This is a genomic window from Acidithiobacillus sp. AMEEHan, assembly GCF_030996345.1.
Classification (GTDB): Bacteria; Pseudomonadota; Gammaproteobacteria; order Acidithiobacillales; family Acidithiobacillaceae; genus Igneacidithiobacillus.
The window spans coordinates 1,640,980-2,095,357 of record NZ_CP118747.1 but is presented as its reverse complement, the minus strand read 5'-3'; the positions used below and the strand labels follow the sequence as shown (position 1 = coordinate 2,095,357).

Sequence of the window (454,378 nt, the reverse complement as noted above, 5' to 3'; positions counted from 1 at the left end):
TGCCGGCGCGCTCATCTCCGGTTGCAGGTCATAAGTGGCGACGGCGGGGGAGGGGATGATCTCACGCTCCTCCAGAGGGAAAACCTCCTCGCGGCCGCCATTGAAGAAATAGGTCACATGAGCGTACTTTTCAGTTTCTGCACAGTGGAACTGTGCCAAGCCGGCATCGGCAAGGACCTCTGCCAACACCTGCGTGGGGATTTCGGTCGGAAACAATACCGGTAGATCGAAGCTCTCGTCATAGGCGGTCATGCAGGTACTGATACGCGCGCTTTCACTGCCGCGATCAAACTCGGCAAAATGGGGCAGGGCGATAGCGGCACAGAGCTGGCGCATGCGGTCGGAGCGGAAGTTGAAGAAAAGCACCGGATCATCGGCGGCAATGCGCGCCTTTTGCGGATCGCCAATCACCGTGGGTTGAATGAACTCATCCCCGCCATCTCGTTGCCAGCCCGCCTGCACAGCACTCATGGCATCCTCTGCCGATTGCCCATCACCCAACAGCATGGCTCGCCAAGCCTTTTCCGTGCGCTCCCAGTGCCGAGCCCGGTCCATGGCATAGTAGCGGCCGGACAAAGTAGCGATACGGCCCGTGCCGAGCTGCTGCAAGGCCTCCTGCAGGCGCTTCACGAAGCGATCGGCGCTGCGCGGGGGCGTATCTCGACCATCGCTGATGAAATGAACGACCGGTTCCATACCGGCCCGCACCAACAAGGGCAGCATTGCCAAGAGATGCTCGATATGCGAATGCACGCCGCCATCGGAGACCATGCCGATCAGATGAATGCGTTTGCTTTTCTGCAGTATTTTCTGCCAGTTGGGCAACTGCTCCAAGCTGCCATCGGCAATGGCATCAGCAATGCGCAGCAGATCCTGTTTGAGGATGCGTCCGGAACCCAGGGTCAGGTGCCCCACCTCGGAATTACCAAACTGCCCATCCGGCAAGCCCACCGCCCGCCCGGAGGCCTGCAGGGCACTGTGCGGGTTGCTGGCAAAGTAATGATCGAGATGTGGGGTCCGCGCCTGCGCCCAGCCATTGAAGGCGCGATTGGGGTTGAGCCCAAAGCCATCAAAAATCACCAGCAGAACCTTTTTATCGGGCATCCCGAGCTCCTCATCCAGCAAAAAATTGACCTTATCGATGCAGAGATTTCTCCAGCTCCAGAACCTGACGGGTAGTGGAAAGAATGGTATCCGGATTGAGGCTAATGGAATCAATGCCCAGCCGTACCAGAAATTCCGCCATTTCCGGATAATCCGAGGGCGCCTGGCCACAGAGACCGGAGTGGATGTGGTTACGCCGGCAGCCATCTATGGCCTGTTGGATGAGCACCTTCACCGCGGGATCGCGCTCGTCGTAGTCGAAGGCAACAATGGCGGAGTCCCGATCGACCCCTAGCGCAAGCTGGGTCAGGTCGTTGCTGCCAATGGAAAAGCCATCGAAGCGTTTGGCAAAGTCATCGATCAGTAAGACGTTGCTGGGTACTTCACACATGGCGTAGACCTGCAAACCATTTTCGCCCCGACGTAGGCCAAATTCGGCCATCTTTGCCAACACGGCGTCGGCCTCCTCTACCCGGCGGACGAAAGGCAGCATGACGATGACATTGTCCAGCCCCATTTCCTCACGCACGCGCAGAATCGCGCGACATTCGAGGCGAAATCCCTCTTCATAATTGGGGTGGGCGTAACGCGAGGCACCGCGGAAACCCAACATGGGATTGGCCTCTTCGGGCTCAAAATCCGTACCGCCGATCAGCGCGGCATACTCGTTGCTTTTGAAGTCCGAGGTACGCAGCACGACGGGCTTCGGGTAAAAGGCGGCGGCAATGGTCCCGACCCCCTCGGACAGACGTTGCACGAAATATTCTTCCGGGCTCGAATATTCGGCGGTCAGTCGCTTGATCTCCCGACGCACCTGCGCGTCACTGAGCCGTTCGGGGTGTAGCAGAGCCAAGGGATGGACCTTGATGGCATTGGCAATGATGAATTCCATCCGCGCCAGTCCGACACCATCATTGGGCAAGGCCTGCAATTGAAAGGCCAGCTCAGGGTCACCCAGATTCATCATGATTTCCGTTTTGGGCCGGGGCAATCCGGACAGATCAGTTTCCACCACCTCAAAATGCAGGGCGTCAGCATAGACATTGCCAACTTCCCCCTCCGCGCAGGAGATGGTTACCGGCTTTCCATCTGGGATCTTGCTCATGGCGTGCTCAGCACCCACCACTGCCGGAATGCCCAATTCCCGCGCGATGATGGCAGCATGACAGGTACGGCCACCACGCTCGGTGACAATACCGGCGGCAAGTTTCATCACCGGCTCCCAATCGGGAGTGGTGTTATCGGCCACCAGAATTTCCCCTGGCTGGAAGAAATGCAGTTCCCCCAAAGTCGCAATGTGTCGCGCCTGACCCGCAGCGATCTTACTCCCTACGGCGCGGCCGCTGACGAGTACCGTGCCCCGCTCGCGCAGATAATATTCCTGCAACACCGTGCCCTTGCGCTGGGAGGCGACGGTCTCCGGGCGCGCCTGCACGACGTACAGTTGACCGTCTTCGCCGTCCTTGGCCCACTCCATATCCATGGGGCGCTCTTCACCGATCGCCTTGCTGTAGTGTTCTTCAATCTGGATGGCGTAGCCGGCGAGGGTGAGAACATCTTCGTCCGCCAAGGAAAAGCGCTGCTGTTCAGCGGCCGTGGTCGCGATATTACGCACCCCATGACGGGTGCTGTCGGCAGCGTAGACCATTTTGAGTTTTTTGCTACCGAGAACACGCCGCAGCACCGCCCGCTTTCCCCGCCGAAATCCGGACTTGAAGACATAGAATTCGTCGGGGTTGACCGATCCCTGCACGACGTTTTCTCCCAGTCCGTACGAGGAGGTAATGAAAATGACATCGCGAAAACCGGTTTCCGTATCAAGAGAGAACATCACCCCACTGCTCGCGAGGTCCGAGCGCACCATTTTCATGACACCAATGGAGAGCGCGACCTGAAAGTGGTCGAAGCCCTCGTCGATACGATAATGGATGGCGCGATCGGTGAAGAGGCTGGCAAAACAGCGCCGGCAGGCGTCGAGTAGATCCGCTTCACCACTGACGTTGAGAAAGGTATCCTGCTGACCGGCGAAACTCGCGGTGGGCAGGTCTTCAGCAGTGGCAGAGGAGCGGATGGCGAGCGAGAGGTTTTCGCCATATTCGTCGCGCAGGCGGGCGTAGGCGGCGAGAATCTCGTCCTGCAGTTGCTCGGGCAACTCCAGACTGTAAATCAGCTCCCGCGCTGCCTTGCCGCGTCGCGCAAGATCCTCGACCTCATGCGCCTGTAAGCCGTCGAGGATTTCGTGTAGCCTGGGCCAAGCCCGGTGGTGGTCGAGCAGATCCCGGTAAGCGTGGGCGGTAATGGCGAAGCCGTTGGGTACCCGTACCCCCAGCGGGCGCAGGGCCCGATACATTTCCCCGAGGGAAGCGTTCTTCCCGCCCACTAGAGCGATGTCATCGATCCCGATTTCGGCAAAGAAGCGGATGTATTCCACGGTAGGCCCCTCCAAAACGGACATGCTCCTTTGAAGATAGACCCCACCCCTGGCTACCGCAAGCGCGACTCCGTCGACAGCGGATAGTCGGACGTATTGAGCGGGCCAGTTTCCGACCAACTTCGTCGCAGTTCGGGAAGAGGCCGCTGCAGCAATCTTTCGAGCCGCGTCATTTCCGGCTGGAAACGCTCGATCAACCAGTCTCGGGCTTGCGGATCCATGGCAGGTTTTTTCTCCTCCCGCAAGAAAAGGTTGCGCCAGATATATTCCCCCCAGCGTTGCGGAAAAAAAATATTCGCCAATGGTCCGGCTGACAGGATTTCCAGCCAGTCGCCGGGCCCAGTTGCCGCGGGGGCGAGCGTAGTGATTATGCGCCCGACGGAAATCGATCCGCTGCAACGGCAAGGGGGAAATTTGCAGAAATTCTGCCAGATTATGGAGAACCTGCAGCGGCTTGCGTTGCAGATCCTCTAACAGAAGAATTTTCACCTGATCACGGTCAAATAGCGAAAAATAGCGCTGAATCTGATCATGGTACAAACCTAGCTCGACATATAACTGGGATACGCCCCAACCTTTGTCTGGACGCGTCCAGTCCCGTTGCAAGGCGAGATAAAAGTCGAGATCGGTAACCCCCTCATTGAAATCCATCAGATATTGCGCATAGGCCCGCTGTACCGGATCACGCAGGATGATGATGATCTTGCTGTCAGGACAATATTGCGCGATCTCTTGCGCAGCGATTTCCGACCACAGGTAGGAAGGGCTGGCATCGCCCCGATAAGTCACCCCGCCAGCATCTTGGTACAGACGCAGGTAACGCTCTTCGGAATCGATATAACGAATACAGTGACGTTGCTCCGGAACCGGATGCGGATGCGTGAAATAATGCGGCTCTTTCATCTCCGGAAAATAGATCTCAGGATGCTGCTTGAGATACGCCCATAGGGAGGTAGTACCACTTTTTACCGCACCTACGATAAAGAGATTAGGCCAGTTTTGCATCTTACTCATTTTCTGATGTATGAAACGGGAATCCGGCGTGGCGCAGGGTTTGCGCCAGGATGCTGGGAGAAAGATTGCTCGGCAGCGGACCCAAGCGCAAACGATAGGCCCAAGATCCATGATCAATGCCGGGGGCGATCTGGGTTTTCGCGATACCGGCGCGCTGCATCTTTTCCCACAGCACTTGCGCCACACGGGCGCTGGAATATGCCGCGGACCAAAGATAATGCTGGTCAGATGTCACTGGCAATTCTGGTACCGAGGCATCCGCGGCGGCAGCCAAGCCTGTCACCTCGATCGGGGTCGCAGCGAAGATGTCCAATGCCCGTGCTGCGCCAGACCCCAACTGCAGCAAGCCAAAACTGCCCGACGGGCTCTTTTCGTCGATCAGCACCGCTACGCGGCGATGATTGGTAAGATTTTCAACCAGCGCACAAGAGGGGGAGGGAAGCACGCTACTGGCAGCCGTCAGCTCCTTTTCCGAGCTGGCTTGCATTCCCGATCCGTCGTCCTGCCAAGCAAGCCAGGTCGCCATGCCCCGAAGTGACGGAGGGGTGATGGCAATGGAATTGGTCAATTGACAATCGCTTTGCAGGATTGGGGTGTTGGCCATGGCAAGGGGTGTATAGACCAGCAGAAGTGCTATCGCCGGGCGCAACACGGACACTACAGCGCTCCCTTGCCAAACATGGCGCGGAGGGTAGCGAGGTAAATCTGCGGCAAGCGCTCCAGATCCGCGAGCGCCACATGCTCGTCGATTTTGTGGATACTGGCATTGCAGGGGCCAAGCTCCACCACCTCGCCGCCCAGCCGGGCAATGAAGCGGCCATCGGAGGTACCGCCGCCGGTGGACAGCTTTGCCGGCCGTCCCATGACCTCGGTGATGCCCGTTTGCACCGCATCCAATAACTTGCCCGGCGCGGTATAAAATGGCGGCCCGGAGAACTGCCAGTCGAGCTCGTAGCGGAGTTGGTAACGATCCAGAATCTCCTGTACGGCCGCCTGCAGGCCTTCCACAGTGGATGCTGGCGAAAAGCGGAAATTGAATTGCAGTTCGAGTACACCGGGAATGACATTGGTAGCTCCGGTGCCAGAATGAATATTCGAGATCTGCAGGCGCGTCGGAGGAAAGTCGGGGCTACCGGCATCCCATTCGCGCCCGACGATCTCCTGCAAAGCTGGCAAGGCCCGATGAATGGGGTTTTCCGCCTTCTCCGGGTAGGCTACATGGCCCTGCACACCCAGGATACGTAGGCTGGCATTGAGAGAGCCACGGCGGCCATTCTTGACCACATCGGCCAGACTCTCCTCGGAAGAAGGCTCGCCCACCAAGCAGTAGTCGATGCGTTGCCCACGGGTCCGAAGTTGCTCGACCACGTGGCGGGTGCCATGGGTAGCCACGCCCTCCTCATCGGAGGTGATCAGAAAAGCGATGCGCCCCCGATGCTTGGGCGACTCGCGCAGGAAATCCTCGACTGCCACCAGCATTGCCGCAAGGCTACCCTTCATGTCGGCAGCCCCCCGACCATAAAGCTTGCCATCGCGGATACTCGGCACAAAGGGATCGCTGTGCCAGGCATCGAGCGGTCCGGGCGGGACGACATCGGTGTGCCCAGCAAAGCAAAATAACGGACCATCGTCACCGTGTAGCGCCCAGAAATTCTCCACGCCGCCGGCAGGCATACGCTCGATGGCAAATCCGAGTTCTCGGAGCTTTGCGATCATCCACTCCTGACAACCTGCATCCGCCGGCGTTACCGAGCGGCGCGCAATCAGTTCCCGGCTATATTCGAGAACACGCATCAGAGATCGCGCAGGATTTCGTTGATGCCGACCTTGCCCAAGGTTTTGGCATCGACCTTTTTGACGATCACGGCACAGTAGAGGCTGTAGCTGCCGTCCTTGGCGGGGAGGTTGCCGGACACTACCACCGAGCCGGCGGGGACCCGGCCGTAGCTGATCTCTCCCGTGCTGCGATCGAAGATCCGGGTGCTGGCACCCAAAAACACCCCCATGGAAATCACCGAGCCCTCCTCGACGACCACTCCTTCCACCACTTCGGAGCGGGCGCCAATGAAGCAATTGTCCTCGATGATGGTGGGATTGGCCTGGAGTGGCTCCAGCACGCCGCCAATACCGACGCCACCGGAAAGATGTACGTTCTTGCCGATCTGCGCGCAGGAGCCAACCGTTGCCCAGGTATCAACCATCGTACCCTCATCGACATAGGCGCCGATGTTGACGAAGGAGGGCATAAGCACGCAATTGCGGCCAATGAACGCACCCTTGCGCACGGTAGCCGGGGGTACCACACGGAAGCCGCCGGTGCGGAAGTCGTTACTGTTATAATCGCTGAACTTGCCCGGCACCTTGTCGTAGTACTGCGTCTCACCGCCATTCATGCGGAAATTGTCCTGCAAACGAAAGGAGAGCAGCACAGCCTTCTTGATCCACTGATGCGTGTGCCACTGCCCATTGATCTTTTCGGCCACGCGCAGCACGCCCTTGTCCAGCCCCTCGAGTACTTGGTGTACGGCCTCGCGCAATTCAACGAGCGCCTGTTTAGGAGAGATTTCAGCCCGTTGTTCCCAGGCGGTATCGATGATTTCCTGTAATGCAGTCACGAGAGGATTCCTTTGTCGATCAAGAGGTTTTTAGAAATTCACGGATTCTGTTCAGTCCCTCACGGCAAATATCCAGAGGGCCAACCAAGGCAATGCGCACGCGGTCGGCGCCGGGATGGACACCGTGCGCCGTGCGCGCCAGATAGCTGCCGGGCAGGCAGCGCACATGCTGTGCTGCGTAGAGGTCACGAGTAAAGGCCTCGTCATCGCCAACCTGCAGCCAGAGATAAAAGCCCCCATCCGGGCGCTCGATGGGGCGGATATCTCCCAGGATTTCCGCCGCCGCCGCAAATTTCTCCGAGTAGTCTTTGCGCATGGCTGCAACGTGTTTTTCGTCGTCCCAGGCAGCTGCCGATGCGGCTTGAATGAAGGGCGGCATGGCATTGCCGAGGTAGGTGCGATAGAGACGGAAAGCCGCCAACAGATCTGCGTCACCGGCGATGAAACCGCTACGCGCCCCGGGGACGCTGGAGCGCTTGGAAAGGCTGTGAAATGCCAAAACGTTGGCCAAAGAGCCACTGCGGGCTGCGGCGCTCAGCACTCCGGCCGGAGGCCCCGCGAAGTAAATCTCGCTGTAGCATTCATCTGCCGCCAGAATGAAATCGTATTGCCGGGCCGTGGCAATCAGGAAATCCCAATCTTCTCCTTGCAAGGCAGCCCCGGTGGGATTGTGCGGGCTGTTCACATAAAGTAGGGCACAACGCTGCCAGATCTCCGGTGTTACTGCCCGGTAGTCCGGTTGGCCGCTTGCCTCGCAATTGAGATAGTACGGCTGCGCTCCGGCGAGGATCGCCGCCCCCTCGTAGATCTGATAGAACGGATTGGGCAACAGGATCAGATCCTTGCCTGAGCTGACATCCACCAGTGCCTGAGCAGCGCTGAACAGCGCCTCGCGACTGCCGTTGGCAGGCAAGACGTGCTTTTCGGGATCGAGGAAGCCTGCAGACAGGGCGAAACGTCGGGATGCCCAGGCGACAATCGCCTCGCGCAAGGTGTCCGAGCCAAGGACTTTGGGGTACTCCGCAAGCCCATGCAGATGCTCGATGATGCTCTCCACTACCAAGGCGGGGGCGGGATGCCGTGGTTCGCCGATGGAAAAGTCGATCAGGGACAGTGCCGGCGGATGTATACCGGCCAGTAAATCGCGAAGACGTTCAAAGGGGTAGGCTTGCAGTGACGACAGTCGCGGGTTCATTTTACAATCGCCTCCCCATCAGCGCGTCACGGGATCTGAGTGAATATGGTTCATCCGCAAAATTCTGGGCCAAGCAGGCAGCGCTGACAAGTGTCCCACGGTCCCTCACGACATTCTGTAGAGCTATTGCCGGTTTTAAGTCTGGTTTTGGGCGCTGGCTTATGGGGCACCTACTGGTGGCCCTTGCGCTTTTTTACCGCGCAGGGCTTTGGCGGTCCATGGTTGATTGCCATGACCTACCTGTTTCTGGCAGGAGGAGGAAGTCTCCTGGCGGGATGGCGGGGCGCCCAGAAAATCCAGCGCGGCGATTGGCAAAGTCTGGTCTGGCTGGCATTGTTCGGTGGCTGGACCAATGTGGCGTTCATGATGGCCCTGTTTCACGGGCAAGTCGTCATTGTCCTGTTACTCTTCTACCTGTCGCCCGTCTGGGCGGTTTTGCTTGCCCGCATCTTTCTGCACGAAGCGATCGGTTGGCGCGGTGCCTTGGCCGTGTTCCTCGCGGTATTCGGCACTGTCCTGGTGGTGGTACAGGGAAATGTGAATCTGCGCGCGGCAGGATTGCTCACGCTGTTTTTTGCGGTGAGCAGTGGCTTTGCCTTTGCCGTGAGCAATGTGGTGCTGCGTGCTGCCCCCGCGACATCCGATCTGCTTCGCGCCGTCGCCATCTGGTGGGGCTGCGCCATCATTGCACTGGCCTTTGCTGGCAATGAGGCATGGCCAGCCGCATTCCACTGGCCGGTGCTGTTCATTCCCCTTTTTGCCTGGTTCTGGGTCGGTTTCGCCACTGCCGCCACCATTTACGGGGTCAGCCGTTTACCGATCCGCATTTCGGCAGTGATTATGCCGATCGAGGTCATCGTGGGTGCCGTCTCTGCCTGGATCTGGGCAAATCAGTCCATGAGCCTCATCGAAATCATGGGAGCGGCGCTGATACTATCCGCCTCTCTGGTGCAGTTAATTGGCCAGAAGGCGAGCACGTAAGTCATCGACGTCGGCGAGAACCGCGTTGGCTCCCCAGGTGCTCGGCGGATCCAACTCCTGCCAATAGCCCCAGGCGGCAGCCCAGGCGCAGCAACCTGCCGCTCGCCCAGCTTCGATGTCACGGCGATCATCGCCCAGGAACACGGCTGCCTCGGCATGGATACCGAGATGCCGCAGCGCATACTGCACGGGTAGGGGCGACGGCTTGGGCTGCTCGGTGGTGTCGCCCCCAACCACGATGGCGGGAGGATAGGGCAGGGCGAGGGTGGCCAACAAATCATGAGTCAATTCCTCGCTTTTGTTGGTGACGATGGCCCAGGGAGTTTGCTCTTTCGAGAGATACCGGAGAATTTCCGGAATTCCAGGAAACAGGACACTATCGCGATGCGCCCGGGCGCGATACAGACGTAAAAAATCCAGCCGCAACTGAGCATAGTCGGGATCAGCAGGGCCGATGTCAAAAGCCGCCCCGAGCAACCCCGGCGCCCCGTGAGAGGCCATCCGACGGAGTGTGGCGAAGGCTGGAACCGGCAGGTTTCGCTCCCGCGCCAGATCCTGCACAGCACCGACCAGATCCGGCGCAGTGTCCACCAGGGTACCATCGAGATCAAAGAGCAGGGCCTGCCAGCGCATCATCCAGGCTTCTGACAATGACAAAGATAATTGACGCTCACATCACCGGTCAGCCGCGCCGTGCGCCGCCAGGGATCGTAATGCATACCCTGCAAGTCGCGCAGACGCAGCCCACCGTCGCGAACCATGTCCAGCAACTCGCTAGGCCGTAGAAATTTTTCATAGTCATGGGTGCCACGTGGCAACAGACCCAAGAGATATTCCGCACCAACAATGGCATAGAGATAACTTTTCGGGTTACGGTTGAGGGTAGAGAAAAATGCATCCCCACCCGCTTTCACGAGCTTCGCGCAGGCGGCAATGATCGCCGCGGGATCCGGAACATGTTCGAGCATCTCCATACAGGTCACGACATCGAAGCTCTCGGGCTCGGCCGCCGCGAGATCCTCCACGGCGACGCTTCGATACTGAATTTCGACTCCCTGTTCCGCAGCATGCTGCTTACCCGCCCGAAGCGCGTCCTCGGCCAGATCGATACCCAGCACCTGCGCGCCTTGCCGGGCCATCGATTCGCTCAGGATACCGGCACCACAGCCGACATCCAGAACGCGCTTGCCGCACAATCCTCCGGGTACTTTTTCGTTGATATAGTGCAGACGCACCGGATTGATTTCATGCAGAGTGTGCAAGGGACCCTGACTGTCCCACCAAGTATTTGCGAGAGACTGAAACTTGTCGATCTCCGCTGGATCCAGATTGCTCATCAACGATTCTCCCGTGCAATGCGCAGAGCCCAATCCTGTGCTTCCCGACCCAGTTCGGCAGCATCCCAATGCAGGGCCAGACCATCCCGGATCTTTTGCTCACCCGCAACCCAGACGTTGCGCACCTGGTCGCGACCGGCACAGTAAACGAGCTGCGAGACAGGGTCATAGACCGGGCTGGTGGCAGGATGATCGAGGCTCACCGCAATGCAGTCGGCCGCTTTGCCGACCTCCAGGCTACCAATTTCTTCTTCCCAACCCAGAGCCCGCGCTCCCCCCAGAGTCGCCATGTACAGCGCCTGCGTGGCAGGCAGGGCAGTGGGATCGCCTTCCCGCCCTTTGGCCAGAAGGGCTGCCATGCGCAACTCGCCAAGCATGTCGAGATCATTGTTGCTTGCCGCGCCATCGGTACCCAGGCCAACCCCCTGGCCTTGCGCCAGGAGAGAGGCGATGGGCGCAATCCCGGAACCGAGTTTGAGATTGGATTCCGGGCAGTGCGCAATCTGCAAGGCGGTCTCTTTGCAGATGGCCAGGTCATCTTCGTTCAACTGGGTCATGTGTACGGCAAGAAACCGCTCATTCAGCAAGCCCAAATCGTGCAGGCGCCGTAGTGGACGGCGGTCATCTCGCGCCAAGGCATCGCGCACTTCTCCGGCTGTTTCATGCACATGCATATGCAGAAAGCTTCCACTCTCGCGTGCCAACGCAGCAGCTTCGCGCAAAGGCCCATCACTCACCGTATACGGTGCGTGCGGCGCGATACTGTGCCGCAGCAGCGCGGGGTTGCCTAGGCTCGTGATTTGCAGGGCGGCCAGACGCAGGGCATCTTCGGCATTGCGGGTGTACGTCGTGGGGAAGTCGATGATGACGTGGCCGAGGACCAGGCGCATGCCCATCTCTTGCGCGACTTCCGCCGCATCCTGCGGGAAAAAATACATATCATTGAAGCAGGTAGTTCCGCCGCGCAGCATCTCGGCAATGGCCAGGCGAGTGCCAGCACGCACGAACTCTGGGGCGACGAAGCGCCCCTCGGCTGGCCAAATGTGCTCCTGCAGCCAGACCATCAACGGCAAGTCATCGGCCAAGCCGCGCAAGAGCGTCATTGCCGCATGAGTGTGAACATTCACAAAGCCTGGCAGCAAAACCTGGCCGGGGAGAGGTATGGACTGCGCCGCGGGGAACTGCTCCCGCAACACAGAATGGGGACCTGTCGCGACAATTCTGCCATCCTGAATGGCCATGCCATGGGCGGGAAGGGCGCCATCCGGAACGATCGGAATCAGCCACTCTGGCAGCAGCAGTTCTACGTCAGAAAGCGCTTTCATCGTCACGAAATACCTCGGAAATCGGAATCGTCCGAGTCTATCACGTCGTCAGGAAAGTCTCAGCCCAAGCGAGCCCGCAGCGCCCGCGCATAAGCCCAGACCGTGGCAGAGTAATAGGTGCTCGGATTGTAGCCCATGATGGCATAAAAATTGGGGTAGGCGATAAAAAATCGCGGTCCCCGTTCGGTAGCGAGCTGCAGCAGCCCCACTTGGGTGTCGGCTGGCATCGGTGTTGGGGAGCGTGGCCGAATGCCGGCGCGCTCAATCTCCCGCAAGGGATAGCGGCCATGCAGAAATGCAGTCGCCTGGGTTGGGTCAGGAACATTCGCCTCGCGCAGAACCGGCTGTCCACGCTGCCAGCCATGGGCAAGGAAAAATTTCGAGGTCGAGGCCAACACATCTGGCACGGAACGCCACAGATCGGGTAATCCATCCCCCGGCGGATCATTCCAGACGGTCCCGTATTTCAGATAACTGCTCGCAAGGAACTGCGACATTCCCATGGCGCCGGCCTCGGATCCTCGCAAGGAAGATAGGGGCTGACCCAATTGATGTGCCAGCCGAATCGTCTCTGCCGTTTCGTATAAGAAGAATGAGCGACGCGCTGGCAAGCCCAGGGCAAGCGACAGGTTCGCATCAAGTACCGGGAAATTTCCCTGAAAGGTACCAAACCCCGTCTCTATGTTAAGAATTCCCAGGAGAATTTCCGGCGATACCCCGTATTTCTGCGCAACCTGCTCGATAATGGCCTGGTGGGAGCGCCAGAAGTCCATCCCCCGCTGGAGACGATCGCTGCGCACAAAGCGATCCCGATAACGCCACCATGGGTACGGCTGGAGGGGTTTGGCAGAGGGAGGAGGTGGAGTCATCAGGGCAAGGGCGCGCTGATTGAAACGCGCATTATAGAGCGCGGGCAGGACCCACTGCTCGGGCAACTGATACTTGGTCTGTAAGACACAGGCGAAATCCCGCAACTGTGCTTGGTACTCCTGTGGAAATCCGGGGAAGAACAAGTTCTGCGAGCAATCCACCCGCCGCGTCGGCGCAGCTTGCGCCGGTGCACTGGCCGGTGCTGGAGCCATCGGCTGCCGCGCGGTGGCAGGAATTGGCTGCCGTGGGTAGGTCTGGCTGTTGTACGCGACAGGGCTCACCTGATTGGCACAAGCGCTGAGGAGTAGAGTGCAGCCGAGCAGGACTGCGCCGACAACAGCTCTCGGTGGAAATGCCCTAGATGGCTGATTCTTATTGATTGAGTACATGGTCATTGAGGGACTGCATGGCAAGCAGTTCCGGAGGCATTGGGCGCCTGACGCCATCCAAACGCTGCGCCCAGTAGGGATTATGCAGGCTCTGCACGGTAATCCCGGCATGACGATTGAGAGCACTGACAAATTGGCCGCCACCGATATAAATCCCAACATGGGTATAGGGAGCACCCATGGTGTCGAAAAAGACTAAGTCGCCTTTTCGAATTTGGGAGAACGGAATTGCCGGAAGGGCCAGCGCCTGCGCCCGCGCAGTACGCGGCACGATTACTCCCGCCTCATGGAGAACGTATTGAATCAGCCCGCTGCAATCAAAGCCGTGATGCCGGCTTTCGCCACCCCAGACGTAAGGCTTGCCGATTTGCGCAATGGCGTTCACCAGCACTGCATCCAGGACCGTTGCTTCGCGATGGGAGTTGTAATAGGAATAACTGTCTTGTGGAGTCGTTGCCGGGGCTTGCGTCGCAACCGGTGCCTGCCAGCCGTTACCTCCCCCATATTCTGCACAACCAGAGAGGATCAGTGATGAAACGGCGAAGAGTACGCCCGCGAATCGGGCATAAGGACTGATGTTTTTTACTGTACGCATGCATTCATCCCGTTATTCTTTCCGATCTTTAACGGTTTATAGAACAAAACATTTTTTTTGGCAAGGGGTACTTGCTAACAGAAAAGCTTACGAAATTTCACTTGCAATCCATGCTGAAGTTATCGTTTTACTATAAGGCCGTTGCCAATGATTCTTGAACTTTTTCGCTACCTATATCGGCCCTATCTGCGTAAAACCTGAAGGCGATATGGGATCATGATTCTTACTAATCCTCGTGAAGAGGAAGGGGTGGGGGAAGCGACAGGGTCAGCACTTCGAGCGCCTCTGCCGGGTCAACGGCGCAGAATCTACAATTTAACATAATCTATATTATGCGACATTGAAGGCTGGAGAAAAAAGCTGCACAACCCTGACTTCCGCCGGGGCCGGTGCTCTATGCGCTGATGCGCTCCGCTCCAGGGGCTTGATTCTCCAGACTGTCCCGACTCAGCGCACAATGGGCACAGAAACCGGTGCGGGCTCCAAGCGGAAACACACATAACGGCATGACTTCCAGACGTTCGCTGCTTGGGTACTCTTCGGGGAAAATGCACAGCTGCTGCTTGATGACAAAGTTCAGGTAGTGCTCGATGGTGCTCGGTGATAGATCCGCCACCTCCCGCAGCCGGGCTTGCAACCACTGACGGGCCTTGTCCTTGCCGGCGTGCAACTCTACCAGACGCTGAAACAAGTCAGTACCTAGAGAGATGGATAAAGCCTGACCACCTGACTCGCTCCGGTATTCCAGAATGACACGAGACGGCAACATCTTCCCTACCGCATCTAGGGTCGCCTCGCGCAGTTCATAAGATAACAACGACTTTTCCATGACCCAACTCCGCCTATATTTTATCTCGCCTTTTCGAAGTGTAGCACCAAATCAGATGAACGCGCCGGCCATCGAGATAGAGAAAGGCATTTTGCCCCATGATGGAAGCCAGACGAGCAGCGCGCGGGAGGCTCAGGCCCGGCACCCAGAAATGCCGCTCCCACCAGGTGTTGGTTCCACCCCAAACGGGCTGATGATGTCCACCGCCAAGTTGACGCAACATACGCCGATCCCGTCTGCGATTGCTATATTCCGACTGCCAACGCGAACCCGGATTCCAGGCACCCAAAACTGCGCCTCGCCAGTGGGTGAAGCCATCAATCACGAATTCCTGCTTTGAATTTGTCATCCTATAACGACAGGCTCTATAGACTTCTTCCAGTTCTGGTAAAAGACAACCTTGACGTTGAGGTAGAGGATGAAAACGCGGCGGTACACGCTTGCGTCGCGCGAACTTTGTCCTGGCCCCACCGGAAGCTAAAATAAACTTTTTATAAATCAAAATACTATACTGTGATTCTCGCGTTCTTGTAACGCTTCTGTTCCTGGTGAAAAAGCCCTGAAGGCATGAAGAATGCCAAAAAGAGGCTGGGAATCGCGGCAGCAAAACTAAGCAGGAAAAAGTGGAAATAGCCCAGGTCACGAACCAGAAACCCGCTGAAACTGCCAGCGACGGTAGAGGCAAGAGACATCAAGGCGGAACCAATCGCAAAATGCGTGGCTTCAAAACCCTTCTGACAACGTTGCATCAGAAAGACCATGAGAACTGCCGTACCCAGCCCTCCGGCAAATTGCTCGAAGGCGGCAACGGCGGCAACGGAAAACACATCTGGCCGAGCCCAGGCAAGCCAAGCGTAGGCGAGTATGGCAAAGGATTGAATGAAGGTCAGAGTAAAAATGCTTCGTTGCAAGCTCCAGCGCGCGATGATCAGGCCGCCGAGAATGGAGCCAGCAATCCCGGTGATGGTGCCTATGGCACCGGTAAGTACACCCCGTGCCACCAACCCATAGCCCAGGCTGTGCAAAAACGGGGTGACCATGGCGAAGAGAAAGGCGTCGCCCGCCCGAAAGAGAAGAATGAACAGCAATGCCCAGACGATGTTTGGCTGTGCAAGGTAATTGTGGACTGACTCAAGCACTTGCTGCCAGCGCCTGTCTCCAGGCTTGGCACCCCTTTCGGGAGTTGGCATCGCGGCCCGATGCCAGAAGGCGAGAACAATCAGCATCAGCGCCGCAAGGGCGAAGCAAGCTACCCAGGACACCCAACCTGCAATGATCACCAACGCGCCATTGCCAACCAGCATGGCCACCCGGTAGGCCGCAACCCGCAAGCCGGAGTATCTGGCCTGCTCGCTTTCCGGCAAGGTCTGGATATAAAAGCCATCGACGGACATATCGTGGGTAGCGGACATCACCGCCATGAGCGCAAAAATCTTGAAGGCCAGAGACAGGTTCATGGCCTGCGCAGGCCAGATGAGCAGCATCGCCACCCCCGCTAGGATCAGCTCCATGACAAAGATCCAACGCTTTTTGTTGCCAAAGAGATCGATCAGCGGACTCCAAAACAGCTTGAAATTCCAAGGCAGACCCAGCAGAGAAAGCAAGCCGATCAGGGGGGTTCCAGCCCCAGCAGCGGTAAAAAATTGTACAGATACCTGCTGCACCAGAGAGAAAGGCAACCCTTCGGCATAATAGCTACTGGCAATCCAGAATACTTTTCGCATAAAAAACCCCGCATGAAGCGGGGGTTGTATCACGAAACCAGTGAGTTTAAGAAGCCTTGGGCGGTGCGATAGGCTTTTGCGCCAATACCCAGGAGGCAAGCTCTTTGGCTTGCGCGGGAGTAACATCCTGCGCCGGCATGGGCATACCACCCCATACACCGCTGATACCATGCTGAATGGCGTCCGCCAATTTTCCTTCTGCCTTCGGATTGCCCTTGTACTTGTAGGCAACCCAGGCAAAAGCCGGTCCCACGACCTTGGCATCGACCTGATGGCAGGCAAAACAACCCTTTGCTTCCGCCAGGGATTTGGCCTTGGCCATCTGATCTGTGCTCATCGCTACGGGAATCAAATGGGCTGCAGGCGATTCCTGATAACCAGCAGGGGAGCTGGTCGCCGCGCTGTCGCTGGACTGCGTTGCCGCACTGCCACCGCTTTCGCTGGAGGACACTGCGCTGCTGTCGCTCCCACTTCCGGATGATGCTGCCACATTGCTGCTCTCATTACCTTTGCCACAAGCTGCGGCGAGACCGACGATGCCCAGCATCAACAGCGTTCTCGCCAGCGGATGAATACGCTTCCCTTCCGTAACCATTGCGAAACCTCCCTTTGATTTGTTGCCGTGAGATCTTTCTCGCCCAAGCTAAAGTATTTTACTCGAAAGGATAAAACAAAATGGGTCGGTGGAAAAGAATCCACCAACCCATTTCAAGACAACCCTGCAGCAAGAATCAATCGGTAGAGGTGCTTGAGTTCCCGCTACTATCATCGCTGCTAGAACTGGCAGCATCCGCAGAATCCGAAGACTCGGTGCTGGCGGCGCCACTCATGCCACTCATGTCAGAGGCCGTCGCCGCGGAACTCTCCGGCGCGGTGCTGGCTGCAGCGGCAGAACTCGTATCGGAGCTAGCGGCGGCAGAAGATTCGGTGGTGGCGCTGGAAGAAGCGGCGGCAGTGCTCTCCTCTTTCTTCGCGCAGGCACTGGCCAGGGCAATGACGCCAGCCAGCAGGACCAATCGGGTAACAGGCTTGATTTTGCTCATATCCAACATGTTCACATTCTCCCTGAATGAATGAGGACGCAATCCCCGTCAGGCAATCTAGCATCATCATCTCCAAGCCTGCAAGAGAGCGAAAATCGGGATAGAGGGAAGCAGAGCGTGTAGGATCCATGCTTGCTCTCCCCTCGTATTGCGGATATATATATACTAATACTCTATGATGTCAGGGGGTTTATGATGCTTCAAAAATCTCTGCAACGGGATCTGGCGCAATTGCGTCACATCCGTCTTCAGGAACTGCGTGCGGCGATCCGGCCGGAACGCTATCAACAATCCATCACCCGGGCGCTGCTGGCTTACTTTTTTGACGCCCTCCTCTACCTGAGCGCGATCGCTGGCACCCTGCTCGCTCCGTACTGGTGGCTCAAGCTGGTGTTTGGTTTGTTGGCAGGCGCAGCAGTCGCCTTCATGTTCGTTTGGGCCCATGATGCCGCACACGGTGCCCTCTTCCGCAGTCAGCGTATATCGCGCTGGTTGGGGACGATCTTCATGCTACCCTCTTTCAATATGTACCGCCTCTGGGCCTTCGGCCATAACCGCGTGCATCACGGCTTTACCAGCCTGAGTTCGGTCGACTGGATCTGGCGTCCCTGGACTCCTGCCGAATACCGCAAAAGCTCTTGGCCACGACGCCTGCTCTACCGACTGGAGCGCACCCCCTATGCCTGCGCCCTGCACTACATTCTACGGGTCTGGTGGCCGGGCATGCTGCGCTTCCGTGGGGATGAGAAAAATCGGGCGGCGTTCCGCAATGATAAGGCCATCACTCTCTTCTTTTTCCTGGGATTTTCGGCAGTTGCCTGGTGGATTGGGGGGATTTCGTCATGGATCTCGGCAGTACTCCTGCCTTTCATCGTTTTCAACTACTTCATAGCGCTTTTTGTCTTCCTGCATCATACCCATCCAGACCTTCCCTTTTTCGCGGAGAAAGAAGATTGGGCGCCAGCGCTGGGCCAGCTCTATTGCAGCAGTATCGTGCGTTGTTCGCGCATCAGCGAGCTATTGATTCACAACATCCTCATCCACACCCCGCACCATGTCGATGCCCGGATCCCGTTCTATCACCTGAAAGGGGCCTATGCCGACCTGCGCGAGCAGTATGGGCAGTACATCCACGAAATGCGCTTCAGCTTTCGCGCGGTAAGGCGGATTTTTGCCCAGTGCCAGCTCTATGATTACGAACAGCATTGCTGGCTACGTTTTCGTCAAGCGCGCTCCTGGCTTAGCACGCAGGAGCAGAATGGCCTGCTGACGCGGGTGATGGATGTCGCTCCGGTAGTCAGCAGGCAAGGGACTGCACAGGGCTAGAGAGGATCTACTGGCCGCCGAAATAGTCCCGGTACCAGGCAACAAAACGTCGAAGCCCCGTCGCCAGGTCCGTGCGCGGGGCGAAGTCCACCGTCCGCTGTAATTCGCTGACCTCGGCAAAGGTGGCGTGCACATCGCCATCCTGCATCGGCAGGAGCTCCAGTTCCGCGCTACGTCCCAACGCCTCTTCCAGTAGTCGAATAAATTCCAGCAACGCCACGGGTTGGTGATTGCCGATGTTATGAATCCGGAATGGGGCTGCACTGCTTGCCGGGTCGCGCGGCCAATTCTCCTGTGGCACCGGCGCAAGCGGTAGCAGGCGCGTCACGGCCTCGACGATGTCATCGATATAGGTGAAGTCGCGCTGCATCCGCCCGTGATTGAATACCGGGATCTTTTCTCCGGCCAAAATTTTCTGGGTGAAACTGAAGTAGGCCATATCTGGCCGCCCCCAGGGGCCATAGACCGTAAAGAAGCGCAAACCGGTGCAGGGAATGCGATACAGATGGGCGTAACTGTGCGCCATCAACTCGCCAGCCCGCTTGGTCGCTGCGTAAAGACTGACCGGGTGATCGACGGGATCGTGGGTACTGTAGGGCAGCTGGCTGTTGGCCCCATAGACAGAGCTGGAGGAGGCGAAGAGCAGATGTTGCACTTGCTGCTGCCGACAACCCTCCAAAACATTCAGAAAGCCTTGCAGGTTACTGTCCACGTATTCGTGCGGTGCCTTCAATGAATAGCGAACTCCCGCCTGGGCAGCCAGATTGACCACTGCTGCGAAAGGCAAACGCGAAAACAAGGCCTCCATAGCCACCCGATCTGCCAGATCAAGGCGTTGAAACTGAAAGGCGGGGTGACTTTCCAGCTGGGCCAGACGGGCGCGCTTCAGAGCCGGGTCGTAGTAGGCATTGAGGTTGTCGATGCCATAGACCGAATATCCCTCGGCGAGCAGACGACGACTGAGATGAAAGCCGATGAACCCTGCCGCTCCGGTTACCAGAATCCTGCCATCCATGCTCACTCCCTCTCGCCCAACCAGGCCAGATAGCGTCTCACACCGGCCTCCACATCCAGAAAAGGAGCGCTATACCCAGCCGCACGCAATTTTTCGATATCGGCCTGGGTGTAACTCTGGTACTTACCGTGCAGCGCTTCCGGCATAGGGCTATACGTAATCACTCCATCCCGTTGCAGCTCGGCGAGAGAGCGGGGCGCTTTGCCCGTTTCTGTGTCGATGGTCTGGATGACAGCCAAGGCGACATCATTGAAACTCTGCGCCCGACCCGTTCCGACGTTATAGATGCCGGACTGCGGATGCTCGAGAAAATGAAAATGGACGGCGACCACGTCATCCACATGGATGAAATCGCGGCGTTGCTCGCCATCGGCATAGCCGTCACTGCCGGCGAAGAGGCGCACCTTGCCCTCCTGACGATATTGGCGGGAAAAATGCAGAGCTACCGACGCCATGCGCCCCTTGTGGAATTCCCGCGGACCGTAGACGTTGAAGAAGCGAAAGCCATGCACCGGCGCCTGTAACGCGTGCCATTGGGCCCGCACATATTGATCGAACTGAAATTTGCTGAATGCGTAGACATTGAGAGGGTCTTCCGCCGCGCGTTCCTCCCGAAAACGACCCGTCATGCCGTACACTGAGGCGCTCGAGGCATACAGAAAGGGTACCCGATTCTCCTGACACCAGTGAAACAGGGCCTTACTGTGCGCGTAGTTGTTATCCATGACGTAGCGGCCATCACTGGCCATGGTGTCGGAACAGGCTCCTTGGTGAAAAATGGCATCGATCTTTCCCAAATGCCCAGCCAACAACTCTGGGAGAAATGCCTCCGCTTCAAAATAATCACGAATGTTCAGGTCGGCGAGGTTGCGAAACTTGTCAGCGCGCTGCAAATGATCACTGACCAGAATGTCAGAGATCCCGCGCTGATTGAGGGCGTGTATGAGATTGGCACCGATAAATCCGGCGCCGCCAGTGACGATATACATGGGATTGGCCACCTCCTTTGCGCTATGATAGCAAAAACCCTGCTGGAAGGAGCCATGCCTGATCATTCTCTGCTGACGGTCGTCGTTCTGCTCGCCGCCGCGGTGCTCACGGTAGCCATGGCCCGCAAGGTGCGCTTGCCCCCCATCATCTCTTATCTACTGGTGGGGATGCTCCTCGGCCCACATGCCCTAGCCTTGGTGCCAGACGAGGAACGTATGCGGCACTTGGCGGAATTCGGGGTCGTCTTCCTGATGTTCAGTATTGGGCTAGAGTTCAGTCTGGCGCAATTCATTCGCATGCGTCGCTTGGTCTTTGGCCTGGGCAGTGCGCAGGTGGTGCTGACCGTCCTCGCCTTCCTCGGTGTTGCCCTGCTCATTCCCCTATCGTGGCGTACTGGTGTCGTGCTCGGCGGCATCCTGGCGATGTCGTCCACGGCGATGGTGGTGCGGGCCCTGGCGGAGCGTCTGGAGACCCAGAGCCGTCACGGTCGCATCGCCATCAGTGTGCTGCTTTTTCAAGATCTCGCGGTCATCCCTCTGCTCATCCTCATCCCAGCTCTCGCCGGTTCGCCCAAGGCCTTACCCCACGATTTGGCCATTGCCGGCGGTAAAGCGGTTCTGGCATTGCTGCTGCTGGTGGTCCTCGGCCGCCCACTCGTCAGCCCCTGGTTTGAGTGGGTAGCCGCGCGCAAGTCAAATGAGCTTTTCATGCTCAATCTCTTGCTCGTCACCCTTGGGCTGGCCTGGATCACCGAGGCGGCCGGGCTGTCTTTGGCCTTGGGCGCCTTCATCGCCGGCATGCTGCTTGCCGAAACGGCCTATCGCTACCAGGTGGAGGCCGACATCGCTTCCTTCCGGGACATCCTGCTCGGACTTTTTTTCGTAACCATCGGCATGATGGTCGATGTTCCTGTACTGATCGAGTATTTACCCTGGGTCTTGCTGGTTCTGGCACTGATCTTCTTTCTCAAGGGCGGGCTGGTGTGGATCATTTGTCGTGTGACTGGCTTCGAGAACGGGGTGGCGCTGCGCAGCGCAGTGGTCCTGGCGCAAGCAGGGGAGTTCGGCTTCGTCCTCATTTCGCTTGCCAGCCAGAAAAATCTGCTGCCGCCCGGCGTATTGCAGCCGGTGCTGGGGCGATGCTCCTGTCCATGCTCTTCGCGCCGTTGCTGGTGCAGTACAACGGAGCCATTGCACGTCTCCTGGCTCCGGGTTACCGCAACCGCCGACAGCAGGCTCTAGAAGACGTGCGGCAGCAGGATCTGCGGGAACACGTCATCATCTGTGGCTATGGTCGCGTGGGCCAGAGCATCGCTCGCGTCCTCGAGGATGAGGGGGTCCCCTACCTGGCCCTTGATCTCGACCCCACCCGGGTACGCCAGGCCCAGGCGGCAGGTGAAACCATTTTCTATGGTGACGCCAGTCGCCGCGATATGCTGGAGGCTGCTGGTATCGGCCATGCTCGCGCGATTGTCATCACCTACGGCAATGTGCAGGAAAGCGCTCGCGTGCTTGCCGTCGCCAAGGAGCTGCGACCGCAGATCCCCAGTGTGGTAAGGGCGCACGACGACAGTCAGATGGCAGCCTTGGAGGGCGCCGGCGCCGATGAGGTCGTCCCGGAAGTCACCGAGGGGGCACTCATGCTGGCCTCCCAAACCTTGCTGCAAATCGGCTTTCCGCTAAGTACGGTATTGCGACGAGTGCGGCGTTTCCGGCAGGAACGCTACAGTCTCTTTCGCGGGAATTTTTGGGGTGGGTCGGCACCGGGAGAGGACCAGACATCGCCCCGCCTCTACTCCATCGCTTTGGGCGAGACCGCCTATGCCCTCGGACGCCGCCTAGGTGACTTGGAGCTGGAAAAGCGCGGGGTGCAAGTCGCCGCCGTGCGCCGCTTTGGGATTCGTGGGCGGGAACCATCGCCAGAAACCAGACTCCGCCGCGGGGACGTTCTGGTACTTTTTGGCTCGCCAGAATCACTGACGGAGGCCGAGCGCTTCGTGTTGCATGGTGAGCAGGAGGAGAAAGATGTGAAGGGTGTGGAGGCAGTGTAGGCGGGAAATCACGCGATCGAGAGGAGATAGCGCTATGCGTTGGAGTTTGTTGGAAGTTGCTGGTCACACGGAAATCGCCGTCTGGGTCGGAGAAAGTGCCTTTCTGCTGCGGGAATTGGACGAGAATCTAAGCGCACGCGATGTATTGACCAGGAGTTCCCGCCTGTACGAGCGGCTGGATTACGTTTCACAACGATGCGCGCCCATCGATCAGCGCCAGATGCATTTTCTTCCCCCCCTGCTCGGCCAGAAGATTCTTTGTGCCGGACTCAACTATCGCGACCATATTGCCGAGACCGGGAGTGCTGCACCACAGTATCCAAATCTTTTTATTCGTTTTCCTGACTCGCTGGTGGGGCACGAGCAGGCTCTGGAGATTCCAGATGTTTCCCCAGAACTCGATTACGAAGTAGAGCTGGCGGTGGTACTCGCGCAGCCTCTCTCTGGCCGAGTCAGCCGGGATCAGGCGTTGGCGGCGGTATCCGGCTATACCATTTTCAACGATGGCAGTCTGCGTGACCTGCAATTTCGCAGTAGTCAATGGACCTTGGGGAAAAACGTAGCGCGCAGTGGCGCCATGGGCCCCTGGGTGGTAAGTGCCGACGAGTTGCCCTTGGGTGGTACAGGACTACGCCTGCAAACTTGGATAGGCGAAAACTGCCTGCAGGATGGCAATACCAGTGATCTCCTGTTCGATGTAGCCGATTTGCTGGTCGCTACCGTTGCCGCCGTGCCCTTGCGTGCGGGCGATGTGTTGGCGACGGGAACGCCAGCGGGAGTGGGATTCAGCCGCAAGCCGCCGCGCTTTCTGCAGGCCGGCGAAAGCTGCGAATTGCGCATCGAGGGCATTGGCACGTTACGTAACCCGATTCGGCATGCGCGGTAATCCAGCACTACTCCAGATAGGTATAGCCTTGCAGGCCGTCGCGGAAATCTCGTAGAAAGCCCTCTCGCTCTGCGGCTGGAATACTGCCGGTGCCCGCGAGTTTCTGCTCGAACTGACGCACCAGCTCTTCCGCCGAAAACTGCACATACTGCAGCACCTCGGCCACCGAATCCCCCGGTACCGCGCCTTCCAGACGTAGGGCACCATCTTCTTCACAAATCACATTCACCGCATCGGTATCGCCGAAAAGATTGTGCATATCGCCGAGGATTTCCTGATAAGCGCCAACCAGAAACACGGCCAGATAATAAGGCTCACCAGTGCGCAAGGCGTGAACTGGCAGCGTCGGTCCCAGACCATCGGCGGTGACGTAGGCATCAATGCGACCGTCAGAATCGCAGGTGATATCTTCCAGGCGCGCGTGCCGGTCGGGGCACTCGTCCAGGCGATGTACGGGCATGATCGGGAAGACCTGATCGATCGCCCATACATCCGGCAGCGACTGAAACAAAGAAAAATTGGCAAAATATTTGTCTACCAACTTTTCTTCGAGTTCATCAAGAACTTCACGATGGGCACGTTTAGCAGGATCCAAGAGCGCTCGGCAGCGCCACATCAGATGCGCGTATAGGCGCTCGGCCTGGGCACGCTGGGCGAGGGTAAGCAAACCGAGCTTGAACTCCTGTTGCTCCTCACCAATCCGGAACATTGCCTCCTGATAGACCTCAAGGGCAGTGCTGGCATCGGGATGTTGCTGCAGACGATCAAGAAGGCGTCGCCAGGGATGGTTGGCATCTTCGGGAAGGTCATCGGCGGCCAGGGTCTCGCCCGCGGCACGCTCGACATCGACCACATTGAACAGCAATACCGCATGATGAGCAGTAAGGGCTCGGCCGGATTCAGAGATAATCCTTGGCTGGGGCAACTTTTCCTGCTGACAAATCTCCGCCAGACCACCCACCACTGCCTGGGCGTAGTCCTCGAGACGATAGTTGGTGGAACAGTAGGCACGCGAGTGGGTCCCCTCGTAATCCACCCCCAGCCCACCGCCGACATCCACCACCTGCACATCGGCGCCAAGATGACGCAATTCCGCGTACAACCGCGCGCACTCGCGCATCCCCCCATGAATGAACTGAATATTGGGGATCTGCGAACCGAGATGAAAATGCAGTAGTTGCAGACAATCCAAGGCGTTGGCGGCGGCGAGCTCGGCAACCAGCTGCAGGATCTCCGTAGAGGAGAGCCCGAACTTGGATTTTTCTCCCCCCGTATTCTGCCATTTTCCCGCACCTGCCGAGGCCAAACGGGCGCGCACCCCGATGCGGGGGCGCACCCGCAATTCCTCGGCGATGCGCAAAATCAGTGGCAACTCGGCACTTTTCTCGATCACCAGATAGACCCGCAGGCCCAGACGTTCCCCAATCAACGCCAAGCGGATGTATTCCGCATCTTTATAGCCATTGCAGATGACGGTACCACCCGCCGGCATCAACGCCAGTACGGTCAGGAGCTCTGGTTTGCTGCCGGCTTCCAGACCCAGCTGACCCTGCCCCGCGCGCAGGATCTCCTCCACCACGCGTCGTTGCTGGTTGACCTTGATAGGGTAGACCGGCGTATAGGCTGCAACGTAGTTCTCCCGCTGCATCGCCTCGCTGAAAGCACCTTGCAGTGCTTTTACACGCTGCTGCAGTATTTGCGGGAAACGCAGAAGACAAGGCAAACCCAGATTCTGGCCGGCAAGGCGCTTGATGACGTCTATCAGGCCGGCACGGCTGCGGGCCTGAGGACCATCAGGCGTGACCCAGAGCTGGCCGTCCTCGCCAACCTGAAAGAATCCCTCGGCCCAATGATCCAGATTGTAAAGATTGCTCGAGTCTTCCGGCTTCCAGCCCATCGTCCTTTCCTTCGTTTGGCGCGCTCAGTCTAGAAGTTGACCGCCTACGACTCAAGTTCTGCTAAAGCGCCTCATTGGCATAGTCCGCGAGACGCGAGCGTTCACCGCGGCGCAGGGTGATGTGGCCGCTGTGATCCCAATTCTTGAAACGATCAACGACATAGGTCAGGCCCGAAGTGGTCTCCGTCAGATAGGGCGTGTCGATCTGGGCGATGTTGCCCAAGCAGACAACCTTGCTACCAGGACCTGCGCGGGTGATGAGGGTTTTCATTTCCTTGGGGGTAAGGTTCTGCGCCTCGTCGACGATGATGAACTTTTCCAGAAAGGTGCGTCCGCGCATGAAGCTCATGGATTTGATGCGCAGACGTTTGCTGATGAGATCCTGGGTAGCGCTGCGCCCCCAGCTGCCTGCGCCTTCGGGGCCGCGCGAGAGGATTTCGAGATTATCCTCGATCGCCCCCATCCAAGGCTGCATTTTTTCCTCTTCCGTGCCCGGCAGAAAGCCGATCTCATCGCCAACGGGAACCGTTGCGCGGGTGATGATGGCTTCCGCGTAGCGCTTTTCCTCGAAAATCTGCTGCAGTGCTGCAGCCAAAGTCAACAGGGTCTTGCCGGTACCCGCCGGCCCTAGAATACTGACGAAGTCGATTTCAGGATCAAGCAGCAGGGCCAGAGCAAAATTCTGCTCGCGGTTGCGTGCGCGAATGCCCCAGACCGCGTTCCGTTCCGAGCCGTAATCGGTGATCCTCTCGATGATTGCATGATCGGCAGCGACTTTGCGGACGATGGCAGAAAAGTCTTCGCGCTGTTCACCACCCGGGTCCAACTGAATGAACTCGTTGGGATGCCAGTACTCCACGGCCGGCCCACGCAACCGGTAGAAACTGCGACCATTTTCCTGCCAGGCATCGAGGTCGCGACTGTGACGCTCCCAGAAGTCCTGGGGCAGGACATCAACGCCCGTATAGAGCAGATCGGCATCCTCGAGGGCGCGGTCGTTGTGATAATCCTCCACTCGAATACCGAGGGTGCGACCCTTGATGCGCAGGTTGATATCCTTACTAACGAGAATGACCTCGCGATCCGGATGCATTCCCTGCAACGCCAGGGTAACGGCGAGGATTTCGTGATCCGCTTTGCCACCCGCCAGGTCTTCGGGCAGTTTCGCCTGATAGGCGGCGGTCTGGAAATAAAGTCGCCCCTGCGCGTAAGGCAACGGCAGGCCCAGTTCGAGATCGGCATCACTACCCAGCATCTCATCGAGATGCCGGCTCACCTGGCGGACGTTACGCGCCTGTTCGCTCAAACCCTTTTTGTGCTGGTCCAGCTCCTCCAGCACGATCATCGGCAGAAGGATATCGTGTTCCTGAAAGCGGAACAGCGAAGCAGGATCGTGCATCAGGACGTTGGTATCCAGCACATAGAGCCGCCGGGCTGCCACCACCGACTTTGCCGTCATCAGCGCAGTTTCTCGACGACGGCGAAGATTTTTTCGGCGTGGCCAGCGGCCTTCACCTTCCGTTCGATGTAGGCGAGCTTCCCCGCGCGATCAATGACAAAGGTGCTGCGTTCGATTCCCAGATAGACCTTGCCGTAGTTCTTCTTTTCCTTGATGACATCGTACGCCTTACACAAGATTTCGTCCGGGTCGGCAAGCAGGGAGAACGGGAACTCGTATTTGCAGGAAAATTTCAGATGACTGGCGACACTATCCCGGGACACCCCCAGTATTTCAGCGCCAGCCGCCTGAAACTTGGGGTACAGGGCGGCGAATTCCTGACCCTCGGTGGTGCATCCAGGCGTATCATCTTTTGGGTAGAAATAGAGGACGACGATCTTACCCCGCAGGGAGGCCAGCACGATGTTCTCCCCCCGCTGGTTTTTGGCAGTGAATTCGGGCGCAATTTGACCAATTTCGAGGCATTCGGTCACAGGTTTTTCTCCCATTATGATGTCCCTGTGAATCTAACGCGCCCTCGACGTTGCTGTCCAGTTGCTTTCCTGACAGGTGCTGCGCGGGGTACCATGCGGGAATGCGACGAACACTCGATATTGCAGCGCAAACGGCAGAGGCGGAACGGCGGGTCCGCGCTGCAGGCCAGCGCCCGACCCGTGCCCGCCTGCAAATTCTGCAGTCTCTACTCGATCTGGCACAACCCGTCAGCCACAGCGAAATTCAGGAACACATCCTGATGCGCTGGGCGGAGACCATCGACCGCGTGACCCTCTATCGTGGCTTGGACTGGCTGGTGCAACACCACTTGACGCATCGCATCACCGCCGATGATCGAGTCTGGCGCTTCAGCGCCATCAACCCGGAGCATCCCTCCCATCCCCATTTTCACTGTCTGCGCTGCGGCCAGGTGCTCTGTCTCCCAGAGAGTCAGCTCCCCGCGCCGCAGCTGCCCGCCGAATACCGCGTGGAAGAGGTCGAGATGGTGGTCAATGGTATCTGCCCACACTGCCAAAAAAAGGATTAGTCGTCTCAGCACATGGACGAGCATCCCTGCCCTACTGCCGTCATGCAGGTTCAGCCTGCGGCGAGCCAATGCTCCAGCGTGTCAAGGTCGACGACGACGGATTCGCTAGCGTCCCGACCCTGCAGAACCTTCCCAGGCTGCCCCGGCTCGCCGAGCTGATCGAGCACGCGCAATGCCCCAGAAAAGTCCTGTCCCTGGGTATATTCCGTCTGCGTGATCAACACCGCCAGTTCGGCCCCGAGCGCCGAGCGCAAACCGTTCTCGGAGTCCTCCAGAGCCAGGCAATCGGCGGCCGCCAGACCCAAGCGCTGCAAGACATGCTGATAGATGTCCGCCGCCGGTTTTTTCTGTGGGACGATATCGCCGGCACCGATGTAGTCAAAACGATTCCAGCCGCCTTCCCCCAGATTGCTTTGCAACAACGCCGCGACATTATCGGGGGTCGTGGTGGTGGCGATGGCCAGGCGTAATCCTGCCGCAGCTGCGCTATCCAGCAGGCGTTTCACCCCAGGACGCAACGGCGCGATACCCTCAGCAATGATTTCTCCGTAGAGGGCGGTCTTGCGCCGGTGAATCTCGCGGATCTCGCTGTCACTCAGCTGCGGATATTGGGGATGATCCTGCAGATAGCCACGCAAACGCTCCTTGCCACCGGTAATCTTGAGATACTTGCCATAGGTCGGCACATCCCACTCAAAAGGCAAGGCGAATTCGGAAAATGCCCGATTGAAGGCGACGCGATGGGCATCTCGCTCGGTATCAGCCAAAGTTCCATCGACATCAAAAATGAGGGCACGCAGGCGGGACATAGGTATTATCTCCAGGAGGATCGGATATTCCGGGTTCAGGCAGCACGCGACTGATCGGTCGGTAGGATATACCGAAATGCGCAGCGTTTGCCAAAGGGAAAAATCTCTGCTACACCATGCGCGATTTTCTCCACAGCAAGACAGGAAGACAGACCATGACGGACAGCGCTGCGGCTATCAAAACCAGCAACCCGCAAGAGCTTCAGGCTTTCACTCCATACCAGCCGGCGGCTGACGAAGCGTACATGAGTGCAGGCCAGATCGCCCATTTTCGCAAAATTCTGGAGAACTGGCGCACGGAACTGATGGCGGAAGTCGATCGGACTGTCCAGAATTTGCAGATCGAAAACGTCAACTACTCCGACCCGAATGACCGCGCCAGCCTGGAAACCGATATGGGTCTCGAGCTGCGCGCCCGCGACCGCGAGCGCAAACTGATTCGCAAGATCAACCAGGCCCTGGCACGGATCGATGCTGGCGAATACGGGTACTGCGAGGCGTGCGGCGTAGAAATTGGCCTGCGACGGCTGGAAGCCCGCCCCACCGCCACCCTCTGTATCGACTGCAAGACACTGGAAGAAAAGCGTGAGCGGCAAATGGCCCAGGACTGATTTGTAGCCACGGCGGCTATTCCTTGGATTAGCGGGCTTTGGCGCAGATGACGGAGAATTCGATGGCGGAGATACAACGGCTGTTGACCGAGGAAGATGCTGCCGAATTGCGCAGAGCCCGTGATCTTCTGGAAAATCCCGGCTTGGCGGCACGTCTCGTGGACCGGCTGGGGGCTCCCATCGAACAGGGTCTGCAACGACTGCCGCAAAAATGGCACCGCGAGATTGCTCGAATCAGCGAACAGGCGCTGGGCAAGGCGACCGAGGCAGCCCTCTTCACCCTGGATGACGCGCCCTTCCGCAAGCCGTCCCCACGTTGGCACCAGGCAGCCGTCGCGGCCTCTGGCGCAGTGGGGGGATTTTTTGGTCTTTCCGCTCTTGCTGTGGAGCTGCCGATCTCGACCACGATCATCTTGCGTTCCATCATCGACATCGCCCGCAGTCAGGGAGAAATCATCAGCAGCCCCGCCACCAAAGCCGCCTGTCTGGAGGTCTTCGCCCTGGGGAGTACCAGACAGGACACAGACGATGCGGCAGAAACCGGCTACTACGCTGCGCGCGTGGCCCTGAGTGGACTCGTCAGCGAAGTTGGCCGGGCGGGCGCCAGCGGCGCCGGATCCTCCTCCAGCACCGCCCTGTTGGCCTTGCTGCGCAAGGTGGCCGAACGCTTTGGCGTAGCGGTAACCGACAAGGCTCTAGCACAGCTGGTGCCTGCCTTGGGCGCCATCGGCGGCGCCACGATCAATAGCATTTTCATAACGCATTTTCAGGACATGGCGACCGGCCATTTCCTCATCCGCAAGCTGGAACGCAAATATGGCCGGACCTTGATAGCAGAAGCATATCAGGCCCTCAGTTGAGGGAGGTCCATTATCGCGCTACGAGACCATCGTGCTCGCCTCTTGTGAGGCCTTCTGCGGACGCTCACAGGCCATCGGCAAGCCAGTCTCCTCCGATAGGCAGGGGGCTCGAAACAGCCTTCCCGTCCACATGCCCAGAAAGCTCTTACGGGTAACGATCGTCCAGAAAAACGCCAGTAGGATAGTAAAGGCCGCGCCCAGGGGCTGAAAAACCCAGAAGCCGGTTTTGTCGGCCAGTAGGTACGTGGCCGCGTTGAACACTCCCAAAGGGAAGGTGAATCCCCACCAACCCATATTGAAAGGCAACCCTTCGCGCAAATAACGCAGGGTGAAGAAAATGGCCATGCTCATCCACCACAGGCCGAAGCCCCACAATAGCAAGGCGATCATGAGACCCGCCAGCTGCGCGAAATGTGCCATTTCCGTCAGCGCACCGTGAAAACTGGCGAAATCTGCATTGCCGAGGGTAATCATGGCCATCGCGCCGGTACCGAGGGGTCCCAGGGTCAACCAGCTCGATACGGCCATGTCCTGATGCGGCAGCTTGTGCAAGGTCAAACGCAGCAGCAGAATGGCCAGGATCCCCATGGCCAACAACACCGAAATGGCCCACAGTACATAGCTCGTATAGATCACATTCTCGGCTGCGGCGGGGGCCAGATGGGGCGCCAGCAGACCACCACTGGCCGCGGCAACCTCCGGCGGCACAATGGGTAGTAGCCAGGCTGCGGTCATTCGCTCCATGCTGTGCCCTTGGCTGGTGAACATCAGATATGGCACCAGCAGCACGGAAATAAGGGCGAGAATGACATCAATCCACCAGAAGGCCGTCGCGACCACCAGACTTTCAGGACGCAAGGGCCAGATAATGAAAAAGCCATTGACGATGGTGGCGAATCCCATGGGAATGGCACCAATGAAGAGCGACTGGACGGGATGATCGAGGAGTTTTCGAAGATCCTGAAAGTAAAATACCGCCCGACTGAGGAAAAGGATACTGAATAAGGCAAAGAAAAGGCTGTTGATGCACCACAGACCCTTGGCAATATCCACTTGCCCCCAGTGGCCGTACGGAAAGAGGGCCAACATCAGAGCCAGGATGCCGGTTCCCATATTGGCGGTGAACCAGTTGGGGGTAAAGTGACGAATCACCTGCCGGATGTCACCGTTCGGTACATGTGAGAGGAAACCCATGACTAACAGCTCCATTGCAGATTGGACCACGACATGTTATGCGCGTTAGAATATCAAATCCAATGCATTATATTAATTTTGATGATTATAAAATCTAATTTCATGGAGAGTGCTGCATGGAGCGACGCATCGATCCTAGCCTGCTTCTAATCTGGGCACAAGCCGCACGTGCCGGCAATCTGCATCAGGCAGCAGAACGCCTTTTTCTGACGCAACCCGCCATATCTCATCGTCTCAAACAGTTGCAGGAGCGCGTGGGCGAGCCTCTCTATCGTCGCACCCATCGCGGTATCAGCCCTACGCCCATCGGCATTGCCCTGTGGCGTATCGGCGAGCGCATCGAAGCTGCATTGGCCGAGGTCGACTCCCTGTGCACCGACAGCCAAGGTCTATTGACCGGTACGGTGCACATGGCAGCCAGTCAAAGCAACGCCGAAGTGCTGTTACCGCGCCTACTGGCGGAGTTCCACCGCGACTATCCCGGAATCCATTTGCAGGTTTGCGCGCTCAACAGCCGCCAGGCGCGGCAAAACAAGGATGAGTATGATCTGGTCTTTGTCGAAGACGACCTCCAACTCGGAGAGCAAGGCAGCTGGCGATCCGAAACCCTCGTCGAAACCGAAGTCGGTCTGATCCTACCTATGGATCATCCTTGGGCGCGGGAAGACTCGGCGATCCCGTTGCAGGTCTTGGAGGGTAATGATCTGATCTGGCGAGAACCCGGTTCCGGCATTCGCGAGGCGGTGCAGCAGACCGCCAAGCGCCTCGGCATCGACTTGGCCATTCGCTATGAGTTCAGTGGCCACGCGGCCATCCGCGAAGGCGTTCGCAGCGGCTTGGGCTTCGGCTTTTCCTCCTTTTATCGGAGTAACCTGCCGGATGATCTGCGTCTGTTGCACTTTGACCCACCCATTCCGCATCGTCTCGCAGTCTTGTTTCGAGAGGATGCCAATCCGGCCACGCAGACCTTGCTGCAAACCTTGCGCATCCATCTGCAGGGTACCGACGTATGAAACTGCCCCTCCTTACCCCGGCCAAGCTACTGCGGCGCTATAAGCGTTTTCTTGCCGACTGCGAGTTGAGCGACGGTGAGGTGGTACAGGTGCATTGTCCCAACCCGGGCAGCATGCGCAGCTGCGCCGAAGCAGGCCAGCCCGTCTTGTTGTCTTGGCATGCGGACCAAAAGCGTAAGCTCCCTTGGACTTGGGAACTCTACTGGAGCGGCGCGAGCTGGGTAACGATCAATACCCAGAGACCCAATGCCGTGGTGGCCGAAGCGCTGCGCAAGCAGCAGATCGTGGAACTCGCCGGGTACCGCGAGCTACGCCGCGAAGTTGCCTTCGGCGAGCGCGAACGGGTGGATTTCTGGCTAGGCGACCCCGAGCGCGGCGAGGCCTTCGTCGAAGTCAAATCCTGCACCCTGCTGGACGAGGATGGCGTACTGCGCTTTCCGGACGCACCTAGCAGTCGAGCGCTGCGTCATCTGCAGGCACTGGAGCGCGAGCGATCGCGCGGACACCGCGCGGTCCTACTGTTTTTGCTGGGGCGGGAGGACGGTCATGGTTTTGCACCCGCCGACGCGATCGACTCCAACTACGGAGCCGCACTGCGCCGCGCCCGCGAGCGGGGTGTCGAGGTGCTTGCCTACCGAAGCCGAGTCAGGCCTGATAATATAGAACTCTGTGACGCGGAGCCTCTACTATTTTGAATGGACCGCGCGAAGGAGCCTACATGTTACGCCGAGCCCAAGCCCGTCCCCCGGTGGTTGTCCACAACGCCGCAGAAATCGAAAAAATGCGCGTTGCCGGGCAACTGACCGCCATGGTCCTGAAAATGATTGCCGAGCATGTGCGTCCCGGCATCAGCACGGGTGAACTCGATAAGATCTGTCACGACTATATCGTCAACGACTTGCAGGGGATCCCGGCTCCCCTCAATTACCAGCCCAGCCCGGAATATCCACCCTTCCCTAAGTCCGTTTGCATATCGGTCAATCACGTCATCTGCCACGGTATTCCTGGTGACCGCATTCTCAAGGACGGCGATATTCTCAATATCGATGTCACCGTCATCAAAGATGGCTTTCATGGCGACAGCAGCAAGATGTTTCTGGTAGGTAATGTGCCCCTGAAAGCGCGGCGTGTCGTCGAAGTGGCGCACGAGAGCATGGTGCGCGGCATCGAAGTCGTGCGCCCCGGGGCGACTCTTGGAGATATCGGTCACGCCATTCAGAGCTATGCCGAAGCGCAGCATTGTTCGGTCGTGCGCGAATTCTGTGGTCACGGTATTGGCCGCAAATTTCATGACGAACCGCAGATCCTGCATTACGGCGAGCCAGGCAAGGGACTGGCATTGCAGGTTGGGCAAACCTTCACCATCGAGCCCATGATCAACGCCGGCAAGCGTCATATTAAGGCCCTGCCCGATGGTTGGACCATCGTCACCAAAGATCACAGCCCCTCGGCGCAGTGGGAACACACGGTTCTGGTGACGGAGACCGGTCATGAAGTACTCACCCAGTTACCGGGAGATCCCCTCTGAGAGTAGCGGCGTTGGCCTCTGACAGCGAGTCGGTGATTCTTCCCTCCAGTGCATCGTTGCAGCCTCCTTTTCCCACTGAGGGCAGCATCACTCAGCGTCTGCGCGGTTTCGCGCAGGCCACCGACGATGCTCTGCGGATGCTGTGGCGACAGCTGGCAGCGCCAGCGGGGCTGGCCCTGATTGCTGTTGGTGGCTACGGCCGCGGCGTCCTCTTTCCTTTCTCGGACCTCGATCTCCTGCTATTGCGCACCCCGGACTGCGCTGCAGAAGATTTTGTCAGCCAATTTTTGACCTCTCTTTGGGACCGGGGGCAGCAAGTCGGTGCTGCCTTGCGCACGGTAACAGAGACCCTGGAGGCAGCCCGTGGCGACCTGAGCATTGCCACCACCCTGCTGGAACTCCGCTTCCTCGCCGGCGATGCAGGCCTCTGGCAGGACCTGCGAAGGCAACTGCGGAACAACCCCCCGTGGTCGATCAATGCTTTTTTTGCCGCCAAGGTAGCCGAACAGGAGGCGCGTCATCGCCGTTTCCGCGATACCGCGTATCATCTGGAGCCACAGACCAAGGATGGCCCGGGGGGCTTGCGCGATGTGCACCAGCTTCTCTGGTTTGCCGGGCGCATTTGGCAACGGCCAGAACTTGCGGTATTCAAGCGCGTCGACATCCTGGATGCGGCGGACTTGCGCCAGTTGCGCGCGGCCGAGCGCTTCATCGCCCAAGTGCGGGTAGCCATGCATCTGCGTAGCGGACGTGCAGAGGATCGGCTGCGTCTGGAGTTACAGGAAGCCATCGCGAACGATCTAGGCTTCACGGCAAAACGCGGAAGAAGTGCAGCGGAACGGCTGATGCAACGTCTCTACCAGTCGTTTGCCGAAATCCAGGCTTTGACCGCTATTGTCGAAGAGGCGATTGCGCACTATCTGGCCACGGGACAATTCCTCGACAGCTCCTTCGATGCCGAGGAGCATCCGAGCGCGCTGCTGCGCCACTGGGGACAACGAGCCAGTGTCGCAGCGGATTTGCCTGCGCAGATGCTGCGCGCCGCTCGGCGCCAGCAAAAGGATTGGAAGCCCCAACTGTTTTCCGATCCCGCGTTTCGCGCCGCATTTTTACAGGCTATCGTCGAGCCCCTGCGTGCTAGTCGCGTGCTCAACTGGTTGCACCGTACGGGTCTGCTGGGGCGTATCCTGCCCGCCTTTCAGCGCATCAGTGGGCTGATTCAGCGCGATCTTTTCCATGCCTACACCGTCGACCAGCACACCCTCTTCTTGGTCGATCAACTCGCTGAACTCTGGCGGGACACCGATACCCGAGTGTTGCGTACTGCCTGGCGCGAAATTGATCAACCGGCCTACCTGATCCTGGCAGGGCTTTTTCACGACATCGGCAAGGGCCGCGGTGGGGATCATTCTCGCATCGGAGCGCGCGAGTGGCGCACTTTTGCCCGACGCCTGCAACTTCCGGAAAGTGAGCGTGCAGTGGTCGCCTGGCTCATCGAAGAACACCTGCTCATGTCTTCCACCTCGCAGCGACGCGATCTGGATGACCCGGAAATCATTCGCCAGTTTGCGCTATGGGCAGGCACCCGCAAGCGTCTCGCGCACCTGTTTCTGTTGACCGTGGCTGATATGCGGGCCACCAATCCCGATCTCTGGAACGATTGGAAGGCGAGTCTGCTCTACAAGCTCTACGAACGCGCCGATGCCTTCCTGGCTTCCGGGACCGCCGCCGATGATCGACGGGAGATTGCGCGCCAGCGCATCGAAGCCCTTGCCGGGAATTTTTCCGATCTGCAAAGTGTCGAGCTACAGCGTCTGTGGCGCGCACTGCCGGTAGGGTACTTTCTCCGCTACGACAGCGAGGAACTGCTCTGGCAGGCACGACAAATTCTGCAACGAAAGGAAGATTATCGCGTCGCCATCCGACACCATCGCCATCAGGGAGAGCAAATTTTTCTTTTCGGTCCCGATCGGCCAGGCTTGTTTCAAAATATTGCCGCGGTTCTGGATCGCCATTCGCTGGCCGTTCTGGATGCACGGATCGATACCAGCGACAACGGTCTCGCTCTGGATACCTTTCACGTAGTCGACGAAACACGCGCCTTTCAACGTTCGGCGGCGGCCCATGATGAGTTGGCGACGGAGCTGCGCAACATGCTGAATCTGGGCGTCCACAGCGAACCCCATTTTGGGCTGCGCCACCGCGATGCGCGCCATCGTTTTTTCGCCGGCATTCCTCTGCAACTGCATCTGGATAATGATGCATTGCCGGACGATACCTTGCTGGAAGTGCAGGCCTGTGACCAGATGGGATTGCTCTATTCCGTCGGTGCCGTGATTGCGGAGCTCGGGTTCAGTGTCGTTGCCGCAAAGGTCTCTACCTTTGGTGAGCGCGTGGAAGACACCTTTTTCATCCGAAATGAACGGGGAGAGAAATTGCGTCGCCGGGAGCGCCAACTCCTGCTGACGACCTTGGAGCAACGCCTGAACGACAAATTTCCATCAGAAAGGGCGAAAGTTCATTGATTTCCCAGTTCTTACCCGCTCCACAGCGTCTACCTGATCGCTGCCTCGCGCTGGCGGGAATGCTGCGCGCCGCACTCGAGGTACAGGAAGCCGCACGCCGTGGACGCAGTGACAATCATCTGTTGCTTCTCAGCGTGCAGAGCATTCTGGCCATCAATGCGCAGGACAGCATTGCTGCCCTGGCGGGCCTCGACGGATTGCAACGGGGCCTGCAGGCCCTCTGCCCATTGCTACATAGGGGCCCGGCACAGGCGGAGGAAGCAGAAATCTTGCGCTATACCCTCTCGCTGGCCAAGTTGAGCGGCCGCCTTCTGGCGCAGCCAAAAGCCATGGATCGCGTTCAACGGGGCATAGAGCAGGCGCGACGCCAAGTCGATCATTTTGGCGAGCTGCTTCATCCCAGTGTCCTCGCTGGGCTGGCGGACACCTACGCTGAGGGTATCGGCACACTCTCGCCGCGGATCATTGTGTCTGGGGAAAGCCGCTTTCTCACGCGCGACGAGGATACCGCCCGCATTCGCACTCTCCTCCTCGGGGGAATCCGTGCCGGAGTGTTGTGGCGCCAGGCAGGGGGCAGAATCTGGACCACGCTGCTCGAACGGGGAAAACTCTGTGAGTGCAGCCGCGATTATCTGCGTCAGTTGCCCGGCCGCGCCTGATCGACTCCATAGGCGCAGCGCCTGCTCAACGGACATTGGCTGCAAATTGGGCGACGCGGTCGGCAAATGTTTTTGCCCAGTTCCACGAGCAAGGCGTGCAGTTCCTTGCGCAGTTCCACATCGCCGTGCATCAGAGCGGACTCGATGTCACGCTGTATCTCCGCGTAACGGACGCGCTCCTCGCACCAGGCAAGACGGATGGCGATCCGCTTGGTATACGCATCCACCACCATGACTGGCAGTTGGAGTGCATACAGCAGGATGGAATCCGCGGTTTCCTCTCCTATGCCATGCACCCCCAGCAATTTCCTGCGCAGTTCCGGCAAACTGCCTCGCTCGCGCAGGGACTCTGGCCTCTCGGCACAGCCCTCTTCCTGCAGGAAGGCACAGAGGGAACGCAAGCGGCGGGCTTTCACCCGGTAGTAGCCGGAAGGATGCAAACAAGTCTCCAGATTCGCATCATCGCTGTCGAGAATCCTCCCAACATCCAGTAGGTCGGCAGACTCCAGGCGCGCAATCGCCTTCTCCACATTCGTCCAAGCGGTATTTTGCGTGAGAATGGCGCCTACCATCACCTCGAAAGGAGTTTTGGCGGGCCACCAGTGCTGTGCTCCCCACTGCGCCAGCAGCTGCTGGTACACCCAATTCCAGTCACTGACCGACTCCTGCTTCATTGCCGGGGTGGCATCCGCCGTCTCCGTGCCGCGCCAATAGGCTGTCCTGGCCTCCGGTTCGCCGGCAGATCGGGTTGTTCCTGCCAATCGATCTGCGCAAAAAGCGCCGCGCGTTCTTCCTCTGGCAGCTCTTCGAAGTATCCACTTTTTAGATGTCTGGGCATTTCGATGGGGCCATAGCGCACACGGATCAACCTGCTTACCGCCAGGTTCAGGGCACTGAACAAGCGCCGCACCTCGCGATTGCGACCTTCCTCCAGCGTGACATGATACCAGCGGTTTGCCCCTTCCCCACCGGCATCTTCGATCTGCAGAAATTTGGCGGGTCCGTCTTCCAGTTCCACGCCACTGAGCAGTTGTTCGATCTGTTCGTCAGACAGCCGTCCGAGCACCCGAACCGCGTATTCCCGCTGCAGTCCATAGCGCGGGTGCATCAAACGATTGGCCAGATCTCCATCATTGGTGAGGAGGAGCAGACCCTCGGAATTCAGATCCAGCCGGCCGATGGAGACCCAGCGGCTGGCGCGCAGGCGCGGTAAACGGTCGAAAACGGAGGGCCGACCTTCGGGGTCACGACGGCTACAGATCTCACCCGCCGGTTTGTGGTAGCGCAAAATCCGCAGACGCCCTTGGCTCCAGGCGGGAATTTGCAGAGCTTTGCCATCCACCAGAAGTTGCGCGTTTGCGTCTACGCGATCGCCCAGTTTGGCAATTTTTCCATTCACACTGACGCGCCCTGCGGCAATCCATTCCTCCAAGGCTCGGCGCGAGCCCAGGCCGTAGCGCGCCAGCACCTTTTGTAACTTCTCATCCATTCGGCTGCCTCCCGGCAGTAAAAAAAGCCCCACCACTCGGTGGGGCCGATAGAAGAGGCGTCAGAGTGCCTCAGGAAGCCTTGCGCTGCTCGACCTCCGTCTCTTCCTTGAGGCGGGTGATCCCCATCATCTTGAAGAGCACACGCTCGTAGAAGGGCTCGGAAACCCCCATCTTCATCTTGCGGATGAAGTACTTCTCGAAGGCCACCTTGGCCAGATGGACCCAGCGCCCGTAGGCAAAGACGTCCACCTTGCGCGGCTTGATCTGCGGCAGGGCCACGAAGGCAGCTCCACGATCGCCCATGTCGGCAAAGCAGACGGCGTTCCAGGTGCCCATGGTCTTGTCGCCGACGCGGCCTTCGATGTCCGCCTTGATGTTGTGCACCGAGGCACTGACCATGGATTCGATCATGTATCCCGTCTTGGGGGCGCCAGTCGGCACCGGCGTCGCTTCGACCGGCGGAATGGCGATGGCAATTCCCACGGCGTAAATGTTGGGGTACTTCTTGCTGCGCTGATTGTCATCGACGATGACAAAGCCGCCGGGATTGCACAGGCCCTCGACATTGGCAACCGCCGGAACCCCCCGGAATGCGGGAATCATCATGCCGAACTTCACCGGCAGAGTGAATTCCTTGACGGTCTCGCCCTTGTCGTTGACCTGGGTGATGAACATTTCCCCATTTTCGACCTTATTCACCTTGCAGTTGGTGTAGGCCTTGATGCCCTCCTCTTCTAGCCCCTTGCTCAGGATGCCCGTAGAGTCACCAACGCCGGAGATGCCGAGGTGACCAATATAAGGCTCGCTGGTGACAAAGGAGAAGGAGGGAATCTTGTCACGCATGCCGCGCTTCTTGAGATCAGATGCAACGATCATGGCGTACTCGTAAGCAGGACCGAAACAGCTGGCACCGGCCATGGCGCCAATGACGATGGGGCCAGGATTTTCTAGCAGTTCCTGATACTTGCCATAGGCGAGCTCGGCATGGTCGGTGGTGCAGACAGACTGCACCGGCCCTTCGTGCGGGTCAGAGCCCGGAACCAGCTCAAAGGCGAGGCGCGGGCCAGTGGCGATCATCAGGTAATCGTAGTGAACCGAGCTGCCATCTGCCAGAGTGATGGTCTGCGCTTCTGCGTCGATCTTTTCCGCATTTTTGGCAATAAACTTGATGCCACGGCGTTCCACATAGGGACGAATGGGGAAGGTGATGTCCTCGCGCTTGGACCAGCCCACGCCCAGCCAAGGGTTGGATGGCACGAACTGAAAATAGTCGTTGGTGCTGATCAACGTAACTTCATGCCCTGCTCCCAAAGCGTGCTTCATTTCATATGCGGCAGGCATGCCACCTGTTCCTGCACCCAAAATCACCACATGTGCCATGGTCTTGCTCCTCAAATGCTGCCCAATTCAAAAGTCTGTGTCGTCGGCAAAGATTTTTTTCTCTCAGCTTCCGGTGCGAATATCGATCAGCGCGGGGCCACAGTCAAATCAGCAGTTTCTAATCTTTTCATCATATTTCCTTATGATTCCGGCGCAGCATTTTCCAGATTCGCCGCAGGCAATTCGGCGAGCGAGGACAGACCAAAGTGACGCAAAAACTCCGTCGTCGTACCCCACAAGGCCGGCCGTCCTGGACCATCGCGATGCCCCTTGATTTCTATCCAGTCGAAGTCCTGAAGTTGCTGCAAAATGCCGCTACCCAAAGCAACCCCCCGCCAATGTTCGATTTCGGGCCGCGTGATGGGCTGCTGGTAGGCGATGATGGCCAACGTTTCCAAAACCGCCTTACGCAAGGGGCGCGGCTTTTCTAACTGTAACTCTTGGAGAAGATGGAGATAGCGCGGATGCAGGCGTGCCTGCACCTGCCCTCCCTGCAGCACCAACTGCAGGGGCCCCCAGCCGGTCTCCACAAGTTGGGCCAGCATTTCCCGCCACTGCGGGTGATCTACGGCAAGCAGGGCTTCCAGCTCGACCTCCGTTATGCCATCCGTGCGCAACAACAGAATGGCGAGAAAGAGATCGCGCAAGGTATCTTCAGTCATTTTTCTCAGCCTCGATGGCAGCCAGCATCCATGCGCCATCCCGCCAGAGCAGGCGCAGGGCCTGTTGCCGCAGGAGCTCGAGGATGGCCAGCAGACTCAAGCCCAGTTGCAGGCGATCGCGTTGCGGCGGTAGCGTTTCGCGAAAAGACAGGGGGTGCTGGGCGCTGCGACAACGTTGTAGGATCTCGAGAATGCGTTGGCGTAAATCGACAGCGACGCGCGGCCTCGGCGCACGCACCTGCCTACGTCGATGACGCTGCGCGATTTGTTGCAGCAACTCTGGCAGTCGCGACACTGAAAGCGCCGGCGGAACGAGAGGCATCGGATCATGCGCAAGGGGTGCGGGGAGCAAAAAATCCAGACCAGCACGAGGCAAGCGTGCCAATGCCTCCGCCTCCGCCTGCACCTGGGCGAGCTTGGCCAGGCGCTCGGCCAGCTCGGCACGCGGATCCTCCGCCTCCCCCTCTTCTGCGGGGGGCAAAGGGAGGAGCATGCGCGCCTTGATCTCGGCCAGCCAAGCCGCCATCAGCAAATAGTCTGCGGCCAGTTCGAGCTGCCGCCGCCGCGCTTCTTCCAGATAGGCAAGGTACTGACGAGTGACCTCCGCGACAGGGATGTCGCGAATATCCATACGATTGCGGCGAATCAGCCAGAGCAACAGATCCAGCGGCCCCGAAAACTGATCGAGAATGACTTCCAGGGCATCGGGCGGGATGTACAGACCCTCGGGGATGGCAAGCGCGTCCCCCGCAGTGAATGCCCGCTCAGCCAGCATCCAGGCCCATGACCTCGCGGACCCGAATCAGGGTCTGTTCGGCGCGGGTCCGTGCCTTCTCCGCGCCATGCGCGGCGATTTCTCGCAGGCGTTGCGGCTGTGCCGCCCATTCCTCGGCCCGTGCGCGGATAGGCTCCTGCTCTGCCAATACCTTGTCCACCAGAGCGCTTTTGCAGTCCACGCAGCCAATGCTGGCACTGCGACAACCTTCTTGTACCCAGGTGCGGGTCGCCTCACTGGAATAAATCTGGTGCAGGGGCCAGACCGGGCAGCGCTGCGGCTCGCCCGGATCGTGCCGCCCCACCCGCGCCGGATCCGTGGGCATGGTGAGCAGCTTTTTACGCACCGTTTCCGGCTCCTCTCGCAGCGCGATAGCGTTGCCGTAGGATTTGCTCATTTTGCGCCCGTCCAGGCCCGGCATTTTTGCCGCTTCCGTCAGCAGCGGCTGGGGTTCGATGAGGATTGTTCGCCCTTTGCCTTCCAGATTGGCAAGCAGAAGGGCGCGAGTAGCCTCGTTGATACTGGCAGCGCTGTCGAGGAGTTCGCGCGCCTGCGCGATCACACTGCCGTCACCATCCTGTTGAAAACGCTCCTGCAGGCGCTGATATTGCTGTTTTCCCCTTTTGCCCAGGGCACGCAGGCCTGCCTCGATTGCCTCGCTATCCGCAGGGCTGCGGCCATAGAGGTTGTTGAAGCGGCGCGCCAGTTCGCGACAGATCTCCAGGTGTGCCACCTGATCTGCACCGACCGGCACCGAGGCAGCGTCATAGAGCAGGATATCCGCACTCATCAAGGCCGGGTATCCCAGAAACCCGAAAGTTGCCAGATCGCGGTCGCGCAACTGCTCCTGCTGGTCTTTGAAGGTCGGCACCCGCTCCAGCCACGATAGAGGAGTCAACATGCCCAACAAGAGGGCCAATTCGGCATGCTGGGGAACCCAACTCTGCACGAAAAGCGTTGCTTTTTCCGGATCGAGCCCCACCGCCAGCCATTCGACCAGCAAGTCCCAGGTCGACTGTCGAATCCCCTCCGGGCGCTCGTAGTGCGTGGTGAGGGCATGCAGATCGGCGACAAAGAAAAAACTCTCGTGCTGCTCCTGCAAACGTAGCCAGTTTTTCAAGACCCCATGGTAATGGCCGAGATGCAGGCGTCCCGTGGGACGCATGCCGGAAACCACCGTCGCGCTCATGCCAGCCCTCCCAGGCGAAAGAAGAATCCCTGAAACCACTCAAAGGCGGGGCCCAGCACCGCCCATAGGATTCCAGTAAAGAGCAGTACGATCAGAATGATGAAACCGTAAGGCTCGATCCGACTCAGGGCGTTGGATGCGTCGCGGGGCAAGAGACCAACCGCCACCCGCCCGCCATCGAGGGGCGGAATTGGAATGAGATTGAACAGAATCAGTACCCCATTGATGAGGATCCCCGCCTGCCCCATCAGCTGCATCGGCTCAGCAAAATACGGGGCGGTGCCCGCCAACTGGACCCCCAGCCAAAGGATGATCGTCCAGAAGATCGCCATGATGAGATTCGCAGCAGGTCCAGCGATGGCGACCAACACCATATCGCGCTTGGGATCGCGCAGGCCAGCGAAATTGACCGGAACCGGTTTGGCGTAGCCGAACAGAAACGACGAATGGAACAACAGCAACATGGCAGGCAGCAGGATCGTACCAAAGGGATCGATATGTTTGAGAGGGTTCAGGGTCAGGCGGCCCATCAACATGGCTGTGGGATCGCCGCGTTTCCAGGCCATCCAACCATGGGCGACCTCGTGCACCGTAATGGCGAAGAGCACCGGGATCGCCCAGATACTGATCTGCCGAATAATATTTTCAATATCGTTCATCCGACGACTATACCTCTTCTGCGATCGGATTTCCGCTCTCGGCAAGATCGATTCCCAAAGAATCCGGAGCGCCCAGGCCGCGGCGAAGAAGACGCGGTGGCCATTCACAAAGATCAATCACCGTAGAACACTCGGTGCCGCCGTCCTCGGCACGGAGAAACACATCCACACGATTGCCAATCCGATCCGCAATCTCATGCACTTCGTGCAACGGCAGGGGATCGCCAGGAAGTTGCAGGGTGGAGCTCATCAGCGGCTCTCCCAGCTCGGCTAGGAGTCCCTGCACCACCGGGGCATCCGGCACGCGTACCCCGATGCTACGCCGCCGCGGGTCCGCCAAGCGTCGTGGTACGTCGTGGGTCGCTGGTAGGATGAAGGTGAACGGCCCCGGTAAGACTCGCTTGACAATGGCAAAGCTGCGATCGTCCAGCTTGGCGTATTCCGTCAACTGCGAAATACTGGAAAACAGCAGAGACAGATCATGATGGACATCGAGCTGCCGGATCTGCCGCAGGCGCTCCTGCGCCGTCTTGGCACCGATACAGCAACCCAGCGCATAGCAGGTGTCCGTGGGGTACACAAGAAGCCCACCCGCGCGTGCCCGGGCCACGGCCTGTTGTAAGAGGCGCGCTTGGGGATTTTGCGGGTGAACGTCCAATATCAGTGCCAAGGAGTACTCGCAGGCAAGGAGAAAACAGCGGCATGATAGACCAAGTACAGCAGTTGCTACCAGATTTGCCAGCGGGCGAACGCGTCCTTCTTCTGCTGAGTGGCGGAGTGGAAAGCAGTACGCTGTTGCGCCTCCTGCGTCGCGGAGGCCTCGATCCAGAACCCGTTTTTCTGGATTACGCGCAACGCGCTGCGACGCAGGAATGGCAATCGGTAACTGCGCAGTGCCAGCAGCTGGGGATCGCTGCCCGGCGCATTCCCATGCGAGAATTGGGCGAGGCGCTTGGCAAACTTCGACCGCATCGCTTTCATGTGCCCATGCTGTACCGCAACCTCATCGCCATCAGCGTGGCAGCCAGCGTAGCAGGCGCCTTGGGAATTTGTCATATCTGCATGGGCATCTCTGCCGATGACGCTGCCGTAGACAGCGGATCGCGTGTGGAGGCTCTGGCCCCGCTGCGGAACCATCTCGCAGCGCTGGGGCATTCCCTGCGGTTGCCACTGTTCGAATTGCACAAAGCAGAAATCGTAAAACTGGGTCAAGGCTTGGGAGTCGAGTGGAATTTATCGTACAGTTGCTTGCTTGGGAGGGCGCAACATTGTGGCGCTTGCCCGCAGTGCCTGAAGCGACGGGAAGCATTTCGTAACGCTGGCCTGCAGGCCGCAGACGTCCAGTACGCCCGCGATTACTGATTGACAGAACAGGAGAACTGCATCGAATGGCCAACCAACTCCGCCATCCCCGCTGGTCTCTACAAGACATCCCCTTTGACCGCGTGCAGCGCGGCGCCATCGAAGAGGAAAGTGATTGGTTTTATCTTTTGGCTGGCGCTTCTTTCGTTGAGACCTTATCGGACCTCTACGCCCACAATCTGGCCGAATATTACGGGGGCCACCTGGAGGCCCGCTCGTGGCTGCAGGAGCAGTGGGAACAGGAAGAAGTCCAACACGGGCGGGCCCTACGCGCATACATTTTGACGGTGTGGCCAGATTTCGATTGGGAGGCAGCCTACGCGCGCTTTGTTGCCGAATACGCCCCCCTGTGCCAAACCGAAAGCCTCGGACCCACACCGGCACTGGAAATGGCGGCGCGGTGCGTGGTCGAGACCGGCACCGCCAGTTTTTACACGATGATTCAACAGGCAAGCCCGGAACCCGTGTTACGCGAGCTTGCTGGTCGCATCCGCGCCGACGAGGTACAACACTACAAGTATTTCTTTCGCTTCTTCCGGGAGTACCAGACGCGGGAGGGAATTTCCCGCTGGCGTGTGCTGCGCGGGTTGTGGCAGCGCGCCGCCGAAGCAGACCTCGAGGACAGCTTTTTGGCCATTCGTTGCGCATTTGAACTGCGCAATCCAGGGCAGACTTTTACTCAAAACGACTTCCGTGCCTTCCGCAAACGTCTGAGCGTCTGGATCCGCCGTCACTATCCCTTTGAGATGGCCATCAAGATGTTGATGAAGCCGGTTGCGCTGCCACCGATGGTACAGCGTCTACTCCTTCCCCTACTCATGCGCGGAGCACGGCGCGCACTTACCTGAGTCATTCAACATGTCACTGGGGGTGCTGACGCAATCGCTGCTGAGAGCCTGCCTCGGCTTACTACTGGCGTGGGGGATGCTTTCTACCCTGGCGACAGCCGGCACAACCAGCGATTTCGCCAGTGATGCGCAAGTGCTGCGCCACATACACGACGCGCTGGATGGTACGGTAAGCCTGCAGCAATTGCGTCAATGGCAAAGACAAGCGCAGGCACTGGTTGCCTCCGCCAACGCCTGCACCCAAAGGCAGCAAGCATCTCTCAATACCATTGAAAAATCGCTGCATATTCTGGGTGCTCCCGTAGTGGGAGAACCAGCCGAGCTCAGTCAATTACGACAGAAGCTCGAATCCCAACAAAAGCAGATCAACGGCCAACTCGCCGCGTGCAAGGTGCTGTATGTCGGGGGCAACACCGTTCTTAGCGAGCTGCACGCCAAGGAAGCCCATATACATACCCGGGAACTGCTACAGCGCGGCCCAGATTTTATACAGCAGATTGCACAGGTTCTCAGCACGCCCAAAGAGACATGGGAACAAGAAAGAGATTTCTGGATTCGCAAACATGCTGTCAACGATCCTCACTTTCAAGGCGCCTGGGGCGTCGGCATCGCCGTCTACCTACTGATGATAATTCTGCGCCGCAACTCCAAATCTGCTATTCGTGAGTTATATCCCCTGCTCGCTATTATTGCTTGGTTACTATCAAGTTATCTGTTGGGCGCCTTATTGCCAATCACCGAGCTGGTGCTAGCGACCTTAACTGCGTATGTCCTCAGCACTTGGCTCGCTCGCTCCATGCTGCGACACCTTGCCGAAATTCCCTCCCGCGCGCAGCGCGAGGCCGTATTGCTGCGTGTATTGTGGCGTCCATTGCGCTTCATCATCACGTTCGGCGTCTTTGTGTTGATGTACCAGTCTCTTGATCCTCAAGGGAGCACCATCATCGCCGAGCACACGGCCTTATTGACGGCAATTCATACAGCGATTCTCGGCACTATCATCTGGGTGCTTTGGCGTGCGCGACGCTTCACCTTTCTCAAGGATTGGCGATGGCTGCAACTCCTTCTTTTCGGTTTGGCCAGTGCTCTGATCCTGCTCAATTTCATTGGCTATTCTCAGCTTGCCAACTATCTAACGGATGGCTTCGTCACCACCCTGGTGGCCGTCATCGTTGCGCGGGTAATCGGCTGGTTCCTCGATGATATCTGGGGGGATGACGACGAAGGCGACGGCGCGCTTCCTCGTCTCATTCGGCAACACCTGGGGTTCTCCACCCAGGGCAGTTCTTGGCTATTCTGGTTGCGAACTCTCAGCCACGCCTCCCTTTGGCTGCTGGTGTTGGTCATCAGTCTCTTAGCCTGGGGTCTCACACGTAGCGGCTTCCACTTCTTTTGGAAATATTTTATTCAAGGTTTCACCGTCGGGAACTTTCATATTCAGCCGTTTCGTTGGCTGATCGCTGCCATCTTGTTGATTGTCCTGTTCAATGTCAATCAATGGATACAGAATCGTCTGGCCTCTGCGCGTGGTATTTTTCGTCACTTCGATGTCGGGTCTCGCCATTCCGTCCTGGCTATTTTTCGCTATGTCGGCTTCATCATTGCCATCCTCTTGTCACTATCGACAGCGGGCGTGGCTTTGCACAACCTTGCGATCATCGCCGGCGCGTTATCCGTCGGAATTGGTTTTGGTCTGCAGAATATCGTCAATAATTTTGTTTCGGGAATCATTCTACTGCTGGAACGCCCCATTCGCGTCGGTGACTGGGTCAAGGTAGGAACAACGGAAGGTTATGTTCAGCGGCTCAGCATCCGCTCCACGCTGATCCTGACCTTTGATCGCACAGAAGTTTTTGTGCCGAATTCTGAGCTGATATCCGGTCAGGTCACCAATTGGACGTACAGCAATAACGTGCTAAGGCTCATGATTCCATTACGGGTACGTCATGACTCGGACATTGACGAAGTGCGTGAAATTCTGGAAGAAGTGGGGAAAAATCACCCGGAAGTTCTGCAGGATGATCCACGCGGTATTCCACCCACCGCGCTCCTGCTCGATGTAACCGAAAACTCCCTGGTGTTTTACCTGCGCGTTTACATCGGCGACTGCAACAACAGCTTCACGATTCAGACAGAACTGCGCGCCCGAGCGGTTGAGGCGCTATATCGCCGAGGCATACGCCTTGCGCACCAGCAGCAGGATCTTTACTTTCCGGAGCGTGCACCCGCCGCCGACCGCAATAGCTCAGCTCAGGTCTGACTGCGCACCAGATTGTCGCGGTGAATAGCCACGCGAAAATCATCGGCAACATCGCCCTCCTCGGCCAATTGCGTACGACAGTGCTGGAGGAGATGAGAATCCAGATTGATCAGACCACGAGCAATCTCGCGCCCGCCCGGATCGAGACACCTGACGAGGTCTCCCCGCCGAAATTCGCCTTCCTGTGCCTGGATACCGAAAACCAAGAGGCTCGCCCCTCTGCCCGAACGGCCTCTACCGCTCCAGCATCCAGGTATAACTTACCATGCACACGCAGATGGTCAGACAACCAGCGCTTGCGGGCCGTGAGCACGGGGACTTTCGCTTCGAGCCAGGTACCGACCGGCTCTCCCGCAGCAATACGAAGCAACACCCTACTCTCCAGACCGCCAGCGATGATTGTGGAGGAGCCGGAACGTGCCGCCCGTGCCGCCGCTTTCACCTTCGCCAACATCCCCCCGTACCTACCGAGGAACCACCGGAACCAGCGAGACGCTCCAAGCGAGCCTCACCTGCCTTGGCATGCTGGACCAACTTTGCCTCGGGATGCGTGCGCGGGTCTGCATCGAACAGACCTGACTGGTCTGTGAGCAAGACCAGTAGGTCTGCATCCCATAAATTGGCGACCAACGCCCCCAGAGTGTCGTTGTCGCCAAGCTGTATGGCACGATGCGAAATGGCGTCGTTTTCGTTGACGATGGGCAGCACGCCGTGATCAATCAACGTACGCAAGGTATCTCGGGCATTCAGATAACGCGAGCGATTACGCAGCTCTTCATGAGTGAGAAGGACTTGGCCACAGTGCAAAACAGGATGGTTTTCCCGCTGAATCTGGTGCAGAATTTTCTCGTAGCCATGCATGAGAATAGACTGACCGACGCTGGCCGCGGCCTGGCGATCGGCGAGCTGCGTCGGTCGACATTCCCAGCCCATGCGTCGAGCTCCAACGCCAACGGCTCCAGAGGAGACCAGTACGATCTGATATCCATCATGGATCAGCGCTTGAATCTGCGATAACCAGTCGGAAACACGGTCTTCCGCCAGCCTTCCCATGCCATTCATGAGTAGACTGCTACCAATTTTGACCACCCATTTTCTACCTGCGGAAGGACGCTCCCGCTGGATTTCACTCACGGCGCGCCAACCCCACGTTTACCCAGATTTCGCATGTAGACCCGAATCTCGTGATCGGAAACTGCACTATGCACTGCCCAATAGAAAATCACAAGGCTAACTGTAGCGATGATTGTCATTCCTTCATAGAACCCGATCAGCCCAATGCCCCCCAGAGATTTAGGGCTAATCCAAGACACACACCATATGCCAAGGAAATAAGGAATAATCCACCAGATGTATTGCCAACCCATATCGCGCAGGGGCTCTTTGCGAAAAACCCCCCAGAGGGCATAGAGCGCAAGCAATACAAACAGCGTTCCAAAAATAAAATTGAGGGTGTGCAATCCCGACCAATAGACGATCCAGGTCCCCACAATGAAGGCGATCGGTGCAATCACCTTTGCGCCCGGGAGAGTGAAGGGGCGCTCCAGGCTCGGCATCGCTTTGCGTAGTTGCATCAAAGCAATGGGACCGATGACATAAGACAGTACCGTCATGGAAGCAATATATCCCACCATTTTTTGCCAAGACGGAAAGGGCAGAAAGAAAATGGCACCGACAATGTAGAGCAAAATAAGACTGCTCCAGGGCACGCCATGCCTGTTGATTTTGCCCAGCACCTTAGGGAACGCTCCACTTTCTGCCGTTGCCAAAGTGACACGGGCGGAAGTGGCCGTGTAGATCAATGCTGTCCCAGCCGGCGACACAAAGGCATCCACGTACAGAAGAACAGCAAGCCAGGAAATTCCAATGCTGGCGGCCAGTGCCGCAAACGGCCCGTTGATGCCCGGAAAGTGCAAATGCTCCCAGCCCCCATTGGCCAGATCTTCTGGTCGCACGGCAGCAATGAACGCAACCTGGACAAGGATGTAGATAATGCCCGCGATAAGCACCGAAAGAATTGTCGCCAAGGGCAAATCACGTTTCGGATTTTTACTTTCACCTGCTAAGTCGATGGCGTGGCGAAATCCCAACAAGGAGAAGATGACTCCGCCGGTGGCCACGGCAACGAACATCCCTTGAATGTTGCTGGCCGAATTCCCCGCAACACTGTGGAAATTTCCCGAGTGCCAGCCAAGAGCGATCAGCGCGATTCCAGTGAGCGCTGGAATCGCTATCTTCCACCAAGTCGCACCGTTATTGATTCGAAAAACCCAGCGTACGGAGAGAAAATTCAATGCCACGAAAAATGCCAAAGCAATCAGCGCGTAGAAATACCCCTGGCTGCTCAGCAAGCTACTATGTGGCTGGAGAAAATGGGGGAAATAATTATTTGCGTAGGTAAGCAATGCCGTCACTTCGATAGGCGCAATCGTGGCGTATGACAAGAACAAAATCCAGGTCCACATATTACCCACGATGGGACCATTGCCAATATTTGCCAAATGTACCACAGCGCCAGCTTTCGGAATCAGCGGTGCAAGCTCAGCAAAAACCACTGCAAGCAAAAGAATGGCAATCATGCCGATAACCCAAGAGCCTATCGCGTAAGGACCAGCCATCTTCGCCGTGTATAACGGACCGAAAAGCCAACCGGATCCAATGGATGCGCCAACGCAGGCGAGGATCAGGCCTTGCAGCCCTCCCTCCCGGCGCAAGCCTCCCTTATCATCGTGCAGTGGTTTTTTTGGCAAACCGAGTCCCCAGTTCTTATGATAACAATTTTTACCATGTCATAAAAATAAATCTATGTCAAATCAGATAAATGATCTCTCGGGATCTTCGTGATTATGCACCACGCAATCGTAGTATCTACTATACTAGACAAATCAAATCTGCTTATTAAGATCACCGGAATAAAAAGGGATGGTAAATTGCAAGATAGCCACATTTTCTCTTTGGCATTTTTTTGGGCATCCGGGTACGACTTTTGCTGGGAAATCACGTACCGCTGCCGGAAAAGATAAGGAGCATCAATGCTGGATACCTCAAACGATAGGATTGCGCACGGTGGAGAACTCGATTGCCAGAGCGCTGTGCAAAAGATCACTTTGCCTGCGGCGGTGCGCTCGGAACCGACTTGCGTCATGGCCGCGGAGCACTGTGTTGGCGAACTCTCCTGGGATGCTGTCGTAGAGCGCGCTGCACCCTGGGTGCAGGGCGCGCGTGAGGCGCAACGCCACAATTTTTTGGGTATGGAAGCCCTATTGGCAGAATACCCGTTGGATAGTGCAAGCGGCCTTTCCCTCATGCGACTGTCCGAAGCCTTGCTGCGCGTTCCAGACCGCGCCACTGCAAGTGTTCTTGCCGCAGATCAGCTGCGGCGCGGATTCTCCGAGCCGGATTGGCGCCAGGAAAACACACGCTCGCTCATTACACCGATGCTGCGCATGGCAGCCCAGTGGCTTCCAGACCCGAAGAGTACGACACCCAGGCAGACCTTGGGCGCCCGTAGCGTCCTCCATGCGGCCACCCAGGCGGTGCGCTTCATGGGGCATCAGTTCATCTTGGGAGAGACCATAGAACAGGCGCAAAAACGAGCCGCAAGTCAGCATCGCTTGTCCAGTAACTGGCGATTTTCTTTTGATATGCTCGGGGAAAGTGCTCGCTGTCTGGAGGATGCCGAACGATACTACGAAGCCTATCAGCGCGTCCTGACCCAGTTACGGAGGCAGGAGCAGAAAGGCGGACCGGTGGAGCGCGATGGCCTCTCGATCAAACTCTCTGCCCTCGAGCCACGCCTTGAGGCGGTGCAATTGGATATTCTGCTGCCAAGATTACTCCCCAAGTTGGTGCGACTCACGAAAATGGCCGCCGAGGCGCGGGTCGGTCTGACCATCGATGCGGAGGAAAGCGAGCGCCTGGAGCTGACTCTGCAGATTCTGGCGGCGCTCCTCGCGGCGATTGCGGATGATGCCGACTGCGCTGGGTGGGCTGGACTTGGCATCGCGATCCAGGCCTATCAGACACGCGCTTTGGAAGCCGTAGATGTAGCAATTGTTCTGGCACAGGAATTTCAACGTCCACTGATGCTGCGCCTGGTGAAGGGGGCCTATTGGGATAGCGAAGTCAAACGGGCGCAAGAACTCGGTTTGCCAGGATATCCGGTATACACCCGCAAACGTCATACTGATGTATCCTACCTTGCCTGCGCGCGAAAAATGTTGGCGGCAGCCTCTGCAGGACATATTTTCGCGCAGTTTGCCACGCACAATGCGACGACGATTTCCGCGATCCTCCTCATGGCGGAAGGATTGCCGCAAAGCGCTTTTGAACTGCAGAAGCTACATGGGATGGGAGATGCCGTGTACGCAGAAGTTCTCGCAGCAGAATCCGTTCCGGTGCGGGTCTATGCGCCAGTGGGCACTCATCGCGATCTGCTCGCCTATTTGGTCCGCCGACTCTTGGAAAACGGCGCCAACAGCTCTTTCGTGCACCAATTGGCGCAAAAGCGTGTACCTCTTTCCGCACTTCTCGCCAATCCCTTTTTCGGCGACAACGACTCCCCCCTCCCCTTGCCCGCGGAAATATACGGCGAGATTGCCGGCGTTCAGCGCCGTAATCCTTGCGGGGTGGATGGTTCAGAAGGAAACCAGCGCTCTGCCTTGCTGCAAGCCTGGCGCGACCTGACGCCACGGAAATCGCGAACGGAAGATCCATGCGATGTCATTCCCGAGCGCATGCGCAAACTGCAGGAGGCGCAGCAACGGTGGAATTCCTTGCCCCTCGCCGAGCGCTGCGCCTGCCTGCTGCGTGCAGCAGATTTGCTCGAAACAGAGCGTAATGCCTTCGCCGCTCTGGTGGTCTGGGAAGGACACAAAAGTTGGATCGATGCCGTTGCTGAGGTACGAGAGACCATCGATTATTGCCGCTACTATGGTCTGTTGGCGCAGGAGCAATTGGCGGAGCGCAGTCTGCCGGGGCCGACCGGCGAATCCAATGTTCTGCGCATGGAAGGGCGGGGCAGCATGGTATGCATCAGCCCTTGGAACTTTCCCCTGGCTATCTTTGCCGGACAACTGCTTGCTGCCATCGTTTGCGGTAACACCGTGGCGGTCAAACCAGCGGAACAGACGCCGGCGGTTGCCGAGGCCTTCGTCAGCTTACTGCAGCGCGCCGGTGTCCCTGCGGATGTCGTAGATTTGTTCCACGGTCCGGGACCCAGCCTTGGTGCCGGATTGGTGCGGGCGGCGGGGGTGGCCGGCGTTCTCTTCACCGGTTCTACCGGCGTGGCGAAGCAGATTCAGCGGAGTCTGGCCATGAGCGACGGTCCGATCGTACCTTTGCTTGCTGAAACCGGCGGAATCAACGCCATGATCGTAGACTCCACCGCTCTCCCCGAACAGGTGGTAGATCATGTGCTACTGAGCACCTTTCGGAGCGCCGGACAGCGCTGTTCTGCCTTACGCCTGCTTTTCGTGCAGGACGATATCGCCGACGGACTCCTGCACATGCTGGCCGGCGCAATGGCGCTCTTACGGATCGGTGAGCCCGAAGATTTCGCCAGCGATGTGGGCCCCGTCATCGACATCAATGCCCAAAAACGCATCGTCGCGCAAACTCAACGTCTGGAATCCCAGGGCGGAAAGCTGCTGGCGCGCAGTCCCTGGCCATCCTCGGCTAGCATCAGCGACGATGGCATTGCCGCCGTCATGCGCGATAGTCTGGGCCGAGCACTGCATTTCATTGCGCCCAGCCTCTATGTCGTCACTCCGGAACAGATCCTCGTGGAAGAGATCTTTGGTCCAGTCCTGCAGGTGGTCCGTTGGTCGGGTTCCTGGGAGGACGTTGTGCAGCAGATCAATGCCTTTGGCTATGGTCTGACCCTAGGCATCCAAACCCGGATCGACAGCCGTGCAGAGCGTATCAGTCGCCTCGCCCGGATCGGGAATATTTACATCAATCGCGGCATGACGGGTGCCGTGGTCGGCGTACAACCCTTCGGTGGAGAGGGACTTTCCGGCACCGGACCAAAAGCGGGAGGACCACACTTCCTGAGTCGTTTATGCCAGGAAAAAAGTATCAGCATCAACACGGCGGCAGCGGGGGGAATGCGAGTCTGCTCAGCCAGTCAAGGTGGTGACAAGACTGGGTACTTTGACTGGTTCCCGGTATTACGGAGTAGAGCAGCCGTGCCCCTTTAGTGAAAATCCCGTGAGGCCGTGCGCAGATCAGAAAGGCGCATGGAGTAGTCCTGTACTTCTTCGACGATGATGTTGTGGACGTAAGGACCATTTTTTTCCAGGCGGCCCCGCACCGCCAGGAGTTTGCCGTGCAAAATGGAACGCCGCCACTCCTGCACCCGTTGTGGCCAGACGATGAGGTTAGCGCTGCCCGATTCATCGACGATGGTCAGGAATACCGTACCGTGCGCAGTACCGGGTCGCTGGCGATGGGTCACCAGGCCGGCGACGCACACTTTTGTGCCTGAAGGCCGGCGCAGAGATTGCGCAATGCTACGGTAACCTTCCCGCTCCAACTGGGGCCGCAAAAAAGCCAGGGGATGGGGACCCAGGCTCAAACCCAACTGTTGATAATCGTCGCGACAGAGACTTTGGGCAGACGGCGCAGGCAGCGTAGAAGGTTTATGGGAAACCCCGGGCAGCGCCAGTGCCGTATTCTTGCAAAGCGCCAGAATCTGCCACAGGGCCTCGCGCCGATGTCCGAGGAGAGCATCGAAAGCGCCGGCGCGTGCCAGCTTTTCCAGACTTTGCCGCCCTACTCCGGCGTCCTGAAACAACGTCCCTGGATCGAGATTGCCATCTGCGTCACGCCAGGCAAGGCAGCGCTCGGCATCGCTGCGCGGCAACCCCTTGACTTGATGCAGCCCCAGACGCACGCGCCGACCTTTCGCCCGGGTTTCCCAATGACTGCGGCGGATATCCACGGGCAATACCTGCACGCCCTGACGCTTTGCTTCCTCGACGATCTGTGCCGGCGCATAAAAACCCATCGGCTGACTGTTGAGCAGAGCGGCCGTGAATACTGCCGGATGATGGCACTTGATCCACGCAGAGGCATAAACCAAGAGCGCAAAGCTTGCGGCATGGGATTCGGGAAAGCCATATTCGGCAAAGCCACGAATCTGCTCACAGAGCTGCTGGGCAAAATCCTCCGCATAACCGCGTGCCGCCAGACCATCCAGCAGACGTTGCTGATAGGGTCCCAGATCTCCCTTGCGTCGCCAAGCGGCCATGGCGCGGCGCAGACCGTCGGCCGCATCACCATCAAAGCCGGCCGCTTCCATGGCAATCTGCATCACCTGTTCTTGAAAGATCGGCACCCCCAAGGTGCGCTCCAGAACCTTCTGGACCTCGGGGCCGGGATACGATACTGCCTCCTGACCAGCCCGACGACGCAGATAGGGATGTACCATGCCCCCCTGAATGGGACCGGGGCGGATGATGGCTACTTCGATCACCAGATCATAAAAGCAGTGCGGCCGCAGACGCGGCAGCATACCCATCTGCGCCCGTGACTCCACTTGAAAGACCCCCAGGCTCTCGCCGCGCTGCAGCATGGCATAGACTTGCGGATCTTCGGCCGGAATATCAGCAAGCCTCATGTCCAGATCCGCCAAGGCGCGACGCAAAACACTCAGCATTCCCAGCGCGAGCAGATCCACCTTCAAGATACCCAGCAGATCCAGATCGTTCTTATCCCATTGCAACACCGTACGTTCCGGCATCCGGGCTGGCTCGATGGGGACCAAGGCATCGAGAGGCGTCTGGGATAGCACCATCCCACCCACATGCTGCGAGAGATGTCGAGGCATTCCCACCAACGCATTGACGACAATGGTGAGGCGCTGCACAGCGGGGCTTTGCGGATCGAAGCCCGCTTCCTGCAAACGTTCGGGCAGCACCCGGCGGCCATCCCACCAGGCCAATTGCTGACAGAGTTGCTCCTGCTCGCTGGCGGAAAAACCGAGGGCGCGAGCGGCATCCCGCATGGCGCTGCGCGGGCGATAATGGATGATACTGGCAGTCAGGGCAGCATGCCGGCGACCGTAACGACGAAAGACAAATTGAATGACTTCTTCCCGCCGCTCGTGTTCAAAGTCGATATCGATATCGGGCGGCTCTCCCCGCTCGCGAGACAAAAACCGGGAAAAAAGCAGATGCGCACGTACAGGATTCACCTCGGTGATCCCCAGGGCATAACAGAGCACGGAATTGGCTGCCGAACCGCGTCCCTGGCAGAGAATGTCACGCTCCCTGGCAAAACAGACAATCTCGTACACCGTAAGAAAATAATTGGCATAATCCAGCCCGGCGACGATGCGCAATTCTTCCTGCAATTGCTGCCGAACCGACTCTGGCACACCATGAGGATAGCGTCTCTGCAGACCTTTTTCTGCCTCTTGCTGCAGATATTCCTGTGGGCTATGTGAAGCCGGGCAGGAGCCTTGCGGATAATGGTAGCGCAGTTCCCGCAAAGAAAATCGACAGCGCTGTACAATGTGGATGCTTTCTGCCAGCAGTTCTGTCGGATAGAGCTGCGCCAGTTGCTGACGCGTACGCAAGTGCTGCTCGCCATTGCTCGGCAGATCCCAGCCTACGGCAGAGACGGGCTTGCGCAAACGGATGGCCGTAAAGACATCCAGCAAAAAGCGCTCAGAGCGCCGCGCCATGCGCACGCCGGTACAAGCGACAGCGCGCAGCTGAAAATGCCGCTGCCAGCGGCGCAGATCGGTCAACTGCCGTTGTTGATCGCCGCCATAGAGCAAGGAGAGCCCAAACCACAGGCGCGTGCCACCCCAGGCAGCGCATATCTTCGCTATCACCCGATCTTCTGCTGCTGCGCTGCGATACTCCGGCAAAAGAATCGCCAAGAGTCCAGACAAAGGTAGCAGATCGGCAAGCAAGGCACGGTACCCCCCCTTCTCTGCCCGGCTGCGAGCAAGGCTGATCAACTGTGCCAGCGCCGCATATCCTGCTCGGTCCTCTACCAGCAAAACGAGGCGCAACCCCTCTTCCAGTTGCAGGGTACAACCAATCAGCAAAGGCAAATCGATTGCCTGAGCGTGAACATGGGCGCGCGGCACGCTATAAAGAGAGCATTCCTCGGTAATGGCGAGTGCCGCATAGCCCAGCGCCTTTGCACGATCGAGCAAGTCCTCCACATTTGCCGTTGCTTGCAGAAAACTCAGATTGCTCAGGCAATAAAGCTCAGCGTAGGCAGGATCAGGCGAAATATCCATGCAGAAAATACCGACCAGAGCGGCGATCGCGGAAAACCCAGCACACCGCCCCATCGCTACGTCGCCAACGGAAATAATCCCGGCTGACATCGCGACCATCCCACCAACCACCTTCGATCCGCTCTAGTTTGCCAGTATCCGGCTCATGACCCAGAGAAACCGGAATGGGCTCAGGTAACAGCCACAGCGGACGGGAGCGAGGATCGGGAGGAGCAGTGATCGTCTCCGACGCTTCCGGCAAGACGGGATGCCAAGCGTATTCCGGACGATGATCGGCACGGGGCTGTACACGATAAACATCATCCACGCCCAAGCGGGCGCGCCAACGATTCAGCAACTGCCCCTGTTCCCGCGTCAGATTCTGCTCCCAGAACGCGCCTTGCTCCCCTGCCCAGTCCTCTGTATCCATGGCACGCAGTTGCAGGTGCCGCGCCGCAAAGCCCCAGGGATACCGCTGCAGACGCTCTTGCCAAAGTTGCAGAAAGAGTTCGGCACGGGTCAGAGGATCACGACTATGTAATGACTGGCGATATTGTGCATCCCTCCCCTGCAAGAGGAGTTCCCAACGCGTGCTGGCACGATGACGCAAGCGCAGACGCAGCTCCTGAAAGGCACGTCGCAGAAGAAAGCGTAATCCCTGCCAATCAGAAACTTCCTGCGGGAGAGGAAAAGCAACCGCAAACTCTTCCTGCAGGGGCCAAGGACTACGCGGGTCTGCTCTTGCTCCGCGCAGGCGGTCGAAAAAGCTCTCCCATTCCGGCCCAAGGCGAAGCGCCCGCTCCCGCCGCTCAAGGCGCAGCCAATCGCCACAATTGCGCAGGCCTAAACTCCGCCAGCGGGCGTGCAACGTGTCGTTTGCGGGAAGAAATCCCAGAGGGATCTTCTGCCAACACTCGGCAAAAGGGCGGGCGGCGGGACAGTGGCACAATTCCCCATCCTCCCCCTGCCAGGCCAATAACGCCGCTGCCAGTGGCGTAGGTGCCAGCCCCAAACGAAGGCGCAGACGGGTTCCGGCAAATTCACGAATGGCCTGGAGGAGCGCTTGGGGTCTTGCCCGCCAACGTGAATTGCCCTGCAGCTCAACGGCCAATGCATGCGGCCATTCCTGCAGGGCTACCACCTGCGGTCCCCAGGCGTAGAGCAGTTGGGCGCAACGGTCGAGCAGATTGAATTCGCGTTCCGCATCCCGTTGCACGACGCGCAATTGCGGTGCCAAGGCACGTGCCTGGGCTACACTCATGCCGATCTGTATGCCCTGGCTTGCCGCCCCGGCATCCATCTGCCAGATACGCTGTCGGGCATCGGCTATGCAGACGCCGGGCAGAGTACCGTCAAGATTCCACAGCTCCGCAGCCAGAGCGGGAAAAATCACCGCAAGCCACTGCTCTGCCATGAGGGCATCCTCTTAGATCGCCAGAGGCAACTCCAGATTGGCCGCTGCTGGCACTGTGCCACCGCGACGCTTTTCCACCTGTACCCGCGTATGCTCACCAGCGGGCTGCAATCGTAGGCGCAAGGCAGCCGGGCTGCGCTGGCTCACGACATCCCGATAAAAGAAAAACCCCATGCTGTTGCCAGTCTCCGCAGCAAGTTGCAGACGCCGCTGGGCAGCTTCTTCCAAAGCCGGCGGCCATGCCAGCACGGCACTACAAGTGCCGGATCGCAGGGCCGATTCCAGGGCCCACAACTGATCCTGACGCTGGCGCGGATGGATCACCAGCATCCGCTCCAAGCGTACGCCTGCCGCAGCCAAGGCAGGAGCATACGGGATATAAGGCGGCAGACACCACAGCACCCAGCGCTTCTCTTGCTGGCTCAAGGCAGCGATGGTAGGCAGAAGCAAGCGGAGTTCACCGATCCCCTCTACCTGACTATGGATTTCGGTAATGGCCCCGCGTGGCCAGCCACCCAGCAAATCACGTACTTCGCTGTGTCCGGGATCTTGCAGATGCTCCTGATGCACGGGCTTTCCGGTTTCAGCGCGCCACAAGCGCTGTGGATGACGGGCCAACAGTTCTTCGACAGCAGTTTTCATCACAGACCTCCTAAACGAAGCAAGCCCACCACCAATCCTTCCAGGCGGAGATCCTGCTTGCGCAAATCGACTTCTATGGGAGAAAAATCCGGATTTTCCGGCAATAAAAATACCTGGTGTCCATCCTTACGCCAGCGTTTGACGGTAACTTCACCATCCACACGAGCCACCACCACTTGTCCATTGTGTGCTTCACTGCATGGCTGTACGGCAAGAATATCGCCGTCGAGGATGCCCGCATCGCGCATACTCATTCCTTGTACGCGCAGGAGATAGTTCGCACCCGGAAAGAGTTGCGGAGCGATAGGCAAACGCCCTTCCTGCTGACCCTCGGCCAGAATGGGGGCTCCTGCGGGTACCCGCCCAATGAGAGGCAAGCCGCTTTCCTCGACCAGCTCGCTGACCAGACGGATGCCGCGCGCCCTGCCCTCCTGCAAGACCAGATATCCCTTGCGGGCCAAAGTACGCAGATGGCTTTCGGCAGCATTGGGGGAGTGGAAGCGAAAGGCCTCCTGCAGCTCGGCCCGTGTGGGGGGCAGGCCATGCTTGGCAATTTGCTCTTGAATCCATTGCAAAATTTGCTGCTGCCGACGTGTTAGAGCTTCCACAAGCATCCTCCATAACCAGTAACTGTATTTTTATACAGTATTCGCGAGGAAGGCAAGCACTCTGGCAAAAACTTAGCGAGGGTGCGGCAGGGTCCAGTGGCGATAGATGCTGAGAGTACGCAGTATGAAGGTACAGGAAGCCCCCAACAGGAGACTGAGCCACGCGGGAAGCTGCAGCCAGTCGCCGCCCAATAACAGGACAGCACCGAGCAGCGCTGCCGACGCATAGATATCACCGCGTAAGACGACGGGAACCTGTGCCGTCAGGACGTCGCGCACCATGCCACCGCCGATGCCGCTGATCATGCCCAGTACGGCCGCCATCTCCGGCGCCAACCCGTAGTCCAGCGCCTTTTGTGTTCCGGTAACGGCAAATAACCCCAGACCCGCAGCATCAAACAGCAAGACCGGATACTGCATGCGTTCAAACAGCCGATGAAAGAAAAACACCAACAAGCCCGCCACTACCGCCAAGGCGATGCCGTGCCAGTCACGGATCGATTGCGGCGGAATCGCGCCAATCAGGACATCCCGCACAATTCCTCCGGACACCGCCGTAACGACTGCCAATACCACAATCCCAAAAATATCCAGACCGGCGCGAACGCCGCGCATGGCGCCACTCACGGCGAAGACGAAAATGCCGATGAAATTGAAGACATCCAAAAACAAGGAAAAATGCATGGCGAACGTGTCAAACGGAAAGCGCGCATGGTAGCGCATCCCAATCCCAGCAGAAAAATGCAGATCCCAGACTGCGACGCAACGGACCACCATCTACCCTGTGCTACACTACACGGAGGGCGCCGAGGCGCATCTGGCTCTACTGCCGGGGCCGCCACCGACGCAGCGAAAATCCATAAGGAGTATCCATGAACGAACGACAAAAGACGGCCGTGGTTACCGGCGCCTCCTCCGGCATTGGCGCCGCCACTGTCCGAGTACTCTGCGCCGCCGGCTATCGCGTGATACTGGCTGCGCGACGCCTTGAGCGACTGCAACAAATCGCCCAGGAATGCGGCGGAATTCCCCTGGAGCTGGATGTTGGCTCTAGTGCCTCTGTCGCTGCTTTTGCCGCGCAGATCGATACCCCGGTCGATGTGTTGGTGAACAATGCCGGTGGCGCACTGGGCAAGGAGCCCGTGGTCGATTTTGACGAGGAACATTGGCTGCAAATGTACCAGAGCAATGTTCTCGGGCTGGCTCGGGTAACCCGCGCCCTCTGGCCACGACTGCAGCAGTCACCCGCTGCCACGGTCATCAACATTGGCTCGGTGGCCAGCGAGGAAACCTATGTGGGAGGTGCCGGGTACACCGCTTGCAAACATGCAGTGCGCGCCATCAGCGAAACCATGCGTCTGGAATGGTTGGGACAGCCGATTCGCATTACCGAGATCGATCCCGGATTGGTAGAGACGGAATTTTCTTTGGTGCGCTTTGCTGGCGATGCGAAAGCGGCCAAGGCCGTATACGAAGGCATGACCCCGCTGGTCGCGGAAGACATTGCCGAAGCCATTCGTTGGGTAGTGTCTCTGCCCGAGCACGTGAACATCGATCGTCTGGTCATCAAACCTCGGGATCAGGCCCGCGTGGACAAGGTGGCTCGACGCTAGTCGGCAAGCACGCACACCAAAAAACGGCGCCAGCAAGGCGCCGTTTCGGTTTGGGGTGACGCAGGACGGCTGCGGAAAATCAGAGCGGAATCTTGGGATTATCGCTCTTACCCTGCTCCGCGGCAGGCCTCTGCCAATGTACTTGGTACATCCCCTGCTGCCATGGCGCGACTCCAGACGGCTGCACCTGCTGGGCTTTGGGAGACGGCGCCTGTGTGGCAACTAGCGGAGCTGAGGGGATACCGAACAACGGGAAGAGAACCGGCATAGGCGCTTGCACCAGGGGCACGCCGGGCATGGCAAAGGCAACCCGCATCATTTGGTCCATCATCGCCATCTGCCGCTCCATGGCGACCTGCATTTCCTGCATCTGCCTGGCATTCTGCTGCATCAAGGCATCCGCCTGAGCGGCGTTCAGGGAGTGAAAGGCCACCTGCGCCTGCGGTCCGCTGCTATAGCTGATGCTTTCAATGTGGATGACGCCGCCAGGAATGTGCATGGTTTTTTGTTCTACGTGGACTGGAACCGTTTTACCATCCACCAGCACGTACGGTGCGGCAAAAGCAAGCCCACTTGCCAACAAAGCGCCGGCGAGACCCGCAGCAAGTGCGGCCTTGATAGCCCTTGAAGTATGCTTCTGCATGAAAAACCTCCACTCTCACAAAAACCTGTGGTTTTGACCACCATGAACTCCAGCGGTTCCGCGAAGCGGCAAGGGCCCGGCAAATGGGCTATCATGCCGTCTCCGTGTACCCGCAGGAGCAAGGATGGCCGCGAATCCATGGCAGCGCCCAACCAGCAAAAACTGGCATGCACTCTTCGCACTGCTGCCTTTCCTGCGTCCACGACTCTGGTTGTTGATTCTCTATGCCATTGCCCTGTTATTGAGTGCAGCAGGTACCCTCGCCCTACCCCAGGGTGCCAGGTACCTCCTGGACCACGGCTTTCACAACGCCAGGATTTTGCTCTTGGCTAGTCTGGCCCTGTTGCTGCTGGGAATCTTCACGACTGCTGCGCGTGCAGCACGCGAGGCCCTGGCGACCTGGATTGGACAAAAGGTGGTTGCGGATCTGCGGGAGCGGGTTTTTACCCATGCCGTACACCTACCCGCATTATTTTATGAAAAATTCCGCACCGGCGAGGTGATTTCGCGGCTGAGCAGTGACGTCACCATTCTGCGCTTTGGCCTGGCCGGGGTACTGGGTGGCGCCTTGCAACACGGACTGACGCTGATCGGATCTCTGATCATGATGTTGGTCACCGCGCCCATCCTGGTCTTGCCGGTGATTATCGTGGTGCCGCCACTGGTCTGGGTCAATCTGCGTTCTGGACGCTTACAACGCAAATACAGCCGGCTGGAGCAGGACTACCTTGCGGATCTCTCCTCCCACACCGAGGAGACCATCAATGCCATCCGCACCGTGCAGGCTCTGACGCGGGAGGACGAGGCGAAGAACATCTATGGCGCAGGTATTGACGGTGTCCTGCAACAGGTACGCGGGCGCATCAAGGTACAGGCGGGCGCATCGTTACTGAGCGGATTTCTGATTTTTTTCCTCCTGGCGGGCATGCTCTATCTTGGCGGCTGGCGGATTCTGCATCATCGGGGCAGCATCGGTGGGCTCACCGCGTTCCTCATTTATGCCATGTTTGCTACTTCCGCCCTGTCTTCCCTCGGCAGCCTGTGGGGACAATTGGGACGGCTACTCGGCGCCATCGAGCGCCTGCTCGCCCTCCTCGAGGAGGAACCGGAGGAACCACCGGCGCAACGGGCGACAGAAAGTCCTGTGAGGGCATCATCCTCGCCTGCTAGCCTGCGTTTTGCCCATGTATATTTTGCTTATCCCAGCCGCAGTGACATTCCCACCCTTGAAAATATCGACTTGACCATCGAGGCAGGCGAACACCTAGCCCTGGTTGGCGCCTCCGGGGCCGGTAAAAGCACGTTTTTCGATCTATTACTGCGCCATTACGCGCCAACGCAAGGGCAGATACTACTCGACGGCCAAGATATCAGCCGAATGCGCGCACACGATCTACGCCAGCAAATTGCGATTGTTCCCCAACACCCGGCCATTTTCTCGCTCAGCGTCGCTGACAATATCCTACTCGCCAAACCCGGGCCACGGCAGCTGCCTTGCAGGCCGCCATGCAGGCTGCACGCGTCGACGAGTTTGTCGAACGTTTGCCCGAGGGTATGCATACCCATGTCGGCGAGAAAGGCATCACCTTGTCGGGCGGACAACGCCAACGCATTGCCATTGCCCGTGCTCTTCTGCGCAATCCGCGCATTCTGATTCTGGACGAAGCCACCAGCGCCCTCGATGCCGAAAATGAGCGCTTGATACAAGAAGCGTTGGCCGAGCTGATTCGTGGTCGCACCACCCTGGTTGCCGCGCATCGTCTGGCAACCATTCGCGATGCTGACCGTATTGTAGTGCTGGAGGCCGGACGCATCACGGCTATTGGCGACCACGCAAGTCTGCTGCGCAACTCCGCCGTGTATCGCCATTTCGCCAGCCTGCAATCTCTGGACGAACGCCAACAACCCAAAATCGCCGCGTCGTGATCCGACAACAAGATTACAAAATCTTTTCAAAAGGTTGGCAGGGTGGACGAAGAATCCGTCGGGACACCCCAACAAGAAGCAATCCGTCACCTATCGGAATGAAATTGTATCTCTCTGTTTTTTATTGGCATAAACAACTGGCACGCTGCTTGCTTAGAAAGCATCGCAGTCAAACCCAACCTTTCAAGGAGAAGTACCATGTCTGTAAAAACTTCCGCTATCGTCGTCACGTTGGCCTCTTTGTTTGCCGTCTCCAGCGCCTTCGCCACCACCACCCCCGCTGCCACCGAAAAGCCAGCCGCCAAAATGGAAGCCCACAAGGCTCCTGTGCACAAGGCTCCCGTGAAGAAGGAAATGAAAAAGCCCGTCGAGCACAAGGTAGCGGCGAAGAAGGTGGAAAAAAAGGCAGAGGCGAAGAAAGCCGAAGCCAAGGCGGGCTGACCACCGCGTAGCAAAGAAAGAAGCATGCATGGGGGCCAATCGGCCCCCACAGCTTTTCTGGAACTCTTTTATCCTGTGATACTCTGACAGCTTAGTCAGTAACGGACACCGAGTTACCATGAAAAAAACCGCCATAGTTCTTACCGCAGTTCTCGTCGCCGTTTCGCCGCTTTGGAGTTTTGCTGCAGGCAACTCTCTCAGCACGCAAAAGATCGAGCAGTTGCAGCGTTCTGCAAAGCTCGGGTATGGACCCGCACAATACGAACTGGGCCTCGCTTACGCTGCTGGCGATGGAGTGCCGCAGAACTTGCAGTTAGCTGCTTTCTGGTGGCAGAAGGCCGCGGAAAATCTCGACGCCGCCGCGCAATTGCAGCTCGGAACCGCGTACGCGCACGGGTGGGGCGTCCAGAAAAACATGGATCAAGCCATTCACTGGTGGCGGAAGGCCGCACAGGATGGCGATCGAGCGATTGCCGAGCAAGCTCGTCTCCTGCTCGATCAGGCGGCGTAGCCTTACCCCAATTGCAGGCAATCGATCAAGGACAAGGATCGGCGGTACTGCTATACTCGCAATGCTGCCCAAGTGGCGAAATCGGTAGACGCAAGGGACTTAAAATCCCTCGGCTTATGCCGTGCCGGTTCGAGTCCGGCCTTGGGCACCACTTAAAAATCAATAGGTTGAGAGCATGACGCAAAAGAATCCCTTGTATGGGCGCGCCTCGTGGATAAACAACGGACAAACTTCTCTCGGTGCCGCCCCCTAGATCGCGCCTCTCCACGGTACTCTGCAATCATCCTCACGTGCATGATCTCTGCCTGCCAAAAGACGGCCATAGCTGCCTTGCGATCCACGATCTCGACGTTGGTGGTGAGGTAAACCTTGGGCACAAAAGCTTGACCAGCTTCTGGGGAAGCCTGAAGAATGAATAGTGCACTAGCGCCGATTTAAAACCAGAGCTGACGCGACGATCCGGGAGTATATCGAGATTTTCTACAATCGCCAGCGCCGCCTCTCTCGTCTTGGCTATGTGGTAGCAGCCGTCTTCGCACAGTCCTACCGGAAGTTAGCCGCCTGAATCAACAGTGCCCACTATTGCCGGTACATCTCAAACTATTGGGGGGTTATTGGCGGAGAGGGTGGGATTCGAACCCACGTGACATTGCTGTCCATCCGATTTCGAGTCGGCGCCGTTATGGCCACTTCGGTACCTCTCCAAGGGTACGCTACAGTACTGCATCACCGGCTGGGGCTCAAGTATCTCCTCACAACGTCGCACCATCCTTGCGGTCCTTGGCGCTGATGAATTGCCGCTTGAGGACGTGCTCGCGTTTCAAACCCAACCATAGGGCAATCGGGCTGGCGACGAAGATCGACGAATAGGTACCGACCACCACACCGATCACGAGCGCCGTCGCGAAGCCATGAATGACCGGCCCACCAAAAAGAAACAAAGCCAGAGCCACCATGAAGGTGATGAAGCTGGTGATAATGGTTCGCGACAGGGTTTCATTGATGGCGATGTTGAAGATTTCCGCCACACTGCCGTTGCGCGCCGTCCGCAGATCCTCCCGCATACGGTCGAAGACCACTACCGTATCGTTCAGGGAGTAACCCATGATCACCAGCAAGGCGGCGATCACCGTCATGGAAAATTCCTGATGGGATATGGCGAAGTACCCTACCACCAGGATCGGATCGTGCAGCATGGCAAGTACGCCACCAGTCGCGAAGCGCCACTCGAAGCGGAAACCGACATAGATGAGGATGCCGATGGTGACCACGATGAGTGCCAGAATGCCTTTGTTGCGCAGTTCTTTGCCCACTTCCGGGCCGACATATTCCGTGCGCCGTAGTTGCACCCCGGGATAGGCCGCGGGGTCGTTCTTAAAGACACTCAGGATCTTGCTCGCCACCGCGCTGCTCTCACCTGGGCGGGTGCGCAGGCGGATCAGCAGATCCCTGTCGCCGCCGAAGGTCTGCACCACGGCGTCGCCGTAGCCAGCGGTCTCGAGGGTGTGGCGCACCGTCCCCAGATCGGGGGTCTTACTGAAGGCAAGCTCCACCAGAGTGCCACCGGTGAAGTCGATGCTATAGTTGAGACCGCGCACCAGAAACAAGGCAACTGATGCCACGATAAGAACCATCGAGATGCCGAGAAAGATCCAGCGGCGCGACATGAAGTCGATGTGGGTGGCAGATTTGATGACTTGCATGCTGACCTCAGATCCAAAGTTTGGCGACGCGACGCTTGCCCAGTGCCAGTTCGACGATACCACGACTCATCATGGTTGCGGTAAACATGGACACCAGCACACCGATGGTAAGCACCAAGGCGAAACCTTTGATGGCGCCGGTGCCGAACTGAAATAGCGTCAGGGCAGCGATAAGCACGGTAATGTTGGAATCGACGATGGTCGCGAATGCCCTCTTGAAACCGGTATCGATACTGGCGCGCGGGCTCATACCCCGGCGCAGCTCCTCGCGAATCCGTTCAAACACCAAGACGTTGGCGTCCACCGCCAGACCAATTTTCAGCACGATACCCGCAATACCCGGCAGGGTCAGCGTGCCACCGATTATCGAGAGCACGGCAAGGATCGCAAGGATGTTGACCAGAATCGCTAGATCGGCAATCAAACCGAAGAGACGATAATACAAGGTCATGAAGCCAACGACGAAGATCATGCCAAAGATCACCGCCATGATGCCGTCGTGAATGGAATCCTGGCCCAGGGTCGGACCCACGGTACGTTCTTCCGAGATATGCACCGGCGCCGGCAAGGCGCCTGCCCGCAGTTCGATGGCCACATTGCTGGCATCCTTCAGACCGGAGAATCCATTGATTTGCGCCCGACCACCGGTAATCGCCTCCTGGATGACGGGCGCCGTCACCACCTTGTTGTCGAGCAGGATGGCCATGCGCTTACCGACATTCTTGCTGGTGAGATTGCCAAAAATGGTCGATCCCACACTATTGAAGCTGATGTTGACGATCGCCTGGCCGGTATTGTTGTCGATACCGGCGGTTGCACCATTGAGGTAGCGCCCCGTCAGCACCGTTTCCTTTTCCAGCAGGTAGGGCTGTCCATCAGTACCGTAATACAGCGCATCGCCTGCGGGCACCTGCCCCTTCAAAGCCGCAGCCAGATCATTCTCATTGGCGACCATCTTGAACTCGAGTTGCGCCGTAGAACCAATGATGGCCTTGGCTCGCTGGGTGTCCTGCACCCCGGGCAACTGCACGGCGATATGCTCCTTGCCCTGCCGTTGAATCTGCGGCTCAGCCACGCCCAATTCGTCGATTCGATTGCGAATGACGACAATGGCCTGCTGTAAGGCATCATCGCTCTGCTTCTGCACCGTTGTCTCAGGCATGCTGACCTGAATCTGCCCCTGCCCCTTGTCCGTGGCGACCAGATCGGGATATTGCTGGCTGATGGCCTGCACGGCCTTGCCGACCAGATCGTCCTGGGCCATCTCGATCCCGAGCTGATCCGGGCCGGTGATCTCCACCTTGAGATACTGCAGATCCTTATGGCGCAACAGATTGCGGATGCCGTTCTGATACTCTTCCAGGTGATGATGAATGAGTGCTTGGGTATCGACCCGCAGTAAGAGGTAGACACCACCACGCAGGTCGAGCCCCAGATTCACTGGACGACCACCCAATTCAGCCATCCATGCCGGCTGTGCCGATTTTTGCGAGAGGACCACCTGCGCATTGCTCGGCAAACGGGTCTGCAGCAGGGTTTCTGCCAATCCTTGGGCGTCGTCGTTTGGAAAATAGAAGGTCGTCCCGTGGCTATCCGTTTCCTGCCGGGTCACCGGAATCTTTGCCTGACTGAGCCAATCGCGCATTGTCGCCACCGGAGGCAACTGGGTGCCGATCGGGGCACGCACCTCAATGGCCGCATGCCAGCCATAAAAGTTAGGCACGGCATAGAAAATAGCGGGGAGCACCACCGCTAGAATAATCAGATACTTCCACCACGGATAACGGGTCATGCCAACGCCTTTAGAGTTTTTTCAGGGTCCCCTTGGGCAGGACCATGCTGACGGCGCTGCGCTGAATTTTTACGACGGTGTTTTCGGCAATTTCCACATGCAGATATTCTTCCCCAGCCTGCATCACCCGCCCTGCCAATCCACCAGAGGTTACCAGCTCGTCTCCCTTGCTGATGGCTGCCACCATGTCGCGCTGCGCCTTGGCCTTTTTGCTCTGTGGACGAATCAGGAGGAAATAAAAGATGGCAAAGATGAAGATGAGCGGCAGAAACTGAAAAATCATGCTGTCAGTGCCCCCCCCAGCGCCAGTGGTGGCGGCGTGGGCAGTGGCGATGGGCGAAAAATCCATGAACCCCTCCGGTCCGAATCCAAGGGCGCCATTGTAGCCGCTACGCGCCACGCAGGAAAGGAACCGGGGAAGCGCAACCTCAGCCGTTGGATCGACGGGCTCGGCGCATCTGCTTGCCGAGCTTCCCTCGTCGCACCCGCTCGGGCTACACCTTTTTGATCAACTTGATAATGAACAACAAAACTACGGCGCCGATCACCGCCACAATAATGGAACCTATGATTCCGGCGCCAAACAGCGCAGCAAGACCGACCGCAGTCAAAAGAAAACCACCAATGAAGGCACCGACCACGCCAACGACGATGTCACCGATGATGCCAAATCCACGACCACGAATGAGAAGTCCAGCAAGCCAACCGGCAATTCCGCCAATCAGTAAAAACACGATGAGGTTCAATATCATGGAAAATTTCCTTTTTGTGGCCGGCAAAAACATCTCTCAGCAAATTGTTGAGGAGACAACACGAGTGTGCACAGAGCCACTGCCGATGTCAACGCGCTTTGCTAAATCAATCAGAATATTAGAGAAGGTTCTCAGGCCGGAATCACGCCTCTTCTAGCGTAGAAGTTCTGGCGGAACGATGCCATTTCGCCGGCCGCAATCGCATTTCGCATATCCGACATAAGTTCTTGATAATAATGTAGATTATGCCAGGTATTGAGGCGTGCACCGAGGATTTCCCGATTTTGCTGCAGGTGACGCAAATAGGCCCGACTATAATTGCGGCAGGTATAACACTGACATTCCGGATCTGGCGGCAAAGGATCCCGGGCATATTCGGCATTGCGCAGCTTGAGCGTGCCCCAGCGGGTAAAGAGCCAGCCATTGCGGGCATTGCGGGTGGGCATCACACAATCGAACATGTCGACGCCGCGCCAAACTCCCTCAACGAGATCTTCCGGCGTCCCCACCCCCATCAGATAACGTGGCTTTTGCCGCGGCATCTGTGGCAGGAGATGATCGAGGACGTGGAACATTTCCATCTTGCTCTCCCCCACCGAAAGACCGCCGATGGCCAGTCCAGGAAAGTCGAGCTTTTCCAGCGCCGCCAGGGAGCGCAGACGCAGATCGGGAAACATCCCCCCCTGGACGATGCCGAAAAGCTGCCCTGGCCCGGCATAGCTGGCACGGGAACGCGCCGCCCAGCGCATGGAGAGTTCCATGCTGGCGCGCGCCGTGGGATGATCCGCCGGATGCGGAGTACATTCGTCGAAGGCCATGGCAATATCCGAGCCCAGACCCGCTTGAATCTCCATCGATTCTTCCGGACCCAGGAAGACCTTGCGTCCATCATTGGGGGCGCGAAAGCTCACGCCGGCTTCCCGCAACTTGCGCAATGCCCCCAGACTGAACACCTGAAAGCCCCCGGAGTCCGTCAGGATGGGGCCATTCCAGTGCATCATGCGATGCAGTCCACCCAAGGTTTCGATGATCTCCAGCCCCGGGCGCAGGAATAGATGAAAGGTGTTCCCGAGAATGATTTCGGCACCCAGTTCGCGCAACTCCTCTGGCGTCATTCCTTTGACCGTGCCATAAGTACCCACTGGCATGAAGGCAGGGGTCTCGACGGTTCCGCGCGCAAAGTGCAGACGCCCGCGACGGGCGGCGGCATGCTCGGCAAGCAGCGTAAAGAAACTCACGGTAGACTACCTGGCAGGATCAGCATCGCGTCGCCATAGCTGAAAAAGCGATAGCGCTGCGCCACCGCGTGGCGGTAGGCAGCGAGGATCAGTTCCCGGCCTGCCAAGGCGGAAACCAGCATCATCAGCGTGGATTCCGGCAGATGAAAGTTGGTGAACAGCGCGTCGATGACATGGAATTTCTTGCCGGGATAGAGAAACAGCCGCGTCTCATCGGCAAATGGGCGCAAGCTGCCATCCATGGCAGCGCTCTCCAGCGCGCGGCAGGCAGTGGTCCCCACCGCGATCACCCGTCCGCCACGCGCCTTGGTCTCCTGCACTGCCTGCACGGTTTCGCTCGTCACCCGGCTGATTTCGGCGTGCATCTGATGCTTTTCGATGTCGTCTTCGCGTACTGGCAAAAAAGTGCCGGCTCCCACATGCAGGGTGACGAAGCAATGCGTTATGCCACGCTCGGCAAATGCTGTCAGCAATGCGGCATCAAAGTGCAGACCGGCGGTAGGGGCAGCCACCGCGCCAGGCTCGCGACCAAAAATCGTCTGGTAGCGTTCGCGGTCGGCGGCATCCGCGGGCCGGCGAATGTAGGGTGGCAGGGGGACCTCGCCATGCGCTTCCAGCAGCGCCAGCCAGTCGCCGACATCACGCTGCAGCCAGATCTGCATCCCCTGCCTTTCCCGCACCGTGGCCATGGAGCCATCGGCGAGCAGCAGTTGCATTCCCGAGCACAGCGCTTTCGATGCACGCGCCAGGAACAGCGCCTCCCGATCGTCGATGAGGCGTTCCAGCAGCAGCTCCACCGCGCCGCCCGTGACCTTGCGGGCATGCAGGCGAGCTGGCAACACGCGGGTATCATTGAATACCAGCAGATCGCCCGGGCGCAGGATCCCTGGCAGTTCGCGTACCTGCTGATCCTGCCAGGTCTGGCTCTTGGGATCGAGCAGCAGCATACGCGAGGCGGCGCGCTCGGCTAGCGGCTCCTGGGCGATCAGCTCTTCCGGGAGCTCATAATGAAAATCAGACGTTCGCAGGGTCACTCAGGCAAACCATTCCTCAGAATCCGCGGCAGGATGCGGGAAAATCTGCAACGAGGCAATACGAGGCCCTTCACGCCGCAGGACCAGGGCATCGAAGTCGCGAAATTCGACCCGCTCGCCCTCTTCTGGCAAACGGTCCAGACGCTGCATCAGGAGTCCGCCGATGCTGTCGGCATCGCCTGCCTCATCGATGTCATGGTCGAGAAGCTGTTCCAGGGAATAAATCGAGAGACTGCCAGTACCAATCCATGACCCGTCCGCTTGCGGCTGCCAATCCTGATGGCGATGACGAAATTCATCCGGAATCCTCCCCAACAAGGCCTCCAGCACATGGTCCAGGGTGACGAAGCCGGTGATCGTACCCAATTCGTCGGTGACCAAGGCAAAATGCGGCTGTCCAGAACGAAAGTGCGCCAGCAGTTCCATGGCTGGTAAATCCCGGGAAACCGCTGGCAATGGCCGGGCTACCCGCCGGAGATCGAGTCTGTCTCGCTCCCGCAGAAGGAGGGGCAGGAGATCCTTGACATGGACCAGACCACGCACGTGCTGGCGATCCCCGGCGCAAAGCGGGAAACGCGTATACCGGTAGCGCAACAGGGTGCGCTGGGTCTCTTCTGCAGGGGCACCATCCATGAGGCAGACCATATCTGCCGCCGGTCGTGCCAGATCCCCCGCGGTCAATTCATGAAAGTCCAGTGCACGCTCGAGAATATCCCCGGTGCGGTTACCCAGAACGCCCTGCGCTTGGCTGATGGCAAGGATCATGGCGATTTCATCTCGGCTATGTGGGGCATCGCCATGCTCCCTCGCCAGAGATAGGCCACAAGCGCGCAGCACCAGCCGGGTAGCACCATTGAGCAGGGCAATCGCCGGATATAGCGTCCAATAAAAGACATAGAGCGGTAGAGCCGTCCACAAGGAAATCTTTTCTGCCCGGCGGATCGCGAGAGATTTAGGCGCCAGCTCGCCGAGGATGATGGTAGCAAAGGCAACCAGAACAAAGGCCAGGGTGAAAGAGCTGGACTCCACGAGCGCTGCCGACCGTATGCCCAGGGCTTGAAAAAAGGGATACAGGAGCCGGGCGACTGCGGGTTCGGCAATCCAGCCCAGGGCCAGGGAAGCGAGAGTGATACCGAGTTGCGTGGTGGAAAGGTAGATATCCAGATGGCGGTGAATACGCATCAGCACTTTGCCGCGCCAGGCATGCTCACGCGCGAGGGTGTGGACTTGCGTGCCGCGCAGGCGAACCAGCGCGAACTCCGCCGCCACAAAAAAACCGTTGATCAGGATCAGGACAAGCGCTACCAGCAGCGCCAGGGACTCAGGCACGAAGAACGGCCTCTTCCTGCCCGAGTCCGCGACTTCGGTCAACTTTCATGATGGACGAGCAACTTCTCCAGCTCACTGAAACTCTGCACCGCACCACCGGTCTCGATCTGCACACCCAGCTGGCGCGCGATTTGACTCAGAGAGAAAACGCCACGGACCTGCGGCTGCCCGGCTTTCTCTTCCACCAGGGCATGCTGCCGCCCCATTTGCTTCATGGTGAGCACCAGGTCGCCGACCGAAGAGCGACTGACCTCATCGAAGTCGAGCACCTCGATCTGTCCCCGGCGGATCATGATGTCACCCACTTTTACCTGATCCCGCTGGATCTGTTCCTGCGCGGCGATGCGCACGGGCTTTTCCCCCATGAGGTCACGGGCAGTGATCATACCGACCAGTTCGCCCATGGCATCGAGAACGAAGAGCAGACGAACACCACTGTGCACCATGCGCTGCAGGGCGGCATCGACGGTAGATTCCGGATGCACGCTGACCGCTGGTACGCGCCGCAGGTCGGTCATGACTTTCAGCGCACTGTCCTCCAGAGAGACATGGACGGGGAGGCCATTGTCGAAATAGGTCAGCTGCGTATCGAGCTGCAATTGACGAATCTGTAGGGGGCGAAATTTGGTCATGTTATTTTTCTCCTGTAGCGAGCTCCCGACGAGCTGTTCCTGATTTGAGCATAGCGGAAAAAATCAACGCGGCAAGTCGGCCAAGGCGCGCCGCAGATCTTCCCGCAGATCATCCACATGTTCCAGGCCGACACTCAAGCGCAGCAAGCCATCCTCGATGCCCGTCACCTGGCGTTCTTCTGCACTCACCCGGCTGTGGGTGGTACTGGCAGGATGGGTTACCGTGCTTTTGGCATCTCCCAGATTGGCCGTGCGCGAAAAGATCCGCAGACGATCCATCAAGGCCCAGACTGCCGGCTGTCCACCGCGCAGCACAAAAGAAAGGATGCCTCCCGGCAGACGTTGCTGCTTGTGCACCAGGTCGGCCTGCGGGTGCTCCGGTAGTCCCGGGTAATACACCTTTTCCACTTCCGGCAGACGCTGCAACCAGACCGCCAGATCCTTGGCATTGGCACAGTGGCGCTCCATGCGCAGCGACAAGGTTTCCAGCCCCTTGAGTTGCACCCAGGCATTGAAAGGACTGAGGCTGGGGCCGGCAGTGCGCAGAAAATTCCGCGGTCCATCCATCAGTTCGCGCCGACCACACACGGCACCGCCCAGGGTTCTCCCCTGTCCGTCGATGTACTTGGTATTGGAATGCAAAACCAGATCTGCCCCCAGCGCATGGGCTGCTGCAGGACCGGGGTACAGAAACAGTTATCGACCACCAGCAGGGCACCATGGGCGTGCGCCAGTCGCGCCAATGCCTCTAGATCACCGACCTCGGTCAGGGGATTCGAGGGGGTTTCCAGAAACAACATTCGCGTATTGGGGCGGATAGCCGCTTCCCAGGCGGCGAGATCGGTGAGCGGCACAAAGGTCGTCTCGACGGCAAAGCGCGCCAGGATCTTTTGCAGCAGCTGCACCGTGGTACCGAAAAGCGAACGCGAGGCAACGATGTGGTCTCCGGCCTGCAGCGAACCCATGAATGCCGTGAGACAAGCGGCCATCCCGGAAGCGGTGGCAATGCAGTCGTCCGCCCCTTCCAGGGCTGCCAGGCGCTCCTCGAGGACGCGGGTAGTGGGGTTGGTGAAGCGAGCGTAGATGTTACCCGCCTCACGACCGGCGAAACGTTCGGCGGCCTCCTCAGCAGAGGCAAAAACAAAGCTGGAGGTTGGGAATATCGCCTCGGAGTGTTCCCCCTCCGCGGTGCGGTGCGTGCCCGCGCGAATCGCCAAGGTTTCTGGGTGCAGACCTGCCAGCCAGTCTTCGTCCTTCATCGTAGATCCTTCAGTAGATGCAATTGGTGGCCTTTGCCCGGATGGGGCACGGGAATAGGGTAATCACCGCTGAAACAGGCATCACAAAAACCCAACTCGCGACTACCCACGGCTTCGTAGAGGGCATCCACCGTTAGATACCCCAGACTATCAGCACCAATCATTTTGCAAATTTCCTCCACGCTGTGCTGTGCCGCAATGAGCTGCGCCCGGTCCGGCGTATCGATGCCATAGTAACAGGGGCCGGTGGTTGGCGGAGAACTCGACAGGAAATGGATTTCCCTGGCGCCGGCTGCGCGTATTAGATGGACAATCTTGGCACTGGTGGTACCGCGCACGATGGAATCATCCACCAGAATCACGCGTTTGCCCTTGAGAATTTCTGGCTGCGCATTGAGCTTGACGCGAACGCCGAAATCACGTCCGCGCTGTGCCGGTTGAATGAAGGTGCGGCCAACATAATGGTTGCGGATCAAGCCGAGTTCGAAGGAGAGGCCCGAGGCCTCGGCGTACCCCATGGCCGCCGCGACACCAGAGTCTGGCACCGGCACCACGATATCCGCATCGCGGGGATGCAGACGCGCGAGGACGCGCCCGATACGCTTGCGCGCCGAGTAGACATGGATGCCGTCGAGCACGCTGTCGGGACGGGCAAAGTACAGGTACTCGAAAATACACATGCGGCGCGCCGTCTCCGGCAAAGCCTGGCGACTTTCGATACCAGAAGCGGAGATGATGACCATCTCCCCCGGGGCCACATCCCGCACGAATTCCGCGCCCATGAGATCGAGGGCACAGGTCTCCGACGCTAAGACGAAACCGCCGGAGTCGATGAGGCGACCCAGCACCAGAGGACGAAAGCCCATCGGATCGCGCACCCCGATCAGGCGGGTTTCGGTCAGACAGACCAAGGAGTAGGCGCCGGATACCTGCTGCAGAGCGGCACTCAGGCGTTCTCCGGCGTCCTTGCCGGGCACCCGAGCCAGGAGATGAACGATCACCTCCGTATCCATGTCGGTATGGAAGATCGCGCCATCCTGCTCGAGACGATTACGCAGCTCCAGGGCATTCACCAGATTGCCATTGTGGCCAACCGCAAAAGAACCGTAACGATAATTGATGAATAGCGGCTGCGTATTCTGCAGTACCGAACCGCCCGCCGTGGAGTAACGGACATGGCCGATGGCCTGCGTACCGGGTAACTTACCAAGCTCTTTGCTACCGAAAACATCGGCCACTCGCCCCATCCCGCGGTGGCTGCGCAGTTTTCCTTCCTCCGCGGCGACAATACCCGCAGACTCCTGACCACGATGTTGCAGGGCATACAGACCCAAATAGGCAAGATTGGCCGCTTCCGGATGACCAAACACCCCGATGACGCCACACTCATCATGGAAGTGATCATCATCGAGTACTGACAACTGGGGCAACGCTTTTTTCACGTGTGTGCAACTCCCAAAAAGATACCGCCGGTGCCGTCACCGAATGCGCTAGATCTTCGACCTGCGCTTGCCCAAGCCAGGACTGACGCCACCAGGCCGCATTCTCCAAGTGAAAACTCTGGGCCAAAAGTACCACAAGCGCAACGATGGCGGCAGCACGCAGCAGGCCAAACACTCCGCCGACCACGCGATCGGGGATACTGAAGCCAACGCTATACAGCATTCCCCGAACTACGAAGGAGAGCACAGTAGCCGCTGCAAGAACCAGAAAGAACAGGACAAAATCCGCGACCGGATACACCCACTCGGCGGGTAGACGCCCCACCAGCAGCGGGGCCACCAGAGTTTGGCCCCAGCGCCAGGCAACGTACACGCCGCCCACCCAACCCACTACGGCGAAGAATTCGCGTATCATCCCACGGGCCACGCCCCACAGAGCGCTGAGCAGAAAGACCGCAACGACTGCCACGTCGAGCCAGGTCATGAGGCGTTGTCGAACCATTCCGACGGCAGCGCCGCCAGAACATGGAAAGAGCCGAAACAGAGCAGAACGTCCGCGCCACTGAGCTCCTCGGCCCAGCGCTGCAAGAGTTCGGGAAGGTCGATTAACGATATTTCGCAACGGACATCCGCACCCGGTAATTGCGCGCGCAACTGCGCAGGGGAAGCTGCGCGGGGCAGATCCGGCATCGCCAGCAACGCCCAGGCGTCGACCTTGGCGCGTAGAGACGCAACGCTGGCGGAAAGATCCTTGTCCGCCATCATGCCCCAACAGGCCATGATCCGCCCGGATTGCCCCGCCAAGGTCTCGGCCAGCGCGCGGACCGCCTGGGGATTGTGGGCGACATCCACCAAAAGCCGCGGCCTGCTCTCGCCCCACGGCCGGAGCCACTGGCTGCGACCCACGAGCTTAGGAGCAAAGCGCCACCGCTCTGCTGGCGGCCAGGCCTGCGGCAATCTTGCGCGCAATTGGTAAACAGCCGCCAAGGCGAGTGCCAGATTGTTCCGCTGCACTACGCTGTCTGAGATCGGCGGCGGTGCCGCAATCCGGAGCCCATTCCCCCGCCAGTGGCCTTCGGAATCCAGATCAAAGTCCCGTCCGAGCAAATACAGCGGTGCGCCGAGCTGATCCGCGGCAGTCAAAACACTTGTGCAGGGGGATTCCCGATCACCGTAAATCACGGGACGTTCGCGACGCAGAATACCGGCTTTTTCCCGGCCGATGCTCTCACGATCCGGGCCGAGCAGCGCCTGATGATCGAGATCGATCGAAGTGATGATGGCGATATCCGCATCTATCGCATTCACGGCATCGAGACGCCCGCCAAGGCCCACTTCGAGGATGGCCAGATCCGGCGCCTCTTCCATACAGAGCGATAACGCCGCAAGGGTACTCAATTCGAAGTAGGTGAGCGGTATTTCCTCTGCTAGAGAGGCAAGTGCCGCGAATTTTTCTTGCCAACGCTGATCGGGCAAGGGTGCGCCGGACACCCGGAGACGTTCGACAAAGCGCCAGATGTGCGGACTGGAATACGCGACGCAGCGGTAGCCAGACTGCCGATATAGGGCTTCCAGATAGGCCAACACCGAGCCTTTGCCATTGGTGCCTGCAATCGTGATCACGGGAAATGGCAGATTTTCGGGGATGCCGAGGTGTTCCATGGCGGCGCGCATTCTGTCCAGGCCGAGTTCGATCCGCTGTGCGGGGCCTACCAGACGCACCAGCAGCGATTCGGCATCCTCTGCATCGGTCATGCCGTGCATCCCCGCATCAAGCGGAGTGCTCTGCCTGCATCAGCATACCGATCTGACGGGCAATGCTGGAGCGCAGTTGGCGTCGGTCAACGATTTGATCGATGGCCCCATGCTCGAGCAGATATTCGGCGCGCTGGAAACCCTCGGGCAATTTTTCGCGAATGGTTTGTTCGATCACCCGCGGCCCGGCAAAACCGATCAAGGCGTTGGGCTCGGCAATCAGGATATCGCCCAGCGTCGCCAGACTCGCCGAAACACCACCCATGGTGGGATCAGTAAGTACCGAGATAAAAGGAATCCGCGCTTTCCCCAAGCGCTCGATGACGGCGGCAGTTTTGGCCATCTGCATTAGGGATAGCAGTCCCTCCTGCATCCGTGCGCCGCCACTGGCGCTAAAGCAGATGAGCGGACAGCGCTCCACCAGAGCAGTCTCGGCCGCCTTGACGAAGCGTGCCCCGACCACTGAGCCCATACTGCCGCCCATGAATTCAAAGGCAAAGGCGGCGGCAACTACCGGTTGCCCTTCCAGCAAGCCCCGCATGACCACCAAGGCATCCTTCTCGCCCGACTTCTGCTGTGCTTCCTGCAACCGCTCCTTGTACCGCTTTTGATCCTTGAAGCGGAGTGGATCGACCGGAAGCAAGTCTGCACCGATCTCGAGGCGCGGCTCGGGATCAAGGAAATATTGCAGACGTTGTCGTGCCGTGAGTCGATGGTGCTGCCCACAATGGGGGCATACATGCTGGTTTTCTTCGAGCTCGCTACGATAGAGAACGGCCTGGCAAGTAGAACATTTGGACCACAGTCCCTCTGGTACGGAGCGCTTGCTTTCAGCTGCTTCCTGCTCTGGCACTTTTTTATTGATTTTGGGCGGCAAAACGCGGCTGAACCAGTTCATTCGCCAGGCTCCTCATTCAGGGCTGCGCGGATGGGCGCCAGAAACTCGCTGGCTAGGCGCAGCGCGTCCTGGTCATCCTTGGCCTGCTGCAGGAGCTGCACCAGCGCCGAGCCGATCACGACCGCATCCGTATTGCCAGCGAGGCGCTTGGCCGTCGCCGCATCACGGATGCCAAAACCAATAGCCATGGGCATCGCCAGTTCGCTTCGCAGTTCCGTTACCCGAGTGACCACCTCGTCCCAATCCTGCTGTTGCGCACCAGTGATACCGCGCAGGGAAACATAATAGACAAAGCCGCTACCCAGACGTTTGACCGCAGCAACCCGCTGCGGGCCACTGGTGGGAGCCAGCAGAAAAACCGGGTCGATACCCGCCTGGCGCAGTAGCGAGCTATCCGTCTCTGCCTCTTCGGGGGTCAGGTCTACCACAATCACGGCATCGACCCCGGCATCCGCCGCCTCTTCAGCAAAGCGCCGCATGCCGAGGATCTCAATGGGATTGAGGTAGCCCATGAGGATGATGGGGGTCTTGGCATCTCCCCGCCGGAACTCGCGTACCCACGCCAGCACTTGCCGCAAACTCACGCCACGTGCCAGAGCCCGCTCGCTCGAACCCTGAATGATCGGACCATCTGCCATCGGGTCGGAAAAGGGCACGCCCAGTTCGATGGCATCCGCACCCGCCTGCACCAGGCCGTGCAACAGCGCAACAACGCCGGTGCTGCTGGGGTCGCCAGCGGTCAGGAAGGGAATCAGGGCGGTATGATGAGATTCCTGCAAGCGTGAAAACATGGCTGCCAAGCGGCTCATAGGTGAATGCCCTCCAGGGCCGCAACGGTGTGAATGTCCTTGTCGCCACGCCCGGAAAGATTGACCACGATGCTCTGCTCAGGACGCATACTGGCTGCGAGCCCGAGGGCATAGGCGAGCGCATGCGAGGTTTCCAGCGCGGGGATGATGCCTTCGACGCGGCTCAGACGGTGAAAGGCGGCCAACGCTTCAGCGTCGGTGACCGCGACATATTCCGCGCGCCCCGTATCCTTGAGGTAAGCATGTTCTGGTCCCACTCCGGGATAATCCAGCCCTGCAGAAATGGAATGGGTCGCTTCGATTTGCCCGTTCTCGTCGGTCATCAAATAGGTCCGGTTGCCGTGCAAAACGCCAGGACGACCCGCCGAGAGCGGCGCGGCGTGTTTGCCCGTCGCCAGACCCAGCCCCGCCGCCTCCACGCCAATCAGACGCACGGTCTGGTCGTCGATGAAGGGGTAAAACAGACCCATGGCATTGCTGCCGCCACCCACACAGGCAACGCAGGCATCCGGCAGGCGGCCGGTGAGTTCCAGACACTGGGCCCGCGCTTCGTCGCCGATGACCCGATGGAAATTGCGCACCATCTGCGGATATGGGTGCGGGCCCGCCACGGTGCCGATGACATAGAAGGTGTCCTCGACATTGCTTACCCAGTCGCGCAGGGCTTCATTCAGGGCATCCTTGAGGGTGCGGGAGCCGCTACGCACGGCTTCGACCTGGGCGCCGAGCAGGCGCATACGATAGACATTGCTCGATTGGCGCTGAATGTCTTCCTCTCCCATGTATACCACGCAATCCATGCCATAACGGGTGGCCACCGTCGCCGTGGCGACGCCGTGCTGCCCGGCCCCGGTCTCGGCGATCAGGCGCCGTTTGCCCATGCGCCGTGCGAGCAGCGCCTGCCCCACGGCGTTGTTGATTTTGTGCGCACCGGTATGGTTGAGATCCTCGCGCTTGAGATAGATCTGCGCGCCGCCAATCTCGCTGGAAAGACGCTGCGCATGGTAGAGCGGGTTGGGCCGACCGACGAACTGCCGCAATTCGCTGTGCAGCTCGGCCTGGAACTCGGGATCCCCCTGCGCAGCTATATAGGCTTGCTGCAGTTCGTCGAGGGCGGGGATCAAGGTCTCGGCGACGAAACGTCCGCCATAGTCGCCAAAATGTCCCCGCTCATCGGGTTGCTGATATGCCGCCATCCTCTATGCCTCTCTTGCCGCATGGGCCTGCGCAATGAATCTTTCCATTTTGCCACGATCCTTGCGTCCTGGCGAAACCTCGACTCCGCTGCTGACATCCACGGCGTAGGGACGGGCGACATCGATCGCCGTTGCAACATTTTCCGGATGCAATCCACCGGCCAGAATCAGGGGAATGCCCAGATCCTGCGGCAGCCGCCACCAGGCAAAGCTCTGTCCTGAACCACCGAAGACCTGTGCGTCGCGCTTGTCCAGAAGCAGACCCTGTGCCGTGCCAAAACGATCACGCCAAGGACGCAGATCACACTCCCCGCTCACGCGCAGGACCTTGAGGTAGGGCCGCTGAAAACCGGCGCAAAATTCCGGCTCTTCGTCGCCATGAAACTGCAGCATGTCGAGGGCACAGGCCGCCAGGACTTCCTCTACCCAGGCTCGTTGCGGATTAACGAAAAGACCCACACGGGTAACAAAAGGCGGCACAGCAGCGAGGATCTGCTGTGCATCTGTGATCGCTACGTTGCGGGGGCTCGGGGGATAAAAAACCATCCCAATGGCATCTGCACCCGCCACCGCGGCGAGTTGCGCGTCGGCTGGCGTAGTAATACCGCAGATCTTGACGCGCACTGGATTTCTGTAAAGTGCTTGCATACCCTACCTATGCTCCGAAAAGGACATCGCTACAGACCGGCAACGCGTATTCGTCAGGGTATGCCGCACGGAGGAAATACAAGCCATCCGCCGGGGCGGTCGTTCCCGCCAAACGACGATCGCGACTCGCCAGAACCTCGGCTACCCAGTCGGCTGGACGTTCTCCCCGTCCGACGAAAAGCAACGTACCCATCAGATTGCGTACCATATGGTGCAGGAAGGCATTTGCCTCGACGGTCGCGATCAGCAAGTCGCCACGACGTTCGATCGTTAGGCGGCGCAAGCTGCGCACGGGATTTTTCGCCTGGCAGCCGGCGGCGCGAAAGGCAGAAAAGTCATGAGTACCCAGCAAGCGATTGGCAGCTCCCTGCATCGCTAGATGATCAAGCAGTTGCGGCACCCAAGTCGCTCGATTGGCAGCCAAAGCAGGCCGCTCGCGACGATTGAGAATCAGATAACGATAGCTTCGGCCCGTAGCGGAGAAGCGCGCGTGAAAGTCCTGCGGTACGGCCCGTGCCCAGAGAACACTGACATCGCGTGGCAAAAACCGATTGCTACCCCGCACCCAAGCAATCTCTGGGCGGACAACCGGACTATCGAAGTGCACCACCTGGCAGACGGCGTGCACCCCCGCATCGGTACGGCCGGCCACACTGACCCGGATCGGCTGCCCGGCAACACTGGCCAAGGCCCGCTCCAGCTCTTCCTGAACGGTGCGCGGACCAGCCTGCAACTGCCAGCCGGAGAACCCAGCGCCATCATACTCTATACCTAGGGCCCAACGCTGCCCTGAAAATTCCATTCCCGTCGCGGTTCACCCGTTGGCGAGTAGTTTCATGGCCTCGTCTTGCTGGTCCGGATTACCGTCACGTTGCACTTCCATGAGCAATTCACGCGCTGCCTCGCTGTCCCCCATTTCGACATAGGCCTTCGCCAGATCCAGCTTGGTGCCAACGGCATCCCAATCTGCGGCATTGGCGATCTGCTCCTGCCGTGGCCTCATCTCTTCCCCGGCGGCTACCAGTGGGGTTTCCTCTACCGAGGCAGGCGCCCTTTCGTCCGTGGCCGTTTCCGTATCGTCGGCGAGACGTAAGGCAGGTCGGGTGTCCTGATCCAGCGCACGGAACTGTTCATTCATTTCGTCCAGCATCTTTTGATGCGCATCGGTCCAGGCTGGCTCTTCTTCCAACTCCCGCGTTTCCGCCTGATTTCCCCAGGAAGCGAAATCGAAATCCAATTTTTCGCTGTCAGTATCTGCGGCACGCGACGGTTCCAGGCTTGACTCAGGCTCTCGCAACTCGGGCGTCGAAGCCACAGGAGCAGGATGCTCTGCCGTCTCACTCTTTTCTTCTCGGAAGAGAGCGTTGTCGGGAAACAGCGCATGGCCTTTCGCGGCAATCTCCTGCCAATCGGGATTGTTCGGCCCGAAGCGGCTGCGCATACGCTCAGCAAGATCGAGGAAGTCACCGCGACGATCAGCATCGGCATACAGCGTAAGCAGGCGCACATAGAGTTCGCGGCGACGGGGATTACTTTCCAGCGCCTCCTGCAAAACATTGATGGCCTGTTCCGTTTTCCCATAGGTTTGATACAGATCAGCCTGCTCGAGGGGATCGACCTCAAAACCATCGCGATCATCCCCCATTTCCAGTGCTCCTGCGGCCACCGGTGAAGCCGATGCAGATTCCTCTGGCGCAGCAGCATGCGTCTCAGCATACGCCACGCCTGCGGCGGGCAAGACTTCTGGCGCTGGCGTCGCTACCGGAGTCGATGCCGGACCTTCCCAGGGAGTGATAACAGGCGCAAAAGCCGTGGCCTCTGCCGCTGGGGAAGCCACCGGTGATGGCGCTGGTATGGGAGTGGGCGCCGCGGTTGCTGGTGGCGTGCTGCGTGCCGCGCTCCCCAGAGCGGTGAGCTTGGACGAAATTTCTCGTTGTCGATTGGCGGCCTGTTCCTGCCGTCGATACATCCAGACAAACAGTAGCAGCAGGAGGAGGTTGCCGCCTAGGGATACCCACAGCAACGGCGGGAAGCTCGACGCCTGGTTGCGGGACATCTTGCTGATTTCCATGGTCTGCGCTGCCAGTTGCTGCTGCGCAATTGCAAGACGCGTTTCGACTCCCTTGAGCGATTTTTGCAAACTCTCGAATTCCGCCTGGCCCGGATTCGCGACTGCCGGCGCCGCAGAGCCAGCGACCGCCGGAGTAAGTTCAGCACTCTTTGCCGCAGAGAGCGCCGGAGCACTGGTCAGACTCAGGGCTGTCGCGACCTTGCCGGGGCTACCGACAGGCGTTGCCGATACGCTGGGTGCCGCTACTGCAGTGGTTGATGCCGTCGGCTGTGCCTTGGCCGTGACCGGCGCCACCTGTTCCTTCCGATGCAGAAGCGTTGCGGCCTGCAGCGGGCTCAGGGCGCGCACCTCGTGGATGCTCGGTACCTTCAGCATCACGCCAGCGAGGAGCCGGGAGGGATCACCCTGCACAAAGGCCCCGGGATTCGCCCTGAACAGGGCGGCCATGGCCTGTTGTTGCGAGACTTGGGCACTGCCGTTCAATTGCTGTGCGATCTGGTAGAGAGAGGACCCCTGGGGGACCGGACCATAGTGCCTGGCCTTGGACCAACCCGTACTGCTGCTGGGACTAGGCGCGGCTGCCGCCGGAGTTCTGCTGGCCAACGGCGCAGGCATAGGCAACGCGGTCTGTTGTGGCACATTGTAGGTCCCAGGATAGGCCTGATATTCCCGAACCATCTGTCCACCCGCCCAGTTGAGCTGCACCAGAAAGGGAGTCGCCCCGGGACCAAGCGGTGTCGGACTGCTGATAAGAATGGCCGGCGAATCCCCGGCTCGCACCGAGAACTGCCAACTCTGCGTTGCCTGCGCAAATGGCAAATGGATCATGGCGTAAGCGGCGGAGCCCGCAAGTTGCGCGCTCAGATCCGACAGCTGGTTCGGATGAGCACCATGAATGGGAATTTCCGCGCGGAATGGCTCGCCCGGCCCGGACAGCACCACCAGGTTTCCCAGGCCAATCGCCTGCGCAACCCCCGGTAACACAAGACCCAAGGAAAGCAGAGTCTGCATCCAATCTTTCTTGTTCATCCTTCTCCCCTTCGTGGCGATTACCAAGGTCGCGCCAGAATCATCTACACCGCCAGACAGTTTGCCCGCGATTATAAATAGTCGCGAATCAAGATCTCTGCAATCTGCACGCTGTTCAACGCCGCTCCTTTACGGATGTTGTCGGCCACCACCCAAAAATTGAGCCCACGCTCATGGCTGCAATCCTCACGAATCCGCCCCACCCAGGTGGCATCCTTGCCAGCCGCATCCAATGCCGTGGGCCACCCACCCGCCTCCCGCTCATCCCATATCTGCACGCCAGGGGCGTTGCGCAACAACGCACGCAGTTCTTCAGCACTCAGCTTTTTTCGAGTGACCACGTTGACCGCTTCGGAATGCCCATAGAAAACCGGCACGCGCACACAGGTAGCACTCAAAGGCAAATCGGGAATTTCGAGAATCTTGCGACTCTCCCAAAGCATTTTCATTTCTTCTTTGGTGTAGCCATTCTCTTGAAAGACATCGATCTGTGGCAGACAGTTGAAGGCGATCCGCTTGGGGAATACCGCCGGCGCAACCTCTTCCTGCTTGAAAATACCCAAGGTTTGCCGTCCCAACTCCTGTATGGCGCGGCTACCGGCGCCACTCACTGCCTGGTAGGTGGAGACCACCACCCGCTCCAGGCCGACGCTATCCGCGATGGGCTTAAGCGCCAGCAGCATCTGGATGGTCGAACAATTGGGATTGGCAATGATGTTGCGTTCCCGGTAATCGGCAATGCGCTGCGGATTGACCTCGGGCACCACCAGCGGGATATCTTCCTCGTAGCGATAGCGGGAGGTATTGTCGATGACCACAGCACCGGCGGCAGCCGCCTTGGGGGCATAGATTTCACTTGCCGCAGCACCCGCCGAAAACAGACCGATATCTACTCCCGCCCAATCGAAGGTCGCTGCATCGCGCACGCGCACGGCCTTGCCGGCAAAATCCAGGGTATCCCCGGCGGAGCGCTCGCTGGCCAAAAGAAACAGCTCACTGATCGGAAAATTGCGCTCGGCGAGAATCTCGCGCATGACTTCTCCTACCGCACCAGTGGCACCGAGAATGGCTACCCTATAGGCATTTTTCTTCATGCGGCAGCTCCTGCCCGCAATGCCGCCACCACTGCCTCGCCCATAGCACGCGTGCCGATCACCGGTTCGCCGGGGCTGGCGATATCCGCAGTGCGGTAGCCCTGATCGAGAACTTTGTTGACCGCAACCTCGATCCGCTGTGCCCACCCCTCCTGCTGCAAGGAATGACGCAGCATCATCGCCACCGAGAGGATCGTTGCCAGAGGATTGGCCTTATCCTGCCCGGCGATGTCGGGCGCCGAGCCATGGATGGGTTCGTACATGCCGCGCCCCTCCCCCAAAGACGCCGACGCCAGCATACCGATGGAGCCGGTGAGCTGACTCGCCTCATCCGAAAGGATGTCACCAAACATGTTGCCGGTCAGCAGCACGTCAAACTGCGCGGGATAGCGAATGAGCTGCATCGCGGCATTATCGACGTACATGTGCTCGAGGGCCACGTCCGGGTAGTCGTTGGCAACTTCCGTGACCACCTCTCGCCACAAGCGTGTGGTCTCGAGGACATTGGCCTTGTCGACGGAACAAACCTTGCGCCGACGCCCTTCTGCTGCGCGAAAAGCTATGTGGGCGATGCGGCGGATTTCGCCTTCGTCATAGACCATGGTGTTGAAGCCACGCCGTTGTCCATTGACCATTTCGATACCCCGCGGCTGACCGAAGTAGATGTCACCCGTCAACTCACGCACCACGAGGATATCCACGTCCTGCACCAACTCCGGGCGCAGAGGCGAAGCCGCGAGGAGCTGCGGGAAGATTTGCGCGGGACGCAGATTGGCGTAGAGATCGAGTCCCTTGCGCAGACGCAGCAAGCCCTGTTCCGGGCGTTGTGCCGGTGGACGGGCATCCCATTGCGGGCCACCCACGGCCCCGAGCAGCACCGCATCCGCGGTTTTGGCAAGTTGCAAGGAGACCTCGGGAAGCGGATCGTCATGAAGATCCAAGGCCGCGCCCCCGACCAGCCCTTCTTCAATTTGCATCGGTATGGCGGCCAGCTCGGCAACGGTCTCCAAGACGGCGCGCGCTGCGGCACTGATCTCAGGGCCGATGCCATCGCCTGGGAAAAAGGCAATTTTCTTCATTTTTCTAGATCCTTACGGTAGAGAATACGAATGATGAAGGGATTTTCCGTGCCTGGATCCGGGTTTTCCGGAACATGGGTAAAAGGATACACGCCAGCGCCCAGGCCATGGGCATCCGTGGTCACGATTGTCTGCGCCGCAGGCGAAGCGCTCTCTGCTTTGGCCAGGGTAAAGCGCAGACCGACGGCGTCCGGACGCTGACGCGCCGCATCGAGATACATACGACGGGTGATTTCACTAAACAATACCTGAAAAAACACCGTCAGGGTGTTCTCCTCGATGGCCGGCTGCGGATGCGCCGCGAGAAAATTGCGTGCGCTCTGCCGTGGCAACAGGCGTAGGAATTCTGCCTGAGTCGCAAAGCGCAGCATGGCCTGGTGCAATTCCGGATGGTCCGGCAACTGCCCAAAGCCTCGGAGATGGAGATAGAAAAGGGGCTCCGGCAGAGGCAATTCGTCCACCCGCTCCTGCGGCGGCACGCCGGCATCCACCACCGCCCCGCGCGGCGACATGCTCTGCCCCTTCCCTGTAAGCCAATCCCAAATTGCCACTGCGTGCCAATCGCTCCACGGAAAATTGCGCAAGCATAGCACAATGGCGGAGAATCGCGGTATGGCAATAGCGAACGACCACAGGACGCTTCCCCTCACCGGACTACTGTTGGCCGGCGGCGCGGGACGCCGCATGCAGCAACAGGACAAAGGCTGGGTCGAGTACCAGGGTCGCCCCTTGCTGCACCACTCCCTGCGTCCGTTGGAGCGGCATGCGCGGGAGATCCTGATCAGCGCCAATCGCAATCAGGAACGCTATAGCGCGCTGGGCTATCCGGTACTGGCGGATGCGGAAAGCGGTTTTCCCGGACCCTTGCATGGTCTGCTGGCGGGATTGGCGGTTGCGCAGCAGGATTGGCTTGCCTTCGTGCCCGTCGACGCGCCCGCATTGCCGGATGACCTGCTCTGGCAGCTTTGGGTGCGGCGCAAGGGTGTGCCCCTGGTGCTGGCCGAGGACGAACACGCCCCCATTCCCGTCATCGGGCTGATGCACCGCCGCCTCACTCGTTTGTTACAATACTACCTCGATAGCGGCGAGCGTCGCGCTGGCGCATTCTTTGCCAAGATCCCCCAGCATCGCTTGCCCCTCGCCCCTGCGGCAACCCTGAATTGTAATCGTCCCGAAGATCTCCAGGGAACGATTGCTTGAAGACGTTGGCAATTATAGGATATAGCGGTTCAGGGAAGACCACCCTGCTCTGCGCTATCGTCCCTCTGCTTCGCGAGGCCGGCTTGCGCGTGGCGGCAATCAAGGCAACACATCACGATGTCCGTTGGGATGAGCCGGGGAAGGATAGTTGGCGCCTGCAGCAGGCGGGGGCAGAGCCCACCCTCCTGGTAGGGCCAGAACGCTGGTATCTCAGCCGTCCGGCAGCTCCCGAGGACTGGCAAGCCATGCTGGCGACCCTGCAGCCGGTGCCGGATCTGGTGTTGAGCGAGGGCAATCGGGACTGGCCGATTCCCCGCCTGCTGGTGCACCGCGCCGCACTGGGCCGCGATTTGCGCTGGCGTGCGGGCGAGGAAGTACTGGCCGTGGCCAGTGATACTCCCTTGAAGATTGGCGTACCCTGCCTGGATTTGAATGACCCGCCGGCGATCGCCCGGTTTTTGTTGCATTGGTATGGAGAATAGGCATATGGCTGTCTGTTGTGAGGACAACGAGCACGATCCCAAAGCAAAAAGTGTCGAAGAAGCGTTGGCAATCATTTTGGACGCCTCCGTCCCCCTGCGGGATAGCGAGTGGCTGTCCTTGGACGCGGCCCTCGACCGGGTGCTTGCGCAGGATCAGATCGCCCGCAGCCCCATTCCGGCCTGGCCCAATTCCGCCATGGACGGCTATGCACTGCGTTCCACGGATGGAGACACGCCACGGCGGGTCGTCGGCACTTCCTTTGCCGGTCACCCCTTTGCCGGGAAGGTCATGGCAGGAGAAGCCATCCGCATCATGACGGGCGCCATCTTGCCGGAAGACTGCGACACCGTGGTTGCGCAAGAACAGACGCAGCGGGACGGCGACACCATCCACTTCACCAGTCCGCTTCGTCCGGGTGCCAATATTCGGGGAGTTGGGGAAGATCTGGCACCAGGGGAAGTCGCCCTGCCCGCCGGTACTCAGCTTCGTCCCAGTCAGATCGGCGTGTTGGCGAGTCTCGGCGTTGCCGAGGTCGAGGTTCTGCGGCGGCTACGGGTTGCTTTTTTTTCGACCGGCGACGAGTTACGGGCAGTCGGCGGTACACTGCAGGCAGGAGAAATCTACGATAGCAACCGCCACAGCTTGCTCGCCCTGCTCCGCCGCCTGGGTGCAGAGGCCATCGATCTCGGTCGCTTGCCGGACGATCCGGAGCGCATCGGCAATACCTTGCGCCATGCCGGCAACAATGTCGATATTCTGATCACCAGTGGTGGGGTATCGGTCGGCGATGCCGATTACATTGCCGAACTCCTGCAGAATCTGGGCAGCGTGCAATTCTGGAAGATGAACATGAAGCCTGGCCGGCCCCTGGCCTTTGGCCGCATCGGGCAGGCGGATTTTTTCGGCCTGCCCGGCAACCCCGTGTCGACCATTGTCACCTTCTACCAGTTCGTCGCACCGGCTTTGCGCAAACGCATGGGCTGTCGTGCGCCCTGGACGGCGCCGCGACTGCGATTGCCTTGCGCCACTCCCATCAAAAAGAAGCCGGGGCGTACCGATTTTCAGCGGGGCCGACTGCTAGCGGGCCCGGATGGACTGCAGGTGGCGCCGGTCAAGGCACAGTCCTCGCACATTCTCACCGGTATGGCGCAGGCAGAGTGTTTTCTGATCATACCGGCAGAGAGCGGTGATCTACCTGCCGGTACGCTGGTCGATGTGCAACTGCTGGAAGGAATGGTCTGATTCAATCCAGTCCATGTCGCGGCGAGTACGGCGTCGAATGCGACCAGTGGTGCAGGAAGTTTTGCGCATACAGGGCATTGAGGGCTGGATTCCCGCGCAGCACCAGGAGATTCTCGGCATTGGCCTGTTCCGCCGCCTTGGTAAAGTTGAAACTGCCGGTGATCACCGTAGCATCATCGATGACCATGACCTTGTTATGGGCGATGGCATGCTGGTCATCAATGCGGATATCGACCCCCTGGTTGGCGAAGAAATCGGCCTCGGAATACTTCTGGGTGCGTTGACTCTTATCCAATAGCACCCGGACCTCCACCCCGCGCTTCTGCGCCGCCAACGCCGCCTTGGCGATGGGCGCACTGGTAAAGCTGTAGGCTTGGATCCAGAGTCGCCGCTGCGCCTCATTCATGGCGCGGATGACTACCTCCGTCGTCCCGAGAGGCGGAGAAAAAGACACTTCGATCGTACCTTGGGCAGAAATCGTTGTCGCTGATGGCGGAAGGGTTGCGCTGGCTTCCTGCAGTTGTTCGCCAGCGGAATGCAGCATCGCTTGCAAGTCCGCCGGAGCCAGTACCGCACACGTGCCGGAGGCCATCGCCAACAAGATCACGGAAAACGCGACCCTGCGCAGAGTTTTCATGGTTTCGCTCCCCACCGAGTTTGCGGCATTGTCCCGGCCCGACGCAGGATTGACAAGGCCTTGTTTGCACCAAGACAACTTTGTAGGGTAGTGGCCTGTCATCGCCTTGGGGGGAGCTCCGTGACCAGTATTGTCTTGTTTCGCAATGATCTGCGCCTCGATGATCACCCCGCCTTTGCGCATGCGGTGGCACGCGGCCCGGTACTACCCGTGTTTGTGAGCGACCCGATCGACGAACGGGGCGCGGCCTACCAATGGTGGCAGCGGCAAAGCCTGCACAAGCTCGAGGCCCGGCTCGCGAATCTGGCTTTACCCTTGATATATCGGCGAGGAAACAGTCTGGAGTTGGTTCCAGAACTCGTCGCCGAAAGCGGTGCAGAGGCGGTGCTCTGGAATCGACGCTACGCCAAAGGGCAACGGGACAACGACGCTCGCCTCAAGGAGGTCCTGCGGGAACGCGGTGTACAGGCGGAATCTTTTGCCGGTGACACCCTGTGTGAGCCCTGGAGGCTCCTGCGCGATGGCGCCCCCTACAAGGTCTTCAGTCCATTCTGGAAACGTTTTCTACGCGACATCGCCGTCGACGCGCCCTTCGCGCAGCCGCAGCAGGCCCAGGCAGCCGCACGCCTTCCCTCTTCCGCAGATCCCGATAGCTGGGGCTGGGAACCAAAGGCTCCGGATTGGGCCAGCCGTTTTCTTGAGCACTGGCAACCCGGCGAGGAAGGTGCCATCGCGCGTCTGGAGGGATTTATCACGGACAACTTGGCTAAGTATGCCGAGGGCCGCGATTATCCCGCCGCGGAAAAGGTATCCCGTCTGTCGCCCCACCTGGCGCACGGCGAGATCAGCCCGCGGCGCATCTGGCAACGCCTGCAGGAAGTCGCTGCGGCACAACCCGATTTGCGCCGGCCGATCGATAAATTTTTGGCAGAACTTGGCTGGCGCGAGTTTTCCTGGCATCTCCTGTATCATTTTCCCGAATTACCCCATACACCGCTGCGCGCGGAATTTGCGCAGTTTCCCTGGTCGAATGACGCGGCTCTGCGCGCCGCGTGGCAGCATGGGCAGACCGGATACCCCATTGTCGACGCTGGCATGCGCGAGCTTTGGCAAACCGGCTATATTCACAATCGCGTGCGCATGATCGTGGGCAGTTTTCTGGTGAAGGATCTTCTCTTGCCATGGCAACAGGGTGCGGCCTGGTTTTGGGATACCCTAGTCGACGCTTGCCCGGCCAACAACAATGCCTCCTGGCAATGGGTCGCGGGTTGCGGCACCGATGCCGCCCCGTATTTTCGCGTCTTCAATCCGGTGTTGCAGGCGCAAAAATTCGACGGCGACGGGCGCTACCAGCGGCGTTGGGTGCCTGAACTCGCCGCACTGCCAGACCACCTGTTGTCCGCGCCGTGGAGCGATCCGGAGCAAGTGCAGACGAAGGGCATCAAGCTCGGGCAAGACTATCCGCTACCTCTTGTGGACCACCACCTAGCCCGCGAACGGGCCTTGGCCGCCTTTGCGGCGATCAAGACGGAGCCCGTAAACAACGCGTAACAATTTCCGTAAGGGGCTCAGGAACTTTTCCAGCAACCCTCGTTCTAAATCGTTGCAAGCAGCTGTGATGGTTGCGAGCGCATGTTTCTTCCTCCTTTGGTGGTTTTGGGCGGTCCTTTCCGGTACCGCCCTCTTTTTTTTCCGACCGGTCGGGATGTTTCTTGCAAGAAGATCGAGCAAATGCTAATATTGCCTCTCGCGGTCAACTTTGGCCGCGAGCGCATGTTTCTTTCCTCCTTTGTGGTTTTGGGGCTTTCAGTAGCCCCTTTTTTTGTGCCATGCTTGCTACATGCAGCTTTCCACGGAAAATCCCTTCGCAATTCCGGTCCGCGACGGCGAGGTCCTGCGCGGTTACTTTCAGGACTCCGGGCAGGGAGTCATCGGCGTCTTTCTCCCGGGCTTTGCCTCCGACCTGAACGGTAGCAAATCGCAGCTTCTCGCCAGTTGTGCGCAGCAAAATCAACGGTCCTGGCTACGCTTCGACTATCGCGGCATGGGTATCTCCGACGGCAGCTTTGCCAAACTGAGTATCTCTCGCTATCTGGAGGACGTGGAAGCCGTCCTGTGCGCGCTGCCGTCCCGGCCGATCTTTCTCGTCGGTTCGAGTATGGGCGGTTGGGTAGCGACCCGCGCTGCCCAACTCTGGCCCGAGCGCATCCGCGCCCTGCTGCTCATTGCCCCGGCATACAACTTTATCCAAGACTATTTTGCTGCCCTTGCTCCAGAGGCGCAGCAGGCTTGGCAAAGTTCCGGGTTGCACGATTGGTCGCTCGGCAGCAACGGCCCGGTGTACCAGCTCGGCTTCGACGCCGTGCGTGATGCGGCGCGTCACGATCTGCTGCAAAATCCTCCGCACTTGGCGATTCCCGTCACCATTCTGCACGGTTCTGCGGATGACGCCGTTCCCCTGCAACGGAGCTTTCAATTTGCCGACCGGGCAAGGGCCCAGCCGCTGGTCATCCACACCTTGCGTGGCGTGAACCATCGCCTGCAAGGTGCAGACCGGCAGCTCCTTGCGGCCGCAGAAAGTAGTCTTGCCCACAGCGAAGGCGGCAGAACGCGGGCCACATCCATTGCCTAGTACCCAAGTCAATGCCACGCTCTCGCCGCAGGTTGCAGACGACCCGCGGCCCCCTTCACTGTTCCGTCTGCGGCAGCAAAGCTTGCGAAAATTCCTCTTCCCCCAGGATCCGGATGCCGAGTTCTTCGGCCTGCGCCAGCTTGCTACCAGGATTCTTGCCCACGAGCAAAAAGTCGGTCTTTTTGGAAACCGCTGATACGACTTTTCCTCCGCGCTTCTCGATCTCCGCCTTGGCCTCATCCCGAGTCCAGCGCTCTAGCGTTCCCGTCAGCACGAATTGCTTGCCACTCCAAATGCCGCGCTCTTGTAACGCCGGCGCCGGCCAGTGGATACCGGCCGCCAGTAGCTCACGAATGACCTCCTGGTTGTGGCCCTGGGCAAAAAAGTGGGCGACGGCCTGAGCGACCACCGGGCCTACATCCGGCACGGTCTGTAACGTCTTCTCATCCGCCGCCATCAGCGCTGACAAATCTCGAAAATGTTCCGCCAACGTCCGCGCGGTGGTCTCACCAACCTGAGGAATGCCGAGGGCGTAGAGAAAGCGTGGCAGGCTGCTGTTCTTGCTGCACGCCAGCTCGGCCAGAAGTTTCTCCGCCGAGCGCCGACCCATGCGTTCCATCCGCGCGAGGGTGTCGATATCCAGACGATAGAGATCCGCAACCGTGTGAACGATATCCAGATCCACTAGCTGTTGTGCGAGTTTTTCTCCCAATCCCTGAATGTCCATCGCCTTGCGCGATGCAAAATGCAGCAACGCTCCGACCCGCTGGGCCGGACAAAACAGCCCCCCCGTGCACCGGTAGGCCACCTCGTCACCGAGGCGCAGGACCTCGGAGCCGCAAACGGGACAGTGGCTTGGCATCCGCCATTCGGCTGCACCTTCGGGACGACGATCGAGCAAGACCTGCACCAACTCGGGGATCACGTCACCGGCGCGGCGGATCAGCACCGTGTCACCAACACGCACGTCTTTGCGCCGCACTTCATCCAGATTGTGTAATGATGCACGGCTGACGATCACTCCAGCGACTTCCACCGGCGCCAAAACGGCCACTGGTGTGATCACGCCCGTACGCCCGACCGAAGCGATGATATCCTGCACCACCGTGGTCTCTTCGTGGGCGGGAAACTTATAGGCAATGGCCCAGCGTGGCGCCCGGGCGGTGAAGCCGAGACGCTCCCGGGCGTCGAGATCGTCCAGCTTGAAGACGAGCCCGTCGATTTCAAATGCTAGGCTGTCTCGTCGCGCGGCCATCTCCCGCTGGTATTCCTCGGCGGCCTGCAGGCTGTCTATTGGTCGGAGCAGATCATTCAGCAACGCAAAGCCCCAATCTTGAAAACGTTGCAGAATGGCAAGATGACTGCTGCCGGGTAAGGCAGAGATCTCGCCCCATCCCCAGGGAAAAAAAGCCAAGGGCCGGCGCGCGGTGATGCGCGGATCGAGCTGCCGCAGACTGCCGGCGGCTGCGTTGCGTGGGTTGGCAAAGGGGGCCTCACCCCGTTCTTCGCGTTCTTGGTTCAGGCGCGCGAAGGCGGCGCTGGGAATGACCACCTCGCCGCGCACCTCCAGCAGATCCGGCCATCCTTCTCCGGCCAGATGCAAGGGGAGATTGCGAATGGTGCGCGCGTTGTGGGTCACATCTTCCCCATGCACGCCGTCGCCGCGGGTACCGGCACTGACCAAACTGCCCTCTTCATAGCGCAGATTGAGCGAAAGACCATCGAACTTTGGTTCGGCGCTAAGCCGAAACGAGTGACCATCCCCCAGGCTACGCTCCAACTTCCCCCACCAGGCAGCAAAGCCCTCAGAATCGAAGACATTGTCCAAAGACATCATCGGTACCCGATATTCGACGCTGGCAAAGGCACTGATGGGGGCAGCACCCACCCGCTGCGTAGGAGAATCGGGGCTGCGCCACTGCGGGTAGCGATCCTCGAGCTGCTCCAGCTCGCGCAGGAGGCGATCATACTCGGCATCACTGAGTATGGGGGCGTCGTTCTGGTAATAAGCCCGGTTGGCACTTGCCAGCAAGGAGCGCAGTTTCTCGATCCGCAAACGGGAAGATTCGTCGTCCACCAGACAGTCTCTTTCTTGGCCAATTCTTCCGCGTAGTATAGGTATTGTGATCCCGGCCGAAAATTGGGGCACCTGCATGCCGCAAGCGCGACTGTACGGAACCTTTCGCCGGGCGTTATAATCCAAGGGGTTGAAAAGTGGGACCCTTGTGTTTTCGCAAGATGCCCGCAATATGGAGAGAGCGGTTTCTTTCAGGAGTCACGCGATGAACTACGATCAAAAGCCCTATCAGTTTCCTGACGGCATGAATCCCTACGGGAGTCAGGCGCCGGCCTTGAGTCGTGGCGGCCTCATGGCCAAGACCTACGGCCTGCTCGCTGCCACCCTCGGGGTTTCCGCGCTTGCCTCGATCTACGGGATGAGTTCGCCTTTCGCCTACCAGCACCCCATTCTGCTGATGATCGGTTCCTTCATCCTGCTCTTTGCGGTTCAGTATACCGGCGCGCATCGTAGCCCTTTTGCCGTGCCTCTGGTATTCGCCTTTGCCGCGGGAATGGGGATGATGATGGGGCCCGGTATTGCCGTCTATCTGCGCATGCCCGACGGGCCGCAGATCATTGCGACGGCGTTGGGGACGACTGCGGTCATGTTCATCGGCCTTTCTGCGTATGCCATGACCACCCGCAGAAACTTCAGCAACATGGCCGGATTCCTGATGACGGGCCTGATTCTCGCCATTCTGGTCTCTCTGCTGAATATCTTTCTGCTGCACATGCCGGCGCTGCAGCTGGCGATCGCTGGCGTGCTGGTCATCGTTTTCAGCGGCCTGATCATCTTTGACACCCAGCGCATGGTACAGGGGGGCATCCAGGAGCCGGTATTGCTGGTCGTGGGGCTGTATCTCGACATCATCAACCTCTTCATGGCGCTGCTGGAGATCTTTGGCGGCACGAGCCGAAGTTGACGGCATAGTGTCGTAAATCGCCCCGATGCTTCTCCATCGGGGCTTTTGTTTTCGCTAAGGTCGCACGCTGCCCCCGATGACCGCAAACCACGAGCATACCCCGGTCATGCGCCAATATCTGGCGCTCAAGGCCGAAAATCCCGATGCCCTGCTCTTCTTCCGTATGGGCGACTTTTACGAGCTGTTTTACGAGGACGCCAGCCGCGTCGCGGAGCTGCTTGGCATTGCCTTGACCACCCGCGGGCAGAGCGCCGGTGCGCCCATTCCCATGGCGGGGGTACCCATCCACAGCGCCGAGGCCTACCTCGCGCGCCTGGTGCGCGCGGGGCTCAAGGTGGCGATTGCCGAACAGGTGGGCGATCCTGCACTCGCCAAGGGACCGGTGGAACGCTCCATCAGCCGCGTTCTCACTCCCGGCACGCTGGTTGACGTCAGTCTGCTGGAGCCGGAGCAAGAGTCACTACTGGCCGCCCTCTGTCCCGGATCAGAAGACGCCTGGGGGTTGGCGCTGCTTTCCGTGGCCGGTGGGGAATTACGCGTGCAGGATTTTGCGTCCCAGGCGACTCTGGCCGACCGCCTGCGGCAACTGCAACCGGCGGAGATCCTGCTACCGGAGGGACAAGAGACGTTCTCCAGCATGGCACCGGAGCGCTATCAGCACATTGCCCGGAAATCTTTTCAGCAAAATACCAGTGAGCGAGTTTTGCAGCGCTATTTTGGCAACCGATTAGGGAGTTTTGGGGTTGCCGATCATCCCCTCGCGCTGCGCGCTGCTGCCGCCGTGCTCGACTATGCCGAATCGCGGCTCAAAATCTCCCTCGCCCAGGTACAGCGTATCACTCCGGAACGACCCGCGGAGACTTTGGGGATCGATGCCAACGCGCTGCGTGCGCTAGAGATTCTTGCCGGACGGGATAATGACGGCCCCAGCCTCTGGCGCTTGCTGCAACACTGCCAGACGCCCATGGGCGCGCGCCTTTTGCGCCGCTGCTTATTGCGTCCCTTACGCCAGGGTGACGAACTTCGCGTACGTCATCAGCGGGTGGCGAAGCTGACGGAAGGATCTCAGTATCGGAATCTGCAGCAATCCTTGAGTGGGCTTGCCGATATCGAACGCGTACTGACCCGCGTCGCCCTGGAGCGTGCCAGCCCGCGCGATCTCGGGCAGTTGCGGCATTTTTTGCAACGCCTGCCCGGGATTCTTGCCGCCATCGCAGCCGTCGATGGGTCTGCGAGCCATACAGTCGCCAGTGATGATCTGGAATCCTTCATGCAGTTGCGCGGGCTACTGGAAAACGCACTCGTCGACGATCTGCCATTGAGCCAGCGCGATGGCGGCTATCTGCGCGATGATTACGATGTCGAACTCGAGGCGCTGCGCCATACCGAGCAAAATGTAGGACAGGAGCTGGCAGATCTCGAAGCGGCCGAGCGGGAGCGCACCGGCATCGCCCAGCTGCGTGTACAGTTCAATCGCGTCCACGGCTATTTCATCGAGATTCCGCGCAGCTACGAAGGATCGGTACCTGCCGACTACCGCCGCCGGCAAAGCACCAAAAATGCAGAGCGCTTCAGTAATGTCGCCCTGAAAGAAATCGAAGATCGGGTCTTGTCCGCAGAAAGCCGCGCCCTGTCGCGCGAAAAAACGCTCTACATGGAGCTGTTGCGCGTGGTGGCAAAACGGGTTCCGGCCCTGCAGGAAGTGCTTGCGGAGATCGCGCAATGGGATCTGCTCGCGAATTTTGCCGAACGGGCACATAGCTTGCGCTGGACAGCGCCGGAATTTTGCGACGAGGCGGTGCTGGAGATCGAGGCAGGAAGGCACCCGTTGGTAGAGGCCGAGCTGGGCGCGCACTTCGTACCCAACGATCTGCACATGAACGACGAACGGCGCATGCTACTGATTACCGGTCCCAACATGGGCGGAAAATCCACGTATATGCGACAGGTGGCGCTGATTGTCTTTTTGGCCCATATCGGCTGCTGGGTACCGGCGCAATCCGCCCGGCTTGGTCCAGTGGATCAGATTTTTACCCGCATTGGCGCCGCCGACGACCTCGCCGGAGGGCGCTCGACCTTTATGGTGGAGATGCAGGAAAGCGCACAGATCCTCCACCTGGCAACGGCACAGAGCCTGATCATTCTGGATGAGATTGGGCGCGGGACTGCCACCTACGACGGCCTCGCGATTGCCTGGGCCACCGCCGAGGAGCTGCTACGCAAAGGGAGTTACACCCTCTTCGCCACACACTATTTCGAGCTGACTGAGATGCAGCATCCGCTGCTTGCGAACGTCCACGTCGATGCTCTGGCGGCACACGACCGCGTCACCTTCCTGCATCAGATCGAGGAAGGGCCGGCAACGCAGAGCTTTGGACTGGCAGTCGCCCGCCTTGCGGGATTGCCGGATGTCGTGCTGCAGAGCGCGCGAGCGCGCTTGGCGAGTCTGGAAGACCCAGCGCGCGCGCCAATCTCAGAGCCGCAAAGCACCACACAGCAATTGTCCCTCTTTGTCGATGCGCCGCACCCGGCGATTCAGGCCTTGCGGGAGATCGATCCGGAGGACTACAGTCCACGCGCTGCCTTGGAGGCGCTGTTCCGACTGCGTCGCCTCGTAGAGGAGCGCGACTGAGACGCCAGGCTTGGCGTCTCTTTCGGAACTCACCCGCTAGCGGTATAGTCTAAGACGTAACAAGGGGGCGACCGGCTTCGACGCAGGTCGCGAAGCCTTCGGTGCATGCAGAGCTGCGGTTCGCTCTTAAAACTGATCGCCGATTCATAATTGCCAACGACAGCAATTACGCCCTCGCTGCGTAAGCAGTGAGCCCTCCGCCCGGGTTTGTCCGCGGGTCCGGTGGCCGCAAGGCCTGCGGGGGGTCGACGAAACACGGAATCGCGCTGGGTCTGGTCGGTGGGCCGAGCGTTAAAATAAAGCCGAATCGCTGGGCGCGCATCCTGTTTGTCGGAGTCGCTCCGGGTTAAAACCGAATAGACAAACTACGCATGTAGATCCGGTGGTCTAGGTCTTGCGGACGCGGGTTCAATTCCCGCCGCCTCCACCAATCCCAAGGGCTCGGATAATATCCGGGCTCTTTTTCTTGCCTGAAATCCCCGCACCACGCGGGGTTCCGGCCTCCTGTGCTGCGGATGGCGACCTGCCGAAAGACCCAGTTTTCAGCGCTACTGGCTCCAAGTCTGTCTCTATACCCCGTTTGGCCCGCGGGTAGGCGCTGAGACGCCTCTCACAACGTGAGCCCCTGCTCTAAAACGAGGCGGACAGCTTCTGCCCGAAATTCCTTTGGGTAGTGACTTTCTGCTCACTAAGATCCTCCTTGATCCATTGTATCCAATCGGGAGTGTCCACAAGACTCAGATACCTCACAGGCAGTTGTTCGGGTTGGGCTCGAAGGTCTTCTTTCGGTACGGTGGAATATGAGTCTGGAATATGAGTCTGGAATATGAGTCTTGCCAAATTTGCCAAAGGATCCACACTTACGCCATGAGTACAATGAACATCTCCCTCCCCGACTCCCTGAAGCCCTTCGTGGACGAACAGGTCAGCCAGCGCGGCTATGGCACGAGCAGCGAGTACGTGCGCGAGTTGATCCGCAAGGACCGGGACCGTCTGCAACTGCGCGGCTTGCTGCTGGCCGGAGCAACGTCGGCCCCGGCGTCCCCCGCCGATGCCAGCTACTTCGACGGGCTGCTTGACCGGGTGCGCAAGGCAGCCAAACCCGCTACCAGGGCGTGAAGGCCGAGCCAGTCATCCCGCGTGAGCAGGCCAACCGGGATGTCGACGAGTCCGTCGCCTACTACCTGAGTGAGGCTGGCGAAGCCGTGGCAATGGGCTTCGTCGATGCGCTGGAGAAGGCTTACGGGCACATCGGTCGCCACCACCCGACCACCAGATCTCCGCGCTACGCCCATGAACTCAACCTGCCGGGCCTATGCGCATGGCCGCTGACGCGCTACCCCTACCTCGTGTTCTACGTCGAGCACCCAGGCCACATCGACGTCTGGCGTGTGCTGCGTGGCCAGCGGGACATCCCGGCGTGGATGCAGGAGCCCGACGGCGTGTGACAGTCGAGTCGCTGGGGTACATCTGCGTTTCCGACGGTGCAGACAATAAGCGGCAACCATCACCACCATCACGGCGGGTCATCAACCGTAAGGACCTGCCCGCGCGCCGTGTGGGGCGCTTAAAGATCCACAACCGGCTCACGAGCCCTTCGTGCTCGCCATGGACTCCAGCAGCATCGCGAGTTCTGCCGGCAAGGGCGCCTCGACGCGAATGATGCGTTCATCCCGTGGATGGGGAAACGCCAACAGGCTGGCATGCAGAAAAAGCCGCCGCAGCCCGCGCTCACGAAAGCGGCCGTTCGCCGTCGCATCGCCATATTTTTCGTCCCCCAGCAGGGGGTGATCCAAGGCTTGTAGATGCACACGGATCTGGTGCGTGCGTCCAGTCTCGAGCTCGGCCTCCACCAGAGTGCAGTCGGAAAACCTTTGTAGGGGGGTGAAGCGCGTGGCGGCGGCTTTACCCTCCTGCTGATCTACCCGCACAATCCGTTCGCCGGAGCGCAGGGTATTCTTGCGCAGAGGCAGATCGACGCGGCGCTCGCCACCCATCCATTTGCCCCATGCCAGACCCAGATAACGTTTCTGGAAGGCAGCCTCGCGCAGGTTGGCATGCAGTTGGCGCAGCGCCGAGCGGCGCTTGGCCAGCAGCAGGCAGCCCGACGTCTCGCGATCGAGGCGATGCACCAGTTCCAGCTCCCGCAATTCCGGACGCAGGCTGCGCAGCGCCTCGATGACTCCCCAGGCGATCCCCGAACCGCCGTGCACAGCCAGACCACTTGGCTTGTCCAGAACGAGGAGCCGATCATCCTCGTAAAGGATACGCTGTCTTAGATCATCGGCCAGCCTGGAGGAAACCTGCGGCGCAGGGCTGGGGTCGGCCTGGCGCAGCGGTGGGACGCGCACCTGGTCGCCCGGCGCCAGATGATATTGCGCCTTGGCCCGCCCCTTGTTCACCCGCACCTCGCCACTGCGCAGAATTTTGTAGACATGGGAGCGCGGTACCCCCTTCATCACCCGCAACAAAAAATTGTCCAGCCGTTGCCCCGCCTCTGCTTCCCCGATCTCCAGGTAGCGGACCCCGCTTTCTGCCATCTGCCAACTCCATCGCCAAGGTTTGCGATTCTATTCTCATCTGTCATATATTGCGACGTAGGCCGCGTCGCAGTGAGAGTGCACCGGTCGAAGACACAGGTACAAACACCGGCTGCGACCGTATGTGCCGCCCAGTTCATGGAATACGTTGCGCTCCCCGTGCGGGTTTGAGCGCCGGAGAAGACAGTAATGAAAAGAATGTTGATCAATGCCACCCATGCTGAAGAGCTGCGGGTGGCGCTCGTGGATGGACAGAAACTGCTCGATCTGCATCTGGAACACGCCTTCCGTGAGCAGAAAAAAAGCAATGTATACAAAGGCAAGATCACCCGCATCGAACCCAGTCTCGAGGCCGCCTTCGTCGATTATGGCGCCGAACGGCACGGTTTCCTGCCTCTCAAAGAAATCTCGCGCGAATATTTTCAAAAACAGGAATCCGGCCGCAAGCGCATTCAGGAGCTGGTGCGCGAAGGTCAGGAAGTCATCGTCCAGGTAGACAAAGAGGAGCGTTCGAGCAAGGGCGCGGCGCTGACCACCTTCGTCAGCCTTGCCGGCCGATATCTGGTATTGATGCCCAACAACCCCGGGCGGGTGGAGTTTCGCGGCGCATCGAAGGGGACGACCGAGCGCAGATCCGTCAACACCTGCAGATGCTGGACATCCCGGAAGACATGGGGGTGATTGCCCGCACCGCCGGGATTGGCCAGGATTTCGAGGCACTACAACGCGATCTGGAATACCTCAAGCAGATTTGGCAGGCAATTCTGGCGGCGGCTGCCGACCATCCTGCCCCCTTCCTCATCTACCAGGAAGGCAATGTGGTGGTGCGCGCCCTGCGCGATCACTTTTCCGAGGACATCGGCGAAGTCCTGATCGACGAAGCGTCGGCCTTTGAGGCGGCACAGCAGTTCATGAGCGGAATGATGCCGCGCATGCTTTCCCGTCTCAAATTCTACGAGAACGACATCCCCCTCTTCAGCCGATACCAGATCGAACAGCAGATCGAGTCAGCCTTCAGCCGGGAGGTACGCCTGGAATCCGGGGGCGCCATTGTCATCGACCATACCGAAGCGCTGGTCGCCATCGACATCAACTCCGGCAAATCCACCAAGGGGCAGGATATTGCCGAAACTGCCCTCCAGACCAATTTGGAGGCAGCGGATGAGATCGCCCGGCAGATTCGCCTGCGCGACTTGGGGGGACTGATCGTCGTCGATTTCATCGATATGGAATCGCCGAAACATCAGCGCGAGGTCGAAACCCGCATCCGCGAAGCGCTGAAAATCGATCGGGCGCGGGTGCAGGTAGGGCGTATCTCCCGCTTTGGCTTGCTGGAGATGTCGCGCCAGCGGCTGGGCGCGAGTCTGGACGAGGCCACCTACGAACCCTGCCCACGTTGCCGCGGCACCGGCCAGATCCGGGGCTGCGAGGGCACCGCCATGCATGTGCTGCGTCTACTGCACGAGGAGACGCTCAAGCGGAATTGCAGCGAAGTAGAGTGTCAAGTACCGCTCGATGTCGCGGTCTATCTGCTCAATGAAAAACGGCAGGCGCTCCTCGAACTGGAGGCGCGCAGTGGGGTGCGGCTCAACATCATCCCCAACCCGGCATTGCTGACACCGCACTACGAGATCCAGCGTATCAAGGGAGAGGCCAGCCCCGAGCGCCCGGTCGAGAGCCGCGTCAGTGCGGTGCCACAGCGTCCGGGCAAGGCGACGGCAAGCAGCAGCGCAGCGATCACTCCGCTTACTGCGCCGCCACCACCGGACGAACTGCCACCGCCGCGACTACCGACACCCAAGACGAAACCGGCGCCGCTGCCGCGCGAGGAAGGAATCCTTGCGCGTTTGGTCCGGGCCCTGGTATCCCGCTATGTACCGATGGATGCCGAGACCTTCGCCGCTTTAACCGGCGCCGTGGAGATCGTCGACAATGGTGAAAAAGCGGCCAACGGTAACGAGAGCCAAGACGACGGCGGTCGCGCCGGAGGTCGCCGCCGCCGCCGAGGTGGACGACGAGCCCGGGCGCGGCGCCAGCACAGCGGCGAGGGCAACGAGACAAACAACGACGAGCGCGAGGAAGAAGGGGAGACCAGCCCAGCGATTCTACCCCCGGCGGAGGGGGGAATGACCGATGAGGAGCTTCGCTACCCTGGCCCGATACCTGCAGCCGACGATTGGCACCAGTTACTGGTACCTGCCAGTGCCATTGCGAGCCCGGTGCGCTCTGCTGCGCCTGCCGACCGGCGGGAAGCAACGCAGGAGCTCGGACACATCGATCCTCTACCCAGCAGCAACTCGCCATTCGCAGAATCCGTCGGCGTGGATTCCGCAGCAGCGAGTGGGGAACGAGAATTCAGTACTGGCACAAACGACTCTGGCCTGGCAGAAGTGCCTGCGCTGCCAGTAGCAGAAAGCACCAATGGAGATCTGCCGGAATCATCCCCAGGCGGGGATCTGCCCGCTACGCCGCAGGCAAGCGTTGCGGAAGCGCCGCCTGTAACGACTGAGGATATGAACGAAATTTCCGATCTGGAAGTCGCAACGCTGGAAGTGGTGGGTGGGATAGCAAGCACGAATGAGCACCGAGCGGCAGGCGACGATGACCTACTCAAAGGACAAGGAGATCTTCTCGGAGAAGACTGAAACCGCTACTCGGCAAGGAACGTAGCGGAAACTATTCGGGTTGGCGGGACATCGCTAGCGAAACCTTCGTTGCTCAGCCCGAACTCTCCTGCGCTTGCCCCACCCGCCCGAGGAATTCTACCGCGGCTTGCTGAATCTGCGTTCGACAAGCACGAAAATCATCCATCTCCCCCCAGTAGGGATCAGCCACCTCCCCAGGCTCCCGGCCCTCGAGAAAGGGATCGAGGAGCAGTCCCATCCTTGCGGAATGCCCGGCTGGGGCGAGGGACCGGAGCGCACACAGATTGGCGCGGTCCAGTGCCAGTATCCAATCGAAACGGGTGAAGTCGGAGGTCTCTACCTGGCGGCCCCGGAGATCTTCGATGATGATGCCAACCTCGGCACTGGCCCGTTGTGCCCGTCGGTCTGGCGCCTCGTCAATATGGTAATCCGCCGTTCCCGCAGAATCGATCTGCCAATCCAGACCTCGCTCCTGCACGAGCTTGCGGAACACCCCTTCGGCCATCGGCGAGCGGCAGATGTTTCCCAAGCATACCAATAAGATCTTCATCTCCTCAACGCCGCCGCCAGTTGCTACCGCCGGCGGTATCCTCGACGAGGATCCCCGCCACATCGAGTTCTGCACGAATGGCGTCGGCGCGGGCAAAATCCCGTTGCGCCCGCGCACGTTGCCGCTCCGCGACTTTAGCCTCGATCCAGTCAACGTCCTCTTCCTCGCCCTGAAAGAAGCGTTCAGGATCCTGCTGCAGGAGGCCGAGAACTCCGCCGAGCTTACGCAGAAGTGTACCCAGAGGTGGTGCCAGTTCGCTGTCCTGCTCACGCAAGCGGTTGATCTCCCGCGCCAAATCGAAAAGCACCGCCAGCGCCTCGGGAGTATTGGCATCATCGGCCAAGGCGGCGAGGAAGCGCTCCTCCCAATCCGCACCGAGCTCCGGCACCAGCTCGTGGGGTGCCAATCCCCGCAGCGCCGTATACAGTCGTTCGAGGGAATTTTGTGTCGCGGCCAGGGCATCGTCACTATACTGCAGTGGGCTGCGATAGTGGCTGCCGAGAATAAAAAAGCGCAAGGCTTCACCACCATAGTTGGGGATCAGATCGCGCACCGTCACGAAATTTCCCAATGATTTCGACATCTTTTCGTCGCGCACGCGAATATGCCCGTTATGCAGCCAGTAGTGAGCGAAGGCACAGCCAGCACCCTGCGACTGCGCGATCTCGTTTTCATGATGCGGAAACTGCAGATCGAGGCCACCGCCATGGATGTCGAAGGAACACCCAAGGGCCTCCGTAGACATGGCCGAACACTCGATATGCCAGCCCGGCCGTCCTTCCCCCCACGGGGACGGCCAAGCCGGCTCCCCCGGCTTCGCGGCCTTCCACAACGCAAAGTCCAGAGGATCTCGCTTCCTTTCACCTGGCTCGATGCGCGCACCCACCTGCAGTTCGTCGAGACTGCGCCCCGAGAGCTTGCCGTACTCGGGAAAGCTGCGCACCGCATAATAGACGTCGCCATTGTCTGCGACGTACGCATGGCCCTTTTCGATAAGCGTGGTGATCAAAGTCTGCATATTCGCGATATGCTGCGTGGCGCGTGGCTCGTGATCCGGTGGCAGGCACCCCAGCGCAGCCTCATCTTCGTGCATCGCAGCGATGAAGCGCTCGGTAAGCACGCCAATCGACTCCTGACGCTCTGCCGCCCGTTGGATGATCTTGTCGTCGATGTCCGTAATGTTGCGCACGTACCGGGTTTGCCATCCCCAATGGCGCAAAATGCGTGCCCAAGTATCGAAGGTGACCATGGCACGGGCATGACCCAAGTGGCAATAGTCGTAGACGGTCATCCCGCAGACATAGAGGCTCACCCGGCCAGGCTGCAAGGGCGTGAAAACGACTTTCTGGCGCTGCAGGCTGTCGTGAAGGTACAGAACTGGGAATTCTTTGGGCATGACGTTTGGAATCCGTTTGCGTTCAGGATGGGATGGGCGCCAGGCGCCGCAGTACTTCCTCGTGGGAAAGCAAGGGCAGCAGCTGCGCGAGTTCCGGGCCTTGTTCCCGGCCAGTGAGAGCAAGGCGCAGAGGATGATATAGGGAACGTCCCTTGCGCCCGCTCCGCTGCGCCAGCTGGCGGGTCCAGGCGCGGAAGTCATCGGGCCGTTCCTGATAACAGGCTTGTGCCTGCAACCAGAACTCTGCACCACTTTCCGCCAGTTCTGCCCGCACTGCCTCGCTGATCACAAGTGGGAGAAAACAGCACTCTGCCCAGGCGCCTGCATCGGCGGGCAGATGAACATTACCACGGATGGCAGCAACGAAGCCGCTGATCTGCTCCTCCGGGACCAGGGTGAGGTGTGGACGCAGCCAGGCGACGAGATCGTCCAGTCTTAGGTGCTGCAATGCCTGTTCTTGCCAATATTGCAGCTGTTCATGATCGAATTGCGCGGGCGCACGACCGATTCGCGCCAGGGAAAAATCGGCGATCAGCTCTGCATCGCTGCGCCAGTGGGTGGCGGGGTAATGGTGGCCAAGTTGGCCAAGATAATTGCGCAGGGCCGCAGGCAGATAACCCGCTGAGCGCAGCTCGCGCAGGCTGGCCGCGCCATTACGCTTGGACAGCGGTTGGCCATCACTGCCCTGCAGCAGCGGCAGATGTCCATAGTCTGGCACGGGCAGCCCGAGCGCCTGCAGGATCAGGATCTGCCGTGGCGTATTGCTGAGATGATCCTCGCCCCGCAGCACCAGATTCACGCCCATCAGGGCATCATCAACGGCGTTGGCAAAGAAAAACGACGGACTGCCGTCACTCCGGCGCAGAACGAAATCGCCCAGATCGGCCAAGCTGTAAGCACGCTCTCCCCAGACCAGATCCTCCACCCGCAGGGTGCCCGAGCGTGGCACGGCAAAACGCAGCGTAGCCTCCTCCCCCACCACCAGGCGACGCTGTGCCTCCGCAGCGGAAATCGCCCGGCAGCGACCCGAGTAACGCGGCGCCTTCCCCGCCGCCCGCTGCGCTTCCCGCTCGGCACTCAGCTCGTCCGCCTTACAGAAACAGGGATAGGCATGGCCGGTATCGAGAAGCCTCTGCAACAGATCGTTGTAAACCGGCAAGCGCTCCATCTGTGTATACGGTCCATGCGGGCCGCCGCAGTCCGGACCTTCGTCCCAGTCCAGCCCCAACCAACGGAGATCCTCGAGCAGGGCCTTGGCCAGTTCGGCTGGAGAGCGCGCCTGATCGGTATCTTCCATACGGATAATGAAGCGGCCGCCGCTCTGGCGTGCCGCCCAGAACGCAAATAACGCAGTGCGGGCGTTACCCAAGTGAATATGGCCCGTGGGGCTCGGTGCGAAGCGACTCGTAAAAATCATCGTGGTATCATAGAAGGCCAGGGGCCCCGTCGCAATTGACGGGGCCTGTCAGCAAGAAAACAGGGAAGGTACATGGGCAAAGGGAATTCTTCTGCAGCGGGCAAGACGGGGACACGCAAACAGCGGCACATGGGTCGCTGGATCCTCCTGATCGTGCTGCTGATCTTCGCCAACATTTTCATTGGTGCGGCGATCTTCACCTACCGTATTTGGGCTACCTTACCGCCCGTACACGAGCTGAAGGAATGGCATCCAGACGAGCCACTGCGAATCTATGCCGCCAATGGCAGTCTATTGCAGGTAATCGGACCGCAGATGCGCTATGCCCTACCGCTGCGGCAAATTCCAGAACAGCTGCAGGAGGCCTTCATCGCCGCTGAAAACTCCCACTTTTACAGTAACAATCCCCTCTATTACCCGGTCAGTGTGCCGGGGATCCTGCGCGCCGCCTTTGTCGATCTGACACATCTGGCGCCGGTGCAAGGAGCCAGCACCATTCCCGAACAGGTCGCCCGCAACTTTTATCTAACCCCGCAGAAGACCATCACTCGCAAGGTCGCGGAGATTCTGCTTGCCTACAAGCTCGCGCAGCACTTCACCCATGCCGAGATCCTCGAGCTCTATCTCAATAAGATTTATCTCGGGCAGGGGGCCTACGGGGTGGAGGCGGCAGCCGAGACCTATTTTGGCAAGCGGGTAGATCAGCTTACCCTGGGCGAGATGGCAACCATTGCCGGACTGCCGCCAGCACCTTCCTATCTGAACCCGGTGGTCAACCCGCAACTTGCCAAGAAGCGCCGGGATTACGTGCTGCGCCGCATGTTCGCGCGCGGCTACATTACTCGCGCCGAGATGGAAACTGCCGAACAGGAACCCGTTTTGTCCCGCTATCACGAGTCGGCCTCCAATACTGCTCCTTATGTGACGGACTGGATCGCCAACTGGCTCAGCCAGCAGTTCGGCACGGATTTCACCTACCGTTCGGGGCTGAAGGTCTACACGAGCATCGATCCTGAGGATCAGCGAGCCGCCAACCAGGCACTGGAAATTGGTCTGGAAAATTACGACATGGGCCTCACCAGCCTGGACCCGAAAATCTATCACGGTCCCATCGCCCGCCTGCATGGTGCGAACTACCAGGCGGCCCTGTCCGGCAAGCGGCCAGAGGAACTCCCTCCGCATGATCCCGCCAATCTGAAATGGGCTGTGGTCATTGCCAGCTCGGCCAAAAGCGCTGAGCTGTCTCTGGAGGGCAAAAAAACCGTTACTCTCACCTTGCGTGACGTAGCCTGGGCACGGTCACGCCTGGGTGGGCCCAAGCCACGGGCGGTGGATGCGGTCTTGCAGCACGGCGACCTGGTCTGGATACGCCCCTACGTGACGGCGGTAACCGCCGGTGCTGGCCAGGAATGGGGCGCGAACGTCTGGTCCTCGGCGGGCCCTGATGCGGGTTGGCAATTGACCCAGATTCCCAGGGTACAGGGCGCCATCGTCAGCCTTGATAGTCATACAGGGGCGATCCTGGCGATGAGTGGCGGCTTCAGTTATGAACTCAGCCATTTCAACCGCGCGATATTTGCCTACCGGCAGCCGGGTTCAGGCTTCAAACCCTTCGTCTATGCCGCCGCCATGGATGCGCCAGCGCTTCTCGCCTCTGGCAACAGCAACTACATGACGCCACAGACCCTGATCCCGGATACCCCACTCTCCATTACCCTGCCCTCCGGCCAGATCTATAGTCCGACCAACTACAGCAACCAATTCTCCAACACCCCGATTCCGGTGTGGGCGAACTTGGCGTACTCGCACAATGTTCCGAGCGTGCGCATCCTGATGGACATTGGCATCCCCTACGCAGCGCAGTATGTGCAGCGTTTTGGCTTTCCCGCAAAACAGATCCCGTCGGTACCCTCAATGGTGCTGGGATCCGGCGATTTTGCCCCGCTGCAGATGGCGCGCGGCTACGCGGTCTTCTCCAATGGCGGGTATCTGGTCAAGCCCTATCTGATCCGCAAGATCGTCAAGAGTAACGGTACCCAGGTATCCTTACTGGGTTGCCCGATGGGCTACGAAGCGCCGCCGAGGGAGCCAGCGATCCCGGCGGGCGTCGCTTACCTGATGACCGAAATGATGCAGCAGGTGATCAAGATCGGCACCGGCGTGGCCGCGCAAAGCCTCGGACGCCACGACATCGCCGGCAAAACGGGTACGACCAACAACGAAAACAATGCCTGGTTCAACGGCTTCACCCCGCAGATCACTACCAGCGTCTGGGTGGGCTATGACGATAACCGGACCATGGGGCACTGGGCAGCCGGGGCACGAGAGGCGCTGCCGATCTGGATTCACTACATGAAGACGGCGCTAAGCAAAACTCCGGATCTGCCCTTTCCCCGGCCAAGCACGGTGTCTGGCCCGACCGACAGCTTCGCCAGTCCGGTCGGCGTGAATGACTACCTGACGGGATACCCGCCGGTGGCGAGTGTCACTTCCTCGACGGCGAGCACCAGCAGCAGTGAGAGCAGCAAGCTGATCGAAACGATCAAAAACCTGTTCTAGGCAGAGGAGAAGCCCCGCAGCGATTCGTCAGGATACGCTGCGGTAGGCGTTCCGGAAGATCTCCAGCCAAGGGGTCTCGGCCTGCCAATCCGCAGGGTGCCAGCTCATCTGCACCGTTCGCACCACTCGTTCCGGATGCGGCATGAGGATACTCACCCGTCCAGTGCTGGAACACAGGCCGGTGATTCCATCTGGAGATCCGTTGGGATTGGCCGGATAGCAGGTGGCTGCCTGCCCATCGGCATCGATGTAACGCATCGTCACGGGTGCCTGGGCGCAATGTCCTATCGCGCGAAATTCGGCTCGTCCCTCGCCGTGCGCCACGACGATCGGCGCTTGCAGCCCCGCCAGTCCCGCAAAGAGGGGGGAGGGAGAAGCAAGCACCTCCACCATGGCCAGGCGCGCCTCGAACTGCTCGGAACGATTGCGGCGAAAAGCTGGCCAATACCCCGTGCCGGGGATTAGCTCGCGCAGTTCCGCCAGCATCTGGCAGCCATTGCAGACCCCCAGCGCCAGGCGGGTCGAATCGGCAAAGTAGGCGGCAAACTGCCGGCGCAAATCGTCATGGTAGAGAATCGACTTGGCCCAGCCGGCACCAGCCCCTAACACGTCGCCGTAGGAAAAGCCACCACAAGCGGCAAATACTGGATAATTGCGGATATCGTCGCGGCCAGCGAGCAAGTCACTCATGTGTACGTCGACGGCGGTAAAACCGCAGCGGGCAAAGGCTGCGGCCATCTCCACCTGGCCGTTGACCCCCTCCTCACGCAGGATCGCCACTCGCGGCTTCGCCACGCCGATCTCTGGCGTGGCAAAGCTGGGACGCAGATCCTCCCGCCAATTACTGAATAGGCTGGGACGCAGGTCCGTGCTGTGCGCATATGCCTCGGCTGCGCAATCAGGATCATCACGCAAGGACTGCACGCGATTACTGGTTTCTGCCCAAGCTGCCAGCAAATCGCTGCCCGCCTCATCCAGCAAGAGGGCGTCACCCTGCAAGATGCGCAGCTGCCAATCCGCCGTCACCCGCCCTAGGCAATGCAAGCGGGATTCCAGTCCCGCCGCAGCGGCAAGACCCCGCAGCGCGTTTGCATCATCGCGACGTAGCTGGAACACGAGGCCCGGCTCTTCTGCAAAGAGAAAGCCCATGATCTCGACGTCTGCAGGAACGACGATCTCTACGCCACGCCGGCCGGCGAAGGACATCTCACAGACAGTGGCCCAAAGCCCGCCATCGGAGCGGTCATGATAAGCCAGAACGACACCCTTCTGTCGCAACATGCGCAGCAACGCAAAGGCCGCCCGCAGCAGCGCCGGGTCATCGAGATCGGCGGGTTCCGCACCCAATTGTCCTAGCACCTGCGCCAGAATGGATGCACCCAGTCGGCCACGTCCAAGGTCCAGGAGCCAAAGCTCAGTGCCTGCCAGATCCTGCAACTGCGGGGTCCAGGTAGCGGCGACATTCGCTACCGGTGCGACCGCCGTAACTACCAGACTCAGTGGCCCGGTCACTGATTTCTGGGCATCGCCCTCCTGCCAGACCGTCTGCATCGACAGGGAATCTTTGCCAACGGGAATACTCAACTCCAGCGCTGGACAGAGTTCTTCGGCCACACTGCGCACGGTTTCAAACAGGCGAGCGTCTTCGCCGGGCACATTGACCGCCGCCATCCAGTTGGCGGAGAGCTTGATCTGCCCCAATTCCTGCACATCGGCGGCAAAGAGATTCGTCAACGCTTCCGCCAGAGCCAGACGGCCGCTTGCCGGCGCGTCGAGCACCGCCACCGGCCCGCGCTCGCCCAAGGCCATTGCCTCGCCGTGCAATTGCCAAAAGTCGGCGGCAGAGACGGCGCAATCGGCTACCGGCACCTGCCAGGGACCGACCATCTGGTCGCGGGCGATGAGACCACCGACACTGCGATCGCCAATGGTGACGAGAAATTCCTTACTGGCGACCGAGGGGTGGCGGAGCACGGCATAGGCGAGATCGCGCAGCTCCCAGTCTGTCACCGTCAAGGCTTGCGCACGCAGCGGCACGCTATGCGCATCCCGCAGCATGCGCGGCGGGCAACCCAGCAGGGCATTGAGAGACATATCCACGGGCAGATCTTTCAACAACGCATCCTGCACGCGCAGGCGATCGCCCTCTTCCACTGTGCCAAGCACGGCCACCGGGCAACGCTCGCGCTGGCAGAGGGCGAGAAACTCCTCCAGACGATCGGCTGCCACCGCCAAAACGTAGCGCTCCTGCGCCTCGTTGCACCAGATCTCCATGGGTGACATGGCCGGGTCGTCATTGGGCACGGCGCGCAGCTGCAAGGTACCGCCCCGCCCCCATCATGTAGGAGTTCGGGCAGGGCATTGGATAAACCGCCAGCGCCAACATCATGAATGGAAAGAATGGGTGATTTTTCTCCCAGGGCAATACAGCGCTCGATCACCTCTTGGGCGCGCCGCTGCATCTCTGGGTTGCCGCGCTGTACCGAGGCAAAGTCCAAGTTCGCTTCGCCCTTACCACTCGCCACACTGGAAGCCGCGCCACCTCCCAGGCCGATGAGCATGGCCGGACCGCCAAGCACCAGCACCTTGGCGCCTACGGGTAAGGGCAGTTTCTGAATCAGAGTCAGTCGAATCTGACCGACCCCACCGGCGAGCATGATCGGCTTGTGATAGCCCCAGTGGCGTCCGTTGTGCTCGCCTTCAAAAACGCGAAAATAGCCCGCCACGCTGGCGCGGCCGAATTCATTGTTGAACGCTGCAGCGCCGATCGGTCCTTCGAGCATGATTTCGAGGGCGGAGCGAATGCGCTGCGGACGCCCGTAAAACTCTCGCTCCCAACGCTGCTCGTAGCCCGGGATGCGCAGGTGTGATACGGAAAAACCGCAGAGCCCCATCTTCGCCTTGCCACCGCGGCCCGTCGCTCCTTCGTCCCGAATCTCCCCACCACTGCCCGTCGCTGCACCGGGAAAGGGAGAGATGGCGGTCGGATGGTTATGCGTTTCGACCTTAATCAGAATGCCCAGATTTTCTTTGTGACTCAGATAGTTCCCGTCACTTCCTGCGCAAAAATAGTAGCTCGGGGCATAGGCCTCGATGACGGCGGCATTGTCATGATACGCAGAGAGCGTGCCATGTGGGTGGGCTCGATGCGTAGAACGAATCATGCCAAACAGGGTCTGGCTTTGTTCCTGACCATCCAGCCGAAATTGGGCGTTGAAAACCTTGTGGCGGCAGTGCTCCGAGTTCGCCTGGGCAAACATCATCAGTTCGGCATCGCTGGGATCGCGTTGCAAGTCGTGAAAGAGCTGCGCCAAATAAGCGATTTCCGCCTCGGAAAGGGCAAGCCCCAGCTCCTCGTTGATGGCGAGAAGCGCCGGCAGACCCTCCCGCAGGAAGGGAATGCGGCGCAAAGGGCGGGGTTGCGGATGCGCAAAGACGGCATCGGCGGCCTGCCAGTCCTCCAGTACCGTTTCCGTCAGGGGGTCGTGCAGAACCGCCAGTAAACTCTCCCGTTCTGGCGGCAGCAGGCTTTTTTCATGGTCCACATAATAAGCGATGCCGCGTTCGATACGCCGCAGGTTGCGCAGACCACAAACCTGGGCGATTTCCGTAGCCTTGCTCGACCAGGGAGAAACCGTCCCCAGGCGGGGCACCACCGCAATCTCCATCGCGCCGCCCGCGCCTATCCAGGGCTCTCCATAACTCAACAAAGCCTCGGCACGTGCTTGCTCTTCGTTACCGGGCGCTTGCTCCCAATCGAGGAGATGCACATAGCGCGCGGCGAGGCCACAAACGCCAAGCCCTTCGGCGTGAAGCTGTTGCAGGATGCGTTGCGCACGAAAAACAGACAGGGCCCGAGCCCCGCGATGGATGGCGAAGGTCACGGCAATCTCCCGGCAGACCTGAGAAATGGGGATATTCTGAAATCGTTAGGCGAGGGGGACACCAAGGCGACGTGCCACTTCGACATAGGCCTCGACCACTCCACCGAGACCCCGACGGAAGCGGTCCTTGTCCATTTTCTCCAGGTTCTGGGCATCCCAAAGGCGGCAACCATCCGGGCTGAACTCGTCGCCCAAACGCAGCTCTCCGTGATAACGCCCGAATTCGAGCTTGAAATCCACCAGAATCAGGCCAGCACGAGCGAAGAGTTCAACCAGCAGGACATTCACCCGCTCCGTCCAGCGCGTCATCGCCGCCACTTCGTCCTCAGTCGCCCAGCCAAAGCTGCGGATATGCGAACGATTGATCATGGGGTCGTGCAGGCTGTCGTTCTTGAGGAAAAATTCCTGTACCGGCGGCTCCAGAACTCGTCCCTCCTCGATCCCCAGGCGCCGACAAAGCGAACCAGCGGCGCGATTGCGGATCACACATTCCACCGGGATCATTTCCAGACGCTGCACCACCGACTCACGCGCCCCAGTGCGACGCAAAAAGTGCGTAGGTACGCCCGCCTGCTGCAAATATTCCATGATGAACGCATTGAAGGCGTTGTTCACCTCGCCCTTTTGCGCCAACTGCTCGAGTTTTTCCCCGTCGAAGGCGGAGGTGTCGTCCTTGAAATACAGGATCAACTCGTCGGGATTCTCGCCCGCGTAGACGATTTTGGCCTTACCCTCGTATAACTTTTTGCGATCGCTCATGTGGGTCGGCCTTCCGGGAACACCCGTGCGAAGATCTTGTCAATCTCCTTGCGGTGGTAGGCAAGATCAAAAAGCTCGCCAAGCTCGGCGGCGCTGAGATAGCGCTGTACGTCACCGTCCGCCAGCAGCAGGGTCTGAAAATCCAATCCTTCCTGCCAGACCCGCATGGCGTTGCGCTGTACTACGCGGTAGGCATCCTCCCGCAGCATCCCCTTCTCTGTCAGCGCCAACAGAACGCGCTGGGAAAAAATCAGACCGTGCGTTTTTTCGAGATTCTCGCGCATCCGTTCGGGGTAGACCACCAGCCCCTCGAGCAGGCCGCTGGCGCGATGCAGCATGAAATCAAGAACGATGCAGGCATCCGGACCAATGACGCGCTCGACACTGGAGTGAGAAATGTCCCGCTCGTGCCACAGAGCGATGTCTTCCAATGCCATCCCGGCATAACCACGCAGCAGGCGTGCCAAGCCGGTAAGGTTTTCGGACAGGATTGGGTTGCGCTTGTGCGGCATCGCCGAACTGCCTTTCTGCCCCGCAGTAAAAGGCTCCTCCGCTTCCAAAACCTCGGTGCGCTGGAGATGCCTAATCTCTATGGCAATCTTCTCGACAGAGCCGCCAATCAGCGCCAAGGTATTGAAAAATTCGGCGTGACGATCGCGGGAAATCACCTGCGTGCTGGCCGCCTCGGGCTGTAGCCCCAGCTCTTTGCAGACTGCTTCTTCGATATCTGGGGAGATGTTGGCAAAGGTACCCACCGCCCCTGACAACATCCCTACCGACACCGCAGCAATGGCGTTTTTCAGGCGCTGCAGATTGCGTTGTGCCTCCGCTCGCCACACTGCCACCTTGAGTCCAAAGGTGACTGGCTCGGCGTGAATTCCATGGGAGCGGCCAATCATCACCGTATCTTTATACTTCCATGCCAGCCGCACCAGTGCCTGATCGAGACGCTGCAGGCCGGTCAACAGCAGCTTGCCGGCAGCCCGCAACTGCAGGGCGAAGCCGGTGTCCACCACGTCGGAAGAGGTAAGCCCCTTGTGGATGAAGCGGCTGGAAGGACCGACAAACTCTGCGACCGAGGTCAGAAACGCGATCACATCGTGCTTGACCTCTTTTTCGATGGTGTCGATGCGCGCGACATCGAACTTCGCCTTACCTTCGATTTCCGCAAGATCCTCTGCGGGAATCTCGCCTTTTGCCGCCAAAGCGCGACAGGCGGCGAGCTCAACCTTCAGCCAGGCGTCATATTTGGCCTCCTGCGTCCAGAGAACGCCCATTTCCGGGCGGGTGTAACGCTCGATCATGAGGCATTCCCTTTCTCTGGCGCCAACGCCGTCTGCAACTTGTCGAGGATATCGACGGCAGCCTTGCTCTCTTCTTCGCTCTGGGCGCTGGAAGACGTCTCCAACACGCTGCCGCTGTCATCCTTCATGGCCAGCAACTTGACCTGCACATTCAGTGGCTTGCTGGGCTTGCCGCCGCCCCAGATGCCCTCGATGCTATGCCAGGCATTGCTGAACATTCCACCCAAAATGCCTTGCGATTTCTTCTGTTCAGAGCCGCCGCGAACTTGCACCGACCAGACGCCAAGAGCCTCGGCATGTACGGGGTGACCCAAACTGTTCAGTGCTAACTGGACGGCAGGCTGCGCCTTGGCCGGCGGCTGATTCAAAACCAGATACGGACCGAGGTCGTCACGATAGCGGGTCACCTTGATCGCAGGCATCTCCGCCATCACTACCGATTGCGCGAGGCGCTTTTGCACGGCCTCCAGCAGATGCCGATTGGCACCCAGATCCGGATCGTGGGGCTGCCAGTCGACAGACTCGGAAGTGGGACTGATCCACTGTCGCTGCTGCGCGAGAGTCAAAAGCTGCGCACCATCTCCCTGCGCTCGCAGCCGGAAGGTGTATTGCATCCGCCGGTTAGCACCGAGGCTATTGCCAAAGATCGAGGTGAGGCCGCCGCGTTGATACTCCCAGTCCGTGACCAGTTCGTTGCGCTCGGAGGAGAAATCCTTGATGCCGATCTTGCGCTTTTCCAGCTCGGCACGGACGGCTGACCAGATCTGTGCTGGCTTGGCCTGCGTACGCAGGGCCAGATCCTTGCCCTGTCCCACCAGAGTGGCCTGCACGCCGGGTACCGTGGGCTCGGCAACTGCACTCTCACCGGGCGCCAGACGCGGCTGAAAGACTTCGTAGCCGTTACTGGTGGTCGCGCTTTGCATACCGGCCTGCTGCACGGCCTCCGCCGCCGTCAGTCCGCCGCCGGGCACGGTGACTCCCGGCTCTGGCGCCGAGGCCAGCAGATCCGGCGGCACCGCCAGGGGCTTCAACAATTTCGCATCGGTATACTCTGGACCAGTATTGGTCTTCAAAAAGGGAATGTAGGAGCAGCCACTCAGACCCAGGCTGAGCAAGGTGGCGGCAACGAGGCTTCGAGCAATCGGTTTACGCATGGGTGCAAGCGTACTCATGAGGCGGGAGAAAGAGGGGCGTTGCTGGCATGCTCCAGAGCGGCACGCAAACGGGCGTGCAGGGGCTCGCTGAGCGGGGTGAGCGGCAGGCGGATGGTGGGGCCTACGCGCTGCATGTCGGCAAGCAGCCATTTCGCCGGAATCGGGTTGGATTCCAGGAAGAGATCGCGGTGGAGCGGCACCAGTGCATCATTGATTCGTCGCGCCCGGGCAAAATCTCCGTCCAGGGCGGCACCCATCATTTGCGCCATGGCTCTGGGGACGATATTGGCGGTGACCGAAATCACGCCGCGTGCGCCAATTGCCATGGCTGCGAGAGCTGCGCCGTCGTCACCGCTGTAAACCTCGATGCTGGCATCACGGGCGGCACAGAGATGCAGAATTTCCGCGACGCGATCGACCTTGCCACTGGCCTCCTTGACGCCGACGATGCAGGGGCGTTCAGCAAGCCGCGCCACGGTCTCCGGCAAGATGTCGCCGGAAGTCCTTCCGGGCACATTGTAGAGGATGATGGGGAAGTGACAGGCGTCGGCAATGGCGCTGTAATGCTGAAAGAGGCCTTCTTGCGTCGGTTTGTTGTAGTAGGGGCTGACCAGCAGTGCGGCATCCGCCTGCACTTCCATGGCCGCACGAGTGAGTTCGATAGCCTCTGCCGTAGCATTGGCACCGGTGCCGGCAATGACGGGAATCCGTCCGTGCACCTGCTCGACCACACTGCGAATGACGGCAACATGCTCCTTGACCGTCAGCGTTGCCGACTCGCCGGTCGTACCTACGGCAACGATCGCGTGCGTGCCTTCGGCAATGTGCCATTCGACCAGATCTCGCAGGGCGCGGTCATCGACGGCCCCGCTGGAATCCATTGGCGTGATCAACGCCACCATACTTCCGTGAAACATCACTGCTCTCCAGCCATATCAGCGCAGACCGGCAAAGGCTGAATGGTACTGGTCGAGGATGATGCTTGGCAAGACGAAGCCCGCCAAGCACTCAGCCATTACACCCAGCTGTCGTCGTCACCACCCATACCGAAATCCCCCGCAGCAGAATCGTCTCCACCCCAGGAAGCGTCGGTCATACCAAACTGGTCGTTCTGGCCAGCCTCGTTGCTGCCAGTATCAGCATCGTGGTGACCAAAGAGACTACCGGCCAAGGCATTACCAGCTGCCATACCCGCGCCGATACCTACTCCGGTGGCAATACCCGAGGCCAGACCGGAACCGATGCCGCCCCCTTGTGGCGCCCCGGCAGGACCGTAAGGCCCCTGCGGACCATAGGTCCCCTGCCCCGGAAATCCGCCCATATTGCCAAAGCCGGGCTGCATCTGGCGGTAGGCCATGGCCTGCTGTTGCCGACGGCGGCGCAGGAACCAGGAAATCCCGGCGATGATGGCAATCAGGCCCAGAAACCAGGCAATGGCTGCGCCCAGTCGGGAATGTGTCTTCTCGCCGACCGCTGCAGTGGAGGAGGATGCTTTCCCGACCTTTTGCTGCAACTGCTTTTCAAAGCCGGCCAACACCTTGGGCTGCACAAAAGACAGGCTGGGGTCGAGGCTCTTCGCCCGCTGCAGGGCGGCAGCCGCTTCCTGCCATTTGCCCTCCTTTGCCAGAAGCCGCGACTCCAGATACTGCGCCTGCGCGGAATTCGGGTGCGCCGAAAGGACCTCGGAAAGCTGCTGCTGCGCCTTTGCGTACTGACCACTCTGGATGGACTGGATGACCTGCGGCACCGACGGCTCCGCCATCGCCATGGGAGAAAGCAACACAAGACTGGAGGCCGCAAGGCCGATGAGAAAGGTACGACGAATCATAGTGAACGCTCCGAAAAACCATCAAGTTTGGTGTACGGGAATATGCGTTGCTTGCGCTGCAAAATCAAGCTCCTTTACATTCTGAAATCATTCGCCTTGGATTGACAAGAGCAGAGGCAGTACGCATTATACCGAACGGTCGGTTAAACCCCTGGAGTCCCCGCCCATGTCCTCTTCCCTGCCCTCTTATCGGTTCCTGGCACTGCTTGTGCCTTTGGCTCTGGGGCTTTCCGCCTGCAGCTTCGAGCCGAAGCTCCGCGTGCCGAGTACCCCCGGCGATCACATCCCCTATGCCGCCTCGGGCAACCCCAAAGGTACGGTATCGGCCGCAGGGGTTGCGGGGACTGCGCAGAAATTCGTCTATGGCAAGGCGCTGGACGAGGAATGGTGGAAGCTCTTTCACTCCCGGGAAATCAACGAGCTGGTGCAAACCGGCCTGAAAAACAGCCCAACGGTAGCGCAGGCACAGGCCCAGTTGCGACAGGCGCAAGCGGAAGAACGAGTGAACGCCAGCATTTTCTATCCTCAGGTCACCGGCAGCCTGCAAGCCACCCGCGCCAAGGCATCTTCGGCGGCCTTCGGTGGTGGCAAGGGCGGTTTCCGCTATTCTCTCGTCACTGGCAGCCTGGGGGTCTCGTATTATCCCGATATCTTTGGTGTGAATCGTCTGGTCTACAAAAACAGTGAAGCCCTGGTCGACTACCAGCGCTGGGAACTGGAGGCTGCGCGCTTGACACTGAGCGGCAACATCGTCACCACCGCCATCGACGCGGCTTCCACGCGGGCGCAGATTGCCGCGACGCAGGAAATCGTCGTACGCGAGAAAAAACTACTACATTTGACCCAGTTGCAATATCAAGCCGGCGCAATCGACGACAACACGGTCGTCACCCAGGCCAGTCAACTGGCCAGCCAGGAGGCGAAACTGCCGCCCCTGCAACAGCAACTTACCGTCTACGATCATCAATTGGCAACGCTACTGGGCGAATTTCCCGGACAGGCCAGGATTCCCGAACTGCACCTGGATCAGATTACCCTGCCGGAGCAGATTCCGGTGAGCCTGCCCTCCACTTTGCTCAAGCAAAGACCGGACATACAGGCAGCACTGGCACAAATGAAGGCCGCCAATGCCACCGTCGGCGAAGCGAAGGCGCAGTTCTTCCCGACCGTTCAGCTCAGCGCCGCTATTGGCTCCACAGCGGCCCATCCGGGACTGTTTTTCGATCCGGTCAGCAGTATCTGGAGCCTGGTGGGCAGCCTATCGCAACCCATTTTTGAGGGTGGCAAGCTGCGCGCACAGGAGTCCGAGGCCAAGGCCGCCTATGAGGTGACCTTTCAGGAATACCGAACCACCGTGCTCGGTGCCTTCGGTCAAGTGGCCAACGCCTTGCGCGCCTTGCAGCGCGATGCCGAAACCCTGCGCGCACAGCAGGCAGCGCTCGAGGCGGCGCGGAAAGCCTTGCACCTGAGCGAGGTGAGCTATCGCAGCGGTGCCAGTGACTATCTCACCCTGCTGACCAGCGAGATTCAGTACAACAGTGCCAGGATTGCCGTAGTGCAGGCGGAATCCCAGCGGTATCAGGATACGGCCGCCCTGCTCGTCGCCATTGGCGGCGGTTGGTGGCATGAGCCCGGCAAAGGGGCACCCAAGCTGCAGGAAGTTTCCCATCCCCCGGTCAAACGCTCCGGAGATCCACAATGAAAAAAGCCTACGCTATCGTCATTCTTGGTTTGGTCATCCTCTTTGGCGGCATCTTTGGCTTCAAGGCCTTCGTCAACCAGATGATTGCCAAGGCCATCGCCAACGCGCCCAAACCGGTGTACTCCGTTTCTGCAGAAAAGGTGCGGGAACAGGAGTGGCATCCTGAGCTGCAGGCGGTCGCCTCCCTCAGCGCCGTTCAGGGCACAGAACTGAGCACGCAGATCGCCGGTAACGTCACTGCCATCCATTTTCACTCGGGCTCTGTCGTACAGGCCGGGCAGCTTCTGGTGCAGATCGACAACAGCAACCAGCTGGCGCAACTGGCGGTGGACCGCGCCAATCTGCATCTCGCCGAGGTCAACCTCAAGCGCACGCAAACCTTGATTGCCGACAAGGCAGCGAGCCAGGCACAGCTCGATCAGGCACAGGCCACCTACGCCGTTGACCAGGCCACCCTGCAAAATGATGAGGCGACCTTGCACAAGCTTGCCATCACCGCACCTTTCAGCGGTCATATCGGGATTCGCAAGGTGAATGTGGGGCAGTATGTGACGCCGGGTACCGCCATTGCCGATTTGCAGAGCTGGGATCCGCTGTACGTCGATTTTACCCTGCCGCAGAGTAATCTCCCGGAACTGCAGGTCGGAACTCCAGTACAATTTCGCTCGGACGCCACTGGCAGCCAGATATTCACCGGCAAGATTACGGCGCTGGGCTCCGCCATCAATGCACAGACGCGGCAGGTCGAGGTTCAGGCAACCCTGAACAATCCCAAGCAGGTCCTGCGTCCGGGAATGTTTGGCAACGTCACGGTGGTCCGTGCCGTAACCCAGAAGGTATTGACGGTGCCCATCGCAGCCATCACCTACAACACCTATGGCAACTTCGTCTATGTCGTCGAAAATAAAACGGTGGATGGCAAAAAGAGCCAGATTGCCGTGCAGCGCGTGGTGCAAACAGGCGAAGAGCGCGATGGTCAGATCGCTATCATCAAGGGCCTGAAGGCCGGCGAGCTCGTCGTCACCGCTGGACAGGTCAAATTGACCAACGACGCGCCGGTCAGCGTCGCCGCGGCACACTGAGGCCATCTTATGCGATTTACGGAAATTTTCGTTCGCCGGCCAGTAATGGCCACGGCACTAAATCTGGTGATTTTTCTGCTGGGCCTGCACGCCTTCCTGATGATGACGGTACGCCAGTATCCAGCCTTGACCAACACCGTAGTCACCATCACCACCGCCTATCCTGGGGCGAGCCCAGCTACCGTGCAGGGCTTCGTGACCACGCGTCTGGAAAAGGTGATCGCCAGCGCGCCGCACATCGACTATCTCACATCGAACAGCTCCGAAGGCACGTCGACCATTACCGTATACATGCAGCTGGGCACCCCGCCGAGTTCTGCCCTGGCCAACATCCAGGCCAAGGTGCAGCAAGTTACGGACCAACTACCGACGGGCAGCCAGTTGCCCGTCATCAACGTCACGGTGGGCAGCACCACCGACCTGATGTACATCGCATTCTATAGCAACACCCTGAATCAGCAGCAGATTACGGACTACTTGCTGCGCGTGGCACAGCCCCAGCTAGCAACCGTACCGGGGGTCGGTGAGGCGCAGATCCTGCCGCCCGGTGCTGGGAACGGCAACACCTATGCCATGCGCATCTGGCTGAATCCGCAGAAGATGGCGGCCCTGGGGATCAGCGCGGCACAGGTGTCGACCGCCCTACAGGCAAATGACTTCATTTCTGCAGTCGGTCAGACACGCGGCAAGACGGTGCAGAACACCATCGTTGCCACCACCAATCTGCACAATGTGCAGGAATTTAAGAACCTCGTCATCAAACAGTCCAGTAACACGCTGATCCGTCTCAAAGATGTCGCCAAGGTCGAACTGGGTGCGCAAAACTATACCTCCTACGCCTTCTTCGACGGGCGCCCAGCGGCCTTCATCGGCATTCAGGAATCGCCATCGGCCAACTCCCTGGATGTTGCCAGTGGCGTCAAGGCAGCGCTGAAGAACATCGACAAGGGCCTGCCACCAGGCCTGCACGAGGCCATCCCCTACGATGCCAGCGTCTTCATCAAGGCCTCATTGGATGAGGTAATGCTGACCATCGGCATTACCCTGGCGGTCGTCCTGCTGGTGATCTTCTTTACCCTGGGTTCTTGGCGCGCAGCGGTTATTCCCGCCGTGGCCATTCCACTGTCGATCATCGGTGCAGGTTTGATCATGTGGGGTCTCGGCTACTCCATCAACCTCATCACCCTGCTCGCCTTCGTTCTGGCCATTGGTCTGGTGGTGGATGACGCCATCATCGTCGTCGAGAATGTCCACCGACACATCGACGAGGGAAAATCTCCTTTCGAGGCAGCGATGCTCACCGGGCGCGAGCTCGGCTCTCCCATCGTCGTCATGTCCACGACCCTGATTGCGGTATTCGCACCCATCGCCTTCATGGGCGGGCTTACCGGGAGTCTCTTTGGCGAGTTCGCCTTTACCCTGGTGGCAGCGGTATTCATTTCGATGATCGTTGCCCTCACCCTTTCACCGATGCTCGCAAGCAAAGTGCTCCGGCGCACCAAGGAGCACGGCTTTGAGCATTTCATCGACCAGCGGTTCAGTGGCCTTTCCCGCTTCTACGACCGCCTACTCCATGGCAGCCTGAATTATGTACCGGTGACGCTACTCTTTGCCGCAGTGGTCTTCGCCAGCATCTATTTCTTGTTCACCACTTCCAAATCGGAACTGGCACCGCAGGAAGATCAGGGGATCATCTTCAGCGCCGATACTGGTGGTCCGACGATCACGCCAAAAGAGCTGGTGAAATATGGGAAACAGGTACTGCACGTGTTCAACCAGTATCCCGAAAAGGCAGCGACCTTCATGGTAACCGGTATATCCACCGGTAGTGGTGCCGGCAGCAACAGCATGTTCGCTGGCATGCGCTTGACGCCATGGGATCAGCGCAGCGTAACGGCGATGCAGCTTCAGCCCAAGATCCAGCAGGCGTTGCAGTCGGTTACCGGACTGCAGACGGCCTCTTTCTTACCACCTCCGTTGCCGGGCTCGTCCGGTGGTCTGCCGGTGCAGTTCGTCCTTCAGAGTCCCGGCAGCTACGCCAAGCTCGACAAGGTGGCGGATCAAGTCGTCGGCGCCGCCTACCAGAGCAGATTGTTCTTTTATGTAATGAAAGACCTCCGCATCGACAATCCCGAAGTGGTACTGAAAATCAACCGCAATCTTGCGGGTAACCTAGGCATCTCCATGGCCGACATCGCCCAGGATCTGCAGCCGCTGCTCGGTGGCAACTACGTCAATCGCTTCGATATGGATGGGCGCAGTTACAAGGTCATTCCACAGGTTCCCGACCGCTTTCGTGCCGATCCCGGTATGTTGAAGCACTATTACATCAGTACGGCCAGCGGCGCGCTGGTGCCGCTGTCGACGGTGGTCAGCATCGAAACGCGTACTGAACCACAATTTCTGCCACAATTTGATCAGCTCAACGCGGCGACCATCCAGGCCATTCCCAAGCCCGGAGTGAGCATGGGACAGGCGCTTGGCTTCCTGCGTCAGGCGGCGGAAAAGGTGATGCCCAGTGACTACCAGGTGAACTACGCGAGCCAATCACGCCAGTACGAGCAGGAGAAAGGTGGGCTGCTGGTCACCTTCCTGCTAGCCATTCTGTTGATCTATCTGTTGCTTTCGGCACAGTTCGAGAGCTTCCGCGATCCACTGATCGTTCTGATCACCGTGCCGATGTCGATCAGTGGCGCGCTCATTTTCATCAGCTTGGGCTTTGGTTCCATCAACATCTACACTGAGGTGGGTCTGATCACCCTGATCGGTTTGATTGCCAAGCAAGGTATCCTCATCGTCCAGTTTGCCAACAGCATTCAGTTGCACGATGGTCTCGACAAACGCGCGGCGGTCGAAAAGGCATCCAGTATCCGTCTGCGACCGATTCTGATGACGACGGCGGCGATGGTGCTTGGCGTAATGCCCCTGGTATTTGCGACGGGGCCCGGCGCGGTCTCGCGTTACCAGATGGGTCTGGTCATTTGTACCGGCTTGGCCATTGGGTCCCTGTTCTCGCTCTTCGTAGTGCCTGCCATGTACATGGCCCTCGCCAAAGACATTCGCGACAAACGAGCACAGCTGCTGGGGGGAAGCACCAGCGAGTCGGTCTGAGAGAATCACCAGGCTTACCCAGGATAGCGCCGCCTCGTGCGGCGCTTTTTTGCGCGCCTGGGAAGGTTGCAGCATGGCCTACAGGATGCTGCAAATGGTGCAGTTGCAGAATCAGCCGCAGCGTTTGTTACGAGAAAAGCTGCGAAAATAGTTGCAGATTTTGGCGATTTGTAACCCCTTGCAGAACTTCTAATATTCTGATTTTACGGAAGTTTTTATGAGTTATCTGCTTGGATTCGATGCGAGAAAGTGGCGGAGAGAGAGGGATTCGAACCCTCGATGGAGTGTTTAGCCCCATACTCCCTTAGCAGGGGAGCGCCTTCAGCCTCTCGGCCATCTCTCCGACGCGCGGAGTGTACCGCGTAGTCACACCGCACGTCAAAAAATGGGGCTCGCGGATGGTATTGGGCACGAAAATCCGTCGGACCTGAAACCAGGCAACGCGCAGGTCTCACTCAGCCATGTTTTGCTGCTGCGTAGGAGCACCACTTCGTGTCTCGCTGGGACTCTGCAGGGTCCCAGCGTCCTCTCGGTTACCCTCTCTCGCCTGACTCTCTTCGAGATCGTCTGGCTCGCTTGTGGTTTCGCCAGCAGGGCTGCTGATCTGACCGGTGCGTTGTTGTTGTAGGGCCGGGGCGATTGGAATCATCGTGGAAAATCCACCAACACCCGACCGGGCCTTGGCAGAGCTGTCTCTTACCACAGCCGAACTGGCAGTAGCGGAAACCGGAGCGGACTGGGTCGCAGCAGACGGTTTCGCGCTACGCAATGGCTGGGTAGCAGGCGCAGCGTTGACAGAGACCGCTTTGACCGGTAGCGGATTCCGATAGCCCATCTGGTACAAGGTCCGGAGCACTGCCTGCATCAGCGCCTGCGCACCATCCCAATTGAGATGGACCTGATCCGCCACAAAATAGCTCGGGTGACCGTCACTAATGCGGTTCCAGTGTAGCAAGGTGATATTGGGATACTTGGCTGCCGCACGATCATACATACTGCGCACTTCATTTTCCCACGGGCGCGGTACGGACGGAACGATCAACAGTATCTTTCGATCCCCCACTGCCTGCACAAAACTCTCTAGATCAGGCCACTGAACATAGCCATTGCTGCCTAACTCGACCACGACATAGGCAACCTTGGCATAGGCCGGATCCTGAAACATTTTCTGCAGAACCGCCTGCGCCCGGAAAAACGAGCGGCCCACCTGACCATCCAGAATCCCATTCGGAATCATGTGGATTACGTACCCCGACCAACCCAGCAGAATAGAGTCAGTAATGAACAATACCTGTTTTTCAGGATAGGCTGGATTACTGCGTAGCTCTTGCCCGTTATACAAAAAGCCCAGACCGGGATGAGGCTGCCACTGCATCAGATCGGCATTACTTTCCAGGGCCTTGTTGGCCCGGGAATCCGCGTGTGCCTCTGCCTCGGCAGCTGAAAGGGTCTTAGCGCCCGTTAGTGCTTGCAGATCCCGTCCCATGCTGGCCACCCGTTTCTCCAGATATTGCCGATAGAGCGCATCATGCTGCGCCTGCGCTTGCTGACGCACTGCTTCCTGTCCCAGGCGATTGGCCTGCCACCAGCCCCCGCTCGCCAGCGCCAGCAAGACCAGCACCAACACGAATGCCCCCCTGCCTACCCCATGTCGCGCCTGTTTTTGAAAGGCTGCCTGCAATGGCAGCTCCAGCAGCAGGTAGGTCAGCACCGACAACAACAGCAGTAAAGAGAGCGAAAACAACACCTGGCTGGCAATGGAAGTCTGTGGGAAGTAATAGTGAACCAGGGCAACGACCGGAACATTCAAGAGATACAGGGAATAGGACATCTCCCCTAGCTTACCCAAAACCAGCAGTCGCAGGCGCGGCAACCAGGCCGCACGCGCGGCAGCAAGCAGAAAGACCAAGCCAAGGGCGGTGGCAGCAAGGGAGAAATACACAAAATTCTCGTAGGGTGCCCAAATAAAAAGTGCCAGCAGCAGCAGAAGGGCAAGGATACCCAGGCCGTCGAAGCTACTCCGTCCTACCTCCCGAGGCCGGGCCCAGCCCAGTTCGGTCAGTAATGCGCCGGCAAGATAGGGAAAAGCATGGCTGGGAAGCACATAGGCGGCATTCAAATTACCCTGGCGCATCAGCCACCAGGCAGACCCCAAACTTACGCAAAAGAGCACCGGCAGCACCGTCCGGTACAGCCACTTTCTAGGCAACGAAGTGCGCAGTAAGAAGTGCAGCAGATATAACTGACCCAAAAGGGAAATGAACCACATCCCCAAAAACGGATGCGGGTAACTGTATACCTGGAAATAGGGGATGTGATGGAGGACCAGATAAAAATTGTAGCCCAGGATCGCCGAGTACCACACGGGTGCCCATCCCGTGAGTAGGTCGGTCGACCAAAGGAGTATCGCGAGGATCGCGGTAACCGCCAGCATGGGAACGAGAATACGAGAAAATCGTCGAGCAAAAAAATCCTTGCTACGCTGCGCCAATGTACTCTGGCGCCCGCGCTCCAGCGATTTTTCGATCAGAAATCCCGATAACAGGAGAAAAATATCGACTCCCAGATAGCCACCGGAAAACCAAGGGTAGGCAAAACTGATGGTGTCATGAATATGGAACGCGATGACCGCAAAAATAGCCAAGAACTTCAAATAATCAATATATGGCAGCACGATTTTTTACCGGAAAGAAAAGATTAGTTGTTCTTGTTGGCAATCACTTTTTCCAGATCACGGGCAATGGCATGCACCATGACCTGGATTCCCATCCAGGTCGGGTGCACCCGATCGGTCCAGAAATAACTGGGATGGTTTCGACTCAGCAAGTCCCAGCGCACCAGATGGACGTTGGGATGGGTAGCGGCGGCCTGAAGATAGAGATCTTGCACCTCGTGCTCCCAGGATCTCGGCATTTCCGGCATCACCAGCAGCACCTGACGATCGCCGACCAGGCGTAGAAAGGTTTGCAGATCCTGGGGCGAAACCTCACCGTTGGTCCCCAACTCCACTACCACATACCCGACTTTATGGGTCATCCCCGCTTCCTGCAGGGTTCGCCAGATGGGGATAATGGCAGAAAACTGTCGCCCGACCCGGCCATCGAGGAAAGCATTGGGAAAGACATGGGCAAAATAGCCAGACCAACCCGTCAGGATGCTATCACCAATGATGATCACACCAGTGGGACCCAAGCTGGGAAAGCGGATGACTGAGTGGGCGTCGAGCACGTAGCCAGGATCGGGGCTCTGCTGGAAATCCTTGCGCGCATCGATGATTGCCATGCGATCCAGATAACGGTCGCCGGGGGCAGCCGTGCTTTTGGGCGCCAGAGTCCTGACGGTCGTCGGTAGCACGGGCTGTGGCGCGGCGGTCTGGGGAAGAGATTGCGCACAGGAGCTCAGCGAAAGAATTGCGGCACCGGCTAGCAGGCGTGCCCAGCGATACGGCTTCATGAAACTTGATTTGGGGCCGGAAAGCCCCTGTCCTTTACCCGCCTCCACCATACGTCGACGCCCTCTTTTACCAGCCGTTTCCTGGCGCGGACCCGGAACTGGGGCGCCCTCCCTTTGGAGCCCTGCTCCTCGGGTCGGATAATAGCAAAGGAAGAGAAATAGCAAAAAGGGAATCCGACAGAGTCCTTCCACGCGCGTGCCCGCAATGAGGCGCCACGCCCCAACAAACCAGCTTTTGGCAATGCCTAGCGAGATGCACCCGGCTTGTCCTACAATGAACCGAAGCGCTCATAGCTCAATCGGATAGAGCAACGGCCTTCTAAGCCGTAGGTTGGGGGTTCGATTCCCTCTGGGCGCGCCAAATCTTTTTGCCGGACACCCACCCTCGCGGCACGCAGGATGGTGAAGCGGAGCCAATCCAAGGAGCGAATCGTGAACAGTTATACCGCGCATCCTCGCCAGGGCGATAAAGCCAACTCCCCCTTCTTTGAAGAGTGGCTGCCTCGCCTTCTGGAAGAGCGGGACAGGCTCGGACTGACCGAAAACATCCGTCGCATCGATGCGTTGATGATGACTCTCGAACCGGGACATTCCGCCGCGTACATCCGCGAACTCTGTTTGATGACTCCCTACAACTATCTGGTCACGCTCGACACCGACCAGCATCTGACCCACATCTTGCGTATCGACATGAATTATCCGGATGTGTTGGTACGGGAGGTCAAGAATCCAGATTTGCGCGGCATTTTTCGCAGCCTGAACGAGGTGTATCCGATAGGCGCGAAGAAGCCAAATTCCCGCTACATGGGAGAGATTTTTCAAGTAGAAAATCTGCACGAGGTAGTCGAAATCCAGAAAAGCCGTGAAGTCCGTTTTTTCAACCAGGAGCAAATTCGGCAGATGGAGCTCCCGGGAAACATGGCGATCGTAAAGCCCTCACCCTATACTCACAATATCATCGGGTATTGGGAGCGCCCGGATAACGATATTCGCGTCTATGCCCTAGGAAATTCACGCATCGACCCAGAAATGCAGGCGGCGTTTGAGCAAGCGCAAGAGCTGCGAGAGCGACTAAAAATCAGCGAACTTCTCTTGCCAATCGATCATTTGGCTACCCGCGTCTATAGCCAGAATCGAGAAGTTGCCATTCTCGAGTACCTTGGATTATCCAGTTACTACTACTGGGGATCCTACGACATCCCCGATCAAAACTCATCCACCAACGTCACCAAAAGCCTGCACTATGATGACGTTCTGCACACACCGGCAAAGGTTTTCACGGCGGCCAATCATCCGTATTTTTGCAATCATCTACTGCAAATTCCCTCCCCTACGGAATCTTTTGTTCGCAATTTTGGCCCGCGTTTGCACCATATTGCCATTGCGGTACGCGATGGCAACACGCAGGGCAAAACCAACATCGATTATGTAGTGTCCAGTCTGGCGGAGTGCGGGCAGGAATTCCTGCTGCAGGTGATTGGCTCCGAGCAGGAGGGACTGAAGCAGATTTTTTCTCGTGCCTCGACGCATACCTCGCTCATTATCGAGTACGTGCAGCGCTTTCATGGCTTCCAGGGATTTTTTACCAAGGACAACGTCGCCGACCTTACCGCTGCGGCGGGAACGGAGGAAAGCCTGCGAAGTCTCGAATCGGAATCGAGACAGTAACATGCGCTGTGCCCGGTCCCTTCTCCGGGCGAAATCCCTACTCGATGGTGGGGTCAATGAGCACTGCTGCGGCTGCCTGCGCCTTTTGATCGTCATGCAGCAAGTAGACGAGGCGCCAGGAGCGGCCGCAAATCCCGTCGGTCGTCTGCGATTACTTTCTCGGTGATGACTCCTCGTCGCAGATCGGTAGTCAGCTGGCTGCAGCTGCCGGCGCCAAGCTTCAGGTCGGAGCAGGCGATGCCGCCAATGACGTGAATCGCAGGAGCGATTCGGAAAGCTGCATCAGCCAAGCAGGACGGTGTTCGCGCAGGAGGTCGAGACTGCTGAAGTCCATCGTCATGTCAAACGCAGAGATGCTTCGGTCCCATCCTACCGCTTGGTAATGAAAACGCCCAACTGGGAGCAGTTGGGCGTTAAATAGTGGTGGAGCGGAGGAGGATCGAACTCCCGACCTTCGCATTGCGAACGCGACGCTCTCCCAGCTGAGCTACCGCCCCAACATTGAGGCGAGATGATAGCCGCTACGCTCCGCAAATGCAATGCGATCCGGCATGCTTTCCTGCGCAACGAAGCGGACCCCATAGACTAACGTCTTGGCAGCGCCTGCCAGACGGCAGATCGTGGAGTCTGGGTCCGCGATCCCTCTCGCCCGCAGAATGCCGATAGCTAACTGAAGGATGACTACAAACGACTCAGACTAGCTAATGGCGCCGCCCCACGACGACAACATCACTGCCGACAGGATGGATGCTGGCGGCAAGACCGGCAGCAGAAAGGGCTTGGGAGATCTCTTTCGGCCGCAGGAAATGATTTCCTTGCACGTGTTCCGTGAGATTCTGGAAGGCCATGCCGCGGTAAGCCGGTTCGCGCAGGAGCAGGGTGTCATCGGGCCAGGCCGGCTCCCAGATCACCACTGCGCCCCCCGGACGCAACTCTTCATGCAGACGCGCGAACAGCTCTCCCCGTTCTTCCCACACGTGGTGCAGCGCCCGATTCATGGCGATGAGATCAGCAGGCTCGGGAAGTCGAAACTGATGAATGTCACCTTCCGCAAAGTGGAGACGTTCGCCCAGCCCCTCTGCAGCAGCCAGCGCACTGGCCTGGCGCACATTCTCGGCAAAGCCATCGAGCCCCAAACCCCGCATCTGCGCGCATTTGCCCAGTAAGGCGCGCAGGTACCAGCCGTTTCCGCAGCCCAGGTCCACCGCGAGCCCCTGGCGGGCATTCATTTCCGCAAATACTGGGACATTGGGCACGATCTTTTCCTCGAAAGTGCTGCGGAAATTGTGCTCCAACATACTTCCAAACCACGGCAGAATCGTCTCGCGCTCGGCGAGCACCTTCTCGCCTGGCCGCTCTCCAGTACGCATCAGACCCGCCGCCCGTTCGGCCATGTGGGCACCCAGAACCGCCCCCACGGCGGCCGCCATCCGGCTATCCGGCCGCTCCGGACGCATACGGTCGCCATCCTCGCTCAAAACAAAGCCTTCGCCGTGCCGTTCCAGCCAGGAAAAGGCATACGCCGCATCGCACCAGCGCTGCAGGTATCCCATATCCATGTCCGTTGCTTGGGCCAACTCTGCCGGCGTTGCCGTCCGCAAACGATGCAAGGTAGAAAACAAACCATTCACCACCCCAATGAAGGCAATATGCAGAGACATCGCTCCCTGCGCCCGGCTCCGCAACTCTTCCGCCGAAATCATGGCTCGCTCCTTTTTTCGATCACACAAGATACTTGATGCCGACGATCGCCAGCACGACCAGCGTCGCCCGCAAAAACAGTTTTTGATTGATTCTGAAGTGCAGATGATTCCCGGCCCAAAGCCCAACCAGACTCGCCGGCGCCAAGGCCAGAAAACCCAAGGCCAGCGGCCCGGTAAGCAAAGCCAGAAAAATATACATGAGACCTCGCACGATATTGTCCGTCAGCGCAATCCCTTGAAAAGTCGCGCGGAAGGCGCGTTTATCGAGGTGGCGCATCTGCAGGTAGGCAACGATGGGCGGCCCACCGCCGCCATAGAGGCTACCGATGATTCCGCCGAAGGTCCCCAGCGGCACACCCCAGGGTAAGGACAGACGCGGCAATCGTTCCGGCTTGAGCAACGTCGCATAGGCCACATAGGCCAGGATGAAGACTCCCAGAAAGCGCGTCAGCTCTTGGGCGTCGCTGTCGGCCAGAATAAAGGCACCCACCAGAAGTCCCAACAAGCTACCTGGCACCAGCCAGCCCAGTTCCGGCCAGCGAATTTCGCGAAAATCATAGGCACCCAACAGCACCGAACCCAACAGATCGAGCAGCAGTACGACCGGCACGACTTCCTTGATCGGAAAGAACAGGGTCAGCAACGCCACGGAAATCAGACCGGAACCAAAGCCGATCACCGCACGTACATAAAACGCAAGGAAGACAATCGCGCCAGCGATGGCCCATAGCCCCGGGTGCACCCAGAGACTACTGGCAGCCAGACTGACAGAGGCCGGATCGCCGACCAGAACATGCATAGTATGTCTCCAAAAACCTATTGAAAAATAGAGAAAAGCGCCTAAACTCTAAACCATAACTTTAGCATGGAGCGGTGCCACCATGGTCCCGGTACAGAAACAAGTTCGCAACACCTTGTATTTTTTGATTTTTTCCATTCTCTGCTGGCTCGGTCTTGGCAACATGGCACAGGGCGAGGAAATCTCCACCCTGCCGCCCATCGATGCGCGATCCTACATCCTCATGAATGCCGAAACGGGGCAGATCCTCGCCGCCAAAAACGCGTACAAGCCCTACGCCATCGCCAGCCTGAGCAAGTTGATGACCCTCTACCTGCTGTTTCAGGACATCGACTCCGGACATTTGCAACTGCACGGGCAATACACGCCCTGCCCAGCGGCGTTGCATACCGGTGGCTCGTCGATGTTCCTCCGTGCCGGCCTGCCCTTCAGTCTGGCCCAGCTCATCTTGGGCATGACGGTGCCCTCGGGTAACGACGCTGCCGTAGAGGCTGCCGTCCTGGTCGGCGGAAATGTCCCCCATTTTGTGCAAAAAATGAACCGCACCGCGCAAGCTCTCGGCATGCTCTCCACCACCTACAACAACCCCGACGGCCTGCCCCATCCCAACAATTTCTCCAGTGCCTATGACCAAGCCGTCCTCACCCGCAACATCCTGCAGCGCTTTCCGCAATATCTGCCTTTTTTCGGCCATAAAAACTTCACCTACGCCGGCATCACCAGTCCCAATCCCAACCTGCTGGTGGGGCGCGTGCCCTTTGTCACCGGCATGAAGAGCGGCTACACCGATGCCGCCGGTCATTGCCTGGTGGTAACCGGCACCCAGGGGAACATGACCCTGATTGCCGTTGTCCTTGGCGTCCCCTCCTTTACCAATGAGAGCCGCGGCTTCTGGAAGGCATCCTGGGCAGGCCTCAAGCTGCTGGATTGGGGCTTCGCCCGCACCCTCTGGCTGCCGCAGGCCGGTGGTCTCGAAAGCACCGCCGAAGAGCAATGACTCAATGACCAGACGCCTCGCCTTCCTCCGCAGGCTCGGGGGGGCGGCGTAAAAGCAGCACCAGCGGAATCAAGACGAGAAAGCTGTAAAAGGCCAGGATGAGTGCATCCAGTACGCCGCGCATCCCCGCCTGCGGCAACACCACCAAGTTACCCAGCACCTGCCATGCACGCGGACTCTCGCCCATCCCCATCGCCGCAATGAAACGGTGAAATGCCGGATTGAAGGGGTTGATATGGCCACCCATCTGGTTCCAACCCATCTGCCGGCCTTCCGTCATTACCGTCGAAACGATGGCGATGCCAATGCTGCCGCCTAGGGTGCGCATCAGGTTGAAGATGCCCGACCCCTCCGCCTGATCCTTTTTGTCGATCGTCGAGAAGGCCAAGGTAAAGAGGGGGATGCTGACCAAGCCCAGGCCCAGGCCACGAATGAATGACGGCCAGATCACCCAGGCCATATTGATGTCGAGATTGTACTTGGTGGTATACCAACTACCGAGAGCACCGAAGAAAATCCCCAGCAGGACGATGTTGCGCGGATTGACGTTGTGCGCAAGTAGACGCCCGGCAATCAGCATCGCGAGCATGGCACCAATCCCCTGCGGTGCCATGACCAGACCGGTGGTGAAGGCCTCATAGTGCAGAAAATCTTCGAGCATGATCGGCAGGATGACCATCGCCCCAAACAAGGCCAGGCCGAAGATTCCGATGCCCGCGCTGCCAAGCGACAGATTGGCGTCCTTCAATAGGCGCAGATTCACCACCGGATGCTCCACGGACAGAGAGCGCCACACGAAAAACAGCAATCCCAAGACGGAAACCAGGCTCAGGATGATGATGGTGTGCGAACTGAACCAGTCATCTTCATTACCCAGGCTGAGTACACCCTGCAGAGCCCCAAAACCCAAGGCCATGAGCGCAAATCCCAGCCAGTCCACCGGACGGGGGTGATCGCTGCGCCCGATGTTGGGCACCGCCTGAAGTAGCAAAAACGCGAGAATGCCGAAGGGGATATTAACGTAAAAGACCCAGCGCCAGCTCAAGGTATCGGTGAGCCAGCCGCCCAAGGTCGGGCCCAGAATCGGCCCCAGCATGATTCCCATCCCGAGGATGGCCATGGCCTGTCCGCGTTTTCGTGCCGGATAGGCATGCAACATGATCGTCTGCCCCACGGGGGCCAGCGAAGCCCCGAAGGTACCCTGCAACAAGCGCCAGAGCACGATTTCCGGCAGGCTGTGCGCCTGCCCGCAAAGCGCCGAAGCCACCACAAAGCCGGCCACGCTCCACAGAATCACCGTGCGCTGCCCATATCGCTCCACCAGCAGACCGGTGAGGGGCAACAGGATCACATTGGCAATCATGTAGCTGGTCAGCACCCAGGTGATCTGATCGCTATTGGCCTGCAGGGAGCCACGCATATAGGTCAGGGCCACGTTGACGATGGTAAGGTCGAGTACCTGCATCACCACCGCCAACATCACCGCTACCGTAATGACAACTACGGAAGTGTTCTCGGATTCGCTCATGGGCCCTCCCCGAATCCTTTCAAGTCTACTGACCGATCGGTCGGTATGCAAGAACGAGATCATTGCTCACAAGGCTTGACCATGGTATTTTCCAATCTGTTGATCGGCTGTTGAGCCGCGCTCCCAGTAGCTAGACTGGCTCAAGTGTTCCAACAACATCGGCTGCAAGCCGGGAAATGGTCGCAAACCCGCAGAAAGGTTTCTGTAGCGACTTCTCGGTGTTGGACCATGACGCAGTCACATCTCAGTTCTTCCGCTTCCCACGCTGTTGTATGCCCGCTCTGGCTGTACCGGTTGCTGCCCTTTCTTCGTTGGTGGCCCCAGATAAATAACAGCTCGCTGCGTGCGGACGTCATCGCCGGGTTGACCGGTGCGCTGATTGTCCTGCCGCAGGGCGTCGCGTTTGCGGTAATCGCGGGGCTACCGCCCCACTATGGTATCTATGCGGCAATCGTCCCGGCTATTATCGCCGCGCTGTGGGGGTCGAGCTGGCATCTGGTTTCCGGTCCGACAACCGCTATCTCCATCGCCGTCTACGAATCGATCGTTACCCACGCCACCCCGGGCAGTCCAGCCTTCATCAGTCTTGCCCTGACGCTGACCTTCCTAGTGGGCGTCTTCCAGTTGGTGCTGGGCTTGGCGCGCATGGGCACCCTGGTGAACTTCATCTCGCATACGGTGATCATCGGTTTTACCGCCGGCGCCGCCATTCTCATTGCCGGGAGTCAGGTTCGACATTTCTTTGGTTTGCCGCTGCCGCGTGGTTTGCCACTCCACGAAACCATCCATCAGCTCTTCGTCCATTGGCACGAGATTAATCCCTACGTCACCAGTGTCGCGCTGGTCACCTTGCTGGCGGGCGTCCTGTTCAAACGATTTCTGCCGCGCATCCCGTTCATGATCGCCGCCATGGTCGTCGGCTCGCTGCTGAGTCTGGCACTGAATGCCAAGTTCGGCGTGACGGCGACCGGCATAAAGACCGTGGGCGCCCTGCCCGCCAATCTGCCCCCCTTGTCTCTCCCGGATTTTTCCTTCACCGCCTTGCACGATATGTTCTTCCCGGCGTTGGTAGTGACCATGCTCGCACTTACCGAAGCCGTCTCCATTGCCCGCTCGGTGGCGACCAAGTCCGGCCAGCGCATCGATGGCAACCAGGAGTTCATCGGTCAGGGACTATCCAATCTCATCGGAAGTTTCTTTTCCGCCTATGCCTCCAGCGGTTCCTTCAACCGCAGCGGGGTAAATTATGCCGCCGGCGCCCGTACCCCGCTGGCGACGGTGTTCGCCTCGGGTTTCCTGCTGCTGATCCTGCTCCTCGTCGGCCCTTTGGCGGCGTATCTGCCCACCGCGGCTATGGCAGGCATCCTGTTTCTGGTGGCCTGGGGTCTCATCGACTTCCACCACATCGGCGCCATCTGGCGGGCCAGCCGCATCGAATCGCTGATTCTCTGGGTGACACTGATCGGCACCGTCATCAATCTCGAAAAGGGCATTTTCTTTGGCATCCTCCTCTCCCTCATCTTTTACCTGTATCGAACCTCTCGACCCAGCGTGCAGGCGGAGGTACCCGATCCAAAACCCGGCAGCTACCACTACATTAGTGCCCAGGGTCATCCCGAATGTCCGCAACTCAAGATCCTGCGGGTCAATGGCTCCCTCTTCTTTGGTGCGGTAGATCATGTCGGCCAGCAATTCTCCGAGGTGGACGAGCACAACCCCAGCCAGAAACATCTGCTGGTGGTGGCAACCGGGATGAACTTTGTCGACATCGCTGGCGGAGAACTCCTCGCGCAGGAGGCGCGGCGACGACGGCGACTGGGTGGCGGGCTATATTTCTATCGCCTGAAGGAGGCCGTGCGAACGAGCCTGGCCCAGGGCGCCTACCTGGAGGAATTGGGAGAGGAAAATTTCTTTCCGGCGGGGACCCGGCCCATCGAAAAGATCTACCCCCGGCTGGACCCCGAAATCTGTCGCCGTTGTACCGCGCGGATCTTTCCGGAGTGCCAACACCACCTACCCAACGGCGAGGCCCGCAACCCTGGTAGCTAGGCAAGCGTCCAGTAACGGCAAAGGTGCCAATGGCTGCCGACGATGCAAACGGGCTATTGCATCACCCGGCCTTTCCGGGTAAAGTTCGCCGCTCCAGGTCCCCATCGTCTAGCGGCCTAGGACACCGCCCTTTCACGGCGGTAACGGGGGTTCGAACCCCCCTGGGGACGCCAGTTTGCGTGCATGTTCCACGCGCTGCTGAAAGCTCAGTCACGTCATGAACCCCCCTATCCTCGTCGTCGGCGGCGCCGGCTACATCGGTTCGCACATGGTCAAGATGCTGGCCCAGGCGCAATATCCCGTCACGGTGCTCGACAACCTATGCACCGGCTTTGCCGATGCCGCCCGCCACGGCGAGCTGGTCACCGGCGATCTGGCGGATACCGTTCTACTCGAACGCCTCTTTGCCGAGCATTCCTTCGCCGCGGTATTCCATTTTGCCGCACTCAGCCAGGTCGGCGAGTCGGTACAGATCCCCGAACGCTACTATCGCAATAACGTCGCCAACACCCTCAACCTGCTTGATGCCATGCGTCGCTACGGCGTGGATCGCTTCATTTTCTCCTCCACGGCAGCCATTTTTGGCGAACCGCAATACACACCCGTCGACGAGCTGCATCCCACCCAGCCCATCAACCCCTATGGGCGCTCCAAGCGCATGGTCGAAGAGATGCTTGCCGATCTAGGGCAGAGCTACGGACTCCGCTCGGTTTGCCTGCGCTACTTCAACGCCGCTGGCGCCGATCCCCATGGCGAGTTGGGCGAGCGCCACGATCCTGAAAGCCATCTGATCCCCCTGGTACTGCAGGCTGCCAGTGGACGACGACCGCAGATTTCCGTCTTCGGCAGCGACTATCCAACCCCCGATGGCACCTGCATTCGCGATTACATCCACGTCTGGGATCTGTGCAGTGCCCATCTCCTAGCATTGGAGCATCTACTGCAGGATGGCGAGAGCATCGCCCTCAACCTGGGCAACGGGCAGGGCTTCTCTGTGCAGGAAGTGATCGACAGCGCACGGCGGGTAACCGGCCAAGAAATCCGCGTCCAAGAACAGGTACGCCGTCCGGGCGACCCCGCGATCCTAGTGGCCGACAGCGCCCGGGCACGTCAGTTCCTGGGCTGGCAACCGAAATATGCCGACCTCGACACCATCATCGCCCACGCCTGGGCCTGGGAGCAGCAGAAAGGCCGACGCTGGTAGCCGGCAGCCGGCAGACGCAGCCCCGTATCCCAGAGATGACCTCTCCGATGCGGCGTTGCGGCACAACGATTTCTAAGGATGCCGGGGAGGATCAATCCTCCAACGCCGATGGATTGATTTTGGGTGGCTCTGCCACCGGCGGCCGCTGCCAGTCATATTCGCCCTTCTCGGTAGGGGGCATGCTGGTATATTTCTGCAGGGCACGATATTTGGCCAGTTCGCGGCGCAGTTCCTGCTCTGCCCGCAGGTAATCCAACTCGCCCGGCTTGCTGCTCGCAACGGCGGCCTTCGCTTCCGCGACCCTCCCCTGGATCGTGTCAGGATTCAGGTCGGGAATCCGCAGGCTCAGATCGGCGAGAACCATCACCTCGTTCGGCAGGATTTCCGCAAATCCTCCCTCCAGAAACAAGACCTCCACGCTGCCATCCGGCAGATGCATGCGCATTTCTCCCGCCTGCAAGATGGTCAGCAGAGGCGCGTGATGGGCGAGGATGCCCAACTCCCCGAGTTCCCCCGGCAAGACCAGAAAGACACATTGCCCAGAAAAAACCAACCCATGGACGTCGGCTACCTGCAACGGAAAAGCGTTTCTGGTTTCGCTCATGCTTGCCATTCTTTACCACCCGAGGTCTGACCGCAAGGAGATAACCCGCTCCGCATTTGGAGAAATGTGAACAAAGATGACTCCCGCTTTACTCTGCGTAGTGGATGCTTCAATCTTGCGTTCTGTGCAGATTGCAAGAGACTTTGTGGGTGGTGGGGTGAGCGTCAGCAGTCCGTTTTATTTTTTGGTGCCTGAGGGCAAGCCGCACTGGAGCGACAGCCTGCTGCCTTGGATCGTGCCCGCCACGCTGCTGATTGCGCTGCTGCTCTTTCTTCTGCTCTACCAACATCCGCCCAAACACCTCGCGCTCCAGGGCAAACAGGAGCGCTACAAGACCTTCCAGATCATGCCCGAGCCGACCCGTCCTGCTGCCCCCAGTCGGCCAGCCAGAGCGCAGTCTGCCGTGCCGATACCGCATGTGCAAGCGCGTCCCCTGCCCCGGCCCACAGCACGGCCGCAAGCGCCAGCACGGCCGCGTCCCCATCCGGCTCGCCCCGTACCGAGACCACCCAGGTCCCAAGTTGCCCCGCTGGTACCAGCGGCACCGAGCCAGCCTGCAGCAGCGCCGAGCACGGCATCGCCAAGCCACTCCATCCCGCATATCAATCTGGGACGTCTGCAAGAGCAGATGGACAACGCCGCGCGCAGCGCAACCGCAGCCCCCGCTCTACCCAAATTTCACAATCCGGAAACTCCCGCCGCCGATTTTTACATTGCCGGCTGGATTCAGAAACTGGAGCGAATTGGTGACCTGAACTACCCCGGTCAGATGGTGGGCAACTTGAAGGTAAAGGTGGTGCTCAATCCCGAGGGAGGCTTGCAGCGCATCATCATGGTCCATTCTTCCGGCAACCCTAAACTCGACGCCGCGGCCGAGCAGATCATCCGCCTGTCCTTCCCCTACACCGCGTTTTCCGAGCAACTCAAAAAAGAGACGCGGCGCATCGAGATCCCATTGAACATGCATTTTCTGGGCGTGCGTCAAGTGAACGTCTGGTAGCAACGAGGAGAGCCCATGAAAAAACCGAAGCGATCCACCCTGCTGATGTTCTTGTTTTTAGTACTCTGGGCCGCGGCGATGGTGGGCCTGGTGATCATTGGCTTCACCAGTATCCAGCCCGCCGGCATCGGCAAGGCGGGGGTAACCACGCAGCAGAGCGCGGCCTCCCAGCCCCACGGCGCATCTTAGTGCGGTGCGCCGCCTTCCTGCTGCTGCGCGGCAATCTCCGCCCGCACCTGATCCATATCAAGGGCCTTGGCCTGTTCGATGACCTGATCGAGGGCGCTGGCCGGTAAGGAGCCCGCCTGCGAAAAAATACCGATCTGTTGGCGGAAAATCGTCAAAGTGGGAATGGAACGGATCTGAAAGGCACTCGCCAATTCCTGTTCTTCATCGGTATTGACCTTGCCAAAGACGACATCGGGATACTTCTCGGCAGCGGCCTCGAAGATGGGCGCGAAAGCCCGGCACGGGGCACACCAGGGCGCCCAGAAGTCCACCAGCACCAATTCATTGCCGGTAATGAGCTGTTCGAAGTTTTCCTGCGTCAATTCTACCACGGCCATACGGCCTCCTTGTCTAGCGAGTGTAGGTTGACCTTAAGTCCCGCTCCCCGTAAGGTCAAGGAAAATCCTGATAGCCGAGGACGAATGAGCGAGTTCGCCACGTCGCTGCCGGTTCTCCGCGTGAGCGACCTCAACAGTGCCGTGCGGGAGATCATCGAGGGAAATTTTCCACCGCTGCGGGTGGAGGGCGAGATTTCCAATTTTGCCTGCCCCAGTTCCGGGCACTGGTATTTTTCCCTCAAGGATGCCCAGGCGCAGGTGCGTTGCGCCATGTTTCGCAACCGCAATGGGCTGCAATCCTGGCGCCCGCGCGATGGGCAGCAGGTGCAGGTCATCGCCCAGCCGACCCTGTATGAGGGACGCGGCGAATTTCAGCTCATCGTCGAGCAGATGGAAGAATTGGGCGCCGGCAATCTGGCTGCCGAATTTCAGCGCATCAAGGACAAGCTCGCCGCCGAGGGGCTCTTCGCCAACGAACACAAACAGCCGCTGCCGCAACATCCGCGGCGGGTGGCGGTGATCACCTCGGCGACGGGAGCCGCTTGGCACGACATCCGCGTCACTCTGGCCAAGCGCTGGCCCCTGCTGGAACTTCTGCTCTATCCAGTGCAGGTGCAGGGGGACGCGGCGGCAGCGCAGATCGTGGCTGCGTTGGAGAGTGCCAATCGACGAGCAACGGAGGACCTCATCATTCTGGCCCGCGGTGGCGGTAGTGCCGAAGACCTATGGTGCTTCAATGACGAACGCATCGCCCGCGCCATCCATGCCAGCACCCTACCGGTGGTAACCGGCATTGGCCATGAAATCGACTTTACCATTGCCGACTTCGTGGCCGACTGGCGCGCCGCAACACCCACCGCTGCCGCCGAACAGATCAGCCCGGATCGCGAGGAATGGGCGCAGCGAATTCGCAACCAACGCCAGCGGCTGCGACACAGCATCGAACGCCACTTGCGCGAAGCGACATTGAGCCTCGACTACCTGCGCGCCCGCCTGCGCAATCCCCTCTCGTCCCTGCAGCAGCAGGAGCGAGAGCTAACGCTGCTGCGCAGCCGCCTGCGCCGGGAGATGCGGGTGCATCTGATGCGTTCAGAACAACGCCAGGGCGCCCTCCGTGCTCGCCTGCGTCGCCTTGATCCCCGCCAAGCTATCGACTACTACCTGGACCATACCGCGCGGTCGCGGGATCGTCTGCGTCTGGCTATTCAGCGCCAGCTGGAACAGCGGGAACAAGAGCTGGATCGGCACCGCTTGCGGCTGCTGGCCCTGAATCCAACGGCGGTTCTGGAACGGGGCTACGCCATCGTCCGTGACAGCCAAGGTGTCGTGCTGCGCAGCAGCGCCGGTGTGGCAGTGGGTGCGTGTATCGATGTGCAGCTCTGGCGCGGGCGTCTGTACAGCCAAGTGCTGGAGCGGGAGGAATAGATTGGCCTCGACCCTGCAGCCGCATTCCGTGCCACCGGGATGGTTCCGGCGCTGGACCCGGGAGTCCTGGGCGTTGCAGAAGGAGGCGCCGGTCGCTTTCATTTTTCTTTCGGGCTTGCTGATGCTGATCAACGTCAGTCACCAGCCCCTGATCTTGACCATTCCCTTTGCCGGTCTGGAAACCGCCCTCATCTTTGCCACTGCCATGACGGTAGAATTGGGAGGCTGGCAAATACAGGACTTGCTTCTTGCCTTTCGCGATCTGCCCTGGCTGCCGCTGCTCCGTCTGGGAATAGTCCTGGCGTTGCTGGTCTTCAGCATTCTGCTGGTACTCTGGTCGCTACACCATTACCTGCGGGGAATTCTGGAACATGACCATATTTCCTCGGCGGCCACGCTGAAAACCTTACACACGGGCGGCTGGGCAAACCTGCCTTTGTGGCTGAAAAATCTCCTCAGCAACAGTCTGGGGAATGCGCAAACCCTACTTGGCAATGTATTTTTGATGCTCTCAGTGGGTGCAGTCGTGCTGGGGCTGGTGCGGCAGGGCTATCTCGCCCTTCTTGCCGGCTTTCTGGCGGTGTTGCGGAACGTACGTATCTGGCTGGTATTTCTGCTCGCCAGCCTGCTCCTGCAGGCAGGAATCAGCTATCTCGCCCATATTCTCCAGGAGGCCGCGGCAGCGGCCCTCGTCGCTGCTCTATCGGTCATGCTGCTACTCTGGGTAGGACTCTTCGGCTGGTGTTTTGCCAAGGAAAGCTTTGGGTTGCCCAAGCAGCGCCAGGTCCAACGTCGGCGCGTTGCCAAGACGCACGCAGTTGCCCATTTGCAGCACTGATTGCCACGAACGGAAGATGCATCAAGCAACTGGGCCCAGAATCCCCTGAAAAAAATCCGTCAGCTCATTTATGGCTTGCGAATTGGCAAATTGAAAGGCAAATCCGAGCAAGACAAACTCGGCGGCGCCTGCGACCCGCTTCGCCTCTGTGGGAGGATCGAGAGGAACCCGCCGCCGTAAAGCCGCTTGCCCTTTCCATTCCTGCGTATCACTGCGACGCAGAACGATCAGACCCTGATCGCCTTCTCTACAAGTCCCGGCATCCAAGGCCTGTTCACTCGATACATAAATGCTCGCCAGAAACCCACCAAGACCAATGTCAACGACATCCCCAGAAACCAGCTCCTTCCCCTGGAGGTCGTACCAGGTCGCGAGTACAGGACTGTTGACGGTATAGCGCAGATTCTTGCGCTCCTGACGGATCTGAATGCGGTTTGGGTAGGGGAAGAGCCACAGGCCCGGTTCCTCTTCCTTGCCCTCCTGCAGAAGAAAATGGACCGAGCGTCGGGGCTCATAGTGGGCGACCAGAACCCTGGCATGCTCGCCCCAGAAATTTTCGCAGGAAATCGTTACCCCCGGGAGGACAGTCGCAGCACCCGACCGATCCCGTGCGTTCCTTGATGCGGGTCGCTTAGCGCGATCGCGCCGCCACTCTCGCGCAAATACAGCAGATATTCGAATATTGCATCATCGACCAGGACACCTTCCTGAGAATCAGGCTCACCTGTCATCGATATTCTCCCTTGCGCTGGCTCTGCCATCCGAATTTCTTCCTGACCACTGCCGATGATTTATCGGGACAGTAACACAGGAAAGCAAATCGGAAAATCAGGTCGGCGTCCGTGGCGTCTCGCGAGGTTTCAGGACGAACCAGTGATGGCGACACTGTGCAGCGCATCGTTCGCCGAGGAAGGCGCACTCACATTCATCACTGCCTGCTGATTTTTGATGATTCGATCGGCCGCCGCGTTGCTCAACACCACGATGGTCACGCGACGATTGAGCGGCGAGTCGGGATTCTGACGGTCGAAGAGCACTGCCGATCCCATCCCCATCACCCGCAGAATTTTGGCCTCGGCCAAGCCATGCTGCACCATGACTTGTCGTACTGCGTTGGCCCGCCCTGCGGATAGATTAAAATTGCTATACCCCCTGCCACCGTTGAGATACTGCAAGGCATCGGTGTGCCCCGTGATGCTGATCCGATTCGGCAGGGTGTTGAGAGTGGGTGCGATGGCCTCAAAAATCGCTCGCGCATAGGGTTCCAGGTCGGTACTGCCATTGGGGAACATAGGTCTCTTGGCGCTATCCACCACCTGGATGCGCAGCCCTTCGGGAGTGATATTGATCAGCAGTTGTTTGCGAAACGCGGCCAGAGCCGGATTCTCACGGATCTGAGCCTCCAGTTCCTGCTGCAGGTGCGCCAGATTCCGCCGGTCGATCTCCTGTGCCTCGGCCCCTGGCGGCTGGGGGCTGGGTATCACTTGCTTGTCCTGTCCCCGCTGTACCTGTCCAACCGTTTTGTTCAGGTTGCTACCACCGCCATTCAGTATGGAATTGGACGAACCAGTCCCAGGTCCACCCATGAGGGAGACACGTTCCGGGTTTTTGAACCAGTTCGCAATCCCCTGTAGTGTCGCTTTGGTGGTGGACCCCAGCAACCACATCAACAAGAAAAAGGCCATGAGCGCGGTGATAAAATCTGCGTAGGCAATTTTCCACGCGCCGCCGTGGCTGCCGCCACTTTTTTTGATGCGCTTGATGACAATCGGCTGGTCTTTTTTTCCTTCTGCCATCGCTTACTTGCTCTTCATCTCGCGCAGATGCGCATCGAGCTCCTGAAAACTGGGACGCTCGGTGGAATACAGGACTTTGCGCCCAAATTCCACGGCGACCTGCGGCGGATAGGCATTCATGGTCGCCAGCAATGAGACCTTGATGGTCTCTAGCATTTTGCTGCTTTCTGCCGCGCGGTCTTCCATACGCGCCGCGATTGGCGAGACCACGGCATAGCCCAGCAGGATGCCGAGAAACGTGCCTACCAATGCAGCGGCAATCAGCTCGCCCAGTACCGCGGGGGGTTTATCCACCGAGCTCATGACATTGACCACTCCCATTACCGCCGCCACGATGCCGAAGGCCGGCATACCGTCCGCCGCCCGGGTCAGGGCATGGATGGGGACCTCCAGCTCCCGATGGTGCGTATCGATTTCCACGTCCATGAGATTTTCCATCTCGAAGGCACCGAGGGTGCCACCAACCATCAGCCGCAGATAGTCGGTAAGAAATTCCAAAACATGATGATCTGCCAAAATCGACGGATATTTCTTGAACAATTCGCTGTTCTGCGGGTCATCGACATCTGCCTCGATGGACATCAGTCCGCCCTGACGAATGCGCCCAAAGATTTCGTTGAGCAGGCTCAGTAATTCCATGTAGGCGGCGCGGGTATATTTGCTGCCTTTGAGCGCCATCGGCAACATCTTGAGAACCGCCTTGAAACTTCTGGGGAAAGTAGAGGCAAAAAAGGCACCGAAGGCACCACCAACGATCATCAGCGCCTCAAACGGCTGGATGAGCGCTGCAAGTTTGCCGCCCTCGGCCATAAATCCGCCAAAAATGGCCCCCAGCGCAATCACATAACCAATGATGAGAAACATGTCTTTTTCCGCCTATTGAACCACGAAACTGCTGAAGTAGGCGGCCACGATGGGAGAATTCTTGCGATTCACGGGACCAGACAGCGCCCCACCATCGGTTTCCAGAATCTGGTTGACGTCGGCTTTGATCTTGTCCAATAGTTGCGTTCTTACCGCAGGATCACTGACCTTTTCGGCCTGTTGTGCGGCAAGCAGTTGTAACACCTGATTTCTGATCTCTGGCAGATAGGTCTGAATTTTTTTATCCAGGTCGGCGTCATAGGTCTTGAGTTCGACCTTCACCTGGATGTAATGCGTGCCCCCATCCGTACTTTGTAGGTTGGTTACCAGCTCACCCAGGTCGATAAACTTGGTTCGCTGAGCACGCTGCTCCTGCAACTGCGCCTTGCTCGGCGCTGCAGTCGAACGCAAGAGAAACCACCAGGCGCCGCCAGCGGCGATCAGCAGCAACAGGACGGCAATGACCGCCAGCAAAATGATCTTTCCCTTGCCCGATTTTTCTTTTCCTGCCATCTCTTGTGTCGTTCCCTGTCGTAAAAATGCCTGCCAATAATCCCCTTCCGCTAACCCAGCGAAAGCGTCTCCGCGTCCTGCCCGCGCAGCGCCATACCCTCCCCCCACCACACCCGGGAAAGTGCCAGAAGAATTGCTGGGCACTGCTCCAGCGCAGAAGTGTCGGCAAAGATACGGGTATGGGCAAAACGCAATAGCAGTAACCTACATAGTCGATCGGCAAGATTTTGCCGCTCTCTGGTCCAGTGCTTCGGTAATTGCAGTAGCTGATGCTGCACGATCCGCTCGGCATGAGCGAGCTCTGGCCAAGGCTCCAAAGCTACTCTAGAACCCGCACGCGTGCGTACCCGTCGCAAACTCTGTTCTACGCCGAAAATGAACAGCGGTAAGGCGTCATTCCTGCCGTCGGCTTCGCCGGCACCCTCATACCGCTCCCCTGCTTGCAAATTGTTCAGCACGCCTCACCTCGCGGAAGTTATCCATTGAGGTGGATAGCGACACACTCGGAGAATTTCTTGAATTCCTCGGTGCAAAAGGTGGTACGACTTGTGCTTGTAGACCCGTACCAACGGTGAAGGGAAATCTCATGGAAAAGCGTTCTTGGCAAAAACCGAAGTCCCTGCAGCTACGCGATGAGGGTCAGGACATCGTCCTCGCCGCATTGGATCGACTCATCAACGCCTGGAATGTCTATTGGTCCGCGTGGCTCGACCAAATGGACACGCGGGAGGCGGAGCAGAGTCTCTTGCGCGCTTTGCATGATCCTGAGCCAAGCCTCCGGGAAGAAGATCGGAGAACATGGTCTATGCTCGAACAAGCATGTCACGCCCTACTGCATGAGCTGCGCGCCGATGCATCGTCAAAAAATCGACATGACCTCTGTGACCGAACCCTTCTGCAGAGGGTGTCCCGCTTTCAAAACGACTGCTGGAATGCATTGCTGCAACGTCAGCGAGCGCAAAGTGAAGCGGATGCGTTGACTGGCCTGGCCAACCGCCGTCGTCTGGCGCAAGATCTCCGGCGCCAGCATTCGATGGTGCAGCGGGGCGCAGCCGCCTGCGTTGCGATCGTCGACCTCGACCATTTCAAAGCCTTCAACGACCAGCATGGTCACCTGGCCGGGGATCAGGCCTTGCGGATACTGGCCGATTTTCTGCGCAGCTCCCTGCGCCCCTACGATGGCGTGTATCGCTTCGGCGGCGAGGAATTCATTCTGATTCTCCCCGGGATGACAGAGTCCTGCGCGCTGCGGACCGCCAATCGACTCTGCGAACACCTGCTAGCAAGTCGCCAATATTTTGACGACGGAAGGTCCTTTGGATTGAGCATCTCTATCGGCATTGCCGCCTTGACCGCGGACAGCTCCTACGAAACGGCCCTTGCTGCCGCCGATGCAGCACTCTATCAGGCCAAAGCGGAAGGGCGTGGCAGGGCAAAATTGGGCGTCGTAAGGGCTTCCGAAAAGCCGCAACCCGCCGTATCATCCCGCTGATCTAATCTGCTGCGCGGCTTGTGACACATGACCGAACTCGATCCGAAGGAGGTTGGCCTTTCCGTCCTGAGGACACTGCTGCAAGAAAATCTGTCCGCCGATCCCGAAAACTATCGCCATATGTACCAGAAATTATACGGTGCTGACGAAAAGGTCATGCCCAAAACTGCTTTGCCCGATGATTGGCGGAAAACCCTTGGCAATTTCCTTCAGGAATGGGACCGCAGCCAGACCGGCCTCAGCCATTTGCAAAAAATTCAGCAGCGTAACCGGCTGTTGACCGGCCAACAGAATGCCGCAGAAACCTTTGCTATGATGGCCAAGCTGGTCGGGCAATGGCGCGCGCTATCGACTCGCGCCAGCGCTGGCGACGAAGATAACCAAAAACATTTCGCCAGCCTTCAGCAGATCTGGTTACGTGGCCTGCGTTCCGGCTTTGCCATCCCGCTGGAAAGCGATGCTAAAGGACAGGCCATCATCGAGGCCATCGACAGGCTGGTAGCCGATGCAACTACATCTGCCGAAGACCTTGTCGAATTGCTGCGAAATCTTTGGAATCTTCTGGAAGAAAAGGAGAAGGAAAAGGAACAAATTCAGGATGTCTATCGCCGCGCATTGCATATACTCTTTTCCTCCAGCACCGAATGGTTTGCCAAAACCCCCTGGTTTGGCGAACAACTCAAAAGCCTGGGCAAGGCATTCGAAGCGGCTCCCGAAAGTGCTCTCCGCGCCCAGGAACTGCTTTCCGGCTTGAGCGAATTGCTCTATCGGCAGGAGCAACGCCGGGTACTCGTGAACGATGTGGACCGGACCTTGGAAGAGTTGCTGCAACTCGTTTTCCAATATATCGAATCCCTGAGTGAAGGAAGTAGCGAAACCTATGAAGAATTCGTACGTCTGAGCTCGGAGATCGCGCAGAGTGAAGATCCAGCGCAGATTCGCCAGCTCGTGGGCCGCCTGGTAGAGCGCAGCCGCAGTTTGCAGGACATGCTGCGCGAATCCCTTACTTCGCTGCGCGAGGCACGGGTACAGTTGGAAAATGCTCGTAGCAGGGTGCAGGACATGGAGGAAGAAATTTCCCAGCTCAATCTGCTGGTACATGAGGATCCCCTGACCCGCCTGCTCAATCGTCGCGGACTGCATCTGGCCTTCGAGAGGGAAACAGCGCGATTGGAACGGCAGCATGGCGTCCTGAGCATTGCCCTGCTGGACCTCGACCATTTCAAAAAAATCAACGATCACTATGGTCACGAAATCGGCGACGAAGTTTTGCGCCATTTTTCTCAAATGCTGCGCCAGAGCTTGCGTACTGAAGATGCCATTGCCCGCTACGGAGGGGAAGAGTTTGTCATTCTCATGCCGGGCGCCGCTTCTGATACTGCAATACAGATTCTGCGGCGTCTGCAGAAGGTTCTGCAGGTGCGACCGTTACGGACAAAGAGGGAGCAGCCCATTACCGTGAGCTTCAGCGCCGGGGTGGTGGGATGGAGCCCTGCCACCAACCTGGAAACCGCTCTTGCTGACGCTGATCAGGCCCTGTATCAGGCAAAGCGGGATGGACGCCAGAGGATCTATCTCAGCAAGGACCACTCTGTTTTCGGGAGTGTTGGAGCGGATGGAACAAGATCCACTTGACGCTACTCTCCCGGCGCTCTAAAAAGAATAAGACAGGCGCATCCGAGGAACAAAAATGAACAAGAAGGCAGAGAATTCCAACCAGTACAAGGAAGAGCTGCGGCTGCTGCAAATCGAACTCGTCAAGCTGCAACGGCACATCATCAAACGCGGTGACAAGATCCTGATCCTTCTTGAAGGACGCGATGGCGCGGGCAAGGATGGAAGCATAAAGCGCATCATCGAGCACCTGAGTCCTCGGGAAACCCGCGTCGTCGCGTTACCCAAGCCGTCGGACCGGGAGCAGACGGAATGGTATTTCCAACGCTACGTTGCGCACCTGCCGGCGGCAGCGGAATTCGTGCTCTTCAATCGCAGTTGGTATAACCGCGCTGGTGTCGAGCGGGTTATGGGATTTTGTACGGAAAAACAGCTAGAAGAATTTTTTCAGGAAGTTGGAGTACTGGAGGGTATGCTGATGCGCTCCGGCATTCACCTGCGCAAGTTTTATCTGGACATCACACGTAAAGAACAGAAGGCCCGCCTGGCAGCCCGGGAAGACGATCCGCTGAAACAGTGGAAAACCAGCCCCATCGATCAACAGGCGGTCAAACATTGGAAAGACTATTCCAAGGCTCGCAACGAGATGTTTGCGCGCAGCCACAGCACTCTCTGCCCCTGGACCATCGTTCGCGCCGACAATAAGAAAGTGGCACGGCTACAGATCATCAAGGAAATCTTGTTGCGTCTGGACTACGATGGCAAGGACGTGGATTTGGTCAGTCCGGATCGCAACGTCATTTTCGACTACGACCCGAACTATCTGGAAGACGGCAGCATCGCCCCATAGCCTGGGGAGAAACAGCTTCGCGGTCGGCGTCAAGCACGCCGACGTCGGTGCCCGCCGCCTTCCTCGCCCTCCGCCAGCACGCGCTCGAACTCGATCTTGCGCTCGTCCAGATTCACCTGCACCAAGCGCACGCGCAGCTCCTCACCCAGCTGGAAGACCTCACCGCTGCGCTCGCCAACGATACGGTAATGTTTGGCATCGAAATGGTAGTAGTCCGCACCCAGGGTGCTGATGTGTACCAGTCCCTCCACGTAGGCCTCGCGCAGCGCGACAAAGAGACCGAAGCCCGTCACGCCGGTGATGATGGCGGAATATTCATTGCCAACTTGGTCCAGCATGAATTCGCACTTGAGCCATTGCACGGCCTCGCGGGAGGCCTCGTCGGCACGACGCTCGGTCATCGAACAATGCTGTCCCAGATCCTTCAGCTCGGCGAGCGCAGGCGTCCGCACCGGGCGTCCTGCCGCCGCGGCATCCAGCATTTCCTGGATGCCGCGATGGATCAGCAGGTCAGGATAGCGACGAATGGGAGAAGTAAAGTGGGTATAGGCCGGATAGGCCAGGCCAAAATGCAGGCTGGTATCGACGGTATAGAACGCCTGCGACAGACTGCGCAGAATGATGGTTTGGATCAGATTGGCATCGGCGCGCTCGCGGGTAGCTTCGATGATCTGCGCCAGATCGGCACTGCGTGGGCGTGCCGGGAGGCGCACAGGAACCCCCAATTCGCCAAGAAAACGGCGCAGGTCTTCGATCTTGTCGGCATTCGGTTCCGGATGTACCCGATACAGCATGGGAAATTGATGGATGCGGAAATACTGCGCCGCGCAGACGTTGGCGGCCAGCATGCATTCTTCAATCATGCGATGGGCGACATTGCGCTGCAATGGCACGATGGCCTCGATCCGCCCCTGCTCGTTGTAGAGGATGCGGCTTTCCTGACTGTCGAACTCGATGGTACCGCGTGCTTCCCGTGCCTTGGCCAGCGCGGAATAGAGCGCGTGCAAGGTCTGCAGATGAGGAAGCAAGGCAGCGTCTGCTCCTTCGGCTGGCATCTCGCCTGCTAGAAGCTGCGCCACTTCATCATAGGTAAAGCGCCGCTGGGAGCGCATCACCGCACGCGCAAAGCGAAAACGCTGTACTTCCCCATGGTCGTCGATTTCCATCTCACAGAGCATGCACAGGCGATCTACCTGCGGGTTGAGGGAGCACAGGCCATTGGAAAGCACCTCGGGAAGCATGGGAATGACGCGGCGCGGGAAATAGACCGAGTTACCCCGCCGCCGTGCCTCCTCGTCAAGGGCCGACCCCGGTTGGACGTAGCTCGCCACATCGGCAATGGCCACAAAAAGGCGAAATCCCTCCTCCCCGAGCCGCTCCGCATACACCGCGTCGTCAAAGTCCTTGGCGTCGGCACCATCGATCGTCACCAGCGGCAGGTCGCGCACATCGTAGCGCCCCTGCTTCTTCTCTTCCGGGACCTCCGGCGCAATGGTGGCGGCTTCCTGCTCCACCGCTGCAGGCCATTGGTAGGGGAGACCATAACTGCGCACGGCAATTTCGACCTCCATTCCCGGGGCCATGTGTTCGCCAAGGATTTCGACGATGCGCCCCTCGGGAAGATTGCGTCCGTCGGGATAGGTTTCGATTTGCAACACGACAATCTGGCCGTGCACCGGCGCCAGCTCCCCAGCACCGGTCACCGCGAACTCCTGGCTCAGGCGGCGATCCTCCGGCACCACATAACGGCTTTCACCCTCCGCATGGTAGCGTCCCACCACCTGGGTCAGGGCATGTTCGAGCACGCGCACGACGGAACCCTCAAGGCGCCCGCGCCGGTCCTCGCCAATCACCCGACCGAGAATGAGATCACCGTGGAACACCTTGCGCATCTCCCGGGGGGAGAGAAACAGGTCCTTGCCGCCATCGTCACGGGAGAGAAAACCGAAGCCATCGGGGTGGGCGATCACGGACCCGCGGATCAGCTCCATCGCTTCCGCGAGCCCATAAGCCCCACGACGATTACGCAATACCTGGCCATCGCGCTCCATGGCGCGCAGGCGCCGCCGCAGCGCCTCCTGATCCTCCTCCGCAACCTCCAGGTCTTCGATGAGGTCTTCCAATCGTGCGGGATGCCCCAATCCCTCCAGGTAGCTCAAAATAAACTCGCGACTGACGATGGGGCGCTCATATTTTTCTTTTTCCCGCTCATACATGGGATCCCGCTCTGGCAGGGACAGGCTGGGCAACTCTTGCTCCGGCATTGACAAAAACTCCTTGTTGATAGATGATGCGCGCTATTGCCGAGGTGGCGGAATTGGTAGACGCGCTAGGTTCAGGTCCTAGTGAGCGAAAGCTTGTGCTGGTTCGAATCCAGTCCTCGGTACCACTCTCCTAGAATTTTTTTTGGTCATTTCATTCAATGTTTGCAAGCTGACTTGCCTTACTATCCCTGAAGGCGAGACTTTTGTCCACGTGTCTGCAGGTTGCTGTGCCGGGCAATCACCCACAAAGAAATCATCGATGAATCCGGAGATTTTAGTACTTTTTACGGTAGGAACCAGCGCCTCGGGCAAATCGACCTGGGCCCAGGATCTGGGCACGCGCTTTCCCCACCTGCAGATGGAAATCCTAGAACGGGATCAATTGCGCCGCGAACAACATAGCAAAAGTCGTGGCACGCCATTCTCGTGGAGCGACTGGGATGTTGCGCAGGAAAGCGAAATCCAGACGCAATGGCTAGAGCGGGTTCGCGATCTGCTGAGTGCAGATGTGCTGATTCTCGCCGATACCCACATCGATCCCGAACAGTTGGCACGCGAGGCGGCCCTCTTGTGCGAGATGGGAGTGCGCGAAATGGCAGTGCAATATTTTCCCGCTCAGCCTTTGGTCGAGCTGATTCGCAAAGATCAGGGGCGGGCTTATCCCGTGGGGGCTGCGGTGTTGCGTGAGCAGATCCAGCGGCTACAGCCTGAGGATGCCTACTGGCAAGCTTTGGAGGCCGCGGCAGCCAGCTGTGCTAAGCTGAAGACAGAAATCGTCGCCAGCGGAGTCCCAGCATGAACCTCAGACCGCCAGATCTCTCCACGATCATCGAGGCAGAACAGAAACGATTGGGAAAATTTGCCCGCCCAGTCGCCGTCCTTCTGATTGTGGTAGGCATCATCGGCCTCATCAGCCCGGTATTTCTCTCCACCCTTACCGTTGGAATCGTTGCCGCTATCTTGATTCTGGGCGGGTTTTTTGGTCCGTGCACCTCTATGGCGATAGTCAACGGCATTTCTCCGACTGGCTACGGCCACTGCTCTTACTCATCACCGGTCTCATCATCGTCTGGGAACCGGCCGCCGGGATTGCCAGCCTCGGCCTGTTGTTCATCCTCTATTTTCTGTTGGATGCCTACCGGAATTTTACCGCTCATCAACGCTCGGGTGGTCTGGGCCGCCCTTGGTTCATCTTTAGCGGCATCGTCGATGTCTTGATCGCCCTCTTGTTTCTGCTCACTTGGCCTCGGGGCTCGCTGGTTTTAGTAGGCATTTTTGTCGGCATCAACCTGATCTTCGATGGTATTGCCTTGCTGCTACTCAGTCGGCTCCTGAAAGGAAACGGCTGATGAACACGCTGCTTTCATCAAGAGCGAGCGGACTGATCCTGCTCCAAGCGATACACCCACGCCAATAATTCGGCCACCGCCTGATATAACTTTGGGGGAATTTGCTGATCCAGGTCCAACTGCATCAGCAAGCTCACCAGCTCCTGCGAGTGGTGCACATAGATTCCTGCGGATTCAGCGACGGCGATGATCTGCTCGGCAATCAGCCCTTGCCCTTTGGCCACCAGGGTCGGCGCCGCGTCACCCGGCTGATAGCGGAGCGCTGCGGCAACCTTTTTGCGCTTCGGATCGACCGTTTCAGGCATTTTCCGGTTCGAGGCGGATATTTGCCTGCAATCCCAGCAGCTCCAGCGCCGAGCGCAATTCTTCGATTTTGGCCTGTAGACTCTTCCGGGCCTGTAACGACGCTTGCATCCGCAAACTCAGAGTATCACCGCGCAGGCATATGCGTGCGTCGAGATGCCCCAAGAAGGGCAGATCCATTTCCAGCCGGCTCTCCCAAGAGCTCAGCTCTTCCACGGCAAGCGCTTTGCCACCACCCTGGCCATCCTCCTGGCGACGGCGTACCGTCCAGGTAGCGCTTTGCCCTGGCCACACCGCCACATTCCAGAGCAATTGCTGCTGCATCAGTACCTGCCCCTGCTGCTGCAACACCGTATGCAGCGCTGCTGGTACGGTAAAGGCAGCAGAACCCTGGGCCGCTACTTGCGCGTAGACCCCAGCGCCTGTTGCGCCTGTGCGGACCGAAACGGGGCAGAACTGGGCGAGGAAACGGCCTCTGCCCCACCCTTCGCCGCGTCGCTACGGAGCAACGGGCTCCATTTTCCCTGCGGCTCCTGGAGTAAACGTTGCAAAGGATAATTTCCCTGGGCCCAAGCCTGCAGATGACTCTCATAAAACATCCCGCTGTTTTCCACCCCGCTCTGCAGAGAAGTGGCGAGGGAAGAACCCAGGATTTGACCGCCGGAATCGACCCCAACCAGGGCAAGCGTTGCGGGAGCGGATGCCGGCGCCGCCGCGAACAGCGTTCTGAGAGGAGGCGATAGACTGGTTGCCGCGGAGAGAGACGCTCCCTGTGACTGCAGCAAGAGAAACTTGGCTTCCTCTTGGCCGCCCAGGTACACCAGGGAAAGCTCCCGTAGTTCCGCGGGCCAGCGTTGCGGGAGCTGCATCAAAAAATCCTGACCACGAATGCGAACCAGACTCAGCTCACCGGATTGACCAACGATTTGCCCGGTCAACAGGGCACCGGCCATAGTATGCGCCGAAAAACTTCGTTGCGCGCTACCGCTGTCCGGCAGAGCGCGTCCCTGCACGGGACGTAGGGCATCCAGAACACGGGGCAGATCAGTGGGCATTGGCAACCATCATCATGGCCACCCGCTCAACCTCGCCACCAACGACGCAGCTTCCGCCCCAGCCCCTCTGCTTGCCCGGCGGTACCGCCGGGTCTCCCTCCGCCGAGACCAATCCCGAGGGCTTTGAGAATTTCGCGGTCACGGCTTTGGACATATTGTGCGATGCCTTCCCGGATCGCAGCGGACACGTCCTGGAACTCCAGACCAACCACCAGGGCATCGCCACGTTGACTGTGCAGATCAGAAAAGCGGGCGATCGCGGACAGCGATAGTTCATTGCCGTCTCGCAGCCGAAAGCGGACATCAGGAAAGTGCTCTCCTGCCTGAACTGGAAAATCTCGCGGCGCTGGCCGGAAAAGGGCACGCATACCCCCCACACTGATGTCCTGCATCGCACCCAGCAACGTTTCGGCCCCCTGGCGGGCGATCATTACCTGATCGGGATCGCCGACGGCCGGCGGCACTCGAAAGACCTGCCGCCGCTGCATCTGATAGAGGGCCTCGGGAAAATCCAGGACCAGACCCTCTGGGCTTCGTTCACGCAGGTTCGAACGAAAGCCGGTGATCACGCCATTGATACGCGCGAGCAGCACTACCGAGGTCCCCGACTGGATTTGCGCCGGCAGGTCGAGAGGAAGGTCCAATACCAAGGTGCCCGGCTTGGCATTGGGGAGCAGCATGGAGGTGTAGCTGCGATCTCGCTCCGCAAAGAACAGGGTACAGAAGAGGTGATCGCAGGTAATGCGCTCAATGATCTGCAGCGCCTTGCTTCCCGCCCCAATCCGGAATTCTTCACTGAACAGCTTGTGCTGCAGATTCTCAAGACCTTCCGACACCCAGCTCCCCTCCCTCTACGGATGAACGGCTACCTTCTGCAAATTTCCGTAACGATCATCCAATCGCCTGTCGCAGATTACCTTGATAGATCTTAACCTTGCCCTGATCGCGCAAAGCCCGCAGATAAGCGCTACTCAATAGTCGCAGCCGTTGCTCGGCCAGGGACTTCTGAATTTCATCACGCACCGAGGGATTGAGCAAATCGGGACTGGGCAGGATCACCCTGGCAACGGCGTACAGGGTGCTCACGGAGGAATTTTCCACCGACCCCACGCTGATCTTGCCATTTTCGGGGGCTGCTGTCAGGAATATTTTCTGAAGCAACATCGATGATACGGCATGCGCCTCCCGGCGGGAGAGCTCGGGATAATGCACGAATTCTGCAGAATATTCCTTTTTCCAGGAAGCGATACTCTGTTCCTTGCGTGCCGCTGCCAGCAATTGCTTGGCCTTTGCCAGGCGCAATTCGGCCGCCTGCTGCTGAAGCACGGCACTGCGGACCTGCTTTTCTACTACCTGCAAATTCTGTGCATGGGCAGGCTGATAATGCACTAGATGCAGTGCCAACAGATCGCCATTGGCGAGGCGCAAGGCGCTACTGTTCTTGCCAGCGCGCACCGCCGCGCTGAAGGCCAGATGGACGGCTGCCAGATCCGCGAATACCCCGGCTCCCGCCTTTCCTTCTTCCAGAACACCACTCTGTTCTAACGTCAGATGATATTGCTTTGCCACCGCTTGGAGATTCGGACTGCTGAACAAGAGGTTTTTGAAGTTGTCGATCTGCGCTTCAAACTGCAGCTCGTCGGCAAAATCCTTCTTCCCAAGTACAACGTACTGCACCTGGATTTGCGCAGGCTGCTGGAATTCCGCCTTGTGGGCCTGGTAATACTGGTCGACCTCTGTTGCAGTGGGGTGCACTTGGGCAACGAATTGCTCGTTGTGCAAGGTCAAGACGGAAACATCACGGTACTCTTGTGACCACTGCCACACCTGTTGCGCTTCCTGGGGCGAGGCAGTGGCGAGGATTTGGGGTAGGGCCTGTAATTGCTCCAGCAGCATCCCTTGGCGCAACTGCGCCTCGAACTGCGCCGGGGTCAGGCCATTTTCCTTGAGCAGCTGATCATAACGGGTCCGGGAAAACTTGCCGTTTTCCGCAAAAACCGGCATGGCGACGATTTTGGCGCGCAAGGCACTGTCCGGAACCTGCAGATGCAGCGCACTTGCCTCATGCGCCAGGAGAAGATCGTCGATCATACTGTCAAGAACCTGCTGCGCGAAGGCTGGGGTCTTGGTCACTTTGCCGGCGGTCTCACTACCAAAAACATGGGCGTACTGCTCTTTCGCCTGTTGCAGACGGTGCTGAAAGAGGCTGCTGCTGATCTTTTCGCCGTCGACTTTGGCGACCACCTGGGCGGAAACGCCTTGGTTGAATAGGTAGCCACTGACCCCCCAGAGGATGAAAGACAAACCGATGACGAGCATCCCAATTTTTGCCAGCCAGGATTGTGCCAGACCGCGAAAGACATCAAGCATAGAAAAACCTCAAAGGTATGGACTATCCGTAACCACCGAGACATAAAAAAAGGCGACCCCATCGGGATCGCCTGCGTTGTGGCGGGGTGGACGGGGCTCGAACCCGCGACCTCCGGCGTGACAGGCCGGCATTCTGACCAACTGAACTACCACCCCACGAGGGCTTTGGTGGGCGGTGAGGGGCTCGAACCCCCGACATTCGGCGTGTAAAGCCGACGCTCTACCAACTGAGCTAACCGCCCGACCAGAAGACCTAGTTTACTGCATCCCGGAGCGCTTTTCCAGCCTTGAACTTGGGCGAGCGGCTGGCAGGGATCATGATCTCCGCTCCCGTGGCAGGGTTACGACCCTTACGTGCCTCACGCTCAGCGACCATAAAGGAACCAAACCCGACCAGGGTCACCTGGTCACCGGCTTGCAGGGCCTCGGTAACGACCTTGATCGCCGCATCGAGGGTGCGGCTGGCTGCAGCGCGGGATACGTCGGCTTCTTCCGCAATTTTTTCGACCAATTCGGATTTGTTCATATTCCTTGTCTCCTGAGTGTGAACTGTGAGGCTTTACGATTAAGGCTCGAGTTTTATAGCAGGACAAAAAAAGTACTGTCAAGAACACCTGCAAAAATAAACCGCCCCAGATTTGTTTCTGGGGCGGTAGCGAGATTCAGTGCGCCGCACCGCGTTTGCCGGAGCCTTCCTCGGCCGGAACCGCGGTCGCTGCCACGGCACCCTCCTCGTTGGCTGGCAACGGCTCTGGCATGCGCTCCAGGGCAATAGCAAAAACCTCGTCTATCCAACGCACTGGTTTGATGGTCAGAGCATCGCGTACGTTTTTCGGAATATCCTGCAGATCCTTTTCATTTTCCGCCGGGATCAAAACAGTACTGATACCACCACGATGCGCTGCCAGCAGCTTTTCTTTCAGCCCACCGATTGGCAGCACCTCGCCACGCAGGGTAATTTCACCGGTCATAGCCACACTGGCGTGCACCGGGATACCGGTCAGCGCCGAAACCAAGGCCGTCACCATACCGATGCCGGCACTCGGACCATCCTTGGGCGTGGCACCTTCCGGCACGTGAATGTGCACATCCCGATTCTGATAGAAATCCGGGGCGATGCCGAGAATACCGGAACGTGCGCGCACCACACTCATCGCTGCCTGGATCGACTCCTGCATGACATCGCCCAGCTTGCCGGTGATCAGCAGCTTGCCCCGTCCCGGGACAACCACCGCTTCAATGCTGAGCAGTTCGCCGCCCACCTCCGTCCAGGCCAAGCCAGTGACTTCGCCGATGCGATTTTCCTTCTCGGCCTTGCCGAAATCAAAGCGTTGTACGCCAAGATACTTGTCGAGATTGCGCTCGCTGATCTGTATCTTTCGACGTTTTTTGTCAAGAAGCAGCTCCTTGACCACTTTGCGGCAGAGGCGCGCCAGTTCCCGTTCGAGATTCCGCACCCCGGCTTCACGGGTGTAATGACGAATGATGTCCCGGATCACGGCCGTCGAGATGTGGATTTCGTCCTGACGCAACCCTGCCTTCTCGATCTGCTTGGGCAGCAAATACTGATTGGCAATGTGGATCTTCTCGTCTTCGGTATAACCCGAGATGCGAATCACCTCCATGCGATCCATCAGCGGTGCCGGGATATTGAGGGTGTTGGCAGTGGTGACGAACATGACCTCGGACAGATTGAAATCCACCTCCAGGTAATGATCGTTGAAGGTGTTGTTCTGCTCCGGATCGAGAACCTCGAGCAAGGCCGAAGCTGGATCGCCGCGAAAATCCATGGCCATCTTGTCGACTTCGTCGAGCAACATCAGCGGGTTGCGAGTACCTACCTTGGACAGACTCTGCACGATCTTGCCGGGCAAGGCGCCGATGTAGGTGCGCCGATGCCCACGGATTTCCGCTTCATCGCGGACACCGCCCAAGGACATACGCACGAACTTGCGCCCCGTCGCCTGCGCGATGGAACGGCCCAGACTGGTCTTACCCACTCCTGGTGGGCCCACCAGACAGAGAATCGGACCATGACTATTGCCGACCCGCTGCTGCACCGCGAGGTATTCCAGGATCCGCTCTTTCACGTCTTCCAGGCCGTAGTGATCAGCATCCAGGATCTCCTTGGCGTGGGCCAGATCCCGGGTGATCTTGCTACGTTTCTTCCACGGCACGGCAACCAGCCAGTCGATGTAGTTGCGCACGACGGTGGCTTCCGCCGACATCGGACTCATCATGCGCAGTTTTTTGAGCTCTGCCTCGGCCTTGGCGCGCACGTCCTTCGGCATACCCGCCTTCTGGATCTTGCGTGCCAGTTCGTCGGCCTCGTTGCCGCCCTCCTCCGACAGGTCGCCCAGTTCCTTCTGGATGGCTTTCATCTGCTCGTTGAGATAGTACTCGCGCTGACTCTTTTCCATTTGCCGCTTGACGCGACCGCGAATCCGCTTTTCCACCTGCAAGAGATCGATCTCAGACTCCATCATGCCGAGCAGGTGTTCGAGCCGCGCGCGGGTCTCTGCCTTTTCCAGGATTTCCTGCTTTTCCTCGAGCTTGAGGTTGAGATGGGCGGCCACAGTATCGGCCAGACGCGCTGGGTCATCGATGCTGGCGAGGGTTTGCAGGATCTCCGGCGGGATCTTCTTGTTGAGTTTGACGTAGGCCTCGAACTGCGCCTGCACCGAACGCAACAACGCCTCCAGTTCACGGTCGTTGGCCGTACCGGAGCGTACCACCGCAATCTGCGCCCGCAGCGTTTCTTCCGCGGGGAGAAAGGCCTGGATACGGGCCCGGTCGGTACCTTCCACCAAGACCTTCACGGTACCATCGGGGAGCTTCAGCAATTGCAGGATGGTAGCGACCGTGCCCATGCGGAAGATCCGTTCGGGCTCGGGATCGTCATCGGCAGCGTTGCGTTGGGCAACGAGCAGAATCTGCTTGTCACCGGCCATGGCGTCTTCCAAGGCGCGGATGGATTTTGGGCGCCCAACAAAAAGAGGGATGACCATGAACGGAAATACCACCACGTCGCGCAGCGGCAGGACGGGGACGATGAGGGATTCTTCGCTCAGTAGAGAACTTGTTTTGGATTCAGCCACGCTTCACTCCAGGGTAGCGGGGAAGAAAAACTCTCCCCATGGGTGGAGGAGATGGGGACCGACGCCGCCATTTTCAACAGCGTCGGATCGGCACGACTCAGGCAGGGTGAGAAGCATCCACCTTGGTCGCCTCGTCATACACGAGCAAGGGCTGGTTGCCACTCTCCACCACTCCGGCATCGATCACGACCTTGCGAATGCCGGTCATGGAGGGTAGCTCGTACATGGTGTCGAGCAGGATATGCTCGAGAATAGAGCGCAACCCACGTGCGCCGGTCTTGCGCGTGAGCGCCTTCTTGGCAATGGCGCGCAGGGCCTCGGGACGAATCTCGAGTTGGATGCCTTCCAAGGCGAAAAGCTTTTGGTACTGCTTGACGAGGGCATTCTTGGGCTCGGTGAGGATCGTCACCAGGGCGTCTTCGTCCAGTTCTTCGAGCAGGGCGAGGATGGGCAGGCGGCCGACAAACTCCGGGATCAAGCCATAGCGCACCAGATCCTCAGGCTCGAGATTCTCCATCATCGTGGCGGTAGCCAGATTTTCCTTACCTTTCTTGATCTTGGCACCAAAACCGATACCGCCCTTCTCCAGACGGCTGGCTACGGCCTTTTCCAGACCGGCAAAGGCACCGCCGCAGATGAAAAGGATATTGCGCGTATCGACCTGCAAAAATTCCTGCTGCGGATGCTTGCGGCCACCCTGCGGCGGCACCGAGGCCACCGTGCCCTCGATCAGCTTGAGCAGAGCCTGCTGCACTCCTTCCCCTGACACGTCGCGGGTGATGGAAGGGTTTTCGGACTTGCGGGAAATCTTGTCGATCTCATCGATATAGACAATGCCCGTCTGCGCCTTCTCGACGTCATAATCGCATTTTTGCAGGAGCTTCTGGATGATGTTCTCGACATCTTCGCCGACATAGCCAGCCTCGGTCAGCGTCGTCGCGTCCGCCATGGCGAACGGCACGTTGAGCAGGCGCGCGAGGGTCTGCGCCAGCAAGGTCTTACCCGAACCGGTAGGGCCGATGAGCAGGATATTGCTCTTGTCGAGCTCCACATCGGCACCGGAGCCGCCATGCTCGAGACGTTTGTAATGGTTATACACCGCCACCGACAGGACCTTTTTGGCAACATCCTGACCAATAACGTAATCATCCAGGGTCTGGCGAATCTCCATCGGCTTGGGCAGCTTCTGCTCCTTGCCGCTGGCGGTTTCGTCCATGGATTCATCCTTGACGATGTCATTACATAGCTCAATACACTCGTCGCAGATAAAGACGTTGGGTCCGGCAATCAGCTTGCGTACTTCGTGTTGCGTTTTGCCACAAAAGGAACAACAGAGGTTCTTGTCACCACTGCTCTCATTTTTTCCAGACATCGCTACACTCCTGCCTGTCTTCAGGCACTCTCGTCATCGCCCCGGTGGGTAATGACGGCATCAACCAAGGAATATTCTTTCGCTTCATTGGCAGACATGAAGAAATCCCGATCGAGATCCCGCTCGATACGCTCTTTTTTCTGACCGGTGTGATGCACCAGGATCTCGTTCAGGCGCTCGCGAATCCGCAGGATCTCTTTGGCGTGGATGTCGATGTCATGCGCTACCCCCTGAAAACCTCCCGAGGGCTGATGTAACATGATCCGCGCATTGGGAAGGGCGTAACGCTTACCCTCGGCACCCGCAGCGAGAAGCACTGCCCCCATACTGGCCGCCTGCCCCACGCAAACCGTGCTGACCGCGGGGCGGATGAACTGCATGGTATCGTAAATGGCCAACCCTGCGGTCACCGAACCACCCGGGCTGTTGATATAGAGGGCAATATCCTTTTCCGGATTTTCCGCTTCCAGAAACAGGAGCTGGGCCACCACCAGATTGGCCATCATGTCTTCGACCGGGCCAACCAGAAAAATGACCCGTTCTTTGAGCAGGCGCGAGTAGATATCAAAGGCGCGCTCGCCACGTCCGGTCTGCTCGATGACCATGGGAACATAACCTAGCGCCCGCGTTTCCAGCATATTTTCGTCCTGCAATACCCGCTTCATCACCACTGCCCTCCAGGTTATCCTGCTTCAGCCCTCGCTGCCCGTGGCAGCGCGAGCACCAATCAGGTCCTGAAACCCGATTTTCTGTTCCTCCACTGTAACACGCTCCAGCAGCCAGTCCACTACCGCATCCTCGAGGACCATCGATTCGAGGTTTTCCATCCGTTCCCGATCCTTGCGGTACCAGGCCATGAACTCGCGTGGGTCTTCGTACTGCTCGGCCATTTCCGCCAGGGCCTGCTCCATTTTTGCGCTTGCTGCACGCAGTTGCTGTTGCCGCGCCAGCTCGGAGAGGATCAGACCCAGGCGCACGCGCTTTTCGACTTCGGCATACTGCTCCGCACTGAGTTCACCCTCCCGACCCTGCTTTTGCCGTTCTGCCTCCTGCGCGAGCAGCGCCTTGGGCACTTCGAATGAATTGACAACCAGCACTTCCTGCAGCAGCGCTGCCTTGAGCTGCTGACGGCTGAGTCGCTCGGCTTCGCGCTGCAGATTGGCACGCACCTCCTCCCGCAGGGTCGCCACGTCGCCGTCCTCGATCCCCAGGGAGCGCGCAAACTCACTGTCCAGCTCGGGCAGTCGCGGCTCGGCAACGTCCTTCATCCGCACCAGAAAATCCGCTGTCTTGCCAACCAATTCAGCCACCGGATAGTCCACCGGGAAGGGGACGGCAATCCGCTTTTCCTCTCCTGCAGACATCCCCACCAAGGCATTCTCCATCTCCGGCAGCAAACGTCCCGCGCCGATGAGGACCGGATAATCATCCATGCTCCCGCCGGCAAAGGGTTCGCCATCGATCTTGCCCACGAAATCGATCAATACGCGATCTTGTGACTGCGCCGCCCGCGCTACCGAGACGTAGTCTTGGCGCTGCTGGCGCATGACCGTGAGCGTGCGCTCGACGTCTTCGTCGGTGATTTCCACCACTTTGCGCGTCAGTAAGGCGCTGGGCGTCTGCGGGGTAAACTCCGGGTAGACTTCGACCACGGCGGTAAAGATCAGGTCCTGCCCCGGCGCTCCCTGTTCAACGTTGACCTCGGGCCGCGCCACGGGACGCAGTTCGTGGCTGCGCAGGGCGTTGGCGTAATGTTCGTTGATCAATTCGTCAAAGGCCTCAAGCAGGGCATCACGTCCGAACTGGCGCTCGACGACCGGCATCGGTACCTTGCCCGGACGGAAACCCGGCAGGCGGGCATGCTTCGCCTTGTGGCGCAGGGATTCTTTGTAATGTGCTTCGACGTCGGCGGCGGGCACCGTAAAACGCATATGCCGCTGCAATGGCGCATCGGCGGGGGTATTCAACTCCATGACTTGATCCTTTCTCTGCAATGTTTCCATGGCCACGGGTCCATCCTAAGACCTTGACCGAATTTGCTCAACTTCAACGTAAGCCGCGACTACCGGGCTTGACCGCCGGTGAAGCCGTGGCACAGAGAGGGCAGTTGGCCGCCTCCCAGGTCTGCACGGGCAAACGAAGCAGCGGATAATACGGTACTCCGTCGAAATCCGAAATGCCCCCACTGCTACGGTCGATGATTGCCGATACCGTCACCACTTTTGCGCCGCTGGCCTGCACGACGGCGATGCACTCTCTAGTGGAGCCGCCAGTGGTGGTAATGTCTTCGACCACCAGCACTCCTTCCCCGGGATCGAGGGCAAAGCCGCGACGCAAGGTCATCTGTCCGCCTTCCCGCTCAGTGAAGAAGGCGCGCACCCCCAAGGCCCGTCCACACTCATGGGCAACGATGACCGCGCCCATGGCCGGACCGACAACCGCGGTGATCTGCGTGCGCAGTGCCGCGGGGATACCGGCGACCATTGCCTCGGCAACCTGCGCCGCATGCTCGGGATACTGCAACACCCGAGCCGATTGCAGATAGGTATCGCTGTGCAAACCCGAGGAAAGCAAAAAGTGACCGTGCAGGAGTGCGCCGTCCTGCTCGTAGAGGGCGACGAGCTGATCGGCACTGAACATTGGCTTCGACATTTTTCGATTCTCCAAAATAGGGGCGAATTACGCGACACCTGCCGCGGCTATATCAGCAATGATCGAGGCGACGACGGCAGCAGGATCGGGGGCAGCCGTGATCGGTCTTCCGATCACCAGGAAATCGGAGCCTTGCGCCAGAGCCTCGGCGGGTGTGAGGACACGCCGCTGGTCATCCCGGGCAGAGCCCGCCGGACGAATTCCCGGTGTGACGCGTAGCAATGCTGGCAGTTCCTGCCGCAATTGCCCGGCCTCCTGGGCAGAGCAGACGACGCCGGCAAGCCCGGCATCCGCCGCCAGCGCTGCGAGCCGTCGCACCTGCTCGGCGGGCTTGCTGTGGCAGCCAATCTCTTCCAGATCGGCAGCGCCCAGACTGGTGAGGACAGTGACAGCAATCAGCAGCGGCGGTGCCGCGCTGACGGACACGGCGTCCCGCGCGGCTTCGAGCATCGCCCGCCCGCCGCTGGCATGCACATTGAGCATCCATACCCCCAGCTCGGCTGCCGCCCGACAGGCTCCTGCGACGGTTGCCGGGATGTCGTGGAATTTCAGATCGAGAAATACCTGGAAACCGCGTGCTTGGAGTTTTTCCACCACTGTCGGGCCGGCACGGGTAAACAGCTCTTTGCCAACCTTTACCCGGCATTGTTGTGGGTCGAGGCGATCGGCCGTGCTCAGGGCCGTTCGTGCATCAGGAAAATCAAGGGCTACGATGAGTGGGGTCATGCCGCAAGTCCTCCGCTGCGAAAGGTGTCCCAATGGCGGCAGCTAGGGCAGCGCCAATAAAATTCTCCAGTCTGATAGCCACAGTGCTGACAATGAAAGAGGCCGTCGGCAAGGGGTAACTCTACAATCGTTCGCTGCATCCGCGGTACGACTGCGGTGACATCGCCGCCGGCCCGCAGATAGAGCTGCAGTACGACGCGATCATCCCCTTCCTGCAGCTTGTCCTGCAGCAACGCGATGACCGCAGCATCCCCCTCGACTTCACGCACGGCATCTATGAGCCGTGGCAGCAGGAGCGAGGCACTGTCTGCCAGCGCCAGCAACTGCGCGCGCCAGGCGCGACAATCGATCGACGCTTCGCAATTGTGCAGGCTCTCCAGATACGGCACCAGTATTTGCGCCAGCACCGCGAATCGATCAGCTCGCAGCAGTGTCGACCATTGACGCGCCGCAGCTTCAAAATCGCACTGCCCATGGGCAATCCGGCCACGCAGCAGTGCAAGCCGGGGGCATTGCGGGTCTGCCCGCTCCGCTTCACTCAAGTACGCCTCGACGGCTTCCTCGCGACGCAGGCTCTCCTCCGCAAGCTCGCAATAGAGCAGGGCGATGATTCGGTTTTGGCCCATCTGACCATGGTCCCGCAATGCTCGCCGGGTTCGTATGGCCTGCTCCCAGTCGCCCCCCAGCTCATAGACCTCCGCGAGGAGTTGGCGTGCCGGCAAGGAGTCACCATCCTTGTGCAACAATTCCACCAGAATCACCTCGGCACGGTTGAGGATCCCTGCCTTGAGATAGTCACGGGCCATTTCCAGCAGAACTTCCTGCTTGCCCAGCACATCCAGCTCTTGCTGATCGAGTAGATGTTGATGCACGCTGAGCGCCCGCTCCAGCTCACCGCGACGTCGGAACATACGCCCCAGGGCCAGCAGAAGTTCGGAGCTCTCGGGGTAGCGGCGCAGCGCATCGAGGAAGGTTTTTACCGCCTCGTCGTTGCGCTCACCGAGAAGGTGCCCCAAGCCTTGCACATAGGCACGAGGCAAAGGAACGGGCGACGGACGGCGGACACGACGGGCGGAAACCCACCAACCTGCCAGAAAGGCGAGTGGAAGCAGCAGGATCAGGGCCAGGGTCAGCGTACCCATGGCGGAGGCTGCAACTAACTTACGGACGCAGGGGCGTAGTCGACCTGCTCCCGCAACTCCTTGCCGGCCTTGAAATGCGGTACCCGTTTTTCCGGCACTCGCACCGATTCGCCAGTACGCGGATTGCGCCCCACCTTTTCCGGACGAATATGCAGGGAAAAGCTCCCGAAGCCACGGATCTCGATCCGTTCATCCTGTTGTAACGCGTCACTCAAATATTCGAGAATATGGCGGGTGGCATTTTCAATGTCCCGTGGCGGTAACAGTGGGTGTTTCGCACTGATATATTTGATCAATTCCGACTTTGTCATTGGCAATCCTCCCAGTCCACAGAAAAGAAGCAGGCCATCGGACGCAACTCATCGATGGCCCAACAAAAGGCGAACTCAGCCCTCTTCTTCCTGCTTACGCTTGAGCTGCTCCTTGATCAGGTCGCCAAGGCTCGTAGTGCCGGTTGCGGCGCTGCGCGCATACTGCTGCACCAGGGCTGCCTGATCTTCCGACGACTGGCTGTGCACCGCTTCGCGCGCCTTGCTGCCCAGGGTCAAGCTGCGGTTTTTCCGATCGACCACGGCAATCGCGACGCGCACCGGGCTACCCTCCTGCAGCTGCGTACCTTTGGCGATCTCGCGCGTGGGCAGGAATCCTTCGACCCCTTCGGCCAGACGAACCAGGGCACCTTTACCGTCGACGCTGATGACTTCACCGTCGAGCAACTCGCCCTTGTCATTTGCTGCCACAAACTGAAGGAACGGATCGTTTTCGAGCTGCTTGATACCCAGACTGATGCGCTCCCGCTCGGGATCGATGCTGAGCACGACGGCATCCACCGAATCGCCTTTCTTGAAGTCGCGAACAGCCTCTTCTCCAGGGCGATCCCAGGAAAGGTCGGAGAGATGGATGAGACCGTCGATGCCACCGTCCAGACCGATGAACACGCCAAAATCGGTAATGCTCTTGATCTGCCCGGATACCCGGTCGCCCTTCTGGAAGTTGTCGGAGAATTCTTCCCAGGGATTTGGCAGGCATTGCTTGATACCAAGAGAGATACGGCGACGCTCTTCATCGATGTCAAGAACCATTACTTCCACTTCCTGACCCAGGTGCAAGGCCTTGGCAGGATTGACATTCTTGTTGGTCCAATCGATCTCGGAGACATGCACGAGGCCTTCGACTCCATCCTCGATTTCGACAAACGCGCCATAGTCGGTGATGTTGGTGACCTTACCAAAGATACGGGTGTGCTCGGGGTAACGACGGGCAATGTCCTGCCAGGGATCGGCACCCAACTGCTTCATGCCGAGGGAAATACGGCCCCGTTCCCGATCAAACTTGAGGACGACCACCTTGACTTCGTCACCAGCATTGACCACTTCACTGGGATGCTTCACCCGACGCCAGCCCATGTCGGTGATGTGCAGCAGGCCATCAATGCCGCCCAAATCGATGAATGCACCGTAGTCGGTGAGGTTCTTGACCACACCCTGCAGAATCGCGCCCTCCTGGATGCTTTCCAGCAGCTGGCCACGCTCGGCACTCTGCTCCTGCTCGACCACCGCACGCCGCGAAACGACGACGTTGTTGCGCTTGCGGTCGAGCTTGATGATCTTCATCTCCAGCTCTTTGCCTTCCAGATAGGCAACGTCCCGCACCGGGCGCACATCCACCAAAGAGCCGGGCAGGAAGGCGCGCACACCGTCGATACTGACCGTGAAGCCGCCCTTCACCTTGCCGGTGAGGAAGCCCTTGACCACAGCATTGTCGGCGAAGGCCGTCTCGAGCTCTTCCCAGGTCTTGGCACGACGCGCTTTTTCGCGCGACAAGCGGGTTTCGCCCATGCCATCTTCGACGGACTCCAGACAAACCTCTACCTGGTCACCAACCTGGACTTCCAAGACACCCTCGGTGTTGCGGAACTGTTCGGCAGGGATGGGACCTTCGGATTTGAGGCCGACATCAACCATGACGATGTCGTTATCGACCCGGGTCACGGTACCGACGAGCAGGTCTCCAGGCTTGAGGCCCTGAGAGCTTTCACTTTCGGCAAAGAGTTCGGCAAAACTCGGTTCGGACTGCACTTCACTGTGTAGGGTGGTCATAAAATTCGCTAAACCTCGTGATGGAGCGCTGCTCTGCCCCGATACATTCTGTAACTGCCATCATTGGCAACAAAAAAACTCCCCGAGGGTGTCACGCGCCCACCCTTCGAGGACCCGGTAAGTCTGTTCAATGGTCTGACCGCTGTTGTCCAGAATACGCGCCTCCGGTGCGGGCACCAGAGGCGCTACACTGCGCTCGCGATCACGTCGATCGCGCTCGGCGATCTCCATTTCAACCTGCGCGAGAGTAGCACTAGCGCCCTGTTCTAGCAACTGTTTTAGCCTCCTCTTGGAACGCTCTTCGACACTTGCAGTGATAAATACCTTGAGGGGCGCATCAGCAAACACCACCGTCCCCATATCGCGGCCATCAGCTACCAGTCCGGGCGGGCGGCGAAAATCCCGCTGCCGCTGCAGCAGCGCACGACGCAGTTCCGGAATCACGGCCAGTTGCGAGGCGCGCTGTCCCGCCTCGGCACTACGTATTTCCTGAGTGACATCCTCGCTATCCAGGAAGGCATGGGTCTCACCGTCCTGCTCCGCAAAATGCAGCGGCAAATCCCGCGCCAGAGCAATCAGTGCCGCTTCATCCAGAGGCTGCGCTTGCAGCAGGCCGGCTCGCGCCGCCGCCAAGCCCATGGCGCGATAGATCATGCCACTGTCGAGCAGATGCCAACCGAGGCGCGCCGCGAGCAGTCGGCTGAGGGTACCCTTGCCGACGCCCCCGGGGCCATCGATGGTAATGACCGGAACGTCGCTCATGGGTTCACCTGCGCCAGATCCAAACCGGCCTGCCGGGCAAGCTCGGGAAACGTGGGGAAGGAGGTAGCGACATTCTCGCAGTCCAGAATCTGGATCGGTTCCTGTGAACGCAGGGCGGCCATGGCAAAGGACATGGCAATGCGATGATCACCATGGCTGTCGACGGTTCCGCCAGTAAGACTGCCACCGTGGATCAGCGCGCCATCGGCGCTCTCCTCCACCTTGATTCCCAGACTACGCAGCCCCGCTGCCATCACTGCGATGCGATCGCTTTCCTTCACGCGCAGCTCTGCGGCTTCCCGCACCCGCGTCTGGCCTTCGGCACAGGCAGCAGCCACGAAAATCGCCGGGAATTCGTCGATGGCCAAGGGCACCAGACGCGGCGGAATATCGATGCCCTGCAGCTTGGCCGAGCGCACCCGGATGTCTGCCACCGGCTCGCCGCCTACTTCGCGCAACTGGGTGAGATCGATGCGCGCACCCATCCGCGTAAGGATCTCGATCACTCCGGTACGCGTGGGGTTGATACCGACATTCTCGAGCAAGAGATCAGAATCCGGGGCAATGGTAGCGCCGAGCAGAAAAAAGGTCGCGGAGGAGATGTCTGCCGGCACGTCGATGGCCTGCCCCTGCAGTGCGCCCCCACCTTGCAGACACGCACGTAGGGGTTCCTGCTCCAGTGTATAGCCAAAGCCGCGTAGCATACGTTCGCTGTGATCCCGGGTCGGCGCCGGTTCCTGTACGCAGGTGCGACCCTCGGCATAGAGTCCGGCGAGAAGTATGGCGGATTTTACCTGGGCACTGGCCATGGGCAGAACGTAATCGATGCCGTGCAGAGTGGCGCCCTCGATCTGCAGCGGCGCCCTGCCCTCCTTGGACGTGATCCGTGCCCCCATGGCCTGTAATGGATCAATCACCCGCCCCATGGGACGACGCTGCAGGCTTTCATCCCCCGTCAGGGAGCTGGCAAAAGGCTGCCCGGCGAGGACTCCGGCAAGCAGGCGCATGGCGGTTCCGGAATTGCCGCAATCGAGGGGAGCCTGCGGCGCCTGCAGACCGCGCAAGCCAACCCCGTGGATGCGTAGCCAGCCCTCGCGCGGGCCCTCGATCTCTACCCCCATGGCGCGAAAAGCAGCAATGGTGGCGAGGACATCGGCGCCCTCGAGCAAGCCGCGGACTTCCGTGACCCCTTCGGCCAGGGCGCCGAGAATGACGGCACGATGGGAAATGGATTTATCCCCCGGGACACGCAGGCGGCCACGCAGGGCACCACCGGGCTGGACGAGATACTGCATGGTCTGCCTCATGACGAAGGAAAGCGAAAACGGGAGCGGGCCTCTTTTCCGCGACTCAGGCTGGTGAGCACCGGGGCGGGATCTTCCCCTGCCAAGGCTTCGTCGAGCTGCGCTAGGCGTTCTTGCAGACGCAGAAGTCGAGCTCGTACCGCGGCGCGATTCTGCCAGAGGATATCCGTCCACAGATGGGGATCACTAGCGGCGATACGACTGAAGTCCCGCAAGCCACCGCCCGCCAAAAGCGCCAGATCGGGTTCGTCACCGAGAAGATCGAGATAGGCAAAGGCGAGAAGATGTGGCAGATGGCTGGTGGCTGCCAGAGCGCTGTCATGGGTCGCGACATCCAGGTGCAAGACTTCGGCGCCGAGGGCTGTCCAGAACTGCGTCAGACGCTCATCAACTTCTAGATCGGTCACGGAACCCTGGCAGAGAACGCAGCGGTAATCGCGGTAGAGCTCCGCGTGCGCCGCGGCAAAACCATGCTGCTCGGCGCCGATGAGGGGATGCGAAGACAGATAACGGGCCCCGAGCAGCGCCTCTCCTTGAGCAACAAGATTCGCTTTGACACTCGCCAGGTCCGTGACGGTGGCAGTGGATGGCAATTTCTCGGCCGCAAGGGCGAAATACGCTGGCAAAGCCGCTGGTGGCACCGCCAGAATCAGGAGATCGACCGTGCCGAGGGGGAGCTGCGCGGGACTTTCGCAAAGCGCGTCGAAAACCGCGCCATAGGGGCCTTGCGCGGCCTGGGCGAGTTCGAGGTCCGCTGCCGAACCGCCTGCACCCTGCAAGACCCCGGTATATCCAAGCGCCCGCAGCGCCAGGGCCAAGCTTCCCCCCATCAGCCCCAAGCCGACGATGGCGATGCGCTGGAAGGGGAAAGCCGTCATTTCAGAGGCTGCGACCGATGGCCTCGGCGAGTTTGCGCAAATCCGCCATCAACGTCGCCAACTGTTCGGGGCTCAGGGCCTGATCGGCATCGCACCAAGCCTCTTCGGGACAAGGATGGGATTCGATGAGCAGACCATCGGCCCCGGCAGCAATGGCCGCCTTGGCCAGGGCAGGCACCAACCAGGCCTTGCCGCCGGCATGACTGGGATCGACGATGACCGGCAGATGGGTTTCCTTTTTGAGGAAAGGGATGGCCGTCACGTCGAGAATGTTGCGGTAACTGGTCTCGAAGCTGCGGATGCCGCGCTCGGCAAAGATGATGCGATGGTTACCATGGGCGGCGATGTACTCCGCTGCCATCAGCCACTCCTTGACCGTGGCCGCCATGCCACGCTTGAGGATGACCGGCACCTGCAGGCGCCCGACTTCTTTCAGCAGATCAAAATTCTGCATGTTGCGGGTGCCAATCTGGATGACATCGACGCGCTTTTCGAGGAACAGATCGATCTTGCGCACATCCATGAGCTCGGTAACGATGGGCAAATCGTAGGCGTCAGCGGCATCACGGAAGTAGTCGAGGCCTTCGTCCCCCACCCCCTGAAAGGTGTAGGGACTGGTGCGCGGCTTGAAGGCGCCACCGCGCATCAAGCGACAACCGGCGGCCTGTACCGCCGCTGCGGCCTGACGCATCTGCTCCGGCGTCTCCACCGAGCAAGGCCCGGCGATCACCTGGATTTGCGAACCACCAAAGGGAATACCGCGCACTTCGACAATGCTGTCGGAGGCCTTGAATTCGCGGCTGACGAGCTTGTAGGGTTTAAGTATGGGCATGACCTGTTCCACAGCGGGCAAGGACTCGAGCATTCCCTCGGCAATCAGTCGTTCATCGCCGATGAGGCCGACCACGGTGCGCTCCGAACCATTGCTCACCATGGGCTGCAAACCCAATTCGCGGATGCGCCGCAACAACTGTTCCCGTTGTTCCTCAGTTGCCTGGGGCTTGACGATGACGATCATGATTCAGAGTACCTCGCCCAAAGTTTGTATAAAACGCTGGTTTTCCTCCGGCATGCCGACGCTCACCCGCAAGTGGGAAGACATGCCGTAAGGCCCCAGCGGCCGCACGATGACTCCCCGTTGCAGCAAGGCCTGGTAGAGCTCTTGCGCCGGGCGGGGAGTGAAAAAGGTGACAAAGTTGCCTGCAGCCGGCAGCGTTGTCAATCCGAGTCCGTGCAAGCCTTGCTCGAGAAGAGTGAGGCCGGCGCGATTGTTGGCCAAAGAGGCGGCCAGATGTTCCTCGTCGTCGAGGGCGGCGAGGGCCGCCACCTGCGCCAGGCTGTTGCTGTTGAAAGGCAGGCGTACACGCTCGAGGAGGCTGATCAGCGGGGCCGCACCAATGGCGTAACCACAGCGCAGACCCGCCAGGCCGTAGGCCTTGCTGAAGGTACGGGTGACCAGCAGATTGGGATGCTCGCCCAAGCGCTCGATCCCGTTGGGATAATCGAGGGCAGTCATCAACTCGGCATAGGCCTCATCGAGGACCACCAACACCTGCTCCGGAATCCGCGCCAGGAAGGCGTCGAGGGCAGCGGCAGGAAAATAAGTGCCGGTGGGATTATTGGGATTGGCCAGGAAGACCAGACGCGTGGCAGGCCCCACGCGCGCTGCCATGGCGTCGAGATCGTGACCGTAGTCCCGCGCCGGAACCTGGATCAGTTCTGCTCCCACGGAGCGCGCCGCAATGGCATAGGCAGAGAAGGCATACTGGGAGACGAGCACCTCGACCCCAGGACCGGCAAAGCAGCGGCAGAGCATGGTGAAGATCTCGTCGGAACCATTGCCGAGGAGGATCTGCTCCGGCGCCACCTGCAGGCGCTGGCCTAGGGCACGGCGCAATTCGGGTGCTGACCCTTCGGGATAACGCCCAAGTTCAGGAAGTGCCGCAGTAATGGCTGCCTGCACCTTGGCGCTGGTACCAAGGGGATTTTCGTTGGAGGCGAGCTTGATGGCGTCATCAATCCCCAGCTCGCGTTTCAGTTCCGCCAAAGGTTTGCCCGGCTGATAGGGTTGCAGGCCCTGAATCCAGGGCATCGTTTGCCATTGCGAAGTCATCAGTACACCGCCCGTGGATAGCTGCCCAAAATGCGCAGGAAGGCCGCCGTCTCCTGTAGGCTGGCGAGGACCTCCTGCACCCTGGCATCCTGTTGATGGCCAAGGAAATCGAGGTAAAACACATACTGCCAGCGCGCACTGCGCGAGGGCCGGGACTCGATGCGGGTGAGGCTGATTTCGGCCGCCGCAAAAGGCGCCAGAAGGGTATAGAGGCTGCCGGCACGGTGGGCACCACCCACTACGATGCTGGTCTTGTCGGCACCGGTACTGCGGGTGGGAATCTTGCCGATGACCCAAAAGCGGGTGCTGTTTTCGGGATTGTCTTCGATCCCTTCGGCAAGGATCTGCAAGCCGGCATGCTGTGCCGCCGCTCGAGTGGAGACGGCGGCCCCCTCAGGATCGCTGGCGGCGCGCTGGGCGGCCTCGGCGTTACTCGGCGCATCGCAGAGTTCAACACCCGGGAGGTTCTGCGCCAACCACTGGCGACATTGCGCCCGGGTCTGGTAATGCACATGTACGCGGCGGATAGCTTCTCGGGGAATGGCAGCGACAAGATTGTGGACGATGCGCAATTCCACCTCACCGCAGATCTGCAAGGGATAATCGAGCATGAGGTCGAGGGTCTGATTGACCGCTCCCTCGGTGCTGTTCTCGACAGGTACCACCCCGAATTGGGCGGCACCACTGTCGGTCAGGCGAAAGATCTCGGCGATGTTACCGACCGGCACGAAAGCCGCCGCATGGCCAAACTGTTTTTCGGCGGCAAGTTGCGAAAACGTTCCTACGGGGCCGAGGTAGGCCACCTGCAGCGGCTGCTCCAGAGCCAGGCCCGCGGAGATGATTTCGCGAAAGATAGTGCCGATTTGCTCGGCGCTGTAGGGACCGGGATTCTGCTCCACCACCCGACGCAGAATTTCGGCCTCACGGTCGGGATGATAAAACTGTGTGCTTCCCGCTGCCTGTTTGCACGCGCCGACTTCCTGCGTCAGGCGCCCACGTTCGCCAAGTAAGCGCAGGATCTCGGCATCGATGCGGTCGATCTCCCGGCGCAACTGCAGGAGTTCTGCCTCCCCCGTTTTAGCCATGGCGGCGGGCAAAATCGTGGAGGAAGTCGACCAGAGCCCATACCCCGGCCTCGGGCATGGCGTTATAGATCGAGGCGCGCATCCCGCCGAGTAGTCGATGCCCCTTGAGCTGCAGCAGACCCCTCTCCCCCGCTTCCCGCAAGAAGACGGCATCGAGGGCCGGGTCATGAAGAAAGAAGGGAACATTCATCCGCGAGCGATTGGCGACTGCGACGTCATTGCGGTAGAAACCACCAGAACCATCGATGGCAGCATACAATGCCGCCGCCTTGCGGGCATTGATTTCGGCCATGGCCGGCAGGCCACCCTGCTGCAGGAGCCAGCGAAACACCAGACCCGCAACGTAGATGGCGAAGGTGGGCGGGGTGTTGTACATCGAATCGTGTTCCGCATGCACGGCGTAATTGAGCATGGTCGGCACGTCTGCTCCCGCCTGTCCAAGGAGATCGTCGCGGATGATAACCAGGGTCAGACCCGCCGGTCCGACATTCTTCTGCGCACCAGCGTAAATCAGAGCAAAACGACTAACATCCAGGGGCTTGGACAGGATATTGGAAGAGGCATCGCTGACCAGCGGCACCTCGCCCAGCTCAGGGACAAAATCAAATTCTATGCCATCGACCGTCTCGTTATCGGCAATGTGGCAGTAGCGATGCTCTGGACGTAGTTGCCAGCTCTCCTGCCGCGGTACGGCATGGCCCGCTACCCCCGCGTTGCTGGCGATGACATCGATCTCGCCGAAGCGCTTGGCCTCGCTGCTCGCCTTGCGCGACCAGATGCCGGTCTCGACATAGGCGGCACGACCACCCGCGAGCAGATTCATTGGCACCATGGCAAACTGCTGACTGGCTCCACCCTGCAAAAACAGGACACGATAATTTTCAGGAATGGCGAGCAGTGCGCGCAGATCGGCCTCAGCCTGGGCAATGATGCCCATATACTCTGGGCCGCGATGACTCATCTCCATCACCGACATCCCGCTACCGTGCCAGTCCGGAAGTTCTTCTTGGACCTGCGCCAGAACCGGCTTGGGCAATACCGCCGGGCCGGCGCTGAAATTGTAGATCTCTTGGTGCATCAAAGGTCTACGGGCAGTTCTCCCTGCCCCTCCTCGTCGTCTTCGCTATCGGCGATCAATGCCAGGCCCGCCAGATGTTCACCTTCACCCAGATTGATCAGACGCACGCCCTGGGCATTGCGACCGGTGCGGCGAATTTCGCGCACTGCCATGCGGATCAGGGTGCCGCCATCGGAAACCAGCATCAGCTCATCGCTGTCCTGCACTGCCAGGGCGCCCACGACCTTGCCATTGCGGGCATTGCTCTGGATGGCGATGACCCCTTTTCCACCACGATTGGTGCGCCGATACTCGGCCACCGGGGTGAGCTTGCCATAGCCATTGGCGGTGGCGGTGAGGATCACCTGACTTTCCTCGACCAGTTGCGCAGAGATGACGCGATCCTCCTCCGCCAAGGAGATACCGCGCACACCTCGAGCGGTACGACCCATGGAGCGCACCTTGTCTTCCGGGAACCGCACCGCCATACCGTCGCGGGTGAAAAGCATGAATTCCCGCTGACCATCGGAGAGACACACGGCTACCAGACGATCACCCGGATCGAGGTTGATGGCATTGATGCCTTGGTTGCGAGGCCGCGAGTACTCCATGAGCGGGGTCTTTTTGACCACGCCGTGCGCCGTCACCATACAGACATAGTAACCTTCGAGGAATTCCCGTACCGGCAGCACCGTGGTGATCCGCTCGGTAGGGGCGAGGGACAAAAGGTTGACGATAGGCTTGCCGCGCGCGCCCCGCCCCGCCTGAGGAAGCTGATATACCTTTTCCCAAAACACCTTGCCGAGGTTGCTGAAAAAAAGCACATAGGCATGCGTCGAGGCGACAAACATCCGCTCGACGAAATCCTCTTCCTTGGTGGTGGTCGCGACCTTACCGCGCCCACCACGCCGCTGCGCATTGAAGGCCGTTACCGGCTGCGCCTTGATGTAGCCAGCGTGGGTGAAGGTGACGACCATGTCTTCTTCAGCGATCAGGTCTTCGTTGCTGATGTTCCCGGTATCCGCCACGATCTCACTGCGCCGTGCATCGCCGTACTGGTCGCGGATGGCGACCAGCTCTTCCCGTACCACCGCCATCAGCCGCGTCTCGGAGCCGAGGATGGCGAGGAGCTCACCGATCCGTTCGAGCAGGCCGAGATACTCATCGCGGATCTTGTCCTGCTCAAGACCGGTCAAGCGGTGCAGGCGCAGGTCGAGGATAGCCTGGGCCTGCGCCTCGGAGAGGTGATAGCCGTCCGCCTGCAGTCCCGCCGATGGCTCGCCGCGCTCGCGCAACAAAGCCTCGACCATGCCCGGTTGCCAGACCCGCGCCAGCATCTGCGCCTTGGCCTCCGCCGGATTGGCGGCGGCACGGATCAAGGCGATCAGGGCATCGATATTGGCGAGAGCAACCGCGAGTCCTTCAAGGATATGGGCCCGATCCCGCGCCTTGCGTAGCTCGAAGATGCTGCGCCGGGTGACGACTTCGCGGCGGTGGCGTAGGAAGGCCTGCAACAGGTCGCGCAGCCCCAAGGTGCGCGGTGCACCGTCGAGAAGTGCCACCGTATTGATATTGAAGACACTTTGCATGGCGCTGTGTTGGTACAGATTGTTCAGTACCACGTCGCCATTGGCATCGCGCTTGAGCTCGATGGCAATGCGCATACCCGACTTATCGGATTCGTCGCGCAGGTCGGAGATCCCATCGAGACGCTTCTCCTTGACCATCTCGGCAATGCGCTCGATGAGCTTCGCCTTGTTCACCTGGTAGGGCAGCTCGGTGACAATGATGCTCTGCCGCCCGGATTTCTTGTCCGTTTCGAATTCCGCGCGGGCGCGCATCACTACCCGGCCGCGCCCGGTACGGTAGGCCTCGACGGCGCCTTCCCGCCCCAGAATGATTCCGGCAGTGGGAAAATCCGGCGCCGGTACCAGCGCGAACAAGCTTTCATCGCTCAGCTCTGGATCGTCGATCAAGGCCACACAGGCGTTCATGACTTCGGTCAGGTTGTGTGGCGGGATGTTGGTCGCCATACCTACGGCAATACCCGCTGAGCCATTGATCAGCAGGTTGGGAATGCGCGCCGGCAAGACCAGCGGCTCGACTTCCTTCTCATCGTAGTTGGGCCCGAAGTCGACGGTCTCCTTATCGATATCGGCGAGCATCTCGTGGGCGATCCGTGCCATGCGTACTTCGGTGTAGCGCATGGCGGCAGGGCTGTCGCCATCCACCGAACCAAAGTTACCTTGCCCGTCGATGAGCGGGTAGCGCATGGAGAAATCCTGCGCCATACGCACGATGGTGTCGTAGACCGCCGTGTCGCCGTGCGGATGGTATTTCCCGATGACATCGCCAACCACACGCGCCGACTTCTTGTAGGGCTTGTTCCAGTCGTTGTTCATCTCATGCATGGCGTAAAGCACACGCCGATGCACCGGCTTGAGGCCGTCGCGGACGTCCGGCAGGGCGCGCCCGACGATGACGCTCATGGCGTAGTCCAAGTAGGACTGCCGCATCTCCTGTTCGAGACTGACGGGGAAGGTTTCCTTGGCGAAATCTACCATTTATTGTGTATCCAACGATCGAGACATCAAGGGATTATGCCAGCATTCGCTGGGCGGCGCACTCGCTCAGGGCCGTAGCCTTGCCAACGCCTGGGTGTAGGGCGCTCGCGCCACACCGCGCTCGGTAATGATGCCGGCAATGAGGCTCGCCGGGGTGACGTCAAAGGCGGGATTACACACCGCAACTTCGGCTGGCGACATCTGTTGACCGCCACAGCGACGCACCTCATCGGCCGCGCGCTCCTCGATGACGATCTCGCTACCCTCTGGCATGGCAAAATCCACCGTACTCAGGGGCGCGGCGACGAAGAAGGGGATCTGGTGGTAGTGTGCCAACACTGCCAGGCTGTAGGTGCCAATCTTGTTGGCTGCATCACCATTCGCGGCGATGCGGTCGGCACCGACGATCACCGCCTGGATCTTGCCGGTCGCCATCAAATGACCGGCCGCAGCATCCACATTCAGCGAGAAAGGAATCCCCTCTTTCTGCAGCTCCCAGGCCGTCAGCCGCGCACCCTGCAACCAAGGGCGCGTTTCATCGGCGTAGATCTGCCAATCGCGTCCAGCAGCAAAACCGGCACGAATCACCCCCAACGCAGTACCATAGCCACCAGTCGCCAGGCTCCCGGTGTTGCAGTGGGTGAGGATGCCGCCGTGCTCGGGCAGAGCTTCCACGCCGTAACGCCCCATGCGCTGGTTGTCGGCAATGTCTTGGGCGAGGAGAGCATGGGCAGCTTGCAACAGCACGGCCCGCGCCGCCGCTGCACTGGATTGCGCACAGGCCAGCTCCAGTTGCCGGTCGATGGCCCAGGCGAGGTTCACCGCCGTTGGCCTTGCCGCTCGCAATTCTTCAGCCGCATGTGCCAGCGCCGCCTGCCAATCGGCTTGCTGGGCTGCGCCGTCTATCGCCAAGACCATGGCGTACGCAGCGGTGATGCCGATCGCTGGCGCACCCCGCACCACCATGTCGGTAATCGCTTGGCCGGCAGAGCGGTAGTCCGCAAGCTCGAGGTAGATCTCTTCGGCCGGCAGACGCCGCTGGTCGAGCAATAGCAACTGATTGTCCTGCCAACGAATTGGACGGATCTCGGCACGCATGAGGCACACTCCTTGGGCGGTGGATTGGCGCCAATATACGAAGCAGCGAGGAGTCTGTAAAATTCGCCCCGACAACAACGAGTCAGGAATTCTCCCATGTCCAGCTACCCTCCCCTGCGCCTCCGTCGCCACGAAGACCGCCGCCTGCGTGCGGGCCACGTCTGGGTCTACAGCAACGAGGTCGATGCGACACAAACCCCTTTCGCCCAGCTGGAACCGGGAAGCGTGGTGCAGGTGGAGGATAGCCAGGGACATGCCCTCGGGCTGGCCCATCTCAGTCCGCATTCATTGCTCTGTGCCCGCCTGCTGACGCGCGACCTACGCGAAGCCATCGACGTCGACTTCTATCGCCGCCGCTTTGCCGCGGCGCGGGCCTTGCGGGAGCGTCTGCTCGACACGCCCTACCACCGGCTCGTCCACGGCGAGGGCGACGGCCTGCCCGGCCTGATTGTCGACCGCCATGGCGATACCCTCGTTTTGCAAATCGGTAGCCAGGGTATGGAGCGTGACCTTACCCTGATCGTCGCGGCATTGCAGGCGGAAATTCCACAACGGGGCATCCTGTTCAAGGCGACCGGCGTCGCGCGTAAGATGGAAGGATTGCCCGAGCGAGTCGAAGTGCTGGCCGGCGAAGTACCCGCAACAATTGAGATCGAGGAAAATGGCTGCCATTTCACCATTGACCCGTACACCGGACAAAAGACCGGCTGGTTTTACGATCACCGCGCTAATCGTCGCCTTTTGCAGCGCTTTGCCACGGGACGCCGGGTGCTCGATCTGTTCAGCTACACCGGCGCCTTCGCCCTGCCCCTGGCGCAAGCAGGTGCTGCAGAAGTGACTGCCGTTGACGCATCCGCCAGCGCCCTCGAGCTATTGCAGCGCAATGCCGCGGACAATGCTTTGCAGGACCAAGTGCGAATCTTGCAAGGCGACGTTCTCGACAAGTTGCGCCTATTGCGAGACCAAGGGGAAAGTTTTGACCTGATCGTGCTCGACCCCCCTGCCCTCATCAAATCGCGCAAGGATGTCAAAGAAGGCACCCAAGCGTATCGCCGCCTCAATGATTTGGCCCTGCGTCTGCTACGCCCTGGCGGGTTGCTTTTCACCGCTTCCTGTTCTTTCCATATGTCGCGGGATATGCTGCTGCGGGAAATCAGCCACGCCGCCGTGCGCAGCCCCTGTGTCATCCTTACCGAGGCCGGGCAGGATCTCGATCACCCGGCTCCCCCCGCCGTACCGGAGAGCCGTTACCTCAACGCCTTCCTGCTGCAGCGGCCAGAATGCCCGGAGGAAGAGCCGGATGCCCTCGATGAAGAAGACCCGAGCTTTTGACACCATGAAGGGAATGCCGCTACCATTCACGGCACGCAGAACACGCCCTTCGCCGTTGTAGCTCAGTCGGTAGAGCAACTGATTCGTAATCAGTAGGTCAGAGGTTCGATTCCCCTCAACGGCACCAATAATAACAGTAAGTTAGAAAAAACCAAAAGCGCTATTTTTGTTCTGGGTCAAGTTCTGGGTCAGTTTCAACATGATCTTTCGTGGCACGCAATGGTCAGTTGTGGCTTATGAGCTCCAATCATAGAGGGCGCCCGCTCTAGCAGTAAGCTCGCACTACCTTGGTGATAGTCCAAGACAAGAGAGGCGATCTCGTCCTCGGCGCGGCTGAGGGCTGCCAATTCCAGTAAAAGCTAATATATACAATCGATTCAGATAGTTGCGAAATAATCTACCAAGATTGCTCACCGAGTTCGCGGCGGGATCAGCATTAGTTAGCCGCCTGCTTTTTTAAGATGCGCCACTTCGCCCCTTGGATGAACAATCGTTATACTTGCGGCAATCGTCCGGACCTATTTGTGGACCAGCAAAACTTCCAACGAAGAAGGCTGCGCCAGGGTCTTGACACTGGGGGTTTATGTGAAATACTACCCATGGTCGGATTGTAACGATCCGGCTCGCCCCCTGCGGGCGGGGTGTCGTCACGCCCGCGATCTTTAAAATCAAGGTGATGTCATGTACGAAGAAGTTACGACCTTGTCAAGGTTCATGACCTTGGCGGAGGTTGCGCAGTATTTTGCAGTGTCAAGGTCGACCATTCGCAGGCGGTATACAAAGGACGGACCAGGGTTCGATGAGCGCTTTCCAACGCCAGTGCACGCTGGCCGCGCGATACGCTTTATTAGGGATGAGATTGTGCAGTACGCCGATCTACTTTGCACAGAACGCAAATTAGCGGTTTCAAAAGTCGATGCTGTCTAACAAATGCCCAAGTAAAATCTATTTATTTATTTTATAATTGTTAATCTAGCGCTTACAACTGATAAAACATACAATCACAAAAATATCAATATATACTATAAATTATTGAATATAAACAAATCGGCATTTTTTAGAACGTATCAAACAGACTCGCCTGAGTCTTACATTTTGATGCCATCCTGCTTCACAGGTCGGCGAAAGTTGGAATCGTCAGTCTAGAAGCAACTGCCCCCCCAAAGCCAACGCTTTGGGGGGTTTAATTTGCAATGGGTGTAAAAAGATCAATCAAAAAGTCGTGAAATATTTCACTAGATCCGCGAATCCGAGAGAAAATCTCCCGATCATGGGCTCTGATTGAGCCGTTTCGGCCCCTTACTTTTTCATCATCCTCCTAGCGGCTAGAAGTCGAACTGCTGTGAATTCAGCAGCCGCTCAACCAAAGTCGCCTTCACATTTCTTCCATCTGCAGTTAGGACGAATCCTTTGCACACGGCTACGCTTCGCCCAAGCTCCAGGAATGAAAGCACCCGCTCCAACTTCGCCTTTGCTCTAAGTCTACTTGGCCCAAATTGTTGAATGATGGATTTTCTAACGTACCAGTGATGGATCTTTCCGTCGAACCACGAAGAACCTGCTCCCTGTTGTAGAGTTCTATCGATAAAGCGTAGGAGATCTTCCGAATCGAGAAGCAAATCAGGGTCATGATCCGAGCGTTCCATCAAATCCAAAAGAGACTCAAAATAGCCCCAATAAATCTCTTCGGATCGCTTTATGTCTTCTATTTCGACTACCGTTTCGCCTGGCCTTTCCCACAGAGCAAGAAGACAGGCAACGCGAAGGACCTTTTCCACTACGCGCAGGGCCTCTTCTGGCCATTTGATGAAATAATCTTGGTTTATCTGAGCGTCGATACGCTTACTCATTTCTTTGGTGTAAAATTTTGCATCTGGACTAAGGGGAATAATTCGCCTATTTTTTGGATAATCTCGCCCTTTGCCGAAGGCGTGCACGAGGGCTTCCGTTAGACGTTTGTTCCAAAGTTCGATAAATTGATCATCTGTCGTGTCCGGCTCGCGCAGGATATGTTTTTCACCGACAACACTTCGCGGCATGATCAGAAACATTCGTGCAATCAACCCTGATGAGCGAAACTCCCGATCATTACGTAATTTGTTGCTCACGGTTCCTGATTGAGTCATGAAGCAAAGAGAAAGTCGAGGGTCCACAATTGCTACTTCGTAGTTCGCTCGAGCGACAACAATGTCCTCGCCGGAATATATCGAACAAAAATCCCGGTCGTTGCGAAAAAGCGTTTTGTTCAGCACGAGTTCGGCATCAAAGTTTAGCAGAACTCCGACAGGGTATGCTTTAGCAAGCATTTTGCGAAGTCCAGGGATTGTTGGGTCACTAAAAATCAGCCGTGCGAACATTTGTTTTGGCCGCTTTCTAATGCCCGTATCGTGATCCTGAGCCATGAGCAACATGACCTCGCGGTTGTAGTTTATTATTGGTCTGAAAATTTCCTGTCCGACTGCGGTTTTTCCGGTTCCACTTGGGGACTCGAAAATGCTGAAGAGGGATATTGGCAGCGGCCGTCCGTTGATCCCCTCGAGGTCATATTGCGGAGCCATGGCTGTAGCCCAAGCAGTCAACATCGAAAAAAAGATCATCGTGCCTGGGCCTTGGGTTTTGGCCTGAAATGCCGCAGCGATGCGCCTAAGGGACGGCGGAACAGCGCGATATGGGAACAGTTCACCGGAAACCAAGCCCTCGGGGGAGACTGCTGGAGGCGTTTGATATCTTTGATGCGGGGGAACATTGCTAAGCAGCGACAGATTCGGAACCGTGATAAAATTATTTTGTATGCCCATTAGAAACCTAAAATTTACGAATGGTAGACGTTTAGAGGCCTGCAGCCTCAACTTAGGTGAAACTAACTGCCGCTGCGTGCGTAGCTAAACTGGCTAAAATTAGCAGAATAGCGAATATGAAAAAGCGCTTTCGAAATCGAAAAAAATTAACAAGTTCCTCCCATAGCAAGTAGAATCTTTCTCTTACAAGGTTCGCCAACCAAGAGCTGACGATAATGCAGTGCGTAGAATCTCAGTTCTCCTCTGGCATGCTCAACTGACTATAATGCCCTACAATTTCTCCCTATCTATTACCTCTGGTCCACCTCCCATTCTGCTTGTCACGTCATTCTGTATTCGAATCGGCAATCTCTTTTAATCTCCTTGATGCTATTGGTCGATAGGCACAGGGTATGCGAATACAGCGGTTAACACAATTAAATCATATGGTTGCATTTGCATTTATCACATGGCATTAGATGTCACAGGCTATCACATTAAATGTTTTATTATGCATATTAACTACATAAATAATGAAAAGCCCCAATCTGTTGGCACGGCGACAGTACTGGGCCAGATTTTAGTCACTGATTGTGTTCAATCTCTGCGGAATCGTACCGGTCTGCATCTTTTTGTTTGTCTTGATTACATTTCCCAACGATAAAAAGACGTGATCATCGAAATATTTATGGTCATATATCACTACGATGGTCCATCCCCTTGGATGGCTGGTTCATCGTGGAGGAAATCATGGAGTGTCCGTTCTGTGGCAGTGAGTCGGTGGTAGAGAGACGCGTTGGTCGGCGGGTTGGCGGTGCCTTAGGAACAGCGGCGGGTGCTGTCGCTGGAGGTTCAGCGGCGCTTACCGGAGCAGAGGCCGGCGCCGCCTTGGGTTCGATTCTCGCGGGTCCCCTGGGTACGGCGGCCGGAGGTCTTGCCGGAGTAGTGTTGGGTGGTTTGCTGGGTGCCGTCGTGGGTGGGCGTGCTGGAGAAGAAGCTGGCGCCATCGTGGACGATCGGATTCTGGATCCCTTCGTTTGTGAGGACTGTGGGCGCAGTTTTCGTCTCCCCATTTGCAAGTAAATTTTGGCGTTTCTGTATCAACCCTTGATCCCCGGTGGCATCGTGCCTCCGGGGATTTTCTTTGTCTGTTGATTCATAGGAGAACCCTTATGGCACATCTAGTAGAAACCATGGCCTTTGTACGTGAGACCCCCTGGCATGGCCTGGGGAACCGGTTGCCAGAGAAGCAACCTTTGGACGTCTGGCTGCAGGCGGCGGGGATGGACTGGACCATCGAGAACACAGAAGCTCTGTATTCGGCTGGGAGTGGGACCGATCGTCGGATTCAGGTGAATCCCGATGCCCGCGTGCTCTATCGGTCGGACACTGGCGCTCCCTTGTCGGTGGTATCCAACCGCTATCAGGTAGTGCAGCCTCGGGAGATTCTGGAGTTCTACCGGGATCTCGTGGAGGTCGGTGGTTTTGCTCTGGAAACCGCAGGCGTCTTGAAGGGCGGCAAGAAACTCTGGGCACTGGCCAAGACGGGGGACGAGTTCCTGTTGCGGGGCGGGGATCGGGTCAAGGGCTATTTGCTGCTGGCCACCAGCTGTGACGGCACCTTGGCCACCACGGCGCAGTTCACCTCCGTTCGGGTGGTCTGCAACAACACCCTGCAGCTCTCGGTGGAGCAAGACAAAGAGGGGCCCATCAAGGTGCCCCATTCCACCACCTTCGATCCCGATGCCGTGAAAGCCGCTTTGGGTGTGGGAGCTACGGCTTGGGGGCGCTTTGCCGAGACCGCCAAGACCTTGGCCGATCGAAAGGTCAACCGGCTGGATGTCACCAAGTTTGTGATTCATGTTCTGGGAGACAAAGACGCTCCTATCACGGCCCAGCCCAACGAAAAGGCGCTGAAGGGCGTCATCGAGCTCTTTGCTGGGCAAGGCAAGGGCAGCCAGTTGGCTTCCAGTGACGGCACGGCCTGGGGTTTGGTCAATGCTGTAACGGAATACGTGGATCATCACCGTCGAGCCAAGAGCCGGGATACTCGTCTCGACTCTGCCTGGTTCGGTCAGGGTGCCAGCATCAAGGCCAAAGCCTGGACGGAGGCGCTGAAGTTGGTGGCCTGAGTTGCTGTGCCCTTAGAACTGTATATCTGTACAGTATCCTGTCTCATCCGCCCCTACGGTCCTGTCCGTGGGGGCTTTTGGTTTTGGAGGACATCATGAGTGCCTTACGTTTGGTATCGACCCGCAGTCTGTCTCGGGAAGAGTGGCTCCAGTGGCGCAACCGGGGCATTGGCTCCAGTGACGCTGCCGCAGCGGTGGGGCTGTCTCCCTATCGTGCGCCCTTGTCGTTGTGGCTGGAAAAGACCGGTCGAAAAGAGCCCGTGGATCTAAGTGACAAGGAAGCGGTGTATTGGGGAACGGTCCTGGAGCCTCTCATCGCCCAAGCCTACGCAAAGAAGACCGGCAAGAAGGTACGGCGGGTGCAGGCCATACTCCTACATCCGGAGCATCCCTTTCTTCTCGCCAATCTGGATAGAGCGATCGAGGGTGGCGGTATCCTCGAAATCAAGACCTCGGGCCTGCGCAGTCAGGGAATCTGGGAAGAAGGCATTCCGACCCACTACCGCATCCAAGTCCTGCATCAGCTTCTCGTCACCGGCAAATCGTGGGCAGAAGTTGCCGTCCTCATTGGCGGTCAGGAGCTTCGGATCTATCACCTGGAACCAGAAGCAAGAGAACTCCAGCAGCTTATGGAAGTGGAACAGGCTTTTTGGCGCTACGTCGAGACCGACACCCCACCCCCTGCCGATGGCTCGGATTCCTGTCGGCAGGCGTTACAGGATCTGTATCCCCGCTCCACGGCCACCCTCATCGACTACACCGAGCATCGGGCCATGGGAGAGCTTTTCCGTGAGCTGGTGCAGGTGCGTCATCAGAGAAAGGGCATCGAGCAGCAAGAGGCCATGTTGGAGCAACGCATGAAGGAGGCGTTGGGCGATGCCGAAGGCGCTCTCTTCTTACAGGGGAAGGTGCTGTGGAAAAGCAGTAAAGACAGCCGGGTGCTGGACGGCAAGCGGCTCATCGAGGAACACCCCGATTGGCTGGCGCCGTATTGGATCAGCAAACCCGGCAGCCGCCGGTTCACCGTACAAGCAGAGTAAGGAGATATCATCATGATTAAAGGACTCGCCATCACCCCGCCCGTATTGGGGCGGATTGCCATTGGCAAAGTCGTAGAGAAAAACGGCAAGCGTCTGCCCGAAAAGGACGACGCCTTTACCATCACCACCCAGGTGCAGCAGCAGGGAGAATGGATGATCCATCCTCTACATCTGCAACTCCAACAGAGCCAAGGGAATCAGAGGCTGCGCTCTATTCCCGTAACCCTGCTATTCAATGATCCCGAACTGAACCTACGGGCCGATTACAGCGCCTTCGACAAGGCCACAGGCAGGCCGCTTTGTGTGGGTAATGGGGAATCCGCAAGACGAATGACCGCGGAGGGTACCCAAACGGTGCCCTGTCCGGGTCCCGGTCTCTGCGCCTTTGGCCAAGAAGCACGGTGTAAACCCTATGGGCGGCTCAACGTGCAGGTCGAGGGGCAAGAGGATCCCTTGGCGTCCTTTATCTTCCGCACCACCGGCTTCAACAGCATACGAACACTAGCGGCACGGCTCAGCTACTGGAATGCCCTGAGTCATGGGTCTGCAAAGTATCTGCCGCTGTCCCTGAAACTGCGGGCCAAAAGCACCACCCAGAGCCACAGGGCGCCCATCTACTACGTGGATCTTACCCTACGGGAGGGAGTGGACACGGCAGAAGCTCTGCGGCAAGCTACCAGCCAAGGACAGGAACAGAAAGAGGCCGATCATGCCTTGGAAGCCGCAGCCAGACTTGGGTTCAGCAATGGGCTCCTGGAAGAGACCGAAGAGGAACGGGAAGCCGTGCTGGAGGAGTTCTTTGGCGCAGAGTGCACCCCGGAGCAATTTGTTGGCCGAGCCCGCCCACAGACAGCGGCGTAAGGTGCTTTCCTCACAAGAGACCAAAGAAGCACGCCAACTGGGGCGTGCTTCTTTTTTTCAAGGCGTGTCGTGTTTAGACTGAAAGCGGTCATTCGCTAGATGAAAAATTCTCTTGTTGTTGGGGATTAAGTTCAGTCCGCTTGCAATGCCGCAATGAGAGGGCATGCCACATCCTTATCCCCTCGACTGCATTGCTCGAGTAGATTTGCCAAGATGTTTTCGATTCTCTGCAGATCCTGCAGACGCGCGCGAACTTCTGTCAAATGATCTTCAGCGATCTGTGCCGCCTTGCTGCAGCGCATGCCCTCATCCAGTAAAAGTAAGTGATGGATTTCTTCCAAACTAAATCCCAGACGTTGCGCAGTTTTGATAAATTTCAGCCGCGCTCCATCCTCTGCCGTGTAATGACGAATCCCTCCAGGGGGACGAGGGGGCTCGCGTAGTAAACCCTTGCGTTGATAGAAACGGATCGTTTCGACGTTGACACCCGCATCTTGCGCGAGGCGGCCAATCGTGAGTACCGATTCTTGAGATTTCACGGTTGTTGACTCCGTACCCAGGTACGGTTGTAAGAATAGTCCATCAGAACTGGTTTTGCACTTGCTATGAACAACCTCGAGGAGATTTCCATGTCATTCATTACCCGCATCATCGATAAAGCCGGAGTCCTTGGTGCCGTCCTCGGCAGTTTTAGCTGTGCCATGTGTTTTCCCGCGGCAGCTAGTCTTGGCGCCGCGATCGGGCTGGGTTTTCTCAGTCAATGGGAGGGCGTATTCATGCATTGGTTGATTCCACTTTTTGCTGGGTTGGTGCTGCTCGCAAACCTCGCCGGTTGGTTCTCGCACCATCAGTGGCAGCGCGCCATGCTGGGTTCCATCGGGCCCATTCTGGTACTTCTTGGGGTGTTCGGCATGACGCAACATTTTCTTCCGCGCGAAATATCTCGAGGTATTTTCTACGTTGGGCTGATTGTCATGGTTTCGGCGGCACTCTGGGACATGTTCAATCCCAGCAATCGTCGCTGTGCGACTGCTAACTGTGAAACCCCTGCCCAGCAGGACTGAATCTACCAGCACCTTGGAGAATCGTATGACCGAAAACAAAACCATTATGCTTGCCATCACCGGCATGACTTGCGACAGCTGCGCCGCGCATGTGCGCAAAGCCCTTGAAAGCGTGCCCGGTGTGCACAAGGCGCTGGTCTCCTATCCGGACGCCACAGCCTGGGTCGAGCTGGAGGGCGAGGTGCACGTACAGCAGTTGACTGGAGCTGTGATCGAGAGCGGCTATGGCGCGCACCCGCGCGATGCAAGTCGCGTCATCTCCGGCGATGCGCAAAAAGTGCACATCGCAGTGATTGGAAGCGGCGGCGCTGCCATGGCCTGCGCACTCAGAGCCGTGGAACGCGGGGCGCAGGTCACCCTGATCGAGCGCGGCACCATCGGAGGGACTTGCGTGAACGTTGGCTGCGTGCCCTCCAAGATCCTGATCCGCCAAGCCTACGTCGCACATCTGCGTAGCCAAAGCCCCTTTGACAGCGGGATCACTGTGGCTTCTCCCGCTATCCGGCGCGACAAACTCCTGACTCAGCAACAGGCCAGAGTCGAGGAATTGCGCCATGCCAAGTACGAATCCATCTTGAAAGATGTAGAGGAGATCAGGGTAGTGCGTGGCATCGCGAGTTTTCTGGATGCACAGACCTTGAACGTGGAACTCAATGATGGTGGTAATAGCAAGATTCCTTTTGATCGTTGCCTGATTGCCACGGGTGCAAGCCCTTCCATTCCACCCATTCCGGGACTGGTCGACACTCCCTATTGGACATCCACCGAGGCCCTGGAATCTGACGCCATCCCCAATCGACTGGTCGTCATCGGTGCATCCATTGTCGCAGTCGAGTTGGCCCAAGCCTTTGCGCGCTTCGGCAGTCAAGTCACGATTCTTGCTCGCAGCCGTCTCCTTTCCCAAGAAGATCCCGCCGTCGGCGAACTTCTCAGCACAATTTTTCGAGAAGAAGGAATCACCGTTCTGGAGCAAACCCAGGCAAATGAGATCCGGCACGATGATGACGAGTTTGTGCTGCAGCTGCCCACGGGTGAATTACGCGCAGACAAGCTGCTGATAGCCACGGGACGCAGCGCGAATACCAAGACACTGAATCTGGAGCTTGCCGGCGTACAGATCGACCCACATGGTGCCATCCTCGTGAATGACCGCTTGCAAACCAGTGCCGAAAACATCTATGCCGCCGGGGACTGTACCAACACCCCACAGTTTGTCTACGTGGCGGCAGCCAGCGGAACCCGAGCCGCTACCAACATGACGGATGGTGAGGCACGTATTGACCTTGTCGCCATGCCAGCGGTGGTCTTTACCGACCCGCAGGTGGCCACGGTAGGGCTGACAGAGCAGCAGGCAAAGGAGCAAGGAATGACGGTAGATAGTCGTCTCTTATCGCTGGAGAATGTCCCGCGAGCGCTGGTCAACTTCGACACGCGAGGATTCATCAAGCTGGTGGCGGATGCCAAGTCCGGTCGACTAATTGGGGTTCAGGCGGTAGCGGCAGAGGCGGGGGAGCTGATCCAGGCTGCAGCATTTGCAATCCGCAACCGCATGACCGTTCAAGAGCTCGCTGACCAGTTGTTCCCCTATCTGACGATGGTAGAGGGACTCAAGCTTGCGGCGCAAACCTTCAGCAAAGATGTTTCCCGGCTATCGTGTTGCGCCGGTTGAGACTGAAAGCGGTCATTGGGAACATATGCCACAAGCGGTAGAGTACGGGGCGTGGGCGCTCTCACATCGCCGCCATGGTCCGCGCACGCTACTCGTCGGCAGTGGCCTGGCGGAGCTTGTATAGCGCCAAATTGTCTAGCACGCTTGGTCACCGGAGCAGATTGTCGGGAGATTGCGTATGGAGCACCCGGAAGACCCCAGTCAGCGGATTTCACTCGAGGCTATGGGTACCTCGAATAACCTCATATTTCTGCGCGGACAACAGCGCAGGCCATTGATTCAACAGTATCAGAATTTTGGCGAAACGGGTTTTTCGAGGTCCCCTTACCTAATTGCCAATGGGCGTGCTGCGTCAGCACTGCCCGAAGGGTACGAATTTGGCGCTACACTCCCAGTAATACTTGACTATTGAAAATCTCTGGTTTCCTAACGCCAGCTAAAGTCTTGCCTAGAAATCAGCTCGTTAAATAGGCGTGTTGCGGCAAAAAGGAGAATCGCCGTGCTCAGCATGCCTTTTCGCGCGTCCATGCGCGAACGGCCTTGCGCTGGCGATTGGACAAATGGGCCCTGGACGTCCTGGTCACCGGCGCACCGTCACGCCCTCGTTGGGGCGCAGACGGCGCACTCGTCTCCCATTGACTCGACGGCCACCATGCGGCACTGCACGCGCCTACACTCCCAGCTGCCGCGGTCGTTTTGGCGGATGCTTGAGGATCTCCTGGAGCCTGGCGCTTTGCTTGGCGGAGAGATTTCCCGGGTTCTTGAGCCAAAGCCATCGGCTCTTTTTCAGGTCTGGTTGGGAGAGGGCTTCCCCCTTGCGTACGGCATCTACGGCCTCATTGACGAGCTTCATGAGGTGAAAGCGATCGAAGGTGACCTGGGCGTTGGGCAGGTGTTCTGCGGCCCCTTTTTGGAAGGCTGGCGAGAGGTCCATGCTGACCTCCGTAATGGCCTCGGCGCTGCAGCCATGGGCCTGCAGATCTTCGGCGAACTGCTCAAAGGTCTCGGCATCTTTGCCGGGTGTGGCAAACAGCAGGCGCTTCGCCACGAGGTCCGCAAACAAGGTGATGTAATCATGGCCGCGCCGGCTGCTCGTCTCATCGACACCGACGGAATGGACCTCTGACATGTCCACGGCCTCGCGGGCCTTGGCGACGTAATGATCGAGCACCCGCCAGAGTCGCTGGTCCGTCTCCCGCACTAGGCGGGAGACCGTCAACACCGGCATCTCCCGGACCATGGCCATGACTAAAGCCTCGAAGAGTAGCGTGAATCCCGAGCCTTCCCGCGCCCAAGGGACGAATACCAAATGCACGCCGTGTTCCGGGCACTGGACCCGTGGTACGCGGGCATGGAGATAAGCCGCATGCTGGAAGAAGTCGAGGTGGCGCCAGACCTTCTCTTGGGTGTCATAGACCGGCCAATCCTGGCCACAGACAGGGCACGGGAAACGACTGCCCTTGGGAAAGTTCACATGCAGGTCCAGGCGCTTTTCCTCCACCGTGAACCGCACATCGTCCACCATCCACGGCGGAACCAACCCCAACGCCAGAGTGAACAGTTGATTACCTTGGTCCATCCTTATCCTCAGCTCGCTGCCCTTCCCATAAAGCAATCATACCGCCTTACCCACTCAATGTGTCGAGGAGCCCACTGTCGGTGAAAGTTGTTTGCTTTGAAGGCTCAGTAGCAGGAGACGATATAAATCAAAATCCACTATTTCCCAGTGAGAATGGTTTAACGCATATCTGGACAGCCCGTATTTCCTTGATAGTGTCGCGAAATCAGTATTCGAGATTGGACGAAGACTGCTGTCGGTAGTGTAACGTAAAGCCGTATCTCTGGGGCCTTGAGATACCGAGGTAATTTGTACAACCTTTGCGGCGCTAGAACCAGAACCTCCAATTTCCGTCATCAGTAATGCCGGTAGTCTCATAATAGCATCAATATTAAGAACACCATTCTCATCTCGAAATTCGCGAAACGTCGGATTTGATTCGATGTATATCCTTCCAGTAGGTATAACCCCTGCGTTTTCCGGCCAGCCTTGGTATGAAACGAGCAAATGGAACATTCTGTTACCTTTAGCGGCTTCCGGTTATCAAATAGCTGATGTGCGCACAGAGTATATTCGACTGAGCTAAGGCTGCTGCATGACGATGTGGCATCATATATGGCATCTCTAGATTCCAGGATAAAGTCGGCCGTGTTCGTTAATGGTATACAAAAATTCGTATCTAAAGGACAACTTTCCATAAAGAGCATTTTATGGCGCATTCGGCAGAGAACTTTTCCGTGCTCTTCGTGCTCTAGTCTCTCCGGCAGTTTTCGCAGCCTGACGTTGTCGTTGTTGACCTAGATCTAATATAAGAAAGATGACCTTTATTTCACCGAAATCTGCCAAGTATCGCGCAGCAAATCCTGGCGGTCGAGAGTCCTCATGAGGAATCAGATCCTTGCCGAGAAAACTGAAACCAGGCGGACTTGCAGTCTCTGACATCGCCTCTAGGAATCGATTAAGCTCGACCTTGTCTTCGATATAAGCGTAGGTAAGATGAAAGAAGATCCTCGAGTTACCATATCCAAGCAACTTCTGGAAATGACTTTCTAAATTTGCTTTCATCGCATCCTGGGTAAGTGGTCTATCACAGATCATCGCTTCAATCAGAGCCAAAACCGAGCTTCCCCATTTGATGATGAGATCTCTTTCGCCTGGGTTCCCCTTGGCGCTATAACCGCCTTTAGACTGGTCGCTGACCGACCACCCCAGAAATTGAATATGTGCCGCTAGCAAGTACTGTATGAGAGCATTCAGATCATCTTCACAGGCATCCATCCGAATATTTTCCATCATAGGGACGAGAGATACGGCGGCGTCGGCAGCGGCTCGGACATAGTGGATAAGCAGCGCTTCGAATGGATTCGCCTCGCGCCGAAGTACTCGGGCTTGGTCGGCGGGATTCATCGTCCAGAATCGGGCCATTGCCGACGCGACGTTATCAGTCAAATCTTCATAGCTTGAGACATCTGGCGCCGAAAGGAAGGGAGCACCGCTAGCAATGTTGCTTCGCGCGGCGGCTAGAACCGCAGTATTACCAATAGTATGCTCAGCGGCATCCAGCGTCGCAGTCGCTTCTGGTTGCCTGCCAAGCCTAGCGAGCGCTATAGCACGATAAGCTGCGGCGGTATCCTGCAGGCGAAAGAAGGTCACAGCAGATAGTGTGGCAAGGGCTTGGCCAGGCTCACCTATGGCAAGCAACAACAACGCCCGATTGCACTCCACACCTTCATCAACTGCAGCTGATGGAAACTGCGCTTTCATTCGTTCAAATTCAGCAATCGCCCTCCGTCCCCGGTGAACTTGATTTCCTTTCAGGACTAAAAAGCTATTTGGCTGGAGCAGTTCGGCAACTTCAGCCGCGAACCAATTGGCAGCGGAACCAAACGATGGTCTTATAGCAAAGAGATATAGGAACTCAGCCTTTGCCAATTTTGTATTTTGGTTCGGTCCTTGAATAGCCGTGAGTGCACGAAATTGGCGCAATAATTCAACCGCCGCTGATTTTTCTTGTGGACTAGCAAAATCTGGCTCTGCCTTGGCAGCGATCGCCGCCCAGTCTTCCCGAAGGAAATCAAGTCGAAGTTGGTTCTGAAACCGAGTGAGTTCACGTCCGGAAGTTTTCCCCAACGTCTTAAGCCCTTCCTCGGCAGTCATATAGCTTGCGGCGGCGTCGGCGGCACCAGCGGTCAGTAACGCGTCGATACGAGCCTGCATTTCCGGAAGAGTGTGGATTGTTCCGGCGTCGTTCGGCGCAAGCGTAGTGAGGCGTCGGTCGATGTTGGTGCGGAGATTGGGCGGACTTCTCGACAGCAGTTGCGCGAGAATGAGTGGCTCATCAGTTTCAAGAATCGCTGCCAGGAGAGCCTTTTGGTGTGAGAAATCAACAAAGGTTAGCACGGCCGCCAAGTCCTCAGCTAAGGGGCGGTCGGAGGCCGGTCCCCAACTACGCTTCTCAAATCGCGGTGCGAACGCTGCGACGCGCCCTTTTTCCTTGTGCTGCAACGCCCCAGTCCGGACAGTGTCGACTAGAGCATCAAACAGGTCGCGGGGCACGTTTGGCTCCCCACCGATAATGGCGCGACAGAGAATCCGGATATGTGTTCGCAGCGACCGCCCTATGGTCTCTACTAGGGTGATCTCGTTGTCTTGAGGAGTCGCCAGTCCTAGCTGCGCCCGAACGTCCAAGGGATGAAGGAACCGATTGCGCAACATTTGGTTTCGTCCTGCTATTCGAGCCAGCGCAGCTGCACCTGCGACTCCAATTCGATGGGACGATAGTGAGTAGTCGCCAGTCGATATGGATTGGGCATAGGCGGTCACGATGGTGTCAGCGTCCACCTCGTCCGCAATGCTGCCGAGGTCTAAGAGATCGAGAACCGTAGCAAACTCAGATGCTCCGACACCTAGACGCAAATTGGGCCCATCAAGCGACTGAACCATCGCGAGCAGAATCGAGTCGGAGCAACTTGTCAGTTCCCGACGAAGAGCTTCAATCAGTGAATCTCCCTCGTCGGCATCGTCAATGAAGCCGGAGCCAGTTCGATCATGTAGCCAGTTGAGCAATGCTGCCGCTTCGCTGGCATCAGTCCGTCCGGCACGTAAGTGCTCTCCGAGCATTGCCACTGCATCAGCAAATGCCTTGACTTGGCCAATATGAAAGTCATGTTCGACGAGACCCCGATCCCACGCACCTGCCGGCGAACTCCATTGCGCGATTAGGAGGCACGCGAGCCCTGCGGTCCGTGGATGTATGACGAGGTCCGCTAGCAATCTTGGCCGTGCCCGGATCTGAAATAATAGAGCAATGAAAAGCTCGGCACGGTCAATCGCTAAATCGATAAGTTGGGCCACTACTGGATGGGGTGCCGCAGAGTTCTCCACTGCATCGGCGTCGGCAAGAAGAAGCCCCAATAAGCGGAATAGCTCCCCGCAGGCTTCCAGTGAACCATACGTGCTGGCCTCTATCGGATGAGATCCCGCCCAAAGCGCCCGATCAACCAGCGTATCTGGGGGCGGCGGAAACCGCGAGTCGGCGACCTCTCGCGATAAATGGTGCTTCAGCGTAGCCTGACGGGCGTATAGATCCCGAGTTTCATTCCATCCGCCGAGGCAGCGCTCCTTCGCAATTACTCTGATTGCGGTCTCTCGAAACGTATTCGCGTCTGATGTACTCCAGGCTTTCTCGGGAACAATCAATGGATGTTGAAGCAGGCTTGTTAAATCCACCCATCGACGAAGCGCACTCTCAGGAGAGCTCTCTTGCGGCAAGATCTGTTCCCATAGCCTTGCAGCGATCCATCCGGGTGTTCGGCTAACGATTTGGGATGGGTTGCTGCATCCTTTCTGAATGGCGTCAACAAGTTCTGCCAGTTCAGGATCCGTCCGAACTTCAACAATGGATTCATACCGCTGCTCGTCAATTCCGGAAAGGACGGTCTTGAAGGCATCCATCAATCCGGTTGAAGTACGTAATGCGGATACGCGAAGATCCAGATTGATTCTAGCTCGGCCCCAAACCCGGCGTAGCCACCCCAAATTGGCGAGTGTCTGCAGGTCTGGAGGCTCGTTACCTGTTGGTCTGGCCTGGACATAGGCAATTTCAGCTTGAGACCACTCCGCATTTGAAAAGACTTTCAAGTTTACCAGCATCCTCAGCGTGAGTTGATCTGGTGTCACCTTCTGATCTGGGTTAAGAACCTGGTCCTGTCGAACAACACGGAGTTTGCTATCGAATCGATCCCGCAGGATCCGCCGCGTCTCGCTCGGCACATGCTTGAAGCTCGGGAATCTGATCATAGTCCAATGGTAAGCAGGTTGCCGCAGTTCCATCCTCGCACTGCAGCTTCATGACCTATACTACTCGTCCGCAGCTTGAAGTTGAATGGCAGCTTTCGCTAAGGGTTGTCTGATGCCTGCCCACGCGGCGACTGGTGCTGCGGGACTTATCGGGCAGGCGTCGGACAAGCCACGAAGGAGGAAACCGCGGGGGGAAACGTGACGTTCAGATGAGGCTACAGGCTATGGGGATTTGGAGCGTCCTATCCTGGCACGAAAGGCCAGCTTGGCACAGCTGTTGGCGGATTTGTTCTCTTGAGTAGGCAACTTGTGGTCGGATAGGTTCGATTTCTGCCGGTACACTACGATTCAACAGGCGAAAATTGTGCTGTTTTCTGGACGAGGCCCAAGGCTCTCTTATTGGCTCTGGCCAATATATCGCCGATGGACAGTGGGATAGGTATCGGTGTGCGCTGGCAATCATTGCGCACCCCCATGCCGGGGTGGTGCACGGATGGAGGATGCACGCACCAGAGTCTCGACGATGATCATCGCGGCCCCGCAATCCGGGCAGACGAAGGTGGGCTGTGTGGCTGTTCCTGCGGACGTATCCTCGTTTTCTGGCGATGTATCGGGTGTCGCGTGCAGAAGGTGACGAACCAACACTAGGTTTTTCTTGCGCCTGGCGTTGGCCAACAGCCCATAGTGGCGAATGCGATGGAACCCACTGGGTAATACATGCATCAGAAATCGACGCATGAATTCGTCCGTACTGAGGGTCATGATTTTATGACGAGTGCGGCCTTTTGCCCGATAATCTTTCCAACGGAACGTGACCCCATGTGCGTCGAAGGCCACTAGGCGCCGGTTGGAAATCGCCACCCGATGCGTATAACGGGATAGATAGGCCAGAACCGCTGCAGGCCCGGCAAAGGGCCGCTTGGCGTAAACCACCCATTCGCAGTTCCGTAACGGCGTGAGCCAGTCGGCAAAGGCGGCGGAATCGATCAGCGCAGCATACTCCCCGAAAAACTGCAGCTGGCCGGCGTGGTGCGCCTGAAGGAGTTCTTCGAGAAATCGCCGTCGAAACAGACGCGAGAGCACCCGCACTGGTAGGAAGAACCCCGGCTTGCAGGCGACCCAACGGGTGCCATCAAGAGATAAGCCGCCACCGGGGACGATGCCATGAACATGAGGGTGGTGCGTCAGCGCCGACCCCCAAGTATGGAGGACCAAGGTGGCCCCGATGCGGGCACCCAGATGCTGGGGATCGGCCGCAATGGTTTCCAGTGTTTCGGCAGCGACGGTAAACAGCAGGCGATAAATCACCGCCTTGTTGGAATAAGCGATCGCGCTGATGGGCGCCGGCAAAGTGAAGACCACATGATAATATTCTACCGGTAGCAGATCGATTTGCCGGGCTTCCAGCCAGCGTCGAGCCGCGCTGGCCTGGCACTTCGGGCAATGCCGGTTGCGGCAGGAGTTATAAGAAATATCCGTATGCGCACACTCCGTGCAGCGCAGCACATGTCCACCCAGCGCTGAGCTGCGGCATTGCTCGATGGCGGACATGACCTTGAGCTGCGCCAGGCTCAAGTGCGTGTGCTGAGCGTGTCGCCAAGTTGGCCCATGGGCGCGAAAAATATCCGCGACCTCTATGGCAGGCGGTTCCACGGGGCGGGCCTATCTGGAGTGCAGACCCTCGAGTGGACTGACCACTTCGCGTAGAATTCCTGTGGCCACATGAGCATAGAGTGCCGTCGTTTCCAGGCGCTGGTGACCAAGTAGGACCTGAATGATCCGGATATCCACTCTCTGCTCTAACAGGTGGGTGGCGAAACTATGGCGCAGCGTATGCATTGAAACTCGTTTGTTAATCTTTGCCGCAGTTGCAGCACCGTGTATGGCACGGTTGATTTGCCGAGGGCTGAGTGGGTGCGTTGGGTCGCGTCCTGGGAATAGCCAACCTTCACGGAGCATCTTCCCTTGTGCGTGGGCTGCCCACCACCAGGCGCGCAGCTGCTCCAGCAGCACCGGCGACAGCATGGCGTAGCGATCCTGTAGCCCTTTGCCCTGCTCGACCCGCAAAACCATGCGTTGGCTATCGACATCTCCGACCTTGAGGGAAATTACCTCATGAGAGCGCAGTCCTGCTCCATAGGCGACCGAGAATACGGTTTCGTACTTGAGATTTGGGGCTGCGGTGATCAGTCGAGCTACTTCCGCACGACTCAATACTACAGGAAGCCTGCGCGGGACTGGCACGGATTGCATCTTTGACATACAGTCAGCACGGTCAAGCGTGACTTCAAAGAAAAACTTCAGCCCGGTGATGGTAGCGTTGATGGTAATCGACGAAACGCCGTGATTGGCGAGGGATAACTGGAAAGAACGGAGGTCTTCCGCTGCCGCCGTGTCCGGTGATCGCCCCAGATAGTCTGTAAACTTCCGCACGGCTCGGATGTAGGCGATTTGTGTCTTGGGGGCTAGTTTGCGCATCCGCATATCATCGATCATGCGTTGACGTAGGGGAGTAATGCCTTGGGTCGAAGGGATCATGACGCTGCTCCTATCCTGAAAGTAGGCGAATTGCCCGAGCTTTCAACATAGGAAATGGAAGGCACGTTGTCACAATGGCCCACAAAATCAGAACGAAGCCACCCTACCGCGCCAGCGGTTTAGTCCAACGCTGCATCATCGCCCATTTTCTTGCCATGTTCTTACCGCAGATCGGGGATTCTGTTCAGCAAGTTCAGCTGGCGGGCGCCGCGGCGTGCCGCCTGGATTTGGACGAGGCCACTCACTGTGATTCCGAGCAGACGCACGGACGCCCCCTGGGGAACTGCCCGAGCCAGTAATTCTGGCAGCAATGCCACGATGGTTTCCGTATTCCCGATGGTTTCGGTCGCCGTGTGCGCTCGGGTGACCGTGGCAAAATCGGGAAAGCGTGCCTTGATGTTCACCGTGTAGCCCGCCAAGGCGAGTGCCTGGAGACGGCCCGCAACCTGCCCGGCCATCTCCTGTAACGTGGCCAGCATGGTCCTTCGATCCTCCAGATTTTCCGAGAAGGTCCGCTCCGTACCCACCGATTTCCGTTGGCGGGTCGGCTGCACGGGCCGCCTATCGATCCCCCGCGCCACTTCGTAAAACCAAGCTCCAGCCTTACCGAAACAGCTCATTAACCGCTCCTGCGTTATCGCCCGCAAATCCGAGACGGTGTCGATACCCATGGCGGATAGTTTTTTACAGTGGCCGGACCCACACCATGCAGTTTGCCAACGGGCAGCGGCGCCAGGAAGTCGAGGCCACATTCGGGCGGGATAACGAAAAGCCCATGGGGTTTGCGCCAGTCGGAGGTGAGCTTGGCGAGCAACTTATTGTAGGAGACCCCTGCCGAAGCGGTCAGCCCCGTTTCCCGATGAATGTTGTCCAGAATCTCGCGGGCGATTTCGACCGCCAGGACACCATCGGCGGTGGCAGCAGTGACGTCCAGAAAGGCCTCATCCAGCGACAGTGGCTCCACGAGTGATGTGTAACTGCGTAGGATAGCCATAACCTGACGGGAGGCCTCTCGATAGGCTTCCATGCGGGGACGGACAAAGATGGCCTGCGGGCAGAGTGAGCGAGCCCGTGCCGCCGACATGGCCGAGTGGATCCCAAAACGTCGGGTTTCGTAGCTGCAGGTGGCAACGACTCCCCGGCCATTGGGGTCGCCACCGACAATCACCGGCCGACCATGGAGCTCTGGCCGATCGCGTTGCTCCACAGCCGCAAAGAACGCGTCCATATCCACGTGAATGATTTTGCTGAGAGCGAGGCTGCGCTCTGGTGGGCTGGGCAATCGATAACCTCCTCGTCTGATCTGGAGAGTCTATCAGATGGCGTGTAACGAGGGCGGCTATAGACCAAGGATCTGGGGCTGACGGGCATAGGACGATTATGCTTGCCGTCCTTCAATGGAAAGCGGTAAATTCAGCCAAGGCGCTGCGCCATGGGCGGGAAGAGACTGAAAGCGGACGTTTAGTATAGGAGGTCAGAATTATTTTTGTTAGGATTTACTGCCTCGCCAAGCCACGAGATTTGACATTGCTATTTTTGATGGAGATCGTGACCAACTTTGATAAAAGCTACTACATCATCAAGCACTGGAGCCATCCAGCGTAGCGGCTTGGCGAATGCGCCAATCAATGTTTCATGATTTACTCCACGGTAAATTTTCAGTTCCACTGGCACGCCAGCTTTTTTGAGATCTTTTGCTAAAACATTTGTGTTTGTTTTCGGATTTACGAGATTATCGTGTGCCGCCGCTCCCAAAAAGGTTCTTGGTGCATCTGGATCATTTGCGAAGTCTATGGGCATGCTCATAGCAGGATAGTTCGGATAGAAAAAGATTGGGCGGACGGGTTTATAGGTGATTGGATAGAAGTTGTATGGTCCAGCCAGGCCGATCCAACCACTGAAGATATTCGGCTGCAACCCAACTGCATGCAGCCAGCGAGGATCTAATACTAACATGGCTGCATTGTATGCCCCTGCGCTGTGACCCATGATGAAGAGATCTTTGGGATTGCCCTCGTGCGCGGCTATGTGATGGTACGTCCAGGCAACAGCGCGCGCATTATCGCGCAAGAACGCAGGGTACCGTACCTCCGGATATAGCCGATAGTTGGGGATCACTACGACCATCCCTCGTGCTGCCAAGGCTTCACCCACGAATTTATACTCTTGTCTGTCACCACTGTCCCAAGCTCCACCATAGATGAAGATTACCACTGGGTAGCCTTTGGATGGCCTGGGATAGCCATCTCCAGGTACAGGGACATAGACATCGAGATGGCCTCTGGGCTGGTTTTGATAGCGGATTCCGCGATCAATCTTATAAGTGCTTGTTGGTGTAAGATTGTTGATGATGTGGATGGGAGAGCATCCGGACATGATCCCAGAAAGACCAGCAATAAGGAATCGGTAATAGTGTGTGAAAATACGGAATTTTCTCGGAGGACAAGTGATGCGTTTCGTTACCAATTAGTGTTTCCCTTTGTAAAATGGTGCGTAATATTTCGAAGCTCCTGTAGACCACCAAATACCTGCCAAGAAAATAACTTGGAAAACCAATCTGGCATTCAATATCCACGGGCTTACCTCAGGATAACTTCTCCAGTGCATGGCCATGTGTATATTGGCTGGGGTAACGGCGATGGTAAGCAGAAAAAGCCCAATCCCGGCCCACGATCTAGCCCTCTTGAAAAGCACGCCAATGGCGCCCAACATTTCCAACACACCACTCACGTATACGTCCAATCGGTGAAACGGTATATACGTGGGGACGATTCCGGCTTCTGCTCGGGTGAAAAGGAAATGCGCCAAACTTCCGAAGAAGAACCAGAAGAATACAAACACCAGCACGCTACGCTTGAAAATCTCCCGGCGACTTGCGCTGGTCATGATGATGTCCTGCCTCTCCTGCTAAATATCCCCCAAATGGAATCTCCCTTGATAGCGTGGAGGATGACCATTCCTACATGCCCGAGCCATTGTATGGCAACTGCGAGGGCACCCATTCGCAAAGTCGTCAGCAGGGTTCCCATTGGAACTCCACTCCACCACCCTCGAAATTCTCCCAGAAGGGTTAGGCCAGACAAAGCAACGAGCGTAACGGACAAAAGAAAAATCCCGTGCATAAATCCGGGTAAACCCGGCCTCGGTCCGGGAGGCGCAAGCACACCACGAGATAAGCCAACCACATCTTTGGCAAGGGCTGAAAAGCCACGCGGAGTCCAAGGAAAAAGGTAACCCAGGGTTCGTCGCCCCTGCAGGGTTATCCATAACCAACCCCATTGCAACCCCAGGATTGTGACCAGGAATAACCCCACGCGAACATGCCAGGCGAAAGGAAACACTCCGAGTAGCCACCCGGCAAGACCCGTGACCATTTGAAAGGTAACACTCAGGAGTAATCCTAGGTGGATCCATCTTGCGGCCCCAGGCCAGACGGGTTCTTCTTCTGGCTGGGCGCCAGGACGCCCTAAGATATCACTTTGAAGATCACTCCCCATTACAATTTGCTCTTAGAGCAGGTTCGCAGCCCAAACAAACTGTACGCCGGACAATACCCAACCAGTCCAGTGACGAGTGGCAAGATCCCAATCAACCCCCAAGGGGTGTGGGGCCCAACAAACACTAAAGCCAACAGAGCCATGCCCACCAGGACACGAATAGCACGATCTACCATCCCTGCATTCTTTTGCATGACCATCCCCTCCCTATTCCGCTGCCGCTTCCAGAGCGACGACGACCGTCTACCGATGAATCAAAAGGGCCACCTTGACACAAAGATGGCCCCGCAGAGGTTCCCGTCCTCGCGATAGGTCAGTCTGGCATGGCCGACACAAAGGCCGCGGGAACCGGAAACTCACCTAGCGCATTCCGAAGAATGGCATAGTGCATGGTTTCGTCCCCTTCAATGTTGGCGGCGGCTTTCGCCAAGGCGCGATCCCCAAACTCCGGTACCGTGCCGAGATAGGCTTTGGCCGCCCCGATTTCCAGACCCGCCGCAAAGTGCAGCACATCGGCCTGGTCTTTGAGTTTGCCTACCGGGAAATTCCAGGCCTTGGCCAGATCCGCCATCGGCGCCGTGAGCGGCGCCCGTGGTGCCACGGGCTTGCCACCAATCTTCTTGATGGTTTCCACGAGCACCGCAGCGTGCGCCTCATGGTCCTTCTGGAACGCCAAGGCGACCTTGAGAATAGCTGGCGTGAGCAATTTGCTCTCCGCTCCAACCTGATAGGCGGCAATGGCTTGGTGCTCGAGGTTCAACGCGACGTTGAGCAGGGCCGCGTCGTGCTTCCAGTCCTTGTCCCCGCCCCAGGCGGCAGCTTCCGCCAGTCCTGGCGCCGTCACCGTCGAGGCCGCAGCAATGCCAGCAGTAAAAAGGGCACTCTTTTTGAAAAAATCACGACGAGAAGTATTCGATGTAGACATGTGCATTACACTCCTTGTGGTTCCTGAAACCTGATAGGACTCAACCTAAGACAAACTTTTTCAGCATCCTCTTATACAACAGACTTTTCCAGCATCACTTAAATTGGATAACATCGGTCTTCCACCTCGCATCTTCTCAGGTATTAACGGGGGACGTAATCGAAACAGTAGCCGTGTGGGCTGATGGAGCCTTCTACCAGTTTGCACGTCCCCATCGCGGCTGAACTCGATCCCGGGACGAAGTTCGCGCAGTTGCTGCACATATCGCCACTGGATGGATGGTCCTGATAGCTTCAGAAGCCTTGCTGGCGAGCGTGCCTGCCTCAGCCAAAGGCGCAAAGATCAAAGGTGCGACAGTTAAAGCCAGCGCAGCCTTTCCACTGGTTTTTGGCCATTCCCGACGATTCAACGGTCTATCCATAATTGCATCTCCCGCGCTGTTGCCAAACTTCACTATACTTCCCACGTCTATATTACGCAGAATGGCGAGCCATGGATGCACACCTTGCGTCCCTCGTAAATTGGTCGCCACGGTATAGCCAGTCTGCCGTGTCAGTTGGGTTGGCGGACTCGGAAACACATACGCCTCGAGATCAGTGCCGCCTTGACGCAATACAGGGAGGAGACCTTCAGAGACGTGGCAGCGGACCTTAGTGAAAAGCCGATTTCGGGGGCAGCCGATGAGCTAAGGAAGATCTGATCTAGCCGAAGAAGGCGCTGCCTTTGATCCAGAATCTCAAAAAATCAGCGCACGCGCTATCGGGGATTGGCCAAGAACGGGGCTCAGCTCACCACACTCTTTGCCTTTGCCAACTTGTACATGCTGCGGAGATCTCTGCTGACGGCGTAGGAAGTGGTGTGCCAAAAATCCGAGAATTCTCCAGAAAAGTGGGGTAATTCGAACGGTAAAGGGCCTGACAGCAGGGTGCTTGCGCCAATATTGGGGGCAAGACGCACTTTTGGGGCTAGATCAGATGTTCACTTTTGCACGCTGATTAACATATCTGGAGTCTGGTGGCTTTTCGGAAATGGTATTCTGTGCGGAATAATCTTGAGAAATAGAGTACTCCTTAGTCGATAATGTGGATCTCGCGAACGACTGCTTTCGCTGCATACCACCCATTCTCCCACGGGATTCGATCAATGCAATGTGGCCCTAGCCTCACCCGGAGGTCTATCTATGACCACAGCAAACCCAACCTGTTCGAAAACCTCTCTAAACTTTTCCAAAATTTGATCCCGCGACACTTGAGCAGCCTCGTAGTCTAGGCCACAGAGTAAATGCTTGCCTCGTCCATTGGGCTGGATGAAGACATGGAGGGTAGCATCCGCCCCATCCTTCACAAGGATCTGGCAGTCCTTAGCGTTTACCTTTGCCTCCTCGATCCAATTCTTCGCTGCGGAAACAGCGGCAAGGATCATCCCCATCATGCGGCCTTCGGCTGCGTCGGGCTCATCTGTTTCCCGTTCTAGGAACCATCGCAGGGGTGCGCAGGCATCTAGCGCTTCCGGTGGCCAACCCAGAGCCTCGGCTTGCGCTTGAATCAGGACATCCGGATCCGGCCAGAAAGGTCGGTATTGCGCTGAATATTCCAATCTCCCCACCAGCAGATACATGGTTGGCGCCGTCGTATGACCGTAGTTCCAAGTATAGGGGTCCGTGGCGTATGGGGTATTCAGCATCCACAACAGCGAAGGACTAGTGTCTCGCAGCGCATAAATGGACTGTGGCTTCTGCACCCAATGAATCTTCCCGCGTTTGGGGATGACCTCGTGTTTTTTCAGTACCTGCGTCAGTGCCTTGCGATCTGCACCTCGGCATTCTCCTGTCCAGGGAGCAAGGAAAGGGACAGCAATCAAAATGCTTTGGGAGCCATCCTCATAGCCTTTTATGCAGGCCATATCCAATGCGCGATCCCAGAGATATTCCCAAACCGCTGTCAGGCCGTCGGCTCGGAGGGTTTCAAATATCGCGAGAAGGGCGTGACTGTCTTGATCGTCAAGTACCCCATACAGCAAGTCCAGTAATCGAGACATTTCTGGGCCTGGTTGGAGTGTGTCTGACACGATATGTGCCAACGGCATCAGCTCCCCCAGTAGTGCTTCGATGTAGGAACTGCGTTTTTTCATGACCAACCCCAGCTCGTCCCAGGTATATTGCCATGGACAGTGACTGGACGCAGAAAGCGATACCCGTTTTTCATCCCAGGGTGAGTCCGATGTTGGCGAGCTGGTCAGCAAGCTCATTTTCTGGATGGCCATTGTGTCCACGCACCCATTCCAACGTGACCTTGCGGGCTAGGTACTCGTGATGCAGTTGTTGCCAGAGTTCCTGGTTCAGCACGGGTGATCCTGAGGCTGTTTTCCAGCCTTTTTTGATCCAGCCAGGGAGCCATTCGCCCAGACCCTTCAAGGTGTACTGGCTATCCGAGCACAGGATCACCTCAGCACCCTCAGGAACCCGGCGCAAGGCTTCGATGGCGGCGGTCAGTTCCGCAATGTTGTTGGTTCCGCGCTTCAGGATAAAGCCAAAATGCTCACTGCGCTCCCCAGACGGCGATTCGATCACCGCACCCCAGGCACAAGGACCGGGGTTCGTCGGCCCACAGGAACCATCACACCAGATCTTCCACACGCTCACGAGGGCTTTCTCCTATTCTGGTAAAGCGTTATCCGGCTCTCAGCACGCCGGATCATGACCGCCCCAGTAGCGGCAGCCCCAGCTCTTGCAAAAAACTGTTATGCCGCTCTGTCGCCTCGGCGATCTTCTTTTCCAGCTCCATCAGCTCTTGGTGGACTACCTGCAGGTCGATTTCTTCCTCGGGCTGGGCCGTGCTGACATAGCGGCTGATGTTGAGGTTATAGTCGTTGTCGGCGATCTCGGCCATGCTCACGCGGCGAGAGTAGCGTTCTTCGTCTTTGCGGTACTGGTAGGTATCAATGATCTTGTCGATGTCTTCGGGTCGCAGCTGGTTCTGGCGCTTGCCCTTCTCGAAATGCTCGGCGGCGTTGATGAAGAGAACATCGTCGGGTTTTTTGCATTTCTTGAGGACCAGAACGCAGACCGGGATGCCCGTGGAGAAGAAAAGATTAGCGGGCAGGCCGATGACGGTGTCGATGTTGCCGTCCTGCAGCAGCTTGGTACGAATGCGTTCTTCCGCTCCACCCCGAAAGAGCACGCCATGGGGCAGGATAATGGCCATGACGCCTTCGGGCTTGAGGTAATGAAAGCCGTGCAGGAGGAAGGCAAAGTCCGCAGCGGACTTGGGGGCCAAGCCATAGTTCTTGAAGCGCATGTCCTCCGCTAGGGCGCTGCTCGGTCCCCAACGATAGCTGAAGGGAGGATTGGCGACGACGGCATCAAACTTGGGAGCCTTGGCGGGGTTGGTCTCCCGCAGAAAGTCCCAATCGTTGGTCAGGGTGTCGCCGTGGTAAATCTCGAACTCGGAGTCCTTGACCCCATGCAGGAGCATGTTCATCCGGGCGAGGTTATAGGTGGTGATATTCTTTTCCTGACCGTAGATCTTGCCGATACCGTGAGGCCCCATGCGGTGGCGGACATTGAGCAAAAGAGAGCCAGAGCCGCAGGCGAAGTCCAGAACGCTCTCCAGCTGCTTCTTTTTGCCCGTAGCCGGGTCTTGGCTGTCCAGGGTAACAATGCCCGAGAGGATGGTCGATATCTGCTGGGGCGTGTAGAACTCCCCAGCTTTCTTGCCGGAACCCGCCGCAAACTGGCCAATGAGGTACTCGTAGGCGTCACCCAGGACGTCTTGATTGGTGGAGAACTGGGATAGACCCTCGGCAATGGCCTGAATGATGGTACAGAGCTTGCTGTTGCGGGCGCTGTAGTCTTTGCCGAGCTTCTCAGAGTTGAGGTTGATCTCAGAGAACAGACCGCTGAAGGTGCTGGCGAAGGATTCGTTCTCAATGTAGTCGAAACCCTTTTGCAGGGTATGGAGAAGCTCGCGGTTCTGGGTGCGGGCGAGTTCCGATATGCTTCCCCAGAGGAATTCGGGACGAACCACATAGTGGATCTTCCGCCGCATCTGCTTCTCAAATTCTTCGATATCGTCGGGATTCTGGGCATACCAGAGGGATAGCGGGGTGCGGCGGTCACTGGGAGCCAGTTGCGGATAGTCGGGACCCAATTCTTTCTGGGCGGCCTGGGCGTAGTTGTCCGACAGATAGCGCAGGAAGAGGAAAGAGAGCATGTAGTCGCGGAAGTCGTCCGCGTTCATGGCGCCACGGAGTTGATCGGCAATGCCCCAAAGGGTGTTGCCCAGTTGTTTTTGGTCGATTTCGGTCATGGTTTCATCGTTATGGTGAGGGTGGGCACACCTAGGCGAGTGAAGTCGTCGGTGTTTTGCGTAATGACAGTCAGGCCATGCACCAGGGCGGTTGCGGCAATGATCGCGTCAGGAGTTTTGGTTTTGTACTGCTGGCGTAACCGAATGGTCGCCTCGGCAATAGGATGATCCAGGGGATAGACCATAGCCTGACTCATGAAGTACTTCGCCTGCTCGTAGAGCACCGGCTGAGAGATAAAATCCCCCCAGCCCAGAAACTCGATCTCGGTGACGATGGAAATCCGGAAGCTCTCGCGCAGACGATCATGGATGGACTCGTCGGCGGTTAACCCATTGAAGTAATAAATAATGACGTTGGTATCGAATAGAAAGCTCATCGCTCCCAGCCTTGGCGGGAGGCGTTGAGATAGGCATCTATGCGCTCACGAGTGGCCTGACCCCGTCCGTAGAAGCTGCGAGGATCGAAGGGGGCTGGCTGATCGGCAGTGGTCTTTACCGAGATCCCCTCATCCTCGGCCAACTGCTGAAGCATCACCTGGACCAGGCGAAACTTCTCCGCATGACTGAGCCGAGACACCACGGGCAACAGGTCACTGATGGACATGGCAGAACCTCCTGATAGTACAGAATGCTGAGGATTGTGATCCCAAGCAAGACAATAGATTCTTGAAAAGAAATATACGGGCAAGACAGGTCATCTTGCTACACCTGACGTGGTAAAGCACCGCTGCCTATGTTCGCATTCAATCATGCACGATCTACCTCTTCTGGCAGAAAGGACCGGGTAAAGGTGGTTCTCTTCGCGCCATTTGGTCCGGCGATGATGAGCATCTCGGACGTACTCATGCCACCGCATCATCCAAGGCAGGGAAAAGCTGCTGCATAAGGCCTTTCTTATGGGTTTTAAGGGATTCGATTTTTTTTCTTTGAGCCGTTATAAGGCCGTCCGTGATATACAAGGTACTAGCTATTTTCACCTGCTCCTCTACTGATGGTGGAACAGGAACCAGAATCTCTTTGAGCTTCCCCAACGTTAATTTTGGTGGTGCTGCTCCTGTTACATAGGTGTTGAGATCTTTCATATTGAGGTAAGCCTCAACAATCTTAATGTCAACGCCTAATGGCTTGAGCACATGAGCGTGGTTATTTACCCAACATTTTTCATAAACAATAAATGATGAGGCCTCATATGCCCCCCACTTGGCGCCATCCTCACCGATCAGCAATAGTTCTTCGTCAAAGATGTAATCATCAATGTAGTCAACGATACCGCTTGCACCATAGTAGGGATACTCTCCCGCCTTCCTTTCCGTGCTGGTTATAGGCTTTCTGCGGTTATTAAGTATATTACACAACTCCCCAAGCGATTTAGCATGCCACTCCCCCGCCTCCCGAAACTCTGGAAACCGCAGCCTCGGCACCGTCTCTCCCTCAGCTGGGAAAAGCTGCTGCATCAATCCCCTTTTGTGCTGCTTGAGCGCGTCGAGCTTCCGTGACTCCAGCGTGATCAGATCGTCGAGCGAGGAAAGGCAGTCGGCGATTTTTTTCTGCTCATTTGCATTGTGCGGATAAATTACATTATATCCCTTCAGCATCGGTAGCCTTATGTAGCTCATAGCGCTGGTTTGCGCCTGTGCTGACAGTGAAGCTTGCAGAGTGGCTCCCAGAAATGCAAACAAGTATGAAGTGTATATATTACGAAAACCAGTTAGAACGTAAGTTCTTTGATAAGCCTCAAACTTTCCTTTATAGTACCTCGTCTGCCCAACATGGGCATTACCAGCGATCAATATTGCTTCAGCGTCATAGGAATAAGTGTCGCTAAAACTATGTTGATCTGCGCAGGTGAAGAATGGATATTGCCCATTTGGGGAGCCTTCATTTGCGTCTTTTCTTCCCGTGCATATATCGCACAAATCTCCTAGCTCCCGCTCTTCCCACTCTCCCGCCTCCTGAAACTCCGGAAACCTGAGCCTCGGCACTAACCCAACGCTCTTTTTCTGGCCTTGCCTTCTCCTTGGCTCACTGCTCATACGCTTCCAACCCCGAAATCTCCCGTCCCTGGGCGAGCTTGTGGAACAAGGGTATCAGATCCTGCATGAGGGCCTGCTCCTTTTGGCTTCTGGCCTTCCAGCCAAGTTGCTGCGGGGCCAGGAGTTCACTCAGCTGCTCACCATCGAAAATCATACGGCTGAGAGTCCCATCGATGAAGTCTTGCAGGACCTTGGGCTTCAGTCCATGCGCGGTGGCGATGTCCACAACCTGCCGCTTTTGCTTCTCGGCTTTGAAGCGCTCAAAGCCCTCGCGTACGGCGTTCTCGTCTAGCCCCTTGCCAGCCTGTAGGGTATCAATGTACTCGGTGATCTCTTCCCGTTCGTCCAGGAACTTGGCATCCGAGACGATCAGCCCCACGAGCTCTTCCCGCTTCAGCGTCTGCTTGCCGGAGCTCGGGTTCGCATAGCGGGTGATCAGCCCCATGATGTAGTCGTAGTCGATGACGGCAGAGGCAAAGAGCACAAACTCGAAGTCTAGTTGTTCGACTTCAGGGTTACTGGGCTGGTTGGGTCGTTCCCGCTGCTCTTTTAGTCGCTCCGCAGTTTCTAGGTAGACCCCTTTGAAGCCTTGCAGGATCTCCTTGGGCAAGGCTTCGTTGATGACGAGAGTTTCTTTGGGGGTGATGTCCGTGTACTGATCCAGCTGCGTCTTGCAGCGCTGCACCTCTTTGAAGAGCTGTATGAACTGGACGCGGGCAGCATCGCCTTGTAGTTGCGGGACAGCCTCCGGTATTGGGGTGAGCCCTTGGGATTCGAGGAAGGTATCAAGCTTGGTCTTTGCCTCCTGGAGTCGGGCGATGACGACAGGGGCTTTATCCACCAGCCAGATTTTCTTGGCCTGTTCACCCGATTGGCCGGAGAAGAGGCTGATGGCGGTATCTACTGCCGCCTGCTGCTGGCGGAAGTCGAGGATGTTGCCGTAGGGCTTGGTATCGTTCAGGACCCGGTTGGTTCGGGAGAAGGCTTGGATCAGACCGTGGTACTTGAGGTTCTTATCGACGTAGAGGGTATTGAGGTACTGGGAGTCAAAGCCCGTCAGGAGCATGTCGACGACGATGGTGATGTCGATCTTCTGGGTGTGGGGCAGATCGCTGTTGGGATACTGCTGGTCCTTGATGCGCTTCTGCACGTCCTGGTAGTACAGGTCAAACTCTCCGACGCTGTGGTGGGCACCATAGCGTCGGTTGTAGTCGGCAATGATGGCAGTAAGTGCGGCTTTCTTGCGGTCTGGGTCTTGGGTGTTGTCGGCCTTTTCCTGGGGCAGGTCTTCCTGAATCTGCAGGACGTCGAGATTGCCCTCGGCAGGCGGGGAAAAAACACAGGCGATGTTCAGGGGACGAAACTCAGGATCGGTTTCCTGACGCTCGGCCTGCATGGTCGCAAAAAGGGTATGGTACTCGATGGCGTCGTTGATGGAGGCAGTCGCCAGTAGTGCGTTGAACTTGCGCCCTGCCGTTGCGGCATCGTGTTTGGTGAGGATGGCCTCGACAATGGCGCGCTTGGCCAGCGCCTCTCCGGGCTTGGGGGATGTTTGCCTTCAGGCTTGTAGTAATCCACATGAAAACGCAGGACGTTCCGATCCTCGATGGCGTGGGTGATGGTGTAAGCGTGGAGCTGCTGCTGAAAGATGTCTTCGGTCGTCCGGAAGGTGGCTTGTTCCCCTTCGATCTGCTGGTAACTCGCGTTTTGCTCAAAGATGGGGGTACCGGTAAACCCAAAGAGCTGGGAGCGGGGGAAGAACTCCTTGATGGCCTTGTGGTTCTCGCCAAACTGGGAGCGGTGGCATTCGTCGAAGATGAAGACGATGCGCTTTTGCCGTAAGGGTTCCAGTTGTTCCTTGTAGTTGCGGCGATGGCTGCCGTCCAGGGCCAAACCTAGCTTCTGAATGGTAGTCACGATGACCTTGTCGGCGTAGTCCTCGGAGAGCATGCGACGGACCAGGGCGCCAGTGTGGGTGTTCTCTTCCACACAACCTTCCTGAAACCGGTTGAACTCGTCGCGGGTCTGGCGATCGAGGTCTTTGCGGTCCACGACAAAGAGGCACTTGTCGATATCCGGGTTATCTTTGAGGAGCGTGGAAGCCTTGAAGGAAGTTAGGGTCTTGCCGCTGCCCGTGGTGTGCCAGATGTAGCCATTGCCCCGGTGTTGGTGGATACAATCGACAATCGCCTTGACGGCATAGATTTGATAAGGCCGCATCATGAGGAGCTTCTGTTCGCTGGCGACCAGGACCATGTAGCGGCTGATCATCTCCCCCAGAGTGCACTTGGCCAGAAACGCTTCGGCAAAGTCGTCCAGATGGGTGATCTTGCTGTTGTCCTCTCGGGCGAACTGGTAGAGCGGCAGAAAGCGCTCGTCGGCGTTGAAAACGAAGTGGCGGCTGTTATTATTGGCGAAGTACCAACTTTCGCTGCGGTTGCTGACCACGAAGATCTGCAGGAAGCAGAGCAGCGTCTTGCTGTAGCCGTTGCCGGGATCGTTCTTGTACTCGACGATCTGCTGGATGGCACGGCGAGGGCTGATGGCCAGGGTCTTGAGCTCGATCTGAACCACGGGTACGCCATTGAGCAAAAGGATCACGTCGTAGCGGTGGTGGCTGTAGTCAGTATTGATCCGCAGCTGGTGGATGACCTCAAAGGTGTTCTTGCACCAGTCCTTAATGTTGACCAGGGTGTAGTACAGGGGGGTGCCATCGTCGCGTTCGAAACTGTTGCGCTCCCGAAGCATGCGAGAGGCACCGTAAACATCCGGGGTAACGATGGAGTCCAGGAGTCGGTGAAACTCGCTATCCGTCAGTTGGACGTGGTTGAGGGCCTCGAAGTGCTGCCGGAAATTGTGCTCCAGAGCGGCACGGTTCCGGATATCGGGCCGGTAGGTGTACTTGAGGTCACCCAGCTTTTGGATCAAGGAGGATTCGATGTCTTGTTCAATCATGGATGATGGGCAGGTTGGAGCACGGAAGAGGCAGAGGTGAAGCCAGTATCCGCGTCTTGGTCCAGGAAGAACCAGCGGAGACTTTCAATGATTCATGCATTCAGTCCTGTCCTCTAGCAGAGACATACTTACATATTTACTATTAGCCAATTCTATCAGGTGGCAGGGTGACGGGATACCCCGAAACGCCTGGGTTGGTAGATGGAGGGAGTTGAACGGGCGGTATGCAGAGGAAGTTGTGATTCAACCCTGGTGTGGATAGCCGTAGAATTAACTCGTAAGGATGGCTCTGGCCAACAAGGTCAGAACTTCTGTGAGGCAATGTCGGATGTTATGCTGCAGCTTTGGCGCCATTAAAATTACCCTTAGATTTTTTAGAGGCTATCATGAGGATAAATGAAGAATATCGAAGAGCTGGATACTTCTGGTTACCTGACGCTCCCGAAAGAGTGATTCCGGGAAATCTAACGATATCAGACGGCGGCCTTATAGAGCTGGAAGTTATTGGTCTATTTGATGACAGTACGCGACCCTTGAATGGAGAAGCTGACATCGGCAGGATAGTCGGTCATATCGAAAAGGACGGACCAGTAACGCTCGATAATTGCTTCTACCGGAAGAAAAGCATTCCTTTTGGAGCGATTTCTAAATCTATCATACATGTCAACATGGTTTTGTCCGGATTCACTTACAACAAAGACAAGCCGCTTCGATTTAACGCAGTATCGTTCTCAATCGAAGGCTTAGATGAATGGCTTGGAATTTCTGGAATCGATGTAAGATATGACGATGACTATCATACTGCGACTATAAGCTATGTGCCACAACCAGAAATCCTATACGAACTCAAGAAAGGCTTCAAGCTTCACATTTTCTTTAAATACACGCTTCCTGGCTTTCCACATATAACCGAGGCCAGAATAACTCAGAAAGCATATTTTAAGCTGTCGTCGAAAGATGAAAGAGATATTTCTGATTTTATAGATATTATTCACAAAATTACTTTTCTACTTTGTTTTGCGGTTGACGCAACGGTGGCTGTGAGAAATATATCAGCTATTTCCGATGCTAACATGATTAATTTTCCAGAACAAAAAGCGGAGACAATTCCAATTAAGATCTATTATCCGAGCGTTCCTTTCTCCGGAGAGATGCCAAAGATATCCTTGAATACAATGGTATTTAGATATGGACAGATTCGTGAAAACGCAGAAAGCATAATTAATAACTGGCTTGAAGCGTACACTGTGATTGATCCAGCGCTTGGCTTATATTTTTCTGCCGTCACGAGCTCCCACACGTATCTCGAGGGCAGGTTTTTAGCGCTTGCTCAAGCCCTTGAAACCTACCATAGACGAACCTCACATGAAACCCTAATGGAGAAGAATCGCTTTAGGCCGCTTTTAGCGCTGTTATTGCGTATGTGCCCGAAAGTTAACCGGAGATGGCTGTATGGCCGTTTAATTCACGGGAACGAAATAAGTCTTGGAACTAGAATCAAAAAGATAATAGAACCATTCAAAGGGCACATAGGAAATAGCAATCAACGAAACAGATTAATCAGGACGATCGTAAATACTAGAAATTATTTGACCCACTATAGCGAAAGCCTTGAAGCGGAGGCAGCACATGGGATGGAGTTATGGGAGCTTTGCAAAAAGATGGAAGCAATATTTCAGCTTTATCTTCTAAGACAGCTAGGATTTTCCAACGATGAGATCATCACTATTATCAATGGGAACTATAAGCTTAAAAGCAAGATGTCATGAAACCTAACTGTCACATCGTTTCCGATGGATTACCCATCCACTCCACTAAAGAGTAAGTCTCAGCGCACGTTAAGAGTTTTCATCAGACATTGTCCTCAGTGACGATATCGCGCCAAAGCCTTGCTGTGGCGAACAAAGAAAGGTGCTTGACGTTTGTTGTGGCAATAGTAGCTGAGCCTAGACATGATTCCGTGGCCTGCGCCACTAGAATCATGTCGGTATCCAATGCCTTGTTATCTGCCGTTTGATGTCGCATATTTCGAGCTTTGGCCCAAAAGTCAGCAGCTTATTCCATTATTGACGTGGTGATAGGAAGGCATTCGAGAGTATTGTAAGTTCGTCTAGCCTATCGAGGCCATCCCGCCTATCTACGCGAATAAGTTCTCGTCGCCGTTCATAATCGCAAATCTCTGGGATACAGACAGAACATTCGCCATCAGAAGGGACTCTAACCACTCAGAACATGCCATGGGTTCACTTGAGTGCTTCGGATTGGTTACCAGGATTAGAACGCTGGTATTGAGTAGAACGACATGGTTCACGAGAATAGCTTGCGCTCCGAAAAACGGTCTTGGTCTAATGACTGCTTCAAGTAGTCGAGCGTCTGACGTTGCTCTTGAGCATCAGATTCATAACTACGCCATTTTCTTAGCAAGACTATCGCGGCTCGTTTGCGCCCAGTCAAGCATGGGCCGCCAATCGATGTCTCTCTTTTGGTTTGCAAGCTGACGCACTTTCGCCAATCTAAATAAATTTGATCGGTAGCTCTATTGCTCGGTATCTCGATAATCTGTGCTAAAAGTGCGTTTGCATCCCGTAGCTCGGTTTTTGCTTGTAACGTCGACGGGATATCTTGAAACTTTCCCAATTGTATCCGACCCGTGCTTGAGCTCTTTGTTTCTAATATGGCTCTTCCTGCAATGAGCTGAGCATAAGTCGGTCTAGTGCGTGCTTCACAGCAATTATCACTCAAGGCAAGTCACCGTAGACGGCAATTTCTTTGCCAAGTCCAATAAGTTCATCTAGCACCATTGGTATGCTCTCAGTCGGTATTTCGCCGCTGAATACCGCATCAGTATTGATATCAAGTTCAAGACGACAAGCGATTGGTGCTTTCCCAAGTACCCAGTGCCATGGCCGAAACCTTACCCTCCAGTTCGGTCAGGGCACCGGGGACCCCTTTCATTCCCTGCTTCCGGCCTTGCGGAAGATCCGCGCCAAGCTCATAGAGCAAGCCCCGGATTGCATTGGTCTGCATGGTGCGGATCTTGATCAACTGCTCCCGCACGCGATACAAGGTTAGAACGGATTGCTGCTCTTAGCTTTTGATGGCGACAAAACGCATATCGGGGCGCTGAACAGTCTCCCAGATCTCCACCGCATCTGCCGCATCGGTCTTGTTGGTCTTGATGAAAGAACGCACAAAATGCGCCGTAATCAATAGCACCTCGTGCCCCAGCTTGCCCAGCTCCCGCGTCCAATGGTGGGCACTAGCTCAAGCTTCCATGGCAATGATCCCGGGCTCGCGGTTCACGAAAAACTCCAGAAGCTTGCCAGGCCGTACCTGCTTGCGATGAATCTCGCCTGTCTACCAATATCCCCAGTGCAACTGCATTACCTGTTTTACTAAATTCAGCCCATTAATTGTACTCTGCATAGCGAGTCCTCCTTGACCCAACTGTGGATAAATTTTCCACATTGGCACCTTGATGCCGTCCGATTCAAGCGAGAGCTCCCTTCCAGGAGACTCCTCGCTGCCGATCCAATAGGTAGATGCATCCATTACATCTGATCTGGCGTACGGCACTACCAGATCAGCGTAGCACTTTATATCTAGGAAGCTTTATTAGTCCCACCAATTCTTGGACTTCGACGTATCAGCGGGCACATACTGAGATGGGTCTCCCGCATAGATACGAGCAGACTGGCGGATATATTGCCTCTGCTCTGGTGTCACCGCGTATTTTGCCATCTTTTCCCGCTCATAATCCCACTCCTCAGTTTGCACATCCAAATTCGTCTTACCGCAACTATAACAGCGATGCCAGTGCTCATCACGGAAGGATGCATCCTTTTTATAATACAGCGGCATCCGACACCCACAATCACGACAGTAATACACTTTTAATGGTTTCTTCATTCTCATAACCCTCATAATAAATAGATAACGGATATGTCAAATATCCATATAATTATAGGGTTGTGAATAAATTTTTATGATGGTAAGTTTATTGGATAATGCAAAACTATCTAACGGGCAGCTCTCCCCGAAAGAACAGCCGTTGTTTTTCTTCATGCTTGTATGGTACAAACTGATCCTGCTTGGTAATGTACCATAGAACATACGTTAAGCATTGACGCTTTTCACGATCATCACGATAGATCATTCCAATTGCAGGGCAAGCATACTGATTAAATTTAGCATGTGTATTGAAATATATACCAGTTCCTTGGGTGATGTGCTGCCATCGTTCGGCAATCAGCCTGGATAAATTGGATGCCTTCCAGACTCGATCTCCATTAAATAATAGGACAGCGTGAATGTGGTGCCGTTTTCTTACACTAAACTCAACTCGCGCTATGTAGCCAACCATATGTTCAAATACACCACTCCGTAATTTCATTTCACCTTTCAGCTCTACAAAGTACTCCAGCAGAGTACTCAGGGAATCGTCATGACCATATAAACTTTTAGGGTCCAGGGAAAAATCCATCCGTAGAACTACCATTCTTCGACAACTACAAAATAGACCATCGACATACTGGCATGCACTCACAAACTGACGTCTAAACTGGCTTTCTTGCTTACGAATTGTCTCCTTGAAAGCACGGCTCTGCATCGCCTCTTTCAACGTAAGCACGTATCGATTAACCATCTTCGCCTGTTCTTTGTCCGAATATTTAGTCAAAGGAAAGTTCCTACTGTCTATGTCTTCAGAAAATGCAATACTCGTCTGATAGAATTGTCTTACATACGGAGAGTAGCTCACACCTGGCGTAAAGTCACGTAACCAATCCTTCAAATTTAATATGGCATTATTTATTGCCACGTCTCTATTTTCTATATGACGCCCTATCTCATACGGCAAGATTGGTAAGGCTTCTACGTAACGCATAAAATAGTAAATCTGCACAATCCTATCATGAAAGCTATCTTTATGACACTGGAAGTAATTGATAGATTCAGGAAGCAATATCACTTCATGTGCGTCGCTTAGACGATTGTATATCCCGTCTAAGGATAAACCATAATTCTCCATTTGATCAAAGATGTCATGAATCTTAGTTCTAGTCACTGGATATCCTTTTTATAAAATAATATATTACTCAATCATGATTTAATGTTGTTCGGTTTTTGAGTCGTGCAAAGATATTTGATGGTAAAATAATTTTAATAATGGGGACTGGTTTTTTATTTTTTTGTGTTTGTTTTTTTCAAATAAGTAAGACTGGGTTATTTATTTAGTTGTTGTGTTGTGATAATAGTGGCGTCTTAATTGGATTATCATTAATTAAATATATATCCAGAAAACACGACTTTTATTTGCGGAAGGGTGACGGTGTTTTGCTTGCGCTATTGATAAGAGTGCTTTGAGCCAATCAACTGATGGTAGTTTTATAGTTATGCGCGCACAACATTACAAGAAATGATCCGAAAATAATCGCTCAAGTTTTGCTGACCATGCATGGAGTGCTTCGCGCTTCTCGTTGTCGTAGGTGTGGCGATCGTAGATGGCTGTAACGCCGCCTTCAACGTGATTGAGTATCTTGGAGATGATCAGCCGATTGAATCCCAGCATACCGATATGGGTTGCGGCGGTTCGTCGCAGATCATGAGGGGTAAAGGGGGGAAGGCCTAACAGTTCGTGGTTCTTTCGGAGGGCATGAGATAGCGCTGTGGTTGACATCGGTCGTTCTTTGCCCGCCCCTGTCTTCGGCGAAGCGAAAATGTATTGGGTGCCGGCAATCTTTTCACTCTCGGCAAGGAGGGATAGAGCAAGCGAAGAGAGTGGAACACGGTGGGCTTTTCCATTCTTGGCAATACTGGCAGGTATCGTCCACCAGTCTTCCTCAATCTGTTCCCTACACAGTTGATTGATCTCTCCTAATCTTTGACCGGTTACCAGCATCATACGCAGCACTAATTTCGTAGCCAACGACATGCCCGCTGTCTCGAGGCCACGCCAAAATTGGACGATTTCTTCATCGCTCAGCACACGGTCCTTCTGGTGCTCTTTGGAGGGCGCCTGCACGCCTGCGCATGGGTTGAACTCCAGAATGGATCGGCTCACGCCAAAATTGAACATTTTTCGGATGAGCGCGAGGGTCCTGTTTGCAGCGATCTGGGCACCACGATTGACGATACCGTCTAACAGCAGGACAACATCTCGACGGGTAACATCGCGTGCCTTTTTCTCTCCCCAGACTGGGAGCACATCCCTTACCAGGATGCGCTCATCCTCCCTCCAGGATCGCTTGCGGACTTTCGCCCATTTCTCTAGATACTCAAGAGCAAGATTGGTAACCGTGGGCGCTTTGGCAGCTTCGCTTTTCTTTTGGATTTCTTCTTTAGCCGGATCCACGCCCTGCTCGAGCTTGGAGACTGCCTCTGCGGTTTTCGCTCTGGCCTGAGCGAGGGTGAGCTGAGAAGGGAGATTTCCGTATTCGCCGAGGGTGAGTCGCCTTACCTTGCCGTTGTTGTAGTAACGAAACACAAAAGTCTTACTGCCCGTCGGAGCAACTCGGACCAGGAGAGTGCCCCTTCCATGGTCATTTTCGTCTGCCATCTCGTAGCGTTTAGCTTGGCTTTTGGCATTGGCAATCTTGCGGTCGGTTAACATCTTCTGGCTCGGCATCGGCTGGTATGCCGATCATAACCGAGGTCAGCTCTGGGTCAAGTCTGGGTCAAGTTTTGCTTGAGATTCAGTGAGGCATACTGACATCATCATAACTAGTCATAGCTATTCAACACAATGATATTGTTAATGATACTGACATCATGTGCCCTATTATGATTTCTACTGAAGAGTAATATATGCCGATTCGTAATCAGTAGGTCAGAGGTTCGATTCCCCTCAACGGCACCAATAAAAACAAAGCGTTAAACAGAAATTCTGATGATATTTTTTCTTCTCTTGGCTACAGTTCTGCCAAAGAAGCTTTCTTCCACGGTTTTGTAAACCCACGAATGAAGAGAAATGAGCTACTCTCATGAGTATTATGGCTTAGCTCTCTTGGGACATGAGAAAACGCTGTGGACATATCTCTGACCCGACTGAAGTGGGCGTTCCGGCGATCGTGCGCACTGATCCCGCTGAAGCAATATCTAATGATGAGCATGCGGATCATCAGTTCGGGCTTCACCGAGGCGCGACCCGTTTGGCTCTGGTACCCTGCCCAAAAAGGCCACCACAACCGGGATTATTCACCACAATTGACCGAAAGCAGTCATTCATGACATCGAAGATACATGATTATTCAATGGAAATAAAAATACAAAACATCAAAAGGCAGATACAGTCGATATAATGACTACATCAAATAGAATAAATTTCTTTCCAGATCATATAAATGGCAACGAACGTAATCAAAGTGACAAAAACGAAATTCAATTGTGCTTTGTTTTTTCCGATACGCTCTGCGGTACGAGCGCCTAGCCAGCCGCCAACCAGTCCACCCAATAGATATTCTCCAGCGATTGACCAATCAACAAGTCCGCTCCAAGCGTAACTCGACGCCGTTGCCAAACCCAGAACCCCAACGGCAAGCAAAGAGGATCCAACTGCCTGCAGAATCGTCATGCGGGCAGAACGTATAAGAGCTGGAACGATCAAAAATCCACCACCAATGCCAAAAAACCCCGAAAGCAGCCCTACGCCACCTCCATAGGCATAAACACAAGGATGATGCTGGCAAACAGGTCCGCGGTTCTGTGGCGGCTGTCCTTTTTGTCTATACATGCTGTAAGCAACAACCAGCATTAGCAGTGCAAAAAAGATCAATAGCACATGACCGTTGATTATTTTTCCGATTTCTGCACCAATCAAAGCGCCGATAACCCCAGCCAGTGCAAAATGGATTGCCGGTTTCCAGAGAACATTGCCAGCGCGCGCATGCGGGATCAAATTCATCAACGCGTTGAGGCCGACCGCTAATGCCGTTGTACCAATCACAATGTGTGCATCCGAAACACCAACAAAATACAGCAGTAGAGGTACGGCAAGGATGGAGCCTCCTCCACCAATCAAACCGAGAGAGAATCCCACAACCATGCCCGACAGCACGCACTCCACATTTTGCAAAGCGCTAAGCAACATCAGATAGTCCGTTGATTATAAAGATATCGCACATGCTCAGAAAAGATAGTTCACCTGCACCCCGAAAGCATTTTCCGCGAGAGAAGCACTGATGGGAATCTCTGTTCCAGGAATCTCTCCTTGCGTGCTAGCTGGAAAGGCATGCATGTACGCCTCTACCAATTGCCACCCTCGACCAAGGTTTTCTGTTGCACCGACACTCACTTGATTCTGTACGATGGCGGGAGCCAGAAGGTTGGGATACAAGTTCCTCGGCCCAACCGGGCTGGACCCATGGGAATATCCTGCGCGCACAGTAAAAATGTGAGACAAGTGATACTGCAGGCCAATGGCACCAACCCAAACGTTACGCCAGTTTGTGTCCATGACCAGTGGAGCGCCATTGTTCCATGGTCCATTGATGGTCACGGTATTGAGAGTGCTGCGCCAATCAAACCACTGACCCTGCAGACTCACCAGAAAACGTTTGCCAGGATGCAGAGCGATACCCAACGCAATCTCTTGCGGATAGTTTAACTGCATACTATATTGCCCAGGACCACCGGTTTGCTGAATCCCTCCGGTAACAGGGTTCGGTACAGACTCCGCACCTTCCTGCCAGGTTAATGGCGTAAAGAATAATGGCGATCGATAAGTGGCTCCTAAGGTGACCAATGAATTTACCTGATAGAGCGCGCCAATCGTAACGCCAATACCATACGCACTGGCTGGACTCGCAAAGTTGACACCCACTTGAAAGGGCATCCCATTTTCTGAACCACTTTCCGTCTCCTGAAAAGACACATTCTCATTCGCCATATCCAAGGCGACTCCAAGACTCAAGCGATGCGTTGGTCGCCAGGCTATTCCTAACGCCGCAATCATCATAGATATGCTGGAGTATGCTTTAAGCGTGGCGGGGAGCAGTGTTGACGGACTGGTCGGACTGGGCACGAAAAAGGGAGATTGAAGATAATTGACTCCCAAGCCTGCGGTACCGAAGAAGCCTCCTCCAAGAAACAGACGATTTCCACTGATGGGAACCATCCAACCCAAGGCGGGTGTACCATAGACATTCGTATGACTACCTATCTTGCCTTGTCCGAAGGACGCCGTGCGGGATGGATTGAAAAGCTCGGCAGAGGCGTCACCTTGCGGACGGATTTCAGATAGACCGGCAGGGTTACTGATCACCGTCATGGCATCACCAGGCGCAGCAACTACAGCACCGGACATCCCCAATTCATATTGTCCTATCCCGTTGAATTGATAGCCTACAGTTGCCATAACCGTAGTCGGTACGACAGTTGTAAGACAAGACAATACCAGGATCAAAGTTCGCCGTTTCATAACGTCATCCTTTTCAGGCGGGATAGCGCTTGCCACTATCCCGGTGCGGCAGATCTGCTGCCCGTTAGTACGGATCCTTCTCATTGTAATACGCAACCACAATGAGCATGACGAACACGGGAATAATCAACGTGTAAAACCACGCGTATGGATCGGGGGCATAACTAGTTGCTCCACCAGTAGCGATAGCCGCGATCACAACCGTCGCGACAACCGCAAACACTATAATTCCGTTGATCACTGGATTACTACTATGGTCTTTCATGATCTATCTCCTTCAAGGATTCACTTTCTCAGAGACGTTGCCATACACGAACTTTGCGGTGATAACACCAGAGATCATGACGACGACACCGAAGAACAAACCGCTGGCAGCCATTTGCACTACGCCGCTAAGGATATGACCGGAGGCACAACCATCCGCCATTCGTGCTCCAAAGAGCATGAGGTAACTCCCGATGAATACACCCATAGCTCTTTTCCATTCGGTATTACCAAACCGGTTTCTCCATGAGGGAGGGATGACCTTACGAAATGCTGTAAACCTTTTGGTAAAAATTACAGCCGAAAAGAAAGCGCCAAGGAATGTTCCAATATCAGAGAAGGGCTCCCAACCGATATGACTAAGAACACCAATGGAGTACTTGTAGGTAGGCATAATGAGCACGGCGATAATCCAGGAGTAGGTTGTGGACTCTCCAAAGATTTGATGCAGCATGATTCCCATAACCACGGCAAAACCGACGAGTATTGCTATTAGTAACATCGCACGTGAATAAACGTTAGGCTCAGAGGACATCGCACGAGCGAAATGCTCCGCTTTGCTCCCTTTTCTTGCAATAGATCCTTCGAGCAAATATGCGGTGGTATCTTCTCTCATGGCCTGCACCTCAGGGGTTTTTTCCGCTGGCCCATCTTCCCCGCGAATGATTGCGCGGAGGCAGCTATGATGCGTATTTCTAAACCGTGGCAAAAAATAGGCAATCGCCAGCAGCACAAGCGCGTATGGTATAGCAATCAAGAAGAGAGTTATCGGGCTTGTTTTTGCAATGGTTTGACCGGTGATGATTACCGAACCAACATTTGCTTGATTGACCAACCATTGACCTGCAGAGGTCTGATAAAGAGCTGTCCAGGATGCAGCCCCAAGAAGCCCAGCAGGAATTGCGAACAATGCATCCCGACGCCCCTCACCCAATGCCATCCACTCAGACCCCGGAAAATAGCCGGAAATCGCCAACCCGATACCAAAGAGGATTCCTCCGAGCCCGACGCCATAGAAATACAATGGTTTCAGGCCAAAGTGCATATCAATGCCAAGGGCATATAGGCCATACAAGAGCAATACAGCAAAAGCTCCTCCTAAGGAAATACAGGTAACAAATAGGCGGTCGATCCAACGTGTGAGTCGAATAATTGATTCGGGGTTTGCGATTCCCCATGCCTCTGCCAAACCACCGATGGTGAATCCAACAAGTATACCTACCCACTGAGGAGCAGTAATCGATATCCCGGACATGATCAAATCCTTTCTAGTCGGAACTAGCTGATCAAGCGACAACGAAATAGGTATATCCGGCAGCACGCGCGGCGGCGACCGCTTTCAAACCCGGCTGCAAAACCGCCCCTTTGGGAGGTTCTGCGTTTTCTAGTCCAGCAACCCCCATACTTACCGAACAGATTTCTAGGCTGAGGCCCTTCGTAATCGCTTCCTCCATCGCTCTCCTAAGTTTTCCCGGCGCAAAAAGCGGAACTACCGCCATGCCCAGAGCAACCACTTTCAAATCTACATGCCCCAAGTTCTGGCTTGTCATGATCATTACATGTTCCCACTCTTGGGGCGTCATTACCTGCAGTACCCATTTATCCATGGAAACCTCCCTTCAGTTCCGTGATCGAGGAGCTTACTCATTAATAGGAGCAACTTCCGGGCCACAAAGGCCAGCGTATAAGAATCTAACAAAAACATGTTGTTATATTTATATATATAAATGATGTTTCTCAACTTTGGTTTAAATAAACCAATTGCTATGGTTTATATGAGCCAGCACGGTTTATAAGCACCAGTCAAGCAAACCGCCCCTCTTGATAGAGACCCTCCAGAAGACCGATTTTCCTAACCCGTTTAGCGCCACCGGGTGCAAAAGGATGGCCCTAGCCCACAATGCTCACGAGTGATCAGCTGCTCGAAGCGGAATGACCGAATGATAAACAATCAGTGGCTCATCTGTCCGCGGCTTACCTGTGGCTTACCTGGAGCCAAAGTGTTGTCCGATTGCAACCACCTCAATAATCATTGAAAATAGTCCCTACCCTCTGATTTACATAGGTAATCCGGATTCAATGAGAAGTCATGGGAAGCGAGGGATCTTCATTCATAATCCGTAGGTCAGAGGTCCGATTCTCCTCAACGGCACCAAATATCCCAAGCGCTTGTGGCAATCTCTTCACTCTGCGATCTGGACGGCCAGACCGCCCGCGGCGTTGAAGTGCTCGTCCCGGCTGTAGAGGACAAACCGGCCTCGATGGTCAAGGCTAGTGGGCACCACGACCACCCAAGTGAACGGCTTGCTCAAGTTGTGCCACCAGTTCCAGAACACAGCGCATAAAAAAGGCCCTTCGAAGGATGCAGAATCAGGCGGGTACTTCGCTGCGACCATAGATGCCTGCAAAGCGCACGAGATTGTCTTCACCCGCTAGGTGCGATCAACCGCCACCAAGAAGAGGTCAGGGCAGATTTGCGCTCTATCATGGGCCGCAGATCCCGGGGGTGACCGAATTTTATAGGCCCATCGCTATATTCTAGTTTACATTTCGATCGAGGCTTTATATATTCGCGAATATCATATCGCACTGGAGCCTACGCCGATGAAATCTCTTCGCAAAACCCCTCTTGCCGTCGCTTTCGCCTTGGGCCTTATCCTGCCCGTAGCGGCGAATGCCGAAACCATGCTCGCCGCGTTTGCCGGTTCCATGGGTAACGTCATGAACCTGCACCTGGGCCCGGCCTTCGCCAAGAGCCATCACGTCGAATTTCGCGGCGAGGGTCAAGGAGCTTATGCCCTGGCCCACCTAATCGTTGGACACCAGATCACCCCTGACGTGTTCATATCCATTACGCCCGGCCCCATCGAGGTGCTGCAAAAGGCAGGGCTGGTCAAGACCGCCTATCCGGTCGCCAGTACCCAGATGTGTATCGCCTACAGTCCCAACGGTCCCTTTGCGAAGGATTTTGCTAGTGGCAAGATGCCTTGGTACAAGATTCTGCAGTTGCCTGGCGCCACCTTCGGTCGCACCGACCCCAAGACCGACCCCCAGGGGCAGAACATCGTGTTCACCATGCAGCTTGCGGAAAAATATTATCACCAGCCCGGTCTGGTGCAGAAAATTCTCGGGCCGATAGAAAATCCCAAGCAGATCTTCACCGAAATGTCTCTGCTGGCGCGACTCAAGGCAGGGCAGATTGCGGCATCCTCAGGCTACCTGAGTGCCGTCAAGTCCTTGCACCTGCCGTATATCAAGTTGCCGGTGCAGATCAACCTGAGTGACCCGCAATACAAGCAATCCTGGTACGATAAGGCGGGTTTCAAACTTGATGTGGATGGCAAGGAAAAGACCGTCACTCCACAGCCTTTGGTCTTCTACGCCGCGGTGCCGAGTACGGCGCCCGACCCAAAACTGGGCGAGGCCTTCATCAAGTTCATGCAGAGTCCTGAGGGTCAGAAGATGTTCCGCGACGACGGCTACAGCGCACCCAAAGGCGCGCCCCTAAGCTGATCGCGCAAGTCGTGAGCAACTGACGATCTGTTCGCAAGTGAGCAGATCGTTCTAGCTTTCGTTATATATGATTAAGTACTACCAACAGGAATGACCGATGAAACGCAAAAACTCTCCATGCAATCGTGTTGGCCGCTTGCGCCCTGGGTGGCGTTGCCCATGGCGAGACCCTGAGCCAGTTCTTCGCCAAGAGCAAGATCGACGGGCAGATTCGCTCCTATTATTTCACCCGCCTCTATGGCACTCCCAACACCATCAACGCGTACGCGTATTCTCTCGCCGGCCGCATCAACATCCTCACGGCGCCATTTTTGAGCGGTTTTCGAGTCGGGGTGAGCTTCTACACCGCGAACGCCCTGGGCACTCTGGCGAGTAACCCGGCGCGGGTCGACAAAACCCTGATGGGGGATCAAAACTCCGTCAACGCCCTGGGTCAGGCCTATTTGGAGTACCAGGACCACTGGCTCACCGCCAAGGTCGGTAACCAGCTCGTCGATACCCCCTGGCTCAATCGTGTGGGTGGTCGGGTCATCCCGGTCACCTATCAGGGCGTCACCCTGGCGGTGCACCCGGTATCCGGTTTGACGCTGGATGCACTGCGCATTTTCCGTTGGAAAGATCGCACCAACGACCAATTCACCCGCACCAACCTCTACTATTATGGCCCGAGCTACGGCGATTACCTCTATGGTGGCCCCAACGTCCTGCCGCAAAGTTACTCCATGGAGCACCCGAGCAACGGCGCCTTGGCCTTCGGCGCCCAGTATCATTGGCACACTGCCAAGACTCAGGCTTGGTTTTACCAGTTTGATCAGTTTGCCAATATGCTCTATTGGGACGGCAGTTACCGTTTGCCGGTTTCTGCTCCTGCACAGCCATTTGTTGCCGCCCAGTTTACCCGCGAATGGGGCGCTGGCGAGGCCTTCGCAAGCACCGGCACGACTTTGTTCGGACAGCCCGGTCAGGGCGTCAATGCGACAAGTTGGGGAGTGAAGGCAGGTATTCAATTTCCCCATGGCAGTCTCTGGTATGCCTACGACAGCACTGAGCTGCACGCCAACGCTTTGGGTGGCGGCGCCATCATCTCGCCCTACACCGTCGGCTACACCGCAGACCCTCTCTATGTAGACGCCATGATCCAGGGCTTGGTGGGCGTGGGACCGGGGCATGGCTGGCGGGTACGTGCCGCCTATTGGCCGATTCCCAAGCAACTGCAATTTACCGCCGGTTTCTCACAGTTCAATACGTACTTTTCCGGGGACAGCAACTGGACCCACTTCAACGTGAGTTATTTCCCGGGGGGCATGTTCCAGGGCCTCTGCCTACGGGATCAGGTCGAGGTGGGAAATGGTGGCGCGCCCGGACTATACCCAGGCTCGGGTCAGCACTCCTTTGTCTACAACCGAGTGATGTTCACCTACAAGTTTTAACTCATTTACCAATAGAAACGTTGGTGGCCTTGATGATAGCGGCCACCTTGTCCCCCACCTGCAGGTTCATCTCCCGGGCACTGCGGGTGGTAATCACTGCAGCGATCTTGCCTGCCGCGGTTTCCATGACCACCTCCGTCAGCACCTTGTCTTCCATGATCTCCAGCACCTTTCCACTGAGTTGATTGCGAATACTCGTTTGCATCCTCACAAGCTCCCTTCATGACACACAGGCGTTCAGCATAGAGCAGCTCTGAGCCAACGACAAGGGCATAGTAATTACCGGAAGTAATTTCAGTAATAATAAATAAGCATTGGCGTCCAGATTTTGGACCACCTATTCTCTACTCGCAAGAAGACAGAATGTGTTTTCATGCAGCGAGAAGAAAAGAGGAGTAATCAATGAAAAAAATACCATTATTCATAGTCGGATTAATTGCCCTACCAACCATCAGCCAGGGTCAGACGCTTCAGGACTTTTTGGAGAAGTCTACGGTCACGGGCGATATTCGCTCGTATTATTACAACCAGATGTTTGGCGGTGACGCCGTGGAGAATCGCTATGCGTATTCTCTTGGCGGCATGATCAAGGTACAGACGGCGCCCCTTTTCGGCGTAAGCGCCGGCGTCGCTTTTTACACGGCCAACGATCTTGGGGTCAATGACACAAGCGGCGCCCAGAAACGCTTGGACCCTTTGCTGATGGGCTCCAGAACATCTTTGAATGTACTTGGCCAAGCATATCTGCAATACCAAAATCCCTGGTTGCAGGTGGACGTTGGCAATTTGCTACTCAATACTCCGTGGATGGGACCTGCCGACGCTTTCATGATTCCCAACACCTATCAAGCGGTCACCGCAACGCTCCATCCCCTACCCAACCTGAGCATCATCGCGATTCGCGAATTTCGCTATAAAAATCGCATTCAGGCGGATTACCATCGGCAAACGCTGCTCAATTACAATGCCCACTACAGCTACCTCCCAGACGATAGCAATGGGACCCTTGCCTTTGGCCTCAAGGCCCAGGAACTGGGCATCAAGGCCAGCGCGTGGTTCTACCGTTTCTATGACCTGACCAATCTGTTCTATGGCACTCTAGGTTATACCACGCCAGAACTTTTTCATTATTTTCAGCCATTTGCAGATTTTCAGTACGCTCGGGAATGGGCCGACGGCGCCCAATTGGCAGGGCCAGTGAATGCCACGGTGTTTGGCGGCATGCTAGGCATCAAGGCGCGGCTTTGGGGTATGCGTGGCAGCATTTTTGCAGCCTACAACCATATCCCGCAACGTGCCACGACCCTGCCCAGTGGCGAGACCTTGATGAACGGCGGCTTCATTTCGCCCTTCTCGCAACAGTATAGTGCTGACCCCCTCTACACCAGCATCATGAATTATGGGCTTGTATCGGCGTCTGCCTCTGGCCATGCCTGGAAGGCCGGCTTCGTGTTTTTTCCCTTACCCAATCTTCGTTTCAAATATTCCTATAGCTGGTATCACACCGCCCCTTTTTACCCGAATGTAGAAGCCAACTACATTGATGTGACGTATACCCCAGGAGGGTTCTGGAAAGGGCTATCTCTACGTAATCGCCTGGCCATTGATCACAGCAATCCGTTTGCGAATTATCATGGCACCTTCGTCGATGATCGATTGATGTTGCAATACAGTTTTTAAGAGCAATTTTCCTCCTCCCCATGGTGGCGTGGGGTTAATGGCAGCAGAGTATTGCTGCCTTTTTTATCTGCCACATATGATTACACAGCCTTATCAAGAAAATCATTTGTAATTATTATTTATAAAATAAAATATGGCAACAAATAATTTTCTTTGTGCTAACAAGAGAATGAAGCCAAAATTATTTCACCCAATATCCATGGAGGTGATCATCGTGAAACGCAGGATACTAAAACATTCTCTTATGGCGCTAATCATCCTGGCGGCACTAAAACAAATGGCGGTGGCCGATATCACCGTCACCGCTCCAGAAGATACGGCAGACCCTTTGTTCACACAACCGGCGCCGCAAGCGTGGCACTTCGGCTCCGAGAACAGGAAATCAGGCGCATCGTTAACAACACAGGAGCAAGAACAAAACAGCGTCACCGTGAAGACGGCTCCCCCCAGCAACACGAAGTAAAAGGGCGGCTTACGCTCAACCACGGGCGACTTGGATTTCTGCGGCCGCCTGTTTCGCCCGCTGGCGGGCGAGGTCGATCGTGTCCGCGCTGGCCAATGCTACCCCGAGGCGACGCAGCTTCTGCGCCTGCGGTTTACCAAACAGGTGCAGATCGCTTTCGGGGACGGCTAGGGCAGCAGCTACGCCGCTGTATACCGGCCCCCAGCCGACGTCGCCGGCGCGAATCACTGCCGAAGCCGAGGCGCGCCGAAATCCCGGATCCACCGGCAAACCGAGGATCGCGCGCAGGTGCAGCTCAAATTCGTTCTGGCGCTGGCTGATCAGCGTCACCATACCGGTGTCGTGAGGGCGAGGGGATAATTCGCTGAAATAGACCTCCTCGCCGCGCACAAAGAATTCCACCCCAAAGATACCGCGTCCGCCCAAGGCCTCGGTCACCTGCCGCGCCATTTCCTGCGCCGCGGTCAGTGCCTTGGCGGACATGGGCTGCGGTTGCCAGGATTCGACGTAATCGCCCGCCTCCTGGCGATGGCCAATGGGTTCACAAAAGACCGTTTCGGTCGCGCCCCGCACCGTCAGCAGGGTGATTTCAAAATCGAAATCGACAAAACCCTCGATAATGACTCGCTGGCCACGCACCCGCCCGGCGCTCTGCGCTTCCTCCCAAGCGGCGCCGACTTCGTCGAAGGAGTGCAGCACCGACTGCCCCTTGCCGCTGGAAGACATCACCGGCTTGACGACGCAGGGGAAACCGATCTTCGCGCTGGCTTTCTGCAGCTCCACCAAAGAACCAGCAAAGGCATAGGGAGAGGTTCGCAGGGAGAGCTCCTCGGCGGCAAGGCGGCGGATGCCTTCGCGATCCATGGTCAGGCGCACCGCTCGGGCCGTGGGAATGACCGTGGCCAGGCCTCTTTCTTCAATTTGCGCCAAGGCGTGGGTGGCGATGGCCTCGATTTCCGGTACCACAAAATCTGGCCGTTCACGCGCCACCAGGGCCAGAATCGCGTCGGCATCGGTCATATCGATGACCTCGCTACGATGCGCGACCTGCATGGCAGGCGCATGGGCGTAGCGGTCGACGGCGATAGTCTCCACCCCCAGACGCTGCGCGGCGATGATGAACTCCTTGCCCAATTCACCAGCGCCCAGCAGCAGAATCCGCGTTGCCCCTGCTGCCAGCGGCGTACCCAAAGAAAATTCCATCGCCATCCGTCCTGATCCTTATGAGCTGACTATACTGAGAGCATAGCAGTGTCAGCCGGGGATCGTCAGGAGGTGGAACATGGCAGTAGGCAAAATCGGAATGGTGGGTTTAGGACGCATGGGCGGCAATATGGCACGCCGTCTGCAGCGCGATGGTGCCGAGGTGGTCGCCTACAACCGCCATATCGAAAAGGCGCAGGAGTTGGCGAAGGAGACGGGAATGCAGGCCGCCACCACCTTGCAAGAACTGGTCGGACAGCTGCCCGCCCCGCGCGTCGTGTGGCTGATGCTGCCAGCAGGCGCTCCGACCGCCGAGCACATCCGAGAAATCCTGCCGCTCCTCGCCACGGGCGACGTCCTCGTCAACGGCGCTAATGCCTTTTATGGTGACTCCATGGCGCAGGCCAAGGAAGTCGAGGCGCATGGCGTAGAATATGTGGATGCTGGCGTATCCGGCGGTGTTTGGGGCCTGCAGGAGGGCTATGCCCTGATGGTGGGGGGCAAACCGGAAGCAGTGGCCAAAGTCGAGCCCTTTCTGAAAATTCTTGCACCAGGGGCTGACAAAGGCTGGCTGCACTGCGGTCCAGTCGGCAGCGGACATTTCGTCAAGATGGTTCACAACGGCATCGAGTACGGCATGATGCAGGCCCTCGCCGAAGGCTTTGCCATCCTCCAGGGCAAGGCGGAATTCCACCTGGATCTGGCCGCAGTGGCCGAGATGTGGCGCTATGGCAGCGTGGTGCGCTCCTGGTTACTGGATCTCACTGCCGATACCCTGCACAAGGATCAGGTCTTGGCGGATATTGCTCCCATCGTTGCGGATTCCGGAGAAGGGCTATGGACCGCACAGGCGGCATTGGCGCAAAAGGTTCCCGCCCCGGTGATCACCCTCGCCCTGCAAATGCGCTGGGCCAGTCAGGGTAAGGATGACTATGCCGCCAAGCTGCTGGCCATGATGCGCAATCAGTTTGGTGGTCACGCCGTAGTACAGGAGGCAAAATGAGCGAGGATTGCATCTGTCAGTTCGTCATTTTCGGCGCTACCGGCGATCTCGCCTCGCGCAAGCTTCTACCTTCTCTCTATCACCTGCAATGCGCCGGACTGCTTCCCGAGGAGCTGCAGATCCATGCCGTTGGCAGGCGTCCCTGGGACGATTCCGGCTGGTTGGAATTCTTGCGCGAGCAATTGGAATCCTTTGCCGGCGATTTCCACGAGGAACACTACAAAAATTTTGCCGCCCGCTTTCATTACTTGCGCGGGGAACTGCACGAGGCAGACCTCTACCAGTCTCTTGCCAAACAATTGACCAAGGATGGCGCACAACAGCCCGAACGCAGCATCTTTTATCTCGCCATCCGCCCACAGGATTTCTTTATCGTGCTGCAAAACCTTTCGGCGGCAGGCTTTCACCGTGATGGCGACTATCGCATCGTGATCGAAAAACCCTTCGGCAATGACTTGGAAAGCGCTGTACAACTGAACGAACAAATCCATCGCCATTTTCGGGAGGAACAGATCTACCGCATCGATCATTACCTGGGCAAGGAGATCGTACAAAATCTGCTGGTCTTCCGCTTCGCCAACCTTCCCATCGAGGCCGTTTGGAATCGTAACTTTATCGATCACGTGCAGATTACCGTAGCCGAGGAATTGGGCGTAGAAAACCGTGCTGGCTATTACGATCAGGCGGGGGCTCTGCGCGATATGGTACAGAACCACCTGATGCAGATTCTTACTTTGGTGGCCATGGAACCTCCGCCCTCTCTCGCAGCCGATGCCTTGCGCGACGAAAAAGTGAAGGTCCTGCGCTCCATTCGTCCAATTCCCAAGACGGCCATTCATGCCCATGCAATCCGCGCCCAGTACGGACCGGGGGTCATCGACCATCAGCATGTGCCCGGCTATGCCGACGAGCCAGGAGTGGCGCCCAATTCCATTACCGAGACTTTTGTAGCCGCCAAATTCTACATCGATAATTGGCGCTGGCGTGGCGTCCCTTTCTATCTGCGCACCGGCAAGCGCATGCCCGCAAAGAGCTCCAGCGTCGCCATCCGTTTTCGCCATACCCCGCAGCAGCTCTTCCGCGAAACCCCCATCGACCGCATCGAGCCTAACTGGATTCTCCTGTCGCTGGAGCCCGAGAGTCTGAAAATTGAGCTACACGTCAAGGAACCGGGTTTGGAAATGCGCATCCGTCCCACCCAGCTCAATGCCAGTTATCGCCGCGACGGAGAGAAAGAACTGGATGCCTATGAGGCGCTGCTGCTCGACGTGTTGGAAGGAGACAAGGCGCTGTTTATTCGTTTTGACGAGGTCGAATGGGCATGGCGCGCCGTCGATCCGTTCATCAAGCGTTGGTCACGGGAAATGGATTACATCATTACCTATCCCGCGGGAACTTGGGGTCCGGAAGAAGCCACCCGGATCATGGACAAGGAAGATCAATTCTGGCGCAACCAGCTGTGATCTGTCGCCGACCCACGACAGGATTAGCACCTACCCTCTACGGGAAAAACAGCATCGAGGCGTGGAAGTGTAGCCGGTGATCGACAGGCGGATCGCCGGAGAATTTCTTCTTTTATTAAAAATCAAATCGTTACCAAGAAATCGGCGGCCGGAACAGGTATTGCTAGAGGTCTTGGTACCCATCTCCACATGAGGCTATCGCTATGACCGAAAGCGTTCTTAACGAAACAGAAATGTACCGTTTGGCAGGCGCCCTGCGCGCGCTTGCCCATCCTATGCGCTACCGCATGCTTTGTCTGCTCAGCCGCGGGGAGATGAACCTGCAGCACCTCGCGCGCGCAGTACACACCAGCCACAGCAACGCCGCCCAGCACCTTGCCCTGCTTCAGGCGCAGGGTCTGGTAATGATGCGCAAGGCAGCAACTCGGGTGTATTACCGGATCGCGGATCGGCGTACCCTCGATCTACTTGCCAGAAGCCGTCAGGTGCTGGCGTAAACAGAGCGTCAGCGCAGCTTTGGCTCTGCGCGTAGCTCCCAAGAGAGTTCCGCGCAAAGCCCGCTTCTGCCAGTGCGGTTGTAGAGACGTAACTGCAACCCCTGCGCCTCGGCAATCTGCCGTGCGATTGCCAGGCCCAGACCGCTCCCTTCGCTGTGCCCGCGCGCGCTGTCCCCCCGACTAAACGGCTCCAGTAATGCCTCCAGACGATCCTCCGGTATCCCAGGACCGTCATCACAGAACAGCAATACCCCACGTCCGTCCCGCTTACGCAGGGTCACCTCTACCCGGTCGCCGGCATAGCGGCGAACATTGTCCAGCAGATTGTCGAACAAACGGCGCAATGCCTCATAATCCCCTCGGAATGGAAAACGGCGCGGCAAACTTGCCTGCCATACACCGCCGGCCCGAGTAAACGCCTCGCCCGTCACCTGCAGGAGTGCAACCAGATCGAGATCGGCAATGCGCGCGGAACTCCCCCGACCGATGGCGAGGGACTGCGCCAGCAGCTCGGTCATGCGCTGGGTATCCTCTGCCAGCCCCTCGCGCAGCTCCTGCGGCGTGTCTTCCGGCAAAAATTCCAGCGCCATCTGGATACGGGTCAAGGGTGAACGTAGATCATGGGAAATGCCCACCAACAGTAAGGACTGGTGATCGATCATCGCTTGCAGGCGGGTGCGCATGCGCTCGAAGGCATCCAGAAGATCGTAGAATTCTTTGGCACCATTGGCCGGCAGCGGCGGCAGGGGGGCATTCCACTTGCGGCGCAAGGCATCCGCCAGGACTGCCAAGGGTCGCAGTACACGGCGCACCAGAATGGTCGTCAACACCAGCAGAGACAGGGTCGAGATTCCCAGGATCGCCAGCAGACCAAAGGGCAGTGTGGCGGTAAGGCGGCGGCGCGCAAAATGCATCCAGACGGCTTGTCCGCGAGTGGGGACGGCAACCCACAGGGTGCCCTGCGGATTGTGCGCGGAAAATACGGGTACGGTCTTTCCTAGGCGTTCCCGCAACACCTCGGACAAAATTTTTCCGTAGAGGTGGCTGCGGCTGCTGCCAATATCGAAATCGGGCGGTGGGGCGCCGATATAGATGCCGTTGTCGTGCGCGACGCGCTGCAGGAAGCTCGCGCGTTGCTCCGCTGGCAATTGACGATAGGTCTGGGCGGTCATGATCAACAGGCCGGCCAGATCTTCCGCAGAGCGCTGGGCCAGAGGCAACAGGACGGTAAGAATGATGGAGAGCACGGAAAAAATCTGCAACGCGACGATACCCAAGGCTAGGGTACCGGCAGTTTGGCGAAAGAGGCTGTTGCGCTTCATTCAAATCATCCGTCTCAGATCCAAGTCCATATGATCTTCCACACAACCACTGGCACTGCAACGGCGCCGACATAGCGCCCGATGATCCGTCCCCTGTCGTTTACCAGCAGGCTCGTGGGAGTCAACAGCACCCCGCCTACCGCCTCGCTGGCGCCCTGCCCGCTTGCCAGGTAGATCGGGTAATTGATGCCGAATTCCCGCATGCGCGCCCGCACCGCAGCAGTGCTGCTGCCATCCACGGCAATCCCCACGACACTGAACCGGTTACCGCCGAACCATTGCTGCAGTTGCACCAAGGCCGGCGTTTCGGCCAAACAGGGAGGGCAATCGGGCGACCAAAAATTGATGAGCATCATTTGCTGCGGCGGCCTAGGCAGCGCAAGCACCTGCCCGGAGAGGGAGCGGACGCTGATTGGCGGCAGTTGCGTGGGCACGGCCAGCGCGGAGCTGCTGCCGCGCCATTGCGTGACATAATAGACGCCCACGAGCAACGCCATCCAGATTGCCAGCTCTAGCCAGAAACGTCTCTTTCGCAAAAATCGGAACACGACTTCTCCTTGCCAGAAGCCGTGAAAATCGCACGAGTCAGGTCCCCGGGCAAGCCGCGGCACGCAAATTTCCGCGCTACTTACATACAACAATAGCTTTTTATGTTTATTAAAAAATTGTGCATATGCCCCAGGAAATTGGTGGATATCCACCGCAACCACTGCAAAGAAATGCAACTATCAAGGGGTTATCGATCATTCCAGCTGGTACAGCATTTGCTTATATAAATACGTACATTACTGTGTACTTTATATCTACCAAAACCGAGATAGGAGTGAGTCATGGTTTTAGAAAATACTTTGCCCGTGCTCCTCAGCCGTCTGGACTTCGCTTGGATCACTTCCATGCACATCCTTTGGACGCCAATGACCATTGGGATGTCGTGGTTACTTTTCATCCTCGAAGTCGCTTGGCTGCGCACGGGCGACGAGCGATGGTACAAACTCAATCGCTTCTTTGAAAAAATCCTTATCATCAACTTTGGGGCCGGTGTGGCCACCGGCGTGACCATGGAGATGGCCTTCGGCATCCTCTACGGGCCCTTTTCTCAGGCGGTTGGTCCCTTCTTCGGCAACATCCTCGGCTTTGAAACCATCACTGCCTTCATGTATGAAGCCGGCTTCATCGGCCTCATGGTCTTCGGTTGGGGCAAGGTCAGCAAGGGCATGCATCTCTTTGCCACGTTCAACGTCGGTCTGTCGTCCAGCCTTTCGGCCATGTGGATTCTGGTCGCCAACTCCTGGATGCAGACCCCGAATGGGATCGTGTTAAAAGATGGTTTGTTTCAAGTAACCAATTGGTGGCATGCCATCCTCAACGACAACTTCGTCTGGGGCTTCCCGCATATGTGGGTAGCGACGGTGGAGCTGGCGCTGTTCGTCTTTGCCAGCGTGAGTGCTTGGTTCATTCTCAAAAACCGCAATGCGGATCTTTTTACCAAGCTTCTCAAGCCAACGCTTCTGGCACTGCTCATCGTTACGCCCATTCAGATCTACATTGGCGACACCTTGGGTCGCGATGTGGCAATGACGCAACCCACCTCCCTGGCGGCTATGGAAGGGCACTACCATACCTATCTGCCGGACGGTAAGGTGAATACGGGCTGGCATCTAATCGCCTTTCCCAACGCCAAGAATGATGGCAACAGTTTCGCCATTACTATTCCACACGTCCTAAGCCTGCTCGAAACTCACACCCTAAATGGTAAGGTGACGGGCATGGATAGTTTCCCGGCCAAGGATCGTCCCGATGTTTGGGTGCCGTTCTATGCCTTCCGCGTGATGGTGGCGATTGGTTTCTTCCTCTTCTTCGTCGCTCTCTGGGGGAATTGGCTGCGCTTGCGTGGGCAGCTCAATGCTCAGGCATTGCGTAAGCACCCCTGGTTCCTGCGCGCTGTAGTTTTCTCTGGATTCCTTCCCTACCTCGCCATTTGGTGCGGCTGGTGGACTCGAGAGATCGGTCGTCAGCCTTGGGTCGTCTACGACCTTATGCGGACCTATCAGGGCGTTAGCCATATGACCGTTGGCCAGGAAATCTTCTGGTTCGTCGGCTACATCGCCTTCGAACTGATGGTTTGGTCCGGCGCCTGGTACTTCTTCAGTCGTGTCATTGCCAAGGGTGTGGACAACATCCCGCACTCCGATACGCTCTTCCATCACAGCGAAGAGGATTCCAGTGATGAGGGTCATGCCGGGGGTGGCTTTGCCAAACCTACCTTTGCCAGTAAGCCCGCACTGGAGAAGTCTCGGTAAGGCTATCCTGTCGCGATAGCAATAGGGCGGCGGAAACGCTGCCCTTCACAAGATTGGAGAAGTAAAAAATGTTTGATATCGCCAGAATTGCGAGCTCCTTATCTACCTGGTGGTGGCTCGTTTTGTGTTTGATGTTTTTACTCTACGTCGGCCTCGATGGCTTCGATTTGGGGGCTGGAATCTTTGCGCTATTCTCCAAAGACGAAGAAGAGCGCGGCGCCATCATGGCGTCCATGGCTGGTTTCTGGGATGGTAATGAAACTTGGCTGGTGGTGGCTGGTGGCATCCTGTTTGGCGCCTTTCCGCTAGTCTATGGGTCTGCATTCAATTACCTAATGATTCCGCTGATGATCGCGCTCTGGGGTATCATTTCGCGCGCCGTGGCCTTTGAGTTTCACGTGCATGCGATTGGCTCGAAGCGCTTTTGGGGTTGGATGTTTGCCCTAGGCAGTCTCTTTGCACCATTTGGTGCAGGCATTGCCCTCGGTGCAGCACTGCAGGGATTCCCTATGTCGCATCACATTGCCGCAGAGGGGGTGACAGGCGCACATGCTCTTCTTTTCAATGTGGTGCCACACTACTCCGGCGCTGCATTCACCTTTCTGTCTCCGTTTAGCATCTGGACCGGCATTGGTGCGGTGATCGCCGCAAGCCTTGCGGGTGGCCTGTACCTCTGCGCCCGCTTTGTTCCGGGAGATGTGATTCATGAGCGTGCAAAGAAGTGGACCAACGCTTTTTCGATGATCGCGTTAGCGGCGATTGTCGTTACCTTGATCTGGTCCTATGCAATTTTCCCATGGGCGGCTGCGAAGTGGACAGGTGCCAATTGGTGGATCTGGCTGGTCTGGATTGTCGTTATTCTTGGCTTCGCCTACAAGTCGATGGTGGCGCACTCGAATCAACACGACTTCGCCGCCCTGCTCTGGGGTGAAGGTGTCGTCGCGCTGATGTGGTTTGCTATGTGGGCGACCATGTTTCCCTACGTCGTACCCAACACTTGGACCGTGCAAGCCGCAGCAAATCCCGCCGATTCTCTGGCGGTCTTTACCCTGTTCATGACTGGATTCGTGCCGATCATGATCATGTACAACTGGTATCAGATCTGGGTATTCCGCGGTCGTTACACCAAAAAGGCCATGTACTCGGCCCACTGATCTGTCCGGGCCCCGGCGTCCGGGGCCCATTTACTCTGGAGCAAACAGATGAATATCAAACAACATCCGGCCGCCATCAGGCCGGCTGCAACGCCGCCCACGGATTTACAGCAGGCACTCGAAGCATTAGAAGAAAAACAGGATCTGGTGCAGGAGAAGCTGCGAGAACTTCTCGGTAGCATCGATCATGCCCATCCCGACGAAATCATGGACCAGGTTCTCATTCTCGACCGCGAGCTGCGCAAGTACCGACGCTTTTTTCATATTCTCAAAAGTCACTTCATCGATCAGCGGACTTCTGCAAACTGAAGAGCGAGTGTCTGCCTGCCAACCTGTGAAACTCCAGCAGAGGGGTCGGCTGGGAATCCTTGGAAGAGGCCGACGCAAAGGTTTCTCACTCTTTTAGCGGAAGTTCCTGAGCGTCCTCGCTCGCCCGCTGAAAAGCCTTGGCCGGCGCCGATTCCAGTTCCAGCAGTTGTGCATCGACATCGGCAAGCAAATCTTCTACGCCCGTTGCATTCAATAATCCCTCCTGGCGCGCATCGAGAATTTTCTGCTTGCGTTGCAGTAACAGGCGTCGATACAGACGAACGTAGTCGCGCTGACGAATCCACTCATTATCGACCTCTTCCTGAGCCAGTGTCGCCTGTATCTGCGCGCGCTCTTGAGAAAATTGCTGTCGTAACAGCTGCAGCACCTTCGGGTCGCGCACAGCCTGCTGTTCCAGCGTTTTCAGCTCGTTGAGGTCGTGCTCGGCGAGAGCCAAACGCAAGCGGTTTCTCTCGAAGTTTTCATTGTCGTTCTTGCCCGCGAGAACGCCAAAGAGGCGTCCCAAAGGCGAGATACTCAGTCCCTGCACCAGAATCGTCAGCAAAACCACGCCAAAAACCAGATTGACGAGTAGATCACGGGAGGGGAAATCCATCGGCAAGCTAAGCGCCAGGACCATGGACAGCGCCCCACGAATTCCGCCCCAGAGCAGGATGAAATTCCAGTTGAAAGGAATCCGCGCGCGGGTGGGTCGGAGAATGGCGCCCGTACCATAAACGACCACAGCACGCGCCACCGTGACTGCCAAATACGCAGCGAGAACCAGCGCCCAGATCTTCAGCAGATCCCCCAGATGGATGGTCAGGCCTACCAACAAAAAGATCAACGAATTGAGGACAAAACCGAGATATTCCCAAAAGGTATCTACCGCCATGCGCACCGAGGCGCTCATGCCTCGCTGGGCGGCATAATTACCACAGAGCAGACCCGCCACCACGGTAGCGATGACACCAGAAAAATCCAGTTGGCTAGCCAGCAAGAAGCTACCATAGGCCGCCAGGATGGTGATGGTGATCTCTACCATTCCATCGTTTACCCGCTTGATGACTTCTGAACTCAGCCAGCCGATCACTAGGCCCAGCGCGGCCCCACCACCGACCATGGACACAAATTCCAGTCCCAACGCAGGCAGACTGACGCTTTTACCTAGTGCGATCCCCAGAAAGAGCGTAAAGAAGACGATGGCCGTACCGTCATTGAGCAGACTTTCACTTTCGATCAAAAAGGTCAGCCGCGCAGGCGCCCCCAACTGCCGGAAAATGGAAACCACCGAAATCGGATCGGTAGCCGCGACCGCAGCGCCGAAGACCAGCGCCACGCCCAGACTCAGACTGACGCCGGCCAAATGGGGAAGGTAGGGATACACCCCCAAAAATACATAGGCAGTAACGATCATCGACAGAAAAACGCCAGGGACGGCCAAGCCGAAAATCGCCAGGCGATCCCGCCAGAGCGTACTTGCAGACAGGTGGTAGGCTGACTCAAAGATCAGTCCCGGCAGAAAAATGCTGAACACTAGATCATGCGTCAGCACCGGGGTCTGAAACAGATGCAGGCTTCCCAACAGCAGGCCACCCAATACCAGAGCAACGGTATAGGGTAGACGCAACCGATTGGCGATCACCGCCAGCAAAGAGGCGGCCACAAAGAGCAGAAGCAGTGCACTCTCGGGTATCACGGAAGCCCCTGTGGCAGAGAGAAGCAAGTGAGACTAGGCCGCCCCCTCCAGGGCCTTGCGCAGGTATGAGTCCATATCGGTGAGGTTATTCAATGCCCAACGCCGATAATCATCTGGCAAATCGCAAATTTTGACGCCCTTGTGTTTGCCAAAGGGCATGGTCTCGGGAATGCGGGCGCGCTCACTGAACTCCCACAACGCCTCCCAACTGGCTGGCCGCACCGTCAGTACGATCCGGTTGAGGATGACCCGACAAAACTTTACGTCGGCCAGAGCAGAATGGGCATTTTTCAGATTTTCCCGGGTCTTGTTCCGGTCCTTGCTGAAGTGATATAGCAACGCCGACTGCGAAAAGCTGTCGATTTCCGGCCACAGCCGGCGGCTCATGGCATAGGTGCAGATACGTTTCACCTCGGGCCTGCCCGCCACCTCCCAGTCAAAATCGATACTGTGCCCCACTAGGTACTCGATATCTGCAGGCAACTGGAAAGTACTTGCCGGCGGGCAATCGGCCAGATCCTCATCGAGGATGTGATGCACCGCAATGGCACCCAGCTCGATTTTCTTATCCGGACGGTAGCGTTGCACAAATTGCTCTTCCACCTCCAGGGTACGCAGATCACTCACCCGCAACCACGCTGCCTCGATCAGTTGCGGCGCGTTGCGCCCCGTGGTTTCCGTATCAAAAATCAACGCTGCCATGCCCTCACCCCTCGCAGAAATCATCGAGCAGGGTATCGACTACCCGCCCCCCTCGCAAGAGGAGTTTATCGGGACATGACGGAAAAACCCTCAGTGGCCCACTTCCGCGCGAGGACGTCGAGTCCGTCCAATACCACTCCCAGTTCCCGGCCGCGTTCTGTCAGACCATAGCGGACCTCGGGTGGAACGGTGGGACGATAGTCGCGGTAGATGATCCCCGCTTCCTCCAGCAAGCGCAGACGCTCGGTCAGCATACGCGCAGAAATCCTGCCTACGGCACGTTGCAAGGCGCCAAAACGCAGCGGCCCCTGATTGCGCAGGGTCCAGAGAATGTAGGTAGTCCATGGCCCCATGAGGAGGCGCAACAGGCTGTCCATAGGGCAGGAACTTTCCTGGATGGTCTTTCTCATAGTTACTAATCAGTACCTACTTTACAAAAACACCTGGCACCATATTATGCAAAGACGGTACTACGCGCAAAACTGCGCAAGGAGACGACACCATGAGCACTTCCCAGTCTTCTGTCCAAAGCCGAGGCGTCGAGAATATCATCGCGGGCCGCGTCACCAGCGACGGCGCCGGGGTCAAACTCACCCGTCTCTTCGAGCGTTCGTTGCAAAAGCGGCTCGACCCGTTCCTCATGCTCGATGCCTTTGGCAGCGATCAGCCAGACGACTATATCGCGGGGTTTCCCGACCACCCACACCGCGGCTTCGAGACCATCACTTATATGCTGGCTGGCCGTATGCTGCACCGCGACAGCGCTGGACACGAGGGCCTGCTTGAAAGTGGCGGGGTGCAGTGGATGACGGCAGGCAAAGGAGTGATTCACTCCGAAATTCCGCAGCAAGCCGAGGGACGGATGGCCGGCTTTCAGCTCTGGCTGAATCTGCCTGCCGCAGACAAACTCTGCCCACCTTGGTATCAGGATTTTCAGGACGCAGATCTGCCGCGCGGCGCAGATGCCCAAGGCAACCGCTGGACCGTCATTGCCGGCAGTAGTCATGGCGTACAAGGTGCAGTGCAACGGGCGCAGACGCAACCCCTGATCATCGACCTGGCACTATCCCAGGGCACCACTTTCTGGCAGGAACTGCCCGCTGCTCACCATGCCTTTGTCGTGCCCTATGAGGGAGAAATTCAGATCGGCGCGCAGAAAGTCCCGGTGCAGCACTTGGCCATTCTGGACGATGTTGGAACTGGCGTTGCGCTGTCCGCGTCGACCGCCAGTCGGGCCTTGCTGGTCGCGGGGCGACCCTTGGGGGAACCCATTGCCCAATATGGGCCTTTCGTGATGAATACCGAGGAACAGATAGAGCAAGCGGTTGCAGACTACCGTGCCGGACGACTGGCATAACGGAAAGAGGAGATCGGAGATGAGCAAAATTTTGGTGCTGTATCATAGCCTGTGGGGGCACGTAGAACAGTTGGCCGAAGCAGAAGCGGAAGGTGCGCGCTCGGTGCCGGGCGTGGAGGTAATCATCAAGCGCGTGCCGGAGACTTTGGATGCGGAAAAGCAGACGGCCATGCACGTCAAGGCACAAACGGCAGCGGAGGCGCATCCGCATGAGTTGGGGGACTACGATGCCATCCTCTTTGGCACGCCCACCCGTTTTGGCAACATGAGTGGCCAAATGCGGAATTTCCTCGACCGCACCGGCGGTCTCTGGCAGCAAGGCGCCCTGGTGGGCAAGGTTGGTAGCGTGTTTGTCAGTACCGCCTCTCAGCATGGCGGCCAGGAAAGCACCATCCTCAGTTTTCACCCTTTCCTCTTTCATCAGGGGATGATCGTCGTCGGGGTGCCCTATACTTGCCCCGAGCTGAGCAACATGGAGGAAATCAGCGGCGGCACTCCCTACGGGGCCAGCACTCTGGCCAAAAGCGATGGCAGTCGCCGACCTTCGGCAAACGAGCTAGCCATTGCCCGATTCCAGGGACGCCACGTAGCGGAGATTACCCAGAAACTTTTTCCCTCCTGAGATGCGCGCTTAGACGCCGGAGCCGGTGCAGCCCAGCGCTCGGCCGGCCTGCCTCCGGCAAGCTCCCAGAGCCGGCCTGCACAAGATCGAGCTTCTCCTGGCATAGCGTTTGCCGCGCTGCAACGAAGCGAGTTGCCGCACACAATACGGCAGTGCGTCGCGTTGCCGACGTGATGCCTTCCTCGAGGCAAGCTTCCGAGGAGCCATATCTACAAACAAGGGCGCGTTTCCCTTATACTCAAACGCTATGCCAAAGTCCTTCCCATGATCCACCTACGCACCTACGTCTACATCGACTCCCTGCAACCTCAGCTCGCCGCCTATATGGCCTCGGTATCCCAGGGCTTTTTGCCGGTACCTGGGGACGCGGCGTTGTGGATCGAGGTTTCGCCGGGCATGGCGGTGCATCGCCTGACCGACATTGCCCTCAAGGCCACCCGGGTGCACCTCTCGCAGCAGGTGGTGGAGCGTGAGTTTGGGACCATGGTGGTGCATCACCGGGATCAGAGCGACGTTCGCGAGGCAGGTCGGGTGGTATTGCAGCGCATGGGCGCGCAGCAGAGCGATCGCAAAGTCTGTCGGGTGACTTGGAATGAAATCATCCGCGGCATGATGCCGGACCACACCGTACTCATCAATCGCCAAAACCGTCGCGGTTCCATGATCCTGCCCGAGCAGAGCATGTTCATCCTCGAGACCGAGCCGGCGGGTTACGTCATTTATGCCGCCAATCAGGCAGAGAAAGCGGCGAACATCACCCTCATCGACGTACGCGCCGTGGGTGCCTATGGGCGCCTTACCATTGCCGGCCGCGAGGCCGATGTCGACGAGGCGGCAGCAGCGGCAGTCCATGCCGTCGAAAATCCCTCCTGGAGTTGACGGTGGATCGGCAAGCATTGGAACAGAGCCTCTGCCACTACCGTACCCGCTACCCGGAAGAAGCGGCCTATGCCCGTCGCGGCTGCGCCTTGTTGCGCAGTTCCCCCGACTGTTTTTTACGCAGCGGCCCAGGCCTGCACGTGACCGCCTCCTGCTGGGTGCTCAATCCCGCCGGCACCCACACTCTACTGATGTTGCATCGCAAACTCGAACGCTGGTTTCAGCCCGGCGGCCATTGTGACGGTGACGAAGACGTGCAGCGGGTTGCCCGCAAAGAATGTAGCGAGGAAACCGGCTTGGCTGCCGAGTACATTCATTTTCTCTCGCCGGACGTTTTCGACATCGACATCCACCGCATCCCGGCGCGGCGGCAAGAACCGGAGCACCAACATCTCGATATCCGCTTTCTGATGGAAATCGACGACCGACTGCCGCTACAGGGAAATAGCGAATCCCATGAGCTGCGTTGGGTACCCCTGCACGAGGTACACAGCTACAACCGTGAACTCTCCATTCATCGGCTGCTGGTAAAAAGTCAGGAGTGGCTGCGCCAGCACCGCGCCTAAGGGCAGTGCCGGCAAATTTTCCGCGCCTTACTCAGAAGAAGGTATTGACCGCCGCGTCGAGGGCATCGCGCATGTCGGGGTCGTCGGTGATGGGTCGCACCAGGGCCACACTGCAGGCAGCCAGAGGCGCAATCCCTTTTTCGATCAGCGAGCCCGCATAGATCAACATACGGGTAGACAGGCCCTCATCGAGGCCATGCCCCTTGAGGTTGCGGGAACGCTCGGCAATCGACACCAACTTGCCAGCCATCTCCGTCGACACTCCGGACTCGTGGGCAACGATCTCGATTTCCAGGTCCCGATCGGGATAGGAAAAATCCAAAGCACCAAAGCGCTGCTTGGTGGATTGCTTGAGATCCTTCATCGACGACTGGTAGCCTGGGTTATAAGAAATCACCAGCAGAAAATCGGGGTGGGCGTGCAGCAGTTCGCCCTTCTTGTCGAGGGGCAAGGTACGCCGGTGGTCGGTAAGGGGGTGGATGACGACGGTGGTATCCTGCCGCGCCTCCACCACTTCATCCAGGTAGCAGATGGCGCCCATGCGCGCCGCCGTGGTGAGAGGTCCGTCCTGCCACTTGGTGCCATCTTTATCCAGAAGAAAACGCCCAACCAGATCCGAGGCGGTCATGTCTTCGTTGCAGGCAACGCTGATCAGCGGCCGCTGCAGACGCCAGGCCATGTACTCGATGAAGCGCGATTTACCGCAGCCCGTCGGGCCTTTCACCATCATTGGCAGGCGCGCCGCATAGGCGGCCTCGAAGAGGGAGATCTCGTCGTGGACCTCCTTGTAGTAGGGCTCCTCGGTAATTTGATACTGGTTTTGATCCATACTCACGAACATCTCCTTCTTAATTCTTGAACTTCACCAGGCGGCTCACCTGAATGTCGGATACGAACATCACCCCCTGATGCTTTTCAAAGAAGGGCGTAAAACCCTCCAGAATGGGTGCGAGCAAGTCTTCGGGCACGGCGACGATGATCATGATCAAAACATCATCTTCGTTGAACATCAAATGGCTCTCGTAGATACCATGGCTGCCTTTCCCGGAAAGATTGCCGACGATGCTGTAGCCCTTGACCCCCGCTCGGTCGAGCAGATCGGTGGCAAAATCGCGGTGTGCGCCTTCGAGAATGATCTCGATCTTTTTCAATGGATGAAGATTGAGGGTGTTCATGCACTGGCCTCCAGTAAGCTTTGCCGATATTGTCTACCCGATTCCGGGTGCACCTGAAATTCGCCTTCTTCCAGAACCAAACAGCGGTAATCATCCTCGGGATCGATGACGATGACCCGCAGCCAGCCGCCCATGATCAGCGCCTTCACCTTGGGTAGACGCCCCACCGCAGCGAGCACGAACGGCGCTGGAGCCTCTACCAGGGCGATCAAACGCACAGGTTCATGATAGGGTTTACCTTCTTGATACATCGACTGTATGGGCAAGCCTGTGCGTAGATCGCCCTGGTTTCCGGTCATCACCCCGAAACGGCCAGCGACGTTGTGATAGGCCTTGCTGCCACTGCCATAGTGATGCACGTCCGTCGTCGAAAAGTAATGCTCCAGATTGATCCACTCGCCCACCACCACTGGCGCGGAGAGGATGTTTTCCAGAAAGCGGCCTTTGGGATCGAGGCGATAGTCATAGGACTGCAGGAAGGACCGTCCCTCCAGGTCAACCCCTTCCGTCAGATGCCTCCCGCCAATGATGCCATATAAATTGCGCGACAGGCCCCACTCCGGCCGCACCTGCGACCAGTCATGGGCATGACGGCGCGCCAGCGCCGCTGCAGCGTAGGGCTCTTTTGCCAAGGCCAGGCTTCCCCCCAAGGTAGGCATGCGCTCCGCCGCGGTCAGACGTGTTGCTGCAGCCAGGCCATTGCGTAGCCGCTCCAGATAGAGGAGATGGCGAGCCGGCAACAGATCGAGATCGTGCAGAAAGATCTCATCGGTAGTGGTGTTGTGCACTGCCGGAAGAAACCAAGTGTCCTCTGGGATTTCTATGCCTTTATCGCGCAGGCGCCGGCGAACTTCGGGATTGTTGGCCATCCCACAGATCACCCGGGCGTTGGGCAAACCCCGGCCGCCACCACAGGCACCACAATCCAGGGCGGATTCGTAAGGATTGTTCTGGGTCTGGCTCTCATGACCGACCATGAGCACAAAGCGCGAGAAGTTTCGGTTCAGCCCCGTGGACAGCAGCGCGTTCGACACGTAACGGACCTGCTCGTCGAGGCTGAAACCCAGACGCGCGATGCGCTCCATTTGCAAACTGGTTTCCTGACGATCAACACGATAAATCTTGCGCAATTTGTCGATAAATTCGGCTTCGGCCTCTTGCGACAATCCCAGGCGCTGCGCCAGCAGACTGTGCCCTGTCTGGTTGCCCATAGCGATCTCGCGCAAGTCGCGGACGTCGTCATCGGTGATCTGGTCGCGACTCATCTGCAGTTCTCGCTGAAGGGCCTGCACGATCATGGCACGCTGTACCGCTCGAATTATGGAATCCGCCTGCTCCTCATTCAGCTTATCGATCAGCAGCCGGGTGATAGGCTTTTCTGCATGTAAACGGCCGTGCACCTCGTGATAAGCAACCGGCGCGACGGTCTTGCCGATAAGCCCCAAGCTGAAGAGGAGACCAACGGCCTCAACGGCCACAAAAGGCGACAGCACCGACGACTTGATATCATGCAGGACGTGTTCGAGAGCGCCATACAAAGGCTCTTCTTCGAGTTCGAGATCTGCCGGGATTTCGACGATGAGGTTTCTGGGGGTCTGGACTGCGGGGCAGAGGTGCACCTCGCTGCCCTTGCCATATTCCAGAAAGCCAATGGGCACGCCAAAAAACCCGGCTATGCCGAAGGTCTGGTAGTCACCGAGTGCCTCCAGATGCCGGCGCATCGGCTCCGAGCGCACATCGATGCAGAAAAATGCCTGGGCAAAGGGGCGTTTTTTCGGCTGCTCTTCCGGTAGGCGAACCTTGCGCACCAAATCCGTGATGTAGTGCGACTCCATGGCGCGCAACCAGGCGAAGCCCTCTGCCTGCTCCCAACGGCGCAGCACATTCACAAATTCTGCCACCTGTTCCGGCGACAGGGACTGTAATGCAGATAGTGCATTGCTTCCTACCTGCCTCGCCAAGGCGTGCACGGCGCGAGCTTTGCGCTCGGCCTCATGCGTCCGCTTGGCCTGGATGTACTCTTTGGCCAAGGCAGCGTAGCCGCGCCGAGAAGGACGCGCGAGGGCATCATCTACACGCTGCGCCCAGGCCGGCAAGATCGTCCCGGCATGGAGCTCGCTGCGCAGATAGGCGCCGTACGGATCGTCGTGCACAAATTGCTGCAGAGCTTCTGCATCTCCCGGACAACCGTGATGACGGACGGCCTCTTGCACCAAAGACAGACCCAGCACCATGCGCACTGCCAGGTAATCTGCCAGATCTGCGGGGTATTGCTGCGCCCAGTAGTAATGCTTCGCCGTGCTGCGGAAGCGAATGAAACCCGCCCAGCCGTGCAAGCGGGTAAGCTGGCGGGTGATGTACTTTTGCCAGTGCGCTTCCGGTATCTTCAACAAATGCAAAATGTGCGCGATGGTACCCTCGGGGCTCTCACTGGATGCCAAGAGCTCGCGTAGATGCAGTCCAAGTAGGGTGAAGCGCAGATTATGCTGAGCAACATCTTTCCAAGAGGCAAAAAAGCCTTTCTCTCGGCTCGGTGCCTGCCACGCGGATTGTCCCTCGTCGAAAAAATCCAGGCAGCTCTTTACGAGCAGCTCATCCAGGGTATCGCCAATTTTCGTCCCGAAAAGAAGGTCGATGTTGTCATATAAGGGGCCATCGCTGGCAATCTTGCGTCCTAACAAAGCCCGCAAACGCTCCAGAAGTGCTGTTTCGTCGAGCTCGGGGGCCTGCCGTCCCTGCAAGGCAGCAGCCAAGACCTCGCCATCCAGCCAGTCACTGGCCTGGACCAGACGTTCGGAGCGGCATTCCGTCATCATCGTCCACAGCCAAGTCTCGAGATCGACGCCGGGAAGATCGACGGACTGCTGCTGCAAAAAACTCTGCAGATAGCGTCGCAAGGCAGCATCGTCGATCTTGCCCTCGGCTCGATATCTCTGATAGTGCGAGCGGGCCAGGTATCCGCGGCCGTGGAACAGGCGGCTGCCCTCTGCCACCGCCTCCGGAAACGGCAGGTGTTCCAGTCCAAAGAGCGGATTGTGATGGATGAAGGTACGCATGGGCCAGAAACGCGGGATAGGCTCCCCCGCAACGTAGATCATCGAACGAACCTTGAGGCGGTCACCCAGGGTCAGATTCCTATCCATAGGCCACTCCAGAGTAATCCAAACAAAGCGAACAGGAACAGTACTCCGACACCCACACCGGTCACCGTACCCCCAATATCCACCAATGGCTCACCCTGATAAATGCCAAAGAGCAGATCCTGTAAAAACTTGCCGATCGACCAGCCCCAGATCATCAACAGCAGCAACAATGGCCACAGCCAGGACAAACTGAGCAAGTGGAACACCTGCAACAGCGCGAAAAACCCTGGAAATACCGGGGTCGCCACCAGAGCCAAGGCGGTGACAGTGATCAGTCCGCTCAGACGCGGCAGTTCGCTAGCGAGCCCGCCGCGCAACCCCAGATAGGCACCACCCATCCGCTGAGTCAGCAGACCGGCCCAGATCATCAGCAGCGCCGCCGGCAAAGTCCAAGCCAATACGAACAGTTGCGTCAAATGCACAGGGCTGCCACTAGCTACCAGGAACCAGGTCAGCGTCAGTCCGGAACTTGCGGTAAGACGCGACCAGATGCTGATTTCCCGCGCACTCACGGCACGAAAGGCATAAAATACCGCAGTGAAGAGCACCATCATCATCCAGATCCGTTGCCCTAGTACTGGCAAAGGCAAGAAGGGCCCGGTGTGGTAGAGCAACAAGATCCCCAGTTGTGGCAAAACCAGAATTGCCAACGCCCTACCCCAAGGTCCCGGTGCTGTCGCCACCAGACGATTGAAAATCCAGCTAAAGGGAAAGACCGGGAGCAGAACCGCTACCAAGAGGAGAATGATCCATTCCATAGTTTCAGCTCCACCGGAACCAGACATTGAGACGACGGGAAGCGGCAAGCAACAGCTGTGTCATGCGCACATAAAAGTCATTCAGATAGAGCTCCCGGCTCAGCAGCGCATACATTGCCACGTAGGTACCATGCCATTTTTCGCTGAGATGTTGTCCCCAATCGCGGGCATCGGCAAAAAAGGTCAGTGCCCAACCGCCCACAAAGAGCAGAGCCAGGAAGATAACCAGGACATCGTAGGAAAGCACCCCAATACTCGCCGAAGCGAAGAGCCGCGCGCTGGCTCCGTGCTCCGGATAGAGGAAGCTCCCGAAGTAGTGGCTGATCAGGGTGTAACCGATCACCACCAGAACAAAGGAGCCGAGGATACCGCCCATCACCTGCCAGGGGTTGCTATGGGTCATTTTGTGGGCGGCAAAGAGGGCCTGGGCACCGGTAACCCAGGCAAAGAAGAGCAGGACAATCACCCCCTGCTCGAAGAACAGGTGCGAGGCCACGAAGAAATGCGAGAGACTGAGCACCAGCACTGGCACGAGAATAGTCAGGGCGGCCGCAGTCCACCATGGCAGACGCGAGGGCTTGGCCGGACGTCGTTCGACCACGGAGACATAGACGGGGTCTGGCGGTACACCATCCTCGCGGCGGGCATCGCCAATGGCATTACCTGCTCCCAAAAACAGCGAGGCCTTGAAGAAGCCATGGGCAATGAGGTGAAACACCGCCAAGGGAAAGGCGCCCAAACCGCACTCCATGACCATGAAGCCCATCTGCCCCATGGTCGAATAGCCGAGAGAGCGCTTGACGTCGTTCTGGATGAGCATCAGCGCCGAACCCAGCACCGCGGTAATCAAACCTACCGCGAAAGCAATGTGCAGGGCGAGACTGGTGTATTCAAAAATAGGCGCGAAGCGATTGAAAAGGAAGCCGCCGGCATTCACGATGCCGGCGTGCATCAGCGCCGATACCGGAGTGGGCCCGTCCATGGTATAGGGCAACCAACCGTGCAGCAGAAACTGCGCCGAGCGCGCAAAGGCCGCTAGGGCAATCAGTAGTCCCACCCAAGCAGGCACCGACATACCCCACAATTGCACGGCATCCGGTGCTGCCGCCACCTGGGCAAAGATCACTGGCAAAGAGAGACTGTGATAGGTCTTGAATAGGATGAATGCCGCCAACCACAGGGGAAGATCGCCAAAGCGATAGGTAATCTGCGTCCAAAAGGCATAGCGACCCGCTGCGGGACGATCGGTGTCATGACCGAGCAGAAAGTACAGGAAGACCCCCACCAGAAACCAGGCCACCAAGAGGGTAATCAGATCACCAGCCGCAACCATGAAGAAAATGGTTGCCGTCATCAGATCGAGCAGGGCAAAGAAACGCGGATAATTCGGCTCCTCGATCATGTAGCGCACGGAATACATGTGCACCAGCAGGCTGATACCGGAAACAAAGGACCACATGATCAAGGCCAGGGGATCCAACCAGACGCTGCCCCACAGCTGCCCGATCATCTCCACCCGAGAAACGCCAGAATGCACATACTCGCCGAGAAGAATCAGCGACAGGAGAAAAGTCAGCAGAGTCGCGGAGACACTGAGCCGCGCGGCAGATTTCTTGTTCTGCCGCAAAAACAGAAAAATGATGAGCGCCGATACGACGGGCACGAAAGGAATGACTATCGCTAGGGTGTCCATCAAAAACTCCTCATTGCCAAGGCACAGGGGTATCCATCAGCTCGCACGGAAACCAGATATCCTGCCAATATTGCCAGCATGTTTCTCATTAGGATTTGGTCATGGAAACATAGAGCTGCGGCAATTTCAGGGGCAGACTGTCGACATGATCCAGCACCAGGTAATTGCTTTGCCCAAAAATTCGGCTCACATATTCGTCGGCATAGGGGTCGAGGGAGAGGCAGAAGGTGCGGATTCCCTTCCGCGCCAGCTCCTCCACCGCACGCTTGGTATCAAAGCGCAGATATTGCGGATCGCGAACGTCATTGTCCGCGGGCTCGCCATCGGTTAGCAGGATCAGCAATTTTTTCTGACTCGGATGTTGCTCCATGAGATGACCGGCATGACGCAGGGCCGCTCCCATGCGAGTGGAGAGCTTTCCCGTCATTCCCGCGAGACGCCCCTTCACCTTGTCGTCGTAAGGCATGTCGAAGGACTTGAAGGTATAGAACTCGACATCGTGACGACCATTGGAATCAAAGCCGCAGAGCATGAAGGGATCGCCAATGCGATCCAGGGCGCCGGCGAGCAGGACCGCTGCTTCGCGGGCCAACTGCAAGACTGTGACATCGCCCTCACTGCGGGAGCGCAGCTTGTCGTTGGTGGACTCGGAGAGGTCGATGAGCAGGGTCACGGAGAGATCGCGAATGTGCAGACGGGTGCGAATACCGATGCGCGGGTCGGGCTGCTGTCCCATACGGATATCGGTCATGGCCAAGATCGCCGCGTTGATATCGATGTCGTCGCCGTCTTCCACCTTACGGGTGCGCACCACTCCTTGGGGCTGGATTGCCTCGATCATCTTGCCGATTTTCTGCACTAGGGGTTTGTGCTGTTCGAGAAGGGCGTCGATTTCCTTGGAATCCCCCATTTTGGGCCGTTTTTCGTAGACCGTGGTCCACAATGGACGCTCTAGTTGCGTCTGGTAATCCCATTCGGAATAGCTCACCGGCTGCGCAACGGGCTCCTTCCCCTCCTTCGCATTCAGAGAATTACCCTCGTCGTCGAAGAATTCCGTGGCCAGGACCCAAATTTCCTGGGCATCATCACCGGCAAACTCGACATCCACCGCATTGATCATTTCCATGAGGTTCACATACTTGCGCACCTGCGGCTGACCGCCGCTCAGGATGTCGACCGCGTCACCTTTGGCAGCGGCCGTCCAGAGAAGACGGTTATCGTCACGGTAGGGACTGCTGGGCTGGTCCTTCTGCGCCGAGAATTCCAGCCCAAGCTCCTTGCTGCGCTCGGCCAGCTCCTCCGCCAAAGTCATGACGGCGCCGTAGGGATCCTCCGTGGCCGCCAGAATCTCTGCGAATCCCGCGCGCGCACGTTCTACTAGGGGATGCGCGTCTTGGTAGTCGGGATCCAGCAAGGCGTAAGCTGCTCGTTCCGCCAGGGCCCCCAAACGCGCATCGGCCGCGGCCTCTAGTACCGCCGCAGTGCGGCAGAGCCGGGTCCATAGGGGCAAAAGGCCGGGGAATTTCTGCCCCGCAAGGGTTTCCACTCGGGCGTCTTCCAAGACGCCAATCCACAAGCGTTTGAGCGGCGTGGCAAGCTCGAAACGGGTATCGAAATGTGACTCTGCGACATGCGCCGCGGCATGCGCCACCGCCGCCCGATACACCTCGAGGGCGGGAATCTTGTCCTCGCCGAGGACGACGTCGTCATAGGCGTCGGGCACGAAGATGAAATAGCCCTCGATGTATGGCCGATAGCCGGTGCGACTCTCGAAGTCACCAGAGGTGGGCCGCAAGAAAAAATCCCGCCCCCAAAGGGCGCGCAGGTACATGTTGAGGCGACGCTGCACGTCGACGAAGAGGATGCCGCGATGCTCCTGTTGCAGCACCGCCAGAGCTTGCGGGGTCTCGAGACCAAAAAATTCCGCCTGGGCGGTAAAATCGTTGCGGTAGGCGGAAATTCCCCAGTTTGCCCAGCGCCGCAGGCCACCCAGAGTCATCTGCTCCAGCAGGACCTCGATCTTGCCAAGCATGGGACGCACGCCCCGGGGCGCTTGCGCAAGCAACTGATCGAGGAGCAGCAGGTAACCGCGAAAGAGTTCGATCTCGCCAAGTCGCTGCGCGACAATGGGAGCCGTGGAAAAGAACAGCACCAAGACTTCGGCACTGGTCTTGGAAAACATGCGAATGGCGGTGGAAAGCATCTCGAAGACTGCCTGCTCACCAATTTCGCGAGCGACGTGAGGCGCTGCCTCGATGAAGCTGAAGACGAGATCAATGCCGCGCCCCAGGGATTTGAGACTGCGCGCGCCTTCCAGATAGGCCTCGAGACCACGCTTACTGAAGACCCGCGCGGCCTCGTGCCAATTGGCCTCGAGAACGGCGCTAGCGTCGTTTCCGAGTTCCTCGAGAATATCGGGGTAATCTGTCAGTAAGATCGCCATGCAGAATCCGCCCAAACAGTAGGGCAAGACTGCCCGCGCCACTCGTCGTGGCTAGGAGTCCCACCGGAATTTTAGCCGTTCAGTCTGGCCAGATGCGCTGAGGATTCAGCTCTCGTCCACCACCAGCATTGAGATCCACCACCGCCTCATTGCTCGGCTTGCTGGAGGTCTTCTTGGCCGTGGCGCTACTCGTAGGAGTTCCTGCGTCGCTCTTTGTCGCTGCCGGGGCCTTGCTGGCTGCCGTACTACGCGAACGCGGACTCTGCATACTGGCGTTGAGTTTGTTTTCCAATGGACTCGTCATCTGCGTATCTCCTCGATCAGTCTCTCGATTTCCGCTACTGCGGGTGCACCACGCTTTCCCATTTGGTAAACACTTTTCCCTTCTATCGCCGCACTGCGGTAGATGGCACGCCGGGCGATATGTCCGGGGAGCACCGGCAAACCCAGGTTGGCGATGGCATTCTCTGCCGCCCGTGACAGGGCACTGCGCCCCTCGCTTTGATTCAAGACCAAAGCGGCATGACGGCCACGCCGCCCAGCGTGCAACTCCTGCAGTGCTTCGACGCTGCGCTTACTGGCCCAGAGATCCAGGGGCGAGGGCAAGACCGGCAATAACACGAAGTCTGCCAAGGCAAGGGCCTGCTGCGTCTCCTTGGCCTCTAAGGCGGGAGGGCAGTCGATCACCCAAAAGCGGTGTTTGCTCTCCCCCTGTGCCAAGAGCTCCGGCCCAGCGATGGCGATTTCTCCGCCCTCTTCTGCGCTCCAGTCCGCCCAATGCTGCAGACTACCCTGGGGATCGGCATCCACCAACAAGGTCGGAGCGTGACGCGCTAGGCCGAAGGCTAGGTTCCATGCCAAGGTGGTTTTGCCGCAGCCGCCCTTGGCATTGAACAAGGCAATGCGATGCGGCTTGGCCATCTCAGCTTCCCGCCGAATATGCCTGCTGCACCCCATGGGCATAGCGGGCCATCTGTGGATCGATCTCGTCGTCGGGGAACTGCATACTGACCACCACGTAGGTGCGTGCAAAATTCAGATTCGGATAGTAGGCGAACTCTTCCGAGAGTGCCGCCAACTGGTCGAGAAAGGCACGCGTTGCGGCGTAATCGGCAAAGCTGAAGCGCCGGTTCCAAGAGCGGGGCTTGCGCTGCTCTTCCCATCCTTCGGGACAGTGCAAAACCGAATCCGTCGCCAAAGCACTACCCTCCCAGGCCCACAAGGAGCTCGTCGAGGTGCGTCAGGTGGCCGCGTTCATCTTCCAGGAGCATAGCAAACAATGCTGCGGAAGATTCGTCGCGCAGCCGCTCACAGGCAAGCTGGGCCTCTGCGTACAACTCCACCGCCGACCACTCGATCTCCCGATCCTGTTCCAGCATCTCGCGTAGGTCGCGGCCCGGGCGCGAAGGACGCAGGGTACCCGCGCTCGGAGCGATACCGTAACGCAAGAGCTGGTCGCTGAGCAGACCGGCATGGGTCAGTTCCTCGCGGGATTCCTGGGCGAAGCTCTCTGCCCAGTCTTTCCAGCCCCAGAGAGCACAGAGCCGTGACTGCACCAGATACTGCTGCACAGCCAAGAACTCGTGGCTTAGGGCACGACCGAGAAAGCCGACGATACGCGGATGCGGACGCAAGACCAGGCCCTCCGGCTCAGCTCTGCACCGCGCTCACGTCGCCGTCGCGACCGCTGCCATCGGCAGACGGGCTGCTGGGTAGGATCTTTTCCACTTCCCCATGCACGCGCGCGATGATGTGCGCGGCCACCAGACCATCGCCCACCCGCTCGCAGGCATCGGCGCCGGCACGGACAGCGGCATTGACGGCTCCAGTCTCACCGCGAACCAATACCGTGACGTACCCACCACCCACAAACTGGCGGCCGACCAAGCGCACTTCTGCCGCCTTGGTCATGGCATCCGCCGCTTCAATGGCGGGCACCAAACCGCGGGTCTCAATCATTCCGAGGGCAATACCCGAAACTGCTGCCATAGCATAACTCCTTCGCAAACTGCGCAAGGGCAACGCGGCAAAAAACTCTATTTCTTACCGCGTCCCGATCACCCAACAGCCTTAGGCGGTAGGCGCCTTCGGCAGGATGTGTTCGACTTCGGAGTGGACACGGGCAATGATGTGCGCGGCCACCAAGCCATCGCCGACGCGCTCACAGGCATCAGCGCCAGCGCGCACCGCGGCATTGACCGCTCCCGTCTCGCCACGAACCAGCACGGTAACATAACCACCACCCACAAACTGGCGGCCGATCAAGCGAACCTCAGCAGCCTTGGTCATCGCATCGGCGGCTTCAATCGCCGGCACCAGACCCCGCGTCTCAATCATTCCCAGTGCAATACCCGTTACGTCTGCCATCTCTATCTCCTCAACAAAAAATCTTTGGGAACCTGACCAGCCTGGCCAAACGACTTACGCCGTCGGGGCCTTGGGCAGGATATGCTCAACTTCCGAATGCACGCGCGCAATGATGTGCGCGGCCACCAGACCATCACCCACTCGTTCACATGCGTCGGCGCCAGCGCGTACCGCGGCATTGACCGCCCCGGTCTCGCCACGGACCAGCACGGTCACGTAACCACCACCCACAAACTGACGGCCAATCAGGCGAACCTCGGCGGCCTTGGTCATGGCGTCCGCCGCCTCAATGGCGGGAACCAATCCCCGCGTCTCGATCATTCCCAGCGCAATACCCGTTACATCTGCCATTGTCACTCCTCCTTACCAGAGAAAAACCCGAACCCGTCAGGGTTCCCAAAAATCGATGATACCGCCAATGGTGAGATCGGTTAGGACCTCAAAATCGCCTTGGGCATAACGTGCCGCCGATCCGGCAACCGTAAACACCCACTTGCCTTCTGGTACGCCAACGGGATCGGTGGCGACGTGAATCTTACCCAGTTGGTCCCGCAACACCCGCAGGGAGGCCTGCTTCAAGCCTGGAATCCGCCGGGTAGTCACCAGATCCGACTGCACGCACATAATTTCCATTAGGGCGTCCAGTTGTCGATGATGCCAATGATGGTGAGATCGGAAGGATAATCCTTGCTCCCAGCGGCCTCGCGCGCCGCCGACGAACCGACACAGATCACCCAGTCCCCAGGGATACAACCCACGGCGTCGACGGCGACGGAACGCGGCCCACCTTCCTTTTCCTGCACCACCAGCAAGGGCCGATGCCCCATCTCGCCAATGCGGTTGGTCGATACCAGCGTCTTTTCCACCCGCATGATTTTCATCCGAGATCAACCTCCTCTATTGCACTTCCAAGGGGCCGATCCTGAACGCGAGCGCGCAATATCAAAAGCCCCTGATCGAGCAAATTGGCATAGCGTGCCTCAATAGCGGCCGCCACGCGTCGCACTCGCTCCACTACCCGATCACGACTGCCCGGCACTCGGCTGTCGTAGCGATAGCGCAGCACCATGGGAATGGGAAGATGACGCGACACATTGAGTTTCTTGAAAATCTTTATACCGATGTCGAGGTGCTGCGCACCCTCCTCGACAGTATCGACATGGGCGTAATAGGCGAGGTTGCGAATCTGCACCTCCTGGAAGCCATTCCCGACCCCAATGAAGCGTTCCGCGTGCCCCCCGTCCTGATACCAACCCCCGTGGTACTGGCCGACGTACTCAATCTGGCTCATGTTATTGATCAGCAGGGTAGCAATCAGGCGGCGCATCCCATCATGGGGCATCCCTTCGCCACGCCCCCAACCGTCGCTGTTACTCGCTGCCCGAATGGCCTCGTACACCGCAAGTGTGGCCTGATCGCGGTCGAGACCGAGGGTTTGCTTGTACAGCTCGGCATTATCCACGTAGCGATGCGGGCTGAGGTCGCCATTGGCATCGGGAATGTGGATGCGGATGGCATCGGTATCCGTGTCTACCCCAATCAGCAGCAAATCGGTACTGGCACCGCAGCAAAACGCATTTTCAATTGCCAAACGGAATTGATACAAACGCTCCAACGCTGCTTCGATGGCGGTGTTGATATTGCTGCCGTGGGCCGCACATCCTTCGTGGCTGGGATCTACGGAGCTACCGTGATAAACCGCGACTTTCAAATAACGCGTGTTCGCATCCGCCATGGTCGGGTAACCTTCCCGAAAACGTCGCAGCTCCGCTGATTCCCAATGCCGGACATCCTCTTCGATATCGAAGAGCACTCCCGCAAAAGCGTCGCGGCGGACCAAAGCCGAGCTGGGCAGCCGCAGGATGAAGGGAAAAAGCCCTTTCAAGCGACCGTCGGAGCAGGTGGAAATACTGACGGCATGGAAACCACAATCCACCAGAAAGGAATCCAGGCTCTGCCCCGCCGCCATTTCGGCTCGGATTTGCTGGGAAAAACGCGCGATGGCGGATTCCAAAGCGGCAAAGGTCGCTTCACCGAAAAGCAAGCCCATTTCCGGCCCATTTACCCAGGCCCGCTCGAGAACCGCTTGCGAAAACTGGAAGCCAAGCCGTCGTTGGGCAATTTCCTGCGCCCGCCTTGCAAAATCTTCCCCAAGCCCCAAGGCAGCGATCTCCTGGAGCGCAGGAACGATAGCGTCGAAGCCTCCCTTGATGGCTGCTTCAAATTCCGCTAGGCGCGCGTTTTCCTCCAAATCCGCCAGGGCATGGGAGCAATTCCGTTCCGGGAGCGTGATGCAGGCCGGGTGTTCGTGACCCCGAGCAAGGGCATGGAGAGCACCACTGGCAAATACCGTTGGCGCAGGACGACCAACTCCCATGCCGATTGGCGCTGGTGCCCGGTAACCGTGGCTGCGTGCCTGACGCAGCGCGAAAGACTTACGCGTGTCCACGGCCTAGCCTCGCGCCCCACCGGAGTAGGTCACTGCTGCACCACGTTTGGCGGAGCCACTACTGCCAGTGACTTTCGAATCCCCAATCGGAGCAGCCAGGCTTTGCTCTTTGTTTGCCGCCGCAGTCATGACGCAGCTGCGGATGCTACCCCGCTGGGTAGGGTTACGACCCTGCGCCCATGCGCCCTCGGTTCCGGTCACACGATCGTTACGGCTCCAGTCGTCGCCTGTGACCTGCCAAGCACCGCGGGCAACCCCCTCTTCGGCACTAGGCGTTGGCGCTACCGCTGCAACAGCTGGCTGCGGCTCGCGGCTACGAAATTCCGGGGTCCCGGTGATGAGCCCCCGAGCAAGATTGACTGGCCCGGTGATCCGGGAAGCCTGATCAAAGGAATTTCCGGTAATGCGCCCCCGGCCCTGCTGCGAGGGAGGGGTGATGCTGAAGCGGGAAGCAACGGGAGCCGCGCCTACATCAGCCGCCGTAGGCGCCGATTGCGACGCCAGCGCCGCTTGTGCCTGTAGCGCTGCCTGCTTATAGGCACAGCCATCGCACTGGCACGACTCAGAAGAGGAAGCCGCAGCCTGGGGAGCAGGGGAGTCGAGCGCTTGCTCTTCCCCCTGATATGGCGTGCCGGTAACGGCCAGATCCGCTCCAAACTCATTACCGGTCACCAGTTCCGATACCTCCATCGCCGGTCCGCTCACGAATTGACCACGAGGCGTACGACTGACGGCGACCTTGGGTGCCTCTGCCTGCGGGGTGCTTGCGCAGTGGGCGTACTGCTCCCGCCCATGATATTCCGTTCCGGTGACGGGCCAGCACCCTCCACGCTCGTCACCGGACATTTTTGGGAGGCGATCCATCCCGGTACCGGTAATGGTCGATCCACCCAGACTCGTATTCTCCTGCACCTTGTCGACACCGCCGCCACAGAGAACCGGGCTGCTGTAGCCCGTACCGGTGACGCGCTGGCAAGACCCGGGCTCGTTGCCAGTGACCTTTTCCGAACGGTCGACAAGATTACCCGTCACACGCTCACCCTTGGCGGTGCTCGTCACCCCAACCTTGGCAGGTGCAGGTTCCGGCTTGCTGCCACAGGTGCTCTGATAACTCTCTAGGCTCAAATACTCCGTACCCGTAAGCTGACGGCATTCGCCTGCCTCGAGGCCGGTAATCCGCTGTGTCGCATCGACGGCCGTACCGGACACGCTGCGCCCGGCGAAGGTATGGGTTTCCGCAACCTTGCTTGGCGCACCATTGATGGTCATCTTGGCAACCCCGGCGTCCGAGTACTGTGAGCCGGTGATATTGCGCTTTGCCCCTGCCTCATAACCTGTGACGCGACCGCTGCGCGCCTCATCGCTACCGGTGACCGGCAAACCCCGGCGCTGCGTCGTTCCCGTCACCACTTTCGGCGCACGTGCCTCCAGATCAGTGTTACAAAAGCTCTGGAAACTGTCGCTGCTGAGGTACTCCGTACCGGTGACGCTGGCACAAGAACCAGATTCATCACCCGTTACCGCAGCCGAGCGTCCGACCTGTGTGCCAGAGACCGCCTGCCGTCCCGAAGTACGGGTAATGGCGACTTTGGGCGCCGCACCCTCGGGGCGCGTGCCACAAAAGCGGTCAAACTGTTCGGCCCCCACATATTCTGTGCCGGTAATTGCCCGGCAACTGCCGGCCTCATTTCCAGTGACCGCAGAATTCCGCTCCACCTGGGTACCGGTCACAGCAGATCCAGCCAAAGTAGTACCTTCCTCTACCTTGCGGAACTTGCGCGAGCGGCGCTTGCCTGGCGCATCGGTATTCCCTTTCTGAAAACCCCGACCATGCTGAGACATTTCTTCCCGCCGCAATTTGGCAAATTCGCGAGTGCTACCGTTTTCCAGGTAGCGCAGCCGCGCCGCCGCCGAAGTCAAACCGCGCACCACGGTCAGAGCTGCCTTGCCACGCTGGGCAAGGGTCTGCCGCCGCGCTCGGCAGAGTTGGCGCACCGAACGCTCCCGCCAACCGAAGTCGCCGGGATTCGTTTCGACCAACTCACAAACGGAATCGATGAATTCCTCCTCGATGCCCGGCACCAAGGCAGGCGCCTCGTTGCCTACAGAAGGCACTGATTCGACAGCAGCAGCTTCGACACTAGGCCGTTGCCCGCGCCGCCGTGGACGACGCTGCTCGGGATCGGACCAACACTGTGCCCCAGAGCAACGCATGGCCCGGTGCGCCAGGGCGGCCTCCCGCCCCGAACTCTTTACCACCATATTTTCTGGATGGGCAGGAAGCGTCGCGACCGACGCCCCCCGGTACTACCAGACTTTGGCGCGGAAGGCGCAGCGACTGGCTTGGCCACGCTGCCACCCTGCCTACGCATTGCCTGCTGGCGCCGCTTCTCCTGCGCCAAAGCCCGGCCCCGTAATGAACCGGATGCTGAGATATCCGACATACGTCCCCCTTGCTGGTGCCCAGCAGAGCCGGGCACCGATGATTGATCCGTTCGTATCAGGAACCGCGATAGACCACGAAGGCCAGACCCTGGCTCTGCGTGTAGTTATCGTAACCAATCAAACGAACCAAGTGCTTGGGATACTCGCGGCGGCAAGCCTCGAGCTCGGCCAAAACCGTATCGACATTCCGTTCACCGAACATGGGAAGCTTCCACATGTACCAGTAGTGGTTGAAGGAACGCTCGGGTTCGACATGTTCCACCGCCGGATTCCAGCCCTGGGCAATGATGTACTGCACCTGGGCGCGGATTTGTTCCGCCGACATGGGAGGGAGATACGAGAAGGTCTCGTAACGCCGCGTCTGCTTGTAATCTTGTACTTCAGCCATTTTGGACTCCTTCCTGAAGCGAATGCGTTAGCCGGAAAATCAACGATTCTGCACGTCGAGCTTGTCGACGGTGTCGAATTCGAACTTGATTTCCTTCCAAGTCTCCAGAGCAATCTTGAGCTCGGGCGAATGACGGGCAGCGTTGGTGAGAATTTCCTTGCCTTCGCGCTCCACTTCCATGCCCCGGTTGCGGGCCTCGACGCAGGCCTCGAGGGCCACACGGTTGGCCGCGGCACCCGCAGCATTGCCCCAGGGGTGGCCCAGAGTACCGCCACCAAACTGCAGTACGGAGTCGTCACCAAAGATGGTCACCAGGGACGGCATGTGCCAAACGTGAATGCCACCGGAGGCTACCGCAAAAGCGCCTGGCATCGCGCCCCAGTCCTGGTCGAAGAAGATACCGCGGCTGCGATCTTCGGGAACATAGGATTCACGGAGCAGGTCGATCCAGCCCAGGGTGGAGGCACGATCGCCTTCCAGCTTGCCGACCACGGTACCGGTGTGCAGATGGTCGCCACCGGAGAGGCGCAGCGCCTTGGTCAACACACGGAAGTGGATGCCATGATGGGGGTTACGGTCGATAACCGCGTGCATGGCGCGGTGGATGTGCAAGAGCACGCCGTTCTTGCGGCACCAACGGGCAAGACCGGTGTTGGCACAGAAACCGCCGGTGAGGAAGTCATGCATGATGATGGGCATACCCAGTTCCTTGGCGAACTCGGCACGCTCGTACATCTCTTCCGGCGACGGGGCGGTGACGTTCAGGTAGTGGCCCTTACGCTCACCCGTCTGCGCTTCGGCATTGTGGATCGCATCGGCGACAAAGAGGAAACGGTCACGCCAGCGCATGAAGGGCTGGGAGTTGACGTTTTCGTCGTCCTTGGTGAAATCGAGACCGCCACGCAGGGCTTCATACACGGCACGGCCATAGTTCTTGGCCGACAGACCGAGCTTGGGCTTGATGGTGCAGCCGAGCATCGGGCGACCATACTTGTCGAGCTTGTCGCGCTCGACCTGGATACCGTGGGAGGGACCATTACAGGTCATCACGTAGGCCAAGGGGAAGCGCACATCTTCCAGACGCAAGGAGCGCACCGCCTTGAAGCCGAACACGTTGCCGACCAAGGAGGTGAAGACGTTGACGACGGAACCTTCTTCGAAGAGATCGATGGGGTAAGCAATGAAAGCGTAAAACGCCGTGTCGTCGCCGGGCACGTCTTCGATCCGGTAAGCGCGACCCTTGTAGTAGTCCATGTCGGTCAACAGATCGGTCCACACCGTGGTCCAGGTACCGGTAGAAGACTCTGCCGCAACCGCCGCAGCCGCCTCTTCCCGATCCACCCCAGCCTGCGGGACGATCTTGAAGCACGCCAACAAATCCGAGTCCAACGGCACGTAGTCAGGAGCCCAGTACGTCTGGCGGTACTCCTTCACGCCGGCTTCATATTTACCAGCCATAGATCCCTCCTAGAGAATGTTCCAATTCAAACCAACCTGCAGATAGCGTTCCGATAGCGAATGTACAGAGGCAATACCATAAGGTAAAGTAAAAGTTATTTAACATTACCTTTTGCAGGAGTAAAACCTTGTCCGTCCGTCAGGTCACTCTACATCAATTACATATTTTCACGGTACTGGCCCGGCATCTTAGCATGAGCAAAGCGGCCACGGAATTGTATCAAACGCCACCAGCATTATCATTGCAAATCAAAAGATTATCTGAAAATCTCGGGATATCTCTGTATGAGCAGATCGGCAAAAAACTCTTCCTGACCGCGGCCGGGGAACTGGTCGCCCAGGCCGGCACGGAAATCGAAGAACGACTGGAACGGTTGCTGGAAGAGCTGGCAGCGCAACAGAATCTGGAGCAGGGTCAACTCCGCGTGTGCATCACCTCGACGGCCGAATACTTCGCTCCCCGCCTGCTCGGGGCCTTTTGCGGGCAGCATCCGGGGGTCGAGGCGCACCTCGAGATCGTCAATCGTGTCACGCTCCTGCAACGTCTGCAGCGCAATGAAGACGATCTCTACATCATGGGGCAGGTACCCGAGGATATCGACGGCGTCGCCCATGCCTTCCTCGACAACCCGATCGTGGTGGTGGCCGCCGCCGCTCACCCCCTCGTGGAACAATCGGATATTCCCTTGCGGCGCCTGGCCGCGGAGCCCTTCATCCTGCGCGAAGCCGGTTCGGGCACCCGTCTAACCGCCGAGAACTTCCTTGCCGAACACGGCATCCAGTTGCATGCGCGGATGACCTTGAGCAGCAATGAGGCGGTCAAACAACTCGTCGCCGGCGGCCTTGGCCTGGGAATCCTGCCGCGCCATACCCTAGCCGCCGAAGCAGCGGCCGGAGACTTGTGCATTCTCGACGTGGAAGGCTTCCCTATCCTCCGCAAATGGCATGCGGTGCACCGCCGCGGTAAGCATCTGTCAGCGATCAGCCAGCGCTTCCTGGAGTTTTTGCTGCAGAGCCAGCCTTCGGAGTAGATCCATCAGCTCCGTCGATCCTGCTGCCCTCTACCTCATCCTAACCGAACAATTTCTTGCTGATTTCTGCTACATGACGCCCTTGGAAGCGCGCGATGGCGAGTTCATTTGCCGAAGGCGTACGGCTACCATCACCTTTGGCCAGGGTGCTGGCGCCATAGGGCGTACCACCGCTGATCTCGTCCATATTGAGCAACTCCTGACAACTGTAGGGCACGCCATGCACGATCATGCCCTGGTGCAGCAGGCGCGGTAAAATCAGGTACCAATCAGCGGCGGCAAGCGGCGGCCAAAGTCGTTGCTGCGGCAGACGCAAATGGAATGCTCGGCCATGGCGAGCATCTCGCGGTCGCCGCGGCTGTTACCGTAGGCGTAGGCGAGGCGTTCTATCCCCAGATCTTCTCGTAAGCGTCGAGCCTTCTCCGGTCCCCAGCAATTTTCTCCGGCCAGACGTCCGGTGATACGCGCCTGGGCATCGGTCTCGATTCTCGTAGCCAAGACGGCGTCGAAGCCTTCCCGCAGTGCCCAAGGTCGGGCGTAGAGTTCCAGGGTCGCCGTCACCAGCACCAGGGAATGCCCGTGGGCCCGATGCTCGCGCAGGCGCGCGAGGACTTCGGGGCGCAGCAGGCGCGGCAGGCCGTGTTGGGCGAAATGCTCCGCGGCGGGAACGATCTCTTCCACACGCCTCCCGGCAAGGGACAGACGCAGAGCTGCCTCCTTTGCCTGCACGTTGCTGCGCCATCCCATGCCATAGCCCAGCAAAGTGGGGACGCTACGCAGCAAGAGGCGCAGGGCGCGCAGATTTCCCTGCTGCGCCCAGAGAAAATAAAGCAGAGTCTCCCGGCGAGTGAGGGTTCCGTCAAGATCAAAGGCTACCCATTGCTGCGTCATCCCACTGCCTCCACCACGGCTAGCTGACGCCAACTGCTCAGCTCCGTCTGTAGGCGCTGCAGGGCAGCGACTGCCGTCTCGGCGGGGGTCACCGTACCGAGCAGGCGGCGCCAGGACTTGGCACCGGGATGGCCGTAGTAGAGACCATGCAGGTGTCGGGTCAATCGGGGGGCTGGCAGGGCATCGCCCCAGGCAGCAGCATAGGCGAGCAGGCCCTCCCAGACCTCTGTCATGCTCGGCAACGCCTCCCGGCGTCCAAGGGCCAACTCCAGCTCCGCAAGGAAAAACGGGGAATGATAGGCAGCGCGACCAATCATCACGCCATCCACCCCTGGCCAAACCGATAGCACGTCTTCCACTCGGCGCAGTCCACCGTTCAACTCCACCTGAAGCTGCGGGAAATCCTGTTTGAGGCGCGAGACCCAATCCCAACGCAGGGGTGGGACCTCGCGATTTTCGGCAGGATTGAGCCCCTTGAGCCAGGCATTACGGGCATGGACGATGAAATGTTGGCATGCCCCCTCGCTGACCGTGGCGACAAAGCGCGCCAAAGCCTCATAGTCCTCCTCACGATCGAGCCCCAGACGGTGCTTGACACTGACGGGAAGACCAGCGCTGGCGAGGGCATCGAGCAGTTCGCGCACCAGCCCCGGCTCATGCATCAAACAGGCCCCAAAGCGTCCTTTCTGTACCCGCGGCGATGGGCAACCAACATTCAGGTTGAGACCGGAATAGCCATAGTTACGGGCGATCCCGGCAGCGCGCGCCATAGATTCGGAGTCATCGCCGCCAAGCTGCAGGACCAAGGGGTTTTCCGAAGGAGAGAATTCGAGGTAGCGCTGGGGATCGCGCCCACGCAGGATGGCCGGGGTGGTGATCATCTCGGTATAGAGCACACAGCTCGGACAGACCAAGCGCAAAAAAGCACGGCAGTGGCGGTCCGTCCAGTCGAGCATGGGGGCGACGGACAGGATTTTTTGCTGGGTTGTGGATGCGCTTCGTTCCATGCGCTAACCCTAGCGCATTCCCGAGGTAGAAAGTAGCAGGGTGGAGGATGTCGCTGGTTGCGATCGTTGACGATGGCAAATTTTTCTGGATACTACTTGCAACTTTGTTGCATTTCAGACTTGGAGGCGACGATGCCCAGCTTGGCAGCCCTTTCCCAGCATATTTCGCACAGCGTGGAGGTCGATGCCGCTGCCGACCTTGCTGCCATCTATGACCCGGACGTGCAGTTGGTGATCTGGCGACGCCCTCTCAACATGGAGCTGCGCAACTATTGGCGGCAGACGACCGAGGCCGGCACAGAGGGCAAACGCGTTGTAGCGCGTGGCGGCGCCTTGCCGGAAAATCTCTTGCCTGATTTTCCAGGAAGAGACACAGCTTGGGTCGAACTCCGCTTTCTGGATCAACTGTTCCGCGATCTCTGTGAGGCCGAGACCATTGGGATCCGCATTGAATGCAGTCAGGATCGCGTTTGTCCGCGTTTCCACGTCGACCATGTAGCCCTGCGCTTGCTCTGCACCTGGAAAGGGCCCGGCAGCGAATGGCTGGAGGATGGAGAAGTAGACCGCCGCTTTCTCGGACGGGGGAGCCGTGGGCTCGCCGATGAAGAATCCGGCCTGCTCCGGCCAGGGGCAAGAATCCGGCAAATTCCCGAGCAGGCCGTGGCCTTGTGCAAAGGCGACGCCTGGGCGGGTAACGAAGGGCGCGGTGTCGTGCATCGTTCTCCGGCGGTGCCACCGGTAGACGGTACGCGGGTGCTTTTAGCCTTGGACCTACTCGACGAATGATATTTTGAGGAAAGAACATGCGCCCAATGCGAAAAACACTGTTAGTAATCAGCACCCTCATGGCTGGGTATGGCGCCTGCGCCAGCGCCGCTCCCTTGAGTCAATCCATTCCCGAAGAGAGCCATGTGCAGTTTTGGAAGGGCATCTCTTTGGTCAACCACCTGGATATCGAGGGCGTAGCTAACCTCAGCGGAGGTCAAGCCCAGGGCAGCACCGCCACCGGGCTGTGGAAAGGCGCCCTCGCCCTGCATACCGGTAAGGCCGGCTGGTGGTCGGGCGGCTTGTTTCTAGTGGAAGGGCTGGTAGCCAACAGCGGCAATCCCAATGCCTACGTTGGCGACCTGCAAGGGGTATCCAATCTGACCACCCCCTTTGCCCACATTGCCCGCCTCTACAAAGCGTATTATCGCCAGAGCAGTGGGCCGTTCACCGTGCGCGTCGGCCTCATCAATCCCAATGATTACTTCAATACCACCGGGGTAGCCGCCGAGCTTTTCAATGCCTCCCATGGCATCTATCCGACCCTCACTGCCAATGTCCCTTACACCCCCACCTACCCCTACTCCAGCCTCGGCGCCATGGGGAGCTATCAGATCGGCGATACCACCATCCAACTGGGTGCCTTCAATGCCGACGGCTATACGCCCTTCCGTCGCCCTTGGCTGAGCGATGGACAGATCTACTACGGTGAAATCGATCAGGCCCTGCAGCTAGGGCCGGGTACCGTTACCCTCAAAGCTGGCGGATATTACAACCACGTAACCAGTAATTATCTGCAGAACCCCAATGACCCCAATGCTGCCGCCATCGGCACCGCGCCTTCCCAAGGCGGTTTTTATACTGCTGCGGAATACCGCTGGAAGGCCGCCGGGGTGGACTGTGGCAGCTTCGTCCAGGGCGGTGGGGCCCCCAACAGTGCCGCAGTTTCGCCGGTCAATGCCTATGTGGCGGTGGGCTTGCGCCTGCGCAATTTCGTTCCGGGCTCGCCGAAATCGACTCTGAGCCTCGGCTTCGATCGTGCCTGGCAGCGCCAAAGCGGTGCCGAGACCTCCATCGAGGTCAATTTTCGTCAGCCCGTATTCAAGCAGTTTTACATCCAGCCCGACCTCCAATACATCCTCAACCCCGGTGCCAATGCCGTCGGCGCCCAACTACCCAATGCCCTGGTCGGCATCCTGCGCATCGGTTGGCGGGGCAGCCTGACCGGCTGAGAGCGTATCCAAAGCAATTTGCAACACGATATACTGCGGGCAACACCCCTTGGACTTGCGCCCGCATCACATGAGACCAATAAAATTGCTGCAGAGGCCTGCGGCACGACGCCCCGGCTCCCCTCTCTCCTTCGCTAGCCAGGCATCTATGCTGCAGCAGGACACGAAGATGGTAGTAGCGGCAAAGCAGTACCGCAGCGGAAGCTTCTTGCCATGAAAAAATGGGTCTACCTTGCCATCCTATTGCTGGTTACCATTCTCGCCATCCTGCCCGGCTTCTTCCATCAGGGTCCCTACGGCGGCAACACTCAGGGCTGGTACCAAAATCATCCGACAGAGACAGCGAAGGAACTCTCCTGGTGCGCGGAGAAGCCAGAGCGGGAGAAAACTACCTCCTGCCAGTATGCCCACAACGGGGCAGTCGCAAGCATGGCACCAGACTAAAATCCTGTGGTGGCGCCGCCCCTCTGGGCGGTTCAGAGATCACCACACCGCCCAACGCCCCAAGTAATGCCTCACGGAAGCTATCCTGAATCGTTGCAATAATGATTCTCATTAGCTATGATGACCGACGTTTCTGTAAGATCAAAAAGGGAGCGTTCCCCATCATGCAATCAGATCCGAACATCTGCGCTTTAGGCAGCCTCAAGGTGGGCAGCCAGGGTCGCATTCATCGCCTGTTGGCACCAGAACAGGAGCGTCTGCGCCTACAGAATCTGGGCCTCCGCCCCGGGTCGTCCTTCCACCTGCGGCTGGGGCCAGATCGCCGCGGCGTGGTGCTGGAGAGCGGTGGAACCCGCGTGGCCCTCGGTAAGGAATGGCTCGAACAAATCCTCGTCATTCCCGCAGAGGAGGAACGCTCATGAGCGGTCATTGTGCGGCGAATGCAGAACGGCATCCCGCCCCGGATGGGCTACCGCTGATTGCCTTGGTAGGTAACCCCAATTGCGGCAAGACCACGGCCTATAACCTACTCACCGGGACTCAGCAGAGCGTTGGCAACTGGCCTGGGGTGACGGTGGAAAAACGCGAAGGCGTCGCTCGTCTTGGCGCCGAAAAGCGGATCCGCGTGGTGGATCTGCCTGGGGTCTATAGCCTCCTCGGTGGCGGTGGCGAAGATCAGTCCGTCGCCCGCCGTTTCCTGCAGGAAGGGAACGCCGATCTCATCGTCCAGGTCCTCGATGCCAGCAACCTGGAGCGTCATTTGCTGCTCACGGCGGAACTCCTAGACCTCGGACGCCCCCTCCTCCTCGTTCTCAACATGATGGACGAAGCGGCCAATGCGGGCTGGAAGCTGGACCCCAAGGCCTTGGAAAGGATGCTGCAAATACCGGTGGTAAGCATGGTGGCACGCAAGGGTCGTGGTTTGGCAGAGCTGCGACAAGCCTTGACCACCGCCCTCGCCAATCCGCAGCCCGCGCAACCGATCCGTTGGGAGGAACCCACGGAGTCGATCCTTGCCTCTCTTGCCCAGGGATTTGTTGCCCCAGCCCAGCGCTCCCAGGCCTGGCTGGCCCTTGCCGATCGCGCCCAGACGCCAGCGGCATTGCTGTCGCTGCGGGACGGCGCCGCGGCGCAGTTGGAGAAAAATTCCGGGGAAGATACCGCAGATGTTTTTGCTGGCCTCCACTTCGACTGGGCCGCGCGCACTACTGCCCTAGTCGCTGTACGTGCAGCGGCTGCTGGCTGGCGCAACCGTCTCACCCAACGCCTCGATCACTGGGTGCTCCATGAGTTTTGGGGGGTACCCATTTTTCTGGCGGTACTATATTTGGTCTTCGTGGTGAGTTTCAGCGGCGGCAACGTCTTTTTGGATTTCTTCGATCAGGCATCCGCCGCTCTGCTCATGCATGGTTTTGGTCATCTCCTGCTCCAGGTCGGGGCGCCGGACTGGCTGGTTGCAGCGTTGGCCGGAGGCCTTGGGGGTGGCCTCAACTTGGTCATCAGCTTCATCCCACCCATCGGACTGACCTTTCTCTTTCTCGCTTTTCTCGAAGATTCGGGCTACATGGCGCGGGCGGCCTATGTCATGGATCGCCTCATGCGCCGCTTCGGGCTGCCGGGCAATGCCCTGGTACCCATGGTCATCGGCTTTGGCTGCAATGTGCCGGCGATTATGGGCTCGCGGATCATCGATGATCCCCGCGGGCGGATTCTGACGGTGCTGATGCAACCCTTTGTTTCCTGCTCCGCACGGTTGACCATCTACATGGCCTTTGCCGTGGTCTTTTTCCGCAGCAATGGCGGGCAAGTGGTCTTTCTACTCTATCTGGCAGGCATCCTCATGTCCCTGTTTACCGCCTGGCTCCTGGGAAACACTGCCTTGCGCGGTACTGCCCGCGCCTTTGTCCTGGAACTGCCTCCCTACCGGCTGCCCAACTGGCGCAGTGTCGGCCTGCAGGCCTGGCAACGACTCAAGGTCTTTCTCCTGCGAGTGGGCAAGGTGATTGCCGCTATCGGTTTTGTGCTCTTCCTTCTGCCGGGCATTGGCTGGACCCAGCAAGGTCTGCGGAGCACCGACATCGATCATTCCCTCCTCGCCCAAGGCAGCCGTGCCCTCGCCCCTCTCTTTGCTCCCATGGGAATTCGTCCCGATAACTGGCCAGCGGTGGCGGGCTTGGTAGCAGGGGCAGCAGCCAAGGAAATCGTCATTGGTACCTTGAATGGCATCTACCAACGTCAGGCAGGGAGCGACGCCATGGAGAGCTATCGCCACCCAGACATTGGCGCCGAACTGGGTGACGCGTTGGCGACCATCCCCGAGAACGCCAAAAAACTGATTACCAGCCTACAGGACCCGCTGGGAATCGGCGACATCGGCAACAAAGAGGCGGCCATCAATGACTCCGGTGCCAGTGGCGACACTTTGACCGGCCTTGCCCACGGCTTTACTGCCCTCAGCGCCCTCGCCTATCTCCTCTTTGTGCTGCTGTACATTCCTTGTGCCAGCACCATGGGGGCCTTGCGCCGAGAAGTCGGGACAGGTTGGATGCTCTTTTCCATTGCCTACGGGGTGGGGATGGCCTGGGCGGTAGCCACTCTGGTTTACCAATGGGGAACGGCCAGCCAGCACCCGTTGAGTACCGCCGTGTGGACGGCAGTCATTGCTATCGCCTTTGCGAGCCTGTACCTCGGTCTGCACCGGCAGGGGCGTCGCACGGCCCTGCACGTTTCGGAGGCGGGGAAGGCATGAGCAACGCCCTCTTCGCGGTGCGCGATCTGCTGCGCGAGGGAGCTTCCCTCAGCGGCGAGGAAATCGCCCAGCGCCTTTCCCTGCCCACGGGTATCGTCGAGGCCGCCCTGGAGCACTGGCGGTCACGACAAAAGCTGCTGGTGTTGCAGCCCCTCGCGGCAGCGGCGAACTGCAGCTCCGGCGGCTGTGGCAGCGGCGCTTGCGGGAAAGGTTGTGGAAGCGGCAAGCCCTCGCGCCCGACAACGCTATACCGCTGGCGGGAGCTTACCCCACCTGATGATCCCCGGCGCGCAGAGGAATTCCCTCCCACACTGCCACGCTCACTTTGCAATCCCTAGGAACACCGCCAAGCAGCGCTCGACTTCCACCAGCACATCCGCATCGATGTGTCCGAAAGTCGGCCTTACCCTATCGCGCTTCACGGTCATTACCTTGTCCACCATGACCTGAGAGGGCTTCTCCAAGCCATTCTCCGTATTCGGCTGAACCGTGACGCGCAGCAATGGCGCAGCAACCAGCGTGCTGGTGACAAGTAGCAAGGTGACACTGTTATGCTCACTGAACTGGTTTGCCTGGATCACCAACGCCAGCCTCGGCTTGCCAAAGTCGCCCGGCATCGCGACGGTCACCAGATCACCACGCATCATTCCGTCCAGCCGTCCACATCTGCCAAGGCTTCATCCAGGAATTGCTGCAGAGCAGTGTCGGCGCTGTCGGCTTGGGCCACCAGCAAGCATTGGCGGCGGCATTCCTCCGCGAAGTCAGGGCGGCGCGTGTCAGGCACCCAGATTTGCACTGGACGGAGCCCCGCCCTCCGGAGTGCATCACGATACTTTTGCACCCGCTGATTCACAGGTGTCGTCGCCATTTCCGATTCCTCAATAGAGTTACATGAAACATTGTGCGCGACATACTTGTTTCATACAACAAGGAGTCGGTGACTCATACTCCGCAATCTGGCGCGCTGATCTTATGCGCCTGGAAGGACCCCCTAGGGGGCGACTGGATGGGCCCTTCTTCGTGTGGTGGGTTGCGTACAAAGAGCCACTCTTGTAATTGCGCATCACTCTCATTTCAATTACTATCAACGGGAGCATTGGCTGATGGTTACCAAACTATGTACGTCTGTATATGCCATGGAGTAACAGAATCCGAACTACGCGAAGCCATCCGCGACGGGGCCCATACCCTTCGCGCATTGCGGGAGCGCTTAGGAGTTGCCACCAACTGCGGACGCTGCGCCGCCTGTGCCCGAGGCATCCTGCTCGAAGAAATGGCCGCCCTATTGTCGCCACGGAAAGGCGACACTAAAGTTTTTCCCCTACCCGTTGTATCTCCACCACTCGAAAGGAGAACTGTATGAAAGGCGACAAGCAAACCATCCAGCACCTGAACACCGCCCTGAAGCTGGAGTTGACGGCGATCAACCAGTACTTTCTGCACGCGCGGATGTACAAAAACTGGGGATTGTTCGCCCTCGGCAAGCACGAGTACGAAGAGTCCATCGAGGAAATGCACCACGCCGACAAACTCATCGAGCGCATCCTTTTTTTGGAAGGGCTCCCCAATCTCCAGGATCTGAACAAGCTACGAATTGGCGAGAATGTCGAGGAATGCCTGAAATGCGATCTGGAGCTCGAGCTGGAAGGGCGCGCGCATTACGCGGAGACCATTCGCTATTGCGAATCGGTGCAGGATTTCGTTACGCGCTCCATCGTCTGTGCCATTCAGAAACAAACTGAGGAGCACATCGATTGGCTGGAGACCCATATCGCCCTGATCGAGAAAATGGGCCTGCAAAACTTCATCCAGACCGCAGCCGGTCCCTTGCAGGAAGGCTAAAAACAGCAGCCCCGTTTGGGGCTGCAAGTCATTGCCACGATTTTGGTCAATGCGATCCAGACGCAGGTTTCTTTCCTCTCTGACAGGTGCCTGGCTCGCCTCGCGGCGAGACCAAGATCCGGTTCGCTTGGCGAAAGCTGAGCACCGCAACTTCGCCAAGCCAGTTTTCTATTCTCAGACCATTGCGATCATTGGTATCCAGGATCTGCACCCAATGCTCGAGCTGGATTCCCAGATTACGCAAGCGCGCAAGAAAGTTTGGGCCCCCAAGAATTTCCACCACTCCTAGCCACCGCCGCGGTTCTGCAAAGCTGAGGCGAAGGGGCAGGCAGGAAGGTAGCAATACCGGGGCGTGACTCTGGCCAACGACGGCAAGACGCAGCATGCTTTGCCCCTCCTGTTTCAGGAATGCAAGACCACCGACTGCCGATAGCTTTCCCCCACTGCATCGAGCACTTTGCTGAAAAAGCAAATTCTGCTGGCTGGCTCTTTCTGCGCCTTTCGCGAGCGCGGCGGGCATGCTCGTGTTTCCAGAGCAACAATTTCGCCGTCGCGAACCAGACGCGCCAGCACTGCAGACATGTACTCGGCGTCTGCCGCATGCAGGTCCATGAGATATTCCAAGGTGATTCCCGGATTACGCCGAATGTCGGCGAGCACTCGTTTCAACATAGGTCCCTCCAGAAAAGTTTCAGGGCACGGACTTGCCAGGACCCATCCCTGGGCTTCGCCCGTTGGATCTAATGTAAACGGTTCTCATTTGCATGTAAAGGGCCTAGCATTTTGTCGTGCTGAGCTGCTCTGGACAGCTCGGCAAGCCTCAAACGAGGGAGATCGTCAGCTCCAGCCCAGTATCCACAGCAGGCGCAGCATGCCGATACCTAGCAACACCAGGATCAGGCCCGTAGCCAGATAACGGCGCATCGGCAGTCGGCAGGTTCCTTCCCGGATACTGGCCTGGGTACCGAGCAAGCCCCAGAAAGCCAGCGCCAGCAGTACGAGTCCAAAGGCAAGAAAGATGGTGTTACTGCCCGTCAAACGATGGAGCAAGGGAATTTGCACGTGCAGCAAGGCGGAAAACTTCCGCAGTAGAAAATCGAACTTGGCGAGTACAAAGGCAAAGGCGATGCTGCTGAGGGCGGTACGTATCCAAGAAAGGAAGGTGCGCTCGGCAGAGAAATGAACGCGTGGGTCATCCATCTCCTTGGCGGACACCGACGGACCCTTGGCAACATAGCGCAAGTCGTTCCAAAAGAATGGAATGATGGCGAAGAGAACAACAACGGCGGGGATCGTCAACACCTGATAGAGGGCGATGAAGAAGGGATGCAAGTGTTCCAGGTGAAAGAAACGCAGCGCCATGGCGAACTTGCGCGCCAAAATGCCCGCACCGAAGGCAACGATGACGAATTTGATCAGGGAAAGATAACTGCGCTCCATGCTGAGGTAGAGCCGCGGCTCACGAATGGGCGGTAGATTTTTGCGCAGCAGCATGGGAGAAATCCCGCGTCTCCCCCTAGGGGAGACGCGAAAGGGGAGAAATTACAGCTCTTTTGCGTGTTCCGCCAGATAGGCAGCGACGCCGGCAGGATCAGCCTTCATTCCCGACTTACCCTTTTCCCACTGAGCGGGACAGACTTCACCGTGCTCTTCAAAGAATTGCAAGGCATCGACCATGCGAATCATCTCATCGATGTTGCGGCCAAGGGGCAGGTCGTTGATTACCTGATGGCGCACTACCCCGTCCCGGTCGATCAGGAAGGAGCCGCGCAGGGCGACAGATTCATCAAAGAGCACGTCATAGTCGCGGGCGATCTGCTTGGTGAGGTCGGCGACCATGGGCAACTGGATATTGCCGATGCCACCCTTGTTTTCGGGGGTGTTTTTCCACGCCAGGTGGGTGAAATGGGAGTCGACACTGCAAGAAATGACTTCGGTCTTGCGCGCATGGAACTCCGATAGCCGGTGGTTGAAGGCGATGATTTCGGAGGGGCAGACGAAGGTGAAGTCGAGCGGGTAAAAAAACAGTACCGCATATTTACCCTTGATGTGATGCGAAAAATGAAATTTTTCGTTGATGCTGTTATCCGGCATCACCGCGGGAGCAACAAAATCCGGGGCTTTCTTGCCAACGAGTACGGCCATGACATACCTCCTGATCCAATTGAAAGCGAGACTACAAGCATAGCTCAGACCTCTGTCACTGTCTCTACTTCATCAGAATCTGGAACTGTACTAAACTACAACTCTCCCACTGATGACGGAGCAAGTATTCATGGCACATTTTTTTGTCAACATCACCCACGCCGGCAACGATCTCGACCGCGCCACCGTTGGCCTGGTACTCGCCAAGAATGCCCTGACGGAAGGGCACGAAGTCACCATCTTTCTGTCCCTGGACGGCGTTCATCTCGCCCGCTCGGACAACTATCTGCACGGTATGCAGGAACCGACCTTTCCCCCGCTGCTGGAATTACGCGACTTTCTGGTGCAAAACGGTGCCAAGTTCTGGATTTGCGCCGGCTGCTATAAGAAGCGTGGTCTAGAAGAGGCGCATTTCATTCCTGAAGCCACGATGGCCAGCGCCGGACAAGCCATTCAGACCATGGCTTCAGGTGTCGTGCCAGTCTATTATTGATCGGTAACTGTGCTGCATCGGGGTGGGGAACCACCCCTTATCGGCATAACCGACGTGGCACACCACCTTTCAGCTCCAGCAAGCATCGGTCGTCGCTTGCCGCTCCAGACGCGAAGTCCTAGAGTATAGGCCATGGATTGCGACCTGCTCATCCTAGGCGATGGACCCATTGCCCACAGTCTTGTGTTGGCCCTCCACGGGTCAGCGCTCCGTATTCGAGTCATCGACACCTCTCCCCAGGCGCCGCTTGTCCGGACGAGTGCTGCCCCGGATGCGACTGCTCCGGAACGCAGTGTCGCCCTTGCTCTCGCCTCCATACGTCTGCTGCGGAACTTCGGGGTAGTGGTACCGGATGCAGTCAGTGGACGAATTCAGCAAGTACAAATCTCCCAAGCGCGCAGCCCGAATCGGGTAACCCTAGCCAGTGAGCTGCTGCAGGCGCAGGAAGGTGTTCTCGGCAGAGTTACCCCACTTGCCAATCTGCAGGCGGCGCTGGTTGCACAGTTGCCCTCCGCCACCGACAACTTTCAACGCCTCCCCTGGGGACCAGTGGCGAATTTTTCCTGGCTTCCCGATCGCGTGACTCTGGCTTGGGCGAACGGCAACAGGCTATCCGCGCGACTATTGGTGCTGGCCGATGGTGGTCATGGCAAACTGCAACCATTGCTTGGTCTGCAACGCCGCGGCTGGGATCACAATCGCTATGCCATTACCGCCCGTGTTGGACCGATCTCCGGCCCCATCGGTACGGCGTACGAGCATTTTCTTGAAAGTGGGCCGCTCGCTTTTCTACCGCGCGCGGACGGGATTTTCTCCCTAGTTTGGAGCCTGTTGCCGAGCACCGCGAGCCGCCTGATGAATAGTAGCGACGCCGTCTTTTTGCAGGAACTCCATCGGCATCTGCCACCCGGTCTCGCCGGCTTCTCCCAGGTAACTGGACGCGCCCTCTACCCGCTGCACTTTCAACAATTCTCTGCCCCTACGAGCAGCCGTATCCTTCCTTTGGGTAACGCCGCCCAGACGCTGCATCCACTGGCTGGACAGGGTTACAATCTGGGGCTGCGCGATGCCGTAACGCTGGCGGCACTTTTACGCGAGGCAGCAGAACAGGGCGCCGACCCTGGTTCCGAGACTTTGCTAAGAGATTTTCAGCGGATTCGCCGCCGGGATCGCTTAGAAACCATCGCGTTCACCGAAGGGATGAACCAACTCTTTGCCCTGCCCCCTCTGCCCTGGCGACTAGGACGCGAGATCGCACTACTGGGTCTGGAAAATAACCGCTGGTTGAAAAAACGCCTGGCGGCGCGTCTGGCTGGAGTCGATCTGCCTGCCGCCAGCAGCATTCCCGCCCTGGAGGTGACCCGCTTTGACGGATGATTTCGATGTCCTGATCTCTGGCGCTGGCATGGTGGGTAGCGCCTTGGGTCTGGCTTTACAACGCCAGGGATTACGAACGGCCATAGCCGAGCGCCGCACTGCGCAGCAAGCCGAGGCCGCAGACCCACTGCAGCGTTGCAGCCTCGTCAATGCGGGGGCAACCACTTTCCTTGCGCAACAGGGACTCAATGTCGCTTCTCTGGGTACAGCGGTGCGGGGAATGCGCGTCTGGGACGCCGAACATGCCGGCAGCATTCAGCTCGATGCCGCAGACGTTGGGGAGACTGTCTTGGGCTACATCTGCGAGAACCAACGATTGGAACAAGATCTGCGTACCGCATTCTGTGACGCCGGCGGCAAATTGCTGTACGACTGCCAATGGCAGAGATCTTTCATTGATGCCGAAGGAATCGAACTGAAGGATCAGAAGGGCCGCGGCTACCGCGGGCGTCTGCTGGCGATTGCCGAGGGGCGGCAGTCCGGATTGCGGCAACAGATATTTCAGTCCAGCATCTACCGCGAGGATTACCATCAAGAAGCCATCGTTGCCACAGTGCAAATCGAGCGACCACATGGTGGAGTCGCCTACCAGCGCTTTTTGCCGACCGGGCCGCTCGCCCTGCTCCCCTTTGCCGATAGCGCCGAAGGTCGGGCCCAGGCCAGCCTTGTCTGGAGTACGCGCAATCTTGCCGCACGACAACTTTTTGCCATGGATGACGCGAACTTCCTGGGCCGCTTGCAGGATGCCTTCGGACCACAACTCGGAAGAATCACCGGCATCGGCAAACGGGGGAAATTCCCGTTGAGCGCACTGCATGTGAATCGCTACGTGCAGGATCGTGTCGCCTTGCTCGGTGACAGCGCGCATGGTGTCCATCCGTTGGCTGGGCTCGGCGTGAATCTCGGCTTTCGCGATGTCGCCGCGCTCACCCGGGTCATTGGCGACAAGATCGCAAAGAGGACAGACTTTGGACGCCTTGAGGCCCTGGTGGATTTTCAACGGCAGCGCCGTCCTGACAATCTTCTGACGGTCTTTGCCTGTGGTGCCCTGAATCATCTATTCTCGAATCGCAGTGGCGCCTTGGCGCGGCTGCGTGATTTGGGGCTCTGGGGTACCAGTATGACGCCTCCACTCAAACGTTTTTTCATCCGCCAAGCCATGGGCCTGTAAGGAGAGCACGATGCAACACCGAATTGCCGACGATATTGCCGCCGCCATCGGCGACGCGGTAGCCCGCTTCGGGTCGGTCAAGGAAGACCTGGACAAGCAGCTCAAGACCATCATCAGCAACGCTCTGGATCGTCTCGATCTGGTCACCCGCGAGGAGTTCGAGATCCAGCAAGAGCTGAGTACCCGTCTCGCGGCGCGGGTCGCGGCCCTCGAGGCCCGTCTTGAGAAAATGAAGGGAGCAGAACAGAGCGAAGGCTGAGCCCGCATGGCTTTGGCACTGGTGCGCAGCCGCGCGCCCATGGGTATTCAGGCCGCAGAGGTCTTGGTCGAGTGCGACTTGGGGCCGGGCTTGCCCACTTTCGCCATCGTTGGTTTGCCGGAAGCGGCAGTGCGAGAATCCCGCGATCGGGTGCGCGCCGCCATTCAGAACAGCGGTCTGGAATTCCCTGCACGGCGCATCATTGTCAATCTCGCGCCAGCCGACCTCCCCAAGGAGGGGGGGCGATTCGACTTGCCCATCGCTCTCGGCATTCTCCGTGCGAGTGGACAGTTGCCGCAGTCTGCTCTGGACGGTCTCGAATGTATTGGCGAGCTGGCATTGGACGGTAGCCTGCGCAAGGTTCCGGGCATCCTTGCCTGCGCACTCGCTGCCCAAGCGGCGGGCCACAGTCTTGCCCTCCCCTGGGAAAGCACGGGCGAGGCACGATTGGCCGCCAACTGCCGACTTCTGCCAGCACAGAGTTTAGCACAGCTAGTGGCGATTTTACGCGGTGAGGAAGCGATTCCCGACTTGCCGCTGCACGTGGCCGCGTCTGATCTGCCGATCGATGACGGAGATCTCGCCGACGTTCGTGGTCAGGAGCAGGCCAAACGTGCGCTGATCATTGCCGCCACGGGCGGGCACCATCTGTTGTTTTCCGGTCCGCCGGGTACCGGCAAGAGCATGCTGGCTGCCCGTCTACCCGGCCTGCTTTCCCCTTTGCGCGACGAGGAAGCACTGGAAGTCGCGTCCATCCACAGTTTGCATGGGCTATTCGACCCGGCCACCTGGCGACGCCGCCCCTATCGCAGCCCGCACCATAGCGTGTCTGCCGCAGCCCTCGTGGGCGGCGGTTCGCAACCGCGTCCCGGGGAGATCAGCCTCGCCCATCGTGGCGTTCTGTTTCTCGACGAATTGCCGGAGTTTTCCCGCTCCGTTCTGGAAGTCTTGCGTGAACCTTTGGAAACGGGGGAAATCCACATCGCCCGTGCGCGCCAGCGCGCACGTTTTCCCGCCCGTTTTCAGTTGGTTGCGGCAATGAATCCCTGTCCCTGCGGGCATCTGGGCAATCCATTGCAGGCCTGCCGCTGCAGCCCTGCACAAATCCAGCAATATCGCAGCCGCCTGTCGGGACCACTTCTGGACCGTATTGATCTTCAGGTGGAAGTACCGGTGCTCGCGCCAGAATATCTGGAACAGGCATCTCGCGGGGATAGCAGCGCGCTGTGGCGGGAACACATCAGTCGGGCAGTCGAGCAGCAATGGCAACGCCAAGGTTGTAGCAACGCGCAGCTACAGGGCAATGCCCTGAACCAGCACTGCGCCTTGGATGCGGATACCCGTGGCTTTCTGCGTCTGGCGGCAGAACGCCTGCACTTCTCTGCGCGGGCTTATCATCGTGTCCTGCGGGTCGCCCGCAGCATTGCCGATCTTGCGGCGGAAACTTCCATACGTCGGGAGCATTTGGCTGAGGCGCTGCAGTATCGACGCCTCGCCCATACCCTGACCCATCCATAGGGTCCTTTGCGTTCATGATTCTGCTACGGCATCTACCCACCGCCCAGGAGCCGCGCCTGTATATGGCGCTGGAACGCACCTATCTGGGCTATTACAAGCTGATTTTCTTCACCATTGGCACCGGCTTGCTCGCCTATCGTCTGGAAATTCTTTTTCTCGCCTTGGGAGAGAACAACTACGCGCGGCTGTTTCGCGAATTGCATCGCCTGCTCATTTGGCCGCCCATGGGGCTCATTTTTGTAGTTGGCTTCTGGTTTTTCGCCGACCTTCATCATATTGGAAAAGGAATTACCGTGTCGGAAAAAGAAATCATCGACCCACGCATTTACATGGCCGCCGAACGTACCTTTCTCGCGTGGGTGCGCACGGGCATTGGTCTGATTGCCTTTGGTTTTGTAATTGAGAAATTCGATTTTTTTCTCGAACAATTATCGGCGATGCTGCACACCAAACTCAGCGCTGGCGAGGGATTCTCTGGGATGGGAATTATCTTCATCGTCCTCGGCGTCAGCAACCTGGTGATTGGTGGCATCAACTTCATACGTACGGTCAAAAAAGTGGATCAGGGGCAATACCACATTCATAAATGGCTGTACGCGCTATATGGACTGATCCTGTTTACCGTGACAGCGGTACTTGCCTATATGATCGTGCGGGTCTCCCCTTAGCGCGGATCGCGGCGGTGGCGGCGCCTCTGGCTGAGCTGCCAAAGGGTGCTGAGTACGCCAATCAACACATACACCAGGGAAATGATGAACAACACCAAGGGCGGATGCACGGCAATGGCGGCCAGAACCAGGACCACGCTGATCGCCAGGGCAAAGGGCATGCGCCCGTGCAAGTCGATATCTTTGAAACTCCGGTAGCGGATATTGCTTACCATCAGTAATCCCAGCAGATACACCAGAGCCAAGGCCAGATATTGGGCAATTTCCGTGAGCCAGGGATACCCTTCGCCCACTGCCACCCACACCAGACTGGCCAGGACCGTTGCCGCTGTTGGGATGGGTAGACCCTGAAAGTAGCGCTTGGAGCTGCTGTGTGCCTGGCTATTGAAACGCGCCAAGCGCAGCGCTCCGCAGGCGGTAAAGACGAACGCGCCCAACCAGCCAAACTTGCCAAAATCCTGCAGTCCCCAGAGGAGGGTCAACAACGAGGGGGCGATACCAAAGGCAATCACATCGGCCAGGGAGTCATACTCGGCGCCAAACGCACTTTGCGTGCCCGTCATACGTGCTACGCGCCCGTCCAGTCCATCCAGGATCATGGCAATGAAAATGACGATCGCCGCCACACGAAAATGGCCGTGAATCGAGGCCACGATGGAATAGAATCCGGCAAACAGGCTGGCCGTGGTAAAGAGATTGGGGAGTAGATAGACTCCCCGACGTGGATAGCGTCTATTCATCCGCCCTGCTCCAGTTGCGCGATCCACTCGGCGCCAGAGCGCACCCGTTGCCCCAGATGGACCAATGCCTGCGCGCTGAGCGGCAGATAGGTATCCACCCGCGAGCCAAAGCGAATGAAGCCGAAGCGTTGGCCGGTGCCGACCTGCTCCTCTGGCCGCACGTAACAGAGGATGCGTCGTGCCACGAGCCCGGCCACCTGGACCACTGTTACATCCTGCCCGTCTTCCGTGCGCAGCCACAGAGCATTCCGTTCATTCTCCAGAGAGGCTTTGTCCAGCGCGGCATTGAAAAACTTACCGGGGAAATACCAACGTTGCTGTACGGTGCCACCAATGGGCAGGCGATTGACGTGCACGTCGAAGACATTCATGAAGATGCTGATCTTCAGGGCCTGCCGCTGCAGATAGGGATCCTCCACCATTTCGATGGCGATGACGCGACCGTCGGCCGGGCAAAGGATTCCACCGGCGAGCGCTGCGGGGAGGGCTCGAGCAGGGTCACGAAAAAACTGCACACTAAAAAGAAAAAGGAGAAAAAAAGGAATACCCGCCCACCAGGGCGCAAAGATACCTGCCAAGACGGTGAGCAGAAGGAACAAGGCAATGAAGGGCCACCCTTCACGCGCCAGCACAGTATACGGGTAGCTAGGATTCGACATTGCGCAAGGCTAGCAAGTCGTCAAGGCTTGGGGAAGCGCTCCTGCCCAGAGAACTGCCCCAGTGATGGAACGGTCCCGGCAGGAAGCAGCAGAGGCGATCAGTTACGGGACCGATCAACGATGCGATTTTGCCCGATCCAGGTCATCATCGAGCGCAGCTTCTGCCCCACCACCTCGAGGGGATGCTCTGCGGCCAGACGCCGCTTGGCCTGCATGGTCGGCTTGCCGGCCTGATTTTCGAGGATGAACTCACGGGCGAATTCGCCATTCTGAATCTCGGTGAGGATGCGGCGCATTTCTTCCTTGGTACGCGCATCGACCACCCGCGGACCGCGGGTCAGATCGCCATATTCAGCGGTGTTGGAGATGGAGTAGCGCATATTGGCGATTCCTCCTTCGTACATCAGGTCGACGATCAGTTTCAGCTCATGCAGACACTCAAAATACGCCATTTCTGGGGCATAGCCCGCCTCGGTCAGGGTCTCGAAGCCCGCCTGCACCAGCGCACTGACACCACCACAGAGCACCGCTTGTTCGCCAAAGAGATCTGTTTCGGTTTCTTCGCGGAAGGTAGTCTCGATGACACCGGCACGCGCGCCACCGATCGCCTTGGCGTAGGACAGGGCGAGGTTCTGGGCGTTGCCAGAGGCATCCTGATGGATGGCGATGAGACAAGGTACACCGCCGCCCTGGGTATAGGTGGAACGGACGAGATGGCCGGGGCCCTTGGGGGCGATCAGGAAGCAGTCGAGATCGGCGCGCGGGTGGATCTGCCCAAAATGTACATTGAAACCGTGGGCAAAGAGCAGCGCCCCGCCTTCCTTGATATGCGGAGCGATTTCTTCCCGATAGAGCGCCGCCTGCCCCTCATCGGGGGTAAGGACCATCACCAGATCGGCATCGGCCACGGCCTTTCCGACAGACCGGACCTCCAGCCCGGCATTCTTTGCCTTATCCCAAGAAGCTGATCCTTCGCGCAGGCCAACAACAACCTGTACGCCGGAGTCTTTGAGATTGAGGGCATGGGCATGCCCCTGGGAGCCGTAGCCGATGATGGCGACCTTTTTCTTCTGGATGAGGGAGAGATCGGCGTCGTTATCGTAGTAAACTTTCATGAAGTCCTCTAAGCGCGTAAAAAAATCAAATACTCTTTGCACCGCGACTGATGGCACTGGCGCCACTGCGCACCACTTCGATGACCATACCGGGATCAAGCGCGTGGAGAAAGGCGTCGAGCTTTTCACCGGTACCGGTGAGCTCAATGGTGTAGCTGCGATCGGTCACGTCGATGATGCGTCCCCGGAAAATATCCGAAAGACGCTTCACTTCTTCACGGTCGGGACCAACCGCATGTACCTTGATGAGCATCAGCTCCCGCTCAATGTGCGGTCCCTCGCTCAAGTCGTGAACGCGGATGACCTCCACCAACTTGTTCAGCTGCTTGAGCACCTGCTCCATGATCTCTTCCGAACCCTGGGTGAGAATGGTCATGCGCGAGACGCTGGCCTCATGGGTAGGGGCAACGGTCATCGCCTCAATGTTGTAGCCGCGCGCCGAAAACAGTCCTGCCACCCGCGACAGAGCACCTGCTTCGTTTTCCAGCAGAACAGAAATGATATGTCGGTGCATGCGTTATACCAAAATCATGTCAGACAGCGCGGCTCCCGCCGGCACCATGGGATACACATTCTCGGTGCGATCGACGAGAAAGTCCATGAAGACCATGCGGTCCTTGAGACGCAGGGCCTCGCGAATCACGGGCTCGACGTCGGCGGGTTTTTCCGCGCGCAGACCAATGTGACCATAGGCCTCGGCCAGTTTCACAAAGTCCGGCAGCGCGTCCATGTAACTGGAGGCGTAGCGCTCTTCGTAGAAAAATTCCTGCCACTGCCGCACCATGCCCAAGTAACCGTTATTGAGGCAGGCGACCTTGATGGGAAGCTTATATTGCTGGCAGGTGGAGAGCTCCTGAATGTTCATCTGGATGCTGCCTTCCCCCGTCACGCAAACGACTGTGCTCTGCGGCTCGGCCATCTGCGCACCCATCGCGGCTGGCAGACCAAAGCCCATGGTGCCCAGCCCCCCACTGTTGATCCAGCGCCGCGGACGGTCAAAACCATAGAACTGTGCCGCCCACATCTGGTGCTGACCGACATCGGAGGTGACAATGGCATCCCCCCCGGTGAGCTCGTAAAGCTTCTGGATGACGTATTGCGGCTTGATGATATTGCCCTCCTGCTGGTAGTGCAGGCAATCGCGCTGGCGCCATTCTTCGATCTGCGCCCACCAGCGCGCCAACTCTTCCGAGCCTCCGCCAAGGCCCATTTCCTCCGCCAGCTCATTCATCTCGCGCAATACCGAACGCAGATCACCAACCACCGGCACATCGACCTTCACATTCTTGGAAATGGACGCGGGATCGACATCCACGTGAATGATCTTGGCGTGCGGGGCGAAGTGGCTGAGATTGCCGGTCACCCGGTCATCGAAGCGGGCACCCAGGGCGATCAGGACGTCACAGTGCTGCACTGCCATGTTCGCCTCGTAGGTGCCGTGCATACCCAGCATACCGAGAAACTGCCGATCCGAGGCCGGATAGCCACCCAAACCCATCAGGGTATTGGTGATGGGCGCGTTACAACGGCGCACCAGGTGGGTGAGCTCGTCCGCGCTATCTGAAAGAATGACACCGCCACCCGTGTAAAACAGCGGGCGTTCCGCCGCGGCAACGAGCTGCAGCGCCTTGCGCAATTGACCAGAGTGCCCTTTCACCGTCGGCTTGTAGGAGCGTAACTGCACCTTTTCCGGATACTCATAGCGGCAGCGCTTGGCGGTGACATCCTTGGGGATATCGATGAGCACCGGCCCCGGCCGCCCGGAAGCCGCCAGATAGAAGGCCGTCTTGATGGTCTGGGCCAGCTCGTTGACGTCGCGCACCAGAAAATTGTGCTTGGTGCAGGGACGGGTAATACCGACGGTATCCACTTCCTGGAAGGCATCGTTACCAATCAACGCCACGGGAACTTGCCCAGTGATAACAACCAAAGGGATAGAGTCCATATACGCCGTCGCAATGCCGGTGACCGCGTTGGTGGCACCCGGACCACTGGTGACCAGGGCCACACCAACCTTGCCGGTACTGCGCGAATAGGCGTCTGCCGCATGCACCGCCGCCTGCTCGTGGCGGACCAGGACATGCTGCACGGCATCCTGCTTGTCCAACTCATCATAGATATAGAGGACGGCGCCACCGGGGTAGCCGAATACCGTCTCCACGCCCTCGTCACGCAGGGCGCGTACGACAATCTCAGCGCCGCTAAGTTCTTCGGTCACAGCAGAAGAAATCGTGCGTTCACGGGTCTGGTTGGGGGCAGACATGGTCAAGGCTCCTCACAAGATCAACATACTGCGCTCAACGCTATGCAGTTTTGACCACAGCGTCAAATAAAAATGCCTTGGCGAAACCGTATCTTCCTCTATGCACCCTGGTGGAGACGATCGAGATAGCCACGCGCCTCCCGCACCAAATCCTCGGGCAAACCAGATTTCTCCGCAATCAACAAGCCCAAAGATTTTCCAGGAACACCAATTTCGAGCTCATAAGTAGGCTCCAAGCGCTCGTGATCAAAGCGCATGGAGGCGTTTTGCAAGGCTGGATGCTCAGCCGCAAAGCTCTTGATGGGTGTCAGATGCGTGGTCACCATACCGCGCACCCCGCGCCGCGCCAATTCGTCCAAGACCGCCATTGCCATGGCCGCACCCTCTTCCGGATCAGTGCCAGTACCCAGTTCGTCGAGCAAGATGAGGGTAGACGCGTCCGCCTCCGCCAAAAGTTTTTTCAACATCTCGATATGACCGGAAAAAGTAGAGAGGGCAAAGGCCATACTTTGCGGGTCTCCCATATCGACAAAAATCTTGCTGAAACGTCCGACGACCGCCCGTCCGGAAACCGGCACATGCAAACCGCACTGCGCCATCACCGTGAGCAACCCCACGGTTTTCAAAGAGACGCTCTTGCCGCCGGTGTTCGGACCGGTCACCACGAGAATGGGATTCTCGGCATCGATGCGCACTGACAGAGGCTTCGGCTTAGGCCCTCGATGATCCACGTGCGCCAGCCAGAGTTGCGGATGCACGGCACCCTCGAACTGCAAAACAGGCTCTTCCACCAATTCCGCCGCCTGCGCCTGCAGGTGCAGAGAAAGCTGCGCTCCAGCAATGGCCAGATCGAGCCAGGTCAGAGCGTCCACCAATTTCTGCAGCGCTGGCAGAAGCGCACGCACCTGATCGGTAAGGGCCCGCAGCACAGTCTGATTTTCCTGTTCGATCGTGCCGGAGATCTTCTCCAGATGGTTGTTGAGCGCTACCAGCTCCATCGGCTCGACCACCGTGCCGTGTCCTCCAGGCCCCGCTCCCCGGCGTACCCCACGGATCTCTTCCCGCGCGCCATCGGGCAAATGCACCGACAGGCGCTGTCCAGCCCAGTGCGCCTTGCCTCCGCCACGCAGGTGCGGCTGGATCTGCCGCTGCACGGCCTCTCTCTCTTGCTTGAGTTCCGCATGCAGGCGGCGCAAGGTGGCATTGGCATCCTCGCGAACCGAACCATTGGGCAACAACATGGCATCAATGGCATCGATCAAGGAACCCGCGGCATCGAGGACCTGCGCTCCCAGCGGCAGAAGCGTCGGCCGCGCTTCGACAAAGGCACGTAACTCCTGCCCGACGCGCAGAATCCGATGCAAGTTACGGAATGCCTGGCCGGAAAGCGCTGCTCCTGGGGTCGCCGCCTGCCGCAAGGCCGGACGCGGATCCGGCAGCTCCGGCAATACTGGGCCGGCGCCCGATTCCAGGCCGAAGCGTGCTGCGGTAATCGCCTCCTGCAGCTGTCTGGCCGCTGCCACCGAAGGTGCCGGGGCCAGGTTCCGGGCGGCATCAGCGCCCATGGGCGTGGCAGAAAGTTTCTCGAGCAGCCGTCGAATCCCCTCAAAATCCAGCAACTTCCAGTCGCCCTCCATCATGCACCTCGCTGCCCGTCAAACAATTCTCGCCACCAACGCAGTCTTCCTTCAGGAATGATCACCGGGCCGGGCAGATGCTCCGGTGGCATGCGCGACAGCACCCAGCCCGGCGGTATCAGTTTGCCGCTACTGCCACACGAGGCACCGAGGTTGTTGGGGTCGTAGATCTTGAGTAGATTGGGATGCTCGCGATCATCCACATAGACGATCCCGAGGTAGCGCTCGCGGTGATCGTGGTGCAAAAGAATGTCGATTTCCGCAAGTACCCGGCGAAAAGTCTCAGCTGGCAGCGGGGCGGTCGGCAGGTCCTGGCCCACGAAGTAGACAAACCAGGCGTCGTCTGCCTCTGCCTGTAGCTTGGCAACCAAGGCATCCCATTGTGCCCAGTCGCGAATCGCCCAGAGCATCCCTCCATATATGCTGGCAAAATCCTTCATTCTTCTCCCTCACCCAAAAAACTGATCATGATTTTCCGCCGTTGCGGGCGTTCGCGATGCTCCAGCAGATAAGCTCCCTGCCAGGTTCCCAAGAGCAGGCGGCCAGCCCGCACAGGGATCTGCAGGCTCTGCGTTCCAAGCAGGGTGCGAATATGTGCCGACATATCGTCCGGACCCTCGTTGCGATGACGATAGGCCGGGTCATCATCACGAATCCAGCGCGCGAGAAAGTCAAGGATATCTGCCTGTACGTCGCTGTCCGCGTTTTCCTGCAAAGCAAGACTCGCGGAGGTATGCGGCAAAAAGAGAAGCAGCCAACCATGGCTCGCCCGAATCTTGCCCAACCAAGCCCGTAGCGGATCGGAGATTTCATAAAAGCGTCGACCCTCCGTAGGCAGTATCCACTCTTCATCCCACTGTCTCATCGTCATAGCCTAGTCCGCCGCGTGCGAAAAAACTCCTTGAGCAACAGCGATGCCTCTTCCGCCAGCACCCCACCTTCCCACTGCAGGCGATGGTTGCTCGGTGCCAACTCGGGAAGTCGCAGATGACTTTCGATCACCCCCGCCTTGGGGTCGGCTGCGCCATACACCACTCTCGCCAGGCGCGCGTGTAGGATGGCGCCAAAACACATGACGCAGGGTTCCAAAGTGACATATAGAGTACAGCCCCCCAAGCGGTAGTTCCCTAGGCGCTGCGCGGCCTGGCGCAAAGCCTGCACTTCCGCATGCGCCGTTGGATCGTGACTGGCAATCGGAGCATTGTGCGTGCTCGCCAGGCACGTTCCCGCAGCGTCGACCAGCACCGCGCCCACCGGGACTTCGCCGGACTCCGCCGCCACGCGCGCCGCGGTCAGCGCCGCCCGCATCCACATCTGGTCCTGTTCTTGCACCGATCCCTACCATTTACCCGTTCGATCGGGACTACCAGTCTAGCGGCATTGCCCGGTGGCACCAAATTCTAGGTTGACGACCGCCCAGAGATTTTTCCTCGCGCGCCTTGACAGGATGCGGAATGCTGCTAATTTTCCGGGCAAGTTGCAAAAAGTAGACGCTCGCTTGCTTGGGAACAGCATAGCGATTCATTACGCACCAAGGTGAGGAAAACATGCTGCGCATGCCCCGTCCCCCGCTGCTCGGTCTGGATATTGGACTGGATGCAGTGAAACTTGTAGAGCTGTCTTCCAGTCGGGGGCAGTTGTCCGTTACCCATGCCGACAGTGAGACGATCCCGAACGACCCGGCCACAGAGCCAAATGGGCGGGAACTGGAGTCCAGCAGCAGCGCCATCCGCACGATTCTGCAGCGATCACGCATCCGCGCCAAAAGGACTGCAACAGCATTACCTTCCAACAACGCCATCGTCAAAATTATCTCTCTACCATCGGGAATGCGCGATGACGTCATCGAGGACCAGATTCGCTACGAGGGTCAACAGTACATTCCCTTCCCCATGGAGCAGGTCAATTTTGACTTCGCCGCGCTGGGGCCGGATCCAGAACGGAAGGGATATCAGCAGATACTCCTTATCGCCAGCAAAAAAGATCATGTGGAAGACATTTCCGCCATACTGGAAGGCGCCAGCCTCAAGCCCAGCATTCTCGATGTACGGCAATTTTCCCTATGGACCCTGATCAATCATCTACAACCCCAAATCAGTAGCGAAAAGGGAGGCGTCGTCCTCATCGAGATCGGCACCAACGCGACCGGGGTGCATGTTTTCGAGAGCTCCCAACCGATCTATTCTCGCGACCACAATTTTGGCACGGCGAAACTGACGGAGAGAATTTCGCAGCATTTTGGCCTGACCCGGGAAGATGCCATGCGGATGCAACGGTTCGGCGGCTTACCCCAAGAATATGAAAAGGACGTGCTAGCCCCATTTGTCGCCGAACTCGGTCGGGAACTCCTGCGTGCTCTGGATTTTTTTCAAGCCAGCTTACCCGATGTGAATTTGCGAAAGATCGCGCTTTTCGGCCCGGGTGCCAATCTGGCGGGTATCACAAAACAGCTCGCCTCCTTGCCGATTGAGACTCCCGACCCGTTCGCCGGGATGGCCATCGGGTCGGCCGTGAACGAGCGTTTTTTGCGCAGCGAAGGTTCTTCCATGGCGGTAGCCTGCGGACTCGCTCTTCGGAGGTTTGCTGAATGATCTATATCAACTTACTTCCTCATCGCGAAACCAAGAGAAAGCAACAGCAACAAATTTTCCTCGCCGGGCTTCTTCTTGTGCTGCTAGTCGCCGCAGCCATTTATTATGGAATTTATGAGGTTTTCGTTGGGCGTGTGCAGGCAGAACAGGAGAAAATCGTCTACCTGCAGGGGGTTACCCAGCAACTGGACCAAAAAATTGCCTCCATTGCCGATCTGCGTAAAAAACGAGATGCTTTGCTCGCGAGGGAAAAAATCATCAGCACCCTTCAGGATCGACGTGACCTCAGCGTGCGGATTTTCAACTCGCTGGCAGCCATCACCCCACAAGGGGTATTTCTGACCAAGCTACAGCAACAGGGGGACAACGTCACCCTTTCCGGCTACGCCGAGGGTAACGACCAAGTCGCCGAATTCATGCGAAAAATTGAAACCAGTGGAGTTTTCGACAAGCCCACGCTGGACATCATTAGCAAAGCCCAATTGGGCGGTGACGAAGTAAATCAGTTCACCCTCCAGATGCAAACTCGTCTGCCCAAGGTAAAGCCGGAGCAAACTCATGACCTGGGATGAAATCAACAATCTGCAGCTTGATGATCTCATGCGCCTGCCGCTCAAGGTCAAGGCCATCATCGCGGCGGTCATCATCATTGTACTGGGGCTCTTGGCCTGGTTCTGGTTCATTTCCCCAGAAAACGACAAATATCACAATCTTCATTTACAGGTGGAAAGCATGAAGGAGCAAGTTCGCCAAAAGCAGCTCCTGGCCGCCGATCTGCCTGCCTATCAAACGCAAATTCAGGAAATGAAACAGCGCTTTCAGCGTTTTCTAAGCCAGCTGCCGAATCGCGCGCAAATCCCTTCCCTGCTCGACGACGTCACCCTCGCCGGCAGAAGTCGCGGCCTGGAGTTCTCGCTGTTTCAACCACTTCCGGAAGTAAACAAGAATTTCTATGCGGAAATCCCGGTGAAAATCAATGTGGTGGGGACCTATGGTGACATAGGGCGCTTCGCCGCGGCGGTGGCGGCGATGCCGCGGATCGTGACCATCAACGATATCAGCATCTCCCCCACGGCGGGCGCGAGTAATCCCGTTCCGCCCGCCAAAGCGCTGGCGGCCCAGCAACTGCAAATGTCCTGTGTGGCCACGACCTACCGCTACATCGAGGCCAAACCCGAGCAGACAGGAGCACAAAAATGAAGGTGTCAGGCCGCATTGCCAGTCTTGTGACGCTCACTCTGCTGCTGAGCGCCTGCTCCCATAACGAAAACCTGGCAAAGCTACAGGCCTTTGTTCAGGAAGGGCCACAGCTGCACCCCAAGGTGCAGCCACTGCCTCCGATACCGCACTATACAGCCACGGCTTACAGCAATCCTTCGAACCGCGATCCCTTCACCAGTTTTTCTACGCTGGCATTGCGCGCAGAGGCGGCAGCGGCGGGGACGAAAATGGCGCCGCAGCGGAAGGGGCCGCTCCAGCCGTTGGAAAGATATGCGCTTGGCAGCCTTACCCTGACGGGAATCATGCAAGCGGATGGAAAACACTGGGCGGTATTTCTGACCCCGGACGACAAGGTCTATCGTGCGGATGTAGGTAGCGGCATCGGCGACAAGAATGGTCACATCGTGTCCATCGACGCTCAGCGTCACGAAGTCGTTGTCATCCAGTATCTGCCCAATGCTTTCGGCGGCTACGAAAAACAAAGCACGACTCTGCACTTTCAGAGCAATGCTTGAGTCAAGGATCTGAGCAAGGATGAAGCACATGAACCAGAACGATTCTTTCGCAGTGATAGCGTCCCCAGGCAAGCGGCGGAAACGTCCTACTGTCCTGCGTCTTGCCCTGCTGACCGCAATAGGCTGCATGGCGGTAACCGGTACCAGCTGGGCCGAAAGCTTGATCCGGGGGTTGCAGGTCGAGGCCAGTGCCCAGGGAACGATACTCAACATCCAAAGCGATTCGCGGCCATCCTATGATGTGAATACCTTCAACCATGGCTACCGCGTGCAGATCGATTTTCAAGACGCCCATTTTCTCCCGCAGGCCAACAACGTCGCTAGTGGAGGAGTAATCGAAAACATTCTCAGCGAAAATGACGGGCACGACGCGCGCCTGGACCTCTTGCTGCGCTCGCCACAAGCAGTGATGGTGGAACCCGCTCCTGGCGGATACCGTTTGCGCTTCGTTGCCCTGCATGAGAAGCCGGCAGCTGCGGCCGCAGCCATTCCCACCACAAGCGCCGAATCCAGCGCGGCGGTTGCCGCTGCTCCGGAGATGTCAGCCGCACCTGCCACCCTCGGCACGAGCGTGGACGATCTCTCCTTTCACCGGGAAAAGGATGGCGCTGGTATGCTTTCCCTCAGCATTCAGGGGATGCAGCCGCAAATGGACGTGCGTCGGGAATCCGGGCGCCTGGTCGTTACCTTGCACAACACCCAAGTGTCCAGCAGCCTCACCCATCGCTTTGGGACGGATCAATTCGGTACCCCGGTACAGTACGTCGATGTCTATCCCTTGGGTACCAGCACCCGCCTGATCCTTCATATCGATGGTCCATTTCAGTACTCTGCCTATCAGCTCGGCCAGCAGACCATGATCTCTGTGCGCCATGAGAATGCCAATGTCGCTGCAGAGAATCCCATGCAAAGCAAGCGCCTGAGCATGGACTTCCAGAACATCAGCGTGCGGGATGCCTTACAGGTTATTGCCGATTTCACGCACCAGAACATTGTGGTTTCCAATAGCGTTTCCGGGACCCTTTCCATCCGCCTGAAGAATGAGCCTTGGGAAGAGGCCTTCAAGGTGATTCTGGAATCCCAGGGCCTTGCCGTGAAGCACATCGGCAATATTCTCTGGGTGGCCCCGGCTAGCCAGATCACGAGTCAGGAAGAAGCAGAGTTGAAGGCCGAGGCCAGCAAGCGCAAGCTGGAGCCCCTGGTGACCGAACTGATCCCCCTGAAGTATGCGCGGGCGACGCAGATCGCGGATTTGCTGCGCGGCTTCTCCCAGCAGATCAACAATAGCGATTCTGGGTCTGGCCTCAACGCGCAGCAAAGTCACGCCCTCGCCTCTGCCTTGGGAATTCCATCGGAAAACCTCATCGGCAATTCTCTCTTGGGTCCGCGTGGTTCCGTCGCCGTGGTCACCCGCACCAATAGCCTCTTGGTACGCGATACCCCGCAAGACATCGACAACATCAAAAAGCTGATCGCCCAGATCGACAAGCCGGTCCCCCAGGTCCTCATCGAGGCGCGTATCGTCCAAATCACCACCAATGCCGCGCAGTCTCTGGGTATCCAATGGGGTGGCACCTACACCTCTGGTGGCGGCGGCGGCATTATCAATCTGTCGGGTACCGGCGCCTCGAACACCACCAGCACCCAGGGAGGCAGCTATCCGATCGGTAACTTCGGTAGCGGCAGTAGCACTGGTACCAGCACCGGCAGTACGAGCGGTGGCGTGCCTGCCCTAGTGAATCTGCCGGCCTATGCGCCGAGCGGCAGCCCGCTGACTGGCTTGAATCCTGCGTCCCTCGGCTTCGCCTTGGGCAACGCCTCCGGCAGCCGAATTTTGAACCTGCAACTGCAGGCCCTGCAGGCGGCCAACAAAGCGAAAATCATCTCCAGTCCGAAAGTACTGACCGAGGACAACGAGACCGCTACTATCGCTCAGGGTACGGAAATTCCCTACCAGCAGGCGTCGAGCAGTGGTGCCACCGCCGTTTCCTTCAAGAAGGCCGAGCTGAGCCTCAAGGTCACTCCCCACATCGCCCCCAACGGCAAAGTCACCATGGACGTCGAGGCCACCAACAACCAGCCAAACTACGCCCAGGTGACAGCGGGTGGTGTGCCCATCAATACCCAGGAGGTCAAGACCAAACTGCTGGTCAACAACGGGCAGACCGTCGTCATCGGCGGCATCTACACGGAAACCAACAGCAGCAGTCAATCCGGGGTTCCATTGCTGAAGGATATTCCACTCTTGGGTTGGCTGTTCAAAGCCAAGGAATATAATACGGCGCAAACAGAGCTGTTGGTTTTCATTACCCCCAAGGTGGTGGGTGGGCAAAGCGTGGGAGACGACGCTGGCTAGAATCATCCTCATTGGCCCCATGGGGTCGGGCAAAAGTACCATCGGCCGCCTTCTGGCGGCCCGTTTGCGTTGGCAGTTCGTCGATTCCGACGCGCGCATCGTGGCTGCCACCGGGGTAGACATTCCCACGATCTTTGCCATCGAGGGCGAAGCGGGTTTTCGCGAACGCGAGCATCGGGTGCTCCACGACATTGCGCAAGAGGATGAAGATATCGTGCTGGCGACTGGCGGCGGCGCAGTACTCGATCCTCGCAATCGGGAACTGCTGCGCCGCATGGGCGAGGTGATCTACCTGGAAGTGAGTGTCAGCGAGCAACTCCGGCGTCTTCGTCATGATCGCCAGCGCCCGTTGCTACAGGTGGATAATCTACGCCAGCGCCTGGAAGAACTAGCCGCGGAGCGCACCCCCCTCTATCGGCAGACTGCCCATTGGCGAGTACGTGGCGACGCCCTGCGCTCCGACCAAGTGCTGCGTCAGATCCTGCGCCATTTGCGCGACCTTTGTACGGGCCAATAGATCTCAACAACGAAAAAACTTTGCAGTGCGGCACGAGCCCCCTACAATGGAAAGAATGATGCAGGAAGAGATTTCCGAAATGCCTAGCCTTCAAGTCCAACTCGGCGCACGCTCCTACCCCATACAGATTGGTTCCGGGATTCTGCACGACGCGCAACGCTTTCTGCCCCACCTAAGCACGGGCGCCATTGCCATCCTTTCCGACGACTTAGTGGCCCCCCTCTACCTTCCTGCCCTGCGCGAGACTCTGGCACATGCGCAGCGTCCACTGGTGGAAATCATTGTGCCGCATGGCGAGGGGAGCAAATCTTTCGCCCAGGTGGAAAACGTCTGTGGGCAAATGCTAGCGGCGGGACTCGGACGGGATAGCACCCTGTGCGCCCTAGGCGGAGGTGTCATCGGCGATCTGGGCGGCTTCGTCGCCGCCATCTACCAGCGCGGCATTCCTTTTCTGCAAATCCCGACGACCCTGCTGGCGATGGTGGACTCCTCGGTGGGTGGCAAAACCGGCATCAATCATCCCTTGGGCAAGAACATGATCGGCGCCTTCTATCAGCCGCGCGCGGTGATTGCCGATGTCGACACTCTGGACAGTCTGCCCGAGCGCGAATTTCGCTCCGGGCTGGCCGAAGTCATCAAGTACGGACTGATCAACGACCCGGGCTTTTTCGCCTGGCTGGAAGAGCACCTCGACGCCATTCTCGCCGAAGATGGCGATGCCCTGGCACGGATCATTCACGACTCCTGCGCAGACAAGGCCGAGGTTGTCGCCCGCGACGAGCTGGAGGGCGGCCTGCGCGCCATCCTCAATTATGGCCATACCTTTGGCCACGCCATCGAGGCTGCCACCGGTTATGGCACCTATTTGCACGGTGAGGCGGTTGCCATCGGCATGGTCATGGCCGCTGATCTTTCTCGTCGTCTCGATCTGCTGCGCGAGAGTGAGCAAGCGCGCATCTTTCGCCTGATTCAGGCGGCCGGTCTGCCGACGCACGCCCCGCGTCTGCCGGCAGAGGAATACCTTCGCTTCATGCGCCTCGACAAAAAGGCTGCCGGCGGACAGATCCGCTTCATCCTCCTGCGCAGCATCGGCGAATCGATCATCACCGGTGACGTGCCGGAAGCTGCCGTGCGGCAGACCCTCAACGCCTTCATGGAGTGAATCATGGCAGCACATAACAAGGCCACCAGTGAGCTGGAGGAAGAAATTGCCGAGCGCCTGCGCGTACATCCTGACGCCTGCCTGCGCATTGGCAATTTCGGTTTCATCGAGCTCGAAGACAGCTGGGGCGATGAAGCCACCATCGTCAATACCGCCCGCATCAGCACCACCAACAATCGCTTGGCCAATGCCGAGGCCTTCAGCGAGCGTGATCGCAACCTACTCTATCAGTTGCTTCGTGACCAGCATGGTACGCCCTTCGAGACGGTCTATTTCCGTTTCCGTTTCATCGCCCCCATCTTTGTCCTGCGTCAGTGGGTCAAGCACCGGATATCGAGCTGGAACGAGTTTTCCATGCGCTACCGCAAACCGATATCGGAAGCTTATGTGCCCGATCTCGCCGCCCGCAGCGTCGACGGGTATGCAGTGCTCGACGACGAGGCCGTGGCAGAATACGAGGCATTGCTGAGCGATTTGTTTGCCTGGTACGAGCGGCACTACGAAGCCGCCTGCGCGCGCATCGATGCGGCACGTGTGGAGGGCGCCCTGCCTGCCAAAAGTGGCGGGCGAGATCCCTACCGTGGCCGGGCACGGGAACTATTACGCAACGTGATGCCGGTAGCGGCCTATTCCGATGTCTACTGGACCGTGAACTTCCGTAGCTTGATGAACTTCTTCCGCCTGCGGCGCAAGCCCGATGCCCAGTACGAAATTCGCCAGTACGCCGACGCCGCTTATCTTCTCTTCTCCCGCCGCCTGCCGCTACTGGCCAGCACCATGGAGCAGGTCCTCCGCGAGAGTCACGGCTGAATAGTGGGAACTCTAGCCAGTTACGCGGCGCATCCAGAGCAAAGCCGGGGGCGGCGTCACGCTGAGAACGAGCCGACCGGCGGCCGCAGCGAATACCAACGCGACCGGGATCGAGTCATCCACTCCACTGCCTTCCGCCGCCTGGAGTATAAAACGCAGGTCTTCGTCAATCATGAGGGAGATCTCTACCGCACCCGCCTCACCCATAGTCTGGAAGTGGGCCAAGTAGGGCGTTCCATTGCTCGCCAGCTGCATCTGGATGAAGACTTGGTGGAGGCTATCTCCCTAGCCCACGACCTGGGGCACACCCCCTTTGGACATGCCGGTCAGGATGCCCTGAACGCCTGCATGGCGGAGTACGGTGGCTTTGAGCACAACATTCAGTCCCTGCGCGTCGTCGATGTACTCGAGATGCGCTACGGCGATTTCCCGGGTCTGAACCTGACCTTCGAGACCCGCGAGGGGATACTCAAGCATTGCAGCCGCAATCGTGCAGAGAAGCTCGGGGACGTTGGCGAGCGCTTTCTCAACGGCGAACAGCCCAGCCTAGAGGCGCAGATCACCAATCTGGCAGACGAAATCGCATATAACAACCATGACATCGATGACGGCTTGCGTGCCGGGCTACTCAATCTCGATGCGCTCATCGAGGAAACCATGTTCGGCCCGATCTATCTTGCGGTAGCGCAGCGGTATCCTGCGGCATCGCGCACGGTGTTACGGCACGAGGCCGGTCGTCGTTTGATCAATCTGCTGATCACCGATCTGGTGGAACATACCTCGTCCCGAATCACCGCCGCGGAAATTCGGAGTCCTGCGGGTGTACGGCAGTATCCCGAACCGCTCGCTGCCCACAGTCCGAACATGGTCCGCGCCATTCGCACCCTGAAGAGTTTTCTGATGCAGAACCTCTATCGCCATCCCCAGGTACATCGCCAAGCCGAAAAGGCGAAGCGCACGGTACGACAGATTTTCGAGCTGCTCTTTACCGATCCGCAGCTCCTGCCGCGCAAACAGCAAAGCTTTCTGCGCGACCACCCCGGCGATCTGCGGCGGCGTGCCCGGGTAGTGGCTGATTACATTGCCGGTATGACCGACCGCTTTGCCATCGCCGAACATGAGAGACTTTTCAATCCCCGGTCTGGAGCGTAGAAAAGATCCAAGAATCTACTGATATTCTTTATCTTTTTGGCTTATTCCAAAATAAAAATCTGTTGTTGTCCCGCATTTCAGTTTCGCTATAGACTCGAGAAGTTTTATCAACAAGCGGGAAGAGGAGCAGGATGATGATCAAAAATCTGTTGATGTCTGCCGTACTCGGTTCGGTCCTTGTGGCGCCTGCGCTGGCCTTTGCCGCAGCGCCGGATTTCATGTCCCCGGAATGGGCAAACGAGCTGTGCAGTGCCTGGAATCAGAACGACACTCTGACCACCAAGCTGGCTGGTTCCTGGATCAAGAACAACGGTGGAAAGGGCTATAAAGTCATGGAGATTTCCGATTCATCCATGAAATCGACCCCGCCCGTGCAACTGGAAATCGCGCCCAAGGATGGCAAGGCAGAATGCATTTACGGCGGCGCCGTGAAGGTTACCGACCTCAACTATAACTACGATTATAAAATGTGGGCCACAACCCACGACTGGCATCACATGGGTTCCCCGATGATGGCAATGATGTTTGGACGCCTGAACTTCAAGGGACCCAAGATGGAAGCCATGGAAAACATGGGTCCGTTCGCGGAGTTTCTGAAGCTGGTGAAGGAAGTCCCAGCTACGGTTCCGGCATCCTGATACCGGGGTAGGACTGCGAAACGTCCGGCAGCGCATGCCGGACGTTTTTTATTGCTCCTGCAAGCGCTCCCGTAGTAAGGCGTTTACCTGATCGGGGTTGGCTTTTCCCTGGCTGGCCTTCATGACCTGCCCTACGAAAAATCCGAAGAGCTTTTCTTTTCCCGCGCGATAGTCGGCAGCTTGCTGCGGATGTTTCTGGATAATCTCGTCGATCATGGCAACAATAGCAGAGCTATCGGTAATTTGGCGCAGGCCCCGCGCATCGATGATGGCATCAACCGAGCCCCCTTCTGCAAAGAGGATTTCGAAGATTTCCTTGGCAATTTTTCCGGAAATCGTCTGATCGACGATACGTGCCAACAATTGCCGCAGCTCTTCTGCCGCGACGGGACAGGAATCGATCTCCAGACCCGCTTTGTTCAATGCTCCCAGCAATTCTCCCATCACCCAGTTTGCCGCTAGCTTGGCATCTTGGCCTTTAGCGACGATTTCATAATAATCCGCCAACTCACGCGCGGCCGTCAGTACCGCGGCATCATAGGCTGGCAAGCCATACTGTTCGATGAAGCGCGCTTTACGGGCGTCCGGCAACTCCGGCAGCTGCGCACGAACCCGTTCGATACGCTCTTCGTCCAGCTGCAAAGGGAGAAGATCGGGATCCGGGAAATAACGGTAATCGTTTGCCTCTTCCTTGCTGCGCATAGAGCGCGTTTCGCCCTGGTTGGCATCGAAGAGGCGGGTTTCCTGCACGACCTTACCGCCGGACTCGAGGATGTCCTGCTGACGCAGAATTTCGTAGCCAATTGCCTTTTCCAGAAAGCGGAAGGAATTGAGATTCTTGATCTCTGCCCGAGTCCCAAAGGGCTCGCCCGGACGGCGCAGGGATACGTTGGCGTCACAGCGAAACGATCCTTCCTGCATGTTGCCGTCGGAAATATCGAGATAGCGCACCAAGGCATGCAGCTTTTTCAGATAGGCAACGGCTTCTACTGCGGAGCGCATGTCCGGCTCCGAAACGATCTCCAATAACGGCGTTCCAGCGCGGTTGAGGTCAATGCCCGACTCGCCGGAGTACGCTTCGTGCAGAGATTTTCCAGCATCCTCTTCCAAATGCGCACGGGTGATGCCGATACGTTTTTCTGCTCCGTCCGGCAGCAGAATATCGAGATGCCCGCGCCCGACAATAGGGATTTCATACTGACTGATCTGGTAGCCTTTCGGCAGATCCGGGTAGAAATAGTTCTTGCGCGCGAAAATGCTACGTCGATTGAGCTCGGCACCAATAGCCAGTCCAAAGGCAATGGCCTTGTCGACTGCGGCCTCGTTCAATACCGGTAGTGCTCCGGGCATGGCCAGACAGACCGGACAAGTGTGGGCATTGGGCTCAGCCCCAAAGGCGGTGGAGCAGGCACAAAAGATCTTGCTGCGGGTGTTGAGCTGCACATGCACCTCAAGACCAATCACTACTTCCCAGGCCATGCTCATTGCTCCTCCCAGCTCGGCTCTCGTCGATGCCAGTCGCTATCACGCTGGTAGGCGTCGCCCACCGCCAGGATCAGCTCGTCTGCAAAATAATTTCCCATGATCTGCAGGCCGATGGGTAAACCAGCCTTACTGAAGCCACAAGGGAGACTCAGGGCGGGAATACCTGCCAGATTCACCGCGATGGTGTAGATATCGGCCAGATACATGGCTACCGGATCGGCGCTCTTGGCCCCCAGGGCAAAGGCAGGCGTGGGCGTGGTCGGGCCCATGATCACATCCACCTCGGCAAAGGCACGGCGAAAATCCTCCCGGATCAGGGCACGAACCTGCTGTGCCTTGCGATAGTAGGCATCGTAATAGCCGGCGGAGAGCACGTAACTGCCAACCAGGATACGGCGACGGACTTCGGGACCAAATCCCTCATAGCGAGACTGCAGGTAGAGCTCCTGCAAGTCTGCAGCCGCGCCACTGCGATGGCTGTAGCGTATTCCGTCGAAGCGGGACAGATTGCTCGAAGCCTCAGCCGGTGCCAAGACATAATAGGTGCTGACAGCATGGGCATTGTTGGGCAGATGCACCGGCCGAATCTCCGCCCCCTGTCGAACGTACCACTGAATGGCTTCTTGCACGGCCTGCGCCACTTCAGGATCGAGGCCGTCGCCAAAAAACTCCTCGGGGACCCCAATCCGCAGACCCTTCAGGCTGCGCCCCAAGGCGGCCGCAAAGCGCCCGGCAGCCTGCGGATGGCTAGTCGAATCGAGAGCATCGTGACCCGCCATGGTGTCCATGAGCAAGGCACAGTCGGCCGCCGAACGTGCCATCGGACCGCCTTGATCGAGGCTGGAGGCGAAGGCGATCATGCCGTAGCGGGACACGCGCCCGTAGGTAGGCTTCAGGCCAGTCACACCACAGAAGGCTGCAGGCTGGCGGATGGAGCCGCCGGTATCCGTGCCGGTGGCGGCAGGCAGCAGGCGCGCGGCCAAGGCCGCCGCCGAACCGCCCGAGGAGCCACCCGGAACACGGGTGCGGTCCCAAGGATTGCGTACCGCACCAAAGAAACTGGTTTCGTTCGAGGAGCCCATGGCAAACTCGTCCATGTTGAGCTTACCCAAACTCACCATACCTGCTCGCTGAAAACGCTGGACCACCGTGGCATCGTACGGAGAGACAAACTCCGCCAGCATCTTCGATGCACAGGTAGTGCGCTGGCCGCGGGTACAGAAAATGTCCTTGTGTGCCAGCGGGATTCCGTCCAGTGGGCTAACATCGCCTGTTGCGCGCCGCTGATCTGCGGCACGCGCCTGGTCCAGTGCCTGCCGTTCACTGACCGTAATGAATGCGTTGAGTCGGTCCTGCCCCTTGCGGATGCGTTGCAGAAGAGTGGAACTGAGCTCCACCGCCGAAAATTCCTTTTTGCGTAGCCCTGCTGCGAGCTCCGCAACGCCCATCTGGTGGAGTTCCATGACCAACCCTTATTCGATAACCCTGGGAACCAAAAATAGGCCGTCCTGCGCGCGCGGCGCCGAAGCCATCAACTCTTCTCGGGACAAGCATTCCTGCCGCAGTTCATCGGGTCGCAGCGGCTGCCGCAAGTCGAGGGGGTGTGCCATCGCCTCTACCCCCTCCGTGGGTACTGCCTGCATCTCCGCCACCAAAGCGAAAATCCGCTCCAGTTGACTAGCCATCTGCGGCAACTCGTTGTCCGGCAGTGCAATACGACTCAACTGCGCGATGCGCTTGACAATTTCCGTATCCAAATTCTCTCCCTTCAGGGCATACTGGCAGCCGAGGACGTGCTTGCCGTCGGCGGGGGCAAATCCAAACCCTCCAGCAGCTGATTCTTGTTCACCTTGCCACCGTCAATCAAGAACTGCTCATGCTGTTCCCAAGCATTGCGGGCAAAAATGTACGGATTCACGGCATCCTCCACCATTTTCACCTGCGGCGCATCCACATGACCGGTGTTGATCACACCCATCCCCGTCCACGCCCATTGCGCATTGCTGCTCGGGAAATAATACGGAGGAGAAACAAAAATCGCCAGGGCCATACCGGGCAGATTGCGCAGCGAACTGGGACCATAGAACGGCAAGACCAGATACGGTCCCTGTGGCACTCCCCATACTCCCAGGGTCACGCCAAATCCATTATCCTGCTTGGGTAGATCGAGCTTGTCGGCGACGTCAAAAATGCCCCCCAAGCCGAAAATGGTATTGACCAGAAAACGACTCAAGCCCTCCATTCCCGGCTGCACCCGTCCCTGCAGGAAGTCGTTGAGGAAGATATAGGGCATGTCGGCATTGGCGAAGACATTGCTGACACCGGTGCGGAAGAATTTGGGAGTAACAGCCTCGTAGCCTTGGTTCACCGGGCTAAGAACATTGCGGAACAACCATAAATTGGCGTTGAAAATGGGCTTATTGATGGGCTCGAGGGGATCATTCGTCCCAGAAGCGCCAGCGGAAGGGCCATGCACGGTTGCGCAGCCGCTCAAGCCAAGGCATCCAACGAGACCGAACAGAAGAGCCAGACGGCGGATAATCACGATTTACTACCGGATGCGTAGGCCTGGATTTCCTTCCGCAGATGCGCAAGCAGTGCCGGGAAGCCCTTGCTGTTGATCATTTCTGTATATTCCGAACGCTTCAACGATAAATCGCTGACACCATCGGCGACCACATTGATGATTTTCCAATCTTTTCCATCGGCCTGCTCGAGCAGATAATCAAAACGATGCACCCGGCCATTTTTCATCGTGAAAGTCGAGAAGACTCCCATGGTACCCGGGCGCAACTGCTGCGCCTCGACAATCGCAAAGTGCTCGCCATCGTAACCATCAAAACGGCCAGCATAGGTCGCCGCAGTATACTCGCCGAGCACTTCCACAAACTGCTTTTGCTGTTCCGCGCTCAATTTTCCCCAATCCGATCCTAATGCCAGCTCGCCGATCCGCTGAAAATCAAAAGTCTTATCCACGACAGGAGCAATAATCTTGTACCGCCCCTGATACCCAGCAGCTTTGCCGGCCTTCATAGTGGAAAGAAGAGCTTGGTCCAGCTTTTCGATCGTTGCCTTGGGACTGCTCGCTGCCGCTATCTGAGCAGTCGCCGAGGTATTCGCCCAGGCAACAGAGCCACCCGCGGGAATCAGGCCCAGAGCCAAGACTGGCAGGATCAATCGGGCACCTCGAAACATAAAAATCTCCTATAGATCCATATCCGCGAATCAGCGCTCTACCCGCAACGGGAACACAGGTCTTTCCGACCCCGGGTGCGAAGGGCTGGAAGGCATGTCTGGCGCCATCGGTCCCCGGGTCCTTGGGCCAAACAAGGACACCTTCAAGGCTTTGAGTGGATGCGCAAAGGTATCGTTCACCGCCGTTGGTTCAAAGCCAGAATGTACCTGACACTGGTCGCACTTGCTGTTGTTTCCTACCCCGTACCGCTCCCAAGGAGTTTCCTCCATCAGCGCACGAAAACTGGGGGCATAGCCTTCACTGACAAGCAGATAACAGGGCTTCTGCCAGCCAAAAATGTTACGCGTCGGGTTCCCCCAGGGCGTACATTGATAGGTCTGGTTACCCGCCAGGAAATCCAGAAACAGGCTCGATTGGTTAAATTTCCACTTGGCCTTGCGTTCCCTGCCAATGCGGAAGATGTCGCGGAACAGTTGGCGTGACGCCTGTCGCTTGATGAAAACTTCCTGTTGCGGCGCCCGCTCATAATTGAAGCCCGGGGAGATCGTTACCCCTTCCACCCCTAGAGCTTTACAGTCATCCAGGAAGTTCGCGACTTCCTCCGCGCCCTCACCCTGAAACAAGGTGCAGTTGACGGTGACCCGGAAACCTTTCTCTACCGCGTCACGAATGGCCGCTGCGGCCCGCTTGTACGTTCCCGGCTGGCAGACAGAATCGTCATGGCGATGCTCATTGCCATCCAGGTGTACGGAGAAGGTCAAATACGGCGACGGTTGGTAGTCGCCCATGCGCTTTTTCAGGAGCAATGCATTGGTACACAAATACACGAATCGCTTGCGTTGCACGAGGCCGGCAACGATCTCGGGCATGTCCTTGTGGATGAGCGGCTCGCCGCCAGCGATGGAGACAATGGGCGCGCCACACTCCTCGGCGGCGCCGATACATTCTTCCACGGAAAGGCGCTTATCCAGCACCTCATCGGGGTAATCGATCTTGCCGCAACCAGCACAGGCCAGATTACAACGAAACAAGGGCTCTAACATGAGCACCAAGGGATAACGGCGGTTACCGCGCAATTTCTGACCGATGATATACCGGCCTACGCGATAACTCTGTATAAGTGGCACTGCCATTTTCAGCCTTCTCCTTTCCTCGGGGGTTCTATGCCCGGGCAATCGAATGTACTTGTTGAGTATAACATACCGTAGCGTATGTTACCCCAACACCTTTTCTCTATGCCGCCTTTCTGCGCGATAGAAAGAAAAACAGAAAATTGGCGATGCGCGGGGCCAGCTTGGGGCGCAGCAGACGCGCATCATACGGGGCGAAGCGGCGCTCGTTTTCGCTGCGACAGAGAGCAAGGAGCTTGGTTAGACTCATGTCCTGGCTGACCTGCTCATGACCAGTCATGGTGAAATTTTCTTCCCCACCATCTGTCATTCCTCGCGCCGTCTGGATGCGCGCCCACGCCTGCAGGGCGATTACCTGGAGGCGTCGATATTCCAGCTGAATCTTCTTCCACCACGGCAATTGTTGGCGATACCAATGCAACCAATTGATGAAGAAGATGATATGCCGCGCCTCTTCCTGCATGATTGGGTCGAAGATCTTGACCAGGGCTTCGGGGAAAAAGCCCGAATCTCGCGCCGCCGCAAAGAGACCAAAGGCGAAATAAGAGTCGAGACATTCCCCATAACCGGTGAAGAGGAATTCCCAGTACGGATCACGAATCGGCGGCGGGGTAGGCGTGGGTGGAATGGAAATGCCATAGTGATTCACCAACGCCTGCAACAGCTCCGCATGCCGGCGCTCCTCGAAACCGTCCAGGGCAATTGCCGCCTTCACCACCGGGTCCGTTTCGGCCTCGGCCATGTGCTGCACCATGCGCGCGGTAACACTCTCCGTGGCCACCGCCTCTCCCCAAAACGGCAGGGATTTCAAGCGCTGCTCCGCCGCAGGATCCAGATCAGGCCAGTCAATTCTGGCGGGATCAAAGTCGATATGGGTGGCGTGAAAAAACTCACAAAACAGCTCCCGATGGCCCTGCGCGGTCATCCCTCCCACCACTGCACTCATACGCCCTCCTCTTGAGACCATTGTCTTCCAAGCCATTTTCGTCGCAAGCCTTGGCCTTCCCAAACATACCAGGACATCAGCAACGGTAATCCGAGTGCCAATTCGCGGAAACGGCGCAGGAGCGAATAGGCCAAGGCCAGCTCCGGTCCAACGCCCACGACTGCGCCAAAAAAGATGAACCCACCCTCCTGCACGCCCAATGCTGCTGGCATAAAGAATGCCACACTTCTCAGGGCTTGCCCCAAACTCTCCAGAAGTACGGCGGCAGACAAAGAAATGGGATGCTGCAGGAGCAAGAAACTCAGCCAGAGTTCGCCAGCACCCGCAAATAGCCCAGCCAATTGCCAGAAATTTGCCCAAAGCAATGGCCAGCGCCGTCGATAGATCTGCAGAACCTCTGCGTCCAGTTGCCGCGGGTCGCCGATCAGGACCGAGAAATCGCGGCCACCACTGACCCGACGCAACAATGCATGCAACACATGAAAGAGGCCAAAGTGACCCTGCAACCAAAACAACAAAGCCAAAACCGGCATGACTGCGAGTAGGGCGTAAAGGATCTCCCGCTGCAACTGCAAGTCGCCCGCCCAATCCAGCAGGAGGACGAAACCGAGGAGGACAAATAAAAACTGACTGAGCAAAGTCAGACTGACCTCTACCACCACGCTTGCCGCCGCCTGTACGAGCGAAACACCCATGCGTGCCAAGAGCCGGATGCCCACAAATTCGCCGCCCACTCGGGCAACGGGTAGCAGACCATTGACGGCTTCCCGCAGCAAGGCCAGCCAAGTCAACCTGGGCAACGCCGGGCGCCCAGGCACTGAGGCCAGGAGCCAGCGCCAGCTCAACGCATCAAGACCGATCGCCAAGGCATGGGCGGGCAAAAGCAGCCAGATCAGCCAAGAGCTTTGCCGCAATATGGCAACGATTCCGTGCGCCCCCTCGTGCCACACCAGCCAGGCAGTGAACAGGAGCCCAAAGGAAAGCAGCGCTGCGCTGCCTATGCCTCGATAGCGGAAAAATGAGAGATCAGCTGCCCTCATCCTGGGCAATCCCTTCCTCACGCGGTGAGGCAGTGAAAAGGAGCAGTAGCGCTGGCAGCACGACCAGAATGCAGAGCAGAACCACCGCCAATGCAAGACTCAGCGCGTCACCCAGACTCGCCATCCCGGGATCGACGGACAACGCCATACTGCCGAAGGCACTGAGGGTGGTCAGACCACTGAAAAAAACCGCCATCGGCGTGGACGTTTGCAAGAGATGTGCAGCGTCGACTCCGCTGCGCCAGCGCAGCACGATATAGATACCAAATGCCACCCCCAGACCAATGAGAAGCGGCAACACAATGATATTGCCCAGATTGAAACTGACTCCCAACAGCGACATTGCCGCCACCGTAAACAGAGCTGCCAGCAGCAAGGGCAGAACAATCAATAACATGTCGCGATAGCGACGCAAAGATAGCAGCAGCAGCAGGGCGATACCCCCAATGGCGATACAGGTCGCCTCCTGGAAAGCGCCCAATACTGCCTCTCCTCCCTGCACCAGCATAACCGGGGCGCCAACCGCTCGCGGCTCGACCTGGAGCACCGTAGAAACGAAATGCAGCATTTTTTGATTATTGGTCAGATCCGCTTTGGGAAAGACTTCCACCCGCGCCTGCCCATCAGCGGCGAGATAACGGCTACGCAGGTCCTTGGGTAGATTGTCGATGGTTACGCGCGAGGCTAGGAGCGCCTCACCAAGCTGATGCAATTCGCCCGGCAAGGTGCCCAGCAGGGAGTTTTGCAGCGACGCCAGCGCCGCAGAATCCTGGGCATCCGCCGCCAGGAATCGGGCCAATGCATGCGCCAGGTTGCCGGCCGCGCGCGCCTGCTCACCCTTCTTCTTGGCGGCCAGTTCCTGCAACTTCTTTTGCAGCTTCTCCATTTTTTGCGCCGTATCCGACGCTGGCGAGGTCAAACTGGCAGGCATCAGTAAAGAAAATGGTGGTACGAGGATCTGCAGATTGTTGAGAATGGCAAGCTTCGGTTCCTGGTCTTGCGGGATATAGTCGGCAATGGTCAACGCCCGAGCGACCGTCGGCACCTTTTCCAGTCGTTTTGCGATGGCTTGTGCCTCGTCCAGATTTTTTGCGAGGACCTCGATGCGATAGGGTGCCGTATCAGGATTGGCAAGCAATTCCTCAAAAACCTTTACCCCTTCCGCGTTCTGATCGATCATGTGCAGCGGATTGAAATCGAAGCGAACCTGCAGCGCAGCAGGAAACGCCGCGACGGCAAGCACGGCAACCACCGCGAGAACCAGCCAAGCGTACCGGTGAATGGGATGCCGTGCAAGCGTGGGCACCCGATGGAAACGGGGAAAATTCACGTGTTTCCGCGCCGTTGCTGAGAGCCGCCAGAGAGTGAGAAAGGCGGGCAACAGGGTAAGGGTGAGGAACAGTCCGATCAACATGCTGGCGCCGGAGATCAACCCCAGATCTACGATGCCTGCATAACTGGTGGGCACAAAGGCGAAAAAACTGATGGCGGCAGCGACGGCTGCAAGCGATAAGGCTGCGCCCAAACCGCGAGAGACACGCCGCATCGCCTCTTCGTGACTCGCTCCGTTGAAAAGCTCCTCGCGAAAGCGCAAGCTGAACTGAATACCAAAATCGACGCCCAACCCAATGAATAAAATGGCAAAAGACACAGAGATCAGGTTGAACGGCCCAATCACCAGCAATGCCCAGGCGGTGGTGAAAATGATGCCAGCAACAAGATTGAAGAGCACCCCTACCACGAGACGGGTACTACGCAACGCAATGATGAGAAGCAGGATCTCCAGCCCGAAAGTAATGGCCAGCGAGGAAAACGCGCCTTCGCTGACGGTTTTCATTTGCTCCGCATCCAGTACAGCCTGGCCGGTGATCCCCACCTTCAGCCCATGCGCCGCGTTGATGTGCAACGTCTCCAGGCCCTTGCGCAAGAATTGGATGGAGGCCTCGGCTGGCTGCAGACTGTCATAATTCAGGGTTGGCTCGATAATCACAAAACGCTGCTGGGGTCCCAGATCTCCCAAACTGCCACCCATCAGCTTGGCCCAATCGATCTGCCGCGGATGTCCGGCCAGCTGCGCATCGATACTTTGCGTAAAGGCATCGTATAAGGGTACGAGACCTTGAACATCGACGTTGCCGTGAAGACTCTGCTGCGCTGCTTCCGTGAGCAGATCGCTCAGACCTGCCAGACTGGGGTTGGCAGAAAGGCTGGCAATCAATGGCTGTGCCGCCGTGATCCGCCGCGCAAACTCATGTACCTGCTGCTCGGACAGATATAGCAAGCCATTCTGCGCAAAGAACTTGCCACCGCCCGGAACATAAACACTGCGGAAATACTTGGGATGCGCTTCCAGCCAGCCTTGCAGTCGCTCGACAGCGTTCTCTGTCGCGCTCGTGTTCTTTCCCTGCAAGACAACGACGATGCTATCGCGGTCCTGGGGAAAGACCTTTTTGTAAGCAATTTCGCGTTGTTGAAACGGCAGATCATGCGACAACACATCGCTGGTGTCGGTATTCATCGCGAAATGGGTGACAACGTAGGCAAGCGCCAGCAGGAGCAGGAGGGCAAAAGAGAAAAACACCGCTTTGGCATGGCGCACCGAGAATGCCATGAGCATACAGATGCGGCGCATGTACCACTCGCCAATGCGCGCAAGAAATCGCTCAGCCGCAGGCGAAATCATGATACGTTCCGGTACGAATACCTTGGGCGCGCAGAGTTGTCGCGAGTTCTGGGGCACAGAGCGCCCGCCACTCCGCCGCGGGCCGATAGTCGGGCATCAGTTGCCGCAGTTGCGCGGTCTGTTCCTGCGCGGGGTGAAAATACAGCTCCGTCACCTGTCCAGAGGGGACAATGGCCAGAGCACGTCGCAGTCGGTCGGCATCCATCTGTCCGGTGGACTGCAGTCCCAGCAAGAGATCGTTGCAGAATAGTCCTTGAGAGCGGATGACGCGACGCATGCGCGCAACCCAGGGTAGTAATAACCGTGCGCCCAACGCAGCGCTGCCCGTCACCGGCGCCAGCTGCCGCGCCAGTGCCAACGGTTCCCGCGGAATGCGCACCGCGCGCAAGGCAAAGCGCCTGCCAATTTCGATGAGCAGATTCAGGACCGTAGGATGGGCGTGCAGGTGCTTGTGCGCGTTCACGTGATCGAGGCGCAAACCACTGTCGGCGAAGACCGCGTATTGCGCGGCGATCTCGGCGGCGAGCTGGCGCCGCACCCGCGGCAGAAAAAAATAGCGAATGCCGCGACGCCATAGGTCAGCGGCAAAACGACCATGCTCATCGACCAGATCAGGAACCTGCGCCGCAGGCAATACCGGATAACCATCCACCAGGGTCAAATGCAAACCAACTCCAAGATCAGGCAGATTCCGCGCAAGCGCAAGGGCCTCAGCAGCAGCCGCGGCCGACACCATCAGACTCGCACTATTGAGTACCCCGTGTTGATGCGCCGACACAACTGCAGCATTTACGGAAGCATCTAGGCCGAAATCATCCGCATTGAAAATGACTCTTCGTTCGCTCGCCACATTCAGCCATGCCGCTGACGAAGAAAGCGCACAAACTCTACCCCCTCCCGCAGACGGCGTTTCATCATTTGTGAACTGCGCAGCATCTCTCCGGTGATTTCCGCGATCTTGCCCGCACGGAAGTAGAATTTCTTGTACATCACCTCAACCGAATCAAAAATTTCCGTGTGATTGAGGTGGGGATAACTCATGGGGCTGATCTGCACTCCACGATCGTTGACCAGATGCGCCTCATCCTCTTCGGTCAGCCAGCCCTGTTCTTTGGCCTGGTTATAGAGGTAGGTGCCAGGGTAAGGCGCCGCCAGGGATACCTGGATAGTATGTGGATTGATTTCCTTGGCAAACTGGATGGTTTGCTGAATCGTCTCCTTGGTTTCGCCGGGCAATCCCAGAATGAAGGTGCCGTGGATGGCGATGCCGAGCTTGTGGCAGTCGGCAGTAAACTTGCGCGCCGCCTCGACCTTCAGGCCCTTTTTGATGTTGTTGAGAATCTGCTGATTGCCCGATTCGTAGCCCACCAGCAGCAGGCGCAAGCCATTATCACGCAGAACCTTGAGGGTGTCGTAGGGGACGTTGGCCTTGGCGTTGCAGGACCAGGTGACGCCGAGCTTGCCAAGGCCACGGGCGATCTCCTCCGCACGCGGACGATCGTCGGTGAAGGTATCATCATCGAAAAAGACTTCCTGCACCTGCGGAAAGGCCTTCTGGATGTACTTCACCTCTTCGATGACACTGGCGGCGCTACGGGTGCGGTAGCGATGACCACCGACCGTCTGCGGCCAGAGGCAGAAGGTACACTGCGAGCGACAGCCACGCCCAGTATAGAAAGAAATGTAGGGATGTTTCAGATAGCCGATGAAGTAGTCTTCGATGTGCAGATCGCGCTTGTAGACTTCTGAGACGAAGGGCAAAGCATCCATATCCTCGATCATGGCGCGATCAGGAGTGCGCACCAGCAGCCCATTGCTGTCGCGGTAGTTGATACCATCCACTTCCGCCAGTGGCCGCCCCTCGGCGATCTCTTTCAGGGTGTAATCGAACTCTTCCCGCGCCACGAAATCGATGGCGGGCGATGCCTGCAGGGACTCTTCGGGCTCCACCGCGACTTTGGCGCCAACCAGACCGATAATCATCTTGGGATAACGCGCCTTGAGCATTTCCGCCATGCGGACGTCAGAAGGAAAGGAAGGGGTACTGGTGTGAATGATGCACAACTCGTAGCTGGCAGCAATGCGCAGGGTCTCTTCCACAGTGATATCGGCCGGCGGGGCGTCGAGTAGACGACTGCCGGGAATCATGGCCGCCGGCTGGGCCAGCCAGGTGGGAAACCAGAAAGAGCGAATCTCGCGCTTGGCCTGGTAGCGGGAGCCCGCTCCCCCATCAAACCCTTCGAAGGAAGGCGCCTGCAGGAACAAGGTTTTCATGGTCATCGCTGTACTCCGTCATGCATTTGCCCGTGGGCATCGATGGAAAAATTGCGACCACGCCAGCGTACCTTTCCGGCGACTTGCGCGTGCCCCCAGATCCACAGACCCAGGATGTCCGCCACCAGCACCGCCGTCGCCGACAATGGCGATCGCAATTTTCGTCCAATCCGCCAATGGTACACGAGGCGCAGGCAGGCGACCAGCGCCACCACACTCCAGGCCCACCCCTGCCAAAACACGGCAAGCATCAGTACCAGAGGAACCGGATAGGTCAAAAACGAAAAGGCATGCCCCCAGGGTTGCACGGCGCGGGTGGTGCGCGCCCAACGCAGGGCATGGGCGTAGAAGGCGGCGAATCCGTCTTCGGCCACCAGCGTCTCGACCACGTAGTCGCTCAGCACGCTCTGATATCCCAAAGCGCGTATCCGCGCTCCCAAGGCATAGTCATCGGCAAGCTCGTCGGCGAGGGCGGCACAGCCAGCCATCGCGTCGAACGACTCGCGGCGCACGGCAATCGTTGCGCCACCGCAATAAACATTGGGCCCGAGTGCTGCGGCAAGGCGCACCGACGGCAAAAAATGCTCTTGAATCTGCACGGCCAAGAGCTGTGAGGAGAAACCGGAAAGGGGACGCGCCCGATATAAACAGCTTACCACCCCCACCTCGGGCAGGTTCAGCTCGCGGACCAGATGCGCCAGGTAGCTCGGTCCGACGCGAATGTCCGCGTCAGCCAGTACCAGAATGGGATAGCTCGCCTCGGCAATGATGCCCGCCAAGTTGTTGACCTTGGGGTTGCTGCCAAGCGTCGTCGCATGCCGAATAATTCGCAGCTTCGATCGTTCCGACAATTCCGCGAGAAGCAGCAGGACAGGATCGGCAGAATCCTGGACCCCGCAGAGCATCTCGAAACGAGGGTAGCGCTGCGCCAGAAAACTCTGCAGATTTGCGGAGAGCTCCGGCTCGATTCCGTGCAACGGTTTGATGATGCTGATCCCAGCTGCGTCGGGCGCAGAGAGCGGACCTGCGTCCTCCGGCAACTGCGGTTGCCAAGTCTCCACCTGCCACCAGGCGAGGGCCCAGTAGATGCAGGAAAGGCCGGCGATTAGCGCAAAAAAGTACGCAGCGATCAGCACGGGATCAGAAATAGCGATGCTCGGCAAACCAGGCCACAGCATCCCGCAAGGCCTCCTCCGCCGGGCGATGGGTATAGCCAAGCTGCTGTTCGGCTTTGCGCGAGTCGAAATACATGCGATGTGCGGCCATACGCAGCTCATCCGTACTGACCAGCGGCAAGCCTCGACCACGCCAGCGCACCCAAGCCTCGGAACCCCAGGCAATCGGGTACAACAGACGCCGCGGTAGACGTAGGCGCGGCGAGGATCGCCCGGTCAAGCCGCTGATGCGGGTGAGGATGGCCTGCAGCGACAAATTGTCACCACCGAGAATGTAGCGTTCGCCAGATTTTCCTTGCTGCAAGGCAAGCCAGTGCCCCAGCGCCACATCATCCACATGCACGACATTAAGGCCGGTATCGATATAGGCGGGCATACGTCCCGCCGCCGCTTCGAGCACCATGCGCCCAGTCGGCGTCGGCTTACGATCCTCCGGTCCGATGGGGGTAGAGGGATTGACAATGACGATCGGCGCATCCTCGTCACGACACAACGCACGCACCCGTTCTTCGGCGAGATACTTGCTGCGTTTATAGTGGCCAATCATGTCAGCCAGAGTCGACGGGGTTTCTTCATCACTGGGTTGCCCATCGGCGCGCAAGCCCAGTACCGCGACGCTACTGGTATAGACAATACGCTCCACGCCAGCATCCAGGGCAGCCCGCATCAATGTCTCGGTGCCAACGACATTGGCTTGGTACATGGGTTCGGGATCCGGCACCCAGAGGCGATAATCGGCGGCCACATGGAAGAGCCAACGACAGCCGGCCACCGCCTGCCGTAGGCTGGCCGGATCACAGAGGTCACCCACCACCCGTTCCACGCCAGGCAAGTTTTTCCACGCGCTGTCATCTGCGCCAGTGCGAGCCAGCAGGCGTACCGGGACGCCCTCCAGGGTCAAGCGTCGCAATACGGCTGCACCAACAAAACCGGAGGCGCCGGTAATCAGTGCCCGCATCCCCATCCTCCCTTCTCCGATGCCCTGCCCAATTGCCGCAGGGTGATCGCGGCTCGCTGCATCTGTCCGCCGAGCCTGATCAGCCGCGGCACATCCCGCGGGCGGCGCAGCAGTTGCCAGAGAAACCCGGGCAAACGCGGGTTGCCCACGGCATCGACTCCGCGACGTACGGCGTCCGGCACTACGGCATCGACACTGTCGACGATGACGCGCAAGGCGAGAAAGGGATGCCCCTCCGCCGCTGCCAGTGCGGCGAGCGCGCCGCTCTCCATATCCACGGCGAGCGCCTGCTGCGCGTACGCCGCCTTGCTCTGCCGATCGACCAGCATCTGGGCAAGCGACAGCAAGTTCTCCCGCCGTGCCTGCGGGTGCTGAGCGAGAAAATGACTTGCCAGAACTTCATCCGCAGAGTACGCACGCTCCTGCCAGAGGATCTGTCGGGGAATGCAAAGATCGCCGGCTTGCAAGTCACTCCGCAAAGCGCCGGCAGTACCTACACTCAGCAGGGCCTCGGCTCCCGCTTCCAGGAGGGCTCGACCCGCGTTTGCCGCGGCCTCGGGTCCCATCCCGGAGAGAATGGCGAGATGACCGTCCGCGCAGGGGTGTACCTTGCCCATGGGCGAGGCCGGCAGCCCCAATGCCTTGGCTTCGACCGCGAGGGCGACGACAAGACCTAGGCGCCGACCTGCAGGTTTTGATAGCGACTGAGCGCCCATAAGGGGAAATACAGCTTGTATCCGTGATAGGTAATGTAGAAAACCCGCGGGAAACCCGGGGCGTTGAACCAGGGATCATGCCATTCGCCATCTTCACTCTGATGCGCCTGCAGCCACTGGATGCCGCGCCGCAGGGCCTCGCTGTCGGAGTCGCCCGCCGCCATCAAGGCCAGACAGGCCCAAGCGGTGTGCGCCGCCGTCGACGGCTGCCCCTGACCGGCAAGGCCAGCGTCGAGGTAGGAGTCGTTGCTCTCGCCCCAACCTCCATCCGCCTGTTGCACACTCCGCAGCCATTCCGCAGCCCGTTGCATGGCCGGCTGCAGGGCGCTGTCCCCCAACTCGGAAAACGCCAGGAGCACCGACCAGGTGCCATAGATGTAATTGGTTCCCCAGCGGCCGAACCAGGAGCCATTGGCCTCCTGTTGCTCCAACAGGTAGCGCACGAGCCGTGCGATGGCCGGGCGGTCCTGGGGACGAGCAAGGGCAGCGAGAAAGGTCAACACCCGCCCGCTGACATCGGCTGTCGGCGGGTCCAGCAGCGCTTTATGATCGGCAAAAGGAATCTCATTCAGATAGTAGTGGGTATTGTCGACATCGTAGGCGCCAAAACCGCCATTGCGCGACTGCATACCCACCAGCCAGTCTGCGGCCCGTTCCAGCGCCGGACGGTCTTCCGGCCGGCCGGCCAGGAGCAAGGTCCAGGCCACCGCCGCCGTATCGTCCAGGTCCGGATAATAGGAATTTTCGTACTGGAATGCCCAGCCACCGCCTGGCAGATCTGGGCGGCTGAACTGCCAGTCTCCCGGAGCATCGGTGATCTGCCGGTCGAGGAGCCAGCGCATGGCAGCCCGCGCATTCTCATCCGGCTCGGGCATGATCTCGAGCATGGCGCGCAGCCCCCAGCAGGTATCCCAGACCGGCGAAACACAGGGCTGGCAGTAGGCCTCATGGACGCGTTCGACGAGCAGGTTACGTAAGGCCTGCCGTGTCTGTTGTCGATAAGGATGGTCCTCCGCATAGCCCAGCAGCGCGAGAGCCTCGTGGGCATTGACCATGGCCGGGAAAATGCCGTTCACCCCATGCACGCCATTCAGGCGCGCCGTAAACCAGGCCTCGGCACGACGGATAGCGGCCCGACGCAGTACGCCGGGAATGAATGGCTCGAGTGCACGGCCAAGGCGATCCCCAGCAAGAAACACGCGGGCAATGAAGCCCTTGCGCGCACAGGCGAAATAGTCGCGGATGGCGAATGGCTGCTGGCGAAAGAGTTCCGCGATACCGATACCCGTAGGATTCTTCGCCTGCGCCTTGAGGCTGCAAAGGATGAAGAGAGGCACCATGACCGTGCGCGACCACGACGCCACTTTGTAGATGTGCATCGGCATCCAGCGAGGAAAGAGCAAGATTTCCACGGGAATGAAAGGGACGGCACGCCAAGGTACCTGACGGAACAAGGCCAGGGTGATGCGGGTGAAGACATTGGCGCGCTCCGCCCCGCCATGCGCCAGGATGGCCGCCCGGGCCCGACGCATATGCGGCGCCTCGGGAGCCTCTCCAGCAAGCTTGAGGGCGTAGTAGGCCTTTACCGAGGCGCTCATGTCGAAACCCCCACCATGATACAGGGGCCAACCACCATGCTCTGCCTGGTGTCGCCGCAGATATACCGCGATTTTGCGTTGCAAGGGAGCGTCGATTTCGTCCATGTAGTGCATCATCAGGATATATTCGGCGGGAATGGTGCAGTCCGCTTCAAATTCAAAGCACCAATGCCCATCCTCCGCCTGTCGCGTGCGCAATGCTGCGAGCGCCGCTGCAATCGTCCTTTCCAGGGGCGCGTGCCGCTGCCGCGCCACTCCGTAGCGGGTGCTGGGCATCAACATGATTGCCCCTGCGGCAGGCTCTTGACAGCCACTCGGAACGTCAGATCCAGCAACGGATCGAAGCGGTGCAGCAGACGCGACAGCAACACGACATTGCGCACGCTAACGCGACTGATCTTGACCTCGTCGGCACTACAAAAGCCGGGGTTTTCGGCGATGCGGCGCAGGGTCAGCACTGCCATGGCGATGGCCCAGAGACAAAAATCCCGCATCCCGGTCTGCTCGGCGGGGATCCGCAGGGTAAAGGTCAGGGCGTTGCGCAGGTGTTGCGCTGCCAGCGCGATCATTTCCATCAACAGCTTGGTGAATTCGGGCTGATTCATGCCCGGGTGTAAGTCCTCCGGCGCCAGAGCGTGGTCGCGGAGACGGTCCTGCGGTAACCAGAGCACCCCCCGTTCCCAATCTGTCCATAAGTCCTTCAAGATGTTGGTCATCTGCAGGCCTTGGCCAAACGACACCGCCAACGCTGGGAGATCCGCGCCGCCGGCGAGCATACGCGGCTCCTCTTCCACGAACAGGGTAGTGAGCATCTCGCCGACGACGCCCGCAACCACGTAGCAATAGTGGTCCATGTCGGCCTGGTCCCGCAGTCCGGCTCGCGAGGCCCGACGCTGGAATTCCGCCATCCCCTCACCCATGATTTCGACACAGCGAATGAGGGCACTTTGCTGCACGGAATTGAAGGAGTGGGTCAACGACACGACCACAGGACTATTAGCAATCAGGTCATGTTCACCGTCAGGCATCTCTGCTGCCATTACCTGGGCAAAGCCGCGGGCAAACTCCTCTGCCGGCGTCTCCTTGCGCAAGACCGCAAGGAAAACCTTTTGCCAGTGCGCCTTGGCCTCCCAATCAAGCAGCGGATCATCCTCGATGGTGTCCGCGATACGGCAGAGCAAGTAGCCGTTGCCTACCGTCTCCTGCAATCCAGCCGGCAAACGCGGAATGGTCAGGGCGAAGGTTCGCGAAACGCGTTGCAAGCTCGCCGTCTGATAGCGCAGGGCGGCGTCCCGATCGATGATTCCTGGGGCCTGCTCTGGTGCAATGTTATCGGTCATTCTACGTCCATGCCGAAGGAATTAAGGCGGGACTGTAAACGCCCAGAGCCGCCCGCGCAAGTTTCGGTAGCCAACTCGGTTCAGCTTTCCTCGTTGCTCAAGCCATACTTGCGAATACGGTAGCGCAGCGTCTCCCGCGTAGTGCCCAGGATACGTGCCGCCTGGGTAACGTTGTGATCAGTAGACTGCAGCACCCTGGCCAGGATCTCCCGCTCCATGCTGTCGAGATCCATACTGCCATCAATGGGCAAGACAATTTGCTGACGATCATCCAAGGGGCAGCTGCCCGGTGCCGGACAATGTCCCAAGGGGCTCATTCCCGGCAATTGTAACCATTCCAGAGGTAGATCCTCGCCTTCCGAAAAAAGGACGCCACGTTCGACCACATTGCGCAGCTCCCGGACGTTGCCCGGCCAGTCATAGTCCTCCAGGGCCGCCCAGACCGCCGGGCTGATGTGCCGTACCCGCTTACCGGCATGCGCGTTGAACTCCGCCACAAAATGCGGCACCAGCTCCTGCAGGTCTTCCTTGCGCTCGCGCAGGACAGGCAAAGCGAGACGCACGACACTGAGACGATGGTAGAGATCGGCACGGAAACGTCCCTCCGCCACCAGCGCATCGAGATCCCGGTTGCTGGCGGCGAGAAAGCGTACATCCACCTGAATGCTGCGATCGGCTCCCAGACGTCGCAAACTGCGGTCTTCGATCACCTTGAGCAGTTTGGCCTGCAGATCGAGATCCATCTCGGAAATTTCATCGAGAAACAGGCTACCGCCATTCGCCTGCTCCACCAAGCCGCGATGGCGGGAGGTGGCGCCGGTGAATGCCCCGGCCTCGTAGCCGAAGAGTTCGGACTCGAGAAGTTCGCGCGGCAAGGCAGCGCAGTTGATCTCGACCATCGGGCCCTCGCGCCGCAACCCGCTATAGTGCAGGATGCGTGCTGCCAGGCCCTTGCCGGTACCCGTCTCCCCCGAAATGATCAGGCCACTGTAGGGAACCTGCGCCAGTCGCTGCAGAATCTCGCGCACCCGCTGCGCCGCCGTGCTCGTCCCCAGAAAGGCCGAGGCTTTGTAGCGTCGGCTGTGCTGACTGGTGTCGTCCGCCACCCGCCGTTGCGCCCGCGCGGCGCGCCCGGCAGAACGCACCACCATGGCCAGACGTTCCATCTCGCAAGGCTTTTCGAGAAAGTCGTAAGCCCCGAGCCGAAGGGCACGCACGGAATCCGGAACGCTGCCGTAGGCGGTCAAGAAGATCCATTCGCCCTGCAGACCTTTCTCTCGCGAGCGGTCGAGCAAATCCAGGCTATTGCCATCCGGCAGGTTGAGGTCGGCCAGGGTGACCATGGGATTGAGATCGTCATTGAGTAACTGCTCGGCATCTGCCAGGCGCTCCGCCCAGAATACCTGCCAACCCTCTTTTTCGAAGTAGCGACGCATTTCCCGCCCGAGAAAGATCTCGTCTTCGATGATCAGCAGGGGATCAGCCACGGGAATCCTCCTTTACTTGGGCAGGGCAAGGAATGAGCAGAGTAACCTCAGCACCGCCCTGGGGTCGATTGGCAAGCTGCACCTCTCCTCCCAGGCTGCGCACGAAGCGCCGTACCATGGCCAGCCCCAGGCCGGTGCCATGCTCGCGTGCACTGGCAAAGGGGCGGATGCCATCACGCAGGAGGTGGGCGGGAAACCCCGGTCCATCGTCGCCTACCACCAGGCGGATCTGACCGCCTGGGCTACGCGAGAGTGATACGGTGATCTCCCCGGCCTGGGCATCCAAGGCCTGGCGGGCATTGAGCACCAGATTGAGCAATGCTTGCCGGAACTGATCGACCGGGAGAAGACATGCCCCCAGATCGGGCGCAACGTCCAGGCGCAAGCGGATCTCCACCGGTAACTGATAATGCAGCAGGTTCAGTAATGCTTCCACGACCTCACCAGGATGCACCCATTGCCCAGACTCGCCTGCCTGCCGGGCACCGCGCAGCTGTTGATCGAGGAGGCGGCTGACCCGCCGCAGCTCCTCTTCCATTAACGCCAGTCTGGCATCCAGTTCGGGATCGTCGATTTCCCGACGAATGTTGGCACAGCCAACCTGCAGCCCAGCCAATGGGTTACGCAATTCATGGGCAAAAGCTGCGGCCGCCTCACCCACCGCTGCCATACGCTCGGAACGGGTCATTGCGGCTTGCTGCGCCATCAAGGTGCTGGCTGCCTCGTGCACTTCCTGTTGCAGATCTTGCAAGTAGCGGCGGCGTTGCCGTTCCAGCTCCTCCAGGCGCCCCACCATTTGGTTGTAAAAGTGCAGCAGAGGAACGATGCCCGGGTCGGCGCGCCCCTCTCCCACCCGTTGGAAACCGCCCAACTCGAGGGAGCTCATGGCCGCCTGTAAACGTCGCAATGGACTGAGGATGCGGGTACGGAAAAAGATCAGCGTGACGATGACAAAGATCATGAAGGCGATCAGGGCAATCACCGAGCCGATCAGGGTGTAGCGCGAGTCATGTCCGGCGGCAAGAACCAGGCCACCCCCGTGCTTGTGCGCAGCAAGATTCCAGGTACTGAGATCGGCAAAAACCTTCGGCAGGTCAGCCGGATCTCCCCGCAGCGCCAGCGCCCGCAAATGCTCCGGTAGCGGTCCACCATCCTCGACTGCAAAATCAGGTGGCAGATCTTGCAGTTCGTTGGCAGCTACCTGCATCGCTGCTTGGGCGCCGTGTTGGCTCCATGCCAGGCTGCAGTCATGGTTGATTTGGGCGATGCGGATCGTGTTCGCGGTGTAGGTTTTCAGTTTTGCCAGGTCCTGGTTGGTATGCACCAGCAGCACGCCGAGCAGCAACAGGGCAAAGACCACGAATTGGACCAGCAGAATGCCAATCGTGCGGAAAGGGGCAAAAGGGATCCGTCGCTGTTGATCTGGGCCGCCGGGCAAACGCAACATGGCCAATTTCAGTTGGCCTCACCCTGCCCGCGTTGCATCAGGGCACGGGAAGCGTCTGCGGCGGAGCGTCCAGCATAAAGGACGCGGTATACTTCGGTGACGATGGGCATCTCGATCCCCCGCGCCAGCGCCAGATGATACAGGGCATGACTGCTGCGCCATCCTTCTACCTCTTCGCCGAGCTCCTGCAACGCCAGCTCCGGCGATTTCCCCGCACCAATACCCAGGCCCAGCCGCCGGTTCCGCGAGAGATCACTGCTCGCCGTGAGAATCAGATCGCCCGCGCCAGCCAGTCCAAAAAAGGTATCGGCCTGACCACCCAGGGCCACCCCGAGGCGAAGTAGCTCTGCCAGACCACGGGTGATCAGCGCCGCGCGGGCACTGTCACCATTCCCCAGCCCATCGGAAATCCCGGCGGCGATGGCCAGAACGTTTTTGATGGCACCGGCCAGACAGACACCGGCAACATCCTGGCTCGGATAGATGCGCAACTGCTCGGAACGCCATGCCGGAACCCTGGTATCCAGATAGCGGGGGGAATAGCTAGCCAGGGTCATGGCAAGCGGCCTGCCACAGGCGAGATCGCTCGCAAAGCTGGGGCCGGAAAGAACCCCCCAGGACCATTCCGGCATTTCCTGGGCGAAGACCTCATCCAAGCGGGCCTGGCTATCGCGCTCCAGCCCTTTGCTCGCCAGCGTCAGCGAAACCTCTCCAGGCAGCACAGGGCGCAGCTTGCGCAAGGCATCGCGTACCGCATGACTGGGAAGGGCAATCACCAGCTCCTGACTACCCTGCACGGCCTTTTGCCAATCAGGGGTAAGGAGCAGATTCTCAGGGCGAGGAATCTGCGGAAAATGGGGCAGAGCCGTGGAGCCGAGAGCCGAAGCACCCAGCGATCGGCCCCACAGGCGCACCTGGCCACCGCGACGCGCCAGGGTAACGGCGAGGGCCGTGCCCCAATGGCCAGCCCCGAGCACCGTCCGCACCACCATACTTTGCTTACTGCGTGGTGTGCTGACTTTGTTCGAGCTGCGCTTGCTGATAGAGCGCTTCGAAATTTACCGGGTGCAGATGCAGTGGCTGGAACCCGCCGCGGCCCACGAGATCCGCCACTGCCTCGCGGGCATAGGGAAAGAGGATCGTCGGGCAATGCACGGCGAGAAGGATCGGCTGGTGCTCCGCAGGGATGTTCTGCAAGCGGAAGAGACCGCCCTGCTGTACCTCGACGGCAAAATAGGTGCTCTCAGAACTCTTGGCATTCACGGTAACCGTCAACACTACCTCGATCAGATCAGGCGATCCGGGCACCTCATGGGTTTCTGTATTCAGGCCAACGTCCACGGAAGGGGCCTCTGCCATGGTGAAGCTCTGCGGTGCATTGGGCGATTCGAAAGAAAGGTCCTTCACGTAAATCCGCTCGATCATGAATACTGGTTCTTGCTCTGCCATATTTGCCGCCATGGGTATTGCCCTTCGTGATTCAGGAAAACGAGGACGCCAGTGTACCCACTCCGACGGCAAATCGCCACGTCATTGCCGCGCGGGCAACAAATGTTTGCTACACTCAAGGAAATAGCAGGGATGCGAAGGTTCTTCCATGCCCTCGACCGATCGGAGGACCGCGGCCATGCAACCACCCGAACAAGCTATGCAGTGGACGGTATTGATCCGTTCTGCCGAAGGCAGCGCGAGTAACCCGGTACTACACGCCCTGCGAACCGCCATCGCTGCCCTTGCCGACGACATTCAAGTCAAAGTTTTCTTTCTGGAGGCGGCGCTTGCAGTCCTGCGTTCCGAGGCCCTTGCTTCGCACGCGGTATATCACGATCTGCTGGAAGAGATCCGTGAGCTCGGCGGCGAAATCCATGCTATCGCTCTCCCTACCGATCCTGACGCCCCCTTCCTGCCAGGCGTAAAGATTGGCAATATGGCGACTCTCGTGCGCAGCATGAAAAGCAGCGATCAGGTGATCAGTTTTTGAATAGCGATTCCGCCAGCGCTACGGCTGGGACCTATGCAATTGGCGATGTGCAGGGCTGTTTTTCTGCACTGGAGAGATTGTTGTCGCGGGTTGGCAGTTATGACTGCCTGTGGCTTGCTGGCGATCTCCTCAATCGCGGTCCACAGAGCCGCGCGACGCTGTCGTGGGCCCATGCACAGCAGGACGAGATCCGTGTGGTCCTGGGTAACCACGACCTTTATGCCATCGGCCGTTGGGCGGGGATCGCCAAGCCCAAGAAAAGTGACACTCTCGCAGCCCTTCTCAGTGATGACAAGGTGGATGATTATTTTCATTGGCTCCGCCAACAGCCGCTGTTCTACTTTGCTGGTCACCTGCCTTGGATCCTGGTCCACGCCGCTGTCGATGCCGAATGGAGCCCGGCCGACGCGCTCGGCCATGCGGAAGAGGTCCAGCGCGCCCTAGGCGGCAAGAATTGGAAGCGCTTCCTCAGAACTCTTTGGGAAAGCGAGGCGCCGCGGCGCTGGCGTGATTGTCGCAACGAGGCGGACGCGCAACGTTTTCGCGTCGCCGTCTTCACCCGTGCGCGCTGGGTACGCGATGATGGCCTTTACTCCTGGACCAATGAGGCGCCGGATGGCAGCTATCTCCCTTGGCATGAGCGCTACTTTGCGCAACAGTCGGAGGGAAAGTTCGTTTGCGGCCACTGGGCCACCCAGGGATTGTTGGTCCAGGAGCGACTCTTGGCCCTCGACAGCGGCTGCGTGTGGGGGCGCCAGCTGACAGCGGCGCGCATCGATGCAACCCCTGTCCGAATCGTGCAAATCGAGTGTAGCGATCTTTCGAGGGTCGCCAACCCATCCACCAGCAAAACATTGGAGCCCATTCAACATGCCTGAAGCTCTTTTTAGCGCCGCCCGATTGGGAGTGGGGCAGGTATTTTCTGGTGCAGGAAAAATCTTGCGGTCCCATTTTTGGGGTCTTTCCCTCAACCTGCTGCTCCTTGGCCTCGCGGCCCTGTTCGGCTTTGCGCTCCTCGGCCTTGCTGCGCAGCAGGCCAGTGCCCTGCGCCTCCTCTGGACAATGTTGGAGAGCCTATGGACGAATGTGCTGCTGATCGGCTTTTTTCGCGCTATCGCCCTAGCGAGCGCGGGACGTCCCTACGAGGCACTCGCACCCTTTTGGAGCCTGCGCGAACGCGATGCCTGGCTTCTCGCCTTGCCACCGGCCATTATCAACGTACTGCTATTGCAGTCTTCGGGCTATCTAGCGCTGCAGGGACACAGCGATCCCGCAATGGCCCTCGCCATCCTGCAACGCCCGGTGTTCTGGTTCACCCTGTTCGCTTCCTATCTCGTCGGCACGTTTTTCCAGTATATCTACGCGCTTTATGCAGCCTACGGCTTGGGTACGCGGATTGCCCTGAGCAGCGCGACCCGCTTGCTCGGGGATCGTCTGGGCTGGCTATTTTTCCCCCTACTCGTGGGATTGGTACTGGCTGGTGCCGCGCTGCTCCTGGCCATGATCTTCTCGGCCATTGCCGGACTACTGATCGGGACGAGCATTCTCCACAATCCGGGGTTTGCGGGTGTCTTCACCCTGATTTTCCTGCTATTTCTCTTCCCGGCCTTCATCTGGGCGAGTAGCTGCACCCTACTGGCCGCCGCCAACCTAATTCGCAATTCCAGTGATACTCGGTTCGTCCCCTGATCCGGTCTTGGCGCAGGCGCGGGAAATTCTGCGTGAGGTCTTTGGCCACAGAGACTTTCGTCCTCCTCAAGACGCCATCGTTGCACGGCTGATCAGCGGCGGTGATGCGTTGGTATTGATGCCCACCGGTGGCGGTAAATCTCTCTGCTATCAAATACCGGCTTTGGCGCGGCCCGGTACCGCCATCGTCATCTCGCCCCTCATCGCCTTGATGGATGATCAGGTCCAGGCCCTGCAACGGCGGGGCATCGCGGCAGCAGCCTTACACTCGGCAGCAAACGATGCGGACGAAATCGAACACCGGCTGCGTGCTGGGGAGCTGCGCATTCTCTATTGCGCACCCGAGCGACTGCTGCAGGAACGCATGCTACGGCTGCTAGGCGAACTCGCCATCAGCCTCTTCGCCATTGATGAGGCCCATTGCGTGGCACAATGGGGCCACCATTTTCGTCCAGAATACCGCCAGTTGGGCCGCCTGCGCGCCCTGTTTCCGGGTGTACCCCGCATTGCCCTGACCGCTACCGCCGATCTCGCCAGCCGCGCGGAAATTCAGCAATCCCTTGCGCTGGGGGACGCCGAGGTCTTCGTGCAATCCTTCGACCGTCCCAATATCCGCTACCGCATCGAGCAGGGTAGCGGCGCGCGCGAAGCACTTGGGGAGTTTTTGCGCCGGCAGCACGGCGCCGGCATCGTGTATTGCCTATCCCGGCGCAAGGTCGAGGAAACGGCCACATGGCTACAGAGGGCGGGCTACCGGGCGCAGCCCTATCACGCCGGCCTGCCTGCCGCGCAGCGTAGCGCCCATCAACAGGCATTCCTCAGCGGCAAGATCCAGATCATGGTCGCTACCATTGCCTTTGGCATGGGTATCGACAAGGCCGACGTGCGCTTCGTTGCTCATCTCAACCTGCCAAAGAGCATCGAGGCCTACTATCAGGAAACCGGACGTGCGGGCCGCGATGGCCAGCCGGCAGAAGCGTGGCTGCACTATAGCCTGCAGGATTTGCTGCTGCTGCGGCAGATGATTCAGCAATCAGGGGCGAGCAGCGCGCAACGGCGGGCCGAAGAAGAGCGACTGCAGGCCATGCTGGATCTGACCGAGGAGGTCGGTTGCCGGCGCCGGAAACTGCTGGGCTATTTTGGTGAAATCCTGGAGAAACCCTGTGGCAACTGTGACAACTGCCTGCAGGCGCCGCCCCTGTGGGATGCCAGCGAGGCAGCGCAGATGGCCCTCTCAGCGGCGTACCGCAGTGGCCAGCGCTGCGGCGTACAACACCTCATCGATATTCTCCTTGGCCGCGACACGCCGCGGGTCCGTCAGGCCCAGCATCACCGCCTGCAAGTCTTTGGCATAGGGCGACGTTTGCCACCCCGTGACTGGCAACAAGTCTTCCGTCATCTGCTAGCACGTGGCCACCTGCAGCCGCACCCGGACGGCCGCGGACTCATTCTGCATGCGAGCAGTCGCCCCATCCTGCGCAAGGAACAGCGTATCTGGCTGCGTTCGGGGGCGGCAAGCACTTGCTCCCCGGAGCCGGGCAGGCGATCATGGGGCGAAAGGAGATCGCGATGACCCAAAGTTTTGCTGCAGCCGTAGAGGAATGCCTACAAAGACTTCTCGAGCAAATCGAGGCGCAGGCCCCGGAAGTCGAGGCCGATCTCATCGATAGTGTGCTCTCCCTGCGGCTACCCGATGGCAGCGAAATCATCCTCAATCGACAAGAGGCCGTCGAACAGATCTGGCTGGCCTGCAGTGACGGCCCGGCACGCTTCGAGCGGAGCGCCGTCGGCAGCTGGGTGGATTCCCGCTCGGGGCAGACCCTCCCCGCCTATCTGGGCAGGATACTCCAGCAACGGCTGGGCCAGCCCGTGGCGCTGGAATCATAGCCGATGGCCTACTGGTTGATGAAGACTGAGCCGGAAGCCTTTTCTCTGGACGATCTGGCCAAGCGCGGCGAGGAGCCGTGGGATGGCATTCGCAATTATCAGGCTCGCAACTTTTTGCGTGCCATGCAGGTTGGCGATGGCATTTTGATCTATCACTCCCGCGTTGCGGTACCGGGGATCGTCGGTCTGGCCGAGGTGCGCAGCCCTGCCCACCCGGATCCGACGCAGTTTGATCCGCATTGCAAATATTTCGACCCGAAATCCTCTCCTGACCATCCACGATGGGATCTGGTCGATGTTGGCTTCCGCGCGCGCTTCGCCACGGTGATCTCCCTGGAAGAGCTGCGCCAGTGGCCGGCGTTTGGCGACAACCCCTTGGTACGAAAGGGCAACCGCCTGTCCATTCTGCCCGTCAGCGAGGCGCAGTGGGCTGCCGTTCTGGAGCACGCCGAACTTGTCTGAGCCGGTGTTGTATTTTCACTGGTCCGACCCACAGGCCCTGCGCCTGCGCCTACTCCTCGGCGCCAAGGGCTGCAGCTACCGGGCAGAAGCCCGCCCCTTGCAGGATCTGGCGAGCGCCTTCGATCTCGGGTATTCACGATTACCCGTCCTGCAAATGGGCGAGCAGCGTTGGACCGGGGAGCTCAGCGAACTTCCCGATCTGGATGCCGCTCTCGGGGGCGAGTCCCTCTACAGCGGTATTGTCGAAGCGGCCGAGTGGCAGGCCTTCTGTCAGTGGCGGCAAGATCTCGATGCGCTGCTCCAGCGCCTGGTGGTCCCGGTACAACCGGCTTTTCCCGAGATCTCCGATGACCCCGAAGATTTGGCGTATTTTCGGCAGGAAAGCGAACGTCTTTTTGCGCAAAGCCTGGAAGCCCTGGCGAATGACCGCTATGGAGGCTACCAGCAACTCGCCCAGCGGGGACGCCTTACGGCATTGGCTAGGCTACTTGCCAAACAGCGTTTTTATCTGGGCCGTTTATCGCTGATCGACCTAGTTCTTTGCGCTGATTTCCAGTTACTCCGCCTGCTCGACGGCGTCACCTTACCTTTCGATTTACTATATTATTTTCAGCGCGTTGCGGAAAGCTGTCGAGTCTCTCTCGACAGTGGCATGCGCCCAACCTGACAGGAGTGTACCGATGACCTATGCCGAACTGATGGAATTCCTTGACCGCCATGTGAGCTTTCCTCTCCTGCATGGCCAAGATGTGGGCAGCGCCTTGCAGGCCGCGAAATCCGGCAGCTTGCCAGACGCGCTGGCAACCGAGATCCTGACGGGGATCTATCAGGCCAACGCCTGCAATGCTCCGGACAGTGCAGTAACCCGCGCAGACAGCTTTTCCGGCCTTGCCGCCTTGCGTCTCCGGAGTCAGGCCGACGATGCGGATGCGCAGCTGTTTCGTCAGGTATTGCAATTGTCGCAAACCTTGGATCGCGCTTTCGACGAAGAAACTCTTCGCCAGAAGAGAGGTGCATGAGCCGCACCCCCGGTCATGCCGCTCCCGATAGGTCCGGGATGGCTTGAAAATACCGATCCAGCTCGCTTTGTAGCGAGGTCAGTTCATCTATCTCGTAGTGAATCCGGGCCTCGCGTAGACGCAGATCTTCGATTCTCTGCTGAATACTCGCCGATGATTCGGCGATTGCGGTAAGCGCCGCCAGTTTTTCCTGCGCCTGCGAGCTACAACGCTGCAGATGCGAGTTCATCAGATCAAAGGTTTCTTCCACCCACTCCAGAAGATCACTGCGCGTTTCCAGAACAAAGGTACGAACCTGCTTCGCGAGATTGAAAAAAGCCTTGCGTACCACCATACCCTGAGGATAGGCAGCGATTTCCAAACGCTTGCCAAAGCGTTCATAGTAATCCGATAGGGCGAGTAGTTCTGCCCTTCTCGGCAACAGGATATAAGGCAAGGTATCCAATTTTGGCAGCGCATAAATCTGCTCCAACGAGCGGTATGCGTTCGTCATTTTTTCCGATAGTCGATTTGCCCGGGCCAAGGCCTCATCGAATCCGGCAATCGTATCCGCAAAGAACTTACCAAAACTTTCGTAGATACCATAGGTTGTCCAAACCGCAAGCATATCGTGTTTGGCACGCTCGACGATCTCTTCCAGCCCATCCAGGGATAGTGGTTCCAGCAGTTTTTCCCTTTCCTGGGTATTCACATCGCGCTGCATACGCAGAAATTGGTCGCGGTCAACCGCCAGATTGGGTTCTTCGATGTTTCATGTGGGTAGCCTGAGATCCAGTTTACCGAGGATCAGGTAGGCCATGTTGATAAAGTTCTTGTGGGTACGGTAGCCACGGGCTTTTGCCTTGGCGGACTGGAGGAGGCTATTGAAGCCTTCCAGAATCCCGTTGGTGATCTGGCTCTCGAACCAGCGGAGCACACCATCCCAGTGATTCATGACGGTGTAGGCGACCTTGACCATTGGCGGTAATCCGCTGTCCTTGACGTTTTCCACCCAGGCCTTGAGCAGGGTGGCGCCCTGGTGGCGATTCTGGACGGTGAAGATTTCTTGGAAGGTCAGGCGAAGCTGATAAGCCTGTGCTGTCTTGAGGTTCTGGTTCTTGAGGATCTCCCGGAGCCTGGCGCTTTGCTTGGCGGAGAGCTTTCCCGGGTTCTTGAGCCAAAGCCAGCGGCTCTTTTTCAGGTCTGGTTGGGAGAGGGCTTCCCCCTTGCGTACGGCATCTACGGCCTCATTGACGAGCTTCATGAGGTGAAAGCGATCGAAGGTGACCTGGGCGTTGGGCAGGTGTTCTGCGGCCCCTTTTTGGAAGGCTGGCGAGAGGTCCATGCTGACCTCCGTAATGGCCTCGGCGCTGCCGCCATGGGCCTGCAGATCTTCGGCGAACTGCGCAAAAGTCTCGGCATCCTTGCCGGGTGTGGCAAACAGCAGGCGCTTCGCCACGAGGTCCACAAACAGGGTGATGTAATCATGGCCGCGCCGGCTGCTCGTCTCATCGATACCGACGGAATGGACCTCTGACATGTCCGCGGCCTCGCGGGCCTTGGCGACGTAATGATCGAGCACCCGCCAGAGTCGCTGGTCCGTCTCCCGCACTAGGCGGGAGACCGTCAACACGGGCATCTCCCGGACCATGGCCATGACTAGAGCCTCAAAGAGCAGCGTGAATCCCGAGCCTTCCCGCGCCCAAGGGACGGATACCAAATGCACGCCGTGTTCCGGGCAATGGACCCGTGGTACGCGGGCATGGAGATAAGCCGCATGCTGGAAGAAGTCGAGGTGACGCCAGACCTTCTCCTGGGTGTCATAGACCGGGCAGTCCTGGCCGCAGACCGGACAGGGAAACTGACTACCCCTTGGGAAGTTCACATGCAGGTCCAGGCGCTTTTCCTCCACCGTGAACCGCACATCGTCCACCATCCACGGCGGAACCAACCCCAACGCCAGAGTGAACAGTTGATTACCTTGGTCCATCCTTATCCTCAGCTCGCTGCCCTTCCCATAAAGCAATCATACCGCCTTACCCACTCAATGTGTCGAGGAGCCCCAGATTGTCAATGATCTTCTTTTGCCTGTCGATCAAGGCAAGTACCTGGTCTCCCGCTTGCGCTTCCAGCCGTCGCATACTCTCCATGTCCGCCGCAACGGCTTGCAGCTGTTCCTCCAAAACGTAGCGTTGATCGATGATCACGCGCTGCAGAATCGTTTTCGTAGAATTGGCGATCTCTTTGCGCTTCTCCGGAATCAGGATATTGCCGATGGCATTCTCCAAATCTTCGATGCCGCTGGCACGAACCCGATCCTCCTGCTGCCGCAAGCGGCCGAGTAATGCCTCACGAGCAGAAATGGACACCACCTGATCAACCTGTACCTGCAGGCGCTGCGCAGCACTATCAAGCTGCTCCCGCACCTTTTCTGCAAACGACGTGACGGGCTCTATCTCATCGACGAGGAGGTCACACTTATTGATCACCACCAGCTGCCGCCGGCGACTGTGAATGGCGAGCGACTGTTCCCAAATTTGTAGATCGCTCTGCGTAACTCCAGTATCTGCCCCCAAAACAAAAATCGATGCATCCGCGCCGCGCGTTGCATCCAGGCCCATATCCGCCTCGCTACCCAGCGAATTCAATCCAGGCGTATCAATGACGATCAAGCCGGCCGACAATACAGGATGCGGTACGCGTAACAGCGCATAGCGCCAGCGGGAAATTTTCACTCTGCCTTCGCCGCAAGAGGGGCAATGGGTAAGCTGTGGGCGCGCACTATCCAGGGGCGGACAAAGTCCGAAGCGCCGCGCCTCTCCGAGGGGCACGCACTGCGTTTCCTGGATTTGGTGCAGCGCCGCTTGCGTTTTCTCCCTATCGGCAAGATTCAGAGGGATCTGGCGCCATTGCTCCGGTATTTTCTTGAGATCTTGAATATTGTGATGCATGCTGCTCGCCTGCATCGGCAGAAAATCGATGCTGGCGTTGCTTGCCGCACAGATTTCCACTGGGCACATAGTGGTTTGCCCTACCCCAGAGGGGAGAAAGCGGTATTGCTGGTCGTAAAAAAAAAGGGCGTTGATCAGCTCGGATTTTCCCCGCGCAAATTCCCCGTAAAACGACAGAACAATCCGTTCTTCGCGAATTTCCCGCGCCAGCATTTCCAAGCGAAGCATAGTTCCGCTAGGGAGCAAATCCAGACGATACGAGAAAGCGGATACCTGCTCGACCAATGCCGCCAACTCGCTGCGCCAACCAGCAAAATCCTGCAAAGCACTGACGAGCGTTGACTCATTCACGGTACTGCTCCCGGATCAAGAATACTGTGGGGTAGTTTGCTGCAACAGTAACGACCAGAGCAAGCACCGCATTCCCGACGCCGTTCTTCAGCCGTGACGCTTGGATAGATACCAGGCGAGCGCTGCATACAGCGCCATCGGCGTGAGCGTGGCGAGCGACGGCGGAATACCACCAGCAACGCTGATGAAGCCGGACATTTGCGTCAAGAAGTGAAACGAGATCCCCAGTGCCAAGCCGGCGGCAATCCAATAATATGCCCCGCCCGCCCGCGGATTGCGCACCACCATGGGTACCACCAGCAGAATCATGATCAGCCCCACCCAGGGATAGGTAATCCGTTGCCAGAAGGCCAGGGCAAAGCGGTTCATGGCCAGCACGCCACCTTGCAAATCGCGGTCGTTGCGCCACAGCGTCTGCAGCGTCATGGTGCGAGTGCGATGGGCAAAACTGCGCAGGGTTTCCGGCTGCAATTGTACGGACCAATCCCGATCTGCCGCACTGAGAACCCGCACGGATCGTTCTTCCAAGCGGTATTCCCGAACGCCCTGCAAAATCCAATGTCCATGCTGATAGCTGGCAGTCTGGGCATCCACTTGCTTGTCGATACCCACCATTCCACTTTGTGGATAATAGATGCGAATCTGCCGCAGTTGCGTCCCGTTGGCCCCTACCATCTGGATGCGGATGAGCATCCGCCCCTGGCGTAGCCAAAGGCCATCATCGCCAAGCTCCTGAAAGTCATGTGTTCCGGCATTGGCCCAAAGCAATTCCGAAGCCAGGGAACTGTAAGGCACGATCCATTCACCTAGAACAAACATCAACACCGCTCCCAGCAGTGCAACAACCAGTAGTGGCCGCTGCAAACGTGCAAGAGACCAGCCGGCCATACGCAAGGCGGTGATCTCGGAATGGCTGTTCAACATACTGATCCAGATCAGGGCGCCGATAAGCAGCGCCAGAGGAATGATCGTGTACGCCGTTTCCGGTAACTGCAGGGCCACGTAGCGGAACAACAGGCCGGTACTCCAATGTCCATGCCCTGGCCCGGAGGCCTTGGCGATCAATTGCGCAACAAAAACCATGGCGAGCAGTATGATCAGCACCAGGCCGCTGTAGAACAACATGCCGCGAAACAACAGACGATCGGCGCGCTTCATGATGCAACCCCACGCCTCCAGGCTGGCAGTAATGGTAAGTCGGCCTGCCGCCGGTAGAACAGGTAAAAAGCCAGTGCCGCCAGCAAGATCCAGGTCCAGAACAGGCCCGGGAAGGGGGAAATCTTTCCTTGGATCAAGTTTTCCTTCAGGGCCACCAGGAGATTGTTCGAACCAAGCAGGAGCAGAATCCCCAGCAACACCCCCCCGGCCCGGCCAGGTCGGCGCGGCTCGGCATAGGCAAGGGGAATGGCCAACAGTGCGACGATGGGCAGGAGCAATGGCCAGAAGGCGCGCCACTCGAGTTCTGCCAGGGCGTGGGCGTGTTGGTCCGGGCGCCCTAGTCGCGTTAACAGCTCCGGCAAGGACAACGCCGCCCAGGAAGTCGCGTTACCCCCCGACCGGGGCGCCGCCAAATCTACGCGGTAGCGGGCAAAGCTCCAGATCTTGTAGCCCGCCTGGCCGGGTTGCCCGAGATATCGCCGGCCATCGATCAGCAGCAACGAGACACCTCCCTGATGGTTGATCTGAATTTCACCATAGGCGGCAGTCGCATGATCTGGCACGCCCTCTTGCGACAGATCGATAAAGATTTCCTGATAGCGATCCTTGGCCCCAGCTCTCTGGCCGACGTAGATCACTCGACCGTCCGGGAGATGCGCAAAACTACCGGGATGAATCAACGCCTGCGCGGCCGCCGCTGCCAGGCGGGCGCTCTCGTCCTGTAAACGCTGCTGCGCAGCTGGTGCCCACCATAAGGCAAGGCCCGCTTCCAGTAGTACGAGGAGAAAGAGACTTGGCAGCAAGCCCCAAAACAGTTTCCGCAAGCCGATGCCGGCACCATGGATTGCCATCATCTCGTTGTAACGATACAGGTTGGCAAAGACGAGATAGACGGCAAAGAACAGCGCTAAAGGAAGAACCGTTACCAAGAGGGTAGGGATACTCAGACCCAGCAACTGCAGGACCACCTGTAGTGGCAGCTGACCAGAGGCCACTTGTTGCAGGATCTGCGTCAGTTGCCCAATGGCCAGCAACGCCAACACAACGGCACAGGCAATCAGAAAATAACTCAGCACCGAACTCAGGATGCGGGCAGCGATCCGCTCGCGCGGCCAGAGGAACGACTTGAATGTGGTCATGATCGCCGCCGTGCCGTTGGCTTGTGGATGTTACCCTGGTGTACCCTATAGAAAGTGATCAATCGTGTACCTGCCGGAGGCAACCCGTGGAAATTTCTTTGCAGCAGAACGTCACCTTTTCGGAGCCTTGCGCTTGCTTGGTGCTTGCCTGTCACGAGAACGGCCAGCTCGGGTCAAACGCCCAAAAAATCGATGCACAGAGCGACGGCTTCCTCAGCCGCTTTCTCGCCAGCGGGGATTTTACGGCGGAGCCGGGACAATGTCAGCTGCTCTATGGCGTACCCAACGTCGGCGCCGAGCGCATCCTGCTGGTGGGCGTCGGTAGCGGCGAAAAACTGGCCGAGGGCAAATTACAGAAGGCTGCCCGTAGCCTTGGGCAAGTGGTCGCCCGGGCGCAACTGACGGACTTGTGTCTCGCCCTGGGGGATGTCGCCGTCGTGCGTCGCACCCCTGCCGCGGCCATGGAACTCTGGCTGCGCGGTATTCTCGATGCCCAATACCGCTTTGATCAGCACAAGGAACCAGCCAAGCATCCTCGTCGCAGCCTGGAAAACATTCGCGTTCTGGTCGCGGGACATTGGACGCCGAAGCCGAGACGGAAATGCAGCAGGCGCTGGCTGTTGCCCATGCCATTTCCCGTGCCAGTGATTGGGCGCGCGATCTGGCCAACCAGCCTGGCAACGTCTGTACCCCAACCTGGTTGGCAGAGCAGGCAACGGCGATGGCGGACAGCCGGGGTATTGCAACCGAGATCCTGGGGCCGGCAGAGATGGAGGAGCTCGGTATGCATCTCCTGCTCGGGGTGGCGCACGGCTCGCGGCAGGAACCGCGGCTGATCGTCCTGCACTATCGCGGCGGGGCGAAGGATGCTGCCCCCATTGTCCTGGTGGGCAAAGGGCTCACTTTTGATGCCGGCGGCATTTCTCTCAAGCCTGCCGACAAGATGGATGAGATGAAATATGACATGTGCGGTGGGGCGGCCGCCCTCGCCGCCATTCAGGCCGCTGCAGATCTCAAATTGCCGCTCAATATCACGGCTATCGTGCCCGCATCGGAAAACCTCCCGGACGGTCAGGCCACCAAGCCCGGTGATATCCATCGCAGCATGGCCGGTCTCACCGTCGAAATCATCAACACCGATGCCGAGGGGCGCCTGATCCTGGCGGATGCCCTCACTTACGCCAAACGCTTCAATCCCGATGTCGTCATCGACATGGCCACCCTGACGGGGGCCTGTGTCATCGCTCTCGGGCATCAGACGGCTGCCGTGCTCGGCAACCACGAGGGTCTGGTCGCGGAATTGCTCCATGCAGGCCGCAGCAGCCAGGACCGCGCCTGGGAGTTGCCACTCTTCGACGAATATCAGGAGCAGCTCAAAAGTCCCTTCGCCGACCTCAGCAACGTGGGAGGACGTCCAGCCGGCACCATCACCGCCGCCTGTTTTCTTTCGCGCTTCACCGAAGACTATCGTTGGGCACACCTGGATATTGCTGGGGTAGCCTGGCAAAGCGGCGAGCACAAAGGCGCAACCGGGCGTCCGGTGCCATTGCTGGTGCATTTCCTGCAGCAGCGCGCCAAGGCGACAGCTTGATCGGCGATGAGTGGCACCGCCAACTTCTACCAGCTTCCTGCTGTTCCGCTGCCCCCGCTAGAGAGCCGGCGTGCGATCTGTCGAGTCATTACCAAGGCTTGGCAGGTATTGGGAAAGGTAGATGTGTTGGCGGCAGACGCGGAGCTCGTCGCCGCCTATGACGACCTGCTCTGGACCTTCCATGCGGGCGTCTTTCTGCCGCATGGGCAGGCCGCCCAGGAGCCGGTCTACCTCTTCGCCGATCCCCAGCAAGGGCGTGCCGATGCCCGCGCCTTGGTCCTCCTCGAGTGGCCACAAGAGCTGCCGGTGCTTGACAGAATGAAGCGTCTCATCGACTTTATTCCCGGTGCCGAAGAAGAACGCGCTGCGGCGCGCGCGCGATATCTGCAATGCAAACGAGCCGGATTCAGTATCCAGTTGTTCCCACTGGAAGTTTGAGGGAGAAAGTCCATGACCATACATGATCGTCGCGAGCCTGTTCTGGATGAGGAAGAGCTCCCGGAGGGGACTGAGCCATTGTTGTTGCAGGATCTCGTGCGCGAAGGTCTGCCGCCGCCTCTATGGCGGCGCACAACGCACTCCCCAGAAAAGATGCCGCGGGAGGAAGGGCCGGCGCCGGCTGTGGGAAAGCCGTCGATAGCTGCAGATCCGTCGGCCCCGCCGTACGCCGAGCTCGGTACCGCGCATCAGCAGACGGAGTCCGCGGAGAGCATGGAAGAGACAGAACTGGCGAAAGCACTGGAGAAAATTCGTCATATGTCCTTCCGCTATCCTGCGCAAGCCGGTCCAGAAAGTCCGGCGCCAGAACCAGTGGCTGCGTTCTCGGGCCAGGTTGCCGAGCCTTCGCTGGAGAGGACGGTTCCCCCCGCTGCAGAGACCCTTCCTTCCGCCGAGGACAGCGGATCGTTTGCCGCTCCTTCGGACGCTGGTACTGCCATGGAGAATCACGATCTGAGTGCTGTTCCACCGGATATCGTTGGGAGCGCTTCCCACACCGAGGCTCTCGAGGCAATCGGCCAAACCGCCACAGCCCCCTCCGACAACAGCGACAATGGCGCGGCAAAAAGTGCCGCTGCAACACCGAGCCCGTCGCTCTTTGATGGCGACTTCCTGCGCCAGTTCGAGACGCTCCTGTTTCAGGAGGTGGAGCGCCGGATAGTGGCGGAGCTGGAAGAAAAGATCACCCAGCATCTGCAGAAGGCCTGGAAAGAGCAGGTGAGTCTAGCGATCATGCGCAGCCTTGCCCTCGAAGGCATTCGTCTGCGCGAGACGGTGGCGCAGGAAATTCGCGGCGTGCTGCCCGAAATCTTGCAACGCGTTCTGCATGAAGGGCTGGATGAGGCCCTCACCCCAAGCTTGGGCGAAGACGTCCACCCATCCACAGACTCCTGAGGAAGTTTCATGAGCGATTCCCTCGACCGCCCGTTTGCGCCGGCCGACATCGAAAGTGCCTGTTACCAGCTCTGGGAAGAACAACAGGTGTTCCAACCGCACGGCGCGGGTGCGCCGTACTGCATCATGCTACCGCCGCCCAATGTTACCGGCACCTTGCACATGGGTCATGCCTTTCAAGATACCCTGATGGATATCCTCATCCGCCGAGCACGCATGCAGGGAAAGCGCACGCTCTGGCAGCCGGGCACCGACCACGCCGGCATCGCTACCCAGATGCTGGTGGAACGCCGTCTGGAGGCGCAAGGGGAAAAACGACATCAACTCGGACGCAGCGCCTTTCTGGAAAAGGTCTGGCAGTGGAAAGAGGAATCTGGTGGCCAGATCATCCGCCAGATGCGCCGCCTCGGCGCTTCCTGTGACTGGTCGCGGGAGCGCTTCACCCTGGACGAGGGCCTCTCCCGGGCAGTGACCGATGTCTTCGTGCGCCTGCACGAAGAGGGGCTGATCTACCGCGGCAAGCGCTTGGTCAATTGGGATCCGGTATTGCAAACCGCGGTCTCCGATCTCGAGGTGGTCAGCAGCGAAGAGGCTGGCAAACTGTGGCACATCCGTTACTCGCTCAGCGACGGCTCCGGCGCTTTGGTGGTTGCCACCACGCGTCCGGAGACCCTGCTCGGCGACGTAGCGGTGGCCGTGCACCCGGAAGACGAGCGCTATCGGGAGTTGATCGGCAAGACTCTGCTCCTGCCCATCACCGGTCGGGAGATCCCCGTCATCGCCGATGACTACGTCGAGGCAGAGTTCGGTTCCGGTTGTGTCAAAATCACCCCGGCCCACGACTTCAATGACTACCAGGTTGGCCAGCGGCATCATCTGCCGCTGCTCAACATCTTCACGCCGGACGCCCGCATCCGGGAAGAGATCGAAGTCGTCACTGGCAACATCGACAATCAGGCAATCCCCGCCGAGCTGCGTGGTCTCGACCGTTACGCCGCCCGCAAACGGATCCTCGCCCTGCTGGAGGCAGACGGCAGCTTGGTGCAGACCGAGGAGCACCGCCTCATGATCCCGCGCGGTGACCGCTCTCAGGCGGTCATTGAGCCCTATCTGACGGATCAGTGGTACGTGCGCGTCGGGCCCCTGGCCGAGGCGGCGACGGAGGTCGTACGCGACGGCCGCATCCGCTTTGTGCCCGAGAATTGGACCCGCACCTATTTCGACTGGATGCAGCGAATTGAAGACTGGTGCATTTCCCGACAACTGTGGTGGGGGCATCAGATTCCTGCCTGGTATGGCCCGGATGGCCAAATCTTCGTCGCGCGCAGCGAAGAGGGGGCCCGGCGCAGTGCCGCCGAACACTACGGTATGCCGGTGCCGCTGGAGCGCGACCCCGACGTGCTCGATACCTGGTTCAGCTCTGCCCTGTGGCCCTTCACCACCCTCGGCTGGCCAGAGCCAACGGCGGATCTCCAGGAATTTTACCCCACCTCGGTGCTGGTGACGGGCTTTGACATCATCTTCTTCTGGGTCGCCCGGATGATCATGATGGGCCAGCATTTTACCGGACAGGTACCCTTCCGCGAGGTCTACGTCCATGGCCTGATTCTCGATGGCGAAGGGCAGAAGATGAGCAAGTCCAAAGGCAATGTCCTCGACCCCATCGACCTCATCGATGGCATCGATGCTGAAGCCCTGGTCGCCAAACGCACGCAAGGGCTGATGCAACCGCAGATGGCCGACAAGATTGCCAAGGCGACGCGCAAGGACTTCCCCAATGGCATCCCTGCCTTTGGCACCGATGCACTGCGCTTCAGCTTTGCCAGTATCGCCACCCAAGGGCGTGATCTGCGCTTTGATCTCAAGCGCGTGGAAGGCAATCGCAACTTTTGTAACAAGATCTGGAACGCCACCCGGTTTGCCTTGCTGCAGGTTCCCGAGGATGCCGATCTGCAGGGCGAATGCGAGTTGCTCGCGCCGGAGCGCTGGATCATCGGTCGCCTGCAGGAAGTCGAGGCCGGCGTCAACGATGCCACCGACCAGTATCGCTTTGCCGATGCGGCGCATGCCCTCTACCAGTTTTTCTGGAATGACTACTGTGACTGGTACATCGAGCTCAGCAAGACCGTTCTGCGCCCGGAATCCGGTTTCTCTGCCGCGCAGATCCGCGGCAGCCGCCGTACTCTGCTGGCGGTCCTGGAGGCCGCACTGCGCCTCGCCCACCCCTTCCTGCCCTTCCTCACGGAAACCCTTTGGCAGAGGGTAGCCAAACGTCTGGGCAAGGAAGGACGCACCATCGCCATGGCACCGTATCCCCAGGCGGACCTGCAGCGGGTAGATGCGCAGGCCGATCGGGATCTCGACTGGCTGATGGGTTTTGTGGGCAGCCTACGCTCGATTCGCGGCGAAGTGGACATTGCTCCCAGCCGCGAGCTGCCGGTGCTCCTGCAAGGCGGCGGTGACCAGGATCGCAGCCGCCTGCGGGAGCTGCTGCCGTGGTTGCGGCAACTGGCGCGCTGTACCGAACCACAGTGGCTGGAGGAAGCGACTGAGGTACCGCCGGCAGCCCTACAACTGCTGGGGGATTTGCGGATTTATGTGCCGTTGGCGGGCCTCATCGATGTCGCTGCGGAATATCAGCGCCTATGCAAAGAGGAAGATCGGCTCCAGGTAGAAAAGGGAAAGGTGCAAGATCGCTTGGCGCAAGCCAGTTTTCGCGAGCGCGCACCCGCTGAGGTAGTCGCCAAGGAAGAGGCAAGGGTTCTGGAACTCACCGCTGCGCTACAGGAGCTGACGGAGCAACGCCAGCGTCTGGACGCCTTGCGCTAGAAAGGCGTCCGCATTTCGGCCATGCAGTCTGAGCGCCCCACGAGCTTTCCACAGGAACGTCCTTACCCGCTGGAGCTCCTCTTCGGCAAGGTACTGACGCCGTTTGAGCAATTCCTGCGCCGCGCGACCGCCGGCGGCATGGTTCTCATCGGTGTCACGGTACTAACCTTGATCCTCAGCAATTCCACCCTGCATGATGCCTATCACCATTTCTGGCATCAGCATTTCAGTCTGCACTTAGCCGACTGGAGCCTCGATCATGACCTGCAGGAATGGGTCAATGATGCGCTGATGGCGATTTTTTTCTTCGTGGTCGGCCTGGAGCTCAAGCGCGAATTGTTGGTGGGGGAACTGGCCAAAATCAGTGATGCCATTTTGCCCATCGTGGCTGCTGCGGGGGGCATGCTGGTTCCCGCCCTGCTCTACTCCGTCCTGAATGGGACTGGCCCGGCCTATGCCGGTTGGGGTATCCCCATGGCGACGGACATCGCCTTTGCCGTCGGCATTCTGGTGCTGCTGGCCTGGCGCGTGCCGCGTAATCTCATCATCTTCCTGACGGCCCTGGCCATTGTCGATGATCTGGGCGCGGTGCTCGTCATCGCCATATTCTATACCTCCCACATCGACGCATGGGCGCTGGCCGTGGCTGGGGGGATTTTCCTCGTTCTCCTGCTGCTCAACCAGGGGGTATTCGCCGTCCCCTCCCCTATCTCCTGTTGGGAATATTGCTCTGGTATTTTTTGCTGGTATCTGGCGTACACGCTGCGGTCGCCGGCATCCTGCTGGCGATGACGCTGCCGGCACGCGGGCGGGTGAGCCCAACGCAATTACGCGCTACCCTGCACGAGCAGGAAGAAAATCTGGGCCGGCTGCTCCGCGAGGAAGAGACCTTCGACCCATTGATCAACCCCAAGCTCAGCCGGCTCGCGGAGCAATTGCACCAGCAGAGCCGGGAGATGATTTCCCCGCAGCAACGCCTGGAGCATGGCCTCGGTCCCTGGGTAAGCTTTGGGGTGCTACCCGTCTTTGCCCTTGCCAATGCCGGGATCGATTTTTCTCAGGTGAACGGGGGAATGCTGTGGAGCACCGTGACCTTGGGCATCGTGCTCGGTTTGGTGGTGGGCAAATTCGTCGGCATCTCTCTTGCCAGTTGGCTAGCGGTGTGTCTGCACATCGCCAAGCTGCCGCAAGGTGTTGCCTGGCGACACCTGTTGGGGGCAGCTTGGCTCGGCGGCATCGGCTTTACTATGTCACTGTTCATCAGCCAATTGGCTTTTACGCAACCGGAAATGCGGGAAGAGGCCAAGGTCGGAATTTTGACTGCCTCGTTGCTGGCGGGAATCATCGGTCTTCTCTGGCTATGGGTAGCGAGCACCAGGAGGGAAAATGCTTCCGGCTGACATCACGGAATCGGTACGACACGCCTTGGCGGAAGATCTAGGCAGCGGCGACTTGAGCGCGGCACTCATCGCACCACGGCAAGAATTACAGGCGCGGATCATCAGTCGGGAAGCAGGGGTGCTCTGCGGTCAACCCTATGTCGAAGCGGTCTTCGCCCAGCTCAGCGCTGATTTGCAGGTAGATTGGCAGGTTACCGAAGGCGCAGAAATCGCTCCAGAGCAAGTCCTTTGTACCCTGCATGGCCCCGCCAGGGCGCTCCTCACTGGGGAGCGCAGCGCACTGAATTTTCTGCAACTCCTGTCCGCCACCGCGACCCAGACCCGCGCCTTTGTCGAGCGTCTGCAGGGTAGCTCGACGCGCCTGCTGGATACCCGGAAAACGTTGCCCGGTCTGCGTTTGGCGCAAAAATATGCCGTGCGCGTTGGTGGCGGTCATAACCACCGCCTCGGACTCTTCGACGGCATCCTCATCAAGGAAAATCACCTGGCGGCCATTGGCGGGATCGCCCCGGCGGTTGCCCGTGCTCGCGCCCTGGCACCGGTGCTCACCCGCGTCGAGGTCGAGGTCGAGACCCTCGAGCAACTGGACGAGGCCGTCGCTGCGGGCGCCGACATGGTGCTCCTCGACAATTTCTCGCTGCCGGCCCTACGCGAAGCCGTGGCGCGGGTCGCCAGACGGATTCCCCTCGAAGCCTCGGGCAATATTTCGCTGGAGACTGTAACCGCCGTCGCCGCCACGGGCGTCGACTACCTGTCCGTAGGAAGTATCACGCGCAACGTGCAAAGCCTGGATCTATCGTTACGCTATCTTTAGCCACCGGTATACAAATTGCTGTCGACTTGGCTATAGTTGGAGAGCATCCCTCACAAAAGGAGTAGCCATGAGTGCAGAAACCCCCAAAATGAACCGCCGCGATTGGTTGCGCAAAAGTGCCTTGTTTGTTGGCGTCGCCACGATCGCTCCCCTGGTATTCACCAGCCCCGCCGAGGCCGCCGACAAAATGGCCAAGACGGCAGTCAACTATCGCGACAAACCCAAAGGTTCGGAAATGTGCAGCAACTGCAAGCTGTTCATTCCTGGTCCCACGCCCACGGCCATGGGCGAATGCAAGGCCGTGGCTGGCAAAATCGATCCCAAGGGCTGGTGCGACATCTACGTCCCCAAGGCTTGAGCAAGTCGGGGCCGCCTCGTCGGCCCCATTGTTCCCCGACAGCGCCCTACTGTTCCATTCGGTCCATCCCATAGCCGGCTGCAACGGCGTCATCCGCGCCATCCCTCTTCCCAAGCCCCGCAGATTACCAACACCCTTCTGATTTTCAGAGACTTTCTGTATTCGGCCCGGTTCCACCTGGACTGCCAATCTTTACGGCATACATATTGCTACAATGTTTATGCAATGACATTTGGAGTCTCTAATGAAGCGAATCACCGCCGCCGTACTCGGTTTTTTCACGGTTTTCACCGTGACGCAGGCCTGCGCTGCTCCACTGTATGTGGAGAAGGTCGATCTCCCCATTGCCAGCACGATGTCGGAAATCACTAACAGTCTTCATGCTGCCGGCTACAAGATCGTCCTCAAGCTCAACATTCTCAAGCTCATCGAAGGGCAGCAGAAAACCCTCAAGATCCCTGACTTTGATGCCGTACATTTTACCGACGCACGCGCCATCGTTTTTTGCAACCCCTACGATTTCAGCAAGTTGCTCAATACCTACTGGCCGAGTGCCGCTGCCTGCCCGCTTAACCTGACGGTGTTTGGGCGCGGGCAAGACAGTTACATCGTCTATGGCGAGCGCATCGCCTACGCCGGTACCTCCAGCGCCAACAAAAAGGTCACCAAAGCGGTCGACAGTGGTGTCATCAAGGCCCTACAGCAGATCCCCATGTCTCGGGAGTTGCACAAAATCCCGGACTGGGTTGCACCCGCCGCATGATGCGGCCTGAGAAATCGCGTTCGTTGGCTCAAGCCAGCGGTTTTGCCCAAAACAGAAGAGGAGTTTTTTCGAGATGAATATCAGCCGCAGAGATTTTATGGCCATCATGGGTATTGCCGGTGCCAGTGGTTTTCTCGCGCCTTCGGCGCTGGCTTCGAGTTGGGGAAGCGGAAGTGATCCCTACGACATCCCCAAGTACGGCAATGTCACCCTGCTTCACATCACCGATACCCATGCCCAGCTGCTTCCGGTTTGGTGGCGCGAACCGGGCACCAATATCGGCACCCGCAAGCAGCATGAATGGGGGGTGACGCCACATCTGGTGGGCAATTACAAACTTGACTATTACGGCATCAAGGCGGGGACTCCAGAAGGGTATGCCCTGTCCTGTCTGGACTTCGATACCTTGGCCCACAAATATGGGAAAATCGGCGGTTATTCGCACATCGCCACCCTGGTGAAGCGCTACCGCGAGCAGGTCGGCGCCGATCGTACCCTGCTCTTTGATGGCGGCGATGCTTGGCAGGGCTCAGCAACCAGTCTGTGGACGCGCGGCGAGGACATGGTCGGCGCGCAAAATCTACTGAAGGAAGACTATTTCGTCGGACACTGGGAATTTACCTACGGTGCCGACCGCGTCGAGTATTTACTGAAACACAAACTCAAGGCGAAATTTCTTTCGCAAAACGTCTTCACCATCCCCTGGGATGAGCCGGTGTTCGATCCCTATGATATTCGTGAGGTCAATGGCGTGAAAGTGGCGGTGATCGGACAATCATTCCCCTTCACGCCGATCGCCAACCCTGCGTACTTCATTCCGAAATGGTCTTTTGGCATTCATCCTGGGCACATGCAAAAAATGGTCGATGAATGTCGAGAAAAACATCACGCGGACGTGGTGGTCGTACTTTCGCACAATGGTGCAGATGTCGATAAAAAGATGGCTTCCCAGGTGAATGGCATCGATATCATTCTTGGCGGCCATACGCATGAAATCATGGGGCCGAAGCCGGTAATGGTCAACAAGACGATCATCATCAATACCAGCACCAATGGCAAATTCCTGGCGCGTTTCGATCTCGATGTGGGCAAGGGAAAGCTGAAAGGCTGGCGTTTCCATTATTTACCCATTCTTTCGAACATGATTCCAGCAGACAAAGAAATGGACGACTACATCGCGAAGGTCCGGGCACCCTATGCAGAGAAACTGGCGGAACCCATGGCCGTCACCGAGAGCCTGCTCTACCGTCGCGACAATTTCAACGGCACCTTCGATCAGTTGATCTGTAATGCGCTGCGCGAAGAAATGGATTGCGAAGCAGCTTTCTCTCCGGGCTTCCGCTGGGGCTACACCAAACTGCCAGGGGAAACCATCACCATGGAAGATGTCATGGGGCAAACCGCCATCACCTATCCACAGGTGACAGTGACCGAATACACCGGAGCCGAGCTGAAGAACGTCATGGAACAGGTGGCGGATAATCTTTTCAATCCCGATCCCTATTACATTCAGGGTGGCGATATGATTCGGGTAGGAAACATCCAGTATACTTTCGATCCCTCGGAAACCATCAACAAACGCATCAGCGACCTGCGGGTCGGCGGCAAGCTGGTGCACGCGAGCAAAAAATACAAGGTTGCTGGCTGGGCGGCCATGCAAAAGGTTGAGGGGACACCGGTCTGGGATATTTTCGCGAAATGGCTGAAGGACCAGAAAACCGTCCGTGTCGACCATCGCGACCTGCCCGTGCTGACCAAAAATATGCGTGGCAATCCTGGTATCGCCTTCCCCAAGGAATATGATCTCTGAGGGTGTCGATCCATGAAACTCCTGCCCGATCTGCCCTTCATCGAAAAACTGCTATATACGGGTTTCATCTTTCTGGTCGGCCTGGGCCTCCTGTCCGCAGAGGCCTATACCTACTTCGTGATCCACGGCGCCGATGGCAAGCCCGGGATTTCGCTGCAGGACCTGGTCGTCCACTACTATGGCAACCGCAGTTCCAGCAAACTGCAGACCATGTTGCCAGCGATGATGTCCATGGCCCAAGTCCCCGCTGCAGAAAAACCAAAAATGCTGTCAGCGGTCAATCACTGGATCGCCAATGGTGAAAGTCGCACGGATTACGAGAAAAACGTACGCCCGTTGATCAACGCCTCGTGTCTGAAATGTCACAGCATTGGTATGCCTAACATTGGCAGTTTCGATTTGTTGAAAAAGCAGGCCAAGGTCGATATGGGGATGCCCTACTCCGCTATGCTGATGAATGGCATGATTCATTTGACCACCCTAGGCGTGATCTTCTGGATTGCTGGCTGGATCTTTGCGCGCACGCGCAGCTCCAAGGGAGTGAAAGTCTTTTTCATTGCCATTCCCTTCCTGGCATTTTTTATCGATTTCGCCGGCTGGTTCCTGACCAAACAAAGTCCGGATTTTGTCTGGCTGGTTTTGATCGGCGGCATTTTCTCTTGCCCTGTGGTACTGATTGGAATGGCCATTAGCCTCTATCAGATCTGGATATTGAAGAGTTCCGACCATGGCGATCGAGCACAGCCCCTCGCTTCCTGAGCCGCTCGCACGACGCCATTGGAGCGCCAGCGCCCGCCTTGTCTGGCAGGCGCTGGTTTCCATGCGTCTGGCGGTTCACCTGCTGCTCTTCGTCGCTATCGCGTCAATCATCGGTACCATTCTTGCCCAGCAGGTGAGCTACCACCAGTACGTCGCACAGTTTGGCCCATTCTGGTACCGCGTATTCGCTGACCTCGATCTGTATGATGTCTATCGTTGTGGTTGGTATATCGGCCTGGTGGCTTTTCTGGTGCTGTCGACGGCATCCTGCATTACCCGCAATACGCCCACCATGCTGCGCGACATGGCGCTGCCCAAGCGACTCTCCAGCCACAAATTTCTCGCCAGTCGTCCAGAACAGGCAGAAATCCGTGCAGCATCGAGCAGTGGTTCCCTGGATCAAGAGCTGGCCATCTTGCGGGAGAGAGGATATCGCACCCATGCACTTGCAGGACCGGATGGAAAGAAAATCATCCTGGCACAGAAAGGCAGATTCTATCGTCTCGGTTATATTTTTACCCATTTCGCCATCATTCTGTTCTGCGCCGGAGCACTATACAACGCAAATTTACCACTGAAGATCCGGGAGTGGCTGGGCTCCATTACGCCGCTAACCAATTTTGCGTTACCCCTATCCAAAATTCCCCAAAAAGATTGGCTTCCTGCCAACAACAGCGCCTTCCGTGGCATCATCAGCATTCCCGTAGGACAAAGCGTGAACGCAATGTTCGAGCTGATTGGTGATGGTTTTCTGGTGCAACGCCTTCCTTTCACCGTCCATCTCGATCATTTCACCATCACCCACTACCGCAATGGCATCGCCAAAAGCTTCATCTCCCGTATCACCCTATACAACGCGCACGGAAAATTGCTCCATTCCGGCATCGCCTATCCCAATCATCCACTGACCTACGACGGTGTCAGTATCTATCAAACTTCGTATAACGACGGTCGCTCGTTACTCCAATTCCAGAGTCATTCCCTGCTCGATCCTGAATTGCCAGCCAATAGCTTCGCCGTACGCGTTGGCCAAAAGCTGCGTGCCGGCTCCGGTAACTACGAGCTGACCATCGAGAAACTGAAAGTCAACAACACCATTCCGCGCAAGGATCTGGGACTGGCAGAGCGTCCAGGACACAGTATGATCAATGTCGGTCCCATCGTCCGCTACCGGGTTACCGATCGCAAAACTGGCGAAAACTGGATCTACAAGAGTTATTTGTGGCCTCTGAAGCGTCATGGAGAGAGCTTTTTGCTGCTTGCCTACCATCCTCAGAGAAGTGGCGCAGAACAATATCTGGCCATTCCCGAGGGTCCCAAGGGCGGTGCAGGCCTTTTCCTGGACTACCTAGGCGCGTTGGAGAATGCCGCCGCGCAGGGCGCCAATGCGAGTGCAACAGTTTTCCGGCAAACCCTAAAGCAGGTCGCTGCAGCGCATGACATTCAACTCACGGCGCAGGAACGATCCAATTTTCTGCGGGCGAGCCTGATTGCACTGCACAGCCTGCATGACTATCCCCTTCCCTTTCTGGTAACCCTGCATCATCTTGACCTGCGTTGGTCGGCAGGACTCGAAATGACCAAATACCCCGGAATGCAGATTGTCTATGGCGCGTGTTTTCTGCTGGTGGGCGGAATCTTCATTCTCTTCTACGTGCCGCGTAAACGCCTGTGGATTCGCCAGACGGCTGCCCATCAATTGCGGCTCAGCGGCGATAGTTCACGCAATTCGGAGGATTTTCACCAGGAATTCCTCGAAATCACCGAGGAGCTCCGATCCTAGATCACAGCAAAAGGAGAACATCATGTTTCATCAAAGCTCTCGCATCCTGCTCTTGCTGAGTGCCGTTGCCCTGCCCGCCGCCGCGATCGCCGCGCCCAGCGCCGCCGACATCGCCGCAGGAAAGTCCATTGCCTTCAATCGTGCCGAAGGTAACTGTCTTGCCTGCCACGTATTGCCGGGAGGGACGATGGCCGGCGATGTAGGACCAGATCTGACCCATTTTCCCTTCAAGATCGTCTTTCATAATCGGCAAAAACTGGTAGATTTTCTTTACGATCCGGAAAAAACCATACCCCACATCAATATGCCGCAATTCGGCAAAAACAAGGTATTGACACATCATCAACTCGAACTGGTTGCGGATTATCTTTGGTCCCTGCAAAAGTAATCATTTCACACTGGGAGAAACGCCATGAAATACGCAAAACGAATCCTCTCCTTGAGCTTGGGCTTGGCACTTGGTAGTGCCGCCCTCTCGGCCAACGCCATCGATTGGTGGCAACTGGGGAATACCAAGGTTGGTCCACAGAAGACGCTGCAGGAATTTCACCAATACTTCAAGGAACAATTCCCTAAAATGAGTCTCGAACAGTACGCGCTGGGGAGTTATGCCTTCAATAAACAGGACTATGAACAGTACCAACAGGCGCTACAATTCAATCCCGGCGATCTTACCCTGAGCCAAGGAAAAAAACTTTGGGATAGCAAATTTCCGGATGGAAAAACCTATGCGTCCTGCTTCCCTGATGGCGGCAAGGGTGTTGCTGCCGGCTATCCCTATTACAGCGACAAGACGCATCAGGTGGTCACTGCCGCGATGCGCATCAATGCCTGCCGGGTAGACAATCATCTGGCGCCTTTGCAGCTCGGCAGCAGCGATCTGATTGCTCTGGAAACCTACTTTGGCTCGCTATCCAATGGAATGCCTACCGATGTCAAGGTAGAGGGTCCCGGAGCCGTACGCGCCTTTGAAGAAGGAAAGGCCTATTACTTCATGCATCGTGGACAACTCAATTTCAGCTGCGCCAGTTGTCACGTGGCCTATGCCGGAAAATATCTGCGCGGACAGATCATCTCGCCGGTGCTCGGGCAAAGCGCGCACTTCCCGACTTATCGCGCCTCCTGGAGCGCCGTCAATACCTTTGAAAAGCGTTTTCAGGGCTGCGACAAAAAGGTGGGCGCTGCCCCGCAAAAGCTGGATAGCCCAGAATATCGTGATCTGGCGTATTTCATGAGTTACCTCAGCAACGGGATCAAGATGAATGTCCCGGGCTATCGACCCTGAGGAGGATTGACCATGGCTGTTGATGTCAGTGAGCTTCGTCAGTGGTTCGCCTTCCCTCAAGGAGCGCGGGAACAACGCCTCTGGCAACGCCTTTGGGCGGTGGCGTTGACCGCTGGTGCCTTTGCCGTCTGGGCGATTTTTCGCGCCGACTTCTGGATGTGGCAATATATCACCCTCGGGATCTGGTATGCGGGACTGCTTTGGTTTGGCTGGCATTGGCCAGCCTTCCGCCGCCTGTTTTTCGCCATTCTCGTAGTTGCAGCGCCAGGCGTGGGTCTCTACATGGCTGGCTGCACCGCCGCCGACAGTCTTCTGCTGCGCTACCTCTTCCAGAGCACCGCGATGTTCTATTGGATGAGCGCTGCCATCCTGGTAAGCGCGGCCAGCTATTACTGGTATCTCTACGCCGGTTCACAGAGTGCCGGTGATCGCGGTCACCGCTTTGCCTGGCTGGCAACCGTGCTCGGCTTTGCCGGCCTGGCGATCCGCTGGAAAGAGACCTATGTGGGGCACCCATCCTGGGGCCACATTCCGGTCACCAATATGTATGATGCCATGGTGCTGCTCTGCACCATTACCGCTCTCTTCTACCTGTACTACGAAGCGCAGGGCAAGCGTCGCGGCCTGGGTGCCTTCGCCATGCCGATGATCCTGGCGGCCGATATCTTCCTGATTTGGGTCGGAATCGCCTACCACCAAAATCAGATCCAGCCCATCGTGCCAGCTCTGAACAGCTTCTGGATCAAGTTGCATGTCCCCTGCGAGTTCATCGCTTATGCCAATTTCTATCTGGCGGCAATGGTCGGCCTTGCCTATCTGCTGCGCCAGCGGGCGGAACGCCTGGGCAGTCGTTTGGTGGAGCGCCTGCCCGATCTCAATCAACTGGAACGCATCATGGCGGCCATGGTGACCTTTGGTTTCCTGTTTTTTACCGCTGGCACCATTCTCGGTGCGGTATGGGCGGCAAAGGCCTGGGGGGGCTTTTGGTCCTGGGACCCCAAGGAAACCTGGGCCCTGATCGTCTGGCTCAACTACGCCGCGTATCTGCATTTACGGGGCCGCAGTCCACAGCATCGGCCATCGGGGAAAACCTTGGCCTGGTGGTCGGTCATCAGTCTGCTGACCGTCACCTTCTGCTTCATCGGTGTGGATCTGTTCCTGGGGGGATTGCACTCCTACGCCAAGCTTTGAAAGCGGACAGGCGCCTTCAACACGAGGCGTCGCCCACCAGCTTTATTTCCCACCCCCTGCTGAAATGCCGACCGACGACTTCCATTGCTGCATCTTGGCGATGAGCGGAGATTTGGCGCAGTCCGCTGCCGAAAGGCTACTACAGGCGCTGGCCCACTGGCTGGTCGTCTGAAAAAACTTCTGCGCTGCGCCTGCCTGTTCCGCCTGCGCGCCGGGCAAAATCTTCGCTGCCGATCCATAGCTTGTCGCGCGCGCCTGCGCCCAGCTGGAGACGCCCTGCCAGCAGGAAACCCGCTGCGCGCCACTTTCGCCAATGCACGAGGTACTTTGCTGACGGGCACTGGCAAGATCCTGGGTCCAGGTCTGCGCAAAACTGCCACTGGTGATCCCCGTAGCTTCCTTCACCATTGGAGTCACTTTCGCTTCAGGAATCACGGTTGCCGGAGGGCTGGCTGGGGACGGCAGCGCTTGCGTCGGCAAACTCTCCTCGCGGATCGAGGTGGAAGAAGTCCTGGGGAGTTGCGGTAATTTCTCCTTCGGCACGATCGGCGCAGCGGGCGCAGGTGTCGGCTGCGATACGGGCTGGGGCAACGGTGGCATTACCGGTCCGGAAGGTAGCAAGCCGTTGTTGGTCGCCGAGCCACACCCTGCCAAGCTTACTGCCATACCAACGAGTCCCAGATAGGGGAATAATTTCATGACGATGTCCTTTCTTGCCGATTCAAATCCATAGATATAAAGCTAATTCGTAGGGTTTTTCTGCGCCTTGCCCGTAGAACCTTCGCCGATAGGATCCCGACGCTGCGCCGCCGCCGCCAATTCAGCCCCAAACAACACCGCCAACCAGGTCATGTAGAGCCACAACAAAAACACCGGCAGCAAGCCCAACGCCCCATAGAGCGTCTCGGTGATCGAGTAACGGATGTATTGCGCCAGCAAGTATTTGGCGACATTGAGCAGAATAGCCGCAGTCAGCGCACCAAGAAATGCATCGATAAAGGTAACTCGCGCGGCCGGCAAAATTCTATATAACGCCAAAAAGATCACTACCTCGACGACAAATGCAATGACATAGCTAAATTGCGTAGGTAGCGCTGGCATGGTACCGAAGTGGAGCAGCCAGTGTTGCACAGGTTCCAAGGAAAGAATCAACGCGGCGCTGGCAATGGGACCGAGAACAATGAGCAGAATGTAACGCAAAGGTCGCAGCCAGTGCGTAGTGATCTTTTCATTCCAAATCGCGTTAAAATGGCGCTCAATTTCGTGAAGAAGCAGCAGCGCCGTAATCAACAAGCCAATCACTCCGTACCACCCCAGCCCCGCGCCCCGGGCCGCCAGAACGTTAAGCCAATGAATGACCGCTTCCCCTACTTGGGGAACAAAACTCTGAAATACATAGCGATCGATCAGTTGCCGTTTATCTTCATTGAATCCAATGAGATTCCACAAGCTGAAAATTACTGCTAGCAAAGGCACGATAGCAAGTAGAGTGGTGTAGGCAAGCAAAGAAGCCCGATCCACACAGTCGTCCCGCCAGAAGTCCACTCCCGCGCGAATGAAGCGCAACAGAATGCGTCGCCACCAAGGCGTGAGCGGGTGCGGATACCAACGGCCGCGCCCCGACCGTTCTTTCGGTGGATTGTCCAACAAGTCAGCCATCCGCCCGCTCTCGAAATATCCGCCATTGTGCGACGCTGGGCGTGGCTTGACGTTGCCAAAGCCAGGCTTGGAAGGCCTCGGCCAAACTCGTCAGCGTGCTGAGGTTGCGCGTTTCGCAGCGCAACAAATGGCGCCGCAAAGGCTCGGTAAACGGTGGGCCGAAACGTGCGGAGATCTGCAGCAACAATGCGTCGAGTTGCTGGTCCTGCGGCCGTTTCAGGTAATAACTGGTAAGGGCCGTCAAACGACTTTCCCAGTCGGCAAGCAGCCAACGCGGCCGCGGAGCGATGCAACTGACCAGCCAGGGTAAGCCTCTATCCAGGCGGTAATTAAAGAGACGAAAAAGTTCTTCTTCACGCGCCAGGCTACCTGCCCAGGCATCAATGTTATCCAGGCAAAGGAACGGCGCCGCACAGAGGTCGAGAACGCCGTCCCCAGAGCCAGGAACCGCCCGGCAATCGATATAGGGAGCCCACAAGCCATCGGCAAAGGCAGCCCACAGCAGCAGATGGGTCTTGCCCGCCCCCGTTTCCCCGTAGAGACAGAGCGCAGTAGACGCCGCACGCAGCTGACGGACTGCCGCCAAGGCTTCTTCATGCAGACCTGGAAGGTTGGTCATTCCCGCAAGTTGCCGCGGCTGCAACGGCAGAAGTTGCTGACCTGGTACGGAAGACAACGCCATCGTTACAAGGCATTCGCTCAGCTGACTGGTCGCCAGTGTAACAGTGTTCGCCGGGGTCCGAAATCAAGGAGCCTGGCAACGGACCCGATTGTCGTTTGCAGACGACAGGGCTCGCCGACTACAATTCGGGGATAGATGCAGTTCCCACCCAGCTACAGGAGAACAGGAATGTCTGAATATACAGTACGGGAAGAACTCAAGCCCAGCGGCCTGGATGGTATCAGTGATGAGCAGATCAACGACCACTGGGGGCTTTACAAAGGTTATGTGGCGCAGAGCAACGCGTTGCGCAAGGAGCTCGACGAGATGCGGGCGGCAGGCAAGGGCGCTTCCCTGGGCTATGCGGACCGGCGCCGGCGCTTTGGCTTTGAATACAATGGCATGGTCCTGCACGAGTACTACTTTGCCCAGCTCAAGCCCGGCAGCAACATCGATCAGGCCCCAGGCTTCAAAGCGGCGGTGACGGAGCAATTCGGCAGCGCCGAAGCTTGGCACGACGACCTGATGGCGGCGGCAAAGAGCCGGGGCATCGGCTGGGCGATCTGCTACTACGACGCTACGACCGGGCAAATCAATAACCACTTTGTGCAACTGCATGAGGACGGCAACATCGGCGGTTTCAGCCCGCTGGTCGTGGTCGACGTCTTCGAACATGCCTACATGGTGGACTGGAAGGCTCTGGGCCGCGGCGATTACCTCGCCGCCTTGCACAAAAACATGAACTGGTCGGTGGTGGAAGCCCGCTTCCAGGCGGCCAAAAGCGGACAGGTATTCAAGCGCTTCTGAGCGCCAGTTGCCATCCGGCACGAAACCCGCAGCCCGCTGCGGGTTTTTTTTGGCTTGCCGCGAACGCAGTGGCTTCGTACCATCCTACCATTACCCTCCAGGAGCCTGATGTGAAACCCAAAGATCCTTTGACCTATCAGCAAGCCGGCGTGGATATCGATGCCGGCAACCGTTTGGTCGACCGCATCCAACCCCTCGCCAGCGCGACCCAACGTCCCGAGGTTTTGGGCGGTCTGGGCGGCTTTGGCGGTCTTTTCGCGCTACCCGCTGGCTATCGCCAACCGGTTCTCGTTTCCGGCACCGACGGCGTTGGTACCAAATTGCTCTTGGCCTTGGAGGCGAAGCAGCACGGCAGCATCGGCGTAGATCTGGTGGCCATGTGTGTCAACGACATTCTCGTATCGGGTGCCGAACCGCTGTGGTTTCTGGACTACTACGCTTGTAGCAAACTCGATGTCGAAGTCGCCGAGCAGGTCATTGCCGGCATTGCCGAGGGCTGTCGACAGGCCGGCTGCGCATTGCTTGGGGGCGAGACGGCAGAGATGCCGGGCATGTATCCCAACGATCATTACGATCTGGCAGGCTTTGCCGTGGGCATCGTCGAACGCGATGCCATCCTGGATGGCAGCCGCTGCCGCGCGGGCGATGCATTGATTGGCATTGCCTCCTCGGGGCCACACAGCAACGGCTACTCCCTCATCCGCAAAATTCTCGTGCGGGCAGGTGCCCACCAGCATCTGCAGCTAGACGGTGAACCACTCATCGACCAGCTCCTGCGGCCAACACAAATCTATGTGCGAGCCATTCAGTCCTTGCGCAGCGTGGTGGAGATTCACGCCCTGGCACACATTACCGGCGGCGGCTTGACCGAAAATCTGCCGCGTTCCTTGCCCAAAGAACTGGCTGCGGTCATCGATCCGAGAAGCTGGCCGCAACCCGTCATCTTTTCTTGGCTGCAGGAACAAGGCGAAGTGGACACGATGGAAATGCGTCGTGTCTTCAATCTCGGCATCGGCATGGTCGCCAGCGTCCCTTGGGAACAGCGCGATGCGGCCATCGAGAACCTCGCCGCCAACGGGCACGCCGCCTACTGCATTGGTCGGCTGGAAGCCCGCACGTCCGGCGGAGTCGTCTATCTTGACTGAACAACGCTTGGTGGTGCTGATTTCCGGGCGCGGCAGCAACCTGCGTGCCATTCAGCAAGCCTGTGCTAGCGGCCAGCTCCCGGCCCGGATCAGTGCCGTCATCAGCAATCGGGCGGATGCTGCAGGGCTGGCATGGTGTCGCGATGCCGGCCTCGCTGCGGATGTCATTGCACACCAGAATTTTGCTACTCGCGCGGATTTCGACCACTCCCTTGCCGCGGCAATCGACACCCACAACCCGGACTGGGTCATCCTGGCGGGCTTCATGCGTCAGCTGACCGATAGTTTCGTGCACCGCTATCTGGGCCGCCTGATCAATATCCATCCCTCCCTGCTACCCGCCTTTCCCGGCTTGCACACCCATCAGCAAGCCTTGCATGCCGGGGTTCGCTGGCATGGAGCAACGGTGCACTTCGTCACGCCAGAACTCGACGCCGGACCAATCATCGCCCAGGGTGTCTTGCCCGTGCTAAGCGCAGACACCCCAGAAAGTCTGTCCGCACGCGTGCTGGCGCTGGAGCACCAGCTCTACCCGCAGGCCCTGGGGCATCTGCTGCGTGGTGACTGCGTCCTGCAGCTAGGGCAGACGCTCTGGCGCCACGGCTATCAGAGCCCGAATTCTGCCCGCATCAATCCACAGGGGCAAGCATGACCGCACGCCTGGGTATCATCATCGTCGGCTCGGAGATCCTGCTCGGCAAACGGGAGGATCGCCACTTTGCCCGTAGCCGTGCGCAGGCGCTGGGTCGCGGCTACGAACTGGCATGGAGCCTGTTGCTGGCAGACCGCTGGGAGGATCTGATCAACCAGTATCGCTGGGCCTTTGCACAGGAATGCCCCTTTTTCTCCTTCGGTGGCCTGGGCGCTACCCCTGACGACCTGACCCGGGCGGCCGCCGCAGCGGCGCTGGATTTGTCTTTGGAGCGGCACCCCGAAGCGGCACGTTTGATTCGCGAGAGGTTTGGCGACGGGGCTGAGCCCATCCGCATCCGCATGGCAGACTTGCCCAAAGGGGCCAGCATCATCCCCAATCCTGTCAATCAGATCCCCGGCTTCCAGCTGCTTCAGGGCTACTTTTTCCCTGGCTTCCCACAGATGGCGGAACCGATGAGTCAGTGGATTCTGGAGCGTGACTTCCCGCTGTGTGCCCCGGCCTTGCAGTTGCGGATCCTCCTGCGAGAGCAAAAGGAAAGTGACTGGGTCGACTTCATGGAACGCCTCTGCGCAGAACACGCGCAGGTGGAATTTTCCAGTCTGCCCAGCTTCTCGGCGGGGGGTACGCAGATCGAACTCGGCCTACGCGGCGAGGCGCCGAGCTTGCGCGCGGCTTGGCAGATGCTGGCAACTGAGCTCGAGCGGCGCGGCGTGCGTTGGGAGTGGCTGGAAGAGCCTCAATTGCCATGAGGGTGGTGAGCTGACATCGCCATGGACGAGGAGAAGAGGAGCGAATGGCATTTCTGGCATCGTGAATACGGCGCTTTTGGTGAAGGCCCCCTGCTCGCTCTCCTGGGTGCCATCATCGGCGTATTGACCGGGGTTGGTGGCATCGTTTTCCATTACCTCGTTGCCTTCATTCACAATGTCGCCATCCTGCATCTTTTCGATTTCCACGACCGTGCACCCGCACATACCCCGCAATCACCCTGGGGCTGGGCCTTGCCCGTGGTTCCCACCCTCGGCGGCCTGCTGGTGATTTTCCTGGCCCGCAAATACGGATCGGCAGTTCAGGGCGCTGGTGTCAGCCAGGTGATCGAGGCAGCCTATACACGCGACGGGCGAATGGCGCGCAGCATCGCGTTATTGCGCCCTCTGGCTACGGCCATTACGATCGGCACCGGCGGCTCGGCAGGGCGCGAAGGACCTGCCATGCAGTTCGGCGCCGCCATTACGGCGTGGCTGGACGCCATCTTCACCATGCCTGCGCACCGCCGCATTCATCTTCTCGGTTGCGGAGTGGGGGCGGGTATCGCCGCAGTCTTCAATGCCCCCCTAGGCGGCTGGTTTCTGGCCATGGAAATCATCGTCCCAGACTGGCGCCCATGGACGATTCTCTCGACGCTGGTCGCAACCATTGGTGCCAGCCAAATCACCGAACTGGTCTTCGGGAACTTCCATCTTCTCCCGGCTGTCACCACGACTCTCGTCAATAAAGCTGCCGATCTTCCCCTCTTTGTTCTCCTCGGCGCCATCAACGCGCTTGCAGCGATTCTCTTCATCGCCAGCCTGACGGCAATCACGCAATACAGCGAGATATTCCTGCGCAACCCCTACCTTCGCCATGCCTTGGGAATGTTCCTGGTTGGCCTCCTGCTGTTGCTCTGTTTTGCCATGACCGGCCACTACTACCTGATTGGTGGCAGCTACGCGGGCATCGGGGATATTCTGCGCGGGGAGATCAGTGCCTGGGGCATCCTGTTGCTCCTGCTACTGCTCAAGCTGCTGGCGACCAGCCTGACCATTGGTTCGGGGGGCTCTGGTGGCATCTTTTCGCCTTCGCTCTTCATCGGTGCAGGCACGGGTGCCCTGTACGGCCTACTCCTTCTGCATTGGCAGATCTTGCCCGCCGAGCTCATCGGTCTGCTCGCCCTCTGCGGAATGGCCGGCATGGTGGCCGCCAGTACCGGCGCGTTGTTGAGCGCGCCGGTCATGGTCGTCGAACTGACCGGCAGTTATGAAGCCCTGCTGCCAGCCATGTTGACCTCGGTCACCGCTTTTGCCATTCGCCGCATGCTCCTCGGCGCTAGCATCTATACCCTGCCCTTGCGCCGGCACGGCCTGGATGTGCCAGAGAACCACTATGTCGTCGAGGGACCGGGAAAGCAGGAACAGGGCTGATTTTTGCGGCCCCCGAGTGAGGTGCGGTATATTTCCGGCACGCGTATACCCCACATTCCGTAGGAGTCGCAATGTCCGTAAAATCCGCTCTCGACCGCCGCGAAAAGCGCGCTGTCTTCTCCCTGGCTGGCATTTTTGGACTTCGATTGCTGGGCTTGTTTCTGGTGTTACCCGTATTTTCGGTGTACGCACATGGTCTGCGCGGTGCGGCAAAGCATCCGGCGCTGATTGGCATCGCGCTGGGCGCCTATGGCCTCACCCAAGCGATCCTGCAAATTCCTTTTGGCAAACTCTCGGATCACATCGGCCGCAAACCCGTCATCGCCATTGGTCTTTTGATTTTTGCTATCGGCAGTGTGGTTGCGGCCTTGGCCAGCAGCATCGACGGCCTGCTCATTGGCCGCATCATCCAGGGAGCGGGCGCCGTGGCGGCGGCAATCATTGCCCTTACCGCGGATCTCGTACGCGAGGAGCGCTGGACCAAGGCAATGGCAGTCATTGGCATCACCATCGGGATCAGTTTTAGCATCTCCCTGGTCCTGTCAGCGCCTCTAGCACATTACATCGGGGTTTCCGGGATTTTTTGGCTAACTGCAGTCCTGGCGCTCGGAGCCATCGCAGTCTTGTATCTCGTCATTCCCAGTAGTCCCGCAAGATTCCATCGAGATGCCGAACTGAATCCGGCCATGCTGCGGACAGTGCTGCGAGACCGGAATCTGCTGCGCCTCGACTTTGGTATTTTTGCGTTGCATACCGGCTTGACCGCGATCTTTGTCGTCTTGCCTCTGGTACTGGTCGATCCGCGCCACCCCTTGCTGTCGCTCTCGGATCAGTGGACCCTGTACTTGCCGGTCATGCTGTTCTCTTTCTTGTTTATGGTGCCGCTAATTGCCGTCGGCGAGGCCAAGCGCCAGTTGCGGGAGGTCTTCCTCTTCGCCATCGGGTTGCTGATCGTTGCAGGAATCCTGATGGCCGTTTCGCACCATAGCCTGATCATGATCGCCATCGCCCTCTTCCTCTTCTTTGTCGGCTTCAATGTCCTGGAGGCCAGCCTACCTTCCCTGATCGCCAAGTTCAGCCACGCTGGCGCGAAAGGAACGGCAACCGGCGTCTATACCTCTTCCGAGTTTCTCGGTGCATTTTGTGGCGGCCTCCTTGGGGGCCTGCTCTACGTACCGGAAGCTCGCAATTACAGCGTCATCTTTTGGGTGGTAACCGGCATTTTTGTCCTGTGGTTGCTAATCGCCCTAGGCATGCAGCGTCCACGCTATCTCGCGACCCGCATTTTTACCCTGCCGGTAAATCCCGACGGGGGATTGGAGCAAAGGCTTCTCACCCTACCCGGCGTTGCGGAGGTGGCCGTCTTCCCTGACGAGGGCGCCATTTATTGCAAGGTCGACAGCAAAACTTTTGCCGAGGATCAGGCTCTCTCCTTCCTTGGGGGGCAATCCGCGTGAGCGAGCTTGCTGTGGAATCCACCGTTGCTCCCATGGTGGAAGGAAGTAGCAGCGACACGGCAGCCCTCCGCAGTCGCTGGCGCAAACTGCGCCGCAATCCCTTTTTCCATTTCCTGTTGGCAATTTTTGTCGGCGTCATCGCTGGCCTCGGCGCGGTGGTCTTTCGTCGCCTCATTGCCCTCATGCATAACCTCTTTTTTTACGGCCATGCGAGCCTGGTATTCAGTGCATTGCAACACGCCAAGGCCAGTACCTGGGGTGCCGGGATCATTCTCGCACCGATCGTTGGCGGTCTGATCGTCGTCTGGCTGGTGCGCAGCTTCGCGCCGGAGGCCAAGGGGCACGGTGTCCCCGAAGTGATGGATGCCATCTATTACAGGGCGGGCGTCATCCGGCCGGTGGTGGTGATCGTCAAGGCCCTGGCATCCGCCATCACCATCGGTAGCGGCGGATCAGTGGGGCGCGAGGGACCCATCATCCAGATCGGCGCCGCCTTTGGCTCGAGTCTCTCAGCTTGGCTGCACCTACCAGAGTGGCAGCGCCTAGGCCTGATCGCCGCAGGCGCAGGGGCTGGCATCGCTGCTACCTTCAATACTCCGGTGGGTGGCGTCCTCTTTGCCGTTGAGCTGATGCTCGTGGAAATCAGCGCCCGTACCCTGGTTCCGGTCATGATCGCCACGGGCACCGCGACCCTGGTCTCGCGTCTGCTGCTGGGTAACTTCCCATCCTTCATCATCCCACCGGATATCATTGCCGAAACCGCGCACATGGATATCCGCAATTATCTGGTCTTTGTGCTGCTAGGGATCATTGTGGGTGGGATCGGCCTATTCTTTACCCGTATGCTCTACTGGACGGAGGACTTCTTTGAGCACATGCTACCCAACGCCTATCTGCGTGCCGTGGTCGGGATGGGGGCGGTTGGCATAACCATCTGGGTTCTCTTTCTCTTCAGTGGCAAATACTATGTGGAAGGCGTTGGCTACGCCACGATTCAGGATGTTCTCGATGGCGTCCTACTCAATCCTGGATTCTTGCTCCTGCTGGTCTTGCTGAAAATTCTGAGTTTCAGCACCACCCTCGCTGCCGGCGGCTCTGGCGGCGTATTTTCTCCCTCTCTCTTTGTCGGCGCGTTAGTGGGTGCCGCCTGCATTTTGTTGTGCAACTCTCTCTTCCCCGGTCTGGGCGCGCATATTGCCACGGGCGCGGCGCTGGGAATGGCGGGAATGGTCGCGTCCTCTACTGGTGCGGCGGTGACCGGGGCGGTCATGATCTTTGAAATGACCAATGACTATCACATCATTGTCCCCCTGATTCTGGTGGCGTCCATTGCCTACGGCATTCGCCGCATGGTTACCCGGGAGAGCATCTATACCCTCAAACTCCTGCGACGTGGGCACTACATCCCGGAGGCACGGCACAGCAACCTCTACCTGATGCGTTCGGCGAGCAGCCTGGTCGAAACTCCACTGTTACGTCTGCACGATCATCGCTTGCTCAGCGATCTTCGTCGTCTGCTGCGGCGCTATCCGCGCCTGCCGCACATTTTGTTGGTTCGAGATGGGAAACCGGTGGCTGCCATCGCCTCGCATCGAGTGCGTGAAATCCTCGGGCGGCGTAACCTGCCCGAGGACACCCCCTTGTTGGAGCTGGCGAGTACCGACTGGATCTTGCTACGCCGTGACGTGCAACTCTACGAACTGGTCGCTGCGTTTCGTAGCAGCGGGGCAGAGATTGCGTTGCTCAGTGAGGATGGGGAACCCCCACAACACCATTCCAGTGTCTCGGCCATGGTTACCAGTGAAGACATCCTCTCCGACACCAGCCTTCCCGTGTTGCTCCTACACCCCGAAATGAAGCCGTAAGGACATGGCAAAACCGGGCGGCTGGGGTATTGGCATTGTCGCTGCGGCTCTGGTCGCCGGGGCGTTTTTCTACCTGACGGCGCAACCGCAACAAAGCGAGAAAACAACGCCGCGCACCAGTGCCACCAAAGCAACGCATCTCCATATCCAGACCGTCGCCCTCGGCAGCTATGGCTCCGCCGTGCGCCGCAACGATCAGGAACTGGCGTTAGAGATCCATCCCCTGGTAGAGCTGGAGGGACCACCTGGAGAATCGCCGCCCTCTCTCAACGGTCCGGCAGAGCAGGAGGTCATCGGCAATACTTTTCTGCGCTTTCCTGAGCTAGCGGCACTGCCGGAGGATTCGGCGGCGCAGGAGCAACTCGCCAAGCAGATTGGCACCCAGCTTGAGGCGCAGTTAAGGGCCAGACATTCCCCCTGGAAGCTGCGCAGCCTGCAGCTGCGCCCAAGCCTGGGACCTATCCCCAGCGGCGAGGGGTAAGTCGGCATCTTCCTGAGCCAGCCAAACGCCTGCTCCTATTTGCTCTGTCCCCAATTCCTCAGCTTTTGCGCTGCATGACAATGCCCAGGCCCAGACCCAGGAATGCCAGAATGAGAGTCAGGGCGACGCCATAGAGCCAGGGCTGATGCTCGGCGTAATCAGCAATCCATTCTTCCAGGCCCACCTGCTGCACATCGATTTTTTGCTGGCTTTGCGCCAGGATCTTTCCGTGATTGACCAGGTAGACATCCAGTTCGTAGCTCCCCAAGGGGAGCGACGCGGGCAGGTGCAAATGGGTCGAAAACAGCCGACCATCCTGAATCGCCACGCTTCCGGAACGTATCTGATATGTCCCCTGCCGTTCTTTGGCAGCGATAACTGCGGCCATCCAGGCGTCCCTGTCTTGAGGCTCTGGTTCGTACTTTGCCTTTTCCAGAATCCCATACGGATCGAGTCCCAATGCTTTCCGCTCGGCGGCAGGAAGAATTTTGTCCAACGGCGCCGAAGAGTCGATGAGCAAGACTCCAGGAAACTGGCTCACGGTCACCTTCTTCCCGGTCACCCAGATGGGTCCCATTTGTGTCTTACGGGTAACTGCGACTGCACTGTCCGGCGAGCGGAGCACCGCAATCACCGCGCCTGGATGAGAAAGCGCACCAAATACGAGGATGTCCCGACCACGGAAGCGACTGGTGACATCCACTTTGTCCGTGCCCGTACCCAAGACCACATTGGGTGTATGCAGGGATGCCTGGGCGGCTACTGGCGCCATGGCCGGAAACAGCAAAGCGCCAGCGAGAGAACAAACCAGTAAGAGTTTTTTCTGCATCAGAGCACCTGGGTTACCTGGAAGATATGCTCTGGAGGAATGACCAGACCCAGCCCCATCTTTACCGCCACGGCCACCACTACCAAGGCAAGGACGAGGCGGAGCTGCTCACCGGGCATACGTGCACCCAGCCGGGCGCCAAACTGGGTACCGAAAATCGAGCCGATGACCAACGCCAACGCAAGGTAGGGGTCGACCGCATGATTCATGCCGGCTTGCAAGATCCCGACTTCTGCGGTGGTGAAGAGCAACTGGAACAAGGACGTACCCACCACCACCTTGGTCGGCATTTTGAGCACATACAACATGATCGGAACCATGACGAAGCCCCCGCCGACGCCCATCAGCGCCGTGAGCACACCCACGGCAATACCCAGGCCCAAGGGCAGCAGAACCGTCGTTCGCAAACCGGAGACTGGGAAATCCATCTGCCATGGCAGGCGATCCACCCAGGCTGCCTTTTTCTCCTGCACCGGCTTGCTCTTTTTCGTGCCGCGCACGGCCATCAGCGCCTCGATCAACATGGAAATACCGATGAAGCCCAGGAGTCCCACGTAGAGGAAGGAAACAACCAGTCCGAAATGTCCGCTGCGTTCGAGAATTTTTGCGACATGCACCCCCAACAGCCCCCCGTCCAGCTACCTATCAGCAGGACAATGGCCATACGCATATCGACATTTCCCAAGCGCCAGTGGGCATAGCTGCCTACCGCTGAGGCGCCAACGATTTGTGCCGCGCCGGTGCCCACCGCAATCAATGGCGGCACGCCAACAAAAATCAGCAATGGGGTTATGAGAAATCCGCCGCCCACGCCGGTGAGTCCGGAGAGGAAGCCAACGATCAGGCCAAAACCCACGATCATGGCGATGTTGATATCCATGTGGGCAATGGGCAGATAGAGATCCACGTTCAGGCCTCCTCGTCGCGCACTTCGGATCGCAGTTTATCTATGCCTGGGCAGATCTGTCCCTCCAAAGCGTCGGCGGGCACCGTGAGTACCGGCACCTTCAAACTCAGACTGAGCTTGGCGCCAAGATTTCCCAGAGCATGCGGGAGCCCACGCGGCTTGCCCTCGGTGCCGAAGCCCTGGTGACCGACAACCACCATGATCACGCCCTCGTTGGCTGCGACAATCTTGGGGATCTCGACTTCCGGAGCACCGACCGCGATGAAATACTCTGGCATCCCCAGATCGCAAGCCTCATGAATCCGTTCGGCAACTCCCTGGAGATTTTTTTCGGCCTCGGCGCGTGCCTCTTCCAGTAAGCGATCCCGAAGCCCCGCCGAAAACACGCCACTGCCAAAACCCATTGGCGCCCGTGGCACCTGCAGGACTGTCACCAACCCCAGATGTCCAGCGAGCAGGCTCGCGAAGCGCGCCGCCACACCGGCTGCCACCAAGGCATTCTGCGAGCCATCTATGGCCGCCAGTATCAAATGTTCTGCCATCTGTGCCCCCACCAAAATTTCCGCAGAATCATACCGAAACCACCAAGCAACTGTCGACCTCGAGCCTCTTTCTGCCCTTGCCTCTGCGCCTTTTGCCAGCAGCGAACACAGCGCCAAGACATCAAGGATACCCCGACACAGGTCGCGACTTTGGTCTAGCCCTCCCAGAACCCGGCGCAACGGCTGAGTTTTTCAGCGAAAACGGATACACTAGGCGAAACACTCGAGGGGCCTATGAAAAAATTCGACATCGTCGTCATTGGTAGCGGTCCGGGCGGCTATCGTGCCGCCGTGCTGGGCGCATTACGGGGCAAGAAGGTCGCCATCATTGAAAAAGGCACCTGGGGCGGCACCTGTCTCAATCGCGGCTGTGTGCCCAAGAAAGACTGGCACGAAACTGCCAAGTGGATCGAAAACAGCCGTTATTTTGCCGGGCGCGGAATCGTCGGTGATCCCCTGCGAGGCGATATGGCGCAAGCCTGGCAACACCAGCGCAAGGTCGTCGAGACCGTGCGCGAGAGCTACGTGGATTACCTCAAGCGTTTAGGCGTGCAGCTCTATCAAGGCCTGGGCAGTTATCGCAGTGCACGTGAAATCGCCATCCTTAGCGATGCTGGCGAAGAATTGGTCCATGCGCAAAGCAGTGTGATCGCCACCGGCTCGATACCGCACCTGCCCCAAGATGCCCATATGCAGGCCGGCAAAATCCTGCACAGCGATATGCTCTTCGACGACGGGGTGCCAGAAGGCAAACGGGTCATCATTGTCGGCGGCGGCGTGATTGGCACGGAGTTCGCCTATATTTTCACCCAACTGGGCAAGGAAGTACGCTGGCTGGTCAACTCGGCGCCACTCCATCATCTGCGTTACTCGCCGCAGGCCAAAGATGCGCTCATGGACGCCCTCAAGGAACTCCAGATCGTACCGCGTCTCGGCTTTGCGGTGACTGACTCTGGCGTCGATGATGGCCAGGCTTGGGTTGCCAATGCCACAGGCGAGCGCGAAGCGGCAGACTGGGTACTCTTTGCCACCGGACGTTCCGCCCATACTGCGGAACTTGGCTTGGAAAACACGCAGGTTGCCACCGACGAGCGAGGTTTTGTGCGGACGGACGCGCACCTGGAAACGGCAGAGAGCGGCATTTACGCTATTGGTGATGTGGTCGGTCCATATATGAATGCCAATCAAGCCCTGGCCGACGCCACCCTGGTGATCGACAACATCCTAACGGAAAACCGCCGCGAGCGTAGTCCGCTCTGGGTACCGGAACTGGTGTATTCGGCGGTGGAGCTGGCGCGCATTGGCATGGATGAGGATGCTGCAGAGGACGAAGGCTTCGAGCCAGCAGTGGGTTTTGCCGCCTTTGAAACCTCGCCGCGTGCCCTGGGCCAGGATGACATCCGCGGTTTCGCCCGCATCCTCGCTGATATGGACAGCGGAGAGCTACTTGGCGGCGAAATCGTCGGACGTGATGCCGGCGAACTGATTCATTTGCTCTCGCAAGGCAATGACCGCGACGAGATTCTGCGGCGCATTGCCAACTCTCCCGTCAATCATCCCGCCCGCGCCGAAGAGTTACTCAACGCCACCGAGACCCTGGCCGCGCGCTGGGGACTGGGGGAGTTCATCTTCGCAGAGTGATCAGGTCGGCCGGACGGTGTTGGCAGCGAGAAATTCCCGCGCCGCTGCGATTTCTTCGGGAACGATGCTGTGCCCCATCGGGTAATCGCGGCGAGTCACCTCATAGCCCTGGCGCTGCAGGATCTCCTCGCCCCACCGCGCGTACTCTAGCGGTAACACCTCATCGCGGGTGCCATGGCCCCAGAAAATGGGCGCCGCGTTGCTAGAAGCCGGCGGCGTATCCTGACGTAAAGGCAGATAGCCACTGAATACCAAGACGGCGCGCGCAGCAAAGCTCGCATGCAATTGCAAATACAGGGACAGGGCCGCGCCTTGAGAGAATCCCCCCAGTATCAACTCTCTACCGCGCAACACCGGCGCCAGGGCACCGCGTAACGATTGCGCGATTTGCTGCATGCCGGCACGATCCTCGGCAGCATCGGGTCCAAGGCCGAGAAGATCATACCAGGCTGGCATCACATAACCGCGATTCAGAGTCACCGCTCGCCGTGGTGCGTTCAGGGTCAACAGATGATAGTGCCGTTGCGGATCGAGAAACTCCGCCACCGCCTGCATATCTTCCTGACTGGCACCGAGGCCATGCAGCAACAACAGAACTGGGGCATCTGCCTGCGTTCCGGGTCGTTGCCAGGAGCCCGCCGCCCAGTCCAGTGCCGAAAAATGGGTATCAACCATGGTCCCGCTCACCTTTTTCGCTGGGATCATCGACCGCCTCCAGTTTGCGATAGAGGGTGCGCTCGCTGAGTCCCAGGGAGCGCGCAAGACTGCGGCGATCCCCGGCGTGGTTGAGCCGCGCCCAGCGCAGATAGCGAGCCTCCATTTCCGCCAAGGGAAGCACTGTAGAAAAATCAACTGACCCGGGAGCTTCATGCGCAAGTTGCGATTGCCGCAGATTGGCGGGCAGATGCTCTGGCAGGATCCACACGTCGTCGGTCAACAATGCGGCACGGTTCAAGATATTCCGTAGCTCGCGAACGTTACCGGGGAAGTCGTATGCCAGCAGGAGTTCCAAGGCGTCCGCGCTCAGCTGCAGACGCGAATATCCCAAGCCGTGGAGCAGGGACTCCGCCAGTTGCGGGATATCCTCCCGCCGTTCGCGCAGGGGGGCAGAGTGATGGGGAAGGTGCTGATGCGGTAGTAGAGATCCTGCCGAAAGCTCCCTTCGCGCACCATCCGTTCCAGATCGCGGTGGGTGGCAGAAAGCAAACGAAATCTGGAACGGATCGGCTCGATACCGCCGACCCGCCGAAACGTCCCGCTTTCCAACAAGCGCAACAGTTTGACCTGCAGGGGAAGAGGGATGTCACCTACTTCATCGAGAAACAAGGTGCCACCGTTCGCCACCTCCGCAAGGCCGATTTTTCGGTTCTGGGCACCGGTAAAGGCGCCTTTCTCATGGCCAAAGAGCTCACTCTCGAACAGCGTCTCGGAAAGGCCGGAACAATCGAGCACCACGAAAGGCCCCTTCGCCCTTTGACTTGCACGATGAACCAGGCCAGCGGCGAGCTCCTTACCGGTTCCGGATTCACCGAGCAAGAGCACCGGCACATCACTCGGGGCGGCGCGGTGCAAGGCGCGGAAGAGCTCCTGCATCCGCGCTCCCTGCCCAACCAGCCCATCGGTAGAAGCGCCCTGCTCCGGCAGTGGGGTGAAGAGCTCGAGGAAATAGGCGGGCTTGCCATCGGCGTTCCGTATGGGAAACAGATCCACCTGCAGGGCACGACCATCGTGCATTCGCAGCGTATGCGCCACCTCGTTACTCTGCTGGCAACGCGACATCGGACATTCGTTGCCCGCGTCAGCACAGGACATGCCGGCGATACGCAGAATCTCGTCGCAATGGCGTCCCTGCAGCGGCTTGCCATCGCCAAACTGCTTGCGATATGCCTGGTTGGCGGCAAGCACGGTGTGATCCGCCTCGAGCAGCACCGCGGGCAAGGCGAAACAGTCGAGTAGAGAAGTCAGTTCTGGTCGCAACTGTTTGAGCATCGGCCACCTCTCGAACCCTCTGGCACACTGTCAATATTAGCAGCCCTGGCAGAAAATTTCTGCCAAATTTGGCAGTTCTTTTTCAATCGAGATCCGCATCTAACCGACCTCACTCGGTCCGATGCAAGCTATATCAGGCATTGCAGAAGGTCAACGATCAATTCAGATATTGGCATAGCATTTGCTGAAATAGTTGCAAGCCTGGAAAGGAGTTTTCCATGATTTTTCGCCAGATCTGTTCCGAGAAGGGAGGTTCTCTCGCCTATGTGCTGGGCGACCCGGTGACGCGCGAGGCGGTGTTGATCGATGTCGCGGAAAACCACCTGACCGCCGCAGAGGATTTTCTCCGCAGCCGCGGGCTACAACTGCGCCTGCTCCTGGTCACCCATTGGAATGCCAGTCATGAACAGGCGGCACGGGCGTTGCGCGAGCGCTGGGGCGCCCGCCTGGCCGCGCACGAGAGCGTCCATGCGCCCTGCGTCGACATGCGTACTCGCGATGAGGACGTGCTCTATTTTGGCGAAGAGTCTTTACGGATATTCCATACCCCCGCTCTCACTCCGTGCGCCTCGATATACGCCTGGAATGATCGTCTCTTTACCGGACACACGATTCTGGTAAGGGGTCTGCATCCAAAGCTGCACGGGCAGGCCAGAGTTCGCTTGCTTGCCAGACTATGCGCCCTGCTGGAGCGCTTTCCTGAAGAAACTCTGCTCTATCCAGGGGTAGAGAATCAGGGCCGCCGCCTGAGCAGCATCGAGGAGTTTCGTCGCCGCAGTCAGCATGGTGCTGGCGGAGATTCTGCGGATCTCCTGCAGCGTTACCGTCATCTGTTACCCAACAAACGTGCCGCAAAGCAAAGGGAAAAAGCGCGGGCAGAAAAAAATCTGCACCGTTATGGGCCGGGACAGGACGTACCGGCGTCTTTGTAGGAGGTAGTTCATGGATATGCTCATCAATCCCACGGTCGTCGAGCTGTCGCGCTTGCAGTTTGCGTTGACAGCGCTCTACCACTTTCTCTTCGTACCCCTGACTCTGGGGCTGACCTTCATTCTCGCCACCATGGAGACCGTTTATGTGGTGACCGGGAAACAAATCTACAAGGAGATGACCCAGTTCTGGGGCAAACTCTTCGCCATCAACTTTGCGCTCGGGGTCGCTACCGGCCTGACCATGGAATTCGAGTTCGGCACCAACTGGTCCATGTACTCGCATTTTGTGGGAGATATTTTCGGTACGCCCCTGGCGATTGAAGGGCTCATGGCCTTCTTCATGGAATCCACTTTCGTCGGCGTCATGTTCTTCGGCTGGGATCGCATGTCGCCGAAGGCGCACTTGGTAGTGACCTATCTGGTGGCCCTGGGTTCCAACCTCTCCGCCTTGTGGATCCTGATCGCCAACGGCTTCATGCAGGACCCGCAGGGTGGCACCTTCGACCCTAACACCATGCGCATGCAGTTCACCAGCTTCGTGGGGCTGATCTTCAATCCCGATGCCCAGGCGAAGTTTGTGCATACCTCCATCGCCGGCTTTGTCACTGGCTCGATGTTCGTCATGGCAGTATCCGCGTACTACCTGCTGACCAGGAAACGTCGGGACATCGCCCTACGCTCCTTCCGTCTGGCAGCCATCTTCGGCGTGATCTCCACCGTTGGTGTCATCACCCTCGGCGACGCCTTAGGCTTCTTGGTGGCGCATGCGCAACCGACCAAACTGGCGGCCATGGAAGCGATCTGGGAAACCAATCCGAACCCGGTTTCGGCACCGTGGAACCTGATTGCCTTCCCCAACCGGGAGGCCCAGAAAAATGACTTTGAACTGGGGATTCCATATGTGCTGACGCCACTCCTGACGCACAGCGAGGATACCGTGATCCCCGGCATCAAGAACCTCGAGCAGGATGCCAAGCCGCGCATCGAGAATGGCATCAAGGCGATGATTGCCCTCAAGGCCTATAATGCCGATCACAACGATACGGCGGCCTTGGCGACCTTCAAGCAGTATGAGAAGGATATGGGTTATGGCTTCCTGGCCAAGGAATTTGCCCCGGATCAGGATCTTGCCAAGGTCGATGCCAGCAATCTGCCGAGCGTGCTCGACAAGACGGCCAAGGCCACCATTCCCAACGTTTGGGTCGAGTTCTGGGCCTTCCGTCTGATGGTGGCAGCCGGCTTCTTCATGCTGGTGCTCTTTGCCTTCGCGGCCTACTACAGCCTCAAGAACGAAATCGAGAAACACCCCTTGTTCCTCAAGATCGCCTTGTGGAGCGTGCCACTGCCTTGGATCGCTTGTGAATTCGGCTGGATTACGGCAGAAAATGGCCGTCAACCCTGGACCGTCTATGGTTGGCTGCCCACCTTCGTATCGGCCTCCAGCCACAGCGTGAGCTACATGATCTTCTCTCTCATCGGCTTCGTACTGCTCTATAGTACCTTCATCGCGGCAGAGCTCTACCTGATGTTCAAGTACGCGCGTCTGGGGCCGCAGGAAAGCCACCACCATGGAGAGGAATCGGCGGCGGGTGGCGGTATGGCAGGCAAGCCGGCCTTTGCCAAGTCGAGCATGAACCGATCCTGAGCAGCACTGGCGAGGCCACACGCCTCGCCGTACAAGGAGCAGACAATGGATGCATACGTTTTTCTGAAAGTCTTGTGGTGGTTACTCCTGGGCGTCCTGCTCATGGGCTTGGCCATCATGGTGGGTATGGATATGGGTGTCGGCGCGCTGATGCGCTTTGTCGGCAAAACCGATGGCGAGCGGCGTGAGGCCCTGAACATCGTCGGGCCGCATTGGGACGGTAATCAGGTGTGGTTCATCCTGGGCGGTGGCGCCATCTTTGCAGCCTTCCCCAGTCTCTATGCCACTTCTTTTTCAGTCTTTTACATCGTCATGATTCTGCTGTTGTTCAGCATGATCATGCGCCCGGTGGCCTTTGAGTATCGCTCCAAGGTCCCCGCCGAGAAATGGCGTAATACCTGGGACTGGGTTTTCCTGATTTCCGGTGCCCTACCCATGATCATCTACGGCGCAGCCATCGGCAACATCCTCGAGGGCGTCGGATTTCACTTTGGCTGGGATGGCCAGTACTACCAGACCGAGTCCTTCATCTGGTATCTGCTCAATCCCTTTGCGATTCTCTGTGGCTTGCTGGCGCTGAGTATGGCCCTCTATCAGGGCTCTGCCATGCTGATGATTCGCGGTGTCGATCCCATCTACAGCCGTGCCAAAAACATCGGCTCGGTAGCAGGGGTGCTGAGTGCCATTCTCTTCGTCGTTGGTGGCATCTGGATCGCCGCAAAAACTGGCTACGTGCTGCATGATGCGGACCCAGGCATGCCCGCCAACATCTCGGCGGCGCAGAACGTGACCCGCGAGGCAGGGGCCTGGCTCAACAATTACCACAGCGCACCCATCCTGTGGATCGTCCCCTTGATTGGCATCCTGGCCATGCTCGCGGGCTCTTTTGCCATGCGGGCGAAGAAGGCGGGTCTGGCTTGGTGGTTAGGCGCCCTGTCCTGGATCAGCATACTGGGCACGGTGGGCATCTCGATGTTCCCCTTCCTCATGCCCTCCAGCGACGACCCGGCGCAGAGCATCACCATCTGGAATGGTACGGGTAGTCAGTACAACCTGATCTGGATGACGATCTTTACCGTGATCTTCGTTCCCACGATCCTGGCGTACACCACCTGGTGCTTCAATGTCATGCGCGGCAAGGTGAAGGCACCTGCCGCCAGCGACGACCACGCTTACTGATAGGAGGCCAAAATGAAAGGCTTGCTGACGTTTATCACCGGTACCGTAATCATCGCCTTTGCCTTGTTTCTGGCGGTGATTACCGGCGACTATGGTCCCTGGTACTTTGCTTGGCTGGTAGGGACCACGATGATCGTTCTGATTTCCGCTGCTGGCGCCGCGATGTTCGACCGCCAGGACGACGAACTGAATCAGAAGGGCATTTCTTCGCGCTAGGAGGCAACCATGCATTATACGGATCTGGAAGATCTCATCTTCTTTCTGCCATTGGTCTACCTGAGCATTGCCGGGATCATGTATCTCTATACCCGCAAGCGCTTCAAGTAGTCACGAGATCCATCGGTAGCGTATCCTTGGGGGCCTTCGGGCCCCTTTTTTCGTTGGAGGAAATCATGCCCCAATTTGCGATCTGGCAGTTTTTCCATCTGATTGCGCTGTTCTACTGGGTTGGCGGGCTGGTGTTTCTCGGCTTTTATCTGCTGCCGCGCTGGGTGCGCCTGGAGCATACGCCGCAAGCCTGGCAATTGCTGCAGCAAGCCATCCAGGCCTTCTCTTTTGGCGGCATCCTCGCCGCCCTGCTCCTGCTGCTGAGCGGCTACGCCATGGTGGGCAGCATCGGTGGCTTCGGCCACCTGGGGGTGGCGGTCTGGATCATGGTCGTGCTCGGGACGATTGCTGCCCTCGGCGCCTTTCACTTGGCCTTTGCGCCCATGAAGCGTCTGCGCCGCGCCCTGAACGAGCAGGATTGGGCAGCAGCGAAAAAGGCACTGCGCGGCTACGGGCTCTTCGCCCGTTTCCTTGCCGCCCTCGCGCTGGTGCTGACCTTTGTCGGGGTTCTCGGCGTTTATCTCTGAGCCGAGGCTCAGGATTTCAGGTAGATATTCTTACCGAGGCGTTGAAAGTCCGCAGACTTCTCGCGCATCCCCTGTTCCGCATACTCCTGCAAATCCTGGGTGATCTTCATCGAGCAGAAATGTGGACCACACATGGAGCAGAAGTGCGCAAGTTTGGCACCTTCCTGGGGCAGGGTCTCATCGTGATAGGCCTGCGCCTTTTCTGGGTCGAGACCCAGATGGAACTGATCCGCCCAACGGAATTCAAAGCGCGCCTTGGACAACGCATTGTCGCGCACCTGCGCCCCCGGGTAGCCCTTGGCGAGGTCTGCGGCATGGGCAGCGAGCTTGTAGGCCATCACGCCCTCGCGGACATCCTCTTTGTCCGGCAGGCCCAGATGCTCCTTGGGCGTGACGTAACAGAGCATGGCGGTGCCGTACCAACCAATCTGTGCGGCGCCGATGGCGCTGGTGATGTGGTCGTAGCCCGGCGCGATGTCCGTGGTCAGCGGCCCCAAGGTATAAAAAGGCGCCTCAAAGCAGTGCTGTAGCTCTTCTTCCATGTTGGCGCGAATGCGCTGCATGGGGACATGGCCAGGGCCCTCGATCATCACCTGCACGTCGTGCTGCCAAGCAATCTGCGTCAGCTCACCGAGGGTATGCAGTTCGGCAAACTGGGCTTCGTCGTTGGCGTCGGCAATCGACCCCGGTCGCAGCCCATCGCCCAGCGAGAAGCTGACATCGTAGGCCTTCATGACCTCGCAGATCTCGGCAAAATGGGTGTAGAGGAAATTCTCCTGGTGGTGCGCCAAACACCACTTGGCCATGATGGAGCCACCACGGGAAACGATGCCGGTAAGACGATTGGCCGTCAGCGGCACATAGCGCAGCAAAACCCCCGCATGGATGGTGAAATAGTCCACTCCCTGCTCCGCCTGTTCGATGAGGGTGTCGCGAAACAGCTCCCAGGTCAGTTCTTCGGCCTTGCCATCGACCTTCTCCAGTGCCTGATAGATGGGCACCGTGCCAATGGGTACCGGGGAGTTGCGCAGAATCCATTCGCGCGTCTCGTGGATGTGCTTGCCGGTAGAGAGGTCCATAACCGTATCGGCCCCCCAGCGAATGGCCCAGACCATCTTCTCCACTTCTTCGGCGATGGAACTGCTGACCGCCGAATTACCGATATTGGCATTGATTTTGACGCGAAAGTTGCGACCAATGGCCATCGGTTCGAGTTCCGGATGGTTGATATTGGCGGGGATGATCGCCCGGCCCGCAGCAATCTCATCACGCACAAATTCCGGCGTGTAGCGCTCCGGCAATTGTGCGCCAAAGTTTTCACCGGCATGACTGCGGAACAGCTCCGGATGGGTCGCGCGCAACCGCTCCAGATTCTCGTTTTCACGGATGGCGACATATTCCATCTCCGGGGTGATGATGCCGAGCCGAGCCGCATGCATCTGCGTCACATTGCCTCCAGGTGCCGCGCGGCGAATCTCGGCGCGACGCTGGAAGCGGATGGCGGCAGTCTTGGGATCTTCCTGACGCTGGCGGCCATAGGCAGAGGAGGGCTCGATGCTGTGCAGCAGCGTATCCGGAAAGACCCAGGACCAGCGCCAACGCTGCGGTGCCAGACCAGCGCGGATATCGATGCTCGCCTCCGGATCGGTGTAGGGCCCACTCACGTCATAGACGGGAATGGCGGGGTTCTGCACCAATGAATCATCCCGCTGCCGAGTTGGAGTTTGTTCGATCTCGCGGTGGGGGACGCGCAGTTCCGGGAAAAGGGTACCGGAGGTGTAGCACTTTCTCGACCCAAGAATGGGACCGGTAGTGACTTCACTATCGCTCGGAAGAGTGTTGACGTCCTGAGGACGAGTTGCCATGGCGTTGCTCCTTTTGCAATCCGCGAACGCCAGGATGGCCGCTTCCCTACGCCGGTCTGAACCGGATCAGGTTCCAAGGGTACTTCTCAGCCCCAGTCGGGACGCCCCTAGCGCTCACTCGTTTTTCGAGGATAGTACTTACCTCACCGGCAAAGCAAGTGATTTTCCCAAATTCGTTATCGACCCATATTGGCGCGGCGATGACAGAGCAGCTACCATGCTCTCATGACCTTGCAGATTCACGAGCCCCTGCGCCTGCGCAGTCGAAAGGAGTTTTTCTGGCACCAGCTGCGTTATGTGGGCGTGGGCACCGGCTTTCTGCTGTTTTCTCTCTCCGTTGGCATTCTCGGCTATCATTTTCTGGCGGGCATCGGTTGGATCAGCAGCCTACTGAATGCGAGCATGATCCTCAGCGGCATGGGCCCCGTTTCCAGTTTGCACGGCACCGTCGCAAAGCTCTTTGCCAGCGCCTATGCCCTCTACTCCGGGATCGTCTATCTGGCAGTCTCGGCGGTTTTACTATATCCCTTAGTGCAACGTCTCCTGAAGATTCTCCACCTGCAGGCCCTCAACACCGCGGCAGCCGGGCACACCCGTACGCAGATCGATCAGGAAGACTGATCCCAGACGAGACCGTCATAGGCCGGCGCTATCCGCGGCGGCAGGCTATCCTGCAAGCGACGGTAATCAAGATCGTGGGTCATGTGGGTGAGCAAGGTTTGTCTTGCGCCGATACGCTCGGCAATGGCCAGAGACTCCTGAAGATTCACATGGGTAGGGTGTTCCTCTTCCCGGAGGCAATCCAATATCAGCAGGTCGAGGTCCTGCAGCAGGGCATAACTGCTTTCGGGGATGGTCTTGAGATCGGTGAGGTAGGCCGCCGACCCGAAGCGATAGCCATAAATGGGCAGGTGACCATGCAAAACCGGCACGGGCAAGACCTTGATCGCACCTACCTGCTGCTCTGCCTCAATGACCTTCATGGACAGTGACGGCTTTGCCCAGCCTGGGTCAGGGGGAAGAAAACAATAGCGAAAGCGCTCTACCAGCTCCTGCGCCGTACGTACATCGGCAAAACAGGGAATCACCCGCTTGGCGAGAAAATTGAAGGCGCGCAGATCATCGATCCCGTTGATATGGTCGGCATGGAAATGGGTGTAAAAAACAGCGTCTAAATGGCGCACGCCGGCGCCCAGCATTTGCATGCGCAAATCCGGGCCGGTGTCGACGAGAATCCGAGTATCCTGCTCTTCTACCAGGATGCTCGCCCGGCTACGTTGATTGCGGACATCCGCACTCCGACACACCGCACAATCGCAGCCAATCTGCGGTGTCCCGGCACTGGAACCCGTACCTAGGAAGCGTATGCGCATTCCGGCTCCGGCAAGTGGAATAACCGACGAAAATTCTGCGAAGTCACCGTCGCCAGAGTATCCAGATCCTCGCCGCGCAAATCGGCAAGAAAGCGCGCGACATAGGCGACAAAACCCGGCTCATTGCGCTTGCCGCGCATCGGCACCGGCGCCAAATACGGGGCATCCGTCTCGATCAACAGCCGATCCAGCGGAATGAATTTGGCAACTTCCTGCAGATCTCTTGCGTTCTTGAAGGTGACGATACCCGAGAACGAGATGTAGAATCCCAGGTCCATTGCCTGACGGGCAAAATCGAGGCTTTCGGTAAAACAGTGGATAACCGCGCCGCAGTCGCGGGCATTCTCGCTGCGCAACAGGGCCAGGGTATCAGCAGCGGCTTCCCGAGTATGAATGATGATCGGTTTCCCGGTTTCCCGCCCGGCAGCAACATGCAGCGCCAAGCGCTCCTGTTGCCAGGCAAGGTCGCCCTCAGAGCGAAAGTAATCCAGACCCGTTTCCCCAACGGCGACGATCTTTTCGTGATCGAGGGCCGCAAGAAGGTCCCGATAGCTGGGAGTCTCCGCCACGGGCTCATTGGGATGCACTCCTGCGGCCCCCCAGATCTCTGCCTCCGCCTCCGCCAAGGCGCGCACCCGCCCCCAATCCGGCTGGCGCACTGCGGCGATCAGGATCGATCCGACTCCCGCCTCCCGCGCACGTTGCAGTAGTTCCGCGCGGTCATCGGCAAAATCCTCAAAGTCGAGATGGCAGTGGGAATCGACAAGCTTGGGCGTCATGAGATCTCCTATGCACCCATTCTAGCGCGAATGCGCCCGCACTGCCTCCCCACTTCGTTGCCGCCTAGCCTCGAAGAGCACCACTGCAGTCGCAACGGAGACATTCAGGCTCTCGATCTGGCCGGCCATGGGAATGCGCAGCAGATAATCGCAATGCTCCCGGACCAAGCGGCGGACGCCCTTCTCTTCGCTCCCCATGACCACTACCAAGGCGCCGCACAGATCCGCGTCATAGATGCTCTGCTCGGCTTCTCCCGCGAGACCTGCAACCCAAAAATTGCGTTGTTGCAAGTCCTCGAGGGTGCGAGACAGATTGGTCAGAAAGAACACCGGTACGCGTGAGGCAGCGCCGGCAGCGGCTTTGCGTACCGTACCCGTGATACCGCAGGCGTGATCTTTGGGCAACAGCACCGCCGTGACCCCCGCCGCTTCGGCGCTTCGCAAACAGGCACCGAGGTTATGCGGGTCCGTCACTCCATCGAGCATCAGCAGAAGGGCATCCTCGGGAAGTTGCTGCACAAAATTTTTCCAATCTCGTGCAGGAAGAGGCAAAGCACGGGCCAGCACCCCCTGATGCTGATCCGAATGGCAGCGCCGTTGCAGAGCCGACATAGGTTCCAGTACCACCGGGAGACCGCTGGCCTCGGCCAGGCGACGGATGCTCGCCATCCTATCATCGTCTGCTCTCTCCGGCGCCAGCCAGAGACGTTCCACCTCTCCCGCCGAGATCGCCGCCTCTACGGCGTGGATGCCATAGATCCACTCTTCTGCCACAGTTCGCTCCAAGAAAAACGGCGGCCGAAGCGACCGCCGTCTGCTGCTGTCTATCAGCGAGGCAATCAGAACATGTTGAAAATGTCGTCGACGACATTGTCGGCGACGGCAAAACCGGCACCCAGCCCCAAGCCGGTCATGACATTGCCCATGAAACCACTACCCATACCCTGGGACGGCGCATTCCACGGCCGCTGCGCCATGTTCGGATTCATCCCAGGCTGCGCGCCCATCTGCTGCATCTGCATTTCCAGCTGCTGGATCCGCTGCCCCATCTGCTGCAACAAAAAATTGATGTTCTGCTGCTGGCCCTGCAGATTCATGGCCATGTTCCGCAGGTCCAGGATCAGCTCCCGCGCCGCGGCTGAATCCGGTACGGCCGTCTGCAACTTTTGCGCTACCTGCTGCAAGCCCTGAATATTGCTTTGGGTTGCCTGGGCAATCTGATTGTACTGCTGGTCAAAAACTTGATAATCCATTCCACACCTCCTGCGTTCACAAGTTAGATCGCGCTTCGGTACCGGTGGTTCCTCGCTCCAACAGCACCCGACGCTCCCACGCCAACCAAATACCCCGAGCCATGAGTACCAAGATAGGGCCGATGATCAAACCAATCAAGCCAAAAGCAGCCGCGCCACCCAAAATGCTAAAAAAAACCAGAAAAAAAGGCGCCTGACTTTGCGACCCGGTAAGCAGGGGACGGATCAGCAAATCCGCCAGGGTAATGACGAAAAACCCCCAACCCAGCACTACCAGGCCAGCGAGCCAATGTCCGCCGAAAATCAGCCACAAGGTCGCAGCAGCCACCACTACCGTTGCCCCAAAAGGGATCGGCGACAGAAGAGCCGTGACGACCATCCACAAGGGCCAGGTGTTGAGGCCAGCCACGGCATAAGCGACGCCAATGAGCAGACCTTCGATGACGCCGACGCCAATCAGCCCGATGAGCACGGAACGTGTCGCCTCCCGCGCGGCCAACAAGAAGCGATCTCCGCGTTCTGCGCCCCAGAGCTGGGTAGCAGTCAGGTGCAGGACTTCACTCAAGCGTCTGCCATGCAGACTGATGGCGAAAACCGTCAACGCGACGAAAAAAGTATGCAAGACAAAAAACCAGAGTTGCCCGAGGGAACTGGTGATGACCGCCGCATGTTCCGAAAAAAAGCGCGACAGAAGCGCACCGTTCAACACTCGCAGATGCGCTGCGAGCCATTTTCCGAAATAGGGTACCTGCTGCAGCTCCCGCGGCACCCCAAGCAAAGGCGCCCCGCTCTGCCAACGCGCCACCAGCCGCAGCAATTCCGGCAGGATCGATTCGACCACCAGAACGGCCGGAATGATGATGATCGCCATCCACACCAGCGCATGGAGAGACGAAGCCAGCCAGCGCGGTAAATGGAAGGAACGCTCGGCGCGCAATTGCCACGGCCAGCCCACGGTAGCGAGAACGGCGCCCATGAGCAACGGGCCAGCGTAGGGGCTCAGGGTATACAGCGCCCCCAGATACACCAAAACGAGAACGGCCGTCCCCCAGTTGGCAAAGCGGATTTTTTCCCGCAATTGGGGCATGGAAATGCCGTCAGTGAACTGGTGAAAGGGGGAACGAATGCCCGAGGCACTCCCAAACCGGCTGCACCCCAACGGGCAGGGGCGCCAACTGCCCGAGCTCGGCATGACCAATTTCCGGGCCGTGAAAATCCGAACCGAGGGAGGCAGCAAGATTCAATTGCCGCGCCAACTTGGCCAGATGCTCTCGATCAGCCGCCGCCTGCGACCCCGACGAGACCTCGATGGCTCCGCCGCCAGCATCACGGAACTCTACGAACAGCTCGCGCAGGCGCTCCGCACTCAGCTTGTAACGTCCTGGATGCGCAACCACAGCAACGCCCCCCGCTAGGCGTATCCAGGATATCGCGTCACGCATGGGAATCCAGTCACTCGGCACATAGGCCATCTGTCCGCGCCCGAGCCACCGTTGAAAGGCCTCTCCGTTATCGCGGCAATAGCCGGAATCCTTCAGCCAGCGCGCAAAGTGGGTGCGCCCGACCATACGACTTCCGGCCAGCTTGCGCGCCCCGGCTTCGGCGCCAGGAATTCCGGCATTATCCAGCAGGCGGCTGATTTCCGCAGCACGCCAGTCGCGAAATTCCATGATTCGCTCAAGGCCCATCTGAAGCTCCGGATTTTGGATATCGATACCCAAGCCAACGATGTGGATACCGATCCCACTCCATTCACTCGATATTTCGACGCCAGGAATGAAATCGATACCCAAGCGCTCCGCTTCCGTCGCGGCGGTAGTAATCCCGGCGGTGTTGTCATGATCGGTGAGCGCCATCAGACGGACTCCTCGCTCGACTACCCGCGCGACCAAGTCTTCAACCAGCATGCTGCCATCGGAATGCAATGAATGCATGTGGAGATCGACCGCAGAACGCGGAGGAGTGGACTGTGACATGACAAGCTCCGGACACACTACGTCAACAAGGTTTTCATGGTATCATCAAAGGAGAATTTTCGCACTTTGAGGAATTCGCCTTGCCCACTCTCGCCGACATCGCCAGCGCCAAGGCTCGTTTCGAACAGCAGGTGCAACCCCTCCTCGCCCGCTTCGCCGAAAGCAAGATCGCCACCGGCGAACAGATCACGCCGCCGCAACTGGTGGATGCCTTGCGTCAGCTCTTCCTCGTGCTGGAGAAAGACACCACCGAGTGGGACCCTTCGTTGCCGGAGGATGAGGCAGAGAGGATTGGGGATCTCAGCATCGGCCTGCTCATGGATCTGGCTACCTGGGCCGATCGTCTGGGCGAGCGCAAGTGTAAGGCAGCACTCGAGGTGGTCAGTGTCAGTATCGCCGCCTGGCTGGTACAGGAGCAGCAACCGATCCATACCCTCGATCCGGTGGTAAACGGCCTGGCGGTTTTGGCCAACGGCGAGCGGGATCCGGGGGCACTCGCCAGTCTGTCCCGCCTGATGGGGGCGGTAGTGGCAGCCGCCGAGGCCGATTATGCCGCCGACTTGGAGAGCAACGATCCGCAACGTCCCTGGCGCATCCTGCTGTTCAACTGGGGCATCACCGCCACTCGTGCGCAAGAGCCAGAGCTGATGCGCGACGCTTTTGCGGCCCTGCAAAAATTCCTTCCCGCCGACGCGCAGCTTTTTTTTCAGGAGGGTCGGCAACAGGTTCTGCAAGGCGACTATCGCCCGGAGGTGCAGCAGGTCATGCTGGAGGCGGCGGAGGGCAGCGGCCATAGTCTGCACTGATTGTCGGCAACGGGGTGTCCCTTGCCCTCTGGCCTCGGATCAGTCCTGAACATGCCGCAACGTTGGCTACCGTGGCTCGCCCTCGCCCTGTTCCTGTGGCTGATCTACTTGTTGGGTCCCATTCTTTCTCCTTTCCTGATCGCCGGCGTACTCGCCTACCTGGGCAATCCCCTGGTAACTCTCCTGCAGCGCTGGCGCATCGGTAGGACAGTCGGAACCACCCTGGTTTTTCTCTTCGCCCTGCTGCTGGCTGCCGCGATCATCGTCGCTTTGCTACCCACGGTGCGTGCCCAGACCCTGATTGCCATCGATTATCTCCAGCAATATGCCAAGCTGCTGCAGACGGAGTTTCTACCGCAAATCTCGCAACGCCTGGGCATCCCCATAGACAGTCACTCGCTGACGGCCTATGCCAGCAAAAATGCCAGCAAGCTGGCCCACTGGGCCAGCAGCAGCCTCCAGGTTGCACTGGTATCAGGCTCCGGCATTCTAGCGTTTCTGATGAACTTTCTGCTCATTCCGGTGATCACGTTTTACCTGTTGCGGGACTGGCCGCGACTGTTGCAGCGCCTCGACGAGCTCATCCCGCGTCGTCAGCTGGCCCTGGTCCGGCAACTGGCGACCGATTCCAACCGGATGCTGATGGCCTTTCTTCACGGACAACTGCTCGACATGCTTGCTCTGGGCGCCACCTATGCCATCGGGCTCAGCATCGTCGGCCTGAAAACCGCTCTGCTCATCGGCCTGCTCTCCGGAATCCTGAGTTTTGTCCCGTACCTGGGCTTTGTCAGCGGCATCATTCTCGCGACTCTGGCGATGTATATTCAGGGCGGCACACTCCTCTCACTGGCAGAAGTCTGGGCGGTCTACGGCGTCGGACAAGTCCTCGAAAGCACACTATTCATCCCCGTACTGGTTGGTGACCGCATTGGCCTGCATCCCGTTCTGGTGATTTTTGCCGTCCTTGCGGGCGGGCAATTGCTGGGCTTTGTGGGTCTTCTCATCGCCCTACCCGTCACTGCCATCTTGCTCGCCCTGCTCCGGCACGCGCACCGCTGGTATCTGCAGAGCCGCGCATACGCTGCGGAATTACCGCAGGAGGAATGAAACGTGGACGTACTGCCCTACCTGATTGTTGGTGCTGGAATAACCGGCCTCAGTCTGGCTCTGCGCCTGGAGGAAGAGGGAAAAGAATTTCTGCTGCTCGAGGCGCGCGCGGAGGCGGGTGGCAATATTCGTAGCCGCACCGAAGACGGCTTTACCTACGACCTTGGCCCCAACACCCTGCTCGTCCGCGACCCCCTGGTGGCGGACCAGCTCCAGCGTCTTGCTCTCGACGGCATTGCCGCTAATCCTCTTGCCCGTCGCCGTTTTGTTCTGAATCGGCACAAGCGACTGGTTGCGCTTGGTCCTGCTGCCCTCCTGGGTGGCAAGCTGTTGTCTCCCGGTGCTCGCCTCCGCCTCCTTGGTGAACCCTTCCACGCCCGCGCGGCGGCAGAGGAGTCCGTGGCAACGTTCGTGCGCCGGCGTCTGGGTCCAGAAGTGCTGGACTGGATGGTCGACCCCTTTGTTTCCGGGGTTTTTGCTGGCGATCCCGAGCGCCTGTCCGTCGCCGCCAGCCTCCCTCGTCTGGCGCAGATGGAGCAGGAGTACGGATCCTTGCTGCTCGCCGGCTTGCGCCGCAAGCGCCCGGCTATGCGCAGTCGCCTACTATCCTTTGCCGGCGGCATGCAGGATCTGCCCCGCGCCGCTGCCGCAAAATTGGGCGATAGACTGCGCTGCAACGAGCCGGTAACCGCCATCATTCCTGTCGATCGGAGCTGGAGAGTGGAGAGCAGAACCGGCACGCTACTGGCCAAACGGTTGTTCCTCTGCCTCCCCACTGATGCGATCATTCGCATTCTGCCTTCGACTGCGCAACCACTACGCGATCACCTCGCAGAAATTGAATACCCCAGTGTTGCGACGCTTGCCTTGGGTTTTCCTCGCACGCAGGTGGAGCATCCCTTGGATGGCTTTGGCGTGCTGATCCCCAGGCGCTTGGGTATCCCTACCCTGGGGGCACTATTCTCTTCCACCCTTTTCCCCCGCCGCGCGCCCGATGGCCAGGTACTGCTTACGGTGTTTCTGGGCGGCGCGCAGGAAGCGATCCCACAGGAAGAAGCTCTCCTCTTTCGCCAGGCATTGGATGATCTCTCCTCCATCCTGGGCATCCAGGGCGAGCCCAGTTTCCAGCGGGCGCAATTTTGGCCGCGCGCCATTCCGCAATACAACCTGGGACACAGCCAACGCATCAACGCCATCGATCGTCTCCTACGCGATTGGCCGGGCCTGTCACTGCTGGGCAACTGGCGCGGCGGCGTCGCGCTGGGCGACTGTATCCGCCGTGGCTGGGAAGCAGGGCAAACAGCAGGGTAGAAAATTTTTGCCGGTCGATCCTTGACCATCAGCAATCATTATCATGATAATCATCACGAAGTCGTCCTGTAAGAAGAGGCTAGGAAGGTTCATCACGAGGGGTTTTTGAGGAGGGGAATGGGCGACCAGGCCATACCGGCACGGGCTTACGTGCTTACGACAGAGGAATGCTCGGTCTTCGACGCCCTGCCCACTGCGGTCGTTGTCTTCGCGTCCGATGTCATTCTCTACGCCAATACGGTTGCGCTTCAAATTTTTCAGGCTGACAGCATCGATCAAGTTCTCGGACAATCCGTTCACAAATTCATTCATCCCCTCGACCAGGAGCGGGTCATCGCCCGCATTCGTCGCGCCGAGACGAGCCATATCATAAACCCGCCTACCGAGTTTCGGATTTACACCTGCCAGCATCAGGTTCGGATTATCGCCCTGACGAGTCGCACTTTGCTGATTGACGGCCGCATAGGCCTCATTGCCACTTTTCTCGACATGACCGAACGCTGCGCGATGGAAAAGCGTCTGCGTGACAGCGATGCGCAATTTCAACACCTCATGAACACCATGCAGGACGTTTTTTACCGCACTGATGCTGATGGCATCACACGCTATGTGAGCGCATCGGTGCGCAATATCCTTGGCTATTCTCCCGACGAGATTATTGGCCTGCCAGCCGCTGCGTTCTATCCTGACCAGGATGATCGCAAGGAACTCGTGGAAATCATAAAAAAACAGGGATATGTTCACGACTTTCCGGGACAGATGCGCTGCCGAGATGGAAGAATTATCGACATTTCCATCAGCAGTACCATTTTACTTGATGAAACGGGTCAGTATGCCGGGGTAGAGGGTATTTGGCGCGACATTACCCAACGTCGTGCACTGGAGCGCAGACTGGAAGAACTGGCAAGCCGAGATGAGCTCACCGGTATCGCCAACCGGCGCTTCAGTCTGGAAGAGCTGGAAAAGAGACTTTCGCGCTACAAACGCCATCAGCGCGATATGAGCGTGTGCATCCTGGACCTCGATCATTTCAAAAGAATCAATGATCAGCACGGACATTTGGCAGGGGATAAGGTACTCCGCGAATTTTCTCGGGTGGTTCAGAATGAGTTGCGCAGCACCGATCACTTCGGACGCCTTGGCGGAGAAGAGTTCCTCTTGATTTGCGAAGATTCTTCTATCGAGAATACCACCTCTCTGGCCAGACGGATCCTACAAAAAGTCAGCGATCACTCGGTGGCGATCAGCTCGCAAACGAGCATACAGATAACCGTCAGCATCGGTGCCACGGCGATGGAAGCAGGCGACAGTACCATCTCCACCATTTTATCTCGTGCCGATGATGCCCTTTACCAAGCCAAATCCGAGGGCCGCAACCGCATTTGCTGGTTTGCAGAAATGCTTCTTCGCGATGAGATCTGAAAGATCACTCGTTCCGCACTTTTTGGGGTGACTGCCCGCTGGCTGAACTGCCGAATTTCAGTCCTTTATCCGCTACGTGATGATACTGAAAAGCCAGACGACCGCTTTCGTCAATCTGCTCGGGATAACTCGCCACCTGTCCAACAATTTCTACTGGCGTGCCGGGTTCGACCATGCTCGCAATATCTTGTGCGTCGTGATTGGAGAGCGCCACGCATCCCGCTGTCCAGCGGCCTGGGAACACTCTGGCAGTACGATCATAAGAAAAGTTTGGTCCCATACCGTGAATTCCGATGTATCCGCCCAAGGGCGTGTTCTGCGGCGGTACTTGTCCATTGTCGATGGCGGACACAATCGCGTGATACTGGCTCCGAGAGATGATCCCTTCACGTAAACCCCATTCGGCGTCGTGCCGGTTGGGATAGGTGAGAAGCATGAAGGGTCCGTATTGGGTTCCCCAGCGTACATACCCTATGTGATAGTGCCCGACGGGGGTTTTGTTATCGCCGCGAATCCGGCGCGGGGCCGAACCGCCAAAGCCAATAGCAACCGGATAGCTGGCCAACAGGGTCGAGCCGCGATATAGATACAGCTTGCGCTGATCGGTATTGACGATAATGTGCAAAGTCTCATCCCGCGGCGCCACGGACTGCACCGGTGCCGGGGAAATCGCAGGACTGACCGGTGGCGGGGGGATGCGCGCCGCGTAGTAGGCGACCGAGTGGACCGGGGTCGACGGCAACTGCGAAGTACAGCCGCCCAGAAAAGCCATAGCAACTACGGCTACAGACCAATGATGACAACGTCCCACGCGTACTTCCTCGCGCTAATATAAAATTTTTTGCAGGATACTCCAGCCCGTCGCTGACTGTCTACAAGTGGGCGACTCCCTGATTACTCCTTTCTTTTTAGCCTATTGCGGCATAAGCGGTGCCTGAGCCCAACCAGCGCTGGACGAGTGCATCGATCGCCTCTGGACAGTCCCGCTCCAGGCGTTCGGCAAGCCCTGGAAGAAGGGCTAAAAGCGCTTCGTCGCGCAACAGATTGGCAAACCGCAAATTCCGTTCGCCGCTCTGCCGTACCCCGAGAAACTCTCCCGGTCCCCGCATCTCCAAGTCCTTACGGGCAATGGCAAAGCCATCTTGGGAGTCACGCATGATCTGCAGTCTTTCCCGCGCCTTCGCAGAAAGCGGCGCATGATACATCAAGATACAAACGCTGGCCTGCTGTCCACGGCCAACTCTGCCACGCAACTGATGCAATTGCGCCAATCCCAAACGCTCGGCATGTTCAATCACCATAACCGATGCATTGGGAACATCGACTCCCACTTCTATCACCGTTGTCGCCACCAATATTCGCAACTTTCCCTGCCGAAACGCCTCCATCACCTGCGCCTTCTCTTCACTGCGCTGGCGCCCATGCAGCAATCCCATGGGAATATCCGGCAATGCCATCTGCAAATCGGCATGACTGGTCTCGGCTGCCTGCAATTGCAGAACCTCGGACTCCTCGATCAACGGACAGACCCAATAAATCTGGCGCCCAGCGGCGAGCAGGTGATGCAGCCGCTGAATCAATTCCTCCCGTCGGTCATCGGCCAGCACCAGGGTGTCGATGGGTTGCCGCCCCGGCGGCAATTCATCGATGCTGGAGACATCCAGATCGGCATGCAGGGTCATGGCCAGAGTGCGTGGGATGGGGGTCGCGGTCATCACCAGGAGATGTGGCAGTTCGCCCTTTTCCAGAAGACGTCGACGTTGGTCCACACCAAAGCGATGCTGCTCATCAATGATCACTAGGCCAAGACGGGCAAACTCCACATTCTCCTGAAAGAGCGCCTGTGTCCCGCAAACAACCGACAGGCCACCTTCCTGCACATCCGTCATGGTGGCGCGTCGCTGACGCACTCCCTGGCTACCCAGCAGGATTCCCACCGCCACGCCCAGCTGCGACAACCAGGACTGCAGACGCTCATACAACTGCACTGCGAGGATTTCGGTCGGAGCCATGACGGCAACCTGCTTACCCGTCGCCACCACATGCAAGAGAATCGCAACGGCCACCAGGGTTTTGCCCGAACCGACGTCGCCCTGCACCAGCCGTCGCATTGGCCGCTGACTCGCCAGGTCGGCTACCGCCTCGGCAATCACCCTCTCCTGCGCTGGAGTTGGCGAAAAAGACAAGGTCGCGCGCAGCCGATGCCAAAGACTGGGATCAGGCGCGGATTCCACGAGTTGCGGAGCGCTTCTCCGGCGTTCCCGACGCAATGCCAGATGATGCGCCAACAGCTCTTCCAAGGCGACTCGTTGCCACTCCCGGTCCGCTGGCATGGGCGCCCGCCCCCCTCCCAGATGCAGGTAACGAATACTATCGGCTAGGCTCGGCCACTGCGGAAGGTATGCCTGTAAGGGATCTGCAAGGCTTGGCAACAATTCTTGTGCCGCTGCAATGAAGCGCCGCCACTGCTGCTGATGGATGCCCTGAGTGCTGGGATAAAAAGGTGTCAGATGTTCGGGAGGCCGAAAATCCTTACGATCGGCAAGCTGCCACTCTGGATGCACCATCTCCAGACCCTGTACGCCCAGACGCAGTTCACCAAAGCACCAGAGCCTGCGACCGATGTGCCATTGCTGGCGCAAGGCCGGGCTGAGGTGGAAAAATCGCAGGCGAAGGGCTGCCCCGCTTGCATCCGCAAGGCGCAGCGACCACTGCTCTCGCCGGCCCGTCTGGCGCTGCAGATCGACAATCTCCCCCAGCACCGCGCATTCCATATTCGGCTGCAGAGAGGCAATCGGCATGAGGCGCCGACGATCCTGAAAACGCAGGGGAAGATGAAAAAGCAGGTCCTCGATCCTTTCCAGACCCAAGACTGCCATCCGCCCGGCAATGGCTGGTCCGATGCCAGGGAACGCTGCCAAGGGATCCTGCAGATGCAGCGCTGGACGCGATACAGCCATATCTTCAGGCGTTGGCGTCTCGCGCGCGGCGCTTTTCCCAGTCCTGCAGCAGCAACTGTAGATCGAGATGATGCATGGCAGCTACGCCAGCCAAGGTTTCTCGCTCGGCGACGAAACACTCATTACAGTGGATTCCCTTTTCTTCCAACAAGCCACGTAATTCCGGATAGCGTTGCAGAAGTACGCGAACCGGCTGCTGCAGATCAGCCGGTAGCATGATCCGCCTCAGCCAAGGCAACGATGCCGTCGATCTCCACTGCCGCGTTGCGGGGCAAGGCGGCAACTTGTAATGCCGCGCGTGCCGGATACGGAGGGGTAAAAAAACTCTCCATGAGCGCATTGACCGTCGCAAAATTGCTGAGGTCACTCAGATAAACCTGTAATTTCACCGCCCGGCGCAGGTCCGTTCCCGCCGCCACACAGACGGCTTGCAGATTATTCAGGACCTGTTGCATCTGCGCAGCAAAGTCTCCGTCAACCAGCTCTCCCGTTTTCGGATCGATCGGGATCTGACCAGATAGATACAGCAAATCACCATGGATCATGGCTTGACTGTAGGCGCCGATGGCCTTTGGGGCTTCTGCACTATGAACAGGTTTTGGCATGAGACAGTCTCCTGAAATTCATCCTTTCACACGCTGCACCCGCGACACCGAAGGCAGGGAGCGCAAATTCCGCACGACCTGGGCAAGATGATCGCGGTCGCGGACAGTGATGGTAAAGGTGATACCGGTATACAGGCCATCCTGAGGCTCGATATCGACATGATCGATGTTGGCATCGGCCTGGGCGATGTGGGTTGCCACCCGCGCCAGGACCCCGCGCCCGCTCTCCGCCACGACCCGCACCAAGACCGGAAACTCGGAATGCACCTCGGGATCCCACTGTACATCTACCCAGCGGTCGCGACGCTTACGCCATTCGCGAATATTGTGACAATCGTGGGTATGCACGACGATCCCCTTGCCCGCCGTGATAAAGCCAAGGATCGGGTCACCGGGAATGGGACGACAGCAACGCGCCAGAGTGACCGGCATCCCCTCGGTGCCACGGATGAGCAACGGCTGGTTGTGCCCCGCTTCGCGCCCAGGCCGGCCAGGCAACAGTGAACTGACCGCCTGCCCCAGCCGCCGCGCCGTTTGCGCCAATCGCCCTCGCTCCTCCTCAGGTACGAGCTTTTGTGCCACCACCAACGGGATTACTTGACCGATACCGATCGACACCAACAGGGCGCTCCGGTCTGCCACTTGGAACGTGGAATAGACACGCTGAAAATCCTCTTCCGCCAGCGCTTCGATGGTTGTTCCCAGGCTACGCAAGGCCTTGTCGAGCAGGTTAGTCCCGAGTTGTTCCGCATCGCCGCGTTGTATGGTCTTGAGGTAGGAGCGGATATTGGCCCGCGCCTTGGCGGTAACCACCACCTCCAGCCAGCCCGCCTGGGGATGCGCCGACTCGGCGGTGATGATCTCCACCTTGTCACCATTGTCGATGATGCTGCGTAACGGCACATAGATCTCATTGATTTTGGCAGCCACCGCGCGATTACCGATATCACTGTGCACCGCATAGGCAAAATCAATCGCCGTTGCACCGCGCGGCAAACCCAGAATTTTGCCCTTTGGCGTGAAGACGTAGACCTCATCGGGAAAGAGATCCATCTTCAGGCTTTCCAGGAACTCTTGTGAATCTCCGCCCTGTGCCTGTAGCTCGAGAAGGCGCTGGATCCATGCGCGCGCCTGCGCCTCGGCATGGGCCCGCTGAATTCCGCTTTTATAGAGCCAGTGCGCTGCCACCCCGGCTTCCGCCACCCGATGCATATCCTCGGTACGAATCTGAATCTCTACCGGATGTCCAAACGGCCCCAGCAGGATGGTATGGAGAGACTGGTAGCCGTTCGATTTCGGGATGGCGATATAATCCTTGAAACGTCCGGGAATCGGACGAAACAGACTGTGGACGATACCGAGCACTCGGTAGCAGGTATCGACATCGTCGACAATGATGCGAAAGGCATGCAGATCGTGAATGGCGGAAAAGGGGAGTCCCTTGCGCTGCATTTTCCGATAGATGCTGTAAACATGCTTTTCCCGCCCGCTCACCTGGGCATGGATGGCTTCCTGCCGCAAACGTTCGGCTATCAGCTGTCCAATTTTCTGTACACCTTCCTTACGATTACCCCGGGCTGCCTTGATGGCCTGATTCAAGGCATGCCAGCGTTTTGGGTACAGATGCGAAAAAGCGAGTTCTTCCAACTCGATACGAATGGCATGGATCCCGAGACGCTGGGCGATTGGCGCATAGATATCGAGAGTCTCCCGGGAAATACGCCGGCGCTTGTCCGCCGCCATTACCCCCATGGTCCGCATATTATGCAGGCGGTCAGCAAGTTTGATCAGCACAACGCGAATGTCGCGCGACATCGCCAGGAACATCTTGCGGAAGTTTTCCGCCTGCGCCTCTTCCCGGGTTTCGAAACGCACTTGGCCGAGTTTGCTGACGCCATCCACCATTTCGGTGACCTCGGCGCCAAAGCGCGCCGTCAGCTCGTCCTTGCTGATGCCACAATCCTCTATGACATCATGTAGCAGGGCCGCCTGTATGGTGGCAACATCCAGCTGGAGTTCAGCGAGGATACAGGCAACCGCCACTGGGTGATGAATGTAGGGCTCGCCACTACGACGCCGTTGTTCCCGATGTGCCAATGCCGCCAGCTCGTAGGCATCTCGCACCTTCTGCTCATCTTCCGGCGACAGATACCGCTGCAGCAGCAGGCGCAACGGCGCACAGGGGTCACCCAAAGCGGGAGTCACCGGCGAGAGCTGCAAAACCTCGGCAGCCTCCGCCAGAAAAACGGAGTCCGCCGGGTTGCTGAGTTCAGTCGCTGCCGACATCCTCGATACCTACAGACTCCCGCCGCGCAGCGCCAGGGAAACTGGCCAGAGGCGGTGGCGCCGGCTCATCGAGAATGGCGCGGCTCACCGAGCCGGCGGCGATTTCGCGCAGTGCCACCACGGTATTCTTATCACGATCGACGGGCACCAGTGGCTGCGCACCACTGGCGAGCTGGCGCGCGCGACGCGCCGCCACCAGGGTCAGTTCGAACCGATTTTCGATCTTCTCCAGACAATCTTCCACGGTAATACGGGCCATAACGGCATTTCCTCACTGTTTTACAAAATCACGCCAAAAGTTCGCGCAAACGCGCGTGCTCCTCATGCTGCTGGCGACTGCGCCGCAGGTGCTCGGCACGCAGGATGGAACGCAAATCCCCCAAGGCATGCTGAAAATCCTCATTGACCACCAAGTAGTCAAACTCATCGTAATGTAGCAGCTCTTCCCGCGCTGCCGCCAGTCGTTGAGCAATTACCTCGTCACTGTCCTGGCCGCGACCCCGTAAGCGCTCAGCGAGAACGGCCAAAGAGGGTGGGAGGATGAAAACGCTCACCACATGTTCCGGCAAGCGCTCCCGCACTAGGCGCGCACCCTGCCAATCGATTTCCAGCAAGCAGTCGACCCCGGAGAACAGCTGCTTTTTCACCCACGATTCGCCGGTGCCATAACGGTTGCCGTGCACCAGCGCATGCTCCAGAAACTCTCCACGTTCTGCCATTCCAGCAAACTGCTCTGCTGAAATGAAGTGATAGTCTTGGCCATCGATCTCGCCCGGCCGGGGTGCTCGCGTAGTAAAAGACACTGATGTGCGCAGAGACGTAGTTTCCTGCACCAGAGCACGAGACAGGCTGGTCTTGCCGGCGCCGCTAGGCGCCGAGATGATCCAGAGAATTCCCGCATGATGGGCGCGATCACTCATGATTGCTACTCCACATTCTGAATTTGCTCGCGCAGTTGTTCGATCAGCACCTTGAGCTCGATGGCTGCCTGACTGACCTGCTGGTCGGCCGCCTTGGAACCCAGGGTATTGGCTTCCCGATTGCATTCCTGTACCAAGAAATCCAGACGCCGTCCAACCGACTCGTCACGTTGCAGCACTTGACGAATTTCTACGAGGTGTGTTGCCAACCGTTCCATTTCCTCGGCTACGTCCTGCCGATGCAAATAGAAAATCAGCTCCTGCTCCCATCGACCGGGCTCCACCTGTTGCCGCAGATCACCCAAACGTCGTTCCAGACGCTCCGCCAGCCGCGCTTCGATACCGGGGAGCTGCGCGCGCAGAGACTGCAGTATCGCTTCCATGGCCTGCAGCTTTTGCAGGAAAATCTCGGCAAGTGCCGCGCCTTCGCGCAGCCGCGATTGCTGCAACTCCAATAGCGCATCGTCGAGCTGCGCCAGCAATGCCTCGGGCTGAACTTCCTCCGTCATCTCGCGTGACTGCAAAACTCCCGGCCAGCGCAACAGGTCGAGGGGATCGGGGGCGGGGAGCGGTAAATCCCATAGCTCCGCAATCTCACCCACGGCGCCCCGTAAATCAGCCAGCAGGGCCGGGTTGATGCGGATACGGGACTGCTCTTCCTGAGTTGACTGGCGGAACCACAATTCTACCCTGCCGCGCTTGACTACCTGCGCGACCCGACGACGCAGCTCAGCCTCGATGCCCAGCAGGCTGTCGGGAATGTGCAGGACGATTTCCAAAAAACGGTGGTTTACCGCGCGGACCTCCCAGGATCGTCCATCGTCCGCCCCGCCCGCCGCCACCCGGGCATAGCCTGTCATACTCCGAATCATTTTCGTCCCGCCAACAAAGATTGGATTCTAACACGGTGCCACGCGCAGGACACGCAATATCTGGGCGAGATCAGCTCACCAGGGATACATCCACCCAAAACGTGGACCGAACGGACCGTAATAACCCGGCCAACCCCAACCCCATCCGCCGCCAACGACGACCGTGCTCATACGCGGCTCCGGCTCCGGTAGGGGCCATAGATACACCTGACTGGCACTCAGGCGTGGATAGGGATATTCGAAGCCGCCCACTTTTTTGGTCGCAATGCCCTGTACGGTGCCGATAAACGTCATCTCCCGTCCCGGCGCATATAGCGTTGGATCATAGAATCCAGGAGCACAGGCAAGGAAGCGCCCGACATCTGCGGACTGACGACCGAGCACCGGGCGGCCTTCGGAATTGAGGGGGAAACCCAACACGGTAAAACAGGTCTGCCGGGCCTCGGGCTCTGCCTGGATCAGCTCACCACCCCAGCGCACGAGTTTGCCATTCTCGGCTCCACTTTGCGCCTGCCGCGGCGTGATGGGAGGGAAGTTTCCCGCCACCGGCGACATCGACGCACAGGCAGAAAGCACAAGCGGGAGGAAGACGGCGACCGCAAATCTCGCATAGGACATGTAGGACATAACTGAATCCCTCCATAGGATCAATAAGATGCAGCATAGCACAATTTTCCGGCCAGGGAGGATGAGAGGTGTCATGAAACTGCAACAAAAGATTCACACAACTGTAACATTTCTCTGATATCGTCTTTCCTATTCCAGGTCCTCCCCACGCAGGAGAGACCAAGAGCCGCGACCCAAGTGACTCACCATCGATAGGAGCGTATCAACATGAAGCTGAAGAATTCCTTGGCGCTGTCTGTAGTCGCCGCCATTGTCGCGTTGGCGCAGACCAATGCCCATGCCGATACCCAGTCTCTGGGTACAGTTACCGGAACGGCTAGCAGCGGGTCCGGATTTTTTGGTGCAGCCCCCAAGCTGAATGTGGGCCAGACGCCCAAGAGTGATATCCAGCGCGTGCAGAAATTCGATAAGACTGCCACCCAGCAGGAGACCACCATCACCAAGGGGCAGTTTGAAATGATCAGCCCCACCGATTCCTACACTCAGGTGCTCAATACCTTGCCCAATGCCATGGTGGTCAGCAGCGGCGACAGCATGGATGGTGATGACGTCTACATCAACGGCTTCGGCAAGTCGCTCATCAACTTCACGCTGGATGGCATCCCCCTCAACGACAACGACAGCTATACCTACTACACCAACGAATTCATCCCCTCGGTTCTCGTTGCCAATGCGCAGTATTACCCCGGCGCCGAATCCGCTGCATTGCCTGGTCTAGCAGCCTTTGGCGGTGCTTTTGCTACCAATAGCTTGCAGCCCTCGCCCTTTCCCATGGTCCGTCCCATCGTCGGCGGCGGCTCCTTTGGCAAATACAATTACGGCGGCCTGATCAATACCGGGCTCTTTGCCAAGAATATCGCACCCACCTCGGCTTGGCTCTATGTCAACAAGATCCAACGCGACGGATACTTTCAAAACAATGGCGCCATCCAGACCCAGTTCCTCTTCAAGTCCGTCACCCATGTTGGCCCCGGCGATTTGACTCTATTCTTTACCCAGAACAATCAACGCTTCAATTACTACAACGGTGCAACGGCGGCCCAACAGGCGCAGTTCGGTCAGGATTACAATAGTTATACGAGCAATTTATACAACGCTAACGGCAGTATCAATACGAACTATACCGGCTTTAACTATAACAATTATCTTAATTGGTTGACATACGCAAAGTATGAGGGAAACCTTGGACGCGTGCGCTATTCCGATCAGTTCTACTACTACTATGGTGATGGTTTTGGTGCCGGGGCAACGACTTCTAACACCACCCTCTTGACGCCTGCGGGATCCATCATCTCGGCAAATCCGCGCAGTTATGGTGGAGCACTTTTGCGTCAAAGTGTCAACTTGACCCACCGCTGGGGCAACATCGCTCGCCTGCTCTTTCCGCTCGGGCCGGTGGATACCGAGCTTGGCTTCTGGTTCAACCACAATAATACCCTGCATGCGGCCAATTATTACAGCTTGGCCAATACCTACATCGGCGCCAATTATTACGAGCCAGTGGTTACCAACACTTACGAACCCTATTTGGTCTTTAATTATAAACCAATTGATGCACTGCGCCTGACCGCGGGGGTCAAATACCTCTACGCCGAGCGCAGCTTTGTAGACGATGTCGCCTTGGCACGAAAGCTTCCGGGGCAATTTAATGTCAATTTCTCCTCGGTGCTGCCCTCCGTGGGTGCCAACCTGCGCATCCTGCCCAACTGGCATGCCTATGTTAATTATACGGAAAACAGCAATCCGCCAGGGTATAATCAATTCTATACCGGCACCTACAATGCTAACCTGCAGCCCCAGCGTGCCAAGACCTATACCTTTGGCACCAACTGGGAAATGGGTCCTTGGACCTCCCAACTGCAGGCCTTCCGGGTAGATTTTTCCAATTACATCCTCAGCACTACCATCCAGGTTGGAGGCTCCTCGACACATTGAGTGGGTAAGGCGGTATGATTGCTTTATGGGAAGGGCAGCGAGCTGAGGATAAGGATGGACCAAGGTAATCAACTGTTCACTCTGGCGTTGGGGTTGGTTCCGCCGTGGATGGTGGACGATGTGCGGTTCACGGTGGAGGAAAAGCGCCTGGACCTGCATGTGAACTTCCCAAGGGGTAGTCAGTTTCCCTGTCCGGTCTGCGGCCAGGACTGCCCGGTCTATGACACCCAGGAGAAGGTCTGGCGTCACCTCGACTTCTTCCAGCATGCGGCTTATCTCCATGCCCGCGTACCACGGGTCCATTGCCCGGAACACGGCGTGCATTTGGTATCCGTCCCTTGGGCGCGGGAAGGCTCGGGATTCACGCTGCTCTTTGAGGCTCTAGTCATGGCCATGGTCCGGGAGATGCCCGTGTTGACGGTCTCCCGCCTAGTGCGGGAGACGGACCAGCGACTCTGGCGGGTGCTCGATCATTACGTCGCCAAGGCCCGCGAGGCCGCGGACATGTCAGAGGTCCATTCCGTCGGTATCGATGAGACGAGCAGCCGGCGCGGCCATGATTACATCACCCTGTTTGTGGACCTCGTGGCGAAGCGCCTGCTGTTTGCCACACCCGGCAAGGATGCCGAGACTTTTGCGCAGTTCGCCGAAGATCTGCAGGCCCATGGCGGCAGCGCCGAGGCCATTACGGAGGTCAGCATGGACCTCTCGCCAGCCTTCCAAAAAGGGGCCGCAGAACACCTGCCCAACGCCCAGGTCACCTTCGATCGCTTTCACCTCATGAAGCTCGTCAATGAGGCCGTAGATGCCGTACGCAAGGGGGAAGCCCTCTCCCAACCAGACCTGAAAAAGAGCCGCTGGCTTTGGCTCAAGAACCCGGGAAAGCTCTCCGCCAAGCAAAGCGCCAGGCTCCGGGAGATCCTCAAGAACCAGAACCTCAAGACAGCACAGGCTTATCAGCTTCGCCTGACCTTCCAAGAAATCTTCACCGTCCAGAATCGCCACCAGGGCGCCACCCTGCTCAAGGCCTGGGTGGAAAACGTCAAGGACAGCGGATTACCGCCAATGGTCAAGGTCGCCTACACCGTCATGAATCACTGGGATGGTGTGCTCCGCTGGTTCGAGAGCCAGATCACCAACGGGATTCTGGAAGGCTTCAATAGCCTCCTCCAGTCCGCCAAGGCAAAAGCCCGTGGCTACCGTACCCACAAGAACTTTATCAACATGGCCTACCTGATCCTCGGTAAACTGGATCTCAGGCTACCCACATGAAACATCGAAGAACCAGGTTGGATCGTTCAACCAAACGGTACTTGCCAATGCTGGCAAAGCCATTAACCAGGGTATTTCCTGGCAGAACAATGTCGTCCTAAATGATATGTTCAGTGCTTACGCCAATGTTGGCATTCTCGACGCGCGCTTGACCTCGGCCAATCAACCCTTTCCCTATGCGCCGCACCACACGGAATCCGTCGGTTTCATTGGGCGCTACCACGGTTTTCGCGGCACGATTTCCTTCCATGAAATGGGTAACTCCTACTACCTCCTAGGTAGTAAATTCCTACCGTTAGGTAGTCGTTTTTATAGCAACATGAGCTTGCGCTATACCTTCGAAAACGCGCCATTGGGAGAACGCCTCGGTTTCAAGAAAGTCACCGCTTCTCTCAACCTCAACAATCTGTTCGATCGACGCTTCATTCAGTACTACTCCGGCAGCAGCAGCAATCCGTATCAAAAGCTGAACCTGCCTTTCAACGTCTACGCCACGGTGGACGCCACTTTCTGATCTCTGATCCGGGCCGCTTCGGCGGCCTTTTCCTTTGAGGATTTCTCACCATGAATTTTGCAGAGCTATTCAAGATTGCCGCCGAATCCGGCGGGATTCTTTTCCTTATGCCCATTCTCCTGCTCATCGTTCTCTGGGTGAGCTTCGAGCGCTTTCTGTTTCTGAACCGCATGACCCATCTGGGCGAACAGTCGGCGCAGAGTCTCGATCAGTTACCGGATCTGAACGCCCATAACCTGCGCCCTCTTGCCGAGAGCACGCCAGCACCCTTCAGAGCCTTGCTGGAAGTGCCTTTACGCTATCCGAACATCCGCGACAGCGGCCGCATGGCGGAGATTCTGCAGGAAGTGGTCATGCGCCAGGTTCCCACCCTCGATCGCGGTTTGTGGATTCTCGACACCACCGTCACCTTGGCGCCGCTGCTCGGTCTTTTGGGGACCATTGTCGGCATGTTCCATGCTTTTCAGGTGCTCGACAGTGTCAGCAGCCATCCCACTGCCATCACCGGCAATGTTGCCGAGGCGCTTTTGGCGACGGCAGCCGGTCTGGTCATTGCTATCATCGGCCTGGTCACCTTCAACGGCTTGCACAACCGCATGCGCCTGGTAGTGCATCAGATGGAAACCCTGCGGACCATGCTCGTCAATCGCCTGGAAGGATTGGAGCAGCATGAACTCGGCACGAGTTCGGCAAAGCCCGTCTACTACGCGGCGCAGGAGGCCTGAGCGTCATGCAATATCTGGAAGTAAAGAAAGGTCGGGTGGAAATCATCCCTATGATCGATATCATGCTGTTTCTGTTAATTTTCTTCATCATGATCACGATCCACATAATTCCCGATCAGGGACTGCCCGCGAATATGCCAGGCTCCAGCACGGCACAAACGCTGCCCAAACCCAAAGTAGTGGTGAACCTGTATCCCGATGGTCACATCGAAGTAGATGGCAAGTCTATGACGCTGAGCGCTCTGAGCGATTACCTGCATAACCATCAACCGGGCGAAACCCAGGTGACCATCGCCGCTGACAAAACGGCGGACATTCAGGCACTGGTCAAGGTCATGGATGCCTGCCGTAGTGCCGGCGTGACAGCAATCGGCCTTGCATCCAAGGTCGGGGGAGTGGGCAGCGCATGAGCACGGACCTGCGCGGTCTTGGTGATCTGATCAAGGCGCAAAGCCCGCGACCCACAGCGGGCCGCGCTCTGCTATTGGCGGCGGTAGCGGAAGCCGTTCTCATCGGTTTGAGTGCCTGGGAAAGTGCGCAACAGCGGACACCACCGCCGGCTTTACCCCCCATGCAACTGCAGCTGGTGAAAGAGGAGCCTCCTAAACCGACGCCGCCGGCACCCAAACCACCCGTGCCGACGCTTCCGAAGCCCGCGCCCAAGCCGACGCCCAAACCCCAGCCGCGTCCACTCCCGCGTCCAGCACCTCGCCCGACACCAACGCCGGTCCGCGAGGTTTTGCCGCCCAGCCCTTTGCCCAGCCCGGTACAGGCGCCCCCGGCACCACCGGTCAAGCCTGCGCCGCCTCCACCGGCACCAGCCAATCCTGCAGTCAAAGCGGATTATCTGGCCCAAGTCAAGGGCGCCATCCAGGCCGCCGTGCACTTTCCGGATGCAGCGCGCATGCTCGGCCAGGGCGGGCGGGTACAGGTGGAGTTCACCCTGCAGGATGGGGTAATCACCAGTCTCCACATATTACAGAAAGGCAGCATGGACTCTTTCAATAGCGCTGCCCTAAGCGCCGTGCGCGACGCACGTCTGCCTCCCGTTCCTGCAGAACTCAAAGGCAAACGCTTTCAGTTGGAGCTTTGGGTAGAGTTCGTCCTCCACGACAATGACTGACCAATAGACAGAGGCAACCATGAAAAGTCAGATGCAACGTCGCGATTTCCTGCGCAGCGGCCTCGTACTCGGTGGCGCAGGGATGCTTCCCAAGTCGCTTTGGGCCATGAATCTTCCGGCTTCGGCCACCAGTCTCCATGCCGGCCCGATGGTCGGCTGTCCGGCCTATCGCTCGGCGACCATCTGGTTGCAAACCCTCGGACCCGCCAAAGTGCAGATCCGCTATCAGGCGCAGGGTGGCAAGGGATCGATGCAGCACAGTGAAACGGTGCAGACCGACGCGGGGAATTTCTATGCCGCGAATATCGTCCTGGACGAGCTTCAGCCAGATACCCGCTATCAGACCCAGGTCCTCCTCAATGATCAGGCCTTGCCCAGTGCAGGGCCCCTCCTGCGTACCCCAAGTCTCTGGACGTTCCGCGCCCCACCGCCGGATTTCAAGGTCTTGACCGGATCCTGCGCCTATATCAACGACCCGCGCTATGATCGTCCGGGGAAACCCTATGGCGGAGGCTATGAAATCTACGAACCCATGCGGCAGGAACAAGCAGACCTGATGGTCTGGCTCGGCGACAACCTGTATTTTCGCGAAGCCGACTTCGCCAGCCCTGCGGGGATGGCGCTGCGCTACTGGTCTGATCGTGCTTTCGCGCCGCTACAGCGGTTTCTGAACAGCACGCCGCAGATCGCTATCTGGGACGACCACGACTATGGCCCCAATGACAGCGACAGCAGTTTCGTGTTCAAGGAGGCGGCACTGCGACTCTTCCAGTCTTATTGGCCCAACCCCAGCTTTGGCCTACCCGGCACGCCCGGCATATTCACCCAGCAATCGGTCTACGATGCCGATTTCTTCTTGCTTGATGATCGCTGGTATCGGGATGCCGATGCCGCTCCAGAATCCCGCGGCAAGGTCATGTTTGGCAAGGCACAACTGGATTGGCTGAAAAATGCGTTGTTGAACTCTCATGCCCGATTCAAATTCATTGCGGCGGGCGGGCAAATGCTGAATGATGATGACGCCTATGAGGGCTGGAACCTGTACCCGGAGGAACGGCAGGAGTTCCTTGACTGGCTGGCAGACAATCAAATCCGCGGGGTGATTTTTTTGTCAGGCGATCGTCATATTTCCGAGCTCATGCGCCGCCCACGCCCGCGCTACAGCGGCAAGCACGACTACCCACTCTGGGAAATTACCAGTTCTCCACTCAATTCTGGACCCGCAAAGGGTGACCACAATCCCTACCGCGTGCCCGGTACCCTGGTTGAGCAACGGAACTACTGCTCCCTCCACTTCCGTGGCATTGGGCGCGAACGTCATCTGCTGGTGCGCTGCAAGGACGTCCGCGGGCGCAGCCTGTGGGAACAGCGTATCAGTAGTCAGGATCTGGGCTACGAGGCTACCTGACCGGGTTCGAAACGGTAGCCGACTCCCCGTTCGGTAAGCAAAAAGCGTGGCTGCCTGGGATTGTCTTCGATGATCTTGCGCAAGCGGGTGACTCGCACATCGATACTGCGATCAAAGCGCCCTTCTTCCTCCCCCCCAAGAATCTGCAGCAGGGTATCGCGACTGAGAATTCGGCGAGGGCGCTGGGCAAAGACCAGTAAGAGTTCAATTTCCGCCGGGTTGAGGTCGAGCTCTTGTCCATCGGCGAACAATCGCCGCTTGGCAAAATCGAGTCGAAATCGCCCAAACAACAGGCTGGAGCTGGGCTCCTCGCCCCCCTGGCGCCGCAACAAGGCACGCAGCCGAGCCACCAGTTCCCGTGCATTGAAGGGTTTGGCGAGGTAGTCATCGACTCCGCTCTCCAGGCCACTGATACGGTCATCATCATCCCCTCGTGCCGAGAGCATCAGCACCGGCGGGGCGTTCTTGCTGCGCAGCTCTTTGACCAGGGCAATTCCGTCCTTGCCACCCGGGAGCATCCAGTCGAGGACGATGACATCGACAGCGCCCGCCTGCAGCTGCTGCCACATTTCACGACCGTTTGCCGCCAACAACACGCCAAAGCCTTCCTTCTCCAGATAGCCTTTGAGCATCTGCGACAAACGCAAATCATCGTCCACGATGAGTACCACCGCCATGCGTCACTTCATCCCCAAGAGCCCGAAACAATATTGAAACAAAGTAACGAAACAATCCACCAGGTACGCAACGGCTAGGGGACTTTGGCTGTAGGCACACGCCCGCCTGGTAGGCTCATTCCCGACACTTTGCCAACGAAAGCATAACTCTACAACAAGAAATATTCTCGAAACATTCTCGCCCCAGAATACGGATCAACGAGGGACGGTACCCAAACCTCAGATCGAGACGGAGCGTAACGTATACGGATACCCGGCCAAGACCGGTGACCTCAACAGTTTGTAGCGGTTGTTTTGCGGCTATTAGACGGGCATCCTGCCCGTCTTTTTTTGTCCTGAGCGTACTATTCCTGGCGATGACGGAACGTCCCCTGCAAAGAACGGTTGGGCATCACAGTGGAGGACCGTGAATTCTCATAAATGGAGGGGGGAAGCCGAGAGCTTTACGCCAAGAGCATGTAATAGCTTGAGCATTGTGTCGTAGCGTGGCTTAGCGCCGGGCGTAAGAGCTTTGTAGAGACTCTCACGGCCAAGCCCGGAATCTCTCGCGAGTTGTGCCATACCACGAGCGCGCGCCACATCACGCACCGCAGTGAGAAATACATCGGGATTGGGATCTTCCAGTGCAGCGGTTATGTATTCAGCGATGGTCTCTTCATCGTCGAGGTAATCGGCAGCATCGAAGGGGGCAAATTTAGCCACGGTTCACTCCTTATCCAAAGCCCGTGCCATCTCAATGGCGCGTTTTATGTCACGCTTCTGCAGCGACTTGTCGCCGCCCAACAGAAGCAGATAGATCACCTCTCCGCGACGGGTGAAATAGACTCGGTAACCAGGGCCGACATGAATCCGCATCTCTGAGACCCCTTCGCCAACAGGCTCACAGTCGCCGAAATTGCCGTGCTCGGCAGACCGGATGCGGTAAGCGATGCGGGCACGACCCAATTTGTCTTTACAGTGTCGCTAGCCAAGAATCGAATTCGTCCGAGCGCTGGAAGGTGTTCATGCAACCAAGCGTATCCAATCGGATACTGCTATGCAATCATGGCGTTATTGCCCATTTACGGTTTGCGAGGCGCAACGTCCCCAGCAACGAAGGGTTGGTCCTCTTTCACGCATAGTGCGTCCACATACGCAACACACGAACCACGCGCTCCTTTGGAAAGACTTCATACACCAAACGGTGCTGAATGTTGATGCGTCGGGAATACGCGCCAGCAAGGTCGCCTACAAGCTTCTCATATGGTGGAGGGTTCTGAAACGGGTCGGCGGCGAGAACAGCCAAGAGTTCTAGTGCTTTGTTCTTCAGGCCCGCAGCCGCAAGTTTCTTCGCATCTTTCTGCGCGTGTCTCGAATAGACCACCTGCCAACTCACCACTCGAGCCCTTTGCTGCTCTTGCTAAGGGGCTCAGCCATGCCCTCCTTAATAGACTCACGCATGCCCGGGATGGAAAGGAGGTATAGCGTTTCCTGGATTGCCTCCCAATCTTCAGTGGAGACAAGGACAGCACTTGTCCGCTTTCCGGCGATACAAACTGGCTGATGTGACTCTGCGACCTGATCAATGAGCCGATAGAGGTTGGCGCGCGCTTCGCTTGCAGTGAGGGTAGCCATCTTCGTTCTCCGAATGAGACGAATCTAATGGTACGCACTAACGTACGTTACATCAACCTGCGCTTTCGGAGGTCCAACGTTCAAAGTAACCAGACTGCGCGGCTTTTCGCACAGGTCCGGTTGACTGTAGGGTTGGGCAGCATTTACTCCCAGACGACATTAGATACTCCAGGAATGGATGGCACCAGTTCGGACAAATGAACCTTCAGATTCTCAATTTCCGGCGCGGGATCGACGCACTTAAAGAGGCGCTGAAGCGTTGAAGTCTCGGCGACGGGAAACACACTCCATTCAGTAGTGCTACCGTCGATGTTGCCGCAACCAAGCCAAAGCATGAATGGCTTGCGAGACACCATGACCACCCAGCCAAAGTCTTCCGGGATGACTCCTTCAACGGGGACACCGCGCTCTTTGAGGCTTTCGGCAAGCCAATGAGCGAGCGCCTTACCATAGCGCCCGGGGTTTGTTTCTTCCTCCTCCCCGGGGATAGGTTGGAAAAAGTCAGTTTGGAATGTGACCTGTGGGTTCGTGCTCATGATGCCCAACGTTTGAGTTCACCCGATGTGCCGCAAGCGGCGAAGCTGCTTGCGGCACATCGGGTGCCACGAAGGGTTAGGCGTCGCCAATCGCGGCGTCCTCGATTGCCTTTAGAGTTCGGCCGTCCGCGGTAAGCCAGCTTTGAGGTCCGCTCCTAGAAGTGCCCGCTACGAGCACCGCAGCGTAGCTTGATGAACTGAGGAGGAAGTCCTCCTGTAGTACCAAGTGGTCGCCCTCTGACTTGAGTCGACCGTCCGCAAGCAGTTGTTCTTTGGTCTTGACGACACGGGCCGCGGCACTATCGGTGTTGTTGCGCGAGACTTGCGAACCCTTCTTGAGGACAAACCCTTCATCTGTCACCGTGCCATGGGCAACCAGGTTGTTGACCCTGAAGACGAGGTCAAGCAAGCCAGGATTGGGGGCCGAGTTTGGCGGCGTGGTCGCCTCTGGCCGGGATGGCCTAACGCTTTGCCTAATGAGTGGCTCGAGTATCGGGTAGCCGAGCGTACCGAGAACCATGCGGATGTTCTCGGTGAACTCCGCCATCGCGTCCCGGTCCGCTCGAGGAAGACTTGACTCGGGGGGTGTGTTTCCATTCTCCAAGTCGTATCGGTCAGCCTGCCTTGCGAGGCCCACTAAGGTGGCCTCAAGGAACTTGACGTGTGCTTTTGTGAGGTTCTCGTCTTTGCTGGTGAAAAGCACAGCCTCGTTCCAGAAATCCTTCTCTCGATCGTGACTCGTGAGACGGCCGACTACGTTCTCCGACTCGCCGATGTATGCAAGCGGCTTAGTGTCACCTAGACGAGCCTCAAAGAGGAAATAGACACCAGGTTTGACCGTCTCTGGCCAGGCGGAGAGGTCGCCCAATCTATTGCGGGGACACGCGACGGCATGGCCTGTCCAGTTCACCACCTCCGCGTACCGGATACCTGAAACGGTGGCATCGGCCAGATAGATGCGGATCGACTTTCCGATTGGCATGAAGGTTCCTAGCGACGCCTAACGTCTGAATTCAACGGCCTTGCGCGACTTTTTGCGCAGGTCCGCTCGACTTCTGGGTTATGCATTTTGGAAAACACGAGCCACCTCATCAATTGCAACTCTTGCGATTGCGGGATAAGAGAGCACGTCGATCTCTCTCGTAAGATGGCGGGGCATCCGACTTAACCCGAGAGACTGTTGTGCATCAGCTGCCTCTTGCCAGTATCCGTCGTTGGCATTCTCCGGCAATATGGTGGCTACCGCAAACTTTCCGGCCTCTCCACCCAGATCGAGATAATGCGAGATTTTCGAAAACTCGAAAAGCTTCTTGTCACGAGTAGCTATCCGGCAATCTTGTTGCACTCCGTCGAGACCTTTGGTTTGCGCCACATTGGCGAAGTTGATTAGCGTAAGATCACAAGCACCATTGAATGCCACTGCCATTGCTTCGTCGTAGGTATAAACGGCCTTGTTATCTTTGGTCTTAAGAAAATTAGCACGAAGCAGCTTTCTAAGTCGAATTGTCTCTGTAGCTGCGGCGGGCGGTTCAGCGAAACAGTACTTGGCAATTTCAATTTCCTTGGCGCTCAACATATCGAGGTCGTCACTAAGGCGACGGAGACACTCTTTGAACTTCTGGATTGGACTCCCAGAAAAATGCTTGTCGACAATATTTAGGTAAAGAAGGGCGACAAACGGAATTGCTAGAAACGCTTGGGCGACAGGCTCTAGATCGAGATAGCCGTAGTTGCTATCTTTCCCGACAAAGGTCTTATGAATGCAATTGGGGGTGTCAGTAAATGATGGCAAGTGCTTGGAGCAGAATGCCTCGTAGTTCCAGCGAGACTTCTCCGCAAGCGCTGGTGGCATTTCGTCAAATGCCATTCCGGGCGATAGGCAAATGCTTTTAGGTGGGCAACGGTCAAGCAGACCAACGAGATTATGAAGACCATATTTTTTGAGTAACGAATTTTTATTTCCCTCCTTCACGACGCGCTCCATCGCAATCAGGACATTTGTATCAAGAGCCAATGTCGTCTCGATGCCACGAAATGCATTAACAGCGACGAGCGCCGGATTGAGAACTGGTTCCGCATCCCCCGAGCGGCTCGGACGGAAGAAGTAGGTTCTTGGGTTAAGTTCGGCCATAAAAGCAGGTGTCAGCTCTCTTGATTAAGAGGGACAACATAAATGATGCCTCACCATACTAGCGCACTACAAATGCCAAACGCAACACAGAGCAGCGCCAACATGCTGTATCTGCAGCATAACCACCTCTGCTCAAAAATTTAGGACAGCCTAATATTCCCCGGATTAAAATCAGCGAGCCAACCCTAAGTCCCCACCCAAACACCTGGACCGAGTGCGTACCCGGATCAGGGCGTTGCACTACAGCATCCGCACCGCAGAGGACTATACGGCCTGAGCTCGGTGCTTCTTACGGCGAGGGCGATGGCGCCGGGGCGCCCGCAAATCCAGAATTGGGTAGCCAGCAGCACCCTCTCTACCAGAAATATTCTGGAAACATTCTCTGCCAATACTAGGAAATAAGAGGGGGGCGGTACCCAAATCTCGGATCGAGGCGGAGCGTGACCCATACGGCAACCCGGCAGAGACCGGCGACCTCAAAAGTTTGTAGCGGTTGTTTTGCGGCTATTAGACGGGCACTTCGCCCGTCTTTTTTTGTTCGGGCTTTGCCATGCTACCATGCCGAGGAACTTCTGAGGAGAGCCCATGGACCCCAAGAGTCAACGCCTGGTCTGGATCGATCTCGAGATGACGGGGTTGCATCCCCAGCAGGATCAGATCTTGGAAATCGCCAGCATCGTGACGGACAACGATCTGCGGGTGATCTGTGAGGGACCGGTCTTGGCGGTGCATCATGACGAGTCCGTGCTACGCGCCATGGATGACTGGAACCAACGCACCCACGGGGCATCGGGCTTGATCGAGCGCGTACGTACTAGCCGCCTCGACCTCGCTGCGGTGGAATCCCAGACCCTCGACTTTTTGCAAGCCCACGTCACCCCAGGGACCTCCCCTCTCTGCGGCAACAGTGTTTGTCAGGATCGACGCTTCCTGGCACAGCACATGCCGAGGCTCGAACGTTTCTTTCACTATCGGCTCATCGACGTCTCTACCCTCAAGGAACTCAGTGCGCGTTGGTATCCCAAGCTACCACGCTTCAAAAAATCCGAGCGCCACGAGGCGCTGAGTGACATTCGCGAATCCATCGAGGAATTGCGTTATTACCGGCAGACGATTCTGCGCGCGGCGGACTGGGACGGCGAAGCCCTCGACTTTGTCTGAGCCCTACTTGGTGGGCGTGGGGAGATTCTGAATCAGGTCGATGCGGACGAGAACCTCGGCGTCGTCTTCGAGTACCTTGCAACGAAGGTAGTCTGCCGCTTCTCTTTCTTCGATGGCCAGGGGCAGGACGATGGTCATGTAATGGGTCTGGTCGTGTTCATCGATCCAGTGCAGGCGCATTTGCTCTGATGTTAGGATGGCGATTTCCAGACGCTCGGCAACCTGTCGTGGCGTATGTGCAGACATGGAGTCTCCCGAATCATGCAGGTGGATCTCTTCTACGAATTGGCGGTACCCAACCATCTCCCTCGTAGCGAAGCGCAAGTCTATCACGAAACCTTGGACGAACTCGTACTGGCGGACCAGCTCGGTTTTCACGGTGCCTGGCTGGTGGAGCACCACTTCATGCGCGAATACTCCCACTCGAGCGCGCCAGAACTCTTTCTTGCCGCCGCAAGCCAGCGTACCCAGCGCTTGCGCCTAGGGCATGCGGTGATTGCTCTGCCCTACAACCATGCCGTGCGAGTAGCCGAGCGCGTGGCTGCACTGGACATTCTCAGCAATGGCCGCCTCGAAGTCGGCATTGGCCGTGGCTTTTCGCCCCGGGAATATGCGATTTTTGGCGCCGAGATGGCCGACAGCCGCGCCCATTTGCAGGAGGGCCTAGCGATTCTGCGCGCTGCCGGCAGCGGGCCGGTGCAGCATCAGGGCAAGCTCTACCAGCTCGACGGCATCGACATCCTTCCCAAGCCGGTGCAGCAACCCCACCCGCCCCTCTGGGTGGCGGCGGTCAGTCCACAGACCTTTCGATGGGCGGCGGAGGAAGGCATCGGGGTGCTGAGTGGCCCCTTCAAACCCTGGTTTCTCATCAAGCAGGACCTCAAGGCCTATCGACGTGGGGTACAAGGCAGCGCCTACGCCCAGAAACCGGGCTTCAACCCCCGCTTTGCCATGACCATCGGTTGCCTCTGCCTAGAGGATGCCGCAGAGGCGCGCCAGCTGGCCGAGGGCTTTACCTGGTATTACCAGCGGCTACTCGATCAAACCCGGCCGGTCTTGGCGCAATTGCGCGAGAGCTATGAATTCTACCATCGCCTCGGCTTTCTCGAGCCCCTGCTGCGTAGAGGGCTCACCCTGAAACTTCTGGAAAGTATGGGGATGGTGGTAGTAGGCAATCCGGAGCAGTGCCGTAAGGGATTGGCGCGCTACGCCCGCGCCGGGGTGGATCGTCTGCTCTTAGCGGTTGGCGCGGGAATGGTCCCCTCCTCCGTCACCCGACGTTCCCTCGAGTTGTTGGCCAAAGAGGTGTTGCCCGCGCTGAACGACTCTCGCGCCGACGCGGCATGAGCTGTATCCTGCTTACGGGGGCAGCGGGCCATACGGCAAGTGTCCTGCTACCGCGCCTGCTGGAGCATCCAGACAGGGCCGAGATCATCGCCTTCGATCGCCGACCCGCCACGATGCGGCACCCACGCCTGCAATGGCGACAAGATGACTTGCGTACAGTGGACTGGCAACCCATTCTGGCGGGTGTGGACAGCATCATCCATCTCGCTTTTGTCGTACTCAGTCCACGGATTGGTTGGCAGCGCCGCTGGCGGGCAGAGATGGCCACAATCAATCGCGAGGGCACCCGGCGTTTGCTCGAAGCGGCAAGCTCCGCCGGCGTCGAACGCTTTGTATACAGCAGTAGTGTCGCGGCATACGGTGCCTGGCCGGAGAATCCGGAAAGCATGAGCGAGGACCAGCCATTGCGCCCACCACCTGGCTTTGCCTATGCAGAAGACAAGGCGGATATCGAAGCGCTGATGCAGGAACATAGCCTGCGTCATCCAGAATTGCGACTCAGCCGGCTGCGTCTGCACGCCATCGTCGGCCGACATGCCCAGCCTCTGGTGAATGCCATTGCCTGCTCACCGATTGGCCTGCAGCTCCCCAATCCCGACCTGCCGATTCAATGTCTGCATGAGGAAGATGCCGCTGCCGCCATCCTAGCCGCCTGGGAACGGCGCGCGCATGGGGCCTTCAACATCGCCGCGCGCGAGCCTGTGGCCTGGTCACAAATTCCTCGACGGTGGCAACTTCCAATCAGCCCGCAGCAACTACACTGGCTGCATCAAAGACTGCGCCCCTTCACCCGGCGCTTGGGGGATCCAGGCTGGCTGCTGGGCTTACAATACCCCTTGATCGTGAACTGTCAGCGCGCCGACAAGGAATTGGGCTGGCGGCCAAGCTACTCCGTGGCCGATGCTTTGGCATCGCTGCCCTGTGGCAAGTCTGCATAGGTTTGCAAAGCCAGTTTGAGGTCTTCCCAGACCTTCCGTTTCTCAATCGGATTGCGCAGCAAATAGGCTGGGTGATAGGTGACGATGAGGGGAATGTCGCCATAGCGTTGTACGACCCCGCGCAGACTGGCAAGGGGCTCGGCGTTCTGCAGGAGACTCTGCGCGGCGAAGCGTCCCATAGCGACGATGATGCGCGGTTGCAGCAGGGCAATCTGGCGCTGTAGAAAGGGCAAGCAAGAGCGCACCTCGGGTCCGAGAGGGTCGCGATTCTGCGGCGGGCGGCATTTCAAAACATTCGCGATGTAGACCTGCTCCCGCCGACTCAGTCCCATCGCCCCGAGCATGGCGTCGAGAAGCTGACCGCCACGTCCGACGAATGCCTCGCCCCGGCGATCTTCCTCGGCCCCGGGCGCTTCCCCTACAAAAAGCCAGGGACTTGGCCGGGTCCCCGCACCAACAACGGCATTTTTTCGTGTTTCGCCCAGACTACAGGCGCGACAGGCATGGATGCTGGCCTCGAGCACGGACCAGTCCATACGCGCGATGCGTTCGACCCGACCATCCTCTGGGGGGGTGGTAAATCCACGAACGCCGCGGCTTCAACCGCTTGGATTGCTGGCGACTGCGGCCCTGTGTCGACGTTGGCCAAAGGATCCTCCGCAGAAAGCTCTGGGATGTCCTCAATCCTCCTCACGGGGGGCGCGGCTGCTATGTCTGGCAAGCGGGCAGCCGGCGGCGAATGAAGATCCTGCTGCAGAGATACCGACTGCCCCTCCATGACCTCCGGGAGGGCTACCTCAAGCAGCTGCAGATAGGCGATTTGCGCTGGACTGAAAATCTTGCTGACCATATGCAGATGATAACCTCTTCATAATCCCCAACGGAACCCGTTTGGATAGCCAACGCCTGGAGATCCATACGAGGAGATAGACAAGCACTCTCAGCAACAATATAATTTTTCAGAACTTACACAAAGGAGCGTCACATGTCTGAGTCTGCCGTCGCTTTGCCGGAAAATTCCAATGAAGATCGCAACATTGCCACGCTCGTTCATGCGGGTGGTATCCTCTTTGGTTTTCTTCCCTCGTTGATTGTCTATCTGCTAAAAAAGCAGGAGGCGAATGCCTGGCTGCTGGGCCAACTGAAAGAAGCCTTGAATTTCCAGATCACCATGCTGATTGGCTACGTGATTGCCACGATTCTCAGTTCGTTACTGATCGGTCTGTTGGTTTTTCCGATTCTCCTCATCATTAATCTGGTGTTCTGCATTCTGGCGGCGGTAAAGACCAGCAGTGGCGAGGCCTACCGCTACCCACTGACTCTGCGTCTGGTAAGCTGAACGGCGTCCGGCCCTTGTCGGGGCCTATTGCCCTCCCCTAAGCTTGGCTGTCGGTCTGGTAAAAAGGGAGGGTAACGTCTTGCCCGTTCTGGAGTTGCATGATGCCCTCATTGAGTGGGGCGGCAGGGTACTATTGGACCACGCCGATCTGCGCGCCGAAGCTGGCGAGCGCATCGGTCTGATTGGCCGTAATGGTGAAGGCAAGTCCACCTTGCTTGCGGCACTCGCCGGACAATATTTGCTGGACGGGGGTAGGTTATGGATTGACCCCGCTCTGCGACGCGCGTTTTTGCCACAGGAGCCCGAGCTTGCGGAGCAGCAGACCGTTTTTGAGTACCTGCTGGCCAGCCCCCAGGATAGCGCCGGCAGTGAGGCCCTGCACGACGATGCACCAGAACGATGGACCCTTCCGGCGCGGGTCGAGGCGCTTTGCGACAGCCTCGAACTTCCGCGTGAGCGCCAGATCCAGGGTTTATCCGGGGGGCAGAAAAAGCGCGTAGCCATCGCCAGTACCCTGATCCACGGAGCAGAACTACTGTTTCTGGACGAACCCACCAATCACATGGATCTGGCGGGTATCGAGGCTCTGGAAAAAACCCTGTTACGCTATCGCGGCACCCTGTTCTTCGTGACGCATGACCGCCGCTTTCTGGAGTCTCTGTCTACTCGCATCGTCGAGCTCGACCGCGGCAAGCTGCGCAGCTTTCCCGGCCGGTTTTCCATCTATCAGCAGCGCAAGGAGGAGCTGCTCGCCGCCGAGGAAGCCGATCTTGGGCGCCTCGAACAGCAACTGGCGAGTGAAGAGGCGTGGCTGCGGCAGGGGGTCAAGGCCCGCGCCAAACGCAATCAGGGCCGATTGCGCCGCCTGGAACAGTTGCGTGAGGAACGCAAGAGCCGGCGTGGCCGGATTGGCGAAGCGCAAATTCATATCCAGCAATCCGAGCGCTCGGGCAATCTCGTCGCCGAACTCGATAGCATTTCTTTGCGTCTGGGCGAGCAGCAGATCCTGCGCAACTTTTCCACCCGCATCGAACGGGGTGACCGGGTGGGGATCATCGGCCCCAATGGCGCCGGCAAGACCACCCTGCTGCGCCTTTTGCTGGGAGAATTGCAGCCGGACTCGGGTAGCGTTCGTCTCGGCACGCGGCAATCCATCGCTTATTTCGATCAGCTGCGCGAGCAGCTCGACCCAGAGACGCGGGTCGTCGATGTGATTGCCGATGGCAATGACTTCATCGAGGTCGACGGTGAGCGCAGACATGTACTAGGCTACCTTCAAGATTTCCTCTTTGCGCCGGATCGTGCCCGTGGTCTGGTGAAGGGCCTTTCTGGCGGGGAACGGGCCCGTCTGCTTCTCGCCCGTCTCTTTGCCAGGCCTGCCAACATCCTGGTCCTGGACGAGCCCACCAACGACCTCGACCTGGAAAGTCTGGAGGTTCTGGAGGATCGTCTGTTGGCCTTTCCTGGCACTGTCCTGCTGGTTTCTCACGACCGGGATTTTCTCGATCATGTCGTCACCCAAAGCATCATCAGCCTGGGGAATGGTCGCTGGCTGAACACCGCTGGCGGGCATCAGGAGTTTCTCGCCTGGCAGGCGACGCAACAAACCCCGAGCAACGCCGAAAAAGCCAAAGACCAGGGCGGGGCCAAGCCACAGCGAGCAGCACGGCGGCCCCGATCTCTGAGCATGCGCGAACGCAAGGAACTGGACGAGTTGCCGGCACGGATCGAGGCCCTGGAGCAGGAACAGACGGAACTGGCAGCAATGTTGGGCCAGCCCGAGACCTATCAAAGCAGCGAAAAAGCCATGGCCCTACAGGCGGAAGCGGCGCGCATCAGCGCCGAGCTGGAGGCCGCCTATGGGCGTTGGGAGGCGCTCGAAGCGAAGGAGGCAGAGCTTAGCAATACCGCGTGATCAGGGCAGTCGCAGAAGTCGGAGAAGCAGATAATCAACAGCAGCCGGCACCAGAGTGGCAAATACGGCGAGCCCCATCGCCAGCCATGGGGTGGGGATCTGCTGGGGACTGGGTACCCAGCCATCCCACTGCCAGGTGGTCCCGGTGATGAAGTACGCCAGCAACAGACCGGGGATCAACAACAAGACGTCGACCAGCAGCCCCAGCAGCACAGCGAGGAGCACCAACACGATTTGCGCCAAACCGCGCAGGATGGGCATCAACCGCGATAGACCCATAACAATACGTCACGACGCGGCAACTGGACAGTTTTACCGGAGGGAAAATACAGAGTGGCGGTCGACGAAAAGGCGGCATCGCTGGCTTGCGGTGTGACGCGATAGGCCCCGGGCCAGTCGCGGGCTGCTTGTACCGGCACACCGGCCTGCCGCAGAATTTGCGCACCCTGGGCGGTGATTTCGAGGTGCGAGAGCGGCACGCGAGTGAACAGGGCGACGAGTAAAATCCCCAGCAGAATCAGTGCCACGCCACCGGCCAGGAAGCCCACCACCCAGCGGTCTGCCCTATCCATGCCCTGCTTCAATTTCCACCTCCTTCCGCCCAGATCTCTGCCTGCGCCTGTGTGATCTGACCAGTAGCCGAGGCGCATGGATGCGTACCACACCAACGCGGTGCGATTCCCAGTTGCTGCAGGGCATGGTGCATGGTCACGCGAAACACCGGCGCCGATTCCACGCCACCAAAATTCCAGTAGCGCGTGCTGCCACGCAAGGATACCGCCATCACCAGATCGGGAGCAAAACCGGGAGCAAAACCGACAAAGGTGGCATTGGTCTTGTTTTTCTGGAAACCATCCTTGCCATTGGCGAGGTTGGCGGTACCGGTTTTGCCCCCTACCGCATAGCCGGGTATGGCGGCGAGAATACCGGTGCCATTGGCGCTGCAGACGCCCTCCAGCCATTGGCGCAAGTGCTGGGCGATCTCCGGTGACATGATGCGATCACGGCGAGCGGGTTGCCCAGCAATCAGGACCGGTTGCACGTGCACGCCACCATTAGCGATAGCGGCATAGCCCTCGGCCAGCTGCAGGGTCGTCACGGATACACCATAGCCTAGGGCGATGGTGGCATGGCGCGCCTCATCCCAGGTGTTGGGCGGCGGCAGGACCCCACTGGTACCGCCGTCGAAACCGAGGTCCGGATCCTGACCAAAGCCGGCCTTGCGGTACATGTCGTAGATGGCGTCCGGTGCGGTGCGCAAGGCAATCTTGGCCGCGCCGATGTCGCTCGAATATTTGAGAATGTGGGCCACATCGAGTTCATGGTGGACGACATCATCACGCAGACAGAAACCCCCGATGGGCAGACAATGCGATACATTGAAGCTTTGATCGGGCCGGATGCTGCCAGTAGCAAGCGCGGCGGCAACGACAAAGGGTTTCATCACCGAACCCGGCTCAAAGGCTTGATGCACTGCATCGTTCACGTAATCTTCGGGACTGGCGCAGCCGTCTTGCGTATTCGGATTGCAGGACGGCACGCTGACCATAGCCAGAATTTGGCCGGTGTGCACATTCATGACCACCGCCGAACCGTTTTCCGCGCCAAAGTGCTTCTGGGCAGCGCGCAAGGTCATATAGGCCCAGTACTGGATCTGCGGCTGAATGGTGAGGTGCAGATCATTACCATTCTGCGCCGGCTGCGCCTGCAACACCCGCAGGATGTCACCCTTGCCATCCACCAGCACCTTTTCCAACCCAGGCTTGCCCTGCAACCAACTGTCAAAACCGCGTTCCAGTCCCGCCGCACCGTGATGATCCAGGTGCACCAGACCGAGGAGCGGAGTCGTTACCGGGCCCAGAGGGTAGTAGCTACGGCTGGTTTTTTCGACGTAGATGCCAGGTACATGCAGCTTTTCCAGTTCCTGGCCTAGCTGCGGATGCACCTGGCGCAGAAGATAGGCAAACTGCGCCGAACCCCGCTGTAGGCGGGCTTCCAGCTCAGTTTCCGGAATCTGCAGAGCCTGGGCGACGGCTGACCAGTCTTTGCGATGCTGCTGAAAGATTCGCGGATCGGCCCAGATGGTGACGGCCGGGACATTGACCGCCAGGGCCTGACCGTTGGCGGCATAAATGATACCCCGCTGGGCTGGCAGGGGACGCTCCTGCACGTAGCGCATCTCGCCCTGCCCACGCAGCAGATGCCGCTGCAAGAACTGTAATTCCGTATCGCGGCCCAACACCAAGGCCAGGCCGCCGAGGATGAGCAAAATCAGGAGGCCGGCGCGCCAGCCGGGTAGGGATCGAAAGCGCGAATTGGGTTCCCGACTCATGGCTTACGTGGACAGTGTGGATCGCTACAGGCTGTGTTTGCCTGCACTGGGAAGAAGCGCGCGCAACGACTGCATTGCCGCAAATCCTGCGTCGCTGGTTGTCCTCGCTGCAGTTGCCTTGCCCGGCGCCAGCGCCACACGCCATATGCAGCAATGGCGATCAGGATGAGAAATTTCCACATCCGACCTGTGGCCTCCGCTTACGAAAAAAACGCCTGCCGATAAAGCAGGCGTCGATGTTGGTCGGGGCGAGAGGATTCGAACCTCCGACATCCGCCTCCCGAAGGCGGCGCTCTACCAGGCTGAGCCACGCCCCGATGCGTTAGTGGTCACGATGGACCGCAAAATCCGCCAAAAACTGGAGTGCACGCCTTTCGCTGCACTCTGGAAAGCTCTGCAGGCAGTCACGAGCCTGACGGGCGATCTTTTCAGCAGAGCGCAAAGTGTATGCAATGGCGTCGGTCTTGGCAATGATTTCGAGAACCTGGGGGAGATGCTGGCGGGTTTCATCGGCCAGAGCGGCGCGAAGAATGGCTTGTTCCGCCGGGCTCGCCTCGCGCATCGCATGAATGAATGGCAATGTGGCCTTGCCATCGGCCAGATCATCGCCGCGATTCTTGCCCATGCGTTCGGCGGCGGCCTCGTAATCAAGGGCGTCATCCATGAGCTGGAAAGCCGTTCCGAGGAGTCTGCCATATTCGGCCAGGGCGTTTTCCTGCTCGGGAGGCATCTGGTTGACGATGGCTGCCAGACGCGCTGCGGCCTCGAAGAGCTTGGCGGTCTTGGCGGCGATTACGGCATAGTAGCTTTCCGGATCGAGGTCGGCATCGTTGGCGTTTTCCAGCTGCGCCACCTCGCCCTGCGCGATGACACTGGTGGCCTCGGCCATGGTTGCCATGATCCGCATATCACCATCCTTCACCATCATCTCGAAGGACCGGGCATAGAGAAAATCGCCGACCAGAATCGCAGCGGCGTTGCCCCAGATTTGATTGGCGGTGGCATTGCTGCGCCGCAACTCGGAGCCGTCGACCACATCGTCATGTAACAGGGTGGCGGTGTGAATGAACTCCACGACCGCTGCCAAGGGAATGGGCCGTTCACTGCGATCTCCCCCCAGACGCGCCGCGAGCAGGAGGATGATGGGGCGCAGACGTTTTCCACCGGCGTTGACCAGATACGCGCCCATGGCAGGGATGGTGGGAACACCAGATTGCAGCTGTTCCTGGATGACGCGGTTCACTGCCAGCATATCCGCATGGACGAGCTCTTTTACGCCACCAAAGTCCATTCTGCTCTCTCTCCCGCTTTGGCGCGAACCCCATGACCCGCGCAAATTCTGGCGATTGTCGATAGCCGGGCGCTTCTTTGTCAAGGCGAGTTTCACCTGCGTACCCTACACTGTAACTGAATGCCACAGGGAAAGGAGGGTAACGATGTCTCATGCACCATCGCCTAGCTGGCGCCACCCGGTCTGGGCGACTGCCCAGAAAAGTTGCGTTGGCGTTGCTCCCAACAGTGGTCGTGTGTGGTTTACCGTGGGCCGGGGAATCCTGACGGAGGTTTTCTACCCCCGAATCGACATCCCGCAAATCCGCGATCTGGGCTTCATCATTGCTGACGACCAAGGCTTTTGGGTGGAGATCAAAAACCTGGCCAACGTCGACTTGCAACTGGAAGATCCACAAATCCCACTCCCCCGAATCACCCACCATCATGAACGCTTCACCTTCTCCCTGTGCATCTGCCCCGACCCAAGTCGCGACGTCCTGCTGCTGGAATACTCCCTGAAAGGTGACGAGAGCCTACGCCCGTACCTACTCTGTGCCGCCCGCCTGGGGGGGATGCCGCAGAGAACCAAGCCTGGAGCGGTAGCTGGGAGGGGCGCAATTTGCTCTGGGCAGAACAGGGGCCTTTCGGCCTCGCCCTGCTCTGCCAGAACCAGGAGGGGCTACCGTGCTTTCTCCGCCGCTCGGTGGGCGAGGTCGGCGCCAGCGATCTCTGGCAGGACTTCAATCAGAACGGTCGTATGCTTTGGGACTATGACAGCGCCGGGCCGGGTGAAGTGGCATTAGCCGGTGAATTGCCACGCCAGGGGAATCTGGCGCTGGGTCTGGGCAGCAGCAAGGAAGCCGCCGCCACCAACGCCTGGGCCAGCCTCGTCCAGGGTTTTGCTGAAATTTCCGGGTCTTATCGAGAGGCTTGGTTGCATTGGCACGAAGGACACCGTCATCCTGCCACATTCAAAAGAAAATTTTCCGCCGCCGTGCAAGCCTTGTATCAAAGCTCAAAGACGGTTCTCAAGGTACACGCCGATCGGACCTTTCCCGGCGCCTTGGTGGCCAGTCTCTCGGTGCCCTGGGGAGAAGCCAGCGACAGCCGTGGCGGCTATCACCTGGTCTGGTCCCGCGATTTGGTAGAGAGTGCCGGTGCTGCGCTCATAGCGGGTATGACCGAGGAAGCGCGGCAGGTGCTCTGTTACCTCATCAGCACCCAGCAGGCCGATGGGCACTGGCTGCAGAACCAGTGGCTGGGCGGCAAACCTTTCTGGCAAGGGATTCAGTTGGATGAGGCCGCTTTTCCGGTGCTGCTGGCATCTCTGCTCCGCGCCCACGATGCCTTGGGCGCCATCGCCGTTCGCGACATGGTACAACGTGCCCTGCGCTTCATCCTGCGCGAGGGGCCGGTGACCGGTCAGGATCGCTGGGAAGAGGATGCGGGCGTCAATCCCTTCACCCTCGCGGTGGCGATAGCCGCTCTGGTAGAAGGGGCAGAAATTCTGGGCGGCAAGGCGGCGGAGCTCGCCCTCGTGGTTGCTGATTACTGGAATGCGCGCCTGGAGGACTGGACCTTCGTTCGCGATACGGACCTCGCCAAGCAACATGGGGTGCGCGGCTATTATTTGCGCATTAGCCCCCAGGACGTTTTGACTCACGATGGCGCCGAAAATGAGTGGGTGTTGATCAAGAATCGGGCCCATGACCCGCATTTACCCGCCTGCGAACAGGTCGCTACCGATTTTCTGCAATTGGTGCGCTGTGGTCTACGACTTGCCGACGATCCACACATTCAGGACTCGGTGAAAGTCATGGATGCGTTGCTGCGCAGCGATACCCCGAGCGGCCCCGTTTGGCACCGCTACAATGGCGATGGCTATGGCGAGCATCGCGACGGCAGTCCTTTCGATGGCACCGGGCTGGGCCGCGGCTGGCCCCTTCTGGTCGGTGAGCGCGGGCATTATGCCCTGGCTGCTGGGGAGGACGCCCGCCCCTATCTGGAGGCCATGGCGGCCATGACCGGCAGCGGCGGCTTGCTTCCAGAACAGGTCTGGGATACCGATCCCATCCCCGAAAAACATCTTTTCCCAGGCAAGCCCAGTGGCTCTGCCATGCCTCTGGTCTGGGCCCACGGCGAATTCATCAAGCTCTGCCACAGTGTTCTCGCCGGCCAAGCGGTGGATCGACCACCTGCCACCTGGAAGCGTTACCAGGGTCGCCCCCCGCAGATCAGTTATCGACTCTGGCGGCTGCGGCAACGTCCCCGTCGTATCGGCGTCGGGCAGGAGCTTCGCATTCTCCTGCATGAGCCCTTCCAGGTGCATTGGGGAATCAACGACTGGGATCAAGTGCAAGATACCCCTCCGAGGACTGGGAACTGGGCCACTTGGCAATCCTGCCGACGGACAAATTGCCGGCAGGTACCTTTCTCAGGTTCACCATCCACTGGCAGGACAAGGGATGGCTTGGCGAGGATTTTTCCGTGACGGTGATGGAGGCAGAGCATGATCGGCATTGAGTTACGAGATCGGGTGGCAGTGGTTACGGGCGCTAGCGGCGGTCTGGGGCAGGCCATGGCCAGGACCCTGGCGGCGGCGGGGGCACGAGTGGCAGTCCATTACGGCCGCGATCAAAAAGGCGCGGATACCGTCGTCAACGAAATCCGCGCCGCCGGAGGAACGGCAGATGCCTTTGCTGCCGATATCTCCGATCCCGAGGCAGTGGCAGCATTGATGACGGCGGTGGAAAGCAAATTCCAGGGTTTGGATATTCTGGTCAACAATGCGGGCATGGACGGTGCCCGGGCCGTGGTTGGCAAGGACGATCCGCAGCGTTGGCAACAGGTCATCGCCGTTGATCTTTTCGGGCCCTACTACTGCGCCCGCGCTGCCATTCCTCACATGGAGAAAAAGCAGCGCGGGGTCATCATCAATGTCACCTCTGTCCATGAGTTCATTCCGTGGAAGGGGTACAGCGCCTACACCAGTGCCAAGGCGGGCCTCTCGATGTTCACCAAGACCTTGGCCCAGGAGACCGCCGACCGCGGGATTCGCGTGGTCGCCATCGCCCCTGGCGCCATCCAGACCCCGATCAACCAAGACGTCTGGAGCAATCCAGAGACCCTGAAAGACCTCGACGAAAAGATCTCCATGGGCCGCTTGGGAAAACCAGAGGAAGTGGCAAATGTGGTTGCTTTTCTGTCCAGCGACCTCGCCAGCTACATTACCGGCACGACCCTGGCGGTTGATGGCGGTATGTTGATCTATCCCGAGTTTCGCCACGGGGGCTAGCTATGGACGCTGATGTCCTCATCATTGGTTCCGGCGCAGGTGGCGGCACCCTGGCGCGCGCCTTGGCCGACAGTGGGTTGCGTATTCTCTTGTTGGAACGGGGAGATTATTTACCCCGAGAGTGGGGTAACTGGGATCCGGAGGTAGTCTTTCACGCCCATCGTTACCACAGTCGGGAAGAGTGGCGTAACGCAGCAGGCGGCAGCTTCTCTCCGGTCCTGGGTTATCACGTGGGTGGTAATACCAAGTTTTACGGCGCTGCCGTCCTGCGCCGTCGCGAAAAGGATTTTCAAGCGCGGCAGCACCGCGATGGACTTACCCGATCCTGGCCCATTGCCTACGCCGACCTGGCGCCTTACTACGACCAGGCCGAGGCTTGGTACTATACCCATGGGCTTGCGGGCGTCGATCCCACGGAAGCACCCCGCTCGCCCTATCCCTATCCCCCCATTCCTCATGAGCCCGCCGTCGCCGAGGTAGAAGCGGCACTGCAGAAAATGGGGCACCATCCGTTCCCGCTCCCCCTGGCCATCCATCGTCTGGAGGATGATCCCGAGCACAGCCCTTGTGTGCGCTGCCCGACTTGCGACGGGTTTCCCTGTATGTTGCGGGCCAAAGGCGATGCCGAGATGTGTGGCGTGCGCCCGGCCCTGGAGTCACCAAATGTGCGCCTCCAGACCCAGCATCGGGTGTTACGTCTTCTCAGCAGTGCCGACGGCAAGCGCATCGAGGCGGTGGAGACCGAGCAGGGTCGCTTTTCCGCGCGGATCGTCGTACTGGCGGCTGGAGCCATCAATAGTGCCGCGATCCTCCTCGCCTCAACTAACGAACGGCACCCGCAGGGCCTGGCCAATAGCAGCGGGCAAGTCGGGCGCAACTACATGTGTCACCTCAACAGCGCCTGCATGGCATTTCGCTTCGGGCAGTCGGTCTCCACCGTGTTTCAAAAAACCTTGGCGCTGAACGATTTTTACGATGATTCCGGCGATCCGGATTATCCCTACCCCCTCGGGCATATCCAGTCCCTAGGCAAGGTGACGCCCGCGGTGCTGCATGCCGAGCGACCGACACTCCCCTTAGCAATGAGTGCATTTGCGGCCAGCCACTCGGTGGATTGGTGGTTGACCACGGAAGACCTCCCCGATCCCGAAAATCGTGTAACCCTCGATGACGATGGCACCATCCGCCTGCGCTGGGAACCCAAGAATCGCGAGAGCCATCGCCGACTCTGCGAGAAATGGCGAGGGCTGTTGCGACAAATGGGCTTTTCTCTGGTCCTCTTCCAGCCCATGGACGTCTCTGCCACCGCCCATCAGGTGGGAACCTGTCGCTTTGGGGAGGACCCAGGGGAGGACGTCCTCGATCCCTTTTGCAAGGCGCACGATCTCGACAACCTCTACGTGGTGGATGGCAGCTTCATGCCCTCCATAAGCGCCGTGAACCCCTCTTTGACCATCATGGCGAATGCCCTGCGCGTAGCCAAGCATCTGCGCCAGCGCTTCCGGGAAGACTGAGATGCAACGGGGAACCATTGCCGTTTTCAGTGCTGGCTTCCTACAGGGTGCCGCCTTCGTGCTGATCCCCGCCCTCGGCAGAATCCTCCACAACGCTCCCTATGACCTGAGCAACGGCAGCTATGGCATGCTGTATTTTCCGGAGATCATTGGCGCCATCCTGGCGGCGCTAAGCGCCGGAGCCGTACATCGGCGTCTTGGGGCGCGTGGTCTGTTTCGTGTCGGTGCTCTGGTCAATGCCTTTGCCATGGCCTGCCTCGTCCTCGCGTTTTTTGTCACAGGTAGCGCCCTGATCTGGATCTTGTTGGCGGAAACCCTGTTACTGGGAATCGGCTTTGGGCTTACCAATGCCGCCATCAATCGTGCCGTCTCCCTGCTCTTTTCCGGTGCGGCGGCGGCTGCGGTAACCCTGCTGAACGCCGTCATTGGTGGGGCAACAGCGGTCTCTCCTATGGCTCTGCATCTGGCTACGGCCTGGGGCGCCTGGGTCTTGTGGCCCGCTTTGCTGGTGCTGCTCTGGCTGGGTTTGCAGGCACTGGCGCTACCCGACGAAAGCAAGGCCGATCGGCAAGAGCTGGGCGGGATTCGTGCCTGGCGCCGTTCTATGTGGCCTTTTTTCGTCGGCGTAGTGATCTATGCCATCTGTGAGGGGAGTTTTGGCAGTTGGGCCAATGTGCTGGTGAGTGTCGATCAGCACCTTTCGGCAACGACCGGGGCCCTGGCCCTATCGCTGTTCTGGGGAGGAATGACCGTCGCCCGATTTGTGCTCGGCGCCATCCCCGCAACATGGCTGCAGCGCCCGGTATTTTTGTTAGCGCCCATCGGTATGGCGGCCTGCTTTTTGTGGATACCTGCCTTGCATAGCGGCAGCGATTTGATCCTCGCCTATGCCCTCGCCGGGGCTGCCTGCGGGATTTACTACCCGTACAGCATGTCGTACGGAATTCAGGCGCACCCGAAAGAGGGAACCCAGATGGCGGGTCTGCTGGTAGGTGCCTTGATGATTGGTGAGGGGATTGGGTCTACCGGCCTGGGACCCCTGCAAAACTGGATTCCCCTTGACCAGATCTACCGCTTTTCGGCCCTCTGGGCGATCCCCTTGCTGTACTTTGCCTGGCGCAATAGTCGAGGCAACTCCCGCCTATCGCAGCGCTGAGGTGGCATCTACCCGGCTGATGATCGAGCGCGTCGAGGAGCGGTTTGCGATAACGCCCCAACGTCTGCTCGGCGACACGGCGTATGGTGCGGCGCCTATGCTAGCGTGGCTGGTAGAGGAGAAGCAGATTGAGCCCCATGTGTCGGTTTGGGATAAATCGGAGCGAGGACGGAACCTTCTCTCGGAAGGACTTCACTTGGGATACACAGACTAACGAGTACCAATGTCCCGCTGGCCATAATCAATATTCCACCGAGAATTTGCTCTTGTACGTGGGCGAATGCCGAGAACATATGTTCCGAGCAGCAGTACACACCGGCATATTCCTCTATTCTGGAAATTTCATGGTGCGTATTGTTGAAACACTTTTGCCATCCACTCTGCCATTGGGAGGACTTGTAGTAACTCTCTGTAGAGCCAGTTGCTTCGAATGGCCCGACTGGAACAAAGGAAACGGAGATGCTTTTTAGAATGTTGGCAAAAGCCCTACCCCCGTCGCCTCTTCCACGCGCTCAAAGTAGGCAGTTAGCTCCGGCGGGAGCTTGATGTCCGCCAAGAGACGCAGCCCGGTCAAGTCGCCGGTGATCAGGGTGTCTGCAATAGAGAATGTTTCTCCATAGAACTCCTGCTTGCAAACACGTTCGCTGATCCTGCCGAGCTCTGGCAGGAGCATTGCGTACCACTCGTGACGGCGGGCTGCAAGTCCTTCCAAGGTGTCTCCCAACCAGCTTTCCATCCGTTCCCGGTAGTAGCGCATGGCACGGGGATCGTCGCCGAGACTGGGATACTGCGGCAAGGTTGGCGCAATGAGCCGGAATAGCGCGTCACTGATACGCTTACGCCAGGCCAGCACATCCTCCAACTGCGTTGGGGTAATGACTCCCTCTTGGAGCCGTGGGGTTGCCGGGTACCGACGGTCCAGTTCGGCGATGATTTCCAGCGATTCCCCTTGGCGGGTTCCGTCAGGATAGACCACGACGGGCAAGCGCTCGAAACCACTAATGGCAAGAAAGTGCTGGGGACCATAGAACCGAGCAGGCGTCACGCTGCAGGGCAACCGCTTATAACCCAGCGCCAAACGTACTCGTTGGCAGAAAGGACAAAAGTCGAAGTGGATCAAGTTCAGCATAGTGAGTCCTAAGAAAGGGAAGACCGTCCTGGAATGCGCTATTGACAAAGGTGACGGACAGAATCAATATCAGCAACGATACATATAAATTACGGCTCATGTCAAAGAGGTGGACGTCGTGGCATCGCAAACCCCTTCCGCTACCCTGTTAGAGCCTATCTTTAAGGCTCTCGCGGAACCAAACCGACTGCGCATTCTTTGCACGCTGGGAACGGAATGTCGGCCGGTGACAGATATCATCCGCAGTACGGGGCTGCCACAGACCAACGTCTCTTTCCATTTGCGCATATTGCGGGAAGCGGGTCTGGTGCGCGCCGAACGCCAGGGAGCCTTTATCTACTATTGCCTTCCCGATCCTGAGTTGTTGCAGATCTTACGATCATTGCAGTGCTGGGCAGAAGAGCACAGCCCTACGAGCATTTCTCAGGGTGACGTAAGTGATCAACGAGACGAGAGGAGTGCGAAATCATGTGGGTAGAGAATGGGTGGGGTTGGGGAATGCCCTGGATGTGGCTTTTCCCGCTGTTTTTTCTGGTGCTGATACTGGTTTTCCTGGTCTTCATGATGCGCGGGGGCATGGGCGGCGGTCCCGTGTGCGGTGGTTCGCACAAAACGCCCAGGACGGGAGAAACCCCGCGGGAAGTCTTGGATCGGCGCTATGCCAAAGGGGAGATCACCCGCGAAGAATACCAGCAGATGCGCGAGGATTTGGAATAGTGCGAAAGGAGTAGGGATGGATGCGAAAGAGCAAGCGGCATTTTTCCGAGCTACGGTCATGCCGGATCCTGACTGGTGGCAAGCTCTTTGGCCTGACCCTAAAGGGGTCATCAAGAGTCTCGGCGTTGAGGCTGGCATGTCGGTGCTGGACCTCTGCTGCGGGGATGGATATTTCACCCTGCCGCTCGCGCAGACAGTCGCAACGGGTAAGGTCATTGGCCTCGATCTGGATGAGCAGATGCTGAAGCAAGCCAGCACCGTTTGTTCGGAAGTTGGAAACTGCACCTTTCTCCAAGGCGACGCCATGGATCTCCGACACCTGCTTACCGAGCCGGTGGACTATTGCCTCATGGCGAATACCTTCCATGGCGTGCCGCGCCAGACCGCGCTTGCGCAAGAAGTGGCGGGCGCGCTGAATCCCGGAGGACTGTTTGCCATCGTCAACTGGCATGCCCGCCCGCGAGAGGAAACGCCGGTTCTCGGGCAGCCTCGTGGGCCACGTACAGAACTGCGAATGACGCCTGAGCAAGTGCGCTCTGTTGTCGAACCTGCCGACTTACGCTTGCTCCGCGTCGTCGAACTTCCGCCGTACCACTATGGTGCAATCTTCCAACGCTCCGAGTAGCGGAAACAGCAGAAAGTACCACTACTCGGCGATTCCTTAACCAGCCAAATAGGAGAGTTGCAATGGATACCGAAACAACAGAAGGGCAAACATCCGGCGATCAGGGAACCGGTGGTTCTCCGAAATCAGGAGGGGGCAATCCCATGGAGATGGGTATGGGCATGATGAAAAAAATGATGGGAGAAGGTGGTAGCCCCATGGCAATGATGCAGAAGATGATGGGCCAAAAGGGAGAATCTACGGAAGGCGGCAATCCCATGCAGCAGATGATGGGAACGTGCATGGCGATGTGCTCGGAAATGCTGGAAACCATGCACCGCACGACTTCCCTTGCGGCCTATGCCCAACCAGAACTGCACCAACTCTTCGAGGAGTGGCTTGCAACCCGGGAGGATGAAGTTCTCGAGCTGGTCGAGCAAGGCGGTAGTCAAGACCCTGAAACCTTGGCCGAGGCACTTTCCTTGCGCCCAGCAAGTGTGACGGCATTACTGGCACATTTGCAGAACCAGGGGAAGATTCATCTCCACGCAGAGGCAGTTAGAGCATCTAAAGGGGGATAAAGTAAGTCCGCCATGAGATGGGAACGGGGTAGTGGCTATCTGCTTGTGATAGATAGCCATCGTGGATGCTTGTTGGACCGGCTCTACCGTTTTTTGCGGCGCTGAGCGAGGCAGGCAATGCTGGCATTTCTAAAAACCAGACGTTTTTGGCTGGAGTCTGCGATCTGGATCGCACTACTTATTGCGGTCTATCTGTTTACGCAGTGGCGTGGCAGTGCCGCAGACATGTCGGTGCCGCAACAATTGCCGGGTTTGTCCGTCCAGCGTCTGCGCGGCGGGGGCGTCGTAGAACTGCCAGTGGTGCCGAAGAAAATGGAGCTGATCAATTTTTGGGCACCCGACTGCCCGGCGTGTTTGGCAGAGACCCCGGCATTGGTCCAACTCCAGCATTGGTTCGGCGGGAGAGACTTCGCTATCATCGGCATTGCCGTGAATGGTAGCACACCCAGCGCCGTGCGTGCGTGGATGCGGGAGCTGGGAATCAACTAACCGGAGTCTCTGGCTGGCGGACAGGGCGCGACTCGGAATTTGGGCGGAGTTGTGCTCACACCTACAAGCTTGCTGGTCAATGAAGAGGGTCGAATTGTTAGACGTTATGTGGGCGCCATAGCCCTTCCCGTCATCATTGGGAAGTTGTTATGGACCTGGATATGAGGGAAGGCAGCAGTTGAACAGGCTGGTCTTTCGCCATTACGCGCCGGCGCGATGGCGCAGGGGATAGCCCCTTGGCGCCATGCCCGCCAGACTCTGTCATTCTGGGTGTGCCTCCCACCTTTTCAGGATGGCGCTCGATGATGCCTTGACTGGCGTGCTGGCCATGTTGATCCGGACGCCCACACTTTCTGGCTTGCGAATGTAACTGTTTCTTTCGCAGCAGGTTGTTGGGGCTTATATCAATTTAGGCAGGAGCTGTCGCCGAATCATTTTCTGGAACTTTGTACTAGCATTAAGGAACGACATATCAGGAAAGGAGAGTGACATGATTCCATATTCTCGCGCCTTTGCCTTCACGATGTTTGTTTCTGGGATGCTTTTCTCGCTAGGAGCAGAGGCAACTCCATCGCCCGTTCCGGTGCAGCTGCATAAGGCCAAAGTCGCCGGGCGTACGACGGAGGTGCTCGCAGGTACGAATGGAAAAACCCTATATTACTTCACGCACGATACACGAGGCGTAGCCACGTGCTCTGGCTCCTGTGCCAGTCTTTGGCCCCCATTACTTTCAAGAGCTCAGGTCGCAAGGCATGTGACGGGGATCCCTGGCGTTTTCTCATCGGTGAAAGGACCAAATGGACTGCAAGTAGATTATAACGGCCATCCTCTCTACTACTACGCACCGGATACAAGGGCGGGCGAGGCGTTGGGAAACGGGCTCTTTGGTGGCACGTGGTGGGCAGCAACGCCGAAATTGGCGTACTATGCTAACAATGAAACTGTTCCGCCGGCTCATAGCAGCTGGTAACGGCTAGTGGTTTACGCTGGCCTCACCACGGGGCCGCCTGCTACACAGTTTGATCACTTTGTGCTAATATTCTAAAGTTTATGCCAATTTTTATTGGCCCCAGCTCTATTGAATTCTATAAATTTTTGACTGGTTGTTCCCAGTCTTGGGCAAAAAGAACTGTCAGGAGGGCTATAGCTGCCATCCTCCAGCCTTGCACTGGCCACTCGGTTGATGACATTGATCCTCGGGGAAGGAGTGTCAAGGCAAAGTAGAAATGTCCGGTTCTGGGCAAAATAGAGATGTCCGGTTGAGGGGAGATGTTTTGTCGTCCGTGGGAGGGGTTGCGAAGGCGCGTCGCCAAGGGTGATCGGGACCGGGCCGCCCTTTCTCTTTGGGCTGGCGTGTCTTGAGGATGGCATCCACCCGTGCATTGAGGGTCTTGTCATCGACGGCTGTGAAGACGTCCTGGGCGGGATCGAATACCTTGTAGGGCAGGATTTCTTGACCGGCAAGCAGTTCCACCCGCCCGTCGCCATACTCGACCACCGTGATTCTCTTCCCCCGCAGGGCATAACGGGGTGCGCCGTTCGTTTGCACGATGTAGCGTTGCCGTCGGAAAGACAGCACCAGGTCTTTGGACAGGGTGCGGGTGTGTTGGATGGCACAAATGCGGGCGAGTTCGCTGGCCTCGCCTTCATAGGACTGGTGGGCATCTGCCGGATCAAGCGGCGCGACGGCGAAGCGGGCATTGTGCTCGGGCAAATAACCCGTCAGGAAGACATTGGCGGCTTCGATATCGGCAATGTCCGCAAGACGCATGGCTTTGACGAGGCGATCCTGCAGGGTCTGGAAGAGCCGCTCCACCCGCCCCTTGGCCTGTGGGGTCAAAGCCTGGATCGTCTCCATGCCCAGGCTGGCTGTGGCACGTTGGAACTGGGTGGGCTTGCCATCTTCCGGATCGTGCTTGGTAAAAATGCCATGCCGGTCGCTGTAGAGCGCCGCCGGGCAGCCGTAGGTCGTCACGTAAGCCTTGAGCACATCTAGGTAGGCCTGTGTGCTCTCCACCGGCACGAAGCGGGCAAACGTCACCTGGCTGGTGGCGTCGTCGATGAAGGCGATCAGGCAACAGCGCGGCCCCCGACCTTCAAACCAGTCATGGGGGCTGCCATCGATCTGGATCAGCTCACCGCGCCGCACCCGGCGGGGCCTCGGCGGATGCAGACGGAGTGAGCGCTTTTGTCTGGCCTTCCATAAGCCTGCCTCGACCATCCAGCCGCGCAACGTCTCCTTGGAGACCCGCAAGCCTTCCCCACGCAAATACTCCACCGCCAACGTCGGACCAAAGTCCGCGTAGCGCTCTGGCACCCGCGCTAGGATCGTTTCCTTGACCGCCGGCGCAAGGCGCCGATTGGAGGGCTTCCCCCGTCGCCGACTGATGAGCCCTGCCGCACCCTCGCACTCATAGCGCCTCATCAGTCTTCTGACCTGCCGATCCGTCAGCCCCAACCTCATCGCCGCCTGCTTCTGATCAAGATCCCCAGCGAGTACCCGCTCAAGCACCTTCAGCCGTTCCAGCTCTCGCTCGTTCATCTCGATCCGCTTCTCCATCCAAGTCTCCACTTCCAAACTCTGAAACGGACATTTCTATCTTGCCGAGAGCGGACATTACTAATTTGCTTCTACAATCCTCGGGGAAGGAGTAGACAAGGAAGAAGTGCTGGAGCAAGCTCCTTAGCTAGGGAAGCTCCTCTCCTTCAGAGGACCAAGCCTTGGAACTAGCGGCTCAAGAGGGGCGCAGTAATGGTTCCTTTGAGAGGTCATTGAAGAAGAAGCGGTCGGTGATGGGGGAGTTTTTCCTAGCCAGTAAAAACCGGACACTGTGGCCAACACGAATTGCTTCACCGCTGACCACAATCAAAGCCTGCTTAGCGACGGGAGGACCGAAAATGACTATCAATGAAGGCAGTGTGGATCGCGGCATTCGCGTGGTTGTTGGCATCATTCTTGTGGCTCTGGTCTTCGTGGGTCCCAAAACTCCTTGGGGCTGGATTGGCTTGCTGCCCTTGGTTACGGGGATTGTGGGCATCTGCCCGGCCTACAGTCTTTTGGGCATCAAAACTTGTCCGATGAAGGAAAAGTAGCACAGCACGGTCTCAACTCCTCGTTGATCGACGAAGGTAGCGGATGCGCCCCTCAGTAGCTCTTCTTTCTTTTCTTCGTCCCTACGCTACAGCGTGGTCTACACTTTGGCAAAGAGGTGGTCTAATGACGAGCAAGGTCTGTAGTAACAGAAAGCCATTGACGATTCGTGTTCTAGGCACGGTGGCTGCCGGAAACCCTGCCGTGGGCGCAGGTGTTGGAGCTGCGATACCACACATTGAAAACGGGCTCAATGGGAATTGAACATTAGCCTGAAGCTAAATAGGCCTATGAGACGATCATGAGAACTAGCGCGTTTTTTGTGGCTGCTGGAGTTGGGCTGTTGTTGTCTGGCTGCACATATCAACCCTATGGTGGTTATTACCAGAGCGGTTATGGTTATTATCCTCAGCCTTACGAAGGTGAAATTTATCTCAGCAGTGATTGGCCCCAACAGTACGGGTACTTTCAGGTGCCTTCCAACTATGGCAGCTACTATAGCCAGCCCCTCTACGCTCAGTACATCATGTGGTACTACTACCCCCAAACGTATTACCAGTACTACCCATCCCCACCACCCCCTTTACCTCCGGGTGCTCCACCTCCTCCCAGGCCACCCTATGGGGCGTCACCTCCACCGCCTCCAGGAAACTTTTTCCATTACATGGGGGTAAGGCAACCACCTCCAGCGCCTCCAGGGGCTCCGAGACCTCTACCTCCTGGACCTCCAGGACATTTTCAACCGAGAGGGCCTCAGTTTCAGCAACAGGGGCCTCAGCCCCAAATGCCAGGCCATTATGGTCCCCAGAACTTCCAACATGGCCCTGCAGGTGGCCCTCCGCAGCCCATGAACGGCGGACCGAGGTATGATCATCCAGGCGGACCAAAGTTCCAGCACCAGGGCCCGCCGCAGAGAGGGCCGCAAGGCTTCCAAGGACAGCCACAACAACCCTATCAAAGAGGTGGGCCAGGCCCGCAGCACGGCGGAGGGCCACAACAGGGGCCGAATAGAGGTCCGCAGAACCACCAACAACCGGGAGGGCCTGGGCCGAGAGGCGGTCCCGGAGGACCACCTTGAGAAATCTAACGTTGATTATTACTCCTAGTCTCGGGGCAGGAGAATGGCCATGCAGCCACGTAGAGTATTTCTGACTACAGCTGGCACGCTTATCTTTGCCGGGCTGGTGGCCACAGTGCCAATAGCACAAGCTGACGTTTCCGTGGGGCTTGCAGTTCCTGGGCTGAGCGTGCAGGTGGGACCACCCGCGTATTATGCGCCTCCTCCGGTGTACTACGCTCCTCCTCCACCCGTCGTTTACTATGCCCCGCCTCCTGTGGCGTACTACGCGCCGCCTCCAGTAGCTTATGGTCCCCCTCCGTGGCCGCGAAGAGGGCCACCACCTTGGGCTCACGGAGGATGGCAGGGCTATTGGCATGGTGGTGGCAGATGGAATGGTGGATGGCATCACTAAGAGGTGAATCATGAAACGTCATTTTTTCGTATTTCTTGCGGTGATATCACTGGGTATCTTTTTTTCCTGTGCAGAGGCCGCTCCATTGACCGACGCTCAGGCCCTATCTGGCTTGCACACGGCAAAGGCCGTGTTTCTGGTGAATGTCAAAAACCCCAACGCGGTTGAACACTTGGTGAAGGTCATTGGGCTGACACGCCATCAACTTTTGGCACAAAAGGTCACGCCACATTTCATCGTGGTGTTCATTGGTCCTGATGTGGCATTCCTGACCAAAGACCGCCGGGGTATCCCCTGTACCGAAGAACGGGCTGTGGCGGGCATCCAGCACGAGATTGATAAGCTCACCACACAAGGCATTCAGTTTCAGGCCTGTGGCGTTGCCCTGCATGGCATGGATGTGCATCCCTCCATGGTGATACCTGCGGTTCATCCGGTGGAAAGCGGCTTCATCTCCGTGATTGCCTATCAGGAAAAGGGGTACGCGTTGGTACCAGTATACTGAGCAGTTGAAGCTATGACTGACCAGCTCTGGCAGTTGCTTGGCGCCAGAAATTCTAACCTGGCGCCAAGCATACGGCCCTGCTCCTAGCGATTATTTGGCTCCGGGGATGCTTTTGAGGGCAGATACAACCGCCGTATCAATCTGCTTTGCCGTTTCGTTAGCCGGTGTGTTTTGAGTATATGCAGTACGTTCTGGATACACGATGGTTGTTGATCCATCCTTGCCGTAGACCGTCAGGTCTAACGGGCAAACAGATGCAGACTTCCAATGACTGTTTAGTAACCGACTAAAGAATATTGGATTACAAAAAACGAAAGCCTGGACATCCGTGAATTTTCCTCGGTTCAGGTCGGGCAGATGAAGTACTTTCTCCTTTGCCTCAATCCGCTTCAAAATATCGAGGTGCAAGACCACCTTGAAGTGGTGAGTGGCGAGCGCTTGTGCAACCTCAGGGGCTACCCTGCTAATCGGAGCAGGAACCGTTTCCACATAGAAATTGGCGGCGCTGGCCGAGGATGCTAGGAATAATGCACCTAGAATGCTGGTAACACCCCTTGCAAAATTGTTCACTTGAATACCTCCAATATTTCAGTATATTAGAAAACACACATACGCCATAGTTCCTAGAGGGACACCAGTATCGCTCACCAAGGTGCGATTCGGCGCAAAAATGATTGGCAGAGTCCCAAAAATCTAATGGCACAGATAATGCTTCCACATCGCCCCAACAAACACAAGTCCAAAGGGGTGATATGATGGGGTTTCCTGCACCAAGCAAACGTCGGCTTTATCTTTTATTAGCTATAGGGTCAATGGCGGTTTATGCCGGCCCTGCATCCGCTGCAAACTGGTTCAAGCTGCAAGACACGAATACGAAAAATGTTCCACTGATCTCGGGATTTATCGAGCCCAGCGTTTTTGCCATGGCAGGCACCTCGGCAGAAATCTACAACCCAGCACTGAAACGCTATATTTCGGCTGTGCCTCATGATAATTTGGTTGGGCCTAATTTTTCTCAGAGTACCACCGGCATTATTCAAAGGGCCCGTCTGATGATCCGTGGATGGATCAATCCTCATATCTCCTATTTTTTCGCGGGTGAATTTGGCAATAACGCAGCCACCAATGTTCGAGGTCAATACCTTCCTCAGCTGCAGGACGGCCATTTTACCTTCAGTGGTTACATCCCGTGGGTGCGGGTAGAAGCGGGAATTATTCGTGCACCCAGCGCTGAAGATGCCATGAATGGATACATGAGCTACAACTACGTCGTCTTTCCCACCGTCATCAATCAGTTGATGTTGCAACCCCTTTATGCCGCGCGACCTTCCACACCTTACGCAGCGGGCCCAAGCGGTTCCGTGCTCGTGCCATCTACAGAAGCTCTTGGTGCCAATGCATTCCGGTATCCGGGCGTTCAATTTTTTGACTGGAAGACCTGGGGCCACTGGCAATTCGCTTATGGAGCCATGATAGGGATGTATGGCAGTGTGTCTGCAGGGAACCTATCTAACAGTCCTCTCTACGCAGCGCGCGTGCAGGGCTCCTATATTTTTGGCGGGCACGGGCCCTTCCGAAGCGATCTCACCGCCTGGGCCTGGTATCAAAATGCGCAACCGGACTACCTTGGACATTCCTACACTATGCAGAGAGAAGGCGCGGGCTTCCAATACCTGCAGGGCTATATGAAACCTTGGGGACGACGCCTCAAGTTTGAGTACATGCGAGGGAATGGCTGGATCTCTGCCCCCGCAGCCTTCAGTCAACAGTTTGGCTTGCAACCAGCACTATACAACGATCAACTCTACCCAAATATCAACAATTCGGCATACGGCTACTATGTAGAGGGTGGCTTGTTCCTCACCAAACGTATTGAAGCAGATGTTCGTTATGATTACTACAACCGGCTCCCCAATCTAGCATCCGTTGGCCAGGAACGAATCTTTAAGACTTGGGCACTAGCCTTGCAGTACCACTTTACGCCGATCACTAAGCTGATGGCAGGATACTATTTCCGTACTCTCCAAGCCCCCGGGGTAGCAGCAAATAGCCCAGGTGCGGCAGTGAGTGCGGCAACAGACAATGAGTTTGCCCTGCAGGCCATGATCAGTTTCTGAGACGAGGAGACCAGTACAGATGCAGTCTTTATTGAAAAACATCGTAAAATATGCTTCTTTTGGATTGGTGGTTTTGACAGTTGGCATGGCGTCTGCCTTTGCCAATGTGTCTATGCTCAATGATTTTCATTTTGATCATCCAGCTTTTATTCACGACCATCCATTTGCGAATCGAAAATTAGTGGTGCAAGTAAGTCAGGATAACCCGGCACGCTGGGATCTTGTACTGAATACCAGCCAAAACATCCTGAACTACTTCGGGCAAGAAAAGGTACAAGTGGTGATTGTGGCTTTTGGTCCAGGATTGAAATTTCTTCTAGCCAATAGCCCAATGAAGCAGAGGATTGCTGCGTTGAATTCCGAGGGAGTTGAGTTCGATGCCTGCCACAATACCATGCTGCAATTCAAAAAGAAGCTTGGGCACATGCCGAAACTAGTTCCTTCTGCCGTAATCGTACCCGCGGGAATTGTGAGAATCATGCAGCTAGAATCGCATGGATTCAATTATGTAAAGCCGTAGTTCTGGTCTTCTGGTGGCGGGAGCTACTTTAAAAATGAAAATATCAACTAAAAGATTTTCACTTGTTGATTCCCTCTAACACAGATTCCAGGTCAAAGGGATTGTATGTTCCATGATGAATTACAACTTTCCCAGAACTGTCTTTGTAAATTTCTGCGGGAACAACGGTATATCCAGTAGTTCGCAGTAGAATCATGTCCCGATGGAGAATGATCTTTGTTTGTGGGTAAGCGATCGCTCCGCGGCGTTCTTTCGTTGAGGGTATTGTGTTGCCAGCATGATGGCTCCTTGGGACGCTTGGAGAAGTAAGATCATGCGCAGCTCGGAAGAAAAGACGCGGTATTGGCAGGAGATGGTGACGGCACAAGAGACCAGCGGGCTGTCAACGCCGCAGTTTTGCCAAGGGCAGGGTCTGGTTCTTTCGCAATTTTACTACTGGCGGCAGCGGCTGCGGGGTGGGGCCAGCCAAAAGACGGCGGCATCTTCCAGCGTTGCCCCCTTGCCCGAGTTCCTGAAGCTGGGATTGCCAAGCGAGCGGGAGACAGGGATTTCTTCCTTGGAGATTCGTCTGGACTTGGGCGCCGGCTGCACCCTTACCATTCGCCGCGGCTGAGATGTTTTTTCCCGAGGGGCGCATCCGGGTCTTCGTCTGCCGGGTACCGGTAGACATGCGCAAGTCTTTTGACGGGCTGTCGGCTTTGGTGCGGCAGTTCCTGGGGCAGGATCCCTTGTCTGGGCACTGTTTCGTCTTCGTGAACCGCCGCGCCACGCAGATGAAGGTGATCTACTGGGATCGCACAGGGTATTGCCTCTGGGCCAAGCGCCTGGAGCGCGGCCAATTCTGGAGCTGGCAGCGACCTCCAGCGGGGGAGTTGGATTGGACCGGTTTGAAACTCCTGCTCGAGGGCCTCGAAGTGGCCAAAACACGCCGTCGCTATCAGCGCCAAGTCCCCGAAAAACTGGCGGAAACTGGGAGTTAGCGCTATGATTCTGCAATGGAAACAGAGACTTCCTCGCTCCCACGCAACTACCCCGAAGCCCTCGCCGCTTGGCAATTGCAGGTGCTCCTCAACCAGTCCCTGCGGGAAGAATTTCAGGCACAGATCCAAGGTCTTCAAGCCCAGCTGGATTGGTTTCGCCGCCAGCTCTTCGGACCCAAGAGCGAGCGCCGTCTTCCGCCTCCTCCCATAGAGCAGCTCAGTCTCGGCGAGATCTTCGAGGCGCAGGAAAAACAGCCGGTTCCTACCCGTACCGTCGCTGCCCATACCCGCACGGTGGCCAAGCGCCCCGAGGAGAAGGCAGAGAGCCTGCCCTTCTTCGACGAATCGCGCCTGCCGGTCGAAACCATCGTGCTGCCGGCTCCCGAGACCCAGGGGCTGGACCCTTCGGCCTATGAGATCATCGACACCAAGATCAGCTATCGCTTGGCCCAAGAGCCCGCCAGCTATGTAGTTCTCAAATACGAGCGGCCCGTAGTGAAACTGCGCGACTCCGGAAAGATCACCCAGGCCCCGGCGCCTGCCGCGGTCTTGGAGGGTGGTCGGGCTGACGTCAGTCTCCTGGCGGGAATCCTGATCGACAAATTCCTCTACCATCTGCCCTTGTATCGGCAACATCAGCGCATGACCCAGCAGGGGCTGCGGGTGAGCCGCTCCTGGCTCACGGACTTGGTGCAACGCTCCATCTTCCTGCTTGCACCGATTTATGCGGCGCAGTTCGAGAGCATTCGCCAATCGCGGGTGCTGACCATGGATGAAACCCCCATCAAGGCCGGATTGTCAGGGAAGGGCAAGATGCACCGAGGGTATTTCTGGCCCGTCTTTGGCGATGCCCAGGAGATCTGCTTTCCCTATGCCGCCACCCGGGGCACGGTCCACATCGAAGAGCTACTCGGCAAGCTGCCGCCGGGCACCGTACTCCTGAGCGATGGCTATGCCGCCTATGCCCGGTTCCAGAAAGAGAACGAAGGGCTAGTCCATGCCCAGTGCTGGGCGCATAGCCGCAGAGAATTCGTCAAGGCCGAGGCCCATGAGCCCGAGCGGGTGGCCGAAGCCCTCCGGCAGATCCGGGAGTTCTATCGCATCGAGGAAGAAATCCAGGAGAAACAACTCACCGGGCAGGCCAAGCGGGAATACCGCAGACGACATACCCTGCCGCTGGTGACAGCCTTCTTCCACTGGGTAGAGCAACAGCTCCAGGACATCGCCCTGCTACCGAGCAACCTCTTCACCAAGGCCTTGGCCTATGTCCATGGCCGCAAAGGTCCGCTCCAAGTCTTTCTGGAAGATCCCGACGTACCCATAGACAGCAACCACATCGAACGACAGATCCGACCGATTCCCCTGGGCCGGAAGAACTGGCTCTTTTGCTGGACCGAGTTGGGCGCCGAGTATCTCGGGATCATCCAGAGCCTGCTCAGTACCTGCCGGCTTCAGGGGGTGGACCCGTACGACTACCTCGTCGATGTCCTGCAACGGGTGGCCACCCACCCCGCCAAGGACGTGGCGCAGCTCACCCCAAGACTCTGGAAAGAGCACTTCGCCGCCAACCCCCTGCGTTCTCCGCTGTATCACGTCCGCAAGCCCGCATAAAGAACGCCGCGGGGAGACCGGTTACGGCCAAGCGGGAATACCGCAGACGACATACCCTGCCGCTGGTGACAGCCTTCTTCCACTGGGTAGAGCAACAGCTCCAGGACATCGCCCTGCTACCGAGCAACCTCTTCACCAAGGCCTTGGCCTATGTCCATAGCCGCAAAGGTCCGCTCCAAGTCTTTCTGGAAGATCCCGACGTACCCATAGACAGCAACCACATCGAACGACAGATCCGACCGATTCCCCTGGGCCGGAAGAACTGGCTCTTTTGCTGGACCGAGTTGGGCGCCGAGTATCTCGGGATCATCCAGAGCCTGCTCAGTACCTGCCGGCTTCAGGGGGTGGACCCGTACGACTACCTCGTCGATGTCCTGCAACGGGTGGCCACCCACCCCGCCAAGGACGTGGCGCAGCTCACCCCAAGACTCTGGAAAGAGCACTTCGCCGCCAACCCCCTGCGTTCTCCGCTGTATCACGTCCGCAAGCCCGCATAAAGAACGCCGCGGGGAGACCGGTTACGTTTGTGGCGATATTACGGCTTTCGGCACGCCACCAAAATGTTTCATGGAGAAGTCTTTTTCATTCTTTAGAATTGCTGCGGGGGGTTCTTTCGCCTGAAGTATGAACGCTGCCTTACCTGCACTGCTGGGGGCTAAATACCCAACAACAATGTAACGTATCTGCAAGCTCATCTCTCCGACAAGTGGTTGTAGCTGTGAAATGAGGGCGTGACAGTAGGGTCAATTGGGATCAAAAATAACATAGAGAACTCGCGAGCCATTCCCCTGTTTGATCCAATGGCTTTGGCCTAAATGTGGCCATAGCTCTTTGTTATTTGTTCTTTTTTGCACAGTAGTCGCGTGCGAACCATGACGTAACACTCTTGCTGGAGCAGTTCCTTTGCCTGTGATCGTGATTTTGGTGGACCCAAAAATTGGTGCCACTGGCATTGGGTACAGTGGCATTTTGGTAAGCTATACCTGAATGCTGTCGCTTTCTCCGCGTTTCATGACCGGTCCATGAAAATTCGCCAGAATTACATTACTGGTTAGGTGTCGATAAGTCACGTCCCACCGCTCCCTCTGACCGGTTGTAGAAGCAAATTAGTAATGTCCGCTCTCGGCAAGATAGAAATGTCCGTTTCAGAGTTTGGAAGTGGAGACTTGGATGGAGAAGCGGATCGAGATGAACGAGCGAGAGCTGGAACGGCTGAAGGTGCTTGAGCGGGTACTCGCTGGGGATCTTGATCAGAAGCAGGCGGCGATGAGGTTGGGGCTGACGGATCGGCAGGTCAGAAGACTGATGAGGCGCTATGAGTGCGAGGGTGCGGCAGGGCTCATCAGTCGGCGACGGGGGAAGCCCTCCAATCGGCGCCTTGCGCCGGCAGTCCAGGAAACGATCCTAGCGCGGGTGCAAGAGCGCTATGCGGACTTTGGTCCGACCTTGGCGGTGGAGTATTTGCGTGGGGAAGGCTTGCGGGTCTCCAAGGAGACGTTGCGCGGCTGGATGGTCGAGGCAGGCTTATGGAAGGCCAGACAAAAACGCTCACTCCGTCTACACCCGCCGAGGCCCCGCCGGGTGCGGCGCGGTGAGCTGGTCCAGATCGATGGCAGCCCCCATGACTGGTTCGAAGGTCGGGGGCCGCGCTGTTGCCTGATCGCCTTCATCGACGACGCCACCAGCCAGGTGATGTTTGCCCGCTTCGTGCCGGTGGAGAGCACACAGGCCTACCTAGATGTGCTCAAGGCTTACGTGACAACCTACGGCTGCCCGGTGGCGCTCTACAGTGACCGGCATGGCATTTTTACCAAGCACAACCCAGAAGATGGCAAGCCCACCCAGTTCCAACGTGCCACAGCCAGTCTGGGCATTGAGACGATCCAGGCTTTGACCCCACAGGCCAAGGGGCGGGTGGAGCGGCTCTTCCAGACCCTGCAGGATCGTCTCGTCAAAGCCATGCGTCTTGCGGACATTGCCGATATCGAAGCCGCCAATGTCTTCCTGACGGGTTATCTGCCCGAGCACAATGCCCGCTTCGCCGTCGCGCCGCTTGATCCGGCAGATGCCCACCAATCCTATGAAGGCGAGGCCAGCGAACTCGCCCGCATTTGTGCCATCCAACACCCCCGCACCCTATCCAAAGATCTAGTGCTGTCTTTCCGACGGCAACGCTACATCGTGCAAACGAACGGCGCGCCCCGTTATGCCCTGCGGGGGAAGAGAATTACGGTGGTCGAGTATGGCGACGGGCGGGTGGAGCTGCTTGCCGGTCAAGAAATCCTGCCCTACAAGGTATTCGATCCCGCCCAGGACGTCTTTACAGCCGTCGATGACAAGACCCTCAATGCACGGGTGGATGCCATCCTCACGACACGCCAGCTCAAAGAGAAATGGCGTCCCGGTCCTGATCACCCTTGGCGACGCGCCTTCGCAACCCCTGCCCCGGGCGACAAAACATCTCCCCTCAACCGGACATCTCTATTTTGCCCAGAACCGGACATTTCTACTTTGCCTTGACAGCTCCCTCTGACCGGTTTGACAACGAAGCCATTCTTCACTAGCTTTGATTGCAAGATTTCTTAACTTCAGAATCAGTTGGAGGTGCTTCATGTTTTTCAAGCAGCGCAGCAGCGCCGATGGTACGTTGTCTTACTTTTACGGCTGTGGCGGCAAAGGCTTTGCCGTAGCGGTAGATGTGGTGGCCGGGGATGAGCCCTGGTTTGTGGAAGAAGCCCAAAAGGCGGCCGTTCGCATCCGCTATGTCATCGATACCCATATCCACGCGGACCACCTGTCTGGCGGTCGAGTGCTGGCCGATCAGGTGGATGCGCCCTATTGCATGCACGAAAGCGACGCGACGCGGGTAGGGTTTCCTATTCAGGGGCTTAAAGATGGGGAGATTTTGGAAACCGGGAACGTGGTTACCCAAGTTTTGCATACCCCTGGCCATACCCTCGATAGCCTCTGTCTCTTGGTCAGTGACCGGCGAAGAAGCGCTGATCCCTGGTTTGCCCTCACTGGAGATACCCTCTTCGTCGGTGGGGTGGGCCGACCCGATCTCGGGGGAACAGCGGAGGACATGGCCAGTCAACTGTATGAGAGCCTGCACCAAAAATTGCTCACGCTACCTGATGACCTGGAGATCTTCCCTGGTCATGCGGCGGGAAGTGTCTGCGGCGCTGGCCTGTCCGGGAAACCTTCCTCCACCATCGGTTTTGAAAAACGCTGGGATCCCTACCTCAGCATGGATCGAGCCACATTCATCCGTTCCCTCACTGCGGACATTCCCGCGAAACCTGCAGACATGGCGCGTATCGTCGCCATCAACCTGGGGCAAGCAGCATGAGCAGCGATACCGTGCGCTATGCGCTGTTTTCTGAAGTATTCGCGGCGCTGGCACACCCCAAGCGCCTGGAGATGATCCACTATTTGGGGGAGGGACAAAAAAGCGCTGGCGAGATCGCAGAACTGACTAAGTTGTCCAAGGCCAACGTCTCTCAGCATCTGAGCGTCCTCAAGGCGCGAGGCTTGGTCCATTGCGATAAATGCGGGACATTCTGCCACTACCGATTGACGAGCCCAAAAGTGCTCGAAACCTGTGAAATCGTACGCGAACTCATCCTCGATCAAATGCAGACCACGAGCCAACTGCAGGAGGCACTGAGTACGGTGGTGCCTTTGCGCAAGGGGGAAAAGTAATGGCCACCTCGCCTCTGACGAGGAAAATTTATACCCGAGGGATTGGTATCAATCGTAGCCAGTTTTTGCTGCAGACAGTCCAGGTATTTTTTGTTGGCCTGATCATCGGCATGGAGCGGAATGTCCTTCCGGCCATGAGTCATCGCTTTGGCATCGATAGCCACGCATTTCTCTTCTTGGCCTCTTTTGTGATTTCCTTCGGCTTGGTCAAAGGGGCCTTAAATTTTATGGCAGGGGGGCTCTCCGATCGCGTTGGCCGCAAGAAAGTGCTACTGCTTGGTTGGATTGCAGGCATCCCGATTCCTCTGCTGATCTTCTTTGCCCCCAACTGGTGGTGGATCATTGCTGCCAACGTGTTCTTGGGCATCAACCAAGCCTTCACCTGGACCATGACCGTGACGAGCCAGATCGATCTGGCGAATAACCGCCAACGAGGCCTTGCCGTCGGCATCAATGAGGCAGTGGGCTATATTGCGGTGGGTCTCGCCGGACTGGGTACGGGATATCTGGCCGTGCTCTATGGTCCCCGCTGGGCCTTGCTAGGCTTTGGCCTCGCGGTCATTGCATTGGCGCTTCTTCTGCTTCTGCGCGTACAGGATACCATTCATTGGGTGCATGCCGAGCATGCCCAGAACCAACAAGCTGCCGGAACGGTGACGACCGCGCCGCAAGCTGGCACTTGGGCGACCTTTCTTCGTGTTTCCTTTGGCGATGCCACGTATCGAGCTCTTTGCCAGGGAGGGGTGACGAACAAAATTGCCGATACCTTGGTCTGGGTATTGTTTCCCGTCTTTTTCCACTTCCATGGACTCGGTGTCATTCGAATCGGTTGGATCACCGGGGTGTATGCCATGGTTTGGGGGCTCTGTCAGTTCTGGACTGGACATCTGGCGGACCGTATTGGTCGCAGGCCGCCGGTGTTGCTGGGCTTTGCCCTGCTTGCTGCAGGCCTTGCTGGCACCGCACTCGTCGACCACTTCCCGGCATGGATGGCAACCGCTGCACTCATGGGGCTGGGCATGGCTCTGCTCTATCCGAACCTGATCGCGGCCATGTCCGATGTCGCCCCGCCGCTTGAGCGGGGCAAAATCCTCGGTACCTACCGCTACTGGCGGGATACCGGCTACGCCATCGGCGGCCTCCTGCTCGGCCTGGTTGCACAATGGAGTGACAAAATCTTGCCCGCTATCTGGTTGACCGCTGCTATCGTCGCCTTGTCCGGCGTTTGGATTGCCCTCGCGGTACAAGAAACTCATCCCCGCACTGCGTAAACTGGAGAGCAGCATGACGACTGCATTGATTATCCTGCATGCCGGACCTGATCCGGAGAATCCTCGTGCCGACACAGCGGTGCGCCTTGCCGGTGCCATGCTGGCAGACAACAAAGAGGTCCGACTCTTCCTCGCCGGTCAAGGGGTTCTGCTGCTGCAAGGACTAGACAGCGCCGCCGACAGTACCCACTCCTTATTGCGAGAATTGCTGGACTTGGGGCTGCAAGTGCAATGCTGCGGAACCTCATTGGCAGCACAGGGAGTGGATTTGTTATCCCCAGAGATCCAGAAAGGCTCTATGAGGGGGCTCTCTGCCTGGATCAGCGCTGCTGATGAGGTCGTCTGTTTTTGAAGTACCGCCTGAGGGCCGCTAATTCATTCGTCATCACGAAGCGGACTGCGATGAGGACCTTTAGTCAACTTTTTCAAAGCGGAATCCGCTACTCAGCACTTTCGCGTTGTATTGGCTGTGAGTTTCCAGACTATCTTGCAGATGTATTCTTTCTCCAGTATGGAGGCACTTTCCACCAAAGGATAACTACGTATATCCACACAAGCACATATAGCGTCGTAAAAAATGCCATTGGCAAATTCCAAAAGAAAAAGTGGTTCACCCAGGTTTGGATCAGCGGCGCTCGGAATCCTTCTCGTCCCGCTTGTTCCTGTAGCTGACTCTGCCAAATCGTCAAAAAACATGCCCTTCCCATTACTGCCTGGATTGCTACGACGAACAAGAAAAGAAGGTGCAGAGACCGCCACCATAAAATTCTGACCCACCGCCAACCATACCAGGCCCCCAATGGTATCGCCACCAGGCCAAAGATGTTGAACAGGATGATCAGAACATGCACGACCAGAATGCTGTCGGCAAGGTAGAGATCTGTAAGGAGTTTACCGACCATGTTTTTGCTTTCAATCCAGCTAGGATCTCAGAGCAGATGCCCGAGCCACATGACCAGACTAAACACCTCGGCAGCAGCACCAAGAAGCAAGATGAGGAGCACGTGCCATAAATCGTCAATGAGGCGACGGAAATCTAGTAGAAAGGTGATGATTTGCGCAAAGTCGTCCATTGCCGATAGGAATAGCAGAGCGACAACGATAACAGGGATAAGAATGACTGCCAGTAGCCAAATCATGCGATTTTTCCGATGGAGCCAGTGGTTGGAACTGATAAGACGCGCAATTGACCAGCCACACTAAACAAACGACCAAGGCGTGAAGGTTGGGCGCGCTGTCTACTCCTCATCGCGCCACCCAGTCGCCGGGATTGAATCATCACGTCCTGTTTGCTGCGAGGCTGATGCTTGCGCCTCCACCACCACAGCCAATCGAATCCCACATAGCAAGAATGCCAAGCTCAACTGAAACAACGCTGAGAGCACCAACGACACTCTTACCAGGCCCAGAAACAGCAATACGCCCACACTACGAACCTACAAAGGGCGATGGACACCCTTGCTTCGAAACCTCTCCCCTCGTTAAGCCTAGCAGACAATCCCAGGGCATGAGTACAGTGTGGGCACCTTGCGTGCACCTTTGGATACTGGCCGTGCTGACCTATGATTCGTGGTGTTTGTAATTGCCCCTGTAAGGCACGCTGCTCCACGATTTAGTCCGACCAAGCTCTAGGGCCGCCAGTTCTGGTTATCAACTGAACGGCTGCTTTTGGTCAATTGTGTTGAAAAACCCCAGTTGTGGTGGCCCTCCTTGACAGGTTGCTGTATAATCAACCAATTGTTTTCAATGGAGATTGTCGACATGATGGGTCAGAGAAAGGTGGCACAAAAGCCGTTGTTCTATGCCTTTCACCTCGACAACCACATTCCTCAGAATCATCTGCTGCGTGCAATCGACCAAGTCCTCGATCTCAGCGATCTCCGTCAGCATCTTGGAGGTTATTACAGCCAAACGGGGCGTCCCTCGGTGGACCCAGAACTGATGATCCGCATGCTCATCATTGGATATTGCTACGGTATCCGCTCGGAGCGACGTCTATGTGAGGAGGTTCATCTGAACCTTGCTTATCGCTGGTTCTGCCGACTGGGTCTGGAAGATGCGGTCCCAGAACATTCCACTTTTTCCAAAAATCGTCATGGGCGGTTCCGGGAAAGCGGCGCATTCCGTTGGGTCTTCGACAAAGTAGTTCGTCGTTGTATGGCCTCGGGTCTGGTCCGAGGGGAAGGGTTTGCCGTCGATGCGAGCCTCATCGCCGCCGACGCGAGCGCCCAGCACAGTACCTCAGGCGAGGAAATCATGGATTGGGGAACGGCGTCTGCAGACTACTCCCGCGCGGTGCGCGAGTATCTTGCGGCGTTGGAGGAAGCCACTCCCATCGAGGCTCAGCCTAAGCGCATTTCTCTCACCGATCCCCAGTCTCGCTGGATTGCGATGCGCGGAAATCCCGCGATTTTTGCCTACTCTACCAACTACCTCATTGATACAGCCCATGGAGTTATTCTTGACGTCGAGGCGACTCCTGCCTATCGCAGCGCTGAGGTGGCATCTACCCGCCTGATGATCGAGCGCGTCGAGGAGCGGTTTGCGATAACGCCCCAACGTCTGCTCGGCGACACGGCGTATGGTGCGGCGCCTATGCTAGCGTGGCTGGTAGAGGAGAAACAGATTGAGCCACAGCTGTAAGAGCCGCGGTACTTGCCCAGCCAAAGCACAATGCTGCCCGAATACACCAATGCGCAAAATTGCGCGCAGTATGCACGAGAACGCACGCGATGTTGCTCTGAAAATAGAGAGTTTTTCAACACAATTCAGCGGAAGTGGTCGTTCATATTTTCGAAGAAGCACAAATTCCGACCGAAGACAAAGTGGTCAATTACCTCCTATCTTAACCCTGCCTCCAGAAGTTTACGGCGGTCTAAGACCGTGATGGTTTTATCTCGCATATCGATAGCTCCAGCTTCTTTCAGCCTGCGCAGAACACGGGAGAGGGTTTCGGGAGTAACTCCCAATCGCGCAGCAACACTGACTTTTTTTGCTGGCAGCTGGAATTGTCCGGTTTCTTCCGATGCATCCGATAATTCCAGCAAATAATTGCATATTCTTGTATCGGCAGACTCGATGCTGCGCATGCGAATCTCTTTGACCAGAAAATGTAGCCGCATGCTCAATTGACCAAGGATGCGTCGCATGAGACGCGGGTCGCCCTCAAGAATACCGACAAATGGCAAAAAAGGGATTTGTAACACTCTGGTTTTACCCTGGCATCTGGCCGTGACCGGGTATCTTCCCCCATGAACGCTACAGCTTCCGCAAAGAGGTCGCCCGCTTGCATGATCTCGACCACCTTCTCCTTGCCCTCAGCGCTCGTACTCAGCAACTCGACAACTCCGGCATCCAAAAAGTAAAACTGCTCTGCCGGATCCTTTTCGATGAACAGCAAATCTCCGTTCTCGCACGCATGGAGCCGACATTCGCCGAGCAACGTCTCCAACTGGGACGGCGACCAGACTGCAAAAAGCGGCTGCTGTCGCAGTCGGGCAGCATAGGGCAAAAGGTCTTCCGTCATGCTGCCGCTCCCGACACCCGGCACCTACCTCGGGGCAGCTGCAGATATGCCGAAAAATCTTGACCAAGATCAAGGAAGCCATCGCCCCGAAGCCAGATACTCACAGTCGCCAATTGGGCAAGATGCATTCAGGAGACTCCAAAATGACCATCAACATCGATTTGATCAAGCAAAGCGGCAAGGCCGCACAGGATTTGGGAGTGCAGGTTGCGCAGCACTTTTACGATACCATGTTCAGCCATTATCCCGAAGTCCGGAAGATGTTCCCAGGGGATATGAGCGAGCAGCGGGTGCGACTCTTCAACTCGGTGATTCTGATCGCCAGCAATATCGATAACACGGAGATGCTGGTTCCTTATCTGAAAGAACTGGGGATCGGCCATATAAAATACGATACTCGGCCAGAACACTATCCCATCGTAGGGAAAAGCCTGTTGCTGACCCTGAAGCATTTTCTGGGGCCGGCCTGGACTCAGGAAATGGCGGAGTCGTGGATCGAGGCCTACAACCTGGCGGCAAGCATCTGTATTCAGGCCGCCGCCGAAGCGATGGCACCGGAACGCTATGTTCCTCTCGTTCTCGACGACGTACCTCCTGCAGTTGCCTGAAATCTTGCGGTCGCCAACTCGCTTGGCGACCGCACTTTTGATGATCCCTGGAAGGTAGGACAGCACATGATCGAACACGAAATAGTCCTCGAGCCCTCCGGAACTCGTTTCCGGGTCCGAGAAGACCAAAGCATCGTCGAGGCCGCACTGGAGCAGGGAATCGCCATTCATCACGGTTGCGGCAATGGTTCCTGCGGCGATTGCAAAGGAACGATTCTGGAGGGAGAAATCACCCAGCTTCCTTTCATGCCTTTATTATTGACGCCGGAAGAGCGCGCATCCGGAAAAGCGATTTTATGTAAAGCGCAGCCACGCAGCTCCTTACGCATCGCAGCAAAAATAGATACTGCAGAGCAATGGCAGGGACGAGTCGAGAGTCTTTGTCTGTTGGGGGAAACCGTCATGGAACTCATAATCCAATGCGATCGCCCCTATCCCTACCGGGCAGGACAATACGCGAGATTGAAGATTCCGGGAGAAACGAATGCTTGGCGTTCCTACTCCATGGCAAATGCGCCGCGCGAGGATCAACGGCTGCACTTCCATATCCGCAAGGTACCGGGCGGAAAATTCTCCGAGTGGCTCTTTACCCGCGCCCAGATCGGCGATGAAATTGTCCTCTCCGGCGCGCAAGGAGATTTTTACTTACGGACGGAGAATGAACGACCATTACTCTGCATTGCCGCCGGGACCGGCCTCGCTCCTATCGAAGCCATTCTCGAGGAAAGCCGCAAACTCGGCTGGAGACGGTCAATATCGCTGTATTTCGGGGTGCGCAATCGGCGCGATCTCTACCACTTGGATGTGCTCGAAGAATTGCGACAGGAGCGGAGCGAACTGCGTTTTTCGGTATCCTGTTCCGATCCGGAACTTCTGCGCTGGTCGGGTCCCCGGCGTCTTTTGCCGGCGGTGGCTGCGGAAGGCCATTGGCAAGAACATGAAGTTTATCTCTGCGGCAGCCCGGGGATGGTGGAAGCCGCCACGGATCTCTTGCTCTCCCACGGAGTCCCTCATGAACAGATCCACTTCGACAGCTTCAGCCCCAGCGCCTGACCTGGCCCGCGCGCGAAGCAGAACCCTGGCGCTTCAGGCATCAGTAGTCGCAGGACTTCCGTCAGAGCTTCGTGCCCACCGTCTTCAAAGGGTTGTCGATGACCGCAATGGAAATTGGCCTTATGATTGAGCGCGGAGATTCGTTTCCTTGATCAACGCGGAGCCTGAAAACATAACCAATGTGACAGCCGATGACGGATTTCTCTCTGCCAGCACCCGCAGCTTTTCGCCTCGACCTGACGGTATGGGCCTTGCGTCGTCAGGAGCGCAACCAAATGGATCTGTGGGAGGAAAACAGTTACCGACGTTGCTTTACCTACCAGGACAAACCTTTGTCCATTCAGCTTCGGCAGCAGGGAGAGGGAATAACACCTGTGCTGGTGGGGAGAATTCTTGCCGGTCCCGATAGCCCAGAAGCCATCGAATGGTTGCGCAATCAATTGGCCTGGATGCTGGGTTTTGATCAAGACCTCCGGCAGTTTTATCAACATGCCTTGCAGGATCCCGTGTTGGGGCCAGTTGCGATTCGCTATGAAGGATTCCGGCCACCGCGCTTTGCCTCTCTCTTCGAAGGGCTCGTAAACGCCATTGCCTGCCAACAGGTGAGTTTGCTGGTGGGCATCACTCTGCTCAACCGTCTGTGCCGACTATGCGATAGCAAAGCTCCAGAAGGACCCGTAGCCTTCCCAAGTCCACAACAAATTCTCCTGCAAGAGCCGGCTGCGCTGCGGACATTGGGCTTCAGCCGCCAGAAGATCCGGGCGATTTTTCAGGTTGCCGAACGGGCAGCCGCTGGTGAATTGGACGAAAGGGAATGGCGTGGCCTGCCGTTGGAAAACATCCAGGGACGACTGTTGAACATTCCTGGCATCGGCCGGTGGTCGGCAGAATATGTGCTGTTGCGCGCGCTGGGGCGCCTGGAGATCTTCCCTGCCGATGACGTAGGCGCGCGTAAGGGCTTGCTTGCCTGGCTGGGTGAGGACAGCGCCCAGGCAGGCTATGCCGAGATTCTGCAGCGGGTGCGCCGCTGGCATCCCTATGAGGGATTGCTATATCTGCTCATGCTGCTACGACGACTGGATCGAGAGGGGCATTTTGCGAACGACTCGTCCTTCTAGTAGCGCGGGCGGTCTACTCGCTTTCTAGCAACTGTAGCTCGAGCAGTTGTTGTCGGCGGTCGATTCGGATCAACAATCGTGCTGTTTCCTGCAGTTCGTTCTCCGGATCTGGGTCCCCAGGGCAGGCGCAGCCCGGGATTGCACTGCGATAGAGCACTTGCAGCTGGAGCGTGAAGGCGTCTGCGTCCTCCCATCGGCGCAGCTCAAGAAAATGCAGGTCGTCCAGCAAAGCGACACTCCCTTGCGTAAGCGCCTGTTGCAGAGCTGCGAACAAGAGATCGCCAGCCAACAATTCCTTCGTCAATCGGGGATAAAATTCGCCGGTTCCCCATGCTTCCAGGAGATCCGAACTCACCAGCATGTGCCGACCTGCCTCCAAGAGTCACTCCTCTGCCGAGCGACGTGCCGCCATGGCGGCTCCCAGATCGGCGGCAGTCTGCGGATCCAGGAGCCGCTCCGCCAGGGGATAAATATCGTCATTTTCGATCTGTACATGGCGACGGCTCAAGGAAACGAAGGGCTCCCAGCGTAAATTGGAGTATCTTCGGGTTGCGACGAGTTGACGCAAGTCCGTGGCAAGATCGTGCCAGGTCTTTTCCAGTTGTCGATGTTCCTTGCTCAGCTCGTGCAAGACTTCCTGCACATCCTTTGCACAGGCAGGCTGTGACCGCAGCCAAGGAAACAGTTGTTGCTCTTCATCGGCGTGATGTGCTGGCCCTGCCTCGTCAAAGTACCGCAAGATTCTGGTCGCCGCTTCGACCGCCTGCACGTCGACACCAACGGAAGCCAGATGTGCAGGAATTCGTTCCAACGTATCACAATGGCGCAGAATACGTTGGTGGCAAGCACGTAGCAGCGCGAGAGGTTCGCGAAAAGAAGGGGCACTTTCGCCAAGTTCCAGCATGTTCACTTCTCCTCGGAAGTGGAGGATTGCAACTGCTCAAGAAACTCCTGGAGTACGAGAGCAGCGTTGTGCTCTGGGTCGTGGGCGGCATAGAGCAGGAGTAAAGGACCTTGTTGCGCCGCGACAAGAAGCTGGACGGCTGCCTCTTGATGCCCCGACAACTCACTCCAGTAGCGACGGCGAAAATCCTCCCAGCGCGCCGGGTCATGCCCAAACCACTGGCGCAATTCCGTGCTGGGAGCAAGATCCTTGGGCCAGGCGTCGAGCGCCAGGTCACTCTTGCGCACGCCTCGTGGCCACAAGCGTTCCGCCAGCACCCGATATCCTGGAGGGAATGGTCGATCATAAACACGCCAGGTCGATATGTTTGTGGAATTCTGCATGCAATCCTCCTCGCTCAGGCATTCTGCGCAATGATCTTGCTGGCCAGCGTTTGGGCCTCTGACATCTCCCTCCCGTAGAGCATAGTCTGGTAGCCCTGGATGGGAGTTTGGGTGATAGGTTGGAGTACGCCTTTTCCATGCCGGGCGATGTCGATCTGCACCAGCATGGACAAGCCCGGGCGCAAGGGATGCTCGGCGAGTTCCTTGACGGGTAGAGCGATGCGTATCGGTACCCGCTCAACGATATGGATATAATTTCCGGTGGCATTTTCCGGCGGCAGAATGGCAAAGGCACTGCCAGCACCGGGGAGCAGCCCTTGCACCACACCATGATAGACGACGCCAGAACCATAGTAATAGGTGGTCAGGCGCACCGGTTGACCAGGTCGCACCCTCGCCATTTCCGTTTCTTTGATGTTGGCGACCACCCAGAGCTGATTCAGGGGAACCACCGTAAAGAGACGTTCGCCGGAATGGACCATGAGGCCGGGGTAAGCGGCACGTTGGGCAACAAAGCCGCTGACTGGCGCGCGCAGATTCCGCCGTGCCCAGGCGATATAGGCTTGCTCTAGATGCGCCACGGCAGCGCGTACCTTGGGATTGCTCTGCAAGGTGGTCCCGCCCACGACCGCCGCAGCGGCCGCCAGTTGCGCCTTAGTTGCCCTCATCTGCGCCTGAAGGGCGCGAATATCGGCCTGGGTGTTGCTGATCTGGATGCTGGCTACAGCGTCTCCCTTTGCCGCTTTCTGGTAACGTGCCAAATCTCCCTGGAGTTTTTGCAACTGAGCGCCTTGCGCCTGCAAGGTCTGCTGCACCTTATCCACCTCGGAAAAACTCTGGCGCAGGCGGCGTACGGTTTTTCCCAGGGTTGCTTCGGCTTGGCGCAGTGCCAGGTAACTGCGATCTCCCTGCACCGTCGCCAGCAGCTGGCCGGCATGCACATACTCGGTATTTTCTGCCAATACCTGCCGGATGGTGCCCGCCGTTTGCGCCTGGACGGGGATGATGTTGCCCTGCACATAGGCATCATTGCTGCTGATGCGACGGCTGCCGATCAACAGCCACCACAGCCCCCACAAGCCCGCGACCAGTAATAACACCAGAAAAAAGATCAGAAAATTCCGCTTTCTTCGAGCGGCCGCGGGGGAATAATTTTGGTTTTCTTCAGTCATGCGGATGCTCTTTTGTGATAGCAGAATACCCTCCACCCAAGGCGGACTCCAGGAGTGCCCAGTTTTGCCAAGCTGCGGTTTGGAGCATGATTTCCTGCTCTTCCAACCGAATCAGACGGATCCGCACTGGGATCCGCGTGCCGCCATCTTGTAAACCGCTTTGCCAAGCGGTCTCCTGCACCTGCCATTGGGCACGCTGCGCCCGCTCGGCATGCGCCAGGGCAGATTCTTGGCGCAGCAGAGCTCGGCGGGTACTCAACAGGTCGGCGACCTGTCGCAAGGCCTGGAGGATGCGATTTTGGTAGTGGTCCTGCGCCGCCAGGTAGACCGCATTCTGCGCCCGCAGGGCAGCACGCAAGGCGCCGCCTTCGAAGATGGGTAGGGTAATGGCCGGCCCCAAGGCATGGGCAAAGTTGGCCGGGTCGAAAAGATCTGCCAGATGGATGCTGTTCCAGCCGGCCAGGAGATGCAGATTGATATTGGGATAGAAGGCCACCTTTGCCGCCCCCACCCGTGCCGCCGCTGCCTCCACCGCCCAGCGCGCCGCGACAATGTCCGGGCGATGCCCGAGCAGATTCGAGGGAAGATTCCGAGGCACGCCGGCAAGGGGGGGCGAGGCTTGCGCCGACGAAGGCGCGGCGGAAATTTGCACGCCTGGACCTTGACCGCAGAGGGCGGCTATGGCGTGACGTTCGGCAGCGGCGGCAGCCCGCAATTGCGCGATACGCTCGGCTGACTGGGCCAAACTGGTGCTCGCCTCGTGCAGCGGTATTGCCGACTGCAAACCACTCCTGAACCCGGCCTGCGCCACGCTTAGTGCGCGTTTTTGCCAAGCCCGTAGGCGCAACTCCGCACGTAACAGGCTTTCGTCTCCTCGCAAGGCAAAGTAATGGATGGCCACGGCGGAACTCACGAGCAGGCGCGCGTCGGCCTCTTCCGCCTGGCGCATCGCCAGCTCGCCGCGCGCGGCACGCACCAAATCTCGATCTTGCCCCCAGAGATCGACGTGGTACTGCAGGAGCAAGGGATTGAATTCGGCAAAAGTATTGCTCGTGCCATTGGCCTGCAAGTGCAAGCCCTGCGCCGAAAAATACTGCTGGGTGAGCTGAAAACCCGCGGCGAGATGAGGCAGGAGACGGGAGTGAGCGCGGGTCACTTGTGCCTCGGCGTAGAGTACCCTGGCCCCGGCCGCGTGCAGTTCGGGATTCTGCCGCAAGGCGGCGGCCACCAGTTCGTCCAATTGGCGACTCTTTGCGGCTTTCCACCAATCTGCTTGCGGCCAGGAAGCCGTCGATGCAGCGCGCTGCGAAAACGCGAGACTTTGGGGAGAAAAGGCCGGGTTCTGCGGTAGATGCGTCGGGATGCGCGCGCAGGCAGCGAGGGCTAAAAATACCAGTGTCATACCCAGAAGCGAGAGCTGCCTTCTCATGGCTCTGCCAACCCGACCGCCGTCATAGTCTCAGCCTGCGACTCACCGCTGGGCTGCGGGCGCCGGGCGAGAAGGCCCAAGAACGCCAAGGCGAGGAAGACCCAAGCGGCCAGAAAAAACATCTCATTGAACGCTAGCATGGCGGCCTGCTCATGCACCCGTGCGGCAAATATCTTCTCGGCACCGAGACTGCCCAGGCGATTGCTGAGCAGGCTGAGCTGCCTGCTCCAAGCCTGCAGATTGCTGCCCTGTACCTCCACCATGAAATGGCGGTGCAGCGACAAACGCCTTCCCCACAGTCCAATGATGATGGGAATGCCCATGGCTTGTCCCAGCGCCTGCAGAGAGCTCAGCATCCTCATCATGCCTTCTGCAGGTGTGGCACTCAGGCCCCAAGCACCTATCCGCGTCCAACCGGCAAAGCTTCCACCCAATGCCAGTCCAGCAAGAGCGAGAGGCTGGTCCAGGCTTTGGGGAGTAGTTGGAAGGTTGTAGGAAGACAGCCAGAAGGCGGAGACTGCCAGCAAAGACATCGCGATCCCCATCCAGAAGCGCGGGTCGATTCTACCGCGCAGGCAGTGGCCTAGGGCGACACTGAAAAAGGCAGGAACAGCCATACTCAGGAATATCTCGCCAACGGCGCGCGCGCTGTAATGGAAGCTCAATTGATAATGAATGATGAAAAGTGCCAGCAGCCCCTGGAATACGACTGCTGATACGAATAACCCAAGGGCAGCCACTATCGCGTTGCTTTGCCGAATACTGGGAAAATGGTATAGAGCCCCGGAGCGATTCGGGATTTTGCGCAGGGTCCACACGAAAAAGATGATCACCCCCGCAATGGCCAGCGCACGAATCGAAGAGGAACGCCACCAATCATCCTTGCCACCAAGATTGAGAGCCATCTCCCAGAGCAGGAGAGCAGATGACAAAAGGGCATAAGACCACCAGTCCATTTGCTTTTTTTCCACTTTTGCCACTGGACGCTGCCACAAGAAAATGCCGAGAAAGCAGAACAGGAGAATCGGGAGATTCAGCAAAAACAGCCAGCGCCATCCCCAACGGTCATCAATCCACCCGCCAAGGAATGGACCAAGAACGAACGGGGTAACGGCGAGGAGACCCCAGATCAGCAAGGCATAATGGCGGGTACGTTGTCGATAGCGTCGCAACAGGAGAGGCAAAGACAGCGGAATACTCAACCCTCCAGCGAGGCCGGAAACGATTCTTGCGTCTAGGAATACTGTATAATTTTGCGTCCAGGAATTGAGCGCAGACGTAAGAAAAAATATCGCATAACAAAAAAGCAAAGCCTTCCGTGCATCATAATGCTGTCGCATCCAGGGCGCGACGAGAAAAGCACTGGCCACAGCAAAAAAATACAGATCCTGGGTCCACACGCCATAAAGGATATTGCGGCCAAAACTAGCGATGATACGCGGCACCATGGGCAAGTAGGCACCACCGTTCAGGAGAACCAGAAAGTATCCCGTCAGAACGGCTGCATTGACGCCCAAGAAGGCATCCGGATGGCCTCGACAACAATTGCGAAGCACCCGCAGGTACACTCTTCGAAATTCCATAGGCCTTTGCAGTCTAGCAACCCGCGAAGACCAAGAACAATGATGCGTCCACATCCAGCTCTGCGACGACAAAAATTCTGCAATGCCCAGCTTGGATTGGGAGGCAGAAGTCATGGCTCTACCAACTCCACCGCTGCCATTTTTTCGGCCCGCGACTCACCGCTCGGCCGCGGGCGACGGACGAGAAGGCTCCAACAAGCGAGCCCCAGAAAAATCCATCCCGCCCAGAAAAAAATCTCGTTGAATGCCAACATGGCGGCCTGCTGTTGTAGCTGTCCGGCCAGGTGTTGCAGACCTCCCAGCGGCCCCAGATCCAGACGCAAGCGGGTACGCGCCTCCTGCCAAAGAGTGAGATTGTTGCCACGATCCTCCACGAGAAAATGACGGTGCAAATCGCTGCGACGCTCCCAAAGTCCGGCGACCAAGGGAATGCCCATGGCTTGGCCAGTGCTGCGCAGCAGATTCAGCAGAGTTGCCGCCCGTTGTTCCTCCTGACCGGAAAGGCCCCAAACCCCCATACGCGCCCAAGAGCCGAAGACTCCGCCCAAGCCCAGGCCTACCAAGGCAGGAGGCCCCACCAGGCTAGACGGAGACGCCGGAAGATCGTAGGAGGAGAGCCAAAAAGCAGCTGCGGCAAGGAGGATCATGCTGAGCAGCGCCCAGGGACGGGGATCGAAACGCGCCAAATACCAATGGCTCAGCGCAACACTCAGGGGTGCAAAAATGGCCAGACTCAGAAGGATCTTGCCAATGGCGTCGGCGCTGTAGCCGAAGGCCAATTGATACTGCACGATGAGCAGGGCCAGAGTGCCCTGAAAAACGAGGGCAGTGCTGAAAATGCCGGCAGCAGCCAAGGCAACGCTCAGATGACGAAAAGGGCGCAGGTCCACGGCCGCTTGCTCGTGACTACGCGACCAAAGTATTGCCGCTGAGAGCAGGATCAAGGCTCCCAGAAAAAGCAAGCGAAACTCTCCTGAACGCCACCAATCGTCCCTACTGCCTAGGTTGAACGCCATTTCAGCGCTGAGCAAGGCGGCGCAAAACAACAGGTAACCGAACCAATCGAAACGCGCAGGACCTCGCGAAGAGGCTTCCTCCCAGAACAGCACCCCCAAAAAGCTCGCCAGCAGGATGGGCAGATTGAGCAGAAACAGCCAACGCCAACCCCAGACATCGGCAATCCAACCGCCAACGAACGGACCCAGGGCGAAGGGGGTTACGGCAGCGAAGCCCCAGAGCAACAAGCCGATGCTGCGGTGTTTGGCATGGTAATGACGCAGGAGGATGTTGAGGGACAATGGAATGCTGAGCCCACCGGCAAAGCCTGCCGCTACCCGCGCCAACAGGAATACCGCATAGTCCTGGGTCACGGCATTCAGCAGCGCGGTCACAAACAAAGCTAGGAGGCAGGCAAGCAGGCCATCGCGATCGCCCCAACGACGACTCACCCAAGGTGCAAGCGGAAGAGAAAGACCAAGGGCAAGAAAGTACAGGTCCTGCGTCCAATCGCCGTAGAGCGGTGCACGACCCAAACTCCCACTGATCCGCGGGATCATGGGCAGGTAGGCTCCAGCGTTGAACAGCACCAAAAAGTGGGCAATGCCGACGCTGATGTTCGCCGCCAGAAAACGATCAACCTGACGATGGATGCTCAGTTGGCGCAAGAGATGCAAGATTGCTTTCCGGGAGGCTGGGAAGATGCTGGGGGACTAGCCTAAACAGCTCCTTCCCATTGATCAAAGCGGTAATTCCTATATAAGCTATCGGCTATGTCGATAACGCAAATTCCCTTTGATTTGCTGGAGACTTTTCTCATCGTTGCCGAGCAAGGCAGCGTCAGCAAAGCCGCCAAACTCCTGCACCGCAGCCAGCCCACCATCAGCGAACGTCTGCAACACCTCACGGAACTTGCCGGAGAAGCACTGTACACCCCCGTTGGCCGTGGCGTTCGCTTGACCCCTGCGGGGGAAGCCTATCTTGGGCCAAGCAAAAAACTGCGTGCATTGCGAACGGAATTGGATGACATGCAGCAGCGTCGCCAAGGACTGCAGGAAGGCATTCTGCGCATTGCCGCAACCAATACCGTTGCCAATTATTTTCTTCCCCCATATCTGGTACGTTTTCGTGAGGATCATCCGGAGGTCGAGTTGGTCGTACGGGGCGGGGTCAACGACTGGTCGCAGTACTCACTGATGGATTGGGATCTTTTCTTTCTAGAAGAAGGGACCCCAGTAGATTCTCTGCCGCCCCAGTATCAGTCGACGCCGTGGATAGAAGACGAAATTCTGGCGATCTTCCCCGCGCAGCATCCCCTAGCGCAGAAAGCCTCTCTTACCCTAGCCGATCTGGTAAATGAGCCCCTGATCTGGCGTGAAGCGCAGTCGGGGGTTCGCCAGCGGGTGTTGCAGGAATTTCGCAAGCAGGGTCTGGAGCCCGCGATCCGCATCGAGGTCATGGGGGTGGAAGCCATGGGGACAGCGGTAGCGGCAGGCTTGGGCATTGGCTTCATTACCAACGCCGCTCTGCGCCACCGACCAGACTGGCAGGTCTTGTCGCGCCGGATCGGCGAAACGATCCACTGGACCCTTCATCTCGTTGCACCAACTGCGCCCTATCGTTCTCACACCCTCACCCGTTTTTTGCAGTACCTGCAAGTTCCGCGATGAACAATCCCCTATCGCACGGTCACCGATTGTTGCACCGCCAGTCTTGCATGTTTCTTGCATGCTATAAGCTGACAATGGCGTCCTCGCTCCTGCCTTCGCAGGGGCGAGGTTTTCTTTTTTGAGCTGTGGAGGATCGCGGGATGCGTAATGACGCCGAAATTTCCCTGGGCTACGTTGCCCTCGTCGATAGTGCCCCTTTGCTCGTCGCGCAGGAGCTGGGTCTGTTTGCTCGCGAGGGATTGCGGGTCCGCTTGCAACGGGAGCCTTCCTGGGCAAGCCTGCGGGACCACCTTCTCTTTGGTGATCTCGTTGCAGCACATGCCTTGGCACCATTGCCAATGGCTGCGACACTCGGTATTGCTTCGCCCAGAATCCCCGTCATTACGGGGATGGTCCTCTCCCTGAACGGAAACACCATCACGGTAAGCACGCGCCTGCAGCAACGCCTCACGGAGATGGGGATGGATGCTACGGATGAGCCCGGCAAGATTGGCGTGCTTCTGCACGGATTGTTGCGTTCGGATCCATCCCTACTTCCCCTGCGCTTCGCCGTGGTTTCGCCGATTTCCAACCACCATTATCAGTTGCGCCATTGGTTACGTGCGGCTGGACTTGATGTGGAGCGCGAAGTGGATATTGGCGTGGTTCCGCCTCGTTATATGGTCAATGCCTTGCGCAATGGAGAAATCGATGCCTTTTGTGTCGGTGAACCTTGGGGCACTCTTGCTGCGATGGAAGGCGTTGGGAGGCCAATCATCAGCAGCTATGCTCTCTGGAACAATGTTATGGAAAAGGTTCTCGCAGTGCGCGAGGACTGGGCCACGCGGGAACCAGAACTGCACCAAGCCCTTCTGCGGGCGCTACTCGCTGCCGGCCGCTGGCTGGACTTAGAACCCCAACGGCAACAGGCCGCGTCGTGGATTGCGAGGGCAATAGAAGTTCCGGAAGCCGCGGTTGCTGCAGCATTGAGTGGCGCCATACCAGGTTTACCTCAGCATCCAGATAGGCACGTATTCCATCGTTATGCGGCACAATACCCATGGCGGGAACATGGACATTGGATTGCAGAGCAGATGCGGTTATCTGGCCAATGGCCAGCGCATATTTCGCCGCAATCCGTGGTCGAGCGAGTGTATCGTGGAGATCTGTATCGGCAAGCCGCAGCAACGATCGACGCCCCGATTCCTATGGATGAGCATTCCGGTATCGGGCTCCACTCTCAGCCTTGGCGATTGACTTGCCAGGAGCGGGACATTGTCATGGGAGCAACGAAAATATTTGATGACAGCCAGCTAGGTTCTAGCGATCAGAATTTCGGCATGATCCATAATGGGGACCCCAAATAATGCAATTGCACTATGGTAGTGCGTGGTTTGGACTTTTACGTTGGTTTATTATCCGTCCTGTATGTCTTTGTAACTAATTGTTTTTAATTTATAAGTAGACGAATTTACACTAGACTCGTAGTTGGCACGGATTCTGCTAAAGTCCCTCCAGAGCATCACCCGACGGTGGGTGATGACGCGGAACAAAGGCGTTCCTGACCATTCGTGGTCAGGAACGCCTTCTTGTTTTTCCACTGCTGAAGGAGCCCACAATGCAATCCTTGCTCTCCCAACTCCGCGCAGGCAATTGGCGCGCTTTGCTCGCTAGCTTCCTCTATTTTGATACCGGCTTCACGGTTTGGCTGCTATATGGTCCTTTGGCACCCTATATGATCCACAGCCTCCACCTTTCTCCGATGCAACAGGGCTATCTGGTTGCAATCCCCGTGCTGTCTGCGGCGATTTTGCGCATTGGTTTTGGTAATCTGTATCAAGCGGCAGATGGACGCCGACTCGCGTTGCTCGGCGTTGCTCTTTCCGCCATTCCACCCTTGGTTCTGTCTCTCTACCCCGGACTTCTCGGCTATGACAGCTTGATCATTCTGGGAATTTTATTGGGTGTCGGAGGGGCGAGTTTTGCCGTCGCATTGCCGATGGCAGGCAGCAACTATCCCCCAAAAATTCAGGGTACCGTCCTCGGCATTGCCGCAGCCGGCAATATTGGTGCAGTACTCGACGGTTTTCTCTTTCCCCCGTTGGCTGGCCATTTTGGCTGGACCAACGCAACCGCTGCCGTTCTGCCTTTGCTCGCGCTGGCGGCGTTGACCCTCTGGTTCTGGGGTAAAGATTGCAGCGTAAAAACGGGAAAAGTAGCCCCCGCCGCGTGGAGTTGGGCCTTGACGCTTTTAGGCCTGGCATTTCTGGCAGTGGCCACCCCGCGCGGCTGGCTAGGCTTACATGGGAAGGCAGCACTACTGATGCTGCCGATCTACGGGTTGTTTCTGGCGCTCGTGTTCTTACCCCGTCGCTATTTCTTGGTGCTGCGTGAACGCGATACCTGGGCGTTGATCCTAGTGTATGCCATCACCTTTGGTGGATTCGTCGGCATGTCCGCCTTCGTCAGCCTGTTGCTGGTGAGCCTGTATCACCTGCCCAAGGTCGATGCGGGAATGCTGATGGGACTCTTTGCCTTTACCGGCGCCATCCTCCGCCCCTTTGGTGGAATCGTCGCCGATCGGATTTCTGGGGCACGAGCGTTGCAGTATTTCCTCGCAGCAATCTGCATCATTGATGCCAACTTTGCTCTGTGGACCCCAACGCTGGGCGTAAGCATTTTCTTCCTTTTGCTGCTCTACGCGGCTTTTGGTCTAGGCAATGGCGCCACCTTCCAACTGGTTCCTCTACGTTGGCCGGAAAAAACGGGGCTGATGACTGGCATTATCGGTGCCGCCGGCGGCGTTGGAGGATTCTATCTACCAGTAGTTCTCGGTATTGCCAAAGAGCAGACGGGCAACTATCACGGTGGGTTTGGGGTATTTGCTGGACTCAGCGCTTCGGCCTTGCTCATGGTTGTTCTTTTGCGCAAGCAATGGCTTTCCTGGTCTCAAGCTCATTCCACGCCTGGACACGCGAACCCTCAAGCAAAACTGCAAGTATCTGCCGCCGTGGATTGATCCCTTTTCGCAGTGCTACCGCAGCGGCATAACTGCCGCTGCAGGCCCCCTTTTACCCTCTGGAGTTCGCTATGCGTAATTTCTCGATTCGTCGTTCTATTCTTAGTGCCGCAGTGCTCGCCGCCGTTGTCTTGCCGCAAGGCATCGCCTGGGCCGACCCGATTGCCAATGCAATCACTGGGGGTACCGTCAGCCTGAATCTACGACCCCGCTACGAGTATATGTCGCAAGCGGGCAAGCGAGATGCGAATGCCTTTACGGTGCAGACATTACTCGGACTGGCGAGCAAGCCCATCGCAGGCTTCAGCGCCAATATCCAATTCATCGACGTAGCCGGGATCCTCAATAACTACAACAGCCTGGTAAATGGCAAAACTGCGTACGCAGTGATTCCCGACCCCGAGGAGGTGAACGTCAACCAAGCCTACCTCCAATATCGCGGCCTGGCGGGCCTGCAGGTGCGCGCAGGTCGACAGGAGATCAATCTGGACGACCAACGCTTCGTTGGTGCCGTCGGCTTCCGGCAAACACCGCAGAGCTTCGATGCCGTCTCCTTGCAGGAAAACCCCACTGCTGCCTTTGGCACCTACGCTGCGTACATTTGGCGCATCAAGAATATTCTCAACGAAAATCTTCCGAGTAAAACCTTTCTCGCGGAAACCCACTGGCAACCTTCGTCACTGTTACATGCTCAGGCCTTTGGCTACTGGTATGGGAATCAGGCGAAAAGCGCAATTCCGGGGGCCGCTGCGTGTTTTCTGGTCGGCAATGCACAGGTATGCAATAGCCAGACTCTCGGGCTGCGGTTTCAGGGAGTGGTTCCGATTGCGGAAAAGCTGCAAATTCCTTACGACGCCAGCTATGCCAAGCAGTTACCCTACGATGGTGGTAGCTCGCTGATCAATGCCCAGTATTATCATCTTGGCAGTGGCCTGCGCTGGTCTGGAGTAGGTTTGTTGGCCAACTACATGGTGATGGGGAGCAATCACAACGGTAGCTATGGCTTCCAGACTCCCCTGGCTACCAAGCATGCTTTCAACGGTTGGGCGGAAGTGTTTCTCACCACTCCCAAACAAGGACTGCGCAGCCTCTATTTCACTCTTGAAGGGAAGCTTCTGGATACGGCTCTAGAGGCCACCTACTATGATTTTCGTAGTGCCTATCAAAGCGAATCCTACGGTCACGAGGTTGATCTGTCGGCGATTCATCATTTTTCCCGCCACTGGACTGCTGGCGTCCAATATGCCGACTACCGCAGCAGTCACTACGGGGTCAACACCGAAGGCGCCTGGGTTTTTGTGAATGCCGCATTCTAAAATCTCCCCATAATAGTGCAGATTGCACCATGCCTTGCACTGTCATACGGCAACAGACTTATCTGGACGATTGTAACCCATTGAAATGACAGTATCACACAATGGCATGTTATTTGCTGGGAATTAGTTGAAGCAATCCATCTGATTGTT

The 454,378-nt window shown here is 58.1% G+C and carries 435 protein-coding genes, 11 tRNA genes, 1 other RNA gene, 14 pseudogenes and 1 riboswitch (1 of these 462 cut by a window edge); of the genes and pseudogenes, 193 read left to right on the top strand and 268 right to left on the bottom strand.

The window, feature by feature from the left end; translation table 11 throughout:
* The 6 genes in view from gpmI to dapC are tightly spaced (at most 31 nt apart) and all read right to left on the bottom strand, a layout consistent with a single transcriptional unit that may run on beyond the window.
* A protein-coding gene (gene gpmI / locus ORD17_RS10785) for a 2,3-bisphosphoglycerate-independent phosphoglycerate mutase (protein ID WP_308388510.1) crosses the window boundary here: on the bottom strand, nt 1-1,104 show its 5' portion. 417 nt of this gene lie to the left of the window's left edge; only the first 1,104 of its 1,521 coding nucleotides appear in the window; the start codon lies at nt 1,102-1,104; its stop codon lies off the left edge, out of view.
* A 31-nt stretch (nt 1,105-1,135) separates the two neighbouring features.
* Nucleotides 1,136-4,540, bottom strand: a complete 3,405-nt coding sequence (gene ppsA, locus ORD17_RS10780) for a phosphoenolpyruvate synthase (RefSeq protein WP_308388509.1) — start codon at nt 4,538-4,540, stop codon at nt 1,136-1,138.
* A gap of 1 nt (nt 4,541) precedes the next feature.
* Nucleotides 4,542-5,207 (bottom strand): hypothetical protein, encoded by a 666-nt coding sequence (locus tag ORD17_RS10775; RefSeq protein WP_308388508.1) that lies wholly within the window; start codon nt 5,205-5,207, stop codon nt 4,542-4,544.
* The gene (gene dapE, locus ORD17_RS10770) at nt 5,207-6,343 is read right to left on the bottom strand and encodes a succinyl-diaminopimelate desuccinylase (protein WP_308388507.1); all 1,137 of its coding nucleotides are present in this window, start codon (nt 6,341-6,343) and stop codon (nt 5,207-5,209) included. The genes ORD17_RS10775 and dapE overlap by 1 nt, the downstream gene beginning before the upstream one ends.
* Nucleotides 6,343-7,164, bottom strand: a complete 822-nt coding sequence (gene dapD / locus ORD17_RS10765) for a 2,3,4,5-tetrahydropyridine-2,6-dicarboxylate N-succinyltransferase (RefSeq protein ID WP_308388506.1) — start codon at nt 7,162-7,164, stop codon at nt 6,343-6,345. The genes dapE and dapD overlap by 1 nt, the downstream gene beginning before the upstream one ends.
* 19 nt (nt 7,165-7,183) lie before the next feature.
* Entirely contained in the window at nt 7,184-8,359 is a 1,176-nt protein-coding gene (dapC, locus tag ORD17_RS10760) for a succinyldiaminopimelate transaminase (protein WP_308388505.1), read from the bottom strand.
* Nucleotides 8,360-8,449: 90 nt separating this feature from the next.
* Here dapC and ORD17_RS10755 point away from each other — a divergent pair, with 90 nt between their 5' ends.
* The gene (locus tag ORD17_RS10755) at nt 8,450-9,340 is read left to right on the top strand and encodes a DMT family transporter (RefSeq protein ID WP_308388504.1); all 891 of its coding nucleotides are present in this window, start codon (nt 8,450-8,452) and stop codon (nt 9,338-9,340) included.
* On the opposite strand, the gene ORD17_RS10750 is transcribed toward ORD17_RS10755, so the two are convergent.
* The 9 genes from ORD17_RS10750 to ORD17_RS10710 all read right to left on the bottom strand — a co-directional run bounded on the left by ORD17_RS10750 (nt 9,314) and on the right by ORD17_RS10710 (nt 17,004).
* Nucleotides 9,314-9,976, bottom strand: coding sequence for an HAD-IA family hydrolase (locus ORD17_RS10750; RefSeq protein WP_308388503.1), 663 nt, complete (start codon nt 9,974-9,976; stop codon nt 9,314-9,316). The two genes, ORD17_RS10755 and ORD17_RS10750, sit on opposite strands and share 27 nt — an antisense overlap.
* Nucleotides 9,973-10,677 carry a bifunctional 2-polyprenyl-6-hydroxyphenol methylase/3-demethylubiquinol 3-O-methyltransferase UbiG gene (gene ubiG, locus ORD17_RS10745; RefSeq protein WP_308388502.1) on the bottom strand — a complete coding sequence of 235 codons (705 nt, stop codon included), beginning with the start codon at nt 10,675-10,677 and terminating at the stop codon, nt 9,973-9,975. The genes ORD17_RS10750 and ubiG overlap by 4 nt, the downstream gene beginning before the upstream one ends.
* A complete protein-coding gene (locus ORD17_RS10740) occupies nt 10,677-12,002 on the bottom strand; it encodes a TRZ/ATZ family hydrolase (protein ID WP_308388501.1) in 1,326 nt (441 codons plus the stop codon). The genes ubiG and ORD17_RS10740 overlap by 1 nt, the downstream gene beginning before the upstream one ends.
* A gap of 59 nt (nt 12,003-12,061) precedes the next feature.
* A complete protein-coding gene (locus ORD17_RS10735) occupies nt 12,062-13,153 on the bottom strand; it encodes a lytic murein transglycosylase (protein ID WP_308388500.1) in 1,092 nt (363 codons plus the stop codon).
* 91 nt (nt 13,154-13,244) lie between these two features.
* Nucleotides 13,245-13,856, bottom strand: coding sequence for a C40 family peptidase (locus ORD17_RS10730; RefSeq protein WP_308388499.1), 612 nt, complete (start codon nt 13,854-13,856; stop codon nt 13,245-13,247).
* 394 nt (nt 13,857-14,250) lie between these two features.
* Complete coding sequence (locus tag ORD17_RS10725; RefSeq protein ID WP_308388498.1) at nt 14,251-14,685, bottom strand: hypothetical protein; 435 nt, start codon at nt 14,683-14,685, stop codon at nt 14,251-14,253.
* 13 nt (nt 14,686-14,698) lie between these two features.
* Nucleotides 14,699-15,034, bottom strand: coding sequence for a DUF3293 domain-containing protein (locus ORD17_RS10720; RefSeq protein ID WP_308388497.1), 336 nt, complete (start codon nt 15,032-15,034; stop codon nt 14,699-14,701).
* Nucleotides 15,035-15,191: 157 nt separating this feature from the next.
* The gene (locus ORD17_RS10715) at nt 15,192-16,409 is read right to left on the bottom strand and encodes an MFS transporter (protein ID WP_308388496.1); all 1,218 of its coding nucleotides are present in this window, start codon (nt 16,407-16,409) and stop codon (nt 15,192-15,194) included.
* Between the two features lie 46 nt (nt 16,410-16,455).
* On the bottom strand, nt 16,456-17,004 hold the full coding sequence (locus ORD17_RS10710) for a c-type cytochrome (RefSeq protein ID WP_308388495.1): 549 nt from the start codon (nt 17,002-17,004) through the stop codon (nt 16,456-16,458).
* An 80-nt stretch (nt 17,005-17,084) separates the two neighbouring features.
* Between ORD17_RS10710 and ORD17_RS10705 the strand changes: the two genes are divergently transcribed.
* Complete coding sequence (locus ORD17_RS10705) at nt 17,085-17,486, top strand: hypothetical protein (RefSeq protein ID WP_308388494.1); 402 nt, start codon at nt 17,085-17,087, stop codon at nt 17,484-17,486.
* A gap of 158 nt (nt 17,487-17,644) precedes the next feature.
* Nucleotides 17,645-18,778, top strand: a complete 1,134-nt coding sequence (locus ORD17_RS10700) for a fatty acid desaturase (RefSeq protein ID WP_308388493.1) — start codon at nt 17,645-17,647, stop codon at nt 18,776-18,778.
* A 7-nt stretch (nt 18,779-18,785) separates the two neighbouring features.
* On the opposite strand, the gene ORD17_RS10695 is transcribed toward ORD17_RS10700, so the two are convergent.
* Together ORD17_RS10695 and rfaD are read right to left on the bottom strand one after the other, a co-directional pair.
* A complete protein-coding gene (locus ORD17_RS10695) occupies nt 18,786-19,793 on the bottom strand; it encodes an NAD-dependent epimerase (RefSeq protein WP_308388492.1) in 1,008 nt (335 codons plus the stop codon).
* Between the two features lie 2 nt (nt 19,794-19,795).
* Nucleotides 19,796-20,782, bottom strand: coding sequence for an ADP-glyceromanno-heptose 6-epimerase (gene rfaD, locus ORD17_RS10690; protein ID WP_308388491.1), 987 nt, complete (start codon nt 20,780-20,782; stop codon nt 19,796-19,798).
* 54 nt (nt 20,783-20,836) lie between these two features.
* Between rfaD and ORD17_RS10685 the strand changes: the two genes are divergently transcribed.
* Genes ORD17_RS10685 through ORD17_RS10675 form a run of 3 tightly spaced genes read left to right on the top strand, consistent with a single transcriptional unit; the run spans nt 20,837 to nt 23,719 of the window.
* On the top strand, nt 20,837-22,024 hold the full coding sequence (locus ORD17_RS10685; RefSeq protein ID WP_308388490.1) for a monovalent cation:proton antiporter-2 (CPA2) family protein: 1,188 nt from the start codon (nt 20,837-20,839) through the stop codon (nt 22,022-22,024).
* Nucleotides 21,922-22,833: an NAD-binding protein gene (locus ORD17_RS10680; RefSeq protein ID WP_308388489.1), complete on the top strand. Its 912-nt coding sequence runs from the start codon at nt 21,922-21,924 to the stop codon at nt 22,831-22,833. Before ORD17_RS10685 ends, ORD17_RS10680 begins: the two co-directional genes overlap by 103 nt.
* Nucleotides 22,834-22,867: 34 nt before the next feature.
* On the top strand, nt 22,868-23,719 hold the full coding sequence (locus tag ORD17_RS10675) for a fumarylacetoacetate hydrolase family protein (protein ID WP_308388488.1): 852 nt from the start codon (nt 22,868-22,870) through the stop codon (nt 23,717-23,719).
* A gap of 7 nt (nt 23,720-23,726) precedes the next feature.
* On the opposite strand, the gene speA is transcribed toward ORD17_RS10675, so the two are convergent.
* The 3 genes from speA to ORD17_RS10660 all read right to left on the bottom strand — a co-directional run bounded on the left by speA (nt 23,727) and on the right by ORD17_RS10660 (nt 27,548).
* Nucleotides 23,727-25,616 (bottom strand): biosynthetic arginine decarboxylase, encoded by a 1,890-nt coding sequence (gene speA, locus ORD17_RS10670; protein WP_308388487.1) that lies wholly within the window; start codon nt 25,614-25,616, stop codon nt 23,727-23,729.
* 61 nt (nt 25,617-25,677) lie between these two features.
* Complete coding sequence (locus tag ORD17_RS10665; RefSeq protein WP_308388486.1) at nt 25,678-27,075, bottom strand: PhoH family protein; 1,398 nt, start codon at nt 27,073-27,075, stop codon at nt 25,678-25,680.
* Nucleotides 27,075-27,548, bottom strand: coding sequence for a peroxiredoxin (locus ORD17_RS10660; RefSeq protein ID WP_308388485.1), 474 nt, complete (start codon nt 27,546-27,548; stop codon nt 27,075-27,077). The genes ORD17_RS10665 and ORD17_RS10660 overlap by 1 nt, the downstream gene beginning before the upstream one ends.
* Nucleotides 27,549-27,649: 101 nt before the next feature.
* Between ORD17_RS10660 and ORD17_RS10655 the strand changes: the two genes are divergently transcribed.
* On the top strand, nt 27,650-28,096 hold the full coding sequence (locus tag ORD17_RS10655; RefSeq protein WP_308388484.1) for a Fur family transcriptional regulator: 447 nt from the start codon (nt 27,650-27,652) through the stop codon (nt 28,094-28,096).
* A gap of 50 nt (nt 28,097-28,146) precedes the next feature.
* On the opposite strand, the gene ORD17_RS10650 is transcribed toward ORD17_RS10655, so the two are convergent.
* The gene (locus tag ORD17_RS10650) at nt 28,147-28,905 is read right to left on the bottom strand and encodes an HAD-IA family hydrolase (RefSeq protein WP_308388483.1); all 759 of its coding nucleotides are present in this window, start codon (nt 28,903-28,905) and stop codon (nt 28,147-28,149) included.
* Nucleotides 28,906-29,060: 155 nt separating this feature from the next.
* On the opposite strand from ORD17_RS10650, the gene dksA reads away from it, so the two are divergent.
* On the top strand, nt 29,061-29,516 hold the full coding sequence (dksA, locus tag ORD17_RS10645; RefSeq protein ID WP_308388482.1) for an RNA polymerase-binding protein DksA: 456 nt from the start codon (nt 29,061-29,063) through the stop codon (nt 29,514-29,516).
* A 62-nt stretch (nt 29,517-29,578) separates the two neighbouring features.
* On the top strand, nt 29,579-30,376 hold the full coding sequence (locus ORD17_RS10640; RefSeq protein ID WP_308388481.1) for an EcsC family protein: 798 nt from the start codon (nt 29,579-29,581) through the stop codon (nt 30,374-30,376).
* An 18-nt stretch (nt 30,377-30,394) separates the two neighbouring features.
* Here the strand turns inward: ORD17_RS10640 and ORD17_RS10635 are convergent, their stop codons facing one another.
* Nucleotides 30,395-31,570 carry a TDT family transporter gene (locus ORD17_RS10635; protein ID WP_308388480.1) on the bottom strand — a complete coding sequence of 392 codons (1,176 nt, stop codon included), beginning with the start codon at nt 31,568-31,570 and terminating at the stop codon, nt 30,395-30,397.
* A 116-nt stretch (nt 31,571-31,686) separates the two neighbouring features.
* Between ORD17_RS10635 and ORD17_RS10630 the strand changes: the two genes are divergently transcribed.
* Genes ORD17_RS10630 through hflD form a run of 5 tightly spaced genes read left to right on the top strand, consistent with a single transcriptional unit; the run spans nt 31,687 to nt 37,295 of the window.
* Complete coding sequence (locus ORD17_RS10630; protein WP_308388479.1) at nt 31,687-32,583, top strand: LysR family transcriptional regulator; 897 nt, start codon at nt 31,687-31,689, stop codon at nt 32,581-32,583.
* Nucleotides 32,580-33,278 (top strand): DNA/RNA nuclease SfsA, encoded by a 699-nt coding sequence (gene sfsA / locus ORD17_RS10625; protein WP_308388478.1) that lies wholly within the window; start codon nt 32,580-32,582, stop codon nt 33,276-33,278. Before ORD17_RS10630 ends, sfsA begins: the two co-directional genes overlap by 4 nt.
* A gap of 23 nt (nt 33,279-33,301) precedes the next feature.
* Nucleotides 33,302-34,111 carry a type I methionyl aminopeptidase gene (gene map, locus ORD17_RS10620; RefSeq protein WP_308388477.1) on the top strand — a complete coding sequence of 270 codons (810 nt, stop codon included), beginning with the start codon at nt 33,302-33,304 and terminating at the stop codon, nt 34,109-34,111.
* A gap of 11 nt (nt 34,112-34,122) precedes the next feature.
* The gene (locus ORD17_RS10615; protein ID WP_308388476.1) at nt 34,123-36,636 is read left to right on the top strand and encodes an HD domain-containing protein; all 2,514 of its coding nucleotides are present in this window, start codon (nt 34,123-34,125) and stop codon (nt 36,634-36,636) included.
* Nucleotides 36,633-37,295 (top strand): high frequency lysogenization protein HflD, encoded by a 663-nt coding sequence (gene hflD / locus ORD17_RS10610; RefSeq protein WP_308388475.1) that lies wholly within the window; start codon nt 36,633-36,635, stop codon nt 37,293-37,295. The genes ORD17_RS10615 and hflD overlap by 4 nt, the downstream gene beginning before the upstream one ends.
* Here the strand turns inward: hflD and ORD17_RS10605 are convergent.
* The 8 genes from ORD17_RS10605 to ORD17_RS10570 all read right to left on the bottom strand — a co-directional run bounded on the left by ORD17_RS10605 (nt 37,274) and on the right by ORD17_RS10570 (nt 44,120).
* On the bottom strand, nt 37,274-37,969 hold the full coding sequence (locus ORD17_RS10605; protein ID WP_308388474.1) for an endonuclease: 696 nt from the start codon (nt 37,967-37,969) through the stop codon (nt 37,274-37,276). The two genes, hflD and ORD17_RS10605, sit on opposite strands and share 22 nt — an antisense overlap.
* Entirely contained in the window at nt 37,966-38,784 is an 819-nt protein-coding gene (gene rluB, locus ORD17_RS10600; RefSeq protein WP_308388473.1) for a 23S rRNA pseudouridine(2605) synthase RluB, read from the bottom strand. Before rluB ends, ORD17_RS10605 begins: the two co-directional genes overlap by 4 nt.
* 70 nt (nt 38,785-38,854) lie before the next feature.
* On the bottom strand, nt 38,855-40,165 hold the full coding sequence (locus ORD17_RS10595; protein ID WP_308388472.1) for an NAD(P)/FAD-dependent oxidoreductase: 1,311 nt from the start codon (nt 40,163-40,165) through the stop codon (nt 38,855-38,857).
* Nucleotides 40,166-40,305: 140 nt separating this feature from the next.
* Nucleotides 40,306-40,827 carry an SMC-Scp complex subunit ScpB gene (locus ORD17_RS10590; protein ID WP_308388471.1) on the bottom strand — a complete coding sequence of 174 codons (522 nt, stop codon included), beginning with the start codon at nt 40,825-40,827 and terminating at the stop codon, nt 40,306-40,308.
* Nucleotides 40,820-41,602, bottom strand: a complete 783-nt coding sequence (locus ORD17_RS10585; RefSeq protein WP_308388470.1) for a ScpA family protein — start codon at nt 41,600-41,602, stop codon at nt 40,820-40,822. Before ORD17_RS10585 ends, ORD17_RS10590 begins: the two co-directional genes overlap by 8 nt.
* Nucleotides 41,592-42,791 carry a tryptophan--tRNA ligase gene (locus tag ORD17_RS10580; protein ID WP_308388469.1) on the bottom strand — a complete coding sequence of 400 codons (1,200 nt, stop codon included), beginning with the start codon at nt 42,789-42,791 and terminating at the stop codon, nt 41,592-41,594. Before ORD17_RS10580 ends, ORD17_RS10585 begins: the two co-directional genes overlap by 11 nt.
* Nucleotides 42,788-43,450: a site-2 protease family protein gene (locus ORD17_RS10575; RefSeq protein ID WP_308388468.1), complete on the bottom strand. Its 663-nt coding sequence runs from the start codon at nt 43,448-43,450 to the stop codon at nt 42,788-42,790. Before ORD17_RS10575 ends, ORD17_RS10580 begins: the two co-directional genes overlap by 4 nt.
* A 7-nt stretch (nt 43,451-43,457) precedes the next feature.
* Nucleotides 43,458-44,120 (bottom strand): L-threonylcarbamoyladenylate synthase, encoded by a 663-nt coding sequence (locus ORD17_RS10570; protein WP_308388467.1) that lies wholly within the window; start codon nt 44,118-44,120, stop codon nt 43,458-43,460.
* A gap of 32 nt (nt 44,121-44,152) precedes the next feature.
* Here ORD17_RS10570 and ORD17_RS10565 point away from each other — a divergent pair, with 32 nt between their 5' ends.
* The 3 genes from ORD17_RS10565 (at nt 44,153) to ORD17_RS10555 (ending at nt 47,920) form a co-directional block, all read left to right on the top strand.
* On the top strand, nt 44,153-44,812 hold the full coding sequence (locus tag ORD17_RS10565; RefSeq protein WP_308388466.1) for a 7-cyano-7-deazaguanine synthase: 660 nt from the start codon (nt 44,153-44,155) through the stop codon (nt 44,810-44,812).
* A 26-nt stretch (nt 44,813-44,838) separates the two neighbouring features.
* Entirely contained in the window at nt 44,839-45,660 is an 822-nt protein-coding gene (locus ORD17_RS10560; protein WP_308388465.1) for a ferritin-like domain-containing protein, read from the top strand.
* Between the two features lie 76 nt (nt 45,661-45,736).
* The gene (locus ORD17_RS10555) at nt 45,737-47,920 is read left to right on the top strand and encodes a mechanosensitive ion channel domain-containing protein (RefSeq protein ID WP_308388464.1); all 2,184 of its coding nucleotides are present in this window, start codon (nt 45,737-45,739) and stop codon (nt 47,918-47,920) included.
* Here the strand turns inward: ORD17_RS10555 and ORD17_RS10550 are convergent.
* From ORD17_RS10550 to ORD17_RS10540, 3 genes are all read right to left on the bottom strand, one after another.
* Nucleotides 47,911-48,126, bottom strand: coding sequence for a PUA domain-containing protein (locus ORD17_RS10550; protein ID WP_308388463.1), 216 nt, complete (start codon nt 48,124-48,126; stop codon nt 47,911-47,913). The two genes, ORD17_RS10555 and ORD17_RS10550, sit on opposite strands and share 10 nt — an antisense overlap.
* Before the next feature lie 232 nt (nt 48,127-48,358).
* Nucleotides 48,359-49,054: a glutamate 5-kinase gene (proB, locus tag ORD17_RS10545; RefSeq protein WP_308388462.1), complete on the bottom strand. Its 696-nt coding sequence runs from the start codon at nt 49,052-49,054 to the stop codon at nt 48,359-48,361.
* Complete coding sequence (locus ORD17_RS10540) at nt 49,051-50,670, bottom strand: APC family permease (RefSeq protein ID WP_308388461.1); 1,620 nt, start codon at nt 50,668-50,670, stop codon at nt 49,051-49,053. The genes proB and ORD17_RS10540 overlap by 4 nt, the downstream gene beginning before the upstream one ends.
* A gap of 282 nt (nt 50,671-50,952) precedes the next feature.
* Between ORD17_RS10540 and ORD17_RS10535 the strand changes: the two genes are divergently transcribed.
* Nucleotides 50,953-54,120: an L-glutamate gamma-semialdehyde dehydrogenase gene (locus ORD17_RS10535; RefSeq protein WP_308388460.1), complete on the top strand. Its 3,168-nt coding sequence runs from the start codon at nt 50,953-50,955 to the stop codon at nt 54,118-54,120.
* Here ORD17_RS10535 and ORD17_RS10530 read toward each other — a convergent pair.
* From ORD17_RS10530 to ORD17_RS10510, 5 genes are all read right to left on the bottom strand, one after another.
* Entirely contained in the window at nt 54,117-57,269 is a 3,153-nt protein-coding gene (locus ORD17_RS10530; protein WP_308388459.1) for an error-prone DNA polymerase, read from the bottom strand. The genes ORD17_RS10535 and ORD17_RS10530 overlap by 4 nt on opposite strands.
* Nucleotides 57,163-58,572 carry a hypothetical protein gene (locus ORD17_RS10525; RefSeq protein WP_308388458.1) on the bottom strand — a complete coding sequence of 470 codons (1,410 nt, stop codon included), beginning with the start codon at nt 58,570-58,572 and terminating at the stop codon, nt 57,163-57,165. Before ORD17_RS10525 ends, ORD17_RS10530 begins: the two co-directional genes overlap by 107 nt.
* A gap of 12 nt (nt 58,573-58,584) precedes the next feature.
* Nucleotides 58,585-59,214, bottom strand: a complete 630-nt coding sequence (gene imuA, locus ORD17_RS10520) for a translesion DNA synthesis-associated protein ImuA (RefSeq protein ID WP_308388457.1) — start codon at nt 59,212-59,214, stop codon at nt 58,585-58,587.
* Entirely contained in the window at nt 59,214-59,822 is a 609-nt protein-coding gene (gene lexA, locus ORD17_RS10515) for a transcriptional repressor LexA (protein WP_308388456.1), read from the bottom strand. Before lexA ends, imuA begins: the two co-directional genes overlap by 1 nt.
* Nucleotides 59,823-59,894: 72 nt before the next feature.
* A complete protein-coding gene (locus ORD17_RS10510; RefSeq protein ID WP_308388455.1) occupies nt 59,895-60,545 on the bottom strand; it encodes a trimeric intracellular cation channel family protein in 651 nt (216 codons plus the stop codon).
* A 149-nt stretch (nt 60,546-60,694) separates the two neighbouring features.
* Between ORD17_RS10510 and ORD17_RS10505 the strand changes: the two genes are divergently transcribed.
* The gene (locus ORD17_RS10505; RefSeq protein ID WP_308388454.1) at nt 60,695-61,435 is read left to right on the top strand and encodes an SDR family NAD(P)-dependent oxidoreductase; all 741 of its coding nucleotides are present in this window, start codon (nt 60,695-60,697) and stop codon (nt 61,433-61,435) included.
* A gap of 79 nt (nt 61,436-61,514) precedes the next feature.
* On the opposite strand, the gene ORD17_RS10500 is transcribed toward ORD17_RS10505, so the two are convergent.
* Nucleotides 61,515-62,078, bottom strand: a complete 564-nt coding sequence (locus ORD17_RS10500; RefSeq protein ID WP_308388453.1) for a hypothetical protein — start codon at nt 62,076-62,078, stop codon at nt 61,515-61,517.
* A 124-nt stretch (nt 62,079-62,202) separates the two neighbouring features.
* Between ORD17_RS10500 and ORD17_RS10495 the strand changes: the two genes are divergently transcribed.
* The 6 genes and pseudogenes from ORD17_RS10495 to ORD17_RS10470 all read left to right on the top strand — a co-directional run.
* Nucleotides 62,203-63,732: an ABC transporter ATP-binding protein gene (locus ORD17_RS10495; RefSeq protein ID WP_308388452.1), complete on the top strand. Its 1,530-nt coding sequence runs from the start codon at nt 62,203-62,205 to the stop codon at nt 63,730-63,732.
* On the top strand, nt 63,633-64,004 hold the full coding sequence (locus ORD17_RS10490; protein ID WP_308388451.1) for an ATP-binding cassette domain-containing protein: 372 nt from the start codon (nt 63,633-63,635) through the stop codon (nt 64,002-64,004). The genes ORD17_RS10495 and ORD17_RS10490 overlap by 100 nt, the downstream gene beginning before the upstream one ends.
* Nucleotides 64,005-64,202: 198 nt before the next feature.
* Nucleotides 64,203-64,445 (top strand): hypothetical protein, encoded by a 243-nt coding sequence (locus ORD17_RS10485; RefSeq protein WP_308388450.1) that lies wholly within the window; start codon nt 64,203-64,205, stop codon nt 64,443-64,445.
* Between the two features lie 118 nt (nt 64,446-64,563).
* A complete protein-coding gene (locus ORD17_RS10480; RefSeq protein ID WP_308388449.1) occupies nt 64,564-64,956 on the top strand; it encodes a tetratricopeptide repeat protein in 393 nt (130 codons plus the stop codon).
* 66 nt (nt 64,957-65,022) lie between these two features.
* A tRNA-Leu gene (locus ORD17_RS10475) sits at nt 65,023-65,107 on the top strand.
* A 232-nt stretch (nt 65,108-65,339) separates the two neighbouring features.
* Nucleotides 65,340-65,521 (top strand): annotated as a pseudogene (locus ORD17_RS10470) (IS3 family transposase); the annotation flags it as partial.
* A gap of 50 nt (nt 65,522-65,571) precedes the next feature.
* Here ORD17_RS10470 and ORD17_RS10465 read toward each other — a convergent pair.
* The 22 genes and pseudogenes from ORD17_RS10465 to ORD17_RS10360 all read right to left on the bottom strand — a co-directional run bounded on the left by ORD17_RS10465 (nt 65,572) and on the right by ORD17_RS10360 (nt 87,228).
* A tRNA-Ser gene (locus ORD17_RS10465) sits at nt 65,572-65,660 on the bottom strand.
* 48 nt (nt 65,661-65,708) lie between these two features.
* On the bottom strand, nt 65,709-66,659 hold the full coding sequence (secF, locus tag ORD17_RS10460; RefSeq protein WP_308388448.1) for a protein translocase subunit SecF: 951 nt from the start codon (nt 66,657-66,659) through the stop codon (nt 65,709-65,711).
* 7 nt (nt 66,660-66,666) lie between these two features.
* Nucleotides 66,667-68,451: a protein translocase subunit SecD gene (gene secD / locus ORD17_RS10455; RefSeq protein WP_308388447.1), complete on the bottom strand. Its 1,785-nt coding sequence runs from the start codon at nt 68,449-68,451 to the stop codon at nt 66,667-66,669.
* A gap of 10 nt (nt 68,452-68,461) precedes the next feature.
* Nucleotides 68,462-68,800, bottom strand: a complete 339-nt coding sequence (gene yajC / locus ORD17_RS10450) for a preprotein translocase subunit YajC (RefSeq protein WP_308388446.1) — start codon at nt 68,798-68,800, stop codon at nt 68,462-68,464.
* Nucleotides 68,801-68,945: 145 nt separating this feature from the next.
* On the bottom strand, nt 68,946-69,203 hold the full coding sequence (locus ORD17_RS10445; protein WP_308388445.1) for a GlsB/YeaQ/YmgE family stress response membrane protein: 258 nt from the start codon (nt 69,201-69,203) through the stop codon (nt 68,946-68,948).
* Nucleotides 69,204-69,334: 131 nt separating this feature from the next.
* Complete coding sequence (gene tgt, locus ORD17_RS10440; RefSeq protein ID WP_308388444.1) at nt 69,335-70,441, bottom strand: tRNA guanosine(34) transglycosylase Tgt; 1,107 nt, start codon at nt 70,439-70,441, stop codon at nt 69,335-69,337.
* Nucleotides 70,438-71,469, bottom strand: coding sequence for a tRNA preQ1(34) S-adenosylmethionine ribosyltransferase-isomerase QueA (gene queA, locus ORD17_RS10435; RefSeq protein WP_308390092.1), 1,032 nt, complete (start codon nt 71,467-71,469; stop codon nt 70,438-70,440). The genes tgt and queA overlap by 4 nt, the downstream gene beginning before the upstream one ends.
* 6 nt (nt 71,470-71,475) lie before the next feature.
* Nucleotides 71,476-72,804, bottom strand: a complete 1,329-nt coding sequence (locus ORD17_RS10430) for a hemolysin family protein (RefSeq protein ID WP_308388443.1) — start codon at nt 72,802-72,804, stop codon at nt 71,476-71,478.
* A 38-nt stretch (nt 72,805-72,842) separates the two neighbouring features.
* Nucleotides 72,843-73,436, bottom strand: coding sequence for a CBS domain-containing protein (locus ORD17_RS10425; RefSeq protein ID WP_308388442.1), 594 nt, complete (start codon nt 73,434-73,436; stop codon nt 72,843-72,845).
* A gap of 63 nt (nt 73,437-73,499) precedes the next feature.
* A pseudogene (locus ORD17_RS10420) lies at nt 73,500-74,695 on the bottom strand (O-succinylhomoserine sulfhydrylase).
* On the bottom strand, nt 74,692-76,137 hold the full coding sequence (purF, locus tag ORD17_RS10415; RefSeq protein ID WP_308388441.1) for an amidophosphoribosyltransferase: 1,446 nt from the start codon (nt 76,135-76,137) through the stop codon (nt 74,692-74,694). Before purF ends, ORD17_RS10420 begins: the two are co-directional and overlap by 4 nt.
* A complete protein-coding gene (locus ORD17_RS10410) occupies nt 76,100-76,639 on the bottom strand; it encodes a CvpA family protein (protein ID WP_308388440.1) in 540 nt (179 codons plus the stop codon). The genes purF and ORD17_RS10410 overlap by 38 nt, the downstream gene beginning before the upstream one ends.
* Complete coding sequence (locus tag ORD17_RS10405; RefSeq protein WP_308388439.1) at nt 76,618-77,892, bottom strand: folylpolyglutamate synthase/dihydrofolate synthase family protein; 1,275 nt, start codon at nt 77,890-77,892, stop codon at nt 76,618-76,620. Before ORD17_RS10405 ends, ORD17_RS10410 begins: the two co-directional genes overlap by 22 nt.
* A 16-nt stretch (nt 77,893-77,908) precedes the next feature.
* Nucleotides 77,909-78,790 carry an acetyl-CoA carboxylase, carboxyltransferase subunit beta gene (accD, locus tag ORD17_RS10400; protein ID WP_308388438.1) on the bottom strand — a complete coding sequence of 294 codons (882 nt, stop codon included), beginning with the start codon at nt 78,788-78,790 and terminating at the stop codon, nt 77,909-77,911.
* Nucleotides 78,787-79,599, bottom strand: a complete 813-nt coding sequence (gene trpA, locus ORD17_RS10395) for a tryptophan synthase subunit alpha (RefSeq protein WP_308388437.1) — start codon at nt 79,597-79,599, stop codon at nt 78,787-78,789. Before trpA ends, accD begins: the two co-directional genes overlap by 4 nt.
* A complete protein-coding gene (trpB, locus tag ORD17_RS10390; protein ID WP_308388436.1) occupies nt 79,596-80,795 on the bottom strand; it encodes a tryptophan synthase subunit beta in 1,200 nt (399 codons plus the stop codon). The genes trpA and trpB overlap by 4 nt, the downstream gene beginning before the upstream one ends.
* A 3-nt stretch (nt 80,796-80,798) precedes the next feature.
* Nucleotides 80,799-81,443, bottom strand: a complete 645-nt coding sequence (locus tag ORD17_RS10385) for a phosphoribosylanthranilate isomerase (protein ID WP_308388435.1) — start codon at nt 81,441-81,443, stop codon at nt 80,799-80,801.
* A gap of 7 nt (nt 81,444-81,450) precedes the next feature.
* On the bottom strand, nt 81,451-82,245 hold the full coding sequence (gene truA / locus ORD17_RS10380; RefSeq protein ID WP_308388434.1) for a tRNA pseudouridine(38-40) synthase TruA: 795 nt from the start codon (nt 82,243-82,245) through the stop codon (nt 81,451-81,453).
* Nucleotides 82,246-82,257: 12 nt separating this feature from the next.
* Complete coding sequence (locus ORD17_RS10375) at nt 82,258-84,543, bottom strand: FimV/HubP family polar landmark protein (RefSeq protein WP_308388433.1); 2,286 nt, start codon at nt 84,541-84,543, stop codon at nt 82,258-82,260.
* A gap of 71 nt (nt 84,544-84,614) precedes the next feature.
* Nucleotides 84,615-85,637: an aspartate-semialdehyde dehydrogenase gene (locus tag ORD17_RS10370; protein ID WP_308388432.1), complete on the bottom strand. Its 1,023-nt coding sequence runs from the start codon at nt 85,635-85,637 to the stop codon at nt 84,615-84,617.
* On the bottom strand, nt 85,634-86,716 hold the full coding sequence (gene leuB, locus ORD17_RS10365; protein WP_308388431.1) for a 3-isopropylmalate dehydrogenase: 1,083 nt from the start codon (nt 86,714-86,716) through the stop codon (nt 85,634-85,636). Before leuB ends, ORD17_RS10370 begins: the two co-directional genes overlap by 4 nt.
* The gene (locus tag ORD17_RS10360; protein ID WP_308388430.1) at nt 86,713-87,228 is read right to left on the bottom strand and encodes a hypothetical protein; all 516 of its coding nucleotides are present in this window, start codon (nt 87,226-87,228) and stop codon (nt 86,713-86,715) included. Before ORD17_RS10360 ends, leuB begins: the two co-directional genes overlap by 4 nt.
* Before the next feature lie 82 nt (nt 87,229-87,310).
* Here ORD17_RS10360 and mobA point away from each other — a divergent pair, with 82 nt between their 5' ends.
* Genes mobA through glp form a run of 3 tightly spaced genes read left to right on the top strand, consistent with a single transcriptional unit; the run spans nt 87,311 to nt 89,641 of the window.
* The gene (gene mobA, locus ORD17_RS10355) at nt 87,311-87,916 is read left to right on the top strand and encodes a molybdenum cofactor guanylyltransferase MobA (RefSeq protein ID WP_308388429.1); all 606 of its coding nucleotides are present in this window, start codon (nt 87,311-87,313) and stop codon (nt 87,914-87,916) included.
* Nucleotides 87,913-88,398 (top strand): molybdopterin-guanine dinucleotide biosynthesis protein B, encoded by a 486-nt coding sequence (mobB, locus tag ORD17_RS10350; protein ID WP_308388428.1) that lies wholly within the window; start codon nt 87,913-87,915, stop codon nt 88,396-88,398. The genes mobA and mobB overlap by 4 nt, the downstream gene beginning before the upstream one ends.
* 4 nt (nt 88,399-88,402) lie before the next feature.
* Nucleotides 88,403-89,641, top strand: a complete 1,239-nt coding sequence (glp, locus tag ORD17_RS10345; RefSeq protein WP_308388427.1) for a gephyrin-like molybdotransferase Glp — start codon at nt 88,403-88,405, stop codon at nt 89,639-89,641.
* A gap of 1 nt (nt 89,642) precedes the next feature.
* Here the strand turns inward: glp and ORD17_RS10340 are convergent, their stop codons facing one another.
* Nucleotides 89,643-90,278 (bottom strand): phospholipase D family protein, encoded by a 636-nt coding sequence (locus tag ORD17_RS10340; RefSeq protein ID WP_308388426.1) that lies wholly within the window; start codon nt 90,276-90,278, stop codon nt 89,643-89,645.
* Nucleotides 90,279-90,398: 120 nt separating this feature from the next.
* Between ORD17_RS10340 and ORD17_RS10335 the strand changes: the two genes are divergently transcribed.
* Nucleotides 90,399-91,829: a deoxyribodipyrimidine photo-lyase gene (locus ORD17_RS10335; RefSeq protein ID WP_308388425.1), complete on the top strand. Its 1,431-nt coding sequence runs from the start codon at nt 90,399-90,401 to the stop codon at nt 91,827-91,829.
* Between the two features lie 289 nt (nt 91,830-92,118).
* Nucleotides 92,119-92,910 carry an alpha/beta fold hydrolase gene (locus ORD17_RS10330; RefSeq protein ID WP_308388424.1) on the top strand — a complete coding sequence of 264 codons (792 nt, stop codon included), beginning with the start codon at nt 92,119-92,121 and terminating at the stop codon, nt 92,908-92,910.
* Nucleotides 92,911-92,965: 55 nt separating this feature from the next.
* On the opposite strand, the gene ligA is transcribed toward ORD17_RS10330, so the two are convergent.
* Complete coding sequence (ligA, locus tag ORD17_RS10325) at nt 92,966-94,987, bottom strand: NAD-dependent DNA ligase LigA (protein ID WP_308388423.1); 2,022 nt, start codon at nt 94,985-94,987, stop codon at nt 92,966-92,968.
* A gap of 205 nt (nt 94,988-95,192) precedes the next feature.
* Here ligA and ORD17_RS10320 point away from each other — a divergent pair, with 205 nt between their 5' ends.
* The 5 genes from ORD17_RS10320 to ORD17_RS10300 all read left to right on the top strand — a co-directional run bounded on the left by ORD17_RS10320 (nt 95,193) and on the right by ORD17_RS10300 (nt 99,971).
* Nucleotides 95,193-95,891, top strand: coding sequence for a Bax inhibitor-1/YccA family protein (locus ORD17_RS10320; protein ID WP_308388422.1), 699 nt, complete (start codon nt 95,193-95,195; stop codon nt 95,889-95,891).
* A 76-nt stretch (nt 95,892-95,967) separates the two neighbouring features.
* Nucleotides 95,968-98,523 (top strand): DNA mismatch repair protein MutS, encoded by a 2,556-nt coding sequence (gene mutS, locus ORD17_RS10315; protein ID WP_308388421.1) that lies wholly within the window; start codon nt 95,968-95,970, stop codon nt 98,521-98,523.
* 63 nt (nt 98,524-98,586) lie between these two features.
* Nucleotides 98,587-98,953: a transfer-messenger RNA gene (gene ssrA / locus ORD17_RS10310) on the top strand.
* A 437-nt stretch (nt 98,954-99,390) separates the two neighbouring features.
* A complete protein-coding gene (locus ORD17_RS10305) occupies nt 99,391-99,642 on the top strand; it encodes a type II toxin-antitoxin system ParD family antitoxin (RefSeq protein ID WP_308388420.1) in 252 nt (83 codons plus the stop codon).
* Nucleotides 99,639-99,971, top strand: coding sequence for a type II toxin-antitoxin system RelE/ParE family toxin (locus tag ORD17_RS10300; RefSeq protein WP_308388419.1), 333 nt, complete (start codon nt 99,639-99,641; stop codon nt 99,969-99,971). Before ORD17_RS10305 ends, ORD17_RS10300 begins: the two co-directional genes overlap by 4 nt.
* A 138-nt stretch (nt 99,972-100,109) precedes the next feature.
* Here the strand turns inward: ORD17_RS10300 and ORD17_RS10295 are convergent, their stop codons facing one another.
* On the bottom strand, nt 100,110-101,063 hold the full coding sequence (locus ORD17_RS10295; protein ID WP_308388418.1) for an RluA family pseudouridine synthase: 954 nt from the start codon (nt 101,061-101,063) through the stop codon (nt 100,110-100,112).
* A gap of 189 nt (nt 101,064-101,252) precedes the next feature.
* On the opposite strand from ORD17_RS10295, the gene ORD17_RS10290 reads away from it, so the two are divergent.
* Together ORD17_RS10290 and ORD17_RS10285 are read left to right on the top strand one after the other, a co-directional pair.
* Nucleotides 101,253-101,744, top strand: coding sequence for a S1 RNA-binding domain-containing protein (locus ORD17_RS10290; protein WP_308388417.1), 492 nt, complete (start codon nt 101,253-101,255; stop codon nt 101,742-101,744).
* Nucleotides 101,630-103,708, top strand: a complete 2,079-nt coding sequence (locus tag ORD17_RS10285) for an Rne/Rng family ribonuclease (RefSeq protein ID WP_308390091.1) — start codon at nt 101,630-101,632, stop codon at nt 103,706-103,708. The genes ORD17_RS10290 and ORD17_RS10285 overlap by 115 nt, the downstream gene beginning before the upstream one ends.
* 73 nt (nt 103,709-103,781) lie before the next feature.
* On the opposite strand, the gene ORD17_RS10280 is transcribed toward ORD17_RS10285, so the two are convergent.
* From ORD17_RS10280 to gltX, 3 genes are read right to left on the bottom strand one after another with little or no spacing between them, the layout of a single operon-like run.
* Entirely contained in the window at nt 103,782-104,258 is a 477-nt protein-coding gene (locus ORD17_RS10280) for a low molecular weight protein-tyrosine-phosphatase (protein ID WP_308388416.1), read from the bottom strand.
* A gap of 4 nt (nt 104,259-104,262) precedes the next feature.
* Entirely contained in the window at nt 104,263-105,654 is a 1,392-nt protein-coding gene (gene cysS / locus ORD17_RS10275) for a cysteine--tRNA ligase (protein ID WP_308388415.1), read from the bottom strand.
* 22 nt (nt 105,655-105,676) lie between these two features.
* On the bottom strand, nt 105,677-107,071 hold the full coding sequence (gene gltX, locus ORD17_RS10270) for a glutamate--tRNA ligase (RefSeq protein WP_308388414.1): 1,395 nt from the start codon (nt 107,069-107,071) through the stop codon (nt 105,677-105,679).
* Nucleotides 107,072-107,143: 72 nt separating this feature from the next.
* On the opposite strand from gltX, the gene ORD17_RS10265 reads away from it, so the two are divergent.
* Nucleotides 107,144-109,630, top strand: coding sequence for a PBP1A family penicillin-binding protein (locus ORD17_RS10265; RefSeq protein ID WP_308388413.1), 2,487 nt, complete (start codon nt 107,144-107,146; stop codon nt 109,628-109,630).
* 27 nt (nt 109,631-109,657) lie between these two features.
* Here the strand turns inward: ORD17_RS10265 and purL are convergent, their stop codons facing one another.
* The 7 genes and pseudogenes from purL to ORD17_RS10230 all read right to left on the bottom strand — a co-directional run bounded on the left by purL (nt 109,658) and on the right by ORD17_RS10230 (nt 118,559).
* Nucleotides 109,658-111,949, bottom strand: coding sequence for a phosphoribosylformylglycinamidine synthase (gene purL / locus ORD17_RS10260; RefSeq protein ID WP_308388412.1), 2,292 nt, complete (start codon nt 111,947-111,949; stop codon nt 109,658-109,660).
* A gap of 71 nt (nt 111,950-112,020) precedes the next feature.
* Nucleotides 112,021-113,400 (bottom strand): annotated as a pseudogene (locus ORD17_RS10255) (phosphoribosylformylglycinamidine synthase); the annotation flags it as partial.
* A 159-nt stretch (nt 113,401-113,559) separates the two neighbouring features.
* Nucleotides 113,560-114,273 (bottom strand): phosphoribosylaminoimidazolesuccinocarboxamide synthase, encoded by a 714-nt coding sequence (gene purC, locus ORD17_RS10250; protein WP_308388411.1) that lies wholly within the window; start codon nt 114,271-114,273, stop codon nt 113,560-113,562.
* Complete coding sequence (gene purB / locus ORD17_RS10245) at nt 114,270-115,577, bottom strand: adenylosuccinate lyase (RefSeq protein ID WP_308388410.1); 1,308 nt, start codon at nt 115,575-115,577, stop codon at nt 114,270-114,272. The genes purC and purB overlap by 4 nt, the downstream gene beginning before the upstream one ends.
* Complete coding sequence (locus ORD17_RS10240) at nt 115,574-116,731, bottom strand: hypothetical protein (protein WP_308388409.1); 1,158 nt, start codon at nt 116,729-116,731, stop codon at nt 115,574-115,576. Before ORD17_RS10240 ends, purB begins: the two co-directional genes overlap by 4 nt.
* Nucleotides 116,732-116,745: 14 nt before the next feature.
* Nucleotides 116,746-117,648, bottom strand: coding sequence for a 4-hydroxy-tetrahydrodipicolinate synthase (dapA, locus tag ORD17_RS10235; RefSeq protein WP_308388408.1), 903 nt, complete (start codon nt 117,646-117,648; stop codon nt 116,746-116,748).
* A 98-nt stretch (nt 117,649-117,746) separates the two neighbouring features.
* Nucleotides 117,747-118,559 (bottom strand): tetratricopeptide repeat protein, encoded by an 813-nt coding sequence (locus ORD17_RS10230; protein WP_308388407.1) that lies wholly within the window; start codon nt 118,557-118,559, stop codon nt 117,747-117,749.
* 166 nt (nt 118,560-118,725) lie between these two features.
* Here ORD17_RS10230 and ORD17_RS10225 point away from each other — a divergent pair, with 166 nt between their 5' ends.
* From ORD17_RS10225 to ORD17_RS10215, 3 genes are read left to right on the top strand one after another with little or no spacing between them, the layout of a single operon-like run.
* Complete coding sequence (locus tag ORD17_RS10225) at nt 118,726-120,261, top strand: efflux transporter outer membrane subunit (RefSeq protein WP_308388406.1); 1,536 nt, start codon at nt 118,726-118,728, stop codon at nt 120,259-120,261.
* Nucleotides 120,258-121,343, top strand: coding sequence for an efflux RND transporter periplasmic adaptor subunit (locus tag ORD17_RS10220; RefSeq protein ID WP_308388405.1), 1,086 nt, complete (start codon nt 120,258-120,260; stop codon nt 121,341-121,343). The genes ORD17_RS10225 and ORD17_RS10220 overlap by 4 nt, the downstream gene beginning before the upstream one ends.
* 9 nt (nt 121,344-121,352) lie before the next feature.
* Nucleotides 121,353-124,454 (top strand): efflux RND transporter permease subunit, encoded by a 3,102-nt coding sequence (locus tag ORD17_RS10215; RefSeq protein WP_308388404.1) that lies wholly within the window; start codon nt 121,353-121,355, stop codon nt 124,452-124,454.
* 250 nt (nt 124,455-124,704) lie between these two features.
* Here the strand turns inward: ORD17_RS10215 and ORD17_RS10210 are convergent.
* The 3 genes from ORD17_RS10210 to ORD17_RS10200 form a co-directional block, all read right to left on the bottom strand.
* Nucleotides 124,705-124,797, bottom strand: a tRNA-Ser gene (locus ORD17_RS10210).
* A gap of 108 nt (nt 124,798-124,905) precedes the next feature.
* Nucleotides 124,906-127,128, bottom strand: coding sequence for an acyltransferase family protein (locus ORD17_RS10205; RefSeq protein ID WP_308388403.1), 2,223 nt, complete (start codon nt 127,126-127,128; stop codon nt 124,906-124,908).
* Between the two features lie 23 nt (nt 127,129-127,151).
* Nucleotides 127,152-127,958 carry an acyltransferase gene (locus ORD17_RS10200; protein WP_308388402.1) on the bottom strand — a complete coding sequence of 269 codons (807 nt, stop codon included), beginning with the start codon at nt 127,956-127,958 and terminating at the stop codon, nt 127,152-127,154.
* Between the two features lie 233 nt (nt 127,959-128,191).
* On the opposite strand from ORD17_RS10200, the gene ORD17_RS10195 reads away from it, so the two are divergent.
* A tRNA-Arg gene (locus ORD17_RS10195) sits at nt 128,192-128,268 on the top strand.
* A gap of 71 nt (nt 128,269-128,339) precedes the next feature.
* Complete coding sequence (locus ORD17_RS10190) at nt 128,340-129,575, top strand: hypothetical protein (RefSeq protein ID WP_308388401.1); 1,236 nt, start codon at nt 128,340-128,342, stop codon at nt 129,573-129,575.
* 421 nt (nt 129,576-129,996) lie between these two features.
* On the opposite strand, the gene ORD17_RS10185 is transcribed toward ORD17_RS10190, so the two are convergent.
* From ORD17_RS10185 to ORD17_RS10175, 3 genes are all read right to left on the bottom strand, one after another.
* Nucleotides 129,997-130,072, bottom strand: a tRNA-Ala gene (locus ORD17_RS10185).
* Nucleotides 130,073-130,276: 204 nt separating this feature from the next.
* A complete protein-coding gene (locus tag ORD17_RS10180; RefSeq protein WP_308388400.1) occupies nt 130,277-131,278 on the bottom strand; it encodes a class I SAM-dependent methyltransferase in 1,002 nt (333 codons plus the stop codon).
* A 19-nt stretch (nt 131,279-131,297) separates the two neighbouring features.
* Nucleotides 131,298-132,077, bottom strand: a complete 780-nt coding sequence (locus ORD17_RS10175; protein WP_308388399.1) for a sulfite exporter TauE/SafE family protein — start codon at nt 132,075-132,077, stop codon at nt 131,298-131,300.
* Between the two features lie 82 nt (nt 132,078-132,159).
* Here ORD17_RS10175 and ORD17_RS10170 point away from each other — a divergent pair, with 82 nt between their 5' ends.
* Nucleotides 132,160-133,074 carry a D-alanyl-D-alanine carboxypeptidase family protein gene (locus tag ORD17_RS10170; protein ID WP_308388398.1) on the top strand — a complete coding sequence of 305 codons (915 nt, stop codon included), beginning with the start codon at nt 132,160-132,162 and terminating at the stop codon, nt 133,072-133,074.
* Nucleotide 133,075: 1 nt separating this feature from the next.
* On the opposite strand, the gene ORD17_RS10165 is transcribed toward ORD17_RS10170, so the two are convergent.
* On the bottom strand, nt 133,076-134,602 hold the full coding sequence (locus ORD17_RS10165; protein WP_308388397.1) for a DHA2 family efflux MFS transporter permease subunit: 1,527 nt from the start codon (nt 134,600-134,602) through the stop codon (nt 133,076-133,078).
* Between the two features lie 228 nt (nt 134,603-134,830).
* Between ORD17_RS10165 and ORD17_RS10160 the strand changes: the two genes are divergently transcribed.
* From ORD17_RS10160 to galE, 3 genes are all read left to right on the top strand, one after another.
* The gene (locus ORD17_RS10160) at nt 134,831-136,651 is read left to right on the top strand and encodes a SulP family inorganic anion transporter (protein WP_308388396.1); all 1,821 of its coding nucleotides are present in this window, start codon (nt 134,831-134,833) and stop codon (nt 136,649-136,651) included.
* Between the two features lie 97 nt (nt 136,652-136,748).
* Nucleotides 136,749-136,824 (top strand) — tRNA-Glu (locus ORD17_RS10155).
* A gap of 44 nt (nt 136,825-136,868) precedes the next feature.
* Nucleotides 136,869-137,855, top strand: a complete 987-nt coding sequence (gene galE / locus ORD17_RS10150) for a UDP-glucose 4-epimerase GalE (RefSeq protein WP_308388395.1) — start codon at nt 136,869-136,871, stop codon at nt 137,853-137,855.
* 91 nt (nt 137,856-137,946) lie between these two features.
* Here galE and atpC read toward each other — a convergent pair whose 3' ends face one another.
* A complete protein-coding gene (atpC, locus tag ORD17_RS10145; RefSeq protein WP_308388394.1) occupies nt 137,947-138,459 on the bottom strand; it encodes an ATP synthase F1 subunit epsilon in 513 nt (170 codons plus the stop codon).
* A gap of 157 nt (nt 138,460-138,616) precedes the next feature.
* On the opposite strand from atpC, the gene ORD17_RS10140 reads away from it, so the two are divergent.
* Both ORD17_RS10140 and ORD17_RS10135 read left to right on the top strand, forming a co-directional pair.
* Entirely contained in the window at nt 138,617-139,459 is an 843-nt protein-coding gene (locus ORD17_RS10140) for an energy transducer TonB (protein ID WP_308388393.1), read from the top strand.
* Between the two features lie 15 nt (nt 139,460-139,474).
* Nucleotides 139,475-139,648, top strand: a complete 174-nt coding sequence (locus ORD17_RS10135) for a hypothetical protein (protein WP_308388392.1) — start codon at nt 139,475-139,477, stop codon at nt 139,646-139,648.
* On the opposite strand, the gene trxA is transcribed toward ORD17_RS10135, so the two are convergent.
* Nucleotides 139,645-140,025, bottom strand: a complete 381-nt coding sequence (trxA, locus tag ORD17_RS10130; protein WP_308388391.1) for a thioredoxin — start codon at nt 140,023-140,025, stop codon at nt 139,645-139,647. The genes ORD17_RS10135 and trxA overlap by 4 nt on opposite strands.
* Nucleotides 140,026-140,109: 84 nt before the next feature.
* On the opposite strand from trxA, the gene xseA reads away from it, so the two are divergent.
* Together xseA and ORD17_RS10120 are read left to right on the top strand one after the other, a co-directional pair.
* The gene (gene xseA / locus ORD17_RS10125) at nt 140,110-141,450 is read left to right on the top strand and encodes an exodeoxyribonuclease VII large subunit (RefSeq protein ID WP_308388390.1); all 1,341 of its coding nucleotides are present in this window, start codon (nt 140,110-140,112) and stop codon (nt 141,448-141,450) included.
* Nucleotide 141,451: 1 nt separating this feature from the next.
* Nucleotides 141,452-142,288 carry a hypothetical protein gene (locus tag ORD17_RS10120; RefSeq protein WP_308388389.1) on the top strand — a complete coding sequence of 279 codons (837 nt, stop codon included), beginning with the start codon at nt 141,452-141,454 and terminating at the stop codon, nt 142,286-142,288.
* Nucleotides 142,289-142,857: 569 nt separating this feature from the next.
* Here ORD17_RS10120 and ORD17_RS10115 read toward each other — a convergent pair.
* The 5 genes from ORD17_RS10115 to ORD17_RS10095 all read right to left on the bottom strand — a co-directional run bounded on the left by ORD17_RS10115 (nt 142,858) and on the right by ORD17_RS10095 (nt 145,919).
* A complete protein-coding gene (locus tag ORD17_RS10115) occupies nt 142,858-143,019 on the bottom strand; it encodes a hypothetical protein (protein WP_308388388.1) in 162 nt (53 codons plus the stop codon).
* 129 nt (nt 143,020-143,148) lie between these two features.
* Complete coding sequence (gene motB / locus ORD17_RS10110) at nt 143,149-144,084, bottom strand: flagellar motor protein MotB (RefSeq protein ID WP_308388387.1); 936 nt, start codon at nt 144,082-144,084, stop codon at nt 143,149-143,151.
* Nucleotides 144,085-144,087: 3 nt separating this feature from the next.
* A complete protein-coding gene (gene motA / locus ORD17_RS10105; protein WP_308388386.1) occupies nt 144,088-144,948 on the bottom strand; it encodes a flagellar motor stator protein MotA in 861 nt (286 codons plus the stop codon).
* A 12-nt stretch (nt 144,949-144,960) separates the two neighbouring features.
* Entirely contained in the window at nt 144,961-145,461 is a 501-nt protein-coding gene (fliL, locus tag ORD17_RS10100; RefSeq protein ID WP_308388385.1) for a flagellar basal body-associated FliL family protein, read from the bottom strand.
* Nucleotides 145,462-145,511: 50 nt separating this feature from the next.
* Nucleotides 145,512-145,919, bottom strand: coding sequence for a hypothetical protein (locus tag ORD17_RS10095; protein ID WP_308388383.1), 408 nt, complete (start codon nt 145,917-145,919; stop codon nt 145,512-145,514).
* Nucleotides 145,920-146,047: 128 nt separating this feature from the next.
* On the opposite strand from ORD17_RS10095, the gene ORD17_RS10090 reads away from it, so the two are divergent.
* The 3 genes from ORD17_RS10090 to ppk2 are packed head-to-tail and all read left to right on the top strand — an operon-like array spanning nt 146,048 to nt 149,417.
* On the top strand, nt 146,048-146,953 hold the full coding sequence (locus ORD17_RS10090) for a GGDEF domain-containing protein (RefSeq protein WP_308388381.1): 906 nt from the start codon (nt 146,048-146,050) through the stop codon (nt 146,951-146,953).
* Nucleotides 146,954-146,980: 27 nt separating this feature from the next.
* Nucleotides 146,981-148,588 carry a diguanylate cyclase gene (locus ORD17_RS10085; protein WP_308388379.1) on the top strand — a complete coding sequence of 536 codons (1,608 nt, stop codon included), beginning with the start codon at nt 146,981-146,983 and terminating at the stop codon, nt 148,586-148,588.
* 55 nt (nt 148,589-148,643) lie between these two features.
* Nucleotides 148,644-149,417 (top strand): polyphosphate kinase 2, encoded by a 774-nt coding sequence (ppk2, locus tag ORD17_RS10080; RefSeq protein ID WP_308388378.1) that lies wholly within the window; start codon nt 148,644-148,646, stop codon nt 149,415-149,417.
* Nucleotides 149,418-149,446: 29 nt separating this feature from the next.
* Here ppk2 and rnr read toward each other — a convergent pair whose 3' ends face one another.
* On the bottom strand, nt 149,447-151,681 hold the full coding sequence (gene rnr, locus ORD17_RS10075) for a ribonuclease R (RefSeq protein WP_308388377.1): 2,235 nt from the start codon (nt 151,679-151,681) through the stop codon (nt 149,447-149,449).
* Nucleotides 151,682-151,719: 38 nt separating this feature from the next.
* Between rnr and ORD17_RS10070 the strand changes: the two genes are divergently transcribed.
* From ORD17_RS10070 to ORD17_RS10060, 3 genes are all read left to right on the top strand, one after another.
* Nucleotides 151,720-151,806 (top strand) — tRNA-Leu (locus tag ORD17_RS10070).
* Between the two features lie 134 nt (nt 151,807-151,940).
* The gene (locus ORD17_RS10065; protein WP_308388376.1) at nt 151,941-152,480 is read left to right on the top strand and encodes an AAA family ATPase; all 540 of its coding nucleotides are present in this window, start codon (nt 151,941-151,943) and stop codon (nt 152,478-152,480) included.
* Between the two features lie 187 nt (nt 152,481-152,667).
* Nucleotides 152,668-153,030: a DUF308 domain-containing protein gene (locus ORD17_RS10060; protein WP_308388374.1), complete on the top strand. Its 363-nt coding sequence runs from the start codon at nt 152,668-152,670 to the stop codon at nt 153,028-153,030.
* 17 nt (nt 153,031-153,047) lie between these two features.
* Here ORD17_RS10060 and ORD17_RS10055 read toward each other — a convergent pair whose 3' ends face one another.
* From ORD17_RS10055 to mtnA, 26 genes and pseudogenes are all read right to left on the bottom strand, one after another.
* Nucleotides 153,048-153,335, bottom strand: a complete 288-nt coding sequence (locus ORD17_RS10055; RefSeq protein WP_308388372.1) for an EscU/YscU/HrcU family type III secretion system export apparatus switch protein — start codon at nt 153,333-153,335, stop codon at nt 153,048-153,050.
* Nucleotides 153,328-153,657 carry a flagellar hook-length control protein FliK gene (locus ORD17_RS10050; protein WP_308388371.1) on the bottom strand — a complete coding sequence of 110 codons (330 nt, stop codon included), beginning with the start codon at nt 153,655-153,657 and terminating at the stop codon, nt 153,328-153,330. Before ORD17_RS10050 ends, ORD17_RS10055 begins: the two co-directional genes overlap by 8 nt.
* Nucleotides 153,658-153,731: 74 nt before the next feature.
* On the bottom strand, nt 153,732-154,388 hold the full coding sequence (locus ORD17_RS10045; protein ID WP_308388369.1) for a hypothetical protein: 657 nt from the start codon (nt 154,386-154,388) through the stop codon (nt 153,732-153,734).
* 26 nt (nt 154,389-154,414) lie between these two features.
* Nucleotides 154,415-155,224: a PilZ domain-containing protein gene (locus ORD17_RS10040; protein ID WP_308388367.1), complete on the bottom strand. Its 810-nt coding sequence runs from the start codon at nt 155,222-155,224 to the stop codon at nt 154,415-154,417.
* Between the two features lie 55 nt (nt 155,225-155,279).
* On the bottom strand, nt 155,280-156,758 hold the full coding sequence (locus ORD17_RS10035; RefSeq protein ID WP_308388366.1) for a peptidylprolyl isomerase: 1,479 nt from the start codon (nt 156,756-156,758) through the stop codon (nt 155,280-155,282).
* Nucleotides 156,759-156,837: 79 nt separating this feature from the next.
* Nucleotides 156,838-156,914 (bottom strand) — tRNA-Asp (locus ORD17_RS10030).
* Between the two features lie 10 nt (nt 156,915-156,924).
* Nucleotides 156,925-157,000: transfer RNA gene (locus tag ORD17_RS10025), tRNA-Val, on the bottom strand.
* A gap of 11 nt (nt 157,001-157,011) precedes the next feature.
* Nucleotides 157,012-157,302, bottom strand: a pseudogene (locus ORD17_RS10020) (HU family DNA-binding protein); the annotation flags it as partial.
* A 118-nt stretch (nt 157,303-157,420) separates the two neighbouring features.
* Nucleotides 157,421-159,811 (bottom strand): endopeptidase La, encoded by a 2,391-nt coding sequence (gene lon / locus ORD17_RS10015; RefSeq protein ID WP_374693410.1) that lies wholly within the window; start codon nt 159,809-159,811, stop codon nt 157,421-157,423.
* 142 nt (nt 159,812-159,953) lie between these two features.
* A complete protein-coding gene (gene clpX, locus ORD17_RS10010) occupies nt 159,954-161,228 on the bottom strand; it encodes an ATP-dependent Clp protease ATP-binding subunit ClpX (protein ID WP_308388363.1) in 1,275 nt (424 codons plus the stop codon).
* 20 nt (nt 161,229-161,248) lie between these two features.
* Entirely contained in the window at nt 161,249-161,893 is a 645-nt protein-coding gene (gene clpP, locus ORD17_RS10005; protein ID WP_308390090.1) for an ATP-dependent Clp endopeptidase proteolytic subunit ClpP, read from the bottom strand.
* 27 nt (nt 161,894-161,920) lie between these two features.
* A complete protein-coding gene (gene tig / locus ORD17_RS10000; RefSeq protein WP_308388362.1) occupies nt 161,921-163,201 on the bottom strand; it encodes a trigger factor in 1,281 nt (426 codons plus the stop codon).
* A gap of 73 nt (nt 163,202-163,274) precedes the next feature.
* Nucleotides 163,275-163,880 (bottom strand): orotate phosphoribosyltransferase, encoded by a 606-nt coding sequence (gene pyrE / locus ORD17_RS09995; RefSeq protein ID WP_308388361.1) that lies wholly within the window; start codon nt 163,878-163,880, stop codon nt 163,275-163,277.
* Nucleotides 163,881-163,907: 27 nt separating this feature from the next.
* Nucleotides 163,908-164,606: an orotidine-5'-phosphate decarboxylase gene (gene pyrF, locus ORD17_RS09990; protein WP_308388359.1), complete on the bottom strand. Its 699-nt coding sequence runs from the start codon at nt 164,604-164,606 to the stop codon at nt 163,908-163,910.
* Nucleotides 164,603-165,748: a tetratricopeptide repeat protein gene (locus tag ORD17_RS09985; protein WP_308388358.1), complete on the bottom strand. Its 1,146-nt coding sequence runs from the start codon at nt 165,746-165,748 to the stop codon at nt 164,603-164,605. The genes pyrF and ORD17_RS09985 overlap by 4 nt, the downstream gene beginning before the upstream one ends.
* Nucleotides 165,749-165,762: 14 nt before the next feature.
* A complete protein-coding gene (locus ORD17_RS09980; protein ID WP_215871834.1) occupies nt 165,763-166,059 on the bottom strand; it encodes an integration host factor subunit beta in 297 nt (98 codons plus the stop codon).
* 75 nt (nt 166,060-166,134) lie between these two features.
* Nucleotides 166,135-167,847, bottom strand: a complete 1,713-nt coding sequence (gene rpsA / locus ORD17_RS09975) for a 30S ribosomal protein S1 (RefSeq protein WP_308388355.1) — start codon at nt 167,845-167,847, stop codon at nt 166,135-166,137.
* Between the two features lie 60 nt (nt 167,848-167,907).
* Nucleotides 167,908-168,609: a (d)CMP kinase gene (gene cmk / locus ORD17_RS09970; protein WP_308388354.1), complete on the bottom strand. Its 702-nt coding sequence runs from the start codon at nt 168,607-168,609 to the stop codon at nt 167,908-167,910.
* Entirely contained in the window at nt 168,606-169,904 is a 1,299-nt protein-coding gene (gene aroA, locus ORD17_RS09965) for a 3-phosphoshikimate 1-carboxyvinyltransferase (protein ID WP_308388352.1), read from the bottom strand. Before aroA ends, cmk begins: the two co-directional genes overlap by 4 nt.
* A gap of 8 nt (nt 169,905-169,912) precedes the next feature.
* Nucleotides 169,913-170,791, bottom strand: a complete 879-nt coding sequence (locus ORD17_RS09960; RefSeq protein WP_308388351.1) for a prephenate dehydrogenase/arogenate dehydrogenase family protein — start codon at nt 170,789-170,791, stop codon at nt 169,913-169,915.
* Nucleotide 170,792: 1 nt separating this feature from the next.
* Complete coding sequence (gene aroF, locus ORD17_RS09955) at nt 170,793-171,809, bottom strand: 3-deoxy-7-phosphoheptulonate synthase (protein ID WP_308388349.1); 1,017 nt, start codon at nt 171,807-171,809, stop codon at nt 170,793-170,795.
* A 3-nt stretch (nt 171,810-171,812) separates the two neighbouring features.
* Nucleotides 171,813-172,904, bottom strand: coding sequence for a histidinol-phosphate transaminase (gene hisC, locus ORD17_RS09950; RefSeq protein WP_308388347.1), 1,092 nt, complete (start codon nt 172,902-172,904; stop codon nt 171,813-171,815).
* Nucleotides 172,904-173,989, bottom strand: a complete 1,086-nt coding sequence (pheA, locus tag ORD17_RS09945) for a prephenate dehydratase (protein ID WP_308388345.1) — start codon at nt 173,987-173,989, stop codon at nt 172,904-172,906. Before pheA ends, hisC begins: the two co-directional genes overlap by 1 nt.
* Nucleotides 173,982-175,067 (bottom strand): 3-phosphoserine/phosphohydroxythreonine transaminase, encoded by a 1,086-nt coding sequence (gene serC / locus ORD17_RS09940; protein WP_308388343.1) that lies wholly within the window; start codon nt 175,065-175,067, stop codon nt 173,982-173,984. Before serC ends, pheA begins: the two co-directional genes overlap by 8 nt.
* On the bottom strand, nt 175,067-177,610 hold the full coding sequence (gene gyrA / locus ORD17_RS09935) for a DNA gyrase subunit A (protein WP_308388342.1): 2,544 nt from the start codon (nt 177,608-177,610) through the stop codon (nt 175,067-175,069). Before gyrA ends, serC begins: the two co-directional genes overlap by 1 nt.
* A gap of 66 nt (nt 177,611-177,676) precedes the next feature.
* On the bottom strand, nt 177,677-178,708 hold the full coding sequence (gene mtnA, locus ORD17_RS09930; protein WP_308388341.1) for an S-methyl-5-thioribose-1-phosphate isomerase: 1,032 nt from the start codon (nt 178,706-178,708) through the stop codon (nt 177,677-177,679).
* Between the two features lie 96 nt (nt 178,709-178,804).
* On the opposite strand from mtnA, the gene ORD17_RS09925 reads away from it, so the two are divergent.
* The 3 genes from ORD17_RS09925 (at nt 178,805) to ORD17_RS13500 (ending at nt 180,967) form a co-directional block, all read left to right on the top strand.
* A complete protein-coding gene (locus ORD17_RS09925; protein ID WP_308388339.1) occupies nt 178,805-180,040 on the top strand; it encodes a class I SAM-dependent rRNA methyltransferase in 1,236 nt (411 codons plus the stop codon).
* Between the two features lie 51 nt (nt 180,041-180,091).
* A tRNA-Thr gene (locus ORD17_RS09920) sits at nt 180,092-180,167 on the top strand.
* Between the two features lie 554 nt (nt 180,168-180,721).
* Nucleotides 180,722-180,967, top strand: coding sequence for a helix-turn-helix transcriptional regulator (locus ORD17_RS13500; RefSeq protein ID WP_374693372.1), 246 nt, complete (start codon nt 180,722-180,724; stop codon nt 180,965-180,967).
* Between the two features lie 398 nt (nt 180,968-181,365).
* Here the strand turns inward: ORD17_RS13500 and ORD17_RS09915 are convergent, their stop codons facing one another.
* Nucleotides 181,366-182,838, bottom strand: a complete 1,473-nt coding sequence (locus tag ORD17_RS09915; RefSeq protein WP_308388338.1) for a DUF3987 domain-containing protein — start codon at nt 182,836-182,838, stop codon at nt 181,366-181,368.
* A 729-nt stretch (nt 182,839-183,567) separates the two neighbouring features.
* On the opposite strand from ORD17_RS09915, the gene ORD17_RS09910 reads away from it, so the two are divergent.
* The 4 genes from ORD17_RS09910 to ORD17_RS09895 all read left to right on the top strand — a co-directional run bounded on the left by ORD17_RS09910 (nt 183,568) and on the right by ORD17_RS09895 (nt 186,850).
* Nucleotides 183,568-183,900, top strand: coding sequence for a hypothetical protein (locus tag ORD17_RS09910; protein WP_308388337.1), 333 nt, complete (start codon nt 183,568-183,570; stop codon nt 183,898-183,900).
* Nucleotides 183,901-183,989: 89 nt separating this feature from the next.
* On the top strand, nt 183,990-184,949 hold the full coding sequence (locus tag ORD17_RS09905) for a DUF932 domain-containing protein (protein ID WP_308388336.1): 960 nt from the start codon (nt 183,990-183,992) through the stop codon (nt 184,947-184,949).
* Between the two features lie 95 nt (nt 184,950-185,044).
* Nucleotides 185,045-185,989, top strand: coding sequence for a lambda-exonuclease family protein (locus ORD17_RS09900; protein WP_308388335.1), 945 nt, complete (start codon nt 185,045-185,047; stop codon nt 185,987-185,989).
* Nucleotides 185,990-186,001: 12 nt separating this feature from the next.
* Complete coding sequence (locus ORD17_RS09895; protein WP_308388333.1) at nt 186,002-186,850, top strand: hypothetical protein; 849 nt, start codon at nt 186,002-186,004, stop codon at nt 186,848-186,850.
* Nucleotides 186,851-186,981: 131 nt separating this feature from the next.
* On the opposite strand, the gene merR is transcribed toward ORD17_RS09895, so the two are convergent.
* Nucleotides 186,982-187,389 (bottom strand): Hg(II)-responsive transcriptional regulator, encoded by a 408-nt coding sequence (gene merR / locus ORD17_RS09890; protein ID WP_308388331.1) that lies wholly within the window; start codon nt 187,387-187,389, stop codon nt 186,982-186,984.
* A 90-nt stretch (nt 187,390-187,479) separates the two neighbouring features.
* Between merR and merC the strand changes: the two genes are divergently transcribed.
* Together merC and merA are read left to right on the top strand one after the other, a co-directional pair.
* Nucleotides 187,480-187,914 (top strand): organomercurial transporter MerC, encoded by a 435-nt coding sequence (gene merC, locus ORD17_RS09885; RefSeq protein WP_308390089.1) that lies wholly within the window; start codon nt 187,480-187,482, stop codon nt 187,912-187,914.
* Between the two features lie 25 nt (nt 187,915-187,939).
* Nucleotides 187,940-189,583, top strand: coding sequence for a mercury(II) reductase (merA, locus tag ORD17_RS09880; RefSeq protein WP_308388329.1), 1,644 nt, complete (start codon nt 187,940-187,942; stop codon nt 189,581-189,583).
* A 706-nt stretch (nt 189,584-190,289) separates the two neighbouring features.
* Here merA and ORD17_RS09875 read toward each other — a convergent pair.
* From ORD17_RS09875 to ORD17_RS09830, 11 genes and pseudogenes are all read right to left on the bottom strand, one after another.
* Nucleotides 190,290-191,162, bottom strand: a pseudogene (locus ORD17_RS09875) (ISL3 family transposase); the annotation flags it as partial.
* Between the two features lie 687 nt (nt 191,163-191,849).
* Nucleotides 191,850-195,473, bottom strand: a complete 3,624-nt coding sequence (locus ORD17_RS09870) for a hypothetical protein (protein WP_308388327.1) — start codon at nt 195,471-195,473, stop codon at nt 191,850-191,852.
* 426 nt (nt 195,474-195,899) lie between these two features.
* Nucleotides 195,900-197,093, bottom strand: coding sequence for an IS91 family transposase (locus ORD17_RS09865; protein ID WP_308388325.1), 1,194 nt, complete (start codon nt 197,091-197,093; stop codon nt 195,900-195,902).
* A gap of 9 nt (nt 197,094-197,102) precedes the next feature.
* Nucleotides 197,103-197,978: a site-specific integrase gene (locus ORD17_RS09860; protein WP_308388324.1), complete on the bottom strand. Its 876-nt coding sequence runs from the start codon at nt 197,976-197,978 to the stop codon at nt 197,103-197,105.
* Nucleotides 197,979-198,139: 161 nt separating this feature from the next.
* On the bottom strand, nt 198,140-198,649 hold the full coding sequence (locus ORD17_RS09855; protein ID WP_374693371.1) for a hypothetical protein: 510 nt from the start codon (nt 198,647-198,649) through the stop codon (nt 198,140-198,142).
* Nucleotides 198,613-199,260, bottom strand: a complete 648-nt coding sequence (gene dinB / locus ORD17_RS09850; RefSeq protein ID WP_308388320.1) for a DNA polymerase IV — start codon at nt 199,258-199,260, stop codon at nt 198,613-198,615. Before dinB ends, ORD17_RS09855 begins: the two co-directional genes overlap by 37 nt.
* Nucleotides 199,261-199,508: 248 nt before the next feature.
* Nucleotides 199,509-200,444: an alpha/beta hydrolase gene (locus ORD17_RS09845; RefSeq protein WP_308388318.1), complete on the bottom strand. Its 936-nt coding sequence runs from the start codon at nt 200,442-200,444 to the stop codon at nt 199,509-199,511.
* Nucleotides 200,445-200,864, bottom strand: coding sequence for a hypothetical protein (locus ORD17_RS09840; RefSeq protein WP_308388316.1), 420 nt, complete (start codon nt 200,862-200,864; stop codon nt 200,445-200,447). It lies immediately after the preceding gene.
* On the bottom strand, nt 200,861-201,475 hold the full coding sequence (locus ORD17_RS13495; protein ID WP_374693370.1) for a cytochrome b/b6 domain-containing protein: 615 nt from the start codon (nt 201,473-201,475) through the stop codon (nt 200,861-200,863). The genes ORD17_RS09840 and ORD17_RS13495 overlap by 4 nt, the downstream gene beginning before the upstream one ends.
* On the bottom strand, nt 201,475-201,669 hold the full coding sequence (locus ORD17_RS09835) for a DUF2892 domain-containing protein (RefSeq protein WP_308388314.1): 195 nt from the start codon (nt 201,667-201,669) through the stop codon (nt 201,475-201,477). Before ORD17_RS09835 ends, ORD17_RS13495 begins: the two co-directional genes overlap by 1 nt.
* 119 nt (nt 201,670-201,788) lie before the next feature.
* The gene (locus tag ORD17_RS09830) at nt 201,789-202,400 is read right to left on the bottom strand and encodes a ferritin-like domain-containing protein (protein WP_308388312.1); all 612 of its coding nucleotides are present in this window, start codon (nt 202,398-202,400) and stop codon (nt 201,789-201,791) included.
* Between the two features lie 751 nt (nt 202,401-203,151).
* Between ORD17_RS09830 and ORD17_RS09825 the strand changes: the two are divergent.
* A pseudogene (locus ORD17_RS09825) lies at nt 203,152-203,250 on the top strand (IS5/IS1182 family transposase); the annotation flags it as partial.
* A gap of 290 nt (nt 203,251-203,540) precedes the next feature.
* Here ORD17_RS09825 and ORD17_RS09820 read toward each other — a convergent pair.
* The 8 genes from ORD17_RS09820 to ORD17_RS09785 all read right to left on the bottom strand — a co-directional run bounded on the left by ORD17_RS09820 (nt 203,541) and on the right by ORD17_RS09785 (nt 211,695).
* Complete coding sequence (locus ORD17_RS09820; RefSeq protein WP_308388311.1) at nt 203,541-204,530, bottom strand: hypothetical protein; 990 nt, start codon at nt 204,528-204,530, stop codon at nt 203,541-203,543.
* A 70-nt stretch (nt 204,531-204,600) separates the two neighbouring features.
* Nucleotides 204,601-205,041, bottom strand: coding sequence for a ribonuclease H (locus ORD17_RS09815; RefSeq protein ID WP_308388309.1), 441 nt, complete (start codon nt 205,039-205,041; stop codon nt 204,601-204,603).
* Between the two features lie 52 nt (nt 205,042-205,093).
* Nucleotides 205,094-206,707: a type I restriction-modification system subunit M gene (locus ORD17_RS09810; RefSeq protein WP_308388308.1), complete on the bottom strand. Its 1,614-nt coding sequence runs from the start codon at nt 206,705-206,707 to the stop codon at nt 205,094-205,096.
* Nucleotides 206,704-207,084 carry a type II toxin-antitoxin system VapC family toxin gene (locus ORD17_RS09805; protein ID WP_308388307.1) on the bottom strand — a complete coding sequence of 127 codons (381 nt, stop codon included), beginning with the start codon at nt 207,082-207,084 and terminating at the stop codon, nt 206,704-206,706. Before ORD17_RS09805 ends, ORD17_RS09810 begins: the two co-directional genes overlap by 4 nt.
* The gene (locus tag ORD17_RS09800; protein WP_308388305.1) at nt 207,081-207,311 is read right to left on the bottom strand and encodes a hypothetical protein; all 231 of its coding nucleotides are present in this window, start codon (nt 207,309-207,311) and stop codon (nt 207,081-207,083) included. The genes ORD17_RS09805 and ORD17_RS09800 overlap by 4 nt, the downstream gene beginning before the upstream one ends.
* Nucleotides 207,312-207,549: 238 nt before the next feature.
* Nucleotides 207,550-208,740: a restriction endonuclease subunit S gene (locus ORD17_RS09795; RefSeq protein WP_308388304.1), complete on the bottom strand. Its 1,191-nt coding sequence runs from the start codon at nt 208,738-208,740 to the stop codon at nt 207,550-207,552.
* Nucleotides 208,730-210,163: a hypothetical protein gene (locus ORD17_RS09790; RefSeq protein ID WP_374693409.1), complete on the bottom strand. Its 1,434-nt coding sequence runs from the start codon at nt 210,161-210,163 to the stop codon at nt 208,730-208,732. The genes ORD17_RS09795 and ORD17_RS09790 overlap by 11 nt, the downstream gene beginning before the upstream one ends.
* Nucleotides 210,091-211,695, bottom strand: a complete 1,605-nt coding sequence (locus tag ORD17_RS09785; RefSeq protein ID WP_308388300.1) for a DEAD/DEAH box helicase family protein — start codon at nt 211,693-211,695, stop codon at nt 210,091-210,093. Before ORD17_RS09785 ends, ORD17_RS09790 begins: the two co-directional genes overlap by 73 nt.
* 386 nt (nt 211,696-212,081) lie before the next feature.
* On the opposite strand from ORD17_RS09785, the gene ORD17_RS09780 reads away from it, so the two are divergent.
* On the top strand, nt 212,082-213,464 hold the full coding sequence (locus ORD17_RS09780) for a HEPN domain-containing protein (RefSeq protein ID WP_308388299.1): 1,383 nt from the start codon (nt 212,082-212,084) through the stop codon (nt 213,462-213,464).
* A gap of 1,120 nt (nt 213,465-214,584) precedes the next feature.
* Here ORD17_RS09780 and ORD17_RS09775 read toward each other — a convergent pair.
* The 8 genes and pseudogenes from ORD17_RS09775 to ORD17_RS09740 all read right to left on the bottom strand — a co-directional run.
* A pseudogene (locus tag ORD17_RS09775) lies at nt 214,585-215,121 on the bottom strand (transposase); the annotation flags it as partial.
* A gap of 589 nt (nt 215,122-215,710) precedes the next feature.
* Nucleotides 215,711-216,760: an inovirus-type Gp2 protein gene (locus tag ORD17_RS09770; RefSeq protein WP_308388298.1), complete on the bottom strand. Its 1,050-nt coding sequence runs from the start codon at nt 216,758-216,760 to the stop codon at nt 215,711-215,713.
* Between the two features lie 342 nt (nt 216,761-217,102).
* Nucleotides 217,103-218,305 (bottom strand): tyrosine-type recombinase/integrase, encoded by a 1,203-nt coding sequence (locus tag ORD17_RS09765; RefSeq protein ID WP_308388296.1) that lies wholly within the window; start codon nt 218,303-218,305, stop codon nt 217,103-217,105.
* A gap of 696 nt (nt 218,306-219,001) precedes the next feature.
* Nucleotides 219,002-219,781: a sulfite exporter TauE/SafE family protein gene (locus ORD17_RS09760; protein ID WP_308388295.1), complete on the bottom strand. Its 780-nt coding sequence runs from the start codon at nt 219,779-219,781 to the stop codon at nt 219,002-219,004.
* Between the two features lie 36 nt (nt 219,782-219,817).
* Complete coding sequence (locus ORD17_RS09755; RefSeq protein ID WP_308388293.1) at nt 219,818-221,110, bottom strand: outer membrane protein transport protein; 1,293 nt, start codon at nt 221,108-221,110, stop codon at nt 219,818-219,820.
* Nucleotides 221,111-221,174: 64 nt separating this feature from the next.
* Nucleotides 221,175-221,375 (bottom strand): hypothetical protein, encoded by a 201-nt coding sequence (locus tag ORD17_RS09750; protein WP_308388291.1) that lies wholly within the window; start codon nt 221,373-221,375, stop codon nt 221,175-221,177.
* Between the two features lie 12 nt (nt 221,376-221,387).
* The gene (locus ORD17_RS09745) at nt 221,388-222,629 is read right to left on the bottom strand and encodes a YeeE/YedE thiosulfate transporter family protein (protein ID WP_308388288.1); all 1,242 of its coding nucleotides are present in this window, start codon (nt 222,627-222,629) and stop codon (nt 221,388-221,390) included.
* 31 nt (nt 222,630-222,660) lie between these two features.
* Complete coding sequence (locus ORD17_RS09740; protein ID WP_308388286.1) at nt 222,661-222,981, bottom strand: hypothetical protein; 321 nt, start codon at nt 222,979-222,981, stop codon at nt 222,661-222,663.
* 997 nt (nt 222,982-223,978) lie between these two features.
* Here ORD17_RS09740 and ORD17_RS09735 point away from each other — a divergent pair.
* Nucleotides 223,979-224,887, top strand: coding sequence for an extracellular solute-binding protein (locus ORD17_RS09735; protein WP_308388284.1), 909 nt, complete (start codon nt 223,979-223,981; stop codon nt 224,885-224,887).
* Nucleotides 224,888-225,012: 125 nt separating this feature from the next.
* Nucleotides 225,013-226,317, top strand: a complete 1,305-nt coding sequence (locus tag ORD17_RS09730; protein ID WP_308388283.1) for an OprD family outer membrane porin — start codon at nt 225,013-225,015, stop codon at nt 226,315-226,317.
* A 1-nt stretch (nt 226,318) separates the two neighbouring features.
* On the opposite strand, the gene ORD17_RS09725 is transcribed toward ORD17_RS09730, so the two are convergent.
* Nucleotides 226,319-226,522, bottom strand: a complete 204-nt coding sequence (locus ORD17_RS09725; RefSeq protein WP_308388281.1) for a TOBE domain-containing protein — start codon at nt 226,520-226,522, stop codon at nt 226,319-226,321.
* Between the two features lie 197 nt (nt 226,523-226,719).
* Here ORD17_RS09725 and ORD17_RS09720 point away from each other — a divergent pair, with 197 nt between their 5' ends.
* Both ORD17_RS09720 and ORD17_RS09715 read left to right on the top strand, forming a co-directional pair.
* Nucleotides 226,720-227,997 (top strand): hypothetical protein, encoded by a 1,278-nt coding sequence (locus tag ORD17_RS09720; protein ID WP_308388279.1) that lies wholly within the window; start codon nt 226,720-226,722, stop codon nt 227,995-227,997.
* 133 nt (nt 227,998-228,130) lie between these two features.
* Entirely contained in the window at nt 228,131-228,460 is a 330-nt protein-coding gene (locus tag ORD17_RS09715; protein ID WP_308388278.1) for a hypothetical protein, read from the top strand.
* A gap of 15 nt (nt 228,461-228,475) precedes the next feature.
* Here the strand turns inward: ORD17_RS09715 and purT are convergent, their stop codons facing one another.
* Nucleotides 228,476-229,663 (bottom strand): formate-dependent phosphoribosylglycinamide formyltransferase, encoded by a 1,188-nt coding sequence (gene purT / locus ORD17_RS09710; protein WP_308390088.1) that lies wholly within the window; start codon nt 229,661-229,663, stop codon nt 228,476-228,478.
* Between the two features lie 79 nt (nt 229,664-229,742).
* Between purT and gnd the strand changes: the two genes are divergently transcribed.
* The 3 genes from gnd to ORD17_RS09695 all read left to right on the top strand — a co-directional run bounded on the left by gnd (nt 229,743) and on the right by ORD17_RS09695 (nt 232,626).
* Nucleotides 229,743-230,666, top strand: a complete 924-nt coding sequence (gene gnd, locus ORD17_RS09705) for a phosphogluconate dehydrogenase (NAD(+)-dependent, decarboxylating) (protein WP_308388276.1) — start codon at nt 229,743-229,745, stop codon at nt 230,664-230,666.
* Entirely contained in the window at nt 230,663-232,129 is a 1,467-nt protein-coding gene (gene zwf, locus ORD17_RS09700) for a glucose-6-phosphate dehydrogenase (RefSeq protein WP_308388274.1), read from the top strand. The genes gnd and zwf overlap by 4 nt, the downstream gene beginning before the upstream one ends.
* A gap of 203 nt (nt 232,130-232,332) precedes the next feature.
* Nucleotides 232,333-232,626, top strand: coding sequence for a metalloregulator ArsR/SmtB family transcription factor (locus tag ORD17_RS09695; RefSeq protein WP_308388272.1), 294 nt, complete (start codon nt 232,333-232,335; stop codon nt 232,624-232,626).
* 8 nt (nt 232,627-232,634) lie between these two features.
* Here ORD17_RS09695 and ORD17_RS09690 read toward each other — a convergent pair whose 3' ends face one another.
* Both ORD17_RS09690 and ORD17_RS09685 read right to left on the bottom strand, forming a co-directional pair.
* A complete protein-coding gene (locus tag ORD17_RS09690) occupies nt 232,635-233,948 on the bottom strand; it encodes an ATP-binding protein (protein ID WP_308388271.1) in 1,314 nt (437 codons plus the stop codon).
* Between the two features lie 14 nt (nt 233,949-233,962).
* Nucleotides 233,963-234,496, bottom strand: coding sequence for a TlpA disulfide reductase family protein (locus tag ORD17_RS09685; RefSeq protein ID WP_308388270.1), 534 nt, complete (start codon nt 234,494-234,496; stop codon nt 233,963-233,965).
* A gap of 282 nt (nt 234,497-234,778) precedes the next feature.
* Between ORD17_RS09685 and ORD17_RS09680 the strand changes: the two genes are divergently transcribed.
* From ORD17_RS09680 to ORD17_RS09670, 3 genes are all read left to right on the top strand, one after another.
* Nucleotides 234,779-236,248 (top strand): cytochrome ubiquinol oxidase subunit I, encoded by a 1,470-nt coding sequence (locus ORD17_RS09680; protein ID WP_308388269.1) that lies wholly within the window; start codon nt 234,779-234,781, stop codon nt 236,246-236,248.
* Nucleotides 236,249-236,316: 68 nt separating this feature from the next.
* Nucleotides 236,317-237,402 carry a cytochrome d ubiquinol oxidase subunit II gene (gene cydB / locus ORD17_RS09675; protein ID WP_308388268.1) on the top strand — a complete coding sequence of 362 codons (1,086 nt, stop codon included), beginning with the start codon at nt 236,317-236,319 and terminating at the stop codon, nt 237,400-237,402.
* Between the two features lie 48 nt (nt 237,403-237,450).
* Nucleotides 237,451-237,711 carry a hypothetical protein gene (locus ORD17_RS09670; protein ID WP_308388266.1) on the top strand — a complete coding sequence of 87 codons (261 nt, stop codon included), beginning with the start codon at nt 237,451-237,453 and terminating at the stop codon, nt 237,709-237,711.
* An 85-nt stretch (nt 237,712-237,796) separates the two neighbouring features.
* Here ORD17_RS09670 and ORD17_RS09665 read toward each other — a convergent pair whose 3' ends face one another.
* The 3 genes from ORD17_RS09665 to ORD17_RS09655 form a co-directional block, all read right to left on the bottom strand.
* Nucleotides 237,797-239,410, bottom strand: a complete 1,614-nt coding sequence (locus ORD17_RS09665; protein WP_308388265.1) for a sodium:proton antiporter — start codon at nt 239,408-239,410, stop codon at nt 237,797-237,799.
* A gap of 33 nt (nt 239,411-239,443) precedes the next feature.
* A complete protein-coding gene (locus ORD17_RS09660) occupies nt 239,444-240,112 on the bottom strand; it encodes a putative quorum-sensing-regulated virulence factor (protein ID WP_308388263.1) in 669 nt (222 codons plus the stop codon).
* Nucleotides 240,113-240,177: 65 nt separating this feature from the next.
* Nucleotides 240,178-240,489: a helix-turn-helix domain-containing protein gene (locus ORD17_RS09655; protein WP_308388261.1), complete on the bottom strand. Its 312-nt coding sequence runs from the start codon at nt 240,487-240,489 to the stop codon at nt 240,178-240,180.
* Between the two features lie 125 nt (nt 240,490-240,614).
* On the opposite strand from ORD17_RS09655, the gene ORD17_RS09650 reads away from it, so the two are divergent.
* The 4 genes from ORD17_RS09650 to ORD17_RS09635 all read left to right on the top strand — a co-directional run bounded on the left by ORD17_RS09650 (nt 240,615) and on the right by ORD17_RS09635 (nt 243,536).
* Nucleotides 240,615-241,469, top strand: a complete 855-nt coding sequence (locus ORD17_RS09650) for a pirin family protein (protein ID WP_308388259.1) — start codon at nt 240,615-240,617, stop codon at nt 241,467-241,469.
* Nucleotides 241,470-241,488: 19 nt separating this feature from the next.
* A complete protein-coding gene (gene wrbA / locus ORD17_RS09645; RefSeq protein ID WP_308388257.1) occupies nt 241,489-242,091 on the top strand; it encodes an NAD(P)H:quinone oxidoreductase in 603 nt (200 codons plus the stop codon).
* Between the two features lie 264 nt (nt 242,092-242,355).
* Nucleotides 242,356-242,970: a BMC domain-containing protein gene (locus tag ORD17_RS09640; protein ID WP_308388255.1), complete on the top strand. Its 615-nt coding sequence runs from the start codon at nt 242,356-242,358 to the stop codon at nt 242,968-242,970.
* A 2-nt stretch (nt 242,971-242,972) separates the two neighbouring features.
* On the top strand, nt 242,973-243,536 hold the full coding sequence (locus ORD17_RS09635; RefSeq protein ID WP_308388253.1) for an NUDIX hydrolase: 564 nt from the start codon (nt 242,973-242,975) through the stop codon (nt 243,534-243,536).
* A 31-nt stretch (nt 243,537-243,567) separates the two neighbouring features.
* Here ORD17_RS09635 and ORD17_RS09630 read toward each other — a convergent pair whose 3' ends face one another.
* The 19 genes from ORD17_RS09630 to ORD17_RS09540 form a co-directional block, all read right to left on the bottom strand.
* Nucleotides 243,568-244,365 (bottom strand): CbbQ/NirQ/NorQ/GpvN family protein, encoded by a 798-nt coding sequence (locus ORD17_RS09630; protein ID WP_308390087.1) that lies wholly within the window; start codon nt 244,363-244,365, stop codon nt 243,568-243,570.
* A gap of 19 nt (nt 244,366-244,384) precedes the next feature.
* A complete protein-coding gene (locus tag ORD17_RS09625; RefSeq protein ID WP_215871708.1) occupies nt 244,385-244,711 on the bottom strand; it encodes a P-II family nitrogen regulator in 327 nt (108 codons plus the stop codon).
* Nucleotides 244,708-247,854 carry a DUF2309 domain-containing protein gene (locus ORD17_RS09620; RefSeq protein WP_308388250.1) on the bottom strand — a complete coding sequence of 1,049 codons (3,147 nt, stop codon included), beginning with the start codon at nt 247,852-247,854 and terminating at the stop codon, nt 244,708-244,710. Before ORD17_RS09620 ends, ORD17_RS09625 begins: the two co-directional genes overlap by 4 nt.
* The gene (locus ORD17_RS09615; protein ID WP_308388248.1) at nt 247,839-248,612 is read right to left on the bottom strand and encodes a hypothetical protein; all 774 of its coding nucleotides are present in this window, start codon (nt 248,610-248,612) and stop codon (nt 247,839-247,841) included. The genes ORD17_RS09620 and ORD17_RS09615 overlap by 16 nt, the downstream gene beginning before the upstream one ends.
* Before the next feature lie 4 nt (nt 248,613-248,616).
* Nucleotides 248,617-250,305: a proton-conducting transporter membrane subunit gene (locus ORD17_RS09610; RefSeq protein WP_308388246.1), complete on the bottom strand. Its 1,689-nt coding sequence runs from the start codon at nt 250,303-250,305 to the stop codon at nt 248,617-248,619.
* An 88-nt stretch (nt 250,306-250,393) separates the two neighbouring features.
* The gene (locus ORD17_RS09605) at nt 250,394-252,748 is read right to left on the bottom strand and encodes a VWA domain-containing protein (RefSeq protein ID WP_308388244.1); all 2,355 of its coding nucleotides are present in this window, start codon (nt 252,746-252,748) and stop codon (nt 250,394-250,396) included.
* Between the two features lie 79 nt (nt 252,749-252,827).
* Nucleotides 252,828-253,052: a hypothetical protein gene (locus ORD17_RS09600; protein ID WP_308388243.1), complete on the bottom strand. Its 225-nt coding sequence runs from the start codon at nt 253,050-253,052 to the stop codon at nt 252,828-252,830.
* Nucleotides 253,049-253,669 carry an AAA family ATPase gene (locus ORD17_RS09595; protein WP_308388242.1) on the bottom strand — a complete coding sequence of 207 codons (621 nt, stop codon included), beginning with the start codon at nt 253,667-253,669 and terminating at the stop codon, nt 253,049-253,051. The genes ORD17_RS09600 and ORD17_RS09595 overlap by 4 nt, the downstream gene beginning before the upstream one ends.
* A gap of 1 nt (nt 253,670) precedes the next feature.
* Nucleotides 253,671-253,946 (bottom strand): hypothetical protein, encoded by a 276-nt coding sequence (locus ORD17_RS09590; protein ID WP_308388240.1) that lies wholly within the window; start codon nt 253,944-253,946, stop codon nt 253,671-253,673.
* A 4-nt stretch (nt 253,947-253,950) separates the two neighbouring features.
* Nucleotides 253,951-254,382: a ferritin-like domain-containing protein gene (locus ORD17_RS09585; RefSeq protein ID WP_308388238.1), complete on the bottom strand. Its 432-nt coding sequence runs from the start codon at nt 254,380-254,382 to the stop codon at nt 253,951-253,953.
* 16 nt (nt 254,383-254,398) lie between these two features.
* Nucleotides 254,399-254,737 (bottom strand): BMC domain-containing protein, encoded by a 339-nt coding sequence (locus ORD17_RS09580; protein WP_308388237.1) that lies wholly within the window; start codon nt 254,735-254,737, stop codon nt 254,399-254,401.
* An 81-nt stretch (nt 254,738-254,818) separates the two neighbouring features.
* Nucleotides 254,819-255,115, bottom strand: coding sequence for a BMC domain-containing protein (locus ORD17_RS09575; RefSeq protein WP_308388236.1), 297 nt, complete (start codon nt 255,113-255,115; stop codon nt 254,819-254,821).
* A 54-nt stretch (nt 255,116-255,169) separates the two neighbouring features.
* The gene (locus ORD17_RS09570; RefSeq protein ID WP_308388236.1) at nt 255,170-255,466 is read right to left on the bottom strand and encodes a BMC domain-containing protein; all 297 of its coding nucleotides are present in this window, start codon (nt 255,464-255,466) and stop codon (nt 255,170-255,172) included.
* Nucleotides 255,467-255,502: 36 nt separating this feature from the next.
* Complete coding sequence (locus ORD17_RS09565; protein WP_308388234.1) at nt 255,503-255,748, bottom strand: carboxysome peptide B; 246 nt, start codon at nt 255,746-255,748, stop codon at nt 255,503-255,505.
* A complete protein-coding gene (locus ORD17_RS09560) occupies nt 255,748-255,996 on the bottom strand; it encodes a carboxysome peptide A (RefSeq protein ID WP_308388232.1) in 249 nt (82 codons plus the stop codon). The genes ORD17_RS09565 and ORD17_RS09560 overlap by 1 nt, the downstream gene beginning before the upstream one ends.
* The gene (locus ORD17_RS09555) at nt 255,993-257,564 is read right to left on the bottom strand and encodes a carboxysome shell carbonic anhydrase (RefSeq protein ID WP_308388230.1); all 1,572 of its coding nucleotides are present in this window, start codon (nt 257,562-257,564) and stop codon (nt 255,993-255,995) included. Before ORD17_RS09555 ends, ORD17_RS09560 begins: the two co-directional genes overlap by 4 nt.
* Nucleotides 257,565-257,567: 3 nt before the next feature.
* Nucleotides 257,568-259,826: a CsoS2 family carboxysome shell protein gene (locus tag ORD17_RS09550; protein ID WP_308388228.1), complete on the bottom strand. Its 2,259-nt coding sequence runs from the start codon at nt 259,824-259,826 to the stop codon at nt 257,568-257,570.
* 238 nt (nt 259,827-260,064) lie between these two features.
* Nucleotides 260,065-260,397 carry a ribulose bisphosphate carboxylase small subunit gene (locus ORD17_RS09545; RefSeq protein ID WP_308388226.1) on the bottom strand — a complete coding sequence of 111 codons (333 nt, stop codon included), beginning with the start codon at nt 260,395-260,397 and terminating at the stop codon, nt 260,065-260,067.
* A gap of 39 nt (nt 260,398-260,436) precedes the next feature.
* Nucleotides 260,437-261,855, bottom strand: coding sequence for a form I ribulose bisphosphate carboxylase large subunit (locus tag ORD17_RS09540; RefSeq protein WP_308388224.1), 1,419 nt, complete (start codon nt 261,853-261,855; stop codon nt 260,437-260,439).
* Between the two features lie 128 nt (nt 261,856-261,983).
* On the opposite strand from ORD17_RS09540, the gene ORD17_RS09535 reads away from it, so the two are divergent.
* Nucleotides 261,984-262,886: a LysR family transcriptional regulator gene (locus tag ORD17_RS09535; RefSeq protein WP_308388223.1), complete on the top strand. Its 903-nt coding sequence runs from the start codon at nt 261,984-261,986 to the stop codon at nt 262,884-262,886.
* A gap of 40 nt (nt 262,887-262,926) precedes the next feature.
* Here the strand turns inward: ORD17_RS09535 and ORD17_RS09530 are convergent.
* The 3 genes and pseudogenes from ORD17_RS09530 to dusA form a co-directional block, all read right to left on the bottom strand.
* Nucleotides 262,927-263,133 (bottom strand): annotated as a pseudogene (locus tag ORD17_RS09530) (NAD(P)H:quinone oxidoreductase); the annotation flags it as partial.
* Nucleotides 263,134-263,144: 11 nt separating this feature from the next.
* Nucleotides 263,145-263,777 carry an HAD-IB family hydrolase gene (locus tag ORD17_RS09525; protein WP_308388221.1) on the bottom strand — a complete coding sequence of 211 codons (633 nt, stop codon included), beginning with the start codon at nt 263,775-263,777 and terminating at the stop codon, nt 263,145-263,147.
* Nucleotides 263,774-264,784 carry a tRNA dihydrouridine(20/20a) synthase DusA gene (gene dusA / locus ORD17_RS09520; RefSeq protein ID WP_308388219.1) on the bottom strand — a complete coding sequence of 337 codons (1,011 nt, stop codon included), beginning with the start codon at nt 264,782-264,784 and terminating at the stop codon, nt 263,774-263,776. Before dusA ends, ORD17_RS09525 begins: the two co-directional genes overlap by 4 nt.
* Before the next feature lie 132 nt (nt 264,785-264,916).
* Here dusA and ORD17_RS09515 point away from each other — a divergent pair, with 132 nt between their 5' ends.
* The 6 genes from ORD17_RS09515 (at nt 264,917) to ORD17_RS09490 (ending at nt 270,312) form a co-directional block, all read left to right on the top strand.
* Nucleotides 264,917-265,570 carry a DUF1826 domain-containing protein gene (locus ORD17_RS09515; protein WP_308388217.1) on the top strand — a complete coding sequence of 218 codons (654 nt, stop codon included), beginning with the start codon at nt 264,917-264,919 and terminating at the stop codon, nt 265,568-265,570.
* A 26-nt stretch (nt 265,571-265,596) separates the two neighbouring features.
* The gene (locus tag ORD17_RS09510) at nt 265,597-266,781 is read left to right on the top strand and encodes a carbohydrate porin (protein WP_308388216.1); all 1,185 of its coding nucleotides are present in this window, start codon (nt 265,597-265,599) and stop codon (nt 266,779-266,781) included.
* Between the two features lie 213 nt (nt 266,782-266,994).
* Nucleotides 266,995-267,225: a hypothetical protein gene (locus tag ORD17_RS09505; RefSeq protein WP_308388214.1), complete on the top strand. Its 231-nt coding sequence runs from the start codon at nt 266,995-266,997 to the stop codon at nt 267,223-267,225.
* Nucleotides 267,226-267,389: 164 nt separating this feature from the next.
* The gene (locus ORD17_RS09500; protein WP_308388212.1) at nt 267,390-267,647 is read left to right on the top strand and encodes a FeoA family protein; all 258 of its coding nucleotides are present in this window, start codon (nt 267,390-267,392) and stop codon (nt 267,645-267,647) included.
* The gene (feoB, locus tag ORD17_RS09495) at nt 267,644-269,974 is read left to right on the top strand and encodes a ferrous iron transport protein B (RefSeq protein ID WP_308388210.1); all 2,331 of its coding nucleotides are present in this window, start codon (nt 267,644-267,646) and stop codon (nt 269,972-269,974) included. The genes ORD17_RS09500 and feoB overlap by 4 nt, the downstream gene beginning before the upstream one ends.
* Nucleotides 269,971-270,312, top strand: a complete 342-nt coding sequence (locus ORD17_RS09490) for a FeoC-like transcriptional regulator (protein ID WP_308388209.1) — start codon at nt 269,971-269,973, stop codon at nt 270,310-270,312. The genes feoB and ORD17_RS09490 overlap by 4 nt, the downstream gene beginning before the upstream one ends.
* Here the strand turns inward: ORD17_RS09490 and ORD17_RS09485 are convergent.
* Both ORD17_RS09485 and ORD17_RS09480 read right to left on the bottom strand, forming a co-directional pair.
* Entirely contained in the window at nt 270,295-270,621 is a 327-nt protein-coding gene (locus ORD17_RS09485; protein ID WP_308388207.1) for a type II toxin-antitoxin system PemK/MazF family toxin, read from the bottom strand. The genes ORD17_RS09490 and ORD17_RS09485 overlap by 18 nt on opposite strands.
* On the bottom strand, nt 270,618-270,842 hold the full coding sequence (locus ORD17_RS09480) for an antitoxin MazE family protein (RefSeq protein ID WP_308388205.1): 225 nt from the start codon (nt 270,840-270,842) through the stop codon (nt 270,618-270,620). Before ORD17_RS09480 ends, ORD17_RS09485 begins: the two co-directional genes overlap by 4 nt.
* A gap of 138 nt (nt 270,843-270,980) precedes the next feature.
* On the opposite strand from ORD17_RS09480, the gene ORD17_RS13490 reads away from it, so the two are divergent.
* Both ORD17_RS13490 and bfr read left to right on the top strand, forming a co-directional pair.
* Nucleotides 270,981-271,337: a bacterioferritin-associated ferredoxin gene (locus ORD17_RS13490; protein ID WP_374693369.1), complete on the top strand. Its 357-nt coding sequence runs from the start codon at nt 270,981-270,983 to the stop codon at nt 271,335-271,337.
* Nucleotides 271,334-271,816, top strand: coding sequence for a bacterioferritin (gene bfr, locus ORD17_RS09475; protein WP_308388203.1), 483 nt, complete (start codon nt 271,334-271,336; stop codon nt 271,814-271,816). The genes ORD17_RS13490 and bfr overlap by 4 nt, the downstream gene beginning before the upstream one ends.
* A 46-nt stretch (nt 271,817-271,862) precedes the next feature.
* On the opposite strand, the gene ORD17_RS09470 is transcribed toward bfr, so the two are convergent.
* The 4 genes from ORD17_RS09470 to ORD17_RS09455 form a co-directional block, all read right to left on the bottom strand.
* The gene (locus ORD17_RS09470; RefSeq protein ID WP_308388201.1) at nt 271,863-272,201 is read right to left on the bottom strand and encodes a hypothetical protein; all 339 of its coding nucleotides are present in this window, start codon (nt 272,199-272,201) and stop codon (nt 271,863-271,865) included.
* Between the two features lie 17 nt (nt 272,202-272,218).
* Entirely contained in the window at nt 272,219-272,488 is a 270-nt protein-coding gene (locus tag ORD17_RS09465) for a hypothetical protein (RefSeq protein ID WP_308388200.1), read from the bottom strand.
* Between the two features lie 165 nt (nt 272,489-272,653).
* Complete coding sequence (locus ORD17_RS09460) at nt 272,654-273,310, bottom strand: DUF202 domain-containing protein (protein ID WP_308388199.1); 657 nt, start codon at nt 273,308-273,310, stop codon at nt 272,654-272,656.
* Between the two features lie 48 nt (nt 273,311-273,358).
* Nucleotides 273,359-273,961, bottom strand: coding sequence for a peroxiredoxin (locus tag ORD17_RS09455; RefSeq protein WP_308388197.1), 603 nt, complete (start codon nt 273,959-273,961; stop codon nt 273,359-273,361).
* Nucleotides 273,962-274,091: 130 nt separating this feature from the next.
* On the opposite strand from ORD17_RS09455, the gene ORD17_RS09450 reads away from it, so the two are divergent.
* The 6 genes from ORD17_RS09450 (at nt 274,092) to ORD17_RS09425 (ending at nt 279,447) form a co-directional block, all read left to right on the top strand.
* Nucleotides 274,092-274,454 (top strand): DsrE family protein, encoded by a 363-nt coding sequence (locus tag ORD17_RS09450; RefSeq protein ID WP_308388195.1) that lies wholly within the window; start codon nt 274,092-274,094, stop codon nt 274,452-274,454.
* A gap of 132 nt (nt 274,455-274,586) precedes the next feature.
* Nucleotides 274,587-275,831, top strand: a complete 1,245-nt coding sequence (locus ORD17_RS09445; RefSeq protein WP_308388193.1) for an FAD-dependent monooxygenase — start codon at nt 274,587-274,589, stop codon at nt 275,829-275,831.
* Entirely contained in the window at nt 275,821-277,002 is a 1,182-nt protein-coding gene (locus tag ORD17_RS09440) for an FAD-dependent monooxygenase (protein WP_308388191.1), read from the top strand. The genes ORD17_RS09445 and ORD17_RS09440 overlap by 11 nt, the downstream gene beginning before the upstream one ends.
* Before the next feature lie 10 nt (nt 277,003-277,012).
* Nucleotides 277,013-277,261, top strand: a complete 249-nt coding sequence (locus ORD17_RS09435; protein ID WP_308388190.1) for an accessory factor UbiK family protein — start codon at nt 277,013-277,015, stop codon at nt 277,259-277,261.
* A gap of 6 nt (nt 277,262-277,267) precedes the next feature.
* Nucleotides 277,268-278,779, top strand: a complete 1,512-nt coding sequence (locus tag ORD17_RS09430; protein ID WP_308388188.1) for a YifB family Mg chelatase-like AAA ATPase — start codon at nt 277,268-277,270, stop codon at nt 278,777-278,779.
* Between the two features lie 14 nt (nt 278,780-278,793).
* Nucleotides 278,794-279,447, top strand: a complete 654-nt coding sequence (locus tag ORD17_RS09425; protein ID WP_308388186.1) for a DUF202 domain-containing protein — start codon at nt 278,794-278,796, stop codon at nt 279,445-279,447.
* Here the strand turns inward: ORD17_RS09425 and pssA are convergent.
* The 9 genes from pssA to tadA all read right to left on the bottom strand — a co-directional run bounded on the left by pssA (nt 279,444) and on the right by tadA (nt 287,193).
* Nucleotides 279,444-280,187 carry a CDP-diacylglycerol--serine O-phosphatidyltransferase gene (gene pssA / locus ORD17_RS09420; RefSeq protein ID WP_308388184.1) on the bottom strand — a complete coding sequence of 248 codons (744 nt, stop codon included), beginning with the start codon at nt 280,185-280,187 and terminating at the stop codon, nt 279,444-279,446. The genes ORD17_RS09425 and pssA overlap by 4 nt on opposite strands.
* Entirely contained in the window at nt 280,184-280,846 is a 663-nt protein-coding gene (locus ORD17_RS09415; protein WP_308388182.1) for a phosphatidylserine decarboxylase, read from the bottom strand. The genes pssA and ORD17_RS09415 overlap by 4 nt, the downstream gene beginning before the upstream one ends.
* A gap of 98 nt (nt 280,847-280,944) precedes the next feature.
* Nucleotides 280,945-281,961, bottom strand: a complete 1,017-nt coding sequence (gene ilvC, locus ORD17_RS09410; RefSeq protein WP_308388180.1) for a ketol-acid reductoisomerase — start codon at nt 281,959-281,961, stop codon at nt 280,945-280,947.
* A 25-nt stretch (nt 281,962-281,986) separates the two neighbouring features.
* Nucleotides 281,987-282,475 (bottom strand): acetolactate synthase small subunit, encoded by a 489-nt coding sequence (gene ilvN / locus ORD17_RS09405; protein WP_308388178.1) that lies wholly within the window; start codon nt 282,473-282,475, stop codon nt 281,987-281,989.
* Nucleotides 282,476-282,478: 3 nt separating this feature from the next.
* Nucleotides 282,479-284,224, bottom strand: coding sequence for a biosynthetic-type acetolactate synthase large subunit (gene ilvB, locus ORD17_RS09400; protein ID WP_308388176.1), 1,746 nt, complete (start codon nt 284,222-284,224; stop codon nt 282,479-282,481).
* A gap of 98 nt (nt 284,225-284,322) precedes the next feature.
* A complete protein-coding gene (locus ORD17_RS09395) occupies nt 284,323-285,864 on the bottom strand; it encodes a DNA mismatch repair protein MutS (protein ID WP_308388174.1) in 1,542 nt (513 codons plus the stop codon).
* Complete coding sequence (locus ORD17_RS09390; protein WP_308388172.1) at nt 285,861-286,301, bottom strand: hypothetical protein; 441 nt, start codon at nt 286,299-286,301, stop codon at nt 285,861-285,863. The genes ORD17_RS09395 and ORD17_RS09390 overlap by 4 nt, the downstream gene beginning before the upstream one ends.
* Entirely contained in the window at nt 286,298-286,732 is a 435-nt protein-coding gene (locus ORD17_RS09385) for a secondary thiamine-phosphate synthase enzyme YjbQ (RefSeq protein ID WP_308388170.1), read from the bottom strand. Before ORD17_RS09385 ends, ORD17_RS09390 begins: the two co-directional genes overlap by 4 nt.
* The gene (gene tadA / locus ORD17_RS09380) at nt 286,729-287,193 is read right to left on the bottom strand and encodes a tRNA adenosine(34) deaminase TadA (RefSeq protein ID WP_308388168.1); all 465 of its coding nucleotides are present in this window, start codon (nt 287,191-287,193) and stop codon (nt 286,729-286,731) included. The genes ORD17_RS09385 and tadA overlap by 4 nt, the downstream gene beginning before the upstream one ends.
* Nucleotides 287,194-287,408: 215 nt before the next feature.
* Here tadA and pilM point away from each other — a divergent pair, with 215 nt between their 5' ends.
* From pilM to ORD17_RS09330, 10 genes are all read left to right on the top strand, one after another.
* The gene (gene pilM, locus ORD17_RS09375) at nt 287,409-288,452 is read left to right on the top strand and encodes a type IV pilus assembly protein PilM (protein ID WP_308388166.1); all 1,044 of its coding nucleotides are present in this window, start codon (nt 287,409-287,411) and stop codon (nt 288,450-288,452) included.
* A complete protein-coding gene (locus tag ORD17_RS09370; protein WP_308388165.1) occupies nt 288,449-289,024 on the top strand; it encodes a PilN domain-containing protein in 576 nt (191 codons plus the stop codon). Before pilM ends, ORD17_RS09370 begins: the two co-directional genes overlap by 4 nt.
* Nucleotides 289,011-289,652 (top strand): type 4a pilus biogenesis protein PilO, encoded by a 642-nt coding sequence (locus tag ORD17_RS09365; protein WP_308388164.1) that lies wholly within the window; start codon nt 289,011-289,013, stop codon nt 289,650-289,652. The genes ORD17_RS09370 and ORD17_RS09365 overlap by 14 nt, the downstream gene beginning before the upstream one ends.
* Entirely contained in the window at nt 289,649-290,188 is a 540-nt protein-coding gene (locus ORD17_RS09360; RefSeq protein ID WP_308388163.1) for a pilus assembly protein PilP, read from the top strand. Before ORD17_RS09365 ends, ORD17_RS09360 begins: the two co-directional genes overlap by 4 nt.
* A 28-nt stretch (nt 290,189-290,216) precedes the next feature.
* Nucleotides 290,217-292,544, top strand: coding sequence for a type IV pilus secretin PilQ family protein (locus ORD17_RS09355; RefSeq protein ID WP_308388161.1), 2,328 nt, complete (start codon nt 290,217-290,219; stop codon nt 292,542-292,544).
* Nucleotides 292,513-293,061 (top strand): shikimate kinase, encoded by a 549-nt coding sequence (locus ORD17_RS09350; protein ID WP_308388158.1) that lies wholly within the window; start codon nt 292,513-292,515, stop codon nt 293,059-293,061. The genes ORD17_RS09355 and ORD17_RS09350 overlap by 32 nt, the downstream gene beginning before the upstream one ends.
* 79 nt (nt 293,062-293,140) lie before the next feature.
* Nucleotides 293,141-294,223: a 3-dehydroquinate synthase gene (gene aroB, locus ORD17_RS09345; RefSeq protein WP_308388156.1), complete on the top strand. Its 1,083-nt coding sequence runs from the start codon at nt 293,141-293,143 to the stop codon at nt 294,221-294,223.
* Nucleotides 294,224-294,226: 3 nt separating this feature from the next.
* Nucleotides 294,227-295,033, top strand: a complete 807-nt coding sequence (thyX, locus tag ORD17_RS09340; protein ID WP_308388154.1) for an FAD-dependent thymidylate synthase — start codon at nt 294,227-294,229, stop codon at nt 295,031-295,033.
* Between the two features lie 3 nt (nt 295,034-295,036).
* Nucleotides 295,037-296,185: a deoxyguanosinetriphosphate triphosphohydrolase gene (locus ORD17_RS09335; RefSeq protein ID WP_308388152.1), complete on the top strand. Its 1,149-nt coding sequence runs from the start codon at nt 295,037-295,039 to the stop codon at nt 296,183-296,185.
* Nucleotides 296,186-296,316: 131 nt separating this feature from the next.
* Nucleotides 296,317-296,823 carry an SCP2 sterol-binding domain-containing protein gene (locus ORD17_RS09330; RefSeq protein ID WP_308388150.1) on the top strand — a complete coding sequence of 169 codons (507 nt, stop codon included), beginning with the start codon at nt 296,317-296,319 and terminating at the stop codon, nt 296,821-296,823.
* Between the two features lie 48 nt (nt 296,824-296,871).
* Here the strand turns inward: ORD17_RS09330 and gatB are convergent, their stop codons facing one another.
* The 20 genes from gatB to secB all read right to left on the bottom strand — a co-directional run bounded on the left by gatB (nt 296,872) and on the right by secB (nt 319,747).
* Complete coding sequence (gene gatB, locus ORD17_RS09325; RefSeq protein WP_308388148.1) at nt 296,872-298,302, bottom strand: Asp-tRNA(Asn)/Glu-tRNA(Gln) amidotransferase subunit GatB; 1,431 nt, start codon at nt 298,300-298,302, stop codon at nt 296,872-296,874.
* Nucleotides 298,303-298,304: 2 nt separating this feature from the next.
* Nucleotides 298,305-299,771: an Asp-tRNA(Asn)/Glu-tRNA(Gln) amidotransferase subunit GatA gene (gene gatA, locus ORD17_RS09320; protein WP_308388146.1), complete on the bottom strand. Its 1,467-nt coding sequence runs from the start codon at nt 299,769-299,771 to the stop codon at nt 298,305-298,307.
* A gap of 9 nt (nt 299,772-299,780) precedes the next feature.
* The gene (gene gatC, locus ORD17_RS09315) at nt 299,781-300,065 is read right to left on the bottom strand and encodes an Asp-tRNA(Asn)/Glu-tRNA(Gln) amidotransferase subunit GatC (protein ID WP_308388145.1); all 285 of its coding nucleotides are present in this window, start codon (nt 300,063-300,065) and stop codon (nt 299,781-299,783) included.
* An 11-nt stretch (nt 300,066-300,076) separates the two neighbouring features.
* Entirely contained in the window at nt 300,077-300,802 is a 726-nt protein-coding gene (locus ORD17_RS09310) for a VacJ family lipoprotein (RefSeq protein WP_308388144.1), read from the bottom strand.
* A 47-nt stretch (nt 300,803-300,849) separates the two neighbouring features.
* Entirely contained in the window at nt 300,850-301,503 is a 654-nt protein-coding gene (locus ORD17_RS09305; protein WP_308388143.1) for an HpnM family protein, read from the bottom strand.
* A 30-nt stretch (nt 301,504-301,533) separates the two neighbouring features.
* Nucleotides 301,534-302,637 (bottom strand): adenosyl-hopene transferase HpnH, encoded by a 1,104-nt coding sequence (hpnH, locus tag ORD17_RS09300; protein WP_308388141.1) that lies wholly within the window; start codon nt 302,635-302,637, stop codon nt 301,534-301,536.
* Nucleotides 302,638-302,737: 100 nt separating this feature from the next.
* The gene (locus tag ORD17_RS09295) at nt 302,738-303,580 is read right to left on the bottom strand and encodes a ferritin-like domain-containing protein (RefSeq protein ID WP_308388139.1); all 843 of its coding nucleotides are present in this window, start codon (nt 303,578-303,580) and stop codon (nt 302,738-302,740) included.
* Complete coding sequence (locus tag ORD17_RS09290; RefSeq protein WP_308388138.1) at nt 303,577-304,620, bottom strand: lysylphosphatidylglycerol synthase domain-containing protein; 1,044 nt, start codon at nt 304,618-304,620, stop codon at nt 303,577-303,579. The genes ORD17_RS09295 and ORD17_RS09290 overlap by 4 nt, the downstream gene beginning before the upstream one ends.
* Nucleotides 304,607-307,303 carry an MMPL family transporter gene (locus ORD17_RS09285; protein ID WP_308388137.1) on the bottom strand — a complete coding sequence of 899 codons (2,697 nt, stop codon included), beginning with the start codon at nt 307,301-307,303 and terminating at the stop codon, nt 304,607-304,609. The genes ORD17_RS09290 and ORD17_RS09285 overlap by 14 nt, the downstream gene beginning before the upstream one ends.
* The gene (gene hpnK, locus ORD17_RS09280; RefSeq protein WP_308388136.1) at nt 307,284-308,153 is read right to left on the bottom strand and encodes a hopanoid biosynthesis-associated protein HpnK; all 870 of its coding nucleotides are present in this window, start codon (nt 308,151-308,153) and stop codon (nt 307,284-307,286) included. Before hpnK ends, ORD17_RS09285 begins: the two co-directional genes overlap by 20 nt.
* 2 nt (nt 308,154-308,155) lie before the next feature.
* Nucleotides 308,156-309,583, bottom strand: a complete 1,428-nt coding sequence (gene hpnJ, locus ORD17_RS09275; protein ID WP_308388135.1) for a hopanoid biosynthesis associated radical SAM protein HpnJ — start codon at nt 309,581-309,583, stop codon at nt 308,156-308,158.
* Nucleotides 309,580-310,755, bottom strand: a complete 1,176-nt coding sequence (hpnI, locus tag ORD17_RS09270) for a bacteriohopanetetrol glucosamine biosynthesis glycosyltransferase HpnI (protein ID WP_308388134.1) — start codon at nt 310,753-310,755, stop codon at nt 309,580-309,582. The genes hpnJ and hpnI overlap by 4 nt, the downstream gene beginning before the upstream one ends.
* On the bottom strand, nt 310,718-311,710 hold the full coding sequence (hpnA, locus tag ORD17_RS09265; protein ID WP_308388133.1) for a hopanoid-associated sugar epimerase: 993 nt from the start codon (nt 311,708-311,710) through the stop codon (nt 310,718-310,720). Before hpnA ends, hpnI begins: the two co-directional genes overlap by 38 nt.
* On the bottom strand, nt 311,698-312,426 hold the full coding sequence (locus ORD17_RS09260) for a 5'-methylthioadenosine nucleosidase (protein WP_308388132.1): 729 nt from the start codon (nt 312,424-312,426) through the stop codon (nt 311,698-311,700). Before ORD17_RS09260 ends, hpnA begins: the two co-directional genes overlap by 13 nt.
* Nucleotides 312,384-314,306: a squalene--hopene cyclase gene (gene shc / locus ORD17_RS09255; RefSeq protein WP_308388131.1), complete on the bottom strand. Its 1,923-nt coding sequence runs from the start codon at nt 314,304-314,306 to the stop codon at nt 312,384-312,386. Before shc ends, ORD17_RS09260 begins: the two co-directional genes overlap by 43 nt.
* Complete coding sequence (locus tag ORD17_RS09250; protein WP_308388130.1) at nt 314,300-315,364, bottom strand: phytoene/squalene synthase family protein; 1,065 nt, start codon at nt 315,362-315,364, stop codon at nt 314,300-314,302. Before ORD17_RS09250 ends, shc begins: the two co-directional genes overlap by 7 nt.
* Nucleotides 315,365-315,444: 80 nt before the next feature.
* Nucleotides 315,445-316,851: a sigma-54 dependent transcriptional regulator gene (locus ORD17_RS09245; RefSeq protein ID WP_308388129.1), complete on the bottom strand. Its 1,407-nt coding sequence runs from the start codon at nt 316,849-316,851 to the stop codon at nt 315,445-315,447.
* Nucleotides 316,844-318,298, bottom strand: a complete 1,455-nt coding sequence (locus ORD17_RS09240) for an ATP-binding protein (RefSeq protein WP_308388128.1) — start codon at nt 318,296-318,298, stop codon at nt 316,844-316,846. The genes ORD17_RS09245 and ORD17_RS09240 overlap by 8 nt, the downstream gene beginning before the upstream one ends.
* Before the next feature lie 8 nt (nt 318,299-318,306).
* A complete protein-coding gene (locus ORD17_RS09235; RefSeq protein ID WP_374693368.1) occupies nt 318,307-319,290 on the bottom strand; it encodes an NAD(P)H-dependent glycerol-3-phosphate dehydrogenase in 984 nt (327 codons plus the stop codon).
* Nucleotides 319,291-319,297: 7 nt separating this feature from the next.
* On the bottom strand, nt 319,298-319,747 hold the full coding sequence (gene secB / locus ORD17_RS09230) for a protein-export chaperone SecB (RefSeq protein ID WP_308388127.1): 450 nt from the start codon (nt 319,745-319,747) through the stop codon (nt 319,298-319,300).
* 178 nt (nt 319,748-319,925) lie between these two features.
* Between secB and ORD17_RS09225 the strand changes: the two genes are divergently transcribed.
* The 8 genes from ORD17_RS09225 to ORD17_RS09190 are packed head-to-tail and all read left to right on the top strand — an operon-like array spanning nt 319,926 to nt 325,336.
* Nucleotides 319,926-320,279 carry a DsrE family protein gene (locus tag ORD17_RS09225; RefSeq protein WP_308388126.1) on the top strand — a complete coding sequence of 118 codons (354 nt, stop codon included), beginning with the start codon at nt 319,926-319,928 and terminating at the stop codon, nt 320,277-320,279.
* On the top strand, nt 320,276-321,157 hold the full coding sequence (locus ORD17_RS09220) for a symmetrical bis(5'-nucleosyl)-tetraphosphatase (protein ID WP_308388124.1): 882 nt from the start codon (nt 320,276-320,278) through the stop codon (nt 321,155-321,157). Before ORD17_RS09225 ends, ORD17_RS09220 begins: the two co-directional genes overlap by 4 nt.
* Complete coding sequence (locus tag ORD17_RS09215; RefSeq protein ID WP_308388123.1) at nt 321,150-321,968, top strand: hypothetical protein; 819 nt, start codon at nt 321,150-321,152, stop codon at nt 321,966-321,968. The genes ORD17_RS09220 and ORD17_RS09215 overlap by 8 nt, the downstream gene beginning before the upstream one ends.
* Nucleotides 321,946-323,541: a DNA helicase RecQ gene (gene recQ, locus ORD17_RS09210; protein ID WP_308388122.1), complete on the top strand. Its 1,596-nt coding sequence runs from the start codon at nt 321,946-321,948 to the stop codon at nt 323,539-323,541. The genes ORD17_RS09215 and recQ overlap by 23 nt, the downstream gene beginning before the upstream one ends.
* On the top strand, nt 323,538-323,855 hold the full coding sequence (gene cyaY / locus ORD17_RS09205; protein ID WP_308388121.1) for an iron donor protein CyaY: 318 nt from the start codon (nt 323,538-323,540) through the stop codon (nt 323,853-323,855). The genes recQ and cyaY overlap by 4 nt, the downstream gene beginning before the upstream one ends.
* 3 nt (nt 323,856-323,858) lie before the next feature.
* The gene (locus ORD17_RS09200; RefSeq protein ID WP_308388120.1) at nt 323,859-324,317 is read left to right on the top strand and encodes an EVE domain-containing protein; all 459 of its coding nucleotides are present in this window, start codon (nt 323,859-323,861) and stop codon (nt 324,315-324,317) included.
* Complete coding sequence (locus ORD17_RS09195) at nt 324,310-324,984, top strand: glutathione S-transferase (RefSeq protein ID WP_308388118.1); 675 nt, start codon at nt 324,310-324,312, stop codon at nt 324,982-324,984. The genes ORD17_RS09200 and ORD17_RS09195 overlap by 8 nt, the downstream gene beginning before the upstream one ends.
* A gap of 13 nt (nt 324,985-324,997) precedes the next feature.
* Nucleotides 324,998-325,336 carry a hypothetical protein gene (locus ORD17_RS09190; protein WP_308388117.1) on the top strand — a complete coding sequence of 113 codons (339 nt, stop codon included), beginning with the start codon at nt 324,998-325,000 and terminating at the stop codon, nt 325,334-325,336.
* Nucleotides 325,337-325,349: 13 nt separating this feature from the next.
* Here ORD17_RS09190 and ORD17_RS09185 read toward each other — a convergent pair whose 3' ends face one another.
* The 5 genes from ORD17_RS09185 to lptF form a co-directional block, all read right to left on the bottom strand.
* The gene (locus ORD17_RS09185; RefSeq protein WP_308388116.1) at nt 325,350-326,027 is read right to left on the bottom strand and encodes a hypothetical protein; all 678 of its coding nucleotides are present in this window, start codon (nt 326,025-326,027) and stop codon (nt 325,350-325,352) included.
* A gap of 60 nt (nt 326,028-326,087) precedes the next feature.
* Nucleotides 326,088-327,305, bottom strand: coding sequence for an ISL3 family transposase (locus tag ORD17_RS09180; protein WP_014003049.1), 1,218 nt, complete (start codon nt 327,303-327,305; stop codon nt 326,088-326,090).
* A gap of 46 nt (nt 327,306-327,351) precedes the next feature.
* Nucleotides 327,352-328,617 carry a dynamin family protein gene (locus tag ORD17_RS09175; RefSeq protein ID WP_308388115.1) on the bottom strand — a complete coding sequence of 422 codons (1,266 nt, stop codon included), beginning with the start codon at nt 328,615-328,617 and terminating at the stop codon, nt 327,352-327,354.
* A gap of 87 nt (nt 328,618-328,704) precedes the next feature.
* A complete protein-coding gene (gene lptG / locus ORD17_RS09170) occupies nt 328,705-329,775 on the bottom strand; it encodes an LPS export ABC transporter permease LptG (protein ID WP_308388114.1) in 1,071 nt (356 codons plus the stop codon).
* On the bottom strand, nt 329,772-330,914 hold the full coding sequence (gene lptF / locus ORD17_RS09165) for an LPS export ABC transporter permease LptF (RefSeq protein WP_308388113.1): 1,143 nt from the start codon (nt 330,912-330,914) through the stop codon (nt 329,772-329,774). Before lptF ends, lptG begins: the two co-directional genes overlap by 4 nt.
* Nucleotides 330,915-331,000: 86 nt before the next feature.
* On the opposite strand from lptF, the pseudogene ORD17_RS09160 reads away from it, so the two are divergent.
* The 14 genes and pseudogenes from ORD17_RS09160 to ccsB all read left to right on the top strand — a co-directional run bounded on the left by ORD17_RS09160 (nt 331,001) and on the right by ccsB (nt 346,889).
* Nucleotides 331,001-332,505: pseudogene (locus ORD17_RS09160) on the top strand (leucyl aminopeptidase).
* 6 nt (nt 332,506-332,511) lie between these two features.
* Nucleotides 332,512-332,943, top strand: coding sequence for a DNA polymerase III subunit chi (locus ORD17_RS09155; RefSeq protein ID WP_308388112.1), 432 nt, complete (start codon nt 332,512-332,514; stop codon nt 332,941-332,943).
* 12 nt (nt 332,944-332,955) lie between these two features.
* Nucleotides 332,956-333,897, top strand: coding sequence for a hypothetical protein (locus ORD17_RS09150; protein WP_308388111.1), 942 nt, complete (start codon nt 332,956-332,958; stop codon nt 333,895-333,897).
* A gap of 9 nt (nt 333,898-333,906) precedes the next feature.
* Complete coding sequence (locus tag ORD17_RS09145) at nt 333,907-336,726, top strand: valine--tRNA ligase (protein ID WP_308388109.1); 2,820 nt, start codon at nt 333,907-333,909, stop codon at nt 336,724-336,726.
* A 21-nt stretch (nt 336,727-336,747) separates the two neighbouring features.
* Nucleotides 336,748-338,126: pseudogene (gene nhaA, locus ORD17_RS13485) on the top strand (Na+/H+ antiporter NhaA).
* Nucleotides 338,113-338,940, top strand: coding sequence for a carboxylating nicotinate-nucleotide diphosphorylase (gene nadC / locus ORD17_RS09130; protein WP_308388105.1), 828 nt, complete (start codon nt 338,113-338,115; stop codon nt 338,938-338,940). The pseudogene nhaA and the gene nadC overlap by 14 nt, the downstream one beginning before the upstream one ends.
* A gap of 67 nt (nt 338,941-339,007) precedes the next feature.
* On the top strand, nt 339,008-339,298 hold the full coding sequence (locus tag ORD17_RS09125; protein WP_308388103.1) for a high-potential iron-sulfur protein: 291 nt from the start codon (nt 339,008-339,010) through the stop codon (nt 339,296-339,298).
* A gap of 244 nt (nt 339,299-339,542) precedes the next feature.
* Nucleotides 339,543-340,061, top strand: a complete 519-nt coding sequence (locus ORD17_RS09120; RefSeq protein WP_308388102.1) for a DUF302 domain-containing protein — start codon at nt 339,543-339,545, stop codon at nt 340,059-340,061.
* A gap of 73 nt (nt 340,062-340,134) precedes the next feature.
* Complete coding sequence (soxB, locus tag ORD17_RS09115) at nt 340,135-341,871, top strand: thiosulfohydrolase SoxB (RefSeq protein ID WP_308388101.1); 1,737 nt, start codon at nt 340,135-340,137, stop codon at nt 341,869-341,871.
* A gap of 12 nt (nt 341,872-341,883) precedes the next feature.
* On the top strand, nt 341,884-342,630 hold the full coding sequence (locus ORD17_RS09110) for a hypothetical protein (protein WP_308388099.1): 747 nt from the start codon (nt 341,884-341,886) through the stop codon (nt 342,628-342,630).
* On the top strand, nt 342,599-344,413 hold the full coding sequence (locus ORD17_RS09105) for a cytochrome c biogenesis protein ResB (protein WP_308388097.1): 1,815 nt from the start codon (nt 342,599-342,601) through the stop codon (nt 344,411-344,413). The genes ORD17_RS09110 and ORD17_RS09105 overlap by 32 nt, the downstream gene beginning before the upstream one ends.
* 22 nt (nt 344,414-344,435) lie before the next feature.
* The gene (soxX, locus tag ORD17_RS09100) at nt 344,436-344,801 is read left to right on the top strand and encodes a sulfur oxidation c-type cytochrome SoxX (protein WP_308388096.1); all 366 of its coding nucleotides are present in this window, start codon (nt 344,436-344,438) and stop codon (nt 344,799-344,801) included.
* Nucleotides 344,802-344,825: 24 nt separating this feature from the next.
* Complete coding sequence (gene soxA / locus ORD17_RS09095) at nt 344,826-345,698, top strand: sulfur oxidation c-type cytochrome SoxA (protein ID WP_308388095.1); 873 nt, start codon at nt 344,826-344,828, stop codon at nt 345,696-345,698.
* A 12-nt stretch (nt 345,699-345,710) separates the two neighbouring features.
* Complete coding sequence (ccsB, locus tag ORD17_RS09090; protein ID WP_308388094.1) at nt 345,711-346,889, top strand: c-type cytochrome biogenesis protein CcsB; 1,179 nt, start codon at nt 345,711-345,713, stop codon at nt 346,887-346,889.
* Between the two features lie 42 nt (nt 346,890-346,931).
* Here the strand turns inward: ccsB and ORD17_RS09085 are convergent, their stop codons facing one another.
* From ORD17_RS09085 to ORD17_RS09075, 3 genes are all read right to left on the bottom strand, one after another.
* On the bottom strand, nt 346,932-347,588 hold the full coding sequence (locus ORD17_RS09085) for a hypothetical protein (protein WP_308388091.1): 657 nt from the start codon (nt 347,586-347,588) through the stop codon (nt 346,932-346,934).
* A 42-nt stretch (nt 347,589-347,630) separates the two neighbouring features.
* Nucleotides 347,631-348,434: a YhjD/YihY/BrkB family envelope integrity protein gene (locus ORD17_RS09080; RefSeq protein ID WP_308390085.1), complete on the bottom strand. Its 804-nt coding sequence runs from the start codon at nt 348,432-348,434 to the stop codon at nt 347,631-347,633.
* A 106-nt stretch (nt 348,435-348,540) separates the two neighbouring features.
* On the bottom strand, nt 348,541-349,224 hold the full coding sequence (locus ORD17_RS09075) for a hypothetical protein (protein WP_308388089.1): 684 nt from the start codon (nt 349,222-349,224) through the stop codon (nt 348,541-348,543).
* A gap of 174 nt (nt 349,225-349,398) precedes the next feature.
* On the opposite strand from ORD17_RS09075, the gene ORD17_RS09070 reads away from it, so the two are divergent.
* From ORD17_RS09070 to ORD17_RS09035, 8 genes are all read left to right on the top strand, one after another.
* A complete protein-coding gene (locus ORD17_RS09070) occupies nt 349,399-350,016 on the top strand; it encodes a Fe-Mn family superoxide dismutase (protein ID WP_308388088.1) in 618 nt (205 codons plus the stop codon).
* Nucleotides 350,017-350,126: 110 nt separating this feature from the next.
* Nucleotides 350,127-351,161 carry a phosphoribosylformylglycinamidine cyclo-ligase gene (purM, locus tag ORD17_RS09065; protein WP_308388087.1) on the top strand — a complete coding sequence of 345 codons (1,035 nt, stop codon included), beginning with the start codon at nt 350,127-350,129 and terminating at the stop codon, nt 351,159-351,161.
* The gene (gene purN / locus ORD17_RS09060; protein WP_308388085.1) at nt 351,154-351,813 is read left to right on the top strand and encodes a phosphoribosylglycinamide formyltransferase; all 660 of its coding nucleotides are present in this window, start codon (nt 351,154-351,156) and stop codon (nt 351,811-351,813) included. Before purM ends, purN begins: the two co-directional genes overlap by 8 nt.
* Entirely contained in the window at nt 351,810-352,565 is a 756-nt protein-coding gene (locus ORD17_RS09055) for a molybdopterin-binding protein (protein ID WP_308388083.1), read from the top strand. The genes purN and ORD17_RS09055 overlap by 4 nt, the downstream gene beginning before the upstream one ends.
* A gap of 21 nt (nt 352,566-352,586) precedes the next feature.
* The gene (locus ORD17_RS09050) at nt 352,587-353,996 is read left to right on the top strand and encodes a chloride channel protein (protein WP_308388082.1); all 1,410 of its coding nucleotides are present in this window, start codon (nt 352,587-352,589) and stop codon (nt 353,994-353,996) included.
* 71 nt (nt 353,997-354,067) lie between these two features.
* Nucleotides 354,068-355,453, top strand: coding sequence for an MFS transporter (locus ORD17_RS09045; RefSeq protein WP_308388080.1), 1,386 nt, complete (start codon nt 354,068-354,070; stop codon nt 355,451-355,453).
* Nucleotides 355,450-357,318, top strand: a complete 1,869-nt coding sequence (locus tag ORD17_RS09040; protein ID WP_308388078.1) for a chloride channel protein — start codon at nt 355,450-355,452, stop codon at nt 357,316-357,318. Before ORD17_RS09045 ends, ORD17_RS09040 begins: the two co-directional genes overlap by 4 nt.
* A 4-nt stretch (nt 357,319-357,322) precedes the next feature.
* Nucleotides 357,323-357,799 (top strand): hypothetical protein, encoded by a 477-nt coding sequence (locus ORD17_RS09035; RefSeq protein ID WP_308388077.1) that lies wholly within the window; start codon nt 357,323-357,325, stop codon nt 357,797-357,799.
* A 58-nt stretch (nt 357,800-357,857) separates the two neighbouring features.
* On the opposite strand, the gene ORD17_RS09030 is transcribed toward ORD17_RS09035, so the two are convergent.
* The 3 genes and pseudogenes from ORD17_RS09030 to ORD17_RS09020 all read right to left on the bottom strand — a co-directional run bounded on the left by ORD17_RS09030 (nt 357,858) and on the right by ORD17_RS09020 (nt 360,077).
* Nucleotides 357,858-358,628 carry a TIGR02186 family protein gene (locus tag ORD17_RS09030; protein WP_308388076.1) on the bottom strand — a complete coding sequence of 257 codons (771 nt, stop codon included), beginning with the start codon at nt 358,626-358,628 and terminating at the stop codon, nt 357,858-357,860.
* A pseudogene (locus tag ORD17_RS09025) lies at nt 358,628-359,490 on the bottom strand (sulfite exporter TauE/SafE family protein). The gene ORD17_RS09030 and the pseudogene ORD17_RS09025 overlap by 1 nt, the downstream one beginning before the upstream one ends.
* 47 nt (nt 359,491-359,537) lie before the next feature.
* Nucleotides 359,538-360,077 (bottom strand): universal stress protein, encoded by a 540-nt coding sequence (locus ORD17_RS09020; RefSeq protein WP_308388075.1) that lies wholly within the window; start codon nt 360,075-360,077, stop codon nt 359,538-359,540.
* Between the two features lie 234 nt (nt 360,078-360,311).
* On the opposite strand from ORD17_RS09020, the gene ORD17_RS09015 reads away from it, so the two are divergent.
* Nucleotides 360,312-361,718: an NAD(P)/FAD-dependent oxidoreductase gene (locus tag ORD17_RS09015; RefSeq protein WP_308388073.1), complete on the top strand. Its 1,407-nt coding sequence runs from the start codon at nt 360,312-360,314 to the stop codon at nt 361,716-361,718.
* Here ORD17_RS09015 and ORD17_RS09010 read toward each other — a convergent pair whose 3' ends face one another.
* From ORD17_RS09010 to ORD17_RS09000, 3 genes are read right to left on the bottom strand one after another with little or no spacing between them, the layout of a single operon-like run.
* Nucleotides 361,719-362,393: an alpha/beta fold hydrolase gene (locus tag ORD17_RS09010; protein ID WP_308388071.1), complete on the bottom strand. Its 675-nt coding sequence runs from the start codon at nt 362,391-362,393 to the stop codon at nt 361,719-361,721.
* The gene (locus tag ORD17_RS09005; RefSeq protein ID WP_308388069.1) at nt 362,386-362,730 is read right to left on the bottom strand and encodes a helix-turn-helix domain-containing protein; all 345 of its coding nucleotides are present in this window, start codon (nt 362,728-362,730) and stop codon (nt 362,386-362,388) included. Before ORD17_RS09005 ends, ORD17_RS09010 begins: the two co-directional genes overlap by 8 nt.
* An 11-nt stretch (nt 362,731-362,741) precedes the next feature.
* Complete coding sequence (locus ORD17_RS09000; RefSeq protein ID WP_308388068.1) at nt 362,742-363,707, bottom strand: sigma 54-interacting transcriptional regulator; 966 nt, start codon at nt 363,705-363,707, stop codon at nt 362,742-362,744.
* Between the two features lie 218 nt (nt 363,708-363,925).
* Here ORD17_RS09000 and ORD17_RS08995 point away from each other — a divergent pair, with 218 nt between their 5' ends.
* From ORD17_RS08995 to ORD17_RS08975, 5 genes are all read left to right on the top strand, one after another.
* On the top strand, nt 363,926-364,639 hold the full coding sequence (locus ORD17_RS08995; RefSeq protein WP_308388066.1) for an MBL fold metallo-hydrolase: 714 nt from the start codon (nt 363,926-363,928) through the stop codon (nt 364,637-364,639).
* Between the two features lie 10 nt (nt 364,640-364,649).
* Nucleotides 364,650-366,284 (top strand): cytochrome ubiquinol oxidase subunit I, encoded by a 1,635-nt coding sequence (locus ORD17_RS08990; RefSeq protein ID WP_308388065.1) that lies wholly within the window; start codon nt 364,650-364,652, stop codon nt 366,282-366,284.
* A 45-nt stretch (nt 366,285-366,329) separates the two neighbouring features.
* The gene (cydB, locus tag ORD17_RS08985; RefSeq protein WP_308388064.1) at nt 366,330-367,463 is read left to right on the top strand and encodes a cytochrome d ubiquinol oxidase subunit II; all 1,134 of its coding nucleotides are present in this window, start codon (nt 366,330-366,332) and stop codon (nt 367,461-367,463) included.
* Between the two features lie 12 nt (nt 367,464-367,475).
* Complete coding sequence (locus ORD17_RS08980) at nt 367,476-367,679, top strand: hypothetical protein (protein ID WP_308388062.1); 204 nt, start codon at nt 367,476-367,478, stop codon at nt 367,677-367,679.
* Between the two features lie 176 nt (nt 367,680-367,855).
* A complete protein-coding gene (locus ORD17_RS08975) occupies nt 367,856-368,317 on the top strand; it encodes a hypothetical protein (protein ID WP_308388061.1) in 462 nt (153 codons plus the stop codon).
* Between the two features lie 8 nt (nt 368,318-368,325).
* Here ORD17_RS08975 and thiC read toward each other — a convergent pair whose 3' ends face one another.
* The gene (gene thiC / locus ORD17_RS08970) at nt 368,326-370,182 is read right to left on the bottom strand and encodes a phosphomethylpyrimidine synthase ThiC (protein WP_308388060.1); all 1,857 of its coding nucleotides are present in this window, start codon (nt 370,180-370,182) and stop codon (nt 368,326-368,328) included.
* Between the two features lie 26 nt (nt 370,183-370,208).
* Nucleotides 370,209-370,301, bottom strand: a riboswitch (TPP riboswitch).
* Between the two features lie 106 nt (nt 370,302-370,407).
* Between thiC and ORD17_RS08965 the strand changes: the two genes are divergently transcribed.
* The gene (locus tag ORD17_RS08965) at nt 370,408-370,803 is read left to right on the top strand and encodes a hypothetical protein (RefSeq protein ID WP_308388059.1); all 396 of its coding nucleotides are present in this window, start codon (nt 370,408-370,410) and stop codon (nt 370,801-370,803) included.
* Here the strand turns inward: ORD17_RS08965 and ORD17_RS08960 are convergent.
* The 6 genes from ORD17_RS08960 to ORD17_RS08935 form a co-directional block, all read right to left on the bottom strand.
* The gene (locus ORD17_RS08960; RefSeq protein ID WP_308388058.1) at nt 370,791-371,555 is read right to left on the bottom strand and encodes an MBL fold metallo-hydrolase; all 765 of its coding nucleotides are present in this window, start codon (nt 371,553-371,555) and stop codon (nt 370,791-370,793) included. The genes ORD17_RS08965 and ORD17_RS08960 overlap by 13 nt on opposite strands.
* Entirely contained in the window at nt 371,537-372,334 is a 798-nt protein-coding gene (locus tag ORD17_RS08955) for a TatD family hydrolase (RefSeq protein ID WP_308388056.1), read from the bottom strand. The genes ORD17_RS08960 and ORD17_RS08955 overlap by 19 nt, the downstream gene beginning before the upstream one ends.
* Nucleotides 372,335-372,355: 21 nt before the next feature.
* Nucleotides 372,356-373,108: a 23S rRNA (guanosine(2251)-2'-O)-methyltransferase RlmB gene (rlmB, locus tag ORD17_RS08950; protein WP_308388055.1), complete on the bottom strand. Its 753-nt coding sequence runs from the start codon at nt 373,106-373,108 to the stop codon at nt 372,356-372,358.
* A gap of 65 nt (nt 373,109-373,173) precedes the next feature.
* On the bottom strand, nt 373,174-373,587 hold the full coding sequence (locus ORD17_RS08945; RefSeq protein ID WP_308388053.1) for a hypothetical protein: 414 nt from the start codon (nt 373,585-373,587) through the stop codon (nt 373,174-373,176).
* A gap of 16 nt (nt 373,588-373,603) precedes the next feature.
* Nucleotides 373,604-374,674, bottom strand: a complete 1,071-nt coding sequence (locus tag ORD17_RS08940; RefSeq protein WP_308388051.1) for an AI-2E family transporter — start codon at nt 374,672-374,674, stop codon at nt 373,604-373,606.
* Nucleotides 374,675-374,684: 10 nt separating this feature from the next.
* Nucleotides 374,685-375,563 (bottom strand): PHP domain-containing protein, encoded by an 879-nt coding sequence (locus tag ORD17_RS08935; protein ID WP_308388049.1) that lies wholly within the window; start codon nt 375,561-375,563, stop codon nt 374,685-374,687.
* 80 nt (nt 375,564-375,643) lie between these two features.
* On the opposite strand from ORD17_RS08935, the gene ORD17_RS08930 reads away from it, so the two are divergent.
* The 4 genes from ORD17_RS08930 (at nt 375,644) to ORD17_RS08915 (ending at nt 380,209) form a co-directional block, all read left to right on the top strand.
* Complete coding sequence (locus tag ORD17_RS08930; RefSeq protein ID WP_308388048.1) at nt 375,644-376,369, top strand: hypothetical protein; 726 nt, start codon at nt 375,644-375,646, stop codon at nt 376,367-376,369.
* Nucleotides 376,370-376,420: 51 nt separating this feature from the next.
* On the top strand, nt 376,421-377,476 hold the full coding sequence (locus tag ORD17_RS08925; protein WP_308388047.1) for an AI-2E family transporter: 1,056 nt from the start codon (nt 376,421-376,423) through the stop codon (nt 377,474-377,476).
* 3 nt (nt 377,477-377,479) lie between these two features.
* Complete coding sequence (gene hemG / locus ORD17_RS08920; protein ID WP_308388046.1) at nt 377,480-378,787, top strand: protoporphyrinogen oxidase; 1,308 nt, start codon at nt 377,480-377,482, stop codon at nt 378,785-378,787.
* 117 nt (nt 378,788-378,904) lie between these two features.
* On the top strand, nt 378,905-380,209 hold the full coding sequence (locus ORD17_RS08915; protein WP_308388045.1) for a diguanylate cyclase: 1,305 nt from the start codon (nt 378,905-378,907) through the stop codon (nt 380,207-380,209).
* A 4-nt stretch (nt 380,210-380,213) separates the two neighbouring features.
* Here the strand turns inward: ORD17_RS08915 and ORD17_RS08910 are convergent, their stop codons facing one another.
* The 9 genes from ORD17_RS08910 to ORD17_RS08870 form a co-directional block, all read right to left on the bottom strand.
* Nucleotides 380,214-380,981, bottom strand: a complete 768-nt coding sequence (locus ORD17_RS08910; protein WP_308388044.1) for a L,D-transpeptidase — start codon at nt 380,979-380,981, stop codon at nt 380,214-380,216.
* A gap of 136 nt (nt 380,982-381,117) precedes the next feature.
* Nucleotides 381,118-383,169 carry an ATP-dependent DNA helicase RecG gene (gene recG / locus ORD17_RS08905; RefSeq protein WP_308388043.1) on the bottom strand — a complete coding sequence of 684 codons (2,052 nt, stop codon included), beginning with the start codon at nt 383,167-383,169 and terminating at the stop codon, nt 381,118-381,120.
* A gap of 4 nt (nt 383,170-383,173) precedes the next feature.
* Nucleotides 383,174-383,386 carry a DUF1858 domain-containing protein gene (locus tag ORD17_RS08900; protein ID WP_308388041.1) on the bottom strand — a complete coding sequence of 71 codons (213 nt, stop codon included), beginning with the start codon at nt 383,384-383,386 and terminating at the stop codon, nt 383,174-383,176.
* Complete coding sequence (locus ORD17_RS08895) at nt 383,373-383,774, bottom strand: RidA family protein (protein ID WP_308388039.1); 402 nt, start codon at nt 383,772-383,774, stop codon at nt 383,373-383,375. The genes ORD17_RS08900 and ORD17_RS08895 overlap by 14 nt, the downstream gene beginning before the upstream one ends.
* Before the next feature lie 18 nt (nt 383,775-383,792).
* Nucleotides 383,793-386,060, bottom strand: coding sequence for a bifunctional (p)ppGpp synthetase/guanosine-3',5'-bis(diphosphate) 3'-pyrophosphohydrolase (locus tag ORD17_RS08890; RefSeq protein ID WP_308388038.1), 2,268 nt, complete (start codon nt 386,058-386,060; stop codon nt 383,793-383,795).
* Complete coding sequence (rpoZ, locus tag ORD17_RS08885; RefSeq protein ID WP_308388036.1) at nt 386,044-386,319, bottom strand: DNA-directed RNA polymerase subunit omega; 276 nt, start codon at nt 386,317-386,319, stop codon at nt 386,044-386,046. The genes ORD17_RS08890 and rpoZ overlap by 17 nt, the downstream gene beginning before the upstream one ends.
* 28 nt (nt 386,320-386,347) lie before the next feature.
* Nucleotides 386,348-386,980, bottom strand: a complete 633-nt coding sequence (gene gmk, locus ORD17_RS08880) for a guanylate kinase (protein WP_308388035.1) — start codon at nt 386,978-386,980, stop codon at nt 386,348-386,350.
* Between the two features lie 5 nt (nt 386,981-386,985).
* Nucleotides 386,986-387,840 (bottom strand): YicC/YloC family endoribonuclease, encoded by an 855-nt coding sequence (locus tag ORD17_RS08875; RefSeq protein WP_308388034.1) that lies wholly within the window; start codon nt 387,838-387,840, stop codon nt 386,986-386,988.
* A gap of 87 nt (nt 387,841-387,927) precedes the next feature.
* Complete coding sequence (locus tag ORD17_RS08870) at nt 387,928-388,479, bottom strand: Slp family lipoprotein (RefSeq protein WP_308388032.1); 552 nt, start codon at nt 388,477-388,479, stop codon at nt 387,928-387,930.
* Between the two features lie 207 nt (nt 388,480-388,686).
* Between ORD17_RS08870 and ORD17_RS08865 the strand changes: the two genes are divergently transcribed.
* From ORD17_RS08865 to ORD17_RS08835, 7 genes are all read left to right on the top strand, one after another.
* Nucleotides 388,687-390,414 (top strand): TonB-dependent receptor domain-containing protein, encoded by a 1,728-nt coding sequence (locus ORD17_RS08865; RefSeq protein WP_308388030.1) that lies wholly within the window; start codon nt 388,687-388,689, stop codon nt 390,412-390,414.
* Nucleotides 390,415-390,468: 54 nt separating this feature from the next.
* Nucleotides 390,469-391,686, top strand: a complete 1,218-nt coding sequence (locus ORD17_RS08860) for an ISL3 family transposase (protein WP_014003049.1) — start codon at nt 390,469-390,471, stop codon at nt 391,684-391,686.
* A gap of 106 nt (nt 391,687-391,792) precedes the next feature.
* On the top strand, nt 391,793-392,200 hold the full coding sequence (locus tag ORD17_RS08855) for a hypothetical protein (RefSeq protein WP_374693367.1): 408 nt from the start codon (nt 391,793-391,795) through the stop codon (nt 392,198-392,200).
* 50 nt (nt 392,201-392,250) lie between these two features.
* A complete protein-coding gene (locus ORD17_RS08850) occupies nt 392,251-392,925 on the top strand; it encodes a MotA/TolQ/ExbB proton channel family protein (RefSeq protein ID WP_308388028.1) in 675 nt (224 codons plus the stop codon).
* Between the two features lie 5 nt (nt 392,926-392,930).
* Nucleotides 392,931-393,335 carry a biopolymer transporter ExbD gene (locus ORD17_RS08845; RefSeq protein WP_308388026.1) on the top strand — a complete coding sequence of 135 codons (405 nt, stop codon included), beginning with the start codon at nt 392,931-392,933 and terminating at the stop codon, nt 393,333-393,335.
* Nucleotides 393,332-394,048: an energy transducer TonB gene (locus tag ORD17_RS08840; protein ID WP_308388024.1), complete on the top strand. Its 717-nt coding sequence runs from the start codon at nt 393,332-393,334 to the stop codon at nt 394,046-394,048. The genes ORD17_RS08845 and ORD17_RS08840 overlap by 4 nt, the downstream gene beginning before the upstream one ends.
* Nucleotides 394,049-394,067: 19 nt before the next feature.
* Nucleotides 394,068-395,456 (top strand): alkaline phosphatase D family protein, encoded by a 1,389-nt coding sequence (locus ORD17_RS08835; protein ID WP_308388022.1) that lies wholly within the window; start codon nt 394,068-394,070, stop codon nt 395,454-395,456.
* Here ORD17_RS08835 and ORD17_RS08830 read toward each other — a convergent pair.
* From ORD17_RS08830 to ORD17_RS08795, 8 genes are all read right to left on the bottom strand, one after another.
* Nucleotides 395,441-396,133: a response regulator gene (locus ORD17_RS08830; RefSeq protein WP_308388020.1), complete on the bottom strand. Its 693-nt coding sequence runs from the start codon at nt 396,131-396,133 to the stop codon at nt 395,441-395,443. The two genes, ORD17_RS08835 and ORD17_RS08830, sit on opposite strands and share 16 nt — an antisense overlap.
* Before the next feature lie 414 nt (nt 396,134-396,547).
* Nucleotides 396,548-396,835, bottom strand: coding sequence for an addiction module antidote protein (locus tag ORD17_RS08825; RefSeq protein ID WP_308388019.1), 288 nt, complete (start codon nt 396,833-396,835; stop codon nt 396,548-396,550).
* Nucleotides 396,836-396,838: 3 nt separating this feature from the next.
* Nucleotides 396,839-397,078 (bottom strand): type II toxin-antitoxin system RelE/ParE family toxin, encoded by a 240-nt coding sequence (locus tag ORD17_RS08820; protein WP_308388017.1) that lies wholly within the window; start codon nt 397,076-397,078, stop codon nt 396,839-396,841.
* A gap of 166 nt (nt 397,079-397,244) precedes the next feature.
* Entirely contained in the window at nt 397,245-397,508 is a 264-nt protein-coding gene (locus ORD17_RS08815) for a Txe/YoeB family addiction module toxin (RefSeq protein WP_308388016.1), read from the bottom strand.
* The gene (locus ORD17_RS08810) at nt 397,505-397,747 is read right to left on the bottom strand and encodes a type II toxin-antitoxin system Phd/YefM family antitoxin (protein ID WP_308388015.1); all 243 of its coding nucleotides are present in this window, start codon (nt 397,745-397,747) and stop codon (nt 397,505-397,507) included. Before ORD17_RS08810 ends, ORD17_RS08815 begins: the two co-directional genes overlap by 4 nt.
* 143 nt (nt 397,748-397,890) lie before the next feature.
* Nucleotides 397,891-398,283, bottom strand: coding sequence for a hypothetical protein (locus ORD17_RS08805; protein WP_308388014.1), 393 nt, complete (start codon nt 398,281-398,283; stop codon nt 397,891-397,893).
* Between the two features lie 76 nt (nt 398,284-398,359).
* The gene (locus ORD17_RS08800; protein ID WP_308388013.1) at nt 398,360-399,265 is read right to left on the bottom strand and encodes a GIY-YIG nuclease family protein; all 906 of its coding nucleotides are present in this window, start codon (nt 399,263-399,265) and stop codon (nt 398,360-398,362) included.
* A gap of 78 nt (nt 399,266-399,343) precedes the next feature.
* On the bottom strand, nt 399,344-400,414 hold the full coding sequence (locus tag ORD17_RS08795; protein WP_308388011.1) for a hypothetical protein: 1,071 nt from the start codon (nt 400,412-400,414) through the stop codon (nt 399,344-399,346).
* A gap of 585 nt (nt 400,415-400,999) precedes the next feature.
* On the opposite strand from ORD17_RS08795, the gene orn reads away from it, so the two are divergent.
* Nucleotides 401,000-401,575, top strand: coding sequence for an oligoribonuclease (gene orn, locus ORD17_RS08790; RefSeq protein ID WP_308388010.1), 576 nt, complete (start codon nt 401,000-401,002; stop codon nt 401,573-401,575).
* Nucleotides 401,576-401,578: 3 nt separating this feature from the next.
* Here orn and ORD17_RS08785 read toward each other — a convergent pair whose 3' ends face one another.
* Nucleotides 401,579-401,821 (bottom strand): hypothetical protein, encoded by a 243-nt coding sequence (locus ORD17_RS08785; protein ID WP_308388009.1) that lies wholly within the window; start codon nt 401,819-401,821, stop codon nt 401,579-401,581.
* 15 nt (nt 401,822-401,836) lie between these two features.
* Here ORD17_RS08785 and ORD17_RS08780 point away from each other — a divergent pair, with 15 nt between their 5' ends.
* Both ORD17_RS08780 and ORD17_RS08775 read left to right on the top strand, forming a co-directional pair.
* Nucleotides 401,837-402,922 (top strand): LLM class flavin-dependent oxidoreductase, encoded by a 1,086-nt coding sequence (locus tag ORD17_RS08780; protein WP_308388008.1) that lies wholly within the window; start codon nt 401,837-401,839, stop codon nt 402,920-402,922.
* Nucleotides 402,919-403,860, top strand: a complete 942-nt coding sequence (locus ORD17_RS08775) for an NAD-dependent epimerase/dehydratase family protein (protein ID WP_308388007.1) — start codon at nt 402,919-402,921, stop codon at nt 403,858-403,860. The genes ORD17_RS08780 and ORD17_RS08775 overlap by 4 nt, the downstream gene beginning before the upstream one ends.
* Here ORD17_RS08775 and ORD17_RS08770 read toward each other — a convergent pair.
* Complete coding sequence (locus tag ORD17_RS08770) at nt 403,809-404,396, bottom strand: uracil-DNA glycosylase (protein ID WP_308388005.1); 588 nt, start codon at nt 404,394-404,396, stop codon at nt 403,809-403,811. The two genes, ORD17_RS08775 and ORD17_RS08770, sit on opposite strands and share 52 nt — an antisense overlap.
* A 449-nt stretch (nt 404,397-404,845) precedes the next feature.
* Between ORD17_RS08770 and ORD17_RS08765 the strand changes: the two genes are divergently transcribed.
* On the top strand, nt 404,846-405,199 hold the full coding sequence (locus ORD17_RS08765; protein WP_308388003.1) for a DUF4870 domain-containing protein: 354 nt from the start codon (nt 404,846-404,848) through the stop codon (nt 405,197-405,199).
* A 79-nt stretch (nt 405,200-405,278) separates the two neighbouring features.
* Nucleotides 405,279-407,114, top strand: coding sequence for an ATP-binding cassette domain-containing protein (locus ORD17_RS08760; protein WP_308388001.1), 1,836 nt, complete (start codon nt 405,279-405,281; stop codon nt 407,112-407,114).
* Here the strand turns inward: ORD17_RS08760 and ORD17_RS08755 are convergent, their stop codons facing one another.
* From ORD17_RS08755 to ORD17_RS08735, 5 genes are all read right to left on the bottom strand, one after another.
* Complete coding sequence (locus ORD17_RS08755; protein WP_308387999.1) at nt 407,115-407,375, bottom strand: hypothetical protein; 261 nt, start codon at nt 407,373-407,375, stop codon at nt 407,115-407,117. It lies immediately after the preceding gene.
* Nucleotides 407,375-407,686, bottom strand: coding sequence for a hypothetical protein (locus ORD17_RS08750; protein WP_308387998.1), 312 nt, complete (start codon nt 407,684-407,686; stop codon nt 407,375-407,377). Before ORD17_RS08750 ends, ORD17_RS08755 begins: the two co-directional genes overlap by 1 nt.
* 8 nt (nt 407,687-407,694) lie before the next feature.
* A complete protein-coding gene (locus ORD17_RS08745; RefSeq protein WP_308387997.1) occupies nt 407,695-409,446 on the bottom strand; it encodes a penicillin-binding protein 2 in 1,752 nt (583 codons plus the stop codon).
* A 240-nt stretch (nt 409,447-409,686) separates the two neighbouring features.
* A tRNA-Pro gene (locus tag ORD17_RS08740) sits at nt 409,687-409,763 on the bottom strand.
* A gap of 5 nt (nt 409,764-409,768) precedes the next feature.
* The gene (locus ORD17_RS08735) at nt 409,769-410,737 is read right to left on the bottom strand and encodes a polyprenyl synthetase family protein (RefSeq protein WP_308387996.1); all 969 of its coding nucleotides are present in this window, start codon (nt 410,735-410,737) and stop codon (nt 409,769-409,771) included.
* Between ORD17_RS08735 and ORD17_RS08730 the strand changes: the two are divergent.
* The 6 genes and pseudogenes from ORD17_RS08730 to ORD17_RS08705 form a co-directional block, all read left to right on the top strand.
* Nucleotides 410,634-411,326: pseudogene (locus ORD17_RS08730) on the top strand (hypothetical protein); the annotation flags it as partial. The gene ORD17_RS08735 and the pseudogene ORD17_RS08730 sit on opposite strands and share 104 nt — an antisense overlap.
* Nucleotides 411,327-411,337: 11 nt before the next feature.
* Nucleotides 411,338-413,209: a glycoside hydrolase family 15 protein gene (locus ORD17_RS08725; RefSeq protein WP_308387995.1), complete on the top strand. Its 1,872-nt coding sequence runs from the start codon at nt 411,338-411,340 to the stop codon at nt 413,207-413,209.
* 18 nt (nt 413,210-413,227) lie between these two features.
* Nucleotides 413,228-414,013 carry a glucose 1-dehydrogenase gene (locus ORD17_RS08720; protein WP_308387993.1) on the top strand — a complete coding sequence of 262 codons (786 nt, stop codon included), beginning with the start codon at nt 413,228-413,230 and terminating at the stop codon, nt 414,011-414,013.
* Nucleotides 414,014-414,015: 2 nt separating this feature from the next.
* Entirely contained in the window at nt 414,016-415,527 is a 1,512-nt protein-coding gene (locus ORD17_RS08715) for a GMC family oxidoreductase (RefSeq protein WP_308387992.1), read from the top strand.
* A 1-nt stretch (nt 415,528) separates the two neighbouring features.
* Nucleotides 415,529-416,683 (top strand): MFS transporter, encoded by a 1,155-nt coding sequence (locus ORD17_RS08710; RefSeq protein ID WP_308387991.1) that lies wholly within the window; start codon nt 415,529-415,531, stop codon nt 416,681-416,683.
* A pseudogene (locus ORD17_RS08705) lies at nt 416,652-416,919 on the top strand (IS5/IS1182 family transposase); the annotation flags it as partial. The gene ORD17_RS08710 and the pseudogene ORD17_RS08705, both read left to right, overlap by 32 nt.
* 230 nt (nt 416,920-417,149) lie before the next feature.
* Here the strand turns inward: ORD17_RS08705 and ORD17_RS08700 are convergent.
* Nucleotides 417,150-417,812: a glutathione S-transferase gene (locus ORD17_RS08700; RefSeq protein WP_308387990.1), complete on the bottom strand. Its 663-nt coding sequence runs from the start codon at nt 417,810-417,812 to the stop codon at nt 417,150-417,152.
* 109 nt (nt 417,813-417,921) lie between these two features.
* Between ORD17_RS08700 and ORD17_RS08695 the strand changes: the two genes are divergently transcribed.
* The 6 genes from ORD17_RS08695 (at nt 417,922) to ORD17_RS13480 (ending at nt 421,173) form a co-directional block, all read left to right on the top strand.
* Complete coding sequence (locus tag ORD17_RS08695; protein WP_308387989.1) at nt 417,922-418,290, top strand: metalloregulator ArsR/SmtB family transcription factor; 369 nt, start codon at nt 417,922-417,924, stop codon at nt 418,288-418,290.
* Nucleotides 418,281-418,529 carry an SHOCT domain-containing protein gene (locus tag ORD17_RS08690; protein ID WP_308387988.1) on the top strand — a complete coding sequence of 83 codons (249 nt, stop codon included), beginning with the start codon at nt 418,281-418,283 and terminating at the stop codon, nt 418,527-418,529. Before ORD17_RS08695 ends, ORD17_RS08690 begins: the two co-directional genes overlap by 10 nt.
* 16 nt (nt 418,530-418,545) lie before the next feature.
* Nucleotides 418,546-419,154: a class I SAM-dependent methyltransferase gene (locus ORD17_RS08685; RefSeq protein WP_308387987.1), complete on the top strand. Its 609-nt coding sequence runs from the start codon at nt 418,546-418,548 to the stop codon at nt 419,152-419,154.
* A gap of 62 nt (nt 419,155-419,216) precedes the next feature.
* Nucleotides 419,217-419,714 (top strand): MarR family transcriptional regulator, encoded by a 498-nt coding sequence (locus ORD17_RS08680; RefSeq protein WP_308387986.1) that lies wholly within the window; start codon nt 419,217-419,219, stop codon nt 419,712-419,714.
* A gap of 117 nt (nt 419,715-419,831) precedes the next feature.
* The gene (locus ORD17_RS08675; protein WP_308387984.1) at nt 419,832-420,203 is read left to right on the top strand and encodes a TlpA disulfide reductase family protein; all 372 of its coding nucleotides are present in this window, start codon (nt 419,832-419,834) and stop codon (nt 420,201-420,203) included.
* Nucleotides 420,204-420,693: 490 nt separating this feature from the next.
* Entirely contained in the window at nt 420,694-421,173 is a 480-nt protein-coding gene (locus ORD17_RS13480) for a hypothetical protein (RefSeq protein ID WP_374693366.1), read from the top strand.
* Between the two features lie 240 nt (nt 421,174-421,413).
* On the opposite strand, the gene ORD17_RS08670 is transcribed toward ORD17_RS13480, so the two are convergent.
* Nucleotides 421,414-422,763 (bottom strand): ISNCY family transposase, encoded by a 1,350-nt coding sequence (locus ORD17_RS08670; RefSeq protein WP_308387983.1) that lies wholly within the window; start codon nt 422,761-422,763, stop codon nt 421,414-421,416.
* Between the two features lie 338 nt (nt 422,764-423,101).
* Here ORD17_RS08670 and ORD17_RS08665 point away from each other — a divergent pair, with 338 nt between their 5' ends.
* A complete protein-coding gene (locus tag ORD17_RS08665; RefSeq protein WP_308387981.1) occupies nt 423,102-423,296 on the top strand; it encodes a DUF2892 domain-containing protein in 195 nt (64 codons plus the stop codon).
* A gap of 1,165 nt (nt 423,297-424,461) precedes the next feature.
* On the opposite strand, the gene ORD17_RS08660 is transcribed toward ORD17_RS08665, so the two are convergent.
* Nucleotides 424,462-424,788 carry a hypothetical protein gene (locus ORD17_RS08660; RefSeq protein WP_308387979.1) on the bottom strand — a complete coding sequence of 109 codons (327 nt, stop codon included), beginning with the start codon at nt 424,786-424,788 and terminating at the stop codon, nt 424,462-424,464.
* On the opposite strand from ORD17_RS08660, the gene ORD17_RS08655 reads away from it, so the two are divergent.
* Nucleotides 424,777-425,271: a DsrE family protein gene (locus tag ORD17_RS08655; protein WP_308387978.1), complete on the top strand. Its 495-nt coding sequence runs from the start codon at nt 424,777-424,779 to the stop codon at nt 425,269-425,271. The two genes, ORD17_RS08660 and ORD17_RS08655, sit on opposite strands and share 12 nt — an antisense overlap.
* A 90-nt stretch (nt 425,272-425,361) precedes the next feature.
* Here the strand turns inward: ORD17_RS08655 and ORD17_RS08650 are convergent, their stop codons facing one another.
* Complete coding sequence (locus tag ORD17_RS08650) at nt 425,362-425,841, bottom strand: DUF302 domain-containing protein (protein ID WP_308387977.1); 480 nt, start codon at nt 425,839-425,841, stop codon at nt 425,362-425,364.
* Between the two features lie 242 nt (nt 425,842-426,083).
* Here ORD17_RS08650 and ORD17_RS08645 point away from each other — a divergent pair, with 242 nt between their 5' ends.
* The 11 genes from ORD17_RS08645 (at nt 426,084) to ORD17_RS08595 (ending at nt 435,824) form a co-directional block, all read left to right on the top strand.
* Nucleotides 426,084-427,388 (top strand): porin, encoded by a 1,305-nt coding sequence (locus ORD17_RS08645; protein WP_374693408.1) that lies wholly within the window; start codon nt 426,084-426,086, stop codon nt 427,386-427,388.
* 19 nt (nt 427,389-427,407) lie between these two features.
* On the top strand, nt 427,408-427,908 hold the full coding sequence (locus ORD17_RS08640) for a DsrE family protein (RefSeq protein WP_308387975.1): 501 nt from the start codon (nt 427,408-427,410) through the stop codon (nt 427,906-427,908).
* 313 nt (nt 427,909-428,221) lie between these two features.
* Nucleotides 428,222-428,521: a hypothetical protein gene (locus tag ORD17_RS08635; RefSeq protein WP_308387602.1), complete on the top strand. Its 300-nt coding sequence runs from the start codon at nt 428,222-428,224 to the stop codon at nt 428,519-428,521.
* Between the two features lies 1 nt (nt 428,522).
* Nucleotides 428,523-428,888, top strand: coding sequence for an IS66 family insertion sequence element accessory protein TnpB (gene tnpB, locus ORD17_RS08630; protein WP_308387601.1), 366 nt, complete (start codon nt 428,523-428,525; stop codon nt 428,886-428,888).
* A 15-nt stretch (nt 428,889-428,903) separates the two neighbouring features.
* Nucleotides 428,904-430,499 carry an IS66 family transposase gene (locus tag ORD17_RS08625; RefSeq protein WP_308387974.1) on the top strand — a complete coding sequence of 532 codons (1,596 nt, stop codon included), beginning with the start codon at nt 428,904-428,906 and terminating at the stop codon, nt 430,497-430,499.
* A complete protein-coding gene (locus ORD17_RS08620; protein ID WP_308390083.1) occupies nt 430,433-430,996 on the top strand; it encodes a transposase in 564 nt (187 codons plus the stop codon). The genes ORD17_RS08625 and ORD17_RS08620 overlap by 67 nt, the downstream gene beginning before the upstream one ends.
* A 673-nt stretch (nt 430,997-431,669) precedes the next feature.
* The gene (locus ORD17_RS08615; protein ID WP_308387973.1) at nt 431,670-433,019 is read left to right on the top strand and encodes an ISNCY family transposase; all 1,350 of its coding nucleotides are present in this window, start codon (nt 431,670-431,672) and stop codon (nt 433,017-433,019) included.
* A gap of 91 nt (nt 433,020-433,110) precedes the next feature.
* The gene (locus ORD17_RS08610) at nt 433,111-433,848 is read left to right on the top strand and encodes an MBL fold metallo-hydrolase (RefSeq protein WP_308387972.1); all 738 of its coding nucleotides are present in this window, start codon (nt 433,111-433,113) and stop codon (nt 433,846-433,848) included.
* Nucleotides 433,845-434,201: a metalloregulator ArsR/SmtB family transcription factor gene (locus ORD17_RS08605; protein ID WP_308387970.1), complete on the top strand. Its 357-nt coding sequence runs from the start codon at nt 433,845-433,847 to the stop codon at nt 434,199-434,201. The genes ORD17_RS08610 and ORD17_RS08605 overlap by 4 nt, the downstream gene beginning before the upstream one ends.
* Entirely contained in the window at nt 434,201-435,472 is a 1,272-nt protein-coding gene (locus ORD17_RS08600) for an MFS transporter (RefSeq protein ID WP_308387969.1), read from the top strand. Before ORD17_RS08605 ends, ORD17_RS08600 begins: the two co-directional genes overlap by 1 nt.
* A gap of 13 nt (nt 435,473-435,485) precedes the next feature.
* On the top strand, nt 435,486-435,824 hold the full coding sequence (locus ORD17_RS08595; protein ID WP_308387968.1) for a DsrE family protein: 339 nt from the start codon (nt 435,486-435,488) through the stop codon (nt 435,822-435,824).
* Between the two features lie 130 nt (nt 435,825-435,954).
* Here the strand turns inward: ORD17_RS08595 and ORD17_RS08590 are convergent, their stop codons facing one another.
* Together ORD17_RS08590 and ORD17_RS08585 are read right to left on the bottom strand one after the other, a co-directional pair.
* Nucleotides 435,955-436,374 (bottom strand): DUF2784 domain-containing protein, encoded by a 420-nt coding sequence (locus ORD17_RS08590; RefSeq protein ID WP_308387967.1) that lies wholly within the window; start codon nt 436,372-436,374, stop codon nt 435,955-435,957.
* 27 nt (nt 436,375-436,401) lie between these two features.
* Complete coding sequence (locus tag ORD17_RS08585; RefSeq protein ID WP_308387966.1) at nt 436,402-436,611, bottom strand: hypothetical protein; 210 nt, start codon at nt 436,609-436,611, stop codon at nt 436,402-436,404.
* A gap of 622 nt (nt 436,612-437,233) precedes the next feature.
* Here ORD17_RS08585 and ORD17_RS08580 point away from each other — a divergent pair.
* Nucleotides 437,234-438,221, top strand: a pseudogene (locus ORD17_RS08580) (transposase); the annotation flags it as partial.
* Between the two features lie 91 nt (nt 438,222-438,312).
* Here ORD17_RS08580 and ORD17_RS08575 read toward each other — a convergent pair.
* Nucleotides 438,313-438,561: a helix-turn-helix domain-containing protein gene (locus ORD17_RS08575; protein ID WP_308387965.1), complete on the bottom strand. Its 249-nt coding sequence runs from the start codon at nt 438,559-438,561 to the stop codon at nt 438,313-438,315.
* A gap of 35 nt (nt 438,562-438,596) precedes the next feature.
* Nucleotides 438,597-438,998, bottom strand: coding sequence for a cyclic nucleotide-binding domain-containing protein (locus tag ORD17_RS08570; protein ID WP_308387963.1), 402 nt, complete (start codon nt 438,996-438,998; stop codon nt 438,597-438,599).
* Nucleotides 438,999-439,141: 143 nt separating this feature from the next.
* On the opposite strand from ORD17_RS08570, the gene ORD17_RS08565 reads away from it, so the two are divergent.
* The 3 genes from ORD17_RS08565 (at nt 439,142) to ORD17_RS08555 (ending at nt 441,777) form a co-directional block, all read left to right on the top strand.
* Nucleotides 439,142-439,606: a globin domain-containing protein gene (locus ORD17_RS08565; RefSeq protein ID WP_308387962.1), complete on the top strand. Its 465-nt coding sequence runs from the start codon at nt 439,142-439,144 to the stop codon at nt 439,604-439,606.
* A 66-nt stretch (nt 439,607-439,672) separates the two neighbouring features.
* Nucleotides 439,673-440,659, top strand: coding sequence for a 2Fe-2S iron-sulfur cluster-binding protein (locus ORD17_RS08560; RefSeq protein WP_308387960.1), 987 nt, complete (start codon nt 439,673-439,675; stop codon nt 440,657-440,659).
* A gap of 191 nt (nt 440,660-440,850) precedes the next feature.
* Nucleotides 440,851-441,777 carry a base excision DNA repair protein gene (locus ORD17_RS08555; RefSeq protein ID WP_308387959.1) on the top strand — a complete coding sequence of 309 codons (927 nt, stop codon included), beginning with the start codon at nt 440,851-440,853 and terminating at the stop codon, nt 441,775-441,777.
* A gap of 13 nt (nt 441,778-441,790) precedes the next feature.
* Here the strand turns inward: ORD17_RS08555 and ORD17_RS08550 are convergent, their stop codons facing one another.
* The 7 genes from ORD17_RS08550 to ORD17_RS08520 form a co-directional block, all read right to left on the bottom strand.
* A complete protein-coding gene (locus ORD17_RS08550) occupies nt 441,791-442,156 on the bottom strand; it encodes a hypothetical protein (RefSeq protein ID WP_308387958.1) in 366 nt (121 codons plus the stop codon).
* A 3-nt stretch (nt 442,157-442,159) separates the two neighbouring features.
* On the bottom strand, nt 442,160-442,681 hold the full coding sequence (locus ORD17_RS08545; RefSeq protein WP_308387957.1) for a hemerythrin domain-containing protein: 522 nt from the start codon (nt 442,679-442,681) through the stop codon (nt 442,160-442,162).
* A gap of 2 nt (nt 442,682-442,683) precedes the next feature.
* Nucleotides 442,684-443,064 (bottom strand): DUF488 family protein, encoded by a 381-nt coding sequence (locus ORD17_RS08540; RefSeq protein WP_308387956.1) that lies wholly within the window; start codon nt 443,062-443,064, stop codon nt 442,684-442,686.
* 14 nt (nt 443,065-443,078) lie between these two features.
* On the bottom strand, nt 443,079-444,236 hold the full coding sequence (locus ORD17_RS08535; protein WP_308387954.1) for an HlyD family secretion protein: 1,158 nt from the start codon (nt 444,234-444,236) through the stop codon (nt 443,079-443,081).
* A complete protein-coding gene (locus ORD17_RS08530) occupies nt 444,229-445,665 on the bottom strand; it encodes an efflux transporter outer membrane subunit (protein ID WP_308387952.1) in 1,437 nt (478 codons plus the stop codon). Before ORD17_RS08530 ends, ORD17_RS08535 begins: the two co-directional genes overlap by 8 nt.
* Nucleotides 445,662-447,248 carry an MFS transporter gene (locus tag ORD17_RS08525; RefSeq protein WP_308387950.1) on the bottom strand — a complete coding sequence of 529 codons (1,587 nt, stop codon included), beginning with the start codon at nt 447,246-447,248 and terminating at the stop codon, nt 445,662-445,664. Before ORD17_RS08525 ends, ORD17_RS08530 begins: the two co-directional genes overlap by 4 nt.
* Before the next feature lie 110 nt (nt 447,249-447,358).
* Complete coding sequence (locus tag ORD17_RS08520) at nt 447,359-448,921, bottom strand: MFS transporter (protein ID WP_308387948.1); 1,563 nt, start codon at nt 448,919-448,921, stop codon at nt 447,359-447,361.
* Nucleotides 448,922-449,017: 96 nt separating this feature from the next.
* Between ORD17_RS08520 and ORD17_RS08515 the strand changes: the two genes are divergently transcribed.
* From ORD17_RS08515 to ORD17_RS08500, 4 genes are all read left to right on the top strand, one after another.
* Nucleotides 449,018-449,914, top strand: coding sequence for a LysR family transcriptional regulator (locus ORD17_RS08515; protein ID WP_308387946.1), 897 nt, complete (start codon nt 449,018-449,020; stop codon nt 449,912-449,914).
* A 140-nt stretch (nt 449,915-450,054) separates the two neighbouring features.
* Complete coding sequence (locus ORD17_RS08510) at nt 450,055-451,260, top strand: CmpA/NrtA family ABC transporter substrate-binding protein (RefSeq protein WP_308387944.1); 1,206 nt, start codon at nt 450,055-450,057, stop codon at nt 451,258-451,260.
* A 251-nt stretch (nt 451,261-451,511) separates the two neighbouring features.
* Nucleotides 451,512-452,912 (top strand): MFS transporter, encoded by a 1,401-nt coding sequence (locus ORD17_RS08505; RefSeq protein WP_308387942.1) that lies wholly within the window; start codon nt 451,512-451,514, stop codon nt 452,910-452,912.
* A gap of 71 nt (nt 452,913-452,983) precedes the next feature.
* Entirely contained in the window at nt 452,984-454,228 is a 1,245-nt protein-coding gene (locus ORD17_RS08500) for an alginate export family protein (protein ID WP_308387941.1), read from the top strand.
* Nucleotides 454,229-454,378 lie beyond the last annotated feature (150 nt).

Excerpts from the sequence above, each read along its gene's own strand:
- ppsA (WP_308388509.1), bottom strand. The coding sequence starts at position 4,540 with ATGCAAAACTGGCCTAATCTCTTTATCGTAGGTGCGGTAAAAAGTGGT.
- dapE (WP_308388507.1), bottom strand. The coding sequence starts at position 6,343 with ATGCGTGTTCTCGAATATAGCCGGGAACTGATTGCGCGCCGCTCGGTA.
- dapC (WP_308388505.1), bottom strand. The coding sequence starts at position 8,359 with ATGAACCCGCGACTGTCGTCACTGCAAGCCTACCCCTTTGAACGTCTT.
- ORD17_RS10750 (WP_308388503.1), bottom strand. The coding sequence starts at position 9,976 with ATGATGCGCTGGCAGGCCCTGCTCTTTGATCTCGATGGTACCCTGGTG.
- ubiG (WP_308388502.1), bottom strand. The coding sequence starts at position 10,677 with ATGAGCAATCTGGATCCAGCGGAGATCGACAAGTTTCAGTCTCTCGCA.
- ORD17_RS10740 (WP_308388501.1), bottom strand. The coding sequence starts at position 12,002 with ATGAAAGCGCTTTCTGACGTAGAACTGCTGCTGCCAGAGTGGCTGATT.
- ORD17_RS10730 (WP_308388499.1), bottom strand. The coding sequence starts at position 13,856 with ATGCGTACAGTAAAAAACATCAGTCCTTATGCCCGATTCGCGGGCGTA.
- ORD17_RS10725 (WP_308388498.1), bottom strand. The coding sequence starts at position 14,685 with ATGGAAAAGTCGTTGTTATCTTATGAACTGCGCGAGGCGACCCTAGAT.
- ORD17_RS10720 (WP_308388497.1), bottom strand. The coding sequence starts at position 15,034 with ATGACAAATTCAAAGCAGGAATTCGTGATTGATGGCTTCACCCACTGG.
- ORD17_RS10715 (WP_308388496.1), bottom strand. The coding sequence starts at position 16,409 with ATGCGAAAAGTATTCTGGATTGCCAGTAGCTATTATGCCGAAGGGTTG.
- ORD17_RS10710 (WP_308388495.1), bottom strand. The coding sequence starts at position 17,004 with ATGGTTACGGAAGGGAAGCGTATTCATCCGCTGGCGAGAACGCTGTTG.
- ORD17_RS10705 (WP_308388494.1), top strand. The coding sequence starts at position 17,085 with ATGGGTCGGTGGAAAAGAATCCACCAACCCATTTCAAGACAACCCTGC.
- ORD17_RS10700 (WP_308388493.1), top strand. The coding sequence starts at position 17,645 with ATGATGCTTCAAAAATCTCTGCAACGGGATCTGGCGCAATTGCGTCAC.
- ORD17_RS10695 (WP_308388492.1), bottom strand. The coding sequence starts at position 19,793 with ATGGATGGCAGGATTCTGGTAACCGGAGCGGCAGGGTTCATCGGCTTT.
- rfaD (WP_308388491.1), bottom strand. The coding sequence starts at position 20,782 with ATGTATATCGTCACTGGCGGCGCCGGATTTATCGGTGCCAATCTCATA.
- ORD17_RS10685 (WP_308388490.1), top strand. The coding sequence starts at position 20,837 with ATGCCTGATCATTCTCTGCTGACGGTCGTCGTTCTGCTCGCCGCCGCG.
- ORD17_RS10680 (WP_308388489.1), top strand. The coding sequence starts at position 21,922 with ATGCTCCTGTCCATGCTCTTCGCGCCGTTGCTGGTGCAGTACAACGGA.
- ORD17_RS10675 (WP_308388488.1), top strand. The coding sequence starts at position 22,868 with ATGCGTTGGAGTTTGTTGGAAGTTGCTGGTCACACGGAAATCGCCGTC.
- speA (WP_308388487.1), bottom strand. The coding sequence starts at position 25,616 with ATGGGCTGGAAGCCGGAAGACTCGAGCAATCTTTACAATCTGGATCAT.
- ORD17_RS10665 (WP_308388486.1), bottom strand. The coding sequence starts at position 27,075 with ATGACGGCAAAGTCGGTGGTGGCAGCCCGGCGGCTCTATGTGCTGGAT.
- ORD17_RS10655 (WP_308388484.1), top strand. The coding sequence starts at position 27,650 with ATGCGACGAACACTCGATATTGCAGCGCAAACGGCAGAGGCGGAACGG.
- ORD17_RS10650 (WP_308388483.1), bottom strand. The coding sequence starts at position 28,905 with ATGTCCCGCCTGCGTGCCCTCATTTTTGATGTCGATGGAACTTTGGCT.
- dksA (WP_308388482.1), top strand. The coding sequence starts at position 29,061 with ATGACGGACAGCGCTGCGGCTATCAAAACCAGCAACCCGCAAGAGCTT.
- ORD17_RS10640 (WP_308388481.1), top strand. The coding sequence starts at position 29,579 with ATGGCGGAGATACAACGGCTGTTGACCGAGGAAGATGCTGCCGAATTG.
- ORD17_RS10635 (WP_308388480.1), bottom strand. The coding sequence starts at position 31,570 with ATGGGTTTCCTCTCACATGTACCGAACGGTGACATCCGGCAGGTGATT.
- ORD17_RS10630 (WP_308388479.1), top strand. The coding sequence starts at position 31,687 with ATGGAGCGACGCATCGATCCTAGCCTGCTTCTAATCTGGGCACAAGCC.
- sfsA (WP_308388478.1), top strand. The coding sequence starts at position 32,580 with ATGAAACTGCCCCTCCTTACCCCGGCCAAGCTACTGCGGCGCTATAAG.
- map (WP_308388477.1), top strand. The coding sequence starts at position 33,302 with ATGTTACGCCGAGCCCAAGCCCGTCCCCCGGTGGTTGTCCACAACGCC.
- ORD17_RS10605 (WP_308388474.1), bottom strand. The coding sequence starts at position 37,969 with ATGAAGCAGGAGTCGGTCAGTGACTGGAATTGGGTGTACCAGCAGCTG.
- rluB (WP_308388473.1), bottom strand. The coding sequence starts at position 38,784 with ATGGATGAGAAGTTACAAAAGGTGCTGGCGCGCTACGGCCTGGGCTCG.
- ORD17_RS10595 (WP_308388472.1), bottom strand. The coding sequence starts at position 40,165 with ATGGCACATGTGGTGATTTTGGGTGCAGGAACAGGTGGCATGCCTGCC.
- ORD17_RS10590 (WP_308388471.1), bottom strand. The coding sequence starts at position 40,827 with ATGACTGAAGATACCTTGCGCGATCTCTTTCTCGCCATTCTGTTGTTG.
- ORD17_RS10585 (WP_308388470.1), bottom strand. The coding sequence starts at position 41,602 with ATGCTGGCTGAGCGGGCATTCACTGCGGGGGACGCGCTTGCCATCCCC.
- ORD17_RS10580 (WP_308388469.1), bottom strand. The coding sequence starts at position 42,791 with ATGAGCGCGACGGTGGTTTCCGGCATGCGTCCCACGGGACGCCTGCAT.
- ORD17_RS10575 (WP_308388468.1), bottom strand. The coding sequence starts at position 43,450 with ATGAACGATATTGAAAATATTATTCGGCAGATCAGTATCTGGGCGATC.
- ORD17_RS10565 (WP_308388466.1), top strand. The coding sequence starts at position 44,153 with ATGATAGACCAAGTACAGCAGTTGCTACCAGATTTGCCAGCGGGCGAA.
- ORD17_RS10560 (WP_308388465.1), top strand. The coding sequence starts at position 44,839 with ATGGCCAACCAACTCCGCCATCCCCGCTGGTCTCTACAAGACATCCCC.
- ORD17_RS10555 (WP_308388464.1), top strand. The coding sequence starts at position 45,737 with ATGCTTTCTACCCTGGCGACAGCCGGCACAACCAGCGATTTCGCCAGT.
- ORD17_RS10535 (WP_308388460.1), top strand. The coding sequence starts at position 50,953 with ATGCTGGATACCTCAAACGATAGGATTGCGCACGGTGGAGAACTCGAT.
- ORD17_RS10530 (WP_308388459.1), bottom strand. The coding sequence starts at position 57,269 with ATGTCAGCCGGGATTATTTCCGTTGGCGACGTAGCGATGGGGCGGTGT.
- ORD17_RS10525 (WP_308388458.1), bottom strand. The coding sequence starts at position 58,572 with ATGGCAGAGCAGTGGCTTGCGGTGATTTTTCCCGCTCTGGCTGCGGAG.
- imuA (WP_308388457.1), bottom strand. The coding sequence starts at position 59,214 with ATGAAAACTGCTGTCGAAGAACTGTTGGCCCGTCATCCACAGCGCTTG.
- ORD17_RS10510 (WP_308388455.1), bottom strand. The coding sequence starts at position 60,545 with ATGCGCTACCATGCGCGCTTTCCGTTTGACACGTTCGCCATGCATTTT.
- ORD17_RS10505 (WP_308388454.1), top strand. The coding sequence starts at position 60,695 with ATGAACGAACGACAAAAGACGGCCGTGGTTACCGGCGCCTCCTCCGGC.
- ORD17_RS10500 (WP_308388453.1), bottom strand. The coding sequence starts at position 62,078 with ATGCAGAAGCATACTTCAAGGGCTATCAAGGCCGCACTTGCTGCGGGT.
- ORD17_RS10495 (WP_308388452.1), top strand. The coding sequence starts at position 62,203 with ATGGCCGCGAATCCATGGCAGCGCCCAACCAGCAAAAACTGGCATGCA.
- ORD17_RS10490 (WP_308388451.1), top strand. The coding sequence starts at position 63,633 with ATGCATACCCATGTCGGCGAGAAAGGCATCACCTTGTCGGGCGGACAA.
- ORD17_RS10485 (WP_308388450.1), top strand. The coding sequence starts at position 64,203 with ATGTCTGTAAAAACTTCCGCTATCGTCGTCACGTTGGCCTCTTTGTTT.
- ORD17_RS10480 (WP_308388449.1), top strand. The coding sequence starts at position 64,564 with ATGAAAAAAACCGCCATAGTTCTTACCGCAGTTCTCGTCGCCGTTTCG.
- secF (WP_308388448.1), bottom strand. The coding sequence starts at position 66,659 with ATGCAAGTCATCAAATCTGCCACCCACATCGACTTCATGTCGCGCCGC.
- secD (WP_308388447.1), bottom strand. The coding sequence starts at position 68,451 with ATGACCCGTTATCCGTGGTGGAAGTATCTGATTATTCTAGCGGTGGTG.
- yajC (WP_308388446.1), bottom strand. The coding sequence starts at position 68,800 with ATGGATTTTTCGCCCATCGCCACTGCCCACGCCGCCACCACTGGCGCT.
- ORD17_RS10445 (WP_308388445.1), bottom strand. The coding sequence starts at position 69,203 with ATGATATTGAACCTCATCGTGTTTTTACTGATTGGCGGAATTGCCGGT.
- ORD17_RS10425 (WP_308388442.1), bottom strand. The coding sequence starts at position 73,436 with ATGACCAAATTTCGCCCCCTACAGATTCGTCAATTGCAGCTCGATACG.
- ORD17_RS10410 (WP_308388440.1), bottom strand. The coding sequence starts at position 76,639 with ATGGTTCGACAACGCCTCATGACCTGGCTCGACGTGGCAGTCGTTGCG.
- ORD17_RS10405 (WP_308388439.1), bottom strand. The coding sequence starts at position 77,892 with ATGACCGATGCAGAGGATGCCGAATCGCTGCTGGTGCGTCTGGTAGGC.
- accD (WP_308388438.1), bottom strand. The coding sequence starts at position 78,790 with ATGAACTGGTTCAGCCGCGTTTTGCCGCCCAAAATCAATAAAAAAGTG.
- trpA (WP_308388437.1), bottom strand. The coding sequence starts at position 79,599 with ATGAGCCGCTTGGCAGCCATGTTTTCACGCTTGCAGGAATCTCATCAT.
- trpB (WP_308388436.1), bottom strand. The coding sequence starts at position 80,795 with ATGGCGGCATATCAGCAACCCGATGAGCGGGGACATTTTGGCGACTAT.
- ORD17_RS10385 (WP_308388435.1), bottom strand. The coding sequence starts at position 81,443 with ATGCAAGCACTTTACAGAAATCCAGTGCGCGTCAAGATCTGCGGTATT.
- truA (WP_308388434.1), bottom strand. The coding sequence starts at position 82,245 with ATGGAATTTTCAGGGCAGCGTTGGGCCCTAGGTATAGAGTATGATGGC.
- ORD17_RS10375 (WP_308388433.1), bottom strand. The coding sequence starts at position 84,543 with ATGAACAAGAAAGATTGGATGCAGACTCTGCTTTCCTTGGGTCTTGTG.
- ORD17_RS10370 (WP_308388432.1), bottom strand. The coding sequence starts at position 85,637 with ATGAAGAAAAATGCCTATAGGGTAGCCATTCTCGGTGCCACTGGTGCG.
- leuB (WP_308388431.1), bottom strand. The coding sequence starts at position 86,716 with ATGAAGAAAATTGCCTTTTTCCCAGGCGATGGCATCGGCCCTGAGATC.
- ORD17_RS10360 (WP_308388430.1), bottom strand. The coding sequence starts at position 87,228 with ATGTCGCCGCGCGGGGCGGTGGTGGATGCCGGCGTGCCGCCGCAGGAG.
- mobA (WP_308388429.1), top strand. The coding sequence starts at position 87,311 with ATGGCGGAGAATCGCGGTATGGCAATAGCGAACGACCACAGGACGCTT.
- glp (WP_308388427.1), top strand. The coding sequence starts at position 88,403 with ATGGCTGTCTGTTGTGAGGACAACGAGCACGATCCCAAAGCAAAAAGT.
- ORD17_RS10340 (WP_308388426.1), bottom strand. The coding sequence starts at position 90,278 with ATGAAAACTCTGCGCAGGGTCGCGTTTTCCGTGATCTTGTTGGCGATG.
- ORD17_RS10330 (WP_308388424.1), top strand. The coding sequence starts at position 92,119 with ATGCAGCTTTCCACGGAAAATCCCTTCGCAATTCCGGTCCGCGACGGC.
- ORD17_RS10320 (WP_308388422.1), top strand. The coding sequence starts at position 95,193 with ATGAACTACGATCAAAAGCCCTATCAGTTTCCTGACGGCATGAATCCC.
- mutS (WP_308388421.1), top strand. The coding sequence starts at position 95,968 with ATGACCGCAAACCACGAGCATACCCCGGTCATGCGCCAATATCTGGCG.
- ORD17_RS10305 (WP_308388420.1), top strand. The coding sequence starts at position 99,391 with ATGAGTACAATGAACATCTCCCTCCCCGACTCCCTGAAGCCCTTCGTG.
- ORD17_RS10295 (WP_308388418.1), bottom strand. The coding sequence starts at position 101,063 with ATGGCAGAAAGCGGGGTCCGCTACCTGGAGATCGGGGAAGCAGAGGCG.
- ORD17_RS10290 (WP_308388417.1), top strand. The coding sequence starts at position 101,253 with ATGAAAAGAATGTTGATCAATGCCACCCATGCTGAAGAGCTGCGGGTG.
- ORD17_RS10280 (WP_308388416.1), bottom strand. The coding sequence starts at position 104,258 with ATGAAGATCTTATTGGTATGCTTGGGAAACATCTGCCGCTCGCCGATG.
- cysS (WP_308388415.1), bottom strand. The coding sequence starts at position 105,654 with ATGCCCAAAGAATTCCCAGTTCTGTACCTTCACGACAGCCTGCAGCGC.
- gltX (WP_308388414.1), bottom strand. The coding sequence starts at position 107,071 with ATGATTTTTACGAGTCGCTTCGCACCGAGCCCCACGGGCCATATTCAC.
- ORD17_RS10265 (WP_308388413.1), top strand. The coding sequence starts at position 107,144 with ATGGGCAAAGGGAATTCTTCTGCAGCGGGCAAGACGGGGACACGCAAA.
- purC (WP_308388411.1), bottom strand. The coding sequence starts at position 114,273 with ATGAGCGATCGCAAAAAGTTATACGAGGGTAAGGCCAAAATCGTCTAC.
- purB (WP_308388410.1), bottom strand. The coding sequence starts at position 115,577 with ATGATCGAGCGTTACACCCGCCCGGAAATGGGCGTTCTCTGGACGCAG.
- ORD17_RS10240 (WP_308388409.1), bottom strand. The coding sequence starts at position 116,731 with ATGCGTAAACCGATTGCTCGAAGCCTCGTTGCCGCCACCTTGCTCAGC.
- dapA (WP_308388408.1), bottom strand. The coding sequence starts at position 117,648 with ATGTTTCACGGAAGTATGGTGGCGTTGATCACGCCAATGGATTCCAGC.
- ORD17_RS10230 (WP_308388407.1), bottom strand. The coding sequence starts at position 118,559 with ATGATTCGTCGTACCTTTCTCATCGGCCTTGCGGCCTCCAGTCTTGTG.
- ORD17_RS10225 (WP_308388406.1), top strand. The coding sequence starts at position 118,726 with ATGTCCTCTTCCCTGCCCTCTTATCGGTTCCTGGCACTGCTTGTGCCT.
- ORD17_RS10220 (WP_308388405.1), top strand. The coding sequence starts at position 120,258 with ATGAAAAAAGCCTACGCTATCGTCATTCTTGGTTTGGTCATCCTCTTT.
- ORD17_RS10215 (WP_308388404.1), top strand. The coding sequence starts at position 121,353 with ATGCGATTTACGGAAATTTTCGTTCGCCGGCCAGTAATGGCCACGGCA.
- ORD17_RS10200 (WP_308388402.1), bottom strand. The coding sequence starts at position 127,958 with ATGGTGGAGGCGGGTAAAGGACAGGGGCTTTCCGGCCCCAAATCAAGT.
- ORD17_RS10180 (WP_308388400.1), bottom strand. The coding sequence starts at position 131,278 with ATGATTTCGGCGGAAGAGTTGCGGAGCCGGGCGCAGGGAGCGATGTCT.
- ORD17_RS10175 (WP_308388399.1), bottom strand. The coding sequence starts at position 132,077 with ATGCATGTTCTGGTCGGCGATCCGGCCTCTGTCAGTCTGGCTGCCAGT.
- ORD17_RS10170 (WP_308388398.1), top strand. The coding sequence starts at position 132,160 with ATGGTCCCGGTACAGAAACAAGTTCGCAACACCTTGTATTTTTTGATT.
- ORD17_RS10165 (WP_308388397.1), bottom strand. The coding sequence starts at position 134,602 with ATGAGCGAATCCGAGAACACTTCCGTAGTTGTCATTACGGTAGCGGTG.
- ORD17_RS10160 (WP_308388396.1), top strand. The coding sequence starts at position 134,831 with ATGACGCAGTCACATCTCAGTTCTTCCGCTTCCCACGCTGTTGTATGC.
- galE (WP_308388395.1), top strand. The coding sequence starts at position 136,869 with ATGAACCCCCCTATCCTCGTCGTCGGCGGCGCCGGCTACATCGGTTCG.
- atpC (WP_308388394.1), bottom strand. The coding sequence starts at position 138,459 with ATGAGCGAAACCAGAAACGCTTTTCCGTTGCAGGTAGCCGACGTCCAT.
- ORD17_RS10135 (WP_308388392.1), top strand. The coding sequence starts at position 139,475 with ATGAAAAAACCGAAGCGATCCACCCTGCTGATGTTCTTGTTTTTAGTA.
- trxA (WP_308388391.1), bottom strand. The coding sequence starts at position 140,025 with ATGGCCGTGGTAGAATTGACGCAGGAAAACTTCGAACAGCTCATTACC.
- xseA (WP_308388390.1), top strand. The coding sequence starts at position 140,110 with ATGAGCGAGTTCGCCACGTCGCTGCCGGTTCTCCGCGTGAGCGACCTC.
- ORD17_RS10115 (WP_308388388.1), bottom strand. The coding sequence starts at position 143,019 with ATGACAGGTGAGCCTGATTCTCAGGAAGGTGTCCTGGTCGATGATGCA.
- motB (WP_308388387.1), bottom strand. The coding sequence starts at position 144,084 with ATGGCAGAAGGAAAAAAAGACCAGCCGATTGTCATCAAGCGCATCAAA.
- motA (WP_308388386.1), bottom strand. The coding sequence starts at position 144,948 with ATGTTTCTCATCATTGGTTATGTGATTGCGCTGGGGGCCATTTTTGGC.
- fliL (WP_308388385.1), bottom strand. The coding sequence starts at position 145,461 with ATGGCAGGAAAAGAAAAATCGGGCAAGGGAAAGATCATTTTGCTGGCG.
- ORD17_RS10090 (WP_308388381.1), top strand. The coding sequence starts at position 146,048 with ATGGAAAAGCGTTCTTGGCAAAAACCGAAGTCCCTGCAGCTACGCGAT.
- ORD17_RS10085 (WP_308388379.1), top strand. The coding sequence starts at position 146,981 with ATGACCGAACTCGATCCGAAGGAGGTTGGCCTTTCCGTCCTGAGGACA.
- ppk2 (WP_308388378.1), top strand. The coding sequence starts at position 148,644 with ATGAACAAGAAGGCAGAGAATTCCAACCAGTACAAGGAAGAGCTGCGG.
- rnr (WP_308388377.1), bottom strand. The coding sequence starts at position 151,681 with ATGCCGGAGCAAGAGTTGCCCAGCCTGTCCCTGCCAGAGCGGGATCCC.
- ORD17_RS10065 (WP_308388376.1), top strand. The coding sequence starts at position 151,941 with ATGAATCCGGAGATTTTAGTACTTTTTACGGTAGGAACCAGCGCCTCG.
- ORD17_RS10055 (WP_308388372.1), bottom strand. The coding sequence starts at position 153,335 with ATGCCTGAAACGGTCGATCCGAAGCGCAAAAAGGTTGCCGCAGCGCTC.
- ORD17_RS10050 (WP_308388371.1), bottom strand. The coding sequence starts at position 153,657 with ATGCAGCAGCAATTGCTCTGGAATGTGGCGGTGTGGCCAGGGCAAAGC.
- ORD17_RS10045 (WP_308388369.1), bottom strand. The coding sequence starts at position 154,388 with ATGCCCACTGATCTGCCCCGTGTTCTGGATGCCCTACGTCCCGTGCAG.
- ORD17_RS10035 (WP_308388366.1), bottom strand. The coding sequence starts at position 156,758 with ATGCTTGATGTCTTTCGCGGTCTGGCACAATCCTGGCTGGCAAAAATT.
- clpX (WP_308388363.1), bottom strand. The coding sequence starts at position 161,228 with ATGTCTGGAAAAAATGAGAGCAGTGGTGACAAGAACCTCTGTTGTTCC.
- clpP (WP_308390090.1), bottom strand. The coding sequence starts at position 161,893 with ATGAAGCGGGTATTGCAGGACGAAAATATGCTGGAAACGCGGGCGCTA.
- tig (WP_308388362.1), bottom strand. The coding sequence starts at position 163,201 with ATGGAGTTGAATACCCCCGCCGATGCGCCATTGCAGCGGCATATGCGT.
- pyrE (WP_308388361.1), bottom strand. The coding sequence starts at position 163,880 with ATGTCGAAGCCAATGTTCAGTGCCGATCAGCTCGTCGCCCTCTACGAG.
- pyrF (WP_308388359.1), bottom strand. The coding sequence starts at position 164,606 with ATGACCCCACTCATCGTAGCCCTTGATTTTCCTGATGCACGAACGGCC.
- ORD17_RS09985 (WP_308388358.1), bottom strand. The coding sequence starts at position 165,748 with ATGGGTACGCTGACCCTGGCCCTGATCCTGCTGCTTCCACTCGCCTTT.
- ORD17_RS09980 (WP_215871834.1), bottom strand. The coding sequence starts at position 166,059 with ATGACAAAGTCGGAATTGATCAAATATATCAGTGCGAAACACCCACTG.
- rpsA (WP_308388355.1), bottom strand. The coding sequence starts at position 167,847 with ATGACCACCCTACACAGTGAAGTGCAGTCCGAACCGAGTTTTGCCGAA.
- cmk (WP_308388354.1), bottom strand. The coding sequence starts at position 168,609 with ATGAGCGACGTTCCGGTCATTACCATCGATGGCCCCGGGGGCGTCGGC.
- aroA (WP_308388352.1), bottom strand. The coding sequence starts at position 169,904 with ATGCAGTATCTCGTCCAGCCCGGTGGTGCCCTGCGTGGCCGCCTGCGT.
- ORD17_RS09960 (WP_308388351.1), bottom strand. The coding sequence starts at position 170,791 with ATGACGGCTTTCCCCTTCCAGCGCATCGCCATCGTCGGCTTGGGGCTG.
- aroF (WP_308388349.1), bottom strand. The coding sequence starts at position 171,809 with ATGATCGTCATCGTCAAGCCCCAGGCAACTGAGGAACAACGGGAACAG.
- hisC (WP_308388347.1), bottom strand. The coding sequence starts at position 172,904 with ATGACTTCGCAATGGCAAACGATGCCCTGGATTCAGGGCCTGCAACCC.
- pheA (WP_308388345.1), bottom strand. The coding sequence starts at position 173,989 with ATGGCTAAAACGGGGGAGGCAGAACTCCTGCAGTTGCGCCGGGAGATC.
- serC (WP_308388343.1), bottom strand. The coding sequence starts at position 175,067 with ATGCACCAAGAGATCTACAATTTCAGCGCCGGCCCGGCGGTATTGCCC.
- gyrA (WP_308388342.1), bottom strand. The coding sequence starts at position 177,610 with ATGGTAGATTTCGCCAAGGAAACCTTCCCCGTCAGTCTCGAACAGGAG.
- mtnA (WP_308388341.1), bottom strand. The coding sequence starts at position 178,708 with ATGCGTGCCGAGATCCGTCCAATTCGTTGGCAGGACAATCAGTTGCTA.
- ORD17_RS09925 (WP_308388339.1), top strand. The coding sequence starts at position 178,805 with ATGTCCAGCTACCCTCCCCTGCGCCTCCGTCGCCACGAAGACCGCCGC.
- ORD17_RS13500 (WP_374693372.1), top strand. The coding sequence starts at position 180,722 with ATGTACGAAGAAGTTACGACCTTGTCAAGGTTCATGACCTTGGCGGAG.
- ORD17_RS09915 (WP_308388338.1), bottom strand. The coding sequence starts at position 182,838 with ATGGGCATACAAAATAATTTTATCACGGTTCCGAATCTGTCGCTGCTT.
- ORD17_RS09910 (WP_308388337.1), top strand. The coding sequence starts at position 183,568 with ATGGAGTGTCCGTTCTGTGGCAGTGAGTCGGTGGTAGAGAGACGCGTT.
- ORD17_RS09905 (WP_308388336.1), top strand. The coding sequence starts at position 183,990 with ATGGCACATCTAGTAGAAACCATGGCCTTTGTACGTGAGACCCCCTGG.
- ORD17_RS09900 (WP_308388335.1), top strand. The coding sequence starts at position 185,045 with ATGAGTGCCTTACGTTTGGTATCGACCCGCAGTCTGTCTCGGGAAGAG.
- ORD17_RS09895 (WP_308388333.1), top strand. The coding sequence starts at position 186,002 with ATGATTAAAGGACTCGCCATCACCCCGCCCGTATTGGGGCGGATTGCC.
- merC (WP_308390089.1), top strand. The coding sequence starts at position 187,480 with ATGTCATTCATTACCCGCATCATCGATAAAGCCGGAGTCCTTGGTGCC.
- merA (WP_308388329.1), top strand. The coding sequence starts at position 187,940 with ATGACCGAAAACAAAACCATTATGCTTGCCATCACCGGCATGACTTGC.
- ORD17_RS09870 (WP_308388327.1), bottom strand. The coding sequence starts at position 195,473 with ATGGAACTGCGGCAACCTGCTTACCATTGGACTATGATCAGATTCCCG.
- ORD17_RS09860 (WP_308388324.1), bottom strand. The coding sequence starts at position 197,978 with ATGATCCCTTCGACCCAAGGCATTACTCCCCTACGTCAACGCATGATC.
- ORD17_RS09855 (WP_374693371.1), bottom strand. The coding sequence starts at position 198,649 with ATGGGTATCGACACCGTCTCGGATTTGCGGGCGATAACGCAGGAGCGG.
- ORD17_RS09840 (WP_308388316.1), bottom strand. The coding sequence starts at position 200,864 with ATGACCAGCGCAAGTCGCCGGGAGATTTTCAAGCGTAGCGTGCTGGTG.
- ORD17_RS13495 (WP_374693370.1), bottom strand. The coding sequence starts at position 201,475 with ATGGGGAGTGATCTTCAAAGTGATATCTTAGGGCGTCCTGGCGCCCAG.
- ORD17_RS09835 (WP_308388314.1), bottom strand. The coding sequence starts at position 201,669 with ATGCAAAAGAATGCAGGGATGGTAGATCGTGCTATTCGTGTCCTGGTG.
- ORD17_RS09830 (WP_308388312.1), bottom strand. The coding sequence starts at position 202,400 with ATGTCTACATCGAATACTTCTCGTCGTGATTTTTTCAAAAAGAGTGCC.
- ORD17_RS09820 (WP_308388311.1), bottom strand. The coding sequence starts at position 204,530 with ATGAAAAAACGCAGTTCCTACATCGAAGCACTACTGGGGGAGCTGATG.
- ORD17_RS09810 (WP_308388308.1), bottom strand. The coding sequence starts at position 206,707 with ATGACCGAAATCGACCAAAAACAACTGGGCAACACCCTTTGGGGCATT.
- ORD17_RS09805 (WP_308388307.1), bottom strand. The coding sequence starts at position 207,084 with ATGAGCTTTCTATTCGATACCAACGTCATTATTTATTACTTCAATGGG.
- ORD17_RS09800 (WP_308388305.1), bottom strand. The coding sequence starts at position 207,311 with ATGTCCATCAGTGACCTGTTGCCCGTGGTGTCTCGGCTCAGTCATGCG.
- ORD17_RS09795 (WP_308388304.1), bottom strand. The coding sequence starts at position 208,740 with ATGAGCAGTGAGCCAAGGAGAAGGCAAGGCCAGAAAAAGAGCGTTGGG.
- ORD17_RS09785 (WP_308388300.1), bottom strand. The coding sequence starts at position 211,695 with ATGATTGAACAAGACATCGAATCCTCCTTGATCCAAAAGCTGGGTGAC.
- ORD17_RS09780 (WP_308388299.1), top strand. The coding sequence starts at position 212,082 with ATGAGGATAAATGAAGAATATCGAAGAGCTGGATACTTCTGGTTACCT.
- ORD17_RS09765 (WP_308388296.1), bottom strand. The coding sequence starts at position 218,305 with ATGTTAACCGACCGCAAGATTGCCAATGCCAAAAGCCAAGCTAAACGC.
- ORD17_RS09760 (WP_308388295.1), bottom strand. The coding sequence starts at position 219,781 with ATGTTGCTTAGCGCTTTGCAAAATGTGGAGTGCGTGCTGTCGGGCATG.
- ORD17_RS09755 (WP_308388293.1), bottom strand. The coding sequence starts at position 221,110 with ATGAAACGGCGAACTTTGATCCTGGTATTGTCTTGTCTTACAACTGTC.
- ORD17_RS09750 (WP_308388291.1), bottom strand. The coding sequence starts at position 221,375 with ATGAAAGACCATAGTAGTAATCCAGTGATCAACGGAATTATAGTGTTT.
- ORD17_RS09745 (WP_308388288.1), bottom strand. The coding sequence starts at position 222,629 with ATGTCCGGGATATCGATTACTGCTCCTCAGTGGGTAGGTATACTTGTT.
- ORD17_RS09740 (WP_308388286.1), bottom strand. The coding sequence starts at position 222,981 with ATGGATAAATGGGTACTGCAGGTAATGACGCCCCAAGAGTGGGAACAT.
- ORD17_RS09735 (WP_308388284.1), top strand. The coding sequence starts at position 223,979 with ATGAAATCTCTTCGCAAAACCCCTCTTGCCGTCGCTTTCGCCTTGGGC.
- ORD17_RS09725 (WP_308388281.1), bottom strand. The coding sequence starts at position 226,522 with ATGCAAACGAGTATTCGCAATCAACTCAGTGGAAAGGTGCTGGAGATC.
- ORD17_RS09720 (WP_308388279.1), top strand. The coding sequence starts at position 226,720 with ATGAAAAAAATACCATTATTCATAGTCGGATTAATTGCCCTACCAACC.
- ORD17_RS09715 (WP_308388278.1), top strand. The coding sequence starts at position 228,131 with ATGGCAACAAATAATTTTCTTTGTGCTAACAAGAGAATGAAGCCAAAA.
- purT (WP_308390088.1), bottom strand. The coding sequence starts at position 229,663 with ATGGAATTTTCTTTGGGTACGCCGCTGGCAGCAGGGGCAACGCGGATT.
- gnd (WP_308388276.1), top strand. The coding sequence starts at position 229,743 with ATGGCAGTAGGCAAAATCGGAATGGTGGGTTTAGGACGCATGGGCGGC.
- zwf (WP_308388274.1), top strand. The coding sequence starts at position 230,663 with ATGAGCGAGGATTGCATCTGTCAGTTCGTCATTTTCGGCGCTACCGGC.
- ORD17_RS09695 (WP_308388272.1), top strand. The coding sequence starts at position 232,333 with ATGACCGAAAGCGTTCTTAACGAAACAGAAATGTACCGTTTGGCAGGC.
- ORD17_RS09690 (WP_308388271.1), bottom strand. The coding sequence starts at position 233,948 with ATGAAGCGCAACAGCCTCTTTCGCCAAACTGCCGGTACCCTAGCCTTG.
- ORD17_RS09680 (WP_308388269.1), top strand. The coding sequence starts at position 234,779 with ATGGTTTTAGAAAATACTTTGCCCGTGCTCCTCAGCCGTCTGGACTTC.
- cydB (WP_308388268.1), top strand. The coding sequence starts at position 236,317 with ATGTTTGATATCGCCAGAATTGCGAGCTCCTTATCTACCTGGTGGTGG.
- ORD17_RS09670 (WP_308388266.1), top strand. The coding sequence starts at position 237,451 with ATGAATATCAAACAACATCCGGCCGCCATCAGGCCGGCTGCAACGCCG.
- ORD17_RS09660 (WP_308388263.1), bottom strand. The coding sequence starts at position 240,112 with ATGGCAGCGTTGATTTTTGATACGGAAACCACGGGGCGCAACGCGCCG.
- ORD17_RS09655 (WP_308388261.1), bottom strand. The coding sequence starts at position 240,489 with ATGGACAGCCTGTTGCGCCTCCTCATGGGGCCATGGACTACCTACATT.
- ORD17_RS09650 (WP_308388259.1), top strand. The coding sequence starts at position 240,615 with ATGAGCACTTCCCAGTCTTCTGTCCAAAGCCGAGGCGTCGAGAATATC.
- wrbA (WP_308388257.1), top strand. The coding sequence starts at position 241,489 with ATGAGCAAAATTTTGGTGCTGTATCATAGCCTGTGGGGGCACGTAGAA.
- ORD17_RS09640 (WP_308388255.1), top strand. The coding sequence starts at position 242,356 with ATGATCCACCTACGCACCTACGTCTACATCGACTCCCTGCAACCTCAG.
- ORD17_RS09630 (WP_308390087.1), bottom strand. The coding sequence starts at position 244,365 with ATGGATCAAAACCAGTATCAAATTACCGAGGAGCCCTACTACAAGGAG.
- ORD17_RS09625 (WP_215871708.1), bottom strand. The coding sequence starts at position 244,711 with ATGAACACCCTCAATCTTCATCCATTGAAAAAGATCGAGATCATTCTC.
- ORD17_RS09620 (WP_308388250.1), bottom strand. The coding sequence starts at position 247,854 with ATGGATAGGAATCTGACCCTGGGTGACCGCCTCAAGGTTCGTTCGATG.
- ORD17_RS09615 (WP_308388248.1), bottom strand. The coding sequence starts at position 248,612 with ATGGAATGGATCATTCTCCTCTTGGTAGCGGTTCTGCTCCCGGTCTTT.
- ORD17_RS09610 (WP_308388246.1), bottom strand. The coding sequence starts at position 250,305 with ATGGACACCCTAGCGATAGTCATTCCTTTCGTGCCCGTCGTATCGGCG.
- ORD17_RS09605 (WP_308388244.1), bottom strand. The coding sequence starts at position 252,748 with ATGGCGATCTTACTGACAGATTACCCCGATATTCTCGAGGAACTCGGA.
- ORD17_RS09600 (WP_308388243.1), bottom strand. The coding sequence starts at position 253,052 with ATGACGAGTCCATTGGAAAACAAACTCAACGCCAGTATGCAGAGTCCG.
- ORD17_RS09595 (WP_308388242.1), bottom strand. The coding sequence starts at position 253,669 with ATGGCCAAGCCGCATCGCATTGCCTTGTTCAATGCCAAGGGCGGCTGC.
- ORD17_RS09580 (WP_308388237.1), bottom strand. The coding sequence starts at position 254,737 with ATGGCAGCAGTTTCGGGTATTGCCCTCGGAATGATTGAGACCCGCGGT.
- ORD17_RS09575 (WP_308388236.1), bottom strand. The coding sequence starts at position 255,115 with ATGGCAGACGTAACGGGTATTGCACTGGGAATGATTGAGACGCGGGGT.
- ORD17_RS09570 (WP_308388236.1), bottom strand. The coding sequence starts at position 255,466 with ATGGCAGATGTAACGGGTATTGCGCTGGGAATGATCGAGACGCGGGGA.
- ORD17_RS09565 (WP_308388234.1), bottom strand. The coding sequence starts at position 255,748 with ATGGAAATTATGTGCGTGCAGTCGGATCTGGTGACTACCCGGCGGATT.
- ORD17_RS09560 (WP_308388232.1), bottom strand. The coding sequence starts at position 255,996 with ATGAAAATCATGCGGGTGGAAAAGACGCTGGTATCGACCAACCGCATT.
- ORD17_RS09550 (WP_308388228.1), bottom strand. The coding sequence starts at position 259,826 with ATGGTGGTAAAGAGTTCGGGGCGGGAGGCCGCCCTGGCGCACCGGGCC.
- ORD17_RS09545 (WP_308388226.1), bottom strand. The coding sequence starts at position 260,397 with ATGGCTGAAGTACAAGATTACAAGCAGACGCGGCGTTACGAGACCTTC.
- ORD17_RS09540 (WP_308388224.1), bottom strand. The coding sequence starts at position 261,855 with ATGGCTGGTAAATATGAAGCCGGCGTGAAGGAGTACCGCCAGACGTAC.
- ORD17_RS09525 (WP_308388221.1), bottom strand. The coding sequence starts at position 263,777 with ATGACGCAGCAATGGGTAGCCTTTGATCTTGACGGAACCCTCACTCGC.
- dusA (WP_308388219.1), bottom strand. The coding sequence starts at position 264,784 with ATGGAACGAAGCGCATCCACAACCCAGCAAAAAATCCTGTCCGTCGCC.
- ORD17_RS09515 (WP_308388217.1), top strand. The coding sequence starts at position 264,917 with ATGCCCAGCTTGGCAGCCCTTTCCCAGCATATTTCGCACAGCGTGGAG.
- ORD17_RS09510 (WP_308388216.1), top strand. The coding sequence starts at position 265,597 with ATGCGAAAAACACTGTTAGTAATCAGCACCCTCATGGCTGGGTATGGC.
- ORD17_RS09505 (WP_308388214.1), top strand. The coding sequence starts at position 266,995 with ATGAAAAAATGGGTCTACCTTGCCATCCTATTGCTGGTTACCATTCTC.
- ORD17_RS09500 (WP_308388212.1), top strand. The coding sequence starts at position 267,390 with ATGCAATCAGATCCGAACATCTGCGCTTTAGGCAGCCTCAAGGTGGGC.
- feoB (WP_308388210.1), top strand. The coding sequence starts at position 267,644 with ATGAGCGGTCATTGTGCGGCGAATGCAGAACGGCATCCCGCCCCGGAT.
- ORD17_RS09490 (WP_308388209.1), top strand. The coding sequence starts at position 269,971 with ATGAGCAACGCCCTCTTCGCGGTGCGCGATCTGCTGCGCGAGGGAGCT.
- ORD17_RS09485 (WP_308388207.1), bottom strand. The coding sequence starts at position 270,621 with ATGATGCGTGGTGATCTGGTGACCGTCGCGATGCCGGGCGACTTTGGC.
- ORD17_RS09480 (WP_308388205.1), bottom strand. The coding sequence starts at position 270,842 with ATGGCGACGACACCTGTGAATCAGCGGGTGCAAAAGTATCGTGATGCA.
- ORD17_RS13490 (WP_374693369.1), top strand. The coding sequence starts at position 270,981 with ATGGGCCCTTCTTCGTGTGGTGGGTTGCGTACAAAGAGCCACTCTTGT.
- bfr (WP_308388203.1), top strand. The coding sequence starts at position 271,334 with ATGAAAGGCGACAAGCAAACCATCCAGCACCTGAACACCGCCCTGAAG.
- ORD17_RS09470 (WP_308388201.1), bottom strand. The coding sequence starts at position 272,201 with ATGCTGCGTCTTGCCGTCGTTGGCCAGAGTCACGCCCCGGTATTGCTA.
- ORD17_RS09465 (WP_308388200.1), bottom strand. The coding sequence starts at position 272,488 with ATGTTGAAACGAGTGCTCGCCGACATTCGGCGTAATCCGGGAATCACC.
- ORD17_RS09460 (WP_308388199.1), bottom strand. The coding sequence starts at position 273,310 with ATGCTGCTGCGCAAAAATCTACCGCCCATTCGTGAGCCGCGGCTCTAC.
- ORD17_RS09455 (WP_308388197.1), bottom strand. The coding sequence starts at position 273,961 with ATGGCCGTACTCGTTGGCAAGAAAGCCCCGGATTTTGTTGCTCCCGCG.
- ORD17_RS09450 (WP_308388195.1), top strand. The coding sequence starts at position 274,092 with ATGGCACATTTTTTTGTCAACATCACCCACGCCGGCAACGATCTCGAC.
- ORD17_RS09445 (WP_308388193.1), top strand. The coding sequence starts at position 274,587 with ATGGATTGCGACCTGCTCATCCTAGGCGATGGACCCATTGCCCACAGT.
- ORD17_RS09435 (WP_308388190.1), top strand. The coding sequence starts at position 277,013 with ATGCAACACCGAATTGCCGACGATATTGCCGCCGCCATCGGCGACGCG.
- ORD17_RS09430 (WP_308388188.1), top strand. The coding sequence starts at position 277,268 with ATGGCTTTGGCACTGGTGCGCAGCCGCGCGCCCATGGGTATTCAGGCC.
- ORD17_RS09425 (WP_308388186.1), top strand. The coding sequence starts at position 278,794 with ATGATTCTGCTACGGCATCTACCCACCGCCCAGGAGCCGCGCCTGTAT.
- pssA (WP_308388184.1), bottom strand. The coding sequence starts at position 280,187 with ATGAATAGACGCTATCCACGTCGGGGAGTCTATCTACTCCCCAATCTC.
- ORD17_RS09415 (WP_308388182.1), bottom strand. The coding sequence starts at position 280,846 with ATGTCGAATCCTAGCTACCCGTATACTGTGCTGGCGCGTGAAGGGTGG.
- ilvC (WP_308388180.1), bottom strand. The coding sequence starts at position 281,961 with ATGAAAGTTTACTACGATAACGACGCCGATCTCTCCCTCATCCAGAAG.
- ilvN (WP_308388178.1), bottom strand. The coding sequence starts at position 282,475 with ATGCACCGACATATCATTTCTGTTCTGCTGGAAAACGAAGCAGGTGCT.
- ilvB (WP_308388176.1), bottom strand. The coding sequence starts at position 284,224 with ATGTCTGCCCCCAACCAGACCCGTGAACGCACGATTTCTTCTGCTGTG.
- ORD17_RS09395 (WP_308388174.1), bottom strand. The coding sequence starts at position 285,864 with ATGATGGAGGGCGACTGGAAGTTGCTGGATTTTGAGGGGATTCGACGG.
- ORD17_RS09390 (WP_308388172.1), bottom strand. The coding sequence starts at position 286,301 with ATGAAGGATTTTGCCAGCATATATGGAGGGATGCTCTGGGCGATTCGC.
- ORD17_RS09385 (WP_308388170.1), bottom strand. The coding sequence starts at position 286,732 with ATGACGATGAGACAGTGGGATGAAGAGTGGATACTGCCTACGGAGGGT.
- pilM (WP_308388166.1), top strand. The coding sequence starts at position 287,409 with ATGCTGCGCATGCCCCGTCCCCCGCTGCTCGGTCTGGATATTGGACTG.
- ORD17_RS09370 (WP_308388165.1), top strand. The coding sequence starts at position 288,449 with ATGATCTATATCAACTTACTTCCTCATCGCGAAACCAAGAGAAAGCAA.
- ORD17_RS09365 (WP_308388164.1), top strand. The coding sequence starts at position 289,011 with ATGACCTGGGATGAAATCAACAATCTGCAGCTTGATGATCTCATGCGC.
- ORD17_RS09360 (WP_308388163.1), top strand. The coding sequence starts at position 289,649 with ATGAAGGTGTCAGGCCGCATTGCCAGTCTTGTGACGCTCACTCTGCTG.
- ORD17_RS09355 (WP_308388161.1), top strand. The coding sequence starts at position 290,217 with ATGAACCAGAACGATTCTTTCGCAGTGATAGCGTCCCCAGGCAAGCGG.
- aroB (WP_308388156.1), top strand. The coding sequence starts at position 293,141 with ATGCCTAGCCTTCAAGTCCAACTCGGCGCACGCTCCTACCCCATACAG.
- thyX (WP_308388154.1), top strand. The coding sequence starts at position 294,227 with ATGGCAGCACATAACAAGGCCACCAGTGAGCTGGAGGAAGAAATTGCC.
- ORD17_RS09330 (WP_308388150.1), top strand. The coding sequence starts at position 296,317 with ATGATGATCAAAAATCTGTTGATGTCTGCCGTACTCGGTTCGGTCCTT.
- gatB (WP_308388148.1), bottom strand. The coding sequence starts at position 298,302 with ATGGCCTGGGAAGTAGTGATTGGTCTTGAGGTGCATGTGCAGCTCAAC.
- gatA (WP_308388146.1), bottom strand. The coding sequence starts at position 299,771 with ATGGAACTCCACCAGATGGGCGTTGCGGAGCTCGCAGCAGGGCTACGC.
- ORD17_RS09305 (WP_308388143.1), bottom strand. The coding sequence starts at position 301,503 with ATGTTTCGAGGTGCCCGATTGATCCTGCCAGTCTTGGCTCTGGGCCTG.
- hpnH (WP_308388141.1), bottom strand. The coding sequence starts at position 302,637 with ATGGCAGTGCCACTTATACAGAGTTATCGCGTAGGCCGGTATATCATC.
- ORD17_RS09295 (WP_308388139.1), bottom strand. The coding sequence starts at position 303,580 with ATGAGTGCAGTGGTGGGAGGGATGACCGCGCAGGGCCATCGGGAGCTG.
- ORD17_RS09290 (WP_308388138.1), bottom strand. The coding sequence starts at position 304,620 with ATGAGGGCAGCTGATCTCTCATTTTTCCGCTATCGAGGCATAGGCAGC.
- ORD17_RS09285 (WP_308388137.1), bottom strand. The coding sequence starts at position 307,303 with ATGATTTCGCCTGCGGCTGAGCGATTTCTTGCGCGCATTGGCGAGTGG.
- hpnJ (WP_308388135.1), bottom strand. The coding sequence starts at position 309,583 with ATGACCATGAAAACCTTGTTCCTGCAGGCGCCTTCCTTCGAAGGGTTT.
- hpnI (WP_308388134.1), bottom strand. The coding sequence starts at position 310,755 with ATGCTGTGGCCTGGTTTGCCGAGCATCGCTATTTCTGATCCCGTGCTG.
- hpnA (WP_308388133.1), bottom strand. The coding sequence starts at position 311,710 with ATGCGGGCACTGATTACCGGCGCCTCCGGTTTTGTTGGTGCAGCCGTA.
- ORD17_RS09260 (WP_308388132.1), bottom strand. The coding sequence starts at position 312,426 with ATGGGCGCTCAGTCGCTATCAAAACCTGCAGGTCGGCGCCTAGGTCTT.
- shc (WP_308388131.1), bottom strand. The coding sequence starts at position 314,306 with ATGTTGATGCCCAGCACCCGCTACGGAGTGGCGCGGCAGCGGCACGCG.
- ORD17_RS09250 (WP_308388130.1), bottom strand. The coding sequence starts at position 315,364 with ATGACCGATAACATTGCACCAGAGCAGGCCCCAGGAATCATCGATCGG.
- ORD17_RS09240 (WP_308388128.1), bottom strand. The coding sequence starts at position 318,298 with ATGTTGCGTTTGCCCGGCGGCCCAGATCAACAGCGACGGATCCCTTTT.
- ORD17_RS09235 (WP_374693368.1), bottom strand. The coding sequence starts at position 319,290 with ATGGTGGTGCGGACGGTGCTCGGGGCTGGCCATTGGGGCACGGCCCTC.
- secB (WP_308388127.1), bottom strand. The coding sequence starts at position 319,747 with ATGGCAGAGCAAGAACCAGTATTCATGATCGAGCGGATTTACGTGAAG.
- ORD17_RS09225 (WP_308388126.1), top strand. The coding sequence starts at position 319,926 with ATGCAACCACCCGAACAAGCTATGCAGTGGACGGTATTGATCCGTTCT.
- ORD17_RS09215 (WP_308388123.1), top strand. The coding sequence starts at position 321,150 with ATGCCTGAAGCTCTTTTTAGCGCCGCCCGATTGGGAGTGGGGCAGGTA.
- cyaY (WP_308388121.1), top strand. The coding sequence starts at position 323,538 with ATGACCCAAAGTTTTGCTGCAGCCGTAGAGGAATGCCTACAAAGACTT.
- ORD17_RS09200 (WP_308388120.1), top strand. The coding sequence starts at position 323,859 with ATGGCCTACTGGTTGATGAAGACTGAGCCGGAAGCCTTTTCTCTGGAC.
- ORD17_RS09190 (WP_308388117.1), top strand. The coding sequence starts at position 324,998 with ATGACCTATGCCGAACTGATGGAATTCCTTGACCGCCATGTGAGCTTT.
- ORD17_RS09180 (WP_014003049.1), bottom strand. The coding sequence starts at position 327,305 with ATGGACCAAGGTAATCAACTGTTCACTCTGGCGTTGGGGTTGGTTCCG.
- lptG (WP_308388114.1), bottom strand. The coding sequence starts at position 329,775 with ATGAAGCGCGCCGATCGTCTGTTGTTTCGCGGCATGTTGTTCTACAGC.
- lptF (WP_308388113.1), bottom strand. The coding sequence starts at position 330,914 with ATGACCACATTCAAGTCGTTCCTCTGGCCGCGCGAGCGGATCGCTGCC.
- ORD17_RS09155 (WP_308388112.1), top strand. The coding sequence starts at position 332,512 with ATGAGTGGCACCGCCAACTTCTACCAGCTTCCTGCTGTTCCGCTGCCC.
- ORD17_RS09150 (WP_308388111.1), top strand. The coding sequence starts at position 332,956 with ATGACCATACATGATCGTCGCGAGCCTGTTCTGGATGAGGAAGAGCTC.
- ORD17_RS09145 (WP_308388109.1), top strand. The coding sequence starts at position 333,907 with ATGAGCGATTCCCTCGACCGCCCGTTTGCGCCGGCCGACATCGAAAGT.
- nadC (WP_308388105.1), top strand. The coding sequence starts at position 338,113 with ATGCTTCCGGCTGACATCACGGAATCGGTACGACACGCCTTGGCGGAA.
- ORD17_RS09125 (WP_308388103.1), top strand. The coding sequence starts at position 339,008 with ATGAGTGCAGAAACCCCCAAAATGAACCGCCGCGATTGGTTGCGCAAA.
- ORD17_RS09120 (WP_308388102.1), top strand. The coding sequence starts at position 339,543 with ATGAAGCGAATCACCGCCGCCGTACTCGGTTTTTTCACGGTTTTCACC.
- soxB (WP_308388101.1), top strand. The coding sequence starts at position 340,135 with ATGAATATCAGCCGCAGAGATTTTATGGCCATCATGGGTATTGCCGGT.
- ORD17_RS09110 (WP_308388099.1), top strand. The coding sequence starts at position 341,884 with ATGAAACTCCTGCCCGATCTGCCCTTCATCGAAAAACTGCTATATACG.
- ORD17_RS09105 (WP_308388097.1), top strand. The coding sequence starts at position 342,599 with ATGGCGATCGAGCACAGCCCCTCGCTTCCTGAGCCGCTCGCACGACGC.
- soxX (WP_308388096.1), top strand. The coding sequence starts at position 344,436 with ATGTTTCATCAAAGCTCTCGCATCCTGCTCTTGCTGAGTGCCGTTGCC.
- soxA (WP_308388095.1), top strand. The coding sequence starts at position 344,826 with ATGAAATACGCAAAACGAATCCTCTCCTTGAGCTTGGGCTTGGCACTT.
- ccsB (WP_308388094.1), top strand. The coding sequence starts at position 345,711 with ATGGCTGTTGATGTCAGTGAGCTTCGTCAGTGGTTCGCCTTCCCTCAA.
- ORD17_RS09085 (WP_308388091.1), bottom strand. The coding sequence starts at position 347,588 with ATGAAATTATTCCCCTATCTGGGACTCGTTGGTATGGCAGTAAGCTTG.
- ORD17_RS09070 (WP_308388088.1), top strand. The coding sequence starts at position 349,399 with ATGTCTGAATATACAGTACGGGAAGAACTCAAGCCCAGCGGCCTGGAT.
- ORD17_RS09055 (WP_308388083.1), top strand. The coding sequence starts at position 351,810 with ATGACCGCACGCCTGGGTATCATCATCGTCGGCTCGGAGATCCTGCTC.
- ORD17_RS09050 (WP_308388082.1), top strand. The coding sequence starts at position 352,587 with ATGGACGAGGAGAAGAGGAGCGAATGGCATTTCTGGCATCGTGAATAC.
- ORD17_RS09045 (WP_308388080.1), top strand. The coding sequence starts at position 354,068 with ATGTCCGTAAAATCCGCTCTCGACCGCCGCGAAAAGCGCGCTGTCTTC.
- ORD17_RS09035 (WP_308388077.1), top strand. The coding sequence starts at position 357,323 with ATGGCAAAACCGGGCGGCTGGGGTATTGGCATTGTCGCTGCGGCTCTG.
- ORD17_RS09030 (WP_308388076.1), bottom strand. The coding sequence starts at position 358,628 with ATGCAGAAAAAACTCTTACTGGTTTGTTCTCTCGCTGGCGCTTTGCTG.
- ORD17_RS09020 (WP_308388075.1), bottom strand. The coding sequence starts at position 360,077 with ATGGCAGAACATTTGATACTGGCGGCCATAGATGGCTCGCAGAATGCC.
- ORD17_RS09015 (WP_308388073.1), top strand. The coding sequence starts at position 360,312 with ATGAAAAAATTCGACATCGTCGTCATTGGTAGCGGTCCGGGCGGCTAT.
- ORD17_RS09010 (WP_308388071.1), bottom strand. The coding sequence starts at position 362,393 with ATGGTTGATACCCATTTTTCGGCACTGGACTGGGCGGCGGGCTCCTGG.
- ORD17_RS09000 (WP_308388068.1), bottom strand. The coding sequence starts at position 363,707 with ATGCTCAAACAGTTGCGACCAGAACTGACTTCTCTACTCGACTGTTTC.
- ORD17_RS08995 (WP_308388066.1), top strand. The coding sequence starts at position 363,926 with ATGATTTTTCGCCAGATCTGTTCCGAGAAGGGAGGTTCTCTCGCCTAT.
- ORD17_RS08990 (WP_308388065.1), top strand. The coding sequence starts at position 364,650 with ATGGATATGCTCATCAATCCCACGGTCGTCGAGCTGTCGCGCTTGCAG.
- cydB (WP_308388064.1), top strand. The coding sequence starts at position 366,330 with ATGGATGCATACGTTTTTCTGAAAGTCTTGTGGTGGTTACTCCTGGGC.
- ORD17_RS08980 (WP_308388062.1), top strand. The coding sequence starts at position 367,476 with ATGAAAGGCTTGCTGACGTTTATCACCGGTACCGTAATCATCGCCTTT.
- ORD17_RS08975 (WP_308388061.1), top strand. The coding sequence starts at position 367,856 with ATGCCCCAATTTGCGATCTGGCAGTTTTTCCATCTGATTGCGCTGTTC.
- thiC (WP_308388060.1), bottom strand. The coding sequence starts at position 370,182 with ATGGCAACTCGTCCTCAGGACGTCAACACTCTTCCGAGCGATAGTGAA.
- ORD17_RS08965 (WP_308388059.1), top strand. The coding sequence starts at position 370,408 with ATGACCTTGCAGATTCACGAGCCCCTGCGCCTGCGCAGTCGAAAGGAG.
- ORD17_RS08960 (WP_308388058.1), bottom strand. The coding sequence starts at position 371,555 with ATGCGCATACGCTTCCTAGGTACGGGTTCCAGTGCCGGGACACCGCAG.
- ORD17_RS08955 (WP_308388056.1), bottom strand. The coding sequence starts at position 372,334 with ATGACGCCCAAGCTTGTCGATTCCCACTGCCATCTCGACTTTGAGGAT.
- ORD17_RS08945 (WP_308388053.1), bottom strand. The coding sequence starts at position 373,587 with ATGGATTATCAAGTTTTTGACCAGCAGTACAATCAGATTGCCCAGGCA.
- ORD17_RS08940 (WP_308388051.1), bottom strand. The coding sequence starts at position 374,674 with ATGCCCCAATTGCGGGAAAAAATCCGCTTTGCCAACTGGGGGACGGCC.
- ORD17_RS08935 (WP_308388049.1), bottom strand. The coding sequence starts at position 375,563 with ATGTCACAGTCCACTCCTCCGCGTTCTGCGGTCGATCTCCACATGCAT.
- ORD17_RS08925 (WP_308388047.1), top strand. The coding sequence starts at position 376,421 with ATGCCGCAACGTTGGCTACCGTGGCTCGCCCTCGCCCTGTTCCTGTGG.
- ORD17_RS08915 (WP_308388045.1), top strand. The coding sequence starts at position 378,905 with ATGGGCGACCAGGCCATACCGGCACGGGCTTACGTGCTTACGACAGAG.
- ORD17_RS08910 (WP_308388044.1), bottom strand. The coding sequence starts at position 380,981 with ATGGCTTTTCTGGGCGGCTGTACTTCGCAGTTGCCGTCGACCCCGGTC.
- recG (WP_308388043.1), bottom strand. The coding sequence starts at position 383,169 with ATGGCTGTATCGCGTCCAGCGCTGCATCTGCAGGATCCCTTGGCAGCG.
- ORD17_RS08900 (WP_308388041.1), bottom strand. The coding sequence starts at position 383,386 with ATGCTACCGGCTGATCTGCAGCAGCCGGTTCGCGTACTTCTGCAACGC.
- ORD17_RS08895 (WP_308388039.1), bottom strand. The coding sequence starts at position 383,774 with ATGCCAAAACCTGTTCATAGTGCAGAAGCCCCAAAGGCCATCGGCGCC.
- ORD17_RS08890 (WP_308388038.1), bottom strand. The coding sequence starts at position 386,060 with ATGTCGGCAGCGACTGAACTCAGCAACCCGGCGGACTCCGTTTTTCTG.
- rpoZ (WP_308388036.1), bottom strand. The coding sequence starts at position 386,319 with ATGGCCCGTATTACCGTGGAAGATTGTCTGGAGAAGATCGAAAATCGG.
- gmk (WP_308388035.1), bottom strand. The coding sequence starts at position 386,980 with ATGAGTGATCGCGCCCATCATGCGGGAATTCTCTGGATCATCTCGGCG.
- ORD17_RS08875 (WP_308388034.1), bottom strand. The coding sequence starts at position 387,840 with ATGACAGGCTATGCCCGGGTGGCGGCGGGCGGGGCGGACGATGGACGA.
- ORD17_RS08870 (WP_308388032.1), bottom strand. The coding sequence starts at position 388,479 with ATGTCCTACATGTCCTATGCGAGATTTGCGGTCGCCGTCTTCCTCCCG.
- ORD17_RS08865 (WP_308388030.1), top strand. The coding sequence starts at position 388,687 with ATGAAGCTGAAGAATTCCTTGGCGCTGTCTGTAGTCGCCGCCATTGTC.
- ORD17_RS08860 (WP_014003049.1), top strand. The coding sequence starts at position 390,469 with ATGGACCAAGGTAATCAACTGTTCACTCTGGCGTTGGGGTTGGTTCCG.
- ORD17_RS08855 (WP_374693367.1), top strand. The coding sequence starts at position 391,793 with ATGTTCAGTGCTTACGCCAATGTTGGCATTCTCGACGCGCGCTTGACC.
- ORD17_RS08850 (WP_308388028.1), top strand. The coding sequence starts at position 392,251 with ATGAATTTTGCAGAGCTATTCAAGATTGCCGCCGAATCCGGCGGGATT.
- ORD17_RS08845 (WP_308388026.1), top strand. The coding sequence starts at position 392,931 with ATGCAATATCTGGAAGTAAAGAAAGGTCGGGTGGAAATCATCCCTATG.
- ORD17_RS08840 (WP_308388024.1), top strand. The coding sequence starts at position 393,332 with ATGAGCACGGACCTGCGCGGTCTTGGTGATCTGATCAAGGCGCAAAGC.
- ORD17_RS08835 (WP_308388022.1), top strand. The coding sequence starts at position 394,068 with ATGAAAAGTCAGATGCAACGTCGCGATTTCCTGCGCAGCGGCCTCGTA.
- ORD17_RS08830 (WP_308388020.1), bottom strand. The coding sequence starts at position 396,133 with ATGGCGGTGGTACTCATCGTGGACGATGATTTGCGTTTGTCGCAGATG.
- ORD17_RS08810 (WP_308388015.1), bottom strand. The coding sequence starts at position 397,747 with ATGGCTACCCTCACTGCAAGCGAAGCGCGCGCCAACCTCTATCGGCTC.
- ORD17_RS08805 (WP_308388014.1), bottom strand. The coding sequence starts at position 398,283 with ATGAGCACGAACCCACAGGTCACATTCCAAACTGACTTTTTCCAACCT.
- ORD17_RS08800 (WP_308388013.1), bottom strand. The coding sequence starts at position 399,265 with ATGCCAATCGGAAAGTCGATCCGCATCTATCTGGCCGATGCCACCGTT.
- ORD17_RS08795 (WP_308388011.1), bottom strand. The coding sequence starts at position 400,414 with ATGGCCGAACTTAACCCAAGAACCTACTTCTTCCGTCCGAGCCGCTCG.
- orn (WP_308388010.1), top strand. The coding sequence starts at position 401,000 with ATGGACCCCAAGAGTCAACGCCTGGTCTGGATCGATCTCGAGATGACG.
- ORD17_RS08785 (WP_308388009.1), bottom strand. The coding sequence starts at position 401,821 with ATGTCTGCACATACGCCACGACAGGTTGCCGAGCGTCTGGAAATCGCC.
- ORD17_RS08780 (WP_308388008.1), top strand. The coding sequence starts at position 401,837 with ATGCAGGTGGATCTCTTCTACGAATTGGCGGTACCCAACCATCTCCCT.
- ORD17_RS08775 (WP_308388007.1), top strand. The coding sequence starts at position 402,919 with ATGAGCTGTATCCTGCTTACGGGGGCAGCGGGCCATACGGCAAGTGTC.
- ORD17_RS08770 (WP_308388005.1), bottom strand. The coding sequence starts at position 404,396 with ATGGACTGGTCCGTGCTCGAGGCCAGCATCCATGCCTGTCGCGCCTGT.
- ORD17_RS08765 (WP_308388003.1), top strand. The coding sequence starts at position 404,846 with ATGTCTGAGTCTGCCGTCGCTTTGCCGGAAAATTCCAATGAAGATCGC.
- ORD17_RS08755 (WP_308387999.1), bottom strand. The coding sequence starts at position 407,375 with ATGCCCATCCTGCGCGGTTTGGCGCAAATCGTGTTGGTGCTCCTCGCT.
- ORD17_RS08750 (WP_308387998.1), bottom strand. The coding sequence starts at position 407,686 with ATGGATAGGGCAGACCGCTGGGTGGTGGGCTTCCTGGCCGGTGGCGTG.
- ORD17_RS08745 (WP_308387997.1), bottom strand. The coding sequence starts at position 409,446 with ATGAGTCGGGAACCCAATTCGCGCTTTCGATCCCTACCCGGCTGGCGC.
- ORD17_RS08735 (WP_308387996.1), bottom strand. The coding sequence starts at position 410,737 with ATGGACTTTGGTGGCGTAAAAGAGCTCGTCCATGCGGATATGCTGGCA.
- ORD17_RS08720 (WP_308387993.1), top strand. The coding sequence starts at position 413,228 with ATGATCGGCATTGAGTTACGAGATCGGGTGGCAGTGGTTACGGGCGCT.
- ORD17_RS08715 (WP_308387992.1), top strand. The coding sequence starts at position 414,016 with ATGGACGCTGATGTCCTCATCATTGGTTCCGGCGCAGGTGGCGGCACC.
- ORD17_RS08710 (WP_308387991.1), top strand. The coding sequence starts at position 415,529 with ATGCAACGGGGAACCATTGCCGTTTTCAGTGCTGGCTTCCTACAGGGT.
- ORD17_RS08700 (WP_308387990.1), bottom strand. The coding sequence starts at position 417,812 with ATGCTGAACTTGATCCACTTCGACTTTTGTCCTTTCTGCCAACGAGTA.
- ORD17_RS08690 (WP_308387988.1), top strand. The coding sequence starts at position 418,281 with ATGTGGGTAGAGAATGGGTGGGGTTGGGGAATGCCCTGGATGTGGCTT.
- ORD17_RS08685 (WP_308387987.1), top strand. The coding sequence starts at position 418,546 with ATGGATGCGAAAGAGCAAGCGGCATTTTTCCGAGCTACGGTCATGCCG.
- ORD17_RS08680 (WP_308387986.1), top strand. The coding sequence starts at position 419,217 with ATGGATACCGAAACAACAGAAGGGCAAACATCCGGCGATCAGGGAACC.
- ORD17_RS08675 (WP_308387984.1), top strand. The coding sequence starts at position 419,832 with ATGCTGGCATTTCTAAAAACCAGACGTTTTTGGCTGGAGTCTGCGATC.
- ORD17_RS13480 (WP_374693366.1), top strand. The coding sequence starts at position 420,694 with ATGATTCCATATTCTCGCGCCTTTGCCTTCACGATGTTTGTTTCTGGG.
- ORD17_RS08670 (WP_308387983.1), bottom strand. The coding sequence starts at position 422,763 with ATGGAGAAGCGGATCGAGATGAACGAGCGAGAGCTGGAACGGCTGAAG.
- ORD17_RS08665 (WP_308387981.1), top strand. The coding sequence starts at position 423,102 with ATGACTATCAATGAAGGCAGTGTGGATCGCGGCATTCGCGTGGTTGTT.
- ORD17_RS08655 (WP_308387978.1), top strand. The coding sequence starts at position 424,777 with ATGAAACGTCATTTTTTCGTATTTCTTGCGGTGATATCACTGGGTATC.
- ORD17_RS08660 (WP_308387979.1), bottom strand. The coding sequence starts at position 424,788 with ATGACGTTTCATGATTCACCTCTTAGTGATGCCATCCACCATTCCATC.
- ORD17_RS08645 (WP_374693408.1), top strand. The coding sequence starts at position 426,084 with ATGGCGGTTTATGCCGGCCCTGCATCCGCTGCAAACTGGTTCAAGCTG.
- ORD17_RS08640 (WP_308387975.1), top strand. The coding sequence starts at position 427,408 with ATGCAGTCTTTATTGAAAAACATCGTAAAATATGCTTCTTTTGGATTG.
- ORD17_RS08635 (WP_308387602.1), top strand. The coding sequence starts at position 428,222 with ATGCGCAGCTCGGAAGAAAAGACGCGGTATTGGCAGGAGATGGTGACG.
- tnpB (WP_308387601.1), top strand. The coding sequence starts at position 428,523 with ATGTTTTTTCCCGAGGGGCGCATCCGGGTCTTCGTCTGCCGGGTACCG.
- ORD17_RS08625 (WP_308387974.1), top strand. The coding sequence starts at position 428,904 with ATGGAAACAGAGACTTCCTCGCTCCCACGCAACTACCCCGAAGCCCTC.
- ORD17_RS08615 (WP_308387973.1), top strand. The coding sequence starts at position 431,670 with ATGGAGAAGCGGATCGAGATGAACGAGCGAGAGCTGGAACGGCTGAAG.
- ORD17_RS08610 (WP_308387972.1), top strand. The coding sequence starts at position 433,111 with ATGTTTTTCAAGCAGCGCAGCAGCGCCGATGGTACGTTGTCTTACTTT.
- ORD17_RS08605 (WP_308387970.1), top strand. The coding sequence starts at position 433,845 with ATGAGCAGCGATACCGTGCGCTATGCGCTGTTTTCTGAAGTATTCGCG.
- ORD17_RS08600 (WP_308387969.1), top strand. The coding sequence starts at position 434,201 with ATGGCCACCTCGCCTCTGACGAGGAAAATTTATACCCGAGGGATTGGT.
- ORD17_RS08595 (WP_308387968.1), top strand. The coding sequence starts at position 435,486 with ATGACGACTGCATTGATTATCCTGCATGCCGGACCTGATCCGGAGAAT.
- ORD17_RS08590 (WP_308387967.1), bottom strand. The coding sequence starts at position 436,374 with ATGGTCGGTAAACTCCTTACAGATCTCTACCTTGCCGACAGCATTCTG.
- ORD17_RS08585 (WP_308387966.1), bottom strand. The coding sequence starts at position 436,611 with ATGATTTGGCTACTGGCAGTCATTCTTATCCCTGTTATCGTTGTCGCT.
- ORD17_RS08575 (WP_308387965.1), bottom strand. The coding sequence starts at position 438,561 with ATGCGCAGCATCGAGTCTGCCGATACAAGAATATGCAATTATTTGCTG.
- ORD17_RS08570 (WP_308387963.1), bottom strand. The coding sequence starts at position 438,998 with ATGACGGAAGACCTTTTGCCCTATGCTGCCCGACTGCGACAGCAGCCG.
- ORD17_RS08565 (WP_308387962.1), top strand. The coding sequence starts at position 439,142 with ATGACCATCAACATCGATTTGATCAAGCAAAGCGGCAAGGCCGCACAG.
- ORD17_RS08560 (WP_308387960.1), top strand. The coding sequence starts at position 439,673 with ATGATCGAACACGAAATAGTCCTCGAGCCCTCCGGAACTCGTTTCCGG.
- ORD17_RS08555 (WP_308387959.1), top strand. The coding sequence starts at position 440,851 with ATGACGGATTTCTCTCTGCCAGCACCCGCAGCTTTTCGCCTCGACCTG.
- ORD17_RS08545 (WP_308387957.1), bottom strand. The coding sequence starts at position 442,681 with ATGCTGGAACTTGGCGAAAGTGCCCCTTCTTTTCGCGAACCTCTCGCG.
- ORD17_RS08540 (WP_308387956.1), bottom strand. The coding sequence starts at position 443,064 with ATGCAGAATTCCACAAACATATCGACCTGGCGTGTTTATGATCGACCA.
- ORD17_RS08535 (WP_308387954.1), bottom strand. The coding sequence starts at position 444,236 with ATGACTGAAGAAAACCAAAATTATTCCCCCGCGGCCGCTCGAAGAAAG.
- ORD17_RS08530 (WP_308387952.1), bottom strand. The coding sequence starts at position 445,665 with ATGAGAAGGCAGCTCTCGCTTCTGGGTATGACACTGGTATTTTTAGCC.
- ORD17_RS08525 (WP_308387950.1), bottom strand. The coding sequence starts at position 447,248 with ATGGAATTTCGAAGAGTGTACCTGCGGGTGCTTCGCAATTGTTGTCGA.
- ORD17_RS08515 (WP_308387946.1), top strand. The coding sequence starts at position 449,018 with ATGTCGATAACGCAAATTCCCTTTGATTTGCTGGAGACTTTTCTCATC.
- ORD17_RS08510 (WP_308387944.1), top strand. The coding sequence starts at position 450,055 with ATGCGTAATGACGCCGAAATTTCCCTGGGCTACGTTGCCCTCGTCGAT.
- ORD17_RS08505 (WP_308387942.1), top strand. The coding sequence starts at position 451,512 with ATGCAATCCTTGCTCTCCCAACTCCGCGCAGGCAATTGGCGCGCTTTG.
- ORD17_RS08500 (WP_308387941.1), top strand. The coding sequence starts at position 452,984 with ATGCGTAATTTCTCGATTCGTCGTTCTATTCTTAGTGCCGCAGTGCTC.